This window comes from Paenibacillus sp. CR_12 (genome assembly GCF_041953985.1).
GTDB lineage: Bacteria > Bacillota > Bacilli > Paenibacillales > Paenibacillaceae > Paenibacillus_AQ > Paenibacillus_AQ lautus_A.
On record NZ_JAVFHO010000005.1, the window covers coordinates 1 to 461,373 of the forward strand.

At 53.1% G+C, this 461,373-nt stretch carries 384 protein-coding genes, 1 tRNA gene, 4 pseudogenes and 5 riboswitches (1 of these 394 only partly in view); of the genes and pseudogenes, 138 read left to right on the forward strand and 251 right to left on the reverse strand.

Features of this window, described 5'->3' with window-relative positions; translation table 11 throughout:
* Together RB297_RS18820 and RB297_RS18825 are read left to right on the forward strand one after the other, a co-directional pair.
* Nucleotides 1-1,037, forward strand: a pseudogene (locus RB297_RS18820) (electron transport protein); the annotation flags it as partial.
* Between the two features lie 99 nt (nt 1,038-1,136).
* Nucleotides 1,137-1,475 carry a DUF4870 domain-containing protein gene (locus tag RB297_RS18825; RefSeq protein ID WP_009593435.1) on the forward strand — a complete coding sequence of 113 codons (339 nt, stop codon included), beginning with the start codon at nt 1,137-1,139 and terminating at the stop codon, nt 1,473-1,475.
* 126 nt (nt 1,476-1,601) lie between these two features.
* Here RB297_RS18825 and RB297_RS18830 read toward each other — a convergent pair whose 3' ends face one another.
* The 7 genes from RB297_RS18830 to RB297_RS18860 form a co-directional block, all read right to left on the reverse strand.
* Nucleotides 1,602-2,963, reverse strand: coding sequence for a nucleobase:cation symporter-2 family protein (locus RB297_RS18830; protein ID WP_009593442.1), 1,362 nt, complete (start codon nt 2,961-2,963; stop codon nt 1,602-1,604).
* 39 nt (nt 2,964-3,002) lie between these two features.
* Complete coding sequence (locus RB297_RS18835) at nt 3,003-3,572, reverse strand: xanthine phosphoribosyltransferase (RefSeq protein WP_096777095.1); 570 nt, start codon at nt 3,570-3,572, stop codon at nt 3,003-3,005.
* A 146-nt stretch (nt 3,573-3,718) separates the two neighbouring features.
* Nucleotides 3,719-3,819, reverse strand: a riboswitch (purine riboswitch).
* Between the two features lie 164 nt (nt 3,820-3,983).
* Nucleotides 3,984-7,739, reverse strand: coding sequence for a stalk domain-containing protein (locus RB297_RS18840; RefSeq protein WP_375121124.1), 3,756 nt, complete (start codon nt 7,737-7,739; stop codon nt 3,984-3,986).
* Between the two features lie 226 nt (nt 7,740-7,965).
* A complete protein-coding gene (locus RB297_RS18845) occupies nt 7,966-9,063 on the reverse strand; it encodes a metallophosphoesterase (RefSeq protein WP_375121125.1) in 1,098 nt (365 codons plus the stop codon).
* Between the two features lie 117 nt (nt 9,064-9,180).
* Entirely contained in the window at nt 9,181-9,486 is a 306-nt protein-coding gene (locus tag RB297_RS18850) for a hypothetical protein (RefSeq protein WP_175320785.1), read from the reverse strand.
* Between the two features lie 229 nt (nt 9,487-9,715).
* On the reverse strand, nt 9,716-10,648 hold the full coding sequence (locus RB297_RS18855) for a TrmB family transcriptional regulator (RefSeq protein WP_375121126.1): 933 nt from the start codon (nt 10,646-10,648) through the stop codon (nt 9,716-9,718).
* Nucleotides 10,649-10,745: 97 nt separating this feature from the next.
* Entirely contained in the window at nt 10,746-11,576 is an 831-nt protein-coding gene (locus RB297_RS18860; RefSeq protein ID WP_096777099.1) for a zinc ribbon domain-containing protein, read from the reverse strand.
* A 376-nt stretch (nt 11,577-11,952) separates the two neighbouring features.
* Between RB297_RS18860 and RB297_RS18865 the strand changes: the two genes are divergently transcribed.
* A complete protein-coding gene (locus RB297_RS18865; protein WP_012818902.1) occupies nt 11,953-12,321 on the forward strand; it encodes a hypothetical protein in 369 nt (122 codons plus the stop codon).
* 171 nt (nt 12,322-12,492) lie between these two features.
* Here RB297_RS18865 and RB297_RS18870 read toward each other — a convergent pair whose 3' ends face one another.
* The 3 genes from RB297_RS18870 to RB297_RS18880 form a co-directional block, all read right to left on the reverse strand.
* Nucleotides 12,493-13,371, reverse strand: coding sequence for a M15 family metallopeptidase (locus RB297_RS18870; RefSeq protein ID WP_096777100.1), 879 nt, complete (start codon nt 13,369-13,371; stop codon nt 12,493-12,495).
* 186 nt (nt 13,372-13,557) lie between these two features.
* A complete protein-coding gene (locus tag RB297_RS18875; protein WP_096777101.1) occupies nt 13,558-14,301 on the reverse strand; it encodes a hypothetical protein in 744 nt (247 codons plus the stop codon).
* A gap of 79 nt (nt 14,302-14,380) precedes the next feature.
* Nucleotides 14,381-17,482, reverse strand: coding sequence for a DEAD/DEAH box helicase (locus tag RB297_RS18880; protein WP_375121127.1), 3,102 nt, complete (start codon nt 17,480-17,482; stop codon nt 14,381-14,383).
* Nucleotides 17,483-17,803: 321 nt separating this feature from the next.
* On the opposite strand from RB297_RS18880, the gene RB297_RS18885 reads away from it, so the two are divergent.
* Nucleotides 17,804-18,016, forward strand: a complete 213-nt coding sequence (locus RB297_RS18885) for a PLDc N-terminal domain-containing protein (protein ID WP_096777103.1) — start codon at nt 17,804-17,806, stop codon at nt 18,014-18,016.
* Nucleotides 18,017-18,107: 91 nt separating this feature from the next.
* Here RB297_RS18885 and RB297_RS18890 read toward each other — a convergent pair whose 3' ends face one another.
* The 3 genes from RB297_RS18890 to RB297_RS18900 form a co-directional block, all read right to left on the reverse strand.
* Nucleotides 18,108-19,397: an ABC transporter substrate-binding protein gene (locus tag RB297_RS18890; protein ID WP_375121128.1), complete on the reverse strand. Its 1,290-nt coding sequence runs from the start codon at nt 19,395-19,397 to the stop codon at nt 18,108-18,110.
* A 140-nt stretch (nt 19,398-19,537) separates the two neighbouring features.
* Nucleotides 19,538-20,374, reverse strand: a complete 837-nt coding sequence (locus RB297_RS18895; protein WP_012818896.1) for a carbohydrate ABC transporter permease — start codon at nt 20,372-20,374, stop codon at nt 19,538-19,540.
* Complete coding sequence (locus RB297_RS18900; protein WP_009593034.1) at nt 20,374-21,255, reverse strand: carbohydrate ABC transporter permease; 882 nt, start codon at nt 21,253-21,255, stop codon at nt 20,374-20,376. Before RB297_RS18900 ends, RB297_RS18895 begins: the two co-directional genes overlap by 1 nt.
* A 153-nt stretch (nt 21,256-21,408) precedes the next feature.
* On the opposite strand from RB297_RS18900, the gene RB297_RS18905 reads away from it, so the two are divergent.
* The 3 genes from RB297_RS18905 to RB297_RS18915 all read left to right on the forward strand — a co-directional run bounded on the left by RB297_RS18905 (nt 21,409) and on the right by RB297_RS18915 (nt 25,675).
* Nucleotides 21,409-23,193 (forward strand): sensor histidine kinase, encoded by a 1,785-nt coding sequence (locus RB297_RS18905; RefSeq protein ID WP_375121129.1) that lies wholly within the window; start codon nt 21,409-21,411, stop codon nt 23,191-23,193.
* A gap of 1 nt (nt 23,194) precedes the next feature.
* On the forward strand, nt 23,195-24,811 hold the full coding sequence (locus RB297_RS18910; RefSeq protein ID WP_375121130.1) for a response regulator: 1,617 nt from the start codon (nt 23,195-23,197) through the stop codon (nt 24,809-24,811).
* Nucleotides 24,812-24,910: 99 nt separating this feature from the next.
* Nucleotides 24,911-25,675: a tryptophan-rich sensory protein gene (locus RB297_RS18915; RefSeq protein ID WP_375121131.1), complete on the forward strand. Its 765-nt coding sequence runs from the start codon at nt 24,911-24,913 to the stop codon at nt 25,673-25,675.
* Nucleotides 25,676-25,781: 106 nt separating this feature from the next.
* Here RB297_RS18915 and RB297_RS18920 read toward each other — a convergent pair whose 3' ends face one another.
* The 8 genes from RB297_RS18920 to RB297_RS18955 form a co-directional block, all read right to left on the reverse strand.
* Complete coding sequence (locus tag RB297_RS18920; protein WP_009593048.1) at nt 25,782-26,162, reverse strand: RidA family protein; 381 nt, start codon at nt 26,160-26,162, stop codon at nt 25,782-25,784.
* Nucleotides 26,163-26,230: 68 nt separating this feature from the next.
* Nucleotides 26,231-26,905: an NAD(P)H-binding protein gene (locus RB297_RS18925; protein ID WP_375121132.1), complete on the reverse strand. Its 675-nt coding sequence runs from the start codon at nt 26,903-26,905 to the stop codon at nt 26,231-26,233.
* A gap of 71 nt (nt 26,906-26,976) precedes the next feature.
* Nucleotides 26,977-28,263: an MFS transporter gene (locus RB297_RS18930; RefSeq protein ID WP_096777109.1), complete on the reverse strand. Its 1,287-nt coding sequence runs from the start codon at nt 28,261-28,263 to the stop codon at nt 26,977-26,979.
* A 147-nt stretch (nt 28,264-28,410) separates the two neighbouring features.
* Nucleotides 28,411-28,686: a hypothetical protein gene (locus tag RB297_RS18935; protein WP_012818890.1), complete on the reverse strand. Its 276-nt coding sequence runs from the start codon at nt 28,684-28,686 to the stop codon at nt 28,411-28,413.
* A gap of 32 nt (nt 28,687-28,718) precedes the next feature.
* A complete protein-coding gene (locus RB297_RS18940; RefSeq protein ID WP_009593042.1) occupies nt 28,719-28,922 on the reverse strand; it encodes a CsbD family protein in 204 nt (67 codons plus the stop codon).
* Nucleotides 28,923-29,167: 245 nt separating this feature from the next.
* The gene (locus RB297_RS18945) at nt 29,168-29,383 is read right to left on the reverse strand and encodes a twin-arginine translocase TatA/TatE family subunit (protein ID WP_012818889.1); all 216 of its coding nucleotides are present in this window, start codon (nt 29,381-29,383) and stop codon (nt 29,168-29,170) included.
* An 89-nt stretch (nt 29,384-29,472) separates the two neighbouring features.
* On the reverse strand, nt 29,473-30,024 hold the full coding sequence (locus RB297_RS18950) for a RidA family protein (RefSeq protein WP_096777110.1): 552 nt from the start codon (nt 30,022-30,024) through the stop codon (nt 29,473-29,475).
* A 22-nt stretch (nt 30,025-30,046) separates the two neighbouring features.
* Nucleotides 30,047-31,651: a flavin monoamine oxidase family protein gene (locus RB297_RS18955; RefSeq protein ID WP_096777111.1), complete on the reverse strand. Its 1,605-nt coding sequence runs from the start codon at nt 31,649-31,651 to the stop codon at nt 30,047-30,049.
* A 282-nt stretch (nt 31,652-31,933) separates the two neighbouring features.
* Here RB297_RS18955 and RB297_RS18960 point away from each other — a divergent pair, with 282 nt between their 5' ends.
* Nucleotides 31,934-32,185 (forward strand): MerR family transcriptional regulator, encoded by a 252-nt coding sequence (locus RB297_RS18960; RefSeq protein WP_012818886.1) that lies wholly within the window; start codon nt 31,934-31,936, stop codon nt 32,183-32,185.
* Nucleotides 32,186-32,208: 23 nt separating this feature from the next.
* The gene (tatC, locus tag RB297_RS18965) at nt 32,209-32,979 is read left to right on the forward strand and encodes a twin-arginine translocase subunit TatC (RefSeq protein WP_375121133.1); all 771 of its coding nucleotides are present in this window, start codon (nt 32,209-32,211) and stop codon (nt 32,977-32,979) included.
* Between the two features lie 181 nt (nt 32,980-33,160).
* Here tatC and RB297_RS18970 read toward each other — a convergent pair whose 3' ends face one another.
* Together RB297_RS18970 and RB297_RS18975 are read right to left on the reverse strand one after the other, a co-directional pair.
* Nucleotides 33,161-34,666, reverse strand: coding sequence for an HD-GYP domain-containing protein (locus RB297_RS18970; protein WP_096777112.1), 1,506 nt, complete (start codon nt 34,664-34,666; stop codon nt 33,161-33,163).
* 471 nt (nt 34,667-35,137) lie between these two features.
* Complete coding sequence (locus tag RB297_RS18975; protein ID WP_375121134.1) at nt 35,138-35,740, reverse strand: hypothetical protein; 603 nt, start codon at nt 35,738-35,740, stop codon at nt 35,138-35,140.
* Here RB297_RS18975 and RB297_RS18980 point away from each other — a divergent pair.
* On the forward strand, nt 35,739-42,641 hold the full coding sequence (locus RB297_RS18980; RefSeq protein ID WP_375121135.1) for a WIAG-tail domain: 6,903 nt from the start codon (nt 35,739-35,741) through the stop codon (nt 42,639-42,641). The two genes, RB297_RS18975 and RB297_RS18980, sit on opposite strands and share 2 nt — an antisense overlap.
* A 325-nt stretch (nt 42,642-42,966) precedes the next feature.
* Here the strand turns inward: RB297_RS18980 and RB297_RS18985 are convergent, their stop codons facing one another.
* The gene (locus RB297_RS18985) at nt 42,967-44,217 is read right to left on the reverse strand and encodes an MFS transporter (RefSeq protein ID WP_375121136.1); all 1,251 of its coding nucleotides are present in this window, start codon (nt 44,215-44,217) and stop codon (nt 42,967-42,969) included.
* A 360-nt stretch (nt 44,218-44,577) separates the two neighbouring features.
* Between RB297_RS18985 and RB297_RS18990 the strand changes: the two genes are divergently transcribed.
* Nucleotides 44,578-45,096 (forward strand): sigma-70 family RNA polymerase sigma factor, encoded by a 519-nt coding sequence (locus RB297_RS18990; RefSeq protein ID WP_375121137.1) that lies wholly within the window; start codon nt 44,578-44,580, stop codon nt 45,094-45,096.
* Nucleotides 45,093-45,941, forward strand: a complete 849-nt coding sequence (locus RB297_RS18995) for a DUF4179 domain-containing protein (protein ID WP_375121138.1) — start codon at nt 45,093-45,095, stop codon at nt 45,939-45,941. Before RB297_RS18990 ends, RB297_RS18995 begins: the two co-directional genes overlap by 4 nt.
* A gap of 124 nt (nt 45,942-46,065) precedes the next feature.
* Here RB297_RS18995 and RB297_RS19000 read toward each other — a convergent pair whose 3' ends face one another.
* From RB297_RS19000 to RB297_RS19010, 3 genes are all read right to left on the reverse strand, one after another.
* Complete coding sequence (locus RB297_RS19000; RefSeq protein ID WP_375121139.1) at nt 46,066-47,127, reverse strand: NAD(P)-dependent alcohol dehydrogenase; 1,062 nt, start codon at nt 47,125-47,127, stop codon at nt 46,066-46,068.
* Nucleotides 47,128-47,166: 39 nt separating this feature from the next.
* Entirely contained in the window at nt 47,167-48,843 is a 1,677-nt protein-coding gene (locus tag RB297_RS19005; RefSeq protein WP_375121140.1) for a glycoside hydrolase family 13 protein, read from the reverse strand.
* 198 nt (nt 48,844-49,041) lie between these two features.
* Complete coding sequence (locus RB297_RS19010) at nt 49,042-51,294, reverse strand: ATP-binding cassette domain-containing protein (RefSeq protein WP_096774617.1); 2,253 nt, start codon at nt 51,292-51,294, stop codon at nt 49,042-49,044.
* A gap of 288 nt (nt 51,295-51,582) precedes the next feature.
* On the opposite strand from RB297_RS19010, the gene RB297_RS19015 reads away from it, so the two are divergent.
* Together RB297_RS19015 and RB297_RS19020 are read left to right on the forward strand one after the other, a co-directional pair.
* The gene (locus RB297_RS19015; RefSeq protein WP_012818875.1) at nt 51,583-52,158 is read left to right on the forward strand and encodes a 5' nucleotidase, NT5C type; all 576 of its coding nucleotides are present in this window, start codon (nt 51,583-51,585) and stop codon (nt 52,156-52,158) included.
* Entirely contained in the window at nt 52,155-52,385 is a 231-nt protein-coding gene (locus RB297_RS19020; RefSeq protein ID WP_009591802.1) for a hypothetical protein, read from the forward strand. The genes RB297_RS19015 and RB297_RS19020 overlap by 4 nt, the downstream gene beginning before the upstream one ends.
* A 72-nt stretch (nt 52,386-52,457) precedes the next feature.
* On the opposite strand, the gene RB297_RS19025 is transcribed toward RB297_RS19020, so the two are convergent.
* From RB297_RS19025 to RB297_RS19055, 7 genes are all read right to left on the reverse strand, one after another.
* Nucleotides 52,458-52,613, reverse strand: a complete 156-nt coding sequence (locus RB297_RS19025; RefSeq protein WP_006208027.1) for a hypothetical protein — start codon at nt 52,611-52,613, stop codon at nt 52,458-52,460.
* Nucleotides 52,614-52,804: 191 nt separating this feature from the next.
* On the reverse strand, nt 52,805-53,332 hold the full coding sequence (locus RB297_RS19030; RefSeq protein WP_228468802.1) for a DinB family protein: 528 nt from the start codon (nt 53,330-53,332) through the stop codon (nt 52,805-52,807).
* 108 nt (nt 53,333-53,440) lie between these two features.
* Nucleotides 53,441-53,740 (reverse strand): phage holin family protein, encoded by a 300-nt coding sequence (locus tag RB297_RS19035; protein ID WP_009591821.1) that lies wholly within the window; start codon nt 53,738-53,740, stop codon nt 53,441-53,443.
* Nucleotides 53,741-53,923: 183 nt separating this feature from the next.
* Entirely contained in the window at nt 53,924-54,481 is a 558-nt protein-coding gene (locus RB297_RS19040) for a hypothetical protein (protein ID WP_375121141.1), read from the reverse strand.
* 142 nt (nt 54,482-54,623) lie between these two features.
* On the reverse strand, nt 54,624-56,426 hold the full coding sequence (locus RB297_RS19045; protein ID WP_375121142.1) for an ABC transporter ATP-binding protein: 1,803 nt from the start codon (nt 56,424-56,426) through the stop codon (nt 54,624-54,626).
* Nucleotides 56,423-58,168, reverse strand: a complete 1,746-nt coding sequence (locus RB297_RS19050; protein ID WP_036664595.1) for an ABC transporter ATP-binding protein — start codon at nt 58,166-58,168, stop codon at nt 56,423-56,425. Before RB297_RS19050 ends, RB297_RS19045 begins: the two co-directional genes overlap by 4 nt.
* A gap of 290 nt (nt 58,169-58,458) precedes the next feature.
* Nucleotides 58,459-58,857, reverse strand: coding sequence for a DUF4352 domain-containing protein (locus RB297_RS19055; protein ID WP_375121143.1), 399 nt, complete (start codon nt 58,855-58,857; stop codon nt 58,459-58,461).
* A gap of 251 nt (nt 58,858-59,108) precedes the next feature.
* Between RB297_RS19055 and RB297_RS19060 the strand changes: the two genes are divergently transcribed.
* Complete coding sequence (locus RB297_RS19060) at nt 59,109-59,441, forward strand: hypothetical protein (protein ID WP_009591801.1); 333 nt, start codon at nt 59,109-59,111, stop codon at nt 59,439-59,441.
* A 255-nt stretch (nt 59,442-59,696) separates the two neighbouring features.
* Here the strand turns inward: RB297_RS19060 and RB297_RS19065 are convergent, their stop codons facing one another.
* The 3 genes from RB297_RS19065 to RB297_RS19075 all read right to left on the reverse strand — a co-directional run bounded on the left by RB297_RS19065 (nt 59,697) and on the right by RB297_RS19075 (nt 62,326).
* Nucleotides 59,697-60,425 (reverse strand): N-acetylmuramoyl-L-alanine amidase, encoded by a 729-nt coding sequence (locus tag RB297_RS19065; RefSeq protein WP_375121144.1) that lies wholly within the window; start codon nt 60,423-60,425, stop codon nt 59,697-59,699.
* Nucleotides 60,426-61,100: 675 nt separating this feature from the next.
* Complete coding sequence (locus RB297_RS19070; protein ID WP_012818867.1) at nt 61,101-61,196, reverse strand: hypothetical protein; 96 nt, start codon at nt 61,194-61,196, stop codon at nt 61,101-61,103.
* Nucleotides 61,197-61,363: 167 nt separating this feature from the next.
* Nucleotides 61,364-62,326 carry an arsenic resistance protein gene (locus RB297_RS19075; protein WP_375121145.1) on the reverse strand — a complete coding sequence of 321 codons (963 nt, stop codon included), beginning with the start codon at nt 62,324-62,326 and terminating at the stop codon, nt 61,364-61,366.
* Between the two features lie 522 nt (nt 62,327-62,848).
* Between RB297_RS19075 and RB297_RS19080 the strand changes: the two genes are divergently transcribed.
* Both RB297_RS19080 and RB297_RS19085 read left to right on the forward strand, forming a co-directional pair.
* On the forward strand, nt 62,849-63,394 hold the full coding sequence (locus RB297_RS19080) for a cupin domain-containing protein (RefSeq protein ID WP_192569822.1): 546 nt from the start codon (nt 62,849-62,851) through the stop codon (nt 63,392-63,394).
* 559 nt (nt 63,395-63,953) lie between these two features.
* The gene (locus tag RB297_RS19085) at nt 63,954-64,511 is read left to right on the forward strand and encodes a dihydrofolate reductase family protein (protein ID WP_277747768.1); all 558 of its coding nucleotides are present in this window, start codon (nt 63,954-63,956) and stop codon (nt 64,509-64,511) included.
* Between the two features lie 82 nt (nt 64,512-64,593).
* Here RB297_RS19085 and RB297_RS19090 read toward each other — a convergent pair.
* Nucleotides 64,594-64,665, reverse strand: a tRNA-Thr gene (locus RB297_RS19090).
* Nucleotides 64,666-64,773: 108 nt separating this feature from the next.
* A complete protein-coding gene (locus RB297_RS19095; RefSeq protein ID WP_096774625.1) occupies nt 64,774-65,079 on the reverse strand; it encodes an MTH1187 family thiamine-binding protein in 306 nt (101 codons plus the stop codon).
* Between the two features lie 369 nt (nt 65,080-65,448).
* A riboswitch (cobalamin riboswitch) is annotated at nt 65,449-65,683 on the forward strand.
* Between the two features lie 194 nt (nt 65,684-65,877).
* On the opposite strand from RB297_RS19095, the gene RB297_RS19100 reads away from it, so the two are divergent.
* Together RB297_RS19100 and RB297_RS19105 are read left to right on the forward strand one after the other, a co-directional pair.
* Nucleotides 65,878-68,211, forward strand: a complete 2,334-nt coding sequence (locus RB297_RS19100; RefSeq protein ID WP_012818853.1) for a ribonucleoside-diphosphate reductase subunit alpha — start codon at nt 65,878-65,880, stop codon at nt 68,209-68,211.
* 1,067 nt (nt 68,212-69,278) lie between these two features.
* Complete coding sequence (locus tag RB297_RS19105) at nt 69,279-70,310, forward strand: ribonucleotide-diphosphate reductase subunit beta (protein ID WP_036670897.1); 1,032 nt, start codon at nt 69,279-69,281, stop codon at nt 70,308-70,310.
* A gap of 112 nt (nt 70,311-70,422) precedes the next feature.
* Here RB297_RS19105 and RB297_RS19110 read toward each other — a convergent pair whose 3' ends face one another.
* The 9 genes from RB297_RS19110 to RB297_RS19150 form a co-directional block, all read right to left on the reverse strand.
* Nucleotides 70,423-71,370, reverse strand: a complete 948-nt coding sequence (locus RB297_RS19110) for a GNAT family N-acetyltransferase (RefSeq protein WP_375121146.1) — start codon at nt 71,368-71,370, stop codon at nt 70,423-70,425.
* A 125-nt stretch (nt 71,371-71,495) separates the two neighbouring features.
* Nucleotides 71,496-71,639, reverse strand: a complete 144-nt coding sequence (locus RB297_RS19115) for a hypothetical protein (protein WP_176502450.1) — start codon at nt 71,637-71,639, stop codon at nt 71,496-71,498.
* Between the two features lie 139 nt (nt 71,640-71,778).
* Complete coding sequence (locus tag RB297_RS19120; RefSeq protein ID WP_375121148.1) at nt 71,779-72,576, reverse strand: DUF817 domain-containing protein; 798 nt, start codon at nt 72,574-72,576, stop codon at nt 71,779-71,781.
* A gap of 306 nt (nt 72,577-72,882) precedes the next feature.
* Nucleotides 72,883-74,301, reverse strand: a complete 1,419-nt coding sequence (locus tag RB297_RS19125; RefSeq protein ID WP_375121150.1) for an MDR family MFS transporter — start codon at nt 74,299-74,301, stop codon at nt 72,883-72,885.
* 80 nt (nt 74,302-74,381) lie between these two features.
* Nucleotides 74,382-74,801, reverse strand: coding sequence for a MarR family winged helix-turn-helix transcriptional regulator (locus RB297_RS19130; protein WP_009589289.1), 420 nt, complete (start codon nt 74,799-74,801; stop codon nt 74,382-74,384).
* Between the two features lie 327 nt (nt 74,802-75,128).
* The gene (locus RB297_RS19135; protein WP_375121151.1) at nt 75,129-75,887 is read right to left on the reverse strand and encodes an AAA family ATPase; all 759 of its coding nucleotides are present in this window, start codon (nt 75,885-75,887) and stop codon (nt 75,129-75,131) included.
* A gap of 300 nt (nt 75,888-76,187) precedes the next feature.
* Entirely contained in the window at nt 76,188-76,778 is a 591-nt protein-coding gene (locus RB297_RS19140; protein WP_127595553.1) for a P-loop nucleotide/nucleoside kinase family protein, read from the reverse strand.
* Nucleotides 76,779-76,838: 60 nt separating this feature from the next.
* Nucleotides 76,839-77,384 (reverse strand): NADPH-dependent FMN reductase, encoded by a 546-nt coding sequence (gene ssuE, locus RB297_RS19145; RefSeq protein ID WP_375121152.1) that lies wholly within the window; start codon nt 77,382-77,384, stop codon nt 76,839-76,841.
* A gap of 363 nt (nt 77,385-77,747) precedes the next feature.
* Complete coding sequence (locus tag RB297_RS19150; protein WP_375121153.1) at nt 77,748-78,563, reverse strand: VanW family protein; 816 nt, start codon at nt 78,561-78,563, stop codon at nt 77,748-77,750.
* A gap of 211 nt (nt 78,564-78,774) precedes the next feature.
* Between RB297_RS19150 and RB297_RS19155 the strand changes: the two genes are divergently transcribed.
* The gene (locus RB297_RS19155; RefSeq protein ID WP_096774632.1) at nt 78,775-79,683 is read left to right on the forward strand and encodes an SDR family oxidoreductase; all 909 of its coding nucleotides are present in this window, start codon (nt 78,775-78,777) and stop codon (nt 79,681-79,683) included.
* Nucleotides 79,684-79,739: 56 nt separating this feature from the next.
* Nucleotides 79,740-80,195 carry a hypothetical protein gene (locus RB297_RS19160; protein ID WP_192569831.1) on the forward strand — a complete coding sequence of 152 codons (456 nt, stop codon included), beginning with the start codon at nt 79,740-79,742 and terminating at the stop codon, nt 80,193-80,195.
* A 64-nt stretch (nt 80,196-80,259) separates the two neighbouring features.
* Here RB297_RS19160 and RB297_RS19165 read toward each other — a convergent pair whose 3' ends face one another.
* Both RB297_RS19165 and RB297_RS19170 read right to left on the reverse strand, forming a co-directional pair.
* Entirely contained in the window at nt 80,260-82,008 is a 1,749-nt protein-coding gene (locus RB297_RS19165; RefSeq protein WP_375121154.1) for an NAD(P)H-hydrate dehydratase, read from the reverse strand.
* A 69-nt stretch (nt 82,009-82,077) separates the two neighbouring features.
* Nucleotides 82,078-82,710: an NAD(P)-dependent oxidoreductase gene (locus RB297_RS19170; protein ID WP_375121155.1), complete on the reverse strand. Its 633-nt coding sequence runs from the start codon at nt 82,708-82,710 to the stop codon at nt 82,078-82,080.
* 365 nt (nt 82,711-83,075) lie between these two features.
* On the opposite strand from RB297_RS19170, the gene RB297_RS19175 reads away from it, so the two are divergent.
* Nucleotides 83,076-83,969, forward strand: coding sequence for a hypothetical protein (locus RB297_RS19175; protein ID WP_192569833.1), 894 nt, complete (start codon nt 83,076-83,078; stop codon nt 83,967-83,969).
* Nucleotides 83,970-84,349: 380 nt separating this feature from the next.
* Here the strand turns inward: RB297_RS19175 and RB297_RS19180 are convergent, their stop codons facing one another.
* Together RB297_RS19180 and RB297_RS19185 are read right to left on the reverse strand one after the other, a co-directional pair.
* Entirely contained in the window at nt 84,350-85,102 is a 753-nt protein-coding gene (locus RB297_RS19180; protein WP_375121156.1) for a MerR family transcriptional regulator, read from the reverse strand.
* Between the two features lie 21 nt (nt 85,103-85,123).
* Nucleotides 85,124-86,107, reverse strand: coding sequence for an alpha/beta fold hydrolase (locus RB297_RS19185; protein WP_375121157.1), 984 nt, complete (start codon nt 86,105-86,107; stop codon nt 85,124-85,126).
* Nucleotides 86,108-86,255: 148 nt separating this feature from the next.
* Here RB297_RS19185 and RB297_RS19190 point away from each other — a divergent pair, with 148 nt between their 5' ends.
* Nucleotides 86,256-87,167 (forward strand): hypothetical protein, encoded by a 912-nt coding sequence (locus tag RB297_RS19190; protein WP_375121158.1) that lies wholly within the window; start codon nt 86,256-86,258, stop codon nt 87,165-87,167.
* A 237-nt stretch (nt 87,168-87,404) separates the two neighbouring features.
* Here the strand turns inward: RB297_RS19190 and RB297_RS19195 are convergent, their stop codons facing one another.
* From RB297_RS19195 to RB297_RS19210, 4 genes are all read right to left on the reverse strand, one after another.
* Nucleotides 87,405-87,626 (reverse strand): YezD family protein, encoded by a 222-nt coding sequence (locus RB297_RS19195; RefSeq protein WP_009595967.1) that lies wholly within the window; start codon nt 87,624-87,626, stop codon nt 87,405-87,407.
* Between the two features lie 145 nt (nt 87,627-87,771).
* Entirely contained in the window at nt 87,772-88,638 is an 867-nt protein-coding gene (gene cysW / locus RB297_RS19200; protein ID WP_375121159.1) for a sulfate ABC transporter permease subunit CysW, read from the reverse strand.
* Nucleotides 88,639-88,652: 14 nt separating this feature from the next.
* The gene (gene cysT, locus RB297_RS19205) at nt 88,653-89,501 is read right to left on the reverse strand and encodes a sulfate ABC transporter permease subunit CysT (protein WP_375121160.1); all 849 of its coding nucleotides are present in this window, start codon (nt 89,499-89,501) and stop codon (nt 88,653-88,655) included.
* A 38-nt stretch (nt 89,502-89,539) separates the two neighbouring features.
* Nucleotides 89,540-90,616, reverse strand: coding sequence for a sulfate ABC transporter substrate-binding protein (locus tag RB297_RS19210; protein ID WP_036664629.1), 1,077 nt, complete (start codon nt 90,614-90,616; stop codon nt 89,540-89,542).
* A 360-nt stretch (nt 90,617-90,976) separates the two neighbouring features.
* Between RB297_RS19210 and sleB the strand changes: the two genes are divergently transcribed.
* Nucleotides 90,977-91,636 carry a spore cortex-lytic enzyme gene (sleB, locus tag RB297_RS19215; RefSeq protein WP_009595961.1) on the forward strand — a complete coding sequence of 220 codons (660 nt, stop codon included), beginning with the start codon at nt 90,977-90,979 and terminating at the stop codon, nt 91,634-91,636.
* Between the two features lie 156 nt (nt 91,637-91,792).
* Here the strand turns inward: sleB and RB297_RS19220 are convergent, their stop codons facing one another.
* Nucleotides 91,793-92,866 (reverse strand): lactonase family protein, encoded by a 1,074-nt coding sequence (locus RB297_RS19220; protein ID WP_012818830.1) that lies wholly within the window; start codon nt 92,864-92,866, stop codon nt 91,793-91,795.
* A 237-nt stretch (nt 92,867-93,103) separates the two neighbouring features.
* Here RB297_RS19220 and RB297_RS19225 point away from each other — a divergent pair, with 237 nt between their 5' ends.
* From RB297_RS19225 to RB297_RS19240, 4 genes are all read left to right on the forward strand, one after another.
* Nucleotides 93,104-94,264 (forward strand): stalk domain-containing protein, encoded by a 1,161-nt coding sequence (locus tag RB297_RS19225; protein ID WP_375121161.1) that lies wholly within the window; start codon nt 93,104-93,106, stop codon nt 94,262-94,264.
* A 163-nt stretch (nt 94,265-94,427) separates the two neighbouring features.
* The gene (locus RB297_RS19230) at nt 94,428-94,814 is read left to right on the forward strand and encodes a hypothetical protein (protein ID WP_012818828.1); all 387 of its coding nucleotides are present in this window, start codon (nt 94,428-94,430) and stop codon (nt 94,812-94,814) included.
* Between the two features lie 137 nt (nt 94,815-94,951).
* Complete coding sequence (locus RB297_RS19235; RefSeq protein ID WP_012818827.1) at nt 94,952-95,362, forward strand: hypothetical protein; 411 nt, start codon at nt 94,952-94,954, stop codon at nt 95,360-95,362.
* 196 nt (nt 95,363-95,558) lie between these two features.
* Nucleotides 95,559-95,768, forward strand: coding sequence for a DUF6199 family natural product biosynthesis protein (locus RB297_RS19240; protein WP_304146749.1), 210 nt, complete (start codon nt 95,559-95,561; stop codon nt 95,766-95,768).
* Between the two features lie 2 nt (nt 95,769-95,770).
* Here the strand turns inward: RB297_RS19240 and RB297_RS19245 are convergent, their stop codons facing one another.
* From RB297_RS19245 to RB297_RS19255, 3 genes are all read right to left on the reverse strand, one after another.
* The gene (locus RB297_RS19245; protein ID WP_375121162.1) at nt 95,771-97,168 is read right to left on the reverse strand and encodes a DUF4179 domain-containing protein; all 1,398 of its coding nucleotides are present in this window, start codon (nt 97,166-97,168) and stop codon (nt 95,771-95,773) included.
* A complete protein-coding gene (locus tag RB297_RS19250; protein ID WP_012818824.1) occupies nt 97,161-97,691 on the reverse strand; it encodes a sigma-70 family RNA polymerase sigma factor in 531 nt (176 codons plus the stop codon). The genes RB297_RS19245 and RB297_RS19250 overlap by 8 nt, the downstream gene beginning before the upstream one ends.
* 142 nt (nt 97,692-97,833) lie before the next feature.
* Nucleotides 97,834-98,025, reverse strand: coding sequence for a hypothetical protein (locus tag RB297_RS19255; protein WP_375121163.1), 192 nt, complete (start codon nt 98,023-98,025; stop codon nt 97,834-97,836).
* Between the two features lie 228 nt (nt 98,026-98,253).
* On the opposite strand from RB297_RS19255, the gene RB297_RS19260 reads away from it, so the two are divergent.
* From RB297_RS19260 to RB297_RS19270, 3 genes are all read left to right on the forward strand, one after another.
* On the forward strand, nt 98,254-98,973 hold the full coding sequence (locus RB297_RS19260) for an MBL fold metallo-hydrolase (protein ID WP_375121164.1): 720 nt from the start codon (nt 98,254-98,256) through the stop codon (nt 98,971-98,973).
* Nucleotides 98,970-99,545, forward strand: a complete 576-nt coding sequence (locus RB297_RS19265) for a TetR/AcrR family transcriptional regulator (RefSeq protein ID WP_375121165.1) — start codon at nt 98,970-98,972, stop codon at nt 99,543-99,545. The genes RB297_RS19260 and RB297_RS19265 overlap by 4 nt, the downstream gene beginning before the upstream one ends.
* Nucleotides 99,546-99,654: 109 nt before the next feature.
* On the forward strand, nt 99,655-100,146 hold the full coding sequence (locus RB297_RS19270) for a cytochrome c biogenesis protein CcdC (protein ID WP_009595968.1): 492 nt from the start codon (nt 99,655-99,657) through the stop codon (nt 100,144-100,146).
* Nucleotides 100,147-100,316: 170 nt separating this feature from the next.
* Here RB297_RS19270 and RB297_RS19275 read toward each other — a convergent pair whose 3' ends face one another.
* Nucleotides 100,317-101,330: an NADP-dependent oxidoreductase gene (locus RB297_RS19275; RefSeq protein ID WP_096774647.1), complete on the reverse strand. Its 1,014-nt coding sequence runs from the start codon at nt 101,328-101,330 to the stop codon at nt 100,317-100,319.
* A 96-nt stretch (nt 101,331-101,426) separates the two neighbouring features.
* Nucleotides 101,427-101,687, reverse strand: a complete 261-nt coding sequence (locus tag RB297_RS19280) for a metal-sensitive transcriptional regulator (RefSeq protein ID WP_375121166.1) — start codon at nt 101,685-101,687, stop codon at nt 101,427-101,429.
* 344 nt (nt 101,688-102,031) lie between these two features.
* On the opposite strand from RB297_RS19280, the gene RB297_RS19285 reads away from it, so the two are divergent.
* On the forward strand, nt 102,032-103,780 hold the full coding sequence (locus RB297_RS19285; protein WP_192569846.1) for an alpha-glycosidase: 1,749 nt from the start codon (nt 102,032-102,034) through the stop codon (nt 103,778-103,780).
* 66 nt (nt 103,781-103,846) lie between these two features.
* Here RB297_RS19285 and RB297_RS19290 read toward each other — a convergent pair whose 3' ends face one another.
* The 3 genes from RB297_RS19290 to RB297_RS19300 form a co-directional block, all read right to left on the reverse strand.
* Entirely contained in the window at nt 103,847-104,722 is an 876-nt protein-coding gene (locus RB297_RS19290; RefSeq protein ID WP_375121167.1) for a UbiA-like polyprenyltransferase, read from the reverse strand.
* Nucleotides 104,723-104,741: 19 nt separating this feature from the next.
* The gene (locus tag RB297_RS19295) at nt 104,742-106,040 is read right to left on the reverse strand and encodes an aspartate aminotransferase family protein (protein WP_375121168.1); all 1,299 of its coding nucleotides are present in this window, start codon (nt 106,038-106,040) and stop codon (nt 104,742-104,744) included.
* A gap of 109 nt (nt 106,041-106,149) precedes the next feature.
* Nucleotides 106,150-108,129: a peptidase U32 family protein gene (locus RB297_RS19300; RefSeq protein WP_375121169.1), complete on the reverse strand. Its 1,980-nt coding sequence runs from the start codon at nt 108,127-108,129 to the stop codon at nt 106,150-106,152.
* A 221-nt stretch (nt 108,130-108,350) separates the two neighbouring features.
* Here RB297_RS19300 and RB297_RS19305 point away from each other — a divergent pair, with 221 nt between their 5' ends.
* Complete coding sequence (locus RB297_RS19305) at nt 108,351-109,100, forward strand: alpha/beta fold hydrolase (protein ID WP_213580118.1); 750 nt, start codon at nt 108,351-108,353, stop codon at nt 109,098-109,100.
* Nucleotides 109,101-109,106: 6 nt separating this feature from the next.
* The gene (locus tag RB297_RS19310) at nt 109,107-109,691 is read left to right on the forward strand and encodes a TetR/AcrR family transcriptional regulator (RefSeq protein WP_192569851.1); all 585 of its coding nucleotides are present in this window, start codon (nt 109,107-109,109) and stop codon (nt 109,689-109,691) included.
* Nucleotides 109,692-109,785: 94 nt separating this feature from the next.
* On the opposite strand, the gene RB297_RS19315 is transcribed toward RB297_RS19310, so the two are convergent.
* On the reverse strand, nt 109,786-110,706 hold the full coding sequence (locus tag RB297_RS19315; protein ID WP_375121170.1) for a YhfM domain-containing protein: 921 nt from the start codon (nt 110,704-110,706) through the stop codon (nt 109,786-109,788).
* Between the two features lie 291 nt (nt 110,707-110,997).
* Between RB297_RS19315 and RB297_RS19320 the strand changes: the two genes are divergently transcribed.
* From RB297_RS19320 to RB297_RS19330, 3 genes are all read left to right on the forward strand, one after another.
* Nucleotides 110,998-111,945: an AraC family transcriptional regulator gene (locus RB297_RS19320; RefSeq protein ID WP_375121171.1), complete on the forward strand. Its 948-nt coding sequence runs from the start codon at nt 110,998-111,000 to the stop codon at nt 111,943-111,945.
* 150 nt (nt 111,946-112,095) lie between these two features.
* Nucleotides 112,096-113,178: a Gfo/Idh/MocA family protein gene (locus RB297_RS19325; RefSeq protein ID WP_009591335.1), complete on the forward strand. Its 1,083-nt coding sequence runs from the start codon at nt 112,096-112,098 to the stop codon at nt 113,176-113,178.
* Between the two features lie 34 nt (nt 113,179-113,212).
* Complete coding sequence (locus RB297_RS19330) at nt 113,213-114,052, forward strand: Gfo/Idh/MocA family protein (protein ID WP_375121172.1); 840 nt, start codon at nt 113,213-113,215, stop codon at nt 114,050-114,052.
* 122 nt (nt 114,053-114,174) lie between these two features.
* Here the strand turns inward: RB297_RS19330 and RB297_RS19335 are convergent, their stop codons facing one another.
* From RB297_RS19335 to RB297_RS19360, 6 genes are all read right to left on the reverse strand, one after another.
* Complete coding sequence (locus RB297_RS19335) at nt 114,175-114,909, reverse strand: ABC transporter permease (RefSeq protein WP_375121173.1); 735 nt, start codon at nt 114,907-114,909, stop codon at nt 114,175-114,177.
* 1 nt (nt 114,910) lies between these two features.
* Nucleotides 114,911-115,627 carry an ABC transporter permease gene (locus tag RB297_RS19340; RefSeq protein WP_213580114.1) on the reverse strand — a complete coding sequence of 239 codons (717 nt, stop codon included), beginning with the start codon at nt 115,625-115,627 and terminating at the stop codon, nt 114,911-114,913.
* Complete coding sequence (locus RB297_RS19345) at nt 115,624-116,544, reverse strand: ABC transporter ATP-binding protein (RefSeq protein ID WP_375121402.1); 921 nt, start codon at nt 116,542-116,544, stop codon at nt 115,624-115,626. Before RB297_RS19345 ends, RB297_RS19340 begins: the two co-directional genes overlap by 4 nt.
* A gap of 516 nt (nt 116,545-117,060) precedes the next feature.
* On the reverse strand, nt 117,061-118,449 hold the full coding sequence (locus RB297_RS19350) for a sensor histidine kinase (RefSeq protein WP_375121174.1): 1,389 nt from the start codon (nt 118,447-118,449) through the stop codon (nt 117,061-117,063).
* The gene (locus tag RB297_RS19355) at nt 118,446-119,120 is read right to left on the reverse strand and encodes a response regulator transcription factor (protein ID WP_012818807.1); all 675 of its coding nucleotides are present in this window, start codon (nt 119,118-119,120) and stop codon (nt 118,446-118,448) included. The genes RB297_RS19350 and RB297_RS19355 overlap by 4 nt, the downstream gene beginning before the upstream one ends.
* 380 nt (nt 119,121-119,500) lie before the next feature.
* The gene (locus tag RB297_RS19360; RefSeq protein ID WP_375121175.1) at nt 119,501-121,198 is read right to left on the reverse strand and encodes an alpha-amylase family glycosyl hydrolase; all 1,698 of its coding nucleotides are present in this window, start codon (nt 121,196-121,198) and stop codon (nt 119,501-119,503) included.
* A 604-nt stretch (nt 121,199-121,802) separates the two neighbouring features.
* Here RB297_RS19360 and RB297_RS19365 point away from each other — a divergent pair.
* From RB297_RS19365 to RB297_RS19375, 3 genes are all read left to right on the forward strand, one after another.
* Nucleotides 121,803-122,837, forward strand: a complete 1,035-nt coding sequence (locus tag RB297_RS19365) for a LacI family DNA-binding transcriptional regulator (RefSeq protein WP_009593335.1) — start codon at nt 121,803-121,805, stop codon at nt 122,835-122,837.
* 120 nt (nt 122,838-122,957) lie between these two features.
* Nucleotides 122,958-123,608, forward strand: coding sequence for a beta-phosphoglucomutase (gene pgmB / locus RB297_RS19370; protein ID WP_012818805.1), 651 nt, complete (start codon nt 122,958-122,960; stop codon nt 123,606-123,608).
* A gap of 90 nt (nt 123,609-123,698) precedes the next feature.
* A complete protein-coding gene (locus RB297_RS19375) occupies nt 123,699-126,002 on the forward strand; it encodes a glycoside hydrolase family 65 protein (protein WP_375121176.1) in 2,304 nt (767 codons plus the stop codon).
* Nucleotides 126,003-126,234: 232 nt separating this feature from the next.
* On the opposite strand, the gene RB297_RS19380 is transcribed toward RB297_RS19375, so the two are convergent.
* Together RB297_RS19380 and RB297_RS19385 are read right to left on the reverse strand one after the other, a co-directional pair.
* Complete coding sequence (locus RB297_RS19380; RefSeq protein ID WP_096774662.1) at nt 126,235-127,281, reverse strand: EAL domain-containing protein; 1,047 nt, start codon at nt 127,279-127,281, stop codon at nt 126,235-126,237.
* A gap of 205 nt (nt 127,282-127,486) precedes the next feature.
* Nucleotides 127,487-129,022, reverse strand: coding sequence for a diguanylate cyclase domain-containing protein (locus RB297_RS19385; RefSeq protein ID WP_375121177.1), 1,536 nt, complete (start codon nt 129,020-129,022; stop codon nt 127,487-127,489).
* Nucleotides 129,023-129,280: 258 nt separating this feature from the next.
* On the opposite strand from RB297_RS19385, the gene RB297_RS19390 reads away from it, so the two are divergent.
* The 6 genes from RB297_RS19390 (at nt 129,281) to RB297_RS19415 (ending at nt 134,031) form a co-directional block, all read left to right on the forward strand.
* Entirely contained in the window at nt 129,281-129,664 is a 384-nt protein-coding gene (locus RB297_RS19390; protein ID WP_012818801.1) for a VOC family protein, read from the forward strand.
* Between the two features lie 175 nt (nt 129,665-129,839).
* Nucleotides 129,840-129,949: riboswitch (TPP riboswitch) on the forward strand.
* A gap of 121 nt (nt 129,950-130,070) precedes the next feature.
* Complete coding sequence (locus RB297_RS19395) at nt 130,071-131,102, forward strand: ABC transporter substrate-binding protein (protein ID WP_375121178.1); 1,032 nt, start codon at nt 130,071-130,073, stop codon at nt 131,100-131,102.
* A gap of 88 nt (nt 131,103-131,190) precedes the next feature.
* Nucleotides 131,191-131,484, forward strand: a complete 294-nt coding sequence (locus tag RB297_RS19400) for an MTH1187 family thiamine-binding protein (protein ID WP_009594139.1) — start codon at nt 131,191-131,193, stop codon at nt 131,482-131,484.
* On the forward strand, nt 131,481-132,239 hold the full coding sequence (locus tag RB297_RS19405) for an ABC transporter permease (protein ID WP_192569860.1): 759 nt from the start codon (nt 131,481-131,483) through the stop codon (nt 132,237-132,239). The genes RB297_RS19400 and RB297_RS19405 overlap by 4 nt, the downstream gene beginning before the upstream one ends.
* A gap of 54 nt (nt 132,240-132,293) precedes the next feature.
* Nucleotides 132,294-133,127 carry an ABC transporter ATP-binding protein gene (locus tag RB297_RS19410; protein ID WP_096774668.1) on the forward strand — a complete coding sequence of 278 codons (834 nt, stop codon included), beginning with the start codon at nt 132,294-132,296 and terminating at the stop codon, nt 133,125-133,127.
* Between the two features lie 88 nt (nt 133,128-133,215).
* Complete coding sequence (locus tag RB297_RS19415; protein WP_375121179.1) at nt 133,216-134,031, forward strand: TatD family hydrolase; 816 nt, start codon at nt 133,216-133,218, stop codon at nt 134,029-134,031.
* Between the two features lie 34 nt (nt 134,032-134,065).
* On the opposite strand, the gene RB297_RS19420 is transcribed toward RB297_RS19415, so the two are convergent.
* From RB297_RS19420 to RB297_RS19435, 4 genes are all read right to left on the reverse strand, one after another.
* Entirely contained in the window at nt 134,066-134,242 is a 177-nt protein-coding gene (locus tag RB297_RS19420) for an aspartyl-phosphate phosphatase Spo0E family protein (RefSeq protein WP_009594144.1), read from the reverse strand.
* A gap of 158 nt (nt 134,243-134,400) precedes the next feature.
* Nucleotides 134,401-135,951, reverse strand: a complete 1,551-nt coding sequence (locus RB297_RS19425; protein ID WP_374705893.1) for an extracellular solute-binding protein — start codon at nt 135,949-135,951, stop codon at nt 134,401-134,403.
* 71 nt (nt 135,952-136,022) lie between these two features.
* Nucleotides 136,023-136,907 (reverse strand): carbohydrate ABC transporter permease, encoded by an 885-nt coding sequence (locus tag RB297_RS19430; RefSeq protein WP_375121180.1) that lies wholly within the window; start codon nt 136,905-136,907, stop codon nt 136,023-136,025.
* A 30-nt stretch (nt 136,908-136,937) separates the two neighbouring features.
* Entirely contained in the window at nt 136,938-137,918 is a 981-nt protein-coding gene (locus RB297_RS19435) for an ABC transporter permease (protein ID WP_036664971.1), read from the reverse strand.
* A gap of 359 nt (nt 137,919-138,277) precedes the next feature.
* Here RB297_RS19435 and RB297_RS19440 point away from each other — a divergent pair, with 359 nt between their 5' ends.
* Nucleotides 138,278-140,596 (forward strand): helix-turn-helix domain-containing protein, encoded by a 2,319-nt coding sequence (locus RB297_RS19440; RefSeq protein WP_375121181.1) that lies wholly within the window; start codon nt 138,278-138,280, stop codon nt 140,594-140,596.
* Between the two features lie 907 nt (nt 140,597-141,503).
* Here the strand turns inward: RB297_RS19440 and nfsA are convergent.
* Together nfsA and RB297_RS19450 are read right to left on the reverse strand one after the other, a co-directional pair.
* Entirely contained in the window at nt 141,504-142,244 is a 741-nt protein-coding gene (gene nfsA / locus RB297_RS19445) for an oxygen-insensitive NADPH nitroreductase (RefSeq protein ID WP_375121182.1), read from the reverse strand.
* A 185-nt stretch (nt 142,245-142,429) separates the two neighbouring features.
* The gene (locus tag RB297_RS19450; RefSeq protein ID WP_009594149.1) at nt 142,430-142,633 is read right to left on the reverse strand and encodes a cation transporter; all 204 of its coding nucleotides are present in this window, start codon (nt 142,631-142,633) and stop codon (nt 142,430-142,432) included.
* Between the two features lie 297 nt (nt 142,634-142,930).
* On the opposite strand from RB297_RS19450, the gene RB297_RS19455 reads away from it, so the two are divergent.
* The 8 genes from RB297_RS19455 to RB297_RS19490 all read left to right on the forward strand — a co-directional run bounded on the left by RB297_RS19455 (nt 142,931) and on the right by RB297_RS19490 (nt 150,853).
* Nucleotides 142,931-143,551, forward strand: a complete 621-nt coding sequence (locus RB297_RS19455; RefSeq protein WP_009594161.1) for a DUF5317 domain-containing protein — start codon at nt 142,931-142,933, stop codon at nt 143,549-143,551.
* A 264-nt stretch (nt 143,552-143,815) separates the two neighbouring features.
* Complete coding sequence (locus RB297_RS19460; RefSeq protein WP_096774673.1) at nt 143,816-145,672, forward strand: bifunctional diguanylate cyclase/phosphohydrolase; 1,857 nt, start codon at nt 143,816-143,818, stop codon at nt 145,670-145,672.
* Nucleotides 145,673-145,771: 99 nt separating this feature from the next.
* Nucleotides 145,772-146,002 carry a hypothetical protein gene (locus RB297_RS19465; RefSeq protein ID WP_009594140.1) on the forward strand — a complete coding sequence of 77 codons (231 nt, stop codon included), beginning with the start codon at nt 145,772-145,774 and terminating at the stop codon, nt 146,000-146,002.
* A 190-nt stretch (nt 146,003-146,192) separates the two neighbouring features.
* Nucleotides 146,193-147,281: an ArnT family glycosyltransferase gene (locus RB297_RS19470; protein ID WP_249732856.1), complete on the forward strand. Its 1,089-nt coding sequence runs from the start codon at nt 146,193-146,195 to the stop codon at nt 147,279-147,281.
* Nucleotides 147,282-147,449: 168 nt separating this feature from the next.
* Complete coding sequence (locus tag RB297_RS19475) at nt 147,450-148,076, forward strand: phage tail tape measure protein (protein WP_375121183.1); 627 nt, start codon at nt 147,450-147,452, stop codon at nt 148,074-148,076.
* A gap of 55 nt (nt 148,077-148,131) precedes the next feature.
* Nucleotides 148,132-148,893 carry a stalk domain-containing protein gene (locus RB297_RS19480; RefSeq protein ID WP_375121184.1) on the forward strand — a complete coding sequence of 254 codons (762 nt, stop codon included), beginning with the start codon at nt 148,132-148,134 and terminating at the stop codon, nt 148,891-148,893.
* Between the two features lie 215 nt (nt 148,894-149,108).
* Nucleotides 149,109-149,609: a sigma-70 family RNA polymerase sigma factor gene (locus RB297_RS19485; RefSeq protein ID WP_192569868.1), complete on the forward strand. Its 501-nt coding sequence runs from the start codon at nt 149,109-149,111 to the stop codon at nt 149,607-149,609.
* Nucleotides 149,606-150,853 (forward strand): anti-sigma factor, encoded by a 1,248-nt coding sequence (locus RB297_RS19490; protein ID WP_375121185.1) that lies wholly within the window; start codon nt 149,606-149,608, stop codon nt 150,851-150,853. The genes RB297_RS19485 and RB297_RS19490 overlap by 4 nt, the downstream gene beginning before the upstream one ends.
* Nucleotides 150,854-151,058: 205 nt before the next feature.
* Here the strand turns inward: RB297_RS19490 and RB297_RS19495 are convergent, their stop codons facing one another.
* On the reverse strand, nt 151,059-151,253 hold the full coding sequence (locus RB297_RS19495; RefSeq protein WP_119850217.1) for a hypothetical protein: 195 nt from the start codon (nt 151,251-151,253) through the stop codon (nt 151,059-151,061).
* A gap of 242 nt (nt 151,254-151,495) precedes the next feature.
* On the opposite strand from RB297_RS19495, the gene RB297_RS19500 reads away from it, so the two are divergent.
* Entirely contained in the window at nt 151,496-153,964 is a 2,469-nt protein-coding gene (locus RB297_RS19500; RefSeq protein ID WP_375121186.1) for a UvrD-helicase domain-containing protein, read from the forward strand.
* A gap of 205 nt (nt 153,965-154,169) precedes the next feature.
* Here the strand turns inward: RB297_RS19500 and RB297_RS19505 are convergent, their stop codons facing one another.
* Nucleotides 154,170-155,897, reverse strand: coding sequence for a phospho-sugar mutase (locus tag RB297_RS19505; protein ID WP_375121187.1), 1,728 nt, complete (start codon nt 155,895-155,897; stop codon nt 154,170-154,172).
* Between the two features lie 42 nt (nt 155,898-155,939).
* Nucleotides 155,940-156,971 (reverse strand): LacI family DNA-binding transcriptional regulator, encoded by a 1,032-nt coding sequence (locus RB297_RS19510; protein ID WP_012818779.1) that lies wholly within the window; start codon nt 156,969-156,971, stop codon nt 155,940-155,942.
* A 352-nt stretch (nt 156,972-157,323) separates the two neighbouring features.
* Here RB297_RS19510 and RB297_RS19515 point away from each other — a divergent pair, with 352 nt between their 5' ends.
* From RB297_RS19515 to RB297_RS19545, 7 genes are all read left to right on the forward strand, one after another.
* Nucleotides 157,324-158,643, forward strand: a complete 1,320-nt coding sequence (locus RB297_RS19515; RefSeq protein WP_375121188.1) for an ABC transporter substrate-binding protein — start codon at nt 157,324-157,326, stop codon at nt 158,641-158,643.
* Between the two features lie 5 nt (nt 158,644-158,648).
* A complete protein-coding gene (locus RB297_RS19520) occupies nt 158,649-159,527 on the forward strand; it encodes a carbohydrate ABC transporter permease (RefSeq protein WP_235201867.1) in 879 nt (292 codons plus the stop codon).
* Complete coding sequence (locus RB297_RS19525; RefSeq protein WP_375121189.1) at nt 159,514-160,353, forward strand: carbohydrate ABC transporter permease; 840 nt, start codon at nt 159,514-159,516, stop codon at nt 160,351-160,353. The genes RB297_RS19520 and RB297_RS19525 overlap by 14 nt, the downstream gene beginning before the upstream one ends.
* Nucleotides 160,354-160,476: 123 nt before the next feature.
* Complete coding sequence (locus RB297_RS19530; protein WP_375121190.1) at nt 160,477-162,117, forward strand: glycoside hydrolase family 13 protein; 1,641 nt, start codon at nt 160,477-160,479, stop codon at nt 162,115-162,117.
* Nucleotides 162,118-162,156: 39 nt separating this feature from the next.
* Nucleotides 162,157-163,101: an MTP-1 family protein gene (locus tag RB297_RS19535; RefSeq protein ID WP_375121191.1), complete on the forward strand. Its 945-nt coding sequence runs from the start codon at nt 162,157-162,159 to the stop codon at nt 163,099-163,101.
* Between the two features lie 47 nt (nt 163,102-163,148).
* Entirely contained in the window at nt 163,149-164,210 is a 1,062-nt protein-coding gene (locus RB297_RS19540) for a BtaManbiosPhlase (RefSeq protein ID WP_375121192.1), read from the forward strand.
* 315 nt (nt 164,211-164,525) lie between these two features.
* Entirely contained in the window at nt 164,526-164,933 is a 408-nt protein-coding gene (locus RB297_RS19545) for a VOC family protein (RefSeq protein WP_375121193.1), read from the forward strand.
* A 27-nt stretch (nt 164,934-164,960) separates the two neighbouring features.
* On the opposite strand, the gene RB297_RS19550 is transcribed toward RB297_RS19545, so the two are convergent.
* Nucleotides 164,961-165,209, reverse strand: coding sequence for a hypothetical protein (locus RB297_RS19550; protein ID WP_375121194.1), 249 nt, complete (start codon nt 165,207-165,209; stop codon nt 164,961-164,963).
* 99 nt (nt 165,210-165,308) lie between these two features.
* Between RB297_RS19550 and RB297_RS19555 the strand changes: the two genes are divergently transcribed.
* Both RB297_RS19555 and RB297_RS19560 read left to right on the forward strand, forming a co-directional pair.
* Nucleotides 165,309-166,823, forward strand: a complete 1,515-nt coding sequence (locus RB297_RS19555; RefSeq protein ID WP_096774682.1) for an MDR family MFS transporter — start codon at nt 165,309-165,311, stop codon at nt 166,821-166,823.
* A 4-nt stretch (nt 166,824-166,827) separates the two neighbouring features.
* Nucleotides 166,828-167,409, forward strand: coding sequence for a PadR family transcriptional regulator (locus tag RB297_RS19560; RefSeq protein WP_096774683.1), 582 nt, complete (start codon nt 166,828-166,830; stop codon nt 167,407-167,409).
* A gap of 95 nt (nt 167,410-167,504) precedes the next feature.
* Here the strand turns inward: RB297_RS19560 and RB297_RS19565 are convergent, their stop codons facing one another.
* From RB297_RS19565 to RB297_RS19575, 3 genes are all read right to left on the reverse strand, one after another.
* On the reverse strand, nt 167,505-168,335 hold the full coding sequence (locus RB297_RS19565) for an aldo/keto reductase (RefSeq protein ID WP_375121196.1): 831 nt from the start codon (nt 168,333-168,335) through the stop codon (nt 167,505-167,507).
* Between the two features lie 223 nt (nt 168,336-168,558).
* On the reverse strand, nt 168,559-168,930 hold the full coding sequence (locus RB297_RS19570; protein ID WP_012818768.1) for a hypothetical protein: 372 nt from the start codon (nt 168,928-168,930) through the stop codon (nt 168,559-168,561).
* Between the two features lie 98 nt (nt 168,931-169,028).
* A complete protein-coding gene (locus tag RB297_RS19575) occupies nt 169,029-169,613 on the reverse strand; it encodes a nitroreductase family protein (RefSeq protein WP_012818767.1) in 585 nt (194 codons plus the stop codon).
* Between the two features lie 328 nt (nt 169,614-169,941).
* On the opposite strand from RB297_RS19575, the gene RB297_RS19580 reads away from it, so the two are divergent.
* Nucleotides 169,942-171,942, forward strand: coding sequence for a S9 family peptidase (locus RB297_RS19580; RefSeq protein WP_375121197.1), 2,001 nt, complete (start codon nt 169,942-169,944; stop codon nt 171,940-171,942).
* A 76-nt stretch (nt 171,943-172,018) separates the two neighbouring features.
* On the opposite strand, the gene RB297_RS19585 is transcribed toward RB297_RS19580, so the two are convergent.
* The 8 genes from RB297_RS19585 to RB297_RS19620 form a co-directional block, all read right to left on the reverse strand.
* On the reverse strand, nt 172,019-173,179 hold the full coding sequence (locus RB297_RS19585) for an N-acetylglucosamine-6-phosphate deacetylase (protein ID WP_375121198.1): 1,161 nt from the start codon (nt 173,177-173,179) through the stop codon (nt 172,019-172,021).
* Between the two features lie 13 nt (nt 173,180-173,192).
* Nucleotides 173,193-173,930, reverse strand: coding sequence for a glucosamine-6-phosphate deaminase (locus RB297_RS19590; RefSeq protein ID WP_277747715.1), 738 nt, complete (start codon nt 173,928-173,930; stop codon nt 173,193-173,195).
* A gap of 46 nt (nt 173,931-173,976) precedes the next feature.
* A complete protein-coding gene (locus RB297_RS19595) occupies nt 173,977-175,251 on the reverse strand; it encodes a Gfo/Idh/MocA family protein (protein WP_375121199.1) in 1,275 nt (424 codons plus the stop codon).
* Nucleotides 175,244-177,364 (reverse strand): alpha/beta hydrolase family protein, encoded by a 2,121-nt coding sequence (locus RB297_RS19600; protein WP_375121200.1) that lies wholly within the window; start codon nt 177,362-177,364, stop codon nt 175,244-175,246. Before RB297_RS19600 ends, RB297_RS19595 begins: the two co-directional genes overlap by 8 nt.
* Nucleotides 177,361-178,602: a Gfo/Idh/MocA family protein gene (locus RB297_RS19605; RefSeq protein ID WP_375121201.1), complete on the reverse strand. Its 1,242-nt coding sequence runs from the start codon at nt 178,600-178,602 to the stop codon at nt 177,361-177,363. The genes RB297_RS19600 and RB297_RS19605 overlap by 4 nt, the downstream gene beginning before the upstream one ends.
* A 16-nt stretch (nt 178,603-178,618) precedes the next feature.
* Nucleotides 178,619-179,449, reverse strand: coding sequence for a carbohydrate ABC transporter permease (locus tag RB297_RS19610; RefSeq protein WP_375121202.1), 831 nt, complete (start codon nt 179,447-179,449; stop codon nt 178,619-178,621).
* Nucleotides 179,442-180,323, reverse strand: coding sequence for a carbohydrate ABC transporter permease (locus RB297_RS19615; protein WP_375121203.1), 882 nt, complete (start codon nt 180,321-180,323; stop codon nt 179,442-179,444). Before RB297_RS19615 ends, RB297_RS19610 begins: the two co-directional genes overlap by 8 nt.
* 81 nt (nt 180,324-180,404) lie before the next feature.
* Nucleotides 180,405-181,505, reverse strand: a complete 1,101-nt coding sequence (locus RB297_RS19620; protein WP_375121403.1) for an ABC transporter substrate-binding protein — start codon at nt 181,503-181,505, stop codon at nt 180,405-180,407.
* Nucleotides 181,506-181,577: 72 nt separating this feature from the next.
* Here RB297_RS19620 and RB297_RS19625 point away from each other — a divergent pair, with 72 nt between their 5' ends.
* Complete coding sequence (locus RB297_RS19625; RefSeq protein WP_375121204.1) at nt 181,578-181,736, forward strand: hypothetical protein; 159 nt, start codon at nt 181,578-181,580, stop codon at nt 181,734-181,736.
* A gap of 314 nt (nt 181,737-182,050) precedes the next feature.
* On the opposite strand, the gene RB297_RS19630 is transcribed toward RB297_RS19625, so the two are convergent.
* The 6 genes from RB297_RS19630 to RB297_RS19655 all read right to left on the reverse strand — a co-directional run bounded on the left by RB297_RS19630 (nt 182,051) and on the right by RB297_RS19655 (nt 188,549).
* Entirely contained in the window at nt 182,051-183,088 is a 1,038-nt protein-coding gene (locus RB297_RS19630) for a LacI family DNA-binding transcriptional regulator (protein WP_375121205.1), read from the reverse strand.
* Nucleotides 183,089-183,402: 314 nt separating this feature from the next.
* Nucleotides 183,403-184,623 carry an asparaginase gene (locus tag RB297_RS19635; protein ID WP_375121206.1) on the reverse strand — a complete coding sequence of 407 codons (1,221 nt, stop codon included), beginning with the start codon at nt 184,621-184,623 and terminating at the stop codon, nt 183,403-183,405.
* A gap of 388 nt (nt 184,624-185,011) precedes the next feature.
* Nucleotides 185,012-185,650 carry a hypothetical protein gene (locus tag RB297_RS19640; protein WP_375121207.1) on the reverse strand — a complete coding sequence of 213 codons (639 nt, stop codon included), beginning with the start codon at nt 185,648-185,650 and terminating at the stop codon, nt 185,012-185,014.
* A gap of 6 nt (nt 185,651-185,656) precedes the next feature.
* Complete coding sequence (locus tag RB297_RS19645; protein WP_096774694.1) at nt 185,657-186,472, reverse strand: hypothetical protein; 816 nt, start codon at nt 186,470-186,472, stop codon at nt 185,657-185,659.
* A complete protein-coding gene (locus RB297_RS19650; RefSeq protein ID WP_096774695.1) occupies nt 186,462-187,004 on the reverse strand; it encodes an RNA polymerase sigma factor in 543 nt (180 codons plus the stop codon). Before RB297_RS19650 ends, RB297_RS19645 begins: the two co-directional genes overlap by 11 nt.
* A 153-nt stretch (nt 187,005-187,157) precedes the next feature.
* Nucleotides 187,158-188,549 (reverse strand): MATE family efflux transporter, encoded by a 1,392-nt coding sequence (locus RB297_RS19655; RefSeq protein WP_096774696.1) that lies wholly within the window; start codon nt 188,547-188,549, stop codon nt 187,158-187,160.
* Between the two features lie 155 nt (nt 188,550-188,704).
* On the opposite strand from RB297_RS19655, the gene RB297_RS19660 reads away from it, so the two are divergent.
* Nucleotides 188,705-189,574, forward strand: a complete 870-nt coding sequence (locus RB297_RS19660; protein ID WP_375121209.1) for an AraC family transcriptional regulator — start codon at nt 188,705-188,707, stop codon at nt 189,572-189,574.
* Between the two features lie 187 nt (nt 189,575-189,761).
* The gene (locus RB297_RS19665) at nt 189,762-189,914 is read left to right on the forward strand and encodes a hypothetical protein (RefSeq protein ID WP_009591875.1); all 153 of its coding nucleotides are present in this window, start codon (nt 189,762-189,764) and stop codon (nt 189,912-189,914) included.
* Nucleotides 189,915-190,048: 134 nt separating this feature from the next.
* On the opposite strand, the gene RB297_RS19670 is transcribed toward RB297_RS19665, so the two are convergent.
* The 5 genes from RB297_RS19670 to RB297_RS19690 all read right to left on the reverse strand — a co-directional run bounded on the left by RB297_RS19670 (nt 190,049) and on the right by RB297_RS19690 (nt 193,450).
* Entirely contained in the window at nt 190,049-190,600 is a 552-nt protein-coding gene (locus RB297_RS19670) for a hypothetical protein (RefSeq protein WP_213580092.1), read from the reverse strand.
* 115 nt (nt 190,601-190,715) lie between these two features.
* Nucleotides 190,716-191,120: an ester cyclase gene (locus tag RB297_RS19675; RefSeq protein ID WP_375121210.1), complete on the reverse strand. Its 405-nt coding sequence runs from the start codon at nt 191,118-191,120 to the stop codon at nt 190,716-190,718.
* Nucleotides 191,121-191,176: 56 nt separating this feature from the next.
* The gene (locus tag RB297_RS19680) at nt 191,177-191,524 is read right to left on the reverse strand and encodes an ester cyclase (protein ID WP_375121211.1); all 348 of its coding nucleotides are present in this window, start codon (nt 191,522-191,524) and stop codon (nt 191,177-191,179) included.
* Nucleotides 191,525-191,574: 50 nt separating this feature from the next.
* Nucleotides 191,575-192,771, reverse strand: coding sequence for an SGNH/GDSL hydrolase family protein (locus tag RB297_RS19685; protein ID WP_375121212.1), 1,197 nt, complete (start codon nt 192,769-192,771; stop codon nt 191,575-191,577).
* A gap of 127 nt (nt 192,772-192,898) precedes the next feature.
* Nucleotides 192,899-193,450: an NADPH-dependent FMN reductase gene (locus tag RB297_RS19690; RefSeq protein ID WP_096774701.1), complete on the reverse strand. Its 552-nt coding sequence runs from the start codon at nt 193,448-193,450 to the stop codon at nt 192,899-192,901.
* A gap of 252 nt (nt 193,451-193,702) precedes the next feature.
* Between RB297_RS19690 and RB297_RS19695 the strand changes: the two genes are divergently transcribed.
* Nucleotides 193,703-194,470 (forward strand): ArsR/SmtB family transcription factor, encoded by a 768-nt coding sequence (locus tag RB297_RS19695; protein WP_192569887.1) that lies wholly within the window; start codon nt 193,703-193,705, stop codon nt 194,468-194,470.
* Between the two features lie 146 nt (nt 194,471-194,616).
* On the opposite strand, the gene RB297_RS19700 is transcribed toward RB297_RS19695, so the two are convergent.
* From RB297_RS19700 to RB297_RS19750, 11 genes are all read right to left on the reverse strand, one after another.
* Nucleotides 194,617-196,200 carry a response regulator gene (locus RB297_RS19700; protein ID WP_375121213.1) on the reverse strand — a complete coding sequence of 528 codons (1,584 nt, stop codon included), beginning with the start codon at nt 196,198-196,200 and terminating at the stop codon, nt 194,617-194,619.
* Nucleotides 196,175-198,178 (reverse strand): cache domain-containing sensor histidine kinase, encoded by a 2,004-nt coding sequence (locus tag RB297_RS19705; RefSeq protein WP_375121214.1) that lies wholly within the window; start codon nt 198,176-198,178, stop codon nt 196,175-196,177. Before RB297_RS19705 ends, RB297_RS19700 begins: the two co-directional genes overlap by 26 nt.
* 104 nt (nt 198,179-198,282) lie before the next feature.
* Nucleotides 198,283-199,953, reverse strand: coding sequence for an extracellular solute-binding protein (locus RB297_RS19710; RefSeq protein ID WP_375121215.1), 1,671 nt, complete (start codon nt 199,951-199,953; stop codon nt 198,283-198,285).
* A gap of 140 nt (nt 199,954-200,093) precedes the next feature.
* A complete protein-coding gene (locus RB297_RS19715; RefSeq protein WP_096774705.1) occupies nt 200,094-200,975 on the reverse strand; it encodes a carbohydrate ABC transporter permease in 882 nt (293 codons plus the stop codon).
* A 22-nt stretch (nt 200,976-200,997) separates the two neighbouring features.
* Complete coding sequence (locus RB297_RS19720; RefSeq protein ID WP_009591873.1) at nt 200,998-201,993, reverse strand: ABC transporter permease; 996 nt, start codon at nt 201,991-201,993, stop codon at nt 200,998-201,000.
* A 333-nt stretch (nt 201,994-202,326) separates the two neighbouring features.
* Nucleotides 202,327-202,500, reverse strand: coding sequence for a hypothetical protein (locus tag RB297_RS19725; protein WP_176502456.1), 174 nt, complete (start codon nt 202,498-202,500; stop codon nt 202,327-202,329).
* Nucleotides 202,501-202,688: 188 nt separating this feature from the next.
* Nucleotides 202,689-202,925 carry a cold-shock protein gene (locus RB297_RS19730; protein WP_012818739.1) on the reverse strand — a complete coding sequence of 79 codons (237 nt, stop codon included), beginning with the start codon at nt 202,923-202,925 and terminating at the stop codon, nt 202,689-202,691.
* Between the two features lie 96 nt (nt 202,926-203,021).
* Entirely contained in the window at nt 203,022-203,222 is a 201-nt protein-coding gene (gene cspD, locus RB297_RS19735) for a cold-shock protein CspD (protein ID WP_006207896.1), read from the reverse strand.
* A gap of 304 nt (nt 203,223-203,526) precedes the next feature.
* Nucleotides 203,527-203,991, reverse strand: coding sequence for a pyridoxamine 5'-phosphate oxidase family protein (locus tag RB297_RS19740; protein ID WP_375121216.1), 465 nt, complete (start codon nt 203,989-203,991; stop codon nt 203,527-203,529).
* A 19-nt stretch (nt 203,992-204,010) separates the two neighbouring features.
* Nucleotides 204,011-205,663 (reverse strand): glycoside hydrolase family 5 protein, encoded by a 1,653-nt coding sequence (locus RB297_RS19745; protein ID WP_375121217.1) that lies wholly within the window; start codon nt 205,661-205,663, stop codon nt 204,011-204,013.
* A gap of 226 nt (nt 205,664-205,889) precedes the next feature.
* Nucleotides 205,890-207,071 (reverse strand): acyltransferase, encoded by a 1,182-nt coding sequence (locus tag RB297_RS19750; RefSeq protein ID WP_375121218.1) that lies wholly within the window; start codon nt 207,069-207,071, stop codon nt 205,890-205,892.
* 147 nt (nt 207,072-207,218) lie between these two features.
* Between RB297_RS19750 and RB297_RS19755 the strand changes: the two genes are divergently transcribed.
* From RB297_RS19755 to RB297_RS19780, 6 genes are all read left to right on the forward strand, one after another.
* A complete protein-coding gene (locus tag RB297_RS19755) occupies nt 207,219-207,992 on the forward strand; it encodes an amino acid ABC transporter ATP-binding protein (RefSeq protein ID WP_096774710.1) in 774 nt (257 codons plus the stop codon).
* Nucleotides 207,993-208,107: 115 nt separating this feature from the next.
* Complete coding sequence (locus RB297_RS19760; protein ID WP_277747696.1) at nt 208,108-208,917, forward strand: ABC transporter substrate-binding protein; 810 nt, start codon at nt 208,108-208,110, stop codon at nt 208,915-208,917.
* A 141-nt stretch (nt 208,918-209,058) separates the two neighbouring features.
* A complete protein-coding gene (locus RB297_RS19765; RefSeq protein ID WP_036664979.1) occupies nt 209,059-209,712 on the forward strand; it encodes an amino acid ABC transporter permease in 654 nt (217 codons plus the stop codon).
* A gap of 43 nt (nt 209,713-209,755) precedes the next feature.
* Nucleotides 209,756-210,406, forward strand: coding sequence for an amino acid ABC transporter permease (locus RB297_RS19770; RefSeq protein WP_009595092.1), 651 nt, complete (start codon nt 209,756-209,758; stop codon nt 210,404-210,406).
* 264 nt (nt 210,407-210,670) lie between these two features.
* Nucleotides 210,671-211,168, forward strand: coding sequence for a hypothetical protein (locus RB297_RS19775; protein WP_375121219.1), 498 nt, complete (start codon nt 210,671-210,673; stop codon nt 211,166-211,168).
* A 136-nt stretch (nt 211,169-211,304) separates the two neighbouring features.
* Entirely contained in the window at nt 211,305-211,739 is a 435-nt protein-coding gene (locus tag RB297_RS19780; RefSeq protein WP_009595075.1) for a DUF6376 family protein, read from the forward strand.
* Between the two features lie 88 nt (nt 211,740-211,827).
* Here the strand turns inward: RB297_RS19780 and RB297_RS19785 are convergent, their stop codons facing one another.
* From RB297_RS19785 to RB297_RS19870, 18 genes and pseudogenes are all read right to left on the reverse strand, one after another.
* On the reverse strand, nt 211,828-213,036 hold the full coding sequence (locus RB297_RS19785) for a hypothetical protein (RefSeq protein WP_375121220.1): 1,209 nt from the start codon (nt 213,034-213,036) through the stop codon (nt 211,828-211,830).
* A gap of 62 nt (nt 213,037-213,098) precedes the next feature.
* Complete coding sequence (locus tag RB297_RS19790) at nt 213,099-213,725, reverse strand: nitroreductase family protein (RefSeq protein WP_096774715.1); 627 nt, start codon at nt 213,723-213,725, stop codon at nt 213,099-213,101.
* 21 nt (nt 213,726-213,746) lie between these two features.
* On the reverse strand, nt 213,747-214,151 hold the full coding sequence (locus RB297_RS19795; RefSeq protein ID WP_090910112.1) for a DoxX family protein: 405 nt from the start codon (nt 214,149-214,151) through the stop codon (nt 213,747-213,749).
* 313 nt (nt 214,152-214,464) lie between these two features.
* Nucleotides 214,465-216,870, reverse strand: coding sequence for an arabinan endo-1,5-alpha-L-arabinosidase AbnB (gene abnB / locus RB297_RS19800; RefSeq protein ID WP_375121221.1), 2,406 nt, complete (start codon nt 216,868-216,870; stop codon nt 214,465-214,467).
* 274 nt (nt 216,871-217,144) lie between these two features.
* A complete protein-coding gene (locus RB297_RS19805; protein ID WP_096774717.1) occupies nt 217,145-218,368 on the reverse strand; it encodes a family 8 glycosyl hydrolase in 1,224 nt (407 codons plus the stop codon).
* A gap of 356 nt (nt 218,369-218,724) precedes the next feature.
* Nucleotides 218,725-220,299, reverse strand: a complete 1,575-nt coding sequence (locus tag RB297_RS19810; protein WP_375121222.1) for an FAD-dependent oxidoreductase — start codon at nt 220,297-220,299, stop codon at nt 218,725-218,727.
* Nucleotides 220,300-220,327: 28 nt separating this feature from the next.
* Nucleotides 220,328-221,353, reverse strand: coding sequence for a zinc-dependent alcohol dehydrogenase (locus RB297_RS19815; protein WP_096774719.1), 1,026 nt, complete (start codon nt 221,351-221,353; stop codon nt 220,328-220,330).
* Nucleotides 221,354-221,373: 20 nt separating this feature from the next.
* On the reverse strand, nt 221,374-223,614 hold the full coding sequence (locus tag RB297_RS19820) for a helix-turn-helix domain-containing protein (RefSeq protein ID WP_096774720.1): 2,241 nt from the start codon (nt 223,612-223,614) through the stop codon (nt 221,374-221,376).
* A 65-nt stretch (nt 223,615-223,679) separates the two neighbouring features.
* Nucleotides 223,680-224,561, reverse strand: coding sequence for a carbohydrate ABC transporter permease (locus tag RB297_RS19825; RefSeq protein WP_009595681.1), 882 nt, complete (start codon nt 224,559-224,561; stop codon nt 223,680-223,682).
* Nucleotides 224,555-225,520 (reverse strand): ABC transporter permease, encoded by a 966-nt coding sequence (locus RB297_RS19830; protein WP_009595687.1) that lies wholly within the window; start codon nt 225,518-225,520, stop codon nt 224,555-224,557. The genes RB297_RS19825 and RB297_RS19830 overlap by 7 nt, the downstream gene beginning before the upstream one ends.
* 79 nt (nt 225,521-225,599) lie before the next feature.
* Complete coding sequence (locus RB297_RS19835) at nt 225,600-227,207, reverse strand: ABC transporter substrate-binding protein (protein ID WP_012818723.1); 1,608 nt, start codon at nt 227,205-227,207, stop codon at nt 225,600-225,602.
* A 510-nt stretch (nt 227,208-227,717) separates the two neighbouring features.
* Nucleotides 227,718-228,647: an L-serine ammonia-lyase, iron-sulfur-dependent, subunit alpha gene (gene sdaAA / locus RB297_RS19840; RefSeq protein WP_277747689.1), complete on the reverse strand. Its 930-nt coding sequence runs from the start codon at nt 228,645-228,647 to the stop codon at nt 227,718-227,720.
* Nucleotides 228,644-229,327, reverse strand: a complete 684-nt coding sequence (gene sdaAB / locus RB297_RS19845) for an L-serine ammonia-lyase, iron-sulfur-dependent subunit beta (protein WP_096774722.1) — start codon at nt 229,325-229,327, stop codon at nt 228,644-228,646. Before sdaAB ends, sdaAA begins: the two co-directional genes overlap by 4 nt.
* A 39-nt stretch (nt 229,328-229,366) precedes the next feature.
* Nucleotides 229,367-230,449, reverse strand: a complete 1,083-nt coding sequence (locus RB297_RS19850; protein ID WP_277747688.1) for a dihydrodipicolinate synthase family protein — start codon at nt 230,447-230,449, stop codon at nt 229,367-229,369.
* Entirely contained in the window at nt 230,449-231,465 is a 1,017-nt protein-coding gene (locus RB297_RS19855; RefSeq protein WP_375121224.1) for an NAD-dependent epimerase/dehydratase family protein, read from the reverse strand. Before RB297_RS19855 ends, RB297_RS19850 begins: the two co-directional genes overlap by 1 nt.
* 115 nt (nt 231,466-231,580) lie before the next feature.
* Entirely contained in the window at nt 231,581-231,715 is a 135-nt protein-coding gene (locus tag RB297_RS19860) for a hypothetical protein (protein WP_255250561.1), read from the reverse strand.
* A gap of 41 nt (nt 231,716-231,756) precedes the next feature.
* Complete coding sequence (locus tag RB297_RS19865) at nt 231,757-233,088, reverse strand: hypothetical protein (RefSeq protein WP_375121225.1); 1,332 nt, start codon at nt 233,086-233,088, stop codon at nt 231,757-231,759.
* Nucleotides 233,089-233,306: 218 nt separating this feature from the next.
* Nucleotides 233,307-233,758: pseudogene (locus tag RB297_RS19870) on the reverse strand (SRPBCC family protein).
* A gap of 209 nt (nt 233,759-233,967) precedes the next feature.
* Here RB297_RS19870 and RB297_RS19875 point away from each other — a divergent pair.
* Together RB297_RS19875 and RB297_RS19880 are read left to right on the forward strand one after the other, a co-directional pair.
* On the forward strand, nt 233,968-234,768 hold the full coding sequence (locus RB297_RS19875) for a DUF6597 domain-containing transcriptional factor (RefSeq protein ID WP_375121226.1): 801 nt from the start codon (nt 233,968-233,970) through the stop codon (nt 234,766-234,768).
* A 19-nt stretch (nt 234,769-234,787) separates the two neighbouring features.
* On the forward strand, nt 234,788-235,246 hold the full coding sequence (locus RB297_RS19880; protein ID WP_096774728.1) for an SAM-dependent methyltransferase: 459 nt from the start codon (nt 234,788-234,790) through the stop codon (nt 235,244-235,246).
* Between the two features lie 129 nt (nt 235,247-235,375).
* Here RB297_RS19880 and RB297_RS19885 read toward each other — a convergent pair whose 3' ends face one another.
* Nucleotides 235,376-237,007 carry an ATP-binding protein gene (locus tag RB297_RS19885; RefSeq protein WP_375121227.1) on the reverse strand — a complete coding sequence of 544 codons (1,632 nt, stop codon included), beginning with the start codon at nt 237,005-237,007 and terminating at the stop codon, nt 235,376-235,378.
* 206 nt (nt 237,008-237,213) lie between these two features.
* On the opposite strand from RB297_RS19885, the gene RB297_RS19890 reads away from it, so the two are divergent.
* Complete coding sequence (locus tag RB297_RS19890; protein WP_375121228.1) at nt 237,214-237,831, forward strand: hypothetical protein; 618 nt, start codon at nt 237,214-237,216, stop codon at nt 237,829-237,831.
* Between the two features lie 70 nt (nt 237,832-237,901).
* On the opposite strand, the gene RB297_RS19895 is transcribed toward RB297_RS19890, so the two are convergent.
* From RB297_RS19895 to RB297_RS19905, 3 genes are all read right to left on the reverse strand, one after another.
* The gene (locus RB297_RS19895; RefSeq protein WP_375121405.1) at nt 237,902-239,332 is read right to left on the reverse strand and encodes an aspartate ammonia-lyase; all 1,431 of its coding nucleotides are present in this window, start codon (nt 239,330-239,332) and stop codon (nt 237,902-237,904) included.
* A 253-nt stretch (nt 239,333-239,585) separates the two neighbouring features.
* Complete coding sequence (locus tag RB297_RS19900) at nt 239,586-240,950, reverse strand: sensor histidine kinase (RefSeq protein WP_277747682.1); 1,365 nt, start codon at nt 240,948-240,950, stop codon at nt 239,586-239,588.
* Complete coding sequence (locus RB297_RS19905; protein ID WP_145040087.1) at nt 240,947-241,666, reverse strand: response regulator transcription factor; 720 nt, start codon at nt 241,664-241,666, stop codon at nt 240,947-240,949. The genes RB297_RS19900 and RB297_RS19905 overlap by 4 nt, the downstream gene beginning before the upstream one ends.
* Nucleotides 241,667-241,827: 161 nt before the next feature.
* Between RB297_RS19905 and RB297_RS19910 the strand changes: the two genes are divergently transcribed.
* Complete coding sequence (locus tag RB297_RS19910; RefSeq protein WP_375121229.1) at nt 241,828-242,559, forward strand: hypothetical protein; 732 nt, start codon at nt 241,828-241,830, stop codon at nt 242,557-242,559.
* Between the two features lie 97 nt (nt 242,560-242,656).
* On the opposite strand, the gene RB297_RS19915 is transcribed toward RB297_RS19910, so the two are convergent.
* Both RB297_RS19915 and RB297_RS19920 read right to left on the reverse strand, forming a co-directional pair.
* Complete coding sequence (locus tag RB297_RS19915) at nt 242,657-243,580, reverse strand: polysaccharide deacetylase family protein (RefSeq protein ID WP_036664719.1); 924 nt, start codon at nt 243,578-243,580, stop codon at nt 242,657-242,659.
* Nucleotides 243,546-244,868, reverse strand: coding sequence for an MFS transporter (locus RB297_RS19920; RefSeq protein WP_096774734.1), 1,323 nt, complete (start codon nt 244,866-244,868; stop codon nt 243,546-243,548). Before RB297_RS19920 ends, RB297_RS19915 begins: the two co-directional genes overlap by 35 nt.
* Before the next feature lie 116 nt (nt 244,869-244,984).
* On the opposite strand from RB297_RS19920, the gene RB297_RS19925 reads away from it, so the two are divergent.
* Nucleotides 244,985-245,593, forward strand: coding sequence for a DUF421 domain-containing protein (locus RB297_RS19925; protein ID WP_375121230.1), 609 nt, complete (start codon nt 244,985-244,987; stop codon nt 245,591-245,593).
* Between the two features lie 58 nt (nt 245,594-245,651).
* On the opposite strand, the gene RB297_RS19930 is transcribed toward RB297_RS19925, so the two are convergent.
* The 19 genes from RB297_RS19930 to RB297_RS20020 all read right to left on the reverse strand — a co-directional run bounded on the left by RB297_RS19930 (nt 245,652) and on the right by RB297_RS20020 (nt 269,816).
* Nucleotides 245,652-246,683 carry a copper amine oxidase N-terminal domain-containing protein gene (locus RB297_RS19930; RefSeq protein WP_375121231.1) on the reverse strand — a complete coding sequence of 344 codons (1,032 nt, stop codon included), beginning with the start codon at nt 246,681-246,683 and terminating at the stop codon, nt 245,652-245,654.
* A 176-nt stretch (nt 246,684-246,859) separates the two neighbouring features.
* The gene (locus RB297_RS19935) at nt 246,860-247,459 is read right to left on the reverse strand and encodes a TetR/AcrR family transcriptional regulator (protein ID WP_249732836.1); all 600 of its coding nucleotides are present in this window, start codon (nt 247,457-247,459) and stop codon (nt 246,860-246,862) included.
* A gap of 27 nt (nt 247,460-247,486) precedes the next feature.
* Entirely contained in the window at nt 247,487-248,935 is a 1,449-nt protein-coding gene (locus RB297_RS19940; protein WP_374705892.1) for an MDR family MFS transporter, read from the reverse strand.
* A 349-nt stretch (nt 248,936-249,284) separates the two neighbouring features.
* Nucleotides 249,285-250,004 carry a glycerophosphodiester phosphodiesterase gene (locus RB297_RS19945; RefSeq protein WP_375121232.1) on the reverse strand — a complete coding sequence of 240 codons (720 nt, stop codon included), beginning with the start codon at nt 250,002-250,004 and terminating at the stop codon, nt 249,285-249,287.
* A 40-nt stretch (nt 250,005-250,044) separates the two neighbouring features.
* On the reverse strand, nt 250,045-250,209 hold the full coding sequence (locus RB297_RS19950) for a hypothetical protein (RefSeq protein ID WP_375121233.1): 165 nt from the start codon (nt 250,207-250,209) through the stop codon (nt 250,045-250,047).
* Nucleotides 250,210-250,253: 44 nt separating this feature from the next.
* Nucleotides 250,254-251,114, reverse strand: a complete 861-nt coding sequence (locus RB297_RS19955; protein ID WP_009593684.1) for a carbohydrate ABC transporter permease — start codon at nt 251,112-251,114, stop codon at nt 250,254-250,256.
* Nucleotides 251,104-252,060, reverse strand: coding sequence for a carbohydrate ABC transporter permease (locus RB297_RS19960; protein ID WP_375121234.1), 957 nt, complete (start codon nt 252,058-252,060; stop codon nt 251,104-251,106). Before RB297_RS19960 ends, RB297_RS19955 begins: the two co-directional genes overlap by 11 nt.
* Complete coding sequence (locus RB297_RS19965) at nt 252,060-253,397, reverse strand: ABC transporter substrate-binding protein (protein ID WP_096774740.1); 1,338 nt, start codon at nt 253,395-253,397, stop codon at nt 252,060-252,062. The genes RB297_RS19960 and RB297_RS19965 overlap by 1 nt, the downstream gene beginning before the upstream one ends.
* Before the next feature lie 298 nt (nt 253,398-253,695).
* Nucleotides 253,696-254,250 carry a glycerol-3-phosphate responsive antiterminator gene (locus RB297_RS19970; RefSeq protein ID WP_012818698.1) on the reverse strand — a complete coding sequence of 185 codons (555 nt, stop codon included), beginning with the start codon at nt 254,248-254,250 and terminating at the stop codon, nt 253,696-253,698.
* Nucleotides 254,251-254,929: 679 nt separating this feature from the next.
* On the reverse strand, nt 254,930-257,248 hold the full coding sequence (locus RB297_RS19975) for a serine hydrolase (RefSeq protein WP_096774741.1): 2,319 nt from the start codon (nt 257,246-257,248) through the stop codon (nt 254,930-254,932).
* 237 nt (nt 257,249-257,485) lie between these two features.
* Nucleotides 257,486-257,956 carry a DinB family protein gene (locus RB297_RS19980; protein WP_096774742.1) on the reverse strand — a complete coding sequence of 157 codons (471 nt, stop codon included), beginning with the start codon at nt 257,954-257,956 and terminating at the stop codon, nt 257,486-257,488.
* A gap of 148 nt (nt 257,957-258,104) precedes the next feature.
* Complete coding sequence (locus RB297_RS19985; RefSeq protein WP_375121235.1) at nt 258,105-260,177, reverse strand: amylo-alpha-1,6-glucosidase; 2,073 nt, start codon at nt 260,175-260,177, stop codon at nt 258,105-258,107.
* Between the two features lie 14 nt (nt 260,178-260,191).
* A complete protein-coding gene (locus RB297_RS19990) occupies nt 260,192-262,321 on the reverse strand; it encodes a glycoside hydrolase family 3 N-terminal domain-containing protein (RefSeq protein ID WP_375121236.1) in 2,130 nt (709 codons plus the stop codon).
* A gap of 26 nt (nt 262,322-262,347) precedes the next feature.
* Nucleotides 262,348-263,172: a carbohydrate ABC transporter permease gene (locus RB297_RS19995; RefSeq protein ID WP_009593690.1), complete on the reverse strand. Its 825-nt coding sequence runs from the start codon at nt 263,170-263,172 to the stop codon at nt 262,348-262,350.
* 5 nt (nt 263,173-263,177) lie between these two features.
* Nucleotides 263,178-264,122, reverse strand: coding sequence for a carbohydrate ABC transporter permease (locus tag RB297_RS20000; RefSeq protein WP_036664730.1), 945 nt, complete (start codon nt 264,120-264,122; stop codon nt 263,178-263,180).
* Nucleotides 264,123-264,242: 120 nt separating this feature from the next.
* Nucleotides 264,243-265,490, reverse strand: a complete 1,248-nt coding sequence (locus RB297_RS20005; RefSeq protein WP_096774745.1) for an ABC transporter substrate-binding protein — start codon at nt 265,488-265,490, stop codon at nt 264,243-264,245.
* Nucleotides 265,491-265,664: 174 nt separating this feature from the next.
* Nucleotides 265,665-267,221 (reverse strand): response regulator, encoded by a 1,557-nt coding sequence (locus RB297_RS20010; protein ID WP_375121237.1) that lies wholly within the window; start codon nt 267,219-267,221, stop codon nt 265,665-265,667.
* A 6-nt stretch (nt 267,222-267,227) separates the two neighbouring features.
* Nucleotides 267,228-269,030 (reverse strand): sensor histidine kinase, encoded by a 1,803-nt coding sequence (locus RB297_RS20015; RefSeq protein WP_375121238.1) that lies wholly within the window; start codon nt 269,028-269,030, stop codon nt 267,228-267,230.
* Between the two features lie 42 nt (nt 269,031-269,072).
* The gene (locus tag RB297_RS20020; RefSeq protein WP_096774748.1) at nt 269,073-269,816 is read right to left on the reverse strand and encodes a helix-turn-helix domain-containing protein; all 744 of its coding nucleotides are present in this window, start codon (nt 269,814-269,816) and stop codon (nt 269,073-269,075) included.
* Between the two features lie 111 nt (nt 269,817-269,927).
* Between RB297_RS20020 and RB297_RS20025 the strand changes: the two genes are divergently transcribed.
* From RB297_RS20025 to RB297_RS20040, 4 genes are all read left to right on the forward strand, one after another.
* On the forward strand, nt 269,928-272,207 hold the full coding sequence (locus RB297_RS20025; RefSeq protein WP_375121239.1) for a glycoside hydrolase family 65 protein: 2,280 nt from the start codon (nt 269,928-269,930) through the stop codon (nt 272,205-272,207).
* A gap of 209 nt (nt 272,208-272,416) precedes the next feature.
* Nucleotides 272,417-273,091, forward strand: coding sequence for a beta-phosphoglucomutase (gene pgmB / locus RB297_RS20030; RefSeq protein ID WP_375121240.1), 675 nt, complete (start codon nt 272,417-272,419; stop codon nt 273,089-273,091).
* Nucleotides 273,092-273,257: 166 nt separating this feature from the next.
* Complete coding sequence (locus RB297_RS20035; RefSeq protein WP_375121241.1) at nt 273,258-274,220, forward strand: phosphotransferase enzyme family protein; 963 nt, start codon at nt 273,258-273,260, stop codon at nt 274,218-274,220.
* Between the two features lie 24 nt (nt 274,221-274,244).
* Nucleotides 274,245-274,754 carry a hypothetical protein gene (locus RB297_RS20040; RefSeq protein WP_213580052.1) on the forward strand — a complete coding sequence of 170 codons (510 nt, stop codon included), beginning with the start codon at nt 274,245-274,247 and terminating at the stop codon, nt 274,752-274,754.
* Nucleotides 274,755-274,887: 133 nt separating this feature from the next.
* Here RB297_RS20040 and RB297_RS20045 read toward each other — a convergent pair whose 3' ends face one another.
* Together RB297_RS20045 and RB297_RS20050 are read right to left on the reverse strand one after the other, a co-directional pair.
* The gene (locus RB297_RS20045) at nt 274,888-275,994 is read right to left on the reverse strand and encodes a GIY-YIG nuclease family protein (RefSeq protein WP_375121242.1); all 1,107 of its coding nucleotides are present in this window, start codon (nt 275,992-275,994) and stop codon (nt 274,888-274,890) included.
* A gap of 276 nt (nt 275,995-276,270) precedes the next feature.
* Nucleotides 276,271-277,137 carry a helix-turn-helix domain-containing protein gene (locus RB297_RS20050; RefSeq protein ID WP_375121243.1) on the reverse strand — a complete coding sequence of 289 codons (867 nt, stop codon included), beginning with the start codon at nt 277,135-277,137 and terminating at the stop codon, nt 276,271-276,273.
* 125 nt (nt 277,138-277,262) lie between these two features.
* Here RB297_RS20050 and RB297_RS20055 point away from each other — a divergent pair, with 125 nt between their 5' ends.
* From RB297_RS20055 to RB297_RS20090, 8 genes are all read left to right on the forward strand, one after another.
* The gene (locus RB297_RS20055) at nt 277,263-278,552 is read left to right on the forward strand and encodes a Gfo/Idh/MocA family oxidoreductase (RefSeq protein WP_375121244.1); all 1,290 of its coding nucleotides are present in this window, start codon (nt 277,263-277,265) and stop codon (nt 278,550-278,552) included.
* A gap of 113 nt (nt 278,553-278,665) precedes the next feature.
* Nucleotides 278,666-280,483, forward strand: a complete 1,818-nt coding sequence (locus tag RB297_RS20060; RefSeq protein ID WP_375121245.1) for a cache domain-containing sensor histidine kinase — start codon at nt 278,666-278,668, stop codon at nt 280,481-280,483.
* Complete coding sequence (locus RB297_RS20065) at nt 280,458-282,056, forward strand: response regulator (protein ID WP_375121246.1); 1,599 nt, start codon at nt 280,458-280,460, stop codon at nt 282,054-282,056. Before RB297_RS20060 ends, RB297_RS20065 begins: the two co-directional genes overlap by 26 nt.
* A 122-nt stretch (nt 282,057-282,178) precedes the next feature.
* The gene (locus tag RB297_RS20070) at nt 282,179-283,093 is read left to right on the forward strand and encodes a carbohydrate ABC transporter permease (RefSeq protein WP_375121247.1); all 915 of its coding nucleotides are present in this window, start codon (nt 282,179-282,181) and stop codon (nt 283,091-283,093) included.
* Between the two features lie 5 nt (nt 283,094-283,098).
* Nucleotides 283,099-283,938: a carbohydrate ABC transporter permease gene (locus RB297_RS20075; RefSeq protein ID WP_012818681.1), complete on the forward strand. Its 840-nt coding sequence runs from the start codon at nt 283,099-283,101 to the stop codon at nt 283,936-283,938.
* Nucleotides 283,939-284,012: 74 nt separating this feature from the next.
* Nucleotides 284,013-285,329 carry an ABC transporter substrate-binding protein gene (locus RB297_RS20080; RefSeq protein WP_375121248.1) on the forward strand — a complete coding sequence of 439 codons (1,317 nt, stop codon included), beginning with the start codon at nt 284,013-284,015 and terminating at the stop codon, nt 285,327-285,329.
* Nucleotides 285,330-285,351: 22 nt separating this feature from the next.
* Complete coding sequence (locus tag RB297_RS20085; protein WP_375121249.1) at nt 285,352-286,998, forward strand: MGH1-like glycoside hydrolase domain-containing protein; 1,647 nt, start codon at nt 285,352-285,354, stop codon at nt 286,996-286,998.
* Nucleotides 286,999-287,021: 23 nt separating this feature from the next.
* Nucleotides 287,022-287,933, forward strand: coding sequence for a glycoside hydrolase family 43 protein (locus RB297_RS20090; protein ID WP_375121250.1), 912 nt, complete (start codon nt 287,022-287,024; stop codon nt 287,931-287,933).
* A 153-nt stretch (nt 287,934-288,086) separates the two neighbouring features.
* Here RB297_RS20090 and RB297_RS20095 read toward each other — a convergent pair whose 3' ends face one another.
* Complete coding sequence (locus tag RB297_RS20095) at nt 288,087-289,106, reverse strand: Gfo/Idh/MocA family protein (protein WP_012818677.1); 1,020 nt, start codon at nt 289,104-289,106, stop codon at nt 288,087-288,089.
* 26 nt (nt 289,107-289,132) lie between these two features.
* Nucleotides 289,133-289,906 (reverse strand): sugar phosphate isomerase/epimerase family protein, encoded by a 774-nt coding sequence (locus RB297_RS20100; protein WP_096774761.1) that lies wholly within the window; start codon nt 289,904-289,906, stop codon nt 289,133-289,135.
* A gap of 139 nt (nt 289,907-290,045) precedes the next feature.
* Between RB297_RS20100 and RB297_RS20105 the strand changes: the two genes are divergently transcribed.
* A complete protein-coding gene (locus RB297_RS20105; RefSeq protein WP_071222296.1) occupies nt 290,046-290,873 on the forward strand; it encodes a helix-turn-helix domain-containing protein in 828 nt (275 codons plus the stop codon).
* 72 nt (nt 290,874-290,945) lie between these two features.
* On the opposite strand, the gene RB297_RS20110 is transcribed toward RB297_RS20105, so the two are convergent.
* The 10 genes from RB297_RS20110 to RB297_RS20155 form a co-directional block, all read right to left on the reverse strand.
* Entirely contained in the window at nt 290,946-291,869 is a 924-nt protein-coding gene (locus tag RB297_RS20110; protein WP_255250558.1) for a copper amine oxidase N-terminal domain-containing protein, read from the reverse strand.
* A gap of 166 nt (nt 291,870-292,035) precedes the next feature.
* Complete coding sequence (locus RB297_RS20115) at nt 292,036-292,488, reverse strand: hypothetical protein (RefSeq protein WP_096774763.1); 453 nt, start codon at nt 292,486-292,488, stop codon at nt 292,036-292,038.
* A gap of 255 nt (nt 292,489-292,743) precedes the next feature.
* Nucleotides 292,744-293,619, reverse strand: a complete 876-nt coding sequence (locus tag RB297_RS20120; protein WP_176502462.1) for an arylamine N-acetyltransferase — start codon at nt 293,617-293,619, stop codon at nt 292,744-292,746.
* A gap of 145 nt (nt 293,620-293,764) precedes the next feature.
* Nucleotides 293,765-294,829, reverse strand: coding sequence for a bifunctional transcriptional activator/DNA repair enzyme AdaA (locus RB297_RS20125; RefSeq protein ID WP_277747659.1), 1,065 nt, complete (start codon nt 294,827-294,829; stop codon nt 293,765-293,767).
* A gap of 252 nt (nt 294,830-295,081) precedes the next feature.
* Nucleotides 295,082-295,951, reverse strand: a complete 870-nt coding sequence (locus tag RB297_RS20130) for a carbohydrate ABC transporter permease (protein WP_012818671.1) — start codon at nt 295,949-295,951, stop codon at nt 295,082-295,084.
* Nucleotides 295,952-295,969: 18 nt separating this feature from the next.
* The gene (locus RB297_RS20135; protein WP_096774767.1) at nt 295,970-296,845 is read right to left on the reverse strand and encodes a carbohydrate ABC transporter permease; all 876 of its coding nucleotides are present in this window, start codon (nt 296,843-296,845) and stop codon (nt 295,970-295,972) included.
* A gap of 45 nt (nt 296,846-296,890) precedes the next feature.
* A complete protein-coding gene (locus RB297_RS20140; protein ID WP_009595478.1) occupies nt 296,891-298,216 on the reverse strand; it encodes an extracellular solute-binding protein in 1,326 nt (441 codons plus the stop codon).
* A gap of 117 nt (nt 298,217-298,333) precedes the next feature.
* Nucleotides 298,334-299,881: a response regulator transcription factor gene (locus RB297_RS20145; RefSeq protein WP_375121406.1), complete on the reverse strand. Its 1,548-nt coding sequence runs from the start codon at nt 299,879-299,881 to the stop codon at nt 298,334-298,336.
* Nucleotides 299,871-301,691 (reverse strand): cache domain-containing sensor histidine kinase, encoded by a 1,821-nt coding sequence (locus tag RB297_RS20150; RefSeq protein WP_096774770.1) that lies wholly within the window; start codon nt 301,689-301,691, stop codon nt 299,871-299,873. The genes RB297_RS20145 and RB297_RS20150 overlap by 11 nt, the downstream gene beginning before the upstream one ends.
* A gap of 397 nt (nt 301,692-302,088) precedes the next feature.
* Nucleotides 302,089-303,165, reverse strand: coding sequence for a copper amine oxidase N-terminal domain-containing protein (locus RB297_RS20155; protein WP_375121251.1), 1,077 nt, complete (start codon nt 303,163-303,165; stop codon nt 302,089-302,091).
* Between the two features lie 405 nt (nt 303,166-303,570).
* Between RB297_RS20155 and RB297_RS20160 the strand changes: the two genes are divergently transcribed.
* From RB297_RS20160 to RB297_RS20175, 4 genes are all read left to right on the forward strand, one after another.
* A complete protein-coding gene (locus RB297_RS20160; protein WP_228468805.1) occupies nt 303,571-303,750 on the forward strand; it encodes a hypothetical protein in 180 nt (59 codons plus the stop codon).
* A gap of 457 nt (nt 303,751-304,207) precedes the next feature.
* Complete coding sequence (gene vgb(C), locus RB297_RS20165) at nt 304,208-305,107, forward strand: streptogramin B lyase Vgb(C) (protein WP_375121252.1); 900 nt, start codon at nt 304,208-304,210, stop codon at nt 305,105-305,107.
* 141 nt (nt 305,108-305,248) lie between these two features.
* A complete protein-coding gene (locus tag RB297_RS20170) occupies nt 305,249-306,898 on the forward strand; it encodes an SWIM zinc finger family protein (RefSeq protein ID WP_375121253.1) in 1,650 nt (549 codons plus the stop codon).
* A complete protein-coding gene (locus RB297_RS20175; RefSeq protein WP_375121254.1) occupies nt 306,895-309,855 on the forward strand; it encodes a DEAD/DEAH box helicase in 2,961 nt (986 codons plus the stop codon). The genes RB297_RS20170 and RB297_RS20175 overlap by 4 nt, the downstream gene beginning before the upstream one ends.
* 669 nt (nt 309,856-310,524) lie before the next feature.
* Here RB297_RS20175 and RB297_RS20180 read toward each other — a convergent pair.
* A complete protein-coding gene (locus tag RB297_RS20180) occupies nt 310,525-311,364 on the reverse strand; it encodes a helix-turn-helix transcriptional regulator (protein ID WP_012818663.1) in 840 nt (279 codons plus the stop codon).
* Between the two features lie 134 nt (nt 311,365-311,498).
* Here RB297_RS20180 and fabF point away from each other — a divergent pair, with 134 nt between their 5' ends.
* The 4 genes from fabF (at nt 311,499) to RB297_RS20200 (ending at nt 315,638) form a co-directional block, all read left to right on the forward strand.
* Entirely contained in the window at nt 311,499-312,740 is a 1,242-nt protein-coding gene (gene fabF / locus RB297_RS20185) for a beta-ketoacyl-ACP synthase II (protein ID WP_375121256.1), read from the forward strand.
* A gap of 204 nt (nt 312,741-312,944) precedes the next feature.
* Nucleotides 312,945-313,457 carry an RNA polymerase sigma factor SigV gene (locus RB297_RS20190; RefSeq protein ID WP_012818661.1) on the forward strand — a complete coding sequence of 171 codons (513 nt, stop codon included), beginning with the start codon at nt 312,945-312,947 and terminating at the stop codon, nt 313,455-313,457.
* Complete coding sequence (gene rsiV / locus RB297_RS20195) at nt 313,457-314,338, forward strand: anti-sigma-V factor RsiV (RefSeq protein ID WP_192569943.1); 882 nt, start codon at nt 313,457-313,459, stop codon at nt 314,336-314,338. Before RB297_RS20190 ends, rsiV begins: the two co-directional genes overlap by 1 nt.
* Nucleotides 314,339-314,522: 184 nt before the next feature.
* Entirely contained in the window at nt 314,523-315,638 is a 1,116-nt protein-coding gene (locus tag RB297_RS20200) for a stalk domain-containing protein (RefSeq protein WP_375121257.1), read from the forward strand.
* A 184-nt stretch (nt 315,639-315,822) separates the two neighbouring features.
* On the opposite strand, the gene comJ is transcribed toward RB297_RS20200, so the two are convergent.
* The 4 genes from comJ to RB297_RS20220 form a co-directional block, all read right to left on the reverse strand.
* The gene (gene comJ, locus RB297_RS20205) at nt 315,823-316,308 is read right to left on the reverse strand and encodes a competence protein ComJ (protein WP_096774778.1); all 486 of its coding nucleotides are present in this window, start codon (nt 316,306-316,308) and stop codon (nt 315,823-315,825) included.
* Nucleotides 316,309-316,335: 27 nt separating this feature from the next.
* Nucleotides 316,336-316,986: a hypothetical protein gene (locus RB297_RS20210; RefSeq protein ID WP_375121258.1), complete on the reverse strand. Its 651-nt coding sequence runs from the start codon at nt 316,984-316,986 to the stop codon at nt 316,336-316,338.
* 99 nt (nt 316,987-317,085) lie between these two features.
* Nucleotides 317,086-317,529, reverse strand: a complete 444-nt coding sequence (locus RB297_RS20215) for an SMI1/KNR4 family protein (protein WP_375121259.1) — start codon at nt 317,527-317,529, stop codon at nt 317,086-317,088.
* On the reverse strand, nt 317,453-317,674 hold the full coding sequence (locus RB297_RS20220) for a hypothetical protein (protein WP_375121260.1): 222 nt from the start codon (nt 317,672-317,674) through the stop codon (nt 317,453-317,455). The genes RB297_RS20215 and RB297_RS20220 overlap by 77 nt, the downstream gene beginning before the upstream one ends.
* A gap of 280 nt (nt 317,675-317,954) precedes the next feature.
* Here RB297_RS20220 and RB297_RS20225 point away from each other — a divergent pair, with 280 nt between their 5' ends.
* Entirely contained in the window at nt 317,955-318,950 is a 996-nt protein-coding gene (locus RB297_RS20225; RefSeq protein ID WP_213580033.1) for an aldo/keto reductase, read from the forward strand.
* Nucleotides 318,951-319,043: 93 nt separating this feature from the next.
* Here RB297_RS20225 and RB297_RS20230 read toward each other — a convergent pair whose 3' ends face one another.
* Nucleotides 319,044-319,679, reverse strand: a complete 636-nt coding sequence (locus tag RB297_RS20230) for a carbohydrate-binding family 9-like protein (RefSeq protein WP_213580032.1) — start codon at nt 319,677-319,679, stop codon at nt 319,044-319,046.
* A 200-nt stretch (nt 319,680-319,879) separates the two neighbouring features.
* Between RB297_RS20230 and udk the strand changes: the two genes are divergently transcribed.
* A complete protein-coding gene (gene udk, locus RB297_RS20235; RefSeq protein ID WP_012818654.1) occupies nt 319,880-320,518 on the forward strand; it encodes a uridine kinase in 639 nt (212 codons plus the stop codon).
* Between the two features lie 347 nt (nt 320,519-320,865).
* Here the strand turns inward: udk and RB297_RS20240 are convergent, their stop codons facing one another.
* The 6 genes from RB297_RS20240 to RB297_RS20265 all read right to left on the reverse strand — a co-directional run bounded on the left by RB297_RS20240 (nt 320,866) and on the right by RB297_RS20265 (nt 328,311).
* A complete protein-coding gene (locus RB297_RS20240; protein WP_375121261.1) occupies nt 320,866-323,193 on the reverse strand; it encodes a histidine kinase in 2,328 nt (775 codons plus the stop codon).
* A 2-nt stretch (nt 323,194-323,195) separates the two neighbouring features.
* Nucleotides 323,196-323,828 (reverse strand): potassium-transporting ATPase subunit KdpC, encoded by a 633-nt coding sequence (gene kdpC, locus RB297_RS20245; RefSeq protein WP_192569949.1) that lies wholly within the window; start codon nt 323,826-323,828, stop codon nt 323,196-323,198.
* A gap of 80 nt (nt 323,829-323,908) precedes the next feature.
* A complete protein-coding gene (gene kdpB, locus RB297_RS20250; RefSeq protein ID WP_375121262.1) occupies nt 323,909-325,942 on the reverse strand; it encodes a potassium-transporting ATPase subunit KdpB in 2,034 nt (677 codons plus the stop codon).
* A 22-nt stretch (nt 325,943-325,964) separates the two neighbouring features.
* A complete protein-coding gene (gene kdpA / locus RB297_RS20255) occupies nt 325,965-327,644 on the reverse strand; it encodes a potassium-transporting ATPase subunit KdpA (RefSeq protein ID WP_375121263.1) in 1,680 nt (559 codons plus the stop codon).
* A 29-nt stretch (nt 327,645-327,673) separates the two neighbouring features.
* On the reverse strand, nt 327,674-327,748 hold the full coding sequence (locus RB297_RS20260) for a potassium-transporting ATPase subunit F (RefSeq protein ID WP_009595876.1): 75 nt from the start codon (nt 327,746-327,748) through the stop codon (nt 327,674-327,676).
* A gap of 152 nt (nt 327,749-327,900) precedes the next feature.
* Nucleotides 327,901-328,311 carry a hypothetical protein gene (locus tag RB297_RS20265; protein ID WP_090910188.1) on the reverse strand — a complete coding sequence of 137 codons (411 nt, stop codon included), beginning with the start codon at nt 328,309-328,311 and terminating at the stop codon, nt 327,901-327,903.
* Between the two features lie 129 nt (nt 328,312-328,440).
* Nucleotides 328,441-328,609, reverse strand: a riboswitch (cyclic di-AMP (ydaO/yuaA leader).
* Between the two features lie 539 nt (nt 328,610-329,148).
* Nucleotides 329,149-329,321, forward strand: a riboswitch (cyclic di-AMP (ydaO/yuaA leader).
* 135 nt (nt 329,322-329,456) lie between these two features.
* Here RB297_RS20265 and RB297_RS20270 point away from each other — a divergent pair.
* Nucleotides 329,457-329,921, forward strand: a complete 465-nt coding sequence (locus RB297_RS20270) for a hypothetical protein (RefSeq protein WP_192569952.1) — start codon at nt 329,457-329,459, stop codon at nt 329,919-329,921.
* A gap of 149 nt (nt 329,922-330,070) precedes the next feature.
* Here the strand turns inward: RB297_RS20270 and RB297_RS20275 are convergent, their stop codons facing one another.
* Nucleotides 330,071-330,991, reverse strand: coding sequence for a proline dehydrogenase family protein (locus tag RB297_RS20275; protein WP_375121264.1), 921 nt, complete (start codon nt 330,989-330,991; stop codon nt 330,071-330,073).
* Nucleotides 330,992-331,189: 198 nt separating this feature from the next.
* On the opposite strand from RB297_RS20275, the gene pruA reads away from it, so the two are divergent.
* The gene (pruA, locus tag RB297_RS20280; protein WP_375121265.1) at nt 331,190-332,737 is read left to right on the forward strand and encodes an L-glutamate gamma-semialdehyde dehydrogenase; all 1,548 of its coding nucleotides are present in this window, start codon (nt 331,190-331,192) and stop codon (nt 332,735-332,737) included.
* Between the two features lie 68 nt (nt 332,738-332,805).
* Here pruA and RB297_RS20285 read toward each other — a convergent pair whose 3' ends face one another.
* The 7 genes from RB297_RS20285 to RB297_RS20315 form a co-directional block, all read right to left on the reverse strand.
* Nucleotides 332,806-334,239, reverse strand: a complete 1,434-nt coding sequence (locus RB297_RS20285; RefSeq protein WP_375121266.1) for a serine hydrolase domain-containing protein — start codon at nt 334,237-334,239, stop codon at nt 332,806-332,808.
* A gap of 51 nt (nt 334,240-334,290) precedes the next feature.
* Nucleotides 334,291-335,052 (reverse strand): polysaccharide deacetylase family protein, encoded by a 762-nt coding sequence (locus tag RB297_RS20290; RefSeq protein WP_375121267.1) that lies wholly within the window; start codon nt 335,050-335,052, stop codon nt 334,291-334,293.
* Entirely contained in the window at nt 335,049-335,885 is an 837-nt protein-coding gene (locus RB297_RS20295) for a carbohydrate ABC transporter permease (RefSeq protein WP_009595886.1), read from the reverse strand. The genes RB297_RS20290 and RB297_RS20295 overlap by 4 nt, the downstream gene beginning before the upstream one ends.
* Nucleotides 335,885-336,760 carry a carbohydrate ABC transporter permease gene (locus RB297_RS20300; protein ID WP_012818642.1) on the reverse strand — a complete coding sequence of 292 codons (876 nt, stop codon included), beginning with the start codon at nt 336,758-336,760 and terminating at the stop codon, nt 335,885-335,887. Before RB297_RS20300 ends, RB297_RS20295 begins: the two co-directional genes overlap by 1 nt.
* A gap of 168 nt (nt 336,761-336,928) precedes the next feature.
* Nucleotides 336,929-338,191: an ABC transporter substrate-binding protein gene (locus RB297_RS20305; protein WP_375121268.1), complete on the reverse strand. Its 1,263-nt coding sequence runs from the start codon at nt 338,189-338,191 to the stop codon at nt 336,929-336,931.
* Between the two features lie 164 nt (nt 338,192-338,355).
* Nucleotides 338,356-339,315, reverse strand: a complete 960-nt coding sequence (locus tag RB297_RS20310) for a LacI family DNA-binding transcriptional regulator (protein WP_375121269.1) — start codon at nt 339,313-339,315, stop codon at nt 338,356-338,358.
* 230 nt (nt 339,316-339,545) lie between these two features.
* On the reverse strand, nt 339,546-340,457 hold the full coding sequence (locus RB297_RS20315; protein WP_375121270.1) for a DMT family transporter: 912 nt from the start codon (nt 340,455-340,457) through the stop codon (nt 339,546-339,548).
* A gap of 124 nt (nt 340,458-340,581) precedes the next feature.
* Here RB297_RS20315 and RB297_RS20320 point away from each other — a divergent pair, with 124 nt between their 5' ends.
* The gene (locus RB297_RS20320; RefSeq protein ID WP_375121271.1) at nt 340,582-341,439 is read left to right on the forward strand and encodes a LysR family transcriptional regulator; all 858 of its coding nucleotides are present in this window, start codon (nt 340,582-340,584) and stop codon (nt 341,437-341,439) included.
* A gap of 73 nt (nt 341,440-341,512) precedes the next feature.
* Here the strand turns inward: RB297_RS20320 and RB297_RS20325 are convergent, their stop codons facing one another.
* The 4 genes from RB297_RS20325 to RB297_RS20340 form a co-directional block, all read right to left on the reverse strand.
* Complete coding sequence (locus RB297_RS20325; protein WP_375121272.1) at nt 341,513-342,337, reverse strand: alpha/beta fold hydrolase; 825 nt, start codon at nt 342,335-342,337, stop codon at nt 341,513-341,515.
* A complete protein-coding gene (locus RB297_RS20330) occupies nt 342,318-342,860 on the reverse strand; it encodes an SRPBCC family protein (RefSeq protein ID WP_375121273.1) in 543 nt (180 codons plus the stop codon). The genes RB297_RS20325 and RB297_RS20330 overlap by 20 nt, the downstream gene beginning before the upstream one ends.
* A 76-nt stretch (nt 342,861-342,936) precedes the next feature.
* On the reverse strand, nt 342,937-343,269 hold the full coding sequence (locus RB297_RS20335; protein WP_375121274.1) for an ArsR/SmtB family transcription factor: 333 nt from the start codon (nt 343,267-343,269) through the stop codon (nt 342,937-342,939).
* A 285-nt stretch (nt 343,270-343,554) separates the two neighbouring features.
* Nucleotides 343,555-345,204: a glutathione ABC transporter substrate-binding protein gene (locus tag RB297_RS20340; protein WP_375121275.1), complete on the reverse strand. Its 1,650-nt coding sequence runs from the start codon at nt 345,202-345,204 to the stop codon at nt 343,555-343,557.
* Between the two features lie 160 nt (nt 345,205-345,364).
* Between RB297_RS20340 and nikC the strand changes: the two genes are divergently transcribed.
* From nikC to RB297_RS20360, 4 genes are all read left to right on the forward strand, one after another.
* Nucleotides 345,365-346,261 (forward strand): nickel transporter permease, encoded by an 897-nt coding sequence (gene nikC / locus RB297_RS20345; protein ID WP_096774799.1) that lies wholly within the window; start codon nt 345,365-345,367, stop codon nt 346,259-346,261.
* Nucleotides 346,262-346,280: 19 nt separating this feature from the next.
* On the forward strand, nt 346,281-347,204 hold the full coding sequence (locus RB297_RS20350) for an ABC transporter permease (protein ID WP_012818632.1): 924 nt from the start codon (nt 346,281-346,283) through the stop codon (nt 347,202-347,204).
* 812 nt (nt 347,205-348,016) lie between these two features.
* On the forward strand, nt 348,017-349,030 hold the full coding sequence (locus RB297_RS20355) for an ABC transporter ATP-binding protein (protein WP_213580022.1): 1,014 nt from the start codon (nt 348,017-348,019) through the stop codon (nt 349,028-349,030).
* Nucleotides 349,027-350,031, forward strand: a complete 1,005-nt coding sequence (locus RB297_RS20360; protein ID WP_277747634.1) for an ABC transporter ATP-binding protein — start codon at nt 349,027-349,029, stop codon at nt 350,029-350,031. The genes RB297_RS20355 and RB297_RS20360 overlap by 4 nt, the downstream gene beginning before the upstream one ends.
* A 133-nt stretch (nt 350,032-350,164) precedes the next feature.
* Here the strand turns inward: RB297_RS20360 and RB297_RS20365 are convergent, their stop codons facing one another.
* The 3 genes from RB297_RS20365 to RB297_RS20375 all read right to left on the reverse strand — a co-directional run bounded on the left by RB297_RS20365 (nt 350,165) and on the right by RB297_RS20375 (nt 352,668).
* Nucleotides 350,165-351,484 (reverse strand): FtsW/RodA/SpoVE family cell cycle protein, encoded by a 1,320-nt coding sequence (locus RB297_RS20365; protein ID WP_375121276.1) that lies wholly within the window; start codon nt 351,482-351,484, stop codon nt 350,165-350,167.
* A gap of 1 nt (nt 351,485) precedes the next feature.
* Entirely contained in the window at nt 351,486-351,815 is a 330-nt protein-coding gene (locus RB297_RS20370) for a PadR family transcriptional regulator (protein ID WP_375121277.1), read from the reverse strand.
* Between the two features lie 316 nt (nt 351,816-352,131).
* On the reverse strand, nt 352,132-352,668 hold the full coding sequence (locus tag RB297_RS20375) for an NAD(P)H-dependent oxidoreductase (protein WP_096774805.1): 537 nt from the start codon (nt 352,666-352,668) through the stop codon (nt 352,132-352,134).
* Between the two features lie 165 nt (nt 352,669-352,833).
* Here RB297_RS20375 and RB297_RS20380 point away from each other — a divergent pair, with 165 nt between their 5' ends.
* From RB297_RS20380 to RB297_RS20415, 8 genes are all read left to right on the forward strand, one after another.
* Nucleotides 352,834-353,535 (forward strand): dihydroorotate dehydrogenase electron transfer subunit, encoded by a 702-nt coding sequence (locus RB297_RS20380; RefSeq protein WP_304143584.1) that lies wholly within the window; start codon nt 352,834-352,836, stop codon nt 353,533-353,535.
* Nucleotides 353,516-354,448, forward strand: coding sequence for a dihydroorotate dehydrogenase (locus RB297_RS20385; RefSeq protein WP_375121278.1), 933 nt, complete (start codon nt 353,516-353,518; stop codon nt 354,446-354,448). The genes RB297_RS20380 and RB297_RS20385 overlap by 20 nt, the downstream gene beginning before the upstream one ends.
* A 158-nt stretch (nt 354,449-354,606) precedes the next feature.
* Nucleotides 354,607-355,518 carry an FMN-binding protein gene (locus RB297_RS20390; RefSeq protein ID WP_375121279.1) on the forward strand — a complete coding sequence of 304 codons (912 nt, stop codon included), beginning with the start codon at nt 354,607-354,609 and terminating at the stop codon, nt 355,516-355,518.
* A gap of 50 nt (nt 355,519-355,568) precedes the next feature.
* Nucleotides 355,569-357,443, forward strand: coding sequence for an FAD-dependent oxidoreductase (locus tag RB297_RS20395; RefSeq protein ID WP_192569967.1), 1,875 nt, complete (start codon nt 355,569-355,571; stop codon nt 357,441-357,443).
* A 123-nt stretch (nt 357,444-357,566) separates the two neighbouring features.
* Complete coding sequence (locus tag RB297_RS20400; RefSeq protein ID WP_009593826.1) at nt 357,567-358,004, forward strand: hypothetical protein; 438 nt, start codon at nt 357,567-357,569, stop codon at nt 358,002-358,004.
* A 32-nt stretch (nt 358,005-358,036) separates the two neighbouring features.
* Nucleotides 358,037-359,041: a polyprenyl synthetase family protein gene (locus tag RB297_RS20405; RefSeq protein ID WP_375121280.1), complete on the forward strand. Its 1,005-nt coding sequence runs from the start codon at nt 358,037-358,039 to the stop codon at nt 359,039-359,041.
* A gap of 90 nt (nt 359,042-359,131) precedes the next feature.
* Nucleotides 359,132-360,337: a PCYCGC motif-containing (lipo)protein gene (locus RB297_RS20410; protein ID WP_375121281.1), complete on the forward strand. Its 1,206-nt coding sequence runs from the start codon at nt 359,132-359,134 to the stop codon at nt 360,335-360,337.
* A gap of 208 nt (nt 360,338-360,545) precedes the next feature.
* Nucleotides 360,546-361,481: an MORN repeat-containing protein gene (locus RB297_RS20415; protein WP_375121282.1), complete on the forward strand. Its 936-nt coding sequence runs from the start codon at nt 360,546-360,548 to the stop codon at nt 361,479-361,481.
* Between the two features lie 59 nt (nt 361,482-361,540).
* Here RB297_RS20415 and RB297_RS20420 read toward each other — a convergent pair whose 3' ends face one another.
* From RB297_RS20420 to RB297_RS20440, 5 genes are read right to left on the reverse strand one after another with little or no spacing between them, the layout of a single operon-like run.
* Complete coding sequence (locus RB297_RS20420) at nt 361,541-362,332, reverse strand: energy-coupling factor transporter transmembrane component T family protein (protein ID WP_375121283.1); 792 nt, start codon at nt 362,330-362,332, stop codon at nt 361,541-361,543.
* A 45-nt stretch (nt 362,333-362,377) separates the two neighbouring features.
* Entirely contained in the window at nt 362,378-363,235 is an 858-nt protein-coding gene (locus RB297_RS20425; protein WP_277747625.1) for an ATP-binding cassette domain-containing protein, read from the reverse strand.
* Entirely contained in the window at nt 363,184-364,059 is an 876-nt protein-coding gene (locus tag RB297_RS20430) for an energy-coupling factor transporter ATPase (protein WP_375121284.1), read from the reverse strand. Before RB297_RS20430 ends, RB297_RS20425 begins: the two co-directional genes overlap by 52 nt.
* A gap of 16 nt (nt 364,060-364,075) precedes the next feature.
* Nucleotides 364,076-364,621, reverse strand: a complete 546-nt coding sequence (locus RB297_RS20435) for a Gx transporter family protein (RefSeq protein ID WP_009593823.1) — start codon at nt 364,619-364,621, stop codon at nt 364,076-364,078.
* A complete protein-coding gene (locus RB297_RS20440) occupies nt 364,605-364,985 on the reverse strand; it encodes a NusG domain II-containing protein (RefSeq protein ID WP_009593819.1) in 381 nt (126 codons plus the stop codon). Before RB297_RS20440 ends, RB297_RS20435 begins: the two co-directional genes overlap by 17 nt.
* A 159-nt stretch (nt 364,986-365,144) precedes the next feature.
* Here RB297_RS20440 and RB297_RS20445 point away from each other — a divergent pair, with 159 nt between their 5' ends.
* From RB297_RS20445 to RB297_RS20470, 6 genes are all read left to right on the forward strand, one after another.
* Nucleotides 365,145-366,209 carry an FAD:protein FMN transferase gene (locus tag RB297_RS20445; protein ID WP_213580010.1) on the forward strand — a complete coding sequence of 355 codons (1,065 nt, stop codon included), beginning with the start codon at nt 365,145-365,147 and terminating at the stop codon, nt 366,207-366,209.
* A 22-nt stretch (nt 366,210-366,231) separates the two neighbouring features.
* The gene (locus RB297_RS20450) at nt 366,232-366,981 is read left to right on the forward strand and encodes a Crp/Fnr family transcriptional regulator (RefSeq protein WP_375121285.1); all 750 of its coding nucleotides are present in this window, start codon (nt 366,232-366,234) and stop codon (nt 366,979-366,981) included.
* 416 nt (nt 366,982-367,397) lie between these two features.
* On the forward strand, nt 367,398-370,202 hold the full coding sequence (locus tag RB297_RS20455; RefSeq protein ID WP_375121286.1) for a glycoside hydrolase family 3 protein: 2,805 nt from the start codon (nt 367,398-367,400) through the stop codon (nt 370,200-370,202).
* Nucleotides 370,203-370,476: 274 nt separating this feature from the next.
* Entirely contained in the window at nt 370,477-371,010 is a 534-nt protein-coding gene (locus RB297_RS20460) for an RNA polymerase sigma factor (RefSeq protein ID WP_036664778.1), read from the forward strand.
* Entirely contained in the window at nt 370,997-372,646 is a 1,650-nt protein-coding gene (locus tag RB297_RS20465) for a DUF4179 domain-containing protein (RefSeq protein ID WP_192569977.1), read from the forward strand. Before RB297_RS20460 ends, RB297_RS20465 begins: the two co-directional genes overlap by 14 nt.
* A gap of 214 nt (nt 372,647-372,860) precedes the next feature.
* Entirely contained in the window at nt 372,861-373,307 is a 447-nt protein-coding gene (locus tag RB297_RS20470) for a carboxymuconolactone decarboxylase family protein (protein ID WP_009593821.1), read from the forward strand.
* Here the strand turns inward: RB297_RS20470 and RB297_RS20475 are convergent.
* On the reverse strand, nt 373,276-374,175 hold the full coding sequence (locus RB297_RS20475; RefSeq protein WP_375121287.1) for a sigma-70 family RNA polymerase sigma factor: 900 nt from the start codon (nt 374,173-374,175) through the stop codon (nt 373,276-373,278). The two genes, RB297_RS20470 and RB297_RS20475, sit on opposite strands and share 32 nt — an antisense overlap.
* 303 nt (nt 374,176-374,478) lie before the next feature.
* On the opposite strand from RB297_RS20475, the gene RB297_RS20480 reads away from it, so the two are divergent.
* From RB297_RS20480 to RB297_RS20490, 3 genes are read left to right on the forward strand one after another with little or no spacing between them, the layout of a single operon-like run.
* A complete protein-coding gene (locus tag RB297_RS20480) occupies nt 374,479-375,354 on the forward strand; it encodes a GGDEF domain-containing protein (RefSeq protein WP_012818610.1) in 876 nt (291 codons plus the stop codon).
* Between the two features lie 39 nt (nt 375,355-375,393).
* Nucleotides 375,394-375,537, forward strand: a complete 144-nt coding sequence (locus RB297_RS20485) for a hypothetical protein (RefSeq protein ID WP_176502464.1) — start codon at nt 375,394-375,396, stop codon at nt 375,535-375,537.
* Nucleotides 375,530-376,825 (forward strand): glycosyltransferase family 2 protein, encoded by a 1,296-nt coding sequence (locus RB297_RS20490; RefSeq protein ID WP_375121288.1) that lies wholly within the window; start codon nt 375,530-375,532, stop codon nt 376,823-376,825. The genes RB297_RS20485 and RB297_RS20490 overlap by 8 nt, the downstream gene beginning before the upstream one ends.
* Nucleotides 376,826-376,946: 121 nt before the next feature.
* On the opposite strand, the gene RB297_RS20495 is transcribed toward RB297_RS20490, so the two are convergent.
* The gene (locus RB297_RS20495; RefSeq protein ID WP_012818607.1) at nt 376,947-377,174 is read right to left on the reverse strand and encodes a DUF896 domain-containing protein; all 228 of its coding nucleotides are present in this window, start codon (nt 377,172-377,174) and stop codon (nt 376,947-376,949) included.
* A 327-nt stretch (nt 377,175-377,501) separates the two neighbouring features.
* Here RB297_RS20495 and RB297_RS20500 point away from each other — a divergent pair, with 327 nt between their 5' ends.
* The gene (locus RB297_RS20500; RefSeq protein ID WP_096774823.1) at nt 377,502-378,857 is read left to right on the forward strand and encodes a sodium-dependent transporter; all 1,356 of its coding nucleotides are present in this window, start codon (nt 377,502-377,504) and stop codon (nt 378,855-378,857) included.
* Between the two features lie 157 nt (nt 378,858-379,014).
* Nucleotides 379,015-379,491, forward strand: a complete 477-nt coding sequence (locus RB297_RS20505; RefSeq protein ID WP_096774824.1) for a hypothetical protein — start codon at nt 379,015-379,017, stop codon at nt 379,489-379,491.
* Between the two features lie 94 nt (nt 379,492-379,585).
* Here the strand turns inward: RB297_RS20505 and RB297_RS20510 are convergent, their stop codons facing one another.
* The 12 genes and pseudogenes from RB297_RS20510 to RB297_RS20560 all read right to left on the reverse strand — a co-directional run bounded on the left by RB297_RS20510 (nt 379,586) and on the right by RB297_RS20560 (nt 397,665).
* The gene (locus RB297_RS20510; RefSeq protein WP_375121289.1) at nt 379,586-380,311 is read right to left on the reverse strand and encodes an ABC transporter permease; all 726 of its coding nucleotides are present in this window, start codon (nt 380,309-380,311) and stop codon (nt 379,586-379,588) included.
* Nucleotides 380,308-381,156 (reverse strand): ABC transporter ATP-binding protein, encoded by an 849-nt coding sequence (locus RB297_RS20515; protein WP_096774826.1) that lies wholly within the window; start codon nt 381,154-381,156, stop codon nt 380,308-380,310. Before RB297_RS20515 ends, RB297_RS20510 begins: the two co-directional genes overlap by 4 nt.
* Nucleotides 381,157-381,319: 163 nt before the next feature.
* Nucleotides 381,320-381,682 (reverse strand): annotated as a pseudogene (locus RB297_RS31050) (LytTR family DNA-binding domain-containing protein); the annotation flags it as partial.
* Nucleotides 381,683-382,192: 510 nt separating this feature from the next.
* Nucleotides 382,193-382,681, reverse strand: a pseudogene (locus tag RB297_RS31055) (ATP-binding cassette domain-containing protein); the annotation flags it as partial.
* Nucleotides 382,682-382,885: 204 nt separating this feature from the next.
* Nucleotides 382,886-383,539: a response regulator gene (locus tag RB297_RS20525; protein WP_096774829.1), complete on the reverse strand. Its 654-nt coding sequence runs from the start codon at nt 383,537-383,539 to the stop codon at nt 382,886-382,888.
* Nucleotides 383,518-388,620 carry an AAA family ATPase gene (locus tag RB297_RS20530; protein WP_375121290.1) on the reverse strand — a complete coding sequence of 1,701 codons (5,103 nt, stop codon included), beginning with the start codon at nt 388,618-388,620 and terminating at the stop codon, nt 383,518-383,520. The genes RB297_RS20525 and RB297_RS20530 overlap by 22 nt, the downstream gene beginning before the upstream one ends.
* Nucleotides 388,621-389,408: 788 nt before the next feature.
* Complete coding sequence (locus RB297_RS20535; protein WP_375121291.1) at nt 389,409-391,523, reverse strand: glycoside hydrolase family 76 protein; 2,115 nt, start codon at nt 391,521-391,523, stop codon at nt 389,409-389,411.
* Between the two features lie 74 nt (nt 391,524-391,597).
* Entirely contained in the window at nt 391,598-392,488 is an 891-nt protein-coding gene (locus RB297_RS20540; protein ID WP_009593907.1) for a carbohydrate ABC transporter permease, read from the reverse strand.
* A 27-nt stretch (nt 392,489-392,515) separates the two neighbouring features.
* Nucleotides 392,516-393,436, reverse strand: coding sequence for a carbohydrate ABC transporter permease (locus tag RB297_RS20545; protein ID WP_009593927.1), 921 nt, complete (start codon nt 393,434-393,436; stop codon nt 392,516-392,518).
* Between the two features lie 41 nt (nt 393,437-393,477).
* Nucleotides 393,478-394,758 (reverse strand): ABC transporter substrate-binding protein, encoded by a 1,281-nt coding sequence (locus RB297_RS20550; RefSeq protein ID WP_375121292.1) that lies wholly within the window; start codon nt 394,756-394,758, stop codon nt 393,478-393,480.
* Between the two features lie 59 nt (nt 394,759-394,817).
* Nucleotides 394,818-396,053, reverse strand: a complete 1,236-nt coding sequence (locus tag RB297_RS20555; RefSeq protein ID WP_375121407.1) for a glycoside hydrolase family 125 protein — start codon at nt 396,051-396,053, stop codon at nt 394,818-394,820.
* A gap of 451 nt (nt 396,054-396,504) precedes the next feature.
* Nucleotides 396,505-397,665: a GntR family transcriptional regulator gene (locus RB297_RS20560; protein WP_213579998.1), complete on the reverse strand. Its 1,161-nt coding sequence runs from the start codon at nt 397,663-397,665 to the stop codon at nt 396,505-396,507.
* A gap of 228 nt (nt 397,666-397,893) precedes the next feature.
* On the opposite strand from RB297_RS20560, the gene splB reads away from it, so the two are divergent.
* Entirely contained in the window at nt 397,894-398,919 is a 1,026-nt protein-coding gene (gene splB, locus RB297_RS20565) for a spore photoproduct lyase (RefSeq protein WP_192569987.1), read from the forward strand.
* Nucleotides 398,920-399,023: 104 nt separating this feature from the next.
* On the opposite strand, the gene RB297_RS20570 is transcribed toward splB, so the two are convergent.
* Together RB297_RS20570 and RB297_RS20575 are read right to left on the reverse strand one after the other, a co-directional pair.
* The gene (locus RB297_RS20570) at nt 399,024-401,042 is read right to left on the reverse strand and encodes a bifunctional diguanylate cyclase/phosphodiesterase (RefSeq protein WP_096774836.1); all 2,019 of its coding nucleotides are present in this window, start codon (nt 401,040-401,042) and stop codon (nt 399,024-399,026) included.
* A gap of 388 nt (nt 401,043-401,430) precedes the next feature.
* Nucleotides 401,431-401,769, reverse strand: coding sequence for a winged helix-turn-helix transcriptional regulator (locus RB297_RS20575; RefSeq protein WP_009593955.1), 339 nt, complete (start codon nt 401,767-401,769; stop codon nt 401,431-401,433).
* A gap of 203 nt (nt 401,770-401,972) precedes the next feature.
* Between RB297_RS20575 and RB297_RS20580 the strand changes: the two genes are divergently transcribed.
* A complete protein-coding gene (locus tag RB297_RS20580) occupies nt 401,973-402,566 on the forward strand; it encodes an NAD(P)H oxidoreductase (RefSeq protein WP_036664794.1) in 594 nt (197 codons plus the stop codon).
* Nucleotides 402,567-402,840: 274 nt separating this feature from the next.
* The gene (locus RB297_RS20585) at nt 402,841-403,254 is read left to right on the forward strand and encodes a DUF2500 domain-containing protein (RefSeq protein WP_375121294.1); all 414 of its coding nucleotides are present in this window, start codon (nt 402,841-402,843) and stop codon (nt 403,252-403,254) included.
* Between the two features lie 157 nt (nt 403,255-403,411).
* Here RB297_RS20585 and RB297_RS20590 read toward each other — a convergent pair whose 3' ends face one another.
* The 7 genes from RB297_RS20590 to RB297_RS20620 form a co-directional block, all read right to left on the reverse strand.
* Entirely contained in the window at nt 403,412-403,831 is a 420-nt protein-coding gene (locus RB297_RS20590) for an OsmC family protein (RefSeq protein WP_375121295.1), read from the reverse strand.
* Nucleotides 403,832-403,873: 42 nt separating this feature from the next.
* On the reverse strand, nt 403,874-404,860 hold the full coding sequence (locus tag RB297_RS20595) for an ABC transporter ATP-binding protein (RefSeq protein WP_096774840.1): 987 nt from the start codon (nt 404,858-404,860) through the stop codon (nt 403,874-403,876).
* The gene (locus RB297_RS20600; protein WP_213579996.1) at nt 404,844-405,866 is read right to left on the reverse strand and encodes an ABC transporter ATP-binding protein; all 1,023 of its coding nucleotides are present in this window, start codon (nt 405,864-405,866) and stop codon (nt 404,844-404,846) included. Before RB297_RS20600 ends, RB297_RS20595 begins: the two co-directional genes overlap by 17 nt.
* Before the next feature lie 22 nt (nt 405,867-405,888).
* A complete protein-coding gene (locus RB297_RS20605; RefSeq protein ID WP_096774842.1) occupies nt 405,889-406,794 on the reverse strand; it encodes an ABC transporter permease in 906 nt (301 codons plus the stop codon).
* Nucleotides 406,795-406,809: 15 nt separating this feature from the next.
* Nucleotides 406,810-407,760 (reverse strand): ABC transporter permease, encoded by a 951-nt coding sequence (locus tag RB297_RS20610; RefSeq protein WP_375121296.1) that lies wholly within the window; start codon nt 407,758-407,760, stop codon nt 406,810-406,812.
* Nucleotides 407,761-407,859: 99 nt separating this feature from the next.
* On the reverse strand, nt 407,860-409,458 hold the full coding sequence (locus RB297_RS20615) for an ABC transporter substrate-binding protein (protein ID WP_375121297.1): 1,599 nt from the start codon (nt 409,456-409,458) through the stop codon (nt 407,860-407,862).
* 312 nt (nt 409,459-409,770) lie between these two features.
* Nucleotides 409,771-410,718, reverse strand: a complete 948-nt coding sequence (locus RB297_RS20620) for a phosphotransferase enzyme family protein (protein WP_375121298.1) — start codon at nt 410,716-410,718, stop codon at nt 409,771-409,773.
* Between the two features lie 245 nt (nt 410,719-410,963).
* On the opposite strand from RB297_RS20620, the gene RB297_RS20625 reads away from it, so the two are divergent.
* Nucleotides 410,964-411,587, forward strand: coding sequence for a TetR/AcrR family transcriptional regulator (locus RB297_RS20625; protein WP_375121299.1), 624 nt, complete (start codon nt 410,964-410,966; stop codon nt 411,585-411,587).
* Nucleotides 411,588-411,664: 77 nt separating this feature from the next.
* On the opposite strand, the gene RB297_RS20630 is transcribed toward RB297_RS20625, so the two are convergent.
* From RB297_RS20630 to tnpA, 5 genes are all read right to left on the reverse strand, one after another.
* Complete coding sequence (locus RB297_RS20630; protein ID WP_375121300.1) at nt 411,665-412,804, reverse strand: toxic anion resistance protein; 1,140 nt, start codon at nt 412,802-412,804, stop codon at nt 411,665-411,667.
* Nucleotides 412,805-412,860: 56 nt separating this feature from the next.
* Nucleotides 412,861-414,549, reverse strand: coding sequence for a vWA domain-containing protein (locus tag RB297_RS20635; RefSeq protein ID WP_090910250.1), 1,689 nt, complete (start codon nt 414,547-414,549; stop codon nt 412,861-412,863).
* A 15-nt stretch (nt 414,550-414,564) separates the two neighbouring features.
* On the reverse strand, nt 414,565-415,308 hold the full coding sequence (locus tag RB297_RS20640) for a hypothetical protein (RefSeq protein ID WP_012818581.1): 744 nt from the start codon (nt 415,306-415,308) through the stop codon (nt 414,565-414,567).
* A 425-nt stretch (nt 415,309-415,733) separates the two neighbouring features.
* Entirely contained in the window at nt 415,734-416,873 is a 1,140-nt protein-coding gene (gene tnpB, locus RB297_RS20645; RefSeq protein WP_375121301.1) for an IS200/IS605 family element RNA-guided endonuclease TnpB, read from the reverse strand.
* A gap of 5 nt (nt 416,874-416,878) precedes the next feature.
* Nucleotides 416,879-417,280, reverse strand: coding sequence for an IS200/IS605 family transposase (gene tnpA, locus RB297_RS20650; RefSeq protein WP_090910252.1), 402 nt, complete (start codon nt 417,278-417,280; stop codon nt 416,879-416,881).
* Between the two features lie 75 nt (nt 417,281-417,355).
* Between tnpA and RB297_RS20655 the strand changes: the two genes are divergently transcribed.
* Both RB297_RS20655 and RB297_RS20660 read left to right on the forward strand, forming a co-directional pair.
* Entirely contained in the window at nt 417,356-417,526 is a 171-nt protein-coding gene (locus tag RB297_RS20655; RefSeq protein WP_375121302.1) for a hypothetical protein, read from the forward strand.
* Between the two features lie 37 nt (nt 417,527-417,563).
* Nucleotides 417,564-418,340 (forward strand): PHP domain-containing protein, encoded by a 777-nt coding sequence (locus RB297_RS20660; RefSeq protein ID WP_375121303.1) that lies wholly within the window; start codon nt 417,564-417,566, stop codon nt 418,338-418,340.
* Between the two features lie 215 nt (nt 418,341-418,555).
* Here the strand turns inward: RB297_RS20660 and RB297_RS20665 are convergent, their stop codons facing one another.
* The 9 genes from RB297_RS20665 to RB297_RS20705 form a co-directional block, all read right to left on the reverse strand.
* Complete coding sequence (locus RB297_RS20665; RefSeq protein ID WP_375121304.1) at nt 418,556-426,139, reverse strand: pullulanase; 7,584 nt, start codon at nt 426,137-426,139, stop codon at nt 418,556-418,558.
* 436 nt (nt 426,140-426,575) lie between these two features.
* Nucleotides 426,576-429,257 carry a family 78 glycoside hydrolase catalytic domain gene (locus RB297_RS20670; protein WP_375121305.1) on the reverse strand — a complete coding sequence of 894 codons (2,682 nt, stop codon included), beginning with the start codon at nt 429,255-429,257 and terminating at the stop codon, nt 426,576-426,578.
* Between the two features lie 48 nt (nt 429,258-429,305).
* Entirely contained in the window at nt 429,306-433,139 is a 3,834-nt protein-coding gene (locus tag RB297_RS20675; protein ID WP_375121306.1) for a DUF5722 domain-containing protein, read from the reverse strand.
* Between the two features lie 106 nt (nt 433,140-433,245).
* Nucleotides 433,246-435,660 (reverse strand): alpha-L-rhamnosidase-related protein, encoded by a 2,415-nt coding sequence (locus RB297_RS20680; protein WP_375121307.1) that lies wholly within the window; start codon nt 435,658-435,660, stop codon nt 433,246-433,248.
* Entirely contained in the window at nt 435,657-437,801 is a 2,145-nt protein-coding gene (locus RB297_RS20685; protein WP_375121308.1) for an alpha-L-rhamnosidase C-terminal domain-containing protein, read from the reverse strand. The genes RB297_RS20680 and RB297_RS20685 overlap by 4 nt, the downstream gene beginning before the upstream one ends.
* A gap of 27 nt (nt 437,802-437,828) precedes the next feature.
* Nucleotides 437,829-438,659 carry a carbohydrate ABC transporter permease gene (locus tag RB297_RS20690; RefSeq protein WP_145040227.1) on the reverse strand — a complete coding sequence of 277 codons (831 nt, stop codon included), beginning with the start codon at nt 438,657-438,659 and terminating at the stop codon, nt 437,829-437,831.
* 12 nt (nt 438,660-438,671) lie between these two features.
* Nucleotides 438,672-440,582 (reverse strand): ABC transporter permease subunit, encoded by a 1,911-nt coding sequence (locus RB297_RS20695; RefSeq protein WP_228469018.1) that lies wholly within the window; start codon nt 440,580-440,582, stop codon nt 438,672-438,674.
* A 101-nt stretch (nt 440,583-440,683) separates the two neighbouring features.
* Nucleotides 440,684-442,354, reverse strand: a complete 1,671-nt coding sequence (locus RB297_RS20700; protein ID WP_145040231.1) for an ABC transporter substrate-binding protein — start codon at nt 442,352-442,354, stop codon at nt 440,684-440,686.
* A gap of 158 nt (nt 442,355-442,512) precedes the next feature.
* Entirely contained in the window at nt 442,513-443,529 is a 1,017-nt protein-coding gene (locus tag RB297_RS20705; protein WP_277747589.1) for a LacI family DNA-binding transcriptional regulator, read from the reverse strand.
* Nucleotides 443,530-443,965: 436 nt separating this feature from the next.
* Between RB297_RS20705 and RB297_RS20710 the strand changes: the two genes are divergently transcribed.
* Nucleotides 443,966-445,882: a beta-N-acetylhexosaminidase gene (locus RB297_RS20710; RefSeq protein WP_375121309.1), complete on the forward strand. Its 1,917-nt coding sequence runs from the start codon at nt 443,966-443,968 to the stop codon at nt 445,880-445,882.
* Between the two features lie 112 nt (nt 445,883-445,994).
* Here RB297_RS20710 and RB297_RS20715 read toward each other — a convergent pair whose 3' ends face one another.
* Complete coding sequence (locus RB297_RS20715; protein WP_375121310.1) at nt 445,995-447,326, reverse strand: sulfatase-like hydrolase/transferase; 1,332 nt, start codon at nt 447,324-447,326, stop codon at nt 445,995-445,997.
* Between the two features lie 153 nt (nt 447,327-447,479).
* Between RB297_RS20715 and RB297_RS20720 the strand changes: the two genes are divergently transcribed.
* Nucleotides 447,480-448,355, forward strand: coding sequence for an AraC family transcriptional regulator (locus tag RB297_RS20720; RefSeq protein WP_375121312.1), 876 nt, complete (start codon nt 447,480-447,482; stop codon nt 448,353-448,355).
* 145 nt (nt 448,356-448,500) lie between these two features.
* On the opposite strand, the gene RB297_RS20725 is transcribed toward RB297_RS20720, so the two are convergent.
* The 7 genes from RB297_RS20725 to RB297_RS20755 form a co-directional block, all read right to left on the reverse strand.
* Nucleotides 448,501-449,418 carry a hypothetical protein gene (locus RB297_RS20725; protein WP_375121314.1) on the reverse strand — a complete coding sequence of 306 codons (918 nt, stop codon included), beginning with the start codon at nt 449,416-449,418 and terminating at the stop codon, nt 448,501-448,503.
* Between the two features lie 68 nt (nt 449,419-449,486).
* Nucleotides 449,487-449,975 (reverse strand): RNA polymerase sigma factor, encoded by a 489-nt coding sequence (locus RB297_RS20730; protein WP_009593946.1) that lies wholly within the window; start codon nt 449,973-449,975, stop codon nt 449,487-449,489.
* A gap of 490 nt (nt 449,976-450,465) precedes the next feature.
* Entirely contained in the window at nt 450,466-456,720 is a 6,255-nt protein-coding gene (locus tag RB297_RS20735; protein WP_375121315.1) for a 5'-nucleotidase C-terminal domain-containing protein, read from the reverse strand.
* Nucleotides 456,721-456,902: 182 nt separating this feature from the next.
* On the reverse strand, nt 456,903-457,856 hold the full coding sequence (locus tag RB297_RS20740) for an ABC transporter permease (protein WP_012818560.1): 954 nt from the start codon (nt 457,854-457,856) through the stop codon (nt 456,903-456,905).
* A 6-nt stretch (nt 457,857-457,862) separates the two neighbouring features.
* Nucleotides 457,863-458,918, reverse strand: a complete 1,056-nt coding sequence (locus RB297_RS20745) for an ABC transporter permease (protein WP_096774864.1) — start codon at nt 458,916-458,918, stop codon at nt 457,863-457,865.
* The gene (locus RB297_RS20750; RefSeq protein WP_096774865.1) at nt 458,911-460,443 is read right to left on the reverse strand and encodes an ABC transporter ATP-binding protein; all 1,533 of its coding nucleotides are present in this window, start codon (nt 460,441-460,443) and stop codon (nt 458,911-458,913) included. Before RB297_RS20750 ends, RB297_RS20745 begins: the two co-directional genes overlap by 8 nt.
* Before the next feature lie 395 nt (nt 460,444-460,838).
* Nucleotides 460,839-461,373: the final stretch of a BMP family lipoprotein gene (locus RB297_RS20755; protein ID WP_375121316.1), read on the reverse strand. Its footprint extends 578 nt past the window's final position; the window shows 535 of its 1,113 coding nt (coding positions 579-1,113); the start codon falls outside the window, past its right edge; its stop codon occupies nt 460,839-460,841.

Genomic DNA, 461,373 nt, shown 5'->3' on the forward strand with positions numbered 1-461,373 from the left:
GCTGGAGCGGCTTCGCCATCGCGGGTCCCTTCAAAGGACTCAGCACCTTCAGCAACAATGTTCACGCCCAAAATACGGATACCTTGAGCCAAACCGAGGTCAGCGAGCCGCTAATGGGGATCGACAAAGAGATTTATGTGGGCACCATCCTGCAAAATGCGGCCCATCGCAAGTTTCGCTATGATCCGAGCAGCGGGCTGAAGCCGACCGAATTCTTCGACCGCCTGGACCCGAATCCCGGAACCCCCGGCGTAAATGAGGTCATCAAGATTCCGAACTTCCCCAAGGTTTCGGCCATAGCGCCGAACGGGCTGTATATCAGCTCGCCGGGTTTTAAGGCCGGGGAGCAGGTTAATGCCATGTCCGCTTATCAGAATACCGTCCGTCCGCCTGAAACCGATAAGGCTGAAACCTCCGATGCCAAGACCCTCAGCCTCGGGGCGGAAGTTTTCAAAAAAGCGCAGTGCATCACTTGCCACGCAGGCGACTATTTTACCAACAACCGCATTCTGCGTGCGGCAGAAATCGGCACCGAGCCTGCAAGGGCGAAGGCCTTCCATTTTACGCAGAACGCTTTTGGCGAGGCGGAGTTCTACCCGCCCGACACGCCTGTCCCGATTCCTCCGGACGCCAAGGCGACTAAAGTCCCGCTGGATGGAATAGATCCGGAGCAGATTCAGCTGGGCTTCGGCCATAAATCGGGCGGCGGTTATAAGGTCAAGGGATTGATCGGCCTCCGCTGGTCGGCACCGTATTTGCACGACGGGGGCGTCGCGGTCGGGCCGGAGCTGTCGCAAGCCGGAGTGCCGGCAACGCTTATGAAGGGCATTCACCCGGATCCCTACAACAGCCTGAAAGCCCTGATCGACCGCAAGCTGAGGCTGCGGGTCGTTGAGGCGAACCGCAAGGATTCGAGACTCAGGGACACCCACGTCACCGGTCAGGGACATGAGTATTGGGTCGACGAAAGCAGCGGGTTCACGCAGGAGCAGCAGGATGCGCTCGTGAAATACCTGCTCCAATTGAAAATGAAATAAGTCCGGGATATATCCATCATACTTTGTCCCATCGGCTCATAAGGTAAGGTATATAGCTTGCCCTACCCCAGAACCGGTCTAAGACAAGGAGTTGATGAGATGTCCCCTTTCAAATCGTCCACAGGACTTCCCGAGAATCTGGCCGCGACGCTGTGCTATCTTCTTCCGATGGTCGGAGGAATTCTGTTTCTTTCATTAGAAAAGAGAAGCCGATATGTCATATTCCATGCGCTGCAGTCCTTGCTGGCCTTCGGCCTTCTGGCCGTCGCCCACCTGCTGTCGAGCGCGGTGCCCATCATCGGCCTTCTGGCCTCCGCCCTCCTGGCGCTGGTCGGCGTGCTGATGTGGCTGGTGCTTATGTTTAACGCCATTCAAGGAAAATGGTTCAAGCTGCCATGGATCGGCAATTTCGCGGAGAAACAAATGCAGCGCATCTAAGCTAGGTCATGCAAAAACGGCTTCCTCCCATGATTGGGAGGAAGCCGTTTTTTTTGGGCTTTAGCCCTAGACCGATCAGGATCAAAAAAGCAGCCGGAACGGATCCGGCTGCTTTCGAAGATCATCTTAAGCTGCGTGCCCTTCTGTCGTCTCGCCTCGCTCAGTGCGGGTCGGCTTCGTATATTTCAAGCCGTTAAAGATCAGATTCAGCACAATCGCGGTCAAGCTGCCGGCCACGATGCCGTTATCGGCAAGAATGCGCAGGTTGTCGGGCAGGCTGGCGAACAGGCCCGGCACGGTTGTGACGCCAAGACCCATGCCGACGGAACACGCGATAATGAACAGATTCTCATGACGGTTAAGGTCTACTTGATCCCCTAACATCCGAATGCCGGAAGACACCACCATGCCGAACAGGGCAACCATCGCCCCGCCCAGAACCGACGTCGGCACAAGCTGCGTCATGGCGGCAATCTTCGGCACGAATCCGATCAATACAAGCAAACCGCCTGCCACTACGATGACGTCGCGCGTCTTCACGCGGCTCATCTGAATCAAGCCAACGTTTTGGGAGTACGTGGTATACGGGAACGAGTTGAAAATACCGCCTACCACAATCGCAAGACCCTCCGCACGGTAACCTCGGGACAAGTCCTTGGAGGTGATATCGCGATCCACAATTTTGCCAAGGGCCATAAATACGCCCGTCGATTCGGCAACGCTGACGATCGCTACCAGAATCATCGTCATGATCGGAACGATTTTAAACTCCGGCGTGCCAAAAAAGAAAGGCTGCGGCGCGCGGAACCAGCCGGCTTCGCGCAATGGGGTGAGATCGACCCCGCCGTATAACGCGGCAACCAGGGTGCCAAGAATGAGACCCAAAAGAACGGAGATCGAACGCAAGAAGCCTTTGGCAAAACGGTTCATGATAATAATGAAGGCAAGAACGCCGAAGCCAAGGGAAATGTTCAGTGCGCTGCCAAAATCCTCGCTGCCTTGGCCGCCCCCAAGGTCGTTCAAGGCTACGGGGATCAGCGTCAGACCGATAATCGTAACAACAGAGCCTGTAACGACAGGCGGGAATACCTTAATCAGCTTACCGAATAAACCTGAGAACAGAATGACAAATAAACCGGAAGCGATAATCGCTCCATAAATAGCCGACATGCCATGCTGCTGTCCGATAATGATCATCGGACCTACGGCCTGGAACGCGCAGCCGAGCATGACCGGAAGGCCGATACCGAAGTACTTGTTCCCGAATACCTGCAGCAAAGTAGCGACCCCGCATGCCAGCAGGTCGATGGCGATGAGATACGTCAGCTGCTCCGTCGTTAAACCGAGCTGCCCGCCAACGATAAGCGGTACGATGATTGCCCCTGCGTACATTGCCAATACATGCTGCAAACCCAGCGAAAAGGTTTTGCCCGGACTCCGATTTTTATCGAAAATCGGTTCTTGCACCGCTTGTTTCTGTTGTTCCATGGCTTTTTGATTCCCCCCGTTAATTTGTTAGCTTTCGTTCTATGCGAATGTCACAACGCCGTCGTCAAGTGATGCAATCCGTACGAGCGATTCTACCCGGTAGCCCGCTTCGGCCAGCAGGCGTCCTCCCGGTTGAAACGCCTTTTCAATGACGATCCCGATGCCCACCACTTCGGCACCCGCCTGCTCGACGATTCGGGCAAGCCCGAATGCCGCCTCGCCGTTGGCAAGGAAGTCATCCACGATCAGTACTTTATCGCCTGGCTTGATGAATTTCTTAGCGACCGTAATTTCGTTGGTCTCCTGCTTCGTGAAGGAGTACACCTTCTCCACGAATATATCCTCACGGAGCGTCAGCGATTTCTGCTTCCGTGCAAAGATGAGAGGCACTTCCATCTCAAGCGCGGTCATGATGCCCGGTGCGATGCCGGAGGATTCGATGGTCAATACGCGAGTCACGTTCGCTTCCTTGAACAATCGCGTAAATTCCTTTCCCACCTCTTTCATCAATACCGGATCCATCTGGTGATTCAGGAACGAATCCACCTTCAGTACCTGTCCGCTTAATACAATGCCTTCCTCTTTCACTTTGTTCTGCAGTAATTGCATGATGCTCCCCCTTAAATTTGTTGTCCGCATTCCAAGCAAAAAAGCCCACTTCCTCCCTTCACCGAATCGCCGGGAAAGAAACAAGTGGGCATAAGCAGCAAAAACGCACCGTTAGCCGTCCGATCAAACGGAATTGACCTGGCTTGTCCGCTGCTGCTATAACCCGTAGTCCAATCATTTCCGGTGATCGGGTAGAGACATGCAGGCCGATTCCTGCACCTATACGAGAAAATGTATGATATCCGAATTCCTTAGAATGCTTACGTATAAATGTTATATTTCCGAATGAATGAAGTATAACGCATTCCCTATGAAAAAATAAAGTGAAAATTTACGGAAATAATAAACTACTGGTCAATTAAAGAAAAAAAAGGCTGCCCCATACGATTAATGGGACGGCCTTCCCTTGCATCAACTTGTAGGTGTCACTTCGATTATCCATTCCAGGGGCTCACCGATGGGCACCGACATATCGCTGTTTATATCAACCAGCTGGATACGGAGCGTATAAGTCCCGACATGAGCTTGCTGCCAGCGGAACAGGATATCGCTCCCATTCCCTCCCAGATCCATATCCCCAGCCGTTAACCCTGCATTCACTCGGTACACCCCTTCACGATCCGGAGTTGCGATCTCATACCCCTCCGTCGGAACCGTTCCCGGCTCATGCGGCTTCATCCGGAATCCGATTACGCCCAGACTTACCGGCTGACCATGGTCATCGAGAATCGTCAATTCATAGCCAACCCGGGTATCCTCGCTCAGTCCGTACGCTTTGGAAGAAAACCCCCAATACATATCAAGGGCTGCCGGAAACGGCCCTTCGCCAATGAATTCGAACTGCGAGAAGGGACTGACCTGGATGGAACGGACGCCTTCTCCAAGCACAGTCAATTGGCCTTCCTTGATCTCAAGCAGCTCAATCTTCTCCGTATAGCTGCCCGGCTCCAGCAGATCGGCGTAGAACTCCAGCGGAATATCCGGCGAAGCGACCTCGCTTAACTTAAAGCCGATACCATCAACAGACTGCAGCGTAAAGCTTCCCTCTGCGTTGGATTCCACCGTCTGCTCGCCATGACGGACAGGCAGACCCACGACCGGACTTCCATCCCTTGTCAGCGTCACCCTGACTTGAACTTCCATGTCATCGGCATAGCCTTTCGTCTCGAAATGAATGGACCCAAAATAATTGTCTGGGCGGGCCGACAGTTCACTGCTCATATCATCGCTATATATAACCTTCACGAAAGGGTCGGTCACAGGCGGCTCCGTTGTAGGAGGTTCCGTTACCGGAGGCTCAGTCACTGGGGGCTCGGTCACAGGCGGACCGGTTACAGGCGGCGATACGCTGCCTCCTGATCCCGAGCCGCCGCCAGGACTAACCGGCGTCGGCAGCCGAGCGCCTTTCTCCTGCTCCGCCTCTTTCTTGCCCTGGAGAAAGCGTGCCTTCTCCTCTGCGCTTAAGGATTGAAGAAGCTGCTCTTCGGCCTTCTTTTTCATTTCCTCCTGTGCTTTCCTGTTCGCTTCCTCCTGCTGCTTCTTCTGCTGCTCGATCTTTGCCAGCATATCGCCGAGTTTCTCCTGCAGCTGATCCAACTGATTCTGCTGCTGATCTTGCTTCTTCTGTACCTCTTCCTGCTTGCGCTTCAGTGCTTCCAAGCGCGCCTGCTCCAGAGCAGGGTCGAGGCCGGCTTGTTTATCCAAATCTTTCACTTGGCCAAGATCAAATATCTTCCCCGAATCCGGGTTTGCTTCTTTAATCAGTTTATTTAATTCTTCTTGGCTGGCTTTTTTCTTATCAAGCGCCTCTTTCGCGATATTTCCGATGAGGTTATTCAAATTATTCGCGACTTTTGCCAAATCGTCCGGCGATTTCATAATCAAGTCCTGAGTGCCGGTTCCGCTTTGTCCGGACTGTAGTTCTTGCCGCGTCTTCTCGAGAAATTCCTCGTTCTCCCGGTCGATGTCGTTCTTATTCTTAATTATCTGAGCAATGATTCCCGGCGAAGCGTTCCCAATCAAATCCTCAATATCGATGAATTGTACAGGGGGGCGTTCCTCCTGTGAACCGCCCAGCGATATTTGTTGCGCGGGACTAATCATGACCGGGCCGGATGGCAGCAAGGAACCTTCTGTGCCTGCCGGCACCAGCGAAGAGCTGACTTTCCCGCTAGCCGTCACTACGTTTGTCATTCCTGTTAAGGGGTTGACGGTGATTATAAAATGCGTGCCTTGTACGCTATTGTCCGCATAACCGGTCCGCACGTCGAATCGATCCGTCGACCGGGCCAGGTCGGTAACATCATAATAAGCCTGCCCAGCCTCCAGATTCAGCCGAGTTACGTTGGAGATGCCAATCTTGCGAAGCTGCTCGGCCACCAACGTCGTGTCGTTGCCTAACGTAATGACATCTTCCGTATCCAGGATCCGAAGCTTGGCGCCTCCCGTGCCGGAGCCGGTAACAATTTCATCGTCTTCGCCCAGCATCATCCCCTTGTAGGCATCCACCTGCGCATACCCGCCGTAACGGATCTTGGCCGAACCGGTGATTTCCACGATCTGCATGCGTCGCGGCGTAAATTTCGAAGTGCTGAAGCTAACATTCCCCGGCTTCGTTTCCCGTTCAGCCAAATCCCGGATGATAACCAGCTTGCCGCTTTCGTTCCATTGGACATCCTTGCCCATCAGTTCGGCCACCGCTCGCAGCGGAGCCATCATCTGGCCGTTGGCGATATACGGCTCAACCTCCGTCGCCGCTCGGAAAACTTCTTTGCCCGCCTGATCCCGGGTCATATAGGGATCTCCGGCTTGCAGCGTGATAACATCCTCGCCAAGGGTTAATGTCATTTCCTTATTCTTGGCATCGTAACTCATACGGGTTCCGAGCAGCGTGCCTAACGTTCTGACAGGCACCACGATCTGGCCCTCTTTCATAACGGCCAAGTCGCCCAGTTGGGCCGCCTGATCTCCGTAAGCTGCGGCGATCCCTTGGCCTGGTTGCCAGGCATCGGGCGTCTTATAGCCGGACCATGCCCGGACGGCCCCATTGCGTTGGTCCGCGATGAACAGCTCCCCACTATCCGAAGCGACGGCAATATCCGCCGGCGCGTTGAATCGGACCTCGCTTTCAATTCCATCCGCGTAACCTCTGGTTCCGCCGGCCATGGTGGATACGCGTTCGTCTTTCAGTTGACGCACGGCATGATTATGGGAATCTGCAATGAGAAGTCCATCCTCCGCGCTCCATGCCAATCCCCGAGGCGAGTTGAAGCGGGCTGCATCCGCAGCTCCGTCCAGATAGCCAGGATCTGCGTATAACGCGTCCTTGGCGTAGCCATCGGATGACGGACTGCTGCCGGCGGCCGTCGAAACGGTCCCTTTCCCGAAATCGATATAGCGGATCGCGTGGTTGCCTGAATCGCTGACATACAAATTGCCTTTACCGTCAAACGCAAGACCTGCCGGCTCGTTAAATTGCGCTTCAGCAAGCGATCCGTTCTTGTAGTCCCCTGCCAAAGCGATGACTCCGGCGCGAACCTGGACAGCACGCGTCGATGGGCTGCCAATCGTCGTTACTTCCCCATCCGGAGAGATCCGCCTAATGACGTGGTTTAGGGTATCCGCCACAAACAGAATGCCGTCCTCGGTAACCGTAACGTCCTGCGGCTCGTGGAACAAGGCATCTTGAGCCTTCCCGTCCTTCAGCCCAATCCGTCCGTTGCCCGCTATGGTGGTTACCCTGCCCGCTTGATCGATTTTACGAATCGCATGATTGCCTGAATCGGCTATGTACACCTGACCTTTTCCGTCTACGGCAATCCCGGATGGCTGGTTAAAAAATGCAAGCTCGCCCTGGCCATCCAGGAGCCCGCCGATCGGAAGTCCCCCGCCGTCCCGCTTGTAGGACAAGGAGGCACCTGCGAGAATGCTGCTCTTCCCGTCCTTTATTTTGCGAATCACATGGTTCTCCGTATCGGATACGATAACGGAGCCGTCAGGCAGCCAAGCCACACTGCCCGGTTGTCGCAATCCTTCCGAAGCCAGTGACGAGGATAGCCCGGCTGCATGCCCCGGCCCCCCTGCAATCGTAGTCGATTGACCTAAAGGTAATCCGTTGCCGGCGACGAACCTCTCTTTGCTTGGAAGAGGTGCAATTGATGCTGCCATGGCGTCGCTTGCTCCCCCAAATACACTCCCCGCAAGTACAGCGGCTAATGCGATCATGCCCATCTTTCTAAACCTAATCGAAACCAAACCCTTCCCCCCTATTCCTAAGTGATATTTCTAGCAAAAATCATACAATAATCCGGTCCTATCTGGATACATAATTTTCCCAATATATCTGACATCAAAAAAAAGCCACCTCAACGGTAGCTTTCTCCGACAATTTCATCTATTGAAACGTAACGTGGATCTGCACGATCTCGGAACGGGAGCCCAGCCGAATCGGCGGTCCCCAGAAGCCGTAGCCCGAGGACACGATGGAGTGCATCCGGCCTTTTTGCAGATATCCCCAATCGTTCTCGAATATGGCCCTCGTAATCAAATGCGCCGGGAATACCTGGCCGCGGTGCGTATGCCCCGACACGATCAGATCAACGCCCTGCTGCTGTGCTTCGTCCAGCGCATTCGGCTGATGATCGAGCAGAAAGACCGGCTTGGATAAATCGGCCCCCTCCATGATCGCGGACAAATCGGCGCGGTCCTGATCCTGCTTATCCCGCCTGCCTACCAGCGTCAAGCCCTCCACCGTCAGTTTCTCGTCATACAGCACGGTCATGCCGCTGTCCTCGAGAGCCGATATCAGCTCCGTAATCTCCCCTTCGAATCGGTCATGATTGCCAAGCGAAGCATATACGCCATAGGTCGCCTGGATATCTGTCAAAATCCGATCTATCCCCTGGCTTAAATAAGCATCCAGATCATCATCAATAATATCGCCTGGAAACAGCACCAGATCCGGCTTCAAGCCGTTGATCTCCTTCACCATGCGCTCAGCGTGCGCCTTGCCAGACAGGACGCCGAAATGCATATCGGACGCCATGACGATATTCAGCTTCTCCATGGTACCCGCATCCTTGTCCACCTGAATATCGTAAGCACGTACGGTTGGACTATAAGCGTTAAAGGAGCCGAAACCGATCGCGATCACCATCAGCACCAGCACGACGGATACCGCCGCCTTCTCCAGCCCATCTCTTCGCAATGCCGTCATCCTCAGCAGCCATAACACGATGTGCATCAACGGGAGAAGGATAATCAGCACATAAAAAATAGCCATCCAATACGATCCTATAATATTCAGCACGGTTGGATTACCGAAAAACCGTCCTGATATAAACGATGTCGATACCACGGTCAGCACGACTATGTATACCCATTTGAGCGCCATGGACGGCCCCGGCCTCAACCAGCTCCATACGCTTCGGCCAATATAATAAACCAGCAAGCCGTATATCAAAAGCGCCACGATTCCTGCAATAATAAACATCGCCATCCCCTTCCGTACATCCATTATAGCAAGCGGATTTTACAAATCCCAGCGGACGTTGGCGGAAGGCGGAGGGCTTATGATCTTCGCATGGTTCTAAATAGCATCAAGAAGCCGTTACAAACCCGTGCGTTGTTTCGGCAGCAGCTCGTTCAGCAGCGCCTTCAAATTACGGTCTTCCGTATATCGCTCCTGCCCCATATCCAATTCATTCACGCGTATATACGTATAACTTTCCGCGCCGTTCTCCGGTTTAAAGAGAAGTTCATCATGCGGGTCAGGCACCACCCGGTACTCCATTTCATGAAACATATCGAGCAGCTGCTCACCTGTAGGAGTTTCTCCCTTATCAACAAAAATCAATCCCCGCAGCTTCTTGGGGCCTTCTTTATGTCCGACTGTAAAATGAACGATGCATTCCATGCTCATCCATCTCCCTTCTTGGTTGTTATGTTATCGGTTCACACCCGTCTCATTCATGTTCTCCTGCCATCTCGGCCTTCATTCAAGCCTGTTGCCGGTCTTAAGCAAATAAACGCCAAGATGAATCCCGGCGTTCCTAATCATTATGTCTATTCCATTCTACGATGAAACATGATGCTTAACTGTGACAAAAGTCACTTCCAGAAAGGTATTGATCTACAACGTGCCCCTAGGCCGTATTGCGATTGGAGTCCCCGTTCACTTCTTCTTCGGGATCGCCTTCACGCCCCGCCCGCGGGCTGGTTATCGATGACGCAGCCAGGTCTTCCAGGTCTTCCTGGTCTTCCTGGTCTTCCTGCTCTTCAGCCTCCGGCTCCGCATTAAGATACTCGCTTTGAATCAGGCCAAAGTGTTCTCCGTAACGCGCTTCCAGCTGCTCGCCCATATCCTGTTCCAACTGGAACAATACCATCTCCTGGGTAAAATGATGCAAGAGCAGCTCTGCCATGACCGGATGCTCCGTGATGACCGCTCCCGTATCATAGTCCCCGCCGCGCATCCCTAAGATGCACCATTGCCGATCGACGACAAACGAGAACTTCCGGCCGCCGGCCCTGCGATTCGCAAGGTCGCTCCACCCGGGCCACGCCAAAGTTCTTGAGAGTCCCTGATCCGGACCGTCGCAAGCCCACAGCACCTTTACCCCTCTGGCCTCCGCTTCCGCCAGCGGCTCACGGAGCAGCGACGCCTCCTCGCGCCAGACGTCAACGACGATCTCCCGTTTCGCCCGCTTCAGTTCCCGTACAAGCACATCAAGCACCGCCTGATCCCCCTCCATGCTAAGGAAGGGAGCGGCCGTGCCGCTGCTCCGCGGCAGGCTCTTCTCCACAAAAGCGAGGGATGCCTCCACGCGCCCGGATATCATCCGCGTCAATTCCTCCGGCTTCAGCGAGCGGTAACGGACAGGTTCCCCGTCCATTCGCTCAAGCGCTCCCTGCCGCTCCAGACGCTGCATGGCCGCATAGACGTTGGAACGCGAAGCGCCCAAACGTTTAGCTACCTCATACCCGCCTGCAGGCCCATGCTCGGCAAGGTCCACCATAATCTTCGACTCAATTTCCGTAAATCCCAAATTGCGCAAATGATGCAGCAATTGTTCCATAATATTAGTCCTCCCATAGATGCTCGAACGCTTGCTCTATCATTCACACTGTCCTTTATTCATCGCGCAAGGGCATGATCGTCCGAATCCCTATCTCTTAAATCTGTTCAGCTCCGCAGCGCGGACACCATTTCGAGCCTTTCGGCAGGTCGACGCTGCAAATTTGGCACTTCACCATGTCGCGGGTCGCTTCATCGTCTCCGACGTAGTCTTGACTTTGATTATTTTCCTGCCAGAAGCGAATGCGTCGGTCCAGCTCCAACTGTCTCTCCCGCTCGCGCTCAAGCTCTTCCCAATGGCGGCGTTCCCTCTCCTGCTCCTCCTGCTCGAGGCGCAGCCGTTCAGGATCAACCTCCGGTTCAGACGATCGCTCGATGATCTCCTCGCGCTGGCGTTCCGGCTCAGGATCGTAGAGGTCGGGCTCGTACGGATCCGGATTCGGACGATAATCATAGGTCTGGACATCGTCCTGTTCCTCCTGGATTTCTTCAGCCGCCGCATATTCGCGTTTATCGAACATGCTCTTGCGCTCGGGCTCCCGCGGCTCTTCCGGCGCTGACTCCTCAGGGTCAATCAAATTGGCAAGCTTGTTTCCGCAATACGGGCAGAAATTCGCGTCCAGCGCGACCACGCGTCCGCATTCGCAGACCCGTTCATTCTTGAGCACCGCGATGCGGTTCCGTATCGCTTCGATTTGCTCCTGCAATCCATCGCAGGTTTGCGCGAGCTCGACCATCTCCTTTTCCGCAATCGTCATATCCTGCTGACGGTAGCCCTCATAGAATACTTTACCCATCTGCAAGTAATACGAGTTCTTCTGCTGTTCGATTTCGGAAATTTGGCTGTTGAGCTTATTCACTTCGACCACGTGCTGCGCCTTTTCCGTTGCGCGGTTAGCTCCATCCTTGAGTTTCTGTAAAATCTTCATTTATGAATCCTCCTCTTTCTCATATCCCGATTCACCGGCGGTACGCCGGCACATTGTCATATCTCTTCATCAAGGTTATAAACGATTTATAGCCAGCCATAAACCGGCTGCCCCATGTTTCTTTGCAGTTCGCAGATTTGCTCATGTGTCATGAAATGATCCTCATCGTCCAGTATACTGCCGTCATGGTGATTCTATCATACCAAATTCCTTGCCCCATGTGAAAAAGGAAGCCCCTTCCAACTTCGCTTCTGATTCATCCGGCCCCCGAACGTGTATATGATTAGAAAAATGCATAGTAAGGGACGGCGGCCGGTTTAAACCCCGTATCCTATTCCGTGCAGCCTTGAGCTGCCGAAGTCTGGAGGGATTTATCATGACAAACGATAAAAAGACGTATTATGTTTCAGTCAATCACAACCTGATCCAGGATGTACCGAACGATACGAACGAATATGTCGTATATATGGATGATGAAGAGGTCTCGAAGCTGAGGGGGCTGCTCCATGAGGTCAGCAGCAGCGACCGGTATGCTTTTAAACGGACGTTCGTCCCATATAAATCGGCAGATCATGACGATGCCGCCGAGGAATACGATGAACGGACGATTAATCTTTACACCTTTCTCCACGAACATGGGGATGAACGCACCCGCAAAACCATCGAGGATATGAACATCATCGGCAAGCTGAACGATACCGGCTACGATGATCCCGGTTATGAAGACTCGCCACTGAATAAGTAATCCGAATGCTTCAGTCCAAAAACAAAGGAATCCCGGAGCGAGCCGCTCCGGGATTCCTTTGTATAACTAGAACATCGCCCGGTCTTGCGCAGGTCCTGTTCTACTTTATAGATTCGCAAGCCGCGGTACAAGGATAAAAAGTCCCGTTTATCCTACGACTATTAGCACAGCTTACAGTTTAATGTTCGCTTCGTCGAAATACTCCTCCAGCGTCAGGCCGCTGTCGGCGATATCCGGTGCCAAATCCTTTCCTACGTAACGGATATGCCAAGGCTCGTATACATAGCCGGTAATATCCTCGGCCCCTTCCGGATAACGAATGATAAAGCCGAATTCCGGCGCGCGGCTCGCCAGCCACTGCCCTTCCTCCGTATGGCCGAACGTTTCCTCCAGCGCATTGCCCGCGCTAGGGCTGGATACGTCGATGGTCAGGCCGGTTTGATGCTCGCTCGTACCCGGCACAGCGCTTACGCGGTTAGCCTCGGCTTCCCCCTTGGTACGAACATTGTTCTCATATATGGTTTTTTGACGGGCATAAGAACGGTATCCCGATACGGCCCGAAGCTCGATGCCGTCCGCTTTGGCCGCATCGAACAATTCCTCGAGCGCATCCGCCGCTTCTTGTCTCAGGTGCCGTTTCTCGTGCGGCTCGTCAAAAGAAAACGGAACGGCCGGCTCCACAAGATCACTCGGTTCATAGCCGTCCGGCAAACTCCGCTGCTTGTTCACGACTACCGTCACGGCCTCCGCATTGGTCACGACCTGCTTGCCGCCGCTCTCCTGGATGGTGGCCTGGAGTGCATTCTCGCTGCGCTTTGCCATGACCGGATCCGCCGGCTGATTCTCAGCCCCCGTTTCCCCATTCTCCGATCCGCCTTCAGGAAGCGTGCTGCCTTCCTGGCCCTCGGCCGGCGACTGCAATTCCTGCCCCTGTTCCTTGCCGGAGCCGGCATCGTCGGATTGGCATCCCGCCAGAATGGCCCCTGCTAACAGCAGGGATGACAGCATTACGCTTGTAAACCGGATTCCTCTTCCCGAAAATGCATTCATCTCTGCTACTTCCTTTCCCACAGTTTGTCCTGCCCCCATTGTACCTTATTCGGAATAAACAGGACAAACGAGCCGCTGACGAATCATGACGGATTTACACCGTTTACGTCAGGTATTCGGCAGCTTGCCTCGATTTACGGCGCCGCTCTTATCGAATTCCATACCATTCTGCAATGGATGTCCAAGCTATGGCGAAGGCTGCTCCAAGCTGCGGCGCTTCTGGTCCGCTTGCTTGGCCGCCCCGCGAGCGATCAGGGCAAGCGCTTTGGACGCGCCGCGAACGCCCGGCAGCAAGCCTGTCCAGTCGCCCGCCGGGCCGAGCTGATCCGCCGGAGGCGGCGGCGACAGCTGCACCGCCAGCTCGCTAAGCTGCGGGCCGGGCCGGTGCAAGCGGCCCTCGGCCGCCGCTTCGGCCACCCATTCGCCCGGAGAAGGACCGGACGGTCCCTTCTCCTTCGCGCGGGCGGCCGACTCCGCGGCAGAGCCGCCTGCCGGCAGCGGGGCTGCTTTGGCCCAGGCGTCGAAGACGCCGGCCAGCAGCGCTTCCCGCGGCAGCCCCAGCAGCGTCAGCTGCTGGAGCGGCTCTGCCGCTAGGCGCCGGGCTGCGGCAGCCAGCAAGGCTGCGGCATGCCCGCAAGCCGCTCGGCCGCATGTGCAGCGCGCTTCGGCGGCAAGCTCTCCGCCCCGCAGGGGGGATGGCGCCAGTTCATCCAGCCAAGGGGCGTCCTGACCTGCAAGCAGGCGGTACAGCGCCTGCGGGTCTTCCTCCAGATAAGCCAGAACCGCCTCGCGGGCGGCAGGATCCAGTTTCTCCACCTGAACGCTGACCTCATAAGTCTCCGAAGATTCGATGTCTCCATCCGCTTTTCCCTTCAACCATCCCGGTTCGATCTCGAGTCTGAGCCCTTCGGCTAATCCCGCAGTTTCCATAGCCTGCACCTCCTTACATTCCATTCGCTTACCGGTCCGCCTGGTAGGCATGATGCCATCCGCGGACCGGCATTTTCGGTTACATCCAATCCTGCTCCTGAAGCTCGATCAGTTGGCGGAGCTCGCCGTCCGACATCTCCGTCAGCCAGGTTTCGCCCGACCCGACCACCTGCTCGGACAACGCCTTCTTCTGTTCGATCAGCTCGTCGATCCTCTCCTCCAGCGTTCCTTGGGAAATCAGCTTGTGCACCTGAACGTTGCGGTTCTGCCCGATCCGGAATACGCGGTCCGTCGCCTGATTCTCGACCGCCGGGTTCCACCATCGGTCATAGTGGAGCACATGGTTCGCACGGGTCAAATTCAGGCCTACGCCACCGGCTTTCAACGACAGGACAAAGAACTCCGTCCCCTCGCCTGCCTGGAACGCCCGTACCATCTCATCCCGTTCGCGTTTTTGCACCCCTCCATGAAGGAAATACGGCTGTTTTCCGTATTTACGTCCAAGCATGCTCACCAACAGCTCGCCCATGCCCACATACTGGGTAAAGATCAGCGCCGATTCTCCCACGTCCGCGATGCTGTCCAGAATTTCGAGCATGCGCTCCATCTTGCCGGAGGACTCGGGACGTACAGCGCGTCCATCGTCGCGTCGAAGCAGCTGCGGATGATCGCATATCTGCTTCAGCTTGGTGAGGGATGAAAGCACAAGCCCCTTGCGCGCCATGCCCGTCCGGCTCTCGATCTGTCCCATCATCTCGTCGACGACGGCTTGATACATCGCCCCTTGAACCTCGGTCAGCGGACAATACGATTTCAGTTCCAGCTTCTCCGGCAGATCCTTGCGGATGTCCGGATCGCTCTTGAGTCTGCGCAGCATGAATGGAGAAACCAGCTTGTGAAGCTCCCGGAATCTCTCCTGCTGCCCTTCGCCCGGCGCATAGCGCTGACGGAAGCTGTTAAACGATCCGAGATATCCCGGATTGAGAAAATGGAAGATCGACCACAGCTCCGCCAGACGGTTCTCCACCGGCGTCCCCGTCATCGCAATGCGGTGCGGCGCGGATAATTTCATGACGCTCTGCGCCTGCTTCGTACGATAATTTTTAATATACTGGGCTTCATCGAGCACCACGCTCGACCACTGGATCGCGGATAAGTCCCCGCCGTCTCTTCCGGCCAAGTGATACGTCGTCAGCACGATATCATGATCGGCCGCCTCCTGCAGGAAATCGTCTCCGCGCAGACGGCGGACGCCGTGGTGCACATGCAAGGTCAGATCCGGCGCAAATCGCTGAATCTCCCGCTGCCAGTTACCCAGAAGCGAGGTCGGGCAAATGATCAGCACCGGGTCTCCCGCGGCTTCGGTATTGAGGCGCTCCAGCAGGCAAGTGATGACCTGCACCGTTTTTCCAAGCCCCATATCGTCGGCAAGGCAAACGCCAAAACCCAAATCGCGCATCACGCTTAGCCACTGATATCCCCGCTCCTGATACGGCCTTAACTCTCCGTGAAGCGAGGAAGGGATCGGGCGGGACGGCAGCTTGCGCACCGTTTCCCCGTCCAGCAGGGAGGACAGCAGGCCCGTTGTCTCCACTTCTTCGATGAAGAGCCCCTTCCACAAGCGTTCTCCATCCATTTCGGCGCTCAGGTGCATCCATTCGGCAAGCTCCATCTCGCCCTTCTCATGGCGTTTCATGAAGCGCAGCACCTGATTGATCTCCTTCAAATCCACCTCAACCCATTCCCCGCGGAACTGGACGTAAGGCAGATTCTGTTCGGCCAAAAATTTCAATTCCTCTCGCGTCAGGGTATGGCCGCCCATCGCGGCGGATATTTGAAAGCTGACCAGATGCTCCATTCCGAGCACCGGCGTCGACTGTGCTTCGCCTGACGATCTTGCATCCGGCATCATTTTGAGGGATAAGCCGACGCGGCGGCGTCCTTCCCTGCTCCAGCGGGACGGCATTTGAACCGTAACGCCGCTCGCCGTTAATCTCGGAACCGATTCCTTCATGAACGTCGACAACCGCTCCAGCGGCAGGGTGACGCTCTCCGGAGCGCGCCCGTACAAGCCTTCCGCCAGCTCGGGAGCCAGCGCCGCGGCTTCTCCCAGCCTCATGAGCAGCTGCAGCTGGGCCCCAGCATACATCCGTCCGCGCAGCAGCTGATCGGATTCCGGACTTCCCCATACGCTCCGGACCGGCATCAATAAGCCTTCATCCTCCTGGCTTCGTGCCCAGAAGGTTACCTTCCAGTCCTTCCGGCTCTCTTCCAGCGGCGGTTCGAGCCGCAGCCCAAGGGCAAGGGTTCCGTTCTCAGGAGGCTGATCCTCCCCGCCGGCGTAAGGGAACACGGTCCCCCCGACCCGTTCTACGGCTTCCTCCAGCTCGCCCACTTCCTCCGCCGTTCCTTGAATGGGAATATCCCGACTGACCGTCAACAGACTGTTCCACCACAGCTCGGTAAGCGGGGATTGTCCCCTCCGGTAGTTCGCCAGATAGGCCCTCAGCTTGTCCTCCGATTCGCGAACGGCAGCCCTGGCTTGACTGTCGATCACGCCGCACAGGAAAGAATACAGCACGATCGCCCCCGCTTCCTCCCGCGTGGAAGGATCGGTTCCGGCAAGCGCTGCAGGCGTCCCGATGGCAATAGGAGGAATATTCGCCGCCAGCTGCAGAAAACGGGCCGTATCCTCGGTATTCAGCTGCGGTTTCCATACTGCTTTTATCGTGTGCATCGACGTTTTGCGCCTTCCGGCGGAAGGCACCTCCGCCGTCCCTGGTGCAAACCTCCCCTGCAATAACAGCTCCAATGCGAATCTGCTCGCTTGCACCCAATATTCCATTTCTTCGCCGACGGCCAAACCCTGAGCTTGGGTATGCTCGGGATCCAGCGAAACCAGCATGGAGAATGCGTCTCCCGGTGTCAGCGCAAGCCCTTCCATCGTCCGTCCGCCAAGCGTCTTCCGTTCCGGACGCCGCGCGCTTTTCGATCCGAGGACTTTGGCCGGATATCTGAGCTCGGCAAGCCGGAGGGAAGCGTTAGCGAAGGGACGGGTTCCATCCGGTTTGCGAAAGGTTCGGACCACTCTGCTCCATGCATCCACTCGGGGCTCCGAAACCTCACCGGAAAAACAAAAGAATACGTCACCTAACCATACGCCATAGAGCGGTTGATTCATCGTTGTCTCCCGTCTTTTCCTGCTTTATAGATATTATTACTATCTTATACGATAGCATCCTAATTTCAAAACGATACGGATTATGGCCATCGCCAAAATAACGTCAACCTTTATCATACCATGTATTTACTATTTCGTTATGATCTATGTATTGCATAGCGAATTCTTCTATTATATAGAGTAATGAAAAATCCTTGTTCTTATGCAGTCTCCCGTTGATTCTTGCCGCCCAAATTTTCGAAGCGTGCATTTTTTATGCGACCCTTCCGCTGATCCGGCGTATGAAGATCATACATTAAGAGTTCGGGAGGTCTTGCATTTATGAGTTTTATAGGCTTTGGTATTTTCGGGATTGCGGCTTTATTGCTGGGATTGTTCTTCTTTCTTCTTCACATTGCCGTCTGCGTATGGGGTTATAACGATGCCCGGCGGAAAGGGCGCAGTCCCGAGTTCGCGATTCTTGTTGTGCTGGGTTTATTGTTCTTCCCTGTGGTAGGTCTTATTATTTACCTGCTGATTCGCAATAATTATTAGCCTCCACAACAAAAAGACGGTGCAGGTTCGTCCTGCACCGTCTTTTTTGACGTCCATAATCATTCGGATGGCACTCGTGCCGACCTCGCGATTACTTCGCCTTTAAGCTGTCCCATGATTTCTGAATGCCTTCGAACAATTGGGTTTTGTCCACGTTGCCAGCCACATAACCCTGCATCTGGCTGCCGAATTCATTCATGCCGCCGTCCGGGAATTTGTTGAATTCCCAGCTGAGCGCTTTGTTCTCTTGGCTGTACTTCATGACATCGTTCCCCAGATCGCCAAGCGTCTCGCTGTTCGCCTCGATGCTGGTCAGTGCCGGAATGAATTTGAACTCTTCCGTAATGTAGCGTTTACCGGTCTCGGAAGTGACGAGCCAGTTCAGGAATTCCTTGGCTTCGTCCTTCACCTTCGATTTGTTGTTCACGACCCAGTTGTTCGGCACGCCGACCGGAAGCTTGTCGTTCTCTTCGGCGTTGTCATTGATCGGCATCGGCAGAAGGCCGATGTTCAGGTCCGGGTTGATCCCGTCGATCTGCACCTGCGTCCAATTCCCGTTCTGGGTCATGGCCGCTTCACCGCTGGCAAAGGTCGTGATTTCCGTGTTGTAATCCGTCGTCAGCGGGTTCTTCTGGCCGTATTGGACGGTGAGGTCGAACAGTCTCATCCATTCATCGAACTTCGCGTTGCCAACCAGCTTCTCCGTGCCTTCATTCATTCCTTTGACGAATGCATCGGGATCTTCCTGATGGGCGAACGGAATGTTCAGCAAGTGGTTGGCCAAAATCCAGGTTTCCTGGTATCCGTTCACGAATGGCGTGATCCCAGCCGCTTGCAGCTTTTTGGCAGCTTCCTCAAGCTCCGTGAGCGTCTTAGGGAGTTCGGTGATTCCCGCTTGCTCAAACAAGTCTTTGTTATAAATGAATCCGTAACCTTCGATGGTCATCGGTTGTCCGTAAAGTTTACCGTCTTTTGTCATCGGTACTTTGGCAACGTCAACAACGTCCTTCACCCATGGCTGGTCCGAGAGATCTTCGACATTCTCAAACCATGTCTCCAGATCGCGGTATCCGCCGACGTTGAAAATGTCGGGCTCATCGCCGGAAGCGAATTTCGCCTTCAGCGCCGCACCGTAATCGGAGCCGCCGCCAACCGTTTGAATATCCAGCTTGATGCCGGGATGCTCTTTTTCGTACTCGGCCTTCAGTTTGTTCAAAGCCTCGGCGATTTCGACTTTAAATTGAAAAATCTTAATCGTTTTCGTTCCGCCCTCGGCACCGCCTTCAGCGCCTTGGCTGCCGTCCTCATTGTTGCCGCAGGCTGCAAGCAGCGTGGAGAAAGCCAAAATCATGACCAGGAGCAGCTTACCGTATTTCTTCATTGTAAAACCTCCCTTTTTTTTCTATAACATCGTGTCCAACATTCGTTGATAGCGTTTACTTTTTCAGTATAATCAACCTATTTTCGTTAAATCAGGTATTATATTGATCTTTGAGGGGGAAGGAATTGACCGTTTGGCGGTTATCCTTTCACCGCTCCTTGCGTAATTCCCTCAATGATGTACTTCTGCATGGCCAGAAAGAACAGAATGACCGGCATGATCCCCAGCACCAGCGCCGGGAGGGCCAAATCCCACTGCTTGGTATACTGCCCAAAAAAGGCAAAAGTAGCAATTGGAATCGTCCGAAGCTCGGCAGACTGCAGAATCAGGGATGGCAGCAGGTAGTCATTCCATATCCACAAGGTGTTCAGGATGATCACCGTCACGAACATCGGCTTCATCAGCGGGAAAACCACCCGGAAGAATACGCCGTACCCGCTGGAGCCATCCACGGTCGCGGCTTCCTCGATCTCCATCGGGATCGATTTCACGAAGCCATGGAACAGGAATACGCTCAGCGGAACCCCGAAGCCCAGGTAACAGATAATCAGCCCGTACAAGCTGTTGTTAATGCCGAGCGTTGCCGTCACTTTCACGAGCGGAATCATGATCGATTGGAACGGAATGACCATCGCCGCCACAAACAGCGCAAACATGATCTGGTTAAAACGCGTGTTGCGGCGAACCATCTGGTAAGCTGTCATGGCGCTTAACATCGCCAGCAGCAGGTTGCTCGCCACCGTAACGACCAGCGAATTCCAGAACGCCTGCGGGAAGTTCGTGATGTCCCACGCCCGCGAATAGTTGCTCCATTCGAACGTGGTCGGAAGCCCCGCCGAATCGGTTAACAGCTCGCCGAAGGTTTTGACGGAGTTCACGAACAGGAAGTAGAACGGGACTAGGAAGAGCAATGCCACGATGACCATGATGATCTCGGTGGCCATGGTGTTCAGCCGGTATTTTCTTGTGGTCTCCATTAGGCTTCAACCTCCTTGCTCTTCGTGAATCGGACTTGCAGGCTTGTTATGATGGCAACCACGATGAAGAATATGACAGCCTTCGCCGTTCCGAGTCCGAGACGGTTATTCGTATAGGCCTCGTTGTAAATATTCATGGCCACCGACTCGGTCGAGCCGAACGGGCCGCCTTTGGTCAGGGATAGGTTCAGGTCGAACATTTTGAATGACCAGGAGATCGCCAGGAACAAACATACCGTAACCGCCGGCATCACAAGCGGGATGATAATGGACCGCAGTACCTGCCCCCTGCTCGCCCCGTCGATTTCGGCAGCCTCCAGAATATCCTTTGGCACATTGTTAAGCGAGGAGATGTAGATGACCATCAGGTACCCCGCCGTCTGCCATACGAAAACGATTACAATTGCCCAAAAGGCAGTTCCCTTTGTGCCGAGCCAAGGCAGGTTAAAGAATCCGAGGTTCGTGGCATTGCCGATCGCCGCAAACCCTTTGACAAAGATAAACTGCCAGATGAAACCGAGCAGCAGGCCGCCGATGACGTTTGGCATGAAGAAGATCGTCCGCAGCACGTTTCGTGTCTTCAAAGGCTTTGTCAAAAAGTACGCCAGAATAAATCCTAGAAGATTCGTAAGGATGACGCCAAGCACCGTAAACCGGGTCGTAAACCAGAAAGCATCCCGGAATTTATCATCGTTGGTAAAGATGGTAACAAAATTATCAAAGCCGACAAAATCGATTTTGCTTGACACGCCATTCCAGTTCGTGAAGGAATAATAAAGACCCAGGAGGAACGGAATGATCATGATGAGGATGAAAAATATGGTGGAAGGCCCTACGAAAAGAAACTGCTGCAGCAGCGCCGAAGATTTTTTTCGATTCATCCCTTGATCTCCCCTTTTCGTTAAGTTGTTGTATGATGTACAGCTATTATGCGGTAACCTGTAAACAATAAACACGGAGAATCATGAACCGTTAGGTGTAAAATATTGACCATACGCGCTTATGCCCATTCGATAATTCCGAGGTGATCCTTCATGAAATATCGCAGCATCCAGACCCGGCTGATCACGTTCATGCTCGCCGTCACGACCATCCCGCTCCTGCTCTCGTTAATCATCACGTTTACGCATACGCGGGAGTCCGTGAAGGAGCAGACGGTGAACGAAAATGTGCGGCTGATCTATCAAGGAGCGACCAATCTGATGAACTATCTGCGCGGCATCGACCGCGCGTCGCTGTCCGTTTATTCGGATCCCCATTTTTTGCGCAACCTTGCCCTGGATCCCGATAACCACCGGGTCGTAGCCGAGCTGTATGCAACCTTGCAGGCCATCCAAACGGGCACGCAGGACGTTCATCAGATTTATCTGCACAATCAATTGACGGGACAATCCACCCAGATATCCAGCAATCTGCCAAGAAGGGAATTCCGGCAGGCTCCGTACCGCAAAATAGAAGAGTTCGGCGAAGGCAATACAGCCATCGAGCCCGTCCATCAGGTGCATAGTTACGGGTTCCCTCCGCGGCCCGCGGACATCCTGGATTTTGAGGTGATCACCTTCTACCGATCCATCACCAACGTGCCTGCGCCGGACCAATATGCCCTCATGGCCATTGACGTGAAACTCGACAGTATCTTGGCCATATGCGATCAGCTGTATGCTAAAGGGGAAGAGGCGCTATACTTGATTGATAGCAGCGGCAGCATCATATACGGTCCGGATCCGCAGCAGAGAGGTCAAGCACTGGACGATCCTGAGCTTATGGACGTCATCGCTCAAGCGGAAAGAGGATATTATGACGGCGAGGATGCGATGATTGTCTATGAGAAGCTCGATTTGCCTTACGCACCCTGGACGCTCGTCAAGCAAATTCCGCACCAAACGCTGTACAAACATTCGACGGAATTAACGAGCATTAACGCGATTATTGCGATATTAGCGCTATTCATTGTCATATTCGGCACATTATGGATATCGATTCGAATCACAAAACCCATTAAACAGCTCACAACCTATATGAATCAGGTGAAAACCGGGCGGCTCGACGTGAATATTGACGTGACAAGCCCGGATGAGATCGGAATTCTGTCCCGACGCTTCCGAACGATGATGGATACCATCAACAACCTGATCCTGCGCGAGTACCGGCTGGAAATCGCCAATAAAACCAACCAGCTGAAGGCGCTTCAGGCCCAGATCGATCCGCATTTTCTATACAATACGCTCCAGTCCATCGGCACCTTGGCCCTGCAGCACAACGTGCCGAGGATCTATTCCCTGCTCTCTTCGCTGGCGAATATGATGCGCTACAATATGCGCAACAGCGAGGGCAAAGTGACGCTTCAGGATGAGATCAACCATGTGCGGCTGTACCTTGAGCTGCAGAAACAGCGGTTCCGCGATCAGCTGGAAATCATCTGGGATGTGGATCCGGAGAGCCTCACGACACCGGTTCCGAAGATGATCCTGCAGCCGATCGTTGAAAATTATTTCAAGCATGGCATGAACACGCACGCCGGCGTCGGCCGCATCTCCATCTCCACCCGCTTCGCGGAGGATGGCCGCTTGATCGTTGTCATTGAGAATAACGGGGCTTCCATCGAGGAGGTGGAGCTCGCCTCGATCCGCGGCAAACTTGAGACGGCCTTTCATCACCCTGACCGAAACGATGCCGGCGAAGATTCTATCGGGCTGTTGAACGTATACATGCGGTTGAACCTGTACTCCAACAATCATGCTGAATTAACCATAGAGAATGCAGAGCCCCACGGCGTCAAGGTTACGCTCGATATCAAACCACGGGAGAGTGAACACTAGAATGAGAGTATTGATCGTAGATGACGAACAGCACGTTCGGGAAGCTATAGGGCTTCTGGCAGTCTGGGAACGGCATGGCATAACGGAGATCGACCAGGCCGCCGACGGCGAGGAAGCGGTAAGGCTAATCGAGGAGAAGAAACCGCAGATTGTCCTGACCGACATGCGGATGCCCCGCAAAAACGGACTTGAGCTGCTGACCTGGCTGCATGCCACGAAACCGGATATTAAAGTGCTTGTCATCAGCGGATACGATGATTTTGAATATGTGCGCCATACCATCCGTTCGGGAGGCATCGATTATATTCTCAAGCCCGTGGATCCGGACAGCTTGAACGAGGCGCTGGCCAAAGCGGTTGAAACCTGGCGGCTTGAGGAAGAGAAACGGCTGCATATGACCAATCAGACTATTGAAATGAATCAGATGACCCCATTCTATATGGACCGCCTGCTCTCGGATCTTGTGAACGGTTACGGCAGCCGGGAAAGCGTCGTCTCTCAATTGCGGAACCGGATGACGCTGCCCGAAACCGGCATGGCTTGCAACGTTGCCGTGCTCCGCGACGATCAATTTGACGAAGCTTTGCTGTCCAAATTCCGCAATAGGCGGCATCTGCTGTCCTTCACCCTCATCAACATTTGCAATGAGCTGTTGAAGGATCGCGGAGTAGCCTTCCGGCATATCGACAAGCCCGGAGAAATCATCCTGCTCGGTTGGAGTCCACGTCTTCCCTTTAACGACCTGCTGGATCGAATCAATGACGGGTTCTTCTCCACCCTTCGCAGGCGGAGCCATTTCGGCGCCGCCGAAGCAGGCGCTTTTCCCCAAGATCTGCCCAAGGCTTATTCGACTGCAGTCCAAGCCCTGTGCAGCCGTAATTTACTGACTGGCAAGTCCCACATCCATCGTGAGCGCGCCGTCGAAAGCGAGGGCTCCCGTACCTTGCGGCTCTCCTCCTACGAGGAGGAATTCAAGCTGGCCGCGCTCAGCGGGAGCAAGGGGCGCATCGAGGCGGCCACGGCAGAGTGGCTGCAAGAGGTTCGCGAGAGGGATCTTGTTTCTCCCGAGCATCTGATGAGGTGGAATTCGGAATGGGACTGGATCCAGTATCACTGGACGGAAAATGAAGTGAAAAGCACGCAGGAGCCCGTCGAGGACGCTGAAATTTCGCAGGACCTTCCCTCCGCGCTCCCTTACAGCGAGGATGGCATGATTTGCTGGGACCGCTGGCGCGAACAGATCAGCGGAAGGCTTTACGCGGCATCCCGGGTCCTCACCCAGATCCATTCGAAGGACAGTCACATCATTCATGACATAGCCCAATATTTGGAGCAGCACTATCATGATGAGATTTCGCTGCAGCAGATCGCAGGCAAGTTTTTTCTTAGCAGGGAGTACATCTCCCGTAAATTCAAGCAGGAATTCGGCGTGACGTTATCGGATTTCCTCGGTCGGATTCGAATCGAGAAAGCCAAAACGCTGCTGCTCAATCCCCAAATTCGGATTGCCCAGATCGCGGAGATGGTCGGTTACCAGGACGAGAAATATTTTAGCAAAGTGTTCAAGAAGATGGAGGGTTTCACGCCGAACGAATATCGCAAGAAGCATATGAATTAAGGAAACGATAACCCCCTTTCTTTTGGCTGCTGGCTCGTTATCCATTCTTTTGGGTATATTCTATATAGTCAGTCCAGACTGATATCAGGAGGAGATTGTATGTACCGCACGAACCCGTACCGCTGGTGGAATCTGCTGTTTTTCCTCGGGGTTATCACCGTGAACGTGTTATCGGGCATGCTGCCGCTGGGCGGCAGAACGACCGGGGAGATATCGGATATGTATTATACGGCGATCACTCCCGCAGGGTATGCCTTTTCCATATGGTCCGTCATCTATGTGCTGCTGCTCTTTTTTGTCATCTACCAGCTGCGCCGCGACTCCGGAAACCGGGATTCCGTCAAATCCATCGGTCCATGGTTTATTCTCAGCTGCGTATTCAATATGTCCTGGCTTGTACTATGGCACTATTTGTATATTGAATGGTCTGTCGTTGTGATGTTATTGCTGCTGCTGACCCTATGGGTTCTATATGTGCGCACGCATGCGATAGACTATCCGACGCCCGGCGAGAGATTCTGCCTGAAGCTGCCGTTCAGCCTATATATCGGCTGGGTGTGCCCTGCCTTTATCGTCAATGTCGGGATCGTGTTCCAAAAGAATGGCTGGAGCCTCTTCGGGCTGCGCGAATCCGCTTTGGGTATCGCCCTGCTCTGCGTAGGCGCTTTACTCGCCATCCTGATCGGACTGCGATACCGGGACGGCATCGTACCGCTGGTCTTCACCTGGGCTTACATCGCCATCGCCGCCGAGCATCGGGAGACCGACAGTATTTTAATGACCGCCTTCGTGCTCTCGATTATCTTGTTTGTATTTGCCATATGGCTCTTCTTCACGCGCAATCGAAGACGATCCCGGTATTAAAGCCCGGATTCATCGGCTCGTTCTTCAGAATTTTCATCGAAAGGATTTGGAACAAGCAAAAGGAGCTTTGCCGACGCAGGCAAAGCTCCTTGTACGTTCATATCGTTTAATTCTTAACGGCTATAACCTCGATCTCTACCAATCCGTCCTTCGGCAGACGAGCAACCTCCACGGCACTGCGCGCAGGATACGGCTCGGAGAAGAAACTGCCGTACACTTCGTTCACCGCCGCGAAATCGTTCATATCCTTCAGGAATACCGTGGTTTTAACCACTTGATCCAGGCTTGTCCCGGCAGCTTCAAGGATTGCCTTGACATTGCTAAGCGAAAGCTTCGCTTGTTCCTGGACCCCTTCACCGAATTCTCCTGTTTCAGGATTCAATCCCAGCTGGCCTGAAGTATATACGAATCCGTTGATTTCTACAGCTTGGCTGTATGGTCCGATGGCTCCCGGGGCTTTGTCGGTCGATATGATATGTTTACTCATGATATATCACCCTTTCTATGTATTCCTATATGTGTACATTGTAATCCGCCGCGGGTTCTCTGGCAAATTTAATCAGCGGTCTCGCCTAGAACATGCATCACTTCATTGGTGTATACATGATGGCCTTTCATATCCGTTAGACCGATGTTCACCATGGACCTGGCGACCTTCTGCGCCGGAATGGCCCGGTATGGGGCAAGCTTCGGACCCCTGAATGCAAAGTCGAGGGAAGTCATTAGAAGCGAAGCCGCCCGCTCCCCAAACCGCCGTTCGGGCCTCTCCCCCAGCAATAACGACGGTCTGAACAGATGCAGCCCCCGGAAACCGATTCCGGCCAACCGTTCTTCAACCTCTCCCTTTGTGCGAAGATAGAAATTACGAACCTTCGGATTGGCGCCTACGGAGCTGACCGCCATAAATTGCCTCACTCCGTTCTGCTTGGCCAGCTCTGCCGTCTTGATGACATAGTCCACATCCACTTTACGGAACTGCTGCTGGGACCCCGCTTTCCTGATTGTGGTCCCCAGACAGCAATACACACTATGGACGCCGGAAAAAGCGTCGCCGTATCTTTCCAGCTGGTCCCACTCCACCAGGATGGGCAGCAGCTTGGGATGCGTGACCTCCGGGAGTCTTCGCACCAGCACGCGCACCTCATCAAGCTCCCCGCGGCCCAGCAGCTCGTCGGTTACCGAACGCCCCACAAGCCCCGTGGCCCCGACTACGAGTGCAACCTTTCCCAACGAAACCCCTCCTTTTCGTTCATCATATGAAATATCCATGACATGAAAGACATCGGCTGCCTGCCGTTCTTCTAAGCGGAACGAAGCACTCTCCGCCCCACCGTCAAAGCAATCAGTACCATCAACACGCCCACCGCGGTTTGAAAACCATATCGGGATACCCAGTCGGGCGCATGTGCAATCCCTTTGAAAATGAGACCGCCCAGCATGGGACCGAGAAAAGAGGCAAACCCCGTGATGGAGGAGTATACGGCAATGAACATCGGCCGTTCGCTTTTCGGCGTATCTCCGATCATGAAGTTAAAGGCAAGCTGGTTAAAGCCGCCTACGCCGGCACCAAGCAGCATATGCGATAACAGCAGCACCGGAATTACGGGCAGGACGGACAGCAAGCCCCATGTCAAGCACGACCCCGCAATCAGCGGCAATGTCCAATAGAGCAAGGTTCTGTTGCTGAAACGCGCATTCAAATTTCCCCATACATAGAAACCGATCATCATGATCACGGTCTGCGCAACGGTCATGATGGATACGATCGAATACGAAATATGCAGAACGTCCAGCATGGCGTACGAGTAGAGCGGAACAATCAACGTCTGCAGAAAGAGCCAACCCGCCAGAAACAGCGTAGATTTGATAAACGTGGTATCCGACAGCGGCTTGCGGATCATCGCCCTGAACTGACGCTCGCTCGAATGCTCGAAGGGAGGATCAGGATACAAGAAGAACATGGATAAGTTCGCAGCGATGGCAATCCAAGAAATCATAAACAGAATCAGGAAGCCCCCGCCGCCGGGATAACGGTCCAGGATGATCCCGCCAACAAACAGGGTCAGGGCTCCGAGCGCATTCAGGATGGTATTGCGTATGCCGAAATAACGTCCCCGCACTTTGGCCGGCACCATGTCGCTAATCAGCGAGGTCCACAGCATGCCGGATACGGTATTGGCAATAAAGGCGCCCATATAAAGGATCATAAACACCGGAACCCACCATCGTTCCGGAAAAATAAACGGGATCAGGCCCGTAGCCCCCCACAACATGCGGTGCATAAAGGTAAACACAATCATTGCTTTCTTTCGGTACTGCAAGCGCTGGATCAGGTACGCAACCAGAATCTGAAGCACGTTGAACAGCGTGGTGACGGCCAGAACAAAACCAACCTCACTGGATTCCGCGCCTAAGTACAATAAGTACCCTGTCAAAAAGGGGCCGCCCAGCAGCGTCTGCAAAATGATCGCCGGAACCCCTTCCCATGTGGCCGTCATCAAATGTTTGCGTTGATGCGAAACCTGTTTGCGCGGCTTGTGAATAACCTGGACAGCCTTGATGTTGATACACTCCTTCGATGTCTTCAAATGGGCTGATCAAACTTCCTTTTGACCTCATTCTACACCGCATCGGACCCAAGTCAATATGACTTTTGAAATATAAAACTCACATGAATTTCTCATTGCATATTACCTGGACAGACAGGCTTAAAAAGTCAAAAAAAAGAGCGCAAATCAGGCTCGATTTGCACTCTTTCTCCATGCGGTTATGAAACTGGCCAGCGGTTTCCATTCCCTGCCGAGCCAGCCGGAGGACTCGGAAGATTCTTCCGCCATGAAGCCCGCGGCGGGCGCTGCCGCCTGCTGACTGTCCGTGACAGGGAGAATCTCCTCGTTCGTCATCTCATAGTATCCCAAATGATAGGTGCTGACCATGTCTCCGTGTAAGGTAAACACCTTGCCGTCACGAATATCGATCACCTTGCCGGTCACAACACGGGATTCCAACATGATTCGTACTGCCTCCCTTATCGTCTTGTGGACTAGTCGCGGTATCTTGCACTCCAATCCGTATATTCGCGCTCCGCCGCGTCCTTCGTATGCCCGTAGCGTTCCTGCAGCTTGCCAACCAATTTATCTTTCTCGCCGTCGATCACATCAAGATCGTCATCCGTCAATTTGCCCCATTGCTTCTTCGCTTCACCCTTCATCTGCTTCCATTTCCCTTTAAATACGTTGCTATCCATAAATATCAGCTCCTCTTAGCGTAATGGATGATGAATTGTATTATTGCCTGTACTTGTGTATACCCGTCAGGAGTTTCTCTGAATCCTGGCAAACGATGACAACGGGGAGTTTCCGCTCTCGAACCATACCTCAAAGTGCCGCATGCAAAAAGCTGCCGCCGTGGACTTCAACCATCCGTGGCAGCAGCTTGGATTGTACAGAGATATCCATTTTCATAGCATAAGGCAGAAATTAAACTTCCCTATCAGCCTTTCAGTTTGATGACGGCTCCCTCCCTTTCCCTCTCCTTATCCTTCTCCTCCTCTTTATCCTCGCCAACCAGTTCTCTGGCGGAGGCTTTGAATTCGGACAATGTGCGGCCCACCGCCCGGCCGAGCTCGGGCAGCTTGGAAGGGCCGAACAGAATGAGCACGACAATCAAGATCATCATCAATCCGACGAAACCGACATTTTGGAACATAGAACCCAACTCCTTTAATATGTGATGGTAACGGTTCATGTTGAAAGCCAGCGGCTATTCGATCCGCCGCTTCGCGAAACGAGGACAACTTACTTTTTCTTATCCTTATTCGGGTATACGGCTACGGCCTCAATCTCAATCAACCAATCGGTATTCACAAGACCGGCTACCCCCACGGTGGAACGCGCAGGCTTAACCGGATTCTCCTTCGTATTAAAGAATTGGGCGTATGCGTCAAACCAGCCGGTATAATCAAAGGTCCCGTTCTTCGCTGCATCCGGGGTCAAGTACACTCTCAAATAGACGACATCCTTCATCGTCAATCCCTGCTCCTTCAGCTGCTTCTCGATTTCCTTCAGGATGCCGATCCCCTGGGTTTTCGTATCGCCATAGCGTTCATAAACCGTTTTGCCGTCTTTGTTCAACAATGGCGGAACCGTCCCGCTCGTATAGAGATAAGAGGAACCCTCCGGCACGACTACCCCGCTGGAGATCGAGGATGTAGGACTGCCGTAAAATTGGGGGGCCGGCAAAGCTTTGGCCGGCTTCTTATGGGCAGAAGCACCGTCGGCATATGCGGTTACGCTTACGGCACTGAACAGCATGGCGAGTGCCAGGAACGTCTTCAGTTTATTTTTCATGGGTTATGGACTCCCTTCTCCATTATGATTTCATGACGCGTTGATGGATATCGGTTACGACCTCGCGGGCGGACTCGATGGCGCCTGCCTGCCAGGCCGTAATGTAGCTGATATGCTCCCCTGCCAGGTAAATGCGGTTATCCGGCTTGCAGAGGGTCGGGTAGTAGGTTTTCCTATCATTGGCGGAATAGGATACCCAGCCCCCCTCCTGGTATTGGGTCTTCTTCCAGTCGATCGAGAAGGAGGCCTCGAACTCCTTCGGATACTGCGGATGGATCTTGGCCCCCTGCGTCAATGCCAGTTTCTCGCGCTCGGCATACGACATGCTGCCGAGTTTATCGGCGATGCCCCCGTACGCATAATAGCCGAGCAGGATCCCCTTCTTCCCGAAATAGTCTGTCGGCGGATAGTAGATTTGCGTAATGTCCATATTCGTCAAGCTGCTGCCGCCGTACAGATACTCGTCTTCTTCCCAGAAACGGCGCTTGAACTGCAAACCGATTTTACCTGCGGAGGCGTAGCCCACGCTGCCGATGGCTTTGGACATCTCCGGCGAGAAGTCGGCCGGGATCTTCTTCAATACCGTCAGCGGTATGGTGCAGATGCAGTAATCCCCGCGTACTTCCTGGTCTCTGCCGGAATGGCCGTCCGCATACACAATCCGCACGCCGGAGGAGGACTGGCGAATTTCCTTTACCTCGGCCCGGTACTTGATCCGGCTGCCTACCCGTTTCTCAAATGCCTTGACAATGGCGTCCATGCCGCCTATGGGGTGAAACATCATCATCTGCTGGTCGTAACCGTATTCGTTGCTGAAATATTTGCCGAAGCCGGAATTGATGATGGCCTTCAAATCGAACGGATCGCGGAGAACGCCGGCATCCAGGCGGCTTCCCGGTTCATCCTTATACCCGCCGCGCTCCGATCCCTTGTAGAACAGGTCCGGATTCAGATCGCCTTCGGCCTTCAGATAATCCACCAGCTTCAGCTTCTCTTCCGCCGTCAGCGGCAGATCCAGCGCATTTTGATTCACGGCTTTGGCCAGCATCTCGGCCACGTAACCGCGTACGTCGGCTTTGGCTGCACGCTTGGGGACGCGCTGTCCGGATAAAGCCCCCACGTTCTCGTTATAGTAATAGCCGCTCTCGTTCACGTTGTTGAAGGGCTCGATGGCTACGCCAAACTTCTTGCAATAATCCAGCGTGACGTGAAACTGCGGAATCCGCATCGGGCCTGCATTGAAATACAGTCCGTTATCAAAACGGGAAGTCTGACGGCCGGATCCGATCTCCGACACGGAGGTTCCTTTGCGGATCGTCCAGTTACGCCCGCCGGCAAAGCTCTTTGCCTCCAATATCGTGCAGTCGTAACCTGCCAGACCAAGCTCATACGCTGCCGTCAGGCCCGCGATCCCTGCGCCGAGAATAACGATCTTCTTGCCTCCCCGGCCGCTGAGATGCAGGTCATTCTTTCCGGGTGGGGTATATTCCGCGGCTTTCAACGTTTCCGGCGTAAGGAGCCCCATCGTACCCATCAAGCTGAAGACGGCGACAGATCCGCCCACCTTGCCAACGGTCGTCAGAAATTGTCTCCGGGTCATCTCTTTTGGTTGTTCTTTTGTAGCCACCCTCGTTCACTCCTTCGCTAGTTTGGGATTGGATTGGATTCATGAGCCGATCTTAGCAGAGAAAACAAAGTTTGACTTAAATCTTGTTAGAATTCCTCACACAGTTTTTTATTTTTTGAAAAATGATTGCTTTTTCACTTTCTTTTTCATAAAATCATGTCATAAATCCTTCCAAAAAGGAATGGATTCACCCAAATTATTACCGTTTTATCTTCTTTGGTTTTAATCCCAAGCCATTAACAAAGCTCAGGGTTAACAATACTTACATAGGAGGTAAAGAGCATGGAGAGTAAGGTGATGAGTATTGGGGTTGTTTGCGAACTGACCGGATTGACCGAAAGGCAAATCCGGTATTACGAGGAACGCAAGCTCATATTTCCGGAGCGTACGAAGGGAGGAAACCGCAGATATTCTTTTGAGGATGTGAAGAGCATTCAGGAAATCCATCAAAAAATGCAGGAGGGATTTAATACGTTTGAACTGAAGGAATTGAATAAATCGAAAAAACAGCGCTGCACGCCGATCTTCCGATGATGACCAAAGGAGTGACGAAGTCTATGGAGTTCAAGAATACCATGACGCTGCTCGAGCACATCGCCGAACTTAGAAAGCGAATCCTTCTGGTAGCCGCCGTCTTTCTCCTAAGCATGGCGGCAGGCCTGTTTGCCGCACCCCATGTGTTATCCATGTTAAAGCATCATTCGCCGGCCTTTCAGGTAACCTGGAACGTATTCTCGCCCTGGGACGGTCTCCGCATCTATATGAGCATCAGCATCGTATTGTCTCTGCTTCCTACCTTGCCGTTCGCCCTGCATCAAATCTGGCTGTTTGTCAATCAGGGACTGAACGGCCACGAGCAGAAAGCGGCCCTTCGGTTTATCCCCTTTTCTGCGTTATGTTTTCTCATAGGGGTCGCGTTTGCGTACTTTGTCGTTTTTCCGATGAGCCTCGCTTTTACGACGGGAATCAACAGTCAGATGGACCTCGTCGAGACGTACGGCGTCGCCCAGTACTTCGGTTTCATGTTCAATATCATCATCCCGCTGTCTCTTGCCTTCGAGCTGCCTGTCATCGTCCTGTTTCTGACGCGAATAGGAATATTAAGCCCGGCTATCCTGCATACCATGAGGCGCTACGCCTACGTCGTTTTGGTTATCGTTGCGGCGCTGATCTCGCCGCCTGACCTCGTATCGCACCTAATGGTTGCCGTCCCGCTCATCGGTCTATATGAAATCAGCACATGGCTGGCAGGCTGGATGCATCGCAAGGGGAAGCATGCAGAGCATGAAGAAGGTACGGAAATCGATACGGCTCACCAGATGATCTGATATCCTTGTTTTTTCCTGTCGGCTCCTGTAAGGAATCAGCATGATAAACGTGCTGGACTGCAGCATTTGGCAGCATGTAGACGACATACCCGCAAAAAAGAGGCCGTATACCTGCACAGGTACGGCCTCTTACTTGCTCATCAAAGAATCCGTGCAGCTGCGTTCCTTGGCCGGTCCCCCGCTAACGGATCGTAATGACCTTCTTCTCCGCTTTCATGTATTTCACGAACATGCCCGCATAATCGGGATCCCACTGGGTTCCCCTACCAGCTTCCAATATGCTCAACGCATCCGCGGATTTCATGCCGCTGCGGTACGGCCGATCCGACGTCATGGCATCATAGGCATCGGCCACCGCAATAATCCTGCCGAACAGCGGAATTTCCTTTCCCTTCAGCCCGTCAGGGTACCCGCCTCCGTCATAGCGCTCATGGTGGGAGCGCACCCCCTCCAGGTAAGGAGCCATCGCATCGGCAGGCTCGATTTGCAGCAGAATGTTCTCCCCTTGCGCCGGATGAGCCTTTACCTGATCGAACTCCTCTGCCGTCAGTTTCCCTTCCTTCAGCAAAATGTTGTCCCTGACCCCGATCTTGCCGATATCATGCAGCAATGCCGTCTTATGCAAAAGATCAACCTGCTCTTCGCTTAGTCCGGCCAGACGGCCGATCAACACCGAATATTCCGCTACCCGAAGCGAATGGCCGGCCGTGTAAGGATCTCTGGCATCCAGCGCCGCCGCCAAAGCGGCAAAATAACTGTCCAGCAGCTTGCGATTCCGTTCCTCGCGCACCTGCAGCCCGCGGACCATCATATTAAAACCCGCGATCAAATTGGAAAATTCATCGGAGTAGAGATTGGAGGTCTGAATCAGACGGCCCTCCTTGATCTCATTCATCGCCCGGTACAGCTGACGGATGGGACGCTGCAAATCCTGGGTCAAGAGCCAGGCGCCGATATAAGCAAATCCGACCCCAAGCAGCAATATAAATCCGGCCCAGCCCCAATACTGCTGGGCTACAATCTGACTAAGCCCCTCCAACCGGATCTGCACGGCCAAACTGAACAGAAATAGCGGAAAGGTGCCGATCAGCATCGTACTCAGCAGAAATTTCGTCCGAATCGCCATGAACACATGGCCTTCAAGAGAGAAATCCACGCCATAACGCGACAGCGCCTGCCGCCGAACTTCCTTGATCAAAGGGCGAATGGCGGCTATGGTCAGGAAAAATTCGATCATGGCATGACAGCTGGCCAGCAGGACCGCCCCCAGGCAAGCCAGCCATATGTAGAACGGCGGGAAATTCAGCTTCCCCTGCTCCATCATCCAAACGGTAAGCAGAATGGCCGGAAGCGACAAACCGAGCAGATGCGGTCCGAATATGCGATATACCGCCAAACGCGGCATACGGTGAATGCTCAAATACGCTTTTTCCAACGTTTCCAAATCCGTATGGCCTTCATCAAATCCCGCGTGAATCGGCCGTAAATGGCGAAGAAAGACCGTCAGCTCCGATGCGACCATTACCATGAACGAAATGGCCAATATGAGCATTAGACGCACGCCTTCCCGGGCGGGAATCTCGAGGGTCGTTACCATTAATACGCCACCCACAACAAGCACAGCTGCAATGGACCCGATCATATAGTTCCGGATTAGCTGTTTAAGAAAAGACTTATACAGTTGCATGGAACGCCTACTTTCATTAAACGGATAATAAACATCGGCAAGGCATATGCGATCCGAACGTATTCGACATGATGCTACAAGTTTAAGAGCTCGGCAGCAGAATTTGCAAGAAAAAACTGTTAATATGAATATCGTAGGATTTCAGGAAAAAATCAAGCGTTTTTGCATATCATTCTAATATTCGTTTGAATATCTTTGCTTATTACATGCAGTTGTGCTATAATAATTAATTGTTACACGAAGTTTAACCCCGTAAGTTCCTCGAAACATGGTTATTTACATCTCTGTTGAAGTGCAAATTCCTATTTTATGACCCTAAAAGTATGAGTTTTATGGAACGGTTTTCTGATTCACACTGGAGCGGTCATCGGAGCCGCAAGGACGAAAGAGAGGCAGGGCTTTTGTCGTTTTAGAAGCAAAGATTCTTGAAGAAACTTCAAATACGGAACCGACTGTGCAGCCGTAATGGCGTCAGGGGTTAAATTTTATAAGCGCTCTTAAGCGCATAATGAAGGACTCGGCCTTTGCCGGGTCCTTTTTCCATGGATGCGTCGCCATTTCGATTCTTCGAATCCCAAAAGACCAGTGACAGCCGCCTAAACGGCTGCATATGATACCGGAGACGATCAGTATTCGGAAGGAGCGTGCAGTTTTGAAGAAAAAGAAAAAAAACTCGTCAACATCTTCTAACCAACCCTTCAGAGTTGACCCTAGTACCAGGGAACTCGACCTGTTGGGGCGGGGTAATGGACGCAGTCCTGAGAAAGAAAAAGAAAAAGAAACAGAACAAGATAAAGAAGCCCGCATTCTTTCAACATTACCCCTCGCGGATCCCGAAGAGGATCTCATCGGCATTTTCGAATTAAGGCAGCAAGAAAGAGAAGAAGTCATCAAACCCGTAATATCAGACGAAGCTATTTCTGTATCAACAGAGGTTACTGCATTTTCTGATGCCGTGACGGTAAATTCCGACTCCGCCGCGGCAGCAACTGACTCCACAGCATTATCTTCTACGGATTCCGTGACACTGTCTTCTACGGATTCCGTGACACTGTCTTCTGCAGATTCTTCCATGACACTGTCTTCTGACCATTTGACGCTATCTTCCGATCCTCTGCCTAACACGGAAATCGGGCCGGAGCAGTTGATTCTTGAAAAGGAAATGCCAGAAATTAAGGGAGCATTTATATTTACAGAGGACATAGGTGAATATGCCATAACCGAGAACCGGATCGCCTCCAAGTCGGTTACGGCTTCCAAGCTTGCTCGTGGAGCGGTCGGTCCCGAAGCACTGCAAGACTATAGCGTTTCCAGCCTTCATCTTGCAGACGAAGCCGTGACCTCAAGCAAAATTGCTCCATTGTCGGTCACGGGCGAGCATCTCATGGATGGAATCTTATCGACGCGCAAATTCAGGGACGGCTCGGTCAACGCAAGCAAAATCAAGGATGGCAGCATAACCACCCAAAAGCTGGCGGACCATGCCGTTGAAGGGAAGAAAATAGCCGACGGAGCTATTACAGCAAGGCACCTTGAGCAGCTGCTCGTATCGACGGAGCTGCTGGACGACCAATCTGTCATTGGGGAAAAAATCGCATCAAGCGCCGTAGAAACCCGGCATATATCCAATGAGGCGATTCACACTTCCAAGCTTGCCGACAATGCCGTCACGTCATCCAAAATCCGCGATGGCGCCATCACCGGAAACAAAATAGCGGATAGCGCCGTAGACGGCTCCCATATACAGCAGAAATCCATTAACAGCGACCATATCGTCAGCAGGGCCGTGACATCGGAGCATATTGCCAAGGGAAGCATCGGCCCCGACCAAATTGCTATTAGAGGCATTGGCGCCGACCATATTCAGAATGGAACGCTTGGCGCCCGCCATCTGGAAGACGGTGCAATAGGGCCTGATCAGATTCAGCCTGGTTCCATCGGTCCCGAGCAGATCGACATCAGCGCCGTGTCCACCCGTCACTTGAGCGATTCCAGTATAACGAGCTCCAAACTTGCCGATCAGTCAGTCCATACAGCCAAACTGGTCGAGCAGGCTGTTACGGCCTCAAAAATTGCCGATCAGAGTGTTCTCCCGAGTAAGATTGCTAATGAAGCTGTACAAACCCGTCATTTGGCTAAAGGAGCGGTAGAATCATCCCAAATCGCTTCGGAGGCTGTTCAAGCCCGGCATCTCTCTCAAGATGCAGTGAAAGCAAAACATATCGCAATCGGCAGCATCTTGCCACAGCACTTTGCTCCTGAAAGCGTGCTTGGTGCGGCAATCCATTCCAGAACGATTGGAGAGCAGCACATGGCGGACCGTTCCATCGCGAGACAGCATCTTCAGCGAGAATCGGTTGGGGAAGAACAGCTCGCACCCGAAAGTGTAACGGGCAGCAAGCTGGCGTTGGGCTCGGTTGGCGGCAGCATCATTAGGCAGAGTGGCGTGACTTCCAGCAATATCGCAAGCCAATCCATTCTGCAGCAGCATCTGGCTGCGGACAGCGTCGGAGCACATGCCATACAAGACGGGGCGATCCAATCATCGCATTTGACCAACGGCTCGGTTGCCAGCTGCCATTTACAGACCGAGAGCGTAGGAACAGAAGCGCTTGGACGCGGAGCGGTAACGAGCGACAAAATTGCCGAAGGCAGCGTAATCGAATCCTCTATCGGCGAAGGGGTTATTGCACCTCGGCATCTGGCAGACCATGCTGTAACGTCCCTGAAACTGTCGCCGGAAAGCGTGTCGACCGACAAGCTGGTGGATCTTTCCGTTACGTCGTCCAAACTTGCCGAAGGCAGCATCACTGGTGACAAAATAGCATCCCAAGCCATCCGTTCCACCCACCTGTCAACCCATTCCGTCGCCAAGGAAGCCATTCAGAATGGAGCCGTTACCTCAGACAAAATTGCCCAGCAGGCGGTTGAGGGAGTGCATCTTGGACTGGAATCCATTTTGGGCAAACATATCACCCAGGAAGCCATCCACGGCTACCACTTGAAAAAGAAGTCCATTACGTTAAACCATTTGGCTGACGAGAGCCGATCGCCCGATATGCTGTTTGCCGACGGAAGCATTCCAGGAGCGAAGCTTGAATCGCAATCGATTACGGAAGACCACCTCACCCCTTCATCTGTGTCGGGTACCGCATTGAAAACAAACGCCGTTAGCGGAGAAAAAATCAAACCGCTCTCCATCTCGGCAGTGCATCTGCAAGAAGCGAGCGTCCTTTCGGACCACCTTGGTTTGGAAGTGGTCAAATCACAGCATATTGAGGATATCGCTGTAACCGATCGGCATATTGCGTCAGGCTCGATCAGCGCAAAGCATATCCAGAACGAAAGCATTGAATCGTCGCACATCGAAAACGGTGCCGTTCTTTCCGAGCATATTGCCGGAGAATCGATCCATGGAAACCATCTCAGTGAAGGGGCTGTGGCATCCAAGCATATAGAATTATTCTCTATTCAAAGTCACCATCTCGCCCCTTACTCCGTCAACATGGCCCATCTGGCGGATCAGTCTGTCGGCCATGTCCACTTGCAACCGGATAGTGTGGGAGTCGATCAGCTGCAGCCAGGGTCCGTCAAATCAAGACAATTGGCAGAAGGTGCCGTGCTTCCCCATCATTTGCAGACGCACAGCATCAACGCGAAGCATATTGAAGCCGGTGCGATTACAACGGAGCTTATTCAGGATCACGGGGTTACGGGAGCAAAAATTGCCCATGGAACGATCACCGGCTCAAACATTGCGGCAGGTTCTCTGAACGGCTCGAAAATAGCCGAGGGCTCTATTGAAAGCCGGCATCTCGGTCCGGACGCCTTTGATAACTTCAACCTGGCTAACGGCTCCGTTACGGGGAGCCAAATCGCCAAGGAAACCATCACGGGTGCGAACATTGCGGCTGGTGCTTTGAACGGGTCCCAGATTGCCAAGGGCTCTATCGAAAGCAAGCACCTCGCTCCGGACGCTTTTGATAACTTCACTTTAGCCGAAAACTCTGTAACAGGAAGTCAAATTGCTGGGGGAACCATCACCGGCGCGAACATCGCCGACGGCTCCTTAGACGGATCGCAGATTGCCGAAGGCTCCATCGATAGCAGGCACCTCGCACCGGATGCTTTCGACAACTTCACCTTAGGAAAGGGTTCTGTTACGGGAAGTCAAATTGCTGAAGGTACCATCACGGGCGCGAACGTCGCCGATGGGTCCCTGAAAGGTTCGAAGATCGCCGAAGGCTCCATTGAAAGCCGCCACCTCGGTCCGGACGCTTTTGATAACTTCACCCTGGCTGGCGGATCTGTATCCGGAAGGCAAATCGCTAAGGGGACCATCACGGGCGCGAACGTAGCCGACGGTTCCTTGAACGGGGCGCAGATTGCCGAGGGATCCATCGAAAGCAAGCACCTTGCACCGAATGCTTTTGACAACTTCACCTTAGACGAGGGCTCTGTTACGGGAAATCAAATCGCTGAGGGAACCATCACCGGCGCGAACGTAGCCGACGGCTCCTTGAACGGGGCGCAGATTGCCGAGGGCTCTATCGAAAGCAAGCACCTTGGACCCGACGCTTTTGCTAACTTCACCCTGGCCGGCGGATCTGTATCCGGAAGACAAATCGCTAAGGGAACCATCACGGGCGCGAACGTAGCCGACGGCTCACTGAACGGGGAGCAGATTGCCGAGGGATCCATTGAGAGCAAGCACCTCGCACCGGATGCCTTTGACAACTTCACCCTGGCCGATGGTTCAGTAACAGGAAGCCAGATCGCTGAAGGGACTATCACTGGCGCGAACGTGGCCGAGGGATCCTTGAACGGTTCCCTGATCGCCGAGGGATCCATTGAGAGCAAACACCTCGCACCGGATGCCTTTGATAACTTTACTCTGGCCGAGGGCTCTGTTTCAGGAAATCAAATCGCTGAAGGGACCATCACCGGCGCGAACGTGGCCGAGGGATCTTTGAACGGTTCCCTGATCGCCGAAGGATCCATTGAGAGCAAACACCTTGCACCGGATTCTTTTGACGACTTCACCCTGGCTGACGGCTCTGTTACCGGAAGCCAGATCGCTGAAGGTACTATCACTGGCGCGAACGTGGCCGAGGGATCTTTGAACGGTTCCCTGATCGCCGAGGGATCCATTGAGAGCAAACACCTCGCACCGGATGCTTTTGACGACTTCACCCTGGCTGACGGCTCTGTTACAGGAAGCCAGATCGCTGAAGGTACTATCACCGGCGCGAACGTGGCCGAGGGATCTTTGAACGGTTCCCTGATCGCCGAGGGATCCATTGAGAGCAAACACCTCGCACCGGATGCCTTTGATAACTTTACTCTGGCCGAGGGCTCTGTTTCAGGAAGCCAGATCGCTGAAGGTACTATCACCGGCGCGAACGTGGCCGAGGGATCCTTGAACGGTTCCCTGATTGCAGAAGGTTCCATTGAGAGTAAACACCTCGCACCGGATGCCTTTGATAACTTTACTCTGGCTGACGGCTCTGTTATAGGAAGCCAGATCGCTGAAGGGACCATCACCGGCGCAAACGTGGCCGAGGGATCTTTGAACGGTTCCCTGATTGCAGAGGGTTCCATCGAGAGTAAACACCTCGCACCGAATGCCTTTGATAACTTCACCCTGGCCGAGAGTTCAATAACAGGAAGCCAAATTGCTGAAGGCACTATCACTGGCGCGAACGTGGCCGACGGGTCCTTGAATGGTTCCCTGATCGCCGAGGGATCCATCGAGAGTAAACACCTTGGACCGGATGCTTTTGATAACTTCACCTTAGCTGACGGTTCTGTTACAGGAAGCCAAATCGCTGAAGGCACTATCACTGGCGCGAACGTGGCCGACGGGTCCTTGAATGGTTCCCTGATCGCCGAGGGATCCATCGAGAGTAAACACCTTGGACCGGATGCTTTTGATAACTTCACCCTGGCTGACGGTTCTGTTACAGGAAGCCAAATCGCTGCAGGGACTATCACCGGCGCGAACGTGGCCGACGGGTCCTTGTACGGTTCCCAGATTGCAGATGGATCCATCGAGAGTAAACACCTTGGACCGGATGCTTTTGACAACTTCACCCTGGCCGATGGTTCAGTAACAGGAAGCCAAATTGCTGAAGGGACTATCACCGGCGCGAACGTGGCCGAGGGATCCTTGAACGGCTCCCAGATTGCAGAGGGCTCCATCGAGAGCCGGCACCTTGGACCGGATGCTTTTGACAACTTCACCCTGGCCGAGGGGTCCATTGAGAGCAAACACCTCGCACCCGATGCCTTTGACAACTTCACCCTGGCTGACGGCTCTGTTATAGGAAGCCAGATCGCTGAAGGTACTATCACTGGCGCGAATGTGGCCGACGGGTCCTTGAACGGCTCACAAATCGCCGAGGGATCCATCGAGAGCCGACACCTTGGACCGGATGCCTTTGATAACTTCACCCTGGCTGACGGCTCTGTTACCGGAAGCCAAATTGCTGAAGGGACTATCACCGGCGCGAACGTCGCTGAGGGTTCCTTGAACGGCTCCCTGATCGCCGAAGGTTCCATTGAGAGTAAACACCTTGGACCGGATGCTTTTGATAACTTCACCCTGGCTGACGGTTCTGTTACAGGAAGCCAAATCGCTGCAGGGACTATCACCGGCGCGAACGTGGCCGAGGGATCCTTGAACGGCTCCCAGATTGCCGAAGGCTCCATCGAGAGCAAACACCTTGGACCGGATGCTTTTGATAACTTCACCCTGGCCGAGGGGTCCATTGAGAGCAAACACCTCGCACCCGATGCCTTTGACAACTTCACCCTGGCCGATGGTTCAGTAACAGGAAGCCAAATTGCTGAAGGGACTATCACCGGCGCGAACGTAGCTAAGGGATCCTTGAACGGCTCCCAGATTGCCGAAGGTTCCATCGAGAGTAAACACCTTGGACCGGATGCCTTTGATAACTTTACCCTGGCTGACGGTTCTGTTACAGGAAGCCAAATCGCTGCAGGGACTATCACCGGCGCGAACGTCGCTGAGGGTTCCTTGAACGGCTCCCTGATCGCCGAGGGATCCATCGAGAGCCGGCACCTTGGTCCGAATGCCTTTGATAACTTCACCTTGGCCGAGGGATCCATCGAGAGTAAACACCTTGGACCGGATGCCTTTGATAACTTCACCTTGGCTGACGGCTCTGTTACCGGAAGCCAAATTGCTGAAGGGACTATCACCGGCGCGAACGTCGCTAAGGAGTCTTTGAACGGTTCCCTGATCGCAGAAGGTTCCATCGAGAGTAAACACCTTGGACCGGATGCCTTTGATAACTTCACCCTAGCTGACGGTTCTGTTACAGGAAGCCAGATCGCTGAAGGGACTATCACTGGCGCGAACGTGGCCGAGGGATCTTTGAACGGTTCCCTGATCGCCGAAGGTTCCATTGAGAGTAAACACCTTGGACCGGATGCTTTTGATAACTTCACCTTGGCCGAGGGATCTGTTACCGGAAACCAAATCGCTGACGGGACCATCGAGAGAAGACATCTTAGACCGGACGCTTTTGATACCTTTACACTCGCTGACGGCAGCATTGACGGCGACAAATTAGGCAAGTCGGCTGTCGCTAGCGTTCATATTTCCGACGGGGCTGTAACCAGCCAGCAATTGGCTGAATCAGCAGTCACTGCACAGCATCTGGCCTTCACGCCGGTGCGCAGCTCAAGCGGGAAGCCGAAACTTCAGCAATTTGGAATGACCCCCTTTGTATTGACAGGGGCCGGCACTCAGACCGAGGTGACCGTCCTATTCGATGAACCTTATGCCGGCATTAACTATGTTATCGTGGGGATGAGCAACAATCCTGGCTTCCAGATCTCACTGAAATCCCAGCGCGAGGATGCAGCAGTTCTGGAAGTGATCCGCCAGCCGAATTGCAGCCTTTCCTACGGCTTCGTGTCCTGGATTGCCCTTGGCCCTTCACTGTAACCAGAATATCAAGCCCAAAAACGGCTCTCCTATAGCGATAGGAGAGCCGTTTACACGTTATTCATGCCATCGTCATTCTAATGAATCGCATACTCTACCAGCCTATGTTTCCGAAGGAAAAGGGCGTGGATTGTTTCAAATACGACTTACGAAATTAAAGCCTTGCATAAGGATATGGATGAAACGCCTGTTCATAACGCGAGTCCCCGTAGTATTCAAAATAAAAAAGACGAGCTTAACGCTCGCCTTTTTTATTTTCGAAATTGTCTGCATGTATGAAACTTGCAGTCATCAAGTCCGGCGGGAGGATGAACCTATATGCCAATTATACCGCGCGTCCTCCTCCTTGTGCTGCGCTTTCCCCTGCCCCCGGCCACCTCGTTCGTATGATTGCAGCGTAACAGCCCGAGATGAACAACACCGCAGCTGCAATGATATACGTAGTCCGGACGCCGTATTCGTCGGTGATGAACCCGAACAGCAGCGTGGATAGGCCAAATACCAGCGAAACCATCGCGCTTTGAGCCGCGTACACCTTCGGCAACAGATGAACGGATACGCTTCGCTGCAGAGTGGTCTGCAGCGAGACGGATTTCAGCTGTTCAAAAACGCCGAAGCCTGCCGAGAACATAAGGGCCAGCCAAGGCACCGAGGTCAATCCAAAACCGAGCGTCATCAGACTGATGCCGAAGGAAGAGCAGATGACGAACTTGCGAATATTGCGGTCGATCAGCTCCGCGCCTCTCATTCCGAACAGTCCGCCCAGCATGAGTCCCAGGAAAAAGCTTGCGTTGATATATCCCCACCACGCCTCCTCCCTGTGCAGCACATCAGCCACGTACACGTAGATGATCGCTGCGATCCAGATCACGCCTGCCATCGTCTCCAATACATAAATCACATGAATCGCCCGAAGGGAAGGCTGCTTCCAAATGAGTGCCCAGCCTTCTTGAATGGAGCGCCCTTTCGAAACGCGCGTCTTCTCTTTCGGTTCCGGGGCGGCTTCATGCCGATCCTCTATAAGTTTCATGAAGACTGCCGCTGCCAGGGACAGCGCAAAGGTCAGTCCTATCACGCTGCTTCCGCCCATGACTGCGACCAGCAATCCCCCAACGGCCCAGCCTCCCAGTTGGATCATCTGATCCACGATGGCAACAAAGCTGTTCGCTTTCGTTAACTCGGCGGCATCCACCAGACGCGGCAGCATGGCATGGCTGGCAGGTGCAGCCCAGCCATCGAGCAAGGAGATGAGAAATACGAATCCGAGAATCGCATAAACCGTCGCCTCCTGCTCTCCCAGTGCATAGCAGGTTACCATCAACAGGAACAGCACGGCCGTTTTTCCGATCTGAGACGAAACAAGCAGCGACTTGAGGCTGTACTTGTCCATTAAAACGGGCGCAAAGCTCCCGCTGATAAACCGGGCCGTCGTCGTAACGAAAGGGATCATGGCCATCAACATGGCGGATCCCGTAATCCCATGGATCATAGCCATCAGACCGACAACGTAAAATAAATCGCCGCTATTGGCGAGCGCCTGGCCTATCCAGAGATATCGAAAGGATTTCCGTTTCATCTTTCTACCCCAATTCTGTATTTAGTTGTGCGGGTTGGGTAGAAAAACCTACATGTTCTGGCCTCCGTTCATTTCATATGACTCATATAGTAACATCCTTCATGTCTTCTGTTAAGCTGCTCGGTATTTTTCAATCCCTCCTCATTTCAGCCTTGGATTCGCACAGACGGCGTAATCGGCCTGGTATATCCCTCCATTCGTCTATTTTTTATCCCGGGCTAAAACTATTTGGCCCTCTCCACGGTCTAATGATCAGTCAAGCGCACTCAAGTACTTGAGTTGATCCCATCAATCCGGCCAATGAATGAACAGATCAACGAATTCGTGCCATGACATGTATACTAGTGCTAGTAGTTAGGAGTGAGTGAACTGAGAGCGAAAGAATCGAAGCAACAACAGTTCAGCGAACATATCGAGAAATGCAAGAACAAGTTATACCGGGTGGCCTATTGCTATGTCAAAAACGAGCAGGAAGCACTGGACATCGTCTCGGAAGCGACCTATAAGGGATACCTCGCTTATGAGCGGATGAACGCGACGCAGTATTTTGATTCTTGGATGACCCGGATCGTCATTAACGCTGCCATCGACCATCTCGGTCGCAAGAAGCGGTTTACCTATATGGAAGACCAGGCCCAGGACTACGCGGCTGCAGAGCATGGGGTCCCGCTGGAGGAGAAAATGGATCTGTACGATGCGCTGGACAAACTGCCGCCGGAGGAGAAAACCTACATGATTTTGAAGTTTTTTGAGGACCTGCGCTTTAGGGAAATGGCGGATGTGCTGTCATTGTCCGAGAACACCGTCAAAACCAGGTTTTATCGCATTATCGGAAAATTGAAATCTTATTTAATCGAGGGAGAGGTCGATAGCCTATGACAGGAAAAGAACGCTACGAACACATTGAAATTCCCGCTCAGTTAACAGGCGTCATAGATGCTGCGCAGAAAAAGGCGGCCACCCGTAAACGATCCAGACGCATGATGAGGTATTCTTCCGTTGTTGCAGCGGCCGCTGCCCTGCTCTTCGTGGTCAATATTCCAACGGTAGCCAATGCCTTATCCAAAGTACCCGTGGTGGGCAGCATCGTTCAGGTGCTGCAATTCGGGGGCGGCGGCGAGCGGACCGACGGCGTTACCGTAGGAACGGAAGCTTCCGAGGATGTATTCAAGATTCATTTTGATCATGAAGGCGAGTCCGTTTCCAGCGTGCCTGCCTATACCGTCGACCATAGAGATGCCCCGAACCGCCTTATTTTCACGTTTAACGGGGTTCGAAATTTTGACTACGATACCATCAAGAAAGACATGCTGGCCCTTCCGCTGGTGAAGGATGTTTATGAAAATGTGATTCTGGACGATTCGGCCATGCGTTTTGTCGTTGAGCTGAAGGACGGCGTGAAGCATTCCGTATCGGAATATAAAGATCCCGGCTATTTGGAGCTGAAGCTTACTTCCCATGGCGAGCCGGTAACTCCGCGCGAAGTCTTCTATATCCGCAGTGAGACGATGCCGCAAGGGGAATCCCTGGCCATTCTTGAAGAGATTTACTTGGAAGACGACGTGACCTTCATTAAGGCGGCCGGCGGGGACTTTATCGCGGTCATCGGCGGATTCGATACCCGCGAGGCTGCCGAGCAGAAGCTCGGCGAAATTTCGTCGCGCGAGACCTACGGCGATGATCTTCGCATCGACAGCTGGATGAGCAATGAGCGCCCGGACTAACCGGTAACACATGAAAAAAGCACCGCTCCGACAAGTGTTGGGGCGGTGCTTTTTGATGATCACATTATTCAGGTTCGATTGTACCGCCAGCTCCGGAATCAGCTCTTCCCGCCGCAAAGAAACGTTATGCGTTTTGATGAGGATAGATCATGACTTTGACGCTGGTGTCCTTTTGCGTGCGGGCAAGCTCCACGGCTTCCTCGATCTGATCCAAAGAAAACTGGTGGGTGATGATGTCCCGTATGCGGCTGCCCTTGTTCTGCAGCATCTGAACAGCGGCCGGATACGTATTCGCATAGCGGAACACGCCGTATACATCCAGCTCGGCGTCAACCAAAGCGCCGATATCCACCGGAATGGCATCCTTTGCAGGCAAGCCTACAAACACGATGCGGCCCCCGCGGTTCACATAACCGATGGAATCCGCGATGGCCCCGGCATTGCCCGATGTTTCGATGATGAGATCGATTCCCTTGCCGCCCGTAAGTTCGACCAATCGCTGGGGCACGGATTCGTCCATGGGATTAATCACGCCGGAGGCCCCCATCTGAAGGGCCAGATGGCGCCGGTAATCCACGACGTCGCTGCCGAATACCTGTGAGGCTCCGAACATTTTGGCTGCCTCCATGGCAAGCAGGCCGATCGGGCCCAAACCGAGCACCAGCACCCGGTCCTCCGGCCGGATACGCCCGCGGCGTACGGCATGAAGGCCAACGGACAGCGGCTCAAGCAATGCGCCCTCCTCGAAGGACATGTCATCCGGCAGCCGGAACAGGAAGTCGCTGCGAACCGCAACGTATTCGGCCCAGGCACCGTCAACCGGAGGAGTCGCCATGAACACCACGTCCGGGCACAGGTTGTAGCGTCCGCTTTTGCAATAGGCGCATCGCCCGCACGTAACGCCCGGCTCCACGGCCACGCGGTCACCGACGGAGACATTTGTCACCTTCTCCCCCGTTTTCACAACGACTCCAGCCAGCTCATGTCCCAGAATCAACGGCTCCTTCACCTCATACCTTCCGATCCGTCCATGCTCATAATAATGCACGTCCGAACCGCAGATGCCGATGCAATACACCTGAATCAAGGCTTCATCCGGCTTCGGCTCCGGAATGGGCACCTGCTTCACCCCAATGGATAAAGGACGATCAAGAACGGCGGCAGACATCAAATTAGGCTGCGACAAGCTGCATTCACCTCTCATTTTAAGAAATCGCTTACCCACTTAGTTTACACGATAAACTATCGCTTCATAAGGGTTTAAGGTGAATTGGCCGAAACTCCGGTCCGACCGCTCGTAATTGGTGAGCACCACTTCCGGATGACGGCCGCTCCATTCCGCTGGAAACTGAAACTTCGGCGTCCTGCCGTAAAAGTTCAATACGATCAGATATACCTCGTTCCCTAATGATCTGGAATAAGCGAAGATCTCCGGATGCTCCTCCAGCACGGCTTCGTATTTTCCGTAGATCAGCACCTCGGTGGACTTGCGCAGACGGATCAAGGCCTTATAGTAATTCAGAATGGAATCGGGATCGGCCAGCTGATGCTCCACGTTGATCTCATGATAATTCGGATTGGACCGAATCCACGGCACGACGGATGAGAAACCGCCATAAAGCGTGTCATCCCACTGCATCGGCGTTCTTGCATTGTCCCGGGCCCGGTACGCGATTCTGCGCATCGTCTCGGACACGTCTTTTCCGTCCAACAGCCGCTCGCGGTAATAATTGTAGATCTCCACGTCCCGATAATCGCTCAGCTCCGGAAACTCGACATTCGTCATCCCGATTTCCTGCCCCTGGTAAATGAACGGCGTCCCTTGCATCAGCATAAAAAAAGTAGCCAGCATCTTGGCCGATTCCTTATGATAGTGGACCGGATCGCCAAAACGGGATACGGAGCGCGGCTGATCATGGTTCTCCATATAGAGAGCGTTCCAGCCTGTCCCTTCCAGGCCCGTCTGCCATTTATGCATGATCTGCTTCAATTCGGCCAAGTCCCAGACGGCGTAATCCCAGCGCCCTTCAAGTCCGAAATCGAGATTGACGTGCTCAAATTGAAAAATCATGTTCAGCGCCCCGTTCTCCTCCCCGATCCAGCGGTCTGCTTCGGCGATCGGAATGCCGCTGGCTTCGCCCACCGTCATAATGTCATAATCGGCGAACGCTTCGCGTTTGAATTGCTGAAGAAATTCATGGATTCCCGCGATATTCCGGTGACCGGGATTTGAATCGACATATCGAAGGTTGTTTGGATTCGGCATGTCGGGCAAACCCGGCAGCTTCTTAATATGGGTGATCGCGTCCACGCGAAAGCCGTCGATCCCTTTATCCAGCCACCAGCGGATCATCCGCACCAGCTCTTCCCGGACCGCCGGATTCTCCATATTTAGATCAGGCTGCTTTTTCGAATAGAGATGGAGATAATATTGACCCGTTAATTCGTCGTACTCCCAAGCGGAACCGGTGAACACCGATTCCCAATTGTTCGGCTCGGCCCCGTCCCTCGGGTCCCGCCAGATGTAATAATCCCGCTTCGGATTCGTTCGGGAGGAGCGGGCTTCCATAAACCACGGATGTTCATCCGAGGTATGATTAAGCACCAGATCCATGATAAGGCGCATGCCGCGCTTATGGATTTCGGCCAGCAGCCGGTCGAAGTCGGCCATCGAGCCGAATTCCGTCATAATATCCTGATAATCGCTGATATCATAGCCGTTGTCGTTATTGGAGGATCGATAGATAGGGCATACCCATATGACGTCAATCCCGAGATCCTTCAAATAATCCAGACGGGATGTCACCCCTTGCAGATCCCCGATGCCGTCTTCATTCGAATCCATGAAACTGCGCGGATAGATCTCATACGCAACGGCTTCTTTCCACCATGCTTTCCGCATTGCCTGATCCCCCGTTTACAATCAAAATGCTGCCCATCGCGGTATACGGACATTAGTCGTTTATACATTCTTATGAACCGACTCCTGCCTAAGCCGCAGTCTGTGGCAGCATACAGTATTGCCGTTTAAACGATCATATAAGCCTGATAACCATAGAATGGCCATGCCGCGGGGATATGCGGCACAGCTATTCTAAGTCTATCCTCTCACGTATTTACCGGTCAGGGAGTGTTCAGCCGCGATCAGTTCGGCGGGCGTTCCTTCGAATATGACCCTCCCTCCCCTGCTGCCGCCTTCGGGCCCGAGATCGATGATCCAGTCCGCCTGACGGATTACGTCCAGATTGTGCTCGATCACGATCACCGAGCTACCGTTATCGACGAGCCGATTCATCATGTCCAGCAGATGCCCGACATCCGACATATGCAGCCCCGTCGTCGGCTCGTCCATGACGTAAATCTGCCCCTGCTTGTGCAGCTCGCTGGCCAGCTTGATGCGCTGGCTTTCGCCCCCGGACAGGGTGCTCAGCGGCTGTCCGAGGGTCAGATAGTGCAGGCCCACGTCATGCAATGCTTCCAGCCGCCGCTTGATTTCTTTTTTCTCGAAAAAATGCAGCGCCTGCAGCACCGTCATGTCCAGCACCTCGGTGATCATTTTTCCATGGAGCTTGTACTGGAGCACATCATCCTTAAAACGTCTGCCGTCACAGGTATCGCACGGCGACTTGATGCCTTCCATGAAAGCCAGGTCCGTATAGATGAAACCGAGCCCGTGGCAGTCGGGGCAGGCCCCTTTGGAATTGAAGCTGAACAGGGACGGACTCTGGCCGTTCGCCTTGGCGAACATGCTCCGGATGTCATCCATGATCCCCGTGTAGGTGGCAGGGTTGGAACGGATCGAGGCGCTGACGGCGGACTGGTCGATGACAACAGCCTCGGGATGCTGGGACAGGAAAGCATGGTGAATGAGCGAGCTCTTTCCTGATCCCGCTACGCCCGTGACCACGGTCAATACGCCTACCGGGATATCCACCGTCACATTGTTCAGGTTATGATGATTCGCATTGGCAATGCGCATATGCCCTGTAGGTACGCGAAACTGTTCCTTCATCGGCATCCACCGCTTCATATACCGCCCGGTTAAGGTGGAAGCTTGGTCGCACAGCTGCTCGACCGTCCCTTCGAAGACGATTTCCCCTCCCCGGGTACCGGCATTCGGCCCCACATCCACCACATGATCGGCAATTTCAATCACGTCACGGTCATGCTCCACGACCAGCACGGTGTTACCCTTGTCGCGAAGCTTCCTCAGCATGCCGTTCAGACGGTGAACATCCCGCGGATGCAAGCCCACGCTCGGCTCATCAAAAACATACATCATGTCCGTCAGGCTGCTGCCCAGATGCCGGACCATCTTGACCCGCTGCGACTCGCCTCCGGAGAGCGTGGTCGTCTCCCGGTTCAGCGTCAGGTAATCCAGTCCCATATCCATCAAATGCTGCAGCCGCTCCGCTAAGCTGGCTACCATGCCGGCAGCGATCGGCTCCTTGATATCCAGGATGAACGCTCTTAGGTCCCCGATCTCCATGGCCGCACACTCGGCGATGTTGAATCCGTTGATCCTGCAGCTTAACGCAGCTTGGCTGAGCCGTGTCCCCTCGCATAACGGGCATGTGCCGTGCGTAATGAAATTTTTCACGTGATTGAAGGTTCGTTCGGACAATTCGCTGCTGTCTCGCTGAATATACAGCCGGTTAAATTTCAGCACGAGGCCTTCGAAGTCGGACTGCACCGGTCCGCCTTTGGACGGGAACGTCACTTTTCCCTCCTTGCCGTACAGGAAGAGATCCCATTCCGCTTCGGAATAATCGGCCAGCTTCTTGTCGTTATCAAAGAAACCGGACATGGTGTAGTTCTTCATATACCAGCTGTCCACCGAGAAAATCGGAAACCGAACCGCTCCCTCATTCAAGGATTTGGTCGTATCCAGCAGCTTCGTCAGATCCAGCTCCACCTTCTTCCCGATTCCCTGGCATTCCGGACACATGCCCTGCGGATCGTTAAAAGAAAACGCATTGGAATAACCTACGAATGGCTGCCCCACCCTCGAAAACAGCAGTCGAAGAACGGCGTACAGATCGGTGATCGTGCCGAGCGTGGAACGCGAGTTCCCTCCCAGCCGCTTCTGGTCGATGACGATGGCGGTCGACAAATTCTCGAGCGAGTCCACGTCCGGGCGGCTATGCCGGGGAAGCCGGTTCCGGACAAAAGCGGTGAACGTCTCGTTCAGCAATCGCTGGGCCTCGGAACTGATGGTATCAAACACGATGGACGATTTGCCCGAGCCGGATACGCCGGTAAAGACGGTGATTTTTCGTTTTGGAATTTGGAGCGAAACATTCTTTAGATTATTCTCCCTGGCACCGCGAATGCGGATATATTCTTGCGGCATGGCCGTTCCTCCTTTGTGCCCTGTAGTGCTCCTATTATAAAAGGGCATTCATGACATGTACTGTCATAATGAAGGAAAGCTGCTATGATTCCGGTCGAACCCGCGCCGGGAAAATATCAGAAGGGTTGCCGGCCTATTAATGTTATACTTAGTTTATAATGAGTCAGGGGAAAGAAATGCAACATCCTTCCATTTTTGATTTTGGTTTGCCAATATGCATCCTGTCCATTACAATTTACGGAACATCATCTTTCGAAGATTTCATGATTACAGGAGAGTAATGACGATATGAGCAAAAAAATAGTCGCCATCGATATGGATGATACGATCTGCCATCTGATTCCCAAAGCCATCCATTATCACAATTTGCAGTACAAGGATCCCCAGCTTACGCTCGATCAGATTACCGATTACAACCTGCACCAAATCTGGCATCCTGAATGCTCGGAAGAATTTTTCTTCGGAAAGCCCGGTTTGTATGAAGAGCTCGAACTATTTGACGAATATACGATTGACGAGGTTCACAGAATGACACATGATTATGATGTCATTGTCGTTACCGCAGCCCGCCCATCCTCGGTGCCCGAGAAATGGAGATGGCTGCAGAGGCATATGCCTTTTATTCCGTTCGAGAATTTTTTCGTGGCCAAGCGCAAGGATTTAGTAGAGTTTGACCTTCTGATTGACGATGGTCCCCATAATGCGATTGCTGCGAGAAAAGCCGGAAAACAGACCATCCTGATTCCGCGCCCATGGAATGCGCATATTCAGCATGAATTTATTCTGAAGGATTCCTGGAAGGGAATGAACGAGTTAGTAGACCGCATGTTATCCGATTCTAATCATCAAGGGGAAATGAAATGAATATAGACCGCAATAGCCGGTACCTGTCGCAAGACATCCATTTTTTCGCTGCCGCGCTTTCGGAAACGCTGGTTTCCGTGTGGGAGGAAGACCCCGCAAGCGTATACGTGGAGATCGAGCGAGGTTACATTGAATGCTACACGCCGGATGTCGTCCGCATCCGCAACGAAGAAACAGGTTATTTGACGCACTACAGCCGTGATACCGCGATGTTTCAGCGGATGTAAAATACGATAAGAGCCGCTTCCCTTGCCGGGAGGCGGCTCTTTTTATTGCCCGATTTACCTTTTTTGCCAAGTTCACCTTTTAGCTGACAAGACAAGAAACAGGGTTGCGAGCGGGCCTAACAACAGTGACAGCAGAAACCAGTTTAATCCCGTTCTGTTCTTTCCTTGGGCCAGCCCGGCATTGATCAGCGCCAGCGTTCCCCATCCCACGTAAAATTCGTTATTCATCGTATCCCCTCCGAACCGCATTCTATCTGGCTTAATACGTATGGCGGAATGAATCGTTGCAGGATATGCGCAAAAAGAGCAAGGAATACTCCCTGCCCTGCGTGGTTATAAAAATCATGGCACATTCGCTTAAAATGCCGCGATGCGCGGCTCCGGGAAGAAGCCGAAGCTTCCCAGCGTCGGGACGATGCTCACGCTTGCTCCAATTCCCTTAACAGCTGAAATATCTGTCCCCTGTGATGGGACTCATGCTCAATCAGATGATAGATGACCCATTCGGGCGTCACATCGTACGCCTCCAGTCGTCTGGGTCTTCTCCAGTCCGAAAGGTCCATGCCTCGGAAATGGGCAACCAGTTCCTGACGAACCATGTGCATACGGTGGAGATGCTCAGCGAGCGGCTGATCCGGCACTTCGGAAAGACGGTTATCCTCCGTACGGTGATCCCAGGGGAAACCTGCCTTTATTTTCGGGTCCCAATCGGATTCAAGCACCTCGACGTACAGCCAGTCCGCTTCGATTAAGGCAATATGGTATAGCAGTGAACCGATGGATTGCCGGCCGGCCGCCTTATGATTCAGATGCTCATATGGGATCCCGGCCAGCCGTTTCAAGATCGTCCGCCGCACGTCCTCAAGTCCCCATATCCAGCGGCCGATCTCCGGCTCAAACCCAGGCAGCGCCTCAACGGTCAACGTTTTCCTTTGCAAGTCTTTCACGCTCCCTCTCATGATCTCATGCACTTTAGGATAACAGTCGGGAGACGCAGGCTACAAGGTAACGTTCGGTTTAGACCAAAATGATCCTGGGGCCCATTGCAGCCGTTCTTACTTCTTTCTGGTCGCAATCGCCTCTGCCGTTTGTTTAACGGCCTGATGCCCGAATACGGCGAACGCTCCCGCAAGGATGCCTTGGATGATATTCTCCACGCTCCAGCCGATCAAGCCGGTTGTCAACAGGATGGATACGACCATAACCACATATACGATGCTCCAATTCGGAACCTTAGGCGTTTGCTTCAGCACGTATCCGATCACCCAACAAGCGGCAACGACCATGAACAGCCGCGGATCGATCAGTTGAAAAATGACGCTCCATTCCATGACAAACCCACCCTTTCCATTCATTTTCTACATCCTATTCCTAGAGCCTATCGATCGGCTTGTACTTATATCCTTATTCCCGCAGGCAAAATAATAGAATCTGCCGATGGAATTCATGATAGGTTCATGGATGGGCAGACGAAACGCCAATCGCGTATTTCCGGGTGGAGGGAATACAAGAAGGTATTCTTTGAAGTGGCGTTGAAACTAAAGGTCATTGCCTGCCGCTTCAATGATCCCGCAGATCCAATCGGTCAACCGCCGATCCTTCTCTTCCTGACTGCAGTCCGTTGGCAAGGCAAGGTAGTGCTGATGCTCGGGAATCCGGGGTATCCCCTTCTTCATGACGGCATCCGCCCTGGTATCATTTTGGTATTCTGTAAAACGAAGATGCCTTCCGTCCAATGTCTGATAGGCATAACAGCTGTACTCGATTTCGTCGATGACGGTCCAGTGATGTCCCTGCCTCCTGGGATTGCACAACACATGCGTACCCTTCAGCTTGTTCAATGAGTACAGAAAGCCTTGCAACTGGGCTTCCGTTATGTGGTAGTCATCCAAGTAATACCGCTGCGAGACTCTGTCCGCATTCGTGTCGATGATCTGATAGTTTAGAATAAACGCAGCCCCTTTGCGCAGCAACGGATCGAAGTAATCCTTCTGTATCCGAACCTTATGACGGGAAAGGCGATCTGACACCAGATCATCCATGTTGCTATGGTCCAGGTTATGACCGAAAGTGATCAAGAACTTGCGATTCTTCATGCAGAACTCTCCCTTATATGACCGAAGTAATTCCAGTATATTCCACCCATCATTATACGAAACAAGGCAGCCTCCTCACCAACGGAAGCTGCCTTGCTCTTAAACCTGTTCAAACATCCCCAATTCCAAACCACATTGAATGTTATACCTTGCTAACCTCGGCTTCATCCGCTACCGCGGCCTCGGTCTCGGTCGTGGACTGACCCTGCCATAACAGCTGCATCTCTTCGCTCGTGGCGAGCAGCTCCGCCAAGCTTCCCTCCGCTTCGATCCGTCCATCCTTCATGACGATGATATGATCGGCCTTGGACAGAGCCGCCCTGCGGTGCGATACTGCAATGCAGGTGACGTCACGCTCCTTGAACATTCCCTCCCATACCAGCTGCTCCGTCTCCACGTCCAGCGCGCTGGACAGATCGTCGAAGATGTACAGATCAGCGCCGGTCATCAGCATGCGCGCCGTGGCCGCGCGCTGGATCTGTCCCCCCGACAGCATGACGCCTCTCGGGCCGACAAACGTCTCCAGCCCTTGATCCAGATTCTCGATGTCCTTCTCCATGACGGCCAGCCGGACGGCCCGTTCCAGCGCTTCCTCGGCCCGCTCTTTCTTCCCTTGCACGATGTTCTCTCTCAAAGGATCGCTGAACAGCCTTGGAACCTGCGGGGTATAAGCCGCCCGAGGGGGCATCAGGAAGGTAGCCGGATCGACTTCTTCCCCGTTCCAGCGAATCGTGCCCGCCTGCTTGGGCAGCAGCCCCAGCAGGGTCCGGACAAGCGTCGATTTCCCGGCCCCGATTCGGCCGGTCACCACCAGAAACTTGCCGCGCTCCAAGCGGAAGTTGATATTCGATATCCCATTCTCCGAATTCGGATAATGATAGGATAAATTCTTTACCTCCAGCTCTTTGAGCTTCTCCCCCGGCTCCCTGCGAATGAGAGGCAGTTCCGGAGGATCTTCGTTCAGATACGTTTCCCTCGCCTCAATAATCCGGTCCTCCTCGCCGGGGCGGAACAGCGAGCGCATACGGTCAAAGGAAACCTTCAGCCGTTTGTGCTGGAACACCATATATCCGAACAAGGAAATGCTGAACCCGATATTGGCCAGGTACGTCGTAAACAACGCAAAATCCCCGACGGTAAAATGTCCGGCCTGCATCTCGGTTGCGCACATCAACAGGATCAGCCCCGTACAAATGCTCAGCACATGCTGGTTCAGGGACCGCATCCATTGTTTGAACAGATTATCCTTCAGCGCTGCCTGCCGGCGGTCCTCATTCAGCTTCGTGAAGCGTTCATGGACATGATCTTCGGCCTGCCCGAGCTTCAAGGCTTGAACCGCGCCGAAGGTTTCGGCAATGAAGCTGGTGATGCGCCCCGTAGCTTCCCGGTTCTTCAGGCCGTAACGCCGTGCGCGGTTGCCGGATAAATTGTTCAGGAGCGTGACCACCACGAGCGGCAGCACGGCCACCAGCATGATTTTCCAGTTAATGCTTGCCATGATGACAACGGATACGAGCGCAAAAACAAGGCGTCCCCAAAAATCCACCCAGGACTCCACGTATTCCACCACTTCATCCACGTCATCGCGGAAGCGACTCATCGCCTCCCCTGGAGAAGCCGGCAAATTCCGTCCCGGCCAGCGCATGATCCCCGCCAGCATGTTGGTGCGCAAGATAGCCTGGATATGATAAATATACGTTACCCATTGATAGAAGGCTGCAAAGAACGTCCCCACCCGCGCGACCCTTACAACGGCAATAAAAATCAAAGGAACGGCCAGCCATACATAATCCGTGGAATTCGATGTGGCCCGGTCGAAAAACCACTGCATTCCGAGCCCGATCAATAACGGCAGCGAATGAAAGATGCACCACAATAAACCGTTGATTAAAAATAATGAGGGTCTAAATCGAAACAGCCGCCCTATAAAACCCGTGATGGTCACGCCAGCTCCTCCTCTCTGCCTGTGCTCAGCAGTCTCGCATAATGCGATGCCGGATCTAAAGCAAGTGCTTCCCGTGCGCCGAATTCCAGAATTCGTCCGTCACCCAGCACCATGATTTTATCCACCTGCTCCAGGGTAGCCAGCCGATGCGCGATGATGATGCCCGTACAACTGCTCATCAGCTGATCGACGGCTGCCTGCAGCATGGTCTCCGTTGCGGCGTCCAAGCGGGAAGAGGGTTCATCCAGAATCACCAGGCTCGGCTGCGTCAAAAATACCCGGGTTAACGCAAACAGCTGCGCTTCCCCGGCGGACAACGAGGCCCCGCCTGTGGTCAGATGCGTATCCAGACCTTCCGGCTGCGCATCGATCCACTGCCGAAGCCCGAGACGCTCCGTCGTTTCCAGGATGAATTCGTCCGACACGCCGTGATCGAACAGCGTCAGGTTGTCGCGCAGCGAGCCGTCGAACAGCTGCACATCCTGCGTAACCATCCCCACCCGGCGGTAAAGCGCCGGCAGCTTCAGCTTCGTGATATCCGTGCCTCCGACGCGGATGACCCCGCTGTCGATGTTATACAGCCGAAGCAGAATGCGGCTGAGACTCGACTTCCCGCTGCCGGTACGTCCGATGATCCCCAGGCGTTCACCCGGCTTCACTTCGAAGTTAATGTCCTTTAATACCGGTTTATCCGCGTTGTAACTGAAGTTGACGCCCTCAAACTCCAAACCGAGCGCGCCTTCGGGCAGCTCTTCCTGCTCCCCGTCCACGATCTCGCTCTTGTTGGACAGCAGCTCTCTGGAGCGCAGCATGCCGGATTTCGCTTTCTGGAACTCCTGCACTTGGTCGCCCAGCATCTCGATCGGATCGTTTAACATCTGCGTATATTGATAGATCAGGAACAGGGTTCCCAGCGTAATTTCATCGATCAAATAATAGCGTACCCCCAGTAACAGGACTGCGGTAACCGCTAGGGCAAACAGGATCACCGTGGTGTTCCAGGGTACGACGCGGAGCATCCAGGCTTTTCTCCCCTTCAGGAACACGCTGCGCATCAAGCGGTGAAACCGGTTCATGACGTACGGCACGTTGCCGTTCGCCTGAACATCCTCGATGCCGGCGATGCGTTCCTCAATCAATCCGAACAGCGAAGCGCTGGCTTCCCGTTCGTTCTTGGAGGAATTGACGCCCATATTCCGGATGAACACCATGAACAGAATGGACAGCAGCGTGAACACCGTCATCACGATCGCGATGGGCAAATTGACCGTAAACATGAATCCCAATATGCCGGCAAGCAGCACGAAGCTGCCGATCACCTGCACGATGAACATCGCAAAGAAATTCGAGATATTCGTCACGTCTCCGTCAATCCGCTCAATCATCTCGCCGGGCGTTTTCACATTATGAAACCGCATATCCAGCCGTAAGCAATGCTTCAAAAGATCGCCGCGGAGCCGGTTCGTCGCGCGCCATGAAATATCATTCCCCAGATAACTGACAGCTACGGTAATCAGCTGGTTCAACACAGCCACGACCAGGAATAATCCCGCAAGCTGGATCAGCGTGGCTATCACGCCTCCGCCGGCTGCCGTGTCGATAAAGCGTTTGACAATCTGCGGATTCAGCAGTTGCAAGCCGGTCGACGTCAGCAGCATGGCCAGCAGCAGGATCAGCCGTCCTTTTACCGGCTTCAAATACCGCAGCAGCCATGACATGGATACCTTTTCTTTTTTGGGCACAGTGCCCACCCCCATATGCAAGCAAGTATGTACGGACCGTCATCACCCAAACACAGGCATGCCCGGCAGTAAATCATTACCAGTCTACATGAAAACCCCGATCATTCCTAGGTAAAGAATAATTATAATGTGATGATCGTTTATGACTCTGTAGCTTTGAATTCGTTCATCTCAAGATGCTTTCACTGTAAGTAATAATAAATAAAAAACGAACGCTTAGCTTCTGCATCCATTTACAGAGCGGGCGTTCGTTGATAGTCCTGATTATGAGTAATGTCGTTATCTCGTTGTTACCGTAATGTGATTTGGGCCTTGTCCTTATCTTCAAGCTTGACTACCAAGCTTTCTTTAGAGTCAGCAACGCTATCGGGTACTTCTATGACAACGAATCCAGATTTTGTAGCCAAAGGTTTGATGCTGCCGGTTCCCAGATCACCATCGATCATGGTTACCGTGTAATTATATTCATATTCCTCTTTAAATATGGCTTTCATACTAACGCCGCCAATTATTGAAGTGAAGTCCTTTGCCTCTTTACCATTATTCGTAACAGTGTAATTCAGTATAAGGAACTTATTCCCTTCATCAGCGCTTGACGAAAACATATCCGCGCTTACTTTTTGGTCAAACTCAAACGAGTCAAGCACAACTTCCCAATCCCCTATAGGTAATATATACCACATTATCATACCATATATTATTTTTCTATTATTTTCTTAACTTTTTGATATTTTTCCCCATTTTATAAAATTGAATTAAAAAGTGCCTAAAGAATCGCATCAGTTAGAGAAATGATTCATTCTCCTTCCTGCAATTCCGTCTTTTCTTCCTATATAAATCTAGCGAGTCAATACCCGCTTCAAAAAAAAGCGAATCCGATAATTCAGCATACTCGTATATGTATAATAGAGTGACGTGCAACTTTTTGGAGGTGGGCATAATGAATACTGGGATCAGTGGATTAGACGGACTGGACGAAGAGAAGCTATCAGAAATTCGCGAAAATGCCGCAAGGCTCTCGGACATGAAACAAGAGGTGCCCGTGGAAGAACTGTTCTCGGAATCATTTATTCAAAGACATACGAAGTTTTCTTCCATCGATCACTTGCTGAAGGCCGCTGGATACGAGGGAAGCACCGATGAAGATTTTGACGAATTCATACAAGGTCGCACGATTAACCCGTTTATCGTTGAGCATACCCCATTTCGCAGCTGGCAGGATTTTCAGGAATTAGCCGTATCCGCTTATATTACGAAATGGCTGGGATTGTAAATATTCCATCAGTACCGTACCCCGGGTCTTTCCTCTAATAAGGGAAGACAACCAAAGAAGCCCCTCTAACCGATGTTAGAGGGGCTTCTGATATATTTTTTTAAAAGGGGTGCTTTTATCTTATGCCCCAAATATTAAGGGAAGCTTAAATTACGATTAAAGAGACATAAATTGTTCAACATGAACGCGTCCTTGTGCATCTGCATCAAGATACGGCGAGGAAGGCACTTCATCTAAAAGCCACCGGACTCGAGTCTATTCGGTCGTCACCGTAGCCGTCTTGGTCTTGTTATCCCATCCCACCTTGGCGCCTAATGCCTCACCGATGGCCCGGAGCGGTACATAGGTCACGCCATTCTCCAGCTTGCCATCTTCGATCTGCTTACCGTTTACAATGACATTGACCTTATCGCTCACCGCAGCAGCCCCCTCTTTCTTCTGAAGTCCCAGGTATTTGGCAATGCCGTTGACATGGCCTCTCGCCAGAGCGTCCAGCACGTCCGGCCGTTTCAGCTTGGCTGCATCCGCTGCCACATCGATAAACAGATTCTCGGTCAACACCGCAGGCATTTTAGATTCACGGACCATATGCAGGTTAGCCGCCTTCTGTCCTCGATCACTTGCCCCGTAGGATGTAATCGTGCTCATAACCTCCGAATGAATAACATTCTGGAGTTTTACCGAACCAGGGCTTGCGGAGGTATATCGATATGACTCGAAGCCCCCTGCACCGCCGCCTGCGTTACAGTGGATGCTTACCAGGACATCGGCACCGGCGGCGTTTGCCTTATCGGTCCGTTCCGCCAATTCCAGAAACACGTCGGAAGATCGGGAGAGGAATACCTGAACGCCGTCGTATTCGGCTTCCAATCGTTTTTTCACGGCTAGGGACAACGCTAATACGATATCCTTTTCCTGCAGCCCGTTTCCGGTGGCTCCGGCATCCTTTCCGCCATGTCCTGCGTCAATCCAAACCTTTTTCACGATCGTTCACCGCCTTTGTAGGTTGTTGAATAGCCTGGTGGCTAAATACAGCGAAGTGGGCCGCGTCCCTTCCTTCCGCTCATGCTTCCACGTTTACTAGGCAAGGCAACTATAGATCCTACTGCAAGGACGAGTATAATATATAAGATACTCCAATGGGGTACGGTCGGTGTTTGCTGGAGCCTATATCGAATGGCCCGGTTACGGTTTTGAGCTGACCTCTTGTCCCCCAGGCCCAAGCTTCATTTCATCCGGAATCCCTGATATTATGCATACAATGGAACTTTCCCGGAGATTGCCTTCATGTTTGGCTAGGCGGTGATTTCATCCGTGTTACTTCTATTCTAACCGATCGGAGACGGGTTATATGTCTGGATTTGTACTTATCGTGTTCGCTACAGCTCTTATCATTCGTGGTGTCATGAGGATGCGCAAACCCACATGGGGGTCCTTATATAAAATGTGGAACATAAAGTATGGGTCGGAGCCTGATTCCGACTACATTCGCTATATAAAATCCAGCGGGATTCTTCTGGTGGTTCTGGGATCGATCGTACTCGTATTCGGTATCCTGATGGTTATATTTTGAGCCCCATTACCGATCATCCCTTTAGGATTTAAAAAGCCCTGCCGACATGAGTCGGCAGGGCTTTTTGTTACGCGAAAGAAACGAAATTATACCCAGAAAGAAGCAGTAATGATGACCAACAAGATGAAGAGAACAAGAATCGCTCCGACAGAGTTATACCCGCCGTATCCAACTTCGCCCATGAGATTCCCTCCTTTGCTTACGATACGATATAACGTATTCAAAATTTCATGAAGTGTCAGGGCGCATGTACTGCTCATAGACAAAAAATACCCCCGCCAGCCTCTGCCAGCGATCCAAATGTCACTCGGCGACGATATTTCCTGTTCAGTCAGGCGGTAACTTATTTTCAATCCCGGTAAATCAAATTTGGCACGATACGTATATAAACAAGCTCGGCAATTAGCTCTATCACGGTTTGAGTGACGATTACCGCTGCTGCAATCGTAGCCATTTCCTCAGGCAGGGTAAGTGCTAAAGGAAGAACGACTAATGAATTCCGTGTCCCTGCACTAAATATAAGCGCTCTCCCATCCTTGGGTCCGATTCGAAAAAACGCCGAAGACGCCCGTGAAATAAACGGCGTCATGATATGGAATAGAACATAAATGGGAATAACCGCTATGATAACGCTAAGATCTTCATACACCCTCCCGATTTGTGAAGCAATGACTACAAAAAGAACGATTGCCATAAAGGGTACTGGGAGCCATGCGGTTAATTGCAACGATTTTGAACCCTTGGCACTTTTCTTGGCCCAGAACTGTGCAGCCAAAGCAAGAAGCAACGGGACGATAATCAAGAAGATAAATGCCTCGACAAATGGGCCCACCTTGACCATTTCTGCTGCTACCAAGCCAAGGAAAAGCCACAAGTAAAACGGAAGCATAATCATTTGTACTACAAAAAGGATCGGTGTGGACGCAAGAATCAATCGCTCATTCCCTTTCCCTAACTGTGTAAAAACAATAACATAATCAATGCATGGCGTCAGAAGCACAAAGCAAACACCAAGTAAAACGGGAGCCGGTTGAGGAAATACCAAGGTTAGAATAAAGACGAGAACCGGTGTCAGAACAAAATTCACAAGCAATAAAGCTCCTATAAAACGCCCGTTGGATAAAGCCTCCCTCAGCTTAAGGAATGGAATTTGACAAAACATGCTGAAAAGAAGAATGGCAATCATGAATGATATGGCAGGCTCAACAAACATGCCTATGGCGGGACTTAATAAGCCCATTACTGCACCTAATATCAAGGCTGCTGCATAAACGCCTATTTGATTCTTCTCTACACTCTCCAGTCTAAGCATCTGTCCACGCTCCACTTTTTTATCCGAATTATATCACGGGACCAGCACGGCACTGCCAAATACCGCTTTTGGGGGGCCGCGTTGCTATCAGCCATTGCATATACCCTATTTAGCTCTTGGAGAATAGGCACACCCATCTCTGAAAGGGTTCCTAACGTTGATTATTCTTCTTATAGCGGCATCTTTGCGTTCAATTTCGTACCAAACTTTTTATTTTTATCATATTAGGTCTAATACTATCACCTATGATTGATAGCGCCATTTATAAGAGGTTTATTCTGAAAGGGATTAAAGGCGTCCTAACCATAATATTGGCTTATTTGTTGTTAGGCGTTGTTAGTGGCGTTATCGTTATGGCTAACAAGGGTAACTTAAAATCTGAAAGCGGCAGTCCAAGACGATATCCATGTCTTAGCTTACCGCTTGTCTTAAGTTATAGGCCCTAGCCCATTTTCGAATCGTTTAATTAGGCAGCAGCATAGGATAATCGGAAAATGATGAAACGATAAAAGGAGAATGAACATGTACCGCGATCCATGTTACCCTTATCAAGTGTTTGATCCGAGATATCAATACTGGAACGATTATAACCGGCTTCATAGCTTGAATCCTCATTATTTCAGTTGGTATGATGCCCGTTGGAATCGTGATGATGAAGATATTCAAATAACGGATTATGGGCGAGGACCACTTGTACTGAATATTGATCAAGCTGCGAAACAAAACAATACGTACCGAACCGCTTTATGGACAGGGAAGCACTTACAAGTGACCCTAATGAGCATTCATGTTGGAGATGACATTGGATTAGAGGTTCACCCAACAACCGACCAATTCATACACATTGAACAAGGTCAAGGGCTTGTTCAAATGGGCGATAGCAAACATAATTTAGATTTTCAACAAATGGCCTATGATGGCTATGCCATCATGATACCTGCTGGAAAATGGCACAATGTCACCAATATGGGCAGCGTACCGCTAAAAATATACGTGATATATGCCCCTCCAGAGCATCCATTTGGCACGGTCCACGAAACAAAAGCAGAGGCCATGTCTGCTGATTAGAATTATGTTATTCTTAGGATTTTGCTAATTTATATGCCGTTAGAAAACTGAAGCCCGTCAGCTTAATGCTGGCGGGCTAAAGTGTTATACAAAAAATATATAACGAGACTAAAAAACATAAACAACACGAAATGATGGATAAGAACAGTTTGCTATCTTCACTTTCCCCTCTTTTCACTCCAACAATGTGCATTAGGTATCCGGCACTTACAGACAGCGTTACAAACCCTAAATATAACGTTTTGTGAGAACTGAACCAAACGCATATAACAAAAATAAAGGCTATCCACGTGAATATATATCTCAAAGCTTTAAATGGTCTATCGCCCAAAATATCACCTCAAGAAAAAGTTGCATTCACCTTCTGTACCAACCATTCCATCAATTTATTTCATATCATATCACGCTCCTTCGAAGAAATAAAAAAAGCCGCTCCAGGAGGGAACGACTTCAATTTACATAAAATCATTTTAACGAGGTTAGCGTTTTATGACATAAGGTGACGTATTTGAGGTCTATACTGGATGGTAGATTAACGTAACGAAAGGAGCAATAAATCATGGCACGAAGAATAATTTTAGATTTAGCGGTTACTTTGGATGGTTTTATTGAAGGAAAACATGGTGAAGTTGATTGGTGCATTATGGACTCTGAAATGGGGTTTAATCATTTTTTAAATCAAATCGATACCATTTTGTATGGAAGAAAAAGCTATGATTTATGGGGACAATTCACTCCGGAAATTGGACATGCGGATTCTGAAAAAGAGTTTTGGGAATTGGTCCATAGTAAAGAAAAGTATGTGTTTTCCAGGACGCAAAAGGGGACTGATCATAAAGCAATATTCATAAATGATCGCATTCTTGAAGAAGTAAATAAATTAAAGAATAAGCCTGGGAAAGACATCTGGCTGTACGGAGGGGCAAGTCTTATTACGACTTTTATCAATTTGGGACTTGTTGATGAATATCGATTATCCGTTCACCCTGTCGTTTTGGGAGAAGGAAAACCGCTGTTTGTGGATATAAAACAGAGGTTGAATTTAAAAATGGTGAATACAAGAACGTTCTCCTCAGGCGTTGTGCAACTAATTTATCATTTTGATGGGAACGAATAATATTGCGCATTCGCTAACACGTACAAATAACGGCCCGGTTCCCGAATGACGGAAAACCGCGCCGTTATTGACTTTATGAAGATGCTGGTGAAGGGAATTGAACCCCCGACCTACGCATTACGAGTGCGTTGCTCTACCCCTGAGCTACACCAGCACATGTGGTTCGATGACATTCCTCACGAAACAACAAAAATTATTATAATACTTCGGCAGCAAAATGCAAGCCCTATTCTAACGGGAATATCCACCGAATTTGGCGGCATTACCCGCCTAATTTCTCCTGCACGGATTGAATCTTCTGTTTGCTCGAGGAGACCTGATCCCTGCGGTCGTCAATTTTAACGGAAGTCGATACGCGCTTTGCCCCGGACAGAAAAGGCGCTTCATGCAAAGCCTCAATCGCCCGCCAGATCATGTTAAGCTCTCCCTCGATGATCGTGCTCATCGATGTCAGCTCATAGGAAATCCCTTCCTGCTGTTTCAATATTCGCTGCATCTCGGCGACATAAGCGCTTAAACTCGTGGTTGCGGTTCCGATCGGAATCACCGTTACCTCTGCTATTGCCATCTGAACAACCTCCCTCGTCATATCTCAATCATGCGATGCTCTTCCATTCTCCAATTCCAATTCCGGATACGGATATCATACCAATTTCGGTCCGCCATATCAAAGCCCTTCAATTTTAGCTTCACACAAGATATAGTGTATCCTTCCCGCCTCATCCATACGGTAATATCCTATTTTGTCAAAACGAGAATATACGCGGTATCTGCGCAGAAAAGGTCGCATTTGGTCACAATCCAGGAAATCTTATCGCCTTTTGACAGTTTCTTAACTGGCACAATGACCGCTCGTTTGCTATAATTCTTTTTGCGTTCAATTTTAAGAATATGGTTTACAAACACAATATATTGGGTTAAATTAGATTAACAACAACCAAATATAGTGTATATAGGTGCCGGATCAACCCATAAGGCAGTCCGGCTTAATAGGGAAGCATGGTGTAAATCCATCACGGTCCCGCCACTGTAAGGGCTCTTACGCTGTTCATCATTATTTTTCAGCCATCCTCATACGGCATAGCCGCCGAAGAATCGGATCAAGGTTTTCGGGAGGCACCGTCGTGAGGCAGAAGCCCGAGTCAGAGACCTGCCTATATGCAGCAGACACCAACCTACGGGGCTTTAGGTAAGTGTTCGTTAAACTTGCGTCTGTACATAACATCATGCCCGTTCAAGGGCTTATGTCAAACGTCATTTCCGAATCACAGCGCACGGACATTTTCAAGCCTGCCCGCGGGTTTTAGAAAATGTTTTTTTGATGTCCTTTTTCATATTTCCCCCGAAGAAAGCGAGGAATTTATTCATGCCCCAGCTCGTAGTTAAACCGAACAACCGTCAGCTCGCCTTTGATGAAATTCGCCTCTCCGTCTATGCCGACCGGACTCTGAAAGGATTGGACATGCTCGATAAGGAGCGTCTGCTTCGCGGCGTCAATGCCAAATTGCGCGGTGAGCAGGTTACCGGCGAAGAAATCAGCAGCGCCTTCACGATGTCCGCCCTTGAGCTTGTAACCAAAGAGGAGCCGAATTGGAAGTTTGCAGCTGCGCGTTCGTTTCTGACCTCTTTATATAAAAAAGCGGCTACCAACCGCCGATACAAAGCATACCCGGAAGAACCATACGGTGCCTTCTACCCGCTCATTACGGAGCTTGTGCAAAAAGGCATCTATCGCGAGGACCTTCTGACCAGCTACACCAAAGAACAAATCGAAGAACTCGGCGAATGCATCGATCCAAGCCGCGATCTGCTGTTTGACTACATCGGTCTGTTGACGCTGGCTGAGCGTTACCTGGCAAACGACTTTGACGGTCGCGTCATGGAACTTCCGCAAGAACGCTACATGGTCATCGCGATGTTCCTCATGCATAACGAGCCTGCCGACAAGCGTCTTGACCTTGTCAAGGAAGCCTACTGGGCCATGAGTAACCTGTACATGACGGCGGCTACGCCGACCATGTCCAATGCAGGTAAAAAAGTAGCCGGCCAGCTGTCCAGCTGCTTCATCGATACCGTGGACGACTCCCTGGAAGGAATCTTCGATTCCAATACGGACATCGCCCGTCTCAGCAAAATGGGCGGCGGCATCGGGGTGTACCTCGGCAAAGTCCGCGCACGCGGCTCCGATATCCGCGGACACAAGAACACCAGCTCCGGCGTTATCCCTTGGATTCGCCAGCTGAACAACACCGCTGTTAGCGTGGACCAATTGGGAACCCGTAAAGGCGCCATCGCGGTGTACTTGGACGTGTTCCACAAAGACATCCTGTCCTTCCTGGATCTGAAGCTGAACAACGGCGACGAGCGCATGAGAGCGCATGACGTGTTCCATGGCGTATGCCTGCCCGACCTGTTCATGGAGGCTGTCGAAGCTCGTGAAGAGTGGAGCCTGTTCTGTCCGCATGAAGTGAAGAAAATCATGGGCTGGAAAGACGAGAACGGCCGTCCGCTAGGTCTGGAGGACTTCTATGACCATACTCAAGGCGAAGGCGAATTCCGCCAAAAATACGCGGAAGCCGTAGCGAACCCGCTGCTGCCGCGCATTACCGTACAAGCCATCGACATTATGAAGCGCATCATGAAATCCCAGCTTGAAACGGGTACGCCGTACATGTTCTACCGCGACACGGTCAACCGTGCAAACCCGAACTCGGCTCATGGCATGATCTACTCTTCCAACCTGTGCACGGAGATCATGCAGAACCAATCTCCGACGGTCGTTGAGCAAGAGGAGCTGGTTACGAAAGACGGCCAAACCCGGATCGTAATTTCCAAAATCCCTGGCGATTTCGTTGTCTGCAACCTGAACTCCATCCACTTGGCCCGTGCCGTACCTGCCGGTGTGCTGGAGCGTCTCGTTCCGATCCAGGTTCGCATGCTGGATAACGTCATCGACATTAACAATATTGAAGTTCTGCAAGCTCAATACACCAACAGCCAATATCGCGCGGTCGGTCTCGGCACCTTCGGTCTGCACCACTTGCTGGCGCTGGAAGGCATCCGCTGGGAATCCGACGAAGCCGTTGCCTATAATGACAATCTGTACGAACACATCAACTACCTGCTCGTCAAATCCAGCATGGAGTTGGCCAAGGAAAAAGGCCACTACCCGAAATTCAAAGGCTCCGACTGGGAGAGCGGCGAGTACTTCACGTTCCGCGGTTATACCGACGGCGAGCATGAAGGCAAGTTCGTGACCACCGAACAGTGGCGTGAATTGCAGCAGGAAGTGCAAGCGAACGGCGTTCGTAACGCATGGCTGTTTGCCATCGCGCCGAACGGCTCCACCTCGATCATCGCGGGCTCCACGGCGAGCATCGATCCATTGTACGAACTTCTGTCTTATGAAGAAAAAACCACTTATAAAGTGGCGAACCCTGCTCCGGATCTGTCCGAGAAAACGATCTGGTACTATAAAACGGCTTTCTTGATCGACCAGCATTGGTCCATCAAAATGGCTGCCGCCCGTCAGCGTCACGTTGACCAAGCGCAAAGCTTTAACCTGTACGTCCGCCCTGATATCCGGGCTTCGGAATTCCTGGAGCTGCATCTGCATGCCTGGAAAGCCGGCATCAAATCCACGTACTATGTACGCAGCCGCGCGCTGACGATTGAAGAGTGTGAGTCGTGCGCAAGCTAAGAGTTTAGATTAACCTTTTTCGAACCCACCCAAACCCTCCCTTCCAAGGGAGGGCCCCAAGGGCTCTGCCCTCTGGACACCCGCAAGGTGGGTTGGATGTGAATGAGGCGCTTCTTAAGTTGCTTTAGTGGCTAGGAGCGCTTTCTCCCTGCGGGAACGCTGGAATGCGGCGCGGAGATGAATGAGCTGCTTCGTACGATTTGTTGAGTTACTGTCTGCTGAGATCGCTCTCCCCTTGGGAATCGCTTCTCATGCGGCGCGGAGACGAATGAGCTGCTTCGTACGATTTGTTGAGTTACTGTCTGCTGAGATCGCTCTCCCCTTGGGAATTGCTTTTCATGCGGTGCGGAGACGAATGAGCTGCTTCGTGCGATTTGTTGAGTTACTGCCTGCTGGGATCGCTCTCCCTTTGGGAATCGCTTCTCATGCGGCGCGGAGACGAATGAGCTGCTTCGTGCGATTTATTGAGTTACTACCTGCTGGGATCGCTTTCCCCTTGGGAATCGCTTCTCATGCGGTGCGGGGACCTTTGAGTTACTTCGTGCGATTTGTTGAGTTACTGTCTGCGTGGATCGCTCTCCCTTTGGGAATCGCTTCTCATGCGGTGCGGGGACCTTTGAGTTACTTCGCGCGATTTATTGAGTTACTGCCTGCGTGGATCGCTCTCCCTTTGGGAATCGCTTCTCATGCGGTGCGGGACTTCTGAGTTACTTCATGCGATTTGTTGAGTTACTATCTGCTAGGAGCGCTTTCCCTTCGGGAATCGCTGGAAGCTTGGTTCAATACAAACATCGAGCGGCTGCGTGCGGGGGGTCTCGCATAGCAGGCGGGAATAGCTTTCTAATAAAAGACTACAAGGGTAAGGGTATCCAATCGGAAGAGTTTACGTCCGCCTTTGGGAGCCCCTTGCAACCTTTAAAATACATTAAGGCAAAGGGCGGACAACAGCGGCTGGAGATGGATACCCGTCCCGGTGTGGATACCCGTCCCATGAATATGCTGGGAGGTTTCCCTCAGGCTTCGCCTATGCGCCGCCCTATTATGAAATACAAGGAGAGAAAATCGGCATGCAAATGCAAAAGATATTTAACACCGAAGCACCCAACCGCTCCACTCGCGTCATTGAAGGTGAATGCTCCGGTATCCTGAACTGGAACGACATTCGGATGCCTCATATGTATAAATTGTATAAGGTTCTGCTGCTGAACCACTGGATCGCGGATGAAATCCCGATGTCCAAGGATGCGCAGCAGTTCCCGCGCCTGGACCCTGAAGAGCAGCGCACCTTCAAAATCAACATCTCCCTGCTGGCTGTGCTCGATTCCATGCAGACGATGTTTGTCGGCGACGTCAAGCGTTACTTCACCGACTCGTCGCTCGAAGCCATCTCGGCCATCATCGGTCAGCAAGAGGTGGTTCACAACCAATCCTATTCCTACGTGCTTTCCTCCATCGTGTCGGAGCAGGAGCAGAAGGAAATCTTCGAATACTGGAAGCATGATCCGGTACTTCTGGAGCGCAACCAGTTCATCTCGAACATTTACCAGAATTTCCGCGACAATCCGTCGCCGCAATCCTTCTTCGAAGCCATGGTCGCCGACCTGATCCTGGAAGGGATTTTCTTCTACAGCACGTTTGCCTTCTTCTACAACCTGGCCCGTGACCAGAAGATGATGGCAACCAGCCAGATGATCTCCTATATTCAGCGTGACGAGAACCAGCACTGCTACTTCTTCGCCGAAGTGTTCAAGCAGCTGCTCAAGGATTTCCCTGAGCTGAACACCAAAGAGAACATCGACTACCTGTACCGCACCATTGACCGTGCCGTCGAGCTCGAAACCAACTGGGCCCACTACACGCTCAGCAATGTGCGCGGCATCGATCTGAACGAGTTGAGCGATTACATCAAGTACATCGCGAACCGTCGCATCACCATGATGGGTCTGGAAAAAGCTTACGAAGGCGTGGACGTCAACTGCATGCCATGGATCAAGCCTTTCTCCGACGAAGCCCTCAACGCAACGAAAACCGACTTCTTCGAAGCCAAATCCCGTAACTACGGCAAAGTGGGCGACGACAACGGCTTTGACGATCTATAAGTTTACGATCTAAAAGTTTCCTTCCATATACACAAAACCTCCGAGGTCCCCTGAACAGGGATCGCGGAGGTTTTTTATGCCTTATATGACGGCTGCAATCCGTTCCTCTACATTAAGCGTTACCCTTCGCTGCCCATACCTCGATCTCCACCTGAAGGGTCGGCATCGCCAGCGCCGGCACGTAGGCCATCGTCATGGACGGCGCCATTCCCCCGTGGAATTTCTCCCATACCCGTTGGAAATGATCCCAGTCGATCTCCTGAACCGCCCAAATGTTGATTTTGACGATATGATCCGCCGACATGGCTTCCGAGGCCAATACCCGCTGAATATTCGCCAAGGTGTTCTCTACTTGCTCCTTCCTATCGTCCGGCAGGTTCCCCTCCCTGTCGGTCCCCACCTGGCCGGAGAATACCAACAGCTCAGCCCCTCTCGCAACCTTGGTTACATGGGTATACGGGCCGATCGGCGGGGCGATGACGGACGGATTGTACCGGTGAATCGGGGACGATGCCTCCTCATCGGCTTCATTCAACATAGCCAGTGTCTGATGGTCCTCCCACTTCCCGTTAATCTTCACGTTTTTCCTGGCGATGCCTTCTTTATGGAAGCCGGCCTTCAGGAGCACTCGGATCGAGCCTAGGTTGTGCGGCATCACGCCCGCTTCAATCCGGTGAAACTTCAATTCCTGAAAGGCAAACCTCACCACCATTTGAACGGCCTCGGTCATGTACCCCTTACCGTTATGGTCCCGGTCCAAAAAATAACCGATCCAGCAGCTCTGCAAATTCCCCCGTACCACTTCCGTCAGCATGATCTCCCCGATGATCGTTTCGGTATCCCGCAGTCCAATCATATAGAGATACGCCTGATCCGCCTTGCTGGATTCCCGTGCCTTTCGAATCCGTTCGAGTTGTCCCTCAAGGGTATAGAATTCGTCGTCCCTTAAGCCCGTGAACCGTTGAAAAAAATCCCGGTTATCCACCTCGAGCTTCCATAGCGCTTCCGCATCCGATTCCTCTACCGACTTGACATAGATTTGTTTACCTTGCATGAACATGGTCTACCTCTCCTTTGCTCGTATCATTAGAAACGCAAAAAACACCACAGCGCACCTGTGGTGTACATGCCGATCTATGCAACCACAAGCCAGCGACCTGTGGTGTTTTTAATTCCACTGCTCCCTCATTTTAGTGAATAGCATGAAGGATCCTTGATCGCCGAATATCCGATTTTGGACAGACTTCTCCCGTCATCGGACCGATCAAAGAAAACAGCGGTGGAGTATCCCATGCCTTTGGACAACGACGCCAATGATCTTTTTTTCATGTGAATACTCCTCCCTGCCAAGATTTCTACCATCTATGTTCATAACAAGTAGCTTGCCTTATGGCTCGCTAATTCCATCGTCTCGATTACCCATAGGATACATGATTCTGCATGAAGGATCAAATCGGCTAAGCTACATTCACATGACCGTTCCCTTCGGATTGCCTTTGGACGGGCCTCTCCCCTGCTTGATATGCTTCAGCTGGGCCACAATGATGACGCTGATGACCACCAGCAGGAACCACGAGCTGATTTTTCCGATATGCACGAGACTCCATGCCCGTTCCTGTCCCGGATAGGTCCAGGCCCCGAGAAACGTGGAAATATTCTCAGCGATCCAAATAAAAAAACCAATCAACAGGAACGACAGCACCAGCGGCATGCGCAAGGTTTTTCCGTCAACGTCGAAATACACCATGGTTCTGCCAAACACCACGAACAACAATGCGGTCAGGAGCCAGCGCGCATCCCATACGTAGTGATGGGTAAAGAAATTGGCATAGATCGCCGCGCTGATCAGCACGGTCAGCACAGGCAGCGGCCAGCCGGTAATGCGCAAATTCATTCGCCGCCAAGCCTGGCAGATGTAACTGGCTACGCTGGCATACATGAAGCCGCTGTACAGCGGAACGCCGCCGATTTTGCTCCAGCCCTCCTCCGGGTAAGACCATGAGCCCATATGCACTTTATACAGCTCCAGCATCAAACCGATGACGTGAAAGACGCAGATGACCTTCAGTTCATCCCATGTCTCCAGCTTGCTCACCAGCATCCCGATTTGCGCCAAGACGCAGATGAGAAGAATGAGATCATACCGCGGCAAACCCGGAATCTCGACCACCTTGGTCAGTCCCAGCGCGCCGAAGATAATCACCGGAAATAGGCAGGACAAAGCCTGCTGATAACCGAAAACCCACAGCTTCCGTATAAATTCCATAAGCTCCTCCTAGCGCCTGCAATCGTATACTTCACCCTACCACAGACCGCGAATTGAATAAAAGAACAGCTTTGTCATATTTCATCCGAGCCATGGAGCGCACAAACAAAATAAGAGTAGCAGCTCCTGCAGCTGCTCTCTCATCGGTTAACGGGCTATCCGACGATCCTTAAGGTTACACCTGCGACATGCAAGCTCTTTGGTTCAACCTTGTTCAATCGCTAGATTATATTCGGGTTCCCGGCATCTTGCGCCGTCTCAACAGCCTGAAGGCTCCTCCTCTTCATACAGCCGGGACATGCCCGGTCAGAGCGCGACATGGCGAGCCGATTTTTTCTTTTTGACCCGTAACAAAAATGTAAGAGGTACGGCTACCACCGCCACCATCGTGCCGATCATGAACACGTCATCAATGCCCATGGTCGTTGCCGCACGCGGAGTTACAGCCCCGGCGCCCATGTAATAGGATGTTCTGGTTACCACCAGCGCGCTGAAAATGCCGATGGATAACGAAGCCAGCCCCTGGCGCGCCCAGTTCGTAATGGACGATGCATGGCCTGAGTACTCGCTGGACACCGCGCTCATCGCGGCGTTCGTTAACGGCATGTTGCACAGCGCTATGCCGAGGCAGCGAACCAGCTGCAGCATGGAAATGTACAGAACCGACGTATTCGTGCCGATCCCGCTGAAAGCCAGCGTAGCGGCCACAATGATAAGGACACCCGTGATGACCAGCCGGAACGGACCGATCCGGTCATAAAATTTGCCGATAATCGGCGATGCCGCCGCCATGACGATTGCGCCCGGCAGCATGATCAGTCCGGTATCCATCGGGGACAGCTTCAGCACGGTCTGCAAATAGAGCGGCACCAGCAAGGTTCCCGTATAGAGGGAAATCGTCACGATGCAGTTCAAGATCAAGCTGTACCGGAATCGGGGAAATTTGAAGACCTTCAGCTGCAATAGCGGGGACGGAATACGGAGCTCCCACTTAATGAAGAACAGCAGCAGCAAAATACCGGCGACGAGCAAGGAGAGCGTCTTCCAGGATCCCCAGCCCCAATCGTTGCCATGGCTGAAGGAGAGCAGCAAACAGGAGCTGCCCGCCACCACCGTCAAGAATCCGAGGAGATCGAAGGTCTTCTTCCCGGTCAGTCGATAAAAAGGAATGAATTTGCTTACGATGACGATCGATATCAGGCCGATAGGGACATTCAGAATGAATATCGATTTCCACCCAAAGTATTGCACCAGCCATCCGCCCAGGGTCGGCCCTATCACCGGTGCCAGCATGGAAGCCAGGCTCCACAAGCCCATAGCGTAGGCCTGCCGCTCACGCGGGAATACCTGGTAAATGATCGTCATAGTAATCGGAATGATCATCCCGCCGAAGACGCCTTGCGTGATCCGGAACGCGATTAATGTTTCGATGTTCCAGGCGACAACGCATAGCAGCGACGAGAGGGTAAAACCCGTCAATGCCAGTACGAACAGCCTCTTATAGCTTAGCTGGTCCCCCATGTAGCCTACGATAGGGGCCACGATCCCCGTTGCCAGCAAATACCCGGCCATCAGCCATTGGGTTGTGCTTAGCGTGGCATGAAACTGCTCCATCACCACCGGAAAGGCGACGTTGATGGTGGTAATGCTCAGCACCGCGAGAAAATTGCCGAAAAACACGGCGCTCATAATTAGCCAAAATGAAGATTTTTCGTCTGTATTCACAAGAAGCCTCCTAAACAAAGTAACCCCGCCCGGATCTGATAACAGAACTGGAGGCAGGATTACTTCAGCATTCATATCGTTTACTCTGTTGGAAATAGCTTTCGGCCAAGCAATCGCAGCAAAATATACAGGTTATCCGCCTCGTCCTCATCCAGCTGCTTGAAGGATTCCATGACGGCATAATCCCCCTCGCTGCGCGCGTCGAGCACCAGCTGCCGGCCTTCTGCCGTAAAATTGACATAGTGGCTGCGTCCGTCACTCGGATTCGGCGTTCGAATCACCAAGCCCCGTTGTTCCAATGCATCCACCAAATAAGTAATCGTTGCAGCTTTAAGCTCCATGTGCTCAGCCAACCGGTTGGGAAGCCACGGTCCCTGCTGCTCGATCAAACTTAGGATTTTATACTGATTCATCGTTAAATCGTTCTTTCTTAAATGACTCAAGAAAGACACGACCCGATGCCTCGTCATTTTATCCGATAACTCACGATACATGTCCATGAGTCTCTCCACGCTTGCTTCTCTTCCGTTCTCCAGAGCATTTCACCTCGTTCTTATTTTAGTTCAATGATTCTAACTTGTAAACACCATTTTCATGATTTTCATTCTAATTCATCCCAATTCTAGAGGGATAACGGAATAATTACTTAAATCATTCAAAGTTTATTTCGAGAAATTGAACCATTCTAATTCTTAAAATCAGAAGCATCTAAGGAGAAAAATCTCTCATTCATTCCTTAGCAAAAAACGTTCAGTACAATAATAGGTAGGACAAATGCAAAAAGGACTCGCAAGATCTAGCGATCCGCGAGCCCTTATCTTTCCCGTTTATTCCTCATCATCTGCAAACAATTCATGAAGCATGGCTTCCCGGCGATTCACGAATTCCTTCGTGATCATGTAATGATCCGTTTCCTCCAGGCTCGCCTCTTCCACGCCTTCGGATGTCAGCTTGTAGATGATCGAATCCGGATAAGCCATGACAATCGGCGAATGCGTGGAAATAATAAACTGCGAGTCTTCATGAACCAGGTCATGGATGCGCCTCAGCAGCGCCATTTGGCGAAATGGCGACAAGGCCGCTTCCGGCTCGTCCATGATGTACAGCCCGTTCCCCCAGAACCGATGCAAAAAGGTGGCAAAAAAGGATTCTCCGTGCGACTGCTGGTGAAGCGATTTGCCGCCATAGGAATCATAAAGTCCAGGACGCTCCCGCTCCAGTGCATCCACTTCGCTGGCGACGTTATAATAGCTCTCTGCCCGGAAGAAAAACCCGTCCCGCGGTTTGCGTGCGCCCCGGACGGTTCGAATATATTCATACAGCCTGGAATGGGTCTCCTCCGTCGAGAAGGAGAAATTGAGCGTCCCTCCTTCCGGATTGAACCCGAGGGCCGCGGCAATCGCCTCCAGCAGCGTGGATTTGCCCATTCCGTTCTCGCCCACGATATAAGTGACCTTCGGATGAAAGCGAAGTCCGTCCATAGCCGCTACGGCCGGCAAATTAAAGGGGTATTCGTTAAATGACGGGATGCGATCCCTCATTAACACAACGCTTCGAAGATAGGCAAGCATAGCCGAGTTATCCAACCGCTTTCCCTCCTTGAAATCTACGTTAACCGATCATGACAAGTCTACTATATAACATTCCGGCTTCGGTTCCAATTCAGATCATCGCCCGATGCAGGCTGCACACTCTCATAGAACGCATTCCTGGACATACAACGAATCCGAGCAGCCCGCTGTTTGCTGCGATAGCAGGCAAACCGCTTCCTTGAAGCAATCGAAGATGCCCCGATATTCAAAAAAATGCGCCATCACAGGGCTTGCCGGCACCTGGAATGACGCAATTTTTCATCCGATATTGAATCTGTAGTTACGATATACTTACTATTCGCTTACGATAAATTGATAGAGCTCCTCGACCTTCTCTTCCGTCAGATCGCCGCTGTTATCAAACACCTTGATGGACGTTTGCGGAATATCCCAGTTCACTTCCGGAACGAAATCTACGCGCTTCTTGAAGTCGTCCCAATGATCCAGCTTCCACTGATCCCGCTCGGTCTGTCTGTCAATGATCCGCTCCTTCTGCAAATCCATGTCCTTGAGCGCAACCACGATGACCTTCACGTCAACGTCGTTCTTCGTTAATCCCGCGGATGCGATGACCTCTTCAATCCATTCGCGGTTCTTGAGCTCCGCCGTGAACGGCGAGATCATAAAGACATTTTGCCCGGCACCCAGGTTCTCGATGCAAATATCCTTGGTCGTATCATATTCCAGATCGCGCAGATTCTCTTTATAGAAGGAAGAATCGCGGTCGTTCGGATCCAGTCCGTTGCTCTCCAGGAACTTCTCGACAAACCGTCCCCCCACCGTATCACGGTCGAGGAATGCAGCCGGTATGCGGACTGCAAGCTTCTTCGCTACGGTTGTCTTGCCTGTGCCGGCCACGCCGACAAAAAACACTAGCTTTTGCAAATGGTATCCCTCCATATGATCTATATCGCTAGAACACCCCTGCCGTCACTCACGCTATCCCTATGCGCGTTCTGTCCGGTAACGGGTTTCTTCAATCAATTCCTCCATCGCGGAGGCCAAACGCTCCTGAAGCACTTCCGCTACGTCAAACCCGCCATCCTCGGTACGCGCCACCTGGGCATCCACGGCGTACACGCCGCCCAGAATATGCCGGGCCCCGATCGAGGACAGCACGGGCTTGAGCGAATAATCAATCGCCAGCAAATGCGCGAGACTGCCGCCAATGAACATCGGAAGCACGATTTTGCCAGCCAAGCCTTTTTGCGGAATCAGGTCCAAAAATGTCTTAAGCACGCCGGTAAACGAAGCTTTATAAACCGGACTTGCCACAATCACGGCATCGGCCTCGGCCACAAGCCCGTTGGCTTTGACGATATGCTCGCTCTCAAACTTCGTATGAATCAAATCCTCAGGCGGCAGCCCGGCCACGTCGATCCGGCTCACCTCGAAATTGGCTGCAGCCAGTGCCTGCTCCGCAAAATCCATAACCGCATTCAATCGGGATCCGGCTGTAGGGCTCCCGTTAATAATAACAGCTTTCCCCATAATCATTGTTCACCTCAGCTTATCTTAATAATGTCACCATTTCATCCACGCACCATCAGATCGCTATGTAAGGTCCTCTCGATATAGAGTCAGACCGCCATAGCCTGAATCTCAGAAAAAAAAGACTTTACAGGATACGGCAAAGTCTTCCGGTCAGCAGTCGCTCTTGCATCCGACATCAACCGGCATAAATCAGAGCAAACTTGTCAGAATTAGTATCATCGTATCAATGTGTCCGCGCTTTTGTCAATCCGGCAGAATGCGTCAAACCGATGTTCTCCATTGCCCGCTCCATTTAACCGATCACGAACAGGGCTCCCCATGCGAATACGGTTTAAGATCGGCACCTGGCCCCTCCCTTGATCAGGACGACCCACTTCCTTGTTCGGCAAGCAGCGGCGAGTACATCATGAGCGCATGGTTCTCGGTAATCCACTCATCCCGAATCCGTTCGCCTTCCCTGTTGAACACTTTGCGGCCAATGACGTTATGCCTCGCATATCCTCCCCAAACTTCCTGGGTAATGCGATGGTCCCGCTCATATACTTCATAGCGATGCAGCGGAGCGGCGCTGGATCGCCATTCCCCGATCAAATCCTCCTCTGATACATATACCGACAGCTGGTATGTATCGTTCGTCGGATTATAAATCTGAAGGTCCAAATAATTATAGGCGCACGTAGCGCCGCTTCCGAACGGCTGGGTCCGGTTCGCATCCGGAAATACGTCATAGCTGTGCCGATGCCGTTCTTTCACTTCCAGAGGGGTGTGCAGCGTCATCCAGTATATGAGGTTGGACAGCTGGCACAGCCCTCCGCCCACGCCGGCCTTAAAGCCTCCATAGAACAGGACCATGCCGTCGACATACCCTTTCCTGCGGGTCGGGCGTCCAATGCTCCTCCAATAGGACAGCGTCTCTCCCGGACGAACCAGCAGTCCATCCAGATGGCGCACGGCCAGACGCAGGTTGATCACCTTATGATGCTGATACCACATATCAACGTCCTTGAGCTGGCGTTTCAGCGGGGTTTGGTGTGTGAACACCGAATATCGCAGCGGCTCAGGACTTTGCGTGCGGGCGATGCCGCCCCTCTTCCTCATCCATGCCCAATAACGCCGGTACGTAAAATACTGCTTGCCTGCCCACAGGCGGAATTTTGAACGCTTGACGGGTTTCATCCGTGACCGTTCCCCCTTGGCCGTATTGATGTAATTGGAAATATTTTACCACAATAGCCCAAAGGACATCGTTAAAAATCCGTAACCCGCGCGTTTGCGCACGACCTTTCACCTATTCTGTTCACAACCGGCACCCTGGACTGGGCGAATGCATAGAGATAAAGCATCGACGTTCCATGAATAACATCCCGTATACCAAAGGAGGAATGAAATGAATCCCCAACAGCCCATTCCATACGTAGGCTCCAAAACCGAATGCAAGGAACAGCCCATCGCTTTCCCTCCCCAGCATCAAAACTGCCAGCCGGGCCTTGAAAGCCTAATGTCGCCGCGTCCGATCAGCGAAGATCCCGCCTACCGGGGCAGCGGTAAACTGGATGGCAAAATCGCCATTGTGACCGGGGGGGACAGCGGTATCGGCAAAGCGGCCGCCATTGCCTTCGCCAAGGAAGGTGCCGATCTGGTCATCCCATACTTATATGAGACTTCGGATGCGGAAGTGACGAAGCAGCGGATTGAATCGCTCGGCAGACGATGCCTCTTAATGAAGATCGATCTGCGCTACAAAAAAAACTGCGAAGCCGTGGTTAACGAGACGATCGCCTGCTTCGGCAGAGTGGATGTTCTCGTGAACAACCATGCCGTCCAGTATGTGCAGCGCAGCATTCTGGACATTACGGAAGAACAGCTGCATCACACCTATCAGACGAATATCTTTCCGTTCTTCTTCATGATCCAGGCTGCGCTGCCCCATATGAAAGCAGGGGCATCGATCATCAACACGGCCTCCATTACGGCCTATGACGGTTTAAAGGAGCTCATCGACTATTCCTCAACCAAAGGCGCCATCGTTTCCCTTACCCGATCCCTGGCCCTTTCGCTGGTCGATCAGGGCATCCGCGTCAACTCCGTCGCGCCAGGCTCCGTCTGGACGCCGCTCATCCCTTCCAGCTTCTCCGCCGATGAGGTTGCCGTATTCGGAACGAATTCGCCGATGAAGCGAGCCGCACAGCCTTATGAGCTGGCACCCGCTTATGTTTACCTGGCATCGTCCATCACTTCTTCTTATGTCACGGGTCAGGCTATTCACGTCAACGGAGGGCAGATGGTAACCAGCTAGCATGGATGCCGCAGGCATCCGAGGATTCCACGAATAACGTGCAGAGGATGTGTACAATGAACACCGGAATTCCCAAACGGTCCGCCCGGATGGACATGGGGTTTTATGCATTAAACAAGCTGGCCAGCGCCGGTATCGTCGTGCTGCTGCTGAGTCTGCTGGATTGGGCGTGGCCGTCCGGCGCGGATCAGGCCTCGGAGTGGTTAGGCCTTTACATGCCGCAAGAACACTGGGTGTACGGTTACGCGCTGACGGCCTCTCTCGCGGCCGATGCCATACTCGCGTTCCTGCCTTCGCTGCATAAGGGGAAACAGGCTGCCGTGTATGGAGCGGTCGGTTTTCTGTTCTTCGCCTTGTTCACGGGCGGTCATCCGGAGCAGCTCTGGCTCCGTGCCGCTGCCGGAACCCTGACGCTGCTTCTGTTCTTGTGGGGAAAGCATGCATTCTCCAGCAATTCGCTGGCCACCCCGTTCTTTGCCCTGGCCGTTCCCCTGCTGTGCTGGGTGATATGATTCAAGAGCTATAGCCTCTTCCCATGGAAAAAGGGCCCTCTGATGAGGGCCCTTGCTCTTTGCTTCAAAGCGCTTCGATGACATCCCCGGCGATGACCGAGGCGGGATGCCCCCGATGCCGCGCGGCCCGCTCGCCGGCACGGCCGTGCAGCCACACGCCAAGCGCGGCTGCAGACGGACCGGCATGCCCTTGCGCCAGCAGGCCGGCAATGATGCCGGTCAGCACGTCTCCGGTGCCTCCGGTCGCCATGCCGGAGGTGCCGGTCGTATTGATGTAGGTTTGTCCGTCCGGCGAAGCCACGACGGTATGCGCCCCCTTGAGCACGAGGGTAACCCCGTGCCCGGTGGCGAACCCTGTGGCGGCACCGATCCGGTCCCGCTGCAGCTCCGCAGTAGGAATGCCCAGCAGCCGGGACATCTCCCCGGGATGCGGGGTCAGCACCGTGGCCGCGGCACGCGGCTTCCAGGCGCTGAAATCGCCAGCCGCAGACAGCATATTCAGCGCGTCGGCATCCACCACCAGCGGCCCTTCCCACTCTTCCCACAGTCGGCGGAGCCACCTGTCGTCTCCTTCGAAGCGGCCAAGCCCCGGACCTACGGCCAGCACATCGCGGGACTTGGCGAGGGCCAGGACCTGCTCCGCAGAGGCCTCATTCCAGTAGCCGCCGCTCTCCTCCTCTGTCGCAGGGGCGAGCATCACCTCGGGCGCGGCTCCGGTCAGCGGCAGCACCAGGCTGGCAGGGAGCGCCCAGGTCACCAGGCCGCAGCCCGAGCGGAGCGCCGCCCGGGAAGCGAGCAGGCCTGCGCCGCTCATCGTGCGGCTGCCTCCTACGGTCAGGACGTGGCCGTAGGTGCCCTTATGCCCGTCCGGCGCGCGGCGGCGCGACACGTCGGCGCCCAGCTCCGTCCGAAGGACATGCGGGGTAAGCAGATGCGTGCCGACGCCCTGCTCCCGGCACAGCGATGCCGGAATGCCGATGGAGCGGACCACCACCCGGCCCGCGGCCCCGGCGCCGGGGTACTGCACTAAGCCTCGCTTCAGGAAAGCGAGGCATACCGTCACCGCGGCCGAAATGCACGGCTCGTGCCGCGCGCCGGTATCGGCGTCCAGTCCGCTCGGAATATCGGCGGACACAATCGGCAGGCCGCTGTCGTTCGCGGCCTGGATCAGCGCGGCGTAAGCGCCGCGGGGCGCGCCCGTCGCGCCCGTCCCGAGCAGCGCGTCCACGATGCCGGTGTACGCGCCGTAGTCCACGGCGGCACGGCCGTGGACCAGAGCCGGGATGCCGAGCGCTGCCGCGGCATCCCGCTGCACTGCCGCCTCGTCGGCCAGCGCGGACGGCTCGGCGGCGTAGAGCAGCGTGACGCTTATGCCGGCGTCACGCAAATGCCGTGCGGCGACCACGCCATCGCCGCCGTTATTGCCTTTGCCCACCAGAATGAGCCAGTGCTCCTGCGCCGCCAGCGCGGTGGGCCATCGCGCGTCTCCGTCGATGACAGGCGACGGGCGGCTCATCTCGATAACCCGCTCATTTCCGGTGGAAGGGCCCTCTGCCGCTGCCGAATAATCCGATATGGAATTCGGCTGGTCGCACCTCTCTTCCTCCGGCAAGTAGGCTTGATGGCTCCCGGATGTCCGAGCGGCCGCCGAGGACGGTAACTGGCTCGCGACATGACGCTCCAGGCATAATTTCAGGACTTCCTCGGCAATCGCTTTACCCGCATTTTCCATAAGCGCGATGGCCGGAATGCCGATGCGGCGAATCGCGTAGTTATCGAGTGCCCTCATCTGTTCGGACGTCACAACATACATCCAAGCTCTCCCCTTTGCTTCGATATATCCTACCCAAACGCTCTGACGACTTCGCTTGATGCCTGTCGATTAATAAGCAACGGTAAAACGGGACTGAATGAACTGCGGATCGTCCAGCTCATCAATCACGGCTACCGCAAAATCTTCAACCGAGATCCGGCTGCTTCCGCTCTCATCCGTCACCAGGCGGTCCATGCCGATCCGGAATTGTCCGGTACGTTTCCCCGGCTCGATGATGGCCGCCGGACTGATATACGTCCATTCCAGATCGCTTTCCTTATAAAGGTCGTAAGCATCCGCATGCGCACGGGCAAGCGGTCTGATTTCTTCCGGAAATTCCGGGGTTTCCATAAGCGGTACCCCGCTGTCGGCGATCAGGCTGCCTGCGCCGCCAACGATCAACAGGCGGGTTATGCCGCCGCGTCTCGTTCCCTCCACAATGGTCCGCGCGGCTGCTACAAGCTCCTCTTCTTGGCCGAACTTCGGACCGAAAGCGCTGATCACGGCATCGTGTCCCTGAACAGCCTCTTCCAATGACGAAGGATCCATCACATCCGCTTTGACTTTCTGTAATCGCTCATGCTCCGCTTCAAGGCGATCCGGATTACGCAGCACCGCCGTTACCTCGTGTCCCCGGCGCAGCGCTTCTTCCGTAATGCGTTTCCCGATCGTCCCGCTTGCTCCAATCAATGCTACCTTCATGTTCATCGCTCCTTCGTTTAAAAATTATACTACATCACCCAGGATGGGGAATGGTTCTCTTATATCTTAAGTAGTAGTATGAACACCCGGTGCCGCGTATAGCCGTACTTGGTCGATCGCACCTCCTATTTACTTATCCCCTTGCAGACCTCTTCAAACTCCACTTATTCATTTTTCCTCAAAACATTAGATCTTTAGACCTATGAATTGCGATATAGTTTTCACCGATAGAATACATAAGTGCACATTTATGAAAATATATATTTGGCGTAATGACTTCTAACGCAATACTAATGGTATACGCTTGTCGAAGATTGTCCTATTGCTTATGTTTAAATCGTAATGAAAAGGAGAACATCCATCCTATGAAAAAACAATACGTCCGCTTGCTGGCTCTCTGTCTCGCCGGCGGCCTGCTGCTGCTAAGCAGTCTGTCCCTTCATCCTGATGCCGCGGAAGCGAAACCCAGCCAGAAGGCAACCTGGTTCTGGGATACCCCGCAAATCAAAGACTCCGCCGATGACATTCTGAGCTTTGCCGGCAGCCAGGGAGTGAACGTGCTCTACCTGCAGATGAACCGCGATGTCCGTCCCGAGTATTACCGCAGCTTTATCCGCCAAGCAGGAGTGCAAGGGATCGAGGTCCACGTCCTCGGCGGGGCGCCGAACTGGGCGCTGGAATCGGAACGTCACCGGCTGGAGACGTTTATTCAATGGACCGCCGAATATCAAGCTTCCGCTGCCCCGAATGAGCGCTTCACCGGCATCCATGTCGATATCGAGCCGCATGTGCTGGCCGAATGGAAAACGAACCAGTCCTCGGTCGTTAAGCAGTGGCAAGCGAGCGTCCGTTATCTGGTCGATGAAGCGCACAAGCTGAATCTGCCGATCGGCTCCGACATGACCTTCTGGCTGCATACCTACCGGCTGCCGGATCAGTCGATGTCGATCAGCCGCTGGATGATCAAGCAGTTCGACCAGATCGTCATTATGGCCTATCGCGATCAAGCGGATAACATATACAACCTCGCCGCGACCGAGCTAAAGGAAGCCGACGAACTCGGCAAGGAGGCCCTGATTGCCGTGGAGACCAAGTCCAGCAATGAGGGAGCTTACATTACCTTTTTCGAGGAAGGCACGGCCTATATGGAGGAACAGCTGAGCAAGGTATGCACCAAGGCGGAAAAGCACCCTTCCTTCTCCGGGTTCGCCATTCACGACTACAGGTACTGGAAGGAACTTCATGACTCCGATCGATAACGTTGCGATCCTTACATTATGGCATTAAAAAAAGATGGCGTTTCAAGAGGGTGTGTCCTCTGGCGCCATCTTTTATGTTTAGATGAAGGAACTTATCCTCTCCTTCGGGTAAAAGGCCTGATCGCCTTCAAACCGTCAACATGAGAAGCAGTACATAACCGACCGTCATTTTCGCGCGTTGAAGCGGCGCTTTTTTTACCTGCACTTCCATCACCCCGGCCCCTCCCTCTCTTCGATGTCTTATTCATATACTATATGCGGCTCGGCCCCTTTTGTTACCTTGAGGAAACATTGTTTACCAAGAGAAAAACCGATCCGTCATGAATAGTAGCATACGATCAAGCTTCCTGCACTGGAAGCGAACCCGGGCAGCATGCGGCTCATTTACGATCAGCATAGCGCTCTATGACGTCCTGCAAATATTGTTCTGCTTCCATTACAAGCTGACGCTCTCCAGCGTTCCATTGATCCCGATTGTTATCGACCGCTAAAAAGGCAGCATGAATCCGTTCGTCGCCATGGGTCACACGTTGAACCATCTGTTGCCATTCTTGGGCTAAGGCCCTGGCTAAACGGGACTCGATGGGGACGTTTGAGGCCTTATAAGCTGCAGCTTGCAGCGATATTTTTCTGAACGTATTGTAAAAATCCAATACCGCCTGCTCAGAGTCAAATACTTTTTGAAACAGCCGCGCGTCTTCCTCCGAAAATTCGTATTCTTTCCAAGCCGACATATCGACCTCATTCAACGAACGCATAAGATGGGCTAACAGCTCCCAGGGTACGTTGTACCCTTCTTTCATCATTTCCTTTGCCACATGCAATCCGTCAAGCTTGGCTTGGATGCTCTCTTTCTGTGAATAAAGGACCGATGCCTGGTAATCTAGAATGTTCTCGATATCCTGCTCCTCGGTGCCCACAATCAATTGTTCTTTGATCTTTTTTAAAGAGAAACCGATGGCTCTATAGAACATAATCAGCTCAAGTACATACAGCTGTTTATCATAATATACTCTATGCCCCAGCTCATCTCGCTCCGCTTTAAGAATCCCTTCATTATCGTAGTACTGAATGGTTCGCGGTGTTATTCCCGACAATCGGCTGATTTCTTTTACGGAATATTTTTTCCCCATGAACCCATCCCTTCCTGTCCCTTACTCGATTTTCGCTAAAAAGGCTTCTATCGTTTCCAGTAACTCTTCAGGGTGTTCCCCGTTAATCGCATGCGAGGCCTCTTCAAATAAAACCATCTCGCTATTAGGGTCTTTCAAGGCATCCATCCCCGTTTGATACGACTTTTCAGCATGGTGCATCGTCGATTGTCCAGCTAAAATACCGAGCACCGGTATCGTCAGCTCAGCTAATTGTTCCGGTTGGATGGCTTCCGGCATGGGCAGCTTGCTCTTGAATGTCCGCATACCGGTTTCGATTAATTTGGCGGTCGGATCGCTGTCATCGACTTCAGCCCCGCCGGATATATAGCTGAGCATTTTCTCCCGGATCGGCTTGGGCACCATGGGCACCGTCGCCGGAATGGAGGCCAGTATCATTTTCAATGGAATGGGGCCGAACACATAGACGGGGTCCAGCAATATGAGCGAGTGAATCTTCTCCGGATGCTTGAGCGCCAGATTCGCCGCACTCCACCCGCCGAACGACAGCCCTAATAGGTGGATCTCTGATTCCGGCAGCTGATCCAATACTTGCCCTAACCATGCTGCTTGGTCCGCAGCGGTTTCAATCCGTCTGGTTTCTGTGCTTAAACCCGGTTCTCCTATCAAATCAACGGTGTATACAGGCCGGTGTTCTAAAAAGCCGCTAAGATTGTCCTCCCACATGGGGGTAGCAGATCCCTTTCCCGGAAGCAGCAACAAAGGCGTTTTGTGCGGCGTGTCGCTCCCCTGGAACTTGTAGAGCTGCACCACGCCAAAATCGGTATGAACCTTGATCGACTCAACCGGTTCTGGCAAGTGACTCATCGCCTCCTCATAAGCCGCCGCATATTCCTTCTGCCCGTCCTCTGTAACAAAACCGCTTAACGACCCGTCATCTCTGAATAGAAAGCCTGCTACCGTCAGTATAGCTAGGATCGCAATGAGAATGCTACCCAAGATAATCCATCCTTTTCTTCGTTTCACTTCAATCCCCTCCTAAGGCGACTATAAGCTATGACGTAACGTTATACGCAACCCCCATGCGCTCTATAGCTGCCTGTTACCGAATCGGCTTGAAATCCCTTCCTTCTTGTGCAATAGTGAAAGGTAGAATATTGAAGGAGGGATCCGCTTGTCCCTTACGGAATGGATGGTTGATATCTTTGGCTCGCTGGACGGGCTCGTGGCCGCGCTTCTTGCCACTGCGGTATTTGCGGGCCTGTACATATACAGTGCGTCCCGGCTGCTCGGTGCACGCAAGGATTCGCTCGCTCGCATTCGTCAGACCTTGACGGTCTACGCCAGGCTGGCAGGGCTTCTCGGCACGCTGATCCATCGACCGACCCGGACGGCCGTCCCCGAGGATCTGCTGATCCGGCTTCTGCAGGAATGCAAATCCGCTGACCTGTTGACGCGTGAGCTCCACGAACAAATGGATATTTTTCTAAGCGATCGCGATGAATCCCGATTGACGACGCTTCACAAGCTGCTGGTCCGCGAGATCAACAGACTCATGAAGGAGCGCGACGAGCTGGTTGGACGGCTGGAGAAGCCCGGCTGGGGGATGGGCTTGTGGCTGCTCCTAAAACCTGCCGTACCTGCCCTTTCACTGGGTGCCGCGCTCCTATGGACGGCGGTCCTTGCGGAGGAACTCAGGCAAACATCGGCCTGGGCAAGCCCCGAGGTTTGGTGTTTATGGCTCTCCAATATCATTGCCACGATCTCTTTCTACCGTTTATTGATGGATTCGAGAAGAAAAACGCATGGCATGATTTATACCGTGCTGCATCTGCTGATTGTGGCTTCGGCCTTATTTAATCTGATCGGCGGCGAAGCCTCGCCTTACGTTCTGGCTACCCAATGCTTGCTCTATCTGGCGGGTTTCCGGGTAACGGCCACCCGTAAGCGGCGTGAGCGGCCCTATGCCGGCCATCCGGAGCTGATGGAGCAGTTCCTTCATCCTGCCGGGGATCACGATCCTCTAAGCGAAACAACAGGCGCAGGCGAGCCGGAGATCGGCAGCAGCCCGCTCCGGTCGCGATAAGATGCCTGATACATGAATACGATTAACAAACAGCCCGGCCGATTCAACGGCCGGGCTGTTTGTATTATTCATATACTCTATCTCTAATAGAAAAGAACTCCCGCATGATTCCCAAAGCGCGTTCCCCTGGTCTACTTGGTCAACACCCGTGGTGTCTTACCCATGTCGACTGGACAGGCTGCACTTCACGTTATCTGGCGGAAGTTCTTTTTACGGTACCTGGTAGCTTTTGCTTGGTCATCTTGTATTCGTTCTTCGCTGTTGGCCGGATGCCCGGGACGATCCTGACGTCTTGACCGCTCCGGAGGCCGTATTCTCGAAACGCTTGCGCTCCGTTCGTTCCATCTGAACGATTTGACCCTCATGCACTACGATTTGCAGCGAACCGAATTCCATGTCGTTCAGCAGGCTTGCTATGCGCTCGAGCCACATTTCATCCACTTTTAATGGTTTAGCCATGGATACGCCTCCTCACCGGGCAAAGCCCTCATTTATTCACTCATCTTCATCAGCCGAAGACACATTCACAATGTAAACGATCATTATTCATTCTTTTCCAACCAATATAGTATGAATTAACCTTAGCATGGGTTGGAAACGACTGTCAATGGGCATTTTTTCGCGTAAACCAATTTTTAAGCAGCAGCGTAATCACGGCTAACAACAGCAATAAGGAGGCCACCGCGAACGATGCCGAAAACTGATACTCATTGTACAAAATCTCGACATGAAGGGGCAGCGTATTGGTCTCTCCGCGGATATGGCCGGATACGACGGACACGGCCCCAAACTCGCCCATGGCCCTGGCATTGCACAGAATGATGCCGTACAGCAGTCCCCATTTGATATTGGGCAGGGTGACCCGCCAGAAGATTTGCCAGCCCTTGGCGCTGAGCGTTACAGCCGCCTCCTCTTCCTTCGTCCCTTGGTCCTCCATCAGCGGGATCAGCTCCTTGGCCACAAAAGGAAACGTAACGAATAACGTAGCCAGAACGATGCCGGGCACGGCAAATATGATCTTGATATCATGGCTTTCGAGCCAAGGGCCAAACCAACCCTGACGGCCGAAAATAAGCACGAAGATGAGGCCTCCGATAACCGGCGATACCGCGAACGGTAAATCCAGCAGCGTAATCAGCAAATTTTTGCCTTTAAAGCGGAACTTCGTTATGGTCCAAGCCGCGATGACGCCGAATATCGAATTCAGCGGTACCGCAATCGCCGCCACCAGTAAGGTCAACCGCAGCGCGGACAAGGCATCGGGATCGGACAAGGCCGCGATATAAACCTCCCATCCCTTCTTCAGCGCTTCGGACAGCACCGTAACGAGCGGCAGCACAATAAGCCACAGAAGCACAAGGCCAGCCAAACTAATGAAGGTCCATTTCACCCAGGTTTTCTCCGCTGCAGCCGGAGAGGGCGATGTGCCTCGTTTCCCTGCCGGGACGGCAGCGGGTACGGTTCCAGCCATAGAGTTCCCCCTCCCTAGCGCGCGGTTTTCCGCGTCCAGTGTTGTAAAAGATTGATTCCGAGCAGCAGCGCGAAAGAGATGAGCAGCAGAATCAAGGCAACCGCCGTAGCGCCGGCATAATCAAACTGCTCCAGCTTCGTCATGATCAACAGCGGCGCAATCTCCGTCTTCATCGGCATATTTCCCGATATGAAGACGACGGAGCCGTATTCTCCGATCCCCCGGGCAAAAGCGAGCGCAAACCCGGTCAGCAGCGGCGGAATCAGAGTCGGCAGAATGATGGTGCAAAACGTGCGCCACCGGCCTGCCCCTAGCGTGGCTGCCGCCTCTTCCGTGTCCCGCTCCGCGTCCTCCAGCACAGGCTGTACCGTCCGCACGACGAACGGTATGCCGATGAACATCAGGGCCAGCGTGATGCCCAAGGAAGAGAACGCCGCCTTGATGCCGAGCGGCTCCAGCAGCGATCCGATCCAGCCATTCGCGGAATAGATCGCGGTTAATGCCACCCCCGCCACGGCCGTTGGCAGGGCGAAGGGCAGGTCGATCAGGGCATCCCACCATTTTTTGCCCGGAAAATCATACCGCACCAGCACCCAGGCCAGCAGCAGCCCCAGTATCGTATCCGCTAATGCGGCCAGCGCCGCCGTCGTCAGACTGACCCTGTAGGATGCCAGCACCCTCTGATCGGTTGCAACCGACCAGAACTTCTCCCAGGTCAATCCGGTTTGATTAAGAAGCAGCGCCGATAGCGGCACGAGCACAACCAAACTCATATAAAGGACAGTCAGTCCCATGCCGACTCCAAAACCCGGGAGCACCCTGCGATGATTTCTGCCTTGCTTCCGTACGGGGAGTACCGTCATATCCACTCATCCTTTCCTGCCTTCGGCGGTTATGCCGATCAGCTGCCTGGCACGTAAATCTGATTAAAGATGCCGCCGTCATTAAAATGCTTGGTTTGCGTCTCTTCCCATGTTCCAAACACGTCCTTGAGCGTAAACAATTCGATGGCCGGGAATTTCTCCTTGTATTTGTCGGCTACGCTGGCAAGCGTCGGACGGTAGTAGTTCTCCGCCGCAATCGTCTGCCCCTCTTCGCTGTACAGGTATTCCAGATAGGCTTCGGCCACCTCCCGGGTGCCGCGCTTGTCAACGTTCTTATCCACGACGGCAACCGGCGGTTCTGCCAAAATGCTGACGGACGGGTTCACGATTTCGAATTTATCCGGTCCCAGCTCGTTAATCGAGAGATAGGCTTCATTCTCCCAAGCCAGCAGCACGTCCCCGATTCCGCGTTCCACAAAGGTGGTTGTCGCTCCCCGTGCGCCGCTGTCCAGCACCGGCACATGGGTGAACAGCTCTTTCACGAATTCCTGTGCTTTCGCTTCGTCGTTGTTGTTAACCTTGAGTGCATAACCCCATGCCGCCAGGTAGTTCCACCGTGCACCGCCGGAGGTCTGCGGGTTCGGCGTGATGACCTCCACGCCCTCCTTAATCAGATCCGGCCAATCCTGGATGCCTTTCGGGTTTCCTTTGCGGACGAGGAAAACGATGGTCGAGGTGTAAGGCGCGCTGTTATGCTCAAACTTGCTCTCCCAGCCTTCATTGATCAATCCGGCCTGACGGATCGCATCGATATCGTATCCGAGGGCCAGTGTCACCACATCCGCCTCCAAACCGTCGATAACCGAACGGCTTTGCTTTCCCGAACCTCCGTGCGATTGCTTAAACGTCACCTTCTGGCCTTGTTCCTTCTCCCAATGCGCCGCGAATGCCTTGTTGTACTGATCGTATAACTCCCGGGTCGGATCGTAAGAAACATTAAGCAGTTCCACGCTCGGCTTGCTTGAACCCGAAGCAGGCGTTGCTTCGCCGGCGGTTGCGGCCGTTTCTGTTTTCTGTGAGCCGCAAGCCGTCAGCGCCGCCGTCAGCATGACTGTTAATCCGATGAGAACCCCTTGCTTCAACACCTTTTTCATATGGATCACTCCCCCTATTCTTCTCTACTAAACAGGCCCCATGGCAAAAAAAGACGGAGGAAGGCTCATCGGAACAGAGTCAAGCCGGTTTGCAACCGTGCCTGCCCTTGTTCTTCGAGCGTTCCTCCGTCGATACGGTGAGAACAATATATTATAATTCCTACCTGTTTAGTATGTTATGTTGCTATTGTAATAAGTCCCCCTTCTGCTGTCAAACCTTTTTTTCAAAAAATTTCAAGTTTAGGACCATTCGGACCATAGAACCATTTTTGGTACAACAAACGCAGTCACGGCGCGGATTTCCATTTACTGATGGTTGTATGAACCCGTTTCCAACCTTATAATTCTACCCCAAAGGAGTTGATCACGATAAGAAAGCCAATACGGAAAATCATATCTGCTTTTTTCCTTAGTGTTCTTCTGATCCTGCCGACATTCGCCCAAACGACGGAGGCCGCTCCGCTGTTAAAGCCCGGCAGTGAAAACGGGGATGTCTGGGACCTTCAATATCGCCTGAAAACGCTGGACTTCTACACGCAGCCGCTGGATGGCAAATATGGCGCAAACACGAAAGCAGCCGTTAGCCGTTTTCAAAAAGAATACGGCGTGCCAGCCGATGGAATTACCGGTGCGCAAACCTGGAGACAGCTGAAAAAATATACGTTGAATCAATCCGAAATGGACGTCATGGCCAAAGTCATTTACAGCGAAGCCCGCGGTGAGCCGTACAAAGGGCAGGTTGCGGTCGGGGCCGTTGTCATGAACCGCATTCAATCCAGCGAATTTCCGAATGACATTCGGGGCGTCGTCTTTCAAAAAGGGGCTTTTACGGCCGTGGATGACGGACAATACTGGCTGACGCCGAACCGTTCCGCCTATCTTGCCGCATTGGATGCCGTTCGCGGCTGGGATCCGACTTACGAATCCCTGTATTATTTCAATCCTAAAACCGCGACCAGCGACTGGATCTGGTCCAGGCCGCAAGTGCTGCAGATCGGCAATCATATTTTTGCTCATTAAGGATTCATTCAGTTAAACTTTCATTAGCTGAAACACACGAAGACAGAATTTTCGACGCCTTGTTCCTTGTACGTCGCTGCGGGCAAGGAGAGACGCATAAAAGAAGCAGCTTGATTCCCTTCCCGGGTCTTCAAGCTGCTTCTTCTTTCATATAAGTTAACGTTTGTTTGCTTTGGCCTTCTCCACGGGACAAATGCACACCGGGCGCGTGACTTCCAACGTATAGCCCGTAGAGACCAGATTCCCCGTATCCGGGTCGATCCGGAAACTTGCGATCAATCCGTTATCCTGATTCGCCGTAAGCAGGAAGCCATCCGGCAGTATATTGAAGTGGCGCGGCGTTTTGCCGCCGGAAGACACCCAGTTGACGGCACGGAGCGTACCGGCTTCCTGGTCGATTACATATTGGACGATGCTGTCATGGCCCCGATTTGAGGCATACAGGTAACGGCCGCAAGGAGATACCAGCAGATGGGCCGATGTATTGCTATCCATCACGACGTCCTCCGGCAAGGTCGAGATATGCTGCAATATTTTCAGATCCCCGAACGTTGCGTCGTTCGCGTATGCCGTTACCGTGCTGTTCAGCTCGTTCGTGCCGTATACCCACTTGCCAGACGGATGAAAAGCCACATGCCTCGGGCCGGATCCTGGCGGCAGGCTGATCTCGCGGTGGGTCACCAGCTTTCCGTCTTCCAGCCGGTACACAATCACGTCATCCATCCCCAGGTCACTGACCAGGATATACTTGTTGACCGGGTCTTGGAATATCGAATGGGGATGCGCCTCAGATTGACGGTCATCGCGAAGGCCGCGTCCGCTGTGCTTGATCTTGGAGGCCAGCTCGCCGACCCGTCCGTCCTGCTCCAATGCCAGCACCGAAATCTGTCCATCGCCGTACCCTGTCGTAAGCAGATGCTTCCCGTCCGTTGTGCGGGATACATGACACGCGCCGGACGAGCCGGTAGACTGAACATTCAGCAGCGTCAATTCGCCGGTGACCAGATTGGCCGAATAAGCCGACACATCGCTTTCGCCCTTCTCGCTCGCCGCATACAATACGGAAATCGAGTCATCGAAATCCAGATAGGTCGGGTTCTCGATGCCTGCCGTACCGCCTAACAGGCGCAGCTCCCCGGTAGCCCGATCCATCGCCCCCCAATGAATGCGATTCTCTTCTTCCGAACCATAGGTTCCTATGTAAAATATCAGTTCCTGTCCTGCTGTCATGTGATCCACTCCTTTGTCTGATGAATGATCCGGTGGCCCGGCCTGATTCTTACTATGTATTACCCATCGGAGCCCCATGCCTACCGCCCTTTTTTAAGTCGTTCCGGCAAGCCGTCACCGCGCTGTCTCTACCAATTACTGCACGCAAAGAAATGTATTGCTACCATTGGTTTTATCATGTACGATTACCACAATTACCTCTCTATTCTATCATTCGTTGAAGGAGATGACAGCACATTGAAGAAAAAAATCAGCCTACTGGCTATCGCTTTCCTGTTCTTGATCGCAAGCGCGGCCCAAGCCGCTCCGGCAAAGGATCAAGGGAAAATCAGGGTTTATCTCGATAACCGGGAAATTCAATTTGCGGCGGCGCCGATCATGAAGAACGGAGTCACTTTCGTTCAATTCCGCCCTTTGTTCCAAGCCCTGGATTATAAGGTCCATTGGAACGGCGCGAACAAGCAGGTAACGGGTACATATCTCGATCAGAAGCTGCAGATGACGATCGGGCAGAAGACCGCCTATGTCAATGGCGCAAAAACCACGCTGCAGATCGCTCCTTTCACTCAAGGCGGCAATACGCTGGTTCCCCTTCGTTTTGTGGCTGAAGCCACCGGACTCCCGGTAAAGTGGGATTCCAAGGCGCGTACCGTCAAGATTGACCGCGAGGGTGCGACCGCCAAAGCCGAAGACGAGGTGAAGAAGCTTTACCATATCATTGAAGAGGCTGGAAGCGCCAAGAAACTGGACGAAGTTATGAGCGTATTCCACCCCGAATCTCCCGTTCTTGCGGAGGTTAAGCAAAACTATCAGGATCAATTCAAGAACGACAAACATGTATCCGCGGACGTATGGGATGTAGCGGTAGCCGGAACGTCGATCCACGCCTACACCAGTGTGAGCCTAGACCGCATCGGCGGGCCGTTTGCATGGGATGTTACGCTCCATTACGAGAATCTCCTGAAGAAGGATGCGTCGGGCGCATGGAAAATCTATGATTTGAACCTGTACGAGACAGAATATTTCCTCGGAGACAAACTGCTTGAAGCTCGTCCCGTAGTGCCGGAAGCGGAGCAGAAAGCCATCGTGGAGTCTATCGACATTCAGTACAAGGGCTTCAATGAGGAGAATGGCCCGCTGCTCATGTCCGTCATTCACCCGGACTCGGTCTTCCACGAGATGTTCCAAACCAGCATTGAGGAAGGCATCTTCGATGAGGTGAATTTCAACCTCAAATCGGAGGAGCTCCGGACGGTCTTCTTCCAAGGTGAAGACGCCGTCGTTTATGCCGAAGAAAGCGATGATGCGGACGGCGAAACGATTTATTCGACGTCGCTCTACTGGCTCAAGAAAACCGAAGGCAAATGGCTGATCTATGACGTGCTGGAGCTTGAATAGATTGCGGATATCATGAAAAGCTTACGTAATAACCGTGAATTCCCGGCAAGGGAAATTCGCGGTTTCTTTTTTTGCATCTTCTTTAATTAAATCCTCCTCCGTCTAGGTCTACTTCGCCCCAGGTGACATATATCATAATAGTAATCCATAAAGGAGGGGTTTTATGGGGATTAAATTAATCAAAATCGCTGCTGTTTACTTCGTGCTCGGGGTGCTGCTCGGCATGTACATGTCGATCACCCACAGCTACGATTACGCCTCGGTTCACGCACACGTCAACCTTCTGGGCTGGGCGTCCCTGGCTCTTGCAGGCGTTATTTATGTTCTGTTCCCGGCTGCCGGGGAGTCCACTGCCGGCAAAGTGCATTTCTGGCTGCACAATATCGGTCTGCCCGTCATGATGATCGGTCTTGCCCTGCTGATGAGCGGCATCGAATCGGTAGAGCCGGTCATTGCCGTGGGAGGCGTTCTGGTAACGCTGGGCGTTCTCGCTTTCCTCTATAATGTGTTCACCCATGTGAAGAGCTCGCAGAGTAGAAGGAAACGCTGACTTTTTTCCTTAAAAAATCGCCTATTGAGGGCGATTCTTTTTCATGTTTCAAACTGCTCCTTAAGGGAAGATGGGTCACAGTTACCGACTATTGGGTAAAAGTAGATACCTTTCTCTTTGAAGGAGGCAACATAGACATGGAAACGAACTCGGCAATTCAAGTCCAATTCCACTGCCGCCAGTGTCAAACGGAAATCGGGGTTACGTTCACATCCGAACAGTTCACCACGGTTCACTGCCCGCAGTGCGATTACAGCTATTCACTCATGCGACCGACCATCGGGGAAGAGATATTGCTTGATTGGGAGAAAGAAGCCGTATTCCAAAAAGTCCGCGCAGACCAAACCGAGCATGACAAAATGGAGCTGATGCTCCTCGTCATTAAGGTTGTCGAGCTGCTGACCTGGCGGGATGAAGGCAACGGCCATATCCGTGCCATCGAAACGCTTCGCCAATGGCTGATCCTCAACGGCGTGCCCAAAGCTCTGATCGAGCTGCTGGATGCTAAAGGACCGGCAGGAAGCTCCCCTACCGAGCGCAGGGAATAGCGGCATCGACCCATGATCCAGGATTTAAATAAATGAGAAAAAAGGAACCGTCCTCCGGCCTTCATGGTCGGGGGCGGTTCCTTTTTCGTGTCCTAAATACCCTGCGTGTCCTAAATTTCGGACCATCCTATTTTTCATGTAACGGAACTTACTGCTAAAACCATTCGTAGTAACTCTTAAGAGAGGGGCTGATCAAATGTTCGATTTCATTTCTGTGCTGTTCATGGGTCTTGCGCTCACCGGAATCGGCATTTATGCCATCCGCAATCCGTACTCTTGGTGGTTCAGAAGATCGAGAGATGACACGGAACCCAGCGATCTGAGAATATGGTACTTAAAACTTATGGGTAAAGTAACCATGGCATTCGGCGCATTGGTCATTCTGATGAGCTTTCAGCATCTCTAATCTCATCGAATCGGCACCTCGAATGCCTGCTCCATGACGCCAGGGTAGCTGCTTAACGTAAACGTGAGCGGCTGCGGGTAATCCCCGGGTTTAAGGTGGATATACTGCGTGATGAGGCTTTCCCCGGTATCCGAAGAGGATCGGGACGAGGAACTGAGTCCACCTGCGTCCTCGTTGATCGTATGCTTGTTCCCTTCCCCGTCCACGAACTCCGGCTCAATCGATACGCTGCCCATATGCCGGTCAGCCCGCTCCTCGTATTCCAATGTCAGCGTATGCCCCGTGTACGCTCCGAACCGAAGATCGCCGTCCGGTGCACGAAGAATCTCCTTCTTATCCGTATCGACTACAAGTTTCATCTCGGAGGGGTCCACCGCTTGGAATCCGCTCGCTTTCAGCGTGATTGATTCCGGATTCTCCAATATATTGCTGTCGAAGAAGTATGTCATGTCCCCTCCTCCCGCACCAGGCAAAAATGCGGAATCGCTGTTCAATCGGATCTGCTCGCCGTTCACCACGGTTTCCAAATACACGTCCCATAAACCGGATACCTTCATCGTATTGGTCGAAGGGATGTTCGCTTTCAAGACGATGCCGGCAGGGGATAACACGGCTTCCTTCAAATAGAACCTTTGACTCTCAATCTGCAGCATTTTGTTGAGCGGAATCGTGCGGGTAAACTTTTGGACGGTCTCGATATCAACGGATACGTCGATATCGAGAACCTGCTCGCCCTCTGCCGAGGATTGATGCACCGTATTCGTTGTATAAGGGGCGATGCTAAAAGATAACGTCATTTCTTCGGGCACGAATTGGTTCTCGCCCATATGAATATCCGATCGGGAACGGAATGTTTGGCCGGGCTTAATCTGGGTTCCACCCGACGACCCGATGCTGTATGGCAGCGACTGGCTGGAGCCCTTACGCTTCATCTCGACCCGCTTTAGGTCCGCATGATACTCCGCATCGTTTTGGATCGTATAAAACACCTCCATCTGCTGGGAGCCGACAAGTATCCCGTTCAGCGTTATCGTATAATCCCCCCGGGTCACCGATTGATTCACCGGCTGGATCATGCCGTGTTGGTTAGCCGTATTCAGCGTAATATCTTCTCCGAGATCAAACCCGGTCAATGGCGGGTACGGCCCTTGCGCCGCCATTTGCTCCTTCGGCTCCACGATGCCTCCATCTCCGCCCCATACCACGAACAGCAGTGCGGCAGCTACAGTGGCGATCACAGAAGAAAAGGCAGCCATTCGCTTCCGGCTCCGCTGCATGCCCCGTCCTCTCCGCATTCCGCTTCGAACAGCCGCTTCCAATGCTTCATCGGACACAACCGCCGTGTAGATCTCCGCATCCCTATTCATCTCGTTCAGCATCCGCTCTTCCTTCTCATACATGGAATACGGCACCTCCTGGCTCGATTTTTTGCCGAAGCAGCTTTAATCCTTGATGCAGCCGGGTTTTGACCGTTCCCTCCGGTACATCGAGAATATGCGCGATATCGCTGATCGTCATGTCCTGGTAATATTTCAAGATCAGCACATGGCGATATTTGGGCTTCATGCGGCTCAGCGCGCGCTCCAGATCCAGCTTGCTGTCGCTGACCATCTCCGCAGCCGTCTCCCGGCTGCGCACTTCTTCTACGGGAAGCATGCGCTTTTTCCGTTTCTGTTCATCCACGCAGCAGTTAATCAATATCCGAATGAGCCAAGGGACGAACGCCTCCGGATGCTTCAGCTTCCGGCATTTCATCCACGCCCGGCATACCGTCTCCTGCAATGCCTCCAAAGCGTCGCTCTCGTTATGCAGATAACTGTACGCAATTCCGTATAGGCGCCTCCGATGCTCCGTGACGAGTGCATAGAACGCTTCCTCGTCTCCCCTGCATGCCGCAGCCGCCAGCTCTTTAGTTTCCAACATCCGATATACCTTCCCCTCGTTCGACCTGCCTCGCTGTTTACTTCACTCTATATAAAGACTGCTAAGCCAATCAAACGGTTTTTTTATTTTTATGCACAAAAAAAGCCCGCCCGGGCAAGGCAGACTTGTATGTCAGTCCCAATTAACTTCGTCTTCTGCATCCTTTAAAGAAATAATGGTATCCCAGATAACCGATGCCGCATAACAGCAGCATCAGAGCGGAGATCCAGATGACAGGAAGCAGATATGGCGTGTGCTGGCTGGCTACGTATAACAGAACTGCGGAGAAGGCATACATGACCATCAGAAGTACGATGCGTTTGAACATATCCATATCGTCCGCCCCTCATCCTTCATCTAAACAACCTACATTTTTTTCCGTATATCTATCTTTATGGTAACGCAAACCGACGAAAATTGCACTCAAAATTTGGTAAATATATAAAAATTTTAGTGGTTCAAAGGCTCTATTCATGAAAATGTTAAAATCAGGCTTGCTAAAACTAATATCATTAGTTATTATACTAATAACATTAGTTTTAAGCGAAAGGGGTTCGGCTTTATGTTAAAAACGACGATTGAACAGGTGACTCAAATTTCTTTTCTTCCTCGCCTTTTTCCGATCAACGTTTACCTAGTAGAAGAAAGCGATGGGGTTACCCTCATCGATGCGGGGATGTCATTTTCCCAAAAGGGAATCCTGCAGGCTGCGGCCGATATCGGAAAACCCATTAAACGGATCGTGTTGACCCATGCCCACGGCGACCATGTCGGTGCGCTCGACGGGTTAAAGAAGGAGCTTCCGAATGCCTCGGTCTGCATCTCGCGGCGCGATGCGCTGCTGCTGAAAGGAAATGCCGAGCTCCAGCCCGGAGAGCCGCAAACGCCGATACGCGGGGATATCCCGAAGAACATGACCACCGTTCCGGACGTTCTTCTGGAGGACGGGGACTCCATTGGTTCCCTCAAGGCCATCTCGACTCCAGGCCACACGCCGGGGCATATGGCGTTTCTCGATGAGCGCAGCGGCATCCTGATCGCCGGCGATGCTTGGCAGACGCGTGGCGGATTGGCCGTATCGGGCGTCATGAAACCATGGTTTCCGTTCCCTGCCATGGCCACCTGGAGCAAGGAGCAGGCCTTGGAAAGCGCCGGAATGCTTACCGCGCTCAAGCCCGCCGTTCTGGCTGTCGGCCATGGACGGATGCTGAGAAATCCGGCGGGTGCCATGCAGCAGGCCGTTGCGGAAGCCGAATCAACGTTGAGGAGGAATGCACGATGAGTCCAAGACCCGGCATCGATCGGCTTCAACTGCTTCAAACCGCTGCCGAATTAGCGGATCGGGAGGGACTTCACGCGGTGACCCTGGCTGCGCTTGCAGCCAAGCTGGGGGTTCGCTCCCCTTCCCTGTATAACCACGTAGACGGGCTTTCCGGTCTGCATGCCGCCCTGATGCGGCATGGCCTCCAGACGCTCCATGACGAACTGCTGAAGGCTGTCGCCGGCCGGTCGGGCGAAGATGCCCTGCGCCTTGTATGCCTTACTTATGTCGACTTTGCTCGAACACACCCCGGATTGTACGAAGCCGCCTTGCAGCCGGTCCGTCCCGAAGAGCAGGAGACGCAGCGAGTAGGGAATCAGATTGTCGAGCTGCTGCTTCAAATCCTGGCCCCTTACCAGCTCAGCGAGGCGGAAGCGTTGCATGCCGTACGGACCCTTCGCAGCCTATGCCACGGCTTCTCTTCCCTGGAACGCGCGGGCCAATTCGCCATGGATCTGAGTGTTGACGACAGCCTGGATTTCATGATCCGGAGTTTCGTCACCGGGCTCCATCTTCAAGACGGACGGCGCTAGAAGGGCCGTACCTCCTGCGCCTGCCTGATTTTGCCTGGCATCAGAATGTGCTATAATCATAAGGCAGCACATTGTGATGTCATTTTATTTATGGAAAGAGGTCTGAATTGTGGTTAATTTCGATTCCCCAATTCTTCAGATAGGCTCTACGATCGCGATGCTGGTTATGGCGCTGGCCGTTATTTTCATTCGAATGAAGGCGAGCAACCGTCCCGTAACCGTCAAGAAGATTATCATCCCTCCCGTAGCGATGAGCACCGGATTCCTGATGTTCGTTGAGCCGCAGGTACGCATCCCCTTATGGTGGGCGGGAATCGCCTTTTTGGTAGGCTGGTTCATCTTCTCGTACCCACTGATCCGCAGCACCAAATTCGAGAAGGTCGACGGTCAGATCTTCATGCAGAGATCGAAAAGCTTCGTGTACATTCTGCTTGGCCTGCTGGCCGTCAGGCTCCTGCTCCATGGATATATTGAACAGCATATTTCCATCCCGCAGACCGCGGCGCTGTTCTTCATGCTGGCTTACGGCATGATTGTCCATTGGCGCATTTCGATGTACCGCCAGTATCAGCAGTTCATGACGCCGGAGGCGGCGATATAGCGGACATGTTCCAACGTAAACCAGTCATGAAACTTAGTTAAGCGCAAAAAGAAGAGTGCCGAAAATCACGCCATCCGGGAGGCAATTGCCCTTCCGGCCGCAAAGCTCCCTCCGAGGAGACTTGCGAAGTCGTGAAATCGACACTCTTTTATTTTTTGTATGTCAAAGGATCAGCTTTGTTCTTCGCTTACCTTCACCAGCTGTTTCCCGAGATTTTCTCCGGAGAACAGCCCCAGAAACGCCTCAATCGTCTTGTCGAAGCCGTCGACGATATTCTCGGTGTACTGAATCTTGCCATCCCTTAGCCATTCGGCCAGCTCCTGCAGCGCCTCATTGTACCTGCTGGCGTAATCGCCGACCAGAAAGCCCTTCATCAGTGCCGTATTGGTCAGCAGCAGGCTCTGGATTCTTGGGCCCGTATCCGGCTTCTCCAGGTTATAGAGCGCGATTTGGCCGCAAATCGGGATCCGCGCATTTTTGTTGATCAGGCGCAGAACCGCATCCGACACCTCGCCGCCGACATTGTCAAAATAGACGTCAACCCCGCCCGGACAAGCTTCCGCCAAAGCCGAAGCCACATCTTCGGTCCGGTAATTGATCGCAACGTCAAAGCCGAGCTTCCCGGTCAGGTATCCGGTCTTTTCGTCAGAACCGGCAATACCGACCACCCGGGCTCCCTTGATCTTGGCAATCTGCCCGACAATCATGCCAACGGCGCCAGCGGCGCCCGATACAACCACCGTCTCCCCTTCCTTCGGCTGACCGATATCCAGGAGTCCGAAATAAGCCGTCAAACCGGTCATCCCCAACACGCCCAGCGCGGTCGAGACGGGTGCCAGATCCGGGTTGACCTTGCGCAGCGTCCCGGTGCGTACGGCGGCAAAGCGCTGCCAGCCCCAGGTGCCTGCAACAAAATCGCCCTCCCGATAGGTCGGATCCGTCGATTCCATGACCTGCCCTACTGCGCCTCCGGCGATAACCTGCCCTACCTCATATGGCTTGGCATAACTCTTGGCATCGCTCATTCTGCCCCTCATATACGGGTCCACCGATAAATACACGGTCCGTACAAGGACTTCTCCGGCTTGAGGTACGGGCAAAGGCTGCTCCTCAAACGTAAAATCCGACTCCTCCGGCATGCCTTGCGGCCGCTTGGCTAGTAAAATTCGTTCATTCACGGACATCTGAGTACCCTCCTTTTAGTAAAGCCGTCATCTTATCTTTACCCATTTTGTCCGTTTACCAATTTCCTAGCCTTTGCCGCGCCCGTCCTTCATCCCCTACCTGCTCTTTACGAGCAAATTAACGGCATCCTGCACAAGCTTCTCCGTATCCTCGCTGTTCGCTTCGGCCTTGCGCACGCAGTCCACCAGATTGGAGCTTACGACAACGCCAATAGTCCGGTCGATTGCCGTACGCGAAGCGGATAATTGCGTGATGACCTCCCTGCAGTCCTTGTTTTCCTCCATCATCTTCAAAATGCCGCGAAGCTGTCCTTCAATCCGCTTGATCCGGTTTTTCATCTGATCGTCGTATTGCATATATGTTGTCCTCCTCATTGCGTATCTGCTTGTCAGGCTTGCCCTTATCCCTTTATTATACAACAAACGCCGGCTCTTTCCTCTTGACTGCCCCTCCCGGCAAGATCTCGCTAAAGAACCTGGTCGTTCCGGCTTCGATGCAGCATAGAGATCAGCCACTTGTACTTAGGGCTTGAATACGCTTAGAACGCGTGGTATATTTTTAATCAGCTAATGAATTCATAAGCAACCCGATTCAAACCTCATAATCTAAAGGCAATGTTATCTTACAAAGGTACAACCTCGGCTATTCATAGTCCTGGCTGTGCCTTTTTTTAATTTCACTATTTAAGGAGGAATCATCGATGTTTCTGGAAGCCATCTATCACCGCCCGCGCAAAAACTGGTCCTACGCTTATAACGGCACGACCATCCATCTCAGAATCCGCACCAAAAAGGACGACCTTACCGAAGTGTATGCCCTTGCAGGCGACAAGTACCTGTGGGATCAAACGATGGAATACATTCCGATGACCAAGCTGTCCTCGGATGAAATGTTCGACTATTGGGAGTGTGAGGCAACTCCTCCATACCGCCGCTTGAAATACGGCTTCCTGCTGCAGCAGGGCGACGAGAAGCGCTGGATGACCGAATATGATTTCCTGACGGAGCCGCCGGCCAATCCGGACCGCCTGTTCGAGTACCCGTTCATCAATCCGGATGACGTTTTTCATCCGCCGGCATGGGTCAAAGACGCGATTTTCTATCAAATCTTCCCGGAACGCTTCGCGAACGGGGACACGAGCAATGACCCGGAAGGCGCCTTGCCTTGGGGCAGTGCCGAACCGACGCCGAAGAACTTCTTCGGCGGTGACCTGCAAGGGGTTATCGACCATCTCGACCATTTAAGCGAGCTCGGCGTCAATGCGATTTATTTCACGCCGCTGTTCACGGCAACGACAAACCATAAATACGATACCGAAGACTATATGGAAATCGATCCGCAGTTCGGCGACAAGGACACGCTGAAGAAACTCGTCGATCTGTGCCACGCGCGCGGAATCCGCGTTCTGCTGGATGCGGTCTTCAATCATTCCGGCAGAACGTTTGCCCCGTTCGTCGACGTGCAGAAGAACGGTTTGAACTCCAAATACAAGGATTGGTTCTACGTCCGCTCCTTGCCGCTGGAAGTGGTGGACGGCATTCCGACCTACGATACGTTTGCGTTCGAGCCGCTGATGCCGAAGCTGAATACGGAGAATCCGGAAGTCCGGGCTTATCTGCTCAAGGCTGCGGAGTACTGGATCAAGGAAACGGGCATCGACGGCTGGCGCCTGGATGTAGCCAACGAGGTGGGACACAGCTTCTGGCGCGAATTCCGCCAAGTCGTAAAAAAAGCCAACCCGGATGCTTACATCCTTGGCGAAGTGTGGCATGAATCCTCCATCTGGCTGGAAGGCGACCAGTTCGACGCCGTCATGAACTACCCGTTCACGAATGCCGTACTGGATTTCTTCATCAACCGTACCGCCGATGCCGAGAAGTTCTCGTTCATGCTCGGCAAGCAGCTTGCCGGCTATCCAAGACAGGCCAGCGAAGTGATGTTCAACCTGCTGGACAGCCATGACACCGCAAGACTGTTAACGCAGGCGAACGGCGACAAACGCCTGATGAAGCTGGCCGCCATGTTCCAGTTCACGTACTTCGGCACGCCTTGCATCTATTACGGCGACGAAATCGGCATGGACGGCGGGCACGATCCGGGCTGCCGCAAATGCATGGAGTGGGACGAGTCGAAACACGACAAAGACCTCTTCCATTTCTACCAAACGCTCATTAAGCTCCGCAAAGAGCATTCCGCTCTCCGCACGGGAACCTTCAAATTTTTGAAGGCCGAGAAGAACGGGGGCAAAATCGCTTACCTGCGCGAGGACGACAATGAAACGATCCTCATTGCCGTCAACAACGACAAGGCGGGCAACACGATGACCCTCCCTGTGCTGGACCGCCAGTGGACGAACCTGTGGAACGGCGAAGGCCTCAGCGCGAAGCAAGGCCAGCTGACCGTGAAGCTGCCTGCTTACGGCTTTACGATCTTGAAAGCCGGGCAATAAACACGAAACTCCCTTTGAATGCCATCGAGCCCGAGTATGCGGGCCGGCAGTCGAAGGGAGTCTTTTTTATCCGAGCAAAAACTGATCCGCCAAAGTAAACAGCAGAATCGTCAGACTAATCACCTGATTCAGATTGTAGGAGGCAAGCTGCATCCGCCTGCGGCTGGAAGGCTTGATCATGCGATGCTCCACGGCCAGCAGCAGCACCGAGATGGCAATTCCCGTCAAGTAGAGCCAGCCCAAACCTTGGATAAAGTAAAGGGAAAGCAGCAGCATGACCATAATCCCGTGCAGCATTCTGGAAATGAGCAGTCCGCCTTCGAATCCAAACGCGCGGGGAATGCTCCATAAGCCGGTGCTGCGATCGAATTCGATATCCTGCGTGGCGTAGATGATATCAAATCCCGCAATCCACAGCATCACGACCGTGCCGATGATAAACGGAATGAAGGCCAACTCCCCCGTTACGGCAAACCATGCCCCGATCGGAGCCGAAGCGATCGTAAAGCCCAGGTACAGATGGCACAGCCAGGTGAAGCGCTTGGTGTACGAGTACGTGCAGATCAGCACAATCGCTGCCGGTGATAGCACCAAGCAGAGCGGATTCAGCATGCCGGCCGCGAGAATAAAGACGGCAAAGTTAACGACCACAAATACGTACACCTCGCGAGGCAGCAGAAGCTTTCTTGGCATATGGCGGTCCGCCGTTCTCGGGTTGGCCGCGTCGAACTTCAAATCGACGACGCGATTGAAGGCATTGGCCCCGTTGCGGGCGGCCACCAGCGCAATCAACGACCACAGCACGACATGCCATGACGGCACGCCGCCGGCGGCCCAGACCATGGATATGATCGCAAAGGGCAGCGAGAACAGCGTGTGGGAGAACATCACCAGTTCTCCGAACATTTTGGTCTTATGAACGACTTTATACATCATCTGCATCCGGATCAACCTCATTCGTTTATGTTTGGGATAACCCTGCCAGCACCTTATCCAAGGCACGGAGCATCGCTTCGATCTCTTCCTCCGGGATGATCATGGCGGGCTGAAAGGCCAGCACGTTTCGGCCCACCCCGTTTTTACCGATAATAAAGCCTTCATCCTTCATGCGCTCCAGAATAATATCCGTCCATGCTGCGCTCTCCTCGTCGGTCGCACCCCGGATTTCGGCTCCGGCCATAAACCCTTTGCCTCGGACATCGGCGATAAGCCCGTATCGGCCCTGCAGCTCCCTCAAGCCTTCGATCAGCCGACCGCCAACGTGCCGGGAACGATCAACCAGGCCCTGCTGCTCGATGTAATCCAATACGGCAAGCGCCGTGGCCGATGATACCGGATTGCCGCCAAAGGTAGAAGCCGAAGGCCGATTCAGACTGGCAGCGATCTCATCCGTCGTGCAGAACGCGCCGATCGGCACGCCATTGCCCAAGGCCTTCGCCATGGTGAGAATATCGGGCACGATGCCGTAATGCTCGATCGCGAACATGCGTCCCGTGCGGCCGCAGCCTGTCTGGATTTCGTCGGCAATCAGGAGTATGCCGTGCTCTTCCAGCATCGCCTTCAGCTCGCGGAAATACCAATCCGGTGGCGCGATCATTCCCCCGTTGCCTTGGATCGGCTCTACGATCATGGCAGCAAAGCTGTCTCCCTTTGCAGCGAGCACGCTCGCCAAGGCATCCAGGGAGCGGCGGGCAGCGGCATCCTGATCCATGCCAGGATCATATGGTCGCGGAATAAACGCAGCCACGTCTTCATCCAGGAAATCGTCGGCACGCCACATCGGAATGCCGGTCACGTTCATGGTCAGGAAGGTGCGCCCATGAAGGCCGTATTCCAGCGCCAGGAAGCTGCGGCGTTTCGTGTGCAGACGCGCGGCGAGCAGCGCGCCTTCATTCGCCTCGGAGCCGCTGTTCACAAAGAACGTTCGCTTTAAGTTGCCGGGCAGAACGCCGTTCGCCAACCGCTCCGCCAGGTCCACCATCGGCTGGGTAAGGTAAATGGTTGACGTATGCTGCAGCGTCTGCAGCTGTTCGATCGTTCTCGCCGTAATGGCTTCATTGCAGTGGCCGCAGGCAACGACCGACACGCCCGTGAAGAAGTCGACATAAGCTTTGCCGTCATGGCCGTAAAGCGTATGCATCTTGCCGCCGACGATCTGGGGCGGTTCGCTGTAGAAATGCGCCGTGCAAGGATAGCCGTACCGCCGGCGCTTGGCAGCGACGGCTTCCGGACCGATATGCGTATGGCCTTCATGTTTCATGGAGGCTCCCCCTCTTTCGATTATTTCCGTTTTTCCATGTTCCGTGATAGAGACTGAGGAAAACGGTGCCTCGCATCGGATCATCTTCCTGCCCCCTCTCTAAGAGATCTCATGCTTCCGTCAGCTCCAGTTCCAGGGAATGGCCGAATTGGAGCGAACCGAGCGTGAACCCGGCGTATACCGGTGCCATGCTCTGATACAGCCTGCCGCATGAATCCAGGTTCAGCGAAGCTTGACGATATAACCGCACCAGGCTGCGAAGCCGCTCGGTCGTATACGTTTTTCCTTCGATGCGGAAATGATGGACGCCGGCTTCATACAGCTCCTTCAGGATCGGCATGTAGCACAGCTCCTTCGCCAGCGCCAAGTGGTTGCGCCCTGCGGCGTCCCGGTATACGGGATTCTCCCCTTTATCCGTAAGCAGCACGAGATGACGGTTATCCACGAAACGGTTGTCCTCTTCCGCTATGGGCTCGAACTCTGCGGCATTGGCGTATAAATCATGCTCCAGATACATGACGATTGGCGAGCCGTGAACGATGATCTCAAGGGGAATTTCCGGATGACGCAGCAATTTCGTCAAATCATGGAGCTGAAGCTCTAGGGACGGATTGATTCGGGATATGCCAAAATGGTCCTGATAAAACGAAGCCGCCATATGGTTGTAGATGTTCAGGCTGAAATCGGCGATCAGCGGCAGCCCGATGGTTTGAAACTTGTGCATGGCACCGATGTTGGTCGCAAGCAGGCCGTCCAGACCGTAATGGTTAAACTCCTTGCCTGCGCTGAGAAACTGATGGTACTGCTCCATCTGAAGCTCATTCATCATGCGGGGCATGCCAAGGACAATCTCCGCGTCCCCTTTATCCGCCGTCAAGGCTTCGATGTCTTTGCGGCTAAACGGACGATCCGGCTGGAATACGTCCCCCGTCAGGTAAATGACGCCTGCTCCTTCTTCTAATGCCGCACGGGCCTGCTCTACCGTGTTGACATGCACCGTAATTTGCGGAATCGACGTGCCCGGCCGTTCCCGCTTCGCATGGCGAAGCGATTCCTTCACCTGAAGCACCCGTTCCTCCTTCGTCTCGCGTTCGGCGGTAGGCGTACTGAACACCTTCCCCGTACTGTAAAACTTGCCTGTTCCCTCATAGCGGCGATTAATGAAGCCCAGTCCCGGCTTGCCGAAGGCATAAGCCGTCGTGAAATCGCGCTTGCGATTTTTATGCAGCGTGTCCGCCCCCGCCTCGCGGTTGTAGCCCAGCGGATCCGCAATATAACGATCGATGGCGTCTCCGTACGAATTCACGACCATCAGCAAAAACTCGGTGTCTCTCATGCGTCCTTCAATTTTGAAGCTGGTGATGCCGGACTTGATCAGCTCAGGAATGCTCTCGTACATGTACATATCCTTCGCCGCGAGCGGATACTCGGTCGGATAGAGATAGCCGTCCTTCTTCACCCGGTAATCCCAGCGGCAAGGCTTCATGCAGCGCCCGCGGTTGGAGCTGTTGCCGAACAGCATCGAGCTGTACAGGCAGTTGGCCCCGTGAACCGTGCACATGTCGCCGTGCACAAAATACTCGAACTCCATCCCGCTCCTGGCCTGCAGCACCTCTGCCGTTTTCAGGTCCATTTCGCGGGAAGCCACGATGCGGGAAACGCCCAATGCTTTGAGCGCTTCGATCATTTCCAGGTTGTGCACGTTCATCATGACCGAGGAGTGAACCGGAATATTCGTGTAATTCATCTCTTGGATCAGGGGAAACACGGCCAGGTCCTGCGCGATAATGGCATCCGGGCCGATCTCGTTCAGAAAGGCGAAGTAGCGCTTCGCTTCCTCCAAGTCCTCTTCATTCATCAGGTTGTTCACTGTAATGTAGGCACGTTTCCCGCGGTCATGCGCCAATTGGACGGCCTCGCCGACCTCCTCATAACTTAAGTTGTATCCCTTGCGCATCATACGCATGTTCAGCGATGGCCCCCCGAAATATACGGCATCGCAGTTTGCGTCAATGACGGTCTTGAATATCTCGAATGTTCCGGCTGGAGCCAATAGTTCCACTTCTTTACCGTTAAAATAACGAGCCACAGTCCGTTCCCCCTACTCCCAAAAATATATTTTTTTCGATTGTAACATAATTCACAAATAAGATTAGTGAATTATTTCACAGCGATATTCACAATAGGATCCCAGCTTTGAAAGGCAAATCAAGATACGAGTCGATTTTCTATTGACCAAACGTTCATTCAATAATAAAATAATGTTCATCAAGCGCTTCACATCATTGAAAATCGAATGGAGGTATTCTATTGGATCTGCACTATGAAGTTCATGGAAACGGTAAGCCGATCGTCCTTGTTCACAGCGGTGGAGCCGATCTGCGGGACTGGAGTTATCTTGTCCCTCTTTTAGCGGAGCATTTTTGCGTCATTGCCTTTGACGGTCGCGGTGCCGGACGCTCTCCCTCTCCCGCTCAGCCGCCGAATTATGTTGAAGATTTGTTATCTCTTCTTGATCATCTGGATATTCCGCAAGCTGCGATTGTCGGTCATTCTATGGGCGGCCGGATTGCCACGGAGTTCGCGATCCATTATCCTGAAAGGGTATCGGAACTGATTGTCATAGCGCCCGCCCTGTCCGGTTTTCCTTATTCTGAGGAAATGCAAACCTACATGCTCGGGGTAAGCGCCGCTGCCCCTGATATCGAGAAAATGATCGAGCTGTGCATTGAGCCGCCTTCTTATGAAATTACAAGGAACCGCGCCGAGCGGGAGCTGATGGTCCAAATGCTTCGCCACCATTTCGAGCGGACGTTTACCTGGTCCACCTTTGACTCGGTTTGGCCGGAGCCGCCGGCGATGGATCGATTACAGGATATCTCGGCCAGAACGCTGTTCATCATAGGAGATCATGAACTGACCGATAACCAGCAGGTAGGAGAACAATTTCGAAGGGTTCCAGGCATTCGATTTGCCACCATCGCGGGAGCGGATCACATGGTCACGCTAACGCATCCGGAGGAGTTATCCCTTCATATCACCCCATTCGTAAAGGAATGAAGATTTATGCCACGCTCACCCATCGAGAACGAACGCATACGCCAGATGGCAAAAGAGAAGATTTTGGAAACTGCCATGGATTTGTTTATCCATCAGGGGTACCATGCCACTTCCATTAGCGATGTAGCCAAGAAAGCCGGCACATCCAAAGGGCTGCTCTATAATTATTTTTCAGGCAAGGAAGGACTTCTTGCCGCTATGGTCGAGGAGCGAATCGCAAGCGTTGCCGAAGTTATGGAGAATTCCGCTTCACTCCAAGCACCAGCGGATCAGCTGAAATATATTTTGGAGCAAGCCATCGACAACGTCTATCAGCAGCCGGAGGTATTCCGTTTTTACTTGCATCTTCAAACACAGCCCGAAGCGGATCAAGAGCTGTTTCCCTACAGCAAGCGTCTTGTGGAAGAGGCTGCACGGCAATTTGAGATTCAATGCCGCATATTCGAAAGTCTCGGAGTACCCGAGCCGCGCAAGCGCTCCTTGTACTTTTCTTCTACCCTTCAGGGCATCATGCTGATGATATCCACCTATCCCCTGCACTTCCCCATTGAAGAAGTGAAGGAGCAGATGCTGAAGGAGTTTTGCCCGTAACGCCAAAAGAGCCGAGGTTTCCTGTATCTTTAGGATACCTCGGCTCTTTGCTGCACGAAACGATTATTATGGCACACGAAAGGGATGCTGATCTTTATCTATTATGAATTGCCTCTTCTACAGGAAACAGCATGTGGAAAGTATCGCTCTCTTGGTCACGCCCCTCACCGCACCCGTTCAGTCGGTATTCGATTCCCTGTTCCGTCTGCTCCGCTACCAGCTCCTTGCAGAATTCGACGGATTTTACCGGCTTCCCCAGCGGGTCATGCGTAGTATCGAGCCGATGCCGGATGAACTCGCCTTGGTAACCATGCTCCAAATCATGAAAAATGGGGCTGCCCTCTATTGTATACAGCGTCAGCTGTACAGAAGCTGGGTGCTTCTCCTCCACTTGCTTCACGAATTGATCCCATGCCTCCCGGTTGGCAATCAACCCATCTAAACTAGCCTCCCGGTTGGCAATCAACCCATCTAAACTAAATACAACATCCCCATTCTTCTTGGCCTGCTCAGGCGTATATCGCAATTGATCGATCAATTCCGTGAGCTGGGCTGTCAACTGCTCGGTCAACGTATATCCTGTGCCGGTATCCGTTATATAGGTAAACATTCCACGTTTACTGTCGGGTTCTAGCCATAGATGAATGGATGTGCTCTCCCCGTCAAGGTGAATCACCGCATCATAATCCGGTTCTCTTACATCCATGATTCCCTGCATCCTCACCGCTGTCCGGATGGCTTCATCGAACACCTCAACGTCCTTCACGCTATCCAGCGTTCCGAAAATACCCGAACTGACTTTACCGAACCCCTGACCGCGGTGGATCGTTACATAATCTTGGAGTTGGCTATCCTCCTCCATTCCTGAAGTTATGGCTCGTTCCCCTGTTTCGGAAGACCTCTTCACATCCCCATCCTTACCGAGACCGCAGCCTGTCAGCAGCATCGTCAAAACCATCACCCATAGCAAGACCGTTCCCCTATTCGCCAGCTTATATTCCCTCATGATCCCCATCGCAACATCACCTCTACCATTCAGACGTATGACAATGCCCATTTGTTACCAGAAGATGGTCGCCTTTTCTTCATCTTGTATCTCATGGCATTAAACGCGGCTGCTTGATCATCGGTAAATCATGCGGAGCGAATCCTGCGGACCCTGATCATGATTGGACTTCCTCATGACATCGATCACGTCCCCGCCCCCATGAATTACAGTAACTTTTTCGATTTTTCTCTTCCTTCATGTCCTTAATCAGTTATGCTATGAATAACAGGATCGAAACGTACGAGGAGGAAAGAAACGATGGCTATTCACTGGCTGGAACCGGATATCGCCGAATGCACCCGAAGAGGAATCGCCTACTTTACGTCGGAGCTGGAGATGGCGAATGGCCTGCCCTGCAAAATGTACCGCATTACCGAGAAGTTCGGGAGTTTATCCGATCATATGCATGACTATCTTCAAATCTGGTATGTCAGCAAAGGCGAATTCATCCATACGCTCTATGGCCAAAAATACCGGATGGTCCAGGGCAATATATTCGTGCTCCCTCCTTACAGCGTCCATCGCGTGGAGATGGTCCCCGGGAAAGAACTGGAGGTGCTCGGGTGCGAATTCATGCCGGCCTTCATTAACGAACGATTGGAGGGGATGCCGGACGAGCCGCAGCTGTTCGACCTTTCCTTCATCAAGCCTTTTGTCACGACCGAAGACCGCGTCCCGCTCAAAATCACCTTGACCGGCGGCAGTGACCTAGTCGTTAAGGAACTCCTGACCGAAATGCTGAACGAGTTCGGAGGCCGGGGCCCCTTCTTCGATATTCTGCTGAAGGCCAATCTGCTGAAGCTGCTGGCGATCGTGAACCGCGAGCATGCCGAGCAAAGCAAGCATATATCGGTAACCGCGGGCAGCCCCCCGTATCGGGAGCCCATATTGGAATCCGTTCAATATATCCACGACCACTTCGATCAGCCCCTGTGGCTGGAGGATCTCTGCGCGCGGACGATGATGTCCCGGACGAGCTTTTGCCGACGTTTCAAGGAAGTGACAGGCTGGACCTTCAGCCAGTACTTGGCCAACTATCGGATACGAATGGCAATGCGGCTGCTGACGGAGCCCGAGCTGACGGTAACCGACGTGTGCTTCAAGGTCGGGTTTAACGAGCTTCCCTACTTCTGCCGCATTTTCAAAAAATACACGGGAACGACCCCCGCTTATTATAAAAAGAACGCTTTTAAAACCGTGGACTAGCGCCTCGGTACGATAATCCAATAAATAAACACGATAGTGAAATCGAAGCGATCGCGCACATGCTATACTCGGGGCAAGCAATAACGAAGAATCAAGCGACAGGCTCATGTCATCACTGCATCATCAATCCACGATTTTGGAGGAGAACCGATGAACAAAATTACAATTGCCGTGATTGGCTGCGGCACGATTGCGAACAGTGCCCATATCCCCGCCTACATGGCCAACGAAGATGCCGAGATCAAATATTTCTGCGATATCTTGAAGGACCGGGCCGATGCCGCCGTCGCCAAATACGAATGCGGCCAAGCCATCGAAGATTACAACCAGATCCTGAACGACCCTGAGGTCGACGCGGTATCGATCTGTACGCCGAATGACGTTCATGCTTCCATCGCCATCGATTGCTTGCGGGCAGGAAAGCATGTATTATGCGAAAAACCGGCAGCCCGCACCTACGCGGAAGCGCTGGAGATGCAGAAGGTTCAGCACGAAACGGGCAAAACGCTCAATATCGGGGTGGTCAACCGTTACAATGAAAGCGTAAACAGAATCAGAAAAATGATCCAAAACGGCGATCTTGGCGAGCTGTATCACGTTTATGCCAGCTTCCGTTCCCACCGCTCGATCCCGGGTCTCGGCGGCGCCTTCACGACCAAAGCCATTGCCGGCGGCGGCGCGCTGATCGATTGGGGCGTTCACTTCCTCGATGTCGTGATGTACTGTACGGGCGATCCGAAGCCGAAGACCGTCTCCGGTCAGGCTTATTGCAAGCTGGGCAAAGACATGGAGAATTACACCTTCCTCAAAATGTGGGCAGGTCCGCCGAAATATGACGGCACGTATGACGTCGACGATTTTGTCACGGCCCTCGTCCGCACGGAAGGCCCGACCATTTCCCTGAACGGCGCATGGGCGCAAAATATCGGCGCCGAAGAAATGTTCATCGACTTCCTCGGCGACAAAGGCGGCATCCGGCTGAAATACGGCGCGGACTTCACCTTCTACACCACGGAGGACGGCGCATTGATCGAAACCACGCCGAAATTCAATCTCGGCAGCATGTTCCAGAATGAGATCGACGGATTCATCCGCTGCATTCAAACCGGGGAGAAACAGCCTTCGCATATCGATACGGTCATCCTCTCCTCCCAGATCATCCAGGCGATTTACGACTCGTCCGACCAAGGCGCGGAGGTTTCGCTGCAGCCCGTTGCCCAGAACAGCCTATAACCTATAGTTCGAACGCCAGGGAGGCCCTTTTATCATGAAAAAAATCGGATTCATCGACCTGCATTTGGACCAGTTCCACGCGAACAAATATCCCGGGTGGATTGAGCAGGCATCGGAACATGCCATGAAAGTCATGTACGCCTACGGCAAGAGAGACAAAGAGAACGGGCTCACGAACGCTGCCTGGAGCAAGGAGTTTGGAATTGAGCTGCTGCCCACGATCGAAGAGGTGGTGGAGCGCAGCGATTACCTGATCGTGCTGTCCCCGGATAATCCGGAATTCCATGAGGAGCTGTCCCAGCTGCCGCTGCAATCCGGCAAGCCGACCTATATCGATAAGACGTTCGCGCCTGACCGCGAAACGGCCATCCGCCTGTTCGATCTGGCAACAAAGCACGGAACGCCGATGTATTCGACGTCCGCCCTGCGTTTTGCCAGCGAATACACGGAGCTGGACCGAAGCGACATCCAAACGATCAGCAGCTGGGGGCCGGGCGCCTTCGCCAATTATTCGATTCATCAGATCGAGCCGATCGTCAGCCTGATGGGGACCAGCCCGAAGCGGGTGATGTATATCGGAACGCCTGACTCCCCTGCCCTGCTGATCGATTTTGGCGATGGACGTCAAGCCACCGTGAATCATCTTGGGGATAATTGTCCTTTTACCTTGGGGATAAAGAATGGCGACGGGGGCTTCAAGCAGGTCACCGCGAATTCGAATTTCTTCGCCTTGTTCATCGAGAATCTGGTGAATTTCTTCGAAACGGGCGAGCCTGCCGTCAACCCGGCAGAAACGGTCGCCGTCATCACGATTATCGAGTATGGATTGAAGGCGGCTGACACCCCTTATGTGTGGGTGGATTTGCCTCAATAGCAAAACCAAGGGTTCGTTACACATAGAAATATATAAAAAGAGCTGCTCCAACAGGCCGTAAGGGCCTGAGGGCAGCTCTTTTTCATAAAACCAAGCCAGCTTTGAAATCCAATTCTGAAGAGTTATACTTCTTTCCGCTGAAAATAGACGAAGCCCGCGAGAAAGAATAGTAGAAACCCTCCCGCCACGACGGTCATGAGGCTTTCGAACGGCAGGTTGAATGCACCGAAATCGGCTTGACCCGCGGGCATCATCGCCAGAAACGGCTGCGTCCACGGATAGTAAGGGGCATACGTCTGCGAGTTGGCTACCAGCATGTTCGGTATGGTGAAAACGACGTTCAATGCCAGCGGAGCGGCAAAGCTGCTCCAGGCCGTTGAGACTCCAAGCTGCAGCGCGGCAAGCGGCAAGCAGGCAACCCAACCGCCAAGCAGGCAGCGCAGCAGCATTTCCCACGGAATCGGAGCAGCCACCTTGTGGATCAAACCGGCTCCCAGCACGGCGCCCATGAACAGTAACTGGACGACGGCCAGCAGTATGGCTACCACCGAGAATTTCGCAAAATAGACGGCGCCGCGTGAAACCGGCAGGACGAGCAGCTGTTTCCATCCCCCGCCCGAATGCTCATACCGGCATACCATGGCACTGAATATCCCCGTCAGAATCGGGAGCAGCAGCATGGCATGCAGAATGATCATAATGCTGATCAGATATTCCCATGGCGCCAGCTCCTCAGGCTTTCCGTTTAATATGCCTAGCAGCATGACCAGGACCGCGCACAGGAAGATTTGCGGCCACAGCTTCGATTTCGACAGCTTAAGCCACTCTGCGGATACCGCTCTTAGATAGGATGCCATCTTAGTCCACATCCTTTCGGTTAAAATGAATCAGGCCAGCGCATGCGATCACCGCGCCCAGCAGCAAACCCGCTCCGATGACGCGGGCTTCTCCCGGCCCCATGTAAGCCAGCAGCGGCCATTTTAGCGGCATCCAATCAGGAAACTGCAGGGCGAACATCGACACGACCGAGGCGGTAATCCCGATTCCGACCGCGATCCCCTGGTTCTTAAGCGTCAAAGACATCCACAGCTGAAAGGCCAGCATGGGAAGCGCCGCGAATAACTGCACAAAGCCAATGCGCAGCAGATCGACATACGGCATTTGATCTGCCCCCATCCCCAGTATGATGCCGAGTACGGCGGTGCTGATCGACAGAAGGAAACAGGATACGCAGAGAATCAGGAAGGCCTGCACGAACTTGGCACTGAATACCGCCGTTCTGGATATAGGCAGTGCCAGCAGCTGCTTCCACGAGCTCAGCTGATGCTCCACGTTGGCCATCAGCGAGCAGACCAGCGTGATCCCGAGGAACAGGGCAATCGGCACAAAGAAGAGCACGTTCTCCAGCAGCCCGCCCCAAGGATCCGCCGCGTAGGATTTCATCAGGTAATCGTATCGAAGTCCGAAGTTCAGCCCTTGCATCGCTGCCAGCCCGACGGGACCGAGCGCAGCGAGAAACCAGATGCCCTTGCCCCGGATCTTCAGCCAATCGGCGGAAAGCGCACGGAACATCATACCCGGCTTCCCTCCCCTACGATCTGCATGAAGATATCCTCCAGCGACCTCCGCTGCTCTTCCACCCGGTATACCGCATGCTGGTTCTCCACCAGGCGCTTCACGAGCAGCGCGATTTTGGCATCCTGCATGCTCTCCAGCTCCAGCATCTGGTTCCGCAGGACGCCTTCGCAGCCTAAGTCTAGGGCTAGTCCAAGCGCTGCCTCTGGCTCGGATACCGATAAGCGGAAACCGCTGGACGCCGTGGATACCAGATTGTCGATCGTATCCTGGAACACCATCCTTCCTTCGCGGATAATGCCGACTTTGTCCGCCATCAGCTCGACCTCGCCCAGCAGGTGACTGGATACCAGCACGGTAATGCCGTATTGGCGCGGCATATTCTTGATCAGCTCCCGGATTTCATGGATGCCGGACGGATCCAGGCCGTTGGTCGGCTCATCCAGAATGAGCAGCTCCGGATTGTTCAGCAGGGCGGCCGCGATGCCAAGACGCTGCTTCATCCCAAGCGAGTATCCCTTAACCGGGCGCTTGGCCTCCTTCGTCAAGGAGACGATCTCCAGCACTTCCGCGATGCGGGATTTCGGGCCGCCGGTAATCCGGCGGATCGCTTCCAGATTCTCTACGGCCGTCAAGTGGCCGTAATACGATGGGTACTCCACGAGCGATCCGGTCCGGCGCAAAATGTCCATTTTTTCGCTCTTTAAATCCTTGCCGAACAAATGAATCGCGCCACGCGTCGGTTGAATGAGTCCAAGCAGCATGCGGATGGTCGTTGTTTTCCCGGCGCCGTTCGGTCCAAGGAAGCCATAAATGTCGCCGCGTGCGATCTCCAGGTTCAAATCCACGACCGCTGCGCGCTTTTTGTATATTTTATATAAGCCTTTTGTTTGAATGACGAGTTCCGTCACGTTCATCACCTCAGGTATACATCCTACATGTCCAAGGTTAAATGCCGGTCGGCCCCAAGTTTAAATTTTCTTTAAAAAAGCGGGCAGCCTATCCAACGTTTTAACAAGTGTCCGTATATGATATAATTAATTTGCCGAAACGCTTATGGCGTCCGTACAGGGGGGCTACCTGACGCTGATGATGGCATGCCGATCACTTTTCTCTCTCATCGATCGATTCACCGTTACGATTGGAGCGTGGTTAACCATGAATATGCATGTTTTCGTTCGCCTTGATTTCAGAATGGATCTCTCTTTGAGTCTAGCAGCTGTAGCCTGCCTTGCTTATGAACCCAGTTCACTGACGAGCTCGTGAAACTCGAGCGAAAAGCAATGGTACGAAGACGCCTTATAGGGCGTCTTTTTCTGTTATTGGCAGCAAAAAAAAGAGGAACCGATAATCGTGCCGGCTCCTCTTTTTATCTATTCAACCAAGGCCTCAGCACCCCTGATGGAATGCTTGATAGCCCAGCGCTTGATTGCTCAACGCTTCCAGATGCGGATCCTCGTTCCCTCCTCCGAGCTTTCCACATGGCTTTCCAGCCCCATCTCCCTAGTCAAGTGGTCCACGATGGCCAGGCCGATGCCCGTGCCTTTGTTGCCGGAATCGCTTTCGATCCCCGGCCCATGGTCCGAAATGACGAGGACGCCCTCAAGTCCTTCCCTCTCCTCGGTATGAATGCCGATGTACTGCCCGGATCGGGCGTGGCGAGCGACATTTTGGAACAGATTATCGAGGAGCCTCCGGAACCACAGCACGTCTACGTTCCAGTGGAGCGGCTCGTCTCGCACCTGGATGTCAGGCTCGATTCCCGCCTTCTCCCATACCGGATACCAGGCTGCGGCGCTTTCCTTGACGATTCGCAGCACGTCTGCAGATTCCATGTTCAGCTGCACTCTGCCGCTGGTCAGCAAGTTGTAGGACAGCAGATTGTCGATCAGGCCGCCCAAATCGGCGATTTTCGATTCAATGAGTGACAGCGATTCTTTCCCCTTCGGGCTCAGCGGCTCCCTTTCCATGGAGAAAATATGGCTTCGAACCACCGTCAGCGGGGTTCTGAGATCATGGGACAGATTGGCGATCAGGGATTTGCGCAGCTCTTCTTCCTCGCGCTGGCGGCGCTGCCCCTCTTCCAACTGGATGACCATATCGTTATAGCCCTCTTCCAGCTGTCCAATCTCGTCATACTTGGTTAACGTAACCGGCTGCGGTATGCCCGTCGTCGCATGGGACGACGTCATGGCCGAACGAAGCCGCAGCAGCCGCTTGCGTATACGCACGAAGAACAGCCAGGAGACCAGAATGAACAGGCCGGACATCGACGCCGTGAACAGCCCGTACAGCGCCGTCTCACTCGCAATGGGCTGCTGGACATTAAGGTATTTTCTCGGCAGCTGCATGACCATGAAGCCTTCTCCCGATCCCTCTCCCCCGATAAAAGCCACGGAGGTGAACGGGTCGCTATCCAGGGAGTTTTTCATAAATTGCACGGTATAGGGCGCGCTCCATACCTCGGGCAGGTTAGGCTGCACCGGCAGCTGCAGCCTGGTCTTATTGCCGCCATCCACCCAGAACATGGAGATCTCCGGATACTCCTGCCGTATCGAATTCAGCTTCTGCTCAATGGCCTCCGGCGAAGCTCCGCTTAATCCGGCTGCTTCCTCGTGCCACATTCTCTCTAACGCGGCACCGCTGGTATATTTCCCGGCCGGGGCCGGCGGCCGATCCGAGAAGGTATCGTTCACGAACCAGTAAAAAATCGACGCTAACGGAAACATGATCGGCATGAAAATCATGGCCATCAAAATCAGCAGCAAATACCGGTTGGTCAGCGAATTGCGGAACCTTCCCTTCTTCCTTTTCCATCTCATGCTCTCACCCGGTAGCCAAGCCCGCGAACGGTCTCAATAATCTCCGGGTTGGCGGGGTCCCGCTCGAGCTTCTCCCGGAGATACCGGATGTGGACCATCAGCGTCTTGTCCCCTTCGATATATGATTCTCCCCAGACCGACTCGTATATTTGCTCCTTGGTCATGACACGCCCCTGGTGCTGGAGCAGATACATAAAGATTTGATGCTGTTTGCCGGTCAGCAGCGTCTCCTCGCCGGTATCCTCGTTCACGATCCGATTCTCGTCTTCATATACCGATAAGTGCTTCACTCGGATGGGCTCCGCGGATTTCACGACAGACCGTCGCAGAAGCACCTCGAGACGGGCAGCCAGCTCGTCCGGGTGAAAAGGTTTTGTCAGGTAATCGTCGGCGAACTCAAGCCCCTGCAGCTTATCGTCAATGGAGGTTCGCGCCGACAGCATCAGGATGGGCAGTCCGGGATAGGCCTTTTTGAGACGCTGCCCGACCGTAAAGCCGTCCAGCCCCGGAAGCATGACGTCCAGAACAACGACCGCGCACGGAGCCGCTTCCTGTACGGCCTGTTCTCCGCTCAGCAGCCACCGCACCTCGTATCCCTTGTCCCTGAGAAATTCGCTGACCCATCCGCCGATCTCCCGGTCATCCTCAATATATAGAATGCATGCGCTCATGGTAAATCTTCCTTTCCGTACGAACATTCGTATCTCCCCATGAGGGGTTATTCTATAGCCTTTAAGTCAAAAAAAGGCCCTTGCAAGCTTTTTTTTATGTATGCCGTAAATTCATCTTTTGTCATTGTAACATGGGATCCCCGATGTTCATGCATCCGATTTGCTAACCTGCCGTGCTCCCTCGGGAATATCCTGTTCTCCGGCAAACCGGCGGAGCTTCTGGAGAGCCCGCATTCCGTGACGGCCAATTATTTGCGGCAGTTTCGGGCTTAGTCCTCTGAGTAGCCTAAGGGCTTGGATGTCAAACAAGACCCCGAGCACGCCTCCTTCCAGGGGCTCGGGGTCTTGTTGTGTTTTGCTGGATAAGGCAGGATCGCAGCCTATTCCAAAATAACGGTCGTATAAGGCGGCAGTGTTAAACTGCTGCCGTCCCATGCCGCGCTGTCGTCGGTGGTTCTCGCCAATGACCGGAAATCCGCAGATCCGTTCTTGGATGCCAGGTCCACGGTCTGCTCCGTGCCTGAAAGGTTATGAACCACTAAGGCCCCGCTCTCGTTTGTCCGGCGGATATAGGCCATCACTTGCTGGTTCCCTGACGCATAAGATTCAATCGTGCCGCTGTTCAGGGCAGGCATCTCATTCCGCCACCGGATCAGCGTGCGATAGCGGAACAGCAGGGAATCCTCGTCTCCGGTCTGCTGCTCTACGCCTTGGACCTGATCGCCGCGGTTATGCGTAAGCGGCTCCCAGTTCGTCTGTCCCTTATCGCTGCCCGTATTGGACCAGATCATCGGCTCCCGGATTTGCTCGTCCGGCTTCGCTCCCTTCATCCCGATCTCTTCGCCGTAATAGATAAACGGATTTCCCGGCATTGTCAGCAGGATGCCGGCAGCCATCTTGGCGTGGTTCACGTCATCCTTCAGCTGGGACATGACACGGTTCATGTCATGATTCGTCAGGAAGGCAGCATCCGTAAACTTGCCGTCCGATACCTGGCTGAACAAGCCATATGTCCGCTCCAGGGTGAAGGCCAGGTTGTTATCCTTCTCGTTCATGGCGGCACCGACGATGCTCTCGCCCAAGCCGAAGTTGAATCCGGAATCGAATGCATTCTCCAAATACGGCCCGATGACCGCAGCGGAATTATCCCAAATCTCCCCGACGATATAAGCCTCCGGGTTCACTTCATTCATGCTGGCTCGGAATTCCTGCCACCAAGCCGTATTCTTGGCCGTGGTCGCCTCGCCCTTATCGGACATCAGATCCTCGTAAATATGCTTGGCTGCATCGATCCGGAAGCCGTCGACGCCCAGCTCCAGCCAGAACTTCCCGATATCCTTCATCTCCTCGCGGACCTTCGGATTATCGAAGTTCAGATCCGGCATCCCGCCCCAGAACGTGCCCATGTAATGCGCCCCGTTCATCTCATGCCAAGGGGAGCCGCTTCCCGCCGCGCTGGATCCGGAAGGCGTTTTCCCTTGATCCTCGGCCCAGATGTACCAATCGCGGGTGCCCGAGGCCTTGTCTTTCGCAGCCTGCTGAAACCAAGCATGCTCCGTGCTCGTGTGGTTGACCACCAGATCCATAATGATCTTGATCCCGCGCTTATCCGCTTCGGCAAGCAGCGTCTTAAAGTCATCCAGCGTCCCGTAATCCGGGTGAATGGAACGGTAGTCGGTCACATCATAACCGTGATAGCTCGGCGAAGGATGGATCGGCATCAGCCAAATCCCCGTCACGCCAAGATCCTCCGAGGTTTCCGGATTTCCGTCATTCAAATAATCCAGCTTCTCGATGACCCCTTGCAAGTCACCGATCCCATCCCCATCGGAATCATAGAATGAACGCACGAAAATTTCATAATAGACGTCGGAGGACTGCTCATCCACCTCCGTTTTTCCTTCTGGCGCAGGCGCTTTCGTATTCGGTTGTTTCGATTCCGAAGCCGCCGGCGGCTTCGCTTCCTCTTGCGGCGCAACCGCGGTGCCGCTGCAGCCTGCAAGCAGGCTTCCCGTAAGCGCAAAAGCCGTAAGCCATATCGGCAGAGCCCTGCGTCTTCCCCATGTATTTCGTATCACGCTGTTTCCCCCTGTTCGCTCACGCAGCTGATATTCATCGAGTCATTCCGCTTATGTAATCTAAAGTATCTTCATGTATAATCAGAAGCGCAAACGTTTGAATTAAAAAGCACTAGATATTTCCAATAAAACGGTTACATAATAAGGTCTGGCTTTAATTCCATCTTCAGCGGTTGATAACGGCCTGTTTTTGATCCCACTCTATCATAACCCACACTTTCGTTTTGTTAAATCGTTTGCACAATGCCATTTTAAGTTGTTTTCCGGTTTTTTCGGGCCATAATACCGGCCTTTCTTCCGTTTTCTAATCCTTGCTTCTTTTTTGATGCATTTGTGAAATAATTGCGTTGGACTGACTTGGATACGTATTTACAAGCCTATCGATTAACGTTAATATAGCAGTGTGAAACCGTTTAACATACCGGATCAATATGCCTTTAGATCAATAGGTATCCACGTATACACAGGGCCTGACAGACCCACAATTTAATAAAGAGGAACGGTCGGCGAACAGCGGAAAGTTACTCTTGTGAAATAAGGGAGACTCCAGTAGTCGCTTTCTTATTTTCAAAAAAACGCAAACGGTTCCACTGGAGGTCCTATTATGTCAGTAACGATAAAAGATGTCGCAAAACGAGCGGGCGTATCCCCCTCCACCGTCTCTCGGGTGCTTTCCAACCATCCAAGAATCAGCCGCGAAACCTCGCGCAAGGTGAAAGAGATCATGGAGGAAATGGGCTACCATCCCAATATTATGGCCAAGAGCCTTGTTTCCAAAACGACAGAAAGCATATGCGTCATTCTGCCGAAACCCGCGGAGGAATTGTTCCTCAACTTATTCTTCATGGAGCTGATCCGCGGTATCGTCACCCAAGCGAACCGTTCCGGATACGATGTCGTTCTCAGTTCGGGCGGCAACGAGAAAGAGGAAGTCGAAGCCGTATCCCGCCTTCTTAACGGCCGCCGCGTCGACGGCGCCATCTTGCTTTACTCCAGGCAGGACGACCAGGTCGTTGATTTTCTGAAATCGAACAACTACCCGTTCGTGCTTGTCGGCCGGAGCGAGAAATATCCTGACCTGTTATCGGTCGATACCGATAATGTGCAGGCGGCCTATGATGCAACCAAGCATTTGATCTCGCTTGGGCATCAGCGGATCGGTTTTGTCAGCGGGCCGCCAAACCTGATCGTATCCCAGGACCGGATGAAGGGCTACGGAAAGGCACTCGCCGATGCAGGCCTTGAAATGAGAAAAGAATGGATTGTCGAAGGCGAGTTCCTGCAGGAGAGCGGCTATCGCGCCATGTCCTTTTTCATGAACCTGCCCGAGCGGCCGACGGCGCTTGTCATTGTCGACGACATTGTCTCTTTCGGCGTGGTTCGCGGACTGCACGAGCTGGGGTATAAAGTTCCCCAGGACGTATCGATCATCAGTTTCAACAACATCTCATTGACCGAACTATCGACCCCGCCGCTGAGCAGCGTTGACATCGGCATCTATAACCTGGGTTATACCGCCTCGCAGGCGTTGATCCAGACGATTCGCAACGATGACAACACGATCCTGCCGCACCGCTATATTATTCCGCATCGATTGATGATCCGCGAATCCTCGATGTTTTCGCCGCCGAAATCTTGAGTGTCGACGAATTTGCGGAGCATAGCAAGAAGTACTTCAAAATAAAGAAGCATCCTGGTGCTTCCTTTATTTTTGCAGCTTGGTTCAAACGTTTGCACTAATTCCTTAAGGAGGATGATCATGTCAACCCTATCCGCTTGTTTATTCGATCTAGACGGTGTGCTCGTGGATACCGCCAAGTATCACTACATTGCCTGGAAGCGTCTTGCCGGAGAGCTTGGCTTTGAATTCACGGAGCAGGACAACGAACGCCTGAAGGGAGTAAGCCGCATGGCTTCCCTCGATATTCTGCTTGAGGTTGGCGGAGTATCGCTGGATGAAGACGCAAAGCTGGCGCTGGCCGAGAAGAAGAATGCTTGGTATGTCGAGTATATTTCCAATATGGACGAATCCGAGATTTTGCCTGGAGCCCTCGAATTTATCCAAGCCTTGAAAGACCGCGGCATCAAGGTTGCGCTGGGCTCCGCCAGCAAGAACGCGATGCTGATCCTGAACAATACCGGCCTGACGCCTTACTTCGACGCCATCATCGATGGAACGAAGACCAGCCAAGCAAAGCCGGATCCCGAGGTATTTACGCTGGGAGCTCGCGAGCTTGGCGCCGACCCTGACGCCTGTGTCGTATTCGAGGATGCCGAGGCCGGAATCGAAGCCGCCATCCGCGCGGGAATGCGCAGCGTCGGCATCGGTTCGCCCGAAACCTTGGGGCGCGCCAACCTCGTCCTTCCTTCCCTGGAAGAGTTAACGGTGGACCGACTGCTGGAGTTATAAACGTGTGAGCACATGCGTTTACAGCATTCAGCAGCATCATCCCATATAGATATGCAACCATTTTTCCTAAACCTAAAGGAGCCGATGATTGTGAAACAATATTTAAAGCTTGATGAATGGTCAATTATTGAAGAGGGCTTTGATCCTCACACGCATGAAATTTCAGAGAGTATCTTCAGTATCGGTAACGGATTCATGGGCCAACGCGCCAACTTTGAGGAGTCCTATAGCGGTTCCTCCCTGCAGGGCAGTTACATGGCCGGGGTGTATTATCCGGATAAAACACGCGTAGGCTGGTGGAAGAACGGTTATCCTGAATACTTCGCCAAAGTGCTGAACAGCACCAACTGGATCGGCATCGGCATTGAAATCGACGGCACGCCGCTGGATTTGGCCAAATGCACGGTGAAGGATTTTGTGCGCGAGTTGAATATGAAGGAAGGCTTCCTCTCCCGCCGCTTCACCGCTGTCTTGGAAGACGGCAAGGAGCTCCAGATCGAGGCGGTTCGCTTTGTCAGCATTGTACGCCACGAGATCGGTGCCATCCGATATGCCGTAACGCCGCTTAATTTCGCTGGAGAGCTTACGGTTACGCCTTATCTCGATGGCGATGTGAAGAACAAAGACTCCAACTATGACGAGAAGTTCTGGCTGGAGGTATTCAAGGAAGCCGCGCAAGGCGCGGCCGCATTGACCGTAAAAACCAAAAAGCTCGATTTCCATGTTACCTCCGTTATGTCTTATTACCTTGTTAAGAACGGGGCGAAGCTGGATCTTCAAGCCGAGCTGATCGAGAAAGAGAAATATGCCGCGAACCGCGTAAGCGTCCCCGTATCCGAAGGCGAGGCCGTCACCATCTATAAATACGTGGCCAACGTCACTTCCCGCAATCATGGATTCGGCGAGTTGGTGGATGCTGCGCGTGCCGTGCTGGAACCGGCGGTGGAGACCGGATTTGAACAGCTGCTGAAGGAGCAGGCAGATGCCTGGGGCGACAAATGGAAGGAAAGCGATATCGTCATCGAAGGCGATGTGGCGGCCCAGCAAGCGATCCGCTTTAACATTTTTCAGCTGAACCAAACCTACAGCGGCGAAGACGACCGCCTGAACATCGGGCCTAAGGGCTTTACCGGGGAAAAATACGGCGGCAGCACCTACTGGGATACCGAGGCTTATTGCCTGCCGTTCTATCTGAGCACCGCCGATGCCAGCATCTCGCGCAACCTGCTGATCTATCGTTATAAGCACCTGGAAAAGGCGAAGGAAAATGCCAGAAAGCTCGGCTTCACCAAAGGGGCGCTCTATCCTATGGTGACGATGAACGGCGAGGAATGCCATAACGAGTGGGAGATTACGTTTGAAGAAATCCACCGTAACGGCGCGATTGCCTATGCCATCTATAACTATGTCAATTATACCGGCGACTTCTCTTACCTCGGCCAATACGGTCTGGAAGTGCTCGTGGAAATCTCCCGTTTCTGGGAGGAGCGCGTGAATTACGTGCCGGCGAAGGACCAGTATATGATGCTGGGCGTCACCGGCCCGAACGAGTACGAGAACAACGTCAACAACAATTGGTATACCAACCGCATTGCCAGCTGGACGATGGAATACACGCTCGACGTGCTGGAGTATTTGAAAGAGAATGAGAATTCCCGCTATGCCGAGCTTACGGCGAAGCTTGCCCTGCAGGATGCCGAAACGGCCAAATGGCAGGATATCATCAGCAAAATGTACTACCCGGTAGACGAGGAACTCGGCGTCTTCCTGCAGCAGGACGGTTTCCTTAACAAGGAGCTGGTTCCGGTGAAGGAATTGGACCCTGCCCACCTGCCGCTGAACCAGAACTGGTCCTGGGACCGCATTCTGCGTTCGGTGTACATCAAGCAGGCCGACGTGCTGCAAGGATTGTTCTTCCTTGGCGACCGGTACGACCTGGCTACGAAAAAACGCAACTTCGACTTCTATGAACCGTTCACGGTACACGAGTCCTCCCTCTCGCCATGCGTACACTCCATTCTCGCGTGCGAGCTCGGGTACCAGGAAAAGGCGTACGAGATGTACCTTCGTACAGCCCGCCTGGATCTGGACAACTACAACAACGATACCGAGGACGGCTGTCATACGACCAGCATGGCGGGAACCTGGATGTCGGTTGTGCATGGCTTCGGCGGCCTGCGCGTGAAGGACGGCGTATTGCATCTGAACCCGTTCATTCCGGGGCATTGGTCCTCCTTCTCCTTCAAGGTGATGTTCCGCGGATCCCGCCTGAAGGTTAACGTCAAAGGCCATGAAACCCTCATCGTGAACGAAACGGATACGCCCGCCGTCCTGAACGTGAACGGCAAGGAATACGCCATCAGCGGATTTGGAGAGGTAACGGCTGCAAGATAAAAGGCACTGGAGCTTCAATGCGCCGGCCCATACAAAAACAAGAGCCCTGGAAAATCTTCCAGGGCTCTTGTTTTTACAGAAAACGGGCTCCTCTACATCATGGCTCATTCTTGAAGAACCCGTCTTCGTCCATGTCAGGCATCATCTGCAGGTTCGGCTTCAGCCATAAGCCGGGATCAGATAAATGCCATCGCTTTGCGCCTCCGTGCGGGGGAAATGCCGATTATGTATGTTATGAATAGATCAGTTGAGTATGAGGATCACGCGGAGGGCGCTCGGCTGGCTTCCCAAACAAATACCCCTGCGAAAGCTCGATCCCGATATCTCGGCAAAAATGAAACTCCTCCCGTCTCTCGATGCCTTCTGCAAGCACCATGGCCCCGAAATCATGAGCCATGTTCGTGATCATTTCGAGCTGCTTCTGCTGGGCGGGATTTCGATCGCAATGGTCGATAAGACTCCGGTCGATCTTCACATAATCCGGCTTAAGCTTAATCATCTGCTCCAATGTGGAATAACCTGCGCCGACGTCATCCATGGCAACCGAGATGCCGTGGCTTCGATATACCTCGAATATCGACTGCAAATGCTTCACATCGTCGATCTTCTCGGTTTCCACCACCTCGAATACGAAATCCCTCGGATCCAGATGGAGCCTGTCGATCGTATTGAAGGTGTGGCTCAGACACATCTGCGCATCGTATATCGAGGACGGCAGGAAATTCACGAACCGCTTCACGCCGATCGGAAGCCACTCGGCACTGGTCTCAATCGCACTGGTGCGTGCCGCCTGGTCCAGGAATGAATGCAGTCCGGTTTTTCGGGCTGTCTCAAACAGCTCGTACGGCTGGAACCGGAGTCCCCACTCTACCGGTCGAAGGAGAAATTCATAGGCCACGATCTGCTCGTTTGGATCCACGATGGGCTGCATGTAGCTCGTAAACTGCTTATGTAAAATGACATTCACCATATCATAATGCTCCATCTGCAGTTCGAACTTCTGCATAGGGATCCACGAATGCCGGATTTGCGGAGCTCCTCCACGGGTAACACAGAAGGACAGCTCTTGACGAATCTTCAGCGGAAGGGGTTGCAGACACTCGATGATGGAGATCAGGTCCGCTCGTACCTTGTAGTTCACAGCACAACCCTCATTGTTCTCTTGTACCGCGTAGCCGTTCACTGCCAGCAATTGAATAAGCTCACCACTTGCAGGCTTCATATGAATGGTCCCCTGGTCCTCAATCGGTTCAAAGGTGCTGCAATTGTCGCAAATCATGTTCGTCCTCCTTGGCAAGCTAGCTCTCACTATGCTTCTTATCGGCATTTTGAATATGATTTCTTTGCATTTTATGGATTTTATATCGAAGTTATGACCTATTTTGCGAGAAATGCGCAAGATTCGTGCAATGATTGCGCTAAATTCTACAATAATCGACTTATATTGCTCTTAACAACACATTGTCGATATCCGAATCTTTTGTCTATTCGACTTTTTGATCCAACAGCTGCAGCAGCATCGTTCGTTCCACATCGAAATGCCAGCGGGCGTTTCGCTCTTTGGCCGCATACATCGCTGCATCCGCGCGACCGATCAGCTCTTGGTCGTTCCTGGCATGATCCGGATAGACCGCGATGCCGATGCTCGGCGTGGTTCGGACCTCATGCCCTTCCAGCTCATACGGCTCGCTCAGCATCGTCCAGATCTCTTCCGCCATCCAGATCAGTTCCTGATCCTCGCCGGCCGGATGAATCACTACCGTAAATTCGTCCCCTCCTAAACGGGAAACCAGAACGCCTTTGGATTCAAGGGTTTGAAGACGGGTCGCGACCTTGCGAATCAGCAAATCGCCGGCACGATGGCCGTAGCGGTCATTCACTCGTTTAAAACGGTTCATATCCATATATAGAAGCCCTACGCGGGAACCCGCACGGTCCGCCTCCTGCAGCGAGCTCGACAGCCTCGCGTTAAAGTAGCGGCGGTTATAGAGTCCCGTAAGATCGTCGCGATGCGCCAAGGTCTCGCTCTGCATCAGGCTTTGATGCAGCCGGTCAAACAAGCGGTCATTCTCGAACTGGATCAGGATCTGCCTGATCAGAATCAGGATGACGCACAGGGATAAGCCGGTAAAAAGCCCGTTCCACCCTCCGAACCGCTGCACCATAAGGGCAAACATCCCGCCAAGCACGCTGTAGGGAAGCAGATATCTTACGATCAGATTTCCGAACGAACGGGGCTCCCTCTCATCCAACGATTGATTTCGGGCATCGGGAGCTGACCGCCCTCCTGCCAAACCAATGATGAATACCGATAACGTATACAGTGGGTACAGGTATGAACGAACTTCAACACCCTTATAATCGACGAGATACATATGCAGAACATCGGCGGCAATGTACATGCTCCCGCCGAGGCATATCAGGAAGACCGCCCGTTTCCTTAACTGTCCTGTGTTAAAATACAACACCAAGGTGAAGAAAATAAGCACCGTTGCGCACAGCGGGTACAGCATGTCCACCCACAGCTTTCCCCATAAGGCTTCATTCGCCAAACCGTTAAGCTCGGGCTTGATGAAATATTCCCAGCCTACCGTCATGACCGTTATGCCAACGATCACGATATCCAGCATAAACCGCACTCCCCGAAACGAACCTTGTACGTGCCGGAACAAATAAATGAGGGCACCTGCAAACAGGATGATTTCGAATCCCCAGAATAATTGAGTCAAAATTGTACGGGAAGCGCTCTCTTTCCCCAGCCAAAAATAACAAGCATCGATGATTCGAGCCGAGGCATCCGCCATCAGCCCGGCACTTGCGATAAGCCAAAACCTTCGAAGATGCGGCTCGTAATGCCGACTGATCCGTAGTAAATAGACGGAAGCGGCAGCGGAAGCCATAATGACTAGAACACGCTGAAGCAATAAAGCATCAGGCATCCACAGAACGGTCATTATCTGAATGAATGCATATATGATGGCGAGTCGAATCCACAGATGATCTGCTGGAGTTGGACTCATAAGCATTCCTCCTCGGCCAAAAGGCAAGCTTTCTTCAATGCTTGTTTGTTAGGTCTTTTGAATTAATAGTTATAGTTCTCATGATACTTTTTACCCACCTAAAAGTAAAGATGAGGAAATGAAAGAAAGACCATCGATTCTACTCTATTAAACCATCGCGCTCCAAAAGCTTTCCGTCCTCAAGGCCCACTTGACGTATAGGAATTATATGATAACATTTCAGTCATATCTCATATGAATCGGAAAGGGTGTTTAGCCTTGTCACAGAAACGATTGGATCATGTCGGCATTGTCGTCCGGGACCTTGAAGCCACGATTGCTTTTTACACAACCGTCGTCGGACTTGAACTGAAAGATCGCCTTACCCATACCAATGGCGTCATCCAGCTGGCATTCCTCGGATTTAACGGCAGCGACGAAACGGAAGTCGAGCTTATCCAGGGCTACAGCGACACGCTTCCCGCAGAAGGCACCGTCCATCATTTCGCCGTCAGCACCGATAACATCGAAGCGGAATATGTGCGCGTACAGGGACTGGCCGTACCTCATCTTGACGAAGAAATCGTAACGCTTCCGAACGGGTACCGCTATTTCTTCGTCCACGGTCCCGAAGGAGAATGGATTGAGTTCTTCCAGCGCTAACCGCTGCCGAACAGGATCCTATCAAAATGCTTCATCCCGTGAATGGTTAACGGGGTTCATTCTTCCAACCGCACAAGCCATGCCCAATACGAAGACCTGCCTCGTTCGCATCCCCTTCCGAACTAGACAGGTCTTTGCGTTAGGACTATAATAACGGATGTAACGTCCGAAACTTCATAAATCCCGGGGGAGCTGGAATTTGGCCGGCTGAGAGTGTATCCGATGATACTGACCCTTACACCTGATCTGGGTAATGCCAGCGTAGGAAGTCCATGTTTGCGGCAGCTATGATTTGCCGTGGTATACACTTACGCCGTCATGCGTCCTGATATCATTCAGGGCGCTTTTTTTGTGGAGTTAACGAGGTCATAGAAAGAGAAAGAGAATTCAAAGGAGAGAAGACAAGATGAAGAAGGGAAAATGGATGGCGCTGCTTCTCGCTTGCGCCCTGCTGATGGTTGCGGCGGGATGCGGTACAGGCGTACAGAACGAAAATACAGGTACCGAAGGCGCAGACGGCCAGGCGGCCGAAAAGCTCCGCGACGTACAGCTGATGCTCGATTGGTCGGCCAACACAAACCACACCGGACTGTATGCAGCCAAGGAGCTCGGGTATTATGAGGAAGAAGGGCTTAACGTCCAGATCGTCCAGCCAGGGGCCGGCGGAACGGATACGCTGGTCGCATCCGGCAAGGTGCCGTTTGGCATCAGCTACCAAGAAGGCGTCACGCTTGCCAGAACCCAAGGCCTGCCGCTTGTCTCCATTGCGGCGATTATTCAGCATAATACATCCGGCTTTGCCGCCCCCAAGGACAAGGGGATCGTCAAGGCTGGCGATTTTGAAGGGAAATCCTACGGCGGCTGGGGCTCGCCTGTTGAGGAAGCCGTCATGAAATCCATCATGGAGATCGACGGTGCCGATGTCAGCAAAGTAAATATGGTTAACATGGGCGATGCCGATTATTTTACGGCCGTCAAACGCGATATTGATTTTGCCTGGATCTTCTATGCCTGGACCGGTATCGAAGCCGAGCTCCGGAACGAGCCGCTTGACATGATCTATGTGAAGGACTACTCCGAGCAGCTTGACTATTACACGCCGGTGATCGTAACGAACGAGAAGCTGATCCAGGAGGACCCGGAGCTTGTCAAAGCATTCATGCGGGCGACCTCAAAAGGATACGACTATGCGATTCAACATCCTGAGGATGCGGCTGCCCTGCTGACGAAGGCCGTTCCCGAACTGGATGCCGAGCTGGTTCATGCCAGCCAGAAATGGCTGAGTCCCCGCTATCAGGATGATGCTGCCCGCTGGGGCGAGCAGAAAGCCGAAGTATGGTCGGGGTATGCAGACTGGATGTTTGAACGCAAGCTGCTCGAGAAGGAGCTTGATGCGGACAGCGCCTTCACCAATGAATTTTTACCGGAGAAACCATAGGATGCATTTAATTTGGAAGAGAGACGGCCTGTCCGACAGGCTGCCTCTCTTCCATTACAATATAGCTTGCATGAAAGGATGAGTTTAGATGGCAAACACCCTCTTGAGCATACAAGTGATACCCAGAACGCCGGATGGAGGCGACAGCATTCCTTATGTGGATGAAGCGATTCGGGTCATTCAAGAATCGGGCGTGAAATACGAGGTCCATGCGCTCGAAACCACCTTGGAAGGAGAGCTTTCCGAGCTGCTGAAAATCGTTGAGCGCATGCATGAGGCGCTGGTGAAAGCGGGAAGTCCCAGCGTCATATCCCAGGTCAAAATCGCGCACCATCCGGGCGGCATCAGCATGGATAAGCTGACTGAGAAATACCGTCCATGAGAAAAGGCTGGTGGAGCTCCGTTTGGCCGCCCGCTGCGGCGGTCCTTTTCTTTTTGACGGTATGGCAGGCCGCGGTATCGGTATTCGATATAGAGCCGTATATTTTGCCGGCGCCGACGGCCATCGGGCATGAAGCCGCCACCGGCGCCTCCGGCCTATTTCAGCATACGCTGGCCACGCTGCAATTAACCCTGGTCGGATTTATGATCGGTACGGCGATCGGCCTTGTCATCTCGTTGGCCCTGCATCTGGTGCCTTTTCTCAAAACAGCCCTCTATCCGCTTCTTATTCTTAGCCAGAACGTGCCGACGATCGCTCTCGCCCCGCTCCTCATGATTTGGTTCGGCTTCGGCATGCTGCCCAAGGTTATCGTGATTACCCTGGTCTGCTTCTTCCCCGTAGCCGTTGCCGCCCTGGACGGACTGGCGCGTACCGACCGAACCATGATGAATTACATGCAGATGGCGGGAGCCACTTCATGGCAGATCTTCACCAAGCTGGAGCTGCCGCATGCGCTCCCCTCCATCTTCTCCGGGATCCGCATCGCGGCCACCTATTCGGTCATGGGTGCGGTGATCGGGGAATGGATCGGCTCGGACCGGGGCATCGGCTACTATATGATGCTGCAAAAATCCGGCTACCGCACGGACCGGGTGTTTGTTGCCATTCTGATCATCGTCCTGCTCAGCCTGCTGATGGTGCTGCTGATCACCCTGCTGGAGAAGCGCCTGATCCGCTGGAATCGAAAAGGCTAGAACCACGGTGAACGGACATTTTCCAACCTATATAAAAGGAGGCTGTTTAGCGACATGACATATCAAGTATCCCTGCCGGATCATGACGGGCAGCGCCGGTCATCTACCGCGGTCCCGCCAGCGCCTGCCCTTGAGGTTCGCAGCCTTCATATCACCTTCCGCGAACGGCGCAGCGAAGTGCACGTGCTGGATGGCCTTTCGCTTCAGGTGCAGCCCGGGGAATTCGTCTCCTTGATCGGTCCTTCAGGCAGCGGAAAGAGCACGCTCTTCCATATCATCGGGGGGTTAACGGCTCCGGATGCGGGCTCCGTACTCATGGACGGTCAGGACGTGACCGGAGAGAAAGGCCGCATCGCCTATATGCCTCAACAGCCGGCCCTCTTCCCTTGGCGTACGGTGGAGGACAACGTGCTCCTTCCCGAGGAGCTGAGAGGCACCTCGAAAACCGCCGCCAGGGAAAATGCCCGCAGCTGGATGGAACGGGCCGGGCTTGCCGGCTTCGAGAAGGCGTATCCGCATACCCTTTCAGGGGGGATGCAGCAGCGGGCCGCCTTTCTGCGCGCGCTGATGAGTCCGCAGGAGGTTATGTGCCTGGACGAACCGTTCAGCGCGCTCGACGCGCTGACACGCGGCGATATGCAGCGCTGGCTGCTCGATATCTGGGAGGATACGCGCCGTTCGGTGCTGATGATTACCCATCATATCGAGGAAGCGCTGCTGCTCTCGGACAGCATCTATATCCTGTCGGCGCGGCCCGGGACGATCCTGAAACGGGTAGAGGTCCCTTTTCCCCGTCCGCGCAGGGAAGACATCCTGAACGACCCGTCCTTTATCGCGCTAAAAACCGAAATCTCCGCCATCATGCGCGAAGAACAGCACAAGCGTTGAGCCGCATAGGCAGGATACAAATGCCTAAGCTCCTGTATCCATTATTCAAGAGCGCTTCTCGGAGGCGTACAAGCGAGGTGATGTAACGATGAAATCATTCACGCAGACGGAAACGAATCCCCCTCTGCTGGACACCCATATTCATCTGGATTCTTATGCCTTCTCCGATCAGCAAACGATTCTTGCGGATATCCGCAAAAGCGAAGTTCAGTCCATCATCTCCGTTTCCATGAACCTGGCTTCCAGCAAGCGAAACCTGGAGCTGGCCAGGGAGTACGGACCGTTTGTGCGGCCGGCATTTGGTTATCATCCGGAACAGCCCGTCCCTTCCCCTGAAGAAACCAAGGAACTGCTGGATTGGATGGCTAATCATGTCGACGACATGATTGCCGTCGGAGAGGTCGGCCTGCCCTATTATGCCAGGCTGGAAGCCGAAACGGAGGGCCGGCCGTGGGATAACCGCCCTTACGAATGCCTGCTTGAGCAATTTATAGCATTTGCGAAGCGGCATCATAAACCGGTTATTCTGCACGCTGTATATGAAGATGCGGATACCGCATGTGATTTGCTCGACAAATATGGCGTCACCCGCGCCCATTTCCATTGGTTCAAGGGCTCCCGTGACACCTTGCAGAGGATGGCGGATAAAGGCTGCTATATCTCCTTCACGCCCGACATTCTTTATGAGGATGAAATTCGCGATATTGCCCGTATGTATCCCGAGCATCTTGTCATGACCGAAACCGACGGCCCTTGGCCGTTCGATGGCCCGTTCACCGGACAGATGACCCATCCTAAGATGACGGCTTCCGCAGCGGCGGCATGGGCCGAGCTTCGCGGGCTGGCCGTTTCCGAGGCTCGCAGGATTTTTTACGAGAATGCGGTTAGACTTTACGATCTATAAAAAAAAGAATTCCCGTTCCATTCAAGCCGGTTGTTTACGCAATCGGTTTGTTTTCTTTAAGGAACCGGTTATATTGGTTAATCAGTTCATCGAGCACGATCGATTGCCTGAGGACTTTAGGATGGTTAAAATCACGATACCGCTGCTTCATTTTATGAAGCTTGTTTCTTTCCTGCTCGATATCAAACCTAATGCCTTCCTTCGTTTTCATGACTTTATGTCCTCCCCTCATGTAATATTTTATGCTTTAATGTAAAATTATAGGATGTTTGATGTTAGACATCAGGGGCCTAAAATTGAAAGGGACAGGTCCCAAGAAACAAAAAAAACCACAATGCGGGCTCACTCGCATTATGGTTTGGATTTCGGTTATTTCACAAATTTCTCCTGATACGCCTTCGAGATCTCCTCTGTAATCTCCTTCATCTTCGGATCGCTTTTAATCGTTTCGATCAATTTATCGTACGATTCAACCGGTTCCTTGCCGGTAATGACCATGACCCGCATATCCTCTACTTTCTTGGAAATCTCGGGATAGTATTTGTTATAGGCTTCGGAGTAGAGCTCGCCTGAAGGATTCGGCACCTTAACCGTCTTGCGCTCCGTAACGATCTCTACGTTTCGTTCATACACCTCGTCCGGCATCCCTACCGCATTGATGGCCATATCGTCGCTGACGAGGTGAATCATATTGTTCAGGTTTCCATCTCCCGTCTTATCGGTGACGGCTTGCGGCGTTGCGACCTTCTTTCCGTTCTCCAGATTGTAATGGACGCCTTCGATTCCGTAGGTCAGCATCTCGTTTCCTTCTTGGCTGTAGCCATAGTCGAAGAACTCGAGGATCTTCTTGACCTTGGCCTCAGGCACTTTCTTCGGAATGAGGTACACGCCATAGTACGGGGAGCCTGAAGGCGTATACTTTACCCCGTTGGCATTCTCCAAGTAAGCAAGCGGCATCAAATCCGCCTTGGGATCAACGTCCTTCACGGCTTTGCCGGTTACCCAGGCATGGTTCATGGACATGCCGCCAACCCCTGCCTTGGCGCTTCGCATCGTATCCATCACCTGGGAGAACTTCATGATGGCAAAATCTTTGGGGAACAGGCCCTCGTCATAAGCCTGCTTGATCCACAGCATGGCCTCCCTTGACGCGTCCGACGTAATAATCGGAGACAGGGTGTTATCCGGCTGGAGCTTCCAGCCCCCTTGCGTTTCATTAAAGATATTATAAATATACGCGAGCGCGCTCGGATTAGCGGCATACGGAATCTCATCCGCCTGTCCGTTACCATTCGGATCCTGTTCCTTGAAAGCCTTTAACACGTTATGGAACTCATCCAGCGTTTTTGGCGTTTCCAGCTGAAGGGCATCCAGCCAATCCTTGCGGATCATCGGGAACACCCCGCCCCCATAGCTTGGGTAGTAACGCGGAATCACGATGTTCTTGCCGTCCACCTTGGTGATTTCCCACATTTCCTTCAGCTCTTCGCGATTTAAATTGGGGTAGTCTTTGAGAAAAGGGGTCAGATCCCAGAAGACTCCCTGCTTCAGCATCTTCTGCAGCTGCGGGTTCTGCATCGTTTCCACGAAAGTAACCTCCGGAAGGTCGCCGGACGCAAGCATGACATTGATTTTCTCTTCGGCCGTGGATGGGGACAACCACGTAATATTCAACTTGGTATTGGTGCGTTTCTCCAGCTCTTTCCATAGCGGATTGGTGTTGTCTATGAATTCGGTGGCATAATTCAAGGTCTGTATCGTGATGCTTGTAGGTTCACTGCTGTCTGTCCCGCCCTCGCTGCCGCTCGAGGGACTCCCGCCGCGGCTGCCGCATGCGCTAAGCAAGAGCGAACTTGCTAAGAGCAGCACCCCCGACATTTTTAAAAACGACTTGCTCGGCTTTGCATCCATTTTTTTCATCATTAGACCTCCCTGTTTATGATACCTCTTTCCTGACTGACCATGTTGGAAAAAGAAAACCGTATATCGGATCATTCCTTGACGGAACCCACCATCGCCCCTTTGGCGAAGTGCTTCTGCAGGAATGGATACACTAACATGATTGGAACGGTAGCAATGACGACCGCTGCCATTTTCAACGTTTCCGTCGGAACCGGACGGTTCACCTGGAAGGCAAAGCCCCCGCCGCTTCCCGATCCCATTGTCGTGGGATCCACCAGCATATTTTGGAGCAGCACTTGCAGCGGCCACATCTTCTGGTCATTAATAAACATCAGCGCGTTGAAGTAAGTATTCCAATAGCCGACCGCGAAGAACAATCCGAAAGCCACCAGCGCCGGCAGCGACAAGGGCAGAATGATTCGCCAGAACACGCCGATATCATTGGAGCCATCGATCATCGCGGCTTCCTCCAGACTGTCCGGAATGCTGTCGAAGAATCCCTTCATGAGCAGCACATACCACGCGCTCGTCAAGCTCGGCAGGATCAGCGACCAGACGCTGTCGATGAGTCCCACATTTCGGACGACCAGATACAGCGGAACCAGCCCCGGCGTGAAGAGAAAGGTGATTAACACCATAATCATGATCGCCTTGCGAAACCGAAGCCGTTTTCGGGACACCGCGTAAGCCATCCCCCCGGTAACGAGCAGACTGAGCATCGTGCCGACCGTGGCCAGGAACACGCTTATGGAGATCGAGGTGACAAACAACCCGTTGGACAGTAAATGCTTGTAAGCATCCAGCGTCCAATCCCGCGGCCATACTATCAAGCTTCGTTGATAATACTCCACCGGATCGGTAAATGACAGAATAACGGTATAGTAAATCGGAAATATCGTTGCCAAACCGATGATCAGCAGCAGGCCGTTGTTTACGAAGCCGAAGAGCCCGGTTTTCCATCCTTTCTCATGCATGCTTTACTCCTCCTTGTCTTCGCCCGTCCTCTAGTACAGGCTTTCTTGACCGTATCGCCTCGCCAATCGGTTGGCCGAGACCACCAGGATGACGCCGACGATCGATTTGAACAACCCGATGGCCGTACTGTAGCTGAATTCTCCCTGCCTTATCCCCACCCGGTATACATAGGTATCGAACACTTCGGCTACATTGGTGACGGGCGCATTCATCATCAGATAGATCTGTTCGAATCCGGTATCCATGATCGTTCCCAGGCGGAGGATCAACAGAATCAGGATCACGTTGCGCATCGCGGGCAGGGTAATATGCCATATCCGTCTCATACGGCCTGCGCCATCCATGACGGCTGCCTCGTATAATTGCGGATCCACTCCGGCGATGGCCGCGAGGAAGATGATGGTCCCCCATCCGACTTCCTTCCAGATGGATTGTGCCGTCAGCATGCCCCAGAAATAGTTCGGATTGGAGAGAATATCGACCGTTCCCCAATCCATGGTAACGAGCCACTTATTGAACAAGCCCTCCGATTGCGAGAACATGAGGTAGGTCAGCCCATAGATCAATACCCAGGATAAAAAATGGGGGATATACACCAGCGATTGAATGGTCCGTTTATAGAAGGAGCTTCGTACCTCATTCAGCATCAAGGCTAAAATAATCGGCGCCGGGAAAAAGAAAATCAGGCTCAGGAAGCTAATCGCCAGCGTATTGCGCAGCAGCATCCAGAAGTCGTCGTTGGAGAAAAACCGGGCGAAATGCTCGAAGCCTACCCAAGGGCTTCCGAACACTCCGAAGTACGGCGAGTACTCCTGGAAAGCAATGACGAGATTCGTAATCGGAATATATTTGAAAATGATAAAAAAGATAAGACCCGGCAACGCCAGCATGTATAAATACTTGTCGCGAGCTACATCCGACCGGATCCGCCCCCACTTCGTTTTGGATTTCGCGGGTATAGGGGCGCTCCCGCTTCCTTTTGCCGACTGAACGGTTTCTTGTGCTTTCATCGATACTCCCTCACTTTCAGCCTTGTCGTCTCGTTCAAACCTACCGTTCGCGGAACGTATCCCTAATGTAAACGGTTGCAGAATTGCCTGCAATTCCACTTTTTTTCCGTCGCGGCCCTTTCGCCTCTCCCTTCGATGCACAATACGGAAAAATGCCTGCCTGCCAAGCGTTTCGCATCATCCATTTCCTCGAATTGCACTTTTTTTCCTTGGTGCCGGAATGCCGTGTTCATCGGCATCAATAGGAAAATGTGATCTTTTCAACTAATCCCCTCTTTCGCTATGATAGTATTTAATGATTTTCCCGGCTTTCTTCGATCAGGCCTTGGATTTGTCTATGCCAACAGGGGGTTAGTGTTATGAGGCAACAGAATCCTGAATCCGGTTTCAAAGGTGTTATGTATTGGAGAAGCATCGCACTTGCCGTGTTGATGACATGCCTCCCCATCTCGGCCATTACGGCCGTTTACCTATACGTGGGGAACCAGCATATGATCAACCAATATCAGCAGCGGAACGAGGAAGCCCTGGTGGACGCGGCGAGGCAAGTGGACGAGCAGTTCACCCAGCTGGTCCACTACGCGCTCAATATGGTGGTGAAGCCCCATTTCAAGCCTTCCTTGTCCGATATGGACTTTGTGTCGAATATCGAGGAGACGAACGAGCTGTTTAATACGCTCAACCTGGTGGAAAATGCCGATCCCCTTGTGGATCAGGTCTATCTCTACATCAAAAAGCAAAATAAAATCATGGAGCCCGATCTCGGGCTGCGGACATTGGATCAGGAACAGGATGCGTTAGGCTTCGGCCGGCTCATGGAGGGAGATTCGGACATGTTCTGGGTACATGACCTGGAGCGGCCTTTCAATAAGGGGAGATCTTCCCATGCGCTCGTCATGCGGCTTCCCTTCAACGGTCATACGCCCTACGGGGCGATCGTCATCTACATCGATCCGTCGAAGCTGCACGTGATTCGCAACAGCGAGAATCTATCGTTCCTGCTCGACGATCAAGGCCATATCATCGGGGAATCGGGCATGAGCCGCAGCATGCCGAAGGCGATGAGCGCGATCCAGGAACAGCTGAAGCTTCCGGAGAATGCCAAGCGTACGAATCGTCTGCGGATGAAGGTTCCGGTCGATCAGGATGTGTGGCTGGTGAATACCGTCCAATTTGAAAAAATGCAGCGGAATTGGACCTATGTATCCGGCACGCCGCAGTCCACGATCATCGCTCCGACGAAGCCGTATACCCATATCATCCTGATCTGCTTTGCTTTTGCTCTCGCGGCATCCCTGGGCGCAAGCTGGTTTGCCTCCAAGAGGATGTATCGCCCTATTCGCAAAATGCTGCATATGATTGGAGGCGATCAGGCCAAGCAGACATCGCGGTACAACGAGCTCGATTATATTGAACACGAGTGGAAGCAGTACCGGTTCTCGCATGACACGCTTCAAAATCAATGGAAGCGATCCTTGCCCGCGATCAGGGAGGCTTACATCAATCAATTCTTGAGCGGGCAAGCCGCCCACCTGACGGAGTCCGAGTATGTGCTCAAGCTGCAAGAGATGGAGCTAGACATAACCAATAAACAGTTCTCGGCGATCGTTCTCCAGCAGCATACCCACGGGGAGGATCGGACGCCGCTTACTGAGAACGATCAGCATCTTCTCACCTATGCCGCTTTGAACGTGATTCAAGAGCTGGCAGAGGACGTTAGCGTCTATATGCATCCCATCAATTTCTTCGACGGCTCCTTTGGCGTCATCCTGATCGTTCCGGCCTCTCCTAAAGCCGACGAACAGACACGTATGATGAGGCTGCTGTGCGACCAGATCCTGCGGGCCCTGCGCGATACGCTGCGGATGTCGGCAACCATCGTGCTGGGCGGGCCAAGCTCGACCTGGACCGATGTTCCCCATATTCTGGAACAGGCCAAGCGGGCGCTTCATTACCGATCCTTCGATGCCGGCAGCCAGCTGCTGGAAGCGGACACGGTGCTGTCCCAAAAAAACGACTGGATCGACTTTCCGCTGGAATTGGAACAGGATTTCATACACACCCTGAACCTCGGGCTGCAAGGGGACGCGCTGCGATCCCTAAGCCGCTTCGTCACGGCGCTTCAAGCCGGGGGCGGCTCGGAGTGGCATGTCCACCATGGACTCATGCGTTTAATCACGAGCGTTCACCGCTCCATGCTGCAGGCCGGCTTAAATCCGTATCAGGTGTACGATTTCTCCAACCTGCAGGAGCAGCTGTCCCTGCTTCGCGACCCGAAGGCCTGCGTGGACTGGTTCCAGAAAGAAATCATCGAGCCCTATCTCGATCAGCTGACGAAGAACTTCAACAGCTCCATGAAATCGCTGGTCGAAAACGTGCTGGAGCAAATCGAGCAGAACGGGATGCAGGACTTGTCCCTGGATGCCATGGCCATGGAGGCCGGCGTCAGCGTATCCCAACTGAGCAAAGCGTTTAAACAGATGACGGGAACGAATTATATGGACTATCTGACAACCGTGCGCATGAACCGCTGCAAAGAATTGCTGCTGACCACGGATCTTCGCATTCATGAAATCGCGGAGGCCGCAGGATATCAGCCTCCCTACTTCAATCGCATGTTCAAGAAGCTGGAAGGGATCACCCCGGGTCAATACCGCCAGCAGGGAATCGGCAAATGAATCGGCATGTCATCCTGATCAATTAATCTCGTATAAAAAGAGCCATTTTGAAAAGGGGCTGTCCCTTGGTCCTTACTTCCTGACCTTGTGGGACAGCCCCTATTATGTGTTATGACTTACGTTCAAGCGTCGTACGTTGCGCCACGCTTCCTGTGTTGTGACTTACTCTCAAGCGTTGTACGTTGCGCCACGCTTCCCGTGTTGCGACTTACGTTCAGGCGTCGTACATTGCGCCACGTTTCCTGTGTTGCGACTTACGTTCAGGCGTTGTACATTGTGGCACGCTTCCTGTGTTGTGCTTACGTTCAGGAGTCGTACATTGCGGCCACGCTTAGCGTGTTGTGACTTACGTTCAGGCGTTGTACATTGCGCCACGCTTCCTGTGTTGTGACTTACGTTCAGGCGTCATACATTGCGCCACGCTTCCCGTGTTGTGACTTACGTTCAGGCGTTGTACATTGCGCCACGCTTCCTGTGTTGTGCTTACGTTCACGCTTAGCGCCGACCAGCCATCCAAGCATGCCCCGAACCACGCATCGTGTTCACAGGGAGCACGATGTACAAAATAGCTGCACATTAGCGGACTCAGCGGACCTTATTTTGATCAAAAACGCCATTTTTCGAATATTGGCGGACATGAGGTCCGCTATTCACCGAATTAGGCTCTCATTTTTCGGATTATACGCTGCTTAACGGATCATGTGTCCGATAGATCCGGCAAACACGAGCCCATAATGAAAATAACGGATCTGAGGTCCGATACTGCTATCCGGATCTGAGTTCCACTAGATACTGCTGCTGCCGTCCGTAACTCGTTCCGGCTTGCGGCTTGGAAGCTAAGGCAAGCTTTCGAAGCACGGCGTCTCCCACGCCACCGGTCCGTACCCGCTCCTCTCTCTACTCATGTCTAACGCCCCATAAACCCCTTCCCCTTCAGGAAGTCCTTCATGTGCAGCCTGACCGGCTCCGCCAGTCGTTTGGCCATAAGCTCCGACCAAGGAGCGCTGTTCTTGCCATGGGTGCGTTTGGACAAATAATCGGAAGAGATTCGGTCGTAGTTCTTCACTTCTTCCAGGGCCGCCGGATCATAGCTGTCACGGTGCAGGACAGCCTCCACCGGAAGCCGGGGACGCAGCCCCGGCTCCTGATCCGGGTACCCGAGGCACATGCCGAATACCGGATAAACCAAATCCGGGAGCTCCAATGCCTCGGAGAACTCCGCAATGGAGTTGCGGACTCCGCCGATATACACAATGCCAAGACCGAGCGATTCCGCCGCGATCGCGGCATTCTGCGCAGCCAAAGCGGCATCCACCGTGGCCACGATGAAATTCTCGGTCGAATCTTCGTACGTCTCTTGATCCGCCACATGCGCCTCTGCGCTTTTTTTCAAACGATACAGGTCCGCGCACCATACCAGAAATACCGGGCATTCCACGATATACGCCTGATTGCCCGCCAAAGCGGCCAACCGCTGCTTTTTCTCTGGTGAGGTCACGGCAATCACGCTGTATGCCTGGACGTTGCTTGAGGTCGATGCCATCTGGCCTGCTGCCACGACAGCCCTCAGCTGTTCCTCGGACACGGGCCGATCCGAATATTTACGAATCGATCGATGGTTCATCAGCAGTGAAATCGTGTCATTCATCGGGTATCCACTCCTTAGGCTCTTAAGAATCGCTCCATTTATTATGAAACTTCGGCTTGGGCAGTGCAAGCTTGATTGCCTGCAACCGCAGCGCAAAAAAGCCGGCATGCTGTCGATCGCCTTTAGCAGCCGGCTCTTATTTCAGCCAAAGTTCGCGGCTAGGGAATATGGCAGGAAGTCTGTCGTTAAGACACGATATCGTAGCCCTGCTCTTCAATCGCTTCCTTCAATGCGTCAAGGCTGACTTTGGTTTCGTCGTATTCGACGGCTACCGTGTTGGATGCAAGATCGACTTTGCCAGAAGCTCCCGCACTCTTCAGCGCGCCTTCCACCGAGTTTACGCAATGATTGCAGGACATGCCTTCCACCGTCAATGTCACTTGTTTCATGCTGTCGCCCTCCTATCGTAAAATGTCGTACATTATCACTTTACTATACCCCCCGTAGGTATGTAAAGTTGGCGAATTTGCTCCTTTCTGCAACAGAAACACGAAAAAAGTAGGAAGATTTATCCTTTTGATCTGTTATAATGTACATGAATCATAAGATTTATACAGGATGGGACAAGCTTTTTACTCCCCTCCGAAATTTTTCCATAAATTTTGATTATTGTTGCAGGAATTACCAATTCGCTGTCGAACTATCTTATTACAGAGATAACGAACTATGAAAGTAGGAACTCTATCATGGTATTTGACGGCATTATACTAGGGTTAATTGTCGGACTGATACGCGGCGGTTTCCGTCACGGACTGCAGCAATTCAGCAAGATCCGCCTGAAGGGCGGCCTCATCTTCCCAATTCTCCTGATCGTACAGCTGCTCATATTCCGTTTTCAAGCGAATTCCGACTGGCTGGCATCCGCAAGCAGCTACGTGTTTATGTTCATCTACGTCGCCGGCATGATCTTCCTTTGGATGAACCGGGACCAGAAGGGCTTTGGCAGCATCTTGGCCGGCGTCTTTCTCAATTTCCTCGTCATGGCGGTTAACGGCGGCAGAATGCCCGTATCGATGAGCGCCGCTTCCGTTCTGGATCCTTATTACGTGGACATGCTGAGCAACAGCACCGTTATCACCAAGCATTATCTGATGGACGCTTCTACCCGCCTTCCGTTCCTGGGTGACATTATACCGTTATCCCCGCCGTATCCAAGAACACAGGTGATCAGTATCGGAGATATCATCATGAACGTCGGCATCTTTCTCTACATTTTCAACCTGATGACCGTGGGGAAGAATACCGCCAACGTGCAAGCATTAGGACCGAAATCCGATACCAATGAACGTGTTGAACCACAAAATTGATCATACATCATACCACCTGGAAAGGAGGGAGAACTGTGAAGAAAACTGATAAAATCAAGTATTCCCGCATCGTATTGAATGCCATCATCGTTGCTTCTGTTGTTGTCGCTCTGACTTCCGGTTACAGATTCGGATAATCGACTTCCATAAGAAACAGGCTGGAAAATTCAGCCTGTTTTTTTACATCTTTTTCGTTGTTTTGCATCGCAATATACCTTAAAATGTGGAGAATACACCATTGATTTTATTGAGGAGAAATCATTTATGTCCATATTTAAGCGTCCTAGGTTCTCTCAAGGCTTTGCGGGACAGCTGTATTTTGTTTTTCTTTCTCTTCTGGGCTGTTCCACCTTCCTGCTGGTGCATCAAGGGGAAATCTTCCAATATACTCCTTCCCAGTGGGTATGGGTCTATGCGATGTTAGGCGCCGCCCTCATCTTAAACTACTTCACCTTCCAGCTGCCGCCAGAGGGTAATTTACAGTCCATGGATTCCTCTGTTTACCTGGCATGCATCTTTATCTATGGAGCACCGTTTGCGCTGTCCGTCATCCTGTTCGTCTCCCTTGCCATGGCGCTTTACGACAGAAAAATCCCCTTCTGGAAGCATTTTGTTAATTTCTCCGTGTATACCGTGATGATTGTCGGGTCCTCCTTCATTTTCAAAATGGCGGGCGGACAAGCAGGCCCTATTCACAATGATCAATTTGGTGCGTATGTTGCAGCGTTGGTTGTTTATTTTGTTATCAACGTATTCCTTGTCGGCTTCTACTATTACCTGTTATACAAGGGATCGTTATATGATATTTTGAAAACCTTCATGAAAGATACACTGCTTGTTTACCTCAGCACGCTCATTCTTTCGCTGGTTCTCTCCATACTCATCGTACATAACGGCGTTTTCGGGCTGACCCTGTTTATAGGTCTCAGCGTGATGCTGTCCTATTCCTTCAAGCAGCTCTTCACGATGTATAAACAGGTACAAGAGAAAGCCATCAAGGATCAACGAACCGGATTATACAACCACAGCTATTTCGAAAATTTGCTGGAAGACGAAATCAAGAAGGCCAAAACCAATGAAACGCCGTTGTCGCTGGCCATGATCGATATCGATGATTTCAAAAAATACAATGATCAATTCGGACACCTGAAAGGCGACATGCTGCTCGGATTTCTCGGCAATTACCTCAAGGTGGAATCCGAAACGGCCGAGGTGGTGGCCTCCCGCTTCGGCGGCGAGGAATTCACGATCCTGATGCCGGGTTATGATGACCATAGGGCACGTTCCTTCATTAACAGGCTCCGCAAAAAGCTGAACGATACCTATTTCGACGGCGTCGAGATTTTTCCGTCCGGCTGTCTCTCCTTCTCTGCCGGCGTTGCCTCGTACCGGATTGATATTCATGACAAGTCGCAGCTTGTCGAGCTTGCAGACCAAGCGCTGTATTATGCCAAGAAACAGGGCAAAAACAACGTGCATGTATATGGAAGCGGCGCCGAAAAGGAATCCGAGATCGACTTTGCGGAGGACGTCCGCGACATCGAGCAGCAGCTGAAGCTGTTCCTGTATAAAGACGTGGATACGTTCAAGCACTCCAAACGGGTCTTCCGCTACGCCATGGATATCAGCGAAGTGCTTGGGCTTGACAGCGTGGAGCGCCGCAATTTTGTGCTCGGGGCGCTCATTCACGATATCGGCAAGCTGGAGATTCCTTGGGGAATCTTGAATAAACGGGACAAGCTGACAGCCGGCGAATGGGAAACCGTCAAACGGCATGTCAGCTGGGGCAAGCGCATTGCGGAAACGAACGAGAAGTTCAAGGAACTGGTTCCTTACATCGAACTGCATCATGAACGGTATGACGGCGGCGGCTATCCTCACGGCTTCAAGGGCAGCCAAATCCCCAAGCTGTGCCGGATGCTGACCATTATCGATTCCTTCGACGCGATGACGACCGAGCGGCCTTACCAGAAAACGAAAACCTTCGAGGAAGGGATTGAAGAGCTGCTCCGCTGCTCGGGCACGCAGTTCGATCCGGAGCTCGTTGAGCTGTTTATCCGTTATTTAAGGCTCAAAGCCGAAGCGCAGCAGCAGCCTGCAGCCGGCCTGGAGACCTCTTAAAGACCACCTCCCCTCTGCCTTTCTCATCTCTTGGGATGTTTGATACTTCCTCAAATAAGGTATAAAGGTAGTATCACAACGTTAAATGAGGTGAGATCGGTGGCTGACAAGAAAAAGGATCTTCCGCTTCACAATGGTCCCGGCAACATGGATCACCCTGAACAATATCCGACGGAACAAGAAAGCCTGTTCGACAAATTCGAGAGCGAGCAGCATGTGGACCCGATTCCGATGGAAGACGCCAGGCTGGAGCGCCAGGAAGAAAAGCAGCGGGATGGCACGTCGAAGAAGCGTTCATCCAGCGACGATAAGTATCACAGCGGCTTTTAAAAATCGGACTGGCCTTATCACTGCAGCGTAACTTGAACTTATGGGCTCCGTTTTGGCGGAGCCTTTTTATTTCCCCGTTTTTTCTTTAATATAGAAGGGTATGTATTCTGAGCTAAACCCTAGAGATTATATAGAGAGTGGAGTGGACCCTTTGTTTTCCATATGGACTTTAAACCGTGTGCAGCGAAGGATGCTGTTGGTACTGATAGCAGCGGTTCTGGTGATGTCATGTTTGCTGGTGCTGACCGGTCTTCATGAACGTTCCCCCAGCATCAGCAGCGTGATCGAAGAACGGTATATCCAAAGTGCGGCCATGATCAGCCACCCCGGTGGAGACCTGGAAGAGCATGCCACCAGCGTCATGCCCGGTGTGCCGCTTATGATTGCCGGACTAACCGCCATATTCGGAAGCATGGAAGCTGCCCTGATCGGCTATCAGCTGCTCCAATGCTTCTTTCATGCATTTTCCGTCTACTTGGTGTTTGTGCTGTCCCGCTACATGTTCAATACGCGGATCGCTTTTCTCTCTTGCATGATTTATGCGCTATTCTGGCCGGCTTATGGCGCCGTTCGCCTGATCCTGCCGGATACGACCATGCAGACTTTGATGCTTCTTCTTGTCTGCGCCATCATCGGAGCGCTTGAATTGAAGCAGGCGGGATGGTACGCGGCTGCCGGCGCGCTTACGGCGCTTATGGCCTGCTACAATCTCCAGGCGCTGCTGTATCCTGTATTGTTCATTGCCTTCTGGATCAAATACCGCAGTCCGGTCAAGATCGTAACCGGGGGGATCCTTCTCATTAGCGCGGGATACCTGCTCATCTTGTCTCCATGGTGGCTGAACATCCCGCTGTTCAATAAATTGAGGTATATGTCCGGTCCGTGGAATCTCGCCGCGCTGTGGCTGGAATCCAGATACATCGAGGGCAATCCGTTGGTTCATCTGTTCCGAAGCATATTTGCGGGCCGCACCTCCAAATATGCGGCTGCCATCGGAAACGAGGAAGCAAGAAAAATCGTGCAATCCGCATTGGATGCAGTCCGTCTGGTCATGCTGTTTGCCGGGGTCGCCGGCATCATCTGGTCCGTCTGGAAATACCGTCTGAAGCGGCAGCTGCCGGTGCTGCTGACGCTGCTGTATTTCATTGCCGCCGAATGGCTCGTTCCGAGCCTGGACGGCACCGGATTTCCCTATGCGGTCTTCCTGCTGCTCTACGCGGCATTTCTCGCGGACAAAGCGATCATTTACGCGCATAGAACTCGCCTGCTTCGCAAATAAGCATCGCTCCCGAAGCCGGTCCGATCACGGTGGCCGCCTGCGCCTGAAAGCACTTTGACGTTGTGCTTTCAGGCGTTTTTTTCATATTTTTGTTGAACCTTTCAGATTGATAAAACGTCTATATTAGTATCGAAGCTTCCATACCTTCATGCCAGGAGGAATGACTGCATGAAATTAAACCGTAAATTCATCGCCATCCTTAGCATCGCCATAGCAAGCGTCCTGACGATAAGCACCATCCTGTACTTTACCGATGCTTCCGATCGCTCAGGCGGGAAGCACCGCATGAACGACAGCCTGAACGGTCAGGCGCTGATTCAAGTCGGCGCCACCTACATCACGCGTACACATTTAACCGCCTACAAGGATAACCTCACTAAGAGTGACACCCCCCTACCTGATGACTCCGCGATCCTTAGAGAAATGGCAGCAAAGGAATTGATGCTTCAGCTGGCTGACGAAGAGGGCGTTGCGGCAAGCCTGGAGGATGGGGCTCAGAGGGCAAGGCAGCTTCGGGAAACGCTCGAGCGCCAGCCGCGACAAGTGCAAGAGCAGCACTTGCGCATGCTGGATGCGATGGGCATCAGCGAAGATCAGTACTGGGAAGATTACTCCCCGCCGGAATATCGGGACATGCTATCGATCGAACGTTTCATGAATAAACGGACGACGGAAATGAAGACAAACCAGCCTGACGTCATAACCAGTACGAAGCAGCTGAAGGAAGATCTGCTGAAAAAGGCTGTCGATGAGCAGAGAATCGTCCTATTGGATCCGGATATTCAATGGAGATAACGCTGCATTGGTATATAATGGAGTAAAAGTCCATATGCGATCATGGGAGGATATTATGAAAAAACGCTTTTCTTCTGTTCCTGCTTTTGCACTCGGCGCGATCTTCGGCGTGGCGCTGACAGCCGGTACGGCCGTTGGTGCCGCCGTTTATCTAAAGGCATTTCCATCCCAATCCAAAATTGTGGTCAACGGATCGGAAGCCCGGCTGTCGGATTCTCCGGTACTCATACAGAACAAGCTGTATGTCCCCGTGCGGGACTTCTCGGAAGCGCTTGGATATCGGGTCGGCTCCGTCGGTCCCGAGGGAATCGGAATTATTCCCCAATCCTCGAATGGAGAGGCGATCCCGGTCGGCCCGACTGCGCCTTCCGAGTCCGAAGGAGCGCCTGCTCACGAGCGTCATTTGGTGAAAAACCTCGGCAAGCTGATCGAAGTCAACGGCGAATTGAATATGCAAAAGATTTATATCGTTATCGCTGCCGGTGAAGCGAGGCTGTATTCGCAAGATGAAACCACCGGCAACGGGCTGCTGCATTATTTGATTCTAGACGGCGATTCTTCCCTTTACGACCCGTTTGTACAAATGGACGGCCAAGCCGGCGAGCTTGATTACAACCTGCCGAATTTCGAAGGTCAGACGCCGCTTCATCTGGCGGTCATCCACAAGAATGACTTCTACATCGACAAGCTGCTGAACCAGCACAAGGCAGATGCCTCCCTTCAAGACGCTTCCGGAAAGACGGCGCTGGACTATGCCGAAAAAGACAGCAAGCAGTACAAATTGCTTACGGCCTACATCAACAAGAACAGCCAGTGATGTCCGAATCTGCAGAGGCGTCGTGAGCCCCACCGTTTACGGCAGCCTCCTTCTCTATGCAGCCCTTCATATGCTATCGGAAGCCCGCTCACTTGGCGGGCTTTTTCTTTTGCTTTTGCTTTAGCGATTTACGGGTAAAAGCCCCATGTCATTTTTTCACAGCCTAACTGTAACTTTAAGCCCTGGTTATACGTGTGTTACATAGAGGGGAGGACATGAAACTGAACAGTCTGGAATCGATTTATCAATATTACGTAAAAGACGTGTATCGTTACTTGTACTCCCTCTCTTACGATCACCATACAGCTGAGGACCTGGTGCAGGAAACCTTTTACCGGGCATATTTGTATCTCGAGGATTGGAAGGAAGAACGAATCAAGCCATGGCTGTTTCGGGTTGCCCATAACGCTTACGTGGACTATCAGCGCAAGGCGAGCCGCAGCATCGTCCGGGACGCAGAATTTTTCGATCAGATGATAGACCGGAATACGCCCGAGAACATCCTGCTCCAGCAAGAAGTCCACAGAGAAATCGGACGGATGCTGGCCGATATTCCGGAGAAGCAGCGGCAAGCGGTGCTCCTGGTCGATTTTCATCAATTCACCTACCAGGAGGCGGCGGATATTATGGGCATCACCTTATCCCATATCAAGATCACGTTATTTCGGGCCAGGCAGCGGCTGCGGGACATGAAACGAAAGGACGGGAATTTATGAGCGAAGAATTCAAGCAGCGGCTGAAGGACTATGCGGATGGCAAGCTGAATGACGAGGAAAAAAACGAAGTCGAACGGGAAATGGAGAAGCTGGAGGAATACCAGGCTTACGTGAACGAGATGATGGATAACGAGCGTTCGAGCGATGCCGGACCCCCGCATGCCGCTGACGGTCAGACCGGCCTCTCGCCCAAAAAAGAAAAGCGAATCGTTCGCCGGGGCAAATGGCGGGCCCGAATCTCCAATACGTTGACGGTGATATCGGCGTTTCTGGCGATATTCGTCATCAGCTCGATCATTACGGCGCTGTTTTACGGAGTCGGCGATCCCAGCCGCAACGATAAATATCGGGATGCCATCGCTTCCGCCATCTCGATCTCGAAACCTAATATCGATGTCCCGCTAAGCAGTCAGGGTAAAGCCTTCTTCATGCAGGAAATGTACGGGGATATGGTCAAGCAAGTCGGGAGTGAACGCGTGACCGTCGGCGAATACACCGTCAACTTCCTGTTCGGACTGCCCTCCGTCGATACGGATTGGAAGAATGGCAGCTCGGGTTCATCCCAGATTTTCTACCGGCCGGATAGCTCTGCGGAGACTTCTTCCGCGAATCAAGAAGAACCCAACGAACAGTCAAATGAGCAGAACGCTAGCACCTCCTCTGCAAAGAGCGGTGATTGGTCCAGGCTTGAAAAGCTTCCCGAAGGCACCGTGGCCGAGGCTTATGTATCGTTTAACCGTTTCTTCACGACCGACGAACTGCTGAAGCAGTTCGAGAACCGGAATATGGAGGCCGTCTGGTTTGCCGTCGATACCGGGCCGGATGATCGATTCGGCGACGGAGACGGCGTAATCTCTCATCCTGTCGGCTTTCCTTCTTATCCCGTCTGGCATCATGACGATTTGACAGTGACCTCTTATCAGGAGCAAAAAACCGGATGGTTTAGCAAGACCACCCTCAGCGGCGGACAGTACCCTTCTGTAGACACCTACGGGGACGGGGAGCTGCGGAATGAGCACTTCCTCAAATCGCTGCGGCTTCTGCAGGAGTATGACCTGATTGCCGAACGGGTGGCTCCCTTCATTGACGTGGACGCTTCCGTAGCTTACGTGGAACAGAACGGCGTTCGCCTCTATGGTGCCGTCATTACCGGCCCTGTTAAAGAGCTGCTGACCTTGCGCGAGGTATCCTGGGTCCACGATCTGCGGGTCGGGGAAGTGCGGCTGTGGAATTGGATCGAGTGATGGTCGATGGCGAGTGCCGTATACTGTAATTGGCTTGCAACATGAAGTGAGGGCCGTCAGCCCTCCAAGCATGCCCCGGCCACGCTCCGTGCGTACAGGGATCGATGCGCACGTTATACAAGATGACTATTAGGGCGCAGATATCCCGGACTTCTTCCTTTATGGCAAGTCCGGGATTTTTCGTTAGTCATATAAAAGATTCAGGTCATGAATGATCCCTGCTGCCTGCGCTTGACTCGTGGGACCATTGCTCCATTTGCTGCTTCTTCTCCCGCTCCTCCCGGATTCGGCGGTCCCTCTCCATCGCGTCAGCAATATAATCGCGCGGTTTCAGCTTGCTGTTGATGTTCAGCAAAATGCCGATCATGATGAGCTGCAGCAAAGCAATAACAACCAGCATGACATCCCTCCTCCTACATGGATTATGGATACTCTTGAACATTCCTACTTAATATAACACCTTCTCCCTCTATCAAGTTGGGAGTGAAGCTTATGCTCATAGCCCTCATGAACGGTGATTCATGCCATGAATCATAAGAGCTTCGCCCATGCGCTTACCCATATCCTGTACTTTGCCAGACTTCCGAGAATCCGTTAAACTGGTAAGACGATAAACGATAAACGAAATGATTGGTGAATTTCATGACATCCATACCCTTTTATAAACGCCCGTACGGCGGTGAGCGTCAGGATATTCCGTTTGCGAAGCTGGCTTCCTTCGAGAACAGCCGGGACCTGATCCGCGATGACGCGCCGGATGCGGCTTTTTTTCGCGGCTTGGAATCCCAGGGACTGCTGCTGAACCGCGCCCAGATCCAAGCCGTACGACATACGCAAGGACCGCTGCTTACGCTTGCTGGCGCAGGCTCCGGCAAAACCTCCGTGCTGGTCAGCCGGACAGGCTACCTTATTGCCGCCAAGAGCGTCGACCCTTCTTCCATCCTGCTTGTCACCTTCTCCTCCAAGGCGGCGGCCGAGATGAAGGAACGCATCATGGCGCTTCCCGGCTTGAGGTCCAGCGAAACAGCCAAGGTAACGGCCAGAACCTTCCATTCCTTCTTCCTGTACTTGCTGCGAACCCGCGGCTACAAGCAGGAAATCCTGAGCAACGCCAGGCATCAGCAATTTATCATGAAGCGCATTCTGCGGGAAATGGGCTTGCAGGATAGCTACGAAGCCGAGACGCTGCTATCGCTGTGGTCCGCCCATCGGATGAGCATGACCGGACTTGACGAGCTGCCTGTCAAAACGCCTGCCGAGGTTGAACAGCGGCAGATTTTTGCCCGGTATGAAGCATGGAAGGAAGAGCATGGCCAGATGGATTTCGACGACATTCTGGTCTTGTCCTATCGTCTGCTGTCCCATGATTCCGGACTGCTCGCCTCCCTTCAGAGGCGGTACCGTTATGTCATGGTCGACGAGTTTCAGGATACGGGACTGCTGCCTTATGAGCTGCTCAAAAAAATCGTCGCCCCGCACCGCAATTTAATGGTTGTGGGTGACGATGACCAGACCATATACGGCTTCAACGGGGCGCGCAACGAATTCATCCTGGAATTCGACCAGACGTTTCCCGGGGCCAAGGTCGTGACGCTCGATATTAATTACCGCTCCCTCTCCTCGATCGTCGGGCTGGGGAACGAAATTATCCGCGTCAATGAACGGCGGCGCCCCAAGCAGCTGCGGTCGACCCGCAAGAGCAGCAGCGTGCCGCTCTACCTTCGACCCGGCGATCCCGATCAAGAAGCGGAGCTGCTGCTGACCCATATCACCGAGCAGGTCCGGGAGCACGGGAAGCAGTACCGCGACCATGCCATTCTCTATCGCACCGCAAACAACAGCCGGGCGATCTTCGAGCAGCTCGTGATGCGGGAAATTCCGTTCATACATTATGAGAATGGGGATCTGTTCTACGAGCAGTGGATCGTCAAACCGCTCATGGATCATCTGCGGCTGTCGCTGGACCGGCGCAATTTCACGGCGATGGAGGGCATGCTTCATACGCTGTACATCAACCGCGACAAGGGCATGGCTTTCATCCGGCAGCAGGATGCTCCGCGGCCCAAGAAAGGGCCTCTGTCGCACCTCCTCTCCTTCCCCGGGCTGAAGGATTTCCAGATCGAGAATATAAGGGAACGCTCCAAGCTCATCAAGAGCCTGAAGGCGATGGAGCCCCTTCAGGCCGTGCAGGAAATGAGGCGGCAATTCTACGATAAATTCCTGGAGGCCGACGAGCGGCAGGAGATCACCCTCCATAAGGAATTCATTCAAGAAGGGCTGGATGAACTGGAGGCTTCCGCGAAGCGCTTTGGCGATATCGCTGAATTCGTCGGATTTGTCGACCGGCTGATCATCATCCATAAGGAAATGGCGGCCATGAAAAGGGATGAGCATGCCGATGCCGTCCGCTTAATGACCATCCATAAATCCAAGGGGCTGGAATTTCCCTCGGTGTGCCTGATCGGAGCGAGCGAGGGCATTCTGCCGCATACGTCCGCTTTGGACGCTGAGCGCAGGGACGATCAGCGCCCGCTGTCTGACAAAGAGGATAAGGCCTTGGATGCGCTGGAAGAGGAACGCAGATTGGCTTATGTAGCCATCACCAGAGCACGGGATGAACTGGTGATCAGCTCCCCGGGCTTTTATCGCGGACGGAAAGCGGAGGTTTCCCGCTTCTTCCGGGACGTGTTCCTCACGGATGAACAGAGCAAACAGGGCAACAGCATACCGAACAAGGGCGCAGGGTCAGCGGCCCGCACAGCCTTTACGGCGCAACGTACGATCCGCATAGAAACCTCGGCCAAGCCTTCATCGCCCTCCTCTTCTGCCGGACGAAGGACCGGGAGCGCCGTTAACCAGACGAGCCAACGTTTCGGTTCAGGTTCACGGTCAGGGTCGAGCTCTGCTCCCGAGCCGCAGTCTCCGGCTGCTCCCGCCGCGACGGAAATCGTCGACGTATGGCTGTGCACCAGCCCTAATTGCAAGGGCTGGCAGCGAGTCAACGCACGTATCCCTGTTAACACAAGGGATCGGGAGAGCAAGTCCTGTCCATTATGCCAGGCACCCATGAAACAGGGTCGCAAAGAAGTCCCGGTGCATCACAGGCGCTAGGGGCAATTCGTTCTACTAAATAGCTCGATTTACAAAGCGGTTAGGTGAAACATAGCGGTTTCTGGAATCATGAATACAACGATTATCGCAGCTTTTGCCTGCTGTGCGCCATACGATATCGGCCTGCCTTCCAAAGGCTGGCCGATATCCAAAAAAGACTGAACCCTTCCGTTCCGAAGCGAACGATCGGGTTCAGTCCTTTTTTCTATTTCTGGTGCTGTTCGATATAAGCATCAATTCGAGCCATTACATCTTGCGTAAGCGCAGCGATCTTAGCCTGCGCCTCTTCATACGTGCTGCCCTGAACAGCAAAATACAACTTGATCTTCGGCTCCGTGCCGGACGGACGAAGGCAGAACCAGCTGCCGTCCGCAAGATGGAATTTCAACACATTCTCTTGTGGCAGACCATATAGTCCCAGGCTGAAATCCTCTGTTTCGCTGAGTTTAATCCCCGACACTTCGCTCGGTGCCGATTCACGCCAAGCGCTCATGATGCCTGCAATCAGTTGTACGCCTTGAATGCCCTTAAGCGTTCTCGTCTCCAGCTTCTCGGCAAAATAGCCGTAGGTTCGGTATAACTCTTGAAGCACTTCATATAAAGTCTTACCTTGCGCTTTATAGTAAGCACCCGCCTCGGCTATGAGCATGGCTGCGACAACAGCGTCCTTATCACGGGCATAGCTGCCGGCAAGATAACCGTAACTCTCCTCATAACCAAAAATAAATTCAAACGCTCCGGTCTTCTCGAACTGCGTCATTTTCTCCCCGATGTATTTAAACCCGGTCAGCGTGTTGAACACGGTCATACCGTATGCAGCCGCAATGGCAGCTCCCATTTCGCTGGTCACAATCGTCTTGATGATCGCGCCGTTCTCCGGAAGGGTACCTTTGTTCTTCATGGATTCCAGCAAGTAGTGCACCATGATGGCACCGGACTGGTTGCCGCTAAGGATGAAATACTGTCCTTGATCATCCTGAATGACGGCCCCCATGCGGTCCGCATCGGGGTCGGTTCCGAGAATGAGGTCAGCCGCGCTTGCCTTGGCTTGGGCGATCGCAATCTCAAATGCGGCATGTTCTTCGGGGTTAGGCGATTGCACGGTTGAGAAATTGGCATCCGGTTGTTCTTGTTCCGGCACGACATCCACATGCTGAAAACCTAGATGCTTCAGTACCGCACGTACAGGAACGTTACCGGTTCCATGCAGCGGCGTAAATACGATTCGGTAATTGCTGCTGGCTTCAGGTATGATTCCGTGATTTTGGCTTACGCCTGCAACGGCGAGGGTATAATCATCATCGATCTCTTGGCCGAGCCATACGAGCAGGCCGCTCCCTTCCGCCTCTGCCCGGTCCAGCTTACGGATTTCTTCAAAAGAAGCGACATGCCCGATCTCCTTAATCACTCTGGCTGCCGTATCGGGCGTAATCTGTCCCCCATCCGAACCGTACACCTTATATCCGTTATATTCCGGCGGATTATGGCTTGCGGTAATCACGATTCCCGCCTCTGCGTTCAGATGCCGCACGGCATACGACAATTCGGGCGTCGGACGAAGAGTTTCAAATACATAAGCCTTAACGCCATTCCCTGCGAGCACAAGTGCCGCTTCAAGTGCAAGTTCGGGAGAGAATTGCCTGGAATCGTACGCAATCACCGCCGATGGCGATTCGTACTCCTGTTTTAACACAGCAGCAAGCCCTTGGGTTGCTTTCCCCACGGTATAGATATTGATCCGGTTGCTGCCCGCACCGATCACTCCCCGCAGTCCGCCGGTTCCGAATTCCAGTTCCTTATAGAAACGGTCTGCGATTTCGCTCTCGTTATGGGCAATAGCGCGAAGCTCATCCTTGGACGCTTCGTCAATCACCCGGCTGTTCAGCCATCGTTCATATGCCTGTACAGCTTGTTCTTGTGCTTGAATGGTCATGTTGTAAATAAGCCTCCATCCCGAAATTATCGATTCATTATGTTAATTACGCGGGGCCGATGTGGAATCACGTTCAATGAGTGTTGTCGGCAGCAGCAGCTCCATATGCGGCGCATCCGGCTGCTTCATCCGCCAAAACAGTTGCCGGATCGCCGTTTGACCGAATAGTCTCAGGTCCACTCCCATGGTGGTTGTCTTGGGCGTAGCCAATCTGGAAAGCTGTCCGTTATCAAAGCTGACAATGGAAATATCGCCAGGAATCGAATAGCCCATATTATAAATGGTCGAATTCACGATAAAACCGAGACCGTCATTCACGCAGAACCAGGCAGTCGGCTGTTCGTCCAGCCCCTGCAGCCGCTTCTCCATAAATTCCTGATCTTCCAGCGCATCGCTAAGAATCCATTTCGGGTGCAGCTCCATGCCGAGTTCATGATGGGCAAGCTTGAAACCTTCCAGACGTTCATAATAGCTTGGGGAGAAGGACGTATTGCCAACAAAGCCAATGCGTGCATGTCCCAGCTCATAGAGATACTTAACGACATGATAGGCGCTGAACCGGTTGTTCGTAAGAATGGCATCGGCTTGCACATCCGGATGGTGATGATCGATGAGCACGGTAGGAATACCGGTATCGATCAATGTGTTCATATATTCGGTACTAAGATGCGAAAGGATCAAGATCCCGTCGACTTCCCTCCCCTCGATAAAAGGGGGTAGCGTCTGATCCTTCATCATCTGCTGGGAAATGGATTGGATCAGCAGCTTCTTCCCTCTCTTCTGCACTTCATTTTCTATAGTAAGGTAGATTTCCCCGAAAAAGCCCCGCATAGAGAAGGCAAAATCCGTTGCTACTAGAGCAATACTGCCTGTAGATTCTTCCTCGTCCTCTTGATCCGAGGATCGTTTGCGATTTCCGGTATAGACGTAGCCGAGCTCATCGGCCGTTTGCATGATGAGCTTGCGCGTCTCTTCGCTGACACCGCCTTTACCTGATAATGCTTGCGAAACCGAATTTTTGGAGATTTGCAAGTAGTCTGCGATATCCTGCATCGTAACTTTTGGCTTGGTCAAGGATAACGTTCCTTTCTCTTTATAGTAAGAATAGTTGTATAGGACGAATGGATTCTCATCATACTATACCGAAAACAATCAGAGATTTGAAAGCTCACGCTCGAACATTACAAACATTATTTTAACGTTACAAAATAATTATGTAAAGCACTATGTTTATGTGATTTACCTCACAGGAATTAATTGTTTGTCGTATTTTGGGGGTTAAAGCGTTGACAAACCTATATGTAATGAACAATAATGTGAATATAACGCTTTCAGTAATTTGTAATTACATTTTGTAACGTTACAAAATTAGCAATATCAACTTCCTTTATTGGAAGACCTATTGCATTTAGGAGGAAGGGTCAATATGAAAAAATCAAGAATTTCTTTGCTTCTAGCAATCTCATTGGTAGGTGGAACGTTACTCGCTGCTTGTGGTAACGGCGGCAGCAACGGCGGTCAAAGTGCAGACGGCGTAACCACCGTCGAATTCTGGGCCGCACCGAACCCGCCGCAGCAAGCATTCTGGCAAGAGATGGCCAAAGAGTACGAAACCGTGAATCCGGACGTAAAAGTTAACGTTAGTGCAATTAAAGAATCACCAAGCTCTGAGGCAAGTATTCAGGCTGCCATCGCAGGAGGGAATGCACCGACGGTCGCGGAGAATATCAACCGTGGATTCGCCGCACAGCTGTCCAACAGTAAAGCGCTTGTAGCTCTTGATGAACTGCCGCAATTTAAGGAAATGGTCGAGTCCCGTAACATGACCGAAACGATCGCTCCTTGGGAATTCGCGGACGGCCACCAATATGTATTGCCGATCTACTCTAACCCGATGCTGATCGGATGGCGAACGGATTTCCTGAAAGAGATCGGATATAATGAGCCTCCTCAAACGTACAGTGAAGTTCTGGAAGCCACAACGAAGCTGAAAGCGAAATATCCGGATAAATATATGTGGGCTAAAGGCGCCGACCTTGCAGACCCTACGGCCTGGAAACGCTGGTTCGATTTCTTCTTGCTCTACAACGCAGCTTCCGACGGCAACAAATTTATCGAAGGCCAAAGCCTTGTTGCGGACGATAAAGCTGGCGTGGAAATGCTGACTTTCGTTGATGACCTTCGTAAAGCTGGCGGTGTATTGGCGCAGAATGCAACCGATCCTTTCGAAACCGGTGCGGGGGTATTCACCGATATCGGTCCTTGGACATTCGATATGTGGGCAACGAAGTATCCTGAACTGAAATATGGAGAAAACTTCACCCTGACCCTGCCTCCGGTACCGGATCATATGGATCCGGCAGATGCAAAAACCTACGCGGATGCAAAAGGTTTGGTTATCTTCTCCGCCGCTCCCGAAGCATCGCAGCAAGCTGCCGCTGAATTTCTGAAATGGGTTTATTCCAACGACGAAAATGACGTGAAATGGTTCAAGCAAACCAACCTGCCTCCGGCACGCGATGATCTGAACGAAGTGGAAGGCTTCAAGCAGATCCTCGCCGAGAAACCGGAACTGGCTCCTTATGCGGAAGCGGTGTCCAAAGGCGTTCCAGCCATGGATAATCCGAAATTCAACGAGCTTCAAACCTTGATCGGACAAGAAGCATTTAATAAGGTCATCCGCGGGGAAATCGATCCGCAAACCGGGTGGAATAACATGAAGAAAGCGATTGAAGGTGAACTTTAATCATGATTAATAAGCAAAATAATAAGTTGGGCTGGCTTTTTGCCAGTCCCTACATTATTTTCGGATTGGTATTTTTCCTGGGGCCGCTCCTTTGGTCCCTGTACCTTTCTTTTACGAATTGGGACCTGATTGCTCCCGAATTTGATTTTGTAGGGCTGGATAATTTCCGAAAAGCCATGGCCGCTCCCGGGGTGCAATCCGCGTTCTGGGTTACCTACAAGTTCATGATGCTGTTTGTTCCACTGGTAACCGCGATGTCGCTCGCCGTTGCCGTTGTTATACAGGGATTGCCCAAATTCAAAAGTGTGTACCTAATCGGCTTCTTCCTGCCGTATCTGTCATCAGGCGTTGTTGCATCCCTCATTGTACAGGGCTTTCTGTCCTACAACAGTCCGGTCAATGAATTCTTGAGAGGCACTTTCGGGATCAATATCGACTGGCTCGGCTCACCGTTCTCAGCGCTGTTTATCGTCGGTCTGATATTGGCCTGGAAGTTCACGGGTTATTATGCCTTGATCCTGACCTCGGGGCTTGAAAGCATTGATAAGGAAGTTTATGAAGCAGCTGCCATTGATGGGGTAACCGACAGACAGCGATTCTGGAAAATCACGCTGCCGCTCTTGTACCCTGCCCTGTATACAACGCTCATTCTCTCCTTCGGCGTAACCTTCGGTATCTTCACGGAAGTTTATCAGCTGACAGGCGGCGGACCGAACTTTGCAACCAATACATGGCAGATGGAAATCTTTAATCAAGCCTTTACGAATTTGCAAGCCGGATATGCGTCTGCGATTGCCATTATGGCATCCATCGTAACGTTCATCTCCATCTTCGTGATTCGTAAACTGCTGGAAAGCTGGGGGAAACGAAATGGTTGGGTCTAAGAAAAATAGTAAACGTCGTCTCGCGAGCCGCTATGTACTGGCAACCCTTCTGCTTCTCGTCATGGTGTACCCCTACTTGTACATGGTGCTCAACTCTTTTGCCGATTGGGCGCAGGTGGACAGGCAGCTCGTTCCAAGCAAATTCTCGTTAAAATCCTATGAATGGCTTCTTACCGGAGGCGAGGTTGGCATTGCCCGGCCATGGATGAACGCGTTCTTCAACAGCGTCATCGTCTCGGTAGCCTCCACCTTTCTTATGATGCTGTTCGGGATCATGGTCGCCTATGCGCTGTCCAAATTGAAATTCCGGGGACGCGACACCGTGAATAATTTCGTGTTGTTCCATATGTTCTTCCCGGCGATCATTCTGCTGATTCCGAACTTTCTCATTATTCAGAAGGTGGGACTTTACGATACGTACTGGGCTATGATCATTCCGAAGGCCGTCAGTTTATGGGCGATCTTCATGTACACCAACTTTTTCAAAGCCGTACCGGATGCTTTTATCGAAGCAGCGAAGCTAGATGGGGCATCGGATTTCAAGATTTTGTATAAAATCATGCTGCCTATGTCCAAATCCATCACTGCGGTGATCTTCCTCTTCTTGCTGATGGAGCGTTGGACCGAGCTTCTATGGGACATGATCGTTGTCCGCAGCGACGACATGCTGACACTCAACGTACTCTTGTCCCAGATGTTCGGGCCATACGGCAGTTACCCGGGTCCGCTCTATGCGGCATCCGTCCTGCTCACCGTGCCCATTATTATCATGTTCGCGATCTTCGGCAAAAAGTTCAAGGAAGGCATGCAGTTCAGTCTCAAATAATCAAATGACGCATCAGAACGTTGCAGGAAGCTCGAATATGAGGGTCTGTACATTACAACCTGCCTATCCGGGCTTCTCTTAAATAAAGGGATGAAAGCAGCTTTCATCCGGGAGTGGAAACGTATGGACAGAAACCAAAAAAAGTGGTGGCAAGAAACCGTCTTTTATGAAATTTACATGCCAAGCTTCTGTGACGGCAATGGGGATGGCGTCGGAGATTTTAAGGGAATCACCTCCAAGCTGGATTACCTAAAGGAACTCGGAATCGGCGGAATTTGGCTGACTCCCTTCTATCCATCGCCCAAGATCGATAACGGTTACGATATTTCGGATTATTATGCCGTCGATCCGGAATACGGAACGATGGAAGATTTCGATGGTTTCATTCATGAAGCCCATCGGCGGGGCATCCGGGTCATTGTGGATCTTGTGCTGAATCATACCTCATCAGCCCATGCCTGGTTCCAGGAGTCCAAATCCTCTACCCTTTCTCCGAAGCGGGACTGGTACATCTGGAAGTCTCCTGTAGGTCAAGAGGCCCCGAACAACTGGGAGTCCTTCTTTGGCGGCAGCGCCTGGGAATGGGATGAAGGCACAGGTCAGTATTATTACCACGCCTTTGCCAAGGAACAGGTGGATCTGAATTGGGCCAATCCGGAAGTCCGGCAAGCCATGAAGGATGTTATGGGTTTTTGGCTGGATAAGGGAATCGACGGCTTCCGGCTGGACGTCATCAATTTCCTTAAAGTCTCCAGGGATTTTCAGGATAATCCGGTAGATGACAACGGCGAGCAAATTCACCAGTTCGATCAGAACCAGGACGGGATCGTGGAGGCAATCGGCCACATTTGCCGTTATGTACATGAACGGGAAGGCATTTTTATGGTAGGTGAAGTCGGTTCCGAGGATCTGGACATCCTGCGCCGCTACAGCGGCAGCGGCCTTCTCGATGTGGTTTTCAACTTCAACCTGGGAAGCCAGGAGCAATTTCGGCCGGAGGATTTATACAGGGAGATTAAACGCATGGAAGACCAGCATGCATCCGATCAGCTCCCCACCTTGTTCTTCAGCAGCCATGATATGCAGCGCCACATCTCGAGATTTGGCGAAGGCGATGCGTGGCTCGAGGAGCAGCGAGCCAAACTGATGGCAGCCCTCATGTTAACGGCGAAGGGCGTTCCGTTCATCTATTATGGCGACGAGATCGGGATGAGGAACCATATCGCGCACCGGATCGAGGACATGAGGGATATCCAGGGCCTCGGCCACTACGAAGCCGCAATTCAGAATGGAAGAACGGAAGAGGAGGCTATGGACTTGGCCCGGGCCAAGAGCCGCGACTACTCCCGATCCCCCATGCAATGGAACGGTGATCGTTACGGCGGCTTCTCGGATCAAACACCTTGGATCGGGATGGGGCCCGGGCACGAACAGATCCACGCGCAAGCACAACGGGAGCAGCTGGATTCCATGTATTCTTTTTATAAAAAGCTGCTTTCGCTTCGTGTCCAGCATGCCGCCCTCTCTTCCGGCGATTACGTAAAGCTGGAGCAATTGGAGGGATCGGCAATCGCTTATACCAAACGATCCGGCTGCGAGGAAGCCGTCATTGTCCTTCAATTCGGTTATCAGCCGCTTCGGCTGGACCTGTCCGATTGGTCAGACCAGAGGCTGGAGCTGGCTGCTGCAAGCGGCGAGATGGTATCCCTCGGCGGATCGGTAATCGAAGTCCCACCGCACACGGCTGCGGTATGGGTATCCTAAGAGGCAATTATTTATGGTTTATATAAGGAGGCATCAACGGTGGCATTAAACAAATCCTCTGTAAAAACTTGCGCAACCCTGCTGCAAGAATATCAAAGCAAAAAATCCACGGTCCAGAACCCGGTCAAGCTTTCGTTTTCGGGTGTAGGGGACAAAGACGTATATAATATCACGGCTCCCTTCCGAATTGACGGAGTCACCGTCATTGCAGGCCGGGTGGAGTCGCGAGACAGCGAGCATTCCGAAATCCGCTTCTTCGTGGAGCAGGACGGCATCTGGGTACCGAAAGAAGGCGCCCCTGTCTTTACACTTCAGGATCCGTTCTTTACCTTCATTCATGGCGAACTGGTTCTGGGTGGCGTTGAAATCTTCCCTCACCCCACGATGGAGCATGCGCTGATGTGGAGAACCGTATTCCGGAAAGGCCAAACGCTGAACGAGCTCTCCCTTTTCTTCACGGGTCCCGACGCGATGAAGGATTTGCGTCTCACGGAGCTGGCAGGCGGCGAAATCGGCGTGTTTACTCGTCCTCAAGGCGAAAAAGGTGGCCGAGGTAAAATCGGGTTTACCAAGGTGAGCTCGCTGGAAGACGTGACGGTAGAACTCGTTAACGATGCCCCCCTTCTGGGTGACCAATTCATCGATGCGGAATGGGGCGGGGCCAACGAGCTGCACTTGTTGAGCAATGGGCTTGTCGGCGTGCTTGGCCATGTTGCCAGCTTCGACGAAGCCGGGGATCGCCACTATTATCCGATGGCGTTTGCGCTAGACCCGCAGACGGGCGAGTTTAGCGATATGGAATTGATTGCCGTACGCGCCGAATTCCTGCCGGGTGAAACCAAACGTCCGGATCTCGCTGACGTCGTGTTTAGCGGAGGCCTCGTTCGCCATGCTGACGGTACCGCCGATCTCTATGCCGGCATCAGTGATGCGGAAGCGCATCGTATAACCATCCAGGATCCGTTCCTCAAATTCGAACAGTAAGAAGCAGTTTCCAAATAAATAAGATCATTGGATAGGGGTAAACAACCATGAATATTTACAGATATGAGGAGAACCCTCTGATTACACCGGCCGACGTGAAGCCGTATCATGACGGCTTCGAAGTGATTGGCGCCTTCAACGCAGGCGTTGCCGAATATAACGGCGAAGTGCTGCTGCTGCTTCGGGTCGCGGAGCGCCCCATCAGCGCCGATCCGATGATTGTCAAAGCGCCTGTATTCGATGCAGATACACAGAAGCTGGACATTTTGGAATTCCGTACCGACGATGCTCGTTATGATTTCTCCGACCCGCGTGTCATTCGTAATGTGAATCACAGCGCTACCTTCGAATATTTGACTTCCTTATCCTATATTCGAGTGGCACGCAGCACGGACGGTCATCGCTTTACCATCGACGACAAGCCGCTGGTATATCCCGCGCAGTCGCTGGAAGCGTTCGGTATCGAAGACCCGCGCGTTACGCAGATCGGCGATACGTATTATATCTACTTCTCCGCCGTATCTTCGGTAGGCGTAGGCGAATCCATGGTTTCGACGCGAGATTTTGTGAACTTCACGCATCACGGGATGATTTTCGGACCGGACAACAAGGACGTGCTGATCTTTCCTGAGAAAATAAGCGGCAAATACTATGCGCTGCACCGTCCAACGACCAAGAGCACGGGCAACCCGGAAATGTGGATCGCCGAATCCGATAATCTCGTATACTGGGGAAACCATAAACATCTCGCAGGCCTGCGCGATGGCATGTGGGACAGCGGCCGCATGGGCGGCGGTGCCGTACCATTCCGCACGGATAAAGGCTGGCTGGAGCTGTATCATGGCGCAACGTTGGATCACCGCTACTGCATGGGTGCCCTGCTGCTGGATCTGAACGATCCATCCAAAGTCATCGCCCGCTCCAATCAACCGATCATGGAGCCCGAGGCCGATTATGAGAAGAACGGATTCTTCGGAGACGTTGTCTTCTCCTGCGGCGCATTGGTTGAGGGCGATGTCGTGAGGATGTATTATGGCGTAGCCGATACTTCCATGGCTTGCGCTGAGCTGAGCGTGAAGGAAATTCTGGACAGCCTGACCTATGTATAAGGTTTCTCTGTTTGATAGCGGCAGATACATTTGAAACGATCGTTGATGAGCAGAAGATATGCCAAATGGATCCTCGTGTCGCCACGGCACGAGGATCCTCCCCCCAAACCCGAGGCCTTGTTATCGCAGGCCTCGGGTTTTTTTGGCATCCGCATGACAGGCTTCCGCTGCATGCCTGAGTGGCTCAGCCAGGATCCCGGTTTTATTTCCCCGATGCGGCAAATATATATGGGAGCGTATACAAAATGAGTTACAATGAACTTAGGAAATCATCTTATCTCATGCTTCGAATACATACCGAGGAGGAATGCCGTCATGATTAAAGGAATCGCCCATCTGGCGTTTGATGTTGCAGATATGGAGAAGTCCCTGCATTTTTACTGTAATGTGCTTGGTTTTACCCGTGCTTTTGATATTCCCAATGATCAGGGCGAACCGTGGATCGAGTACATTAAGGTGCGTGATGGACAGTTTATCGAGCTGTTTTACGGCGGACAAAATAAACCGGCCCGTGTAGAGCGGCCCGTCGGATTCTCCCATCTCTGCCTTGAGGTGGCAGACATCGAGCGCATCGCGGAGCATCTTCGCAAGCAGGGCGTGAAGCTGGACGTTGATCCGGTTCAAGGAAAAGACTTCAACTGGCAGTGCTGGGCCAGGGACCCGGACGGCAACCGGATCGAATTCATGCAGCTGGATCCGAAATCGCCCCAGATGAACTGTTAGTCGCTGCTATCGCCAGCCGTATCTCTGTCATACCTCACCCGAGGCCCCTGTCGATACAAGCCTCCGCTTGATCGTTGTGCCGTACCACACGAAACATGCAGAGCTGAAAAATTTCCGCACCACGCAGCCGCTTCCCGAAACGAATCTGCCGACAAGGGTCTTGATTGCAACGGCATTCCGGCGGTTGTCGCCCGATAATATCAAGGTCATCCCGTATACAGGGTTGACCTTGTTTTTTCTTGTGCAAAATGTAGAGACAGGCCTTGCATTCAACATCTTGCCAACTTCTGTTAATCCGGCTACAATATAACCACCGAATTATTCAAATTTGAATAATATGTACATAGTTGAATAAGGAAAAGGAGTATCCTTAACATGAATGCACAACAAAGCAACATCAAATTAGTCGTGGCCGGATTGCTGCTCGGCATCTTCATGGCCGCCATCGATAACACGATTGTAGCGACCGCGTTATCGACGATTATCCGCGATCTTCAAGGCTTCGACCAAGTCGTCTGGGTAACCTCAATCTACATGGTTGCCGTTATGGCCGGCACGCCGATATTCGGCAAGTTGTCCGATATGTACGGACGGAAGCGGTTCTTTATCTTCGGATTGGTTGTCTTCCTGATTGGTTCTGCCCTCTGCGGGATGGCAAACAATATGACAGAGCTTATTATTTACCGGGCGATTCAAGGAATCGGCGGCGGTGCTCTTATGCCGATTGCCTTTACCATCGTGTTTGACCTGTTCCCGCCGGAGAAGCGCGGCAAGATGACAGGTCTGCTCGGCGCCGTATTCGGCACCTCCAGCATTATGGGACCGCTGCTGGGTGCATTTATTACCGACAGCATCGGCTGGGAATGGATATTCTATGTCAACGTTCCGATCGGGATCGTATCCTTTATCTTCATCATGACTTCCTACAAGGAGTCCCGTTCCCATGCCAAGCAAAAGATTGACTGGACGGGGGCTGCAACGCTTGTAGGCGCAATCATCTGTCTGATGTTCGGTCTGGAGCTGGGCGGGCAAACCTATGCATGGGATTCCCCACAAATTCTGGGCTTGTTCGGGGGATTCATTGCTCTGTTTATCGTGTTTCTGTTCGCAGAGACCCGAGCAGCCGAACCCATTATTTCGTTCCAAATGTTCCGTAAACGCCTGTTTGCTTCAAGCAATATCGTTGCCTTGTTCTATGGGGCAACGTTTATCGTGGCAACCATCTACATCCCGATCTTTGTGAGCGGAGTGTACGGTGGATCGGCAACCAATTCGGGCCTCATTCTGATGCCGATGATGCTCGGCAGCGTATTCGGGAGCCAAGGCGGCGGTATGCTGACGACCCGGACTTCGTTTAGAAACATCATGATCCTGTCCGTCTTGTGCTTTATCACAGGCATTTTCTGCTTGAGCACGATCAGCCCGGATACGCCGCGCTACCTGTTAACGCTCTTCATGGTCCTGACCGGCTTTGGCGTCGGGTTCTCGTTCTCCACGCTCAGCATGGCCTCCATCCATAACTTTGATGCCAGACAGCGCGGCGCGGCAACATCGACGAACTCCTTCCTTCGTTCCTTCGGCATGACGGTGGGGATTACAATCTTCGGGATCATCCAGCGCAACGGCCTGAACAACCGGCTCGCGGAAGCCGGAGGAAACGCCCCGGCCGGTGCCGAGTTAAACGCGGATGCCGTCCTTTCACCTGAAGTGATGGGGCAGCTCCCACCGAACGTGCGCGAACAGATCACGGCTTCATTGGCCGATTCCATCGCGAACACGTTCATGTGGGCGCTTGTGCCGGCGGTGCTGGCTCTCGTGTTCGTCCTTATGATGGGCAACGAACGGGTGACCGTTCCCGCCAAAGCCCCCGCCAAAGCCAAGGGAGCCTGATGGCATGTCCATGAAGCTGGCCATCCTGGGCTTGCTGCTGGAAGGAGACCATCATCCGTACGAGATCCGGATCAAGATGAAAGACCGGGGCATGGATCAATATACCAAGCTCCAGATGGGCTCCCTTTATTACGCGGTGGACCGGCTCGCCAAGGAAGGATATATCGAGGCCGTGGAAACCATCCAAAGCGACAGCCGTCCGGATAAAACCATCTACCGGATCACGGAATCCGGACGCAAGCTTTTTGAACAGCTGCTGCTCAAGAAATTCAGGGACATCGAGCCCGTGCACCACCCGCTGTATATGGCGCTGCCCTTCTCGCGCCACGCAGACCCCGCCGTTCTGGCCCCGATCCTGCAGACCCGGATCCGGGAAGCCGAACACCGGGTGAACCAGGCGTACCAACTATACGTGGAGCATCAGCATATCGTCCCCCGCAGCACGCAGCACCTGATGATCGGGATGTATGAGCACGCCAAGACCGACCTGAACTGGTTAAGACGGCTGCATGAGGACCTGGTGCATGGGAAGCTCGGCACGATCGGCGAGCCGTTGTTTCCCGAGGACGACCAGGAAGGACGATAATGCCAAGGGGTTTCCACCTGCTATTGAATACGCAAAAAAAGCGAACACTTCCCTCACTCAGGGTTGGTGCTCGCTTTTTTATATGAAAACGAAATTTAGAACAGGAACTCATCCGGGTTGGAGCCGAAACGTTTGTTTTGGTTCAAGCCGTCAATGGCCGCCATATCTTCTGCGGAAAGCTCGAAATCGAAGATGCCGGCGTTTTCACGGATCCGATGATCTTTAATCGATTTCGGAATGACGATGACGCCGTTCTGAATGTCCCAGCGCAGAATGACTTGCGCCGTGGTTTTTCCGTATTTCTCCGCGATCTTAGCCAGCGCCGGTTGATCGAGGTTGCCCTGCATCAACGGGCTCCAAGCTTCCAGAACGATATGATTCTCGCGTGCATAGCCCAGCAGCTCCTTCTGGGAAAGCAGCGGATGCAATTCCACTTGGTTGACGACAGGTACCACGCCGGTATCCTCAATGATATGCTGCAGGTGGCGGATTTGGAAATTGCTGACGCCAATGGAACGAACGAGGCCTTCTTTTTGCAGATGAATCAATGCCTTCCACGTCTCGAGGTATTTATCTTTACCCGGCCAGTGCACGAGATATAAATCAACGATATCCAGCCCCAGCTTCTTGCGGCTCGTCTCAAAAGCTTGCAGCGTCTTCTCATAACCCTGGTCATCGTTCCATACCTTGGTGGTGATGAACAGCTCGTCCCGCGAAACTCCGGATTCGCGAATGGCTTGCCCTACGCCCTCTTCATTGCCGTAGATGGCAGCGGTATCGATGCTTCGGTACCCTGCAGCGATTGCTGATTTTACGGACTGAATAACCTCTTCGCCTTCTTTGGTCTTCCATACGCCAAGGCCCAGCCACGGCATTTTTACGCCGTCATTCAAAGTAGGTCCATCGGTAAAAGTTTGATTGGCCATTCTGAAATCCCTCCTGTTTATGTAATGCAGCGGATATTTGGCCGCTTATTCCAGTATATCAAAATCCCAGTATCCCGCTCAACGTTACAGCCCTTGCGAGGGCTGCGGACATTTTTTAACTAATCCCATCATTCATCGCCAAAAAGGGCCGTCTTATAGCAGCATGCTGCTATAGGCTCGGCCCTTTATTAATCGTTACGGCATTTGCATGTAACCTATCGTTTTAAACCTTGCGTCTAAAAATACCGAAGGTCAGCAGCCCGCATGCCGCCAGAAACAGATACGGCCCAGCGGCCGCTCCTCTGATCGTCTCTCCAAAAAAATCAATGGTCTTGGACGACACGTACATCATGGTCAGGAAAATAGCGACCAGCGCAAAGGCGTAGGCAATCAGCTTGTTCATCTTCTTCTCGCGAACCACTTTCAAAAACGGATAGATGAAACATACGATGAACAACACGCCGCCCTGCATAAAGCCGTTCTCCGCAGCCACGCCGATATCGAGCCATTTAAAAAAGAAAGAGGCTATCGCCAAACAGGTTGCGATAAAAATAAATTTGCTCCCCAGATCCCACTGTTTAAACCGAAATTTCATCCATGTACACTCCCCTAGTGTCAATCCCCGGATGCCCAGCACCCTTCGATAAACTTAGGGTCCATTATACCGGATTTTTGCGGCCGGGGATAGATCAACTACAGGTCTGCAGCACTATTCAGCCATACCGTCTTGTTCGCGGCCGGTTGACGTTTCCCCTGCTTCGGCTCCATGTCCGGATATCCGATGTACAGGAAACCCAGCATTTTATCGTCAGGCTTCAATCCGAACGCTTGGTTCATCAACGCGTGGAAACACGGCTCGCCGGTTCTCCACACGGCGCCAAGACCCAGCTCATGAATTTGCAGCAGCATGTTCTGGATGCCGGCGAATACCGCTCCGTACTCTTCCAGCTCAATCACCTTCGGATCCGTCGACGGCTCAACCGCCACACCGATGACGACCGGAGCGCGGTACGCCTTCGTACGTCCCGATTCGCGCGCTGCGTTCACGGCCTCTTCGCTCGTATCGTCGCCGCCGGCCACCTGAATATCCCCCAGGGCATTGCCGAGCACGTCGCGGCCTTCCCCTTGCATGACAAAGAATTTCCACGGCTCCGTCAGCTTGTGGTTCGGCGCCCAGGTTCCTGCTTCGACGATCTGTTCGATCAACTCCTGCGGTACGGCGTCAGGCTTGACCTTGCCAAGGCTGCGGCGCGTGCGGATAGCTTCACTTACGTTCATATTTGATTTCCTCCCGAGCTCTATATAGTTGGTCTTATTTGCATACTCCTAATTGAGAGTCTATCTCAATTATAACAAAAAGAGAAGGGGACACCTATCGAGATTCTCGGGTACGGTTCATGTCATAAATTGACCACTTGAAGAATAACAAGCTCTTCTCTGTCTCCAAATCCTCGATTATAGCCTAGAATTATTGTAAATCCTCCTCTGTTTTACTAGCATTTGGATCGAAACGTTCACATCCTTCCCCTCTATTTTATCTAGATTTCCATGCCATTATCTGGGATAATGAGGTTTAACTCACACAAGAAGATTAGGAGGATGATTCATGACTGATAAGCGACTTATAACGCCCGAGGATTTGTACCGGATGCACTGGGTGAATGACCCTGTCGTATCCCCCGCAAGCGGGGCCATAGCCTATGTACATAAGTCCGTGAGCGAAAAGCACGACGGTTACCGTTCCCATATCCGCCTGCTTCCCGCAGGGGGCGCTCAGGATATTCCCTTCACTTCCGGCGAAGCCGATGCAGCACCCGCTTGGTCCCCCGACGGGTCTGAGCTTGCCTTCTTGCGCAAAAAGGACGATAAGCCACAGGTATGGATCATGCCTGCCAACGGTGGGGAAGCCCGCCCCGCTACCGACCTGGAGCACGGCGTCAGCGCATTTAAATGGTCGCCGGACAGCTCGCGTCTGCTGGTTCGGAGCGAAGCCGAAGCGGCTGAATCTACCGAAAGCGAAGAGAAAGACAAAGACGACAAGCACAAGCTGCCGGAAGAAAAAATCATTAACCGCATTAAATATAAAGCCGATGGCCCCGGATTATGGAATGACCGCCGACATCATCTATTTATCGTGAATCCGGCTACGGAAGAATGCCAACCAATCACCGAAGGCGATTTTGACGTATATGCCTTTGCCTGGTCACCCGACGGCGGCAGCATCGCATACAGCAGCACCCTCGCCACGGAGCATTTCCCGGACCCGGATCTTCGCTTGACGAACGATGTGTTTGTCATGGACCTGTCCAGCGGATCGGTAACCGAAATCACGGACGGAACCCTCTCGATCGGTTCCATTGCGTTCACCCCGGACGGGCAGCATGTACTCATGCTTGCCAGCGATCTCAGCTGCGGATTTGCCACGCTGACCAAAATCCACCTGGTTCCGCTCTCGGGCGGAGAAGCCCGCGTCCTCTTCACGGACATGGACGTTCAGCTCGGGCACGCCGCTGTCAGCGACATGAGAGCCGGGGCGGGAACGCCTCCCCTGTTCAGCAAGGACGGCCGATCGGTTTACGTTCAGCTCAGCCAGGATGGGGGCGTCCATATTGGACGTTTTGCCTTGGACGGCTCCTCCTTCGAGCTGGTGGTGGCAGGTGAACGCGAGGTGTACCAATTCGCACTGACACCGGAAGAAAACGTGGTATTTGCCGCTGCCGACCCGCTGCAGCCGGGCGATCTGTTCAGCTTCACTACAGGCAGCAACGAGGAACGCCGTCTGACGAACTGCAATGAGGAGCTGTGGAACGAGCTTACGTTAAGCACGCCGGAGTCCTTTACGTTCCGTACGTCGGACGGCTGGCCGATCCAAGGCTGGATCATGAAGCCTGCCGGCTTCGCGGAAGGCTCCAAGGTCCCGGCCGTGCTGGAGATTCATGGCGGTCCGCAAGCCATGTACGGACACACGTTTATGCATGAGTTCCAGCTGCTGGCAGCAGCCGGCTATGCCGTTTTCTATACCAACCCGCGGGGCGGCCATGGATACGGTCAAGTCCACGTCAATACCGTCAGAGGCGATTACGGCGGGCGGGATTACCAGGATCTGATGGAAGCCGTGGATTATGTTGTGAATACCTACACTTATATCGACGCTTCCCGTCTCGGCGTGACCGGCGGCAGTTACGGCGGCTTCATGACCAACTGGATCGTCGGTCATACCGACCGGTTCCAAGCTGCGGTAACCCAGCGCTCGATATCGAACTGGATTTCCTTCTACGGCGTCAGCGATATCGGCTATACCTTTACCCAGGACCAAATCTGGGGCAATCCTTGGGACGATCTCGACAAGCTGTGGAAGCACTCCCCGCTCGCTTACGTGAAGAATGTCAGCACGCCGCTGCTTATCCTTCACGGCGAACAGGACCTCCGCTGCCCGATCGAGCAGGGAGAACAGCTGTTTATCGCCTTGAAGCGACTGGGCCGTGAAACCCAGCTGATTCGCTTCCCCGGCGCGGACCATAACCTGTCCCGTAGCGGCAATCCGCACCTGCGGGTCCGGCGCCTCAGCCACATCGTCCGCTGGTTCGTGGAGCATATCGAAAAATAACATCAATAGAAAAACCATCCCCGTGCGAGCTGGCGCAATGAACGCTCGACAGGGATGGTTTTTTTGTGTTGGTTCATCAAACAGGACCGTACACCCTCTCGCCCGCTACAACGGTCTCCCGGACCACCATGCCCGATCCGTCCGTATCGCAGTCGAACAGCGTCAGGTTCGCCGGGCTCCCGAGCGCAAGCTCGCCCAACTGCGGCATATCCAGCACCATAGCCGGGCGGACCGTGACCGCGCTTACTGCTTCCGCCAGCGTCATATCCGTATAGCGAATCGCATTCGCAATGCCAACCTCCAGCGAAGAAGCGGATCCGGCCAGTATCGCCGGATTCGCTACCGTATGCAGGCGCCCGTCCGCCGTCAGCTCGACTTCGCCTCCGATGAGGCTGCTGTACCTTCCGGGAGCCATGCCGCCGAACATGACGGCATCGCTGACAAGCACCGCTTTGTTCCGTTTTGCCCGCAGCATCGCTTTCAGCACAGGGGGCGCCAGATGGTGGCCGTCCGGTATAAAGGTGGCCCATAACCGGTCGTCCGCCAGCTGGTGCCAGATATAGTTGGGGTGGCGCGGCAAAACGGGCTGCGAGCCGTTCCCCAGATGCGTCGAAACCGTTGCCCCTGCCTGCACCGCCCGATCGATCTGCTCGCCGGTTGCCATCGTATGCCCGATCGCGACGATTACACCTGCCTTGACTACCTTCTCTATAAATGGAACCGAGCCTTCGCGCTCCGGCGCGAGTGTCACCATCCGGATAAGCCCGTCAGCCGCATCCTGAAGCCGTTGAAACTCATCCCAATCCGGATTCCGGATATACTCCCTCGGATGCGCCCCGCGACTGCCGTCTTCATCGGAAAGATAGGGGCCTTCCATATGAATGCCGACTATCGAGGCGCTCCCGAACTGCTTGGACCCGGCATACTTGGACAATGCCTGAAATGCTTGACGCATCCGGTCGTAGCTGCCCGTGATGACCGTCGGCAAGTAGGCGGCGACCCCGCACCGATGCAGCGCCCGCGTCACGCCTGCAATGTCGCTTTGCGACGTCACGGTTCCATTCAAATCGTATCCGCCGAAGCCGTTGACCTGCACATCGATCCAGCCGCTGCTGATCCAGGGCAGCAACGCCGTCTTATCCCCCTGACCTAACCGTCGTATGGCCGCGATCCGTCCGTCTGACGACTCTACCTCAACCGGCTCGCCGGTGTGCGGGAGCTTTCCACGCCACATCATAGGTGCCCCCTGCCTAAGCCCATTGATATATCGGCGCTGCCGATGCTTTATCCAGATACAGCATCCAGCTGGAATGCGTCTTCAGGATGGTAGCCGGCACCCGGTTATCGACCCCGCCTTGAATCGTATTTTGAATGGCTGCCGCTTTCGCCTGATGAGGCACGACCGATACGATATGGCGGCTCTTCAAAATCTGCTTGACCGTCATCGTAATCGCCTGTTTGGGCACTTCCTCATTCGATGCAAACCAGCCTTCCCTTACCTGCTGGCTCTTGCAGGTATCGCTGAGATTCACGATCGTATAAGGCGAATCGTTATCAAAATCGGCCGGCGGATCATTAAAGGCAATATGCGCATTCTCCCCGATCCCGATCAGGGCCAAATCCACGGGCGCTTTGACGATTTCCTCGTTCAGCCGCTTCACCGTTTCCTCGGGATCGCCCTCCCCGTTGATGAGCCAAGCTTGGCCGACGCTCGCATATTTCAGGAAGCGCTCCTTCAAGTACTTGCGAAAGCTCGCCGGATGGGATTCCGGCAGCGCGATGTATTCGTCCAAATGGAACATTTCGATTCGTTCCCATTCCAGATTCAGCTTCACAAAGTGCGACAAAAACTCAAACTGCGACGCGCCCGTCGACAGGACGATTCGCGCTTTTCCTTTCTCCGCGATTGTATCGCGGAGAATCGCCTCGCAAGCGCGGGCCGCCTCCAAGCCTGCCTGATCCGCATGTTCCAAGATGTTCAACTGCATAATGATAATTCCTCCTTGTTGTACAACATTGTAGAAATGTAAGCCATTAGGCCAGAACGCCGCTATTCATAAATTCCTCCAGCCTCACCATGCGTTTTTCTACGCGGGAACGCTCGGCGGCAAACGCCATCAGATGACTCAGGATCGATGCTTGGGCAGAGGTTGTGCTGTTATGCTGTCCCTTGGATTGAACCGACTTCACAAAATCGGCGATCAAACGCATATCCCCGCCGCCATGGCCTACATGGCCTTCCGGATCGACGAGCTGGATCACTTCCTGCTTGCCGCTGCCGAAACGGCGGATCTCGATCTCATTAGTCTCCATCGTGGCCCGTATTTCGCCTTCGGTGCCCATTAGCTTGATGGTACGGTTGCATTTCTCCGTGAACGCGCTCATCGTGAACACCGCCGTAATGTCATGCTCGAACTCCATGCTGACGACCTGATGATCCACGACGTCGTTATCGCAGTGGTACACGCACCGGCCAAAAGGACCCTCCAGCATCGCTTGGTAACGCGCTTCGTAACTCGGGTCGTTGCTCGCAGCCTCGCCTTTCCAGCCCGCATTCTCGATCAAATACGTATTCGGCGCATAGTACTGGCATTCGTGCGATACCGGGCATCCATCCAGGCATCGCTTCGGCGCGCCGGGCGGAGCCGACTCCGGACGGAAATGCGACAGGTGGCCATAGGAGGCCACGCTTAGGCATCGGCCTCCCGCCAGCCATTGCATGATGTCCAAGTCATGGCAGGATTTGGCCAAAATCATCGGGCTGGATGACTCGCTGTTATTGAAATATCCCCGCACATACGAGTGGGCCTGGTGCCAATAGCCGACGTTCTCGTTGTGCTGGATCGACATCAGGCGGCCGATTCGTCCTTCATCGAGCAGCCGTTTAAGCTCTTGGAAAAAAGGCGCATACCGGAGAACATGGCAAATCGTTAACGTACGGTCGAAGGCTTCCGCCTGCCGGCCCATATCGATGCATTCCTGCCACTCCGGGGACATCGGCTTTTCCAGAAGCACATGATACCCGGCTGCCAACGCCTTCATGGTCGGCTCATAGTGGTCCCGGTCCCTCGTGCAGATGAAGACCGCATCCGATTGACGGGGTCCGGCAAACAGCTCATCCCAGCTTGCAAAGCATTGCTCATCCGCTATCCCGAACTTCGCTTGGCAGCGGCTGCGCCGCACCTCATTCGGATCGGCAACGGCAACAATCTGCATCTCCTCCGGTCGCTGGAGCGCATATCCGCTGTAAATCATGCCGCGAAGGCCGGCTCCGACCAGCGTGACCGTTAGTGGTTTTGGTTTACTCATGTCCTTCCACATCCTTTCCCTCTAGTTGCCCGCGATATTCTACCCGCGGTTCGTTCAGCTCGGAGGGATCAAGCATCTTGAAAATGCCGGGAAACACGACGCTCATCGCTTCCTCCTCCTCAAGCTGCCGAGCCCTGACCAGATCGGCTGCGCTGCTCACAGGATGAATGGCCGTAATCGCGCCGATTCTATGGTCAACCTCCGCGGCAAGCTGCACATACACCCCTTCCCGACCTACCGTATAGAACGGGACCGCTCCCGCCTGCCACTCATCAAAGTGGGAGATAACCTCCATGCACCGGATGACATCGTACGTGCGCAGCGCAGCCAAACTGTCCCCGAGCCAGATCAAATCATCGGCAAGCTTATGCAGCACCCCAAAATAAGAACGCGCGGGCTTACCATAGATCGGATAGGGCTCATGAGGACCGACCCCGGACGTGTTCAGCACCAGCACGGCGCGGCCGGATCGGCATGTTTCCTGAACCCAGGCCCAATGCGCTTTCAGCTGGCGGGTCCCTCCCCGCCAAACGGCAACGGTCAGCGGCCGCCTTCGTTCGGCTGTATCCTCGGCCAGTCGGAATACATAACCGCTGTTCATGATGCCCTCCTGCGACCACCACAAGCGATAATCGGCCTCAAGGCCCTCCACTGCGCCCAGCCCAATGATGCGCGGGTTCAATTCGCAAGGCTTCCGGGAGGCGTAAATCTTCTCCTGCAGCCACTGCCTTGCTTGAACCTGTCTTTGCTGCGTCGGCAGCAGCGAACGGGCTACTGCCAGCTGGTCGCAGCGATCGGCATTGAAGTCCCGGATCGTCCTTCCGTCCGCCTTATCCCGGTACACCTGACCGCCGGGACTGCACCACAGTTGTTCCGGAGGCAGCGCCTCGATCTTCATGGCATCGTTGGGAACAGCCTTCACCTCGAGATGCCGGACGAAAAATGCCGCGGCCGCCGCGGCCAGCCGATCCGTATAGCGGTGCGTCGAGGCGTCGGTCACAAGCTGCAGGTCGCCCGGGTGACCGAGCAGCTCCCAGAAGCGCCTGCAGCGATCAACGGTGCGCCGCGTGCCTTCAATCGGGAAGAAATCGTATTCCGCCGCCAACACGATCAGCGGCTTCGGCGCAAAAGCGATAAGCAGATCCTCATGGTCGTAACCCAGCCCGGACAGGCCCGACCATACCTGCTCGGCATCCTGCACGCCGCCGGCATGCATGTACAGCTGCCGGTTCATGATGAAGGTGGCGGGAGCCGCCGCCGCAATGCGTTCATCGCAGACCATCATCATGGCCGTCTGCGTTCCGCCGCCGGAATTTCCCGTTACGCCGATCCGCGAAGGATCGACCTCGGGCCGTTCGCACAAGTAGTCGATGGCACGCATGGCATCGTGAACGAAATATCGGGCTACGCTGTCGCCGAGCATATGGCACTGAACGCCGTACTGCTGATGCTCCTTCGTTCCCCATAGGACGCTCCCTTCCCGATCCTCGAAATCATGAAGGCTAAGGCGCTCGCCCTGCCCGATCGGATCGATGGCCAGCACGATGATGCCCGCCCGGACGAAGTGCTGGATGACGCGCTGATAATAGGCATCATGCTTCGCCCCCAGCTCGTGGCCGCTCAGAAACAGGACGGCCGCGGAGCGTTCTTCCCGGTGATCGGGCAGATACAGATTCGACGTGACGGCATACCCCGGAAGGGACTCGAACATCACCTTCTCTACTTGAAAGCCGGTTCCGCGAATACATCCCGTTATGCGTCCGTTAAGAAGGGTATCGGTTCTGCCACCTGACATGTTGCCGGCGTCCCCCGCGGACCAGCGCGAACGTTCCTTAAGCGGAGACCTGTCAGGCGATGTTTCTTCCCCGAATGCCGCCCCTTCCTCCCGTCCAGGGTTCGCGAATGCATCGGGAAGACCGCCGATGGACCTCAGGAAGGCCGCCTTGATGTCCTCCTGCCGCTTTCTTGCCGCCTCGGCCGTGACGATGGAATCGCGGATAGCATCCCCAGCGGCAAATGCGGCATCGGAACGCTCGAACACATGCGCTTTCAACTGATCCCGCGTGTCGTATAACGTGCAGACATACTGCTCCAGTTCCTGAACGCTGTTCATCTCGATGAACTCCCGTTGACGAGCGTCGGCAAAACGTCCGGCAGCTTCATCGCCCGGCCTTCGGCAATGGAGCGATTGGCCGTGGCGCCGATCAGAAGGGATTCGGCACCTACCGAGCTGTCGGCTTGTTGACCTAGCGGATCTTCGACCCCGCCTTCGAACAGCGCCTTACGCAGCTTCGCATCCCCGCCGCCGTGACCAGCGGCCGATGTATTGACTTCGACCAGCTCTTCCGTGCTATCGGCTCTGAAAATATGAATCCGGCTCGCTTCCCCTTGCTTCATATCCGCGTTGCTGTATACATTCGAGACCTCAATCCGGCCTTTGCTGCCGTTGATCGCGGCGCGCCAACCCTCATACGGGCTATAGGCGACGAGGGAATAGGTCAGCATCGCATCATTGTCATACCGGACATTGACCGACATCGTGTCATAAATGTCGATCCGGCCGTCAAACAGGCAGCGGTCCCGCAAATAGCCGTCGGCTTCTTCCGCCTGGCGATAGTATTTTTCAAGAAACGGATCCTTTTCGATATCCATATAGAACTCGCACTCGTCTTTCCGGTGGCAAGTCAGGCATCGTTCTCCATGGTCCTGCCGGTCGTCCCCGTACACCCGTCTCGTCCCAAACGCATGAACTTCCGCGGGACGGCTGTTCATCCACCAATTCACGATGTCGAAGTGATGCGTGGACTTGTGAACCAGCAGCCCGCCGCTGTTCTTCATCTCGGCGTGCCATCTGCGGAAATAGTCCGCGCCATGCCGGCGGTCCAAAAACCACTCCAGATCAATATGGTAAACATCTCCGATGGCTCCTTGCAGCAGCAGTTCCTTCACGGTCGCAAAATAAGGCGCAAACCGAAGGTTGAACGTGACCGTCACCTTCTTGCCGCTCTCCGACTCCGCCTGCAGGATCTCCCGGCACTTGTCTTCGTCAATCGTCATCGGCTTCTCGCTAATGACGTCGCAGCCTGCCCTCAAGGCTTGCACGATATAAGTATGATGCGTGTAATCCGTACTCGCCACGATCACGACATCCGGCTTCGCGTCGGCGATCATTCCGTCAAAATCATCGTAGACGGGGATTCCCCCGCACTCCTCGCTCAGAAAGCGAGCCCGCACCGGATTGGCATCATACACGCCTTCAAAGGCAAGGACGCCTCTCCAGTCGGTAACCATCGGCTTAGCAAACATATACAGCGCTCTCGATCCAGCGCCGACCAGCACGTACTTCTTCATGTCGTAAGTTCCTCCTTCAGCCTTTCATCCCTGTCGAAGCGATGCCTTGAACAAATTGCTTCTGCGCGAACAGATAGACGATGACGACCGGCAGCGTCGTAATAACGGCCCCCGCCATCAGCAGCGCTTGATTGACGTTCTCCGATTTCAGGTAGAGCAAGCCGAGCGGCAATGTGTACAATTCCTTGTCTTGCAGGTAAATCAACGGGCCCAACGTGTTGTTCCACGCGCCCATGAAGGTGAATACGCCCAGCGCGGCCAGCGCCGGCTTGCACAGCGGCAAATAAATTTTGAAGAATATGCCCGGCGGGCTGCAGCCGTCGATCGTAGCCGATTCATACAGCTCTTTGGGCAAGGATTTAATGAACTGATGCATTAAGAAAATACCGAACGCCCCGCCCAGGAAGCTGGGCACGATCAAAGGGTAATACGAATTCAACGCCCCGAATTCCTTCCAGATGAAATAGGTCGGGATCATGGTCACTTGTGACGGAATCATTAGGGTAGCCAGCATGATCATATAGATGAGCCCCCGCAGCCGAAAGGTAAACATCGCCAGCCCGAAGGCCACGAAAGCGCTGGAGACCAAGGATCCCACCATCTCGATCGAAACGATGAAAAAGCTGTTCAAGGTATATCGGCCGAAGTCGACTTTATTCCATATCGTCACATAGTTATCCCAATTCAGCGGATTCGGGATGAGCTGCGGCGGCATCTGCGAGATGGCGCCAACCGTCTTCAGCGACGTGGACAGCATCCATATGAAAGGGAACACCATGAAAACCGCACCGGCAATCAGCAGCAGGTACATCAGCACCTTAAGCAAGGAGTGAGTCGTCTTAGTCATAGTGCACCCACTTTTTCTCGAAATACTTCTGGGACAACGTGAAGCTCAGGATGATGACAAACAGCAGCCAGGCCGTTGCCGATGCCGGTCCCATTTTGAAGAGCAGGAACGCGTCCCGGTACACCAGCAGATTCGGCACCATATTTCTCTCCGGTATGCCCGTGGTGATGGAGCCGAACAGACCGAGGAACACGTCGAATGCCTGGAATGCCGAGATGGTAGACAAAATCATGACGAGATACACCATCGGCGTCACCATCGGGAATACCACCTTCGTCAGCTGCTTCCAGCCATTGGCGCCATCGATCTGCGAGGCTTCCAGCACCTCTTTCGGAACGTTCTGCATGCCGGCCAGAATCATGATCATGGATTGGCCCACGCCCTTCCATACCTGAACGATCGCGATGCTGGATATGACCGTCAGCCAATGGCTGCTGTCAATCCATTTGACGGGGGCAAGGCCGACAGACTCCAGCACCCAGTTGATCACGCCGTATTGATAGTTGAACATCCACACCCAGACCACGCCGCCGGCGATCCACGGTGTCACGACGGGGAGGAAATAGAACAGCCGGAACAAGCCCTTGGCCCGGATGGCCTGATTCAGCATGAATGCGATCACGAATGCCATCAACGTCTGAATCGGCACGAAGATAAGCGCGAACACAAACACGTTCCGGATGGACACCCAGAACTCGCGCTTGTTCAGGACGCGCACCCAGTTATCCAGTCCGATCCAACGCGGCGGGTTAAACAAATCCCACTCCGTGAAGGAAATATACGTGGAGAATAGGATCGGAAATAAGAGAAAAACCACGACGTTGATGACAAACGGCAATGTGAAGATATAACCCCAGTACCCTTGTTTCTGCATGACACACCTGCCTTTCGTTAACGGAGCAGGGATGCAATCCGACACGTCGCCAAGACTGCATCCGCCCTGATCCCATGAAAGCTATTTACCGGAGTCCAGCACATCCTGAACCTTGGCATGAATATCCTTCACGCCGTCCTCCACCGAAACATTGCCCACCATGATTTCATTGACCACCTGCTGCACCAGAATCCGCCATTCGCTCCAGGTAGCATTCTCGTCCAGGGTAACGCCGCCTTCGTTAATGCCGTCCGTGAAAGCCGCTTTGTTCAGCGGTTTGTTTGTGCTGTCCTTCAATTGATCCAGCGCCGACTTTTTCACAGGCAGCGTGGATCCCGTCTTGACGATGATATCCTGCACTTCATCGCCGTGGTAATATTTCAGGAACTCCCAGGCGGCATCCTTCGATTCCTGCTTCGCTCTGGAGGAGACCAGCCACGTGTTGGCTACCATCGGAACATAGCGCTTGCCGTCAACCCCTTTCGGAATTTTGACGACATCCCAGTTCGTATCGGCAAAGCTCTCGTTCATATTCACCTGCAGGCTGTATTGAAGGAAATACATCGCGGCCTTGCCGCTCGCGAATACTTCGAGCTCGCCGCCGTTCGCTTTCAGGTAATCGATATCGGCAAAATAGCCTTGATTCAAACCGTCATACAGCTGCTGTAATCCGGCCGCGGTTTTGGGATCGTCAAACCGCGATTTCGTCAGGGTGTCGTCCAAGGCCGAGCCGCCTGCCTGCTTAATCCAAGGAAACCAGCCGTTGGTTATGGAAAAGGAACCGATGAATCCGAATTGGCTGGTTTGGTCTCCTTCCTTGATCGTCAGCTGCTTGGAGGCTTCAATGAGGTCGTCAAAGGTCCAGTCGTCGGTCGGTACCGGCACGCCAGCCTTCTCGAAGACATCCTGGTTGTACGCTAGCGCAATCGGGTTAATGCCGTGGGGGACGCCCCAGATCTTCCCTTCCGGCGTTTTGGCGGAGAACAGGCCGTCGATGTATTCGTCCGCTTTCAGGTCGGATTCAATGTAGGAGGACAAGTCCTCTGCCACACCGCGTTCCCCGTAGCTAAGTATGGTGGCGTTCTCTTGGAACCAGACGTCCGGCATCGTGTTGCCTGCAATCTGCGTGGCGATCTTGGACGTAAAGTCCCCCCAAGGCGCTTCTTGGATTTCAACGTTGATGTGGGGGGGGACGCAATAAAACCGTCGATAATTTCTTTACTCGTCACCTCATAGCTGCCAGGGAGCCCAATCTTGAGCGTCACCTTCTCTTTGCTGCCTTCCGCTTCCCCCGGCGAGACCTCCCCATCGGTTGACCCGCCGGATGAGGAGCATGCGGTGAACATCATCATAAACGCCAGCATCAAAGAGATTACCTTTACCTTTTTTGACATTGAAAACCCTCCTTTTTGAGTTACAAATAGAGATTTCGTGTTTTCTGCTCCAGCTCATTCCAAAGGCATTCATTCTATAGTAATCGATTTCTGTAACGAGTATAGCATGGAAGCCCTTTCTTGAATAGAGTTTTCTATGTTATCATCGATTATTTTTCTACTATACGTCTGACTTTGAGCGTTATATAAGGTGTTCCGAGGTTTTACAGGAATTGTTTTCCACATGCTGAATCAAGAAACGGATAGGAAAAAAGTTAGTAATCGATATCTTTATTAACAACAAATAAAGCCCGAGCGTTTTTTGAAATGCCGGGCTTTATGCCATCCTTGTATTCACTTGTTCTCCCGGATATCCCGGACCGATTTTCGCTCCAGCAATTTAGGCTGCAGCATAACATCAAACATCGGGCTATCGTCGCCCTGCATCATATCCAGCAGCATTTTGCAGGCCATCTTCCCCATCTCGTAATCGGGCTGCTTTATCGTTGTGAGCGGCGGATGAATCATCTGCCCCACGTCAATGCCGTCAAAGCCCATTACCGAAATCTGCTCCGGCACCTGAATGTCGCGCTGCGACAATTCGTTGATCACCCCAAAGGCCATCATGTCATTGCACGCAAATATCGCCGTCGGCTGCGGCGAATGTTCCAGCAGTCTCTGCGTGAGCTGCTTGCCCGTATCGAATTCGGTGATCGCGTTATACACTTCCTCGGTCGGGGACTCGACAACCAGCGGTTTGAGACCTGCATCCTTCATCGCCGACATATAGCCCTGATGAATGCTTCGGCGGCTTGGACGATCCAGCTTGGAAGTGACGTAACCGATGCGCGCATGCCCCTTCTCCTGCAGATGCTTGGTTGCGATGTAACCGGCCTTGTGGTAGTCGAACTCGATCTGGTTAATGTTATCCTCATCGATCTTCTGATCGATGGCGATGACGTTCAGGCCAAGCTTCATCAGCTGGGTCAACTGGCTCTTATCCTTGGAGATCGAGGAGATGATCAGGCCTTTGACCTGCTTCTCCATGATCGTCCTTAAATATTCATCCTCCAGCGCCGGATCTTGCAGGGAATTGCATACGATAACCGTAAAATTATTCTGCCGAGCCACCTCTTCGATCCCGAAAATGACGGAAGAATAAAATGGGTTCACGATAGAAGGAATGATGACTCCGATCGTATTGCTGCTATTCTTCTTCAGCTGTTTGCCGAGCATATTCGGAATATAATTGGATTCCTTCGCGATTTGCTGGATGCGCTCTTTAAGCTCCTTGCTGACAGGATAACTGCTGTTGCTTAACACGCGCGAAACCGTTGCCGAAGAAACGTTTGCCATCTTCGCTATATCATGTATCGTGGTCGGCTTCTTCATAGGATCCCTCACTTATAGTAATCGTTTACTATTGTAAAGTATACAAATAGCTGACATAGAAAGCAATAAACCGATGAAAATATCCGTCAAGCTCACGCCCCGTTACATCTGCAGATCCCAATTTCTCGGCGCTAGCCCCAATGCCCGGAACGCTATTCAGTCGCTGGATGCGACGAACGCCAATATCGATTTGTCCTCCGTGCTTGCGAACAAAAAAAGACCGCCGGGTCATCCCCGGCGGCAAATATATTGGTGGAAGGAATTTCATCGTTCAGTAGGAATAAGGAGCAGCTAAAAAATGACTGGGACTGAGATTACACTTCAGGCGTTCCGTAGGTTGCGAACCAACCCTTGATCGTATCGAAATCATCCGTAAAGGACAGGGAGAGCAGCAGCAGAACGCGGGCTTGTTGAGGACTCAGGTTGTCGCCTGAAATGATGCCCTCTCCGCCGCCGTATACGCTGCCAGAGCCTGTACGGGTCGTAGTTACGAAGACCACCCCCTTTTCGATGGCTTCTTTGCGGGCGGCGCTCATCTCTCTCGAGATGCCGCCTGCGCCGGTACCGGAGGTGACGATGCCTTTAGCTCCATCTGCCACAAAGCCTTTGATCGCGCCGCCGCCGGCCTCCTGATAAGAAACCGCAATTTCGACCTTCGCCAGATCCCCTTTCGAGATTTTGCTCAGATCAAACACCGGTTTGCCCTGACCTTCCTCTTTCATTGCACGGAGGGGAGCCCGGTAGATACGGATATTCTCGTCATCGATATATCCGACCGCTCCCAGCATAGGCGTTTCGAACGTGTCGGTGCGGTAGTCATTGGTTTTGGTTACGCCGCGCGCCAGATGAATCGTGTCATTCAGCATCAGCACCGTGCCGAAGGATTCCGTACGGCCGCTTCCGGCAAGCTTGATGGCGTTGTACAGGTTCGCTTGGGCATCGGAACCGATCACCGTCCAAGGTCTCATGGAACCGGTGATAACGACGGGTTTATCGCTTTGCACCGTCAGATCGAGGAAGTACGCAATCTCTTCCATCGTATCCGTCCCCGTTGTCACGACGACGCTATCGTACACCTCCAGCGCCTTGTCGACGGTCCGGGAAAGATCGTATAAATCGGCCATGGTATAGGCGCTCGACCCGGAGTTGCCGAACTGGAGCGTACTGATATCCGCAATCTTGTCCGTATTCGGAAGCTCGCCCACCATGTCTTCAATCTTCAGCGTACCTGCCCGATAGGATTGAAAGCTGGTAGCATCCGTCGATTGGCCCGCCAAAGTGCCGCCAGTCGCAACCACCAGCACGTTCGGTTTCGCCGATTGTTTAGAGGCCTCCGACAGGGGAGGAACCGTCGTATTCCGGCCTGGCGCCGCAGGAGTTTGCACGGGTGAAATCGCACTAACCGTCCCTTTCACTTCCGTTACCGTCGCAGCATGGGCCGCATACGTCCCAACAGGCGATAAAGAAATCACAAAAGCGGTAAATGCAGCGGTACTCCATACTGCTAACGGGCGTTTCGACTTTGGTTTCATCATGGCACTCTCCTCTGATATTAATGTTATATTATCTAACATTAATCTATGTATTCGTTAGAATCATTCTATTTAATGTTATCTAATATAACAAATATTACATGCGGTAGGAAAAGCGTTTACAATGATAGTTTATAGATGATATTCCCTATTAATTTGCCTTTTTTGATAGATTTAAATTAAATAAAATCCAGAAATATATGGAGCCCATCATCAGACATTCAGATTATTTAATGTTATATAAATTAACGCAAGAAGCCGTCTGCAAACGATTCTATCCGAGCTATAAACAACAACAAGGGATAGTCCACCACCTTCCGGTCGGACTATCCCTTGCACTTGTTATCATTCATTGCGCTTGCTGCGATTATCTTGTAGAAACGCCTCCTGCTTAATCCGCCTGTCCCGGTTCCTCCACAGCCCCTGCTTCGGTGACGCGGTACGCCATAATTTCACCATCGACCACGTGATAGATGGAATAAGAGTCCACCAAATTGTTCTCGTTAAAGCTAATCATGAGCTGCGCCTTCATGCTTCCGCTATCGAGGCCCTGAACATCTACCGAAACGGCGGTTTCGGGATAATGGTAGCCTGCCTTGCCTGGATGATCATACTGCCACGAAGTGAATCCCCCGCCTTTAGCCGTCGTCTTCGCCTCCCCAAGCTGTTGCCGGACTTCTTCCATCGTCTTGTTTATCAGCGACAGCTCTTTCAGGGAAGAAACAACATCTTCTCCCTGCTCTTTCGAGGTTGAAGCGTCTGCTTGAGGGGTTGCATTTTCCGCGGAAGGGGCCGGAACAGACGGCGACGGATCGGCTGCCTTCGCTACCGATTGATCTTCTGAAGCCTCGTCACTCTCTCCGGCAGGAGTTGCCTCTTTCTTCTCCTTCGGCTGCGGCTGCTTGGATAATTCAAGCCCTTGCACGGATGTGTTCACCGGCTCGCTCTCCACCAGGGGAGTTTCGTTGCTGCAGCCTCCGATCACCAGCACGGCCACGACAGCAATCCATATCACGCTAATCTTGTTCATTGCTCACTACTCCTTCGTTGTCTCTCCATTATGATTGGAGGTAATATGGAATTCCTTCATCATGTTATGGAAGCGTGCACCGAAGCCTTCGGAGGCCTCCAGGAAGTACTGCTGCTTCACGACAAAGCTGCCGCCTTGCCCGTTATCGAACACGTAATACCGTATGACCGGATCATCCCACTCTTTGCCGCCGGTGCCGCCTACCGCACGCACCTCCCAGCCTTGAATCGGTTCATCCACGAGATTCGCCTCGACCTTCGGATACGTTTGCAGCTCCTTCTGAAGCTGCTCCGCTGCGCTCTTCGGATCAATGCCCTCCTGCGAAATTTCCATGAACACCTCCGGATAGCGGTCATCCGTCGGCTTCTCCTTCAATTCAATGCGGTCCACGCCCGATTGATGAACCATCTTAAACCGGCTCTCATCCATATAAATCACGTAATCCGCTCCCTCATGCAGCTGATCCACGCTTGTTTCCGGCATGCCTTCCAGCTCCTGTTCAACCGTCTTCTGAGGAGCGAACCATTCCTTCACCTGATCAATGAACGCTTGGACAGGCGCCGTCTGAAAGCTGACGGTCAGCACGATGGCTGCCGCAGCGGCGGTTCCCGCAATCCATCCGGCCGCTCTTCGTCCCGAACGGCGGCGCCCTTTCGATTCCCTTGGCGCGAAGCGGGTCTCCGGCTCCGCCGGCTGCTGGGCTTGCTCGTTATGAATCCGCTCCTTGATCGCCATCCAAATCTCGTCTTTATGTCGCATCGCGTCATCCGTCCCCTTTTTCAGGCCGTCTGCAATCTCTTGATCCCATGGATCACGTCCCATGCTGATTCCCTCCCCTATTCTGCAGCATCCATTCCTTTAATTTCTTTCTCGCTTTGAACAGCCTGGACTTCACCGTGTTGACGTTCAGCTCCATCATGTCCGCGATATCCTTCTCGGCTACATCATTCAAATATTTCAAAATAACGGGAATCCGGTGCGGATCGTCCAGCCGCTGCACCAGCTCATATACCTCGCCGTGCCGGTCAAATTCATAGGTGTCGCTCTCGGAGGGAAGATCCCTCTCCTCGGAAATTTCCGAAGGCACCATCTTCGCATGTTTCTTCAAATACCGGTTGCACTCGTTATAGAGAATCCGGTTGAACCACGGCTCAAAGGGTCTGCTCAAATCATAGGACCCCAGATTGCGGTAAACCCTGATAAACGTTTCCTGGACCACGTCGGCGGCGCTTGCCGAACTTCCGGTGACTGCGGCTGCCGTTCGAATCGCCCGATCCGCATATAAACGATACAATTGTTCAAACAGTTCATCGCTGTACTCCGTCTTTAATCGTTGTATAAGGTCGTGTACCAAACCGTGCTTGCCTCCTTTCACTTGGCCAATCACTTACAATACCCCGGCATGCAGGCAAAAAGTTTTCGAGTACGTTATTTTTTTAGTATGTAAAAAAAGGATACCCCGATGCCGCACGGCCGAAGTATCCTTTTTCTATATTATAACCAATCATTAAGCTTGCGCCGGGATCGGTTCCATTGAGTGTGCCTGATGGCTCACCGGCTCGACTTGCTCTGCCTTGCGGAGGTGCTTCTGCCCCCGCCAGCGGAAGAAAGACAACACGCCGCGCAAATACTCGTCGGCAATCATGCAGGAGTAGATGCCGATAAGACCCCATCCCATGTGTATGCCAAGCACATAGGACAGCCCGGTGGCGACAAGCCACATCGAGCCAAGGGAAATGTACATGGTGAACCTAGTATCTCCGACGGCATTAAGCGAGTTGCCGAGCGCCATGTTGAGCATTTTGCCGGGCTGGAGAATCAGGTTCATCCCAAGAAGCGATGCCCCGATCGCAACGATCGTCTTATCGTCCGTAAACAGCCCCAGCAGCTGTTTTCCGAAAACATACAGGATGAACGCATTGACGACCACGTAAATTGCCCCGATACCCAGTGCGCGGTACGCGCTTCGGTATGCCTCCCGGATCCGGCCTGCGCCGAACAGATGCGCGATCTGGATCTGGGCCGCCATCGCGATCGACGAGCCAAGCAGGAAGCAGAAGGATTCCAGCGTATTCATGTACGTACGGGCTGCCAGCTCGGCGGCACCCAGCGTTGCAATGAAGGAGTAGATGATCAGCTGCGTAAAGACCCAGCAGGACATATTGATGCCGAGCGGCCATCCGATCTTCAGGATTTCGCCGAACAGCGGGCGGTCGAACACCCCGAATTCCTTCCATTTGATTCGGTATTCAAAGGAACGAAGGAACATGTACAGCAGCAAGAGAACGGCAAGCAATCGGCTGACCACCGTCGAAATCGCAACGCCGGTAAGCCCCCACTGCGGGAAGCCGAAAGCCCCGAATATAAACCCATAGTTCATAATGACGTGGATGATATTCATCCCGATGGCCACGTACATCGGCCCGCGCGTGTTGCCGGTATTGCGGATGACCGTGCTCATCGTAGCCATCATGGCAATCAATATCATTCCGCCGCCGACAATGGAGATATACGTTCCCGCAAGCGGAAGCAGATGCTCCGGCAGCTGCAGCACCGAGGCGATAGCCTCCGGCATTGCAAACAATATCACGCTGCACGCCAAGCCGATGATGGTGGTGGCGCTTACCGCCATGATGCCGATCGTTCGGGCATCCCCCGTCCGATGCGAGCCGATCTTTTGGGCAATGAGAATGCCGGCACCGCTGGCGACCGTCATGAACAGCGTCGTCATCGCCTGAAACAGCTGATTGGAGAAGCCGACCACGGCCACCGCATCGTCGGAAATCCGGCTGACCATCAATGTATCCACCGCTCCCAGCAGAAACTGCAGGAACAGCTCGATAAATATGGGCCATGCGAGAACCCATAATGTAAATTTGTTTGTGTTTTTATCCAACATTCCAACCTCCACCCATGATGTAAGGGTTAAACACAATTCATGATGAAACGGTCTTTAACCTTTCAAATTATAGATGGTATACTGGAGTTATAATATCATTTTCCGAACGAAAACTTTCAAAATTCAAACCTCGCGAACCACGAAAGGGCTTTCTTATGACGATCCTGAATTTTACCGTTCCGCCGCTGCCGGAATACATCAATAGCGGGCTTACCCGGGCTCCGATTCACAGTGGACATCCCAACCGCAAAAACATCGGTATCTTTGATTTGCTCGTCGTTAGGAAGGGAGAGCTGCATGTCACCGAGAACGGAAATCCTTATGAGATCAAACCCGGCATGTTCCTGATCCTGCGTCCCGATACCCATCATTTCGGTACGAAAGGATGCACCGAGGAGACCGATTATTACTGGCTCCATTTCCAGACTTCCGGGGATTGGCACCCGGACGAAGCCTGCCAAGCGCCTAGAAGAGAGGAAGTTCCGGAGCTGAAGGCGATGACGCCGAACTATTTTTCCGTCAACATTCCCCAGTTCGGCACCCTGCCTCAGCCGGAAAAGGCCATGGAGCTCCTGGCTACCCTGTCTTCGCTGGTTCAGTACGGTCACCAGGCCAAAATCCTGTGGCGGCAGCAGGTGGTGTTCCAAGAGCTCAACGAGTTGCTGGCCGCCGCATTGGATACGCCCCTCTCCTCGCCCTCCTCCGCTTGTGCCGAACGGGCCGCAGCTTATCTGCGGAAGCATTATCGCGAGGAGTTCAAGGTACAGGAGCTCGGCGACCGCATCAACTTCCACCCTGTCTATATCGCACGCTGCATGCAGAAGGAATTCGGCTGCTCGCCGGTTGAATATTTGCAGCGCTATCGGATCGAGCAGGCCAAGATGCTGCTGATGCAGACGGACTTCAGCGTCAGCCGGGTCGCGGAGGAGGTCGGTTTCAATCATGCGGCCTACTTCACCTCCTGTTTCACGAAGCAGGAAGGGATCTCGCCGCGCAAATACAGGCAGCGGTTCTTCATGAATTAATTCATTTTTACGCAAAATCCAAGAAAGTGGCTTGCAACCTGGGCGGGAAGCCTTTATAATGAGAATTAACCACATGATAATGATTATCATTACCGGACAAGTGAGAATGTGTTGAGAATGTATTTATACTCAGGTTTACACGCTTTTCGCTTGAAGAGTTTATATACAAAGGAGAGCCGATTGACTTATGAAAACGACTTCCCGCCGCTGTTCTCTGCAAATGGATGATTATTTGGACCTGCTGAACCTCGCGATCCAGCTTGGAGACGTGAAGTGGCAGAAAGAAATCACCCGCAAAATGGAAATGACGCTGTCCACATTAGAGACTGCAGCTCAATAAATAACACAGGGATTACATAATCCTGCATATAGGAAAGACACCCCATCGCTATTCCGAGGCATGTCCTTGGAAAGCCGATCAGGTGTCTTTTTTCCGTCTACTATCGTTTCTTCTCCGGGTTCCGGCACTCTAAACTACTTCTTCGCAAAACCATCCAAATCATGCTTCAACCTGTTGTTAAGCGCTACCAATTCGTCGTAATCGGAGATGTCCAGATTGACTTCTCCCCCCTCAACCGAATCCGAAACGTAATACACCTTGTACATCAGGGAAATCAATGCTTCCGAATCCTTCATGATGATCGCATATTTCTTGACGTCTTCCTCCGAGAACTCCCCGTTCTCCGCATAGCTTTCCCGTATGCTGTCGGACAGAGCCAGGAACTTTCCTGCGATGGGGTTAAGCAGCTGCGAACGGACGGCTTCATCCGCTGTCTTGGAATAGGCTTCGATGGCCGCCAGCTTCAGCCGCACTTCCGCAAGGCGCGCTTCATGAAGGGGCATGGACTTCAGCTCCAAAATGTCGGTGTAATGGCTCCATATCTGAAATAGAGATGTGCCCAATATGCTTTGCAAGGTCATTTTCGTTCCCTGTTCGATCTTCTTTTGATGTTCAATCAGAAACACGGTGCAGGCCAGCACCAATGCTACCATCCATACCCAGATCCATTTCGCTGAATTCGTCATAACACACCTCCGACTCCTCTATTTTACCATATTAAGGATAAAATGAGATGGAATATATCATGGTCAGAGAGCAAAATAAACGACCCAGTCCATAAGACTGGATCGTGCCGAATCTTTAGCTGCCTCGAATTTGGCGCCACATCGTCACCATGTCGATCCAACCGCGATGTTCGGTTATTTTACCATCGGTTACCCGATATTGACGGTACAGTGTCACATCAATGGTGTTGCCTGTTGGAGAGTTTCCAAAAAACATGCCGGTATGCGTGCCTTTTACCCCCATTCTTACTAATACCTCATCCCCTTGGGCGATCATCTGTTCCACGGTATAGTGTTTATCTGGAAATGCCCCCAGTATGGTTAAGGCAAATTGTTTCAAGCCTTCTTTCGATTGATAAGAATGCTCTTGATAACCGGGCGATAAAAATTGATCCGTGCTGTCCATATCACTCTGATTCCAGAAACTCTCGATAAACGCGGATACCGTTTCCATATTGTTCTGTTCTATTGTTTTCATCATAAAACATCTCCTTTGTTCGTTGGGTTTTCCGATTGCTTTACCGTTAACATCCGCAGCTACTTTGCCTGGATTTGGGGCAGCAGCGTTCCTGTATCGAACCAACCAATGTGATTCGTAATTTTGCCATCTACGATATGAAATTCCCGGAACTGGGTAATCTGAACGGATTTGCCCGTCGGCGGATTTCCTGCAAAGCTGGCATTATGCGTTCCTGTAATAACAATTCTTGCTATGACCTTCTCCCCTTGGGCTAAGGTATCGGCTAGCATATAGTGTTGATCCTCGAAGGCTTCTGCGATCTGTTCGGCAAAAAACTGATCCGTCTGATAAATATCCCCTTTATTCCACAACTCCTCGATCTTTGCGGTCACCATTTCGATATTGTTCTGCTCTATGGTCTTCATGAAAAACATCTCCTTTGTTGGTTATTTGCATTAGGAAAGCAGGCTGATTCTTATCCCTCAAATAGAGACAATGGGATACTATCAGCTAATGCCTTATATCCTGCATCGCTAAGATGCAGATGATCGCCAAAATCATAGGCGGGAAGCAGTTCGTTTGGAGCCTTGGGATTCATTAACGCCTTGTCAAAGTCAAACATTCCATCGAATACATGTTGAGTACGAATCCACTGGTTCACTTCTTGACGAACTTGTTCCTTTTCCTCCGAGTAATACGCTGCGTTGCCGAACGGAGTGAGGGTACCTGCATATATGCGTACTCCTTTGGTTTTCGCTTCGACAGCCGCCTTCTTCATGCCCGCGATGATTTGATTCGCTTTCGCATTCCCAAGGCCGATATCGTTGATACCTTCAAAAAAAATCACGTCTGTAATTCCAGGGTGAGAGAAAACGTCGCGATCTAAACGCGAAAGCACATTTTCTCCGGCTACGGGCAGACCAACGTCTGGACCGCTCTTTAGAATCTGATTCCCGACGATGCCGGAATTAAGGACCGAAATTTCCCGGTCTGTCTTTTCCCGGACAAGACGATCATAAAACAAGTCTGGCCACCGGTGGTTAGAGCCTGCGGTAGACGTACTCCCCTCTGTAATCGAGTCGCCTAGAGCAATAATTACTCGTGAATTTCTTCCCTGGGATAATACCTCCATACCGGATACCCAATAGCAGGAGTGGGTCTTTTGCTTGAAGAAATCCGCACTGCTATCCGAAGCGTGATTCCCATCGGCGATATAGCTGGTTTGGGGTGGGGAAAAATGCCAAGTAGATGTTTCAGTTGATTTAGGAACATATATGCTTATGGCCACATCCACAGCTCCACTCACGTTAAGATCCACGGGATCAGTATAGATTTCTCGTCCGCCAGGAATGATGATGATTGATTTCCGATCGAATGTGACATGTCTATTGCTACCTGGAATCGTATAACCATCTTTATTGGAAAGTGCTAAGTTTACGCTGCCGAATACTACCTGTTCGGAACCATACAGATTGGATAACTTCAATCGTATGGTAGAGCCGGCGGTATGGGGGTGTACGATCATGCGAATCGTCTGGTTATCCAATGTATCGAAGGCGGCGAATCTTGCATCGTAGTAAGTCTGGCTTGCAAACCAGGAACCCAACCAACGTTCGCCTACCTCTACAGTTGTTCCTGCCGTCTTCTTTATACCTGGCTGAATTGCTTTCACATGTATTCTCCTTTCCGTCTAATACGTAACTAAATGGTCACGTATTAGGCGCATCGTTATACAGTCATCCGTAAAATGCACAGTTACCCATAGGATGGATCGCAGTTTAGAAATCCGTGAAGTCCTGTTATCGTAGTGACATGACACCAACAGAAAGCGACCGGGTCAGAACGAGAAACTTCTCAACAGCAGCATCAACCCTCTCCCTCAGCCCAGCATCTAATGGAACCCCCTCCGCATCAAAGCCTTGCGATCCCGCTCCGATAGAAACCCACTCCGGGCTGTTAACCCCATGCAAGTTGCGCATAATACTCTGAAGATGGGTCAGCGAGCTTACTCCGACCGGTCCGCCTGCAGAGCTCACGGAAAGCACCGGTTTCCCCGATATATGACTTACATTCATGTAATCCAGGGCATTTTTGAGCACCCCTGAAATCGAACCATGATATTCCGGTGTCGCGAAGATCAATCCGTCCGCACCTTTGACTATATCCAATACATACTGGACATTCGGGCTCAGTTCCTCGTTGTCAGGCGAATAAAGTGGTAATTCCAATTTATTCAATTCGATACATGTGGCTGAAATTTGATGACCTTGCAGCAGCCTCCCGATATAGCGAAGCAATAACGTACTTGTAGCTCCTTGACGATTACTGCCCGCGATCATAACAATTTTCATATGTTTCCTCATCCTCCCTGTACTTTTTAACCACTATGGATTCTTAATCTTCCAGACCTATGCTGTTTACTATGCTGCTTCGTCACTTTCATACCTCCCCATTCGTCCATTCAAAATGCCGTAAGCTGACAAACGATTCGTTGTATGATAATATGTGACTATACTGTCACGTTTATAATACGTTACCATTAAGTCACGTGTCAATAGCCATTTGAATTTTCTTAGCATGCTGTTAAGAAGGAGATGTCACGATTGGAAAATGAAGTATTTAAAGCACTGGCGGATCCCAGCCGGCGAACTCTCTTGGATCTGCTGTATAAATCAGATGGGCAGAGCTTAAGCGAGCTGTGCGTTCCCCTTGCGATGACCCGATTCGGCGTCATGAAGCATCTTCATATACTGGAGGAAGCCGGCCTTGTCACAACGAGAAAGGTAGGCCGGGAGAAGCTGCATTATCTGAATTCCGTGCCGATCCGTCAAATATACGACCGGTGGGTCAGCAAGTACGCTGAGCCCTGGGCGCTGGAATTAACATCCCTTAAAAATGAATTGGAGCGTGAACCGGATATGGAACAGAAACCCCGTCATGTAAACCAGATTGCTATTAAAGCAGCACCCGAGCAAGTATGGCGCGCCATAACCGATCCAGCCAAGACATCAAAGTTCTGGTACAACTGCTCGATCCAATCCAACTGGGAAATCGGTTCGCCATTCAACCTAAAGAACCCCGAGGGCAAGGTTCAAGCAGAGGGGACCATAATAAGTATAGATCCGCCGCATAAGCTGGTTCTGAGTTGGAGGATGTTAATAACCGATGATACTGCCGGCGAAAAGCCCTCGCGCATTACGTGGGAAATCGATCCCCATGCCGAGCTTAACGGCGTAACCCTGGTAACGGTTATCCATGATGAGTTTGATCAGGCGCTGCATACGGCTAACACGCTGAAGTTAGGCTTGCCGATCGTACTGTCGGGATTGAAGACCTTACTTGAAACGGGCTCAACGCTCACTAGTCAATAGTGGCGTCAACCTTGAAAAAGGGATCGGATGTAAAATAACCGTCCCCGGTTCATATAAGAGGGAGAACCCTGCCGCTTGACGGACAAGGTTCTCCCTTCATAGACAATATCATTTTGGCGTCTGGTCCTCCCAGCGTTTTTTTGAAATCATTCCTGCTGCAAGCCTGCATCCGTCTGCACCTTGATCCGGTATTCATGCGGCGAGATGCCTTCCAGCTCTTTGAAGACGCGCGAGAATTGCTTGGTGTTCTCAAACCCGACCGCTTTGCCGATGTCGGCAAGCTTCATGTCACCGTCCTGAAGCAGGTCCTTGGCTTTCGTTATTCGCAGCTTTTTGAGATAAACCACGAAATTTTCGCCCGTATGGGCCTTGAACGCTTCGCTGAAATACGAATAATTCAACGATACATAATTGCTGACCATTGCCATGTTCAGCGGCCTGTGATAATTCTCCTCCATGTAGCTGACCGCTGCCTTGATCTCGGAATGCTCGCTGTGGGCGGAACGGATCCCTTTCACATATTCGTTCACGTGCAGCAGCAGATGCTCCAGATTCCTGAAATACGTATGGAAATGACGGTAATTGTCCATCGTCCCAACCTTGCGGTACAGCTTCAACACTTCCACCATGGAGTCTCCGTACACGCGGAACACTTCGTCCAGCACCCGTTCATTAATCCGTTTGCTGACAAACTCCAAATAATCGATGGCCACATGGGGCATGTCATCGATATGGAAAATGTCCAGCAGCAGCGCCTTGATCTCCCGTTCCCGTTCCGTGCCGAGCATGTTGCCGAGCTTGCGGATATTCTCTTCCGGCACCGGGTACGTGTTCAGCTCCCCTTGAATGTCATCATGGCTCATCAGTTTGACGTTGGGGTGAATGAACGTATAACTCAAAGCGGTCAGCGCCTGGTTGTAACAGCTCCGAATATCCTCGAACCGGAAGCCTTTCCGGCTAATTCCGACGAAGAGCCCGTCCATCTCCCGCTCGGTAAACTGCCGTGCCAGCTTCTCGAATTGTCCGTCCGGACTGCCGATGAGCACGACCCTCCCCTTTCCGTCCAGGAAACACGCATTGATCCGCCCTTCCACCGAAGCCGTCATGTTATCAATCAGTTGCTTCAGCTCATCCTTGTTCATGGAGTTGCCGTCTTCGTATTTGTATTTCATCACCGCTACCCGGAATGGCTTTACGAAGGAATCAAATCCGATTTCAGCCGCGGCAGCCTCCGGCTCCCCATCCACACTTTGGGGCCGCTCCAGGAGCTCCTTCAGCCGATGGGTCTGCAGTTGTTGAAGATATGCGTCACTGGCCGCCATGCGGTCATGCACGTCCGCTTGCCGGATCAAAACTTCTTCTGTCTTTCGGAGGGCAGCGAACAGTTCGTCCCGTCGAATCGGCTTAAGAAGGTACTCTTTCACCTGGTACCGGATCGCCGCCTTCGCATATTCAAAATCGTCATACCCGCTAAGAATCAGAAAGACGGGTTTAACTCCCAGCGGGCCCTCCCGTTCGGCCAGCGCCTCGATCAGGCGTATTCCGTCCATGACCGGCATCCGGATGTCCGTAATGACGATATCGGCCGGTTGTTCGTTGTAGGCATCCAGCGCTTCCTGCCCTTGGGCAGCCAAACGGATCTCGTATTGATCCGGGAACTCCCGTTCAATCATCGTTTTCAGGCCATACCGGATATTCTTCTCATCATCCACGATCATCAGACTTCTCATGTCCACTGCCTCCTCCTGTTAACAGCACTTTAGGGAATGTCATGGTCACCTGCGTAAACTTCCCCTCTTCGCTCTTCACTTCGATTCCATATTCATTCCCATAGAACAACCGGATTCGCTGGTGCACGTTTCGAAGCCCGATGCCACCAGTCTGCACGCCGCCGCGCCCATAATCTCCCGAAGGGAGCTCCTCGTCGTCCGCCGTTCGCAGAATCTCGCCCAGCCTGCCCAGCCGATAAGGCTCGACCCCGATTCCGTTGTCCGTGACGTTAATCGTAATCTGGTCCTCTTCCCATGCGATGACATCGATCTTGATCTGCTTCTCCTGATCCGGAAACTCCGGCCAGGCATGCTTGACGGCATTTTCCACGATGGGCTGCAGCGACATTTTCAATACCTCGAGCTCCATGAATTCGGACGGAATGTTGAGTTCAAGTCGGATCGGCTCGTCGAACCGGATATTCATCACATCGATATAGTTGCGGATATGGCGAATCTCATCCCTCAGCTTGACGTACTCTCCCGACCATTTGAAGTTATAACGCATCATTCCGCCCAGGGAGGTCAGCGCGTCCGAAATCGTCCGCTGTCCCTCGATTTCGGCCAGCATTTTAATATTTTCCAGCGTGTTGTACAGGAAATGGGAATCGATCTGGCTGTGCAGCGTGCGCAGCTCCGCTTCCTTGGTGACCGCCTGCTTGCGAACCCCTTGGGCAATCAGTTCATTGATGGTGCGGATCAATTTGTTAAAATGATGCGCCAGTTCGCCCACCTCGCCGCCGCCCCGGATCGCAATGGCCGCGGTAACCTCTCCCTTGCGGACTCTCTTCATCGTCTCCGTTAAACGACGCAGGCTCTTCAGGATAATGGAATTCAAGTAATACGTAATAATCGACAGCAGAATGATCAACACGACGTTCGCGGCTATAATCTGTCCCTGGGCCTTCGATACGTTATTCAGCGCCCCTTCCAGGGAGACGACATTCAGCACGTGGGCATGAAGCCGCTCCATCGGGGTCGCTATCAGCAGGAACGAGGAACCGTCCAGGCTGAACCTGGCATGCATAGTCTCCTCGGAGTCGCCCGTCTCCTGCTGCAGCTTAGCGAATTGAAGCTCCACCTCGTCCCGGAGTCCCTCGTGACTGGTCATGAACGATTGATTTCGATCCATGAACAGCTTCCCTTCCTGATCCACGATGACCATCTGCGAGCTGTCATCCACGATACCGGCAAAGGTCTTCGGGGCAAAATACTTGAGCAGCATATCCACCTGAATCACGCCGCTGTAATTCCCGCTATGGACTTGGCGGATCAAGGACACCTTCGGCTGCTCTTCGGACACGTCGGCGGCGTAGCGCTGCAGAATATCGGGATCGCGGTGGTTGAATACCCACATCTCCCCCCCGTCCAACTCCTTGACCTTGGGGAACCACGGCTCGCTTGCGATCCGTTTCTCATGAAAAATGATCGGCCACATCTCCGTCACGTTCGAATTGTTGGTGTATAACCGAAGATGCGTAATATTCGGATTGTTCGTTTGGATCCGTTGTATATCCTTGAAAGGCCCCCATGCCAAATCGATCAGCCATGCCGGCTCGGGCTCTTCATTGATCCGAAGATAATCCTTGATCCCGTCATCCGAAATCGCCAGCTGTGCGGCCATTTCGATCGCCTCGATCTGGTTCAGCATGTTCATCTTCTCGATTTCCAGCAGGAACGAGTTCTGGTTAAGCGCATCGCTGATATAGGTATCCCGAATCTGCTTGAAAAAATAATTCGACACGATAATGCTCGGAATCAGCAAAATCAAAATATAGGCAGCAACCAAACGGCTCTGCATCGACCTGCGGCCAATCCAATAGGTAAACGATTGTATAAGCGATGCCATTCGTTTCATCATGACTGTCACATCCCGTTTCATGAAATAACCGTAACCGAGTCCTGGATGGAAAGGCAGCATCAGCCGATCGGATACCATCCTATATTAGCTCGTGATGCGACAAAAGGCACCCTATTTCGACAAAATCGATCATAGGGTACCTTGCGCCTGCATTCTGTTTTTTTGCGCTCGAGCGAGAATCCTTATTTCAGGAATTCCTCAAGCTTCTTGACGTTCTCTTCGTATTCCTTCTGTCTGTATTCCTGAACCTTCGCGAACCCGAGCGATTCGCGTTTCGCTTGGTAATCGCTCCAGATTTGATCGAATTCGGCATCCGTTTTGGCAAAGATCAGCTTCGGCAGGATTTTGCCCCACTCGTTCAATACTTTGTCGTTAATGATGCCTTCCTCGGAGCTGGCATCCGGATCCAGTTGATCGAATTGCGAGAAGCTCTGGGTCTTGCCGCGAGTCCAGTCTTCCATCTGCTTGAATGGCTCTACGGCCGGAGGCGCCCAAGCCGGCGTGATGTTGGTATCCATCATCATCCAGAAGGTATGGGATGCTCCGTACTTCTTGTCGAATGCGCCGCGGTCGCTGTTCAGCAGCTCTGCAACCTCAGGCAGGAATTGGTCTTTGCCGTCAATCGTATCCCATGTCACGCCTTTTTCGCCCAAGTAGGTATCACGTTGGCCTTCTTCGGAGATCAGGTAATCCAGGAAGCGAATGGCACGTGCTTTGTCTTTTACGTTCTTGGAGATCAAGGTTACCGTCCAGCCGGAGATCGAAGGACCCGACAAGGTCGGCTGATCCAGATTGGAGTTAGCCGGTCCGTCCACCGCGATGTAGACGGAGTTCGGATCGTTTGCATACAGCGCGTTCTGCTGGTTCGCCATATCGCTGCGTTGGTACAGCATCGCGAAATAGCGGCCTTGTGCGATTTTTTCTTCCATCTGCGGACGTTTATCCACGAAAATATCCTTGGACATCAGACCTTTTTCATTCGCTGTACGTAACGTCTTCAACCATCTTACATATTCCGGATCGGTGCTGCGGTCATACAGCATTCCGTCTTTATCCTGCGGAATGGCGAGGAAGTTCTGCAGGTAGCCCTCAAGGGAGCTGTTGCCTTTTTCATGGAAATCATGCAATCCAAACGGAATGAGCGGCTGTCCGTTCACGTCCGGGAACATTTTCTTGGCGTCCTCAAGCGCTTTCAGGAAACCTTCCGGCGTGCGCATATCCGGGCTTCCGAGCGCCTCATACATGTCTTTGCGGACCAGGAACGTTTGGTTGGAGGTAATGTTATCGCCAAACTTCTCATAGTCCTTCGGTGAAGAGGAGGCATTCGGATAACCGTAAATATTGCCGTCATCCTTGGTGTACCACGACACCTTCGCAGGGTCGGTTACTTTATAGAAATACGGATCGTATTGGTCGGCCAGTTCGTTCAGCGGCAGAACGAGGTCGCCTTCGATCATTTTTTTGACAGCGTCTTCATACCATCCCAGCGTAATAAAATCAGGCAGTGTGCCGGAAGCGATCATCGTATTCATCTTCTCGGCTTCGTTACCGGCCGGTACGATGAAGTTGACGTTAACCCCCGTCTTCTTCGTTACGTATTGCGACGTAATGTCCTCGCCCCATTTGTTCGGGAACCAGGCGAAGTTGATGTACCAATCAAACGTAATCGGGGAGGTATCGACTTCCCATCCCGGCTGATCCTGAGTCAATTTCACTTCTTCTGCCGGCTTTTCTTCCCCTTTTTCTTTTTCCGACGCGTTATTGTCACCGCCGGACGAGCATGCTGTTGTAAAGGCCATGACCAGTGCGAACATCAACAACAGAAGGCTCTTTGGCTTAAGCATCTTGCTCATGTGTTTACCCCTTTTCTTATTTAAAAATATGATTATATAGAACTCCCGCCACATTCGGCAAGAGAAGCTACCTGTAAGATTTCCCCTCCCCCGGGTCTCCCCGGGAGATGGAAAGGAAGGCTAACAACGAATCCCGTGAATCAACCTTTAATGGAGCCGATCATCATCCCTTTGACGAAGTATCGCTGCAGGAACGGATAAACGAATACGATCGGCGCCGTCGTTACGACCATGGTCGCCATTTTGATCGATTGGGAAGTGACCGTCTTGGCTACGCCGCCCGGCACCTGGGCCATCATCTGATTGGAGCTCGATTGAGCGACGACCTTATACAGATATGTCTGTATCGGCTGCAGGTCGGTATTGTTGATATAGATGACGCCGGTGAAATAGTCGTTCCACTGATAAACTCCGTGAAATAAGGCGATCGTTGCGATAACCGGCATGGATACCGGCAGCACGACCCGGAGGAAGATCGACCAGTCGTTGGCCCCGTCAATCTTCGCCGCCTCCTCCAGACCGTCCGGAATTTCCCGGAAGAAGGTCATGAAGATGATGAGGTCAAAGAAACTGAACATGGCCGGTATGATGTACACAAGGAAGCTGTCGAGCATATTCAGATCCTTGATCAACAGATAGGTTGGAATCAGTCCGCCGCCGAAAAACATCGTTACCGTTCCGAGCAGAATATAGAATTTGCCGCCGATCAGACCTTTCCGCGAAAATGCATAAGCGACCATCGCGGTGAAGAGGACGTGGATGAACACGCCGATCACGGTTTTGGCTACGGTGATGCCCATCGCCGTCATGATGCCGGAGCTCTGAAACACCGCGCTGAAATTCTCGAAACTGAACATCCTCGGCCACCAGTAGATCCCTCCGCGCATGGCGTCCTGCCCGTCGTTGAAGGCATTTACCAGGACATACCAGATCGGGTAGATCGTCAGGAAGCATACGATCAGCATGCCGAAGTTATTAAATATATCAAAGAAGGCTTCGCCTTTGGTTCTGCGTTTAAGCATGGAATATCATTCTCCCTTCTCGTTAGAACAGCGAGGTGTCGTTCAGTTTTTTGGTCACCCTGTTCGCAATCAACAGCAGGATGATCGCAATGACGGACTTGAACAATGCAACGGCTTGCGCGTAGGAATAACGTCCGTTCTGCATCCCGGTGTGGTATACGAAAATATCGATGACGTTGCTCGCGCTTTCGTTCAGCGAGTTCCGCAGCACCAAAATCTGATCGAAGTTGGAGTTCAGCACACCACCGACCGCAAGAATGAAGAGGATGGATATGGTCGACTTGATGCTGGGCAGCGTGATATACCACATTTTTTGAAACCGGCCGGCGCCGTCAATCGTGGAGGCCTCGTACATTTCCGGCGAAATACTGGCAATGGCCGCCAGATAGATAATCGCGGACCAACCGAGCTCCTTCCAGATATCCGAAGTGATAATGATTCCCCAGAAATATTTCGGTTCGGCCAGATACGTGATCGGCTCGTCGATAATATGCAGGGCCAGCAGGATATTGTTGATGATCCCGATATCCGCTAGCCAGGTCATCAGAATGCCTCCCAGGATGACCCATGACAAGAAGTGAGGCAGATAGGAGATCGTCTGGATCGTTCGCTTGTAGCGAACTGACCGGATCTCGTTCAGAAAGAGCGCAAAAATGATCGGCAGCGGAAAACCGATAAACAGCTTCAGCAAGCTGATCCCGAGCGTGTTTCGCATAACGTTGGTGAAGTCTTCGTCCGAGAAGAACTCTTTGAAGTGTTCCAGCCCGACCCATGGAGCTTCGCCGATGGATTTGACAATGTTGAATTCTTTGAATGCAATGATGACACCGTACATGGGAATGTAGTTGAAGATGATCATCCACACAACGCCGAGCAGCGCCATAATTTGAAGATGTCGTTGGCCGTAGAGCTTTCTGAGCCACCTTTTTCTGTCGAGCTTCCTCTTATCCTGCACAGAAGGCTCCATCGAGGGACCGACACCGGTTTCGGATGCGTCGGCATGAAGTTGATTTTGCATGGTTATGACCTCCAAGTTGATCCTTTCATTTTGAAAACCCTTACATTCTCTATATTTCTATTGTAAATCGTACATGGTCTGCATGTAAGGTTTCAGATTTCGTATCCAGGTGCTCATTTTTCGGGTAAACAACGGCAAGAACGAAAATTGCGCCCCCCGAACGAAATATCGTTCCCCTTCCTGACCGGGACACAAAAAAAGGCATGAACAGCAGCCTCAGTAGCTGCCATTCATGCCTTCCTTCTTGCCGATGATGTTCTGCCCCAAGCCGATTCTCTGATCGCCGCGGCTTTCATCATCCTTGTTACTAACGTATATCAAACGGTTTCCCCGTTATTCCTGTTTGTCTTCCTCGCGCTGTTCCTGTTTGCTTTCGTGTTCCTGCTGGTATTTCTCACGCATTAGCTTCTGCATGATGAATTTTTCCTGATCGTTCAAGCCGCCTTGGTTCTCCTGAATGATCATGTTGTCAATGTTTCGCTTCAGTACCTCGGTTTGCGTGTTCAATACATTTCACTCCTTTGAATTTTGCGTCCCTTATGCTGCGAAATCATTCTGACCCAGAATGTAAGGGTACACGTATTACTAACCATTCTCCTTCCAATGAAACAGAAATAGACGGATTTACCATAAAATCCGAAGGTAGCTTCAAGAAGAATTAGTGTTTGCCCAGCGCTTTCTCTAGGTATTAGCTGCTATTTGCGCTCGATCTGAATCCCCTTAGCAAGAGATTTCTGTTGTTTATTGGTATTAACTAGCTGCGGCAGGCTTCTCGTTTCCTTGACCATAGGGGAATGACACAAATGGCATACCGGTTCCGTGTCGAACGCAAAATCGTCCCGCATCCACCCTTTGCAGTCTTCCTTCGTGCATGCCCACACTTCCGTTATTTCCTCAGGAATACTCTCCATCGAGTTTTTACGCGAATACATGAACGCTCCTCCTTATTCTCGTCTTAGAAAATAGAAACGCCGTATAAAAGAAAACTGCCCTTAATGTCGCACATTAAGGGCAGTCTTCAATTGTAATTACAATTTAACAACGTTCTCAGCTTGTGGTCCACGGTTTCCTTCAACGATGTTGAATTCAACGCGTTGGCCTTCGTCAAGCGTTTTGAAGCCGTCGCCTTGGATCGCGCTGAAGTGAACGAATACATCGTTTCCGCCTTCAACTTCGATGAAACCAAAGCCCTTTTCAGCATTAAACCATTTAACAGTTCCTGTTTGCATGGGGGAATCCTCCTTGATATATATTTACATGACCTTTTTTCTTCGCAGACGGAATAAAAAAATTCACATATTGCACAAGGTTACCAGAAATGACAACCCTCTACAATATGTGAATTCAGGTCGATTTCGATATTCATATCTTAACACATTTGAATGACGATAGCAAATACCTAAGCAAAAGATTCTGCGGAAAAATTAAAGTTGTCTTCTTCGGCATCATTCCGATTAAGCACAAGCAGGCATATATAACTCCCGGCATATACCGGGAGTTATATACGGAGTAGGAATTATGCCAGTAACACCGCTACTTCCGCAATTCCTCAAGCGTTTCCTTCCACCGTTCCAATGCTTGATCCGGCTCGTGCAGCTGAAACCTGATAGCCGACGTAATATCCGCATACTTCGCGATATCCTCGCGAACGGCGACTACCTCGGCATCGAAACGCTGCCGCGGATGCAGGGCATCGGGCAGATCAGGAAGCGCCTGGAGGCGCAGCCGAACATAATGAGCCGCACCATCATGAATGGCTATCAAGGTTGCCTGTCCGGACCGAAGGAGATTGCCTGTCGTAACCGTTCCCTGCCATAATGCAATCCGAATCCGGTTCCGGTCCAAGGCCAGAACCTCCCCTACGCTAAGCATGGCCGTATTCGGCCATCCATCTTCCGTTACGCTCAATAGCAGCATCGCTTCGTACTGCTTCGACTCCAGATCGGAGCCGTCCAGCCATTGGCACAATCCTTCTGATATTGCCGCCTGTTCCTTCACAGCACCATCTCTCCTCACCTTATCCATTTAACGCGCTTTTGGTAAATTCCAGCCAATCCAGCTCGATGCGGCCCTTATTCACCATGAAGACCAGATCCACGGGGCCTTCCTCAATCGGCATCCCCCCGGCCAGCCTATGAACATGCCACTGTCCTTCGCCCGGGCCCGACGACAAGGAGATGGCTTCAGGCTCCCGATCCCCGACCTGCAGCATGATATCCACCGTACCTTCCGGAATCAGGGCCCGAACATCCAGATGAAAGATGCCTGCGCCAGCGCAAAGCGCATCATAAGCAAGCCAATCGCCCTCCCGGAGCTGCACGCATACCAGGTTATCCTCTGCCCACGGCTTGCCGCCTTCCGAAGCGTAGCTCGGCTTCTCCGCCTTGCCCGTCATCATCCGCATCGGAACGCCGTCAGAAATGCGGAAGCCGATATCCTGGCTGGCCTTCGTCTCGACATGATACGAAACGCCCTCGCCCCGATACCCGTAAAACTCCGCCGGAATCTGAATGGGCAGCCGACGCAGCAGCGACCGGGCTACGTTCGGGTAGGCATCGCAGGCTTCCAGCGGAAGACGGTCCAGGTATTCGCCAAGAATCGCTTCCGCTTCGGCTGGAGACGGCTTCGCACCGCCTTCCAGGTAACCCGTCAGCTTATCCCACCCTTCCGGCATGCGAATCGAGAACGGCGAATTCCGTGTGTTCATCTTCTTCCAGGTCCAGAAGTTCCAGGATATGTTATGGTCCTCGAACATCCGGAAGGCCCCCGTATACCACTGCGGGTTGTTCTCCCCGCCTTCTCCCATGAAGATCGGCACATTCCACTCCTCGCGCAGATCGATATACTTCTGAATGCTCTCCGTGTCGGGATTGTTCCAATATTTATGGAACTGCAGCATCAGGTTATCATCGAATTTATCGTCAAAAATACTCCAGTCCGTAGACCAGTGCACACCTTCCAGAATGATCATATGACGCTTGTCCACTTCGCGTATGGCCGCGGTGATTTCCTTATACAGCGGCATCACCCGGTCATTGTACTCGCTGAACCAGTCGGGCAGCGGTTCGTTAAGCAGGTCGTAACCGGCAACGATCCACTCGTCTTTATATCGTTCCGCCAGCATACGCCACAGCGCCACGGTCCGCTCCGCGTTCAGCCGATCCGTGAACAGCTCCGGCAAATCCCGCTCGGAATCGTCGATATTGGCGCCGGTCTGCCCGCCGGGCGCGCCATGCAAATCCAGAATAACATACAGCGAATACGTCCTGCACCAATCGATCACCCGATCGATGAGCCTCAGATGGCCTTCATGATAGGCAAACGGCGGATGCTGCCCTTCCTCCATGATAAACCTGGCATTGATCGGCACCCGGATGGAATTGAAGCCTTCCGCTGCGATCTGCCGGATATCGGCTTCCGAGATATACCGATCATAATAGGTCTCCCAGAATGCGGCCGCCTTCTCCTCGCCGATCAGCTCCCTGATCATGCCTTCGATGCGCCGCGGGCGGTCTCCCTGCTCCGGCATCTTCCACATGTAGCCTTCCGGCAGCAGCCAGCTGCCAAGCCCGACCCCCTGCAGCAGAATTTCCTGCCCGTCCCCATTCACCACGCGTTTGCCGTCCGCCTTAACGAAACCGCTTACCAAAGGATTTCTGCTATCATTCATATTGGCATTCCCTCGCTTCCATGTCTGTAACGAATGTAATTGACCTGTACCATCTCAACGACGACATTCCACCCATAGGCCAAACATCAAACAAAATATAACATGTCATGCAGGGCAATAAGCCTCATTCCGAAAATCAGGGAATCATCCTGAAATATCGGCCGCCGGCCAATAGAAAAAGGCGCTCTCCTCCTATCGAAGATAACGCCTTTCCAATAATCCAAAATTAGGATGACACCTCCGTCACTGGCTTGACCGGAACCGAAGGAATGGATGCTTTTCCCTTCCGCAAGCTGCCCGGCAGCTTACCGAAGAAGATCCAGGTCCAGCCTCCCAGGCGGCTAATGCCGTAGACCGCTATATACGAAACCGCGACCGCGCTGACAAGCCCGCCGGCATACCACGCAAGCAGCAGCCAGGAGTTCTCCGTCCGCGGAGGAAAGTCCCGGTAAAAGAGCAGCACCAGCGGATGCACCAGATAAACGCCGAAGGAATACACCCCGAGCCGTCTGAACCCGTTCAACCACCAAGCGCTCTTATTCCCGAACAGCAGCGCGACCTGGAGCATAACCAGGGCGGTGGTTAACGTATGCACATTCCAAAAGGCATCGTAAAGCAGCGGGTGATATTCCGTCCCCAGCAGCCGCTGATTGTATCGAAGGCCGATATGCGCCAGCGCGGCGCCCAGCCATACCGCCCAGAGCAAGATCCAGCCCAGCTTGCGCAGCGCCGGTCTTGCAGCCTGCTGCGCTGAAGTCAGCCAGTTCTTAACCCGGTCATAGTAGATACCTATCCATGCCCCGAGAAAATAATACGACAGAAACGACAGCGACCAGCTGTTCCGGTTCGTTACGTCCCACCAGGCATCATTGCCGATGTAGAACAACCACTGCAGTACAATGCCGACCAGCACGCAGACCGCCGCGAAGCCGCGGAATCGCTTGAGCAGCATCAATACGAGCGGGAACAGCACGTAGAACTGAATGTTAATGAAAATGAAATACAAGTGCGTGTAGGATTTTCCCGTCGCCAGCTTGGGCCAGAAGCTCTCCAGCATCGCCGCCAGATCGGACTCGCCCCCACGATGATACCAGGCCACCGTAAAGAACAAAACCGAGAACAGCACATACGGCACCAGGATATACATCAGCCGGTTTTTGAAGAAGCGCCCAAGGTCACGGCCCTTGAACGGGCGGTGATAATAGTTATAGAACAGCACGAAGCTGCTCAGAAATATGAAGGTCGTCGTTCCAACCTTCGAAAATATGTTCAGGAAGTTATACAAGCCAAAAAAATCGTCCCCGCGCATCTGAACTGTGGCGAACGACGTCGCATGCACCATCAGCACGCCCATCATCGCAAAGCCCCGAACCAGGTCGATTTCGGTTAATTTTGCACGTTTCTCCATGTTGCCTCCTTCATAAGATTACGCCCCCTATTATATCTCACTCCCCACCGCTTGGATACTAAATTTTCCTAAAAGTGGCATGGAACAAGCTCCCTTTGCCATACCAGTGTAAAAAGGGCCTGGCACCCAAACAGGACAATAGCTTACATGCATGCAGGCGTCCAATTCGAAGTGAATAGGAGGGGATTTCTACTGATTGAATTTAGCCGCGTCAACAAATTTTTCGGAACCTTCCATGTTCTGAAAGAAATCGACCTGACCATTTCCCAGGGGGAAGTCGTTGTCATCGTTGGACCTTCCGGCTCCGGCAAGAGCACGCTCCTGCGCTGCATCAATCGGCTTGAAAGCATTACGGATGGCGAGCTCGTCGTGAATGGCGTCAAGCTGCATGACAGAAAGATCGACATCAATACATTCAGGCGGGATATCGGGATGGTCTTCCAGCACTTTAACCTGTATCCGCACAAAAAGGTGATCGACAACATCATTCTCGCGCCCATGAAGGTGCTGGGAATGTCGAAAGCGGAGGCGACGGAAAAAGCGATGACGTACCTGCAGCGGGTCGGGATCGCCGACAAAGCGAACAGTTACCCTTCCCAGCTCTCGGGCGGGCAGCAGCAGCGGGTCGCGATTGCCCGCGGATTGACGATGAATCCGAAGATCATGCTGTTTGACGAACCGACGTCCGCGCTTGATCCGGAGATGATCGGCGAGGTGCTCGATGTTATGCGCTCGCTCGCCCACCAAGGCATGACCATGGCCGTCGTTACGCATGAGATGGGCTTCGCGCGCGAAGCCGCGGACCGGATCGTCTTTATGGACGAAGGCCGGATCATCGAGGACGCCCCGGCTGCCGAGTTCTTCAATCAGCCGAAGGAAGAAAGAGCGCGGGCGTTTCTGAGCCGCCTGCTGCATCACTAGCCGGTGACCCTTCGGATATGGCATGTACGGACGAAGATGGAACTTCGCCAATGCTGCACCTTCGGGGCCTAACGCATGAAGAGAAAATAACTTTTTTAAGGGGGAAGCGAAAGATATGAAGAGAAGATTTACGAGGACCTTCAGGTGGAGCGCGGCCCTGCTAGCGCTAGTCATCATGCTGATCGCATCCGGATGCGGGGGGTCCGGCAGCACGGACACCCTGGAGGCGATCAAAAAACGGGGCAAGCTGGTGGCCGGCGTGAAATATGATACGAAGCTGTTCGGACTGCAGGACCCGGCCACTGGCAATGTAGAGGGCTTCGATATCGACATCGCCAAAGCGCTCGCCAAAAAAATTCTCGGCGACGAGACCAAGGTCGAGCTGAAGGAGGTCACCTCCAAGACCCGGATCGACATGCTGAAGAACGGGGACATCGACATCATTATTGCCACGATGACCATTACGGAGGAACGCAAGGAACAGGTGGATTTCAGCGATGTCTATTTTGAGGCCGGCCAATCCCTGCTGGTGAAGAAGGGCAGCCCGATCACGGGTCTGGAAAGCCTGAACAAGGATACGAAGGTGCTCACGGTAAAAGGCTCCACGTCCGCGCAAAATATCCGCGAGAAAGCGCCCGACGCGGTTATTCTCGAATTCGAGAATTATCAGGATGCCTTCACCGCGCTCAAAGCCGGACAGGGGGATGCCCTGACCACCGACAATTCCATCCTGCTCGGCATGCAGCAGCAGGACCCTAGCTTCGAGCTGGTCGGCGGCAACTTTACCGATGAGCCGTACGGCATGGCGATCAAGAAAGGAAACCCGGAATTCGTGAAGACCGTCAACGAGCTGTTGAAGGAGCTGAAGGACAGCGGCGAATACGACAAACTGTATGAGCAATGGATGGGCGTAAAGCCGGAATAACCGCCGCAAGACTTGGCCTGGCCGGGCCGAAGGAGGCGTGCCCCTAACCGGGAGCCATCCCGGTTTCCTCCCAGAATGGCCCGGCCTTCATTCGACCGGCCGAACGATCATCATCCCCATTGGAGGTGAAGCCTTGTGACCTTGTGGGATTTCAACATTCTGGTCGAGCATTGGGATCAATTCATGGCCGGCCTGGGCCAGACCATTCTCGCCAGCCTGCTGGGACTGATCGGCAGCTTGGTGCTGGGCACCTTCATCGCCATTATGCGGATTGCTCCATTCCGCGTCTTGAAGGCGATCGGCACCATTTATGTCGAGTTTATCCGCAATATCCCGCTCCTCGTGGTTGTCTTTTTCTTTTTCCTGGGCCTGCCCGCCCTCGGCATACCGGTCGACCCGTTCACCTCGGGCACGCTCGGTCTGATGGTGTATACGGCTGCCTTCATCGCCGAAGCCATTCGGGCAGGCATTCAGGCGGTACCGTCAGGGCAGTCGGAAGCGGCTCGCTCCTCCGGGCTGAGTTATATCCAGAATATGCGCTACATCATTCTTCCGCAGGCGGTCAAAATCGTACTGCCGGCCATCGGCAACCAATTGATCAACCTGGTCAAAAACTCCTCGGTCCTGGGCGTTATCGCCGGTCTCGACCTGATGTATTATGCCGATCTCATTAACCTGAGCACCTTCAAAGGCATACCCGTCTATACGTTTGTAGCCCTGTTCTACCTGCTTCTGACCGTTCCGCTCAGTCTCGCGGTCCACTATATGGAGCGACGATTCGCGAGAAGCAATTGATGTTACGTTCGAAGTTTGCCTAATATACAGGAGGTGGCATGAGATGGATTTTATCGGTGCATACTCCTGGCCAAACCTGCGATATCTCCTTCAAGGCTTTTGGATCACGGTGCAGGTTGCCGGCTTATCCATTATATTCAGCTTCATCATCGGAACCGTGCTCGGGACCGTGAGGTATACGAAGACCCCCTTCCTGTCGAGGACCACGGCTTTTTTGGTGGATATTATCCGCAATCTGCCGCTGCTGCTGATCATATTCTTCATCGGCATGGTGCTGCCCCAGACCGGGATTCGAATCCCGACCTTCTGGGCGGCTGTTGTCGGACTGAGCATTTTTGAAGGGGCCATGATCGCCGAGATCGTCCGCAGCGGCCTCGTATCGGTGGATAAAGGCCAAATCGAAGCGGCCCGGGCCTCGGGCCTCTCTTATATGCAGACACTGCGGCACGTCATTCTTCCGCTGGCGCTGCGCCGGATGTCCCCGCCCATGGTGAGCCAGTTCATCTCGCTCATTAAAGACACGTCGCTCGCCGTGATCATTTCGCTGCCTGAGCTGATGCGCAACGTGCAAATCCTAAGCGGTTCCAGCTATTCCTATGTCATCCCGGCCCTTGTCTTCGCATCCTTGCTGTACTTTACGCTGAATTATCTGCTGTCCATCATCGCCAAGCGGCTGGAAGCAAGGCAGATATAGCCCCTGCTAAGCGTTTGGCAACTTTCTGCATGGACTGCCACCATCATGTTACAAAAAGGGCGCCTGCCCGCCATACGCGTGTACGTCCAATCTGCTCCGCAGCCAATTATGGCTTGCGGGGTATTTGCCGTTTCTGCAGCATCCAGCCCCCTGCGCATTCTAAACCAGGCTCTCCCCCTCCCATCCATTCTTGGGCAAGCACCTGCAACAATGGCGATACTCTCCTCGTCTAAATACATAATCATCCCGAAAGGAGACGCCGATATGAAAAAAGGCTTTCTCGCCATGATGGCTCTTTCCCTTACGATTGGACTATGGCTTGGCACAGATCACTCCACGGCATCCGCCTTGTCATGCGCGGAGCCTCGCAAGGTTACCGAGGAGTTAAAAACTTCGGATGCGGTATTCAGGGGCACGTTGGCCTCATCCCACCCTAAAGCCGATATATCCAAAAGCAAATATGTATTCCAGGTTTCCGAGTGGTGGAAGGGAGAATCGGACGCCCCTGCCGTTACCCTATATTCCAATGGCTGGGAATCCTTTGAGACAGGCAAGGAATATATCGTGTTCGCCGACAAAAGCGGGCAAAAGCTCAAACCCCATCTATGCGGGAATACGGGTCCTTCCTCATCCGTTGACGTAACTTCCCTGGGAGAAGGCATCCAGCCCGAGAAGCCCGCTTCATCATCCGAAAGCCCAAGGCCGGGCGGCATTCTGGCAGGTTTGATTGAACTCATTCGTTTCCTGCAGGGCAAATATTAATCCTTCCGGCAACCGGCGTTCTGTTCGAGCTTGCCTGAAAGCACCTGCCCGCTCATGCGAAAAAAATACAACCATTCTCCATGTCATCCGTATACAACGTAAAAGAACTGCGTTTTACACGACAGGAGGATGAGAAATGATCAAACGATTATTGCTGATTTCACTTGTACTGGGAGTTCTCTCCGGATGTTCCTTGGTGGACAGCGTGAACAATTCCTTGGATTATACGAAGGAAGCAACGACCTTTATCAATGAAGCTTCCCAATTTGCCGAGTCCATCCCGGAGCTCGCCCAGCAGGCAGCCACCAATACGGATGCCAAGGAAACGCTGACCCAGCAACTCGAAGCGATGAAAACCCGGATCTCGGAGTTTAACGGCATCGAGGCCCCTGCCTTTGCGCAGACGATCCATGAACAGCTGGTCGGATTAAACGACACGCTGCTGACCGACATCAACGGTTATATGGATCAAATCCAGAACGGAGTGACCGACTTCCAGAATTCCAACATCGTTCAAACCGTCAATAAAATTAACGAAACGATGGATATGCTCCAAAATCTCCAGCCATAATCATGCAATCCCTTGCCGACAGCATAGCAGCCCTGCTCTTCAGGAGCAGGGCTGCTATGCTTGCTTCGTTATGTATGTGTTTCGTTCCTCACTCAAAAAAGGATTCCAGATTGGCGGTAAGCGTCTGCTTTACGACATAACGCGTCCCGTCTTGGCTTGGGGCCATAATCCAGGATGTCCCTTGATAGCCTGCTTCATCCCGAGGGTCCCAGGCCACAATGAACTGCCAACCGTCGCCGAAGCGTTCATCGTATTCTTGGCTGTAACCGTCTGCGATATTCTCGCGCGAAACCGATTCGATGGACATATGCTGAACGCTTTCAAAAGATTTCATCCATCCCGTAAATTCCACCATGTCCCAGTCATACTGACCTGAGAAATATCCCTCGCCCCCGCCCGATATCGCGTGAAAGGTTTCTGCATCCTCCGCCTGCGCTGCCTGATACAGCAAGGAAACGGTCTGCACCGGGTTCCATACGGGCTGCTTCGCTTTCGCGGCAAAGAATGCCCTGTCTTCAGCGGTATGCTGGATTTCTACCGCGATAAGCTCTTCCATCGTCGCTTCCCTTCCAAGCTCGTAAGCCCCCGGATAAACCGTGGATTGCTCCACCACTTTAAGCCCATCCGCGAACGCCGTCACAAACCACAGATTCTGATCGCCCTGGCTGAGCTCCTCCAGTACGATTTCGGCCTGGCTCCCGTACGTAAGGGATAATAACCGGCTGCTTACCTCATCCAGCCCTTCTTTATCAAACACCTTGAAGCGTTCCGCTCTCACTTCACGTTTGCCCGCCTCTTCGAACAGCACCTTCAGCATGGCGGGGGACATTCGGACGCTCGGAATGTCGGCATGACGGAAATACGAAGCGGAATCGTTAGCCTGAAGCGATTCGTACATGTCGAGAACCGCTTTGACGGGATCGCGATTAGACTCTCCCTTCGGCTGCTCAGCCTCTTGCTTGACCTGGCGATGGTCCGGATCTTCCTGCGGGAATGCCGTACGCAAACTCTCCTTAGCCGCCGACGGCATTTCCGCTGGTTTCGCGGCTTCCCCTGCTCCCGGTGCGGTGACAGTCGATGGCGTTGTCTGAACGGCTATCGGCGCCTCCTTCGCGCAAGCTGTCAGCATCATCATGATGACGGCCAGAACCATGAGCTGTCCATTCCGCCGATATGGCCGCTTCCCCCTTTTCATTTCGTTCACCCCCGTTATATAACGAAAAACCGGTATAACACCGACACCGACCTCTTTATATTCATCATCGTCATTATGGAGTGGAATGTTTATCATGGACATAAAAAAAGCTCCCGCCAGGTTTAAAAACCTGTTCGAGAGCTTCTGTTCCTATCTTGCATCCCTTAAAATCGGTTATAGCTCACAAATTCCAATACCGGCTTGCGGTAGCCGCGGGGACGCGGTTTGCGTGCATCCTCCTTGCCGATCGCGATCAGCATGGCGGGCACATAAGCGTCCGGAATGTTCAGTTCCTTCTGCAGGGCATCGGGATCAAATCCGATCATCGGGCAGGTATCCCATCCCTTGTCCTTGGCCACCATCATCAATAACATCGCGGATAGGCTGGCATTCCGAATGGCTTCATCCCTCATAAAGGTTTCTCCGCCCGCTTCATAAAAGCTCGTGACCGATTCAACCGTCATGTCATATTCAAGCTTGTCGATCACGCCCAAATTCAGAAAGCCCTCGTTCATTCTTCCGATATCCTCGTAGGCCTGCTTATTCCCCAGCACCACGATGACGGCCGACGCGGTGAGTATCTTATGCTGCTTGTTGGCGGCTTCGTAAACTGTGTGCTTGATATCGGGATCCTTAACCACCACATAGTGCGTATGCTGTAAATTAAAAGCCGAAGGAGCATATTTAACCTCATTAAAGATATCGTTCAAATCCTGATCCGGGATTTCAATCCCTTCCATAAACAGATTAGCCGACCTCCGGCTCTTAATTAATGTTGTCAGATCACTCATATCTGCACGCCCCCATCATGATTAGTTAAAGATTACCGCATCGAGCGAATATGCGCCTGCACCCGTGAGTGCCAATGCAACGGCCACTGCGATCAACAGCAAATTATACTCGTATCCATTCGCTGTGGACCAATACCCGTTCCGGCCATGCACCTTCACGATTGCGCCCAGCATCGTCAGCGTGATCAGCGCTGCGCCGAGCACCGTGAGAAATCCGGCTGCCAGCAGCAGCCCGCCAACCAGCTCCATCAGACCTGACAACACCGCGATCGCGACGCCGGGCTTAATGCCCACCGATTCCATCCAGCCGCCGGTCCCTTTCGGCCCGTAACCGCCAAACCATCCAAACAGCTTCTGCGCGCCGTGCGCCATGAACGATAACCCAACCACCAAACGAAGTATCAACAATCCAATATCTATAGCCATTTTGTACGCCTCCATATTCATGTTCATTATTTATAGAAATTCATCGACACGATCCATCGATATCTTAATATAAAGATATATAGGTGTAGAATGATTAACCTGCTTTACTTCGCTAACGTTTACGCACTTTATACTTACTCCTTTCAATTGACTAACTTTTATATAGTCGCTTAACTTAATATCAAGATATATGATGCGGGCTCTCCTGTCAACCGTTATTTTTAAATACACGCTCAAAAAAAAGACCCGCCAAGTGGCGGATCCCCTGAATATATGAGCGGCTGCCGCGATGGAGCCTCATGACGACGGCCGATTACTCGGCCAGCTTCTTGATTTCACTGTCGGTCAGCGCCTTACTGTACATCTGCACCTCATCCAAGCTTCCGTTAAAGTAAGGATCGGCCGCGAACCGGCTTTTCCCTAAATAAGCTTCCGTTGTCAGCAGCCCGCTTGGATTCAGCTTCATGTGATCGCCCGAGGCAACCATTTGTCCGTTCACGTATAATTTGCCCGTATCCCCCTGAAGGGTCACGGCTATATGCGTCCACGCATTCACCGGAAGCGGCGCGCTGCCAAGGAGGCTCTGGTCTCCGCCGCTGCCGTGAATCGTAAACTGAAGGACGCCGGCGTGCTGGGATGGCGTCAGGAACATATGCCTGGCAAGCCCGCTGCCGGCATCCAGCACCCGCTGCCACGGGGCTCCTCCCTTCCAATATACCCAGGCCGCAAAGGTGAAGTCCTCTGTATCGGTGACCCGATTCGGCAGTTCAATATAGCCGTCCGAGCCGTTAAAGTCCATGCCGCCTCCCTGCCGGCTCTTCTCATTCCACCGGACTCCGCCAAGGACCTTTCCATGAAATCCGTTTTCCGAGACGTCGAACGCCGCGCCTTCTTTATTCTCGCTGAACGGATAGCTCAGCAGCAGCGGCCCTGCCGACTGCTGCAGCACGGTTACGTCAAACGCTTTGGCAGCCTTTGCTTTACCGCTCGTAATCTGAGCGGTCAGCGTAACCCTCGCGTCCCCCGCCCCGGCAGCAGGACGATTCAGCTTTCCCTCCGCCGATATGACTTCGGGATGAGAGGAGGTCCAGCGAATGACGGCACCTCCGGAAGCCTCGGACGGCAAAGCCAGATCGTAGAAAACTTCGCTCACATCCCCGAGGGAAAGGTCTCTCTTCACGGCATCCACGAGTTCCCTGTCGCTGCGATCAAGCTGACGCGCGCCCCACACCGCGGTACCGTCCGCCGAAAGGGCCGTAAAGGTCATCGTCTGCCGCTTCGCTTCGGGGTCCCATTGCGGAGTCATTACGCCTTTATAACGCTTTCCATCCAGCGTAAGCGTCACATCCCGCTTTCCGCTGATCTTCCAAGCCCCCTCGGCTGCACCTGTTACTTTGCCGTTCTTATGAAGCTCGATCGGCACCGATTCTTTGACGACGGACGAAATATCTTTCCCGTGTTGGATCAGCTTATAGTCTCCGTCCGCATCTTTCGGCGTGATTTTCTTAGCCTCCTTGGCCTCCTCGCCTGCATAACGGTATGGAGCCGATACCGGCCAGCCGTCCTGATTCATATACAACTCATGCACCCGGATCTCATGCTCTTCCCCGCGCTGCGGGAAGCGGCTGTGAAAAATAAGGAATGTTCGTTTGCTCCGCTCATCGTAATAGACGGAGTTATGGCCAGGCGACACGGCCCCGGTGCCGATCCCCGTTCCCGGATCGCCGACCGGGCGCTTGAACAAGTAGTTCCCCATCAGCTTCACGCCATACGGCTCAATCGAACGGTCGTCAAAAAGCGGAAGGGAAGGATCGGCCTTCACCTCTCTCATATCGTTGCCCTCCGCATCGTAGAAAGGACCATCCGGGTTTTTGGATCGGACCACCCGCATATTGTAGCCGCCAACCGCATCCAACCCCCCGTACGACAGGTACAGGTAGTAATAGTCCGTGGCCGGGTGATAAACCATGTAAGGCCCTTCGATCCGGCTGTGATTGCCTCCCAGCAGCTTCTTCCCGTATCCTTGCCCAGGCAGCGGTTTTCCGGTCTTGGGATCCATCTCCATAATGAAAATGCCGCCGGAATAGGAGCCGTATACCATCCACAGCTTGCCGTTCTTATCGAAGAACACATCCGGATCGACGACATTCGGGTGCTTTGTTGCATCATAGATGGTTCCATCCTCACTGATCTCGTCCCACATGCCGGATTTCAGAATGATGCCGGTGTCCTTATACGGGCCTTCGATCCGATCGGCAACGGCGATCCCCATGGCGGATCGCGGGGAATCCCCTTTGCAGGCGTTATAGTACATATAGAATTTACCGTCTGCCAGCTGAATCACGTCGGCCGCCCACAATGTGTCGCTTTGCGCCCATTCCAGCGTTTCTCTCAATTCCTCCGTTACGTTCGGAATCAGCGGATTGCCGGTCGCGACCCCGGACGCGACCATGTCCCAGCTCATCAAGTCCTTCGATTTGGCCGCGGCCAGATGGGAACCGAACACATAGTAGGTATCCCCTGTTTTGATCACGGACGGATCGTGCACGGAAGCCTCCCGGAAGACCGGTGCCTTCTCCCCCTTCTTCAGCGGAGCCGCTTCCGCGTACACGTCAGGAACGCCGGCCGCAGGTCCTTGGCCTGCCGTACTTAAGCCTCCTGCCATTAACATTGCGGCAATTCCTGCGGCAGCCGTCTTACGCAGCATGTTCTTGTTCATACGATTCTCCCTCGCCTCGATTTTTTGTAAACCCTTTCATAAATAAAAAAACAAGATGTCCATTATGGCGATACCTCTGGCTGTTTAATTTAGTATAATATAAAACATTTTATATTTGATAAGATATTAACACTGAGCCTTATGAAATATCAATGCTAATTCTTCATGTTTTTCTCCATAAATTAATTAATGGTAGGAAAGACCCAAAAAAACCTGATCCAACACGGATCAGGTTTTTGTTTTATGTTTATATAAAGTTAAAGGGCGTTATGCGTTAATATGTCCACCAATTTCCCGACATGACCATCATCGAGAACAGCTTGATGCTCTCCTCATAATATCCCTCTGCCGATGCGTTCGCCGTATAATTCCATACCGAATTCAGCCAGCTCTGGTGACTGGACGAAGTCATCGCGCTTACGCCGAACGGTGCATAGAACGCTCCGCTGTTATAAGTCACCAGCGCGGTCCCGTTCAGATTATACCCTGCCTTGATATTGGCAGGATTGCTGTTTGCAGCCGACTTAATGAACGTGTTCATTTTATTCAATTGATTCAGCGCGCGCGTATCGCCGGTCATCAGATAGTCGGTCGTAATCCGCCATGGAGTCCGGGCCGAGTTGTAGTAATATTTTCCGTCGTTCGCCCCCTCCAGGAATCCCGCTGCCGCTGGCTGATAATTGCCGCCCGACATGACGACGAAATCCGGAAGCAAACCGGTATTGGAGCTGTAACCGTTATAGATGGAGTTGATGATCGTATAGGTTTTGTTAATGACGTTATCCCAACGGGCATCGCCGGTAGCCGCACGGAACGCCTTCATATGGTTCAGCATGAAATCCGATGGCCGCGTGGCGGTATTGTAGTTGCCGCTGGTAGCCCAATCGCCCAAACGCAGCGTCCATTGCGACTGATTGACGTCATTGCTCATGATGGCATTGATGATATCCTTCGCGGCCTGCAGGTAATTGATCGATCCGCTGCTTCCCCACTGCTTGTCCGCAAGCAGGAGTGCGTAAGCAATATCCATATCGCCGTCCGTTGCCGAGTTGGCCCCCTCTATATTCTGGAAGCTGCTGTTCTGTTTCCACGCCATCAGATACGGATTGTTATCACTCGGATGCGCCTTGTAATAGCGATATAACCCATCGAAATACGACTGCGCATTACTGTCGTATCCCGCCATCAGAACGGTGAAAATCATTCCGTAACCGTGAGCCTCGGATACCGTCTCGCCCGCGGAATTGTATTTGACGTAATATTGCCCGGTTGCAGCCGGCTTCAGAAAAGACCCTTTCCAGCTGTTCCATTTGCTCTTGACCGCATTGTCCATCGCGGTCTGCGTTACGTTGTTCGGCTTAATCGAACCGCTCGTATAGGACGTATGCTGGGGAAAGGGCTTGTTGGCCGCCAGGGACAACCCGGCCGGCAAGATCAGCAGAACAGCGCAGAAAAGCGCCGCCGACTTACGGATAATCGAATTTCGGAATACTTTCATCAACGTTTCGCTCCTTTGGTTTTCGAATTGGAAAGCCATGACCGCTACAGCCTGGTAAACCGGTTTCGGTATAAACCACCACCCTTCCCATGATCGATGGAAACGAGGAGACTGCCCGTATGTAAAGTACCACGAAGTAAGCTGATGCCCGATATGCAACTGCCTCCATATATAAAGAGGTAGGATCCATATCTACTACAAGTATAATAGAATTGTATATTATTGTAAATTAATAGTTTGCCGGTCATGATTCGTCTACCAGCACGAATAGCCGTCTTTCCGCAAGCAGTATCCCACTGCCCGGAAAGACGGCTATCGTTATTTCGGTAGGCATTCCCCTTATTTCCGACAAGACGTCAAACGGCATGAACGGACGGCCATGACCGTTCGATCCCCTGTTCCGTCAATCGCCGCTGAAAAGCTTCCAAGTGGTCCGGGGTATTCCGTACTTCCCGCGGCTTCAGTCCATGCTCTATGCAGTAAGCGGCTAAAAAACCGGCTGCCTCGCCGATGTTCCATTCCACAGGATGCAGACGATAACACCCATTCGTGATATGCGTCGTGCCGATATTCTTGCAGGCTGCCAGCACATTGGCTACCCGTACCGGAATCAGGCTCCCCATCGGAATTTGGAAGGGCAGGCTCGAAATATCGATATACGTCCGCAATCCCGTGCTTGGATGCAGATCGATACGGTAGCAGCCAATGCCAACGGAATCGTGGAACGTCTCCGCCCGCCCGTCCGGACGGCATTCGGCGGCAATATGCTGCTCCTTCACGGTAAATTCGGCGCGGATCCGGCGGGATTCACGGATATAAGGGGCTTTTGCCAAGCCATCTTTCGTTCCCATCACGTCCGGCCGAAGCCGGAGTCCGGGATACCCCTTTCCTCCATCGGGCCGCGGGGCTTCCGTCTGCATCCAATAGAGCAGGGACAAACTCAGCTGCCTGGATTCCTCCAAATGCCGTTCCCGCTCTTCCGGGCCGACATCGATAATGGAGCCGAGCCAATAATCGTTCTGCGGCCAGTTCACGACCGTGACGCTGCTGTCAAACAACCCGCCTTCGAAATGCTTCGGATTCAGGATCTGCCGGTATTTCCACAGGGAAAACGATCGGCCGTCCGGAAATAAGCTGTAGGTGACCGGCTCCAGCGTATGCGGTACTAGCCCCGTCCAGCTCAGCATGGCATCGGGCCAGAAATCCGCCCGGTAGCTCTTCCAGAAATCGTACCGAATCGGCTTCGGGATGGTATGATCCTCGCCCTCCCGGTAATCCATCGCGAAGCACCAAGTGAAAGCCTGCATGTCCGCCCGGTCCGCCGGACCGGATAATGCATGCGGTTCACCGGTCTCTTCCGCCGACTCGGAACCCGTCACGTATTCGATGCCGGCCAGCGGAAGCAAATCCCCTTCCTCGGTAGCATCGAGGAAAAATGCGCCGGTCAGCTTGACGATGTCGCCGGATCTGCTGTCCCGCAGCCGGACGGATGTTACCTGATCCCCGCCGGACTCCGCTTCCATCAGCGCATGCTCCGTAAGGATCGTTAACCTTCCGCTGTGCACGTAAGGTGCCAGCATCCCCTGCAGCACGGCCAGCGCCGCTCTCGGCTCATGGGCAATGCCGCTGACCAGTGCGCTGCCTGGATTCAGATAACGCTCTTGCCGCGATTCGGCCCGGAGCGGAAATAACTCCTTATAATAATCGCGGATCCGATTCCGGAATTCACGGTAGCTGGCCGTGCAGCCAAACTGCTCGATCCAGGGATGCTCGTCGGGCGGTACGCCCTGACTTGTAATCTGGCCGCCGAGCCAATCGCTCTCTTCGGTCATAATCACGCGTTTTCCCGCCTTCGCCGCCGCAAGCGCAGCGGCACAGCCGCCGAGTCCTCCGCCCAGAATGATGATATCCGCCTCTATATGATTCTGCATATGCACCGCACCTCGATATCGCTGTATTCTAGTCGGCCTTTGCACCAACCGTCTCATGATCGTATTTGAATATCGTTCCGAGCGTCGTTGACCCGGGGCCGTACCGCTCATAAGCCTTGCCCGCCTCATCTACGGGAACCACATGGGAGATCAGCGGTTTGATCGAGATTCTCCCTTCGGCCAGCAAACGAATATATTCCGCAATGTTGCGGCCTTCCGTCCAGCGCACAAAGCCGATCGGATAATCCGTATTGTTGAGTTCATAGCTTGCGTCGTACCGGCCCGGACCGCCGGCCCGCGATATGAGCACCTGCGCTTCCTTGCCAAACATCAGCCCTCTGGAGTAGGTTGTAGACAAATCGCCGACGATGACGATTTTCCCCTTATCCCGAATCCATCCCATTGACGCGTTGATAAGCTCTTCACCGGGACCGCTTGCGCACAGGATGACGCTGTCGGCTCCATGTCCGCCCGTCATCCGCCCAACCTGCTCCTCAAGCTGCTCCTTGTTATCATAAGCATAGGCAATATGCTGCCTCATCCCCTGCACCCGCTCCGGGTTCAGGTCAAATCCCGCAACGGGGCAAGCCGCCGCATGCGCGATCTGGGCAATGATCTGCCCCAGGATGCCCAGCCCGACCACCACGGCCGATTCGCCGAAGCGCAGATCCGCAACCCGCAGGGCATGGATCGCAATCGCTCCCAGCCCCGCAAAAGCGGCTTCCTGCGGATCCACCCCGTCCGGGACGATGGCCGTCAGGTTCGAAGGCACGGTAAGCCACTGGGCATGGCGCACGTAAGGTGCTCCATAGCAGGCCACCCGTTGACCCACGGCAAGCCCCTTCACGCCTTCACCCAAGTCTTCGACGATACCCACCGCGCTGTAACCCATAATGACTTTTTGATCCGAAGCCTTTCGTATAAAGATCATTTCCGTACCCGGACTGACCGCCGAGTATTCGGTGCGAATCCGCACATGACCCGCCGGCAATTCCGCCGGCCTCTCGATATGATCAACGATCACGTTTCCATGAATCGTGGCAACAGCCTTCATATGGACCCTCCTGCTCCACCTTATTTTCCTGATGCTTTCCGATATTCGCTCGGCGAGACGCCGCTGTATTTCTTAAAGGTCGTCGTAAATGTGGAAGAGTTCGAATACCCTGTTTTCTCTCCGATTTCCGCAATGCTGAGGTCCGTGTTCCGCAGATATTCACGCGCATGCGATAATCGGACTTTGTTCAAGTACTCCACGTAATTGACGCCGAATGTTTTCTTGAAATAATTGGAGAAGTATTTCGAGCTGGTATCCAGCACTTCGGCCATATGATCCAAATAGAGGTTCTCCATGTAATGCAGTTCGATGTATTGGGAGATGAATGCGGGATTCAGCTTACTTCGCGGATCGTGGTTCCGCGTATTGGCCACCACGCGCATCACTTCCATCAGCGCCTTCTGAATCTCTTCATAGGTGAAGGCTTGATCGACCTTGCGGATGAAATCACTCTCCAGCCGGAACAGCTCGTTGCGGTCAACGGACGGCGAATCCGCCTGCTTCATGACGAGGAAGAACATGCTCTTCGCAATATGCACCATCTGATGGTGATGGATGCGAAGATCCGCATTCTGCTGGAAAATATCGCTCACGATCTGCAGTCCCTCATCCACCTTGCCGCTTAGCATGCAGTTGCTCAGCTTCTCGATCTTCTGAAGCGGATAATAAATATCCGGGACGTACCGAATCTGCTCCGCATCGACCATGTCCGTGTCCGCATTCACATTCCGGTACAACCGCCCATCCTTAATATTCCGGTATGCTTCGGAGCAATTGCTGATTTTGGATTCGTACGTTCGGCTAACGCAGCCCCACACCGTGAACGTATCATGATAATCCTCGTTGCACCGCCTAACATACTCCTCGAATTTCCTGACCAGCTGCTTGCGCTCGGACGGCTGATCCAGACCGATTAACGCTAGGAATTTCAGTTCTTCGACATGATAAACCACCACATGTCCATAGCGCTCCTCCAGGCCGCCCCGGATCTGAGACGTCAGCTCTTCCAGGACAAAATCCGACTTGGCCGCCCCCTTGCCGGCAGGCTGCAAATACACGGCCGCCATCATGAAATGCCGGCACTGGAAGAAATGCGTGTAGTGCTTCTGCATCTGCATTTCCTGCTCGCGCGAATGGTGATGGCCGTCCAGCGTTTGCAGGAACACGCTTCGGCGGATATCCTCATCCACCAGATCCATCTGCTTCTTGAGGGATTCGTTCTCCCGCTGCACCTTGACGATGCCGCTCTGGATTTTCACGAAATCATTCCCTCGAAGAGAACTGCCCCCGAGCAGCTGCACGATGTTCTTCACCGGCCGGTACAGATAAATGCTGAGCAGCACCGACAGCATGACGTTTAACGCAATCGCGCCGTACATAATCCACGTATTGGCATCGGTGACGGAATCGATATTTTGAAACTTGTACGGCATTTTATTGATATATATAAAACCGTTATAGTCCGATTTGTAGAAATTGTACTCAAAATCGTCGTGCGTGAGGGAGGCTTCCTGCGACGGGTTAAAGTACACGTCGTTCAGAATGCCCACCAGATCCAGATCCTTCTCGGTGCTCAAGATGACGTTCCGGTTCGCATCCAGCACGATGAGCGAGGCCCCGGGAATCATGGAATTCAAATCGACCCCCTTAAGCAGCCGGTTCACGTTAATCAGGATCATCAGGTTTTTGTTCGACATTCTGACCTTGTTGCCGTCTACGGCAATCATCAGGTTCCGGCCGTACCCGCTGCTCTGATCCGCATAAACCTCCGCTGGAAAAACCGTAAGCTCGTGCTCCGATCGGGTAAACGTCTTCCAGAACATCGAGTTGAACTTCTGGGATTTATACCGCCTGTCAAACAATGCGTCCAGATTGCTGGTTCCGCGTGTCGTAATGGCCAAATCGTGATTGTCGAACGAAATGACCACATCTTCCACGATATCCACGTTGGATACGATGCTGGTGACGCTGTCCTGCAGAGAGATGACTTTCTCCATGTCAAGTTTGCCGTTATCCAGCTGCATCCGGTCCGAAGGAAGCGCATGAATGTTAAAAATCAAATTGTTAATGGAGGAGAAACTGGTATCAAACGACTGAATAATGTTTCTGATCACCATCCGGTTGTTCTCGCTCACCTTGTCGTAAATTCCGGTAATGGAATTCTTGTACACGATGTAATTGAATATGAACATGATGCCGATGACCAGTTGCAGAGCGAAGAAAATCTGGAGCAAGCCTCTGTTGGCGATCAATCGATTCATACGGATTCACCTCTCTTGGATGTCATCCCTTCATATTCAACATGATAGCCCCCGGCACCTTCCCATCACCCCTTTTCGGAACCGAGCATGACCCCTTTGGCAAAATACTTCTGGGCAAACGGATAGATCAGCAGCACCGGAATCATCGACAACACGATCGTTGCGTTCTTCATGGCCTGCGGAGCAAGCGCCGACGCATCCACCAGGCTCGGATTGCTTCCGTTCTCGCTGAAAATCAGCATATCCCGAAGCACGACCTGAAGCGGATACATATTCGCGTCGTTCAGGTAAATCAGCGGGATAAAGAAGCTGTTCCAATGGCCCATGAAATAAAACAATCCGATCGAGGCCAGCGCCGGTTTGGACAGCGGAAGCACAATTTGGAACAGGATGCGGTACTCGGAAGCGCCGTCGACGACGGCTGCCTCGCGCAGGGATTCCGACATGTTCTCGTAGAAGCTTTTGAGGATTAATAACTCAAAGGTCCAGATCGCATTCGGAAGCACGAGTGCCCATACGCTGTCCAGAAGGCCAAGCTCGGATACGATCAGGTAGTTCGGAATGATCCCCGGGTTCAGGAACATGGTCATGATGATTGCCAACAGGAAAAACTTGCGTCCGAAGAAATTTTTGCGAGCGAGCGGATAAGCCGCTACCGCCGTAAGCAGCAGGTTAATGGCCGTACCGAGCGCTGTATAAAAAATCGTGTTCAGATAGGCGCGCGGCACCCGGTCGTCGTTCAGCACCTGGGCATAGGCGTCGAGATTAAAACCCTTGGGAAACAAGGTGATATTCCCTTGCACCACTTCGGAGGTCGCGCTGAGGGAAACGGCGGTGATATAGACGACGGGGTACACGGTAATAATGGCAAGGCATGTCAGAATCAGCGTGTTGATAATGCCGAATAACGAGATGTTTCGAAGGCTGAATCGTTTGTTGTTTACCATAGTCCGCTACCTCCCAGTCGCTTGCTGAAGTAGTTGGAGGACAGCAGCAATATCATGGCGACAACGGCTTCGAACAAGCCTACGGCCGCGCCATAGCTATAATTGCTCTCCAGAAGGCCTTTCCGGTAGACATAAGTCGAGAATACGTCCGCCACCTCGTAAGTCATCGGATTGTAAAGCAGCAATACCTTTTCGTATCCGATCCGAAGCATCGATCCGGTCTTCAAGACAAACATGATAATAATCGTTGGAAGAATGGCGGGAATCGTGATTTTAAAAATCATGTGGCGCCTTTTGGCACCATCCACCTTAGCCGCTTCGTAAAGCGACGGGCTGATCCCTGCAATCGCAGCCATATAGATGATGGCTTCATAGCCGACGGTTGCCCAGATATCCGATGAAACATAGATGGTTCTAAACCAGCTCGGCTCAATGAGAAAATACGTCTTCTCGAAACCTAACGCCGCGATCAGCTGGTTAATGATCCCCTGATTGGGCGACAGGAAGTCGATAATCATGCTGCTTATAATGACCACGGACAGGAACGAAGGCAGATAGCTGAGCGTTTGAACCGACTTTTTGAACCATTTCACTCTGACCTCGTTAAGGAGAATCGCCAGAATGATGGGAAAAGGAAAGCCGAAAATCAGATTGTATACGCCAAGAAGGAGCGTATTCTTGAACAGCAGCCAGAAATCCGGACTGCCGAAAAATTTCTCGAAATGCTTGAGCCCTACCCATTCGCTCTCCATGATGCCGGTAAATACGCTGTAGTCCTTGAAGGCAATGATCAAGCCGTACAGGGGCCCGTATCGGAAAATAACGTAAAACAACAGGCACGGGATAAACAGAATCAACAGCTGTCTGTCCCGCTTCATATGCTGAAAGGCCGAAACCATTCTTCTCCCAAACCCGCCGCGGGGTTTGGCGAGATTTGTCTCTGTCCCTGCACTTGACATGGTGTTCCCTCCTTAAGATGATGAGCAGCACCCGAGCGTCGTACCCGGATGCCGCCATCACTCTTATTTCTTCTGCGAATTATTTCGTGGCTTCATCCAGTCTCTTCTGGGCTGCGTTGAAAATATCGACGATCTGCTTGGCTCCCTGCTTCTCAGCCTGCGCCTGCCATTGCTGCCACTGCGCATCGCCGTAGTTTTTGTTGAGAATGTATTTCGCGTTAAATTCATCCGCCAATTTCTTCAGGGAGGTTTGGATTTCCGCAATCTTTGCGGTTTCGTCATCCGTAAAGTTCACGACCGGATCCAGCGGCTCGAATTTATTGCCGTTCAGGAGCTTATCCTGAGCCTCCTGCTCCTTCTCCGTATAGTTGAAGTACACGCTGCGCTTGTCGGAATTGACATACAATCCTTGCAGCCACAGGCCATAGCGGTCCTCCAGCACGCTGATATCCACCAGCGGCACGTCGGTCAGCTCCGGATAGACGGCTTTGTCGCCTTCCATCTTGAACGTCTCGCCTTCCACGCCCATCGTCACCAGCGTGGCGCCGGACGGGCTCGTCAGGTAATCGAGCAGCTTCAGGGAAGCTTCCTTGTTGTCGTTGTTGGCTACCGCGATGCTGAAGCCGTTCGTGATGCTCTCGATCGTCTTTCCGTTGCCGGTCGGTCCGACCGGATTGCCGTATCGCAGGTCATAGTTCGGATTTTGGTCCTTGACCTGGTTGTAGAACAGGTCCAAACGTCCGATCCAGTCATAGGTGACAAAGGATTTATTGCCTGACGTCATTTTAGCCGTCCAGGAATCGTCGGTGTCCGTCATGAATTCCGGATCGAGGAGTCCCTCGTTGTACAGCTTCTTCATGAAATCGAGCATTTCTTTGTGCTCAGGCTGTATGGTAGCGTACTTCCATACCTTGGCCGTCTCGTCGTAATACGTCGGATAGTTGGCTCCGCCGATTCCCCAGCCGAAGGCCCAATCGCGGAAAATGTTCTCTTTCGTTTTCGAGGCGTAAGGATAGGAATCCGGATAGGCTTCCTTCAACTTTTTGAGTGCCTGATAGAATTCGTCGGTATTCGTCCATTCCTTGATGCCCAGCTCATCGAAGATGTCTTTGCGGTACAGGAAGCCGTGGTTCACGTCACGGTTGATGTTTGCAACCGGCCAGGTATAGATGTTGCCGGATTCGTCTCCGTAGGACGGAATGACCCAAGGATTCTCGTCCACATACATTCTTTTGAAGTTCGGCAGCATGTCGACATATTCGTTAATGGCAACGACCGCTTTCTGCTTGCCGATCTTCTTCAGCTCCGGAGGCGTCAATCCGTGGATGATGTCCGGGAGCTTGCCGGATGCAACGGTTACTTTCAGCTTGTCTTGAAACGTAGCCGAAGAATAGGGTTGGAAATTCACTTTGATGCCGGTACGCTTCTCGATCTCCTTGGCAAGCAAGGAATCGTTCAGGTTGGTCTTCTCGCTGACGACCATCCAATTGATCGTTGTCGGTTTATCGACCAGCGGAAGCGCGAGACCGCCAGTATCCCCATATTGATCCGGATCTGCCGGTGCCGTTGGAGGTGCTGTTTCTCCGTCCGTTTCGGGAGCTGCCTCTTTATTTCCTCCGCTGCATGCGGCCAAGATTGAAATGATTAATGTGAACACGAGTGCCATACGAAACCATTTTTTTGTCATTTGCGTTCCTCCTCTAAATCGATCATTTGAATGCGGCTGACTGAATCTGTGCGATCGCTACTCTACCCCCGTCATTTCTTCTCATCCGTGTGTCTGCTTACTCATCCGGTCTACGTTTGTAAATCAAGATGCTTCCTATCATGCCTCCTTGTTGACGAAGATCCCGGCCTGTCGCAGGAATATTCTAAAATGATCGGGCATCCGCTGCCGAGGGTCCGGCACGGAATTTTCTACCCATCCACATCATAAAAACGCTTCCATGATTCGTAAAGAAGCGTATTTCTGCGAGATGGCGTTTTTTCTTCTTCAAGCGGGCGAAATGCCGAAAACCCGCATAACATCGGGCTTTTTGAGCATGTGGAAAATGCTAAAGCGGTAGAAATAGATAAAAAAATAGAGGGATTTCATCACGAAATCCCTCACGGAAGATGTTAAATTCCTTCTCTTCCCCATCGTATATTCATGAAGCAGAACGTCATCGGCGATCCATCAAAACGGGTGTGAATCCAATCACTCGTTTCCGTCCTTCTTCGCTTTGACACCCTTCTCCCGCAATTTCTTGCCTTCCTTGCCGTATAGATCCTTCAGGATTTTCTTGCCGGTCGGCGTCTGCGCAAGTCCGCCCTTCGCCGTTTCCCTGTGCTTGGACGGCATGGCCGTGCCAACCTCCAGCATCACGTCGATCACTTCGTCGGATGGAATGACGCTGCGCACGCCGGCAAGCGCCATATCCGATGCCGCCAGCGCCGTCACGGCGCCGAAGCCGTTGCGCACGATGCAAGGAATCTCGACAAGCCCGCCCACCGGGTCGCAGATAAGTCCCAAGGAATTCTTTAGCGCAAGCCCGACGGCGTGAACGGCCTGCTCCGGCGTGCCGCCCCGCAGCTCCGTCAAAGCGCCTGCCGCCATACCGATAGCTGAGCCGACTTCAGCTTGGCAGCCGCCCTCCGCACCGGAAATAAACGAGTTGTTGGCAATGACGTAGCCGATCGCGCCAGCGCTGAACAGCCCCATCACCAAATGCTCGTCTTCCCAGCCGAAGCGTTCCTGCGTGCTGACGAACACCCCGGGAATAATGCCGCATGAGCCCGCCGTCGGCGTCGCCACGATGCGCCCCATGGAGGCATTCACCTCGGACACGGACAGGGCGTAGGCCAGCGCCGTGCAAGCGTCGGTACCAAGCGCGGGTACCCCGGTGCTCATATATTGATGAACGCGCACGGCATCGCCGCCGGTCAGGCCGCTTTTGGAAGGGACGGGTTCATGGATTCCCCGGTGCACCGCTTCCTTCATGATGCCGTAGTAATCGGCCATTTGCTTGAACGTCTCGTCCCGGCTTTTCCCCGTTTCCTTGATCTGTTCATTTAGCATCAGCTGGCCGATCGTCACCTGATCCTCCCGGCAACATGCAATGATCTGCTCCAGCGTAGAAAACTTCATGACTGCGCCTCCTCTACTGTCAAATCCGCGATGACGACCCGATGCACGCTCGGCAGTCCTTCGATATGCTTCATCAATTCGGCCGGAACCGCTTCGTCCGACTCCACCACCGTCATGGCATCGCCGCCCCTTCCCTTGCGATCCACGTCCATATAGGCAATGTTGACGCCGCCGGCCTCCAGGAGCCGGGTGATATGCGCGACCATGCCCGGCGTATCGTCATGAAAGACCAGCAGCACCGGATAATTCATCGTAAACTTGACGTCGAAACCGTTCACGCGCAGCATTTCCACGCTGCCTCCGCCAATGGAAGCGCCCGCAATGACATCGGTATGATCGCCGTCGGTCAGCCTCAGCTCCACGGTATTCGGGTGAAAGGCCACATTCTGTGCCGTCTTGAAGGTAAGTTCAATGCCTGCCGCTTCGGCAAGCTCGATCGAATTCCGGATGCGCATATCGTCCGTGGCAAAATCAAGCAGCCCGCCGACGACAGCCAGATCGGTGCCGTGGCCGCGGTAGGTTTCGGCAAAAGATCCATAGAACACAATTTCCGCCTGATCGGGGAATGCTCCAAATATGCGCCGCGCGGCTCTTCCGATCCGCACGGCCCCAGCGGTATGGGAGCTGGAAGGCCCCACCATGCTGGGCCCAATAATAGAAAACACATCTTTAAACCGCATGCGCGATTCCCCACTTTCGACTATTCTGCCCTCATTGTATCAGTCTGCCAGCCAACTTTCCAAGTGCTCCCGAATAAAATCGTCATCGTTTAAATGGGGATAATCCCGGTAGACCCGATCAATCTCTTCCGATTGTCCGGGAGACAGCGTTTCATGCGGATTCAGGCACCATGTGCCTTGCAGCAGTCCCTGTCTGCGGAGCACCTCATGAATGCCCGGGATGCAGCCCGCAAACTGATGCGCGGGATCGAAGAAGGCCGCATTGGAGTCGGTAATCTCGACGTTGCGCGTCAGCCATTCCTTCCCGAACTGCTCCTGCTTGCGCGCCTCTTTGATTTCCTCCAGCAGCTCCACCGCTTTCCTGGTCCAGACCGCCCAGTGACCGAGCAGACCGCCGACGATAGGCTTGGCGACCGGCGTTCCGTCCACCTGGAATCGATAGGTCGTCAGCAAATCGTTGACGATGTTATCGTCATTCCCCGTATAGAGCGCAATATCGTCTCTGCGGCTCGAATAACAGACGGCACGAACGACGTCAATCGTCTGGTAGCGGTTGAAGGGGGCCATCTTGATCGCTACGATATTCGGAATTTCTGCGAAGGCACGCCAGAATTCGAAGGAGAAGATGTTGCCGCCAACCGATGGCTGAAGATAGAACCCGATCACCGGCATTCTTTGCGCGATCTCTTCCGTGCGCTTCAGAATAGCCTCTTCGCTCCAGCCGCTTAACCCGCCCATGCTGAGCAGGACGGCATCATAGCCGAGCCTGCGGGCGATCTCCGTTTCCTCCACGGCTTGCTCCGTGGGGCCGCACACGCCGGCCACCATCAAGAAGGGGCGGTCAAGCTCCGCCCTGCGGATCTCTTCCGCCGCGAGCCGCAGCACCGGTTCATACAAGTCGATGCCTTTATCGCGGATCTCGAATTGGGTAGAGTGAACGCCGACCGCCACACCGCCCGCACCGGATGCGGCGTAATAGCGGGTCAATGCCCGCTGGCGGCGTTCGTCCAGCTTCCGGTTCTCGTCCAAAGCCAGCGGATGCGCCGGTATGACGAGCCCTTCGTGAAGAGCTTTCAGCTTCTCGGGGGCCAACCTCTGCATTGCAGGAATCTGTCCGCTCATTAGAATTTCCCCTTTCTCTCTTGGAAGTGCGTCGGCTTGTTCCAGCTCTCGCCGCCGGATTGCACCCATGCTGCCGTCCAATCCAGCATCTGCAGCAGCGACACCTTCGGATAACCGAAGAGCTGGTGGGATTTCGAGGCGTTGTTCAGGAGTGCGGTCTCGGATTCCGTACCTGTAAAGGTCACTTCCTTGCCCATCCGTGCCGCCAATTCCTGTGCCGCCCAGCGGATCGACATCGTCTCCGGTCCGGTAATGTTGATGATTTCGGGAGGCGCGCTGCAATGTAGGAGCGAACGGAGCGCCATCTCGTTGGCATCCCCTTGCCATATGATATTCGCATGCCCCATCGCCAGGTGAATCGGCCGGTCCTCATGGATCGATCTGGCAAGCTCATGCAGAACGCCGTACCGCATATCGATGGCGTAATTCAGACGGTAGATTGCCATCGGCGTACCATTCTGGTGGGAGAAATATTCAAAGACGCGCTCTCTGCCGAGACAGGATTGCGCATATTCCCCGACCGGCTCCGGCGCAACGGATTCGTTGACTCCGCCGCTGCCCACCGGCGAGAACGGATACACATTCCCCGATGAGAACACCACCATGCGGGATTGCTTGAATTTCTCGGCCACCCGGCCCGGCAAATACGAGTTCATCGCCCAAGTAAAATATTCGCGGCCGGTCGTGCCGAATTTGTTGCCGGCCATATAGATCACGTTTGGAGCCTCGGGCAGCTGCTGCAGCTCCCCGTCGTTCAGCAGATCGCACGAAATCGTCTGTACGCCCGCCTCCTCCAGCTCGCGCCTGGCCTCCTGGTTCGAGAACCGGGATACGCCGATGATCCGTTTGCCGCCACCGCCTTCGCGCACGGCGTTGGCGGCCAGCCTTGCAAGGCTGGGCCCCATTTTTCCGCCGACGCCAAGCACCAGGATATCCCCTTCCAAAGACGCCAAATCGGCAACAAGCTGTGCTGAAGGCTCCGCCAGCTTCGCTTCTAATGCTGCAACGGTTAACATGAACAATCTCCTCCTCCGATTGATGATTCTTCTTCATCATACGGCCCCGTTTGATATAAAGACAAATCTTTAAATCGTCTTTAAATAAACGACACACAAAAAAAGCCCCCTGATGTCAGGGAGCAAACGAAACGTTCAGCACGATATATCGAAGCACGAAGAAGGCAGCGATAAAAAGGGAAGCCAGCCCGAGCAGCGTAAAAATGAAGATTTTCTCTAAGCGGGAAAACGGGGCTCTCGTTCGCTTCAAGTCCATCACCTCATCTTCCATTATAGGAAACGCCTGATATCTTATTCCAAAAAGGTGAATCGGAAGATTTGCCTCGGCCTTCCTCTCGGCACCTTCTCGATCCCCGAAATCTCCACCAACCCGTTGTCGGTCCAAAGCTGAAGCAGCCGATGCGCGCTGCGGACGGTAATGTCCAGCAGGTGGGCGAGCTCATGTACCTTGTATTCGTATTTGCCCGAACGGGCGCGCTGGTTCAGCAGCTTGCTCAAATAGGCGCTCGTCATGCCCGCATCCTCTGCCCGCTTGATCAGCCCTGCATCCGTAAAAGACAGCACCTCCAGCACGGGATCGGCCATCTCCAGCGGCCCTATCAGCGTACCATCCTCACGCACGATAAAACAGGCGTTGCCGCCAACCTCCTTGGACTTCCGCATCGCGATGCGCGCATGGGTTCCGGCCATACTGGCCGACCTGCCGAATCCCATGCCGATGCTGAGCGAAATGCCGTAGGATTTGTTCACGTCTTTGGCCAAGGGAATCGTTTTGTAACCTCCGGTTTCCCGTTCGAAGATGCCGCGCGTCGTGAAAAACAGATACTCGTCCCCGCCCAGATGGGTCAGATAACCATCCAGGGATTCCACATAATCGAGCACCATCCGGTGAATATCGAGCTTCAGCTTCTGCACCTCATGCTCATTGTTCCGTCTCAGCGCCTGCGTGCCGAAATCGTCTATATTTATCATCCCGACCACAATCTGGCCTTCCCAGCTGCGGCGGGATGCCGTGGACAGCAGGGCTCGCTCCAGCGATACCACGATATCCTGATCGGAAGGAAGCAGCCATTCATTGGGTATTCCGAGCCGCGTCAGTTCTTGGGCCACGGATTCCACGCCCGTGAATGCAACAGAGCAACCGCCGGATTCGTATTGATGGCGATGAAACGCGATCAGGCTGCTCTTCGGGGCGTAAGCCGGCCCGTCGTAGACGACAGCCTGTATAGCAGGGATGCCCAGATCCTTCATGGTCCGAACCACCATCGTCTCGGTTAGGGTGTCCACCGATATGCCTCCATCCAGTCGTTCCTGCTGTCCGGCATGGAACAGCGCTTTATATAAACCCGCGTCCGTGACGGGAACGTAATGTACAGGGATCTTGACCTGACCGAGCTCCTTCACCTTGCGCTGGGACAACGGATCCGAGAGGAACAACACTTCGACTTCGCTCCCGATCCGCTCCGCCAGTGCAGGCGCTTCGTCTTCATCCTGGAAAACCAGCGGCGCAGGGTCAAAGGAAGGAAAGGTTTCTATGACCTTCATGATCTTGTCAACGATCGTCCGGGTTCCGATAATACCGATGCGGATTTGCTGGACAGGGGGGCGGGTCCGCTCCGTCATGATGCCTTCACTCCCATCTTTCCCATTTCCGAGAAGCCGTGCATGAGCAGGCCGGTACGGATACCTAAATCATACCCGCTATCGAAAATTTGGCAAGCGGAAGCTGGACTCCCCCTAAACAGGCCCCTGCCATTTCACAGCAAAAAAGAGCCGTAACGGCTCTTTTCAGGATTGCTTCGCACCATTTATACGGCAGGGCGAAGCTGTTGTCCTTGAGACTACCAGCCCAGATCCAGGATTTTTCCCGTCTCCGCATAGGTCTTCAAAATGCTCATGACCATCCACCAGCTGTCCGCCGCCTTGGCGCGAGACGGATGATCGGGCGTGTACTGATCATTGACGAGCGTCAGCTTGGTACAGTTCCCTACCGGCTCGAGGGTGAACGTGATGCGGGACTCCAGTTCCTCATGGTTTGCATAATACGACGGACCGGGATGCTCGGACAGGCTCAGCACCTTTTGCGGCTCATAAGCCAGAACATTCCCGTAAACATGAACCGTCTCCTCCCCGTCATTCCCCGGGCCTACATAAGCGAAAGGCTCTCCAACTCGGAAGGAAGACCTCAGCTCGCTCCCGAAAAGGTAGCTCGAGTCCCCTCCGGCGAAATCAAGACTTCCCATACCTTCTCCGGCGAGGCTCCGATATAAAACTCATATTGCAGCGGCTCCATGCAGTTTCCCCCTACCTTCTATATAATGCGCAGGAAGACCGGCTTGTCCTCCTGTGATAAGATGATGTTATCAAGCAGCCGCAATCCAAGTATCGTAAAAATGCGACGGGTTGCTTCCCGCGAACATGGCGTGCAGCAATCAAGTCCCGTACGAGGACCGTGCCGTGCCAAATCAAGCCTGCTGCGGAATTATCGGAGGTGGTTATGTCATGATACGGCGTTCTGATCAGCCCAGCCTCGGCATCTTGAACATGGGAAAAGCCGGAGAGAAATTCCAGCTCTTGCGCGTCCCTCCGTCGGAGGACCTTTCCCATTTCATCAAGCATTACTGGATCATTCATTGGGATTTAACCGGCCAGGAGCCCCATCAGCAGGATGTCGTTCCCAACCCTTGTGCCAATCTGGTCGTTCAATCCCGTCGAACCGCTTTTTACGGCGTATCGAGCACGAGACATTCCCACCATCTGGCGGGCAGTGGGCAAGTATTCGGCGTCAAATTCAGGCCCGGCGGATTCCATCCGTTCGCGAACATAGCCATGGACCGTCTAACGGATTCCTCCATAGGCACCATGGAGATTCTCCAGGTTGAGCCTCAAGTGCTGGAAGACCAGCTATTGACTGCAGAGCAGCCGGATCACAAGGTCCACCGCATGGAGGAGCTCTTTCGCCGCATACTGCCCGACAAAGATGAATCGATTGAACGAATCAACGCGATCGTGGATGAGATTCATCGAAACCGCGACATCCTCCGGGTGGAACAGCTTAGCGATGGGTTCCGGATGAGCCCGAGATCGCTTCAACGTCTATTCAAGTCATACGTCGGGGTGAGCCCCAAATGGGTCATCCGCCTGTACCGGCTGCAGAATGCCGCCGAGATGCTCGAAGGCCCCGATCAACAGGATATGCTGAAATTAGCCATGGACATGGGGTATTATGACCAATCGCATTTTATACGGGATTTCAAAGCGGTGATCGGTAAGACGCCGGAAGTTTATGTTAGGGAACGATAAATCTAAGGGAGGTAACAGCATGTTTACGATACAGGCGATCGGAACGATCCATAACGAAAGAAAGGCGATTCAGGATGATTACTGGGGGGATGTCATCTCGAAGATCAAGCTGGGCGAAGAATGGAATGAAAGCTCCCTGGATGGGATTGAGACGTTCAGCCACCTTGAAATCATCTATGTCTTCCATCTCGTCCAGGACGACAGCATCCAATACACGGCGAGACATCCGCGAAATAATCCGAGCTTTCCCAAGGTCGGTATCTTCGCCCAGCGCGGCAAGAACCGTCCCAACAAGCTAGGAGCCACCATAGTGGAGCTGGTAAGCAGAGAGGGCAGGTCCGTTTTCGTTAAAGGGCTGGATGCCGTAGACGGGACTCCCGTCGTTGATATCAAGCCTGTCATGAAAGAATTTTTGCCGAAGACAAAGACCAAGCAGCCCCAATGGGCTACGGACATCATGTCCCGTTACTGGGAATAATGATTAAGATTCTTCATAATTACAAAAAAACAGCGCTGCCGTCTGTCCCTTGAGGTTCAAGGATCGGCCTAAGCCAGCGCTGTTTCTGTTGATCCGCATCATGCTGCATAACCTTAATGGTTAATCAGATTAATTAGAAAGGCTCTGGCCCGAGACCGGCAGACGGATCTCAACCGATGTTCCCCGCTCTTCCTCGCTCCGGATGACGATCCGGCCATTGTGGCTCTCCATGATGCGGTGAACGATCATGATGCCCAGCCCATTGCCGTCCGGCTTGGTGGTATGGAAGGGTTCCCCAATCCGCCGAAGCACGTCCTCCGTCATGCCGGAGCCGTTATCCGTAAAGGTCACGCGCTGATATTCATCCTCCACATCCATCTGAATGTGAATGTTTCCGCCATACGGCAGGGCCTCCATCGCATTTTTCAGGATATTGAGAAAAACTTGCTTGATCTGGTTCCGGTCGCACAGAATCGTTGCATTCCGGCCGAAACATTGAGTCATCTTTATGCCGCCAAGGCTTGCCTGAATGGCAAACAAATGAAGCACTTCCTCCAGAATCTCGCCGCAATTCTCAAGCTTAAACACAGCCGCCTGGGGCTTGCCCAGGATCATGAATTCCCCTACCATCAGATTGGCCCGCTCCAGCTCGGACATGATCAGGTCATAGTGCCGGAGAGCGGCATCCTTATTGGCCAGCTGAAGCATTCCTTTTACCGTCGTGAGGGGATTGCGGACTTCATGGGCGATGCTGACGGCAACCTGGCCGGCAAACACCAGCTTCTCCGTATTCCGCAGCACTTCCTCCGTACGCTTCATCTCCGTAATGTCGCGCAGGGAGCCCACGACCCGCATAAGCTGCCCTTCCCGGTCATACACCGGCTGAACATCCAGGATATAGTGGTGCATGCTTCCGTATATCTCAAGGGATAGCTCTTCTCCGATGCAAATCTCCTGTCCGTGTATCACCCGCTCATAATACTCGCCAATCGGCTTGATGCCGAACACCGGGCGGCCCACGTATTTCGTCCGGTCACGGTCGCCGACATCCGGGCACAGCAGGCTTAAGCTGGTTTCGTTCATCTGCAGGATCTGGCCCTCCGCATCGGTGATGATCACGCCGTAATGCTTCGTTCCCAGCAGCACCTGGTTCAAGGTTTGCAGCTGCGTGTTCTGTTTGCGGGTCACCATCTCCCGTTCCAGGGAATCTGCCATCGTGCAGAGCAAGGCATATAAATGCGGGTGAACAAACTCCTTGTTCGTCATTAGGGAGATCGTCCCTATGATCGCCTTCCCGTCTTCGCCGTGAAAGGGAGCCGAATAACAGGCCATGCGGTGAAGAATGTGATGAAAATGATCTTCTCCTATCAACGTAAACGGCCGTTTGTACCGAAGGCACAGATCTATCGAGCTGGGGCCGTCTTCTTGGGAATACCCGCTGCCCTCCATGATGCCCAAATAACGGGCCGTTTCTATGATGGTCGGGTCCCCCTCCATATCAAGAATGAAGCCCTCGTTATCCGTCATCGTAATCACGACAGGGTTCCCGGATCCGGAGGAAAGGAATTTATTCACGAAGACTTGGATCACTTCGATATATTCGTTATATTTGTCACGCCTTGCAGCCAGTGCTTCAGCATTCAATCGATAAGTATGTGTTGGAAGAAGCTCCGGGTTCATCCCCTTGTCTATACACTGCTGCTTTGCTTGTTGAATGATCTCCTGATCGGTTATCACACCAAATCGATTGTTCAAAATCACATACCCCTTTTTATCATACTGCCACTTTCATGTCACATATGTTTATTCTAACACTTTTATCGGCAAATGGAGCCCAACCGTAAACTTAATGAGCATGCGAATATGCAGCCTTCATCTTATCATGGGAAAGAGCTCTATATCTCCCTCCTTTTTATGTAACTATTTACAGGAAATATCCGTTTAGACTATAAAGGAGATGAGAATCCATGTTCAAACGTCATGCAGCTTATTACGGCTTCGCTCTTGCTCTTCTGATTCTTGTAACAGCCTGTTCGAGCACCTCATCCAAAGCGCCGGCTTCGTCGCCCTCCGAAACTGCGAAGAGTGCAGTGACGGACCATGAAAGTCCGGCGGAGCGCATATTATCATTGTTCGAAGGAGAGGACATGAGTGCCGAGGATAAAGCCACGAACATGCTGGCTCACTTGGAGGGCATGGACTGGAAGGAATATAACCGCCTGAGCAGCGGCAAAACGCTGGAAACGCTGGAGCTGCTGTATACCCACCGGTCCCTCATCCAGCCCGAGCATTATACGAGCCTGTTCCTCGCAACAACGAATCTCGACGGTGCCTCTGCCGAGCAATATGCCGCCATCGTCGGTGAATTGTTTACGAAAGACAGGGAGGGCGTGGTGCAGGCACTTGCTGATTTGGGTGACGAAGCAAGTAAGCAAAGCGTCATCTCAAGCATAGCGTACCATCTCGGTTACCAGGATGTTGCCCAAGTGAAACAAGAAATCCATCAGTGGCAAACGAACAAGGTGCTACATGATGCCGAGAAGGACGTCATCGCCTCCCTTATAGCGGCACTCGACAATCCATAAATGCAAAAATAGAGCTGACCCCGAATGGAATCGGGGTCAGCTCTATCACTCGTTATCGTTAAAGACATCCTTATTGATTCAACAGGAACTCTTCTCCCGCAATGCCCGGCGATGTCATGTGGTAAGGATCCAGAATGACCAGAATCTGCTCCTCTGTCAAAAGCCCCTGTTCCAGGATGATCTCCTTGATGCTTTGACCTGTCTTCTGCGCTTCCTTTACCAGCCTGGAGGCTACGTCATAGCCCAAATGCGGGTTCAATGCCGTAATGATGCCATAGCTGTTATCCACGAAGTATTTGCAGCGTTCCTTATTGGCTGTAAGATCAACCATCAGATTCTTGTAGAACACGTCCATGCCGTTCTTCAGGATTTTCAGGGAGTGCATCAGATTGTTGGCGGCCACCGGAACCATGACGTTAAGCTCGAATTGCCCGGCTTCGCAAGCCAAACTGATCGTATGGTCATTGCCGATGACCTGGAACGACACCTGGTTCATGACCTCCGCCATCACCGGATTGACCTTGCCCGGCATGATCGACGAGCCCGGCTGTCTCGGAGGCACGTTCAGCTCGTTCAAGCCGGCTCTCGGTCCGGAAGCCATCAGGCGGATGTCGTTGCACATTTTCGAGAAGTTCACCGCACACACTTTGAGCGCAGCCGACAATTCCATGTAAGCATCCGTGTTCTGGGTGGCATCCACCAAATCCTCGGCTTGCTTCAGGGAGAAACCTGTCTGCTCAATCAAATGCTGGACGACGCTCTGCATATAGTCCGGCGTTGCATTTAATCCCGTGCCTACGGCCGTCGCGCCCATATTGACAACCAATAACCCTTGCGCTGCCCGCTCGATGCGGTGGATGTCCCTTGTCAGCACGTTGGCATAAGCCCCGAACTCTTGTCCAAGCCGGATCGGTACCGCATCCTGCAGATGCGTGCGTCCCATCTTGATGACATCGTCGAATTCCTTGGCCTTGTCCTGAATGCCGGCGACCAAGGTCCGGAACACGCCAAGGAGATCCTGGGTCAGACGGTACGACGCAATGCGGATCGCCGTCGGAATGGCATCGTTCGTGGATTGCGACATATTGACATGATTATTAGGATTGCAGTAGAAATATTCGGCCTTCTGTTTTCCCAAAATCTCCAGCGCCCGGTTCGCCAATACCTCATTCATGTTCATATTGATCGAAGTGCCCGCCCCGCCCTGAATGGAATCGACAATGAATTCGGAACGGAGATTGCCTGCGATGATCTCGTCTGCCGCCTCTATAATGGCGCTGCCTATCTTTTTCGGTAGCAGGCCAAGTTCCATATTAGCCAGCGAGGCCGCTTTCTTTACTTCTCCGAGAGCCGAGATGAGCTCGGCATGAATGGGCACCCCGCTAATCGGAAAATTCTCTACCGCCCGGACGGTATTGATGCCGTAATAGGCATCTATAGGAAGCTGTTTTTCCCCCAGAAAATCTTTCTCCACTCGATACTGCATATCCATGGACAACATCACCATCGCCTTTTGATTATTTTGTATCTTGCTTGTCACCTGTTATCATCCAGCTTGCCCGGATATATACAGAATTCTGCCTACTAACTTGAAATCCTCTATAGCTTACGCGTTTTGTTAGGGAATATTGAATAATATGTGTGATTGCGCAAAAAATGAGGCTTTCTCTAAGTATAAATACCCAGAAAAAGCCCCTCTTACCCCAAACGGCTTGATTTCCATTGACTTGCGTTAAGATGGATGGTTACAGCCCCTAAGCCACGGAAGCCTTCCCGTGCACCGGGAAGCCTAACGAAATCACGGCCCCTCCCTCTTGGCGATTCCCCGCCGTGATCAGGCCTCCGCAGCGCTCCACGATGGCCCGGGCAATCGCCAAACCGAGTCCCGTCTCCCCGTTCTTGCCCTTCACAAACCGATGGAACAGATAAGGCAGCAGCTCCTCGGAGATCCCTTCGCCGTCATCGGATACGGTGAGCACCACCCGACCTTTTTGGAGACCGGCTTGAATGTAAATATGCTTGCTTGCATGCCTCGCCCCGTTCGAAACGATGTTCAGCAGCGCCTGCAGCAGCTTATCCCGGTCGGCATACACCGTTAACGATTCGTTATCCCCGTACGAAAGATGCACGAACAGCCCTTTTTTCACCAGAACCGGATTGATCCTCTCGATCGTTTCCTCTACAAGCTCTTTCATATTGACTTCTGAGGCCTTGAAAATATCATCTTCGCTGTCCAGCTTGGCCAGCAGCGTCATCTCGGTCACGATATTTCTCATCCGGCCGCTCTCGCTCATAATGATATCGAGCCCTTTGCGAATATCCTCCCCTTCGAATATGCCGTCCCGAATTCCCTCCGCATATCCGGATATGGACATGAGCGGCGACTTCAGCTCGTGCGAAGCGTTCTGGAAAAATTGTTTCTGCACATGATTGTACCGCTCCAGCTCACCGGCCATTTCGTAGACGGACTCTGCCACGGCGCCGAGCTCCCCGCTTGCCGACACGCGCCGGACTTCGGAGAATTGGCGCTCCTTCACCTTCTTCAATTCTTCCCGCAGATGCATCAGCGGCTTAATCAGCCGCTTGGTGATGAATAGGCTTAAGATCACCATGACCACGGCCCCTGCGCCGAATACGAGCATCAAGCGCCCCAGCAGCGCTTGCTCAATCGCCTTGATTTTGCTCACTGGCGTAATCAGCGTCATCGTCCCTTGGGGAACTGCCGTAACCTCGGTTAGGAATTGCCCGTCCACCGATGAGGATTTAAACGAAGCTATGCTATCGGGTCTGGCTGCTGCTATGCCCATGTACTGGGCGGTAGGGGTTACAGGAGTCGAGCGGACTATATTCCCTTGGCTGTCCTGAATAATAACGCCTACCTCGGCAACCTGCGCAGAGGCAAACCCGCTAACGGTCAAAGGCTCGCTCTCGATAGGGATGCTCTGTGCAGCCGCTGTTTCCAGCTTTGCCGTTAGCGCCGCCCCAATGGACTGCATGTCCTTTCTTTGCGTGCCGATAAAGTGGTCCAGCAGCACATAATGAATGACGACGGCCGTCACGGACAGCACGAGTATAAGCGACAAAGCGAACGCAAGATTGATCTGATGGACCAGCTTCATATCGATGATTCCTCCCCATCCGTTCTCATTCGGTATCCATGTCCCCATATGGCCTCGATCGGCAGCTGCTCCACTTTCTTGCGCAGCCGTTTAATGAGATGGTCAACCGCCCGGTCGCTCCCAAAATAATCGTCCCCCCATACGGAGGTCAGCAGTTCGTCCCTGGTAAACGCACGGTTCGGATGCTCGGCAAACACTCTCAGCATCTCGAATTCTTTGTTGGTCATATCCACTTCTTCCCCGTTCCAGAACACGCGCCTCTCCTCCAGCAGTAACTGAAGCCGCCCATTGCTAAGCTCCGGGGAAGCGGCCGCAAGCCGCGGGACATTCTCCGCTCGGTTGAATTTGTACCAACGGCTCAGCTGCCGTTTGATTCGGGCGACCAGCTCGCGAGGGCTGAACGGCTTGACCATATAGTCGTCGCTTCCCAGCTCAAGCCCCAATATTTTATCCACCTCGCTGTCCTTGGCCGAGATCATGATGATCGGGACCTCGGCTTCCGCGCGGATCCGCCGACACAATTCGAAACCGTCCATGCCGGGCAGCATAATATCGAGCACCCACATATCCGGCGGATTCGTTCTCCACATGTCCCAGCCTTCCTCCGCCGTGCCAAGGCCCACCGTCCGGTAACCCTCCTTGCGCAAATAAGCCTCCACCAAATTTCGTATATGCAAATCGTCATCCACAACGGCGATGAGATAGGTTTGGTTCATATCATTACCTCCGAGCTTCATCTCCTCTTTAGTATACCAATCGGCACAAAGCGAATGGGGAATGCCATTGTTTTTCCACAAATACACCAATGTTCTGCCAATGCTGATTCGTACACTGGGTACTGTAAGACAAAACAACCCCGATAAGGAGTGTTAATACGATGAAGCACAAACTATTTGGCAAGCTCGCCCTATCCGCTGCCCTTCTTGGAACAGCAGCTCTTCCCGTCCATGCCTCGGGTGCCGAAACCCCAGCCGATGCACCGAACCCAACAGGTAAAAGCGCGCCCGTTGCCACCACGGCAACCATTTCCGTTATGCCGAATCCGTTGGAATTGGCTGAAAAACACGCGCCGGAAACGGTTCAGGACTGGAAGGATACGCTGGCGAAATACGGGAAGCTTGCCGGAACCGAGGGAACCTTCTTTTTCTCGGAGGCCGCGGCTGTCACTGCAGATAACGGCAAGGTAAAGCCGGTCGCGGCAGAAGGCGAATTCGGAATATCCATTGCCGTGAAGGCTGTTCCGGCTGAAGCTGTCAAGGGATTCGTGGACAGTGGCGATATCAAGGATATACAGATTACCAAGATCAAGGAGCTTGTCCCTCTCGAAAGTACCGCCATCAAAGCAGCGGAAGCCGTGAAAACTGATGCCGGCAACGGGAAACACGACGTGATCCGTTTCGAGACAGCCAGCGTGAAGGCAGTGAAGCTCAGCGATGCAGAAAGTTTGGAAGTGAAGATCGACGATGAGGATCTGGCGTTTATCCATGCCAGAATTGACCTCTTCAAAGCGATGGATTCCAAGGACGCCGACGCCATTAAAAAAGCGCTGGCGAAACTGCTGGACCAATACAAGGCACAGATTGCCAAGCTGGAAGCTGAAGCGAAGTAACGTCGATGCGAGACCGTACATGACAGTGCGAGCCCAGCGTACTTAACCGAAAACAAGCCCTGCCGGTGCCGCGGCAGGGCTTGTTTTTAGCATAGGCTTACGTTTTTTTGGCCATTGCCTTCATCAGCTTCACCGCCGAGCGCACGCGGGGACGCTTCAAATGCTCCTCCACGTAGCGGTAATCCGTCAGGATCACCTTGGCATCCCGCAAACCGTAAGCAAAATCATCATCAAACAGCAGGCGGTACTCCCATACCCGCTTCTCCCAATTCGGAATATTCGCCAGCATCCATTCATCCTCCGCCCCCGGGTGAACGTACGTTTCGCTGACCCCTTCGGGGAGTCTGTACAGCTTATCGATCAGCGACTGTTTGAAGCTCTCGTAGGTCTCTCCCTCGACGACGGGAAACGGATGCGAGAGCAGATAATCCGGGATCGGCACGCCGAACGTATCGGCCAGGCTGGAGGCAAGCGCCACCGGCCGCTCGATATTCGGCAGCGTGCTGAGCAGCGGATCCTCCGGATGAATATAGCGAAACAAGCGCGCGGGGAGGCGCCAGCGGGAAGTCTTCCACAACATCTGCGGAATAAGGCTCCGCCCCGTTTCCATCCCGTAAAGGCTGCCCATGTGGTTATCCGCATGGCTGATGCGGATGCCGGCCTTCTTCGCCAGCCGGTATTGCGCCTCCAACTCTTTTAGCACGGCGCCCGTCTCCGCTCCCCGTTCAAACTCCTGAACCGTCCGGTATTGATGACCGCTAGCGTCATGCAACGAAGAATGACCGGTCAAGCTCTTCCACCGCAAAGCTTCGAATTCGCTCGTCAAGGTCAGATGCAGCCCCACATTGGGTTGGCGACGGCGTGCGGCCCAGGAGGCTGCCTCCTCAAAGCCGGGGGCCACGGTCATGATGGTCGCCGATGAAACTTTATTCTCCTCCAGCAGGTGCCGGATCGCCTCATTCATGGCCTTGCTCTGTCCGAAATCGTCACAGTTGATGATCAGTCTTCGCTCCATGGTCATGCCCGCCTCCTATGGATTTTGAGAATTCGATTTTGGTTGCATACGACAGCACGAAGGAAATGGCCAACAGGCATAAGGGAACGACACTGATTAAGTACCGAAAGGTCGATTCCGGATCGCTCCCCGGGTTGTCACCGCTCTCATATCCGAATATCATGCCTACGACAAAAAACGCCAGGGCGGAGATCAATCCGCTGGAACGGGTAATAAACCCGCTGACCGCCGTATAAATCCCTTCTCTGCGAAGCCCTGTCCGCTCCGCATCCTCATCGATGATGTTGCCGCTAACCATGGCCGGCGTAACCAGAAATCCCGCCAGACCGAACCCTACCCCGATCCCTGCCAGAATGCCGCTCATCAGATCATAGCCAAACCACAGAGGGATGACGGATAACCCATATATCCCTAGCGACAAACGCCATGCCTTCACGCCGTCCATCCTGCGGATCATCCAGTACCACACGAACACCAAGGGGATGACGGATACAAACACGGCCGCCAGCAGAATCGACACTTGATTGTCCGGGATGCGGAGCACGTATTTTGCGTAAAAAGGGATCGTGGAGCTTATCAGCCCATTCACCGTCTGGGCAAAAGAATTGGAGATGTTGAACACCCAGAACTTCTTGTTTCGCAGCGTTTCACGAAACGCGTGGACAAGCTTGAGCGGCTCGCTTGCGCTGTACGCCTCTTCCTCGCGGACGCTCATCATGCACAGGAACATGAACACGCCGAACAGCAGCGCGTACAGAATCGCCATGTTCGAAAATCCCATGGCGTCATAGATGATCGGAGTCAGCGCAGTACCGATCAACAATGCCACCACTTGATAGCCCTGCTGGATGGCCGAGGCCTTCGCCCGGATGCGGTCTCCGCGGAACAGTTCGGGGAACAGCGCCCCATAATTGACCCATAATACGGTTGCCACGGCTTCATACAGGATAAGGGCAACCAAAAACCACATAAACAGTCCGTTCTCAGACAATCCTTCCGGCGGCGAGAACACGAGCACGAAGGTCAGCATGAAGAGCGGAATCGCCCCGAATACCCACGGCCTGCGCCGTCCCAGCCTGGTTCTGGTGCGATCGGACCAATACCCCATGAGCGGATTGTTTACCGCATCCCAGATCAGAAATACGGTTCGTGCCAGAGATGCCAGCCCTATGCCAAGACCCAAGGTATCGACGTAGAAAAAGATGTAAAAGGAGCTGAACGCCTGACTCGGAACCATCATGGCAAACATGCCCAGCGAAAATGAATACGGCGAATTCACCCAACTGCGCTTCATCCGTTTCCCTCCATCCGTCATGGACGATTTTGTTGTACAGTATTCGGCATGCGAAGGGAATATACCTGCGCAAACGAAGGCTTAGGTAATCTCGTCTATAGATTGGAGAAAAAGCCATGATCCAGACTTGGAAATGGACGTATATACATATTTTAGGCTCCGTGGTCGGAGCAGATATCGCGGATCCCAAAATCGAACATATCCGTACCGCCTTTGCGATCATTGCCATCGGCTTGTTGCAGAAGCTTGCCTCGATCCTGCTTGTGAAGAGCCGGCGCATCGGCAAGTGGATTACAATCGAACCGCTGATTGTCGTTAAAGACGGGCAGTTCATTTATCCGAATATGAAAAAAGCACGTTACTCCATCGATAACATTTTGCAAATGCTGCGCAAGGAACAGATCTTCGATATGGCGGAAGTCGATATGGCGGTGCTGGAGCCGAGCGGTGCCTTATCCATCCTGAAAAAGATCGAGATGACCGCCGTCACGCTGGAGGACCTGAAGTTAAAGCGGCAGAATGTCGGCCTGTCCTACGCCGTCGTCAAAGAAGGACGCATTCAAACGATTACCCTCCGAAAGTTAAACCTTACCGGAGAATGGCTGGAGACTCAGCTGGGTGAGCGGGGAATCCCCCTTGATCAAGTATTCTTCGCTTCACTCGATGAACAGAAGCGTTTAAATATCACCATTTACGATAAGGAAATTCCGCTCCCTCCCTTGTAACATTAAGGATCCCGAAAGAAGCCTGGCGCTGCCGCCAGGCTTTCTTCCCTTTTATGACTTATTGAAGAACGATTTTGGTGGCATTGCCGATTGGCGGCAGACTCTTGGTCAATACCGGGCCGTAGTAGCCGATAATTTCCGCATCGTCAGCCAAGTCGCTCGTTTTCAAGGCTTTGCCGTCTTTATTCACGACAACCGTCTCGGGCGTCAGATTTAGGACGACTTCATTGGGGGATTGTTCCGTCAACCCTTTGCCCTTGATCGTTACGCGCAGGTTGCCGCCATCCGCATTGATGTCGGTGATGGCGCCGGCCGTAGCCAGCTGCTCCGTTTCTTCCTTGTCGGACTTCACGCTGATTTCGTAAGCATACGTTTGAGGAGGCAGGCTCATCGTCATCGCCAGGCTGTGCACCGCTTCGATCTTCATGCCTTTTGCAAGATCCTTAAGCTCGATCTTCTTGCCTTCCGCATCGCGGATGACCGTGTTCTCATCCACGTTCAGCACGATTCCTTCGGTGCCCGTGCCGTTAATATGAACGGCTTTGCGTTCTTCGTTATGGATAACTCCCGTGATGGTTCCAACCACGGTTTCCTTCTTAACCTCTTCCTCGGACGTGATGTTTACCTTCGTTCCATCAACCGCGACGTTAACCTGGAGCACCTCGCTGAAGAAGCTCGCAGGAACATACAACGTGCCTTTTACGTTCACCGGAGCAGCGCCGAGGAACTTATACATTTTGTTAACCGCATACTGGTCTTTGCCCGTTTGAACGAGGGTCCAGATCGGCGATCCCGGTTGGGTTAGCTCCGCAGAGCGGTCCTGTTGATTCCACTCCAGTTCGAATCCGAGCGCCTCGGATACGCTGCGCAGCGGGATCATGACCTGCTTCGCGCCGGCATTCATAAATCCGGCTCCAGCCACTTCCTTGCCGTTGACCAGCACACCATAATCAATGACCGCCGAGATCACCACCGGCTTCTGTTCCTGAATGTCCCCGGTTTGGGGTGCCGCATAAGCCGCTGCGCCACCGGAAACTGCCATGGCGGCAACCATCAGCGTGGCTGCTTGCTTCTTCCATTGTTTGTTCATGTTCATCATCCTTTCTAGGTGCCTTAGATTATCATGTACAACTATACTGACGGGCGTATCTGCCAAATGTTGCATTGAAATCCAAAGTACAAGGGCCGAACATTAACCAAAAAGCCGTTCCGGGCGGCTTTTCCAAGCTCCCGAAACGGCTTTTGCACTGTGCATGAATATATCATTTAGCGTTGTATAAATAGCGGGTCCACAAAGCTTCGGCAATACTCCTCCGCAATCTGTTCCGCGCTGTATCCCATATCGCGCATGTACAGAATAATATCGGCCCGCGGCAGGGATGCAAGCATCACGGAGGTGAACAGAGGATCCAGGGGCATCAGTTCTCCCCGCTCTGCCGCAAGCTCCAGCAGACGCTTGATCTGTGAGCGCAAATACGTGAAGGGCGGGTTCTCGCACATAATGTTCTTGGATTCCTCCAGACGGTCAGAGGTCAGCATCACCCTGAGCCACTCCAGATCCTCGTTGAAATGCAGAATCACCTTCGTCATTACCGTCCGAAGCTGGTGTGCTACCGTTTCGCCTTCGCTATTGCGAAGATAAACGTCCAGCCCTTCCATAAACCGGTCGATCTTGGCTTCCATCAGCGTGAAGCAAATCTTGCTCTTGCTGGGATACCGGCGGTATAGGGTGCCTTGACCGATCCCCGCCGTTTTGGCCACCTGATGCATGGAGACGTCCTCGACTCCGTATTTGTTAAATAAGGCCTGAGCCGTATCCAAAATCTTTTGACCCAACTCGTCATTCTCTTTCGGCAATGCACGCATCCCTTTCTAATTAAACAAACGGGAACCTTATGCGGCAGACTGTTTTTCTTCAACGGGTGAAGACGTACGTTTAACAAATAAGCCCAGCACGAAAGCGATGATTGCAAGAACAAGTCCGATTACGAAAGCATTATGAAGACCGGCAACCATGCTTTGCACCGGATTGAGATCCCCGGTTGTTTCAACGTAATTTTTAGCACCTGCAGTCATGATGCTGATAAAGAGCGCCATACCGACAGCTCCCGCCACCTGCTGCAGCGTATTCATGATCGCCGTTCCGTGCGGATACAGCAAGCGCGGCAGCTGGTTCAAAGCCGTGGTTTGGGCCGGCATCATAACCATTGAAATCCCTATCATCATCATAACATGAAGGAAGATGACATAACCACCCGTCCATGCAGCGTCGATGCGCGAAAACAGGAAGATGGCGATGCTCAGCAGCGCCAAGCCGGGAATAATCAGAACGCGCGGTCCGAATTTATCGAACAGTTTCCCTGTAATCGGCGCCATCAATCCGTTGATGATCCCGCCCGGCATCATGACCAGACCCGCCGATAGCGCAGTCAAACCCAGAGCGTTCTGCAGGAACAGCGGCAGCATGATCATGGTGGAGAACATGCTCATCATAAGTACCAGCATCAGCACGGTCACGAGGGAGAACATCGGAAATTTGAAGGTACGCAGATCCAGCATCGGTTCCTCCATCTTCAGCTGGCGCCATACGAAGAGCAGCAAGCTGATAGCCCCGGCCGTAATGCACCATATGACCTTCGGATCAGACCAGGTACCTTCGCCGGCACTGCTGAATCCATATACGATTCCCCCGAAACCGATGGTAGACAGAATAATCGAAATGTAATCGACTTTCGGCTTGGTCAGTTCCGATACGTTCTTCAGGAACACCGCGGCAAACACGATGGAGAACGCAGCAAGCGGAATGACCAGGTAGAACAACCAGCGCCAGTTCAGCGCATCCACGATCAAACCGGAAAGCGTCGGCCCGATCGCCGGTGCCGTCATGATGACCAGACCGATCATTCCCATTGCGGCTCCGCGATTCTGAGGCGGATAAATGCTAAGTATGGTGTTCATCAGAACCGGCAGCATAAGCCCCGTTCCGACGGCTTGCAGAATACGGCCTACCAGCAGCACCCCGAATACCGGCGAGAAGCCGCATATAATCGTACCTATCAGGAATAGCGACATAGCGCCAATAAACATCTGTCTTGTCGTGAACCAAAGCTGCAGCAGCGCCGTGACCGGCACCAGAATACCGACAACCAGCATGTAAGATGTGGAAAGCCACTGCACCGTCGACTCCCCAATGCCAAACTGCTCCATCAAGCTTGGGAAAGCGATGTTCAGCAATGTCTCATTCAAGATGGACACGAACGCTCCGATAATCAGTGCGGCAACGATCGGCCCTCTTTTTATTTTACTTAAATCAATCTTGGCCGAACTTGGCCCCACTCCCATATCCAAGACCTTATCCTCCCTGTCTTTTGTCTATACGGACAATTGTCCGGTAACGCGTTTTTTATTCTAACGGACAATTGTCCGCAGGTCAACTGAAAATTTTCATTAAATTTTCAAATTCGTCCGCCCAGATGAAGCCCGCGGCGTTTTCCGCTGCCATAAGCAGCTGAAGCAAGCAGGATTCGGCCATTCATAATAAAAGGATCCGCCCCAATCGAGACTAGGGCAGATCCTTTTCTATGCACATTTCGACTTTAGGTTCGCTTTGCCCCGAAAGACCCTTGGCATTTCCTAAATGCAAGTGTCCTAATAGGTCACTCCGCTGCGCGCAAGTCAGTCCCTGAAAACGCTAAGCATTCAGTGCAATCTTTTCTTTGTACACTTTGGCCCAGCCTTCCAAGTTGTTCGTTACGATCAAGAGTTCAGGATACTGGGCAAGGGATGCCAATACCGCCTCGTCATCCGGCGTCCAGACGATGAGCTGAATCCCCCGCTTGCGCGCTTCCTCCATAAACGAAGGGGTCACGTATACATATTTGACGGACACATAGCGAGCGCCGATCTGTTCCAGATAAGGAAAGACCGATGGCGTCGCCCCGTAAATCACAAGCCCCAGCTCGATGTCAGGATCAAGGGAACGGGCCCGTTCAATCGAATAATGATCGAAGGAGGTCAGGAATACCTGCTTCTCCATGCCCGTATCCTTGATCACGTCAATAACCTTCTGTTCCAAACCGGGGTAAGCGTCCCCCATCTGCTTCAGCTCGATGTCAACGATCATCCGATCCTTGGCAAAAAGCAGCGCTTCCTCCAGCGTGGGGATGACTTCCCCCCGGCCTGCATCCAGCTTGCGTATTTCCTCCAGCGTGAAGGCATTGATCGCTCCGGTTCCGTCGGTCGTCCGGTTAACCGTGGGATCGTGAATCACGACAGGCACGCCGTCCTTCGTCAGCTGGACATCCAGCTCCAGGTGCGAGAAGCTAAGCTCCAGCGCTTTCCGAAAGCCCAGCATCGTGTTCTCCGGATATTTGAGCGGATACCCTCGATGGGCCAATCCACGTACTTCCATGTGCCATTCCCTCCATATATAAGTCGATTGACGGCCTCGATCACACTGCCACCGCAAGAGGACGGACTAACGCAATCGAAATGCCGTTTGCAGCTCTATAGGTTTGTTCGCCGCGGGCTTCCCGATCCCTGCTGCGCACAGCAAGAATTAGCTTGATGTCCTTCGCTCGAACAAAGAGACGGTATGGCGGTGTATCCTTGCCCACCGTCTCCACACCGTCCTGAATTCCGCATCATATGGTGTATGCGGTTATTTAAACGTCGAGTTCGCCATCGCGGCCACGATATGCTTCTGCATCACCGTAAAGACCAGCACGATCGGGATGATCGCCATGACGCTGGACGCCATAATGACGTTGAAGAACATCGCTTCATTCCCGGCGATGGAATCCCGCAGCATCGCAATACCGACCGTAAGCACGCGCATGTCGTTGTTGTTGGTCATGATCAGCGGCCAGAAATACGAGTTCCAGGACGAGATGAAGATCAACACGCCCATGGTGACGATCGTCGGCATCGCCATCGGGAACAATAGCTTGTACAGAATGGAGAATCGGCCGGCTCCATCCACGCGCGCCGCTTCCAGCACGTCGTTGTTAATCGATTTGAACGCCTGCCGGAGCAGGAATATCGCATAGGCGGACGCCCCGTGAGGCACGATGAGCGCCCAGAAGGTATTCAACCAATCGAGCTTGGACATCATGACGTACACGGGAACGAAAATTACCTGTTCCGGCACGATCAACGCGGCAAGCACCAACAGAAACAGCGCGTCCCGTCCCCAGAACTTCCCCTTCGCGAATGCATAAGCGGCCATGAGCGCCACGTTCAACTGCAAAATAATGGTTCCGACCGCCATGAGCAAGGTATTGCCGAAGAACCGCGCGTAAGGGATAACCCGGAAGGCTTCGGCAAAGTTCTGCCAGGCAAAGGTTTCAGGCCAGAATGTAGGAACGGCCATCCGCATCTCAGACTGCGTCTTGAGCGCGCTGATCAGCAGCCAGTACACCGGAAAGAACATGACGAGGGTCACGATCACGGCCCCGATTACGCGGAGCGTCATTATGGTCTTTCGGTTCTTGGCGGATCCAGCCATATAATTATCCTTCATAGTGCACCTTCTTCCTGCTGACCACCCATTGTACCAATGTTAACAGCAATATGATGACGAACAGAATCATGACAAGCGCCGAGGCTCTTCCCGTTTTGAATTCATCAAAGGCCATCGTATAGATCCAGTACACGATCGCATTCGTTGCCTTGAGCGGACCGCCGCCCGTCATGACGTCGATCGACTGGAATACCTGCATGGAGGAGATAAAGCTGGTGATGACCAGAAACAGGGTCATCGGCGACAAGAGCGGCAGCGTAATGTTGCGGAACTGCCGGAACTTGCTGGCCCCATCAATGGAGGCCGCCTCGTAATACTCGGCCGGAATTCCGCGCATGCCTGCAATAAAGAGGATCATCGCAAACCCGACGCCCTTCCAGACCGAAACGGCAACCAGCGCCGGCAATGCCGTCGAAGGGTTGGTCAGCCATTCGACCGGCTCCATGCCGAACCAGGAAACAATGGAATTCAGTAACCCGTATTGTCCATTGTAAATCCATGTAAATACCATGGCCGCGACTACCATCGAGATGTAATAGGGCATAAAAACGACGCCGCGCAAGAAACCGAACAACCTTGACGATGACACGTTGAGCAGCAAGGCCAGCAGCAGCCCGATGACAAGCGTGAATACAACGTCCATGACGGTATACAAGAACGTGACCTTCAAGGAGTGATAGAAATCCGAGTTCGACAGCAAGCGCGTATAGTTATCGACGCCCACGAATTTCTTCACGGGACGGGTCATGTTCCAATTCGTGAAGCTGATGTAGATGGAATAACCCAGCGGATAATACAGGAACACGCCCATAAACAGCAAGGCCGGAACTGCGAACGAGAAGTCCTTCCACTTCTCGATCAACGTATGAGGCATCCGTTTAGAGACCGAAGCGGTCGCCCGATCGGACGCCGCCTTGGTCATTGCTTTATTGGTCTCCATAGGCATCACTCATAGTCAGCCAGAATATCGTTGATCTTCTTGGCTGCATCCTGCATAAGTGGTATAGGATCTTTTTTGTTCAATACCATTTCCCCGATGACTTCTTTGTAGACTTCGCTGAATTCAGGATAAGCCGGATGCTGCAGACGCGGCGTTACTTCGTCGAAGTGCTCGTATACCGCTCTATACTGCGGCCATCTTTCGAAATATTGATCGCCTTCTTCAGACTCGATTGCGGATTTTCTTGTCGGCAGGTATCCTACGGATTCAGCCCACTTAATGTTATGCTCCGCCGAAGTCATGAACTCGATGAATTTCCAAGCCGCTTCTTTCTCCAGATCCTCGGCGCCGTCCATCATGACGATCCCCGCGCCGCCAATATTGGAGGTCCGCACTTTATCTCCAGGGATAAAGGATACGCCAACCTCAAAGTCCGCATTCTCGCGGTACATCTTGAGCAAAGCCGATGAATGCTGAACCATGGCGATTTCGCCGTTCAGGAACATCTGGCGCATATTGTCGGAAGCTCCTTTACCGAAGCCCATATGCATGCTGCCTTCATTTTGCCATTTGTAGAAATTCTGGAGGTACCGGAGAGAATCCTCGGTCTCGACAGCGGAAGCACTCAGGTCCTCCGTCAGGATTTGTCCGCCGCCGTTAATGTTCCACGGATCGTAGTACCACGTATCCCAGCCTGGAACGGAGAAGGCATAACGGGTCGTTTTGTCGCCTTCTTTTTTCGTTACCTTCGCATTAAAGTCATCGATCTCATCCCACTTCTGCGGCGGCTCTACACCCAGCTCGTCCAGCATCGTTTTGTTGTATACAAACACGCTGGTACTGACGATCAGAGGGAATCCATATTGCTTGCCATTGAATGCATATGCATTCAGCATCCCTTTGGCGAAATCGTCCATCTTCACTTCATCGCGCTTAATCCATGGACCCAAATCAGAGAACACTCCGCTGTCCGCAAAGTTTGGCAAGGACGCAACCTCGACATTCGTAACAGCCGGCACGTCATTCGCAGCCACTGCAGCCGATAATTTTTTGTGAAGATCAGGATAACCGCCTTGGAACACCGGCTCAACCGTGATATGAGGGTATTTCTTCTGGAATTCGGCAATCATGTAGTTCAAGCCTTCAAGCTGGGCATCCGCGTGGGCATGCCAGTATTGGATTTTAACGGGTGTCGTGTCGTTCTTCATATCCATCGAAGCGGCTTCCACGTCATCCAGCGAAACCTCTCCTCCGGCGCTTTCACTTCCACCGCCGCCTCCGCAAGCCGTGGTAATCACCATAAATATGGTCAATAACATTAACAACCATGATTTCTTTTTCATAGATGATCTGTTGTCCCCTTTCGAATCTATTCATCATTCATCATCCAAAATTACCGTCGATCCACTTCATCGAATGCCGGTTGGAACGGCATGCGGATCCCATAGGAACGGGTGAATCCCCATCCAAACAGCCCGCCTATCCCTTAAAAAGCGCACAAAAATAGAGACGTCAAAAGAGCGCAACCTAAGAGCCACCACCTCCTATAAAAGCTAAAGTAGCTGCTACTCGGGTTATCTCATCGTCTCCACCCCTAGCAAATATGTAATTGTGGTTAATCCGTCATTTCTACGGAGACCGTTACGTCCAAAAACGCGTGTCTCCCGTTGATACGAGGTCTGCGCCATTTGCCAGCGCCTCGTCGATTTCTTCTTCGCTTCGTAAAAAACCTCCCACTATGAGCGGACAGTGAATCTCCTTCTTCAGATCGCGGATGACGCGAGGCATAAGTCCCGGCATCAATTCCACTTCATCCGGACGTGCTTGTCCGATCATCTTCACTGCGGTTCCCAAAGCTGTCGTATCGATCGCAAACACGCGCTGTATCGAGCTGATGCCTGCTTGGCGCGAAGCCAATACCGTATTCGTCTTCGTCGTAATGATCCCGTCGATCTTGTACGAATCCGCCAAATACTGCACTGCCGAATTATCCCGGCCGATGCCGCTTACCATTTCCAGATGGACAAACACTTTTTTGCCTGAGGAGTGCAGTCGGTTTACGATATCCCTTAGTTTCATGATGTCGCCTGTCATCAGGTTCACCCGTTCCACCGCGCTGTTCACAGCCGCATCGATCTGTTCCAGCTTGGTAATCGAAGCAATAACGGGAAGACGGCGACTCCCTTGATCTGTCATAAGTGCGTGTCCTCCTTATTATGAACACCTCTTATGATAGAGCTATAAGATCATGCGAGTATTAACGATATGTAAAATCTGTGTTAACGGCCCGCTTCTAGGCTCCTGCATAATGAATACGCTTTCTATTCGGTTAACAACAGATTCTGCTATATCCCTGGTTTGGTGGATTCCCTCCTAGATTCAGGATCATGCCGTCCTGCGAAGTCTTGGATAGCGCTTTCATAATAACTTGTCGAGCTATTTAGTTTCTATCATAGAGGAATTATTTAGCTTGAGTCTATAGCGAAATTTGTTTTATTTTGTCGAATTTAAAAGAATGTCAGCTCAATGTAATATATATCATGGCAGGAAGCTCGTTTTTATGATCGTACTGCGATTACCATCTGCAGGATTCGGGAGGAAGGAATGCCATGACCTCGAAGCTTCAATCGCCCGTTTCTATGACTCAAATGCACGGCTGCTCATAGGAAACGGAACGCGCTGCAGGCCGCCATGGATAAGCCGGCGGCCTGCGCACGTCGTGTGGCTAAACCTCTTTTCCTATATTCTTGCCACCTTCAAAAGATAACGACGCTTGTCCCACCCGCCGCGTGTAATGATGGCTTACGCACGAGGCACCGAGGCGGCTTCCAGATCACGGGCTGTGCGGAGGTTTGGACGCAGGGATCAGCGGGACTCATTTGCTCAGCAAGTGCACGATCATCTTGAGGGTTTCTGCCCTTGATGCCATACTGTCCGGACGGAAGGTGTCATCGCTGTAGCCGTTCACAAAGTCCAATTGGACCGCCTTCAGGATAGACTCTCTGGACCAGTCCGGTATCTCGCTCGCATCCTTAAAGGAGAGCCCATCATCGTATCCAGGCAGCGGGCCATGCACATACTCGTAAGCACGGGTCATCATCGCAGCCAGCTCGGCACGGCTGACCGGACTGTACGGATCAAAGACACTTTCGCTCCGTCCACTGACGATGCCTGAAGCATAAGCCGCCGCCACATCCGCGGCATACCACCGGTCGGCGGGAATGTCATGGAATGGAGGGGAGGCCAGGCCGGGCTTCAGCTGCAAGGAACGGGCAAGCATGGAGGCCGCCTCTGCACGGCTGATCGGACGCTCGGGCGCGAAGGTCGTCTCCGAGCTTCCATTCACCAAGGAAGCCGCAACCGCACCTTCAATAAAAGGCGCCGCCCAGTAATCCTCCGGTACATCCGTGAACGTCATCTCGGATTCCAGCGTTTCATAAACAGCTTTCGCTATTTCCTGTACTACCGGATTTCCGATAGCCTGGGCTTCGTCAAAACGGCTGGTCGTCGTGACTTCGGTCAGTACCGAAATGGCGATTTCCCGGCCTGGCACGAGAAAATATCCGGCATCATGGGTCACGTTCGCATTCTCCCCGGTTTTATGGGCAATCGGTGCATCGGGGAGGGCTGCTCCGAACTTGGTGTCCACCTCCTGGGCTTTCATCCAGTCGATGATCTGATCACGGGAGTTATCGGACAAGAATGAACCTGAATGAATGTAGGCAAGCAGATGGACCAAATCCTCCGCGTCGATATAGTTGTCCTGCTCCGGCGTAGGCGCAGCCGCGAACATTTTCCGTCCCAAATGCATGACATCCAGACCGAGTTCATCCATCAGATTCTGGACCTCATCCAATCCGACCACGTCAATCAGCACGTTCGTCGCCGTATTATCCGATTGGGTGATCATCAGCCTGGCCAAACGTTCGATGGTGACATCCTGCGGAAAAGTTTCCTTTTGCAAGGAGCCGGTTCCGCCTACGACATCTTCCTTCTCAACCTTAACCGTCTCTTCCAGGGTCAGTTTGCCTGCGTCCACTTCCTTCATCAAGCCCGATACAAGCGCCATCTTGATGGTGCTGGCAGGCATATAGGATTGGCGGGATCCCAGAAGCAGCTCCCGGTCGCCGGGTTTGCCGCTTAGATCCTTCAAGCCTACGGAAACCCTGATCCCCTTGTCCTCAGCTTCTCGAATAATGGGATTTACGGCTAACAACAGGGCCGGCCACGTATCCGCCGATACGGCTTCAGCCGGGGCCGGGGTGTCCATCAAGAAGTTATACACTGCCTTGGCCGCACGCTGTACGACCGGGTTGCCCAGTTCCTGGGCTTTGCCCGCATCCTCAGGCTTAGTGACCTTCGTTAATACGGTGACGGCAGCTTCGCGTCCGGGGACGAGGAAATATCCGATGTCATGGCTGACATCGCCCAGTTCCCCGGTTTTGTGAGCAATCGGTTTACCCGGCAGCGCCGCGCCGAATTTGGTCTTCACTTCCTGCGCCTTCATCCAGGCCAGGATCTGATCCCGCGATTTGGCGGTTAAGATCTCGCCGGCATAGATTCTCTCAAGGAGCGTCAGGAGCTCCTCCCCATCCACATAATTATCAGCAGCAGGGGATTTTGCGGGCGTCATCATTTTCCGACCTAACTGCATGGTTTCAAATCCCTGTTCCTCAATGAAAGCGTTAATGCGCTCGAACCCGAGGAGATCAATCAGGGCATTGGTTGCCGTATTGTCGGATTGCGTAATCATCAGTCGCGCTAAAGACTCGATTGTGATATCCAGAGGGAATTTTCCGTCCTTGAGCGAACCGGCTCCGCCTACAACCTGTTCCGGTTGAACCTGAATAGTCTGCTCCAGCGCATACTTCCCTGCTTCGATGTCCTGCATCAGCGCTGTTACGATGGCGATCTTGATCGTGCTGGCAGCATAGTATACATCCGATGATCCCACCTGGATCTTCCCGCCGCCGTATGTACCGCTAAGATCTTGAATGCCGACAGACAGCTCGATGCCATCTTCTGCTGCGGCTTTTACAATAGGCCGAAGAACGGATTCCAACCGGTCCAGGCTGCCGTTTTGCGTTCCGGCTGCCCAAGCCTTGGGGACTTGCCCCAAGGAGATAAACCAAGTCGTCGTGAATAAGATAAATGCAAGCGTGCTCTTGAAAAGGACTCCGGTTAATCTGGACATGCTAATCACTCCTCATAATTTTGTGTAATATATAATTACATAATAACTCTTTAATCGACTATAATTATAGTCCAATGTAGGGTATATTTACATAAATTAAATGTATTCAACAAAAATATTATGATTATAGCCGTATTATGTCAGTTATAGTAACATAAATGTCTAGTTTCATTATAGAAATATAAAAACCCGAATTCCGGAAGCGGAATTCGGGTCGATGAATATAGAGAGCACTAGCTATTCGAACAAAGGAACCTTCGGGTCCTTCCCGTTACAGTGAACCAGCATCGCGTGCAGCTGCCCCCTGTGGTGATACAGGTGCGCCACGATTTCGAGCAGCCATTCGTACCTCGAATAGGTGACGCCCCAATAAGAGGTCATCTCCTGATGAAGCTCCTCTTCCGTCATTTCTCGGAACGCCTGCTCCAGATATGAATAGTTGCTCAATAACTCCGCCTGTATGTCCTTCAGGTTATTTAACGACACGCCTGCGTAATAGGCGCTCATCTCCTCTTGGGTGGCTCCTCCGGATATATGAAAATCGGCCCGGCAGATGACGGCGATATGCTTGAGCAGCTCTCCGACCGAATGTTTGCCTTCCGTCGGCTTGACGAGCAAATCCCGTTCATCCAGCTTATCGATGATCGCGACAACCGAGACGACAGCCACCTCGATCTGATGTAGGGCATATGTACAATAGGAATTCATAGGTTCTCTCCAATCCGGTATGTATACAGTAATCTGTTCAATATTACCTCATTATTATAGAACATACGTTCCTAGTATTTCAACAAGAAAACAACCTGACCCTTAAGCACTAAGAGACAGGTTGTTCAAAAGCAAATCTTGTATAAGATCAGCTAACCAGGTCAAATCCGGTTGTATTCTCAAGCACTTCCACATGAAACGCGCTGCTGTCAGCCTTACGCACAACGCTTACCGACAGGTGCCCGCTTCCGATCGCAATCCGTTCGGCCTTCAGTTCGTTCATCCCTTCCGGAAGGAACGGGGACAACGCGATTTCCTTCTTAGCCGCGTTCGGATACAATCCGAGCATCGCCTGCAGGAAGACGATCGAGGTTCCCGCCGCCCAAGCCTGCGGCGAACAGGTTGTCGGGTAAGGAACGGGATGGCCCAGCTTCGCATCATGACCGCAGAACAGCTCAGGCAAACGCTGGTATTCAAAATGCACGGATGCCTGGAGCAGACCGGAAATCACCTTGCCTGCCTCAGCTTTGAATCCTTGCTTGCCGAGACCCAGCAGGATCATGGCATTGTCATGCGGCCATACACTCCCATTGTGATAGCTCACCGGATAGTAGCCGGTGGAGCCAGTACTCATCGTGCGGATGCCGTATCCATTGAACATGTCGCTTCTAAGCATCCGCTCGGCTTGCGCCTTCGAGCGGCTCTCTTCCGGCAATCCGCTCATGAGCAGATGCCCGGGATTCGAGGTTACGCTGCGTACCTGGCGTTGATCCTTATCCAGCGCAATGGCGTAACACTGCTCATCCTCCATCCAGAAGGCCGCTTCAAAACGGACGCGAAGCTCCTCGGCTTCCGTTTCCAGCTTGCGGGCCAGTTCAGGCTCGCCCAGCTCCGCGAAGACGGGTACCAGCGATTGCTTCGCTTGATACACGTAACCCTGAACCTCCGACAGCGCGATCGGCGATTCCGCATACTCGCCGTTCTCATGGATGATCGAGTTGGCGGAATCCTTCCAGCCCTGGTTCGGGAAGCCTTTCTCGGCTTCCTGCTTGTAGGCCATGAAGCCGGAGCCCGCTTCGAGCGCGGCATCGATATAATCCAGTGCCCGCAGCACGTTCGGCTTGAGCTCCTCCGCTAAGGAGAGATCGCCCGTCCAGCGGTAATACTCGCCGATCAGCGCCAGGAACAGCGGCGTGGAATCGATGGTGCCGTAGTACGGCGAGAACGGGGACTGGTTCGTCGTGACCAGCTCTCCATAGCGGATCTCATGCATGATTTTGCCCGGCTGCTCATCCCGCCAAGGGTCCGTCTTCTCGCCTTGATAAGCCGCCAGCGTTCTCAAGGTTCCTTTGGCAAGCTGCGGGTTCGCCGGAAGCATGAACAGCGCCGTGATCAAGCTGTCTCTGCCGAACGGAACTGCGAACCATGGCAATCCGGCTACCGTTGTATCGCCGAAGCCTACATCCGTCGTCAGCATGCGCAGATCCTGCAATCCTCTCTGGTACAAGCCGCTGAACAGCGCGGAATCCGACTGGAGCTGCGAACTGTTTCCGTACCAAGCTTCGTACGAGGCTTCGAGTTTCTTCAGCCCCTCTTCATAAGTCAGCGTCTCTGCTGCGGGTTGCTGCTCCGTCATCGGCGTGACAAAGAACGTAATCACCTTCTGCTCTTTGGCTTTCAGGGACAAGGAGAACGAAACCGTGCCGGTATCATCCGCATTGCCGCCGTCCGCATCCCAGGCAATGCGCGTCTGCCTTCTCAGCTTGTCGGCGCCGACGTAGGCCAGCGTCAACTCTTGATCGCCTGTCCGAATCCCTTCCATTTTGCCGACTTCGCCCGTACGGTATTTACGGACCAGGAACATATCCTGAAAATCCGCATCGAAGGAAACCCCGAACTCGATATTCGAATCGGTCACAAAGTAATTGGTCAGCGTACAGCGCTCATACAGGACGCCATCATAGATGAAGCGTTCCCGAAGCACTTCAATCGCCCCTTCATCCTTGGCATCCTTCATCAGGCGGAAGGAGGCCACATAGCTTTTATCCCCCGTGGAGGACAGAAGCGAAGGCTTCTCGCCATCGATGAACAGCTCCATGCGGCTCAGAAAACGCGTATCCTTCGTATACAAACCATGGCCCTGATCGTCCCCCTGGACGATATCTCCGTTAAGCCCGGTCAGAAAAAACACGTCTCCTTCTTTAATTACGCGGTAGTCCATGCATAAATCCCCCTTTATTCAACAACCTCAAGCTCAGCCTGCAGTCCTTCCTCCGAATGCGGTCCGACCCAGACATGGAACTTTCCGGGCTCTACCGTAAATTCAAGCCTTTCATCCAGCAGTCCCAATTCTTCACGTCCCAGCGTAAAATGCACCTCACGGCTTTCACCAGGCTGCAGCCGCACCTTGGAAAATCCCTTCAGCTCTTTGACCGGCCGGGTCGAGCTTGCCACCAAGTCGCGGATGTAGAGCTGCGCGGTTTCCTCGCCGGCTCTGGATCCCGTATTCGTGATGCTCACGGATACACGGACGGATTCGTCCCGGCCGATCTGATGCCGATCCAGCTGCAGATCCGTATATTCGAACGTTGTATAGCTGAGGCCGTACCCGAACGGATACAGCGGAGAATCGTCGCAATCGATATAATCTTCGTACAGATGGGGCCGCCCGGTATTCTTCCGGTTGTAATACATCGGAATTTGGCCCGTCGCGCGCGGAACGGTAACCGGCAGGCGACCGCTCGGATTGTACTTGCCCGTCAGCACGTCTACAAGCGCTAGGCCTGTGGCGGTTCCCAAATGCCAAGCTTCCACCACGGCATCGGCGTGCTCATGCAGCCATGGAGTGGCAAGCGGCCGTCCGTTCATCAGCACGGCAATGACCGGCGTGCCGGTCTGCCGCTTCAGCTCCCGTATCAGACGTTCCTGGCAGGGTGGAAGCGTAATGGACGTCACATTGTAGTGCTCGCCGGTCATCGCTTCGGATTCGCCGACAACGACCACGGCGACATCGCACTGCTTGGCAAGCTGAACGGCACGCTCGACTCCGCCGTCCAGCTCCTCCAGTATGCCGCTGCCCTGCTCGTAGAACACCTCGGCCTTCGGTGCGATTTCCGATTGAAAAGCATCCCGCACCGTGACAACGTCCTCATCCCGGCCTTTCCAAGCCCAGCAGCCCATTGAATTATGGCGATCATCGGCCAGCGGCCCGATCAGGGCCAGCTTCTTGTGCTTGCCGATATCCAGCGGCAACATCCCGACGCGATTCTGCAGGAGCACGATCGATTTCCGGGCGCTGTCCCTGGCCTGGGCCAGGTGTGCCGCTGGAATGGCCCGCCCTTTCAGCAGATCTCCGGCTTCTTCGTCTTCATCGCTTACATACGGGTTCTCGAACAATCCGAGGCGGAATTTCACCCTCAAAATGCGAAGCACCGCATCATCCAACAGCTGAAGCAGCTCGGGGTTATCCTGGACCAGCGCCTCCAGATGATCGAGATAGACGCCGGAATGCATGTCCATGTCGACGCCGGCGTTCAGTCCCTTCCGCGCGGAATCCTTCCGGTCCTCCGCATAGCCATGGTAGATCAGCTCTTCGATCGACTCCCAGTCGCTGACCACCATGCCGTCAAAGCCCCACTCCCGCTTCAATATATCCCGCAGCAGATAGCGGCTTCCGGAAGCGGGAACCCCATTGAGTTCGCTGAAAGCACTCATCACCGACAGAGCGCCCGCCCGAATCCCGTGCTCGAACGGCGGCAGCACGGTTTCCCGCAGCGTCCGCTCCGACATGTCCGTCGTATCATAGTCCCGGCCGCCTTCAATCCAGCCATAACCGGCAAAATGCTTCACGCATGCCGCTACGGTCGGGTTGCCGTCCCCGTTCGGACTTTGAAATCCTCTTACCTTCGCGGCAGCAGCCAGGGAGGACAGATAGGCATCCTCCCCCGTACTCTCCGCGATGCGGCCCCACCGGGGGTCGCGCGTCACGTCCACCATCGGGGCAAAAGTCCAGCGGATGCCTTCCGCTGCCGCCTCTTCTGCCGCAATGCGGGCGTTCTTCTCCATCCCTTCGAGATCCCAGCTGGCGGCTTCGCCGAGCGGAATCGGAAAGATGGTGCGAAAACCGTGAATGACGTCATCCCCGATGAGAAGAGGAATCCCCAGCCGCGTTTCCTCCACGGCCAGCCGCTGGAGCTCGTTGATTTTTTTCGGACCATGCACATTCAACAGCGACCCGATCTTGCCTTCGGCAACCAGCTTCAGCTCCCGCTCCTCGCACCGGCCGTACTGCACCGTTTGACCGATCTTCTCGGCCAAGGTCATCTGCGCGAGAAGCTCCTTTGCACGCTGTTCCACGTTATCCATGTCTAATCCCTCCCGATGCTTCTATATCAGCCTTTAACGCCTGCGTTCGAAATCCCCTCGATATATTGGCGCTGGAACAGGAAGAAGAACAGGATGATCGGCAGCGTGGACAGCACGACCCCTGCCATGATCATCGGCGTATTCTCGAAGAACATATCCTTCACGCTGTTCAGGCCGACCACCAGCACATACATTTCCGGCGTATTCGCCAGCGTGCTCGGAACGAGGTAACTGTTCCAGGTCCCGGCAAATGCAAGGATCGACATCGTAATCAGCGATGAGCGGGCCAGGGGATACACGATCCGCCAGAAAGCGCCCATCTTCGTCAAGCCATCCATCCGCGCAGCCTCCAGGAACTCGTTCGGAACCGAGATGAAGAACTGGCGGAGCATGAAGATGTACAAGCCTTGATAGAGGAAGGGCACCGTCAATCCCCAGAACGTGTTCAGCCATCCGAGCTGCGCCACGTTCACGTATACCGGGATCAGGATCATATGGTACGGCACCATCATGGTGGCCACGACGATCCAGTATATCAGTCCTTTTCCCTTGAAATTCAGCTTGGCCAGCGCAAAGCCGGCCATCGGGTTAATGATCAGGTTCCCGATGACAACGACGCCGGTCATGATCACGGTGTTCATGAACCATCTCGGCACGTTGTATGCATCGTTCGTGAAGAAGATTTTGAAGTTCTCGAACGTCCAGTTGGCCGGCGACGTCAGGGTATTGACATGGCGCATCGGGATGACGGACGTATAGATGGTATAGAGAAAAGGAAGGGCGAATAAGAGCCCCAGGATGATCGTGCCGATGTACAGAAACGGCCGACCTTTATTCGTTCGGGTCAACATTACTCTCACTCCTTCTCATCCAGGAATTTTTTTTGCAGGTACGTAATCAGCATGATGATCATGAAGAACAGCACCACCGCCGCGCTTCCGTATCCAATGTTCATGTAACGGATCCCGTGCTGGTAGAAATACGTTACCACCGTGCTGGTAGCGCCGGCCGGCGAGCCGAGCGCGCCATAACGGGAGATCGCGGCAATTTGGTCGTAGATCTGGAAACCGGCGATCGTCGACACCGACACGATGAAGAACGTGATCGGCTTCAGGAACGGCACCGTAATGTAGCGGAATTTGTTCCACTTGGACGCCCCGTCGATCTCGCCCGCTTCATACAGATCCTTCGGAATTTCCTGCAGGCCCGACAAGTACACAATCATGGTGAAGCCGGCTTGCTGGAAGATAAACAGAATACATACGAATAAGAGCGCATAGCTGGTATCCGCAAACCAAGTCACGTTCCCGAAGCCCAAAGCTCCGAAAAATTTCGTCAGGAAGGTGCCCTGCTTGAAGAGCATCATGAACACGGTCGTGATCGCGATCTGCGAGGTAATATACGGAATGAAGAACACGGTCCGGAATATCCCCTTGCCCTTCAGCTTCTGGTTCACCAGGATCGCCAAGAGCAGACCGAGCAGGGTCTGAATCGGAATCGAGATGACCACGATTTCCAGGGAGTGAAGCAGCGCCCGGAAGAATTCTTTATCTTGCAGAATGGTGACATAGTTTTCGAGGCCGATGAATTTGGCCTGGTCCAGGGCAGCAAAGTTCGCATCCTGAAAACTTCTTACGAAAGACTGGATGAATGGATACAGAAACCACCATGCCCACAAAATCAAAAAGGGCAGCGTAAACAACCAGCCCAGCGTCTTATCGGAGTCTGCCAGCGAACGGAACCAGGATTGCCTGATCTTGTTCCCTTTCATATCAGCGTGCTTGCTGCTGTAATCGGACATAAGTTATCCCCCGCTTCCAAACTTAAATTGGTTGGTTCATGAGAAACCCCCACAAAGTGGTGTGAACAAAGGCTCCCGCTCCCCTGAGAACAAGGAGCGGGAGCGGGTGTTGCCTCTTTCTTATTTGAACTGGCTTTGAATGTCGTCGAGAATTTGCTGAGCCGTTTTACCGGAGCCGCCCAGAATCAGGCCTTCCAATTCTTTCACGAGCTCATCCGTAAAGCGCTTGGTATCCGTTGGATACCCATAGTCCGTGCTGTACTCCAGCGCAGGCTGCAGCGCCTTGAATTCAGGGTTCTTCTCGAAATACTGCTCGGACAGCGAGGATACGGCCGGATTGAAGCCGAGCTCCATGAATGCGGTTTGCGTATCGTCGTTGGTCATGTAATAAGCAGCCTTCAGCGCAGCTTCTTTGTTCTTCGCGTCTTTCAATACCATGTAAGCGTCAGAGCTCATGGTGCTTCCGTTCGTCGTTCCTTTCGGAACCGGAATGGCAACCATTTTCAGGTCCGGATTCGCATCCTTCAGGTACCCTTTGTACCAGTAACCGCCTGTACTCATAGCGCCTTGCTCATTGCTGAATACTTCGCCGTCCCAGCCGAAGCCGAGCGATTTCGGCGTAACCGCCAGTCCTTGGTCATACATGTCGATGATCATTTCCAGCGCTTTGACGTTCTCTGGGGAGTTGATGGTCGCACCATTGCCCCAGCCGCCGCCGAAACTCTTCACGTAGTTCGTGATATGGAAGGCATCCAGGTTCACGATAATGCCCTTCACATCGCCTTTATTCAGCACTTTGGCCGCATCGATAACTTCATCCCATGTGGTTGGGTACTCGCCGAGGCCGGCATCCTTCCACATTTGCTCATTGATGAAGAACATCGCCGGCATATCGCTGTTCGGCACGCCGTACTGCTTGCCGTCCACGTTCCAAATCTTCTTCGATGTATCCGGGAAACGGCTCATATCCACACCCGTGGTTTGAACCAGATCGTCGATCGGCGAGAACAGCCCTTTATTGATGTACTCGTAAGCACCTTCATTGGACATCTTGATGAAGTCAGGCGCTACCCCGGCAGCAATTTCACCCGGAAGCGTGTTCCAGAATTGCTCGCTGCTCGGATATTGTTTAATTTTTAGTTCGATCTCCGGATACTGCTCGGAGATGGTGTCAGCCGCTTTCTGATAAATCTCCAAATCCTGCGCCGTACCCCAGAATCCGAAATTCACCGTTACTTTTTCAGCAGCGTCTCCGGCTCCATTATCTGTATTGTCAGCGCTTTTACTGCCGCCGCAAGCGGTTAAACCCACAACAAGAGCCAGGCACAAAACCAGCATGGCCGAAAACTTCTTGTTCCATTTACCCATGATGCTACCCCCCACGTTTCTTTTCGTTTTACCTTACATCTTCATGATAAAGAGCCGGTACAACAAAAAAAATTAATCAAATGATGATTAATTTTTTAAAATTGACTATTTTTTTTATAAATAGATTGCACTGCACGAGCGTTTTTATGAAAAATCACACTTTCTTCTCTAATATCACACTTCATCTTTCCTATATTGTTTAGGAGAAAAGCCTGTGTATTTCTGGAATACAATGGCGAAATGGGCCTGATTATTGAATCCCACCATCTCGGCAACGTCATAAATTTTGTAGCGATAGTCCTTGAGGAGCACCTTGGCCTTCTCGATCCGAAGCTCGTTAATATAATCGAACAGGCCCTGACCGACCTCTTGCTTAAACAATCGGCTGACATAATTCGGACTGACGTGGAACAAATCCCCGAACAATTTCAAGGAAAGGCTCTCCGGGTAGTGCTCCTCCGTATATTCCATAATATTGCGCGTGAGCTGGCTGTAACCTCTCAGCTCCAGATGGCTGCGATTCTTGAGCCGCTCCTCAAACAAGGCACGGTATGCGGCCGACAGCTGCCCGAACTCATGGATCTCTTCAAAGGCCGATGTTTCTTCTTGAACGTCTCCCCCGCCCGGTACGCCCGTGCCCTCTCCGATCATAAACAGCAGACCTTCGTATACCTTGCGGACATCCTTCTCTTCCATGCATTCTTCTTGCGCCAGAAACCTCTCCCACTGGGACAGCAGCTCCAGGAAGCGCTCGTTCGCCTCCTCCCTGAGGGCAGACTTCATCTGGCTTAAATAGGCATCGGCCTGTCTATAGACGTGCTCACCCTTCTGTTTCAGATGCTGGTAATAAAAGATCGACGTATCCGGGTGGTAGAATTGATGGGACAGCGCTTTGCCCGCCTGCTCGTAGCCCGTCCGAATGCCGTCGAAATCGGCAAACCAGTCGCTAATGCCCAGCACGATGTCGATATTGACAAACCGCTTGAGCGCCGAACTGATCATTTGCACCATTTTATTGACGCGCGTCAACGAGGCCAGCAGGCTTTTCAGCTCGCTGTTGCTGATGAATACGGCACTGCACTGTTCATCCAGCTGAAGATAATCGACTTCCTTCTCCGTGGACAGAATCTCGCTGACGACGTTCTGCACCGTATTCGGCAGGATCGACTCGGTATCCTTGGCGTACCTTTTGATAACCGTGTGATAATCTTTGATTCTGAAAAGGACGACGTACATATTGCCCTCTTTGAGCTCTGTTTCATGCAGATCATGAACATGGCCTCGGAGAGCGTCAAATAATATCTGCTCCTTCCGGTTGCCCGCCGTAGCCGGCCCGACTTGAGCCGGAATCCCCCGGCTCCCAAACTGCTCCCGGACGCTCTTCAGCATCGCAGTCAGCTCGCGTTCATTCATGTCGGGTTTGTGGAAATAATCAAAAGCCCCCAGCTTCAACGCTTCCTTCACGTAGGCAATATCATCGAAGCTGCTCAACACGACCGTTTGAACCGGGATCTGCCGGTCCTTAATCGTCCGGAGCACCTCGAGCCCGTCCATCTTCGGCATTTTGATATCCAGCAGAACCACGTCCGGCACCGTTTCCGTTATCAGACGCAGCGCTTCTTCGCCGTCGCCCGCTTCACCGACAATGTCCACGCCCTGAGCTTCCCAGTCAATCGCCGATTTGATCCCGATCCGAACGAGCGGCTCGTCATCTACTATAAGTATTCGCACTTTCTATCACCCTGCTTCTTCTGTGATGATCGGAACCCGAAGCCATGCGACCGTTCCGCCCTGTTCTCCCCTTTGGATACACAGGCCGTACTCGGGCCCGAAATGAAGGGATATCCGGTTCCGTATATTGTTCAGTCCGATCGAGTTGAAGGTATCCTGCGGACCTTCCTGCTCCACCTTCGCCTGTCCGCCCTCCGGAAAACCGCGCCCGTTATCGCATACCTTCATGATCAGCACATCCGATTCCTCATAAATCGATATGACAAGGCTGCCCTTGTAATCGATGCCTTCAAAGCCATGGAAAACCGCGTTCTCCACAAGGGGCTGAAGCAGAAACTTCAAGGTCCTATGATTCATTACGGCCGGATCCACCTCGTACGTGACATCAAATTTATTAAAATAGCGGAAATCGAGAATTTTCGTATAGTTCTCCATGAATTCGACTTCCTCTGCAATGGTCACGTAGTCGCCTTCCTTCTTCACCGTAAACTTGATGACCGAAGAGAAAGCCTGCAGCGCTTCTTCAATGCCCGTTGCCCCCTGAATCTTGGCCATCCACTTGATCACGTTCAGCGTGTTGTAGATAAAATGCGGACGAATCTGCGATTGCAGCGCATTCATCTCCAGGTTCCGCTTCTCCTCTTCCTCCACGTAAATCCGCTCGATTAAATCGCGAATTTCGTGCAGCATCTGGTCCACGGTATGACTAATCACCCCGATTTCGCCGTGCTGCTTCGTATCAAAGCTTACGTCAAGCTGACCTTGGGAGACAAGCTTCATTTTGCTGTTCAGCACCGCCAGCGGCTTCATGATCGTGGTGGCGATCCGGGCCGAGATCAGGATGGACAGCACGAGCAGCAGGATCAACGCACCGATCAGAATAGCCACCATCAGGTACACGATCGAGAACAAATCCTTCTTCGGGATGACCGTGACCGCCTTCCAATTCGCCATGGAAGAGGAAGAAGAAATCATGTAGGTATCCCGACTGATCTGCGTGTTGACCTGGCCGTCCGCGTTATATTGAAAGTCGCTTCCCAATACCTCGGACGCCGCCAGTCCGATTTCCTCGGGGTGAACGCTGTGCACGATATGATCGGTTTCGTCGATCAAGTAAAAATTCGTATTCTCGGAAAATGCCGACTCGCTCCACAGCGTCTTGAGTTTATCCACCGAAATATTAAAAAGGATAAACCCGAGATCCTCCTTCGTGTACGGATCCAAGATGGCCCTGCCCACTGACACGACCGGAATTCCCTTCGTTGACAGCAGTCGCTCCTGATGAATCCCTACCGGGACAAAGCCGCCATATGCTTCCCTGATCTTCCGGACAAAAGGCTCGCGGGTAAACTGCTCCTTGAAATAAGCGAAGTTCATATATTCCCGGTTGCTTCGGCCGATGATGGACCGGCTGTTCTCGTGGTAGATAACCACGGAGTCAATCAAGTCCGAATACAGCATGATCCCGCTCTGGATCAAGCCGTTCACTTTATCGAAATCCTGCCCCCGCTCCAGCAATGGATACGTCACCTTGCCGTAATCCTTCCGCATAATGGGGTACACCGTGGAGTCCTGGATCGGGAACATGGACAGCCGGAGCAGCGGCTGCAGGGAGGTATCGATATTTTTCATGATTTGTTTGTTGTTCTCCACGGCGGCATCAATCATCGTGCTCCGATTATTCTCCACGTAGACCCAGGATACGATGCCGCCGATCAGAAGGAGGGGAACGATAATGAAGGCGGAGAACGCCGCGATCAGTTTCTTCTCCAGACTTAAGTGAAGCATTTTCTGCTTTAGTTTCTTCATGGGCCGCGTCTCTCTTTTCTCGTTGTTCGATAGGATCGTCCTTTACCGCGCCGTGCCGCTTATCCGGAATTTTCTCGGCGTCATTCCCGTAAAATTCTTGAATAATTGCGTATAATAACTCTGGCTGCAGAACTTGAACGTAAACGCGATTTCGGATATCGACTGGTTCGTATTGGCCAACAAATGCTTGGATTCCTCAATCTTCCGCCGATTAATAAAGGTGGTTATGGCTTCGCCCGTCTCCCGCTTGAAACGATCGGACAGGTAGCTCGGGTGGACCTTCAAATATTCCGCGACCCTCTGCAGGGTCAGCTCCTCGAAAATATGCTCCCGGATGTAATAGATCGCCAGGTTCACAATGTGAGAGAACGACACGTCTTCCTTCTCGGAGCGGATCATCGACACAAACTGCACCAGCATCTCATATTCAAAATGAACCAGCCGCTCCACATCGCTCATTCGCTCGATCTCGAGGATCAGCGTGTCGCTTAAATGAAAGGCGATCTCGGGATCCACGCCGCCTTTGATAATGGCCCGGGTAAATAAGGTGCAGGAGGCAATCAAGGCATTCTTCTTCGACCGAAGCGGATACGTCGCCAGCACGGCCGCTTCCAGCTCGTTAATTTTGCGCAGCATGTCCATGGCTCTATTCTCATCCCCGAAGCGGATCGCTTCCAGCAGCTCGTGCTCATAGTCGAACGGGGGATGGATAAAATTCTCGCGCAAATAATGCATGCGGGAAGAAAGGTAAAAGGGTTGGTTTCCAGAACGTGAAGGCTCTTTCATTATTTCCCCACCACCTAAAAATATTGATAAAAACCTTGATATTTTAGTATAACATAACTCCGATTGGCTCTAAAATTCAAGCATAACCATGCTAGGAAGGAAGTGTAGACCATGACCTGGAATATATCAAATCCTGATTTGTCACAGCAAGCCCTGCTGAATATGGAAAGTATTTTTGCACTCGGCAACGGTTACCTGGGTGTGCGCGGCAACTTCGAAGAAGGCTACGGAGAGCGCCTGTCCACCATTCGCGGCACCTACCTGAACGCTTTCCACGACGTGATTGAAATCCCTTACGGCGAGAAGCTCTTCGCCTTTCCCGATACACAGCAAAAGCTCGTTAACAATATTGATGCCCAAACGGTCCTGATCTATTTAGGCGACGAGGAAGAACCTTTCCGCCTGGATCACGGAACGATCACTGCCCATGAACGCCGCTTGCATATGGACAAGGGGTACTCCGAACGAATCGTGCAGTGGAAATCGCCCGAGGGCAAAGAGATCAAGCTGACCTTCCGCCGTCTGGTGTCCTTCTCGCACCGGGAGCTGTTCGCCATCGACGTTCGGATGGAGCCGGTCAATTTCAACGGCCAGGTTCGCATCGTTTCCACCGTGAACGGCAAAGTGAAGAACTACACCAATGCCAACGATCCCCGGGTAGGCGCAGGGCATGCGGAACGGATGACCGTCATCGATGCCGGCGTCAAGGGCAGCGATGCCTATGTCGTAGACGAGACGATGGCGTCCAAGCTGCGTGCCGCTTGCGTGACCCGTCATCGCTTGAATGCCGATGCGGACATTCAGCTCGAAGCCGGAACCGGAGAGGTCACGTTCACGGCTGTCCTTCCATTGACCGGACCGATCCACTTTACGAAATACAATTTGTATACCGACAGTCTTCGTCACGGGCAAGAGATGATCGAGCGCGGCATTCAGCTGCAGGAGGAGTTGAAGGATACTTCGTTCGAGGAGTTGCTTGCCGAGCAGGGCGAGTATCTGAACGACTACTGGAAATCGGCCGACGTCGTGATTCAGAACGATGACCAGCTCCAGGAAGGCATCCGCTTCAATCTATTCCAGCTGCTGCAATCCGCCGGACGGGACAAGCACAGCAACATTTCCGCCAAAGGACTGAGCGGCGAAGGTTATGAAGGCCATTATTTCTGGGACACGGAGATTTACATGTTCCCGGTATTTCTGATGACGCAGCCGGACATTGCGCGCCAGCTGCTGCTGTATCGTTATTCCACGCTGGAGCAGGCGAGAGACAGAGCGCGGGAAATGGGACACCGGCAAGGGGCGCTGTTCCCGTGGCGCACGATCTCCGGAACGGAATGCTCCTCCTTCTTCCCTTCGGGAACGGCGCAATACCATATCAGCGCAGATATCGCCTATAGCTATATTCAGTATTATCTCGCCGAGCAGGACCGGGATTTCCTCTTGTCCTACGGGGCCGAGGTGCTGATCGAAACCGCCCGCCTGTGGGCCGACATCGGCCACTATTATAACGGCGCTTTCCATATCGATGAGGTGACGGGGCCGGATGAGTATACCTGCTGCGTGAACAACAACTATTACACGAACGTCATGGCAAAGCATAACCTGAAATGGGCCGCCAAAAGCTGCGCCATTCTGGAATCCTACGATGCGCAAGGCTTCAAATCCCTGTGCGGCCGGCTTGGCGTAACCGCGGATGAAATTTCCGCTTGGGCGAAGGCGGCGGACGCCATGCTGCTCCCGTATGATGAAGCACTCGGCATTAACCCGCAGGACGATACGTTCCTTCGCAAAGCGGTATGGGATTTCGAGAACACGCCGGAGGACAAATATCCGCTGCTGCTGAACTATCACCCGCTCACCATTTACCGTTATCAGGTGTGCAAACAAGCGGATACGGTGCTCGCCCACTTCCTGCTGGAAGACGAGCAAAGCTTGGAAACGATCCAGCGTTCGTATGATTACTATGAAGGCATCACGACGCATGATTCGTCGCTGTCTTCCTGCATCTTCAGCATCATGGCCTCAAAGATCGGCAATATGGACAAAGCGTATGAGTATTTCATCGAGACGGCACGCCTCGACCTGGACAATACGCACGGCAATACGAAGGACGGCCTGCACATGGCCAACATGGGCGGTACCTGGATGTCGATCGTCTACGGCTTTGCCGGCATGCGTCTGAAGGAAAGCGGACTTTCCCTCTCCCCGGCCATTCCGAAGGACTGGGAGAAGTATGCGTTCCGCTTGAACTTCCGCGGCCGTCTCATCGGCGTAAACATCGAGAAGGACGGCGTGACCTTGGAGATCGTCGAAGGCGAGTCCATCGAGATCAAGCTGTACGACGAGGCCGTAACGCTTGAAGCCGGGAAACCTGTGAAACATGCGCTGTAGAGCAGATAACGATGTTTAGGCATTAGATGCTTGCTTTTCCTAAGCGTAGGGCATCACTCCCGGTTTGCGAGGAAAACGATCGATCGTCAAATTTTTCGACAAGTTTTCTATGATAACAGACCGCGATAAACCGTCATTTTTCTTGCGATATCCGGAAGTCCCCGTTTCGGGCTTATACTTTCTGATATCTCAAAAAGGAGCTATAAGATATGAATGAAACACGCAAGCTGAAGGCTGTCATCTTTGACTTGGACGGCGTCATTACCGATACCGCGGAGTATCATTATCAGGCATGGAAAGCCACGGCAACCGAGCTGGGCATTCCCTTCACGAGAGAATTCAACGAGAATCTCAAAGGGGTATCCCGCATGGATTCCCTGAAGCTCCTGTTAAGCCAGGCGGAGACGCCTGTAAACTATTCCGATGAAGAGCTGGTACGGCTGGCTGACCGCAAAAATAAGCGGTACGTCGAGCTGATCGAAACGATCACGCCAGCCGACCTGCTGCCAGGGATTACGGAGTTTGTCTCAGACATCCGGTCGGCCGGCCTGAAGACCGGCATCGCGTCCGCCAGCAAAAACGCCATCGCCGTGCTTAAACGGCTTGGGGTCATGGACCAGTTCGACGTGATCGTCGACGTAACCAAGCTGAAGAACAATAAACCGGACCCGGAAATATTCCTCACCGCTGCCGCAGAGCTTGGCGTAGAGCCTGCCGACTGCATCGGCGTGGAGGATGCCGCCTCCGGCGTTGACGCCATCAAGGGCGCCGGCATGTTCGCCGTCGCGATCGGCAACGCCGCGCATTTCCCGCATGCGGATATCGTGCTGTCCAGCACGAAGGAGCTGAATTTCCGTGAGCTGGCGCAGAAATTCGAAGGTTGATAAAGAAATGTAAGGGTGCTCCTAAGGGAGCGCCCTTTTTCGTATGCCCTCCCATTTTTTGCAACCACCCGCCATCTTCGTTAGACTGTAGTTGGTAGTGAGTACAGTAACCTTCCGGTATGTAAGCATGAGCATCATATCGAGAATACGATAAAGGGGACTTTCCATGGAACAGGCTGTCTTGGATCAAGGGGCCGAACGATTCGGCCGAGGTTCTTATTCGCTGAAGTTACTTGGGGGATTCGATCAGAATGTATTTGAATACAACGGTGAAGACGGACGACGCTTCATTATGAAATTCCTGGACGCTTCCAAATACCGCAAAGCCTCGATCATTCGCGAGCTGACGTGGATGGCCTATCTCGCCGAGCAGGGTCTGAACATGGCGGTGTCCATTCGATCTGCTCAGGATCTTCTTATTGAAGAGGCAACCCATGATTCCAAGCGATACCATGTCATTGCCTTTACGAAGGCTCCCGGCAGCCCGTTAACGGATGTAACATCGGATTTTGCGATAATCAAGCAGTGGGGACGCGGGATGGGCCGTATGCATAAGCTCGGCAAAAAGGACGCCACCGCTTCCTCACTCGTGCATCGAATGGCGTTTCCCCAGTGGAATGATCATGTGATTTTTACCGATGCGTTCCCGGAGGCTGCAGGTGAAAGAGTCCATACGCAGTGGACGCAGTATCTTAAGGAATTGGAGTCCCTCCCGCAGGATGAGGAAGGCTACGGCATCGTCCACAATGACCTCCACCATCACAACTTTCACGTACATAACGGGGAGATCATCCTTTTCGATTTCGGGGATGTCTCGTACCATTGGTTCGCCTACGATATCGCCATCGCCATCTATCATGCGGTTCAGACGGTTCCGGAAAACCGGAAAGCCGAGTTTGTGGCCCGATTCTTCGACTCGTTCTTATCCGGCTATCTTCAAGAGAATACGCTGAGCGAGGAATGGATCCAGCGGATCCCGTTGTTCATCGACTTTCGTAATATCTACTCCTATGTCTACTTCGCCAAATTCGTAAATTGGAATGAGATGGATGAACGCACCCGGAAATATCTGTTAGCAATGAAAGCGGATATTGAGGCAGGCAAATCCGTTGTAAAGCTGTCTATTTAATAAGAGAAGGAAGATTGCTCTGCCATGAAACCTAAATCCAAACATCTCCGCCGGCTCGGGTATTGGGGCCTGGGGCTGCTCCTCTCGTCCATCCTTCTATACCTGCTGTTCCTTCGCCCCACGCCCATCAAGGTGGGTGGATTTACGTCCTCTGCGGATGAAAATACCATGATCTTCGAAGTGATGAATAAGGGATTCGCCGATGTGAAGCTGCTGGACGTGCGGGTGAATAATGGCATGAAGCCCGCCAAGGCCGAGCTGGGCGTCAGTTATTCCCTTCATCTGGTCGGCGGCGAGGGCCTTGATGAAGATCCCGATATCGAATTCGTCGATATTCGGGAGGTGCCGTTAAAGCCCGAGCTCATGCCGGACGAGAAGAGAGCCGCCCTCGATCAAGGTTCGCGGATTCCGCTTAATTACGGCATCCGTCTTTATAACAATCAGCCCATCACGCAGATTGAAGTGAAATATAAGTATGGATGGATCACTTTTACGAGAGAGATGCCGATGGGGCGATTTTTCAATAAACCTTAATCATCATCGATGTGTTGCTGATAGCTTACCTATGATACAATCTCCGCCCAGCGGGATAACGTCTTCTCAAAAATAAGATTGGAGATTTATGGACGATAAAAACCGGGCTGCAGCAGCCCGGTTCATGATCCAACTAAGATGACACAACATAATGATTCATAAAATCCCGCAGTGCAGCCTCCATACCAGGCTCCCCACCGTCTTCGAGCCATGAATCCTGAAGAACAAGATAGCGGCAGGCGCTGCTCTGCAAATAGCTGTAGATGATTTGTGCAGCATCGATATCTTGCCGGGTAACCTCAGTAGATTCGCATTCCAAATCACTCGTGAAATAGCTGAGGATCAAGGCTTTGACCCTCAGCCTCAACGTTTCAATGTCCGCCGTGGTTGCCACAGAGCATCGCTCGCTGTGCAGCACAACGTTCCCCTTAATCAGGAATAACTTGATCGTATCTTCGTTTAAATACTCATAGACAACGATGCTGTGATTCTCTACGGCGAACTCGATCACATGCCGTTTACTTAAGAGCAAGTTCACCGCCTCCATGCCGTCCCTGTATTTTGCAGCCTGCTCAAAATCGAAACGCTCTGCGGCGCCCAGCATGGTTCGCTCCATTTCATCATATAAACTTCGGTCGTCCCCTTGAAGCAGAGCAATGAATCGATCCATGATTTCATCAAATTGCCGCGCGGTTTCGCCGCCAAGACACTTGCCAAGACAGAGGCCAATCGAATAATTCAAGCAGGGAGTATTTGCCGAAGAAGCGGCAGGTGCATGATTGCAGGCGATTTTACAGCATTCCTTAACCTTCTGAACTGCATGTTCAAGACTATGTCTGCTGGCTGTATAGGGGCCGAAACAACGAGACGGTTTGTGACTGCCTTCATCCAATGTATCTGTAATTTCCAGCCATCGCCAATCTCGTTTTTGCCGCAATACGATATAACTATAACCTAGCGGATTTTTCATCTTGCGGTTATACATCGGCTTTATGTCCTGAATGAGCCTGCATTCCAGCATGAACGCCTCAAATTCCGTGTCGGTGACGATATGCTCCAGGTCTTTGACATGCTGAACCAGCCTCTTCACTTTGGGGGAGTGCGATTTATTGTTGTAAAAATACGATTGTACTCTTTTCTTGAGACTTTTGGATTTGCCAACGTAAATGACCGTTCCCCGCGAATCTCTCATGAGATATACGCCCGGCGACAGCGGCAGCTCTTGTATTTTTGTTTTCATTTTGACTGTCGATCCTCTCAACGAATCTATCAAACATGGCGTTTTCGTCACTTCCAAGATACCATAAACACACCAAAAAGCACCACATTCACGGGCTGATTCAACTCGCTGAACGTGGTGATTTTATTAGGGATTAGGGCTACAGCCTCTATGCGCAGAAAACTGAGCCATGCACAAAGTCTGGGCTAACTCCTCGCTGCAATAACATAGAGAGACTATCTATTATTATAATATAGCTTTTTCTAGTACACCTGAAAGAAGCATAGTCATATTCCTCTACCTTCGCATTCGATACTGCTGCCGGTATGTCCTTGGCGACAGCTGAACCGTCCGCTTGAACATCTTCCCAAAATGGGAGAAGTTGCTAAAGCCCGATCGCCAGGCGATATCCGTGATGGAATCATCGCTCTCCCGCAGGAGACGCTGCGCTTCCTTGACCCGAAGCAGGTTGAGATAATCGCTGAAGGTAAATCCCGTCGTCTGCTTGAACAGCCGGCTGAGATAGTGGGGGCTGATCCGGAACGCCTCCGCTACCTCGGGCAGCGTTAAGGCCTGCCGGTAATTGTCGTTAAGATACCGGACGACCGCCTGGGTCTTCGGATGAAGGACCGGCTCCGTATCGGCCGAACGGACCGTGCCCAGATGCCGGCTGCGGTAGGCAAAGAGCAGTAATTCGACCGTTCGGTGCCGAAGCAGCCAGCTGCTTCCGGTTTGAGGATGGATCATCTCATTCACCATGTCGCCGACCATTCGCTCCACCGCTTCACTCGCTGGCGAAGGAAGTCTTAGAATCGGAACATCCCAACCGAACGGCTCCTTCAGCCCCTCGGCTAGTTCAGGCGGTACGGTCAAATCCGCGAACAATTCCGGGCTTAAGTAGAGGACAAGGCGATCATGGTCGGGCCGCCCGCTGTCCAGCGTCTTATGAACGGCATTTCGGTCCACGAAGACAAGATCGCCGGCTCGAACCCGGTAAGAACGGTCCTTGATGAAGTAGATCCGCTCGCCCGATAACAGGTAATACAGCTCGTAATGATCGTGAAGGTGGTCAACCGTCATCGAGAAATATCCAATACGGCGGTCATATTCAATGTCCAAATATCCGGTGGGATCATGGTAATCCGCTCGAAACGGCTTCGTCATGTCGCTGCCCCCTTTTCTTGGATTATAGCAAAATATGCGGCATTTGAAAGCGATTACGCATAAAATGCGGCGAAAGCAGTGCTCCCTTGTTATAGGCTAGAGCTATATTCAAGGAGGCGATAGAGATGAGTGACAAGAAACGCTATGTATTGGTCGGTACCGGCGGCCGCGCCGAATTTTTTTATGGCGCCCTGGCCCAAAACTTCCGCGACAAATCCGAGCTTGCTGCCTTTTGCGATATCAATCAAACCCGCATGAATTACGCGAATCAGCTGCTGCGGGAAAAATATAAATACGCCGAGGTGCCTACCTACCCCGCGGACCAATTCGACCGGATGATCGAGAACGAGAAGCCCGACTTCGTCATCGTGACCAGCATCGACCGGACCCATCACAAGTATATTATCCGCGCGATGGAGCTTGGATGCGATGTCGTGACCGAGAAGCCGATGACGATCGACGAGGAAAAATGCCAGGCCATCCTGGATGCCGCCAAGCGGACCGGACAGAACATCAGGGTCACCTTCAACTACCGTTACGCCCCCCACCATACCAAGGTACGGGAATTGATCATGAACGATACCATCGGCCAGGTGACCTCGGTTCATTTCGAATGGCTGCTGAATACCCGCCACGGCGCGGACTACTTCCGGCGCTGGCACCGGGACAAGCGGAACAGCGGCGGATTGCTCGTCCATAAATCCACCCATCACTTCGACCTGGTCAACTTCTGGATCGGGTCCCATCCTGAAACCGTTTTCGCATTCGGCGATCTCATGTATTATGGTAGAGAGAATGCCGAAGCGCGGGGCGTTACGCAATTCTATAATCGCGCGACCGGCAACAAGGTTGCGAAAGAGGACCCTTTTGCGCTCCATCTGGATTCCGATGCGCATCTCAAAGCCATGTACCTGGATGCCGAGCCGGAGGACGGCTACCAGCGGGACCAAAGCGTATTCGGGGACGGCATCAACATTGAAGATACGATGGGCGTCCTCGTGCGATATCAGAACAAGGCCATTTTAACGTATTCGCTGGTCGCCTATCAGCCGTGGGAAGGCTATCGCATCGCCATCAACGGCACCAAAGGCCGGATCGAGATGAACATCGTCGAACAATCCTACGTCAATTCACTGGGCGACAAGAGCCAGGAAGGCGCGTTAATCGGGAAAACGCTGCGGGTGCTTCCGATGTTCGATGCCCCGTACGAGGTTCACGTCGAGGAGCAGCAGGGCGGACATGGCGGGGGCGACCCGGTGCTGCTGAATGATCTGTTCGGGGAACCGGCGAAAGATCCTTATGCCCGCGCGGCCAACCATATCGATGGGGCGAGATCCATACTGACAGGAATTGCAGCCAACCGCGCCATCGCCACCGGCATGCCTGTACGAATCGGTAATTTGGTTCGTTTCTAAGCCGTACACGGCTGCTCCAAGCATTTTTCCTTCAAAGGCTGCGTATTTGCGCAGCCTTTTTTTCACATGTCGCAGACTGCCTAGAAATCCGCTTTTCGCAAAGGAGGAAATGAATGTTCTTCTCATTAAAAAGCCGTTTGATCGCCTTTATCGTCGCACTCTTCGTCCTCTCTTTCGGCACGCTCTCCCTCCTGCTGTTTACGGAATCGCGCACCGTGATCCGCTCCTACATCGAATCCTCGGCCCTTGAAAAGATGGAGGAATACGGTTCCTACGTGGATATGGTCCAGATGCAGATTTATGACGTCGCTTCCCTGGTCTTTAACAGTGACACGGCCAAGAACTGGGATAACGCCATCGGCGATCCGCTGCTGCCCGAAGGGGAGAAAATGCTGGCCAATCTTGCGATGAGCCGATTTCTGACCCAAGCGACCAACAGCTACACCAGTATCTCCGACGTATCCATCTACCGGCGCAGCGGGCTTCGGGTCGGCGGCGAGAACCAAGTCGAAACCGACCCTGCCTTTTTGCGGGAATCGTGGTACACGAACTTCTTCGCGTCCGGAGACCGCTGGCTGCCAGCGCATACGGACCAGCATGAACGCGTCCGGGATCACGGCAATCCCGTCGTCAGCCTGCTGATGCCCATCGGAACCTTCCATCATGCCACGGCGCAAAACGTGATGAAGGTTAACGTCAGCGAGTCTTATTTTCTGGAGCCGCTCACCCGGATCCATTTGGCCAAGAACAGCACGATTTTTCTGTTGAACGAGCAGGGAAGCCCGATTCTATCCCAGCAGGCGCATGAACTCGGCGCCGGAGCCCTATCGGAGATCGATCGCATTCGAAACGGCCCGCTGAAATCGGGCGTCGTCTATCTGACCAACGATGAGGGGCAGCGGGACATTCTGGTATACAAGAAGCTGGGGCGCACCGGCTGGATGCTGGCCGGCCTGGCGCCGGAGAAGGAGCTGTACTCCTCTCTTCACAAGCTTCAGAGTACCATTCTGGTGGTCACGGTCGTGCTGATCGTGGTCTCCCTGTTTGCCGCCGCATGGCTCTCCTATGGCGTCACCAAGCCTTTAACGCGTCTGGTGCTGGCGATGAGGCAGGTGCAGCGCGGAGCCTTCGACCAGGCCGAGTCCGTTCTGCCTCCTGACAAAAACGTTAAGAGCGAGGTAAGTTACGTCATCTCCACCTTCCGCTATATGATCAGCCGTCTCCGGCAGCATATCCAGAACGAATTCGAGCTGAAGCTGCTCCGCCAGCAGGCGGAATATAAAGCGCTGCTCATGCAGATCAATCCCCACTTCATGTTTAACACCCTGGAGCTGGTGAGCAGTCTTGCCATGCAGCGCCGGACGGACGATACCGTTCAGGTGATCGAGGACCTGGGCAAAATGATGCGCTTCTCCATGAATACCAGCGACGACCGGGTCCCCCTAACCGAAGAACTGGCCTATGTCCGCCACTATATCTCCATTCTGCAAACCCGCTTCGGGCATAAACTCCACAACTCCATCCACGAGGAAGGCCGGCTGGATTCGCTGGTGATGATCAAGTTCATTCTCCAGCCGCTGATCGAGAATGCGGTCAAATACAGCTTTCAGCATCAAACCACGGCACAGGTGGACATCCAAATCAGCAGGCAGGACAACCGCCTGTTTCTCCGCGTCGCGGATAACGGTCCCGGCATGCCCTCCGAGATCATCCGCAAGCTCCAGGATCCCGCGGCGGCCTCCCAATTGGAGCCGATCCTCCGAAGCGAGAGCTGGCACATTGGACTCGGCAACGTAATTGCTCGCTGCCGCTTGCATTACGGCGACTTATTTGCCGTTCATATTCGGAACGGGAGCGAAGCCGGCACATGCATCGAACTGATTCTACCGGTACAGGAGGAATATCATGTACAACGTATTGATCGCAGATGACGAGATCGAGGTTCGCGAAGGGCTGAAGCTGAAAGTCGACTGGGAAAGCATGGGCTTTGCCATTTCGGGGGAGGCCGGGAACGGCCTGGAAGCTGAAGAGCTCTTGAAATCCCATTCGTATGACCTGCTCATTACCGACATGAACATGCCCGTCATGGACGGCGTCCAGCTGCTGGACGTTTGCCGGAGCCACAATCCGACCATCCAGATCATCATCATTACAGGATACGAGGATTTTCAATACGCCAGAGCGGGCGTCCGCAGCCAGGCCATGGACTACTTGTTGAAGCCCGTTGCCCGGGACGACCTGAAATCCGCCTTAAGCAAAATCAAGCACGAATTGGATAAGAACCGCAAGGTACGGGACGACTCGGAAATGCTGCAGTGGCGGTTATCCCAGTATTACAAAGAAATGAAGGAACGCTTCCTGCTGGATCTCGTGCGCGGCAACCGCCTGCCCCCCGCCTCCATGCCGGAACGGATTCGACTGTTTCATTTGGAGGATTGGCAGGATGGCCGCGTATGCTTCATCACCGCGGGCATGAGGGAATCCGGCATGCAGAAAGCACCCGCAGGCCGAGCGCCCGAGCAGCTCCGCCTTCCGTTTCAAATGGTCTGCCATGAAATCGCCGAGTCTTATCCGGGCGGCGTTCAAGTGTTTCATGATGCAGCTCATCCCGGTATCATGCATTTCATTGCGCTTGACGGCATTCAGCGTGCATTCGCGGATAAACTCGCCACGCAGGCATCCTCGTATTTAACCGTGGAGGTGCAGGTAGGATTAGGGCTGCCCGTGTCGGGACTTGAGCGCTGGAAAGAGGGTTATATCCACTCCCTCCTGGCCTGGAATCTGGCAGGACGCCAGAACGGACCGGATCAGGCACCCGTAACCGACCAAAGTCCGTTGCTGCCGGACGAAACAAGCCGCGCGCTTCATCGCTGCCTGATCCGGGGCGAATTGGAATCCTTCCGCAGCATCATCCGGAGGGAGCTGGGCGAGTCATTCCGGCTATCGCCTGCCCGCTTGGTACGGAGCCTTTTTCAAATCACGCTGATTATGGAATCCGCCGCTTTCGACAACATACGGCATTCACGGGGAGCGGGGCCTTTATGGATTTCACCCGAATGGGTTTTATGGCTGGAGACCCCGGAGCAGGCGGAACGCCTGCTGATGCAGTGGGCACAGGATTTTGTTGACAACCTCCCAGAATCCGGAGACGGAGACGCTACCCTGATTGAATCCGCCAAGCGGTATATCGAGGAAAATTATATGCAGGAATTATCGCTGACCTCGCTGGCCGAGCAGTATAACTACCACCCTACCTACTTCTCGGAAATGTTCAAGGAAGGGGCTGGGGTCTCGTTCATCCAGTACGTTACGGAGGTTCGGATGAAACACGCCGTACGCCTGCTGCAGGAGACCCGATTGACGGTATGGGACATAGCCGAGCTGACGGGTTTCTCTTCACCCGGCTATTTCAGCTCCAAATTCAAAAAAATGTTCAATCAAAGCCCTTCCGAGTTCCGACTGTCGCGATCCGAAAAAATCGAACACGATGATCCGAAGAAATGAGATTCCGCCCTCTCTCCTCCCCCGGTATGATGTGTTTACCGGGCGCACCGACATACCGATTGTAAGCGCTTCAGGCCGTCAGGTAACCGCCCCTGCTCATTCATCCTGAAGGGAGGCACATTATGAGAAAGCTGTCCAAGCCCATATACGGCCAGCAGAATAAGACAGCCTACTTGTTTCTTCTGCCTTGGCTCATCGGCTTCTTCTGTCTGACGCTGGGGCCGATGATCGCATCGCTGTACTTGTCCATGACCAAATTCAACCTGCTGTCATCGCCGACTTGGACGGGACTCAGCAACTATGTCCAGATTTTTACCGAAGACGATACGTTTCAACGATCCTTGTGGCTAACGTTCTACTATGTGTTCTTGTCCGTGCCGCTGAGACTTGCGTTCGCGCTGCTGATCGCCATGGCCTTGAACAAGGGCATCCGCGGACTCGGCATTTACCGGACCGTTTATTACATCCCCTCTCTATTGGGAGGCAGCGTTGCCATTGCCATCGTCTGGCGCCAAATCTTTGACGGCAGCGGGCTGGTCAATCAGTTCCTCGGCTGGTTCGGCATCACGGGCCCCTCGTGGATCGCCCACCCCGACTATGTGGTGTATACGATTATCACGCTGTCCGTCTGGCAGTTCGGATCGGCCATGGTCATCTTCCTTGCCGGTCTGAAACAGATTCCGACTGATTTATATGAAGCATCCGGCGTAGACGGTGCCGGAAAGATCCGTCAATTCTTCGGCATCACGCTGCCGATGCTGTCACCCGTTATCTTTTTCAATCTGATCATGAGCATGATCAATTCGTTCCAAGCCTTCACGCCGGCCTACGTCATCGGGGACGGGCGGGGAGGACCGCTCGACGCCACGATGTTCTACACCTTGTACCTGTATCTGAAAGGCTTCTCGTTCTTCGATATGGGTTATGCCTCGGCACTGGCATGGATCATGCTGGTCATCATCGGGGTGTTCACCGGGATCGTTTTTCTTACATCAAAATTCTGGGTCTTCTACGGGGATAACCAGGAAGGGAGGTAATGGATATGCCGCTTAAGCGACAACTGGTTCAAGCCGGGAGGCATGCCGCCATTATCCTCCTCGGCCTGCTCATGCTGTATCCGGTGCTGTGGCTCGTCTTCAGCTCGTTTAAACCGAATCATCTTATCTTCACCAACAGCAGCCTCATTCCGACTGCCTTCACGCTGGATCATTACGTGAACGGCTGGAGCGGGCTCCAGGGCATTTCCTTCGGCCGATTCTTCGGCAACTCCGTGCTGATCTCGGTCATGAGCGTCATCGGGAACATCGTCTCCTGTTCCCTGGCAGCCTACGCCTTCTCCCGATTGAAGTTCAAATTCAAAGGCCTGTGGTTCAGCATCATGCTGGTGACGATTATGCTGCCTTACCACGTAACGCTCGTGCCTCAATACATTCTGTATAACGAGCTTCATTGGATCAATACGTATTTCCCGCTCATCCTGCCCAAATGGCTGGCGCATGACTCTTTCTTCATTCTGCTGATGGTTCAGTTCATCCGCGGCATTCCGCGGGAGCTGGACGAGAGCGCGACCATCGACGGCTGCGGACAATCGCAGATCTTCTTCCGCATCGTGGTGCCGCTTCTCGTCCCTGCGCTGATTACGACCGCCATCTTCACCTTCATCTGGAGCTGGGACGACTTCTTCAGCCAGATGATTTATTTAAGCAAGATTGATTTGTTCACCGTACAGCTGGGGATCCGATCCCTGTTCGATCCTTCGGGTCAATCGGATTGGGGGGCGCTGCTCGCCATGTCCACGCTGTCGCTGCTGCCTGTGACGATCATCTTTCTGGTGTTTCAACGGTATTTTCTCGAAGGCATTGCCACGACCGGCCTGAAGTAGCCTCAGAAGCTGCCTGCCGACGTGCGAGGGCGTGCTGCAAATGAACCAATTATGATTAGACTGGGGGATTATCCATGTTGAAGAAATGTTTCGTTGGCATGTTGGCTTCGCTCCTATTATTCGTCACCGCCTGTTCCGGAACGGATCACACGGGAGAAGGCGGGAATGCGGACGCAGGGGCCGAGCCGAGCGGCCAAGTCGAGCTGCGCATGATGTGGTGGGGCGACCAGAAACGGGCCGATATTACGAACGAAGCCCTGAAGGTGTTCCAGAAGAAACATCCGAACATCAAAATCGTCGGCGAATTCTCGCCTTCCTCCGGATATTTCGATAAGCTGAACACCCAGCTCGCTTCCGGCACCGCGCCGGATATCTTCTTCCTGGGCGGAAACGTCGTGGACTATGCCAAAAAAGATGTGCTGCTGAACCTGGATCCGTATGTCGGCAGCGAACTGAAGCTGGACGGCATGGATGCCACCATGGTGGAATACGGCCGCCTGGATGGGAAGCTGCAGCATATTTCGGCCGGCGCAAACGCCCGGGGAATCGTCATCAACAAGGCACTGTTCGAAAAGGCAGGCATTCCTCTGCCGGAGCAGGATTGGGATTGGGAGGACTATGCCGCCATCAGCAAAGAATTGTCCGATAAGCTTGGCGACGGCGTATACGGTACCTATAATTTCACCGTCGACGGAATGGATATCTTTCTGAAGCAGCGCGGAAAACAGCTGTATGATATGGAGAACGGAAAGCTCGGCTTCGCGAAGGAAGACATTCAGGAATGGTTCGAGTACTGGGAACAGGCTTCGAAGGCCGGCGGTGTCGTTACGCCTGAACTTCAGGTGTCCAATCCGCACGATGATACCAGCAAATCCTTGTTGATTACGGGTAAAGCCGCCATGAGCCTCCTCCCTTCCAATCAGTTGGCCGCATTCCAGAGCCTGACGGAAGATCCGCTCATCCTCCATCCGGTACCTAGAGGTCCGAAGGGTACGGGCGTGGTATTCGAGTCCAGCCAAGGACTATCCGGATATGCCAACACCAAGCATCCGAAGGAAGTCGCCACGCTCATGGACTTCTGGATCAACGATCCCGAAGCGGCCAAAATCCTCGGCAACGACCGCGGCGTGCCGGTGACGGAAGCCAACCGCAACCTTCTCCAGGAGGAAGCGGGTCCTGTGGAAGAGATTGTGTACAATTATACGAGCCTCGTATCGGAAGCCACGAAGACCGAGCCTTTTGACGTGAGTTATAATCCGCCGGGATTCGCCGAGTTCTCCAAGCTGGCCCAGACGACGACCCAGGAGATCGGTTTCGGCCGGAAAAACGTCGAGCAGGCCGTTGCGGACTTCTACAACGGCACCGTGCGCATATTTGAATCGAATCAATAACAAAGCTTTCAAGGAGGCGGACATGACAGAAGCTATGCTGGACCGGCTGCGGCGGATTTCGATACCGGATCGGGTGCAGCCGGGCAAACCGGAAGACCGGAGGCTGCTGCAGGAGTGGCAGGCGACAGGCGTCCGATTCGCGGCATCGGGAGGACGGCTGGAAACGGCTTATTATACCGCGCTGGAGAAGCTGCTGGCCTGCATCGTGCCGATGAACGGCACCGATCCGATTCTGCAGGAGGGCGGTATCTATCTCGGCTGCTGGCTGGAGAGCACCGGCACCATCAACGCGGAACTGCTATCGCGACTGATCCCTTCGGTCTCGGAAACAACCTACCTCGCCTTTGCCGATCAGCAAAGAGAGGATGGGCTGCTCCCTTATAAACTGACGGAGAAGGGCCCTTCATTCCGCCAGATCCAGCTCGTCACGCCGCTGGCGCGCTGCGTCTGGAACCACTATGAGCTTCATGGAAGGGGTCTCTCCTTCCTGAAGACCATGTACCAAGCCATGTCGCGTTACGACGATTGGATCGCGCGTTACCGCAACACCCGGGGGACCGGCTGCGTGGAGGCTTTCAGTACCTTTGATACCGGGCATGATCTGTCGCCCAGGTTCTGGCATGTTCCGGACACGCCTTATAGGAACGATGCCGCAGCCTTCCACCCGGACTCCCCGGTTCTGCCCTTCCTGGCACCGGATTTGACGGCCAACATCTACTGCCAGCGCATGTATTTGGCCCGCATGGCCGAAGAGCTCGGCGAATCCGGAGCCGATTGGAGGACCAAAGCCGAAGCCAGCCTGGACAGCCTCTTCCGTTACTGTTATGACGAAGACGATCAATTCTTCTATGACCGGGATCGGAACGACGAGCTGGTCCGGGTCCAATCCGACGTGCTGCTGCGCGTGATGGCCTGCGAGGTGGGCGACGACGAGCTGTTTGGCAACATGCTGCGGCGGTATTTGCTGAATACCGGCAAATTCTTCGCCAAATATCCGTTTACGTCCATGGCGATGGACGATCCGCGGTTCGATCCGTCCTCCTCTTATAACAGCTGGGGCGGGCCGTCCAATTTCCTGAGCTTGATCCGGGCGCCGCATGCCTTTGAACATCACCACCGCTATGTCGAGCTGACCTGGGTGCTGCAGCCGATTCTGTCCGCCTTGTCCAAGGCGAAGCGCTTCCCGCAAACCTTGAGCCCTTGGACAGGTGCAGAGGGCTTTACCGAGGCGTATTCCCCCTCCATTCTGTGCCTGCTGGATTACGTGGAACGGCTCTGCGGCATCATGCCGATCGGATCGGATCGCCTGTGGTTTACGGGATTGCTTCCGGTCGATATGGACCATGGGGAAGAAGTCGCCGGCAACACGGCCTATAGCCGAACCGTGAACGGGCTGCACTACGAACTGGTGAATACCCCGGACAACGTCACCGTATACCGGGAAGGCCGCGTTCATATTCAAGGGCCCGCCGGGATTCGGCTGGTCACGGACTGCAGCGGACAATTGGATCGCGTGATCGGCATGAGCGCGCGAACCATTGAAGGCGAGCTCCGCTATCAAGGCACATCCATTCCGATCCGGATCAAAGGCAATGAAATGCAGCAGTATTCAGACGGAGATTTGAAGACGGAGAGGGATATCGGCATCATCTATCCTAGCTATCGTTAATTGAAGGAGGTGAACGCTTAAGCGTGAAAATTGCAGACATTCAGCTTCGGGACCCCTACGTACTGCCTGACCCGACACAGCGAATATACTACATGTACGGCAGCACCGACAAAAATATATGGAAGGAAGGAAACGGCTTCGATGTCTATATCAGTCGGGATCTAATCGATTGGGAAGGCCCTTATCCGGTCTTTCGCAAACCGGACGATTTCTTCGCGGACGTGAACTTCTGGGCGCCCGAGGTCTACTATTACCATGGGCGTTACATCATGTTTGCCACCTTCCGCCGAAAAGATAACGATCTGCTGGGCACTGCGGTGCTGTCGGCTGAGCAGCCGACAGGGCCCTTCTCCCTCTATAGCGATGGGCCCGTGACCCCTGTCGACTGGAGTTCCCTGGATGGTACGCTGCATATCGACGAAACGGACCGGCCGTGGATGGTGTTCTGCCACGAGTGGCAGCAGGTCGGCGACGGCGAGATTTGCGCCATGCGCCTGAGTCCCGATCTCACGGAGGCCGCCTCGGAGCCCGTGACCCTGTTCCGAGCCTCTGAAGCCGCTTGGGCCACGCCGTTCCACTCGCCCCGCTTTCCCGGATCGGGCAATTATGTGACGGACGGCCCGTTTCTTTTTCGGACAACATCGGGGAGTCTGCTCCTATTATGGGCCAGCTTTGTGGATGGCCGATACGCGCTCGGCGTTGCCAAGTCGCCAACCGGCAAGCTGACGGGTCCCTGGCTTCAAGAGCCCGAACCCTTATATTCCAGCGACGGCGGGCACGGCATGGTGTTCCGTACCTGGAACGGCCAGCTGATGCTGACCGTGCATACCCCGAACCGCACGCCGGATGAACGGCCGATCTTCATCCCCGTCGCGGAAGATGGTGATAGCATCAAGGTGGATAGGATGTATCGGACAACACGTATGCCCAAGTAAAATCCCTATACAAAAAGGCCGCTCTCCATGAAGATGGCAGAGCGGCCTTTTTAATAGTTTTTTTGCATTCCTAAGCTAAGCTATGCTTTGCTTTGATTTGCAGTACAAACAAAAGGAGGCCGTAAGCGTACGGCCTCCCTCTACACTCATTTATTACAGCTTCACGATTTTACCGGTCTCTTGGGATTCGAATGCACCCAGGATCACGTTCAAGGAACGCAGTCCTTCCTCACCGGAAATGCTAGGCGGCGTGTTCGTGAGAATGGATTCGACGAAAGCGTCGATGACGCCGCTCGGTACCTGTTTCTCATTGGTTGCCATGGCGCCAACCTTGTAGGTTTCAACCGTACCGTCGGTCAGTTCAACAACCACCTCATCGCCGTTAACGGTACCGATCTTCATGGCACCCTTCTCGCACCACAGCACCGTTCCGTTATCGCCGGATCTGTAATGCGTCCAGCTTGCCATCAACGTGCCCACGGCCCCGCTCTTCATGCGAACGATGCAAGTCGCGTTGTCGTCCACATCGGTTCCTTCTTTATGGACCGTTCCGATGAAACCTGCCACTTCCACGATTTCATCGTTCAGCAGGTAACGGATAAAGTCGGATTTGTGCACGCCGAGATCGCCCATGGCGCCCATAATCGCTTCTTCCTTGCGGAAGAACCAGCTGTCGCGTCCATCCAGGCTCCAGCTCTCCGGACCGCCGTGGCCGAAGGAAGTGCGGAAGGTAAGCACTTTGCCGAGCTTGCCGGAATCCAGAATTTCCTTCGCTTTTACGTGCGGAGGCATGAGGCGCTGATTGTGGCCTACCATCAGGTACACCCCGTTCTTGCGGGCGGCCTCGATCATTTGCTCTCCCTCTTCAGCCGTTGTTGCCATCGGCTTCTCCACCAGCACATGAAGGCCGGCATTTGCAGCCGCGATGCTCATCGGAGCATGCAGATAGTTCGGCGTACATACGCTAACGGCGTCCAGCTTCTCGTTCTTCAGCAGTTCTTGGTAGTCTGCGTAGGCTTTACCGCCATACTGGGCTGCCATCTCTTCGGCGCGTTCCTTCACCGGATCGGCAAAAGCAACCAGCTCCACGTTAGCATTGTTCGCGTATTCAGGAATATGTCTGCGCTGGGCGATCGCGCCGCAGCCAAACACTGCCACTTTAATTTTGCTCATTGATAGTCTCCTTTTTTGCTTATAGATTAAAATTGGTTCAGGTAGTTCTGCTTCAGCCAGTTCATGCTGTTCTCCACGCTTTGCAGCGGCGGATTCTGACATACGTCCTGCTCCACGATCAGCCATTCCGTGCCTGCATCGGATGCAGCCTGAATGACGCCCGGCAGGTTAACCGAGCCTTGGCTCAGCTCCAGCGTCTTCATGTTGCCATCCGCATCCTTGCTGAAGTCTTTCAGGTGAAGCAGCGGAAGACGTCCGGCGTATTTCGGAATGTAAGTGAGCGGATCTTGTCCGGCGAATTGTACCCAGCATACGTCCATCTCCACTTGCACGGCTTCCGGCGTCGTTGCGGAATACATCGCATCAAAAACGAACTGGCCATCAACCTCGGATTCGAATTCGAATGCATGGTTATGGTAACCAAAGATCAGTCCCTGCTTGCGGGCTTCGGCCCCGACTTCCTCCAGGAAGGAGAAGAGGTTCTTCCAATCCTCGGCATCTTTACGATCTTCTTCGGCTACGTATGGACACATCATATATTTAGCGCCGATGGTTTTCAGGTAATCAATTTCCTTCTGCAGGTCTGCACGAAGCAGATGCAGGCCCACGTGACTGCCGATCGCTTTCAGGCCAAGCTCTTGAAGAAGCGTTTTCATTTCCTCGGCCGGAATGTCTCCATAACCTGCGAATTCCACGCCTTCATAACCCAATTCAGCAACTTTGCGGAGCGTACCGCGGAAATCCTGTGCCGTTTCATCGCGCAGCGTATACATTTGCAAACCAATGTTCATTCTTCTCATTATAGCGCACCTCGATTCCAAAAATGAGTTACTGCTCTATCTGCTACTATCATACATGCAAATAGGCTAAAATGAACATAAACAATATTGCTGCAACATGAACTATCTGCTTATATTTTTACTGGGGGTTGTTACCATTATGGAAGCTAGGCTGCTCATCTGCGACTATTCCTATCACTTTCAGCAATTCAGCAACAGCCATCGGGGCGGCTTGACAACCTATCTGTTCCGACTCCAAACCGAGGGCTCCTGCGAAATCTACTGCAACGGCATCGAGCACCATGTGCAGGCAGGCGACCTGCTGCTGCTGAAGCCCGGAGATGAATACGAGCTGCGGGTGAAGGAAGACGGCGAGGATGGCCGCGTGTCCAGCGGGGATTATTTTATATTCTGCGACGGCTCCTGGATTGATGATTGGTGGAACCGCATCCCCCGCCCTGTCGTCAGTCACGTCGGGCTCGACGATTATTTGCTGGGATTGTGGAGACAGATGCTGCTGGAGAAGCGGCGCGGCCTTGAAGGGGAAATCGGGGAATTGACCGACTACCTGCTGCGCAGTCTCTGCCTCTGCCTGGACCGCGCCATTACCGAGATCAAGCCTACCGATCGCCTTGCCTTCACTGCCCTGCGGCTGAAGCGATTCGTGGAGGAGCATGCCACCCTAACCTTCAAGCTGGAGGAGGCTGCTTCCCATGTCGGGCTCAGCTTATCCCGGGCGGTTAAACTGTTCAAGGAGTATTACGGAAAAACCATGATCCAGTACGCCCTCGAGATCAGGCTGAACGCAGCCGTCGAGCGCATCAAATACAGCACGATGACGCTGGAGGAAATCGCGGAAACCTGCGGCTTCGCCAGCTACTCCTACTTTCACCGGGTATTCCGGGCCAACTATGGCGTATCCCCGGTCAAATTCCGGGAAACGGCAACGGTTCCGGCAAGGCCGGGGCAGGAGAAGAGCCCCCGCTGATTTTTTTCTACTATAATATAAAGAAGCAGCCCATGCTCCTCCTTAAAGGCAGGGGCTAGGCTGCTTTGTACTTTAGTAACTCGAAATATTCTCCAAAATGCCATTATAGAAGTAGAGATAATGGTCTGAGCCATACGAGGATTCATAGACCCACATGTCGGTCGTTCCCCATGAGTAGATATCTTCATAGTGACGATCATATAATCCCCATGACAGATAAACCATCTCGGTCGTCATTCCTGTGCTGATTACGGATTCCCTGATTTTTTTCCAATATTTCTCCGGAAAATGAAATTGCTTATACGGACTAGTTGTCATGAAGCCGGATTCAAAATCGTAGGCATCCAGTTCGGCATAATAGGTCCTGCCGTTATGTGTAAAATAAACGTTCAACCAATCGCCAAGAACGCCGTCGCGTTTGATCTTGGTTATTTTCACCTGGGCCAGATTGCCGACGCCGTTTGCTATGCTTCCCTGGGCATTATTGATTATCATGTTGTGCTTAAAAATCCACGCTGTCTTTCCAATATATTTATGATGCGATTCGTAAAGATCGTTTACCGGCACTGTGACTTTATGTGTTTCGCTTTGGAGCGTCACGTTCTTCAAGTAGTCATGCAGCAAATCATAATCTGCCGAAACTTTGATTTTGAAGGCATCTTTCAGCAGCTGGACCGGAATCATGAGTTTGCCCTCGACCAACTGGACAGGCGCAGTATAAGACGTGGCAACGCCGTTGATTTTCACGTATTTTGAATTCTTTTTTGCGACCACCTTCATCGTACCCTTCCAGATGGAAACTTGCCCGGTTTTGTTATTCATTTCAAAATTGATATCCAATGCCTTGGTTACAGCTGCCGCCGGAACCATCGTGTTATTCTTGAGAATCACGCCCTCTTCTTTTAGCTTTGAAGCTGTGATGTTCCCCGAACTTGCTGCGGTGCCAACCCCCGGCAAACTGCACAGGGCAATCAAGAAAACCAGAAAAAACAACATCTTTCTCACAGAATAATCCTCCAGTATATGTATAATCTTTCCTCCAAGATGAATCCGGAATATTATAACATGTTTCGACAACATATATAGGTAATTTGAACCAAATTAAAATAGCCCCGGTTTCCCGGAGCCAGCTATTCCTATATCCGAACCCTCATATCTTCATTCATAGCATCGCAGCCCCAGCGGCGGCAAAGACCAGCGCGAAATAAACGCCGACCCCTATCAGATGATTGCGATTCCACTCCCGCGGCTTGATCTCGATAATGTACGGGAGCAGCCACAGGAAGCTGGCGACAAACCATGCAGCGGAGGCCAATCCGATAAACAGCAGTTTCTTTCCTTGCTCGTATTGGAAGACAGGGTCCATCCCGTTAAAACGGATCAGGGAGCCGCTGGTCAAGGTACCGGAATAAGCCAACACCATGAACACGGCCACGATCAAAAGCGTGCCGATGGCCTTGAGACCGTCCGAAGTCAGGAAATTCGGCCGTCTCCCCTTCTTTCCGGAAAAGCCGATCAAAAAGAATACAAACCCGACCAAAATGGCCACACCTGCTCCTGAAGCGACAACGCCCCCCGAAACGGCTGCCGCCAAAGCTAGAATCGGAATCATCATGTTCACTTCCACTCACTCTCGTACCTGCTGAACCATGCGGTCTTAGCATAAAATTGTTGAACTCTTGATCCAACACGCTTTCGATGAACAGGAACCGATGTAACAAACGTCCCGTTTCAGAAACAGGCATCTTGAAACCAGATAGGGACATTCCAAATTATAGCATAGAGCTCCTGTATCCCGGGCTTACTTTATAGCTTATCGTCACCAGCAGGATGGAGGCGATAAGCCGTGTGCTTGGATAATAATGACAGGTTACTCCAGAGAATTGGTTAGACCGCTGCCCTTAAAAATATCAAATCCGAGTTCCTGAAGAACCTTCACGGCATCTTCAACAGGCAGTTTGGGGAGATGAAACTCCTGATCGATGACCTCTCGCAGCTCGCTGAGCCCGGATAGAATCCGCTTTTCCACCTTCCCGTCTGCATACCGGATACTCAGCACATTGTCGACCAGGGACAGCGAGCGCTGCTGATCCAATTGCCACAGCTGGCAGCGTAATGTAGAGGTGAAGAGATCATTAGGCTTGAAGTACTCTCTTATGGCAGGTTGGAAGTCATCGAATTGATACGTTTCCCTCGTATCGAATGACCAAACCAACTCTGTCAGCAGTCGGCCATCTACATACCGATAATAAGTATACGTTCCCGGTTCATCCCCCGAACGCAACCTCACTTCGATTCCAGCATACTCGGAAACTCGATCTGAATCGGTCTCCAAACGAACGGGTTCGAAAAAAGGTGCGGAGTTTCCACAATCCACGTACACTTCTTCGCTTTCGTTGGGCAGACGAACAAGCAATCCGACATGCCCTCCGCCCAGCAACGTATAACGGGTTTGGAAACCAAGCCGGTTCAACAGCTGATGGAGACTGCTGTTAATCATATAACAAGTGCCTCCCGCATTCAGCTGCCACAGCTGATCTACGAATCTCTTCTCATCCTGCTCCAATCTTCCTTTTTGATGATATTCTCGATACTGCAGCAACGTGGTAACGTTCTCGAACGGTACACGCTGATGATGTGCGGTGCAAATTTCAGTTAAATATTCCAATGAAGCTTCCCTTATCGGGACTTGAATATATTGCAAATAGTTATTTGCCCACTGAGGCAGTTGTCCTTGATTCTGCACAAAGTTCACGCTCCCTTTCTTCTGATGTAAGGTATGCTCTTTATTTTAAAGATTCTATATATCATTACGTCATACCAATGACTGCACGATTTATACAAAAATGGTCTTACCTATAGGTAAGACCATTTTCTACGACGAAAGTCCACTATTCATGAATGGTTCCGGCACTCATGGACTGCTCATGATGCAGCAACCACTGCTTTCGCGATAAGCCGCCGCCATATCCGCCGAGCTCACCGCTCGTATTGATCACGCGGTGGCATGGAATGACAATCGCAAGCTGATTGGCGCCATTCGCTTGGGCAACGGCACGATACGCGGTCGGTCTTCCCATCGCCGCTGCGATTTCGCCATACGAAGATGTTTGGCCGGGGGGAATCCGCAGCAATCGGCCCCACACTTCTTGTTGAAACGGCGAACCCCGCAAGAACAAGGGCGTCTTGAATTCCGTTAACTTCCCTTCAAAATACGCTGCGAGCTCCAGCTCGATCGAACGGATCGGAGCCGTATGGCCCGGAATGATCGCCGACTTGGTTCTCTGCCGGAGACGTTCAACCTCACGCTCCAGGCCCCGGCGGTCCACGAATTCGAGCAGATACAGCGCCTCTTCATCCGCGATGGCCATCATCGGCCCGAGACGCGTGTCGATCCATGAAGCTTTTAAAATGTTATGGTGCCCCGATCGGCTAGGCGCCGCGCCCATGATGCGGGAAAATGCATCCCTAAAACCGCTGCTCGACTCGTAGCCGGTCGACAGCTGCGCATCGATGACGGCATGCCCCTCCCGGATTTGCTTCAGGGCAAGTCCCATTCGCCGTGCCCGTGCGTATTCAACGAAGGTCATCCCGAACCGTTTCTTGAACTGGCGCCTTGCCGTTGAAGCATCGACGGACAGCTTCTGGAAATCCTGGTTGGTCCACCTTTTCTCCGGATTCTCCTCAACGGCTTCTACAAGCAGCCGGACCAGGTCCGATACCTGATTGGGGTGCGATAGCGGACGGCAGCGTTTGCAAGGCCTGAAGGATGCAAGCAGCGCTTCTTGAGCCGTCTCGTAAAATTCGCAGTTTTCCATCTTCGGTTTCCGGGCCGGGCATGTCGGGCGGCAGAACACTCCTGTAGTCTTCACGCCTACATAAAACACGCCCTCGTACTCCGATTTCTTTTCCAGCAGCGCCTGGTAATACTCCTGCTGATTGGCAGCCGATATCACTTGGGTTCCTCCCCGCTCTGATGTACTTTCTAAGGGGCCATACGCTTGTTGGCCTTAATCATCATGCTCTCTTGTTCTCGTGTTTCTATTATATTTCTTTTGCCGGCATGACGTGGCCGAAAAACGTGCACGAATATTTTCGAGAGGAAAAAGCACCGACTCCGTAACCCTGATTGACCAATCATACGAAAAGCCCCTTCCGTTGACCGGAAGAGGCTTTTTTCTTTCAAGAATATGATTTTCGCTTGAAGTTTAACCTTTGATGGATCCTGCCACCATGCCCTTCATGATTTGCTCCTGCAGGATCAGGTAGGCCACGATCGTCGGAATGACCGCGATCGCCATCGCTCCCATCGTCAGGCTGTAATCCGTGCCGAAGCCGTCCGAGAACAGGGACAAGCTGAGTGGGAGCGTCTTCAGCGCCTGCGTATTGATGAATACGAGGGCGAAGGAGAAATCATTCCAGAATCGGAGGAATGCCAGAATCGATATCGTTGCCACAATCGGCGTACAGAGCGGCAGAATCATTCGGCCGAAGATTCCCCACCAGCCGCTGCCGTCGATCATGGCCGCTTCTTCAATCTCTCTTGGAATGGATGACATGTACGCCATCGCCAGGAAGATCGCGATCGGCAGCTCAAACGCCGTATATGGCAGGATGAGTGCGCCGTACGTGTCGAGCAGGCCGATATTTTTCATCATAATGAACAGGGGCACCAGCGTACTATGGATCGGAATCAGCAGCCCCGTCGTAAACAATACCACCACCAGCTTTTTAAACCGAAACTGGAATCTGGACAGCACATACGCCGCCAGCACGCTGAGCAGGATGGTCAGCACGACGGCCGTAATCGTTACAACCGTCGAATTGATCATCGCTCGGCCCATATTTCCGAGCTCCCATGCCCGGAATAAATTCTCGGTCATCCACTCCTTCGGCAAGCCGTAAGGGTTGTTGAAGAAATCCTGGTTCGATTTAAACGCGCTCGTAAAAAGCCAGTACAAGGGATAGAGCGTAAGAATCGCATACACAATCAGCAGCAATTTTACGAATCCGGTTAACCCCTTCGTGATGACGCGTTTCCCTGAGGTGCTTCCGGTCCCGGTCGTCTGTAAATTCACATCGCTCCCTCCTTCATGTTAACTTGACTTTCTGCGCGTTGCGAAATAGTTAAGCGCGATAAGAATGGCGCTGACGACCATGATCATCGTGGAAACGGCGGAGCCGTAACCGTAACGGTATACGCTGAACGTGCTGTTGTACATATAAGTAGCAAGAAGCTCGGTCGACTGCGCCGGTCCGCCGCCTGTCATCACGATGACATGGTCAAAAGCTTTCAGGCTTCCCGAGATACAGAGCACAATGGTTACGACCACCGTGCTCCAGACCATCGGCAGCGTGATTTGCATCAGCTTGTTCCAGCCGGTGGAGCCATCGATTTGGGCCGCATCGTGGATCTCTGGCGAAATATTTTGCAGCGCTGCGATAAAGATGACCAGATAAGGGCCGATGTTTGCCCAGTTAATCGGGATCGATATCGCCAGCATGTTGACCTTCGGATCGGACAGCCAAGCACGGGTCCATGACTCCAGGCCGAGCATCTCCAGCACATAGTTGGCAATCCCGAACTGCGGGTGGTAAATGTAACCCCAGATGAGACCGACAACCACCGTGGAGAGAACCATTGGCATGAAGACGGCGGACCGGATGAACCTGGAGAAGAACGAATTCTTGAACAATACGATAGCCAGAATCAACGCGATCGGAACCTGGCCGATAATGGACGATACGACCAGAATCAGGTTGTTTCGAAGCGCCCGCCAGAAGATCGGATCCTTGAACATCTCTCTATAATTGTCAAGGCCGACGAACGTGGCGTCTCCGAACCCTTTCCAACTGAAAAATCCGTAGTAAGCTGACCAAAAAACCGGAATGATGACAAATATCAGAAACAACAGAAGCGCAGGAAGAAGAGCTATGGCTATAAATCCTTTGCTTCTCATCGCTGTAGGCATGGCAGCCTCCTCCCTCCTAATCCTTATGCAGCGGGTAATCTATTCTTATGGAGTAGCGGATCGGGCTTGCGCATCCTGCAGCTTCTGGGCCACGCCTTCGACGGCACCGCCCATCATGATTTCCTGCAGGCCGTTGTTGATGACTTCAGCCGCTTCTGCAGACAGATAAGCATCGTATACCGGCGTAATGCCTGTGGATTTCACCAGGTTAAAGGCTTTGTAGTACAAGGAAGTAACTTTCGACTCATCGATTTCGGTATCGTACATGACCATGGAGTTGCTCTCGGCAATCGCTTTTTGCGCTTCCGGTCCACTCACGGCATAAATCAGTTCGAGCGCCAATTCTTTCGCTTTCCCTTCCGTTCTGCTGCTAAGGGCCAGACCGCCGCCAGCTCCGCCGGAAATGGTGTTAGCCTCGCCTTTGCCACCAGGGATCGCAGGCAGAGTCGTCACTTCAATATCCTTCATCTGCTCTTCGGAGGAAGAAGCCGCCAAGTTGGTGAGCGTCCACGCGCCGCTGATCATCATCGCTGCATTGCCTTGGATGAAATACTGCTCGGCTTGCGTGTTGTCGATGCTGTTGGCACCTTCTTGGAATGCTTTGTTGTCGACGAGCTCTTTGAAATAGCCAAGTGCTTCGATAAACTCAGGATCGGTGAATTTCGCGCCATCCTGTGCTGCCGCTTTTTTGAACCATTCGGTGCCGGTCACGCGGTCGGCAATCGATCCGATAATGGTGGATTGCGCAACCCACGGCGCTTTGTTTCCGAGGGCGATCGGCGTAATGCCGTTATCGTTGAACGTTTTAACCGCCGCCATCATTTCTTCCCAAGTCGTCGGAACTTTTACGTTATGTTTGTCAAACAACGCTTTGTTGTAGTAGAGAATCGATGTTGCGGACATGCCCAGTGGAGCGGAGTAAATCTGGCCGTCCTCGAACTCGTATGGATCAAATGCGCCCGGCAGGAATTTGTCCTTCCAATCGGAATGGGCGTCCAACACTTCCGTGATCGGTTGAAGCAGCTTCGCTTGATGAAGCTCGGCCGACTGACTTCCCGCATAAACGAAGAACACGTCCGGCATTTCATTCGCAGCCGCAACGGTGCTCAGACGCTGACGGTAACCGTCCGGCGGAATCGCTTGCGCGTCGAGCGTAACTTCAGGATGGTCCTGAGCAAATTGATCGATAAAACTCCGGACTGATTTCGCGCGCAGGTCGTCACCGGCAAAGTTATGCCAGATGGTCAGCTTGACCTTTTCTTGATCGCCTTCGTTCCCTCCGGCCTGCTCTTTGCTTTGCCCGCCTCCGCAAGCTGCAAGAACCAGTGTCATCATCAGCAGTACAAGACCTATTTTACGTTTTGGTCTCATGGTCAATCCCCCTTTTAATATACGAAAATGATGAAGCTTCAAGATGATTAGCCCAAGTATAAAAGAGGATGTAACGCTTACATAGGGGATATAATTCAGTCCATAGAGGGACAAAATTCAGGATTCGGGATTTGTCCGATACTCCGAAGGGGTCAGTCCGGTCCACTTTTTGAACAGGCGGTTAAAATATTTGATATCCTCGTAGCCGACTTCATTCGCGATTTCACTGATTTTGGCCGGCGTTTCCCGCAGCAGGTGCATCGCTTTCCGAAGCTTCGCCTGGGTTACGAATTCGATGTAATTCTGTCCGGTCTCCTTCTTGAACATTTCGCTGAAATAGTTGGGGTTCATATGAACATGCTTGGCTACTTGTTGGAGCGACAAGCTCTGTCCCAGATGCTCATGAATGAAGGAGATCGCTCGCTGGACGGGACTTGTCGTCGACACCATATCACGGTACTCCTTCATGATGAGACCGAGCGAATCGACCAGCACCTTCTCCGGATTCTTGGTCAACTCGCGGATATCGTACGTCTCTTCCACTTTCAACGGACTGGTATAGCCGATAGACGTCGCAGCCCGTATGAGCCAGCGCTGTGCCGAAACGATCATGGAATGCAGGTAAGCCTGAACCGAGCCGGGCGTTGCCTGGCCCTGGCTTTGGATACGCCGCAGCAGATCCGCCACCCATGCCTGCAAGTCGGCGGATTCCCCCGAACGCAGCAGCGATGACAGCTTAGTCTCTTCTTCCATCGAACATACCGTGCGGATACCTGTACGTCCTTCGATATCTTCATAACGGATATGCCGTTCCGATTGCAGCAGCCACTCGTAGGAGCTGGCCTCTACCGCGGTAGCCAGCGCAATGTGCAGCTCCCTGGCGCTTGCGACCCGCCGGCCGCTGGCAGCCGTGATGCGGCAGGCATGCGTGGATTCCATCTTATGCAGAGTGGAATCTACCCGCCCCCAGCCATGATTCGGCTCTGCCCGCACCAACAGAAGCAGGGAGCCGTTCCATTCCAGCCACGCGCATTGCAGCACTTCGGCCAGCTCCGTGCCGATTAATCGATGCAGCTCGCTAACGTTCGATTGCTCCGCCTCTTCTGGATGCAGCGGATATACCGACAGCATCCAGATCTGCAGCACCGAACCGTTCGATTCCAAACACAGCTCCGGGTATCGCTCACACAATTCGGCCTCGGCATGCTCATCCAGCGGAGTGCCGGAAGCAAGCAGCCTTCGCAGAAAACCCCGGTTGACCACCATTTCCTGTGCCTTCCCCTTCGCTTGTGTAAGCCTGCGCTGCAGCAGTCGTTCCCTGGCTTGGACAGCAGCCTCGATAATTTCCCCGGGCCTGCTCGTCTTCAGCAGGTAATCGCTCACGCCTTCCCGCATCGCCTGCTGCGCATACGCGAATTCATCGTATCCCGAGATGACGATGATCTCGATATCGGGATGCTGCTGCTTGACTTGATGCGCCATGTCCAATCCGCTCAGGCCTGTCATGCGTATGTCCGTAAATATGATTTCGGGCATTTCAACGGGAATACGCTGAAGGGCTTCCTCCGCCGAAGCCGCGGGCGTCAGCACCGTAAAGCCGTTATCCGCCCAATTGATCACGGTACTCAAACCGTTTCGAATGATCACTTCATCATCAACGATCATGACCTTCAATGTCGCCATCCCCTTTGCCGGATATTTCCGATTGTTGAATTTCAGGTAAATCAGGTATCGTAAACATCACCCGTGTCCCGGCACCCTCGGTGCTCTCCACTCGTAGCCCCGCATCCTTCCCGTAATGAAGGAGCAGCCGCTTATGGACGTTCCGCAGCCCGTAGCTGCCGCGCGGGGCTTGTCCCTTCTCGTACTGCAGCGGATTTTCGACCAGCTGCTCCTGGAGCCATTTCAGGCGCTCCGCCGTCATCCCGATGCCGTCATCCTCCACCACGAAGCGGATCCCTTCGGGTTCGCGGTGTCCGCGAATCGTAATCGTCCCTATCCCGTCACGGCTCAGGATGCCATGCAGCATGGAATTCTCCACCAACGGCTGCAGCAGCAGCTTCAGCATGGTGTGCTGATACAGATCCTCTTCCACATGATCCTTAAACTCGAATTTTTCCGGATAGCGGATGGTTTGGATATTCACGTAATGGCGGACATGCATGATCTCCTGCTGTATCGTGCAGTATTCCTGCCCGTTGTTGAGGCTGAACCTCAGAAAATCGCTGAGCGACCCCACCATCTCGGCAATCTTCACATCCTGGTTCATCAGCGCCAGCCAATGGATCGATGACAGCGTATTGTAGAGGAAATGCGGATTGATCTGCACCTGCAGCGCATGCATATCCGCCTCCTTCTTCAGCGACTCGTTCAGCTTCACTTCATCGGTAAGCTTCACGATCCGGGAGCTGAGCCGGTTATAACTGATAATCAGCTGCCCGACCTCGTCGACCGTCTTGACCGGCAGCGCCGGCAGCGGCTCTTCCGGGCTTGAGTTCTTGAGGAATTTCGTTAAGACGGACAGAGGGTTCGTAATCTTCTGGATCAGGAAAAGAACCAGCACAATGGCGAGCAGGATGGCCACCGTGACCGCAACCGCCGTCAATTTGATGAAATACTGGTTCTGGGAACGGTATTCCTGCGAGGGAATGATGCCGACGAGCTTCCAGTTCACGCTGGACATTTTCTTATAGAGAATGGTCTTCTTGCTGCTTCCCTCGCCATAGTCAATATTGCCGCTAAGCCCCTCGAACTCTCCAATCGCAGGATAATAATCCGCCAGCGTCAAATTGGTCTCCATATCCGGCGGACCGGCGATAATCCGGTTATTCTCGTCAAGAAGAAGGACGAATCCGGTCTTCTCCAGGACGGCCTGCCGGAACTGATTGGCAATGACGCCCTGATCCAGATTGATCTGCAGGTTCCCGATCGGCTTGTATTTATCCGTGCTCCGAATCGGCCTGGCCAGCGTGATGACCTTCCTGACGCCTTCAAAGGTCCACTGCCGGTGAACGAATGACCACCATTTGGGATGGTGTTCGTAATAATCGGGAACCGTTTCGGTAATATTCCGGAACTCGGAGCGTACCAAGGATTTATGCGAAATCGCATCTTTGCTGCCGAGCGGTTCAACGATGATGTTGGCGATATAATCTTTGGAAAAGGCCAGGTTCGTCAAAAAATTAATAACCGTCGTCTGCTGAACGTAGTTGCTCTGCTCGGTCTTCAGATAGGCCTGAACACCGGTATGCCCGATGAGAAACAGCGAGATATTCTCCACGTCCTTGACCATCGTATCCAGGTAAGCTTCCAGCTGGCGGAGCGTATTCATCCCCGTAATTTTGGCCTTCTCTTCGGTCAGGCTTTTGGCTATGTTAAAAGAGAAAATACCCAGAAACAGCAGCGGCACCAGCGTAGCGATAATGATAAGCAACGACAATTTATGCTTTAGCGATTTCCCAAGCCATTGCTGCATACATACACCCCGTTCAAAGCCCCCATGGTATGAGCTTGTTATATTACTTAACATTGAATGCGTTTACTTCAAAATCAATCTCCATTCTTCGCTAAAATGTGTCAGGTTTATTAACTATCTTAGAGGAATCTTAAGACTCAAGTAAATGGTAATAAAGTCCTATGAGAAGGGATGAAATCTTCTTGAAGCATATGGTATACGCCCCATTTCGGCGATCGGCTACGGAGATGAAAACGGCGTTGAAATCTATAAAGGCACAGCACAAAAAGGGCGCCGCAGCGCCCTCACATTCGGAATTCACATCATCCGAACGAAACCTTCCGCTTCTAACCCATGTTGATCGCATCCCGCCAACATGCGTTTATGTGTAGTCCTAAAGATTTATAATGAAAAACCGTTATTGCCCTCGCTCTTCCAAACGACGATATTCCATGTCATCCACCTCAAACCGGTTCAGCTCTTCATTAAATCGGTATGTTATTCGGAGATCCCCGGCAAAACCGGCCGGGCTCGTGCTTCCTGCCGCTTCCGTAAGAAGCCGTCCTTCCGCCAAACGATGTCTGACAACGGCTCCGAAGCCAAGCTTATCAAATAGATAGCTTTTATCTTTGGAATCGTCCTTGAACTTCTGGACGCTTTCCTTTCCGTCAACCGTAACCTTAACCGTAAAGTGATCCGCTTCCTTCTCGATGCTGGATTTCACATGGCTCGATACGGCCTGCTCCAGCGATTCGATCGGGATTTCCTCCAGAGAACCGGCGTCCACTACATGCATCTCCCCCGCGTACAGACCGGTGCCCGTCCCGTCCACGTAGAACACAACAACATCCGGCTTGCCATCGCCTGTGACATCCTGGTAATGAATGACGGGTTTACGCGTAGCCTCTCCTCCATGCCAGTCCTTAAAGACCCGCTTCCTGCCTTCTACCTCGACCACCATGCCTTCGTATCTGCCATATTTCGATGCGCTGACCGGATACAGCTTCACATTGCTGTTCTCCTCCGCCGTCAACAGGTCAACCTCCGGCGTATAAATGTAAACCATGCCATCCTTCGTATCCAAGCGGACTTCAGCATCGTACAGCTCCGTCATGAATCGGGCGGGAACCATGACGCGACCAGCCATAAGCTGCGCGGGAACGGACAGGGCGTAGGTCTTCTCTTTTCCCTCGGCAACGTCGCTTCCCATTTTCAAGGTGACTTGATCGGTGCCCGTGTTGACGGTTAGCGTCTTATTCTTGTTATTCCAGCGGAGCCCCATGGGCTTCAAGTATTCCTTGACCGTGTTCAGGGGGACCAGCACTGTGCCGTTCACGATGACGGGTTTGACATCCGGCGTCATTACATAATGATTGACGTTTAAAAATTCCAAGTCCTGCTTGTGCGCGGCCTGGGCCTGTACCGCCGTACTTAACAGCATTGCGGCCGCTATAGCGCCGCTTGCAGCCATTTTCGTCCATTTCCGGGTTATCATGTTCGCTAATCTCCTTGGCTTGTAATATTCAGCAATGCATCTATAACTAAGACGCAAGGTGAACGCAATTGGTTCGTGCATATCCATGAAAAATGACGAAAAACGTCTCCATTTCGATTTTTTTCGATAATCATCAATAAAAATTGCCGCTTTTAAACTTAAATTCATGACCATATTCCAGATGATATGTTAGAATCAGAAATGATTGTTATATTATGGAACATATTTAATTCAAGGTTAATGGCATTCATTCGGGATACCAACGATCAGTATGTCATGGATCGGGCACGAACTCACCTGTATCCGAGCTCCGAGCATAAGCGGGGAGTTAAGACATCGCCTGGTCTTAAGGATACGACAGCAGGAATCTTCGATATGATTCGTAAAACAGTACCTTGAAGGGAGGTGAGCTCCTTGAACCAGGGGATATCCTTTTTCGGCATGTTTTCCATGCTCAGCATTATCGTATACGGGCTATTCGCACTTCTCGGTTTATATGCATTGTATCTCCTCATCAAATTGATGATCCGGGCCATAACCGCGCTTGAACTCTACATCGACGAGAAGCGCAACCGACGGTTGTAAAGGCAAACTTCGGATAAACCGAGGTTGAAACCACGGAATATCCTATGGTAAAGTCTAGGCAACCAGAAATGAAAGGGTGAACCCAAAGCCAATGATCTACTAATCCTGTCCCAAGCATTTGGAAAACACTTCGATTTCACGATACGAGGTTTTCGGGATAGGATTCGTGCGGCTTTTTTTATATGTGACGGGTGGATGTTTGAGACTTCTCCATGTAGAGTCCGCATCTTCTTTGTTCGTATTCGCCCCCTATTCCGAAATCTCGGAGTGGGGGGTTTTTCTATTTTATCAACACCAATTGAGAGGCTAGAGATTATCGATGACAGGAACTCATCTAAGCATCCAAGGGAGAGCCTTCCCCATTCCGGGAAAGCCGAACGCGAGATTTGAACACGCTCAATCAAATGAAGAATCCGCTTTAAGCATCCTAACAACTTCTACAAGGAGGCATGTTCGCATGCAGATCACGATACAGGAGTACAAGATAGCGAACCGGGAGTCGGGACCTTATGGCATTGCGGCAGGACGAGACGGGGCCATCTGGTTCACGGAGCAAAAAGGAAACCGGATCGGACGAATCACCAAGGAAGGGGATATGCGTACTTTCGATGTCCCGACGCCGGATGCGGGGGTCATGTCCATCCTCTCTGCCCCTAACGGGGACCTCTGGTTCACGGAGTACAAAGCGAATAAAATCGGACGGATGACAATAGAAGGGACATTCACGGAATTCGAGCTGCCGGAAGCAGGCTCGTCTCCTTACGGCTTGACGGAGGGCCCGGATGGAGCCATATGGTTCACCGAGCTAATCGGCAATCGGATTGGCCGGATTACGCCGGCAGGCGTTATCACGGAATACGACTTGCCGCGCGCAGGCTCGTACCCTTCCTATATCACGGCCGGTCCGGACGGCGCGCTGTGGTTTACGGAAAACCAAAACAACTGCATCGGCCGGATTACGGTAGACGGGGAGATCGCCGAGTACCGGATTCCTACCGAGCAATCAGGGCCTGTCGGCATCACGGCAGGTGCCGATGGCGCCCTGTGGTTCGTTCAAATCAACGGCAATCAAATCGGACGGATCACGACGGCCGGGGAGATTACGGAATTCAAGCTCCCGTCCGGGAATGCCAGACCCCATGCCATCGCGGCGGGAGCTCGCGATGATTTATGGTTTACGGAGTGGGGAGCCAACCGGATCGGACGAATGACATGTACCGGGGACATTACCGAGTACCCGATCCCCACCCCCTCAGCCGAGCCTCACGGCATTACCGTGGATTCCGGCGGCGAGGTATGGTTCGCCGAGGAATGCGATCAGATCGGCCGTTTCATCGTTCAATATGAGGAGTCCTGATCGAACGCTCTACGCCGAAAAGTCCGTGCAGCCTGCTGCCGGGCTTTTCCAGCGCGAAGCTGCTCCGGCTGGTTTCTTCATCTAGGGGAATATGATAGATTAAATGGATACTTAGAATTATTTCTCTTAGGAGACTGTACGATGATGAACCCAAACCTAACTTTAGATGATCTGCAGTGGCAAACGCTCATTCAGCAAACTGCCGGTTATTTCAGCGATTTGACCATTAAACGGGGATTTCAATATTATAAGCAGGGCCGTGTCCACGCAAGCGAAAAGGCGGATCGGTCCGGTGTGATCGAGGCTTCCGTGGATGGAACGGAAACCTACCGCATCAGGCTTCAGCTGCATTCCCTGAGCGACAGCGAATGCAGCTGTCCCGTTAACGAGGGCTGCAAGCATATGGTGGCCGTTCTGCTTGACTATGCCCAGCTTCAGGGCCGATCCATCCATGCTTTGGTTAATGCGCATTCGACTACGTATGCCGCATCTTCCTCGTATGACCGAAGCGATTCCGGCTTGAGCCAAGGCCATGAACGGCCGCCTGCCGGAGTTTCGAAATGGAGAGTCAAGGCCGACCATTTGCCCGAGCTGCCGATCTCCGCATGGCATGAGCTGTTCGAGGTTTGCACGGCTTCGCTGGGAGCTAATACGCAGAATTCGTTTTACGCCAAAAACGCACTGGCTTCCCTCCATCACATTAAACCTCCGCTGCCGCCGGATATGGATCCGTTATACGAGCTCCATGCCCATCTCTTCATTCTCGAGAAGCTGGTCAAGCAGCCAGCCAGCGCTTGGAATGCCTCAGGCTCTTACATCGGCTATCATACGCAGGTGGCGGCGGATCATATCCTGGCCAGAATCGAGCGAATCCTTCATGAAGGGCTGGAGGGCAACGAGCCCGAAGAGGCATTCGGACAGCGGCTGACCGAGACGATTTCGTTTGTCCGGCGGAGCATGCTAAGCGAACCGCGGAACCGTAAATTTTACGCCCAGGTCTATATGCAGCTCTGGAGGTACTGGATTCATCCGTTGGCGAAAAAAAACGACGGCTTGATCAAGGAGGAATTGGAGCAGCTGCAGGCAGCCGAATCGGAACTCGGCAGCAGCCTTTCGCGCGCCTCATGGTATATGGCGCAGAGCTTCATGTCCTTCTATCTCGGAGAAGACGAATCGTCCTGGGACCTGATCAGGGCAGCGGACAAGGTCAGCAGCCTGCCCCCGGCTTCCGTCCTGGGCTTCTTCGACATGCTGCATTCGGGACAAGACTGGGACCGCTTGGCCCGCTGGCTCCCGGAGATCGGCCCGCTGCTTGGCAGTCACCGCAACGAGCACCTCAGCAGCTATCAATTCTACTGGGATGCCGTCATAGAGCACCTGCCCGGGGAAGCGGAACGGATGTGGAGCAGTCTTGCCGACATGCTCCCTTATTCGAAGGACATCTATCAGAATGCCTTGATCACGCACGGCAGATGGCGGGAATGGATCGACTATCAATTAAGCACAGGCCGGGAGCCGCTGGAGCTCCGAGTCAGCGAGCTCGCGCCGATTGAGAAGAACGCGCCCGAGCTGCTGCTGCCTTTTTATCATCAGGCCGTCGAGCGATACATCCTTCATAAGAACCGGGCCGGCTATAAAGCAGCCGTCAAGCTGCTCAAACGGCTGGCTAAGTTATATAAAAAGCTCAAACAGCAGGAGCGCTGGGATCTGTTCATTATTTCCTTGTCCGTACGCAACAGCCGGCTTCGCGCATTCCAGGAAGAGCTTCGGAGAGGAAAGCTGATATCATGAGCAGATACACGGAAACCATCACGGTCCATATGGCATTAAGCGAATACGGAGATGCCGTGATCTACGGCTCTACCGTCATGCGGGGTTACGTATCCGGACAATACCTGAAGCACCGTTTATTCGCTTGGCATGAAGCCTCCTTCTACGGAACAGAGCTTATCGTCCAATCCGTTCAGGATATGGAAGTCATCATCTTGCCTTCCGAGCAAGTCATACCGTTCTTTGCGGACGGCCGGCTGCTCGAACATATCGAATGGGTTTGGGACGAGGATTGCCTTCCCTTCATTGAACTTGCGCCTTCGCTGGCAGCCTGCATTCAGGATAAACAATACGCACCCAGCTTGAGCGCCTTCAAGTCGGGCAAGCTGCAATGGATCTGGGATGCGGAGGCTTTCTCAGCCGAAGAGCAGGCCCGCCTCTCCGTCTTGAATGAAGACGAGATATGGAATGAAGGCTTGCGCGCCGCGTTCTCCGCCGCCGTTCAAGAACAGTGGTACGGCAGCGAAGAAGCCGCGGCTGACCTGCGCAGGGAGTATCCCCTGCTGTTCTCGCCGAGTCGTACCGCTGCCGAAGGGATGGATGACAAGTCCTGGCTGATCGCCATCGGATGGCGGCCGGATACCGCTCCGTTCCGGCCCCTGCTGCAATTGCTGGAGCCGGACGAAGAAGAAGCCGAGTGGCGTCTTCGGCTCGTATTGCAGGACAAGCTGGACGCAGCGGCGCTTGCAGCCGTTCGTCTGGCCGAAGACGGGCAGGCATACGGATCGTGGCCGGAGGCATGGACCGCCCATATCAAGGAGCGGTCCTCCGGCTGGCTCCAAGGTTTGCGGGCAGCCCTGCCGGCCCGGGTGCTTCACGCTCCGGCTGAAGACATGCTAGGCGCCCCGCTGTCCGACGAGGCCGCGTGGCAGTTCCTGACCGTCGACAGCCAGCGGCTGCTCCAGTCCGGCTGGCTGGTGCTGCTTCCGGCTTGGTGGGAAGCCGCCAGCAGGAAGAAGCCCAAGCTGCGGGCGAAAGTCCGCTCCGGCGAAGGCGAGAGCGCGGAACGAAGCAGCGGCGGGTCCCTGTTCGGCTTGGATGCGCTGGTCAATTTCGATTGGCGCATCGCCATCGGCGAAGCTACCCTTTCCGAAGCGGAATTCGCCGAGCTTGTTGCCCGGAACGAACGACTGGTTCGGTTCCGGGGCCAGTGGATTCCGCTGGATCCCGCTCTGGTCGCCCAAATCCGCCAGATGATGGCGGGCGTAGACCGTGAGGAAGGCCTGTCGTTTCAGGATATTCTGCACTTGCATCTGCTCGGGAACAGCGATGAGACGGAGCAGGTTCGTCAGGATGCGGAAGAAACGCGGGATCCGGAACGGATCAAACTGGAAGTGGAGCTGAACGAGCATCTCGTGAAGCTCATCGGCCAACTCGGCCGGCAAAGCGAATGGCCGAGCCTCCCTGTCCCCTCCGGTCTGAAAGCCGAGCTCCGGTCGTACCAGCATGACGGCTTTGCCTGGCTTGCCTTTTTGCGGCGATACGGGCTCGGTGCATGCCTTGCCGATGACATGGGCCTTGGCAAAACCGTGCAATTTATCGCCTACCTGCTGCACGTGAAGGAGACGACGATGGCGCGGGAAGAGAGACGCCTCCCTTCCCTGCTGATCTGTCCGACCTCGGTGCTTGGCAATTGGCAGAAGGAGCTTGAACGGTTCGCTCCGTCGCTCCGGGTCATGCTGCATTACGGCGGGAAGCGCAGCAGCAGCGAGGATTTCTATCATGAGGCTTACCAAGCGGACATTATTCTTACTTCCTATGCGACGGCAACGCTCGATCAAGAGATGTTAAGAGACATGAAATGGGAAACGATCGGCATCGACGAGGCCCAGAACATCAAGAATGCCGACACCAAGCAATCCGCCGCCGTGCGAAGCTTCCCGGCAAGGCACCGCGTTGCGCTTACCGGTACACCGATTGAGAACCGGCTGTCCGAGCTGTGGTCCATCTATGACTTCATCAACCCTGGATATCTCGGCAGCCTGCGGGCATTCAATCTCCGGTTCATCCAGGCCATCGAAAAAGACAAGAACGAGCAGCGCACGGCCGATCTTCAGAAGCTGATCAAGCCCTTCATGCTCCGCCGCAAGAAAAAAGATCCGGCGATTCAGCTCGACCTGCCGGACAAGAACGAGATGAAGACCTATATCCATCTCACGGCCGAGCAAGGCGCGCTTTACGATCAGACCGTGAACAGCCTCCTGGAACGCATGCAAAAGCTCGAGGGCATCGAGCGCAAAGGCGCCATTCTGGCAGCTCTGACGCAGTTCAAGCAGCTCTGCGACCATCCGGCTTTGCTCACGAAGGAGCCGCTCCCGGAACTGCCGGGGGGAGGCGGCTTGCTTGACACCGAGGCCGTGGTCAACCGTTCGGCCAAGCTGGAGCGGCTGCTGTCCATGGTGAAGGAGCTGCGGGACGAGGGCGAACGCTGCCTCATCTTCACCCAGTATATCGGCATGGGCGAGATGATGCGGCAGGTGCTGCATCAGGAGCTGGGTGAGCCGGTGCTGTACTTGAACGGCAGCACGCCGAAGCGGACGCGCGATCGCATGATCGAGCAGTTCCAGTCCCAGACCCTGCCGCCCGAAGAGCAGCCGAATGTCATGATTCTCTCGATCAAGGCCGGCGGCGTCGGCCTGAATCTGACCGCGGCGAATCACGTGTTCCACTTTGACCGCTGGTGGAACCCCGCCGTGGAGAATCAGGCAACCGACCGGGCCTATCGGATGGGACAGACCAAGGACGTCCAAGTGTACAAATTCATCTCCATGGGAACGCTCGAAGAGCGGATCGACGAGATGCTGGAGAGCAAGCAGCAGCTAAGCGATCAGGTTATTGCAAGCAGCGAGGGCTGGATTACCGAGCTGTCTACCGATGAGCTGAAGGATTTGTTCACGCTGCGGCGCGATTGGGCGTAATTGCTGCGTCAAGGAGCGAGCTGTTAGGCGATTGTGGACAGTCGCCCCCTTGAAGCACAGTGCGGAATGCCTGTGGAACGCCTAGACGGCTTCCAGTTGTTGCTCTATAACAACATCATTGCACGTAGCAAAAAGCCCCGTGTGCAGACACGGGGCTTTTGTTATATGCGGGGTTGACGAGCTGCGAGAAGATTTACATTGTTACGCGTTTGAAGCTTGTATGACAGGGCGATGTTTTCTATTAACGGACACAGAATACGCTATTAAGCCAAATCCCATGATATTGGAACACGAACCGGACTTTGAGTCCGTTATTTGCTCCAAAATACGATGAATATGCCGGTGATGAGCCCAATAACGGATCTTGTGTCCGATAAGTTGTAATTAGGGCGTAATCTCGTCAAATAACGGAACTGGAGTCCGATTAGTCGGGAACAACAAGTAGTTTGGCTACTTCAAGAACAGTAAGTGCCGGCGCGGAGTCAGGAATTACTGGTGCAGCAAGCGCAAAATGCACGGAATCCATTCTTTCTGGCATAACAAGTACCATCAGTATCGCAATCCGTCACATCAAGCACCAAGCGCAAACGGCATGGAGCCCTATTACTTCGGCGCAACAAGTGTATCCCGCATCCGTTACCTCTGGCGCAACGAGTGCACTCGCTCCCCTCACTTCTCCTCCATCAGCTGCCGCAGCTTCGCTTCCGTGGTCGTGTCGGGAGCCGGCGTATAGATGCTGCACCGCAGGTCATCATTTCCGTACACTTTGAGCGACGTGAGCTCATATACCATTTTCCCGGCCTTGGCATGCCGGAATTCCAGATGCACCTCCGGGGCGTAACTGACCTGGCTCTGCTCCCACATGCGGTTGAAATCCGGATGCCCGTTCTTCATTTCCTCCAAAAAATGATCATACCATTCATCCTCGACATATTGACCGTAATAGCTTCGGAACATCGACAGGAAGCCGCTGGCAAACTGCTCCCAGTTCACCGCCAGCCGCTGGAATTCCCTGCGGGTAAAGAGCAGCCGGATCATGTTCCGCTCCTCGGGCGGGATCCGGTCAAAATCTAGGAACACGTACGCGGCCGCGCGGTTCCACCCCACGATATTGCACTTCCGATCGGATATCATGACGGGACAATATTTTAGCTCGGTGATGATTTTTTGCAGGGACGGGCTGATCTGCACCGCTTCGTGTTTGACCGTATACGGCTCCGCCCCGCTCTCCAGCGCCAGGGAGTACAGATATCTGCGCTCGTCCGCGTTCAACTGCAGCGCACTTGCGACGCAGTCCAGCACGGATGACGACACCTGGATGTCGCGCCCCTGCTCGAGCCAGGTGTACCAAGTGGTACTGACGCCGGCCAACTGGGCGACCTCCTCCCTGCGCAAGCCCGGTGTTCTCCTCCGGGTACCGGGCGGCAGCCCGACGGACTCGGGAGAGATTTTGGCACGCTGCCCTTTCAAAAAAGCGGATAACGCTTGCAGCCTAACCTGGGAATTCATCTATCATCCTCCTTCCTTCAACAAGGATAGCAGTTTTTATACTAGGATAAACGGTATCTTGTAATAGGATACTACACATGACATTATAACCTTAAGATTGACAAGTTATAAAGTCCTAAGGAGGCTGTTCATCCATGGAAAGAGTCGTTATCACCGGTATGGGCGTCATATCGCCGCTGGGCCATGATGTTGATACGTTCTGGTCCCGGCTTGTACGAGGAGAGTCCGGTATTGCACATATAGAAAATTTGGACACATCAAGACAAAAGGTACAAATAGCAGGAGCCGTGAAGGGGTTTGACGCAAACGCGCTGTTCGGTGCGAAGGAAGCCCGGCGGTTGGACCGCTTCTGCCAGTTTGCGCTGGCTGCGGCGGATCAAGCGATCAGCCAGTCGGGCCTTGATCTTGATCAGATCGATCATGAGCGCATGGGAGTCTACGTAGGCTCCGGCATCGGCGGCATCCAAACCCTGATGAATCAGAGCGGCACGCTGTCGTCGCGGGGTCCCGAGCGGGTCAGTCCTACCCTGGTACCCATGATGATTCCCAATATGGCGGCCGCGCTCATCAGCATTAAATACAAGGCGCTGGGCTCCACGCTGGCACCGGTTACGGCATGTTCGATCGGCAATACGGCGATCGGCGAGGCTTTCTTTAACATCCAAGCCGGCCGGTCCGACATCATTATCGCGGGCGGATCCGAAGCCGCATTGACCGACATCTCGCTGGCCAGCTTCGCGAATGCCACCGCCCTGTCCTCCCGCAACGAGGAACCGGGCCGTGCCAGCCGGCCGTTCGATGCGGACCGCGATGGATTCGTCATGGCGGAAGGTGCCGGCATCCTCATCCTGGAGTCGCTTTCCCATGCCTTGCGCAGAGGCGCCGTCATACTGGGCGAGGTTATCGGTTACGGTGCCAGCTCGGATGCCTATCATATGGTCGCTACGCCGGAAGACGGCAGCGGCGCGGCAAGAGCGATGAAGCTGGCGCTGTCCGAAGCGGACCTCTCTCCGGCCGACGTGGATGTCATCAGCGCCCATGCCACCAGCACGGTCATCGGCGACCGTTCGGAGACGGCGGCCATCAAGCAGGTGTTCGGCGAGGAGGCGTACCGTATCCCGGTAACAGCCAACAAGTCGATGACCGGACACATGCTGGGCGCATCCGGCGGCGCGGAGGCCATTGCCCTCGTGAAATCCCTGCAAGAAGGCATTATACCGCCGACGATCAATCTCGATCATGCCGATCCAACCTGCGATTTGGACTATGTACCCAACGAGGCGAGAAGCGCCAAGCTCCGCATTGGCATGTCCAATTCCTTCGGCTTCGGCGGACATAACTCGGCGATTATCCTCAAGAGATATGAGAACGAATAACCATGAGTCTACAGCCCCCAGTGAAAACTGGGGGCTTTTTCTTGTTGCGATTGTTGAAGGATAAGTTGAATATGAAGACAGAAAACGCCTTTAGAAATTTTTTTTCGCAGAATCAAACTTTTTGAAAGACTCGCACGTCTTGCTTCCGTAAGTCAATTGCAATTGATGGTTACCCGCGCGGGCCCAAAGGAGTGTCATATTTACATGAGAGGCGGCCGGAAGCTTGAGAAGCTTCTTATCCAATGCATAACCGAAAATCAGGACAGCGCCTACCGGCTGGCATACAGCTACGTCAGAAATAAAGAGGATGCCCTCGATATCGTTCAGGACGCGATCCACAAAGCATTTTTATCCATGGAAAAGCTGAAGCAGACGGGTTCACTAAAAAGCTGGTTTTTCCGAATTATTGTCACAACCTCCCTGGATCTCATTCGAAAACAGAAAAAAGTCCGCGTCATGGACGACGAGAACCTGGAGTTCATCTTACCCGGCAGTCATGACCACTATCCGAATCTGGATCTGGCCCAGTCCTTGGAGGATCTGCCTGACAAGTATCGGGTCGTCATTATTCTCCGGTTTTTCGAAGATATGAAGATTGACGAAATTGCCGAGGTGCTCCATGAGAATGTCAGCACGGTGAAAACGAGGCTATACCAAGGACTGCAGAGACTGCGGGTGAACCTAAGCGAGGAAGACCAAGAGGAGGCACAACGATAATGCATGACAAGCTGAATAGGATGAAAGAGCAGTACGAGAGCACTCCTATTCCCGACGAACTAAGCTCGGTGGTCAACAAAGCCATTGCAGCCAGACGAACAAAAAATAGAGCCCTGCCCTGGCTCGCCGGCGTGGCCGCTGCATGCGCACTGCTGTTTGCCGGCGTGAACGCAAGTCCCGCATTCGCCAAGGCCATGTCCGATGTGCCCGTTCTGGGCGAGATCGTCAAGGTGATGACCATCCGCGAATATGCCGAGCAGGACGGCAGCACGGAAGTGCATATCGAAACGCCCGGCATTGCCAACCTGGGCAATCCGGAGCTTGAGCAAACGCTGAATAACAAATACCTGGAAGAGAACAAGAAGCTGTATGAGGACTTCAAAGACGAAGTCGCCCAGCTAAATCATGAAGGCGGCGGGCATCTCAGCCTCGATAGCGGTTATGAAGTGATCACCGACAATGAACAGCTGCTGACGCTTTCCCGCTACGTCGTAGAGTCCGCAGGTGGCTCCGCCGAGTCCAGACAATACGATACGATCGACAAGATCAACCATTTGGTGATCACGCTGCCAAGCCTGTTCAAGGATGATTCCTACATCCAAGTCATCAGCGACAACATCAAGGAGCAAATGCGCCGGCAGATGCAGGATAATCCCGAAATCACCTACTGGGTAGAGCAGCCTGGCGTCGAATCCGATATACCGGAGGATCTATTCCAATCGATCGCCAAGGATCACAATTTCTATATTGATAAGAATGGCAAACTGGTCATCAGCTTCAACGAATACGATGTGGCTCCCGGCTATATGGGCGTCGTGGAATTTACGATCCCTACGGAGGCCATCGCGGATCAGCTCGTCAGCAACGAATACATTCGATAGATCCGCCATTCATCACCAACCTACGAGTGCAGATCGTTCTTCCGATCCCCGTTGCCCCCGAATTTTCTTTTGAAATTTTATGAGTCCGTGGGAATCCGGAGGACAAGGAGACCGCTTCGCTTCTCCAAAACGCTTCTGTCTTCTCACTTTAAAGATATCAAACCTAACCCTGGAGGTAATCACGATGAAAACAATGAAGCATACAAGCCCACTGGCCAAAACACTCGCGGCTGCCGGATTAGCGGGCGTCCTGATGATTTCCGCTTCGGGTCTGCCATCCGCTCATGTCCATGCCGAAACCAAAACTGCAGCGAGCACCGATCTGGTGAAGGCTTCGACTTCTGCCCCGCAACGGATAACGTTCAAAACATTGCACTCCAAGGAAAAATGGCTCGAAACGGATATCAAGATTCCTGTATTCCAGGGTCTGGCCGATACCAAGTACCAAGATCAGCTAAATGACATCATCGAATCCCATGCTTCCAAGGATATCGCCAAATGGGAAAAGGAGGCCTCCGAGGCTGCGGCAAATGAGGAACTGAACGGCTATACCATGCACCCTTATCAGCTGACGATCACCTATGAGCTTACATCGGATGGCACGGACGACAGCCTGATATCCCTTAAGGTCATCACGGAAGGCATGGGAATGAACAATGGCGATCCCCGCGTGGATACGTATAACTTCACGAACGAAGCCGAAGCCCAGCGCGTGACGCTGGAGGACCTGTTCGGGAAGAATTACAAATCGATCGTGGATACGGCGGTCAAAACCGCGATTGCCGCGGATCAGGACCATTACTTCGCGAACGAAGACGGATTTCAAGGCATAGACGCGGAGCAATCCTTCTATGTCGCGGACGGAACAGCCTACATCGTATTCCAAAAATACAGCATCGCCCCAGGATCCACGGGAACGCCGGAGTTTGCCGTGAAGCTGCCGGGTACAGCACCCGAAGAAAAGCCCGTTTCCGCCGTCTTGAAGCCAGGCGCTTACTACAAGGATAACAACGGCAAGATGATGGTTCCCGCGGCCCGCGTGCTGCGTCAGCTCCAATTCGACGTCAAGTGGAACGGCAAGAGCAAAACCGCGGAAATCTCCAAAAGCGCCGTCTGGAGCGCGGTGACGCTGAACAAGGATGCGTACGCTTTGAGTAAAATGGCTCCGCGCTCGCTAGGCGCGTCTCCCGCAATGAAAGACGGCCACGTCTATGTTCCGCTCGCTTTCCTCACGGACATTCTGCAGCTGCAGGCAGACCAAAGCCAATATGGCGACATTACGGTGACGGCAGCACAATAACTATTTTTCACGCAATCAAATCGTTTCTGCTTTCCATAAAGAGCTGGCAAAGTCGGGACAACGGCACAGCAGCATGGCGGCAACAAAAGAGGCCTCTCCAACACGGAGAAGGCCTCTTCTTATTTCAATGAAGGGGGAATTGCCTGACGCGGCTTTCAGTACCCCGTTTTCTGCAATGAATTGGTCAACAATACCCCTCCGCCAAGGCTTCTCCAGCCCTGCCGCCCCATTCATCGTCCATCAAAAATCGGGCTTGGACATACTCTCCTTCACGCACGAAAGTCAGACGGTAATACACCTCTTCATCCTCGCAAATCTCAAAATACAAGGCATACCGCCCTTCTTGCAGCGGAAGCTCGATGACGGCGTCCGACATGACGGATAGCAGCTCCAGCTTGCCAGGATCCAAAACGTCAAACGGCACGACCATTCGGCGCTGCGCGTTCGGGTCTTCCGTGAACGCCTCTGTCAGGGCCAGCTTCACCCAAGCGCCGAAAGCATCGTCAGGAATCGGATCAAAGGTCAGATAACCGGGATGAATGACCGCGCCCTGCTTGATATTGATTTCTCCCCACTGGCACAACTCCTCGTCAAAATCCCGCGAGCGGATTTGAATCTGATGGTGCGAGATGGTGAGATCCACCTCTTGGGTCAATTTTGTATGCTGCATTGTACGGCACCTCGTTTTGAAAAAATTCTATTTAAGCTGCTCCATATGGATCGTGGCCAGCCTGCGCTCTTTATCCACCCGAACCCGCATACTGACGCCCAGCTTCTCCTCGAACAATCGGGTAACATTCAGATACTTATCCTCCACCACGCCCGACCCTCCTTGGCCGTTGGAGCGCGTCATGCCTGCGGTGATAATCTCCTTCACCATATCCCCGTCCGCTTTGGCTGCCGGGTCGTATGTAAATATGGGCTCTATACGGTCATTATAAAAGATGATGTCCTGCCGATATTCCTTTGCGTTCACATACTCTTTCCGGGTCTCGATATAGTCCTTCTCAAGATGGTCATACTGGACCCTCCCCGCCAAGAACGGATTGTCCTCCGAAGCCTCCACCTCGAACTGCCCATATGCCAATTGATACAGCATGTTGAGGTCCGACCCTTCCAGTCTGTAATAGAGCGGGCGCAGCTCCCCCTTCTTATCGGTTGCGGCGAAGCCAGCCAGCAGCGGCCAAGCATCCACTTGTTCACCATCCACATCAACGGCGAGCTGGTATTTGGTCAAGACGACCTCATGCTGAAAAAGCCCATACGTGCGCGCAATAAAATAGCCGGGTGTCAACAACACGGCCGCCACCAACAGGATGACTCCCCAGAGGACCCGTCTGTTGTTCATGCTGTCACCTCCCCTCGCTGGTTCTTCATCCGACTCCTAACACACCGCCTTTAGGCAAAGTTATGGGCATTAGGAGTGGTTCTATGTCTTCTGCTTCAATTAGTAGTCCACTTCTTCAATGTCGGTGCGCAGATTGCGGTTGGACGCCTGAAGCAGCTCCGTGAAGGAAGGCGCGATATAGTAAACAAAATCAGGATCATGCACGTACATGATGATCTGCCCGGACGTTCCCGGCTCAGCCGGATCGAAATCCAGCATCAGATACAATGAGCCGCCCGCCATCGTGGCAAACGGATACCATGCCTTGTGGAACAGGTACGGTTTAATTTCCGGATCCAGCCGCTGTACCTCCTCTGGACCGTAGTACGCATCGAGCCGTTCGTCCCGCTCGCAGAAATATGATTTGATTTCCCTCATCTCATCCAGGCTCATCAGATAGAACGGGGTGTATTCGCCATCTCCCTCGTTACCGGGATAGAGCACGTGAAATGCGTACCCGCTGCCGTCCTTCTTGCTGTAGAACGAACGGAAATCCTCCGGCAAAGCGATCCTCAAATTGCTTCAATCGATCCGAGGCCGCTCCCTCCAATTGTTTATACTCGCCCAGCAGATCCCGAAGATCTTCGGCCACCTTCTCCTCCAGCAGCTGCTCCAGCTCGGTCATCAGACCATCGATGACAGCATTCATATAAACATCCCCTCCGTTTTAGAGCATGTCCGCTCATTCCAAGCGGCAGGCTTTCCCTTTACTAAAAAGTATATAGAACCCGCCCCAATGAAAACAACATGTCCAGCGGCATGCAAAAAAAGGGACAAAATCCCTGTTGAGATGTCCGTTTTTGTTCTTTTATGAAAAAACCCCGGGTATTTTCGCTTCCGGCTGCTGCGCTTGTCATCCATACATAAAAGGCCGATAATGGAAGCAGATTTCGATCACGAAGATAACTTGGAGATGGGGAGGCTAAACGATGGAATACGTCTACTTGGGAAGAACCGGACTTGAAGTATCCCGCTTCTGTCTGGGAACCATGACTTACGGAGATTGGGATTTGGACGAGAAGACCTCGCTCGGCATTATCGACAAGGTGCTGGATTCGGGGATTAATTTTATCGATACGGCAGATACCTATGGCAAGGGTACGAGCGAAGAAATTATAGGCAAAGCCCTTCAAGGACGAAGAGACCGGGTGATCGTCGCGACCAAATTCAAGGTACGGACCGCCGAAGGACCGAACGGAGAAGGCGCCAGCCGTTACCGCATCATGAGACAGGTCGAGGCCAGCCTGAAACGGTTGAATACGGATTACATCGACCTCTACCAAGTGCATAGACCGGATCCTCATACCCCGCTGGACGAGACGCTGCGCGCGCTCGATGATCTGGTTGCCCAAGGAAAGATACGATATATCGGCTGCTCGAACTTCGAGGCTTGGCGTATCGTCGAATCCCTGTGGACCAGCGAGAAAATGAACCTCGAGCGCTTCGTTACCAATCAGCCTTCATACAGCATCTTCAACCGATATATCGAGCAGGAAATCCTGCCGGCTTCACAGCGCCACGGCCTGGCTACGCTGGCCTACTCCCCGCTGGACGGCGGCTGGCTGTCCGGCAAATACCGTGCCGGGCAGCCGCTGCCGGTCAATTCGCGGGGCGAGCGCATGGATTTGGATGCTCCCGGCAACCGTGCCAAACTGGACAAGGTTGAATGGCTCGCCCGGCGTGCAGAGGACAAAGGGATCACACTGGGGCAGTTCGCGCTGGCATGGCTGCTGCAGCGCAGCATCATTCCCGTCGTCGGCATCCGCAGCGAGCAGCAGCTTGCGGACAATCTGAATGCACTGAACGTGCAGCTGACCGAAGAAGATTTGAAGCTGGTGGACGAGGTGTCCCCAAGCCCATACCGGGACTTCTCCCAGGACGGCAGCTTCTGGTTCAATGAACCGCGTGCTTACCGGTTTAAGTAAGCTTAAGCGGGACCCGTAAGGCATCACCAAACCAAAAAAGCTATATTCAATGCTGCACGCCCGGCATCGGTCAATCGATTCCGGGCGTGCAGGCTATGTGGCATCCACAAACTCCAGCCTTCCGAAACGCGAGGGGATATGGTAATTGACCTCTCCGGTGGGGCTCCATGCCTGATATTCCCGGTTTCCTTGGTCGTCCTCGTCAATGCGGTAAAAATTCACGTTCCAGCATCGTCCCTCTTGCGGCGGATTCTGAAAGTTCTGCGCCGGAATGCGAATCTCGTAAACCAAATTTCCCTTACCGTCGTTCTCTACCGTGGTCAGAAGGCCGGTAAGGTCCCACTCGACATCGCTGTCCGTGATCGACTTTTGCCCATCGTTACGGATCCGCGCATCAAATACAACATTGTTCGGGCTCACCTCAAGCTCGATATATTCCAAACCTTCCCCTGCTTCATCCATAAACAGCTCCACGACATCCTGCTCATACAGCGGGTCATCCCGATGCCGATACTCCGAGACGATATGTGAATCCTGGCAAACAAACTGCACGTAGAAGCATTCGGCACTCCAGCAGGCGCGCACCTCCGTCGCTTCCTTCGCGGCAAGCCCGGTCACGGTGTCGCTCAGGGCCACAGCTTCATAGCGGCTCCAATCGACGCTTCCCCGATTCTCTCCCTGTTGAAGGTATATGGCGGGCTTGCATGGGTAAATGGCGGTATAACGCATGATCATCCCTCCGAAACATTTTCAATTGTAGTCATGATATCCTCTATGATAAGTCATACAGATTCGGTTCGCTATTCCGTGGTAAGAATAAAGATCATACGGAAATCCCATCTTTTGTTCTATGCTCCCATAGTGAAAAGAAGCGCATGCTGTGCTACAATAATAAAATTGCAAACTCTAGGGAGGGTTATGGATTCGCCATGCTCATAATTGGTATCGCCGGCGGCACCGGATCGGGCAAAACAACGGTTGCCCGCTCTGTCATTGACCGTCTTGGTTCAGATAAAGTCACGTTTATTTCGCAGGATAACTATTACAAGGATCATAAAGAGCTCAGCTTCGAGGAACGCGAAGCGATTAACTATGATCATCCGTTCGCTTTTGACAACGAGCTGCTCGTCGAGCATCTCGGCATTTTAAAAAGCGGACAACCGGCTTTCGCGCCGGTATATGATTTTACCGCCCATGCCCGCTTCACGGATCAGACCATCGAGCTGAAGCCGAACAACATCGTCATCATCGAAGGCCTGCATGTGCTGTCCGATGAGAATCTGCGCAAGCTGCTTCACATTAAAGTGTTTGTGGATACCGATCCCGATGTGCGCCTGCTTCGCCGGGTCGTACGCGATATTGAGGACCGCGGCCGAACCATCCAGTCGATCCATAATCAATACCTGACAACCGTCAAGCCGATGCATGAGGCGTTCATCGAACCCTCCAAGAAATACGCCGACCTGATCATTCCCGAAGGCGGAGAGAATGAAGTCGGCATTCGCCTGCTCTCCGTCTTGACCGAGAAATATCTGACCGGCGACCGCACGCTGTCGGGCGAATCATAAGACAAGCTTGTACGTCAGCCTTTAGGCATGTTGGCAGAATGAAAAAAGCCCGCGGATCTGTAATGACAGGTCAGCGGGCTTCTTGACGTTGTCCGTTCGCTTACGCGCTAGTAAGCCAGCCTGCTCGTATGGCTTGCATTCTTCCGTTTCCGAGCGTTCTGCGGTCTGTGCGTTCTTTTTCTCCGGAATGTACGTCCGGTGTTTTTGTTCTCCGGAATGTTGCGTTATCCGCATTATCCGCGTTTTCTGCGATTCCTGCGTTTACTGCTTTTCCTGCACTTTCAGCATTCCCAAGTCTCCTGCGTCACCGGTCCCCTCAAAACATTCAGTTCCCGGCGCTTCAGCCGTCATACGCGCGGATCGTAATCCGCAACCACGAGCACGTCCATATGCCTTGAGGATCGCAGCAGGCTCCTGATCCATTTTCGCCGAGCGAACAGCTTCCATCCGTCCATCTGCGGCTGGCCGATAATGAATTGGGTCGCCTTGACCTCGTCTGCTGCGGCGACCAATCGGCCACAACAGGCGCATGCCGGTTCCCTTTTTACCGGCAGCGGCAGCATCGTGAAGGTGCCTCCAAGACGCTCCGTTAACGTCTGAAGCGCCGTCAAGCGCTGCTCGTCGTCATGAGACAGGCTGTCATGACGCTCCAGAGGGAATGCCACATACCAGGCTGCCTTCAGCCGATGGGCGATCCGGAAGCCGCGGCGAATGAGCCGCTCCGCTTGCGGCTCCCTGCCGACCACGACATAGATAATTTCCTCGCGCCGCCACGGCCCCCGAAGCGAGCCGCTGCGCTGCCATGACTCCAGCCTTTCGTCCACATCATCCGCAATCTCCCTTAAGGCAAGCTCTCTTAGGGCGATCAGGTTTCCCGTCTTGAAAAAATGGCTGAGCGCCTGATGAATTTTCTCCTTCGCATAGATGTTCCCATCCTTCATCCGCTGCCGCAGCGACTCCGGCGTCACGTCGACCAGTTGAACCTCATCGGCCGATTGCAGAATATGATCCGGTATCGTCTCGCGGACACGGACGCCTGTAATCTGCTCGACGGCATCATTCAAGCTCTCCAGATGCTGCACGTTTACGGTCGTAATGACGGAGATGCCGGCCGACAGAATATCCTGCACATCTTCATACCGTTTCTTGCGCTTGCTTCCGGGCACATTCGTATGCGCCAGCTCATCCACGAGGACCACGTCCGGCCTCCGGCGAAGGATCTCATCGGTATCCATCTCCTCAAGGCGCGATCCCCTGTAGTCCACCCTTTTTCGCGGAAGGGCCTCCAGATTGCCCACCTGGGACAGCGTATCCTTCCGGCCGTGCGTCTCCAGCAGACCGACGAGAACCGTCAATCCCTTCTTCAGCAGATCGTTGCCTTCCCGCAGCATCGCATAGGTCTTCCCTACGCCCGGGGAGGCGCCGATATATACCTTGAACCGTCCCCGCTTGACCTGCTCAATCTTCTGATCCAGCTCCTGTTCGTTCAAGCGGTGAAACGATTCGGAAGGGAGCCGCAGCGGATGAAGCCGGGCCGGAATGATCCGCTCCCCGTCATGTTCCGCCCGATCCGCCACCATAAAAATATCAATCCCGCGCGTTTTCTTGAGCAGATCCTGAATAATCGAACCCTGCCAAAGCTCTTGCATGCGCGTCTGCTTCGAATGGCCAAGCACAATGCGTGTAACGTGGTGCTCCAGCGCATACTGAACCAGCATGTCAGCGAGCTCCCTCCGGGAACGGAGGGGCAGCTCCTCCAGCTTGGCGCCGATCCGCACCGCGAGCTTCGCCATGGAGCGCTTAAAGGCGGCCTGTTCTTTCGTAAGCTCTACTTCCGGCTTCACAAACGTAACAGCCAACAGTTCGCCGTTTAAACGCTTCGCGATCTGCTGCCCGCGCCGCATATAGATGGAACCGTTCCAATGGTATTGGGTGGACACCAGTATTCGCTCATCGGCTCCCGATGGGCCGACGAGTCCCTGTTCTTTGCGGTACCGCTCCAGGGAATGGCTCACGCCTTCGGCAACGAGGCGGAGCGTCAACTCCCGGAGCACCGCCAGATTGCCCTGCTTCCATAGGCTGCCGTCTCCAAGCAGGCCGCCTTGTGCCCGTTCCAGCATCGTTTCGGGCGTTACGTCAATAAGCACCACTTCGTCGGCGCTCTCCAGCGTATCGGCCGGTACCGTATGGCTGGCTTTAATGCCCGTCAGCTTGGAGGCAATGTCCTGCACATCCTCAAGCTCATACACGTTGACCGTTGTGATGACGCTGATTCCGCGGCTTAACAGGAATCGGATATCATCCAGCCGCGCAGCATGCCGCGCTCCCTTCCGGTTGCGATGGGCAAGCCCATCGACAAGCACTACCTCAGGGTTGCGCTGCACCAGCAGATCAAGATCAAGATCCTTCTTCTCTACGCCGTCCTCCATCCAATGAATGCTGGGCACCCGTTCCAGATCACGGACCTGCTCCACCGTTTCCGGCCGCTGCATCGTGGATACCGCGCATATGACGACATCGATGCCTTGCAGCCTCAAGGTCTGCCCTTCTCGAAGCATATGATAGGTTTTTCCCGATCCGCTCACAGCCCCGATATATACCTTGAGCCGTCCCTGATGGAGCTTGGAAATCGACCTTAAGAGCTCCTCCGGCGATTTTCTCCGAAAGGGATCCATGATCAGTCAAGGTTAAGAAGCTTTTGGAGCCCCAGATTCAGCTTCAACACATTCACGCGCGGTTCACCGAATACGCCCAAATCCCGTCCCTCCGTATGCTCCTTTACCAGCTGATCAAGCTCTGCTTCCGCAATTCCGGTTTGCTTGCTGATCCGCGGAATCTGAATATACGCGGCCTGCGGCGATAGGTGAGGATCCAACCCGGAGCCGGAATTCGTTACCAGATCGATCGGCACCTCGCTCACCGGAACGTCCGGGTTGTTCTCCGTCCACGCTTCAATTGATGCCTTCGTTCGTTCAATCAAATCCGGGTTGGAAGGGGCATAGTTATTGCTGCCTGAGCCGGCCCCGTTGTATTCAATGCTGGACACCCTGCCGTGAAAATATTGCGGCTCCGTAAAGTCCTGGCCGATCAATTCCGATCCGACCACCTTTCCGCCCCGATCCGTGACCAAACTGCCGCCGGCTTGCTTCGGCATGAGCAGGTGCGCCGCTCCCGTCGTGACCAGCGGATAAAGAATTCCGCATAACACGATAAATACAAGACTTGTTCTCAGGGCCATGCCCAGCGAGACACGGGCCGCGCCCACCCCAGCGAGAGGGGCCGGCGATGATTTCTGCAATGGCTTATTCATGGTTCCTCGATCCCTTCTTTCATATTTTCCTCAAATAGCAGCCTCCGGGATATCTCGATAGGACGGCTGCTGTTTCCGGCCTAAATCCAGAGATGCACGATCATATCGATCAGCTTAATCCCGATGAACGGCACGATCACGCCGCCTAATCCGTAGACCAGCACATTGCGCTGCAGCAGCTTCGACGAGCTCATCGGCTTATAGGCCACACCCTTCATCGCAAGCGGAATCAGCAGCGGAATGATAATGGCATTAAAGATCAGCGCCGACAGAATCGCCGACATGGGAGAACCCAGTCCCATGACGTTCAGAACGTTCATGCTAGGAATAGCAGCCGCGAACATCGCCGGAATGATGGCAAAATATTTGGCGACGTCGTTCGCGACGCTGAAGGTGGTCAGCGCGCCGCGCGTCATCAGCAGCTGCTTGCCGATGGCAACCACCTCGATAATCTTCGACGGATCCGAATCCAGATCCACCATATTGGCCGCTTCCTTGGCTGCGGTGGTACCGCTGTTCATCGCCAGCCCGACATCGGCCTGGGCCAGCGCCGGGGCATCGTTCGTCCCGTCCCCGGTCATCGCCACCAGCTTGCCTTCGGCTTGTTCTCGGCGGATGACGGCAATCTTATCCTCGGGCTTGCTCTCCGCGATGAAATCATCGACGCCCGCTTCACGGGCAATCGTCGCCGCGGTGAGCGGGTTGTCGCCCGTGCACATAATCGTCTTGATGCCCATCCGGCGCAGCTGGTCAAACCGTTCCTTCATGCCCGGCTTCACGGTATCCTTCAAGTAGATCAAACCAAAGATGCGGTTATCCACGGCGACCGCAAGCGGGGTTCCCCCCTCTGTGGCGATGGCGTCGCTATTTGGCGACAAATCCGAAGGGATGGGGCCTCCTTGCGACTGCACCCACGCCTTGACGGCATCCACAGCGCCCTTGCGGACTTTCCGGCCATCCCTCAGGTTCATGCCGCTCATCCGGGTCTCCGCCTTAAATCCGATGAATTCCGCCCCATCCGCCATGCCCTCATCCACTGCGAAACCTTCCTTCCTCAGCAGCTCCAACACCGACCGTCCTTCCGGCGTCTCATCCTGCAGCGAGCTCACCGCGGCCCACTGGGACACCGATGCCAGCGACTCGCCGCCGACGGGAATCAACCGGCTGGCCATCCGGTTACCAAACGTAATGGTACCCGTCTTATCCAGAATCATCGTGTTGATGTCACCGGCGGCCTCAACCGCTTTGCCGGACATCGCCAGCACGTTGAACTGCGTTACCCGGTCCATGCCGGCAATCCCGATCGCTGACAGCAACCCCCCGATCGTGGTCGGGATCAGACATACCAGCAGCGAGATCAGCACCGGAACGGTCAACTCGATGCCAAGATACTTCGCGATCGGTGCCAGCGTCACAACCACGATCAGGAAGATCAGCGTTAAGACGATCAACAGCGTATTCAGCGCAATTTCGTTTGGCGTCTTCTGCCGGGAGGCCCCTTCGACCAGCGAGATCATCCGGTCGATAAACGATTCCCCCGGATCGCTTGTAATCCGGATGCGGATCGTATCGCTGACAACCCGGGTCCCCCCCGTGACCGAGCTGAAATCGCCGCCGGCTTCTTTAATGACGGGGGCGGATTCCCCGGTAATCGCCGATTCGTCAACGGATGCAAGGCCCGCAATCACTTCCCCGTCCCCGGGAATCATCTCGCCCTGCGCGACCATCACGATATCTCCTTTGCGCAGAGCCGTGGACGACACGGATTGTACCCCGCCGTTCTCCATCACTTTGCGAGCCGTCATTTCCTGCTTCGACTGCTTAAGGGAATCGGCCTGCGCCTTGCCGCGCCCTTCGGCAAGCGCCTCTGCGAAGTTTGCGAACAGCAGCGTGAACAGCAGGATGACGAACACGGTCAGGTTAAATCCGATACTGCCCTCGGTACCGAAATAGGACGGAAATATCGTCATAAGCAGCACAACCAGAGTCCCGGCCTCCACGACAAACATGACCGGATTTCTCATCATCAGGACGGGATTCAGCTTCGTGAAGCTGTCCTTCAGCGCCTGACGGACCATCTCTTGGGACATCGCTTTTTTTCTCGTATTATTCATGGTAATAGGCCACCTTTTCTATTTAACGAATCGTCAGATGCTCGGCAATCGGTCCCAGCACCAGCACAGGCAGGAAGGTCAAGGCACCGATGATCAGGACCACCGCGATGAGAATGCCGGCAAAAAGCTTATTATCTGTCCGGAACGTTCCGAGCGTCTCGGGAACCCACTGCTTCCGCATCAGAGAGCCGCCCACCGCCAGCAGGGCAATCATCGAAATATAGCGCCCGATCAGCATGACCAGTCCGGTGCTGATGTTCCAGAACGGCGTGTTATCCGCAAGGCCCTCAAACCCGGAGCCGTTATTGGCAGCGGATGACGTGTATTCGTAAAGCACCTGCGAGATGCCGTGAAAGCCCGAATGGGCAATGCCCGCCTGTCCCGCATCCGTCATGAGCGCGAGCGCCGTCGGAGCAAGGATGATCAATGGGTGTACCAGAATGACAATCGCGATCAGCTTCATCTCCCGGGCCTCGATTTTTCTGCCGAGAAATTCGGGGGTACGGCCAACCATAAGACCGGCCAGGAACACCGCCAGGATCGCGTACATGAGCATGTTCATCAGCCCGACGCCTTTTCCGCCAAAAACGGAATTCAGCATCATCAGGGACAACGGCGAAATCCCGCCGAGCGGCGTGAGCGTATCATGCATGTTGTTGACCGACCCGGTCGTGGCCGCAGTTGTCACCGTCGTAAACAGGGAGGATTGGGCGATCCCGAACCGGACCTCCTTGCCCTCCATGCTGCCTTGCGAGGCGTCGATGCCCAGCTGGTTTAATGCCGGGTTGCCGTTGGTTTCCGCGGCATAGTTCAAGGACAGGAAGCCGATAAACAAGGTCATCATTACCGAGAATATGATCCAGCCCTGCTTACGGCTCTTCGCGAACAAACCAAATGTGTAAGGAAGCGCCGCCCCGAGACTCCACATGGACAGAATCTCGATCACATTGGTCAGCGGGGACGGGTTCTCGAACGGATGCGCCGAGTTGGCCCCCATAAAACCGCCCCCATTGGTGCCCAGATGCTTGATCGATTCGAGCGCAGCCACCGGACCCACCGCTATTTGCTGCTCGCTTCCTTCCAGCGTCGTGACGCTGAGCGTAGGCTTCAGGGTCTGCGGCACCTGCAGCGCCACCAGCACCATCGCAATGATGAAAGCAGCCGGAATGAATACCCGGGTATGCGCCTTAACGAAGTCCTCAAAAAAGTTGCCGACGGTCGTGCCCTTGCTGGTCACCGCCCGGATAAAAGCAATCGCCACGCACAGCCCGGTCGCCGCGGACGTAAACATCATCATCGTAATGACGGCCATCTGGGCCAGATAAGACAATCCCGACTCCCCGCTGTAATGCTGAAGATTCGTATTGGTCATGAAGCTGATCATCGTATTGAACGACAAGATCGGTTCCATATGGCCGATGCCGTTCGGGTTCAGCGGCAGCACCTTCTGCAGCCGCAGAATCAAGTAGCCCGCCGCAACCAGCACGATATTCGTTAACACAAAGCTGACGGCATATCCTTTCCATGTCATCCCCTTGCGTTCTTTCAAGCCGATCAGAGCAAAGATCGGTTTCTCCGCCCAGGAGAACCATCTGTCCGTTCCATTGCTTTCATAACGAAACACCTGATATAGATAAGTTCCCAGCGGCTTGACCAGCAGCACTAGAACGAGTATAACGATGGCAATTTGTAAAATGCCCATGACGATGCCTTCCTCCTTCAGCCGTTTCCCTAGAATTTTTCAGGGTGAATCAGCGCATAAATCAAATAGAGAAAAATAAAAATCGTGAATATCAACATGATCATCACGGCTGATCAGCCTCCGGTTCCGAAACCACGCGCCCGCACCAGGACATAAACAGCATGAGCAGTCCGTAGGTTCCTCCCAAAATGAGCACCATAACTAAATCCTGCATGAATGTAACCTCCCCTAACTCTTGTGGCGTCAGTCCAAACGCTTAGCTCATAACGGATGCCATCAGAAAGGACACCTGATGATGATTCGTATGAAGCACCACATCGGCACCCAGCCCTTTGTATATCAAGCGCGGATTGCCGGAATGGGTGATCACGTAAATCGACTCCGAGGTCCATGTCCGGCAGATCCGCAAGTAGCGGCAGCACAGATTCAAGCTGCTTTCGAACAGAAACACCTTGCTGACGGGAAACTCGGGAATGATCCAGGTCTGCTCGTCTCTTGTATCAATCAAAATGATGGGTTTGCAGCCCAGTTCTCGCAGCCTCTGCTGCTCAGCCCGGTTGTTGGCTATAGCCGCAAACGGAACACGTTTGTGAATCAGCTGGCGGACGAATTCCTCCCCGGCCTTGTTCGGCGCGGATACCAGGATGAATTCCTGTGGTTTCTCCATCTTCGTTTCTCCTACTAAGGTCAGAAAGAGAAGGCAACAACAAAGAAGCCTGCGGAAAGAGAAGAACTCTTCCCGCAGGCTTCTTACAGGACACGGTGAAATACACCGTGGCCCAAGTCCACGACAATCGTTGCCTCTCTCGATACGCTTACGAGGTTAGCTGACGGATTCGGGCGTGAGAGTCGCCCTACCCATAGACCGTTATCTTGTCTACAGGATTCACCCCAGAGAGATCAGGTTCATCTCCCGACTGGTTCCCCCGTACCTTTTCCATTCAAGGACTCAGCGAAAATTAATAACGAGTAGCATGTTATTCTATTAGCCATTGACTTGTCATCCAGACTGGGCATAACAGCACAGCAACAGGAGGTTCACGCGGTGAGAGTCGCCTCTACCTTCAAATCTCAGCAAGGCCCATGGTGCCTTCGCCATCGATCCATAAAGGCTTAGGGGCAGCTCTCACACTGCCTTTAGACCTTCATGAAACGGCTGCCCGTATGCCTTGGTCGTTGATGACCGTCAATTCATAGTTCGTATCATACGTCCGGCCCCGCAGGATGTAAATGTGAGCAAAAACACATCTAGCGTTATGTCGAACAGGAACCAAGCAGTATTTCGTCTTTATCTTCCGAATACTGCTCTATACTATGTATTTCTCTTGTTTTCTCTTATTTATCGCAATCCAACGAGATACCGAGATTTTGCCACGATAATAGATGACACGGCCGATTGTACGCGTTTTCTTTTACCGTTTTCATCACATTTCGGAATCTATTCGTCCCATACGGTCATTTACTTTTCGTTTCCTCCGGCGTATGATTCATCCATCTATCCGAAACACGTGATACGCCGAGCTCCCGACAGACCGGGAGACGGGGGAACCAAAGTCACCAGTCTTCGATTGGTGAATGGGGTGAATCCGCTGCGCCTAGGATCGAAGGGCCCAGCGGTAGGGTGCTCTCAGTCCGAATCCGTCAGCTAACCTCGTAGGCGCGTTGTTGAGAGAGAATACCATCCAAGCTTTGGCATAGCGGCCGCTGAATTGGGGCTCTAACCATAAATAGGCCTGGAGAGCGGGGTTTCTCTGCTCACCAGGCCTATTTGCCGTGCATATAACATTCTTATAAAGGAGCGTAGATCAAATCATGACGAAACTCATCGAGGCAGCGCTTACACCCGTCATCGAAACCGCAGTGCCTGCATTAGGTGAAGAGACTATCGGCCATATGGAGATATTTCGTTTCGACCGAGGCTCGGCCGAACGCTTTATCCCATGGAGCGATCATGGCTGGAACTGCGGCTTGTTCAAAGTCAGCTGCAAAGACGCGGCAGGATATGTCGAATATGCCCTGCCAAGCACGAGAGAATTTTCGGACCTGGTCCGCTGGGCATCCGTCTTCTCAAGGCTGAGAGGCATGTCCGTGACTGAGGCCATTCGCTATGCCCGAAAGCAGCAGCAGTGGGGACCCGCACGGATGCAACTTGCTGTATCGGCCCTCGCCGATCTGGAGATCAACCTGCATCGGCACATCACCCGAGAGCGGTTAGGCGGACTGCCGCTGGAGCGCTCCTTCCTTATGAATTGCTCGGAGGCGTATTATCATTTCTAGGGGCAGCAGCTACAGAGAGCCACTGTCCCCGTTTCCTTTGGATTGGGCACTTCTAAGCAGCCTGATGTTTTTTGAAACCATGAAGAACCCCGTCAAAAAGCCACTTATTTCACCAGGCATTTTGACGGGGTTCTGCAATCGGATCCCGCTCACTTGAACATATTTTTGAGCACCATCATCAGGTTGGCCGGCTTCTCTGCCAACCTCCGGGTGAAATACGGGTACCACATCGTTCCATAGGGCAAATAACACCGGATACGGTAGCCGTCCTGCGCAAGCGCTGCTTGATCGTTCATCCGCAGTCCATACAGCATCTGAAATTCATAGTCCTGTTTGTCTATGCGGCTCTGCTCGGCAAATACCTTCACCCAGTCGATGATGTTGTCATCATGCGAGGCAATCGCGACGTAGGCTCCTTGGTCGAAATGCATTTTGACCAATTTCTTGTAGTTGTCAATGACCTCCCGCTTCTGCTGAAAGGCGATGGTTCCCGGCTCTTTGTACGCGCCCTTTACCAGCCGCAGATTAACGCCGGCCCTTAACAGATTCTTCACGTCCTCCTCCGTACGGAACAAGTAGGCCTGCATCACGGTCCCCACATTGGTCAGCCCCTCCTTATGAAGGCGGAGCGTCATATCGATGGTTGCCTGGGTATACGGCGAATCCTCCATGTCCAGGCGAACGAAGTTGCTGTGCTCTTTAGCCTTTCTTACCACCGACCTGATGTTTTCGTAAGCCTTCTCGGGGTTCAGGGCCATGCCCATTTGCGTCGGTTTCAAGGATACGTTCGATTGCACTTCGCGCCTCGCAATCCCTTCCACCAGCTTCAAATATTCCTCCCGGTACCCGGCCGCTTCATCCAGCGTCGTAATGCCCTCCCCTAAATGATCCAGCGTAACGAGAATGCCTTTCGCGTTCAGCCTCTCGATTTCGTCCAGCGCCTCATCCAAGGTATCGCCGGCAATGAATCGGCCAGCCAATTTCCGACCGTACTTGATAGACAGCCATTTCACGAGTTTATTGCCGGACACCGTCAGGATCACTTTACGGTACAGCTCGGTTCCGTCCATGCGCGCGCCCCCTTTGCAAGGTAAACCAAAATGCACTCTATCTAACTCATATGCAAAAATCATGACGGCATGCAGGAAGACATACATATTTAAATAGAGGTTTTCACCAGGAGATCCTAACCATGCCACCATGACGATCCGCAGATGGACCATTGGCCTGAAGCTTCGATTCATATCATGTTAAGGAGGGGCCTCCCCATGCGAGCACCTTTTCGGAACGAACCATTTATGGACTTCAACAACGAGTGGAACAACAAGTTATACGATGCGGCGTTATCCGGGGTCGAAGCCGAGCTTGGCCAATCGTACCCCTTGGTTATCGGCGGTGCCAAAATCCATACGGAGTGTACCGCAAAGTCGGTCAATCCGTCGCGCAAGCGCCAAGTCATCGGCGTCGTGTCCCAAGCGGATACCGAGCTTGCCGAGCAAGCCATTCAGACGGCGGCGCGTACTTTTGAGACGTGGAAGCACACCGAGGCGAACGAGCGGGCACGCTACCTGTTCAAGGCCGCGGCAATCATGCGGCGGCGCAAGCTGGAGTTCTCCGCGCTGATGACCCTCGAAGCCGGCAAGACGCGTGCCGAAGCGGACGCGGATACGGCCGAAGCGATCGATTTCATGGAGTTCTATGCACGCGAAATGCAGCGCCTGAGCGCGCCCCAGCCGCTGACGGTCCACGAGGAGGAAGAGAATCATCTCGATTACATCCCGCTTGGCGTCGGCATCGTCATTCCGCCTTGGAACTTCCCGCTCGCGATTATGGCCGGTATGACTACGGCGGCCATCGTCTCCGGCAACACCGTTGTGCTGAAACCGGCGAGCACCACCCCGGTCATAGCCGCCAAATTCGTGCAGCTTCTGGAAGAAGTCAGCCTGCCTCCGGGTGTCGTTAACTTCCTGCCTGGTCCGGGTCAGGAAGTGGGCGACTATTTGGTGGATCACCCTTTGACCAGGTTTGTCAGCTTTACGGGTTCCCGCGACGTTGGACTGCGAATTCAAGAGCGTGCGGCCAAAACGCAGCCGGGGCAGCGATGGATCAAGCGCGTCATCGCCGAAATGGGCGGGAAAGACGCCATCATCGTGGACAACGAAGCCGATTTGGACCTTGCTGCGGATGCGATTACCGCTTCGGCCTTCGGCTTCTCCGGCCAGAAATGCTCCGCCTGCTCCAGAGCCATCGTGCATAAGGACGTTTATGATACCGTGCTGCAGAAGGTCATCGAGCGCTCCAAGAAGCTGGTGATCGGAAGCCCCTCCCATGCCGAGGCTCAGGTAGGACCCGTCATCGACGATAAGGCGTACCGTAAAATTCTCGACTATATCGAAATCGGGAAAAGCGAAGGCAAGCTGGTACTTGGCGGATTTCCGGGCGATCCGGAGGGGTATTTCATTCAGCCTACGATTTTTGCGGATGTGGACAGCACTGCCCGTATTTCCCAGGAGGAAATCTTCGGCCCGGTGGTGGCCTTCACAAAGGCAGCCTCCTTCGACGAAGCGATTCAATTCGCCAATAATACCGATTATGGGCTGACCGGCGCGGTGATCTCGAACAACCGCGCGCATCTGGAGCAGGCACGGCGCGATTTCCATGTCGGCAACCTGTATTTGAACCGGAAATGCACCGGCGCCTTGGTGGGCACCCACCCGTTCGGCGGCTTCAATATGTCCGGAACGGATTCCAAAGCCGGCGGCCGCGACTACCTGCTCTTGTTCACGCAGCCGAAGGTGGTGTCGGAACGGTTCTGAATACGGCATGCCAAAAAAACCTCTCCATGATCATGGAGAGGTTTTTACTGTACCTTGTTTTGTCGGCATTATGCCCTGGCTTTGCCCTTCATCTCCCGGACCACCTTGCCTTCGAAGGATTGGTTCATCCAGTAGGCAAGATGAATGCCTTCTTCGCTGAAGGTGCATTCCGTCGTTAAGTAGAACGGCGTCTCGGTCAGCCTGACGGTCAGCTGCAGCGTCCGGTCATCCTTCCAGGTCATGGAGGCAGCATACGCTTGATCCGTCATCATGATCAGCTTCGTGGTTCCCGACTTCCACTCGCTCCGGCCAAGGGCAATCGAGTTGACGCCATGTTCCCCCGTAAGCTCCATCACCCCGCCATCCTCTTCAAACCGGACGGAGAACGAATGCAGCTTCTCCTCGTTCTCTTCGAGATCATAGACGATCCCGGATACGTCCTTCTCCATCGGAGATAAAGCCCTCTCGCTTGGCGGATCCAGCTTAAGCGCTTGCAGCGTTCCGGCAAGGGATGAGGCCGCGTCCGCATCGGCCGGCAGCGGATCTGCTCCCATCGCCGGCAGCAAATGCTCCCATACCTCATTCAGCACGGCCTGCATATCTCCAAGGCCGGAGGTAATCGCCAGGACTGCATCCTGCTCCGGGATCACGATGCAGAATTGTCCGAACGCGCCGTCGCCGCGGTATGCTCCGTGGCGGCACATCCAGAATTGATAGCCGTATCCTTCGGTCCAGTCCGAAGAGGAATCCGCAGGTCCGTTGGATATCTGCTTGGAGGTCGCTTCTTCAATCCAAGCCTCCGGAATCAGGCGCCGGCCATCCCATTCTCCCTTCTGAAGATAGAGCTGGCCAAACTTGGCGATGTCCTCGGTCTTCAGCTTAAGACCCCAGCCGCCGGTGTTGATTCCCTGCGGGCAGCTTTCCCATGCAGCCCCCTGAATGCCGAGCGGTTCGAACAGACGGGGCTGCAAATAATCCAGCAGCGTAATGCCGGTGACCTTCTGCAGAATGGCCGAGAGCATGTACGTCGCTGCGCTGTTATATACAAAGTGGGTTCCAGGTTCATGCTCGACTGCTTGCTTGAAGAAATCATCCACCCAATTATCGGACTGGATGGCAGGCTCCTGGGCATGTCCCGTGCCCATGATCAGCAAGTCGCGTATCGTCATCGCGGACAGATTCGGGGACGGATCCTCCGGTTTATTTTCCGGGAAAAAGCCGATCACCCGATCCTCCAGCGTAATCCGGCCCTCCTGGACCAGGAGTCCAATCGCGGTAGAGGTAAAGCTCTTGCTTAGCGAGAACAGCATATGCGGTTTGTCCGCGTCGTACGGCTTCCACCAGCCCTCCGCGACGGAATGCCCGTGCCGAACCAGCATGAAGCTGTGCAGTTCAAGCTCCTTCTCCTGAATCGAGCCGATAAAACGTTTGATCGACTGAGATGAGATTCCTTGGTTTTCGGGGGTACTTCTTGGCAATAATCGAACCGTGTTCGTGTTCATCCTATTCCGCCTCTCCCTGTATAACAAGATAAATTCATCATGACCCTTCCATTATACACCAGATATCGGCGCCGCTTCATCATATCGCACGGCACGGAAGCCCCAACGTTCGCTAATCTCGTTCAAGTCCTCCCGAGCAAGGAAAACGGCCTCCTGATCACGCCCTCGTGCCAGCTCCTCCCCATCCACTTGAGCATTGCCGCACTGCACCATTTCCTCCGAATACAGCGCCGGATGGGACAGGAAGAAGTACTGTTCGTCCGTCAGGCCGCCAAGCACCCTTTCAAACGACTCGGCTCCGTCCGGAACGCCGCCAGGGAAAAAGTTGTAGTAATATCGGTGGTTGATGAGCCCCTTCGCTTCCATCCAGCGGTCCAGCTCCTCTTGCAGCCCGGGAATGAAGCGCTCGGGCAGCATATGGGAATCCGCGTAAGAAATGTTGAAGCCAGCCGCAGTCAGTTTATCCAGCTGCGCTTCGCACTCCATAAGGATCTCCTGCAGCGAAGGCGGATGATGTTGAAACAAGCTCGGGTCCTGATAGAAGTACCCGGCCCGATCGACAAGCGAAGGAACCTGTTCCTTCGCGGCAACAGGTCCCCAGCGTACATTATCCCATTCGGCGTTCAGCGTCATATGGAAGCCGAAGCAGATGTCCTTGCGATGCGCCAGCAGCTGTGCGGCCTCGGCAAGATAAGGACCGGGCGCCATAATGGACACATTTTTGATGAATCCGGCCTCAACGGTCCTGGCAATCGCAGCATTGGCGGAACGGCTGGAAGCATAATCGTCGGCTCTCGTAATGATCCGCCTCATTTCACAGCACCTGCGGCAATCCCTTTGATAATGTATTTCTGTGCGAAAACGTAGAAAATGACAACCGGGATGATCGTCAGCGTCAGGCCGGCCATCGCCTGGTTCCACACGATCGTGAATTCTCCGAAGAAATAGAAGGTCGAGAGCGGGATTGTCCGCAGCCCTTTGTCCGACAGCGTCAGCGATGGAAGCAGATAGTCGTTCCACAGCGCGATGACGTTCAGGATCGCGATGGTCACGCTGATGTTCTTCAGCAGCGGGAACACGATCCGCCAGAACACGCCCAGCTTGGAGCAGCCGTCAAGCGTAGCCGCCTCCTCCAGCGCGACGGGCACGGATTTGATGAACCCGTGGTACAGGAAGACCGCCATACTGGACGTAAAGCCGACGTTCATATAGATCAAGCCCTCATGGGTGTTGAGCATCGGAATGTGCAGATTGGTGCGAATCCAGTCCATCACCTGCATCAGCGGCATCATCAGCGTCTGGAACGGAATCAGCATGGTCGCCACAAACGTGAAGAAAATGACTTTGCTCAGCTTATTGTCCGTCCGTACCAGCATCCATGCCGTCATGGAGGCGAGCACGATGACGATGATCACCGAGATGACGGTGACATACAGCGAGTTACCTAGTGCCGTGAAGAAATTCATCTTCTCCATCGCGGATTTATAATACTCAAAGCTGAAGGAAGAAGGCAGCGCAAGCGCATTCTCATACAGCTCGGCACGATCCTTAAAGGAGTTGATCAGCATGATGAAGACAGGAGACAAGAAGACCAGCGAGGCGAGGAACAGCAGGATATCGAGCAGCCATTTGCCTGATTTCTTCATTACATCTGCACCTCTCTTCTCTTCGTGATGATGACTTGCGTCAGCGTGAGTCCGGCCACAATCAGGAAGAAGATGATCGCTTTCGCCTGACCTAATCCATAATTACCGTAAGCGAAAATTTCGTTGAAAATATTCATCGCAAACATCTCCGTCGCATTGCTCGGACCGCCCTTGGTCAACGACAGGTTCACGTCATAGATTTTGAACGCCCCGGACAGCGTCAGGAACAGACAGATCGTGAACGAAGGCATTAACAGCGGGAACACGATGCTCTTCAGTCGCTGCCACAGGTTGGCGCCATCGACCTTCGCCGCTTCCATCAGTTCATCCGGAATCCCCTGGATGCCCGCGATGTAGATGATCATCGTATAACCTGCCAGCTGCCAGGTGAATACCGCAACGATCGCATACAGCGCAAACTGCGGATGCAGCAGCCAGTTAAAGAACACGCTGTCGAATCCGGTCTTCTCGCCCAGGAAGCTGAACGCATCCGTAAAAATAAACTGCCAGATGTAACCCAGAATCAGGCCGCCGATCAGGTTCGGCATGAAAAACATCGTCCGCGCCGCATTTCTCGAGCGGAGCTTTGTCGTCACCAGCAGCGCAAAGCCCAGTCCCAGTACGTTGACGCATACCAGCGCGAGCAGCGTGAATTGAACCGTATGCCAAGCCGATGACAGGAATCGGTCGTCCTGGAACAGCTGAACGTAATTGTCGAACCCTACGAATACTTTCGGATTCGCCGGAATGCCGTCCCAATTGACGAAGGAGTACACGATCCCGATAATGAACGGGATGATGACCACGGTCGTGAAAATAAACAGAAGCGGCACCGTAAACAGGGCAAACCAGGCTTTATCCTTTCTTTTGCTCATAATCCATACCTTCTTTCCGTTCCGGATGATTCCCGCAAGGCGGCATCAAACCTTGAAGTCGTGTTAGAAAAAACAAAAGCCTAACGCTCATCATCAGAACGTCTGAGGCTAGGCTTTCGTTTTCATGGAATTGTGATGTCAGATGATTGCCTTTCGGCTTCAATTAGATTACTTCGATGCTTTCGCCCATACTTCATCGAGTTTCTGCAGGAACTGCTCGCCTGTCATGCCCGGATTCATGAAGTACTCCTGCGTAGCCGGAGCCAAATCGTTGGTGATGATACCCGATGGGAAGTAGTTCAGCGCCCAAGTGATCGTCTCGCCCTTCGTGGTTGCTTCGTGCACCGCTTGAGACAACGGATCCAGATCGCCTGCTTCAATGTTCGTTAAAGCCGGGATGAATTTGAAATCGTCCACAATGGCCTTCTTGCCCGTCTCGCTCGTGAAGAGCCAGTTCAGGAAAGCGTTTGCGGCTTTGACTTCCTCAGCGTCCGCCTGATTGTTGACGACCCAGTAGCTGGCTACGCCTACGGCGATCTTATCGTTGCCGGCGAGCGGGAACGGCATCATGCCGACTTTGGAGCCGAAATCGCCGAAGTCCGCAAGCATGGAATAACTCCAGTTGCCCTGATGCACCATAGCCGTTTTTTCCGTTGCAAAGTCGCCCATCTGGCTATCGTATTTCACTTCCAGCGGATTCTTGGTGTTGGCCTTGATGGCATCCATGAATTTCGCCCATTCCTGGAACTCCTTCGTGTCGGCCATCTTCACTTCGCCCTTGTTCAGCTGGTCGATGAAGGCCAGCGGATCGGATTGAAGCGCAAACGGCGTGTTGATGATGTGTCCGATCAGGAAGTAAGCCTCCTGGGACAGGCTCAAACCGTTCTTGCCGTCAGCCTTCAGCTGCTCCAGCGTCTTGGTGAAGGAGTCCAGGTCCTTCATGTTGGCCGGATCCACCAGATCCTTGTTATATACGAGACCGAAGCCTTCTACGCCGTACGGAACGCCGACGGTCTTATCTTCGACCTTCAATTCCATGTCGGGCGCAATGTTCTTAACATACTCTTCACCGCTCAAATCGGAAAAATAGGACTTCAGCTTCTCGGACTCGGGTCCAGGAGCCACGCTGAATATCGTTGGGCCCTGGTTGCTGCTGAGCTTCGCCACCAGCTGCTGCGAATAAGCATCGCCCGCGGCACCCCATACCTCAACCTCGTTGCCGGTTTCTTCTTTATAGGTTTTAACCAAGGCTTCAAGAGGTTCCGTAATTTCGACTTTCGATTGGAAGAGGGTTATCTTCTTCAGCTTATCTCCCCCATCTCCTCCGGCTGCTGCTCCAGAATCTTTGTCAGATGTACCGCCGCAGGCCGCGAGTGTCGCAACCAAAGCCGTTGCCGTAAGTATGCTCAATACCTTTTTTACTTTTTTCAAGTGACACGCCTCCCCCTCAAGGACTCTATAAAGTAAAACGTTTACAAACCCATCATAGGGCGGTTTACCTAGAATGTCAATAAAAAATGTACACGTTTTCATAAAAATACTAAGTAAAAAAACTAGTAAAATATATGATATTTTACTAGCTGTAAAAATAAAGTTTATCTCACCGATTTTCTCCACTGGATCGTGGCATTCAGTTTAAAGGGCTCCCTGCCCGTCGTGCCCTTGATCATCTCGAGCAGCTCCTTCGCCGCCAAATAACCGCTTTCATAACGCGGGATCGCAATGGTCGTCAAGCCGGCCATCGCCGCCGCGTCCGAATTATCGAAGCCGGTGATCGATATGTCCTCCGGCACCCGTATGCCGTTCTCCTCCAAAGCTTTGATTGCGCCCAGAGCCATATTGTCGTTAGCGCAGACCAGCACTTCCGGCAATGCGTTGCTAAGGATCAGGATCTTGGCCGCCTGATATCCGCTTTCCTCGCTGTAATCGCCATGGAAGTAATTCCGCCTGTCAAACGCGATGCCATTCTTCGAAAGCGTATCCATAAATCCGGCGAAGCGTTCCTTATGATCCAGGGTAAACTCCAGTCCGCCAATGTATCCAAAGGTTCTGAACTGTTTATCCACCAGCGCCTGGACCATTTCGCACATCACGGGGTAATTGTCCACGATCACGCTTTTGGTATTGGCATACTCGTTATCGATAATCCGGTCCATGAGAACGACGGGGAACTGCGGCGTGGCTACCGAGACTAAATATTCGTCCGTCATGTTCCGGTCGAGGCTTATGGTACCGCTTGCAAACTTGCTGCGCATAAAATTGGTGCTGGATTTATTCGTGCAGATGATGAGGTCGTATCCATTCTCCGTGAGGCAATGGCTGATCCCCTTGATGATTTTTAAATAATAATCGCGATCAAAGTCGCTGAAGACGAATATAATCGTGTTGCTTTTATCGGATTTGGTTGACTTATGCGGAAAATAGCCGTGCTCCGAGCATAACCTCAGCACCCGCTCCCTCGTCTCCCGCCCCACGTTCTTGCGCCCGTTCAGCACGTTGGACACCGTCGACACCGAGACCTCCGCGAGCTTTGCAATTTCCTTCAAACCACTCATGAATCCTATCCCCTCTCCAAAGGCGTTAGTAAATTTAATATAACATGGATTTATTTTTAATAAAATTTACTTATTTTGCTGGGACAAGATTTTTCTTCGATTTTCCCCTTGTCATAACTTATCGTGATACCTGCTCAAGCCAGAAAACCTTTGCTTGTCATGGCAAAAAGCAGGCCGCACGAATGCATCGTCGCGACCTGCTAAATTCGAATATATTAGATTTCTTGCCTTTATGCGGTACCGCACCGCTCCTTGATCATGAATGGATCCTTTGTGGCGTCCACTCGTCCAGGCCGGTTCACCAGATAAATGCCAAGCCCAATGCACACTGTGCCAGCCAAAGTGTACCAGTGCAGCTGCTCGCCCAGTATAAGCCATCCGGATAATACGCCAAACACGGGAATGAGGAATAGATAAACGTTGGCTTTATTGGGATCGCTGTTGCGCAGCACATAATACCAAGTGACGAATTGGGCAATCGAGCTCATCAGAATCATCCAGCCCAGAACAAAGAGCTCCTTCAAGATCTGAGATGAATCCCATACAAAATGCGGCTGCTCCAGCAGCGGGCTTGCGATGAGCAGGAGGATGCCTCCGATCAACATCTGATAGGCAGCCATGACCCAAGCGTCAAACTCCTTGCCCCAACGGGAACTTAGCAGCGTCGCCATGCCCCAAGCCATCCCCGCGCCCAACGCAAACCAGAATCCGCTCTCCATCTGCATCTCCAAGCCTTGCGTAATGAACACGCCGACAAAACCGATGATTACGCCCGCCCACTGAAGAAGACGGTACCTTATACCGAAAATCAGGAAGCTGAACACGATGAACCAGATCGGGTTGCTGGAGGATAAAACCGAGGAACTGCCGGAGGAAATGGTCTGCATGCTCAGGTAGATGCCACTCATCACGAGTGCCGATTGAAACAGACCGATCGTGGCCAGCTTCAGCCAGGCAGCACCGCTCCTGGGATGGGGCCGTCTTACAATGAAGGGCAGCATCAGAAGCCCCGCTCCCACGAACCGGATCGCCAGCAGCACGAATGGGGAACCGAAGGACAGCGCAATTTTGCCGATCGGGAAATTAAGTCCCGCGACCAGCATCGTAAATATCGTCAGTAACAGCATACGCGGTTTGCTCATGCCATGAATTCCCCTCTCCTTAACCAAGTGTATCCTCAGTTTATTCCGACCTTCGTATCATGTAAAATAATTAAATAAGATTCGAACCATCACTTTGAATGATGGATATAAGGAGGCTGCTAAGGTGGAGAGTGGGGATCTGAAGATATTCCAGGCCGTTGCCCGTGAAGGAAACATAACCAAGGCTGCCGCAAGCCTGGGTTACGTGCAATCGAACGTGACCGCTAGAATCCGGCAGCTTGAAGCCGAGCTGAACACGCCCCTGTTCTATCGGCTCAGTCGCGGCGTTGCCTTAACCTCGGCCGGCTGTAATCTGCTCAAGTATGCCGATCAGATTACGCGTTTGCTTGACGAGGCCGTGAAATCGACGCAATTTTCGGAAGAACCGTCGGGGCCGCTGCGGATTGGCTCATCGGAAACCACAGCGGCGGTACATCTTCCCGGTATCATGCTGGATTATCATAGACGGTACCCTAATGTGAAACTGTCATTGATTACAGGCCACAGGGCCGACTTGATCCGAGCCCTGAACGAATATGAACTGGACGGGGCGTTTATCAGCGGACCTCTGGATTACCCGAACTTTAACGAAATCCGGGCCTTTGACGAGGAGCTTGTCCTCATCTCGGAACCCACGGAGGCTGCGCTTCGCGATTTGCTCACCAAACCGCTGCTGTTCTTTGGCAAGGGCTGCTACCACCGTAAACGGTTGGAGCAATGGCTCCATGAGGAGAATGTGGGGCCCATGAACATTATGGAGTTTGGCACGCTGGAAGCCATCATGGGCGGTGTGGCTGCCGGGCTGGGTATCTCGCTGTTAACGCGTTCTTCCGTCCAGGACTGGGTGGATGCCGGGAAATTGCAGGCCTTCCAAATTCCCAAGCGTTACCGCAGCTCCAAAGTCCATTTTGTATTCCGACGCGACCTGTTTCGCACCAGCGCCTTTAATCATTTTATTGAGCCGTTTGAGAAGACCGAATAAATACTTCGACCGGAACAGGAAACAAAGAAACCGTGGCCCTAAGGGTCACGGTTTCTTGATGAGCCAAGCACGCTTATCCCGGAATTCGATTTGCCGAAGGCAACAGAAAATCCGACACCTCGGGAGCCAGCACTTCCGGCGCCATCACGACGGCAGAATGGTCCTGACCAGGCAGCATTCGGTGCTCGCACTGAGGGAGCAAGTCGACCAATGCGCTCGCGGCCCCATGGAACATGGCTCCGCTGTTCTCGCCCGTCATCACCATGACCGGGACATCGACATCCCAGCGATCCGTCGGCAGCGGTTGACCGGATTGCGTGCTCCCCATAATCATGCCGTCATAGGCCAATGTATGCGCCATGCCCTCCATGACCTGCCAAGAAGGATCTGCCCTCATGAATTCTACATATTCCGCTGGGATCCCCAGCGCGGCTGTCATGAAATATTCTACGGCTTCGCTGCGCCGATTTCCTGCCATCAGCGCATTCAAACGCTGCACGTATTCCACCGGTACGGGTGCACGGCTGTCGTCAATGATAAACGGCGGCTCGTATAGAAACAGTTTACTAACTTTACTGCCGCCAAGTCTGCTCGCCGCATCCAGGGCCAGAACAGCGCCCGAGGAACTTCCGAATACATACGCACTGCCGCCCGCCTCCTGAATAAGGGCATCGATATCTTCGATCTCACGTTCAACGGCATACGGAGCCGCATCCGTACTGCTGCCCCGTCCTCGCCGATCATAATTGTAGACGGTGAAATGTTCAGACAGAAACTCTCCAAGACGCGTTGTGTCGTTGTGATCCGAAGCTGCGGCAGCTACAAGAATGACAGCCGGACCAGTCCCTTTCTTTTCATAAAAAATACGGGTACCGTCATTAGACATCACGTAATTCATGATCATCTCTCCTTTTATTGTCCTTTATGTACAAACTTATTTCGTTCTCAAACCGTTCCAGCGTATCCGCGTATCCTTCCACCATTCCCATGCCTTCAGCAGCCTCAAGCTGCTCTTCGCTCGCAAAATGGGTGATGATGCTTAATCGGGTCCCATCCTTGACTGCTTCGAATGTAACCGAGGTCAACATGTCGCTGCCTGCAACGGGGTTCCAGTCCTGATCGGTAAATGTATCCGTATAGACGAGCTTCGAAAACTCCGCCACTTGGGAGTAAGTCGCCTTGCAGAAGGCTTCTTTCCCTTCTCCCGTCGCATCGGGAGCCAGTCTGTAGCGCCATACGCCGCCCGGTCTGACATCCATCTCATATACCGTGGCATTCCAGTTTTTTGGTCCCCACCAGCGTTCGATGTGTTCCGGCTGAGTCCATCCCTGCCAGGACAGCTTCAGAGGTATCGATACGACACGCTCCACGGTCAGCTTCCGCTGCTCCCGGTCTTTCGTGATGATGGTCTTCCTGCCCATGTGAATTCCTCCTATCTGTGAAATCGGCTCTGCGTGCAGAGCCGCATCTTCCTGTGGAGCTAGTAAAAGAATTGGCTTAACTCTCCTCTCCGTTAAAGTCGTTCATATAGTCCTCGAACTTGTCGAGTCGCTCCTCCCACAATCGGCTGAACGAATCGAGCCAGACGTCCAGCTCCTGGAACGGCTGGGCTTCGAGACTATAAATGCGCTGCTGTGCGTTCTTGCGGACTTTCACGAGCCCGGCCTCGTTCAGTATCCGCAGATGGCGGGATACTTGAGGCTGGCCGATTCCCAAAGCCTCTACGATGTCGCTGACCGATCTCGACCCTTGCTTTAAGAGTTCAACAATGTTGAAGCGGTTCGGCTCCGAGATCGTGAAGAGGGTTAATTGCATAGCTGAAGTATTCATGGCTATAATATACACTAATGCGTATATACGTGTCAACGTATATAATATTTTTTCAACATGCTTTTGACATCAAAAAACAAGACAGCGCATCAACTCCCTTCGCTCGCAAGCTGCATGATCTATCGGATGCCCGACGAGGATGATCATGAACCATTGGCTGGTTAACCCTATCTCCTGTCCCAGCACCGAACAACATCAAAAAAAGAGGCCCCCGGATAGGAGCCTCTTGCTGTAAATCCTCTTTATATCATGACGATTCAAAGCTATAAAGCTTTCAGGACATCCTTATGGCTGAATGGACACTTGATGCAGCTGCATGATGCCGTTCGGATGCCGCCAGAAGCCTTCCACCTTGCTGCTGACTCCGTTTAAATACTCCTGATGATGGATATACAGCATCGGCGCTAACTCAACCAGCTTCTCCTGCGCCTGTTTATAGATGAGCTTGCGTTGCTCCGGATCGTTCTCTTTACGCCCGGCATCCAGCAGTTTATCCAGTTCCGGATCCTTCGTGAAGGTACGGTTGCCCGGCTCCCCTACATTCTTGGAATGGAATAACTCATACATGCCATAGTCGGCATCGGCCGTTACCGTGGACCAGCCGAGAACAAACATGTCGTGCTTGCCTTCTGCGGTTTGGGCCAAATACGCACCCCACTCGACCACTTCGATTTTGACTTCGACGTTCAATTCCTTCAACTTGGATTGTACATACTCGGCGATCTTAATTCGTTCCGGGTTGTCATTGGTCCAGATGGTCGTTGAGAAGCCACCCTCGTATCCGGCCTCTTTCAACAGCTCTTTCGCTTTGTCGATGTTATGTTCGATCGGCTTAACGGTAGCATCATAGCCGTTCACGTCCGGTGCCAGCGGACCGACGGCAGGAATGCCCGTGCCTTCGTAGATGCCCGAGATGATTTCATCCTTATTGATGGCCATCGACAAGGCTTGCCGCACCCGCACATCGTTAAACGGCTCCTTGTTGTTATTAAATCCGATATAAGACAAGCTGAGCGAAGCCTGGCGGTTCAGGGACATGCCGTCCGTGCTCTCGATACGGCTGATGCTGCTCGGCGACACCGGGTCGATAATATGCGCATAACCGGTTTCCAGCTCCGCGATCCGCGTTCCCTCTTCGCTCACCACCTTGAACGTGACCCTTTCAACCTTCGCTTTATCTCCCCAATAATCGGCGTTCGCCACCAGCTTCACTTCCTGTCCCGGGTTCCAGCTCTCTAGTTTGAATGCGCCGGTGCCAACAGGGTTCTGCGCCAGATAAGCGCCTGCCTTCTCGCCTGCCTTCAGCTTCTCGTAATCCAGCTTGATGGCTTCCGCACTTACCATGCTGACCGCGGAGTGGGCCAGATGGGCAAGCAACGGCGAGAAGGCATACTCGGTCACGAGCTGTACCGTATATTCGTCAACGACTTTAACCTCTTTAATCATGCCCACAAGCGAAGCGCGCGGAGAAGCAACCTCCGGATCCTGCATACGGTCGATGTTGGCTTTGACCACCTCTGCATTGAATGGAGAGCCGTCCGTAAACTTCACGCCTTGTCTCAGCTTGAATTCCCAGGTCAATTCATCGATTGCCTTCCAGCTCTCAGCGAGTCCCGGTTGAATATTCAGATCCTTATCATGAATCACCAACGTGTTATAAATATGCGTTGTCATTACGCTCGTTTGCTGGTCCGTCGACATATGAGGGTCCATGGATGGCGGATCAGAAAGCCAGGCAATCACAAGCTCATTCGCACCGGTGTCGGTTGTTTCTTCGGGAGGATCTTTAGCCCCCGGTTCAGGTGCCGGCGTATTGGTGCCGCTTGGCGGCGTTTCCGGGTTACTGCTCTTGCTTGGACTGCCGCACGCCGACAGCAGTACGGTAAGCATGACCAGAATGCAGACAAGCCATTTGAATCTTCTATTACCTGTCATGTGAAACAAACTCCCCCTTCTCAATCAAAATAGGAAAATATTTTATACACAGTTAACATATATTTTACTATTTGATATTTATACCAGAAGAAGCCAGATTTACCTCACGTTTATACGACACCAATTCTGACATCCATACTTGGAGAAAGGATGATTTCACGTGCCTAACATGACCGCTGATGCCAGAACACCAGAATCGCTCCCTAGTGGAACCCGCCTTGTACAATGGAAATCTTTCTACCACCGTCTGAAGAAGAACAAAGCGGCCTTATTCGGGGGCTATTTTCTCCTGCTGATGATCCTTATCGCGATTTTCGGCCCCCTGCTCACCCAGTATGATCCGACCAAAGTGGATTATTCTACGAAACTGCTGAAGCCGTCCGCCGACCATTGGTTTGGTACGGACCACAACGGTCGAGATATTTTCACGCGGATTATTCATGGCATGCGTCTCACGCTCTCGGTCGGCTTTATCTCGGTGATCATCGGTGCAGCCTTTGGTGTCGTGCTCGGAATCATCTCGGGCTATTACGGAGGTAAATGGGATGCGCTCATTATGAGAGTGACCGATGTCATGCTGGCGTTTCCCGGCATTCTGCTGGCATTGGCGGTTGTCAGCGTCCTTGGAAAAAACCTGTTCAACGTGATCATTGCCGTCAGTATTTTTTCGATCCCTACCTTTGCCAGAGTCGTTCGGGGCTCCACGCTGGCCGTCCGCAAGCTCGAATATGTTGATGCCATGCGTTCGTTGGGCGCCAGCGACGGCCGAATCATCTTCGGGCATATTTTGCCGAATATCACATCCCCTATCATCGTGCAGGCGACGCTGCGGATTGCGGTAGCGATCCTGACCGCCAGCGGCCTGTCCTTCCTCGGTCTTGGCGCGCAGCCGCCCACGCCGGAGTGGGGAGCCATGCTGAATGATGGGCGCAACTATATCATGGACCACCCTCATGTGGCCCTGTTTCCCGGCTTGTCGATCGTGTTCGTTGTCATCGCATTTAATCTGTTGGGTGACGGCTTGCGGGATGTCCTTGACCCGAAAATGAAAAAATAATGAAGGGAGCTGCCGGGCCATGCTCATCTATTCCATTCGAAGGCTGATTCAAACGATACCTGTCGTCATTGGCGTGACCATCGTTGTCTTCCTGCTGATGCACCTCATTCCGGGAGATGCGGCGCAGGTCATTATCGGGGAAGGGGCGCCTAAGGAGCAGGTCGAGAAGATCCGCGAGAACCTGGGATTGAACGATCCGCTGCCGCTTCAGTATTGGAACTACGTCAGCGGCTTGCTTCAGGGGGATTTGGGAGATTCGATCCGCAGCAGCCGCCCCATCGCCGATGAAATTTTCAAAAGCCGGTTCTGGATCACCGTTGAGCTTGCCGTGTACTCAACGATCCTGGCCGTATTTCTCGGCATTCTGGCCGGCATCATCTCCGCCGTCAAAAAAAGCTCCCCCGCCGATATCGGCGTCATGTTCATCGCCCTGTTTGGGCTGTCGATGCCGAATTTCTGGCTGGGGCTCATGCTGATCCAATATTTTGCCGTGGATCTGGGCTGGTTCCGTCCCTCCGGCTGGGGCACGTGGTCGCAAACCGTCCTGCCCGTGATCACCCTCGGGACCGGGGGCGCCGCGATTATTGCCCGAATGACCCGGTCCAGCATGCTGGAGGTCATCGGCCAGGACTACATCCGTACCGCCCAGGCGAAGGGCGTCCGAGAGCGCGTCATCATCTACCGGCATGCCTTGAAAAATGCCATGATTCCCGTCATTACCGTCATCGGCCTGGAATTCGGAGGCCTGCTGGGCGGGGCGGTGCTAACCGAGTCCGTATTTGCCGTGAACGGCATGGGACGGTACGTCATCGACTCGATCCGGGCACGGGATTTCCCGGTCGTACAGGCAACCGTGCTTGTGCTCTCGATCATGTTTGTGCTCGTGAATCTGCTCGTGGACATCTCCTACCGGTACTTCAACAAGCGCATTGATTTCGATTGATTGGCGATTTTTCGTCGATCGCGGGTTGAGTGTAGGCGGACACGGCGGGATTCACTGTCTGCCGAACATCGAGCTGTTTGGGGCCCATTGCGGACTTATATTATAAACCGCTGATTACTGTAATTGAGCCGTTTGGGGAGCCCGTCCGGACACACGATCCGCTATTTGCCGATAATCCACCTATTTTCGAATCCACGCGGACACACGATCCGTTAATGTACCCAAAATCACGGATTAATCCCGGAATATCTCGCAATAACGGATTTGGTGTCCTCAGCCTGCTGCTAAAAGGCAGAAAATCAAGTAATAGCGGAACCAGAGTCCTCAACTACGCTAATGCGGCCAACTGAGTTCATTTTAAGTCCATGTACACCCGAGATTTACTGAAGTTGTTACGGACCATTGCGGACATTCAACCCACTAATTACTGTAATTGAGCCGTTGGGTAGCCCGTGCGCACTTACGATCTGCTAATCGAGCCATTTGGGGAGCCCGTCCGGACACACGATCCGCTATTTGCCGATAATCGACCTATTTTCGAGTCCATGCGGACACACGATCCGTTAATGCGCCCGAAGTCACCGATTAATCCTGAAATATCTCGCAATAACGGATCTGGTGTCCTCAGCCTGCTGCTAAAAGGCGGAATTTAATGAAATAGCGGAACCAGAGTCCTCAACTACGCTAATGTGGCCAACTGAGCCGTTTTCAGTCCATGCACACAAAAGCAGAAAATCAAGTAATAGCGGAACCAGAGTCCTCATAATCGCAAATACAGTCAGACCAATTGAAAGCGAAGGGAGCTACGACAGATGGAAGAGCACGCATCAAATCTGCTGACGATCAAGAACCTGCGCACCTCTTTTTTTACCGAACTGGGCGAAGTGAAAGCCGTGGATGATATCAGCCTAACCGTACGCAAGGGGAGGACGCTCGGGATCGTGGGCGAATCCGGTTCAGGAAAAAGCATACTGTCCCTGTCCATCCTGCGGCTGATCTTTGATCCGGGGCGAATCGTCGGAGGCGAAATCCTGTATAACGGCGAGAATCTGCTCAAACAATCGGACCGGCAGATGCGGAAAATCCGGGGCAATCAAATCTCGATGATCTTCCAGGAGCCGATGACTTCGCTCAATCCGGTCTTCACCGTCGGCGACCAGATCGCGGAGGCCTATCAAATCCATGAAAATCTGAGTAAAAAACAAGCCATGGACAAAGCCGTCGAAATGTTGAGGCTGGTCGGCATTCCCTCCCCGGAAAAAAGAGTCCGGCAGTACCCTTTTCAGCTGTCCGGGGGTATGCGCCAACGTGTCATGATTGCCATGGCGCTGGCATGCAATCCGGATCTGCTCATTGCAGACGAGCCGACCACGGCGCTCGATGTGACCATTCAGGCTCAAATTTTGGAGCTGATGAAGGAGCTGCAGCGGAAGCTGCAGATGTCGATTATTTTTATCACCCATGATCTGGGCATCGTTGCGGAAACCTGCGATGACGTGGCGGTCATGTACTGCGGAAAGGTGGTGGAATATTCCGATGTGCGGACCCTGTTCAAGCATCCGAAGCACCCCTACACCATCGGCCTAATGAACTCGCTGCCGCGGCATGATATCGATAAGGAAACGCTTGAGCCGATTAAGGGCTCGGTTCCGAGCCCCTATGATCCGCAGGAAGGCTGCCGCTTCGCCCCACGCTGCCCCCATGCAGCCAAGCTGTGTTACGACAAACTGCCGGAGCTTCAGGTACTGGATGATAACCAACAAGTCAGGTGCTGGAAATACACCGATCAGTGGGAACCGGAAAGCGAGGTGAACGTACTGTCATGAGCAAAGAGCTGTTAACCGTCAAAAACCTCAAGCAGTATTTTCCGATCAAAGGCGGCATCCTGGGCCGTACCGTCAACGTCGTCAAAGCCGTGGATGACATTTCGTTCTCTGTGCACGAAGGGGAAACCGTCAGTATCGTGGGCGAATCCGGCTGCGGTAAATCAACCACGGGCCGGGCTATTCTGAGACTGGACGAACCGACCTCCGGCGAGGTGCTGTTCGAGGGAACCGATCTGCTCACCCTGAACAAAGCGCAGATGACCCGAAGGCGTAAAGACCTGCAGATGATTTTTCAGGACCCCTACGCTTCGCTTAATCCCAGAAAAACAGCCCTCCAAGTACTCGAAGAAGCGATGGACATCCAAAATGTCGTGCCAAAGAAGGATCGTCGGTCCCGTGCCATTGAGCTTTTGGAAACGGTCGGCCTGGCCGCCTATCAAGCCAATCGGTACCCTCATGAATTCAGTGGCGGACAAAGGCAGCGAATCGGGATCGCCCGTGCCTTGTCCGTGAACCCCAAGCTGATCATCAGTGATGAAGCGGTCTCCGCGCTCGACGTGTCCATCCAGGCACAGGTACTCAATCTGATGAAATCGCTGCAAACCGAATTCAAGCTGACCTATCTGTTCATCTCTCATGATCTTGGGGTCGTCCGGCATATTTCGGACCGAATTATCGTGATGTATCTGGGGACGATCGTGGAAATCGCGGATAAACACTCCCTCTTCCGGCGCCCGCAGCATCCCTACACCCGCGCTCTGTTATCGGCCATCCCCACAATGGATCCCGACCGCAAGAAGGAACGCATCATTCTCAAGGGGGATGTTCCGTCCCCGATCAACCCGCCTTCCGGCTGCCGGTTTCATACCCGCTGCATGTATGCCACGGATCGCTGCCGATCCGAGGCGCCGTTACTTCGGGAAGTCGAAGAGCAGAGAGGTCATCAGGCGGCCTGCCACTATATTGAAGAGATTTCGGCCGGTACGTTGGAGAAGGTGTAGCTTATACGCCACCGAACGAATGATGACGCTTCTCTATAAACGAGAAAAAAGCGAGAGCCCAAGATCTCGCTTTTTCTTTTAATAAATTTTAGCCTGCTAACCGAAATCGAAGAATGATCTTCAGCGACCTTCACTAAGCTACCTTCATCGGAGCCGCTTCTCCCATCTCGCTTGGGATCATGTTTTTGCGTCTGTAAATGGAGAGGAGCAGGCCGACTGCCGCCATGTCCAGGATTTGGTTCATCCCGCTGTAAGAGAAGAAGGGTGGATCCAATGTAACCCTTGGAAGTATGCCGAGCCCCATGAGCAGCGGCCATAGCAGCCGAAATCCAAAGACAACGATGAGTAATACAGCGATATGCTTCGCATAAGGATCCTTGTGATCCGTAGAAATATTCCATAGTCTAACGAGGAACAGCAGAATCAGTACGCCAACCACAACCCCGAACAACCAGCCGAAGCAATAGATGAGGTATGGAAATACGTTATCATAAAGGACATATGGGATCTTCGGTGTGGCTTGACCAAAACCTTGCCCTAACCACCCTGCTGTTTGGATAGCATCGGCGTTATTCCCCATATACCACATTTCATTTGCAGAAGGATTCATAAATTCTCTCCACCGAAACAGTAAATGATCCATCTGAGTGAAGAGAAAGCTAAGTAGTACTGCAAGAGGCAGCGCGGTGATCATAACAAATTGCTTCATGCTGTTACTTGTTCTCCATATCAAAACCAGGAACCCGATTACATAGATGTACGTGTATATAATAGAGCTGCTCATGCTATAGAGGACCACAGGGAGTACTCCTCTATAGAGGATGTTCAATAACGTCTCCAACCGTCCCCATTGGCTGGCAGGCTTCATCCCTGCCAAAGCGAGCAGAAGCGGTATCAAGGAAAAAGTGATGATATTGACTCCAATGTGACCTATGTTAATATAGGCAGTTCTCATATTGTGCAGTTGCCCATAGACCAATGAAACGGCCATTAAAATAACGATAAAGAAAAACACAGGGGCCGCGTATTTCTTTAGTTTTCGATAATCTAGAAAATAAAAGCCTATCAGTAATAAAACTCCGATTCCGAAGTAAAACAACTTCCTCTCGACTAGGCTAACCGAATACCTTTCATCCGCGTAATAAACACTCAACATGCCAACCAGTCCGATGATTAAGAACAAGACCAGCATCGCGAGCAGCTTCCATTCCAACTGTGGCCGATGAGCCATATGCAGGTTTTTGCCGATATCCCCCGGATCCCCCATCTGTTTCACCGCTTCCTGCACCGCCGGCTCCTCCGCATTGCCCTCCAGCATCAGAAGCTCCGTCCGCTCCTCAATATGGCCGAGCAGTTCTTCGCGGATTTCCGGATGCATAGCTCTTGCGCGTACCTGCTTGCACACCTGGGTCAGGAAGTCTTGGACAACCTTGTATTCTTCAACCGGTCGCACGCTAGCTTCCCTCCCCGATGACCGTATCCACCGCCGTCCGGAATTTGACCCACTCCTTGGTCTTCTCATGGAGCTGCTCCCTGCCGCGTTCGGTAATCCGGTAATATTTCCGTTTGCGTCCATCGTGCTGGCTCCAGGAGGAATCCAGCCAACCTTCCGCCTCCAGCGTGTGCAGAATCGGGTATAACGTGCCTTCCTTCATCAGGAACACCCCATCTGAGCTTCGCTCAATCTCCTTGATCAGCTCGTACCCGTACATTTCCCGCTTGTTCAAGACGGTAAGCAATAAAATGACGGTACTGCCTTTCAGCAGCTCTTTGTTAATGCCCATTTCCTTATCACTCCAATACCTAGATAATCTATGTATCGTATAACTATGTATATGAGTATAGAATAAGCGTCTCCATAATGCAACGCATGTTTTCAAATTATTGGGCGATTCGTCAATTTGCCAGAACACCGAAAAGCCCGGCAGCTTTTGCCGCCAGGCTCATGTATCAGCCATTCATTTCTTCACTTTCAATGAGCATCCGCCGCCCATAATCACCAATTGTAGTTTGGAGCATACAACCTGCCGTTTTGCCCATCATACCGGTAATCGAACCATCACTTTAGAAGACAGGAACTTTCGTTTTCATTAGTAGCCCTTATCCGGCCCTCGCCGCGCCTGTCACGTGCAGCGCAAAATCCTCAGCATGACGCCGCAGCTCTTCATCTGTCAGCTGCATGGCATTATGCACGGTAAATACCGGCAAGTAGACCGCCCCTACCAGACTGGCCGTCACTTCAAAAGGCCGGGTGAGCTCTTCCACCGTGTATCGGTTATATCCTGCGTTGCCATAGGCTTCCGCTGCTCCGCCGGTCGTCACGGCCACGCCCCACTCTTTCCCCCGGAGCTTGTCGCCGCCCGGGCCATAAGCCCATCCGAAGGTCAGCACCTCGTCGAACCAATGCTTCAGAAGGGGCGGCGAGCTGTACCACCAGAAAGGGAATTGAAACACGATGCGGTCATGCCGAAGCAGCAATTGCTGTTCGGCCGCGATGTCGATGATGCCATCCGGATACCGCTGATACAGGTCATGCACCGTCACCTCAGGATGATGTCCCACCGTTTCGGTTAGCTCGCGATTGATCCGTGATCCCTCATGCAGACCCGGATGTGCAACGATCACTAGTGTTTTCATGTATGATCCCCACCCTTTTCTCGCCTAGCGTTATGTATACAAAAAGTATCAAGCCTCGGCAACGTCCGAATATGAGAAATGTCACAGGTAGCCTTATCTGTCTGTGATACTGTAGCAAGGAACATAGCGGGCGGAAAAAGTACGCCAAGGGAGGAGAATGAGAACGTGGCCCTTGTTATTCAAAATGTCAGACTGGCCCATCGCATCTATCGACTTACCGTTCAAGGCAGCTATTCGGCACGAATGGGACAGTTCTTCATGCTTCGCTGCTGGGATGCCTATCCCGTGCTGTCACGGCCGATCAGCGTTCATAACCTGACGGAGGATTCCGTTTCCTTCTTATATCGCGTGCAGGGAACCGGTACGTGGCTGCTGTCGGCGCTTCAAGCGGGTGACAAAATACAGCTGGAAGGGCCTTTCGGGCAAGGGTTTCCTGAACCCCAAGGACGGACGGCATTGGTGGGAGGCGGTATCGGAGTGGCTCCGCTGCTGCTCGCAGCTAAGGAAATTCCCGAAGCCAGCGTGTATCTGGGATACGCCGGCGTTCCCTTCGGAGTCAACGGATTCCACGAAATCAGCCGGGATGTCACGGTAAAGTCCGGCGGCACCATCGTCGATGCAGTGGACCCGAGCCGCTATGACACGATATTTGCCTGCGGCCCGGTTGGGATGATGCACAGCTTGGCGCAAAAAGCCGAAGGTACAAACGCCAAGCTCCACGTTTCCATCGAGAAGCGAATGGGCTGCGGCATCGGGGCATGCAACAGCTGCACGTTAACTGCCGCGGGTTCGAACCGCAAGGCGTGCACCGACGGCCCCGTATTTCTGGCGAAGGAGGTGAACTGGAATGATCTCCATCGATTGTGAACTGGCGGGAGTGCCGCTGTCGAATCCGATATTAGCAGCCTCGGGCACGTTCGGTTTCGGCAAACCGTATGCGGATCTGTATCCGCTTCGCAAGCTCGGTGGCATTGTCTCCAAGGGATTGACCTTGACCCCGCGGCTTGGGAATACGGGTACGCGGATCTATGAAACGCCATCGGGCATCATGAACAGCATCGGCCTGGAGAATCCGGGAATCCGGGCTTTTCTGGAGCACGAATTATCCGACATGACTTCGCACGGGACAGCGGTCATCGTCAATCTCGGCGGCGGCACTGTACGGGAATATGCGGAGGGCGCCGAGCTGCTTACCGAAGCCAGCCGCAAGCTGCGCTCAGCGGGCAAACGGGCCGTCGACATGATCGAGCTTAACATCTCCTGTCCCAACATCAAGGAAGGCGGGCTTGCCTTCGGCATCGAGAATGAGCAGGCTCGAGAGGTGGTTCGCGCAGTCCGCAATGCCACCACGCTGCCTCTGCTCGTCAAGCTCTCTCCCGAGGCGAAGGATTTGAGGGAAATGGCACGGATGTGTGAAGCCGAAGGGGCCGACGGCCTCTCGCTAATCAATACGATTCAAGCGATGGCAATTGATATTCGGGAACGTCGCAGCGTTTTTGACAGAGCCTACGCCGGATTATCCGGGCCGGCGATTAAGCCGATCGCCCTGCGGATGGTCCATCAGGTGGCCCGGTCAGTGTCCATCCCGGTGGTGGGAATCGGCGGCATCTGCAGTGCCGAGGATATCCTCGAATTCATCATGGCAGGCGCCGCAGCCGTACAAATCGGTACGTACAACTTCATCAACCTCCGTGCGGGAGATACCCTAGCTGAAGAACTGATTCAACTGATGGAGAACGAGGGCATTCAATCCCTGGATGACATTCGAGGCATTATTTGACGGATGCTCAACTTCCTGAAATTCAGCATGCTCGCCTGAACATGAAGCACCGCGTCAGTTTGTGATTTTTTTCACCGATAACTATTCTTTTTCAGAATACAATGAACTCAAGAACAATATTTGTGAAGTAATTCACAAAATTATAGGAGGAAACCAGAATGAAAAGGACACTCTCTCTATCCCTCTCCGTCATGTTGATGTTCGCGCTGCTCGTAGGCTGCGGAGGCAACGGAGACAAAGAGCCTGTCACCACGGACAAACCGGCAGAGAGCCAAAACACGGATAATGCCGGAAACGCGGAGCAACCGGCCCAAGAAGGAACAGCCCTGCAGGACGGCTTATATTACGCCGAAGGCGAATTTGCCGAGGATTCCGGCTGGAAGGAACTCGTCGCGATTAAAGTCGAAGGCGGTAAAATCGTCAGCGCCAATTGGAACGGTCTTCATAAGGACGGCGGGTTGGACAAAAAGACATTTTCCGAAAAAGGCTTCTACGGCATGAAGGAAAAAGGTGGCGCTCAAGCGGAATGGCATGAGCAGGCAGCCAAGATGGAGGAATACCTGGTGGCTCAGCAGTCGGTTGAAGGGCTCGCCTTGAACGACGAAGGCCGAACGGATGCCGTATCCGGGGTGTCGATCCATGTCAACGGTTTTACGGAACTGGCAGCAAAAGCACTGGCCGCGGGACCTGTTGAAGCAGGACCATACAAAGACGGCAGCTACCACGCGGAAGCGGATGACTTCGATGCCAAATCCGGCTGGAAGGAAACCGTCGACGTTACCGTAATTAACGGGAAAATCGCCGCAGTCAGCTGGAACGGCGTTCATAAAGACGGAGGCACCGACAAAGTCACCCGTTCCAAATCGGGCGAGTACGGCATGAAGAACGGCGGGGCTCAATCCGAATGGCACGAGCAGGCTTATCAAGCCGAGCAGTATTTGATCGAAAAGCAAGATCCGCAGGCCATCGTAACGGGTGAAGATGGCAAAACCGATGCCATCTCCGGTGTATCCATCCACGTCAACGGATTCGTAGAACTGGCAGCGAAGGCGCTCGAAGGCGCCAAATAAGCCACAAGTACGATAGAAAGAAGATAACTATTCCTTGAGGGGAGATTCGCATGAAACAGATTATCGTGCTGGGCGGCGGATACGGCGGTATACTTACCGCCAAGAAGCTGGCTAAACGACTGCGCAAACAGAAGGATTTGCGGATAACGCTCATCGACCGCAAGCCGTATCATACGCTGCTGACCGAGCTTCATGAAGTGGCCGCCAACCGGGTCGAGGAGGATTCCATCAAAATCGACCTGAAAAAAGTATTTTCCGGATTCCGGAACGTGGACGTGGTGCTGGATGAAATCGGCGGCATCGACTTTGACGGCCAAACGCTCCAGGGAGAGAAACGGACCTACAACTACGACTATTTAGTCATCGGTACAGGCAGCAAGCCGACCTTCTTCGGCATACCGGGTGCGGATCAACACGCCTTTACCCTGTGGTCTTACGATGATGCGGTCCGCCTGAAAGAACATACCCTGAATATGTTCCGCAAAGCGGTTCTTGAGCGCAACCCGCAGGTCCGCAAGGAAATGCTGACCTTCGTCGTTGTCGGCGGCGGATTCACCGGCGTGGAAATGATCGGCGAGTTGGCCGAGTTCACGCAGCAGTTATGCAAGGAATTCTACGTGGATCCAAGCGAGGTTACGCTTCACGTTGCCGACATGGTCGACAAGATCCTTCCAATCCTGCCGGAGCCGTTAATACGCAAAGCCGAGAAGCGGCTGCGCAAAATGAACGTCAACATCATCACCGGCTCCAAGATTACGGAGGTTAAGCCGGACGGCGTTACCGTCGGCGGCAGCGACATCAAATCCCGCACCGTTATTTGGACCGCGGGGGTGGAAGGCTCCGATGTGGTCGGCAGCATGGATGTCGAGCAAAAAGGCCGCAAGCGGATTTTGACCAACGACAAGCTTCAAGTTCCTGCTCATCCGAACGTATACGTCGTCGGGGACAATATTTTCTACATTCCTGAGGGCGCGGCTGCACCCGTACCTCAAATGGTGGAAAACGCGGAACTCGCGGCCCCGGTCATTGCGCATAACATCGTCGCTGAAATATCGAACAAACCGATGAAATCCTACAAGCCGACGTTCCACGGCACGATGGTCTGTATCGGCAGCCGCTACGGGGTAGCCAACGTCGGCGTGCCGGGCCATATGTTCAGGCTCAGCGGCTTCCCGGCCATGCTGGTCAAACATCTGATCAACATGCTCTATCTGTTCCAGGTTTGCGGCTTCAACAAGGTATACCATTATATGCTGCATGAATTCTTCCATGTCCGGAACAACCGCAGCTTCGTGGGCGGGCATTTTGCCAAACGCTCACCGAATTTCTGGCTCGTTCCGCTGCGGATTTTTGCCGGATGGATGTGGCTGTCCCAAGGGTGGGATAAGATTCATAAGATCATTGACGATCCGAATAAAATGTTCCTCATTCCTGCCAAAGCAGCCGACGGCGTAAGCGCAGCTTCCGCTGCAGGCGCCGATGCAGCCGGAGCCGGAGCGGCAGACGCGGTATCCGCCGCCTCCGCTTATACCGCAGAAGCGGTCACAGCCCTTCCGGTGCCGGATTTCTTGAAATCCATCGTCGACTGGTCGATGGACCTGATGTTCTATACCGGAGACGGCGGCTATACTTCGCTTGCCTATGTGTTTCAGACCTCGATGGTATTGGCTGAGCTGATCGTCGGCATCCTGCTGATCGTCGGATTGTTCACGGCACCTGCAGCCGTAGCCAGCGTCGCCATGGGCGCTATGGTTTGGGTATCGGGTATGGCGCCTAACGAGATGCTGTGGTACCTGGCAGCAGGAATCGCCTTGATCGGCGGATCGGGCAGCACGTTCGGACTTGACTACTATGTGTACCCTTGGCTGAAAAAGGTGTGGAAGCGAATACCGATCGTAAGGCGCTGGTACGTGTATACGGACTAATTCTTCTCTATTCAATAGAACGGCTGATCGTATCGCGCTTTGCCGAATCAAGCTCAAGCCCTAACCGTTCTGCCGGCATTCACACTCTGATCAACACGAGCCTTCCGGAAGGAGTCAATAACGATGGATATGAAGCTATTACAGGATACGATCGACCTGCTTCGGTCGCATATCGATTCCGGAACGGATATCGATTGGATGGAGATGGATAACAGACCGGTGAGGGACATCGCCGATATGCTCAACGCTTATGAACTCGCCTATTCACGCAAAATGACGGTGCTGGCTTGCTGCATCCTGATTCATACTGCGCTAAACAAGCATGGCAAGCTGCAAGCGAAGGATAACGAGAGACTGACGCGTTTGCTGCTGGACGGCGATTATTTGACCGGACTCATGTACCGGATTGCCGTCAAGCGAAAGGAATGGAAGCTGCTGTCCCGGCTTCTCCCCTTTCATAAGCGCATGCAGCTCAGCCTGCTCAAGAACGTTTCACCCGAAAGGATATTCAACGAGCTTAAGCGCGAAATCCGCAGCTATCTGGAGCAGCGGAGCGCGTAAGGAGCCATCCATGGAAAGGGGCGCGGATACAGATGAACCTTCATAACCGAATCGGAGTGGATCTCGCTTCCTTCGATCGCCTGCTCCGGGAGGTCGTCAGCTCAGACCGCGACCTCCCCCCTTCCTCCGTGGTGCTGAGCAGCGTCATGGATCTCATTAATGCCGGCGGCAAGCGGCTGCGCCCCCTTATGGTCGTGCTCGGCAGCCGTTTCGGGGAAAGCGGCCATGAGCCGGCCGTCATGAAAACCGCCGTACTGCTTGAATATCTGCACATGGCCTCGCTGGTGCACGATGACATTATCGATCAATCCGATATGCGGCGCGGCATGCCGACCCTGCACGAGACGACCGATGTCCAGACGGCGGTGCACATCGGCAACTACATGATTGCCCGTGCCATCGAATGGGCCGCCGGTCATCCGGGCGGCGACCCGGACGGGAACAGCGAAGACGTCTCCGAAGACGATGCCTACCGATTAGCCGAGCTTGCGGCGCTGGTCACCGAGCTCTGCATGGGAGAATACGATCAGCTTCAACACCGCTTCGACTTCGGACTGACGATGGAGCAGTATTTGGAGAAAACGCGCTGCAAAACGGCCCTGTTGATGGCCCACTGCCTGAAAGCGGGCGCGGAAGCAGCCCATGCCGATGCCGGAACCGCTGAACGGCTCTTTCAATTCGGGGAGTCGCTCGGCATGGCCTTTCAAATCCGGGATGACCTGCTCGATTTCACGAAGCCTAGGGAGGCCATCGGCAAGCCGGCTGGCGCAGACCTGCGAAACGGCAACATTACGCTGCCGGTGCTTTACGCCCTAAACGATCCTGCCCTTGCACCTAGAATCAGGCAGCTCGGCCCTCATTCCGCCGCGGCAGACATGGATGACGTCATCCACCGCATCGCCGCAAGCGGCGCGATCGAGCAGAGCGAAGAGCTTGCCCGTTCCTATGCGGAACATGCCCAGCGCATGATCGGCGACTTCGCGGATCACCCGGCTCAGCATGATCTGCAGGCATTGCTCCATTATTTCCTGCCCTAAAGACAGACATGAAGCCATATACTCCAAACGAACAGGGATACGTCCATCATGGATGCATCCCTGTTCGATATGAAAGGATGTTTAATAGACATGCATCGCACACGAATCTGGCGGTGGCGAATTGCGCTGACGGCCTTCCTGCTCCTGCTTGCTGCCGGGGGCTTCATGCTATTCTGGACATCTCCTCTTGCGGAACAGGAGACCGTTGACACGCAAGTGAGCTCCATCGCCATTTTTGCGCTCAAGGGCTGCGGCGGCTGTTCCAAGGCGCTGGGCGTCATGGAGCAGATGGAAGCAACCTCGCCGGACTACCGTTACCAGTATTTCAGCATTTCGGAGGATACGGAAGCCGTTAACCGGTACGGTATTACGGAGCACCCGACCATCCTGTTCCTGAACGCTCAGGAGGAAGAACTCGGAAGACTGACCGAAGATATATCAAGCGACGTGATCCTACGGGAGCTGGAAGATATCGCTGCGAACGGTACACGTCAGCCCAAGGGAACGATTCTCTCGGCCATCCCCAGCACGATGCCCAGCGTAACCCTCCATGCCTATGACCCGCATACCGGTTTATTCACGCCGGTATCCCAGTACGTGCAGACGGATACCTCCGTCAGCTATCCCAAAGTCAGTGCCATGACGATGCTGACCCAGCTTTCGGATCTGCTGCCGCCTGAACTTGAAAGTGCCATCCCGGCCGGCGTAAACTTCGTAGAAATCCGAACCGAACACGGGATGACCGTGGTGGAGCTGTCCCCATCGTTTCGTGCCTTTACCGGCTCCGAGGAGGGAGAACGGGCGGTAGAAGCCATTGCGCTTACGCTGCAAACCTTTGAAGGCGTGAACGGCGTTCAAGTGGTAAGCGGCGCGTATCGCAGCGACATCCTCTATGCGGAAGCCCTTGCTGGCCGTTCCGACGGCAAAACCGATTACCTGCTGCATCCCGATTCGCCTCTACCACATATGTCCAGCGTGAAGGAATACAATGCAGCCATCCTCCATGCCAGCCACTTGGCCTTCATGCCCTGCTTCTGCGGATGCGGCGATGCCGGCCATAGCAGCAACCTCAATTGCTACTATGCTCAAGAGGAAGACGGCAGGCTCACGCCAACCACCCACGCGAAATTCTGCCAAACCTGCTTGGACGTTACGAACATGTACCTGGACGGCAGGCAGCAGGGGCTGAGCCTGAAGGAAATCCGGCAGTCCGTGGACCGGGCCTACGAGGGGATCGAGCCGACGGATACACCGATGCCGATGAATGAAAGGTATGACAAAAACACCGTTCCGTAAAGGATCGGTGTTTTTGTCTATATTTTCTATGAGATGCATTGTAAAACTTACAAAAAAGATCGGTCAAATCCCAGTTCACTGAAATAATTCCCATATTATAACTTTACGGCAGACATGCATCTCATCTATGATTTGACTGGGTAAATCATCCACCTTATGGGATACGCCAAAATTAAAAATCGGCAGATTAGAGGAGACGTATAACAACGTGATCAGAACATACCTAAGCTTTTTTACACTGGCATTGCTGTTTCTTATGTTTACCCATGAAGAGACGGAAGCCTCCAGCCAACAAGTTAGTTTGACCCTCCCTAACGGGGCCACCTACTATGGTGAAGTGAAGAACAACAAACCTCACGGAAAAGGTACGATGCGATGGGGACCATCCAAAGTATACAGCGGCGAGTGGTACAATGGACAAAGATCCGGTACAGGCAAATACATATCGGACAAGCTTCCCGAGGATATGAAAATCGTCTACGAAGGGGAATGGCGAAACGATCGTCCTAACGGAACGGGAATGCGGAGCGAAAGCAACCCTGATTTTGATTTTCATGTAATCTCGAAGGGCATTTTCAAGGATCATGACTTGCTGTCAGGTTATACGGTGATGCAATCCCTGGACATCCTTGGGTTTGAATACCGGAATGGGAACACTCTCTTGGAGTTTTCCGTATCGGACCAGGAGCAGGCAAATGAATTGATGCAATCCAAATTGGCCCGCGGCCGCATTCAACTGCTGAATTATTATAAAAGGGATAAGTCCACGCCTGACTACAAAGGGTTCGCATATGCAAACGTTATGGAGGACTACGGGAGTTCCATCAGCGAAGGCGTATATCGAACGGGTGACTATGGGATGATGGAGCTCCATACTGGACTGAATCAACGCTTCGAGGACGAAGAGTACTTTAGAGTAGAGAATTACAAGAACGGGAGACTCGCCTCTGCAAGAGAAGTACCGGAGAACGGACGGTTTGCCGAGATCGTTCAAGGGAAAATCAATAACAAGAAGCATGTCCTGCAGCCTTATCTAGGCGAATTCTCAAAGCTATTAAAAGACATTGAAAACGAATCAGAGCCAGAAGGCTGCAGCAACTCGTCCACCAGCGTTTGCGGGACCTTTCCTATCCAATTCGAGTAACAATAAACCACAAACCGCAGTCCTTAAGGACTGCGGTTTTCATGCTCTTCAGACCGCCGTTACAGCATCGCGGCTGCGGCCACGGGCAGCAGAAATGCCGCCACGAATAACGTGTCCGCCCGCTTCCATACAAACGTCCTGAACCTGCTTCGCCGCGCACCCAGGCGATAGCCCCGGGCCTCCATGGAATCGGCAAGCCCGATCGCGCGCCGGAAAGCGCCTGTCGTTACCGGGACCAGCAGGGCAATGATCAGCCGCGCCTTCTCCCTCAGCGGGCGGGATGACAGGTCCAGTCCCCGGGACTGCTGGGCCTTCCACAGCCGCTCGGCTTCCTCGAAGATGGTCGGTATGAACCGGAGGGCAATGCCGAGCATCAGCACCAGCCGATCCGTCGGCACTCCGATGCAGGTCAGCGGCCGCAGGAGGCTGCCGAGCCCCTGGGCCAGCTGCTCCGGCTGGGTCGTGAAGGTCAGCACCGCCGCCAGCATGATGAAGAGTCCCATCCGCGAAGCGGACACGATCCCTTTTTCCAATCCGCCGGCATATACCTTGAACGCGCCCACATCCAGCAGTTTCCCGCCTCCCGCATCATAAAGGATGTGAAATACCAGGATGAACAACAGCAGGAACATCAGCGGTTTCATGGCTCTGATGTAATAGCGGTACGGGATGCGCGTGGTCCGGATCACCGCCGCAGTGAACAGCAGCAGCGCGAGTACCCCCATATATCCGTCCACCAGGAACACCGCCACCATAAAGAGCGGCATGGCCGCCGTCTTGGCGCGGGGATCCAGACGGTGAACCCATGAATCGCCTTCCATATATCGGCCCAGGATGATTTTTCGTTTCATGTCGGCTCCCTCCTATCTCCTCTGCCTAGCCCTGCCGGCCCTGTCCTATGATCCCAGCAGTTCCGCATACCATTCCGCCAATGCTGCCGCATCCGGAAGCATTTCCGCGGGTTCGATTCCAAGCTGTGCGGCCAGCATACCCGCCATCCGCATGGAGGAAGGAGCCATCAGACCTCCCTGCTCCAGCACCTCCTGCCGTTGTACGAGCTCCCCGGCCGTTCCTTGAAACAGGACCTTGCCGTCTTTGATTACCACGAATTCGTCGGCAAAGGCCACGATTTCCTCCAATCGATGAGTGACGACGAGGACGGTTTTGCCTTGCGACCTCGTTAACCCATGCAGCCGCTGCATCAGATCCTCCCGGCTGGCAGGATCGAGGGAGGCCGTTGGCTCATCCAAAGCCAAAATGTCCGGATCGGCCGCCAATACGGCCGCGACTGCTGCTTTCCGCATTTGGCCCGAGCTTAGCTTGAAGGGACTCTGTCCCAGCAGCTCCTCATCCAATCCGACGAAGGATGCCGCTCTGCGGACCGCCTCTGCGGCTTCGGCTGGACTCCGTCCGAAATTAAGGGGTCCGAACAAGAGATCCTTCTCCACCGTTTCTTCAAACAGCTGCTGCTCCGGATATTGAAACACCAGGCCGACCCGCTGCCGCAGCCCGGCGGGAATTTTCTTGCCGTCGCCCGATTCAAGGCGGAAATCCAAAATGCGAATCAGGCCGTCATCCGCCCGAATCAAACCGTTCATATGCTGGAGAAGCGTTGATTTCCCCGAGCCCGGCGCACCGAGCACGGCAATCATTCGGCCTTCCTCCAGCTCCAGATTCAGGCCGTCAAGCCCAAGAATAGGACTCATCCCCCGGTCCCGGTAGCGGTAAGAAACCTCTTCGAATGATATGACCATAATGCCTCCAGCACCTCCTTCTCCCTGACCAGCTCGCCGATATCGATTCCCCTCGCTTTCAGCTCCCTGCACAGCTGGAGGGCAAAAGGCGCCTTCAGCCTGCACCGCCGCAGCAAGTCGTCCTGCAGAAGCAGCTCCTTTGGACTGCCGTCCGCTGCCACCATGCCGCCGTCCAGCACGACCATCCGGTCGGCTTCGGCCATCTCCTCCACATCATGGGTGATGGAGATGAGCGTGTACCCGCCTTCGGCGTGCATGGCCCGCATCAGGCCCAGCAGCTCATGCTTGGCCTTCTCATCCAGCATGGAGGCCGCCTCGTCCATGACAATGATGGAAGGCTCCATCGCCAGCACGGCAGCGATGGCCGCCCGCTGCTTCTGTCCGCCGGACAGAGTCGCCGGATGCCGTTGGAGCAGATGGACGATATCCAGCCGCTCCGCATAGGTTCGAATCCGCTGCTGCATTTCTTTCCGGCTCAGGCACAGATTTTCCAGGCCAAACGCGATATCATCCTCTACGGTGAGGCCGACAAACTGATCGTCCGGGTTGGCAAACACCATGCCGATATGACGGCGAATGTCGCCCAGCGTGCGGCCGTTCAGCTCCAGCCCATCGATCAGAATGCGTCCCCGGCTCATGAGGAGCAGGCCGTTCAACAGCCGAATGAGCGTGGACTTGCCTGCCCCGTTCCTTCCGGCGATGCATACCCACTGTCCATGGGGGATCGCCAGCGAGACATCTTTGAGCACGTTCGTACAGCCCTGCCCGTAATATACATGCTTAAGCTTTACCGCATGCTCTGACTTATCGGTTATGCCCGCCATGCCTAACGCCTCCCCCTTAGCTTTCTGTGTGAAACATGCCGAACGGATCAATACGCCGCAGGGATTCGATCAGATATTTTGCGGCCCATCCGACGAAGATCCCGGTCACCACGCCCGCCCCGAGCAGAAAGGGCAGGTAATAATAAATTTTTGCCGTTCCCAATACCAGCGAGGCTGCCGTCAATTGCCCGATATTATGAGCGATGCCGCCAGCGATGCTCACGCCGGTTAAGCTGAAATTGCTCCCCCCGAGCCTCAGCATGACATACATCACCAGATAACTCGCCAGAGCGCCGAACATGCTGAACAGAAAGGTCGAGAAGCTGCCGAGTATAAAGGCGGTCAACAATGTTTTTAAGACAATGAGCCACAGGGCATCCCTGCCCCCAAGGCAGACCAGACAGGTCAGAACCATAATATTGCCGAGCCCCAGCTTGGCGCCGGGTATCGTGACAGCGAACGGAATCAGGGCTTCCACAATGCCCAGCACCACCGATAATGATGCGCAGATGGCGATCACGACCAGCTTGCGGAGCGCATACGGATCAGGAGACAACGGCATCCGGCTCACTTCCTTTAATTTGTTCTCCGGTCACTTCCACGAACACGCGATTAGGCAAACATACGATGGTGCCATGGATGTCGTGAACGTGGCCGAACCCGATGCAGAGCTGATCCGGACAATCCGACTCCACCATCTCGATCCCTTCGCGCGAGATCCTCAAGAGGTTGTATCCCCGCTCCGTCCGGATTTCTATGTCTCGGGGCTCTTCCGTCAGCGCCACCGTATCATAATGCTTTCCGTTCACCTCGATCATGGCATAGGTTCCCTTTGCCGTTCCGTCTTCCCCCATAAACTTGGATATTCCAAACCAGGCGACAGCCGCTATCAGCACAAGCGCTATTCCAATATCTCCGCGTTTCATCAGCATCTCTCCACTTCGCTTTGCTTATCTTCATTATCAGGGCTGCTCCAAGTGCCAGAAATGATTTTTCTCACATTCAGCGGGATAAGGGTCTGATACGCTGAGATCATCGGAACTCGATGCAAAAACAGCATCAGAATTCGAAGAGGAGGCACTATCATGTATAGGAAGTTTCTTTCCTGCGGCAGCCTGTTGATCATGCTCGCCCTGCTGATGACGGGAGCGATCGGCTGCACAACCAAAGCGGATCAGAAGACAGCCGCCAGCACCGAACCGGCAGCCGAACGTTACTTTATATTCGATACCATTGTAAGTCTCCGCGTTTACGATGAACGGATGACACCCCGGCATTTCGACGAGGTTAGGGCTCTGCTGGAACGGATCGACCAGCGTATGAACCGGCAGCTGGCCGGCAGCGAGATCGATCAGGTCAATCAAGCGGCGGGCAAATCCGAGGTCAGCGTTTCGGAAGAGACCTTCAAGGTGGTCCAGACCGCCATCGATTACGCGGCGGCTTCCGGCGGACATTTCGAACCGACCGTAGGCCCGCTGGTGGATCTCTGGGGCATCGGGGGCGAACACCCCGCAGTGCCGAAAGAAGATGAGCTCGCCGCCGCCATGCAGCGAATGAACTACAAGGATGTGATTTTAAATCCGGCATCGAATGCCATCCGGCTGGAGAAGGAGGGAATGTCGCTGGATCTAGGCGCCATCGCCAAAGGATATGCCGCAGATGTCATCGCGGACTATTTGCAGCAGCAGGATTTCCGCTCCGCCATCATTGACCTCGGGGGCAACATCCTGGCCATGGGTTCAAAGCCGGACGGCTCACCATGGAATATCGGCATCCAGGACCCTGAGAAGGATCGCGGGCAATCCCTGGGTACCCTTCAAGCCGTCAACAAGACCATCGTGACCTCCGGCGTGTATGAGCGCTTCTTCGAAGCAGAAGGAACCGTGTATCACCATATTCTGAGCCCCTTCACCGGTTATCCGGTCGATAACGACCTGCTCAGCGTGACGATCGTGACCGACACGTCCATGGACGCCGATGCCATGTCGACATCCGTCTTTTCGCTTGGGCTTACGGAAGGTCGGCAGTTCGTCGAGAGCCGGGATGACGCCGATGCCATTTTCGTCACCACCGACCATCAAATCTATCTCACCTCAGGTCTGGCCGATACATTCAAACTAACGAATGACAATTATCAGCTTGCCGAATAAGTTACGAAAAGGAGAAGATCGTATGAAACAGAATCGAGCTGCAAGGTCCGATGCGAAGGATGGAGGGCTGTTTCCTGCGGGCACTTCCTTCGTCTTTTCGCCGCCGCATCTCGCTTTAATCCGGGAAATGGCCGAGCCAATCGGTTTGTTTGCCGGCGATTGTCTGTATCAGGAGAACGATCCTGCCGACCGGCTGTACTTCGTAAACCGGGGAAGCCTGAAGGTATCCAAGCTGCTGGAAGGCGGATTGTCGGCAACCTTGTCGCTCCACATCCCGGGCGATCTGTTCGGTGAGCCCGATCCGTTCGGACGAGCCGTGCATCATTTCGAAGCCAGGGCCATGGAGGATAGCGAGGTCGGCGTCGTGACCCAGACCGAGCTGGATAAAATCATCCGCATCAACGGTGACTTTGCCGTGGAATATATGGGCTGGATGGCGCTCATGCAGCGTACCACGCAGAGCAAACTGCGCGATTTGCTGCTGCATGGCAAATCCGGCGCCCTATGCTCTCTGCTGCTGCGGCTGTACAATATGTACGGCACCGGCGGGACCGCCAAGGATCACAGGGCTATCATCGGCAAGCGGATCACGAATCTGGAGATGGCGGAGATGATCGGCTCTACTCGCGAAAGCGTCAACCGTATCTTGAACGAGCTTAAGGATCTTGGCGTGATTTCTACCGAGCGGGGGCGCATCGTTCTGAATGACCCCGCCTATTTGCGGAATATTTGCCACTGCGAGGACTGCCCCAAAGAGATTTGCCGAATGTAACGGACATCAAACAAAAAAACCTCTGAATGGAACACGGAGTCAACAGCAGTACTCTAACCCGTATCTAAACAGAGGTTTCTTATTCTCATGGCCCCTTTCATGAATTTCATTTACACGCCAGCACCCAAGGATTTTCGTGATCACCACATGATTCCATTACCATTACCCGCTCTAGAAAGCGAATTCTCTCCTGAAATGATACTGCCGTCTGATTAACGACCTCCCTTCAAGCATGCAGAGGTTCGGCAAACATTCGAAATTTCCACATGAAAACTGCGCTAATTCTCGGTGTATCATGACTCCGCCTTGCGCGCTATGATGGAGTTGATTTAACGGTTTAAGGGAAACGCACACTTTTTGCATGTATATCTGAGAGCGTTTCCATTCCAACTCTGCTTAGAAATGAGGTTTTGCTCATGAAATATCCGTTCCAGGATCCGGATCTACCGCTGGAAGAGCGGGTTCACGATCTGGTAACCCGATTGACCTTGGACGAAAAAATCGAATTAATGTGCCAATACCAGACGGAAATCCCCCGTCTCGGCGTGCAAAAATATAAGCATGGCACCGAAGGCGCCCACGGCGTGGCATGGCTTGGCGAAGCGACCGTCTTTCCGCAAAACACCGGACTTGCGTGCACGTGGAATCCCGAGCTGATGCGTGAAATCGGCTCGGTCATCGCAGAGGAAGCCCGGGTCTATTACCAGCGCGACCGGGCCATCAACGGACTGACCATCTGGGCGCCGACAGTGGATCTGGAACGCGACCCCCGGTGGGGACGAACGGAAGAAGCCTACGGGGAAGACCCGCACCTGACCGGGGAGCTATCCACCGGGCTGGTGAAGGGCATGCAGGGAGACCATCCCTTCTACTACAAAACGGTAGCTACCCTGAAGCACTTCTACGGCAATAACAATGAAGCCGACCGCGGCAGCGCCTCGGTAAGCATCGATCCGAGGAACAAACGCGAATATTATCTGAAAGCTTTCGAGGCTCCGTTCCGGGAAGGGAAAGCCGGTTCCATGATGACCGCGTATAACGGCATCAACGGCACGCCGTGCAACCTGAACCATGAAGTGAACGATATCGTCAAGCAGGAATGGGGCATGGACGGATTCGTCGTAGGGGACGCGGGTGACGTGCTGGGTACCGTCATGGACCATCATTATGTCGCTTCCTACGCAGAGGCCGTTGCGGGTTCCGTCAAAGCCGGAATCGACAGCATCACCGACGATCAGGACATCTCCTTCCGCGCTCTCCGCGATGCTTTGGAGCAAGGATTGCTTGAGGAGCAGCATCTGGACCATGCCCTCCGCAATACCTTCCGCGTCCGCTTCCGCCTTGGCGAATTCGACCCGGAGGAGCGGAATCCCTACAGCCGCGTACCGGAGACCAAGCTCTGCGCGCCGGAGCATGCCGAATTATCTCTTCGAGCCGCCCGTGAGTCGATTGTGCTGCTGAAGAATGACGGTTTGCTGCCCCTTCCGCGTGATCCGTTCAAATCCGCGGCCGTGATCGGACCGCTCGCCAACGAAGCGTTCACGGATTGGTACAGCGGCACGCCTCCCTACCGGATTACGCCGCTTCAGGGCGTGCAGGCCAAAGCGGGAGACCGCAACGTTCAATTCCATACGGGATTGGATCAGGTGCGCCTTCGTTCTGCCGTCAGCGGCACGTATGTCGCCCTGTCTTCCGAGGAGCAGGGCATCCTGTTTGCAGGCACGTCAGCATCCGCCGATGCCGCCGTATTCGAGCGAAACGACTGGGGCTGGGGCTCTGTCACGCTCCGCCTGGTCGGCAGCGGCAAATTCGTAACCGAAACGGAGACGGGACTGCAAGCAGCGGCCGACGAAGCTCGCGGCTGGTTCGTGAAGGAGGCTTTCGGCTTCGAAGCGTTGCCGGATGAAAGCTTCCTGATGAAAAACTGGGAAGGCAAACCGATCCTGCTCGATGAGCATGGCCGGCTTGTTGTTGGCGGCATCGAGGAAACGGGAACGCCGTTTACCATCGAAACGGTAAAGGACGGCATCGCTGAAGCCGCTGCAGCGGCAGCATCGGCTGAAACCGCCATCGTCTTCGTGGGAAACAGCCCGTTCATTAACGGCAAGGAAACGATCGACCGACCCGACATCACCCTTCCGCCTGCACAGCAGGCCTTGATACAGGCGGTGTTCGAAGCTAATCCCCATACGGTGGTGGTCATCGTAGGCGGGTATCCGTTCGCGGTGAACTGGGAACAGGAGCATGTGCCGGCCATCCTCTTTACGTCTCACGCCGGGCAGGAGCTGGGCCACGCGGTGGCCGACGTTCTGTACGGAGATTATAATCCGGGCGGCCGCTTAAACATGACGTGGTATAAGTCAACCGAACAGCTTCCGGTCATCATGGATTACGACATTATCAAAGGGAAGCGGACCTATCAATATTTCGAGGGGGATGTACTGTACCCGTTCGGTCACGGCCTCAGCTATTCCCGCTTCCAATACAGCGGTCTATCGCTTAGCCGTCCGCAGATCACGGCCGAAGGCAGCGTAACCGTCACCGTTGCGGTTAGGAACGAGAGCCAGCTGGCCGGGGATGAGGTGGTTCAGCTGTATGTGAAGGCTGACTCCTCCCGCGTCATTCGTCCTCTCAAAACGTTGAAGGGCTTCCGCCGCGTTCATCTGGCTCCAGGCTCTTCGGAAACGGTAACCTTTCAGCTCAAAGCCGAGGATCTGGCCTTCTGGGATGTCACCCGGGAGCGTTACTGCGTGGAAAGCGGGACCTATACGCTCATGGCTGGACCATCCTCCGGCCGGCTGCCGGTCACCGCAGTCCTTCAAGTCGAAGGAGAAACGATCCCGCCACGCACGCTGCGGGAGCCTGTTCGAGCAGTGAATTATGACGACTACCAGGGTGTCTTCCTCGATGAATGCCGCGAAGGCGGCGAAAGCATCCGTTTAATCGGCGACTCGGGATGGATCGCCTTCCATGACGCCGATCTCGGCGATTCTCCGGCCACGTTCGAGGCCAGGGTGAGCGGACATATCAAGGGCGGCGACATCGTCGTTACGACCGGCAGCCCGGATGGCCCCGCAGCCGGAAGCTGCAGGGTCCTGCCGACCGGAGGGCGCCAGGCCTGGACGACGGTTCAGGCCGATCTGACGGGGTTAGCAGGACGGGCCGACGTCTTCCTATTCATGAAAGGCGAGGTGCAGATCAGCTGGTTCCGCATAGCTTAAGCCGCCAGCGATCTAGTGATAACCCTCTGTAATATGCTTAATCGACGGTTCTAACGAGCCTGTCAGCGGCACCCTATCTTACAGATATCCATAGAACATCTGCCCTACGTTTTATACGATGGGCAGATGTTCTTTTTTGTTAGAATGAAGTCAATCCGAAAATATAAGAAAATGTCTCCGCCTTCGTTATAAGGCCACCTCCGCAATAAAATATGAACCCTTTCCAAGGGTCATTTGTTTATTAGACATAACGCAAAGAAAGGAGTGCCTTGGATTGACGGAACGCGAGTTATTCGATTCATACAACAAGGACGTGTACCGTACCTGCTACTACATGCTGCGGAACGCCCAAGATGCGGAAGATCTCTGCCACGACGTATTCGTCACCGTATTTCGCCAGGATTGGAGAAGCGTAGAACATACACGCGCCTGGATCATGCGCATCGCGATGAATCACTGCCTGAACCTGCTTAGAAGGAATCAGACCCAGCGGGAAAAGCAAAGCCAGGTCGCTTGGCTCCACGAGCAGACCGCGGCATCGGTTAAATCCGTGGACACCATCGTATTGGAAAAAGCAGCGGCGGCGGAATGGGAGAGCCTGCTGCGGCAGCTCCCGGACAAGCTGATGGCCGTGGTCACGCTCCGCTATATTGGCGAGCTGTCGATGGCGGAAATTGCCGAAACGTTGAAGATCCCTGTAGGAACGGTTAAATCAAGGCTTCACAAAGCATTGAAAATCATGCGCAAAAAGCTCGAGCATCATAACGGCTTTTGGCTGAAGGGGGAGAAACAATTTGGAACGTTTTGAGAATACTCTGAAAAATCAGATGAACACAGCGAATAACGTGTCTTATCCTGATTTTGACCGGATGTGGAGCAGCATACAGCAGGACGAATTGAAGGTGGCCGGAGGGGAATCGACTCCGCTTCGTCCGCGTAAGCGAAAGCGAATTGCGATCATTACCGGGATATCCGTCGCCCTGATGGCTACGCCGGTCTATGCAGCCTTGAATTATGACTGGTCCCATCTTCTGTCTTACAAGGCCGGGATCCAGACTGCGCTAGAACAAGGGCTTGGCCAGGCAATTGAGAAATCCGTTACGAAGGATGGCATCACGCTAACGGTGCACACGGCGTTTATCGATGAGAACCGCACGTTCCTGCTCTACAGCCTGGATCCTGGCTCGAAGCGGGCCGGCGAACAAATCGCTTTTGACCGAATCGGGCTTAAAGATAAGGAAGGCCATTCCGTCGAGGGTCATTATTCGCATCAGTGGAGCGAGGAGTTAGGCGTATTCCAGGGGTATTTCGAGACCGATTGGGTTGCTGAGGGCCAGATCGCGGATATCGAGTTTGCGATGGAGAATATTCGTTTTACCGGCGATGGAAAACAGTCCATCCCTTACGACCCTCAAAACCCGAATACGCAGGTATTCCCCATTCAAAAGGATGGCATTGACAGCGTGACCCTGCAGTCCTTCGAGCAGGCCGAAGGCAATGTCCTGCTTCAATCGGCCATTAGATTTACGGACCCTGAAATGAACAGCAGAAGCTGGGTGCGAATTCAAGCAGCCGATGACAAGAATGAGATGATTAAGGAGGTTAAACCTTCTACTTTCGGAACTCCGGCAGCCACCGGAGAATACCTGAGCCAGCAAATATTCAAGTCCGATTCCCTGCGTGCGGAAGGTACGACATTCCAGTTGGCTTATGATCGCACGCTGCAAAGCGTCGATGATACCTGGAGCTTGAATATGGCTCTATCCAAGAAACAAATGGCCAACGGCACTTGGAAGGACGTGCTGAATATCCCTGTAGATCAGGTGCCTGGCGAATCGAAGATCCATGAAATGATCGTGACGCCAACCCAAGTCCGGCTGATCCTGACCCATAAGGAAAAGCATGCCCGTTTTCCATACATGGACTATCAGCTGGACGTAGGCGGAACGCTGTTAAGCGGAAGCATGTGGCATGTGCCCGGCCAGTCCAAGAAAACGGAGCTGCGCTTTGAAATGACCGGACTGGATGCAGCCTCTCTGGCGAACCGCCCCGTGTCTCTGGTCGCCAAGCACCGCGTCGACGAATTCGCCGGAGATAAGAATCCGATCCGCTTGACCGATATTTCGGCTGAGCATCAGACCTTAACGTCCAGCATCGCCGGCTATCCGATCACGTGGACCTATTACATGAAGGACCACAACCTCTATGTGGAATCCTTGAGCTCCGACCCGGCGTTCGGCGGCGTCAACCAGACTTATTATCTGGACGGCGAAGATCGGAACTATGGCATGCCGGCCATCATCGGCCTGCTCGGCGATGACAGCAATAAACATATGGACGTGTATAAGAATTTCGACAAGACCGAGCTCGAGGTTTATATTTGGAACTATACCACCCATAAGCGGGACGACGTCCTGCGCATTCCGCTCAAAACCGGAAAATAAACCTATCCAGCGTTATAAACGATAAAGAAACCCCATGCAGAGGACGAAAACGTTACCCGAAGCGGCATTTCTGTCTAGAAATGCCGCCCTTTCGGATGTTTCGTACTCCGTCAATGAAGGGTTTCTTCTTTTTTTTCGTTCACATGTCACAATTCTGGGCGGCAGACTGTCATATTGGTGAACATCAACCATCAACCGTAAAGGGGAACTGAACATGGAACTGCGAATGAATTACCGGTCGGCCAATCCCGAAGCCTTCAAAACCCTGCTAGCCCTGGAGCAAGCAGCCCAAAAAAGCGGACTGGATCATAAGCTGTACGAGATCATTAAGCTCCGGGCGTCCCAGATCAACGGCTGCTCCTTCTGCGTGGATATGCATTCGAAGGATCTGCTCTCCATGGGCGAGAGCGTGGACCGCCTCCTTCTTCTGCCAATGTGGCGCGAAGTGCCGATCTATTCCGATGAGGAACGGGCCGTCATCGAATTGACGGAGTGCGTGACCAAGCTGTCCGAAGCCGGCGTTCCCGCCGAGGTATACGAACGCGTGCGCAAGCATTTTGACGAGAAGCAATTCGTCGATCTGGTCATGGCGATTACGACCATCAATGCCTGGAACCGGATCGGCGTTGCTACAGGGCTGTTCCCGGGCTGTTTTGATTAAACAGCTGCAGTTTATCCGGATTGACCACAAGAAAGATCCGGCTGATGCGGGACAAATCGGGTTCCCACTCTGCCGTAAGCACCATGGAGACCCTGCCTTCCCGCTTCAGCAATACACCGGGCTCCCCATTGATGGAGACGGGTTCAAACCCTTCCCGAAACGAGCCTTTGGCAGACAATCCCTCGAAGAAAGCCCGTACCCGCTTCACGCCCAGTATCGGATTGATGGCTGCTTTCGCTTTGCCGCCGCCATCCGACAGCAGCGTAACCTCTTCCTTCAGGAAAGAGAGCAGCGGTTTAAAATTACCCATATCGGACGCCCGCAGGAAGGCTTCAACGAAGCGTTCCTGCTTTTCCGTACGGGTCCCTTCTCCCACCGGCCTCTCCGTATGTCGGCCCATTTTTTGCTGGGCACGGCTGAAGGTCTTGCGGCAGCTGATCTCCGTCTTGCCAAGCATCTCCGAGATTTCATGATATTCGAGACCCAGCGTATCCTTGGCGATATAGATGGCACGCTCCAGCGGCGTCAGGCGTTGGAGCAGCACCAGATAGGCATAGCCGATATTCTCGCGGCGTTCCGCAGGATCGGACCGCTTTATCATGTCATAATCCGGCATCGGCTCCGGCAGCCAGGGGCCGGTATACGTTTCGCGCTGGCACCTGGACGATTTCAGCAGGTTGATGCAGCGGTTCGTTGTCATTTTGGCCAAATATGCCTTCTCGTTTATCACCTCTCCCCGATCCATCTGCACGAATTGGGAAAAAACATCCTGCACGATGTCCTCGGCATCCGCCGCACTCCCCAGCATCCGGTAGGCCAGGCCGAACATCATCGGCTTGTATTCGATATAGATTTGATCCCATAACATCAGGCACACCTTCTTACTCTGTATATTGTCGGCAGTAAACTACACCACATATAAGACAGATGAACACTACCGTCTGTGACATCAAGACGCCCTAATCCTACTCTATCCTATAGATCCCGATCTCTAAAAGGGGCAGTTTATCGGAGAGTTTGAGGGTCAACGAACGCTGCGTTCGCGATCCAATATGAACATTGTGGACAAGGTACGATAAATCTATCGACATTTGGGTAATTTTTAAATAACATATGGGATGACCTCACCACAAACGTAAAAGGTTTAAGAGCTTAGAAAGTAGGGAAACACATGAAAAAATCCACCCCTTTACGTCGCGTCGAATTCGGTTATTTTCTGCTGATTGCTCTTGCCATCGTCCAGCAGGCGTTATTATTTTGGCACATCCATGTAAACCAAAGTTTTACTTTCATGGAATTTATGTTTAGCGCCGGCTCGCTGGCCGCTTTACTTATCGGGTTCTTTCTGCCGGTCGGCGTTTCGACGGTTGCCGTTTTTGTGTATTTGGTCACGTATTTCGTCTGGTTGTCCACGCTGGCTCCAATCCACGCGCTTACGCTGTCCTGGATTTTGCTGCTGCCCGCCAATACCGCCATTGCCGTCTTCATTAAGCTGGCCCTCGTGCGAAGCCGAAGATTTATCCGCCGTCTCGAGCAACTGAGGAAAACCAACCCGGACATCGACATCGATACCTCGCTCGGCAGCAAGGAGGCTTTTGAAAGCACGCTGGTGAAACAAGCAAATCTGGCAAACCGGTACTCCGATCAATACGGATTCTGCATTATGATGTTCAAGCTCGATTTCCTCCCCCTGACCAGAGAAAACGTCGGCTCCCACCGCTTTGCCAGGCTGATTGTGGAATTGTCCAATACGATTCAGAAGCAGATCCGTTACGAAGACTATAAGTTCTCCATCGGCGAAGGGCGGTTTATCATTCTATGTCCGCTCACCAAGCCGGAATACCTCAAAAGCCTCATGGACCGCATCAAAGTCGCCATGATGAACGTCCCCTTCCGGGATAAAAAAGGCATGTCCCTCAAGCTAGTGGTAAGAGCCGGCGGCCTCGTATTCCAGAAAGAGCAGTTCAGCCGATACGAACATATCGATGATGTCATCTCCGCTTTAGAACGTAATACCGAGACCGACCTCATCGGTGAATATATTTAACGAAGTTATCATCACCTTGAAAAAGGAGGCTTGCAGCCGATGTCGTATACCCATTGGTTTATCCCTCTATGCATCGGGGTCAGCATCGTGTTCTCCACCGCCATCATGATCCTGACGATCGCAACCTTAAGCTTCCGTTCGAAAATCAAACGAAAGTACGATCGGGGGAAGTTTAGTGACTGACTTTTTCCTTGTTATCTCCATCATCAGCATATGGATTGCCGTACTGGAGTCGATTATTATCATGGCCGGCGCCATCGTGTTCATTCATAAACAAAGCCGGCAGAAGCTGGTGAATCCCGGCAATTTGGAGGATTATCCCACCGTGACGGTCATGGTGCCCGCGCACGATGAGGAATTGGTCATCCAGGCAACGGTCGAGCACATTTTGCACATGAATTACCCTCACCACAAAATGCAGCTGATTGTCATCGCCGACAATTGCAAGGATCATACGGCCGAGCGGTTACAAGCGCTGAAAGCGAATGAGCGTTACCGGGACCGCGACTTTCTGATCCTGGAGAGAACGGGAACCGGCGGCAAATCGGGCGCTTTGAACGACGCGCTCAAGCAGGCAACCGGCGAATGGATCTGTGTCTACGACGCGGACGCCGCTCCCGAGAAAAATGCGCTGTTGTTCCTCACGCAGAAGGCGATGGAGCAGCCCGAACGCTACGGGGCCGTCTTCGGACGCAACAAGGCCCGAAACCGCGGGCAGAATTTCCTGTCCCGCTGCATCAATCTGGAGCTGGTGACCATTCAGCGCGTGCATCATACCGGGTTATGGCAGCTATTTAAGCTGGGTACCATTCCCGGCACGAACTTTATCGTGAAAACCGCGCTCATTCAGGACATCGGCGGATGGGATGAGCATGCGATCACCGAAGATACCGCGATTTCGTTCGAGATCCTGACGAGAGGGCAGCTGATTGCCCTGGCTCCCCAAGCCGAAGCTTATCAGCAGGAGCCCGAGGATCTGAAGGTGTACATGAAGCAGCGCGAACGCTGGGCCAAAGGCAACTACAGCGTCGTCACGGATAATATTCATCATCTGTTCGACCGGAGCAGCTGGCGGATTAAGCTGCATGTGCTGTATTACGCGGCCAGTTACTTCTGGTTTATGATTGCCATCATCATCTCGGATATTATATTTATCGCCAATATCGTGTATCAGATCATCGCGCTGTTTAATCCGGCCGTCGTCTCCCCTTTCCGGTTTGAAGGGGATGTCTACATGTATCTCGTCATTGCCTGGGCCTTAATGTATTACATCTACGTCCTGCAGATTAACCTGGCGCTCGCAACGGACATCGGCCAAAGCACCACGCGCAACTTCATTCTATCCTGCGTGTCGTACTTCACCTACGCTCAGCTGTTCCTCGTCATCTCCATTAAGGCGTTTTACTCCATGATCGTGGACAAGATTACGGGCAGGGAATCCAAGTGGTATAAGACGGAGCGGTTTGGATAGAGGGCGCCATTTATATTTGGTGTTAGAAAAATAAAAGAAGAAGGATCGCCATGTCATGGCGATCCTTCTTCTTGTCCCACTATGTTCACCATGCTGTGTAAAAGCATTTACATCGTCATGGCTATTCGATTTTCCAGTTCTTTTGCTCATTGCGAAGTTTCTCAGGCGTCACGTCATTACCGGCGGGATCCACGATGCTTAATCCCGAAAAGGTGCTCAGCACCTGTCCGCGAATTTCGCGCAGGTATTCCGTGCGCAAAACTTGCTGTTCGGCTCTTTCCGCAGCAGTGAGCACCCCTTCCCGCTGTTTTTGTGCCAATTCGTTAATCCGGGTTAAGCTTTGGATCATGATATCCCTCTTTTCCGTTATTTGTTTGTTTACTTATCTTAATATAAAGATATATTATTTAGAGGTATTTGTCAACCCCTGCCAACCTTCATTGCCATCAGGCGCATTTGTGATTATTTTCCTATCAAAAGTCCCTTCCTTTCCTTAAACTTGGTGTTTAAGGTTTATTTATTTACAAATCGTGGTTAATGTTAGTATTGAAAACTTGGTGTTCGCAGCATAATACAAATGCAGGTCTTCACCCCTTAGGAAAAATTGCTTATGCCTTTCTGGCAGCACATGAAATATAATAGAGGAACTTAACTTTAAACAACTGGGGGAACATCTATGAAATCTCAGCTTAACAACCCAGCTTCACCGGGGAAAAGCGATCGTTTTTCCTCTGCTGGATTCATCCTGGCCGCGATCGGGAGCTCTGTCGGCCTCGGAAACATGTGGAAGTTCCCGTACATTACGGGAGAACACGGCGGCGCAGCTTTCTTCCTGCTCTTCATTATCTGTCTCATCGTGATCGGTTTGCCCGTCCTGCTGGCGGAGCTTGCCATCGGACGAGCCGGCCGCGGGAGTGCCGCGACTTCCTTCGTTAAAGCGGGCGGACCGAAAGTCTTCGGACAGCTTGGATTGCTCCAGGTTATCGCGCCGTTTCTCATCCTGACCTTCTATGTCATTGTGGCAGGCTGGACGCTTCATTATGCCGTCATGTCGTTTAGCGGCAATCTGTACAGCAACACCGATTTCGGCGGTCAATTCACCGCGTTTACCGAAGGCTACATGCCGATCATTTGGCAGATTGTCGCTATTGCGATCACAGGATGGGTAGTGGCTAAAGGCATCTCCGGCGGAATCGAAAAATTCAACAAGGTCCTGATCCCGGGACTGATCATTCTGTTAATTGTGTTAATGATCCGTGCTGTAACCTTGCCAGGGGCCGGAGCAGGGGTATCCTTCTTCTTGAATCCTGACTTCTCGAAGCTGAGCCCGGAAGCGGCACTCGTCGCGCTGGGACATGCCTTCTTCTCCCTCTCGCTGGGGATGGGGATTCTGTTGACCTACGGGGCTTATGTCGATAAGCGGCAATCCCTTGGTCCAGCTACCCTAGCCATCGGCGCAGGCGACCTGATCTATGCATTTATTGCCGGGCTTATCATATTCCCGACAACCGCTTCGTTCGGGATCGAGCCGAATGCCGGCCCTTCCCTTGTCTTTATTGCCCTGCCGGCTGCGTTCTCGGCCATGCCGCTGGGTGCTTTTTTCGGAGGATTGTTCTTCGTCCTTCTAGCCATCGCTGCATTAACCTCCTCCGTCTCGCTACTGGAGGTCCCAACCTCGTATGTCATGGACCGCTGGCATTGGGGACGCACCAAAGCCGTACTCGTCATTGGCGCGCTGGTTATGCTAATTGGTCTGCCCTCCGCGTTGTCATTCGGCATCGTGCCTGGGCTTACCGATATCGGCGGCAAAAATTTCTTTGATTGGCTGGATTTCATCACATCCAATATCCTGCTTCCGGTCGGGGGCCTGATCACCACCATCTTCGCGGGATACTTCTGGAAGAAGGCGGCAGATGCGGCTGGTTTGAAAGCAGGCTGGTTCCGGGTGTGGCTGTTCATGCTCCGTTATATTGCGCCGGTTCTCGTATTACTGGTGCTGCTTCATACCACGGGCGTTATCACATTCGAATAATCATGCTCTCGGCAGCCCCATGGCCCTTCCGGCCAGGAGGCTGCCTTTTCTATGGACTTGGCTGCCTTACGGCCGGAGACGGACCGAACACTTGCAGATTGGCACACCTTCGATGAAGCTGATCATATACTATCCTAAAAGGAGGTGTTTTCTCTCCATGCCGATTCAATTGTTGGACATGCGTCTATCCGTCCATATGCCAATGCGGGCCAGCGATAGTGAACCCATCGATATTTCCGAGCCGCTCCTTATCGGAGATATCGGACTTCAAACCATCCCGGCGCTTGGAACGGTCAACGTCACGGACGTGCGCGTATGGCTGTCCGGCACGGTATCCTTGTTGCGTCCGGCCACAACCGAGGCAGGACCTCCCTCCATGACTCTATTGATTGAGCGAGACGGCAGCGGAACGCCGGGATCCGGAACGATCATTTACGAGCAGGTCGTCGATCCCGGGAACCTCTCGTTCAATATGTTTCCCATCTCCCTGACGGCCGGTGATTTCCCTCCCGCCGCGGTCGTTAACCAAGGATTGATCCGGTATACTCTCTATATAGTCTCGGCCGGCGAAAATTCACTGCTGCTCAGCGGACCGGTCTCCTTCAGCGGCATTGCGGTCGCCGGATCCGGTTGAGGCAAAGTTTGAACGGCAAGAAGGTCTTCCCCGGTTCGCTTTGGGAAAGACCTTTTTTAATTGAACCTAATGGCCGGTACCGACGACAGCAATGCTATCGATCGAACCGTTTACGGCTGTACACCGCGGCAGCTGCAACGATGGAGATGACCGTCCATCCTGCACAAATCAGCAGATCCTGGGTCATTTCGCTGATAGCGGCACCTTGGCTGACGCTGCCCATCACATCGATAAACTTCTGCGTAGGCAAGTAATCCACGATGCTCATGATCCATTCATTGCCTAAGATGGGAGCGAACATCGGGCCCATAACGAAGACAATCAGTACCGGCAAACCGATAATGGAGGACTCCTGTACGGTACGTGACATCAAGCCGATGATTAAACCAAGCGCAATGAACATGACGAGCGAGACGAGAATCAGCAGGGACGGAATTCCCCAGTTGACCTCCGGCACCTCCGAAACGGCTACCGAAGCGACCACCGCGATCAGGGTCAATACGAAGGTGAGGAAGCTTTTGCCCATCAGAATCTCGGTTGTGCTCGCAGGCGAGAGCATCAATACGCGCAGGGTATGCTTTTCCTTCTCTTCCGCCACCATCATCGCCAGCACGAATGCGCCTGTCATCGATAAGGCCAGCAGAATCGGGAAGCTCAAGATCATCATGTCATCGCCCTTTGTCCCTCCGCTCCCCATCTTGCTGAACAGGAAGGCAAACATGATCGGCATTCCCATCATCAACAGGATTTGCGGGTTGCGGATACTATCTTTCCACTCTTTGTTTATGATGGCTTGCAGTCTCTTCATGGAAAATGTCATTGCAATTCCCTCCCAGTCATTTTTACGAAAATATCGCCTAACGTCGGTTCATTGGAATGGATCGATAACAGCCTGCCTTCCAGCATCCATTGTCCGATGCGCTGCGCGCTCTCTTCATTTTGCTGCAGCACCCGCTTGCCCTCGCCCTTCACGAGAACCGTCATCGATTGATCGGCATGCGCCAGCCGCAGCTGCTGCGGGGTATCGATCGCTTTGATCACGCCATCATGGATAAAGGCCACGCGATCACAGAGGCTCTCCGCTTCCATCATATTGTGGGTCGTCAGAAAAATGGTGGTTCCTTCCCGATTCAATTTCCGCAGGCCCTCATGAATATGAAGGGTGTTAACCGGGTCCAACGCTGACGTCGGCTCGTCCAGGAATAACAGATCCGGCTTGTGGAGAATAGCACGTGCCAGCATCACTCGCTGTTTCATCCCTTTGGAGAGCTTTTTCACCATCGTCTGACGATCATTGGCCAGATTAACCTCTTCCAGCACCTCGGCAATCCGTTTCGATTCCACGTCATACAGCCTGCAGAACAGTTTCAGATTGTCTTGAATGGTGAGTCTCTCATATAATGCGCTGTTATCGGTCAGTATCCCGATCCGGCGCTTATGGCTGGCATCGTTCATTTTATTTATAGGTTGACCGAACACCTTCACGGTGCCGGAGTTTGGAAGCAATTGGGAAGTCAGGATCTTCACGGTCGTTGTTTTGCCCGATCCGCTTGGACCCAGGAATCCGAATATTTCGCCTTGATGAACATTAAATTGTATATGCTGTAACGCACTCTTGTTTCCGAACGCTTTCAGCAGCTGATTGACTTCAATGATTGGTTGCACGTTTGATCCATCCCTTCAGGTTGTCGTTGTCGCCTTACACCCTTCATGTTAAGGTAACGTCGAAAACGCCGCATTATAATAGGGATGAAAGGAGTATATCCGCTATCGAAACCTGCGATATCAGCTTTGAACGGAGCAAACATTCGGATGAATGCAACGCAAATCAAATGCCAATGATCTTTTTTAGCTCATCGTATTTGCCTTTGGATAACGGGATGGAGCTCTTGGAATGGTCGTCCAGAATTAAACTGTAGCTGTTCCGTGTCCATGTGATGACTTCACGGACCTTCTGCAGATTCACCAGGTACGAGCGGTGACAGCGATAGAAGCCGAACCCCTTGAGCCTCCCTTCCAGATCGCTTAACGACATGGAGCAGGCATAGATCCCTTGGAGGACATGGAGATTCGCGACGCCTTCATGGCTCTCGATATAATCAATTTCTGTCGGATCAAACAGAATCAGCTTGTCCCCCACCTTGGCCGGAATCTTCTCGAAGCGTACGGGCTGGACGAAGGCCGCCACTTGAGCTCCCGCGGGGACCGATTGTCCTCCAGTCCCGGCTTCGTCAAAGGTTTCGGAAGATTGCGAATGATCAGGGAAAGCGCTTAGCTCGGCGGATTTGGGCTTAGCCTCGGCGGATTCCGTTTCTGTTGCGGTCTTAGGCGCAGTCAACGGAGCCTGTGCTTCTGTTTCTTGAATTACAGTCTCCGCAGCAGCCTCAGCGGGCATTATATTTTCAATCCTGGAATCAACTGCTGTATATAGTCTTCCCTGATCCTCTACCTCAATTGAATGGAATGGCTCTCTATCTTCATCTCCATCTCTATCGCTAATGGGGTCCAACTCTTCTTCCGCCGTTTCCAGCTTTTTAAACCCGGCATGGCTATATAAATAAACATCATTGGTCATCGATATGGCCTGTTCCAGCACCATGGTCGTGATGACGATCGCTTTGCCTTCCTCTATCAGAGCCGGTATCAGATTACGAATGATATAACTTGTCTCAAGATCGACATTTTGCTCCGGGTCTTCCATGAGCAAAACCGGCGGATTATGCACGAGTGCACGTGCGATGGACAATCGGCGCATTTCCGAAGGCGTCAACTGCAACACCCGGCTGTTTTGCTTCTCTGCTAGTCCTAAGCGCTGCATTAACAGCTCCATGTCCGGCTTCGTCTCATAGAGACGAGCATAAAAATGGAGAAATTCACGAACCTTCAGACGCTCGTATGCCGCATCCGATAACAGCTGAATCCCTATTTTTTCTCTAATATTCCGTGTATGTTCCGGTGTCAGCGCCTCTCCCTGAATCCGGATGGAGCCCTCCGATATCGGCGTCTGCCCGATCATGGCGAGCAGCAATTGATGTCCTAATTCGTGATTGCATTGAATGGCAACGCATTGACCTGCGCTCACCTCAAGGTTGATGTGTGGAATTAATACGGTACTGCCGGATGTCTTCTGCACGTGTCGTAGCTGTACTGCGCTCATCTGATTTTGTATCCCCCTAGATTGTTGATTCATCAGTCCTATTTTAATGGAATGATTTGGCTGAAACTACTATTTATTTCGGATCATTCGCTAGCAGATGCTATTTCCCGAGAAATAATGACAAGGTATAACCATGAATGAAACAAAAAAAGACTTCTAATTAAAGAAGTCCGAATTACTTATTTTTACATATCAAGCATTAAAATCAATTGGCAGTTAGTATTTCGTCGCACCCGTTCACAACATCGCCTGAAGCCGGACGATAGCCTGTGCCCGATCGACAACCTCCAATTTACTATAGAGATTGCTAATGTAATTACGGGCTGTGCCTTCCGCAATATGCAGCATATCTGCGATTTCCCGGTTGTTCAACCCTTGGACCATCAGTCTTGCCAGTTCTTCTTCCCTTTCGGTCAACCGGATTCGATCCAACCGATTTCTTAGCATACCAGAATGCCCTTCTGACATTCTGCTCATTCTTGCCGCCAATTTAGCAGCAACCGGAGCAGGAAGAATGAACTGTCCCGCAATCGTATCCCGAATCGATGCAATCATTTTATCCGCATCCATATCCTTTAACATGTATCCGTTCGCTCCGTGCGCCATTCCTTCTACGATGTAATCCGTCTCAATGAACGTAGTTAAAATAAGAATAAAGATATCCGGATGGCTCTGTTTTATATGCTTCAGCGCTTGGATTCCATCCATGACGGGCATTTGAATATCGAGCAGTACAAGTTTTGGTTGGAGGGCATCCGCCAATTCACAAGCTTCTTCCCCGTTCTTGGCTACCCCTACAACCTCCATGTCGTCTTCCAGATCCAGTATCGTCCGTAGCCCTTCGCGTGTTAACAGCTGGTCGTCAGCCACTACAATCGTGATTTTTTCCATTCCTTTTCCCCAATCCATTGCTTTTGGTAAGGCAAATTAATCCGAAGCAGACAACCTTGACCGGGTCTGGAATCCACCGTCAAGCTGCCTCCCAATTGTTCAACGCGTTCTCTCATTGTTTTCAGTCCAAAACCATTAACGATTGTGCGAGCCCCGATACCTTGGTCTTGAAGCCTGAACTCAAGCTCCGACCCCACGAGCATCAGATTAAAATGGAACACCTTGCTTCCACCATGTCGTATTCCGTTAGTTAATCCCTCCTGCAGCGCATGATAGATCGTCTTCTTACATGCTGTAGACAACCATTCGGGCAGATCATGGATAGACGCATGGATGGTAACTCCAGCGTTTCGCTCCGTATCCCGGATTAATCCCTGAAGCATATTGGGAAGATGGGCATACTTGTCCTCCCTTAACATGTGTACCGAGCCCCGGATTTCATTGAGGCTGTGGCGCACCAAATCTTGTGCCTCGTTCAGCCGCTGAACTCCGGCTTGCATATCCTTATGAAGCAGCCTTTTGCCTGCTTCAATCTGCAGAATCGTCGAAGTAAGCGTATGCCCAACAATATCATGAATCTCTTGCGCGATACGATTCCGTTCCTCATAGACTGAGGCCTCAGCCTGCGCGGCCGATGTTTCCCTCATCGATCGCTCCAGACTTCGCGTTCGCTCTTCCACTTGAAGCTCCAGATTTTCCTTCAAATATTGAATCCCGGTATACAGCTTGGCATTTTTGATCGAAATTGCGCATTGAGAGCCTAGCAATTTCAATATATCGAGCCGCTGGGGCGTAAATATGCTGCGCGATAATTTATTCTCCATATATAAAACGCAAGTCAGTTGATTCTGATGGATAATCGGTAGACACAGCACCGATTTTAACCCTTTGTTCCTGACATACGTATTGCGTACAAACATTCCTTCATTCGACGCGTCATGGAGAACAATGACCTCTTGCGTTCTGGCTGCATAACCGACAATGGGGGCAGGTACGATTTCGGATTCCTCCCCCAACGGCACGGACTCGATCCGGATATCCGCTGATGTGCCCCAAGCCTCAATTGTCCATTTGCCCTCATCGTCGAAAATAACCGCTCCATACTCCGCGCCCGCATTGTGCAGCATAATTCGCATCAGCGAATCCAACAGCCGGCTCATCTCCATTTCACCCGATAAAGCCTGTGCGGACATCATGACCGAGAGCGTATCCACGCGTTCCAATCCAGACTCGGGCCTCAATTGCAGCAGATGAGGGTGCTCCTGCTTAAGAACCGCAGCCTTCGCCAAAGCCCCCCACTGCACGTAAGCTTCATAAGCCTCCGCCATATATATTCTGGCCAGACGCGGCTTGCCTTGACGCAAGCCATATTTGCCGTAACACTCCGCCGCCATCGCCATATCGTGAATATGTCCATATTGGCGGGCAGCCTCTATCGATTGCTCGTATAACTCCTCGGCTTGACGGTTCCTCCGCATCAACCGAAATATCTCCGCTTTCATCAACAAATATTTATGCTGATAATTTTCTGGGCAGCGAATGGCGTATTCTTTCATTTTGCTTAGCCGCTTGCGCAATTTCCCCATATAATCGTTCTGCACTTCCATCGGCGCTTCTTCGTAAAGCTTTGCCCATACCAGCGACTCGTAATAGTATTGAAGAATCGGATCACCAGCCGTTTTCCGCTTTTCCAAAATAACGGCTGACCTGGCTAACGCTTCATTCGCTTCCCGATACTCGCCAAACAGATACCCCGGCAAATATCGGTAAATGCATACTAACTCTTCGATCACATGGAATGAATCCCCGTGAACCGACTCGGCAAACTCCGCATCCGTAATCTGCCCGGTATCGAAGGGATCATCAGGTGATCGAACGCCCGTCAACCGAATGAGAAGCGCAATAAATACTTTAAGCTGCTTGGAATGAAGATGATTATGATGTCTTAAGATATTCCCTGAGCTTGCGATTAGCCGGTCATATATCTCACCTAACGGATGACCAAACTGTAAGAGGGAACCACAATTGATCAGCACGCTTTGATTCCCTTGCCACAAGTCGCCGGATTCTAACCCGATCTTGCCTGCCTTCTCGGTAAATACCCCGAGTAGAGCCGGGTCGTATCGCCGCCAACTATCGGAACACAAAGTAAATGCGGTCAGCGTTCTCACATGCAGCTGCGGATATGGTTTCGACAAGCGATATGCGAGCATTCCCCATTTAAATGCCTCTTCATGACGAAAGCGATAATACATGAACAGGGCGTAGCCCATAAACCCGATGGAGGCCTCCGGGGTCATGCCGTAACGCAGCGTCATATCGACGATCGTTAGAGTATAAGAAAGCCATCCCTTCCGATTGACATAGAACGAGGCATTGCTCATATGAACCAACGCGGATATGGCCAGCTGCCGGGACGCATCCGTCATGGGAGGCAATTGATCCAGTTCTTTCATCGAATACTTGCCTAATTTCCGCTTTAGCCGTAACCACTGGAGAGTCAATCGGAATGAACCGAAATCAGACGGAAAATCAACTTGCAGCAGCCTTAAGGCATCTTGACCTAACGAGATCACTTCCCCATAATGGTCCTGACTTGCCTTCAGATGCATCTTCAGTACACAAACCGATGCTTTGTCCAAAGGGGTAACCGCCTTCTCCATCAAAGATTGGAACAAGTCGTGGGCGAGCTGGAAATGGGCACATAAATATTCCAATTCCGCTCGTTCCCGGTTAGCCTGAAAAGCGAGCCCATAATTTGTCCCCCAGTTATCCCCGTCCGCCTCCAAATAAGCCGTTGCAAGGCGCATATATCGCAGAGCAGTCTCATAGGCGGTCGATTCTTTTGCCTTCAAGCCTGCCCTAAGGTTCAGCTCCGCCATCCTTGTTCTCTGTTCAGGTTGACGGTTCCCCTCCCCGGCAAGGTTCATATGATTAACAGCTTCAAATAAAGCCTCCGTACCTTCTCCCTGACCGAGATTCATTCGGTCAAGGAAGAGCAAGCCGATGCTCCAATGCAATTCCGAGCGTTCTTCTTCCGGAACAAGCGTGTAAGCCACCTGCTGGATGCGGTCGTGTTGAAATTTATAGGAGCTTCGGCTACCGTCGTTGATGAGCTGCACCAATGACATCCTTTCTGCCATCTCCAGTTCCTTCGCCAGTTTCGTTATGTGGAGCCCGGATATAATGGAGAGGGTTTCCAGATCAAATCGGCTTCCGAGAAATGAAGCATAGCCGACCACAATCTTTGTTGATGGTGGCATTACCTGCAATCGATCCGTCAGATAGGAGACCGCATTATCGGGAATGTTCATTTCGGCAATAAACGGCAAATCCCATGACCAGCTTTTGCTCGATGGATCAAAGAACACATGGCCATGGGCAATTAAATCTCCAAGAAACTGCTTGAGAAAGAAGGGGTTGCCGTCTGTCTTCCTAAGCAAGGCAACAGCCAGCTCCTCTACATCTCCATCTTTATGACGCATGACATCCTTTAACAGCTGGTTTATATCCTCCAAGGCAAGCGGCTGCAGGTCGATACGATTCCGTATTATACGATCATGAGTCAAACGGTTTTCTAATCGACGGATCGGGTCGGCATCTTGATCACGGTAAGCCAATGCAACCAGCAAATGCTTGGTTGCTCTGTCGTCCAGAAGAAATTCCAGATATCGAAGAGATGCTTCGTCCGCCCATTGAAGATCGTCAAGAAATAGAACCAGGGGACAGTTCGGACGAAGGAACAACTGGATAAATCGGTTCATGATCAGATGAAACCGTTCCTGGGCTTCCACGGGCGGCAGCGGTTGAACAGGCGGCTGTTGGCCTATCAGCAGTTCCAGCTCGGGAACCCGTTCAATCAGAATTTTCCCGTAATCCTCAACCGCTTGAAGAATCCGCAGCTTCCATACTTCGGCCTGCAGTTTGCCCTCGGTCAGCAGTTGACGAATCAGTTTACGGATCACCTGAATCCAAATATCGTAAGGCTGAGCCGTCTGATGGGTGCCGAACTTGCCCCTGATGAAGAAATAGTCCATAGATGCAGCCTGTTCCAGAGCTTCCATGAGAAAAGAAGTTTTTCCTATCCCCTCCGTACCGCTAACGCCAACCAGCACAACAGACCCGTTAGCCGCCCTCCGCACTGCATCCTGCAGCATCTGCAGCTCGGCTTGCCGTCCGTAGAATTGGGCCGATTCCACCCATCGTTCCGGTATATCCCGGCTTCCAAGTCGGAATGGTTCCACCTCGCCTGTAACCTGAAGCCGATTGAAACACTCCTCAAGGTCCGTTTGAATACCGAATGCGCTGACATACCTATCGTCGGGCATCTTCTCCATGCATTTCTGTATAATATCGGACACTATTTTGGGGATGAAGGGGAATTTGCGGTGCAGAGGCTCAGGGGTGCCGGCAAGATGGCGGTATACCGTATTTACAGGGTCGATATGTTCAAAGGGTAAAGTACCGGACAACCACTCGTATAATATGATCCCGAGGGAATAAAAATCGGATCGGTAATCCGGCGTCATTCCCGTTCTGCGTGTCTGTTCGGGCGATATATAAGGAAGAAACGCATCCGGCCGGCTTAAGGAAGACAACGGGCTTTTGCCCGCTTCGGTTGAACACATACGGATATCGATCAGCTTCGCTTCATAGGTGCGGGGATTGACCATCAGATGAGAGGGCGTGATCTCGTTCAGCGTCATATTCTCTCGATGAATCCGAATAAGACAATCGGTTATGGCAACAGCCATGCGCAGGAGATCCGGAAGTTCCGTAACGTCAGAATATGCCCGCAGCAGCTGTTCCAATGTAACCCCGGCCATCTCTTTCAGGAGAAGAACCGGCCGGTCTGCGATCATCTCCAAACTGTACGCTTCCAAGGCTCCACGGCCATCCAGCTTCTTCAATACGCCATACTCGTATCGAAAAGCAGCCACCATGGCCGATTCCGGACCTGCATCGCGCGTTGTCTTGGCTAAGACGCGCATACCGTCGATAGAACGCGAAAGTCTAAAGAGTTGAATGTCTCCATTAGTATGGATTACGTCCAATGTTTGATATCCTGGCATTTCAAACATAAAGTTCCACTCCCTGATTATATGTAACAGCGTATTTAACGATTGCAGGCTAATTAAGGCTATTATAGCATTCGTCATTGCCGCGCTATATCAATCGCAAAAAGCTCGCGGCATTTCTTTTCTTCTGATATGCAGTAGGCTCGGTTCCGAAATCTTCGACAGAACGAATGGGGAAAACAGACCTTCCCCTTCGGTGGTCTGTTCTCATGGCTTGCCGTATGTATCGACGTTGTGAAACATCTGCAACAAGCACTGCCTATTCATGACGATCGTCGTTGTTGTACCGAACATATTTAATATAATAGAAGGGCAGCTCGACAAATAGTGAGTGGTGTCATTAAATTGTCATATGACATCGATCAGATTTTAGGTAATGACAGGGGTTTGCCAAACCGCGGTGACGGTTGATGAGGGTAACCTGGGTAGGGGACTTCGGGTTCGGTCTTGATTTCAGGGTTCTCCAAGTTGAATTTATGAATGTCAATCCCTAGCTGAATACAAACGTCTTCTATTTTCAGATTAATGGACATACATCACCTCATGAACGGATATGACCTTACTTCACAGAGCATCTGAAATCATGTTTCGTATCCAAGCCAGGATGTGATTTACCTCATAAATATAACGCATGGCCCGTGCGACCAACAGTGTGTGTTGTCATGAATATTGTCATATGACAATCATCTCGAATTGGTCGAATAGGAAATAAAATGAAAAAGAGCACGCCGATTTGCGTGCTCTTCTCCAATCATTCACAAGACGCCATCATCGCTGACAGCGAATCAAAGCTATTTGCTCAACACGGCCGCCGCCTCCGTGAGCATCATTCCGCTCAGCTGCACGCTCAGTTGAACGGGAAGAGTCGGCAGAGCGTCCCAGGCAGGGCCGCATAAACCAGCATCCTCAAGCATTCCCTTCTCCCACAGCGTTTCCGCGTTACGCTGGATCATTCGGCGTACGGCGTCCTCTTCGGGCGCCTCTTCAAGCAGCACCAGCAGATAACGGATGAGGATGCCTTTAAACAGACCCGTGTCGTCAATGCCCTCATCGGGCAGAAGCCGGGTTTTTGGATCGCACAGCTCCAGCATGCACGCGTCAGCGGTCCGTTTAGCGTCATCGAGATAGGACTTATCCCCCGTACAACGGTATAATTCCACTCCGGCACCGAGGAACACGCCCTGGCAATACGTGAACTTCCAATCGTAATCGATCTCACCGTCGCCGAGCCGGTTCATGCCATCCCACACAAACCCGGTCGATGGATCGACAAGCCGGCTTTTGTTCCATTCATAAATGCGCTTTGCCCAGATCAAATCCTCTTCGTTCCGCTCCAAAAGATACAGCCTCGCCGCCAAAATGGCGGCAGGCGCGTTAGCCGGCGTGTTTTTGTAATCCAGCTGATCCTTCTTCCACGCCATGCCGCCCCCGCAGTGATCGTTCCAAGCGGTCTTGATGTCTTCCCACAGCGTAAGCGCCTGCTCCTTATACCACTCGGTACCGGTAGCCTGATGCGCACGCAGCAGCGCGAGTGCCGTCCACTCCATGTCATCGTAGTAATTGTGGGTGAACGTATGGCCGTTGTACTTGTACAGGCTTCGGCTGAATGCTTCCATTCGGTCGGCATACACCGGTTTTCCCGTGCGCTTATAAGCGTCAACCAGCACATCCAGCACATGCGCCTGCCACCAATAATAGAAATTCTCGCCTGCCGCGGCATGTTCCCGCGGAAACCATTGATCCATAATGCCGCTGTCCGGGTTTCCGTAATTTCGGTACATGGCCTCCTGCAGCAGGTCCGCTCTCTCATCCCAGTTCGCCGCAGAATGCCGACCATCGCTCCCCCCGGCCTGCCCTGCGGATTCCAGCACGGCCGCACATTCAAGCAGCATCACGGCGCTCAGCTGCGAGCTGAGCTGAACGATAGCCTCAGACGTTCGGCGGCTCTTCCAATCGGTCCCGAACAACGCGCCATCTGCAGTCTTTCCCTGTTCCCAGAGCACATTGGCGTTCCGGCTCAGCCACCCTGCAGCTTCTGTTGCTTCAGGCCACACCTTGATAGCTTCCGTTACATAACGGATCAGGATCCCTTTGAACAATCCGGCATCGCCTCCGCCTTCGTCCGGGAGGATGCCTTCCGCCGAATCCGCCAGCTCTACGCCCATCGCTTGAAAGGTCCGCTTGGAGTCTTCAAGGTACGCCGAATCACCCGTAACCCGAAACAGCTCGACCGCTGCTCCGATAAATACGCCTTGGCAATACGTGAATTTCCAATCTTTATCGATGGCCCCGTCCCCGGTACGGTTCATTCCGTCCCAGACAAAACCCGTGGCAGGATCCACGAGGGCATTCTTCTGCCAAGCGTAGATTTTCCGAGCCCATTCCAGGTCAGCCGGGTTGCCTAAAGCCCGATACAGCCGTGCCGCCAAAATAACCGCAGGCGCATTTGCCGGGGTATTCTTATAACCGAGCTGCTCCTTGTGCCAAGCAATTCCCCCGCCTTGAACATCGTTCCAGCCGGTTTGAATATCCTCCCAGAGCGTCAGCGCCGCTTGCTTGTACTTCTCCAGCCCCGTCGCCTCATAGGCGCGCAGCCATGCCAGCGCCATCCATTCCATGTCATCGTACAGCTCATTCGGCCATGCGCCCTCATTCCGGCGGAGCACTCCCTCATACAGCTGCTCCAGCCGCTCCGCATACAACGGATCCGCCGTGCGAACATAACCGTCCACCAGCACATCCGCCGCATGCGCCATCCACCAATAATGGAAAATCGTGTTGCACGCCCCGTCCGGGCACGGCGTTTCTATATTGTACATACGGATCGAATCATTCCAGAAATGACGTTCCAGCGCGCGCTGCGCCTCATCGGCCCTTTTGGTCCATATACCGGACACCGTTATCATTGTCGAAATCACTCCTGACATCTCAATATGCAAGTTTTTTGTCCATGCGTCACCCATATCCAGCTTCCAGCCCGCTAGCCTTTGATCCCGCTAAATGCGATGCCCTGAATGAAGTACCGCTGCAGAGCCAGGAACAGGACAAGGATCGGCAAAATAGCCACCAGTGCCCCGGCCATCATCGGGCCGTAATCCGTCTGGAAATTGAACGAGAACGCCTGGAGCCCCATCTGGATCGTCGCCTTGTTCGGATCGTTCAGCACGATCATCGGCCACAGGAAGCTGTTCCAGCCCGCCTGAAACGTGAAGATGCTCAGGGTTGCCAGCGCCGGCTTGGTCAGAGGCAAATAGATGCGCCAAAAAATTTTGAATTCGCCGCAGCCCTCAATCCGCGCCATCTCCATCATGTCGGAGGGGAGCGTCAGGAAGAACTGCCGCATGAAAAACACCGCAAACGTGCCGGAAGCTCCCGGAAGAATGATCCCCCAGAAGGAATTCATCAGCCCCATGCCCCCGCTTCCGAACAGGTCGTTGCCTCCCATCAGCGGTATATGGCGCAGCACGTACACGCTCGGGATCATCGTGACGATGCCCGGGACCATCATCGCGGCCAGCAGCACGCGGAAGAGTCCCGAGTTGCCTTTGAACTTCAGCTTGGCAAAAGCATAGCCGCTGAGCGAACCGAAGAACAGGTTGAGCAGCACGCCGGTAATGGCCAGAAAGAATGAATTCCAGAAATAAAGGCCGAAGGGTACGGTTGTGAACGCCTTTTTATAGTGCTCCAGCGTGATGTCCGTAGGGAACCATTTGATCGGCATCGAGAACATATCCTCATCCGGCTTAAAAGAGGTCATCACGCTCCAGTAGAACGGGAGAAACATGACGATGGCGATCAGAATGGCACCGATATAGAAGACGCTCGCGGTAAGGATTCGCTGACGCTTGGCCTGACTCTCAATTGCTCTCATCTCTTGTCTTCCTCCTCTAAGCCCCGATTACACAATCGATTCTTCCGATTTATTGATCTTCATGCTGATCAGCGAGAAGACCAGAATCGCCATCGCCAGCACGAAGGCCTGCGATGATGCATACCCCATCTGCAGCTGGTTAAAGCCCTGCTGATAAATGAGATAAACCGGCGTTTTCGTTGCATTGGCGGGTCCGCCCTGCGTAAGCACGAATGCCTGATCAAACAGCTGCAGCGCGCCGATAATCGACATCGTGCTGACAAGGAATGTGGTCGGCCGCAGCTGCGGCCAGGTAATGTAACGCAGGCAATCGAATTTGCTGGCACCGTCCAGACGAGCGGACTCGTACAGATAATCCGGCACGCCCTGAAGCCCGGCCAGGTAAATGATCATATTGGAGCCTACGCTCTGCCACAGCGTCATCATAATAATCGACAGCATGGCCGTATCGGTCTGGGACACCCAGGCCGGGCCCGTGATGCCGAACAGCGACAGGATCCCGTTAACGAGCCCGTATTCGGGATGCAGCATCCAGATCCAGACGGTGGCCGCCGCGACCGCCGACGTCAAAGTCGGAAGATAGTAAAACGTCCGCAGCGCCTTGACTCCCCTCGCCGCCCGGTTCAGCAGGATCGCCAGCAGAAGGGAGATCAGTACGTTGAGCGGCACGAACACCACCGCATAGATCATCACGTTAACGAAGGTTTTCCAATACAAATCATCGCCGAACAGTCGCCTGTAATTGTCCATGCCGACCCAGTCGTTCGAGCTGAGCACGTCATAATTGGTAAAACTCAGGTATAGCGCCATTCCAACCGGGATTACCATGAATACCGCAAATAACAGCATTGTCGGCATAATGAACAGATAGCCCATCCTGGCCTGGTGTTTGCCAAGCCTCGTGACGGAAGCAGGCTTGGCGCTGACTGGCTTCGTGGCGGAAGTCATCCTCATGCTCCTTTCTGTAGCTCCTAGAATCCCCGAATGCGTTAACGGGCAACGGCATTTTCCTTCAGCTGCTTATCGCCCTGCTCCTGGCTGAGCCGCAGGGTCTCTTCGGCGCTCTGCTTGTTCTGCATGAACAGCTCCAGATTCGGAATGACGGCATTCTCCTCCATGACGGAGTACCCCGGATGCGTCGGCCTTGTTTTGGCAAATTCAAGCGTTTCCATAAACGGTATCCATTTCGGATCGTCCGCGAAGAACGGATCTTCAAAGGCAGGCTTGAAGCCCGGCATATTCAGGCTCGTTTTGGCCCATAACACGGCATTGTCCTTGTTGGCCGTCCACCATTTGATAAACTCCCAAGCCTCCTCCGGATGCTTCGAGCCTTGCGGAATGACAAGCCCAAAGCCGCCCATAACGCTTCCCTTATCGCCGTTCGGTCCGGCCGGTGGCGGCACGATGCCATATTCCAGGTCTTTGCCGTATTTATCATAGGTGCTCAGCATCCACGGGCCGGTGTACAGCATGGCGACTTTTCCGGTTACAAACGCATCCGTTCCTTCGCCCAAGCCGTCCTCGAAACCGATCTTGTACACCTTGTCCTCATTCAGCAAACGTCCCCAGAAGTCCAATACCGCTTTGCCCTTCTCGTTGTTCACGTTCATCGTGTTCTCCGGGGTCAGCATCGTTCCGCCCGCCTGCTGCAAATACATGTTGAACAGTCCGGGATCGCCCATCGACAATCCTGCCGTTTCGAGCTTGGTCCCGTTCCACTTGGTCGTGGCTTTGGCTGCCGCCTCAAGCTCGTCCCAGTTCGTTGGCGGCTCAAGCCCGGCTTCCTCCAGCATTTTCTTGTTATAGAACAGGGCCCGCGCGTCCACCGTCAACGGCAATCCGTATAGCTTGTCATCATAGGTAAGCTCCTTCAGAGCCTCTTCGTAAAAATCCCCCTTGTTGACGCCGTCGCGCTCCAGGTATTCATCCACGGGATGAAGCACGTTCTTAGGTGCATAGAGCGCGGTCCGCCACCGGTCCCAGAACACGACATCCGGCGTCCCCCCGTTCGTGGCCGCGGTCAGAAACTTCGTCACCACGTCCTGCTGCAGGGCATATTTCACCTCGATTTTATCTTGGGATTTATTAAAAGCATCCACCATCGTTTGGATCTGTTCCTGCCCTTCTCCGCCCCAGTCTCCCCAGAAGGTCAGCACCGTTTTGCCGCCGCTGGCTTCTCCGCCGGAGGAGCCACCGCTGCCCCCTGAGCAGCCCGCCAGAAGCCCAATCACAACTATCATCGACCATACGATCTTCCACTGCTTCTTCATTCGTTAACCCTCCCTTATGAATTCCAAGCTCGGTTCGCCGCTTCATCCCGCTGCTAGCTTTACCGTTTAACCGCGATACCGGAACACAACAGCACCAGTTCGCAAAACATCATATTGGCCCATGAAAACCAAGGCCGGGTATATTCCTGCGGCCGATCCACATGGAACCCTTCATGCATGAGCCCGGTTCCTCCGTCCGTTGCCAGCAGCAGTTCAAGGAGGCGCTGCCGCTCGGCTTCATCCTGTTCGGTCATCCCTTGCATCGCAAGCGCAATATGCCATATGTATTGATCGGGCGTATGCGGACTGCCGATGCCGGATGCAGCGGTCCCGGAGAAGTAGTACGGGTTCCGCTCACTCAAGATAAACCTCCGCGTATTCGCGTATATCGGATCTTCCGCATTTCGGTATCCCAAGTACGGAATGGACAGCAGGCTGGGCACATTCGCGTCGTCCATCAGGTTAACCGAACCCAATCCATCCACCTCGTATGCATAGATAGGGCCGCATTCCAGATGCTCCACAATGCCGTACCGCTGTATGCCGGCTTCGATCTGTGCCGCTAGCCCCTCCGCCGCCGCTGCCAGCTCCCGATCCTTCAGAATCTCCTCGGCAATCTCCGTCACATACCCCAGCACAACGACCGCAAACATGTTCGACGGAACCAGGTAACCGTAGGCGCAAGCATCGTCGCTCGGCCTGAAGCCGGACCAGGTCATGCCGGTATATGCCGTCTCCGCTCCTTTTCCGCCACGGACCAGCGTATCCGACGGAGGGCAGTTGCTCCGCTCGAAGGTGTAAGCCGATTTCCGTTCATGGTGCTGCTCTGTCGTCCACAACTCGATAATCTGCCGCACGCCTGCCCGAAAGGTCTCGTCAAAATGGCCGGTTCTTCCGGAGTTTTTCCACAGCAGGTAGCTGAGCTGGATCGGATAACACAGCGAATCGATCTCGTATTTGCGTTCCCAAATCCACGGGCTCATCTCGGTTGCATCATCCTGATGTCCCATCCCGTTCGCAGACTCATTGAACGCGTTGGCATACGGATCCCGCAGAATATAGTCAAACTGGCGTCTGACCACGCCCTGGATCATGTCGCCGATCTCGCGGTCCTCTCCAAGCACCAGGAAGGGCCTGACCTGCGCAGCCGAATCGCGCAACCACATGGCAGGAATATCCCCGGTTATGACAAACGTCGTGCCGTCCTCCATTCGCTTCAAGGTGGTATTCCAGGTATTGGCTAGGCATCTCTCGAACATGTCAGCCGTTCGTTTCGGCTGCTTCGCCCGAACCATGTCCGATATCCGCCTAATGGCCTCCGGCAGTTCAGTTATGGATTGCACGTGATGTTCCCCTTTCGCTTGATGGAATTATGAAACCGTTATCACGAATCAGTATATTGTTATCTAGTTAATATGTCAATATATAAAATAAATTAAATGTTATATTAGGCGTTGGGTAAACGTCGACACAAAACCAACGCTGCTCCTCACCGGATTAAGAACAAAAAAACATGCGCTCACAGGTTCGTGAGCGCATGTTTTGCATGCGTGCAAGGGTAAGTGAAAACATTACAAACATTCCGTATTCACGTTTCCTGTTTGTAAGGTTCAACCTCCAAGGTTTTTTGTTATCGAATTCGAATTTCCATTTGTCGGTCAGGGAATTACCAATGCGCCGGTCACTTTCCAGCACACCATGCATCGAAGGCTGCGCCAGCTGCGCAGACGTTTGAACAAGTTTCTGCTATTCCTTGACGGGACCGGTAGATGCGCCAACCACCAATTCCGCAGGCAATCTCTTCTCGACCGCAACCGCGTCGTGGTTCATGATGCCCAGCACCGTCTCGATCGCCAGCCTTCCCATCTCTTCCTCGTTCTGTCGCATATGGGTAAACAAGTACCCCTCACCGATATTTAATTGCGGACTGTCGAAGCATATGATCGATACATCCTCCGGGACCCGCAAACCGAGACGTTCAGCTGCAACCTTAGCAAGCAATGCAATATTGTACTCAATCGCAAAAAAAGCGGTAATCGACGGATGATCCTGCAAATGCTGCATGATCCGCTGTATTTCCCGTTCAATATTGCTTTCGTAGAAAGCATTGGGCAGCGTGGCCGTTACGTCACTGATCCAGATTTCCTTGTCAAACGCGATGCCCCGGGCGGCATGAGCCTGAACGAATCCTTCAATCCGCTCTTCGACCGCCGTCGTATCCCTCGGCGGAGGAGACAGCAGGCAAATATGGCGGTGACCCAAATCGAATAAATGCTCCACCGCCTGCACGGCTGCCCCAAGATTATCCGTGCTGATGGAAGCCGCAGCGACCCCCTTCAGCTTGCGGTCAATCAGGACGAGCGGGAAGCGGGCAATGACCATTTTCAATATTTCGGCATTAAAATATTCACCCTGCGCGGGAAATACGATAAGACCGTTCACGCCGAGATTGCGCAGCTTCTGGATGGACAATTCCTCATTATCCTGGTCCCCGAACGTTCTGCGCAGGACCAGAAAGCAGTCATTCTCCCTGGAATACTGCTCCATGCTGTAGATCAGCCGCGTTCCGTAGCTTGAAGAAAAATCCGTGATGACCAGGCCGATCATTTTCTCCCGGCCGGCCGTTCCCGTTTCTGTGCTCTCTGAGGAGATGGGTTCCCTGTGTACCACAGGCTCATCCGGATCGGCTACGAACGATCCCTTGCCCGGCTTGCGCACGATCACGCCTTCTGCCGCCAGCAGATCCAAGGCTTTCTTGCTCGTGATTCGGCTAACTCCGTACTCATCCGCAAGTTCCTTCTCTGATGGAACTTTATCTCCAATCCGAAACATATGGGTTGAGATCTTTCGCTTCATCTCGTTAAAAATCTGTTCATACATCGGCTTCGTGGAAGCTGCATCTTTCAAATTGATATCCCTCCAACGGTACTCCAAAACCTGCTAATTTATATAACAATATAACATGATATATTTAAATTGTCCATGTTGAACGATGATCGCTCACATATTCATCACATCCCCTATTTGCTTGAAACAGCACCATACAAACTCATCACTTGAACAATGCATGATCAACCCGACCATTGCCCATTCTATAATCCATATACTTAAATTTTTGCGGGGGAGGAAGATTCGTTGGAGCGTTTTGACCCGGAACTCGTCTTTTTTGAGCCGGATGCGTTGGAGTATCCGCTTGGAAAGAAGCTGCAAGCATGGTTTGAGGAATTAGGCACACCCATCAAAATGACCACCTCCCATAATCGGGTAACCGGCATTCCGGGGGAGACCGAAACCGAAAAATACCGGAACGCCAAACGCACCCTAGTCGTTGGGATTAGGAAGACCTTGGATTTCGACACGTCCAAGCCTTCTGCGGAGTATGCCATCCCGCTGACGACGGGATGTGCAGGACATTGTCATTACTGCTACCTGCAAACCACCATGAGCTCGAAGCCTTATGTCCGGATTTATGTCAACCTGGATGAAATTTTGGACCGAGCGAAGCAATACATCGCTGAGCGGTCGCCCGAAATCACCCGGTTCGAGGCCGCTTGTACCGGCGATCCCGTATCTCTGGAGCATTTGACCGGGGCACTGGCCTATTACATTGAATTTATGGCCAAGCAGGACCATGGCCGACTGCGATTCGTGACGAAATTCGCCAACATCGATTCCCTGCTGAATATCGATCACGGCGGCCATACCAGGGTACGCTTCTCCATCAATTCCGATTATGTGATCCGTTATTTCGAGCCGGGTACCTCTTCCTTCGAAGAACGCATTGAAGCCGCGGGGAAAATTGCCGAAGCCGGATATCCGTTAGGTTTCATCATTGCCCCGATCGTCAAATATGACGGATGGCAGGAAGGATACTGGCATTTATTGGAGAAGCTCCATGAGCGATTGAGCCATGTGGAGGTTAAGGATCTGACGTTTGAGCTCATTCAGCACCGGTTTACCAAAACGGCCAAAAACACCATTTTGAAACGGTACCCCAAAACCAAGCTGGACATGGATGAGGAGGACCGGCAGTTAAAGTGGGGAAGGTATGGAAAATTCAAGTATGTCTATAAGGCCGAAACCGTCGAGGAGTTTCAGCAGCTGTTCGAAAAGGGAATCCAAGAATATTTCCCGCGCGCGGAAATTGCCTATTTTGTCTAAAATACCCGGGAACGCCAGTCATTTGATGTACCCAAAAGCAACAAATAACGGACACTCCCGGTGCCCGTTATTCTTATGAACCATATGCATTCGTATCCGCTCTTTCATCGAAGGGCCGCGAACTCTTCGGCCTTGTGATCTTGGTCGTACATCCAGACCTCAATCTCATGGATATCCATCGGCTTTCCGTAATAGTAACCCTGCATGACATGACACCCGAGCCCCGTCAAAAAGTCGATATGCTCCTTATTCTCCACGCCTTCGGCGATCACGTCCAGATTCAGCTTTTCCGCCATAAGAACGACGGCGTTGACGATGGCGCGCTTGCTGGGCGTGTCCAAATCATTGGTGAACTGGCGGTCCAGCTTCAGGGCATCAATCGGAATCCGGTCCAAGAGCCCAATCGAGGAATAGCCGGTTCCGAAATCATCCATGGAGACCTTAACCCCTAAGGATCGGATACTCCCAAGCTGCCGGATGATATCGTTCACATCGTGCAGCACCATGGACTCCGTAATCTCCAGCTCTAACAACCGGGGCTCCAAATCCGCCTTATGCAGCACGTTTTGAATCAGCTCCAGCAGATTGTCGCCATGAAATAAACGGACCGATAGATTCACCGAGACCGGCTGGACAACCCCGCTATCCTGCCACACCCTGCACTGCTTGCATGCTTCTTCAAGCGTCCAGCGGGTCATCGGAATAATCAGCCCCGTCTCTTCCGCAATCGGAATGAATTCCTGAGGGGAAATCACGCCGAGGCGGGGATGCTTCCAGCGGAGCAGCGCCTCGAATCCGACCAAGCGGTCGCTTTGCACATTCCATTTCGGCTGATACACGATGAAGAACTCCTTCATCTCCAGCGCTCTTTGCAGGTCCTTCTCCAATTCCATCTTGCGAACCTCTTGAAGACCCATCTCCTCGTCATAAAGGCATTGCTGATTCTTGCCTAGCCCCTTCGCTTTATACATCGCGGTGTCGGCATTCTTCAGCAGCGTCGTACGATCCGAGCTATGGACGGAACCGATGCTGATGCCGATGCTAACCGTCACATACAGCTCGTTGCCGTCGATATGGTACACCTTTTTAATTTGTTGGAGTATATCATCGGCTAAGCGCTGGGCATAATTCGGGTCGCTTTGCTTCAAAATAACCAGAAATTCGTCCCCCCCGATCCGGAACACCTGCTGGCCGCTTCGAATGAATTGACGCAGCCGCTTGCCCACTTCCTGGACCAGCAAATCCCCGACATTATGACCCAGCGTATCGTTGATGGCCTTAAATTGGTCCAGATCCAGAAACAGGATCGTAATCTTATCCGTTTCGGCATTCGTCCTGAAGAACCGGTTCATCTCATTGCGGTTGGGCAATCCCGTGATCGTATCCTGGTAGGCCAGCTTTTCCAGCACATGCCGGTCAAAGAACATCGCGCCCCAGGAAATCAACAGAATAGCAAAAATCGCGACCGTCACGCAGTACAAAAGGAAGAAATCCACAGACTGCGGCTGATGCGTCATCATGCCGGCATGCGCTTCAAAGCGCGCCGCCTTCATCCCTGTATAATGCATCCCGCACACGGCGAATCCCATGACAACCGCCGAGCCCCACTTGAGAAAGCTGGACTTGGAATGGTTGCGAAAACGAAGAAACAATAATAAGGCCGCATAGGAGGCCGCCAGCGCAATGACGGCGGACAATATCCAAAAGACGGGATCGTAACGAATGTCGGCGTGTACGACCATGGCTTCCATTCCCATGTAATGCATCGTCACGATGCCGCTTCCCATAACGAAACCGCCAATGGCGATTTTGGACCAGTTAATATCCTTGGGCATGGTGATATAAAACGCGATGAATGAGGAAATCACGCTGGCCAGCATCGACATGATGGTCAGAAAGGCATCGTACTTCACGTTCATATTCATGTGCATCGCCAGCATGCCGACAAAATGCATGGACCAAATGCCGCTTCCCATGACCATGGCTCCCCCGAATAGCCAAAAAAACTTGGATTTGCCGTTCGCGTCCGAAATTTTGGACGTAATATTCAAAGCCGAGTATGAAGCAAGTATAGCGATCGCAATTGAAAGCCCAACAATATACAAGTTATAATTGCCGTCCATCTGAGCTGTGCACACTCCTTTTGTGAGTAATCCTTAGGTCCTATGAAATTCATACGTTACCCGAGAGACAAACGTTTCTATTAATTCAAGGATGGCTCTCCCTGCATACCCAAAGTGATAATTCTTATGGTTACGGCCCGCCCGGCCCTGAGTCTTCTACCTATTATATCTTTAGTAACTATTCAATTTCTCGACAAACTCCGTTTTGACCGAAACTTTCGGAACCCGCATGAGTCCAAAGGACTATATATTCCACAATATCCCTGCCTTTCCTTCTAACCGATTTAAAATAATGGCACGCAGAACGGACATTTCAGTCGGATGGATAACGTGAAAAACAAAAAAACTGCCGACTCATTCCCTCAGGTCAGCAGCTTTTATCATGACTTCATGGAGCACTTACCTTCGTTTCTCCATTCATATACTTCTCGCCCCACTCACAGATTTGATCCAGGATGGGCTGCAGTGAAACGCCCAATTCGCTTAGCTCGTAAACGACCTTCGGCGGCACTTGATTAAAGACCGTTCGCGTAATAATCCCATCCTCCTCCAGCTCCCGAAGGGTCTGGGTTAACATCTTCTGCGTAATATCCGGCATCTCTTTCTTAATTTCACTCGTACGCTTGGGCCCATAACTAAGGTGGCACAGCACAACGATCTTCCACTTGCCTCCGATCACCTCCATGGTGGCTTCGGACGGAATATGGTATTGCCGATCGCGATTCATAAGATCCTCTCACCTCCCGGACGTAAAATTACTGCGACTATGAAGGGCACTTTAGGGTGCTAATAGCACCTTTAGGTACCTATAGAACAAATAAGTGCGTACTTCCTTCCAGCCATTATATGATACATAATCCCCTTATACCAGTACTGCAAGAAAACAAAGCACATTCAACACATTATAGAAGAAAGCGAAGGTGATTCATGATGAAAGTACTGACTGTTGTCACTCATCCCAGAGTGAACTCCTTTACATTTGCTGTCACGGAGCGATTTGTGCAGGGGCTTCAAGATGCCGGACATGAGACGGAGGTTCTGGATCTTCACCGCATCGGTTTCGATCCGGTTCTGTGGGAGGCGGACGAACCCGATTGGTCTGATGCCGGCAAGGTATTCTCCGCTGAGGTTGAAAACGAGATCGCGCGAATGAAACAGCACGACGCACTGGCCTATATTTTCCCGGTATGGTGGTACGGGGTTCCGGCTATGCTGAAGGGATATATCGACCGTGTCTGGAATCACGGCTTCGCATATGGCGGCGGTTCCAAGCTCCATCACAAGAAGGCGTTATGGATCGCATTGGCAGGAGCGTCGGAGGACCATTTTGCCAAGCGGAGCTATGATACGATGCTGTCCCATTCCCTCAACGTCGGCATGGCCAACTATTCCGGAATCGAAGATTCCCGAGTGGAATTCTTCTATGATACGTTAGAGGGCAGGCCGGAGCACATGGAGAGCCTGCTGGAGCGGGCATATCAACTGGGGCTGCATTATGCGGGCTCGGGAGTACATGTGAAGTGAAGGCTCCCTAGTGGAGTTAGAGCTTTGTTCATACAATAATAATAAATCGGCCTCGCTCTTGAGGCCGATTTTTATGTACCGCACTTCGGATCGCTCGCTCTCATGTCATTGATACGTCAATATGGAACGGCGAAATCCAGGTTGGCCTCAACTTGACCGTTGGTCATTACTTGCTCGGAACATCCATTGCCCCAACCAAAATTTGAAACATTTTAGTCATTTTTACCGTACATATAATCAATGGAAAAATAACGGAACAGGAGGAGTGCCGTCGATGATGCCCCAAGGCCCGTCTTTTGGCGGAGGTTTTGATTTTATGTTTACGCTGGTTCCCATTCTGATCGGGATTGTATTCGTCATTGTGATCGTGGGCTTCATCTCCAATGGCGCCCGCTATGTTAAGAACGCCAAGTCCCCGCGCACTTCCGAGTTTGCCCGGGTCGTCTCCAAACGCATGGATGTCCGCCATCATACCAATCACCACAACCACGATAACGGAATGATGCACGCCAACCATTCATCCCGTACGTATTATTACATCACCCTCGAATTTGATAATGGAGAACGAAAAGAGTATCTTGACGTCAAGAATCTGTACGGTCTTGTCGTGGAGGGAGATACCGGCTATGCCGCCATCCAGGGCGACTGGATCGTCGCGTTTGAGCGGAATATGCAGCCGCAGTCGTGACCGGACGCGTTTACAATATAAAAATGAAGAAGCATCACGTCTCCGTATTTTATTCGTACGGTCCCTTAAGAACAGAAGAGCCTTAGTCCGCGGCGAAACCCGGACTAAGGCTTTTCTTGTTGAATCGACTTGAATGGTTAATATTTCATCTAATCCTTTACGCATTGCTGCTCGTTTCGATAGGCTCATTCACTTCGATCAGTTCAACGACGGTCTCGCTTTTCAGCGTATTGCCGATCGTGCATGCACGCTCTACGACGGATTTCAGCTTCTCCTTGTAGGCAGGCTCCAGCGTTGGCGGCAGCGAGACAAGGACGTTGAAATGCGAGAACTTATTGCTTTTATCCTCTGCTTTTACCGATGACACTTCGATATGAATGGAAGACTTATCATATTCCACGCCGTCGTAAGCCATTATTTTTTGGAGCGAGATGGATACGCACAGCGCCAGGGACGCTTCCAGCAGCTCTCTCGGAGACAAGCCGCCCTCCAAATTCGGGCCGTGGTTTCCTACAATCTGAAACCCGGCCTCATTGAATATCCGATCCTGGCCTTCTACGATTTGTAACGTTGTCATGGTCCTTCTCTCCTTTTGGTTGGGGGTGCGAACTTATCTGTTCTAGTCAACAAGATGACAGGCGACCTTATGGCCCGGCCGCACTTCTCTTACAGCCGGTATGTCTGTTCTGCATACATCGGTTGCATAGGGACAGCGCGTGTGGAAAACACAGCCGCTCGGCGGCGATATCGGGGACGGGATTTCCCCCCGCAACATGATCCGTTCCTTTAATCGGCTGCGGTTAAAATCCGGTACGGCCGAGAACAGCGCCTTCGTATAGGGATGCAACGGCTCATGGAACAAATCGTCCGTCAAAGCCTCTTCCATTATTTTTCCGAGATACATAATGCCGATCCGATCCGAAATATACCGAACCACGCTGATATCATGCGTTATAAATAATAACGTTAGTTTCATTTCGCGCTGCAGGCGCTTGAGCATGTTCAGAATTTGCGACTGAATGGACACGTCCAGGGCAGAGACCGGCTCGTCGCACACGATGATTTTCGGATTCATGATAAGCGCGCGCGCCAAGCCCAGCCGCTGGCGTTGACCGCCCGAGAATTCATGGGGAAAGCGAAAGGCATGCTCCGGCTGCAGGCCAACGGTTTTCAGGATGCGGAACACGGTTTCCTGACGCTCCGCCTTGTCCCCCATTTTATGAATGATCAAGGGCTCCTCCAGCATCCGGCCGATTCGTTTCCTCGGATTGAGCGAAGAGAACGGATCTTGAAAAACAAGCTGCACGTCCTTGCGGAAATTCCGCATTTCCTCCCTCGTCATGGCCGCCAATTCCCGATCCCGATACAGGACCTGCCCTTGGCTTGCCGGCGTTAATCCGAGGATGGTGCGTCCCGTGGTGCTTTTGCCGGAGCCTGATTCGCCGACCAGGCCGTAGGTTTCTCCCTCGTTCAATTGCAGGGAAACGTCCGTGACCGCGTTGACGTATGCTTTGGCGCCCCCTAATTTGCCGAATGATCCGTACACCGGAAACTGCTTGTGAAGGGAGCTTACCTTTAAGATCGAACGATCAGCTGCTTGTTCCAACGGTTGTCTCCCTCCCTTCCGGCTTGTTTAGGGCCTCGTAATGCCAGCACTTCACTCGATGGTCCGTTTGGGCCGTTTGCATCGGCGGCTCGGAGGTACGGCACAGCTCGTCGGCATAAGGACACCGCGTTGAGAAGCCGCAGCCCTGCGGAATATCCGTCAGGGACGGCACCGTTCCCTCAATGACGTAAAGCTCATCGTCCCTGTCCCCTTCCAGCTTGGGGATGGATTGGATCAGCCCTTGGGTATAAGGATGCAGCGGCGTTTGGAACAGCTGTTCCGTGGGAGCTTCCTCCACGATCTGTCCCAAGTACATCACCTTCACGCCCGTGCAAATTTCCGAGACCACGCCCAGATCATGCGTAATGAACAGCACGCCCATGCCCATTTTGCGGTTCAAGTCGGCGATCAATTCCAGGATCTGGGCCTGAATCGTCACATCGAGCGCGGTTGTCGGCTCATCCGCGATCAACAGGTTCGGCTCGCAGGAAAGCGCCATGGCAATCATCGCCCGCTGCTGCATTCCCCCCGACAGCTGATGGGGATATTCGTTAACCCTGATTTCGGGCGAAGGAATGCCCGTCATCCGCAAAATTTCAATGGCTTGCTGATGGGCTTCCTTCTTGGACTTCTTCTGATGGAGGCGAATGGCTTCTCCGATTTGGTTTCCAATCGTATAGACAGGGCTCAGGGAGGTTAGCGGGTCCTGAAATATCATGGATATTCGATCACCCCGGATCGCCCGTAATTTAGAATGCGGGAGGGACAGCAGGTTCTGATTCTCGAATACGACCTCTCCCTCGTACTCGATCGCATCCGTATGATCCAGCAATCTCATGATGGATTGGGACATCACGCTTTTTCCGCTGCCGGACTCTCCGACGATACCGATGATGTCGCCAGTATTCATGGAAAAGCTCACTCCGTTCACCGCCGTCACTCTTCCGCGCTCGGTATGAAAATGCGTTTTAAGATTTTTCACTTCCAATAGAGGCTCTTTATTCATGGAAACACCTCCAGCCTTATATTCATCGCTTTCTAAACTTTTGCTTCACGCGGGGGTCCAGCAAATCGCGCAGCCCGTCTCCCAGCAAATTCAGGCTAAGGACGGACAGGACGAGCGTGGCCCCGGGAAATACGACCATCCACCATGCCTTGTAAATTACAAGCTTGCTTGCCTGCAAAATGTTCCCCCAGCTGGCTTCGGGCGCAGGAATGCCCGCACCGAGAAAGCTGAGCGCGGCCTCCGAGATAATCGCCTCGGCAAATACGAAAGTTGCTTGTACCAGTAGTGGAGACAGCGTGTTAGGCACGATGTGCTGCCATATAATGCGCGTGGAGCCGGCCCCCTGGACATGCATGGCCTCGATGTAGGTTTGCTCGCGCACTACCAGTGCTGCCGAGCGGACGACTCGGGCAATATTCGGCGTGAACACGATCGTCAGCGCAATGATAACGTTCAAGGCGGATGCGCCGAGCGCGGCCATTAAGGCAATGGCGAGCAGGATTCCCGGAATCGCAATCAACCCGTCGCAAATGCGCATGAGAATATGATCCAACGTCTTATAATACGTTGCATAGACGCCGATCACGAGTCCCAGAGCGGAGGACAGCAGCGCAACCGCCAGTCCGACGCTAATCGATACCCTGGCACCGTAGAGTAGCCTCGTTAGCAAATCCCGTCCGAATTCGTCGGTACCAAGCCAATGCTCGGCCCCTGGCGGAGTTAAACGGTCCACAACCTTCATGTCGTACGGACCGTAGTTCGTGAAGAGCGGTCCGATCAGCGCCAGAATCACCAATACCACAAAGATAGTCGCTCCGATCAATAGCCCGTAGTTGGACTTCAGGCGGCGATATCCTAAGGCTCGCTGCTCTTTTTTCAGCTTTTTGCTGACTTGAGCGACATATTCCTTTTCCTGAACTGCAGCCATCCCGTTACACCTCTTTTATTTGCGATCCAATCGAACGCGCGGATCAACCGCGCCGTATAACAAGTCGATGATCAAGTTGATGGTGACGTACATCAGCGTGACGACGAGCACCACCCCTTGGATCACCGCAAAGTCCCTTCTGGCAATGGAATTCAAGATCAATTGACCCAGACCGGGAATGTTGAATATGGCCTCCACGACCACCGCTCCCGTCACCAACGTGCCGAAGGTTTGTCCAATGACGGTCAGAATGGGCAGAAACGCGCTCCGAAACGCATGTTTGAACAGCACCTTCATTTCATGCAGGCCTTTGGATCTGGCTGTCTTGATGAAATTCAAATTCAGCACTTCCAGCATGGACGAACGGGTCATCCGCGTAATCAGGGCCGCCTGTATGGTTCCAAGGGAAATGCCGGGAAGAATCAGATACTTCATATGTTCCCATAGCCCGCTGCTAAGCGGTTCATATCCGGCGACCGGCAGCCACTGCAGCTTGACGCCCACGAACAGCATAAGGAATAGTCCCAGCAAGAAACTGGGCAAGGCCATGCCCAGCAAGGATATCCCCATCAATGTATAATCGGCGATGGACCCTCGCTTGTAAGCGGCGATAATCCCGAAGGGAATCGCGAGCAGGATCGCGATTCCCTGTGCCAGAATGGCCAGCGATAGCGTGGGGGTAATATGCTCCGCAATGGCTTCGCTGACCGGCTGATTCATGAAAATCGAATCCCCCAGATCCCCCTTGAACACGTTGGCTACCCAGCTCGTATATTGTTCGAGTATCGGGCGGTCCAGTCCAAGGTCCTGATTCAGCTGCTCTATTTCCTCCTGCGACGCCTCCATTCCCAAGATGGCCGCCGCCGGATTCCCTGGCGTTATGTGGATGATCAGAAATATAGCGATGGTGACAACGGCCAGTACGGGAATCAGCGACAAAAGTCTTTTCGTAATATAAGCCAGCACGGCAAATCCCTCATTTGTACATGGTCTATGAATCCAATTTCAAAAAAGGAAGGCGTTATCGAAGTTACTCCGGTAACTTGTAACACCCTCCCTATACGCTTACTTCGCTACTTTGGCATTCCAAACCACCGGAGCTTCGAACAGCTCGAAACCTTCAAGCTTCTTCGTTGTGGCGACGACGCCATTATAATGGCCGATTACGGTGGAGGAAGCGAATTCGTACAGGAAGCCCTGCAGCTTCTCCCATTCCTGCTTGGCGGCTTCCGGCGTGGCTGCGCCGCGAATATCGATCAGTGCCTGCTTGACCGTTTCATTCTCGAGTCCGGCCCAATCCGGATTAACGGCCAGCAGCTGCGGCGGGGTAAGCTGATAGCCCGTGCTGGCAACAAAGATATCCCACTTGGAACGGTCGTTCTTCGTTTCCAGGAACGTCGGGAAATCGAAGTTCTCCACTTTTACGTTCATGCCGATCTGACGAAGCTGCTCCTGGATGACCAAGGTAGCCGTGTACATCTCGTTATAATCCTTGGTCGTCAGCAGCGTGATTTCTTCGCCGTTATACCCGGCTTCTTGCAGCAGCTGCTTGGCCTTCTCCGGATTGGACTGGTTGTAATACTCCGCTCCGGCTTCGGTCGACCATTGGACTTGATTCGTATTCAGGTAACCCGGCGCCAAAGAGTACAAATCCGGCTTGGCGAAGCTCGCCAACATGATCTCCTCATTATTGAACGCGGCGAGAATGGCCTGGCGAATCTTCACGTCCTTTAACAATCCCTCGCTGGTATTGAAAAATGCCGTCAGGGCACCGCCAGGGAACGAGAGCAGGTTGATGTTGTTGTCGGCAGCCAGCTCATCATAGCTTTCGATCGGAATGCTGTCCGCCACATCGTACTGGCCGGTCTTCACGCCTGCAATGCGCGTGGAGTGGTCCGTGACGAAATGGAAGTACAGGTCTTTGGCGGGAGCTTCTTTTCGACCGTCAAATCCGCTTGGCTCCGCATCCGACACCTGCTGATAATCGTCGTTTCGCACCAAATGGATGTACTGATCCTGCTTCCATTCCTGGAATTTATAAGGTCCTGTACCGATGTACTCCTTGATTCCGTCAGCCGGCGCTGCGTCCACGATCTCTTTCGGCATGATGGAAGGGAACTGCGCTTGCGATGCAATAAGAATCAACACGTCCGACGTAGGCGACTCTACGGTCAGCTTCACGGTATACGCATCGACGGCTTCGAATTTGGCATTCGTCAGCAGCACCTTCGCCCGGGACGAAGTCACCAGCCAGCGGTTCATCGAGGCTACAACATCCTCGGACGTCATCTCTTTCCCGTTGTGGAACTTCACGCCTTGGAGAAGGGCGAACGTATACGTTAAACCATCCTCGCTTCGTTCAACCGACTCTGCCAGAGCCGGTACGGGTTCATAGTTTGCATTCAGCGTGTAGAGCTGTTCGAAGATATTGCCGGCCGTATCCAGTGCAACCGCCGATACCGTCAAGGCCGTATCCAACGTTGGCGGCTGAGCCGTAAGCGCGATGTTCAGCTCGTCTTTGTACTCTTGTTGTTCGGCTTGCTTCTCGCTTCCTTTGTCTTCGGCTGCGCCCTCTGCCGCCGGATCGGAGCCGTTGCCGCATGCCGCGATCAACAGCATCAGCATGATCGACGATAAGAGTAAACCTAACTTTCTGGCTTTCATTGTAATCCCCCCATGTAGTAGACATATGCATACGAAATGTATGCATCATGCTCTGTCAAAAACTCGTAAAACGAACGCACCCCATAATTCTAAGTTATCTGGTAGGTTTAATAAGCTATGCACATACTAATAGATTCGCTATGGGCTGTCAATGCAATAATTGATCGTACTAGAATTAATTTCCTGTTCGCAAAAATAAATAGATCCAACATGCAAGGACTTCGTTCCTCTCCATCGCCTTAACCGCCGCAGCCAGCCTTCCCCCCGAAATATAAAAAAGCCTTGGTCCGTCTTTCGAACCAAGGCTCTTTATTAAAGTGGCAGATCGCTTTGCAAAATCTTTTCCCTGCGCCCTTTCATATACCACTGTCCCCAGGGATGAAGTTTGTCGAAATTTCCGCGGCAGGCATGGAACAGCTTCATATACCGCCCCATTTCTCTCAGCTTCATGAAATAGGGGATTTCCCGAAGCCACTCCTCCTCCAGGCAACGCTCCAGACGGTATCCTTCCAGGAAAGGGATCAGGAATTTACCTCTGTCCGGATCGGCTCCATCGGTCAAACCCGAGAAGAAGGCGGCGACGGCTATATCATCCACGAACCATGAATAACGGCTCGCATCGAAATCAATCAGGCACAACGCATCCCCCTGGACAAAAAAATTGCCGTAATGAAAATCGGCATGGATTAATCCATAAGCCTCCCTAGAAACCGGGAGCTTCGATATATACTGGCACAAGGCTTGATAACGAAAGGCAATTCCCTTTTCAGACGGCGGTAAATCGAGATGACGAACCTTCTCTGCCTCGTACGACCAATTCGGCCGTCTCGTGAAGGGGTCCTGATGGGTATACTCTTGGGTGATACGATGCATGCCCCCCATGAATCGGCCCATTCGCCTGTATAAATCCTCGCCGGCTTCGTTCTCCCCAACCGGACGCCCCTTGGCTTCCTCGTAGCAGACCGCCGTATATTCACGGTCCTCCATCCGGATCCGCTCCGCAAGTTTCCCGGCTGCCGAATGGAGCGGCCTCGAAACGCAAACGCCCTTACTCCCAAGAAACTCTACCCACTGCACCTCCCCGGCAATCTTCGCATAGGGTTTGTGGGACTCGTCGGTCAAGCGCACATACACGGTCTTCTCGTCCCTTCGATAAGAACGGACAAGGCTGTGTTCGGAAAAATGCGTCTGGAGTCTATCCCGCTCCAAAAGTCCGAACCTGCTCGCAGCCGCGGCCATAAGCTCGCTCCGTCGTTCCAATTGCAGCGCCTCCCTTCAAGCCGGATGATATTGAAATCAATGATGAACGATTTCTGCAAATATGTAAGCGGCTCCTGCATGCAAAGCCCGGTCCTCATGAATATTCCATTGAAATAACGCCATCAACAGCGGTCCTTGTGCCGGCCGCTTTCGCCGCCGATGTATACGCTCTTGTTGTCGTCAAAAGGGCGGGAGGATATAATACGGGTAAAATAAAATCGTCATGCAAGAAAGAGGGCCTTATTATGAATCCCGAAACCCGAAACGCCCGAACCCAACTCATCATCGAAGCAGCCGAGCGCGTATTTACACATAAAGGCATTGAAAAAGCCACCATGCAGGATGTAGCCACCGAGGCTGCCATGGGCGTAGCCACCGTTTTTCGTTTTTTTCCCCGCAAAGAGAAACTCGTCGTTGCCGTTGCCACGAAAATGCTGGAGACCGTTCTCGAGACCTTCCGCTCCGTCGCGGAACAGCCGATTTCCTGTATGGAGAAGCTGGAGCTGCTGTTCGACCACTTCATTTCCCTGCTGGAGCAGCAGACCAGCTCGAACGTGAAGCTGCTCGAGAACTTCGAGAGCTATGCGGCTCAGTTTACAGAGCCTCTCGAAGACATCGAGCTGTTTAACGTCGTCTACCGGGATATATCCCAGGTATTCTCGACCATCGTGGAGCAGGGCATCGAGGATAGATCGGTTCAAGCCGATCTTCCGATTGCCGAGACGCTGACCACCATCGTGAATACATTCGGCATTTTTGCCAGAAAGCTGTCCCTCCAGAAAAACATTCTGGTGGTCGAGCCGGACCTCGCGCCGGAGAAGCAGCTGGCGATTCTCAAGCACATTCTGCTTAATTATTTGCGGGCATAAGGGACTTGGAGCCAAGTAAAAAGAGTGCGCAGCATCACAACTGCACACTCTTTTCTTGTTGGTATCCCTGGCTTCTCCTACAGGCCCAGCTTCTGCCCCCGCTCCAGGCGCTGAATCTGCTGCTCGCCCGTGATCGCCAGCTCGCTGAACTGATGGATCGTCTCGCGCATGCGCGGGAGAGCCTCCTGTTTGTAAGTGCTGATGGAATCAAGCGCTGACAGCACATCCGTGAACGCTTGCTTCAAGGTATCGACGGAAATGCTCGTTTCCAGCGACTGCTTGTGGATCGCCGCACCTTGATCCTTCAGCATTTTGGAGGTGGCGCTGATCAGGTTGTTCGTGGTTTCGTTCAGCAGCTCGATTTTCTTCAGGACAATCTTCTGGTTGTAAAGGGCACTTGCGACCGTCACCGAAATTTTCAGCGCCGATACCGTTACGTTTCTTGCCCGATCCACACCACGGATTAACTCCTTGTTATTCCGGATGACGACTTCTATGGCCATGATCCCCTGCTGGTTCACGACCAGCATCTGCTGCAGGTCCATCACGCGCTGGCGCAGCGGGAACAGCACCTCCTCGGTAATAAACCGGATTTTATCCTCCGACTCCTGGCGGATTTTGGCCGCCTCGACCTGGGACTCGATCTCCGTGTCCATCAGCATGCCCAATTGGATTTCCTTTTGCAGCTTTTTGGTGAGCTCGCGAAGGGTTTGCTGTTCAATCTCCAGCGTGGTGTTGTCGTTCTTTAATACGGTTTTTCCTTTATCCAGAGAAATGATAATGTCCGAAATGACGGCATCCGCCTTTTGGAACTTGGCAAAGTATCGGCGCAGCGGGTTAAACACCATGCCCAGCAGCCCGCTCTTCGCAAAATCCACGACGCTCGGATCCAGATCCTTCAGCTGCAGCTGCAGCTCCGTTAACCCTTTGGCCACTTCGCCGCCTTCGTCCCCGGTTTTCGATAGTCTCCCCACCTGAACCTGCAGAAGCGCGTTCTTCTCCGAGGAGGACCTCATCGTGCTGATCCCAAAGCTGTCAATGGATTGCAGCACCTGTCTCCGTTTCTCGAGCGATTCGATATCCAGCTCCATGATGGCCTGCACATTGCTCGCTGCCAGTTCCTTCAGCTGCGTGACTTCTTCCGGCTCAGGCTTCACCTGCTCCTCGATTGCCGTCTTAATCTCTTCGGGACGAATGACTTCCATCGTAAATGACAATATAACCCCTCCTACAAGTTTCTGATATACCAGATTCACATCGTTATGAAAAATTGCTACATCTGCACATTCAGCAGCTGGCCGATTTTGTATACGACATCATCGGTATCGGCGTTGATGCTGGCAGCTTCATTGATGCTGGAAATGCTTTGGAGCGCCTGAATGTCGGCATTATAGCCGATCGTATACACCGGGATTTTGAAGGCTTGGATCAGTCCGCGGATATCGTCTAGGGAATGCCCGACGTTCGTCTCCCCGTCACTCAGCACAAAAATCAGGGGTTTCACGTCCGGATTCGCCGCCATCTCGTCCTGCAGCATCTTCATCGCCACGACGATGCCGTCAAAGGTCGCGGTATTCCCGCTGGCCTCGAGGCTGTTGATCGCACCGACAAACATCGACTGCTGATTCAAATCGTACTTGCCGATCGGAAGGTTGATCGTAACGTCCGTGGAATACGACACGAAGCCAATGCTGTTGTCCCGGCCCAGATATTTCTGTCCCGTCAACAGCGATTCCTTGAGACGGTTTAACGGCTCGCCGTCCATGCTCCCCGATACGTCCGCCACGAACACGGCCGCAACCGGCTTGTTGCCGTCCTTCTTCTCCTTCCACAGCTTCTGGGCGGACGGCAGCAGGCTGCTGTCGACGACCTCGAGCTCGGATTGGTAATCGTTAAGACCGTTGAACCCTTTTTTGTCGGCCATCTGCTGGTATTTGTCCTGCTCAACGAATTCCGCGAATTTCTTGATGATGTCCAGCTTCTCCTTCGGCAATTTCCCGAGCGCGTACAAAGGGCTGTCGTGCCTTACGCCAAACGGGGTAAAGACGTAACCGCTTTTCATATCCGCCGCGTTGACAAAGGTCTGATACTCCAGGACAAAGGCATCCAGCATGCCGGACTTCGCCGCATCGCGCATCTGGATCGTGGTGGAAGCCGTGAAAGGAACGTTTGCTTGGAATTTCTCGAAGCCCTGTACCGCCTTCTCACCCAGTATGTCGTTGCTGTCGAACGTTTCAAGGGCCGTGATCAGGAAGTTGAGACCCGTGGAGCTGGCAAAAGGATCCGTGTATCCCATCGCCAATTCATTATTCGCTATCGCATCCGTCAGCGTCTTGACGTTCAAGGAGCCGTACTTCTCCACCAGCTCGTCGTATTTGGCTTTTCGGGTGACGACGCCGGTGACGTTCCCCGTCAGGCGCTTGGATACCAGCTCGGCTTTGACGCCGTATTCCTTGACCATCTCCCCCCACAGCTCATTGGATGGCGTAAAAGCGTCCGGCACGTACTTCCCGGATGTTATGTAATCGGTTGCGGTTCCCGAAGCGATATTACGGATCTTCACGGATACCGGCTTGCCGTTCACTACCGGCTTGGATTTGTTGAATTCCTCTGCCACTTCGTTCAGCCATCCGTCAATGCCCGGTCCCGCCTTCTCCGGCGAGGAGAAAATCTCCACGTACAAGTCCGTCGTATTCTCGACCGAGATCGGGAACTTGGATATATCGGGCAGGGAATCCGCGACGGCCACCGGGTCCAGATCGACTTGGCCTTTGATGGGATCGGCTGTCGTGACAGTTATATCCTTGTAGATTTTGTTGATCTTTTTAGCCGCTCCTTCCGAATCGACCTCGGCTTGGCTTTTGCCCAGATTGGAGGTTAATGTGATCCCCGCGTACACTAGTACAAACACGACCACTGCAATGGCCACTAATACGACAAAGGCACTACCCTTGCTTCGCATAATCATCTCCCTCTCTTATTGCTTGTATAATTTGGTTTGCTTGATTAACGCATCGATTTCCTTCATGCACGGCATATCCTCCACATCCCGGTAATCGGTGCTGCCGAGCAAAGAGATCTCCAGCAGCAGCTTATCAAGCTTGAGCATGATTTCCTCGTTCGCCTCCAGATAACCGGTCACGTAAGCCAAGTACTCTTGGTATAACGCCGTTTTTTTCTGCGCCACCTTGCTGGACAGCTGGGAGGCTTTCGGCTGATCCGCCATGCGGGCGAAATCGGATGCGGCAAAGACGCCAAGCTTGTTCAGTATCCCTCGGATATTGAGGTAGAACAGCTTCTCGACTTCATCGATGACCCCCATGAATTTCTTGTAACTGAGCTCCGTTGGCTGAAAACGCTGACCCAGAACGCCCAGCAGCGCGTTTCTCTTCTTCTCGATTCGCTCCAATTGGTCCAGGGCAAGAGCGATATCATTCTTCAGCACTTTCACGTTGCGGTAATGGTGAAGCGCCTCTATGTAATCCTCGCGGGTCTGAATCGTTTGGATCGGTTTTGCAGCCGGAGACTTGAACAACAAAACATAACTTCCATAAAAGAGTGCAAGCATACTGACCACCCATACGGTGATGACCAGTGCAGACTGGAAAGCGTTATCGCCGCCGACTTGGAAGCCGAGCAACCCGGGCGAAACCAGGACAATATTCACGATCGCGATAACCGCCATAAGCAGGAGCAGCTTCGCGGACTTCGAGCCATTCAAGAATTAACACCTCCCCTACTCCTATAGAGCGATGACTGATTCGACCTATAACCGCTTATAAAACATCCGTAAAAACATAGGTAATTAAAGGATATAACACATACTACGTCTCAATTCGAAGTTAGATGCATTTTCCTCTCCAAGCAGCCCTGCCGATATCCAATCCATTCATTTCTTTATCGGATTTTCACTTGGATAACATGATGCGGGCATGAACGTCCCGTGTTTAAGAAAGCCATGGCGAATACGCAGAGAACGGCTGCAAAACAGAGGGGCCAAGCCGAGGCGAGCAAGTTCATAGAGGTAGGGTAACTATTTGAACCTCTCATCACTAAAGTGACGAGATTCCTAAGTACAGGGTTCTATCGAACCCTAATTAATTAGGCTATCCCCGTAAATTCCTACGGTTACTGCACAACGACTCACTACAACTGTGCAGACAGAAGTCTTTTTCCTTCATGGAGGATATTCTTACTTGCATTCCAATCTCGATCGTGATGAGAATAGCACACTGGGCAAGTCCATTCACGAAGCTTCAGGTTTTTAACCTCTTTGTTCTTAAACCCACAACATGAGCATAGTTGTGAAGATGCGAACGTTTTGCATACAGCGACCACTGTGCGTCCATACCATTTCGCCTTGTACTCTAACATCGTTCTGAATTGCGTCCAAGATACTTCGCTAATTGCCTTTGCTAGTTTGCCGTTTTGCAGCATATTCTTTACTTGCAAGTCTTCAATCGCAATGTTGTCGTGGTTTTTGACAATATGCGTTGAAATCTTATGTAAGTAATCTGCTCTCGAATTGGCAATACGTTCATGGATTCTAGCTACCTTAAGCTTTTGCTTCTGATAGTTTCTCGATTCAGCAAGAGATCTCTTTTGTATCAATGCTAATTCTTTCCTTCTTGATAGAATACGTTGTTCTTTAGCTAGTTTTGCTTCTAGCGTTCGAAAGAACTTAGGGTTTGGAAAGTTTTCCCCATTAGTCAGAACGGCAAATTTCTTCAATCCCACATCGATTCCAACCGAAGAGTTCGTCTCAGCCAATGCTTCCACTTCTACTTCAGCACGTATAGACACAAAATACTTACCCGTGGGGTTGCGTCTGACTGTAGCATTCAATATACGCCCTTCTATTTCTCTGGATTTTGCAAATTTAACTAAACCTAACTTTGGAAGTTTGATTTTGTTGTCTATTATAGCGATATTGTTGTTGGTGAAGTTGGTTTGATAAGACTGAACAGGGCTCTTCTTGCTCTTGAATCTTGGAGCATCATTCTGCTTTTTGAAGAAGCGAGAATACGAGTCTGCTAAATTCTTTAGTGCGTTCTGCAAAGAGAACTTATCGGGTTCTTTGAGCCAATCCAGCTCCTTCTTAAGTTTGGTTAGTTCGGCTGAACATGTTCCGTAAGTAAGTCCCTTGCCCGTCTCTTTGTAAGTTGTATTCCACTTCCCCAGAAAGTGATTGAACACAAAGCGACTACAGCCAATCGTCTTAGAAATGAGGACAGCTTGCTCTGTTGTAGGATACATGCGGAACTTGTACGCCTTGTGTACTAGCATGGATATCACTTCACTTTCTGGTTTTGTATATACTGTCTAATTTGAGATTCTGTATTTTCGCTAACTGTTGCTACAAAGTAAGATGGGTTCCAAAGATTCCCTCCCCAAAGCTTCTTTTTTAGCTGAGGAAACTCTTTAAACAACAATCTTGCGGATACTCCCTTCAATGCTTTAATGATAGAAGGGATAGCGTGTTGCGGTGAGCATTCGACCAATAGGTGAACATGATCACTGTCACTTTCGATCTCAACGATTTCAAAGTTGTTGTCTGATGCTATCTGACAAAGCATCTCTTTAAGTCTTTTGTCTACACCGTTAAGCAACACCTTATGGCGATCTTTCACACACCATACGATATGATACTGGATTGAGTATACGTAACCTCGTCCATGTTTAATTGCAGACATATATTACCACCTCTTGTTTAGAGTAACATATGTCATAGCAAAAAGAACCATATTTTTATTGTTTCACAGGCGTAAATGTTAATTAATGACCAAACATATGTCGGACAATCGAGCGGGTTCTCCTACGGCATGAAGAATCCGGCTGCCAAGAAGCTGAAGCTGTCCCACCTGACCCTGTCGGCGCGGGATGCGGTGTTCCTGACCGGAACGGCAGCATATACCGCATTATTGTTCTGGTTCGGCTAACCTTAAAATTACTGACTTCGACAAGGAGTGTTCGAATATGAAAATTGATCTCCATACCCACGCCAAATTGTCCAAAGCGTCCGATTTCTCTAAAAATTATTATGAGGAGATGATCCGGGAGGCGCTGGACAACGGACTTGATGCGCTCGCTTTGACCGAGCATTTTAACACGCGCCATTTTGACGAGGTGTACCGGCAGCTTGACTGCATGTTTCCCTATAATGGCGAATACTATGATGCAGGCGGATTGAAGATCTTTCCGGGGATGGAAGTGGACATCCGGGAAACCGGACACATTCTGCTGATTGGCCGGAAGGAGTTCATTCTGGAAACCCGCCGTCGCCTGGACGGGTATACGGAGAAGGGCGCCTTCATCCCTTTCGATGATCTGATGGACTTGGCCGAAGGCTTCCCGCTGCTCAAGATCGGAGCCCATCCGTTCCGGGAGAACACGCCGCTCCACCATCTCACGCGCAGCCAGTTGAGCCGCCTGGACGCCTTTGATCTCAATGCCAAGGATATGTACCAATACGGCAGCGAAGCCAATCAAGATCAGGTTCAACGTTTCGCCGCCGATCTCGGCAAACCTGTTACGGCGGGAAGCGATACGCATCAATGCCTCCAATTCGGAAGCGTCTATAACGAGCTGCAAATGCCTTGCGAATCCGCCGCCGAGCTTAAGGATGCCATTATGCAAGGCGCTTACCAGCTTCATGTCTCGGACTGCCTGCCTGTTAAGGTCAAAGCATCCGTCATGCTGAAAAAGCTCATGAAGGAGATCATCCGGCTCCAGTCCCCCTCAGCCGTCATCTAGCTAGTGAAACGTGAACTACGCCAAAGTTCGATAGGCCCCCCCGCCGTGTATTCATTTACATTCATGTACGAAAAAGAAGCCTGGACATGTATCCATGTCCAGGCTTCTTGCGTTTCCGAAAGATTGTTTCATTGCGACTCGACCCATGTCATTCCCGTCCGAACCTGCTCTCTAACCCCATTCCAGCGTTGCACGAATCGGCAGGATGGGCGGAATTACTGCAGTCGATCCAACAGATTTAGCATCGCTTGCGCGCTTTCCGCACGGGTGGTCTTGGCTTGAGGCGTAAACATGCCATTGGCATGCCCCTTCATCAAGCCAAGGGCCAAGGCTTCATTCACCTCTTGGTGTGCCCATGAAGAAATTTGCTGCTTATCTTTCAGGTCCGGTGCTTCCTCTAAAGAGGAAGCGTCCCCCTTGGTCTGGTAAGCACGATAAAGCATCACGGCCAGCTCCTCGCGGGTGATGGCCGCGTTCGGCGCGAACGTCTCCTTGCCTCTGCCGTTCACCAGCCCGTGCTGGGAAGCCACCGCAACCGCCGAAGCATACCATGCATCGCCGTCCACATCCGTGAAGGTCGTGTCTTGGGTGCTTTCAAGGCCCAGGGCACGAACGAGCATCGCGGCGAACTGCGCGCGCGTCAGCGGCTGATGCGGACTGAATTTCGTATCGCTGGTCCCATTCACAATATGCTTGGCTGTCAACTCTTTTACCGCTTGCTCCGCCCAATGGCTGGCAAGGTCGGCAAACGATTTGTCGTATTCCAGCACGGCATAGTAGCTCAATTGACTGACTTCAGCCGTCAGCTGCCCGTTTACCGGCTTGCCGCCGGCATATTTCAATGGTCCCCATTCCGAAATGCCGTAGATGCCGGCCAGCTCGCCGTGAATGGCGCTGTCGACGGGAAAGGCAATCGTTACAGGTGCTATGAAATGCTCCAGCTTATATGCCTTGCCGTCTTTCGTACGGACGTTAAGATCTAATTCGTACATCTTGCTGCCCTGCTTCAGTTTAGCCTTTCCGGCAGCAGCTGCTTTGGCTACGAGAGAGGCGGCTGTCTGCGATCCAACCTCCTTCAGCTTAAACGAGATGACCGCATCCTTAGCCTGCTCGGCCGGTACGAGCTGGCGCAGCGCTTTGAGCAGCGCCGACGGAAGCTGTACCGTCACGCCGTCCTGCTTCAGCTCCAGCGGCTTCGCCCCCAGAATATCCCCTGCCGTCAGCGGCAGGAGAACTTCGATATCTTCGGCACCGAGCTGAATCGTTACTTTCTCTTGCCCGCCGCGCAGCGATTCTTCGTTAACGATCCGCTGACCCTGATTTGGTTTCGTTCCCGGATCGGTAGGCGGATTGCCGCCTGCTCCTCCGCTTCCGTTTCCACTGCCGGGGTTGCTGCCGTTGCCGCCGCCTTCAGTTGGCACTGCAGCCAGAATGACGGTACCGCCATCCGACATGGCAGGGAGCGTTAGCGTCACTTTCTGATCGGCCGTTACGTTATACACGCTGCCGCCGTACAAGTCCTTCGCCTTGCTGCCCGCCTTAAACGGCACAGGCAGGACGACTTCTTTCGGTTCGTTCTTCACATGAATCGCGGTAACGATATGCTCTCCGTTATACTGCTTGTCGAATGCGATATAACCATCGGCATTCGAAGCCGCAATGGATGTGCGCGTTCCTTTTGAAAATACTTTCGAGTTTGCCGCTCGAATGTTCAAGAGCTTCTGGTAATGCGTGAGCAGCTTCTTCTCGGCCTCCAGTTGGTCCCATGGCATATCGCCGCGGTTCTCGGAAAATTCGCCGTTTTCCATTTTACCGGCATTCTTGCCGGAGCGCCCAAGCTCTTCGCCATAATAGATGACCGGCTGGCCTTTGGATGTAATCTGCAGCGCTGCGGCCGCCATCAGCTTTGCCTTGTCGCCATCCACGTAGTGGGACAGGAAGCCATCCTCGTCATGACTGCTTAGGAATTGCCCCATCATTCGGGTGTTATCCAGCTTCGATTCGCGGTCAGCCAGATAGGCCTCAACCGATTCCACGCTGCCGTTCACGAATTCCTTGGCCTTTCCTTTGAAGCCGAAGTCCAGCAAGCTGTCCATCTGGCCGCTCTGAAGCGTTCCGCCATCGCTGTCAACCGTGGCTCCGAAATATTCGCCAATCATTTTGAAGCTCGGATCGAGGTGGGTCAGCGCATTTTTGAACGTCTTCCATGTCGTTTCATCCACGTGCTTCACCGTATCCACGCGGAAGTAGTCGATCGTGTCCCCGCGGTCGGTTTTGGCACGCTCCAGCCAGCTTGCCTGCCAATCGATGATCTGCTGGCGAACAGCCGGATTCTCCGTTATGAAATCAGGAAGCCCCGCTAATTCGCCTTTGATCGGGTCCGTATCGGCCGACAGACCGTCTGTACGGAGCATATCTTTGAACCGGTCCTTATCTTCCTGCGTGATACCGGGCGCACTGTCTCCCGGCTTCAGGCCATATCCCGCATGGTTGACCACGACGTCCACCATAATTTTGATGCCCCGGTCATGCGCCTTATCGATTAGCTCCTTAAAAGTATCCAGATCGCCCAAATGTTCATCGATCTTCGTAAAATCTTTGGCCCAATAGCCGTGATACGCATATTGCTTGCCGCCGAAGCCTGCACCCTGATTGAAATCGATGTTATCCACAATCGGCGTGATCCACAGCGTATTCACGCCCAGATCCTCGATGTAATCGAGTTTATCGATCAGTCCTCTGAAATCCCCGCCATGATAGGCTTCCGGGTGATCCTTGTCAACATTTGCATTGTTGGAAGCATCCCCATCCATGAAACGGTCGGTCAGCACAAAATAAATGCGCGCCTCGTCCCAATCGAAATCGAGTTTGCCGCCTGCGATTCTTGGCTTCACCGTTACCGCGGCTTCGCCGGTATGCCTATTGCCGTATTGGTCGACTAGCGTGATTCCAATTTTCTTGCTGCCGGCCGTGACCGTATCCTTTACGGCAATGCTGTGCTCCAGCAGCTCGGTATCAACCTTCGCTCGGGCCGGTCCGCCCAGTTCCGTCAGGTCGACGAACGCCTCCTTGTAAGCAACGGGCTCCGAAGAGATTACATTCAATTGTAGCACCGCATTTTCATCATAAGAGATGGAACCAGGGGTTACCTTCGCCCCGATGGTCACGGTCGGATCGCGGTAAACCACCTGCGACTTTCCGTTCACCGTGTTTTTCGGATCGGTGACTTCCTTCGTGGTTCCGTTATGATTGACGATGAACGTGTATTCGTACGTTCCGGGAGCAACGCCCTTAAGCGTATAACTGAACCATTCCTTGTCAGGAACGTAGACCATCGTTTCCAGCTTCCCGTTAATCTTCACTTTCACGTCAGTGATGCTATCCATCCGGCCGTCCCTGAACAATTGATCGTCCCGGTAATGGAACGTAATGTTACCGCCTTCAAGCATCGGCCCCGAAATGCTCGGCAAAATGTCCATCTCATGCACCATGCTGGTCACATTCACCTTCGTGAAGGCTTCGCCTGGCTGAAGCGGAATGATTCGGTCATCCGGGATATCCTGCTTGGCCGTATCCCAATTCGTTCCTTTGCGCAGAACGAAACCAACGCCTGTTGTTTCGGGTGCCACCTCAATCTGTACGGTAGCCACGCCATTCTCTATCTTTTCAAAGTCGATCTGATCGTTCTTTACCCCCGTATTCCAAACCCACAAATTCCAATCCGCATAATCCTGATCCGGCCGAATGTAGTTAAGCTGCACATACCGTTTATTGTCCACTTCATCGGCTGTAACGGTTACGGTAATCTCTTTCTGGAACCCCCGATAGGAAACGGTTATGACCGCCGTTCCTTCCGCGATTCCCTGCACCACGCCTGCGGCCGTTACCGATGCCACCTGCGGGTTGCTGGATGCATAAGCCGCTTGTTTCGTTACGGCTCGTTTGCTGCCGTCCTCGTACTCAGCGTATACCGCGATTTGATGCGTCTTACCGGTCTGCAAAGAGTAACTTTCTTGACCTACCGATATCGCGCGGAGTACGGCCGCCGCGGCGTCCGTCTTGATCACAACGGCCGTCAGAGGCTCAAGCGTGATCGAGCCGGAGGTTAACGTGAAGCCGGACTTCGCTTTGACGCCGGTCGTGCCGGCTTCATCGTTGTCGACCACCACCGTGCCGGAGCTCAGATCTTCGCTTAGCGTAAGCGTTCTCGACTGATTATCCGCATTAACGAACACATAATAATGGCCGGTTCCGTCCGTCGCTTTATTCTTATAAGCAATGACCAGATCCTGCGCCTTTACTTCGGGAATCTGCAGCAGCGTTACGTTCGAATTCACCATCGACTGATCGCCGAGACGAAAAGCGTCGGACGATTTTCTTAACTCGATCAGTCCGGTCGTATATTCACGCGTCTTGTTATTCTCCGGATATTTGGCTTCATCCGTCGCTTTCTCCCAATCGAACATGTTGATGGCATCGGAGGAGTCGTAGGAATCATGGATGAAATAACCGAAGCGGTTTCCTGCCTCGTCCTCTAATTCATGGTATTTCTGCTCGGGAACCCCTGGGCCCAGCCATTGCTTGGTCCGCCCGTACTCCTGTCCTGCATGGAGGAAAGCCGTTCCTTGCGAGGTCAAGGTGAGCAGGTTGCCCAGGCGAATGCGCTTATGGATCTCCAGATCATTCGCTGCAATCGACGGGTCCTTTTTGATGGACTGCGCAATAATGTCGTACAGCGGCAGATTGTCATGGGCTTCGATGTATTGAACCATGTCACCCGGATCGTCTTCCTTCGTGTTGCTCGGCTGCGCCTTGATATTGTTGAAAATGGTTTGGATGTCGCGCGCGCCGCCCGTAATGAATCGTGGCTCGCCTTCATTGCCGAAGCCGGATTTCAGCTCGTTGCGGAACTCATCGGAGAAAACGCCGACGTCGTCCGTTTTATCCATCCAATTCTGGTCCGCGCCCTTGCCTGCCAGGGAGGGATCCGACAGATGGCCGCCGAACGTGACCCAGCCTTCGCCGATAAACAGCGCTTTCGGGTTGATGGCTGCAGCGGCATCATAGGCGTTCTGCACGGCTTCATAGGTGGCGTCGCCCATCATGTCCCAGCGCATGCCGTCGATTTTGTATTCGTCGAACCAGTATTTCACGGAGTCCACCATCAGCTTCTCGGCCATCTTGCGGTTGGTCGCCAGATTGTTGCCGAAGCCGCCGATGAAATTGCCGTTGGCATCCTGGAATGCATAATAGTTCGGCACGATATCATTCAAGAAATCTGCCTTGGCCATATGGGTGTAGACCACGTCCAATACAACGCCCATATCCGCCTCGTGAATGGCGTTGATCATCGCCTTCAATTCTTTGATGCGAAGCTCGGGATCCGTAGGATCCTCGGAGTAAGCACCGTCAGGGGAGAAATAGCTGTGCGGGTCATACCCCCAGTTGTACTCATTGTCTTTGGCCGAATAATCCAGCTCCCTGTTCTTCATGGCCGCTTCGTCACCGTAATACCAAGCCATCACGGGCAGCAGCTGAACATGGGTGACGCCCAGGGACTTGATGTATTCGAGCTTCTCTTTGAACGCGTCGTAGGATCCCCAAGTCGCGTTATGCAGGTCGTTCTCAATCGTCGGATCCGACGTGAAATCCCGGACGTGAATCTCCCAGATGATGGCGTCTTCCCGCTGCTCGTAGCCCGGAATGTCCGCAAAATCCAAGCCGGCGGGATCCGTTTGACTCAAATCGACGATTGCGGCTTTGCCGACGGCATCGCCGTCCGGTCCAACTTCGCCCTTGGTGTTCACTCTGAATTGCGCCATGGATTTGGCATATGGATCCAGCACGGTTTTCGTCACGCCGTTGTTGGTCACTTCGTATTGATAAAAATATCCTCTAAAATCTTGGATGCCGAGGTCTCCCGGCTTCAACCGAACCGACCATACCCCTTTATCACCCTTTTGGAGAGCGGCATTGCCGATAAACTGCGTGGCATCATCCTTGCTGTACACCTTTGCGGTGACTTCGGTCGCCGTCGGTGCCCACAGCTTAAGCTCGGCTCCTCCAGCCTGATAAGTCGCCCCGAGGTCATCGCCGTCGTAAGCGTACATCTCATCCAGCATTCTCCAGCCGGTGGAGGCGGATACGGTTTTTCCGGCGTAGGTTACGCTTAACGGTATTTGATCCAGCTGAAATGATGCCGATACTTCGATGGTCGTGTTTCCGGTAATCTTCACGTTTTGAATGGCAGCCGGATGGCCGTCCTTATTCTTAATCTGCAGCTCATTCTTCAGCGTATCCGCTTCCAAACCATCGGTCATGGTAAATCCGAGCTGGAGCTTTCCTGGAGCCAATACCTCGGCCGAGACCAACCCGGTAGGCACTTCCCCATACGGGGATGTGTAGACGGTGTTGTCGCCTTCTTGAATGAATAGATGCTGGTATCGGTCTACCAGGGTGAAGCCTTTGTCGCCTCCGTCTTTGCCGGCGTCTCCTTTGGCCGGATCCAGCACGAGGAAGTTAATCTTCTGGGCCCCCGGCTTCATTGGAATGTCCACATAAGCGCCATATCGGTCGGTTTGGCCTGAAGGGAACATGGTAGCCCCCGTCGGCCAGTCTTTCGAAGGCGCAGCGACATCATCGCCCCATAACCATAAACCGTACGGATCATAGTTCTGATCCTGCCGTTGATAGTGGATGCGCACGGTGTCCGCCGGCAGGTCAACAGGCTCAAAGCTGTATACCGTATCGGAGCCTTCCTTGAGCCATACTTCGTTCATGTCCGGCGAGGCTAAGGTGAATTTCTTGTCGCCGCCGTCTTTATTGCCGCTGATGCGATCGACAACGACGATGCCGACTTTTTGCGCGCCGTCCTTGAGCGGTATGTCGACGAAGGCCCCGTAGGCGTCCTGCTGCCCGCCAGGGAATGGCGTTGCGCCTGCCGGCCAATTGGCGGACGGGGATGCGACGTCATCGAATATCCACAGTCCGACGCTCCCGTAATTCGCGTCAGCCCGGTTGTAATGGACGCGCAGATGGTTAGCCGGCACTGGCGTTCCCGGATCGGCAGGTACCGTGAAATGAGCGGCAACGCCGTGATTGGCCGCATCGTAGCTGAACGTAACCTTAACGTCCTGCGGCAGCTGAAGCTCCTCCCGATTAGCGGGGTGAACCGGACTTGCCGCATCGCTGCCCAAAGCGATTTGGTACTGATGATCCCCTTCGTACACGTCGGCAGTCACCGTGTATACATGGTCATAATCGGAATCCTGCATGATTAATCTCGCATCCGCAGGCGACCAGTCGGCCGCTTCGCCGATGCCCGATTGGAAGCTGCCGATCACTCGGGGAAGCTTATCCGCCTCGATCGGAGCGTAGTATGTAGAATCCGCGATCCGGTGGGTCCCATGATTGTAATAAAAGGTAACCTGGGAATCTTGGGCGAGCTCTATGAGGATGTTGCCATCCTTGTTTGCTCCGCTCGGATTGGAATAATGGGCGGAGCCGTAATTCTCGTCCCACTTGCCGTCGATCGCGATCTTGTATTCGTACGATCCCGCGGGCAAGCTGCCGGTGAACCTGTATTCTCCGTTCCCCATATCGTTCATGGTTGTCGCGGCGGCAGCCGGATCCCAATCCCCGCTATGGCCTAATTCGGATTGCAGAGTCCCCACCAGCGTAACCTGGCTTGGCGCGCTATTGGCACCGGCCGTTGATGGCGGAATGCCGAGCATGGAGAAAATCAGCGAAACAATCATGATGATGGACCACGTTCGTTTGCTTGAAACCGTCATTCTCATGATACAAATAACCTCCTTCTGTTCTTGGATTAGGTACAGCTGGTACGATGTTGATGCCAATCATTGAGCAAACGATTGCATAAACAGGTTTGAGCTTCCATCAAAGAAAGTACGACAATTACTGACAAGAGTTAGAGAATATGTTCGAGATATAGAATGAAACAAAAACAGATGAAAGCGATTACAATGGAAACGTTTGCATCATTTATTGTAGTATTGAGGCTCCTTCTCGTCAACCATATTTTGACCTGTTTTCATCATGAATTTTGCGGCTCAAGCTGGTTTTCTCCAGCAGCATCTAGCTCTAACAAATAAAGGGAATCAGTCATCCAGATGACCGATTCCCTTACTAAGGTTTACATGTATGGTATGGCCGTTGCCTGTAAATAGGGCTAATGGAATTGCTGAAGCTGGTCGGCCGCAAGCACAATGCTGCCTAATAGCGAACCGTTAACTCATAACGTCCCGACAGCAGCTCAAGTTCAAGCATGCTATCAACCAGGCCGCAGCGAATGATGCCGTCCGGCATGCAGCTTGAAGCTGCTCCTCCCCATATCTCTACACCATCGATCAGGAGACCGGTAATGGGGCGGGAGCTCGGTGATGCCAATGCAGCGGTAGCGCTCATCGTGCAGGGCAGCTCAAGCCGCATCCGAATGCCGGATTCGCTGACCCGCTCCCAGCGCACGGCGATCTTGCCTCTTACGGTGGAAACGGTAGCCTCGGCAAAGTCCAGATCCGGCGCGAAAAAGGGGCGAATTCGTGCCGTCGCGAATCCGGGAGCTCCGCTCTGAATCCCGCAGACATACTCCTGCAGCAAGCGGGCGGGATAACCGTTCCATGCATGGCAATGGGACTCGATATCATCCCAGCCTTCCCACATGGTCTCGGCTCCTTGTGCAATCATGTAGCCCCACCCCGGATAATCCGGTTTACTCAGCAAATGGTAGGCCTGATCCTGCAATCCCTCCTCGAACAAAAGACGGAGCAGCGGGAGCGACAATACCGTCTTGCTCTCCCACGGTTTGCCTGCCACGGCCTTCAATGCAGCCTCCCGGTCCTTCTGCGGCAGCAGCCCTGCATATAATGCCAACGCATTAACGCCTTGGTGGGTGGCAGTCGATCCCGAGCTGTCATGCAGCAGCTTGCCGGAGCCATCGTACAGCCCATTCAGGACGCTGACTTGCAGCTTCTGGGCATGGGTAGCATACGCTGCACTGTCATCTGCCCGGTTCAGCAAGGCAGCGGCTTCGGACAGAATCCGCAACGCCTGCCATGCCTTGATCTGCTGCACGGTCAGATGTTCGCCTTCATGCTCAACCGTCGGGTAGGGCCAATCGCTAATATGCCATCCGCGGCCAACCGGAATCAGGCCTGTTGCCGGCGATATCAGCGATAGATAACCCTCGATCATGACCCGGAGCGGTTCATAATATCGCGAGAGCAGCTCCGTATCTCCGCTAAACTGGTAAAGCTTCCACAGCAAGGTCGCATAATGCAGGTCCCATTCCGGGATTTGAATGAAAAAGTCTGGATGCTCGTAGTTCGATGGGAACACAAAAGGGAAGGAGCCGTCTTCCAATTGGCCGTCCGCAAAGTCCTGCAGCGTCTTATCCAGCACCGGATAGGCATCGAAGTTATAGAGCAGCGTCTCGGCTTGGAGATCGGTATCCGCGAGATACTGCGCCTGTTCCCGATGCGGGCAATCGACCACTTGGCCCAGCACATTATTGCGCTGCGTCTGCAGGCAAACGTCGTACAGCTTGTTTAAGAAGTCAGACGAACACCGAAAATGCCCCGTACGTGCCATGGCCGTACCTGCTGAGCAAATTCGCAGCTGGCCTTCCTCAATCGGTTGCGGATAGCCGGTAACCTCCACATAACGAAAGGCTTTAAAGCTGAAATCCGGCTGCCAATATTCGATCCCCCCGCGTCCATGCATCGTATACAGGTCGTAATAATGATGCGAAGTCTCGTTGCACACTTGATGAACGACCCGCCCGCTGCCATCGAGCGTTTCGGCATACCGCAGCCGTACCGTGACGCCTGCCATACCGGGCAAGGCCAATTGCGGCCAGCCCGATATGATTTTGCCAGCGTCGAATACCTGAATGAGCCCCTCCTCCCCGTTTACGAACGACGGCGCCGCTGCCACGGATGGAATGATGGACTCCAGCTCTTCCGCCTCGGGGAGCTGCTGCCAATGGAGTGACCATTGCTGTGCGGATGGATGAGCAAGAACAACCGAACTGCAGCGTTCCTCTCCAACATCGGGCTGCAGCCAGTTCGGTTCCAGAAGAGCCGCATCATAGTCCTCTATAGACGATAAGCGGCGATTCTGCTGATAAGGAGACCCGATGCGATGCGGAATCTGCCTTAAGGCCTGCCATGTCAGATCCGATACAACCATTTGCTCCGTCCCGTCCTCATGCTCCACGTGCAGCTGGAGCAGCATTCCCGGGACGCCGTTCACGTAATTCTGGCCGCTTCCGCCCAAATAATGAGCGGCAACGCCGATGCAGTTGGAACCGATCGACAAGAGGGGGGCCACATCATAAGCCAAATAATATTTGCGGTGAGGCACCCCCGTCGGTGCGGGTGAACCATAGCCTCCAACCCGTTGTCCGTTGACGAACAATTGGAATACATGGTGGGCGGATACGAATATTTTGGCCCGCGCAACGGCTCCCCGGAGATCAAAGGATTTGCGGAAATAGGCAAAATCATTAAGCTTCATCTCCTCGGACCGCCATATCCATTCGGCACTCCAATCGCCGGGAAACAAGCCCGTATCCCAATATGCCGGTACGCTTTCGCTTTCCTTTCCCTGACGGTCCCAGACCGTAACCCGCCACCAGTAACGCGTATTGCTCTGCAGCGGCGGACCATCATACAGAAGGCTTAGGCTTTGGCCACTCCGCCTGCCGCTGTCCCACACCAAATCTTCGTCGTCCCTGTTAGAGAGACCCTCCGCGGAAAGGGACACCCTCACCCTGTAAGCCGCGCACGCCTCTCCGCGCCAATCGCTCTCCAGCAGCCAGGAAAAACGGGGAGAAGACACATCCAGCCCCAATGGATTCTCCAGACCATGCACAAGCGGTTTTTGTATCGTAAGCACGCTGCTTCTCCCCTTCCAGATTGTCTATCGGGCGTTAGACTCCATCCATCATGGATTCGTTTGATCATGCGGCACGTTCACCTCGGTCACGGCCGCGGTTTCATTGCCGGCTTGATCCGTGACCGTATAAGTGATCGTGTAGGTCCTGCCGGAGCCTGCACCCGATCTTGCCGCGCGCAAGCTGAATGAGGTATCCATCGTGCCCAGCTCCGCACCCTGAATATCCTCCGCTTGCAGCTCCTCATTACTTGTAATGGAGGACAGCACGACGGAACCGATATCCGAGCCCGAATCGCTGGCGTCGACGGAAGCCGTGACCTGGACCAGCTTCTGGTTAGGCGGCCACAACTTAACCGGATCCGCCGTTACGGTCGCCACGGGCGCGGTCTGGTCGATCTTCAAGGTCAACGACTTGATGGAACCCGGTTCCCCGGCTGGACTCATCGTCCGATAGTCCAGCCCATGAATCCCGTCCGTATTCATGATGATTTCAGAACCGTACGTCTGCCATTCTCCGTCATTCACGCGATACTGAATGCCGTAGCCGTCCGGCATGCCATTCGCTGCGCCGAGCTTCACGGTTACCGGGCTTCGGTACCAGCCGTCGTTGCCATCCGGCTGCTCCGGCGTCATAGCGGCGGTAAGCTCTGCCGTCTCCATGCCGTCGGCCAAACCGATGCCGTCCACATGGAAATATCCTCCTTGCCAATGCACCCGGCTTGCCGGCACAAGCCCGATTTTAATTTTGGTGATCCGGTCCTTAAAGGCCCAATCCCCTAAGTTAACCGCCAGATTGCTCCACTGTTTCGGCGGAACATTCGCCTCTGCTTCCAGCACATGCTGATCGCTGTACACCTTTACCCGAACGGTATAGGATTCGGCCGCAGGCCCGTTCGAAGGATTGATGCCAAAGAACAGGTAGGGTTTGCCCTCGGCATTCAGCGGCTCGTCGAACCGCTTGGCGATGCCTTTGCTGTCGCCCAGCTGCTCTCTGGTCATCACCGTAGCTTTGAGCGTTTGACTGCCGGTCCAGGTGACGGAAGCATCGGTTTCGACGCCGGATACATACTCTGCATGGGTCCAGCCCTCATCGCCGTTCTCAAAATCAAACAGCATTTCCGCGCCCTCCAGCTGTTCCGGAGGAAGTACGGCCGCTTGCGCCGTATCCGGTATCTCCCGCCGAGCAAGCATGCCGGCATCGAAGGATGGCGCGATATCCTGCCAGTCGGCGATGCCGATGATCGGCTTCGCGAATTCCGTCACCTCCAGCGAACGTTCCGTGTCGATATACTTAAAGACATCATACACCAGCTTGTGCTCTGCAGGGATGCTGGCGCCCCTGCTCGTATCCGGATCATGCGTCCACAATCCGAGATTCAAGCCGTACTCTTCGGCATGGTCCACATGCCGATGCAGAATGAAGGAGTCGATGCCGTCCAGGAAGTCCGTAATGTAATAGGCATACGCATAAGCTGCCGCCTGCAGCTGCTGGCCTTCCGGCGAATTGTCGCCGCTGTGGAAGCCCTGCTCCGACAGGATAATCCGGCGCGCCTCATCGCCGTACATGAACTTCGGCTGCTTCATGTAATCAACGAGGACGTGCAGGTTTTTAAACGTGATTTTCGGCGTATCGAACTGCTCGAGCGACTGCGGCGCAACCCAGGCTCTCGGATCGAACAGGTTTTCCGGGTAAGGATGATAAGCGATATGCCACGGAATGTCGCCCGCTGCGGCGATCTCCGACTGAAGCGTATCGATGATCGATCGGCCGTCGAACGAGCCGATCTGCGTGGACGGCAGCTGCTGATCCCAGTTATGCGTCAGCGAAATATACACTCTGGCGTTGCTGTAAAAGCTTTTTACGACGGTATTCGTTATTCTCACGGTCCGGGCATAATCCTGAACGAACGCTCTGACCGTTTTATCGTTGCCCATATTGTACCAGGTCTCCGCGGCGTCCACCTCGTTGCCAACGATGTAATTGACGGCTCTGCCGTATTTCTCGTCCTCGCGCGAGTAGCGCTCCGCCAGGAAAGCGGTGATGGCTTTATAATACTTCGTTCCTAGCTCATCCGTCGTGTTAAATGCATAGACGATGCCTTCCGTGGCATCCGGATGGAGCAAATACCGGTTAGGCGTGGTATCGTCCATTCCCCCCTTATACATGAGGAGGATCAGGGATACCGTCACTCCGTTATCGGACAAACTCTTGATGGAATTATCCCGCTCCTCGATCCAATCCTTCTTGAAGTAGAAGGTCTCCCCTTCGTAGGAATATTCGAACGTATTGGCCGGATTGACGGCCCCGTTCATGTACAGGGCGTTATTGTAATCCACGTTCAGTGCGGCATGGCTGATGCCGAGGTCCTCCGCATCGCCGACCATCTGCACCTGCAGCCCCTTCTTGCTCTTCGCCACTGGGAACGGATACGTATTCGGCGCAAGTATCTCGGGATTGCTTACGTATTTGGCGTGGTCCACGAGCTCCAGCGATCCGTCCGGAAGCATGGCCGCGACCGCAAATTTGGATTGCAGGCGGGTACGTCCCTCTTCTCCTGCCAGATCCAGCTCAAACATAAATTGTTCTTGCACCGCTTGCTCGGCAATCGGCTCTCTGTTCGCCAGATCCCTTTCGGATTCATAGGGCTGCAGCTCAAACAATTGGAGCTCTCCGCCTTCATAAAGCTCCGCTTCCCCGGGCTTTAATGCGCCCTCGATCACGATCCGATCCCGGGAGGCCGCGATCTCATGCCTCGTAAGCTCCCCGGGGAAAACCTCGATCGGTGCCAGCTGTTTGAATCGGATCTGATCGATGCCGACCTCTCCCGTGCTTGCCCCTCCGTCGCTCAAGAACGTCAACCGGAACTGCTTCAGGCTGCCGCTCCACTCCGGATGCAGCGACAGATTAAATTCCTGTTCAACGGATTGGCTGTTATTCGCTTCGATGTCGAACACCTCCGACTTCGCTTCATCCCAATCGGGGCTTTCCTCCGTAATCCATTCGACCTTCACTTTGTTGAATGGCGACTCGTTCCTCCATTTGACGCTTAATGTATTGTAATGATCGATATCCTGGATGATCACCGGAGATTGCAATACGGGAGCGGCACCCGCCGGTGTCAATCGGAGCTCTCCGCCGGCTACGTCCACCTCGGCGCCTTGGGCGGTAAACCCTTCCGTTTCCCCGTCCACGTTAAAATCCATGCCGATGGCGTTCGATCCGCTGAGATAATCGATCTGGTAATTGCCGCCCCAGAATTCGTATCCCGGATCGCCCGGCTTCAGTCCGCCGTGATCGAAGTTGAGCATGAACGCGAATTCGATCTTGGTGACGTGGTCCCGCTGGGCCCAATCCTTGACGGGCACCGCCACTTTGCTCCAGCTGTTCGGATTGATTTGGGCAATGCTCTCATAGGAATCTTCGCCGCTGAACAGGGTAACCTTGATCAGATAGTCCTCCGTCTGCCACCCGTAGCAGTTGGCCGCAAACGTCAGATAGTTCACGCCCGACAAGTCGAGCGGCTGATCGAAATCCCTGGATACCGTTCTCCATTCATAAGCCTTGACTTCATCCGACCACACCTCGAGCACATGGCTTCCCTCATATGAAGAATTCGGGCCGTTGGCATAACGGTCGGCGTAGGTGGCTTTCTCCGCCCCCGCTCCGCTGGTCCATTTTCCCGGCTGGTTTACCGCATCGGGCTCGTTAAAATCGTCAATGACAATCGAAGGCGTGTAACCCGTCACGTTCAGCACATGGGGTGATGCCTTTAAATCCGGATCATACGTGCCCGCAAACGCGATCCCGGCGGGATACGCTTGCAGGGTGAGCGCCAGCAGGACGGAATACAGCAGCAGCCTTTTAAACCCCTTCAACTTCATTACGCTTGTTCCTCCTCAAAATGGATTCTGTTGATACGATTACCGCAGTTCGACGCCATTCACCCCCTTTCCAACCCCCTATTCGCTCGTCTCCAAGCCGATCGCCTTAATCTCTGATTCTAAGCACAAGCTCCGTCCCGTCGATCGCTTTCACGGTAATTCCCTCCGGAATCGTGAGCTCGTATTTCAGCTTCCCTCCCTTCCCTCTCTTCCAGCTTCCTTCCATCATGCCAAAGCGCGTCGGCACAGCGCCTTCCGCCCAATCGAGATCACCGGCATGCGGAGCAAGATATACCTCCTGATCGCCGAGTCTGCTTAAATCAAGGCCCAACACGGATTGCGTCAAAATATAACTCGGCGATGCGCCCCAGCCGTGACTAAAGCTCACGGGAATATGATCAACTAAATAAGTTGGCGTATTGCCTTGATAAGCGCTCGGCACGGTACAGGCCGGCGTTGACGGATCATACGTCTCCCACCAGGTCGTCGCTCCCCGGTCCAGCATGCCGCCCCAATAGCTTCTTATGATTTCCAGGGCGCGGTCTACGCGTCCTTTGCTCATCAGCATCTCCAGAACCACATGATAGAAAAAAGCGCCTCTTAACGGCGGCAGCTTTCCGCCGTCGTACCATTCGTCCAGGAAGCGGTCCTCTTCCGCCGGGTCCATCAGGCCGGACCATATCGCCGCAAAGTTGGTCTGAGCCGTGATCTGCTTCGATAATCCGTCCGATCCGATGCAATCCGCAAACACGATCTCGCCAGGGGGCCGCATCTGCTCCCTTATGGCAGCGCGAAGCCGGACCGCCTGGTCGTTCCACTGCCCTGCCAGTTCACCGTGTCCAACCTCTTGCGCCAGCTCCGCCGCCAACCCGAGCGCCTTGTAATAGAAGCAGGAGACGGCCGTCACCCGATCGCGCCGGTCGATGTAATCGGCCCAGTCGATAAAGCACCACCAGCCAGGCCGGTCGGCGCCGGCAAACAGGCCATCCCGATCCTCCTGCAGCGCGAACCACGCCATCAACCGCGTAATGGCCGGCCAGATTTCTTCCAGGAAACCGCGGTCCTTCGTATACAGCCAGTGGGAATGCACGCCGAACAACCAATGCGCGCAGAAATCGGGCAGCAGAAACGAGTTTCGTTCCGGGCCGGTACCGGGTATGGAGCCGTCGTCGTTCTGAATCCGCGCCCCTTGCAAGAGACATTTGCGCAGCAGCCGATCGTCTCCGAACGCATGGTAGATGACTTTGCCCATGACCACGGCATCGGCTACCCAGAGCGCCTTCTCGCGCAGCGGACAATCCTCCAGATGGTCCTGGCTGTTCACCAGCGTCGTATACGCCCCGACCTCCCAAATCCGGTTCAGACGCTCATCGCTGCAGCGAAAAAAGCCGGATTCGTCAAACGGATAGTGGACGGATTCGACGCCGAAGCGCGATATCGTCAGCGCGGCCGGCGTCGCCTGTGCCGTAACCTGAAGGAAACGGAAAGCCCGGCGGCCAAAGGGCTTCAGCCGATTTCGCCCCTTGCGCAGGATGAAAGTGTCATACAACTGCAGCTCCAGCGATTCTCCGTACGACAGCTGGATCACGCCGCCCTCGGGTGCGTCCAGCTCCAGCTCGGGATACCCCACGATTTCGCTAGCAAAGTCATACACAACACCCGGCAGCGAGCCGGGCATACTGGCATCAAGCGTCCAGTCCGTTGTACCTGCCGCTAACCCGCCTGGATCTCTTTCTTTTCCCGCTGAGTCCTCTGGCAAGCCAATAACTTCTTGACTCGAAGGGGCATGCTCCGGCGTACCGAACGCTTCCGTGCTGCCTAAGCGATTCCGCAGCATGCCGGACTCCCCCAGGCTGACGCCGAAATTGGTCTCGGTCCGCACGATCGCGGCCGGACTGACCCATTCCCTGTGCAGCGGAGGAATCTCCCGCGGAAGCAGTCGCGGCCATGGCGAATCCGGATCCAATGCTTTGGCGATAACCACCGCCCCGCTCCAGGAGGAATCGTCGTAAGCGGATTCCTCCCATCCGTCCTCCTGCTCCGCGAGATAAATTTCGCGGAATCCGTTCCACTGATGCTGGCGCGACACCCGGGCCATCCATCTTGGCGATCGCCGGACCTTCCAATCCGCATCCGTGGCGGCCACGCAGAACACTCCGTTCCCCTGCTCGATCTCAAGCTCGGCAATCAATCCCCCCGGCCCTTGCATCTGGCCTGTCACGATATCGGTCGAACCGAAATTGTAGGCGACGATGGCCAGCACATTCCTACCTTTCGCCAGCAGCGGGGTCACATCGATCTCGTCGTAATATTTCCACTGCTGGTCGGCAGGTGAAGGCCCCCTCCCGACCACGGTACCATTGACATAGAGCAAGTACTCCTGGTTGGCTGACACGTACAATCGGCCCGCCATCGGCGCTTCCTGCAAGTCAAAGCTCCTTCTCGCTTCCAGATACACGTTGGCCGTATTCGGGGGGAAATCTCCCCAGATCCAGCTCGCTTGCCAGTGCTCTTTCATCATGCCCTCCCTGCCAGCTCGGCTTCCCCGATGCGAGCTGATTTGATCATGCGGCCATGCTCCAGCTTCCATTCCACCTTAATCAAGCCCCTGGGACTTGGAATCACGCCCCGTGCGGCCGTGAGCCCTCCGATCGCATGAGGCTCGAAAGCGATGCGGGCATATCCGGGCTCAAGCGCGCGAATCCCCAGGACATACCTGGCAATCCAGACCACCGGCGTGCTCGACCAGCTGTGGCACAGACTCATCCGATAGGAATCGTACGCGGTATACGTGGTCAGGGCATGGTGAATATCGCTGCTCGGCGTCAGCCTGATCCCCTCCCAGAACGTGGTTGCTCCCGCATCCAGCATCGTTCCCCAGACCGTAGCGATAACCGCCCACGCCCGTTCGTGCATGCCGTACTCCGAGTAGCATTCCGCCAGCCAGTAGGCGGACAATGGCGTGAGCGGGTCCCTCAGCCGATAGTCGAGGAGAAATCTGCGTGCGCTGTCTTCTCCCACGTACCCGCTCTTAATGCCGATGACCGAGGTGAGCAGCGCGTATGACGGCCCGATGAACTGCTCCTCCTTAAGCTCCGCTTGCGGTTCATCCCAATGGAGCCCAAGCTCCGGCATGTAATCCGCCAGCTGTTTCATTTGGCTCTTCGCCATGCCGTAAATCGCGTTCAGGCACGCCCACGATTCAGACGTCCCCATGGGCGACCATTCGATAAAGGAATGTGCCTCTCTGGCATCCGGCATGAAAATCCCGCTGCACGGATCCGCATTCGCCTTCACCCAAGCGATATGCCGCTGCAGATCCTCACGGATTTCCCATACGAATTCGCGGTCTCCCGTCTCGAAGTAGTAATCCCATATGCTGCTGAGCCACCACAGCGTATAGGAGGGGAGATTGTTCATCCAATAGCCGTAAGGGGTCCGGCCCAGCTCCCGGAGCGACCGCTTCAATACCGAATAATCGTCCCAGAGCGAGTATTCGGTTTTGGCGGCCAGGTAAATATCGTAAGCCCAATTCAGGCGATCCCGCTTGATGCCGTCCCACAATCCGATTTGATGGCAGACCCGGCTGGTATGCACCGACACGTCATAGATGCGCTGTAGAAGGTCGTTGTCCGTCTGCAGCTGCCCCGCCTGGTTCAGCGCTGCACCGGCAGCCTCCAATCGGAGCTCGATATGGAATGTTCCTCCATCGTCCCCGCTTACGTAAATTTGCACGTACCGCATGCCCTGGGGATTCGTTGCCGACAGGCTCCCCGGCGGAATCGCCAACCACTCGGTCATGCATCCGTCATAATGCCGCAGCTCCTGCAAGGATTCAGCGCCATTCCACAGCAAACCGATCTCGGAATCGCCGTGGTTGGTCACCTGCATCCGAACATTGAGCTCATGGGGCAATTCCAGCAGGAGCTTCGGCATCCGGCTCAAATCCAGCTCTTTCTGCTGAGTCCTGCGTTCCTTCCATTCGCCCTGCTTCAGAAGATGATAAAAAATATGCCGTTCATTCCGGGACTCAACTTTGCCTAGGATGATTCGCCCTCCGGCCGTTCCATTCAGCTGAATTACACCATCTATGCCGCTGACCGCTTCCACTCCGGCTGCGGACATGACTCTTATGCCTTGAACAGGCTCGACCACGATATCGCCGTATCCTCCGGCAATAAACCAAGGAGGCGCATGATCCAGGTCTCCGAAGGGCTCCTCGCCCCAAACGCATACCACCTCCGCCGGACCGTCCCCGGCCTCCCAGGTATCATCCGTTGCCAGCCATAAGCCTTCGCTTCCGCTCAAGTAGGCGATGCATCCCACCGAGCGGTCATGCAGATGCATATTGATGGGATGCATCGGCATCGGCTCCGTATTTCGGAGCTCGATTCGGAGCGTATAGGCTCCAGGCTCCAAACCGCCGGGGAGCCCCTCTACCGGATAAAATGCGGACGTATGCCTGGCATGCTCCGGGAAATGGCCGATCACGGCATCGTTCAGCCTGATTTCGGCTTCTCCCGTACAGGCGATTCTCATCTCAAGCTGCTCAACCGCGGCATGCAGGACAAAGGTTTTTTCCAGTACGACATGCCGCCGGCCCTCACGTTCCCTGTGCCAGATCCAGCTGGGTATCTTCTCCGCTTGCCTGTGTATATTCATCCATCTCTCTCCATTTGGTCCGTCGTTTTATATTTTTAAAGCCCCTTGCGTAACGCCTTGAATGTAATACTTCATCCCGAAGCTGAACAGCAGCACCAGCGGAATCGCCGAAATGATGTACGCCGCGAATTCCACGCCCATGTTGGAGATGCCGAACTGGTTCGTGAATTGCGTAAGCCCGACGCCAATCATCTGGATGCTGTTCGATTTAATGGTCAAAAGCGGCCAGATGTAATCGTTATAGATCCCGACGGACTGCATGATCATCAAGGTCATGAGGACGGGAACGGACAGAGGCAGCACCATTCTCGTGAACACCACGAACTCTCCCGCACCGTCGATTTTGGCGGCATCAAACAGCTCGTTGGAAATGCCCGCCATGAAGCTCCTGCACAGAAAGGTGCCGAAAATCTGTCCGCCCGCGGCCGCGCTGATAATGATGACCCACGGCGTATTCACCAGCCCCAGATTCGCATACAGCACATAAGAAGGGATCAGCGTCATGACGCCCGGTATCATCATGATGGCCAGCATCAGCATGAACAGCACCTCCTTGCCGAGAAAGTCCTTCTTGGCAAAGGTATAGCCCGCAACGGCGGACAGGGCCACGACCAGCGTGCCGCCCACCGCCGCATAGAGCACCGTATTCAAGGTATACCGCCAGATCGCCGCGAAGGCTTCCGCATAATTCGCGGTCTGCGCCGGGATGGGCAGCGTCCAGATGCCTCCCAGAATCTGCGCGTTATTTTTGAAGGATGAAATCAGGGTGAAAGCGATGGGGGCGAGGGTCAACGCAACAAAAACGATAAGCAGCACATAAAGCGCCGACTGCTGAACGAGTCTAGCCTTAGCATTCATGCCGTTTCCCTCCTAATCCGTATTGGTTTTGATGAATTTCATATTGATGACCGTAATCACCATGATGATGGCGAACATGCTGACGCCGAGCGCCGACGCATAGCCCAGGTCATTGAATTTCGTTGCGGCAAAATACATCTGCAGCGCCGGCACGTAGGTCGAATCGGCAGGCCCCCCGCCGGTCACGATCAGGATGGAGCCGAAGTCCTGAATGATGCCGATCAGCGCGAGCACGATCAGCAGCTTGAATTGCCCTGCCAGCAGCGGCAGGTGAATCGCCCGGATAATGCGGAAGGATTTGGCGCCGTCGATTCTCGCCGCTTCGATCACTTCTTCCGGAATGGCTATCAGCCCCGAGTACATCACCAGCAGCTGCAGGATGCCGACGAACGGAAAGCCCATCATAATGATGGCCCACAGCGCCGTATTCGGGTCTCCCAGCCAAGGATGGCTTAGCGAGCCGAGTCCGATCATGCGCAGCAGCTGGTTCACAAGGCCGATGTTCGGATCGTACATGTCCTGCCAGACCAGCAGCATGCCAACGGATGGGATGACCATGGAAATGACGAAAAACGTGCGAAATACATACTGGGACCTTTTGCTTCTCAGATGATAGATCAGCTCCGCCACGATCAGCGGCGGAATGAGAGCCTTGAACAATCCGGTGACGATGAGGATCAGCAGATTGCCCACACCTTTGGTGACGTACGGATCGTTCGCCATTCGCCTGAAATTGTCCAGCCCGATAAACTCGCTTCTGGCCCCGGGATTCCAGTCGTACAAAGAATGAATCAAGCCGGAGAACGCCGGGATATACAGGAATATAATAATAAGCGTAAAGCTGGGGAGCAGCATGGCATACGCCAGTTTGCTCTTCCACAACCGGTGAAGAATGTAAGGTTTTTTGCGCCATAACCAGAAAAATAACAGGGCCGTCAACAGAACGAATACGATCACGGCCGCTACCTGTACCACGGTTTTGACCATCGCCGCCTGTTTGCCTTGCTCCAGCACGGCCCCGACTTCATATTGGAAGACGGCTCCTTTGTCCGAGCCTGCGAAGAGCCGCGTGCCGTCTTTGCTGAACCGGATTTGCTGGCCGGCTCCGGCCTCCTTCGTGCTCCACAACAAATCGCCGTCTTGATTGGCCACGTAATAATTGCCCGAGTAATCCGCTACCCCGATAAACTCCCCGTCATGGGTGACATGAACGGAGGTCACTTTATCCTTGGTCAACAATTCGCCAAGCCTGCTGCCCTCCGCCGAATAGAGGACCGCTTTATTGCTGGACGTTCCGACCACCATCGTTCCGTTATCCGCAACGGAAGCATGAAGAATGTCGCCCTCCAGCGGCGTCTGGAATTGCAGCTCGCCGGCAGGATTGAACAAATAGGCATACTGGTTCGCGGCTCCGGCTGCCAGCCATTGCCCGTTCGGGGATACCGCGGCGCTCTTCACCGCGATGCCGATCGAAATTTCACGCAGCGTCTGTCCTTGTTCGTCCAGGACATGCACCAAACTTTCGTTATGCAGCGTCACGATAGCCAGCTTGCCGTCGGGCGTTGCCGACAGATTCTTGATCATTTTCTTAAAATCCCGCTTCCACAGCTCCTTGCCGTCAGCACTCAGCATATAAAGATGCCGGTCATCGGAAGTGACGAGCATGCGGCCGTCATTCAGGAGGGCGACACCGGTCACGACGTTGTTTGCCATGAATTCGAATCGCTGGGTGCCGTCACGCTGAAGAAGAATGGCACTCGCATTCTGCGTACCGACCGCCACCAGCTCGCCGTCTTCCGATATGGACAAGGCTTTGATCGTAAGGCCCTGCTCCATCGTCCAGATCGGCTCAGAGGCATGGATCGGCTGGGCAAATAGAAATAGCAGCAGCGAAGCCAGCAGGCAGGAATATATTGTTCTCATCACCTTCGTGTTCACACTCCCTTCCATGCCAAGTGAACCCGCAGGACTTCACCGATGAAGGCGAAGTCCTGCGCCTTACAGCCGTTTACAGCCTTCTAATGCTACTGTCTGACAGGCGGCTGACGCTCCGGATTCTCGATATCGGAGAGTTCTTTTTTGCGTTCCTTGAGCATGGCTTCGAATTTGGCGTCAATATCCGCCTGGTACTGCTTCAGCAGCTGATCCACATCGATTTCATCGTTGAAGTATTTGGAGATCAGGCCGATATAGCTCTGCACGGACGGCTGATAGTCATGGAGACCGCGGGCCAACACGTTGCCCGGGCTGTTCAGCCCTTCCGTATTCCCGATCGCGTCAAACGATTCGAACGTCTTCTTCATTTCTTCCGGCAGCTCGATGTCGTTAAGCAGCGGCGCGCCGTTCAGGGAGGCATCTTTGGAATTTTGGACGGCTTCCAGGTACACCTTATACCCTTCCGGGCTGGTCAAATACATCATGAAATCCACGTTCAGGGCCGTTTGCTCCGCATTCTTCTTCACGAAGCCGTAGAAGCCGGTGTAGATGTGAATCGTTCTCGCCGGAGCCTGGACCAGCTCCCCTTCCATGGAAGGCATGTTGAAGAATCCGAAGTCGAAGGATTTCACGCCGCCGCTCTCTCCCGTTTTTTCCGCATCGGCAAAATCCTTGGGAAGCTGCCAATAGGAGGACGGAAGCGCGACCATGGTTGCGGCCTTGCCTGTCAGGAAGAGCTTGTAGGCCTGCTCCTCGGACATGCCCATGAAACCGTCCGGAGCGTAACCGAACAAGGTTTTCAGATTTGTCATGACTTCGCGCCACGCCGGATTGCCCTCGACTTTATACGGGCCGACTTTGTTTTTGATCGCCTGGTACATCCGCAGCTCGTTCGTCGATACTTTGGAACGGGAATCGTTGTACGGGTCGCTCAGGTCGAACTTCCAGTTATCGTCGATGTTTGGCATGTACGTATAATCTTCCGGCTTTGATTTGATCAGCTCCACGTAATCGCGGAAGTACTGGTCCGGATAAATGCGCATGAGCCAGCCCGCCTGACCGCTCCACAGGGAGAGCGCGTTGCCGCCGATCGTGAACGGGATATAACCCGCCGCCTTTAGTTTGTCGTAGGTCGCGATGAGTTCATCGAACGTTTTAGGGGTATCGGTAATCCCCGCTTTCTCGAACATCTCTTTGTTGTACATCCAGAGGATTTGAACCGATTCAAAGTTAAGCGCTTGCAAAGTTTGTAGGTTAGGGTCATCCAGATTAACGCCCATGCCGTCCAAGTTGAAGCTTTCCTTCCAGAGCTTTCCGGTGTAGGGGTTCTCCGTCTCCAGCCAAGGCTTGAAGTCCACGAATTTCTGGTCTTCGTTCAGGTCGCTGTTTTCATTCGTGTTCACAAAATCGGCCTCCGGCTCTCCGGCGGCAAACTGAGCCTGCAGCCATTCGCGGTAACCCTCGGCCGGCTTGATATCCACGACGACCTTCACGTCCGGATGCTTAGCCATGTAAGCGTCGGCTACCTTGCCCCAAACCTCGGCTGAGGCACCGCGCAAGGATATTTGGATCGTGCCGCTTTTAGGTTTTTCCGTATCTTCTCCGGCTGGTTCGGCTGGTGTTTTGTTATCCGTTGGGGTAGGCTGTTCGGATGGTGACGGGCTGGCGGTATTGGGTCCGCTGCTGGTACAGCCCGCTGCGATGATGATCATTAGTGAGGAAATCAAAATGAGGCTTACGATTTTTCTAAAATGGATCATGACGTTCACTCCCCTAAGCGTTTAATGAATTCGCTTACATTTATGTGAAGTCTTAGATGTCTAAATTGGACCCGCATCACTCCCTTCAAGGTTAACAGGGTGCAAAAACGTTTTTGCACCCTTCAAAAAAAAGAATCGTCCAACGAAAATATCCGTTTTCAGGTCGATTCTCTTTCAATGACGGTACACGGCAAAACGATCGTCTGAATATCGTCAAAACGAATTTCGCCGTCAATCAGCTGCATTAACAGCTTCGCTGCTTCCAGGCCCATCTGCCGCATCGGCAGCTCGATCGATGTAATGGATGGCCGGGCCAACTGGGACACGGCCGTGTTATCGAATCCGATCACCGCCAGGTCCTCCGGCACCTTGTAACCCAGCTCCTGAGCCTTCTCGACGACGCGGGAAGCGATCACGTCGCGTCCGGCGATGATGGCGGTAGGACGCTCGACTCTGTTCAGCAGCTTCTCCGTTTCCGTATACCCGCTGTCTTCTTCGAAGGAACCGATCTCCACCAGCCGCTCATCGAACCCGTCGCCTAATTCCTCCATGGCCTGGCGGTAGCCGTTATACCGGTCCAGCGAGGCATCCACTTCCAGCGAGCATGGGGTGATGAGCGCAATCCGGCGATGACCCTTGCCGATCAGATATTTAACGGCTTCATAGGCGCCTTGCTCGTTATCCGCATTGACGCTGTGACACACCCCGGGCATGGTCGGCCTCCCGAGCAGGACAAAAGGAAACCGGTTCTTGATCAGCTCCCCATACGGCTGGTTAATGGCCGCCCCCATCAGGATCAGCCCATCCGCCGATTGCTTGCGGTAGACGTCCAGCAGGTGATCCGCCAATTTATTCGTACTCGGCTTCTGAAAGGACAGCAGCAAATCGTAATTGTTGTCTCCCGTCGCCTCCCCAAGTCCCTTGACGACGTCGAGGAGAATGGTATTCTCCAAACCGTCCACCGTATCCTCGACCACCAGGCCGATGTTGTTCGTCTTCTTCGTAACCAATCCGCGCGCGGATTGGTTCGGCCGGTAATTCAGCTTCTCGATTGCATCGAATATCCGCTTCTTGGTCGCTTCCGCTACATGCGCGGAGCCATTGACCGCAAACGACACGGTACAAACCGCTACGCCGGCCTCACGGGCGACGTCTTTTATGGTTGCTGCCATCATGATCATCCTTATCCAAAATTATTAGGAAAGCATTTGATTAGACTATAAATGCAGAGCTGTAAAACCGCAGAGTTCAAACCACTTATGTAAACGCTATCAGGTATTAGCCGATTACGGCGTTATCGCGTTGAAGAAAGAATCGCCGAATGACGCAATGATTGATGTTCTCATGATGCAAAACGTTTTTGCAAAAACGATTTGTATATAAAATACACCGGGTTATCGGCAGTGTCAATCCTGTTTTTTGTTCTTATTTTATCTATTTCGTAAATGAATAGCTCGTCAACGAACCGCTGTACGTTTGATATAGGTCCGTGATAACTCCTCTAACTTTGCAAACAAAGGATTGATTTCCAGCGGCGATTCCCATAACATTAAACATTATAATGATATAACGTTTAATGTTTGCAAAATCATGGATGCAGGGGGATTTCATATGAAATTTCGTTTCGAGGGCGCTGTTACGGATGTCATGCCAGGCATTGAGCTGCTGCTGGATGAGCTTGGCGTCGAACTTTTGGAAAACGGCATCCCCGTTGAGGTAGCCTTGTCCGATGGCGATCTGGAGGTCGGCAGGGACCGAGACCGCGCCTATATTCGTTACGGACGAAAACATCAATTTTTCCGGGGACTCGGCCTGCTGGTTCAACAAAGCCGCCAAAGCGATTCGTTCCACCTTCACGAACGCCAGCAATTTGACCAAATCGGCCCGATGTTCGACCTGTCCCGCAACGCCGTGCTGACCGTGGACAGCTTTAAGCTCATGCTGAATAAAATGGCCCTGATGGGCATGAACAGCGTGATGCTGTACATGGAGGACACCTACCAGATCGAAGGCGAGCCGTATTTCGGTTATATGCGCGGTCGCTACACGCAGGCGGAGCTGAAAGAGATGGACGATTATGCCGATCAATTCGGCATCGAGGCTTTTCCAAGCATCCAAACCTTGGCGCACCTGGAGGAGTTCCTGAAGTGGGAGCCCATCAAGCATTACCGCGATACGAAGGGTGCCCTGCTCGTCGGCAGCGAGCAGACCGATTCCCTGATTGAACGGATGATCGAGGCTGCCAGCGCTCCGTTCCGCAGCAACAAGATTCATATCGGGATGGACGAAGCGGAGGAGCTCGGACGTGGTAAATATTTGGATCACAACGGTTATGTGAGCCGTTTCGACATTATGATCGCCCATCTGGACAAAGTCCTGGCTGCCGTCCGCAAGCGCGGCCTGAAGCCGATGATGTGGAGCGACATGTTCCTGAAGCTCGCTGCCGGCGGAGGCGGCGATGCGGCGTATTACGACAAGGACACCTCGATCCCGGAGGATATGGCCCGCCGCATCCCGAAGGATGTGGACATGGTGTACTGGGATTATACCCACATGGAGCCGGCGGACTATGAGAAGCTGATCGCCAATCACCGCCCGCTGGGCTGCAACCTCGTGTTTGCCGGAGCCGTCTGGATCTTTAACACATTCGGCGTCAACTACGGGTTGTCCCTGAACGCATCGAATGTTGCGCTTCAAGTGTGCAAGCAGGAAGGAATCCGCGAGGTATACGCCACGATGTGGGGCGACGACGGCAACGAAGGAAATCCGTTCGCGGCGCTGCTCGGTCTGCAGCTTTATGCCGAGCATGCCTACTCGGAACAGGAGCCTTCCCAGGCTCAGTTGGCGGAACGGGTGAAATTCTGTACGGGCATCGACATGGAGGCGTTCCTCCTGCTGAAGGATCTGGACGAGATTCCCGGCCAGGAGCCGAACAACGCCAAGCAGAGCAACCCGTCGAAATTTTTGCTGTACCAGGATGTGCTCCTCGGGATGTTCGACAAACAGATCGAAGGCCTGGACCTCTCGAACCACTATGCCGAGCTGGAGCAAAACCTGCGCGCGAAGCGCGATAGCACAGCCGAGCTGGACTATCTGTTCGAGATGCCGGAGAAGCTGAGCGCCGTCCTCAAACGCAAGAGCGAAATCGGCATTCTGCTGAAGCAAGCCTATGATGCCAAGGACGTCGATACCTTAAGGCATATGGCCAAGAACGTGCTCCCTGCCATCTCCAAAGCCGTGCAAGAGCTGCGCATTGCCCACCGCACGCAGTGGCATCGGATGTTCAAACCCTTCGGCTGGGAGGTCATCGATATCCGCTATGGAGGCGTCATCACCCGCCTGGACACCGCATCGTTCCGCATTCTGGAATACGTGGAGGGACGGACGGCAAGGATCGAGGAGCTAGAGCAGGAACGGCTGGTGTTCAGCACGACCAACCGCGACAACCACAAGGGCGTCGGCTGGTGCAGCCATTATTACCGCATGGCTTCGCCGAACGTGTTCTACCATGTCCTGAATCCTTTTTAAGGGTTCCGGCTGTCGGATTCTGCTGATGCCCTGTCATCAACACATAATAAAAAGCCCCGGTTGCCGGGGCTTTTTTTGCATTTATCGCTGAGGCTTAGGCGATATGCTCTATTCACGCTCTGGATCCGTGCCGCTGCACTTCCTCATACCAATCTCGCACATCCCGGCTAAGCCGTTCCACGATCTCCGGGTAACGGTCCGCCAGGTTGGAGCGCTCCCCGGGATCCCTGGACAGATCGGACAGGTGAATCTGATCCGGAACCACCCGGTCAAAATCGAGTTTCCCGTTCAGCACCAGCTTCCAATCCCCTTCCCGGACAGCCAGTTGGCCTTGATACTCCCAGAATAATTGCTTATGCGGCGACGGCTCGCGCATTTGCAGCATTTCCTTCAGGCTGCTTCCATCCAGCGGTATGCCTTTAAGCGGTCCTGCCGCCGGATCGACGCCGGCCAGATCCAAAAAGGTCGGTGCGATGTCCATCATAGCCGCCACTTCATCTCGCACTTGTCCGCCTTCCCATCCGTTCGGCCAGCTCAATATGGCAGGTTCGCGGATTCCGCCCTCGAACAGGCTTGCTTTATGCCCCCGGAAAATCCCCGCGCTTCCCCCGTAATACACGTCCTCCGTTCCATCCAGCCAGTTCCGGCTCTCGGAGGACGGTCCGTTATCGCTGGAGAAGAAAATGACCGTATCCTCGTAACAGCCGGCTTGCTTCAGCGCTCTCACGATCTCCCCGACGCCGTCGTCCACCGCGGCAATCATGGCGGCCATGACCTGCCGATCCCAAGGCAAATGCGCAAACCGGTCCATGTATTCCTGCGGCGCATGCATCGGATAATGCGGCGCGTTGTACGACGCAAACAAGAAGAACGGAGCCTCCTGCTCCTGCTCCCGCGACCGCTGAATGAAATCAACCGATCGTTCCGTGATCAGCCCGGTCATGTACCGGCCGTTCTCCCAAACCTCCGTTTCGTTCTCCCATAGGTCATGCAGGGGGTTGACGCCATGGGCTTGGCCCCAGTAAAAAATGTGCGAGTAAAAATCGACGCAGCCTGCCTTGAATCCGAAAAACTCATCAAACCCATGCGCATTCGGGCTGGTTTCCTCGGACAAGCCCAAATGCCATTTTCCATACAGCGCCGTCCTGTACCCGGCAGGCTTGAGCGCCTTGGCCAACGTCACCTCGTCCGCAGGCAGTCCATGCGAGCCGCGCTTCGCCCCCAGAATCTCGCCGACTCCCGCTCGGGCCGGGTACTTGCCCGTCAATAAAGAAGCTCGTGAAGGAGAGCAGACCGGGGAATTCGAATACCAATTCGTAAAACGAATGCCTTCATCAGCCAACCCGTCCAGATGCGGGGTTTTCACGGTGTCCGAACCGTAGCATCCAAGATCTCCATACCCTAAGTCATCGCAATAAATCACGATAAAATTCGGTTGTTTCATATCTCCATTCACCTCTACTATGCTCGACTTGTTCCTCATCATCGTACCTTTTGGCGGACGAATACGGAATGCTCCAGCCTTGCAATCGTTATACAATATGTTGCATCATAGCAATAACAAAAGAAATGATCGCTATAGGTGGAAGGAGGACACATGAGTTTAACAGTGAATCAGCGGCCATCCCGAGAAGAATACTTTAACAACCCGGCTCACTTTGAGACACAACTGGGATTATGGATATTCAAATCCGGATCCCACCCCTTTTTCACCGAAAAAGTCGGTCCCCGGTCCGTCGAATTTTATAGTATACATTTCGTTGCCAGCGGCAAGGTGCGGTTCGGATGGGACGGCAGCAGCATCTCCCTCTCGGAAGGCGATCTTTTCTGCCTTTTCCCCGGCTCGGTCTATACGTATGTCAAGGACTGCGACGAGCCGTCCACCATGATCACCTGGACGGCCTTTATGGGCGAGTTGATGCCGTCCATATTGAAGCATGTCGATTTATGTCCGGAACGGCCCTATCGTCAAAATGCCTTCAGGGACGATGCCTTGGCTGTCATCAAGGACATTCAGCGATTGCTCCGGCAGCCCCAGCAGGACCATAGCCTTCAGCTGATGTCGCTGGGATTCCAGTTGATCCACAGCATCGATCCCAACCGGGACCAGCACCTTCCCGCTGCTTCGGCTGCTTCGGACTGGCTCGAGTCCGTCCCCGGATATATGGGGCTTCATTGCACGGAGAACCTATCCGTGGAGGAGCTTGCCGCCTGGGCCGGCGTGCATCGCAGTCACTTCACCCGCGCGTTTACCCGCCGATACGGCATCTCTCCGTCCCGCTACATGCAGCAGTTGATCATGGAGAAAGCGACCCGCCTGTTATCCGCCGAGGGAACCAGCATCACGCAAACCGCTTTATCTCTGGGCTATTCGGATTTGTTTACGTTCTCCCGCGCCTTTACCCGGTATTTCGGAATGACGCCAAGCGCATTCGTGAAAGCGAACCGCTCATCATCGAAAACAAGCGAATAACAGGGAACCGCCATACGATAAACGATAAACGATAAAGGGATCGTCATTATCGATCCTACAGCAACGAAAAGAGGCCATCCGATTAGGGATAGCCTCTAGTCTTTTTACATTATCTATTTTTCGTTGCTACAAACGGCAGGACAACCTACTCCTCCATCAGCTCCCACAGCGTGGTGAATGCCTCACCTTCCAATTGAAAGAATACAGGCGCATTGGCATATCGCACATATTGGCCGCCTTTAAACAGTCTTAACTGGACTTCCGTCCCGTCCTGCAGCTGGATATACAGAAATTTCTGCTCGCTAGGCCCGGTCTCGTAGATCCCTTGCTCAAACAAAGGTTCGGCCGCGATCGGCTTCGCTTCATATAAAGCTTCAACGAAGGCTTGCACCTCCGCATCGGCGGAAAGCTCGCGCAATTTGTTCTCGCCCATGTTCCAGCTGTCGAAATCCTGCCATTTGACCGAAGTCATGTTCCCCATCAGATTCAGCTTGCCGATAATATCCTCGCCCTTGGCCACCGTAATCCCGTTCAGATGCTCATACAATTCGGCGTAGACTTCCCCGTCGTGCTCCATGTAGGACATGATTCTAAAATCGGCATCATATCCCTTAACCGTGAAAATATCCATTTCGCCGATCGTCGAGGCAAGCTCCGTGTAATCATCGGAGGAGCTCCATTCCGTAATCCCCGACTTCGACCGTCCGAGCTTGTCGCCCCGCAGCTGCTTGGCGATGTCCGGCGTGATTTGCGTACCGGTTTGGGTGTAGATATTGCCCTGGTATACAACCAAACCGATCATGTCGGCTTTGACGTTGCTCTCGCCCGGAAGCTCGATTTTCGGAATGGTTACCGGATCGTGACCAACCTTCGCGGTCGGCGGGGTATTCGACCCAGTCCCTTGTTGAACCACCGGGATATCGCTGACCGCTGGCTCGTTCTCAAGATTCAATACCAGCGAAGTCACTACCACCAGCCCCAACATAATAGCCGCGGTGACGCCGGCGACCCCCAGTCGGCTCATTCTTGTCGTTTGACGCTGATTTTGTTTCATTCCTTTCATAATCCGCTCCTCCATTCCTTTATCAGGTTCGATTCGATCTATCAATGATTTGTAGTCACTCCGATTCATCAATCGTCCTCTCCTTCCAAGTCCATGCGCAGCAGCTTCCTGCCGCGCTGAAGACGCATCTTGACCGCAGACTCGTTAATCTGCAAAATCCCGGCGATTTCCTTAACGGAATAATCCTCGTAATAAAACAGATGGATGACCGACTTATACTTGAACGGCAAACTCATGACGTTATCCATCAGCGTCCGTTCCGACGGTTCGACAAAATAATCGTTCATATGCTCCATTTTGGTTACCCGCTTGCGCCACAGGCTCCCTTGCATGTTCTTGCAGTGGTTCGTAATCACCCGGATGAGCCAAGCTTTCTTATGCTCCTGATCCCTGAAGTCGGGCGCTTTATATATCAGTTTAATGAACGTCTCCTGAATGGCTTCTTCGACATCCTGTTTATTCCCAAGGTACACCATCGCTATTTTAAAAAGCATATCGCCATATAATTCATAGGTTTCCGTAATATCTCCGCCCGGCCGGAGCGAATCGATCTGCATCGCCTTTAGACCTCCTTTTACCCTTAACACAGTTATGGACGCGGATCGGTCACATTTTGTTTTTAAGTTTTTCGGATTAAAAAAGAGGGTGTCCCAAAAGCTCTTAGATCTGGTGTGCTGTTAGGAGACGCTCCGTGTACGAATCGTTCCTCCCATCGCTGTTGTCCCCAAATTTCTTGGAATGATTGTAAGCAAGGGAGAAATTCGGGGACAAAGCATATGCTCTCGATGCGAGCTTTCCGTTGGAAAGCTTTCAGGCGACCGCTGGCGCTTGTCCGGAATCGTTTCGTCCTCTCCGCTCCCATAAGAATCACCGAAACAAAATAACAAGAAAATGGCGGTGCAAGGATCGCCTCCTTAGCACCGCCATTTCTATTTCCCATTTTTGTTGATCAATGGAGTGTTCTTTAGCAGATTTGCTGGTGGACTCCCCTTCTCGTTTATAACCGAGAGGCTTACCCAATATGCATCCAGCCGCTATAGAACCTGTTTATTTTACGTACGTCAAATCCTGCATCAAACGATGGAGCACAGCGGCGCTTTCGCCGCGGGTGGCATTCGATTTAGGATGGAAGCGCTGCTTCGGATCTCCATTCAGAATATCAAGTGCCGCCAATTCATACACCGCCACCTGAGACCAAACACCGATCGCGGACGCATCGGCAAAATGAGCTTTTGCCGCGTCGACGGGGTTGTATCCGGCATACTCCAGCGCGTTGTAGGCCATCACGGCCATCTCTTCGCGCGTGATCGTCCGATTCGGCTTAAAAGTGCCGTCCGTGTAGCCGTTAATGATATCGGCATCGACGGCTGCCTGGATCGCTCCCGCGTGCCAGTCGGATGAAGCCACGTCCTGGAAGCTGCCTGACGCAGCGTCTGCAGAAAGTCCCAATGCCCGGACGACAAGCGCTGCGAACTCGGCCCGAGTAACTGGAGCGTTCGGAACAAAGGTCTGCTCCGTGCGCCCGGTTACGATCATTTTGGCTGCAAGCGATTCAACCTCACCCTTCGACCAATGCGACGCGATGTCCTGGAACGTTACCGGGTTCTGCAACACCAGATACGTGCTGTTCGTGCGGCTATAGATATCGATACGTTGGCCGTTCACCTTGAATGGTACCGGCGTGTATTCGCCGTTTCCATCCACTCGAACAACCGCAATGTCCGTCAACGCATGCGATTTGTCGACATTCAGGGACCGCTTCACATACGTTTGGAACGAATCCAGCGTGAAAGTCTTGCCATTGCCGGACTTCACCGTCACGGTGTAGCTCACGGCTTGCAGCGCTTTATATCCTTTGGACACCGCTGATTTAAGGGCATCCGCATCGACAGCAAGCTGAATGACCAATTGAAGGCTGTTCATGTCCGAGCCGGCTTGGGCTGCCAGCGCTTGAAGATCGATCTCCGTCTTCGGAAGTTCATAGCTTCCGTAAGGCGTCGCTACCACCAGCACCTGCGCGCTTGTCTGATCAAGCCACGCACGCAGCGCTTCATTCTCGATGGTAACGGATGAAGAAGAGATGGGCTGCGTGCTTGTTACCTCTACGGTAACTTTTCCACCCGTAGGCTGTTTCAGGGCTTCCTTCATGGCCGCTCCGGTCACGCTGCCTGTAGCCATACCGTTCTCCACCTTCACCGGCACCTTAATCTTGCCTGGCTCCGCCGGCGGCGTCGTGCCAGGGTTGGAAGGATTCACGGGAGGCGTCGTCGGCCCTGGAGTTCCAGGCGTGCCCGGATTTCCAGGGTTGCCCGGCCCAGGCTCTCCCGGACCACCCGGAAGCGGCGATCCCTTCAAGTCCGTAATCCGTCCTTCCACGGCGGAGGTCTTGGCCGTGATGGTGCCTACCTTTTTCACATAGTTCGAGAACACCTCATAGTCAGGCTTATAAAGCAGGTTCACGCGCCCTTCCAGATAAGCCTTCTCGAGCGAAGCATAGAAATCGCCGCCCTTAGCGGTAAATGCGTTCGTCGCTACTTCATACGATTTATTCATGTCGATCGGCTCGTATCCGTTCTTGCCTTTCACCTCGATGCGCAGGACGCGTGATCCAACCGGCTTGGTCGAATCATAATAGAACCTCATCCCAGCGATATGCGGGAAGCGCCCATCCTGAGCAGGGGTTTTGGAGACCCCGTTTTCCATGGCTTCTTTAATCTCAGCACCCGTTAACGTGATCGTGACGAGATCATTGTTAAACGGAAGCACCGTCATAACGTCACCCATCGTGATTTTGCCTGCTTCAATCGATTCGCGGATGCCCCCGCCGTTCTGCAGGGCGATGACCGCATTCGTGCCGGCGGCTTGCGCCGCATCCAGCATGCCATCGGCAATCAGATTGCCGAGATTCGTTTCCTTCGTGCGGACATCGGCGCGGACGCCGTTCAGCTTCACTTCTGTCGTGCCCACCTCCGTTTGTTTCAGTTCCTCCACGCCTGGCTTATATTTGGTATTCAGAATTTGCAAGGCTTCGGGATCCGGCTGAATTACATACTGCTCATTGCTATCTTTCTCGTCAACGGAAATGAGGCTGCTGTTCCACTCTTGCAGAACACCCTCGTCATCAAATACGACCTCAAGTTGGCCTAAGAATTGACCTTTTTCACCTGTCTGCACGATCAGCTTCGGTTCGCTGTCCGAACGATCCACGACCGCCTGATCCAGCTTGGTATGACTGTGACCGCCCACGATGATGTCGATGCCCTCGACTTCCTTCGCAAGGTTGACATCCACGTCATAACCGAGGTGCGACAGTACGACGATTTTGTTGATACCTTCATTCCTCAGCATCGCTACGGTGTCTTTTGCCTTTTGCACCGCATTCTCAAAGGTGACGTCTCCCGGCGAAGCGATGTTTGCCGTGTCTTCGGTTGTCAGTCCGATGAGGCCAACCTGCTCCCCGTCTACCTCCATGATGATGGCCGGGTAGATGGTTCCATCCTTGGCATCCCGGGTCACTTCATCCTTGAATTTCTGGGTCAATAAAGCATCGGCCGAAAAATTCACGTTCGAGGAAACAAACGGGAATTTCGCATGCTCGATGAAATCGTTCAGTACCTCGGAGCCTTTATCGAACTCATGGTTACCGAAGGTCATGGCATCATATTGAACCAAATTCATGAACTCCAGATCGGCAAGTCCCAAATATTGATTAAAATACAGCGTGCCTGAGAATACGTCTCCCGCATCCACGAGCAGTGGATTGACCGCATTCGCTTTGGCTTCCTTGATTGCCGTAACCCGGCGCGCAATATTATCCGGCGAGCTTACGGTGTCCAGATTGGCATGCGTGTCATTGGTATGCAAAATCGTCAGCGGGAAGCCGTCCACGGCTTCTTCCTTCAGGTCGATCTGGGCGACGACCGGATCATGATCCGATACGCGGCCCTTGGAGGCCGGGAAATCGGCGTTCAGATGCACGATATCGACTTGCGTAGAACGGGTCAGGTTCTTGCTGACCAGAATATGATCCAGCACCTGCGAGTTTCCGTCATACGTGTACGTGTACTGCTCCATGAGCGGAAGCGTCTCGATCAGGTTGTCTAATTCGTTGCCCTTTAAAATGTTCGCCGTCTCGGTAAATTGGAAATCATTCAAATCCCCCAGCACGACGACGTTCGCATCAGGATTAGCGGACACCACGTCTTTCACGAATCCGTTCACGACCGCTGCGATCTGATGGCGCTGGGTTTCGCTGGAGAGAACCGGCGGCTGGGTATTGCCGAATGGCCCTTGATCTCCGGATTTCGAGTTAAAATGATTCGCGATGACGATCACTTTTTCCCCTTGAAATTCGAACTGTGCTGCCAGCGGCTTGCGCGATGCGTTGAATGCCGCATTCTGCGGATCAATCCGGCCCGGATTCAGGGTTAACTGATCCTTCGCCGCATCATACGCCACGGATTCCGTCGGGGATCCCTTCTTGCTCTGAACGCTGTCCGATAACTGGACGCGATCCACGTTGTAGAGGAACCCGACCCGGATGTTGGCTCCCGGCGCTCCCCCGTCGTTATTATTCACCGGCTCAATGTCGGTAAAGCTGTAGGTTGGTCCGCCGGCTGCCTTGATGGCGTTAATCAAGGTCTGGTAGCTTTGATCGGCCGCGGTGGTTCCGTTGTTCTGCTCTCCGTTGTTATCCTGTACTTCCACGAGACCGATAATATCCGGAGACTTGATGTTGTTAACGATCGATTCCGCCAGCTTGTTGATTTTGGCGGAGCTTACGCCCGGGTAGAAATTTTCAATATTATACGTCGCTACTCTGAGCTGTTCGGCATTCACGTCAATAGTAGATACCTCTTGCTTAAAAGAGCTGCTGTCGATTGGAGGCAAGCTGTCTTTGGCAGGGATCACCTTGAAGTTCCCGCCGTTATACCCGATCACGCCGATCACATCATCGGCAAACGTATCGCCCGTGCTCACTTCCTGACCCGGATTGCCGTAAGCAATCAAAAGACGCTGCGGGTTGAAATTGCCGTTCTCTTTCAGAACCAGCCCGCCCGCCGGCGTAATGACATCGGCGACATCATTTTCGACCCGGGTCACAATGTTGTAGGTTCCACTGCTTGTCCAATAGGGACTAATGATCGTTGGCTGCGGAAGTCTGACCAACATGCCCTCCAGCGACTCGTAGAAGTCGATGGCATCCTCCTCCGGATCGAACGTGGTCATGCCGTCATTATCGATAATGGCAGCCGGAATCGGACGTCCGCCTTTGCCTAATAGAACAGGGTCCGGCAGCTGCTGTGCCTGATCGAGCTTCTTGAACGATTGCAGCTCGATTTGAGTGGAAGTCAGGTTGCTGGAGCTTCCCTCGTTATACTCGGCCACTTTACCGGCTACGCTTACCAGATCTCCGATTTGAGGACGGTTTGGATCCGTGGAATACACGAAAATGGCATCCGAGGTATTCGGATTGGAATCCGGCTTCGGATCCTGGATATAGAATCCCTTAATGCTGCCGTTAGAGAACGTATAACCGTACTGGGTTACAACGCCTTCAATATCGGTTACCGTCTGTCCGTTATACGGCGAAACATGGTCCTCGCCTTGGATATCCGCGATGCGCGGCTGCTGAGTAGCCTTGTAAGCAAATTCGTATACCTTGCTCACATCCACACCCGAGACGACGATCGCTTTGATGGTTGTGTCACGGTCAATCTGAATCGGTGCGCTGTACAGCGTGCTTGCTGTCGTAGGAACCGATCCATCAAGCGTATAATAGATGCTTGCGCCTTGCGTAGGGCTGGACAGCGTCACCATTCCCCCGGTAATGATCGGTCCGGCACCCGGACTTGCGATTACGGAGAACATCTCTTCGATTAAGGCATCCTCGCCTAATGGAATCAGCTCATAGATATTTCCGAACTGCTTCACCACGCCCGTGATGCGGCTGAAGGTTTTCACCGTCTTCAGCTTGGACAAGCCGGAATAGATGATGAATTCATGCCCGCCTTGCTCGGCTGTGTATTCCCCAGGTCTATTCTCGGATTTGATGGTGACATCATTCAGGGAGACTAGTCTTGCCTCATAATTCTCCCCTGCAGCTGAAGATAGATCAGCTCCGGTAATTGGGAGAGCCTGCGGCACTCCGACTTGGTTCCCCGTTACGTCGTGCGGCAGCAAGGCGTGCGGTTTGATCTCCTGAAGATTGTTGTAAATCTCCATCACGCCGGCCACGCTCACCCGGTCGCCAACGCTGGCATTAAGCGGGTAATCATAGAGCACGATACCTGCCGTATCGTCTTGAATATAGGTCTCTCTCCCTTCGATATGCGTAATGATACCTTCCGTCCAAACATGCTCGCCTTTTGCCTTGCTGCGGGCATCAGCGACGGACGTTTCCGTTAAAATATCGTATTGGAACGTGGAGACCGGCCCATCCGGCTGGCCATCTTGGGCTGCATAGGCATGCACCCGCGTAGGCTCGTTAAGGATGATCGGGCCATTGACGAGCTGGAATCCGGTCCCGTTCCCGCCGGACAAATATACATCCGCATATACGGAAGCGCCTACCGTAGGCGGATTCAGCGTAATCTCCGTTCCGGCTGGCCAGGCATTCGGCACCGGATTGGCCGTTACCGCTCCCAAGCCCGAGCCAGGCGTAACCGGCGTAACGGGACTCGCACTGTTCCGGGGATTGGGCGTCGTAACGGTAAAATCGGCCGCATTGTTATCCGTGTCGCGGCCGCGGTCATTTTGACCAACGGTCAATTCCTTGCGGATCGCTGCCGTGCTGTTGGATAGAGCTGCGGTCGGACTCGTTTCATACTCTGAAGCGGACCCATAGCCAATGAGGTCGATGCGATCGCCAGCGGCGTTCACCAGATCTACTTTGCCATTGGAGCCGCTAAGGTTCAATGCTCCTGCAGCATCAGCTGTCGGCAAAGAAGCACCTACCGAGCCGCTACTCTGCTGTTGGATTAAGTAATAAGCATGAGGTTCTATGGTACCAGTTAAAGAGGTCGTGCCGTTAAAAGTGCCTGCTGCGCTTGCATAACGTACCTTCCAGCCTGTAAGGTCGACCGGACTGCTGGTCGGATTGAACAATTCGATAAAATCATGAGTAAAAGATGCCCCGCTATTCCCGCCGCCACCGTACACTTGGCTGATCACAACCTGGTCATGTCGGGGAGAAGCCTCCGCCACCTTCACGGGACTGAAAGGAACGACGATACTCAGAAGCATCACGATAACCAAAAGCACACTTAACGGCCTTTGGCACCTATGTAATCGAATGCGCATTCAGGTGTTCACTCCTCTATTCTATTAAATTTTCTTACCTTATTTACTATATATACCAGATATGTTTTGGGAGTTCTAACCTAAAGTATGCTGGATGTAAAAAAACCTCCGATAGACCTAAACCCAAAGCTGGATAGGCATATCAGAGGTTCTATTTGTCTTACATCGACTTGCGCAATGCGTTACCGTTTACCTGAATCGAACGGCTCCCCTACCGCTTTCGGCGCATTCGAGGATTTGGAGAAAATCACGAGCGCGATCAGCGTGACGATATAAGGGAAGATCTTGAGAATGACCGGCGGGATTACCGCCAAGGACGGAATGACTTGGGATACATTGGCTACCGTCGTGGCAAATCCGAAGAACAAGGTCGCCAGCAGGATGCCGAGCGGCTTCCATTGTCCGAAAATGAGGGATGCCAGGGCCAGGAACCCCAGTCCCGCAACGTTCCCCGTAAATTCGCCGGAATACGTCAACAGAATGACAGCCCCACCGAGTCCGGAAAAAGCACCCGAGATCATGACGCCCACATACCGCATGGACTGCACCTTAATACCGGCTGCTTCGGCCGCGTGCGGATGCTCGCCGCAGGACCGGAGCCGCAAACCGAAAGGTGTTCTGTACAGTACAAAAGCACTGACCAAAAGCAAAATCAGAACCAACCATGTCGTGGCATAGGTTTTCGTGAAGAATAAATCCCCGATGATCGGAATCTTGGAGAGACCCGGAAAATCAAACGGTTTGAATCCGCTGGTGATGCTGATCTTGCCGCTGCCCGTAATGTTACGGGCAAGGAAAATCGTCAAGGCACCCGCAATCATGTTGATCGCCGTACCGCTTATGATCTGATTGGCACTGAGGTTAATGCTGGCAAAGGCATGTAGTAGCGAGAATAGTGCGCTCGCTGCCGCCGCCGCCAATAAGCCTACCCATAATACCCACCAATGGCCGGGCCATTGGGCCTGCATTTTGAATATGACAAAGGCGCCGATGAAAGAACCGACAATCATCAAGCCGTCAAGGCCGATATTGACGACCCCGCTTCGTTCACTGAACAGCGCGCCCAGGGCGGTAATCAAAAGCGGGATCGTGTAAGCGATGGCATACGGAAAAATCTGTTCAATCGTTGTCCACATATGTCCTTACTCCCCCTGCTTTTTATTTGCCGCGCGACGCAGCTTGAATTTACGGTACAGTCGCTCGATCAAGATGCTGGTTGCCGCAAAATAGATAATGATGGCGATAATCGAATCGGCGATTTCCGGCGGAATCTCCGTCATGGCATTCATAAAACCTCTGCCCGAGTAGAGAATCCCGAAGAACAGGGCCGACACCAAAACACCGATAGGTGCGTTGATTCCAAGCAGGGCTACGGCAATGCCGTCAAAGCCTTGGCTCGGCAGAATGCCGATCTGCATGCTGGAGGCATTCCCTGCATATTGTGCAACACCCGCGAGGCCCGCGAGGCCCCCGGAGATGAACATGGACAGCACGATGCTGCGTTTGACGGCGATACCCGCATATTCGGAAGCGTGCCGGTTGAATCCGACCGCCTTCAATTCGTATCCGAGCGTTGTTTTGTTAATAAGGAAAGCGACGACCAGAACAGCAATGACCGCGATAAAAAAGCCCAGATTGACATAGGAGCCTTGGAACATATCGCTAAGCCACTGCTGATGCAGCATGGCTTCCGGCGGAAGCTGGCGCGATTCCGTCTCCAGGCTCGCCCCTTTGAAGTAACCCGGAATAACATAATAAACGGTCCAGTAGGCCGTCCAGTTCATCATGATCGTGGATACGACCTCATGCACGTTATATTTAGCCTTCAAAAACCCGGGAACCACCGCCCATAGTGCGCCGCCGATGAAACCGACCAGCACCATGACCAACAGGAGCAGAGCCCGCGGTAAATCCAGCGAAAGGCCGACAGCCGTTGCACAGAACCCGCCGAACAGCATTTGGCCCGCAGCACCGATATTGAACAGCCCGGTACGGAAGGCAAAAGCCACGGACAAACCGGTCAAAATAAGCGGAGTCGCCGTCGCCAGCGTATTTCCGATCCGCTCCGGATTTTTAAGCCCGCCTTGGAGGAGATACTTATATCCTTCTATCGGATTATGCCCGGTCAGCGCCATAAGCAGTGCCCCCGCGATGAGTCCGAACAGGACGGCAAGCAACGATTTTACGCTGTTATTCATGTGGTGCCTCCTCTTTTTGATACCCGGCCATCATCAGTCCGAGCTCTCTTTCGTTCGTTTCGGAGGTTTTTACGATACCTACCAGTTCACCGTTATTGATAACGGCAATGCGGTCCGACAGATTCAGCACTTCATCAAGCTCCAGGGAAACCAGCAGAACGGCTTTCCCCTTGTCCCGCTGCTCGATCAGACGACGGTGAATATATTCAATCGAGCCTACGTCAAGGCCCCGGGTCGGCTGAACGGCAATAAGCAGATCCGGATCGCGCTCTACCTCGCGGCCGATGATTGCTTTTTGCTGGTTACCGCCGGACATCGAACGCACGATCGACCGGCCGCCCGTTCCGGAACGCACATCAAAGCTCTGAATGATATGCTCCGCATGCTTGCGGATCGCTGCCGGCTGCAGCAGCCCGTTCTTGGAATACGGTGGGCGGTTATACACCTCAAGGATCAAATTCTCTTCAATCGTATAATCCAGCACGAGGCCCCTCTTCTGGCGGTCCTCCGGAATGTGGCCGATTCCGCTCTCGTTCCGCTGACGGACGGAAAGTCCGTTAAGCGTCTTACCATTCAGGCTCACCGTCCCGCTCTCCGCTTGACGCAAGCCGGTAATGGCTTCCACCAGTTCCGTTTGGCCGTTGCCGTCCACGCCGGCAATGCCCACGATCTCGCCGGCATGCAGATCCAAGCTAAATCCTTTGAGTGCTTCGACTTTTTTACTGTTTTTTACCGTAAGTGACTGGATCTGAAGAACGGCTTTACCAGGGTTACTCTCCTGCTTGTCCACCTTAAAGGAAACGCTGCGGCCTACCATCATTTCGGCCATCGCTTCGCGGCTCGTGTCGGCCACGTCAACGGTGCCGATTGTTTTCCCCCGGCGAATGACGGTGCAGCGGTCCGCAACCGCTTTAATTTCTTTCAATTTATGCGTGATCAGAATGATGGATTTGCCTTCGTTGACCAAATTCTTCATAATGCCCTGCAAATCTTCGATTTCCTGAGGGGTCAGCACCGCCGTGGGCTCGTCAAATATGAGCACTTCCGCATCGCGGTACAGCATTTTGAGAATTTCCACGCGCTGCTGCATCCCTACCGAGATATCCTCGATTTTGGCATAGGGGTCTACGTTGAGCCCGTATCGTTTGGACAGCTCCTCGACCCGCTTGGCTGCGGATCTCACGTCTAAACCAAAGTAATACTTGCGCGTCTCGCTGCCGAGAATAATATTCTCGGTCACGGTAAACGGCTCCACCAATTTGAAATGCTGATGCACCATCCCGATTCCGAGTTTGTTCGCGACGTTCGGATTCGAAATCCGCACGTCCTTGCCGTTGACTTTGATCACGCCACGGTCAGGCTGGTACATGCCAAACAGGATGCTCATCAGGGTCGACTTGCCGGCACCGTTCTCGCCGAGCAGCGCATGAATTTCGCCCTTCTTCAGTTGAATCGTGATATCATCGTTGGCCACGATCCCCGGAAATTCCTTGCGGATGCCCACCATCTCGACAACATAGTCCATGGTTTTGGGTCCTCTCCTTCTTTTGTGTTGATATCTTCCTGTGCATAAATTGCTTTAAAAAACGCGGATCGACTCACTTCCAAATAGCCAGAACGCAGTTCCATAGAGATCATTCTACATTCAATATCAGGATGCAATCGCTTGCCCCGGTGATACGGTCTGATACCTAAAATAGCCCCACAAAGTGGAGCCTATGCTTCGATGCTTGTTCCAAATACTTTGCGGGGGCTCCAAAACATATACATGCGATTACAGAATTGCTTACGCTTCGCTGAAATAACTTATACATTCTAATACCTTAAAAAAAGACGGAGGGAATCCGTCTTTTTTCATGCGGTATCGCTGCTTTTCAAGTAAGCCTATCCACGCTCCGTAGATAATCTTGGTGTCTTGAATTACTTAATCAATTCGCCTTGTTCTGCGGCTACTTTAATTTCGCCGGCTTTGATCTTGCCAAACACTTCGTCTACTTGCTTCAGAACGTCCTCACTCAAGTTCGGGTTATTCTCAGGAAGTCCGACGCCGTCATTTGTGGCATCCAGCGTAAGCGTCTGTCCACCCGGGAATTTGCCCTCGGTTTCGGCTTTGATCATATCGTAAGCCGCATGGTCGATTTTCTTGACAGCGGAAGTCAGGACAACGGACTTGTCGCCTTCGTATACGCCGTCTTGATACTGGTCAACGTCAACGCCGACGATCCAAACCTCGGATCCGTTCTGCACGCGAGTCTTCGCTTCGTTAATCGCGCCGACGCCAACGCCGCCTGCAGCCGCGAAGATCACGTTTACGCCGCGGTCATACATTTGAGCCGCCAATTGGCTGCCTGCCGCAACGTCGTCAAAAGATCCTTGGTATACCACGTTTTCTTTATTAATTACCAGTTTCGTGCCGAGATTCTCGTTAGCATAAGCTACACCCTGCTGGAAGCCC

Bases quoted from the DNA above. Each gene is read 5' to 3' on its own strand.
- RB297_RS18825 (WP_009593435.1), top strand. From the start codon at position 1,137: ATGTCCCCTTTCAAATCGTCCACAGGACTTCCCGAGAATCTGGCCGCG.
- RB297_RS18830 (WP_009593442.1), bottom strand. From the start codon at position 2,963: ATGGAACAACAGAAACAAGCGGTGCAAGAACCGATTTTCGATAAAAAT.
- RB297_RS18835 (WP_096777095.1), bottom strand. From the start codon at position 3,572: ATGCAATTACTGCAGAACAAAGTGAAAGAGGAAGGCATTGTATTAAGC.
- RB297_RS18840 (WP_375121124.1), bottom strand. From the start codon at position 7,739: ATGGCAGCATCAATTGCACCTCTTCCAAGCAAAGAGAGGTTCGTCGCC.
- RB297_RS18845 (WP_375121125.1), bottom strand. From the start codon at position 9,063: ATGTTTATTATTGCAGGAATCGTGGCGCTTTTGATATACGGCTTGCTG.
- RB297_RS18850 (WP_175320785.1), bottom strand. From the start codon at position 9,486: ATGGAATGCATCGTTCATTTTACAGTCGGACATAAAGAAGGCCCCAAG.
- RB297_RS18855 (WP_375121126.1), bottom strand. From the start codon at position 10,648: ATGGAACAATTGCTGCATCATTTGCGCAATTTGGGATTTACGGAAATT.
- RB297_RS18860 (WP_096777099.1), bottom strand. From the start codon at position 11,576: ATGAAGATTTTACAGAAACTCAAGGATGGAGCTAACCGCGCAACGGAA.
- RB297_RS18865 (WP_012818902.1), top strand. From the start codon at position 11,953: ATGACAAACGATAAAAAGACGTATTATGTTTCAGTCAATCACAACCTG.
- RB297_RS18870 (WP_096777100.1), bottom strand. From the start codon at position 13,371: ATGAATGCATTTTCGGGAAGAGGAATCCGGTTTACAAGCGTAATGCTG.
- RB297_RS18875 (WP_096777101.1), bottom strand. From the start codon at position 14,301: ATGGAAACTGCGGGATTAGCCGAAGGGCTCAGACTCGAGATCGAACCG.
- RB297_RS18880 (WP_375121127.1), bottom strand. From the start codon at position 17,482: ATGAATCAACCGCTCTATGGCGTATGGTTAGGTGACGTATTCTTTTGT.
- RB297_RS18885 (WP_096777103.1), top strand. From the start codon at position 17,804: ATGAGTTTTATAGGCTTTGGTATTTTCGGGATTGCGGCTTTATTGCTG.
- RB297_RS18890 (WP_375121128.1), bottom strand. From the start codon at position 19,397: ATGAAGAAATACGGTAAGCTGCTCCTGGTCATGATTTTGGCTTTCTCC.
- RB297_RS18895 (WP_012818896.1), bottom strand. From the start codon at position 20,374: ATGGAGACCACAAGAAAATACCGGCTGAACACCATGGCCACCGAGATC.
- RB297_RS18900 (WP_009593034.1), bottom strand. From the start codon at position 21,255: ATGAATCGAAAAAAATCTTCGGCGCTGCTGCAGCAGTTTCTTTTCGTA.
- RB297_RS18905 (WP_375121129.1), top strand. From the start codon at position 21,409: ATGAAATATCGCAGCATCCAGACCCGGCTGATCACGTTCATGCTCGCC.
- RB297_RS18910 (WP_375121130.1), top strand. From the start codon at position 23,195: ATGAGAGTATTGATCGTAGATGACGAACAGCACGTTCGGGAAGCTATA.
- RB297_RS18915 (WP_375121131.1), top strand. From the start codon at position 24,911: ATGTACCGCACGAACCCGTACCGCTGGTGGAATCTGCTGTTTTTCCTC.
- RB297_RS18920 (WP_009593048.1), bottom strand. From the start codon at position 26,162: ATGAGTAAACATATCATATCGACCGACAAAGCCCCGGGAGCCATCGGA.
- RB297_RS18935 (WP_012818890.1), bottom strand. From the start codon at position 28,686: ATGTTGGAATCCCGTGTTGTGACCGGCAAGGTGATCGATATTCGTGAC.
- RB297_RS18940 (WP_009593042.1), bottom strand. From the start codon at position 28,922: ATGGATAGCAACGTATTTAAAGGGAAATGGAAGCAGATGAAGGGTGAA.
- RB297_RS18945 (WP_012818889.1), bottom strand. From the start codon at position 29,383: ATGTTCCAAAATGTCGGTTTCGTCGGATTGATGATGATCTTGATTGTC.
- RB297_RS18950 (WP_096777110.1), bottom strand. From the start codon at position 30,024: ATGAAAAATAAACTGAAGACGTTCCTGGCACTCGCCATGCTGTTCAGT.
- RB297_RS18960 (WP_012818886.1), top strand. From the start codon at position 31,934: ATGGAGAGTAAGGTGATGAGTATTGGGGTTGTTTGCGAACTGACCGGA.
- tatC (WP_375121133.1), top strand. From the start codon at position 32,209: ATGGAGTTCAAGAATACCATGACGCTGCTCGAGCACATCGCCGAACTT.
- RB297_RS18970 (WP_096777112.1), bottom strand. From the start codon at position 34,666: ATGCAACTGTATAAGTCTTTTCTTAAACAGCTAATCCGGAACTATATG.
- RB297_RS18980 (WP_375121135.1), top strand. From the start codon at position 35,739: ATGACACTGTCTTCTGACCATTTGACGCTATCTTCCGATCCTCTGCCT.
- RB297_RS18975 (WP_375121134.1), bottom strand. From the start codon at position 35,740: ATGGAAGAATCTGCAGAAGACAGTGTCACGGAATCCGTAGAAGACAGT.
- RB297_RS18985 (WP_375121136.1), bottom strand. From the start codon at position 44,217: ATGAAACGGAAATCCTTTCGATATCTCTGGATAGGCCAGGCGCTCGCC.
- RB297_RS18995 (WP_375121138.1), top strand. From the start codon at position 45,093: ATGACAGGAAAAGAACGCTACGAACACATTGAAATTCCCGCTCAGTTA.
- RB297_RS19005 (WP_375121140.1), bottom strand. From the start codon at position 48,843: ATGCGGAAAGCATGGTGGAAAGAAGCCGTTGCGTATGAGATCTATCCG.
- RB297_RS19010 (WP_096774617.1), bottom strand. From the start codon at position 51,294: ATGCCGCAAGAATATATCCGCATTCGCGGTGCCAGGGAGAATAATCTA.
- RB297_RS19015 (WP_012818875.1), top strand. From the start codon at position 51,583: ATGAGCAAAAAAATAGTCGCCATCGATATGGATGATACGATCTGCCAT.
- RB297_RS19020 (WP_009591802.1), top strand. From the start codon at position 52,155: ATGAATATAGACCGCAATAGCCGGTACCTGTCGCAAGACATCCATTTT.
- RB297_RS19025 (WP_006208027.1), bottom strand. From the start codon at position 52,613: ATGAATAACGAATTTTACGTGGGATGGGGAACGCTGGCGCTGATCAAT.
- RB297_RS19035 (WP_009591821.1), bottom strand. From the start codon at position 53,740: ATGAATGGAAAGGGTGGGTTTGTCATGGAATGGAGCGTCATTTTTCAA.
- RB297_RS19040 (WP_375121141.1), bottom strand. From the start codon at position 54,481: ATGAAGAATCGCAAGTTCTTGATCACTTTCGGTCATAACCTGGACCAT.
- RB297_RS19055 (WP_375121143.1), bottom strand. From the start codon at position 58,857: ATGATAATGTGGTATATATTACCTATAGGGGATTGGGAAGTTGTGCTT.
- RB297_RS19060 (WP_009591801.1), top strand. From the start codon at position 59,109: ATGAATACTGGGATCAGTGGATTAGACGGACTGGACGAAGAGAAGCTA.
- RB297_RS19070 (WP_012818867.1), bottom strand. From the start codon at position 61,196: ATGGGCGAAGTTGGATACGGCGGGTATAACTCTGTCGGAGCGATTCTT.
- RB297_RS19075 (WP_375121145.1), bottom strand. From the start codon at position 62,326: ATGCTTAGACTGGAGAGTGTAGAGAAGAATCAAATAGGCGTTTATGCA.
- RB297_RS19080 (WP_192569822.1), top strand. From the start codon at position 62,849: ATGTACCGCGATCCATGTTACCCTTATCAAGTGTTTGATCCGAGATAT.
- RB297_RS19085 (WP_277747768.1), top strand. From the start codon at position 63,954: ATGGCACGAAGAATAATTTTAGATTTAGCGGTTACTTTGGATGGTTTT.
- RB297_RS19095 (WP_096774625.1), bottom strand. From the start codon at position 65,079: ATGGCAATAGCAGAGGTAACGGTGATTCCGATCGGAACCGCAACCACG.
- RB297_RS19100 (WP_012818853.1), top strand. From the start codon at position 65,878: ATGCCCCAGCTCGTAGTTAAACCGAACAACCGTCAGCTCGCCTTTGAT.
- RB297_RS19105 (WP_036670897.1), top strand. From the start codon at position 69,279: ATGCAAATGCAAAAGATATTTAACACCGAAGCACCCAACCGCTCCACT.
- RB297_RS19110 (WP_375121146.1), bottom strand. From the start codon at position 71,370: ATGTTCATGCAAGGTAAACAAATCTATGTCAAGTCGGTAGAGGAATCG.
- RB297_RS19115 (WP_176502450.1), bottom strand. From the start codon at position 71,639: ATGAAAAAAAGATCATTGGCGTCGTTGTCCAAAGGCATGGGATACTCC.
- RB297_RS19120 (WP_375121148.1), bottom strand. From the start codon at position 72,576: ATGGAATTTATACGGAAGCTGTGGGTTTTCGGTTATCAGCAGGCTTTG.
- RB297_RS19130 (WP_009589289.1), bottom strand. From the start codon at position 74,801: ATGGACATGTATCGTGAGTTATCGGATAAAATGACGAGGCATCGGGTC.
- ssuE (WP_375121152.1), bottom strand. From the start codon at position 77,384: ATGGGGAAAGCTGTTATTATTAACGGGAGCCCTACAGCCGGATCCCGA.
- RB297_RS19150 (WP_375121153.1), bottom strand. From the start codon at position 78,563: ATGAAACCCGTCAAGCGTTCAAAATTCCGCCTGTGGGCAGGCAAGCAG.
- RB297_RS19155 (WP_096774632.1), top strand. From the start codon at position 78,775: ATGAATCCCCAACAGCCCATTCCATACGTAGGCTCCAAAACCGAATGC.
- RB297_RS19160 (WP_192569831.1), top strand. From the start codon at position 79,740: ATGAACACCGGAATTCCCAAACGGTCCGCCCGGATGGACATGGGGTTT.
- RB297_RS19165 (WP_375121154.1), bottom strand. From the start codon at position 82,008: ATGTATGTTGTGACGTCCGAACAGATGAGGGCACTCGATAACTACGCG.
- RB297_RS19170 (WP_375121155.1), bottom strand. From the start codon at position 82,710: ATGAAGGTAGCATTGATTGGAGCAAGCGGGACGATCGGGAAACGCATT.
- RB297_RS19175 (WP_192569833.1), top strand. From the start codon at position 83,076: ATGAAAAAACAATACGTCCGCTTGCTGGCTCTCTGTCTCGCCGGCGGC.
- RB297_RS19180 (WP_375121156.1), bottom strand. From the start codon at position 85,102: ATGGGGAAAAAATATTCCGTAAAAGAAATCAGCCGATTGTCGGGAATA.
- RB297_RS19195 (WP_009595967.1), bottom strand. From the start codon at position 87,626: ATGGCTAAACCATTAAAAGTGGATGAAATGTGGCTCGAGCGCATAGCA.
- cysW (WP_375121159.1), bottom strand. From the start codon at position 88,638: ATGGCTGGAACCGTACCCGCTGCCGTCCCGGCAGGGAAACGAGGCACA.
- cysT (WP_375121160.1), bottom strand. From the start codon at position 89,501: ATGACGGTACTCCCCGTACGGAAGCAAGGCAGAAATCATCGCAGGGTG.
- RB297_RS19210 (WP_036664629.1), bottom strand. From the start codon at position 90,616: ATGAAAAAGGTGTTGAAGCAAGGGGTTCTCATCGGATTAACAGTCATG.
- RB297_RS19220 (WP_012818830.1), bottom strand. From the start codon at position 92,866: ATGACAGCAGGACAGGAACTGATATTTTACATAGGAACCTATGGTTCG.
- RB297_RS19230 (WP_012818828.1), top strand. From the start codon at position 94,428: ATGGGGATTAAATTAATCAAAATCGCTGCTGTTTACTTCGTGCTCGGG.
- RB297_RS19235 (WP_012818827.1), top strand. From the start codon at position 94,952: ATGGAAACGAACTCGGCAATTCAAGTCCAATTCCACTGCCGCCAGTGT.
- RB297_RS19240 (WP_304146749.1), top strand. From the start codon at position 95,559: ATGTTCGATTTCATTTCTGTGCTGTTCATGGGTCTTGCGCTCACCGGA.
- RB297_RS19245 (WP_375121162.1), bottom strand. From the start codon at position 97,168: ATGTATGAGAAGGAAGAGCGGATGCTGAACGAGATGAATAGGGATGCG.
- RB297_RS19250 (WP_012818824.1), bottom strand. From the start codon at position 97,691: ATGTTGGAAACTAAAGAGCTGGCGGCTGCGGCATGCAGGGGAGACGAG.
- RB297_RS19255 (WP_375121163.1), bottom strand. From the start codon at position 98,025: ATGGATATGTTCAAACGCATCGTACTTCTGATGGTCATGTATGCCTTC.
- RB297_RS19260 (WP_375121164.1), top strand. From the start codon at position 98,254: ATGTTAAAAACGACGATTGAACAGGTGACTCAAATTTCTTTTCTTCCT.
- RB297_RS19265 (WP_375121165.1), top strand. From the start codon at position 98,970: ATGAGTCCAAGACCCGGCATCGATCGGCTTCAACTGCTTCAAACCGCT.
- RB297_RS19275 (WP_096774647.1), bottom strand. From the start codon at position 101,330: ATGTCCGTGAATGAACGAATTTTACTAGCCAAGCGGCCGCAAGGCATG.
- RB297_RS19280 (WP_375121166.1), bottom strand. From the start codon at position 101,687: ATGCAATACGACGATCAGATGAAAAACCGGATCAAGCGGATTGAAGGA.
- RB297_RS19285 (WP_192569846.1), top strand. From the start codon at position 102,032: ATGTTTCTGGAAGCCATCTATCACCGCCCGCGCAAAAACTGGTCCTAC.
- RB297_RS19290 (WP_375121167.1), bottom strand. From the start codon at position 104,722: ATGCAGATGATGTATAAAGTCGTTCATAAGACCAAAATGTTCGGAGAA.
- RB297_RS19295 (WP_375121168.1), bottom strand. From the start codon at position 106,040: ATGAAACATGAAGGCCATACGCATATCGGTCCGGAAGCCGTCGCTGCC.
- RB297_RS19310 (WP_192569851.1), top strand. From the start codon at position 109,107: ATGCCACGCTCACCCATCGAGAACGAACGCATACGCCAGATGGCAAAA.
- RB297_RS19315 (WP_375121170.1), bottom strand. From the start codon at position 110,706: ATGGGGATCATGAGGGAATATAAGCTGGCGAATAGGGGAACGGTCTTG.
- RB297_RS19320 (WP_375121171.1), top strand. From the start codon at position 110,998: ATGGCTATTCACTGGCTGGAACCGGATATCGCCGAATGCACCCGAAGA.
- RB297_RS19325 (WP_009591335.1), top strand. From the start codon at position 112,096: ATGAACAAAATTACAATTGCCGTGATTGGCTGCGGCACGATTGCGAAC.
- RB297_RS19330 (WP_375121172.1), top strand. From the start codon at position 113,213: ATGAAAAAAATCGGATTCATCGACCTGCATTTGGACCAGTTCCACGCG.
- RB297_RS19335 (WP_375121173.1), bottom strand. From the start codon at position 114,909: ATGGCATCCTATCTAAGAGCGGTATCCGCAGAGTGGCTTAAGCTGTCG.
- RB297_RS19340 (WP_213580114.1), bottom strand. From the start codon at position 115,627: ATGATGTTCCGTGCGCTTTCCGCCGATTGGCTGAAGATCCGGGGCAAG.
- RB297_RS19345 (WP_375121402.1), bottom strand. From the start codon at position 116,544: ATGAACGTGACGGAACTCGTCATTCAAACAAAAGGCTTATATAAAATA.
- RB297_RS19350 (WP_375121174.1), bottom strand. From the start codon at position 118,449: ATGAGATGGAAAAGGAAGAAGGGAAGGTTCCGCAATTCGCTGACCAAC.
- RB297_RS19355 (WP_012818807.1), bottom strand. From the start codon at position 119,120: ATGAGCGCATGCATTCTATATATTGAGGATGACCGGGAGATCGGCGGA.
- RB297_RS19365 (WP_009593335.1), top strand. From the start codon at position 121,803: ATGTCAGTAACGATAAAAGATGTCGCAAAACGAGCGGGCGTATCCCCC.
- pgmB (WP_012818805.1), top strand. From the start codon at position 122,958: ATGTCAACCCTATCCGCTTGTTTATTCGATCTAGACGGTGTGCTCGTG.
- RB297_RS19380 (WP_096774662.1), bottom strand. From the start codon at position 127,281: ATGATTTGCGACAATTGCAGCACCTTTGAACCGATTGAGGACCAGGGG.
- RB297_RS19385 (WP_375121177.1), bottom strand. From the start codon at position 129,022: ATGAGTCCAACTCCAGCAGATCATCTGTGGATTCGACTCGCCATCATA.
- RB297_RS19395 (WP_375121178.1), top strand. From the start codon at position 130,071: ATGAAGAAGGGAAAATGGATGGCGCTGCTTCTCGCTTGCGCCCTGCTG.
- RB297_RS19400 (WP_009594139.1), top strand. From the start codon at position 131,191: ATGGCAAACACCCTCTTGAGCATACAAGTGATACCCAGAACGCCGGAT.
- RB297_RS19405 (WP_192569860.1), top strand. From the start codon at position 131,481: ATGAGAAAAGGCTGGTGGAGCTCCGTTTGGCCGCCCGCTGCGGCGGTC.
- RB297_RS19410 (WP_096774668.1), top strand. From the start codon at position 132,294: ATGACATATCAAGTATCCCTGCCGGATCATGACGGGCAGCGCCGGTCA.
- RB297_RS19415 (WP_375121179.1), top strand. From the start codon at position 133,216: ATGAAATCATTCACGCAGACGGAAACGAATCCCCCTCTGCTGGACACC.
- RB297_RS19420 (WP_009594144.1), bottom strand. From the start codon at position 134,242: ATGAAAACGAAGGAAGGCATTAGGTTTGATATCGAGCAGGAAAGAAAC.
- RB297_RS19425 (WP_374705893.1), bottom strand. From the start codon at position 135,951: ATGAAAAAAATGGATGCAAAGCCGAGCAAGTCGTTTTTAAAAATGTCG.
- RB297_RS19430 (WP_375121180.1), bottom strand. From the start codon at position 136,907: ATGCATGAGAAAGGATGGAAAACCGGGCTCTTCGGCTTCGTAAACAAC.
- RB297_RS19435 (WP_036664971.1), bottom strand. From the start codon at position 137,918: ATGAAAGCACAAGAAACCGTTCAGTCGGCAAAAGGAAGCGGGAGCGCC.
- RB297_RS19440 (WP_375121181.1), top strand. From the start codon at position 138,278: ATGAGGCAACAGAATCCTGAATCCGGTTTCAAAGGTGTTATGTATTGG.
- nfsA (WP_375121182.1), bottom strand. From the start codon at position 142,244: ATGAATGACACGATTTCACTGCTGATGAACCATCGATCGATTCGTAAA.
- RB297_RS19450 (WP_009594149.1), bottom strand. From the start codon at position 142,633: ATGAAACAAGTGACATTGACGGTGGAAGGCATGTCCTGCAATCATTGC.
- RB297_RS19455 (WP_009594161.1), top strand. From the start codon at position 142,931: ATGGTATTTGACGGCATTATACTAGGGTTAATTGTCGGACTGATACGC.
- RB297_RS19460 (WP_096774673.1), top strand. From the start codon at position 143,816: ATGTCCATATTTAAGCGTCCTAGGTTCTCTCAAGGCTTTGCGGGACAG.
- RB297_RS19470 (WP_249732856.1), top strand. From the start codon at position 146,193: ATGCTGTTGGTACTGATAGCAGCGGTTCTGGTGATGTCATGTTTGCTG.
- RB297_RS19475 (WP_375121183.1), top strand. From the start codon at position 147,450: ATGAAATTAAACCGTAAATTCATCGCCATCCTTAGCATCGCCATAGCA.
- RB297_RS19480 (WP_375121184.1), top strand. From the start codon at position 148,132: ATGAAAAAACGCTTTTCTTCTGTTCCTGCTTTTGCACTCGGCGCGATC.
- RB297_RS19485 (WP_192569868.1), top strand. From the start codon at position 149,109: ATGAAACTGAACAGTCTGGAATCGATTTATCAATATTACGTAAAAGAC.
- RB297_RS19490 (WP_375121185.1), top strand. From the start codon at position 149,606: ATGAGCGAAGAATTCAAGCAGCGGCTGAAGGACTATGCGGATGGCAAG.
- RB297_RS19495 (WP_119850217.1), bottom strand. From the start codon at position 151,253: ATGCTGGTTGTTATTGCTTTGCTGCAGCTCATCATGATCGGCATTTTG.
- RB297_RS19500 (WP_375121186.1), top strand. From the start codon at position 151,496: ATGACATCCATACCCTTTTATAAACGCCCGTACGGCGGTGAGCGTCAG.
- RB297_RS19505 (WP_375121187.1), bottom strand. From the start codon at position 155,897: ATGACCATTCAAGCACAAGAACAAGCTGTACAGGCATATGAACGATGG.
- RB297_RS19515 (WP_375121188.1), top strand. From the start codon at position 157,324: ATGAAAAAATCAAGAATTTCTTTGCTTCTAGCAATCTCATTGGTAGGT.
- RB297_RS19525 (WP_375121189.1), top strand. From the start codon at position 159,514: ATGGTTGGGTCTAAGAAAAATAGTAAACGTCGTCTCGCGAGCCGCTAT.
- RB297_RS19530 (WP_375121190.1), top strand. From the start codon at position 160,477: ATGGACAGAAACCAAAAAAAGTGGTGGCAAGAAACCGTCTTTTATGAA.
- RB297_RS19540 (WP_375121192.1), top strand. From the start codon at position 163,149: ATGAATATTTACAGATATGAGGAGAACCCTCTGATTACACCGGCCGAC.
- RB297_RS19545 (WP_375121193.1), top strand. From the start codon at position 164,526: ATGATTAAAGGAATCGCCCATCTGGCGTTTGATGTTGCAGATATGGAG.
- RB297_RS19550 (WP_375121194.1), bottom strand. From the start codon at position 165,209: ATGTTGAATGCAAGGCCTGTCTCTACATTTTGCACAAGAAAAAACAAG.
- RB297_RS19555 (WP_096774682.1), top strand. From the start codon at position 165,309: ATGAATGCACAACAAAGCAACATCAAATTAGTCGTGGCCGGATTGCTG.
- RB297_RS19560 (WP_096774683.1), top strand. From the start codon at position 166,828: ATGTCCATGAAGCTGGCCATCCTGGGCTTGCTGCTGGAAGGAGACCAT.
- RB297_RS19565 (WP_375121196.1), bottom strand. From the start codon at position 168,335: ATGGCCAATCAAACTTTTACCGATGGACCTACTTTGAATGACGGCGTA.
- RB297_RS19570 (WP_012818768.1), bottom strand. From the start codon at position 168,930: ATGAAATTTCGGTTTAAACAGTGGGATCTGGGGAGCAAATTTATTTTT.
- RB297_RS19575 (WP_012818767.1), bottom strand. From the start codon at position 169,613: ATGAACGTAAGTGAAGCTATCCGCACGCGCCGCAGCCTTGGCAAGGTC.
- RB297_RS19580 (WP_375121197.1), top strand. From the start codon at position 169,942: ATGACTGATAAGCGACTTATAACGCCCGAGGATTTGTACCGGATGCAC.
- RB297_RS19585 (WP_375121198.1), bottom strand. From the start codon at position 173,179: ATGATGTGGCGTGGAAAGCTCCCGCACACCGGCGAGCCGGTTGAGGTA.
- RB297_RS19590 (WP_277747715.1), bottom strand. From the start codon at position 173,930: ATGCAGTTGAACATCTTGGAACATGCGGATCAGGCAGGCTTGGAGGCG.
- RB297_RS19595 (WP_375121199.1), bottom strand. From the start codon at position 175,251: ATGAGTAAACCAAAACCACTAACGGTCACGCTGGTCGGAGCCGGCCTT.
- RB297_RS19600 (WP_375121200.1), bottom strand. From the start codon at position 177,364: ATGAACAGCGTTCAGGAACTGGAGCAGTATGTCTGCACGTTATACGAC.
- RB297_RS19605 (WP_375121201.1), bottom strand. From the start codon at position 178,602: ATGAAGAAGTACGTGCTGGTCGGCGCTGGATCGAGAGCGCTGTATATG.
- RB297_RS19610 (WP_375121202.1), bottom strand. From the start codon at position 179,449: ATGACTAAGACGACTCACTCCTTGCTTAAGGTGCTGATGTACCTGCTG.
- RB297_RS19615 (WP_375121203.1), bottom strand. From the start codon at position 180,323: ATGCAGAAACAAGGGTACTGGGGTTATATCTTCACATTGCCGTTTGTC.
- RB297_RS19630 (WP_375121205.1), bottom strand. From the start codon at position 183,088: ATGAAGAAGCCGACCACGATACATGATATAGCGAAGATGGCAAACGTT.
- RB297_RS19635 (WP_375121206.1), bottom strand. From the start codon at position 184,623: ATGATGAAACCAAAGTCGAAACGCCCGTTAGCAGTATGGAGTACCGCT.
- RB297_RS19640 (WP_375121207.1), bottom strand. From the start codon at position 185,650: ATGAACAAGATTAGCGTGATATGGATTGCTGTCGTGGCCGTGCTGGTG.
- RB297_RS19645 (WP_096774694.1), bottom strand. From the start codon at position 186,472: ATGGGACGTGATCCATGGGATCAAGAGATTGCAGACGGCCTGAAAAAG.
- RB297_RS19655 (WP_096774696.1), bottom strand. From the start codon at position 188,549: ATGTTGGATAAAAACACAAACAAATTTACATTATGGGTTCTCGCATGG.
- RB297_RS19660 (WP_375121209.1), top strand. From the start codon at position 188,705: ATGACGATCCTGAATTTTACCGTTCCGCCGCTGCCGGAATACATCAAT.
- RB297_RS19665 (WP_009591875.1), top strand. From the start codon at position 189,762: ATGAAAACGACTTCCCGCCGCTGTTCTCTGCAAATGGATGATTATTTG.
- RB297_RS19670 (WP_213580092.1), bottom strand. From the start codon at position 190,600: ATGACGAATTCAGCGAAATGGATCTGGGTATGGATGGTAGCATTGGTG.
- RB297_RS19675 (WP_375121210.1), bottom strand. From the start codon at position 191,120: ATGATGAAAACAATAGAACAGAACAATATGGAAACGGTATCCGCGTTT.
- RB297_RS19680 (WP_375121211.1), bottom strand. From the start codon at position 191,524: ATGAAGACCATAGAGCAGAACAATATCGAAATGGTGACCGCAAAGATC.
- RB297_RS19690 (WP_096774701.1), bottom strand. From the start codon at position 193,450: ATGAAAATTGTTATGATCGCGGGCAGTAATCGTCAAGGAGCTACAAGT.
- RB297_RS19700 (WP_375121213.1), bottom strand. From the start codon at position 196,200: ATGAGAAGTCTGATGATCGTGGATGATGAGAAGAATATCCGGTATGGC.
- RB297_RS19705 (WP_375121214.1), bottom strand. From the start codon at position 198,178: ATGGTATCCGATCGGCTGATGCTGCCTTTCCATCCAGGACTCGGTTAC.
- RB297_RS19710 (WP_375121215.1), bottom strand. From the start codon at position 199,953: ATGAGCAAGATGCTTAAGCCAAAGAGCCTTCTGTTGTTGATGTTCGCA.
- RB297_RS19715 (WP_096774705.1), bottom strand. From the start codon at position 200,975: ATGCTTAAACGCAGAACCAAAGGCGAAGCCTTCTTTGATATATTTAAT.
- RB297_RS19720 (WP_009591873.1), bottom strand. From the start codon at position 201,993: ATGCAAAATCAACTTCATGCCGACGCATCCGAAACCGGTGTCGGTCCC.
- RB297_RS19730 (WP_012818739.1), bottom strand. From the start codon at position 202,925: ATGTATTCGCGTAAAAACTCGATGGAGAGTATTCCTGAGGAAATAACG.
- cspD (WP_006207896.1), bottom strand. From the start codon at position 203,222: ATGCAAACAGGAACTGTTAAATGGTTTAATGCTGAAAAGGGCTTTGGT.
- RB297_RS19745 (WP_375121217.1), bottom strand. From the start codon at position 205,663: ATGAATGATAGCAGAAATCCTTTGGTAAGCGGTTTCGTTAAGGCGGAC.
- RB297_RS19750 (WP_375121218.1), bottom strand. From the start codon at position 207,071: ATGGAGAAACGTGCAAAATTAACCGAAATCGACCTGGTTCGGGGCTTT.
- RB297_RS19755 (WP_096774710.1), top strand. From the start codon at position 207,219: ATGCATGCAGGCGTCCAATTCGAAGTGAATAGGAGGGGATTTCTACTG.
- RB297_RS19760 (WP_277747696.1), top strand. From the start codon at position 208,108: ATGAAGAGAAGATTTACGAGGACCTTCAGGTGGAGCGCGGCCCTGCTA.
- RB297_RS19770 (WP_009595092.1), top strand. From the start codon at position 209,756: ATGGATTTTATCGGTGCATACTCCTGGCCAAACCTGCGATATCTCCTT.
- RB297_RS19775 (WP_375121219.1), top strand. From the start codon at position 210,671: ATGAAAAAAGGCTTTCTCGCCATGATGGCTCTTTCCCTTACGATTGGA.
- RB297_RS19780 (WP_009595075.1), top strand. From the start codon at position 211,305: ATGATCAAACGATTATTGCTGATTTCACTTGTACTGGGAGTTCTCTCC.
- RB297_RS19785 (WP_375121220.1), bottom strand. From the start codon at position 213,036: ATGTCCATGATAAACATTCCACTCCATAATGACGATGATGAATATAAA.
- RB297_RS19790 (WP_096774715.1), bottom strand. From the start codon at position 213,725: ATGAGTGATCTGACAACATTAATTAAGAGCCGGAGGTCGGCTAATCTG.
- RB297_RS19795 (WP_090910112.1), bottom strand. From the start codon at position 214,151: ATGGCTATAGATATTGGATTGTTGATACTTCGTTTGGTGGTTGGGTTA.
- abnB (WP_375121221.1), bottom strand. From the start codon at position 216,870: ATGAACAAGAACATGCTGCGTAAGACGGCTGCCGCAGGAATTGCCGCA.
- RB297_RS19805 (WP_096774717.1), bottom strand. From the start codon at position 218,368: ATGAAAGTATTCCGAAATTCGATTATCCGTAAGTCGGCGGCGCTTTTC.
- RB297_RS19810 (WP_375121222.1), bottom strand. From the start codon at position 220,299: ATGCAGAATCATATAGAGGCGGATATCATCATTCTGGGCGGAGGACTC.
- RB297_RS19815 (WP_096774719.1), bottom strand. From the start codon at position 221,353: ATGAAGGCTGTTGCCACGATTCATGGAAACGTGATCGTTGATCATATC.
- RB297_RS19820 (WP_096774720.1), bottom strand. From the start codon at position 223,614: ATGAATCGATTGATCGCCAACAGAGGCTTGCTCCAGATTTTCTTCGCT.
- RB297_RS19825 (WP_009595681.1), bottom strand. From the start codon at position 224,561: ATGGTAAACAACAAACGATTCAGCCTTCGAAACATCTCGTTATTCGGC.
- RB297_RS19830 (WP_009595687.1), bottom strand. From the start codon at position 225,520: ATGTCAAGTGCAGGGACAGAGACAAATCTCGCCAAACCCCGCGGCGGG.
- RB297_RS19835 (WP_012818723.1), bottom strand. From the start codon at position 227,207: ATGACAAAAAAATGGTTTCGTATGGCACTCGTGTTCACATTAATCATT.
- sdaAA (WP_277747689.1), bottom strand. From the start codon at position 228,647: ATGAAGTTTTCTACGCTGGAGCAGATCATTGCATGTTGCCGGGAGGAT.
- sdaAB (WP_096774722.1), bottom strand. From the start codon at position 229,327: ATGCGGTTTAAAGATGTGTTTTCTATTATTGGGCCCAGCATGGTGGGG.
- RB297_RS19850 (WP_277747688.1), bottom strand. From the start codon at position 230,449: ATGAGCGGACAGATTCCTGCAATGCAGAGGTTGGCCCCCGAGAAGCTG.
- RB297_RS19855 (WP_375121224.1), bottom strand. From the start codon at position 231,465: ATGTTAACCGTTGCAGCATTAGAAGCGAAGCTGGCGGAGCCTTCAGCA.
- RB297_RS19865 (WP_375121225.1), bottom strand. From the start codon at position 233,088: ATGACGGAGCGGACCCGCCCCCCTGTCCAGCAAATCCGCATCGGTATT.
- RB297_RS19875 (WP_375121226.1), top strand. From the start codon at position 233,968: ATGATACGGCGTTCTGATCAGCCCAGCCTCGGCATCTTGAACATGGGA.
- RB297_RS19880 (WP_096774728.1), top strand. From the start codon at position 234,788: ATGTTTACGATACAGGCGATCGGAACGATCCATAACGAAAGAAAGGCG.
- RB297_RS19890 (WP_375121228.1), top strand. From the start codon at position 237,214: ATGTTCAAACGTCATGCAGCTTATTACGGCTTCGCTCTTGCTCTTCTG.
- RB297_RS19895 (WP_375121405.1), bottom strand. From the start codon at position 239,332: ATGTTGTCCATGGATATGCAGTATCGAGTGGAGAAAGATTTTCTGGGG.
- RB297_RS19900 (WP_277747682.1), bottom strand. From the start codon at position 240,950: ATGAAGCTGGTCCATCAGATCAATCTTGCGTTCGCTTTGTCGCTTATA.
- RB297_RS19905 (WP_145040087.1), bottom strand. From the start codon at position 241,666: ATGAACCAAACCTATCTCATCGCCGTTGTGGATGACGATTTGCATATA.
- RB297_RS19910 (WP_375121229.1), top strand. From the start codon at position 241,828: ATGAAGCACAAACTATTTGGCAAGCTCGCCCTATCCGCTGCCCTTCTT.
- RB297_RS19915 (WP_036664719.1), bottom strand. From the start codon at position 243,580: ATGACCATGGAGCGAAGACTGATCATCAACTGTGACGATTTCGGACAG.
- RB297_RS19920 (WP_096774734.1), bottom strand. From the start codon at position 244,868: ATGAAGCGCAGTTGGGTGAATTCGCCGTATTCATTTTCGCTGGGCATG.
- RB297_RS19925 (WP_375121230.1), top strand. From the start codon at position 244,985: ATGATCCAGACTTGGAAATGGACGTATATACATATTTTAGGCTCCGTG.
- RB297_RS19930 (WP_375121231.1), bottom strand. From the start codon at position 246,683: ATGAACAAACAATGGAAGAAGCAAGCAGCCACGCTGATGGTTGCCGCC.
- RB297_RS19935 (WP_249732836.1), bottom strand. From the start codon at position 247,459: ATGCGTGCATTGCCGAAAGAGAATGACGAGTTGGGTCAAAAGATTTTG.
- RB297_RS19940 (WP_374705892.1), bottom strand. From the start codon at position 248,935: ATGGGAGTGGGGCCAAGTTCGGCCAAGATTGATTTAAGTAAAATAAAA.
- RB297_RS19945 (WP_375121232.1), bottom strand. From the start codon at position 250,004: ATGGAAGTACGTGGATTGGCCCATCGAGGGTATCCGCTCAAATATCCG.
- RB297_RS19955 (WP_009593684.1), bottom strand. From the start codon at position 251,114: ATGAAGGATAATTATATGGCTGGATCCGCCAAGAACCGAAAGACCATA.
- RB297_RS19960 (WP_375121234.1), bottom strand. From the start codon at position 252,060: ATGCCTATGGAGACCAATAAAGCAATGACCAAGGCGGCGTCCGATCGG.
- RB297_RS19965 (WP_096774740.1), bottom strand. From the start codon at position 253,397: ATGAAAAAGAAATCATGGTTGTTAATGTTATTGACCATATTTATGGTG.
- RB297_RS19970 (WP_012818698.1), bottom strand. From the start codon at position 254,250: ATGACAGATCAAGGGAGTCGCCGTCTTCCCGTTATTGCTTCGATTACC.
- RB297_RS19975 (WP_096774741.1), bottom strand. From the start codon at position 257,248: ATGTCCAGATTAACCGGAGTCCTTTTCAAGAGCACGCTTGCATTTATC.
- RB297_RS19980 (WP_096774742.1), bottom strand. From the start codon at position 257,956: ATGAATTCCTATTGTACATATGCCCTACATCAGATCGAGGTGGCTGTC.
- RB297_RS19985 (WP_375121235.1), bottom strand. From the start codon at position 260,177: ATGGACTACCGCGTAATTAAAGAAGGAGACGTGTTTTTTCTGACCGGG.
- RB297_RS19990 (WP_375121236.1), bottom strand. From the start codon at position 262,321: ATGGATAACGTGGAACAGCGTGCAAAGGAGCTTCTCGCGCAGATGACC.
- RB297_RS19995 (WP_009593690.1), bottom strand. From the start codon at position 263,172: ATGTTGACCCGAACGAATAAAGGTCGGCCGTTTCTGTACATCGGCACG.
- RB297_RS20000 (WP_036664730.1), bottom strand. From the start codon at position 264,122: ATGTCCGATTACAGCAGCAAGCACGCTGATATGAAAGGGAACAAGATC.
- RB297_RS20005 (WP_096774745.1), bottom strand. From the start codon at position 265,490: ATGGGTAAATGGAACAAGAAGTTTTCGGCCATGCTGGTTTTGTGCCTG.
- RB297_RS20015 (WP_375121238.1), bottom strand. From the start codon at position 269,030: ATGAAGAAACTAAAGCAGAAAATGCTTCACTTAAGTCTGGAGAAGAAA.
- RB297_RS20020 (WP_096774748.1), bottom strand. From the start codon at position 269,816: ATGAAAGAGCCTTCACGTTCTGGAAACCAACCCTTTTACCTTTCTTCC.
- RB297_RS20025 (WP_375121239.1), top strand. From the start codon at position 269,928: ATGACCTGGAATATATCAAATCCTGATTTGTCACAGCAAGCCCTGCTG.
- pgmB (WP_375121240.1), top strand. From the start codon at position 272,417: ATGAATGAAACACGCAAGCTGAAGGCTGTCATCTTTGACTTGGACGGC.
- RB297_RS20035 (WP_375121241.1), top strand. From the start codon at position 273,258: ATGGAACAGGCTGTCTTGGATCAAGGGGCCGAACGATTCGGCCGAGGT.
- RB297_RS20040 (WP_213580052.1), top strand. From the start codon at position 274,245: ATGAAACCTAAATCCAAACATCTCCGCCGGCTCGGGTATTGGGGCCTG.
- RB297_RS20045 (WP_375121242.1), bottom strand. From the start codon at position 275,994: ATGAAAACAAAAATACAAGAGCTGCCGCTGTCGCCGGGCGTATATCTC.
- RB297_RS20050 (WP_375121243.1), bottom strand. From the start codon at position 277,137: ATGACGAAGCCGTTTCGAGCGGATTACCATGATCCCACCGGATATTTG.
- RB297_RS20055 (WP_375121244.1), top strand. From the start codon at position 277,263: ATGAGTGACAAGAAACGCTATGTATTGGTCGGTACCGGCGGCCGCGCC.
- RB297_RS20060 (WP_375121245.1), top strand. From the start codon at position 278,666: ATGTTCTTCTCATTAAAAAGCCGTTTGATCGCCTTTATCGTCGCACTC.
- RB297_RS20065 (WP_375121246.1), top strand. From the start codon at position 280,458: ATGTACAACGTATTGATCGCAGATGACGAGATCGAGGTTCGCGAAGGG.
- RB297_RS20070 (WP_375121247.1), top strand. From the start codon at position 282,179: ATGAGAAAGCTGTCCAAGCCCATATACGGCCAGCAGAATAAGACAGCC.
- RB297_RS20075 (WP_012818681.1), top strand. From the start codon at position 283,099: ATGCCGCTTAAGCGACAACTGGTTCAAGCCGGGAGGCATGCCGCCATT.
- RB297_RS20080 (WP_375121248.1), top strand. From the start codon at position 284,013: ATGTTGAAGAAATGTTTCGTTGGCATGTTGGCTTCGCTCCTATTATTC.
- RB297_RS20085 (WP_375121249.1), top strand. From the start codon at position 285,352: ATGACAGAAGCTATGCTGGACCGGCTGCGGCGGATTTCGATACCGGAT.
- RB297_RS20095 (WP_012818677.1), bottom strand. From the start codon at position 289,106: ATGAGCAAAATTAAAGTGGCAGTGTTTGGCTGCGGCGCGATCGCCCAG.
- RB297_RS20100 (WP_096774761.1), bottom strand. From the start codon at position 289,906: ATGAGAAGAATGAACATTGGTTTGCAAATGTATACGCTGCGCGATGAA.
- RB297_RS20105 (WP_071222296.1), top strand. From the start codon at position 290,046: ATGGAAGCTAGGCTGCTCATCTGCGACTATTCCTATCACTTTCAGCAA.
- RB297_RS20110 (WP_255250558.1), bottom strand. From the start codon at position 291,869: ATGTTGTTTTTTCTGGTTTTCTTGATTGCCCTGTGCAGTTTGCCGGGG.
- RB297_RS20115 (WP_096774763.1), bottom strand. From the start codon at position 292,488: ATGATGATTCCGATTCTAGCTTTGGCGGCAGCCGTTTCGGGGGGCGTT.
- RB297_RS20135 (WP_096774767.1), bottom strand. From the start codon at position 296,845: ATGCCTACAGCGATGAGAAGCAAAGGATTTATAGCCATAGCTCTTCTT.
- RB297_RS20140 (WP_009595478.1), bottom strand. From the start codon at position 298,216: ATGAGACCAAAACGTAAAATAGGTCTTGTACTGCTGATGATGACACTG.
- RB297_RS20145 (WP_375121406.1), bottom strand. From the start codon at position 299,881: ATGATCGTTGATGATGAAGTGATCATTCGAAACGGTTTGAGTACCGTG.
- RB297_RS20150 (WP_096774770.1), bottom strand. From the start codon at position 301,691: ATGCAGCAATGGCTTGGGAAATCGCTAAAGCATAAATTGTCGTTGCTT.
- RB297_RS20155 (WP_375121251.1), bottom strand. From the start codon at position 303,165: ATGATAACCCGGAAATGGACGAAAATGGCTGCAAGCGGCGCTATAGCG.
- RB297_RS20170 (WP_375121253.1), top strand. From the start codon at position 305,249: ATGATGAACCCAAACCTAACTTTAGATGATCTGCAGTGGCAAACGCTC.
- RB297_RS20175 (WP_375121254.1), top strand. From the start codon at position 306,895: ATGAGCAGATACACGGAAACCATCACGGTCCATATGGCATTAAGCGAA.
- RB297_RS20180 (WP_012818663.1), bottom strand. From the start codon at position 311,364: ATGAATTCCCAGGTTAGGCTGCAAGCGTTATCCGCTTTTTTGAAAGGG.
- fabF (WP_375121256.1), top strand. From the start codon at position 311,499: ATGGAAAGAGTCGTTATCACCGGTATGGGCGTCATATCGCCGCTGGGC.
- RB297_RS20190 (WP_012818661.1), top strand. From the start codon at position 312,945: ATGAGAGGCGGCCGGAAGCTTGAGAAGCTTCTTATCCAATGCATAACC.
- rsiV (WP_192569943.1), top strand. From the start codon at position 313,457: ATGCATGACAAGCTGAATAGGATGAAAGAGCAGTACGAGAGCACTCCT.
- RB297_RS20200 (WP_375121257.1), top strand. From the start codon at position 314,523: ATGAAAACAATGAAGCATACAAGCCCACTGGCCAAAACACTCGCGGCT.
- comJ (WP_096774778.1), bottom strand. From the start codon at position 316,308: ATGCAGCATACAAAATTGACCCAAGAGGTGGATCTCACCATCTCGCAC.
- RB297_RS20210 (WP_375121258.1), bottom strand. From the start codon at position 316,986: ATGAACAACAGACGGGTCCTCTGGGGAGTCATCCTGTTGGTGGCGGCC.
- RB297_RS20220 (WP_375121260.1), bottom strand. From the start codon at position 317,674: ATGAATGCTGTCATCGATGGTCTGATGACCGAGCTGGAGCAGCTGCTG.
- RB297_RS20225 (WP_213580033.1), top strand. From the start codon at position 317,955: ATGGAATACGTCTACTTGGGAAGAACCGGACTTGAAGTATCCCGCTTC.
- RB297_RS20230 (WP_213580032.1), bottom strand. From the start codon at position 319,679: ATGCGTTATACCGCCATTTACCCATGCAAGCCCGCCATATACCTTCAA.
- udk (WP_012818654.1), top strand. From the start codon at position 319,880: ATGCTCATAATTGGTATCGCCGGCGGCACCGGATCGGGCAAAACAACG.
- RB297_RS20240 (WP_375121261.1), bottom strand. From the start codon at position 323,193: ATGGATCCCTTTCGGAGAAAATCGCCGGAGGAGCTCTTAAGGTCGATT.
- kdpC (WP_192569949.1), bottom strand. From the start codon at position 323,828: ATGAATAAGCCATTGCAGAAATCATCGCCGGCCCCTCTCGCTGGGGTG.
- kdpB (WP_375121262.1), bottom strand. From the start codon at position 325,942: ATGAATAATACGAGAAAAAAAGCGATGTCCCAAGAGATGGTCCGTCAG.
- kdpA (WP_375121263.1), bottom strand. From the start codon at position 327,644: ATGGGCATTTTACAAATTGCCATCGTTATACTCGTTCTAGTGCTGCTG.
- RB297_RS20265 (WP_090910188.1), bottom strand. From the start codon at position 328,311: ATGGAGAAACCACAGGAATTCATCCTGGTATCCGCGCCGAACAAGGCC.
- RB297_RS20270 (WP_192569952.1), top strand. From the start codon at position 329,457: ATGACGAAACTCATCGAGGCAGCGCTTACACCCGTCATCGAAACCGCA.
- RB297_RS20275 (WP_375121264.1), bottom strand. From the start codon at position 330,991: ATGGACGGAACCGAGCTGTACCGTAAAGTGATCCTGACGGTGTCCGGC.
- pruA (WP_375121265.1), top strand. From the start codon at position 331,190: ATGCGAGCACCTTTTCGGAACGAACCATTTATGGACTTCAACAACGAG.
- RB297_RS20285 (WP_375121266.1), bottom strand. From the start codon at position 334,239: ATGAACACGAACACGGTTCGATTATTGCCAAGAAGTACCCCCGAAAAC.
- RB297_RS20290 (WP_375121267.1), bottom strand. From the start codon at position 335,052: ATGAGGCGGATCATTACGAGAGCCGACGATTATGCTTCCAGCCGTTCC.
- RB297_RS20295 (WP_009595886.1), bottom strand. From the start codon at position 335,885: ATGAAGAAATCAGGCAAATGGCTGCTCGATATCCTGCTGTTCCTCGCC.
- RB297_RS20300 (WP_012818642.1), bottom strand. From the start codon at position 336,760: ATGAGCAAAAGAAAGGATAAAGCCTGGTTTGCCCTGTTTACGGTGCCG.
- RB297_RS20310 (WP_375121269.1), bottom strand. From the start codon at position 339,315: ATGAGTGGTTTGAAGGAAATTGCAAAGCTCGCGGAGGTCTCGGTGTCG.
- RB297_RS20315 (WP_375121270.1), bottom strand. From the start codon at position 340,457: ATGAGCAAACCGCGTATGCTGTTACTGACGATATTTACGATGCTGGTC.
- RB297_RS20325 (WP_375121272.1), bottom strand. From the start codon at position 342,337: ATGAATTACGTGATGTCTAATGACGGTACCCGTATTTTTTATGAAAAG.
- RB297_RS20330 (WP_375121273.1), bottom strand. From the start codon at position 342,860: ATGGGCAGGAAGACCATCATCACGAAAGACCGGGAGCAGCGGAAGCTG.
- RB297_RS20335 (WP_375121274.1), bottom strand. From the start codon at position 343,269: ATGAATACTTCAGCTATGCAATTAACCCTCTTCACGATCTCGGAGCCG.
- RB297_RS20340 (WP_375121275.1), bottom strand. From the start codon at position 345,204: ATGACAGGTAATAGAAGATTCAAATGGCTTGTCTGCATTCTGGTCATG.
- RB297_RS20350 (WP_012818632.1), top strand. From the start codon at position 346,281: ATGCTCATCTATTCCATTCGAAGGCTGATTCAAACGATACCTGTCGTC.
- RB297_RS20355 (WP_213580022.1), top strand. From the start codon at position 348,017: ATGGAAGAGCACGCATCAAATCTGCTGACGATCAAGAACCTGCGCACC.
- RB297_RS20360 (WP_277747634.1), top strand. From the start codon at position 349,027: ATGAGCAAAGAGCTGTTAACCGTCAAAAACCTCAAGCAGTATTTTCCG.
- RB297_RS20370 (WP_375121277.1), bottom strand. From the start codon at position 351,815: ATGGGCATTAACAAAGAGCTGCTGAAAGGCAGTACCGTCATTTTATTG.
- RB297_RS20375 (WP_096774805.1), bottom strand. From the start codon at position 352,668: ATGAAAACACTAGTGATCGTTGCACATCCGGGTCTGCATGAGGGATCA.
- RB297_RS20385 (WP_375121278.1), top strand. From the start codon at position 353,516: ATGATCTCCATCGATTGTGAACTGGCGGGAGTGCCGCTGTCGAATCCG.
- RB297_RS20390 (WP_375121279.1), top strand. From the start codon at position 354,607: ATGAAAAGGACACTCTCTCTATCCCTCTCCGTCATGTTGATGTTCGCG.
- RB297_RS20395 (WP_192569967.1), top strand. From the start codon at position 355,569: ATGAAACAGATTATCGTGCTGGGCGGCGGATACGGCGGTATACTTACC.
- RB297_RS20400 (WP_009593826.1), top strand. From the start codon at position 357,567: ATGGATATGAAGCTATTACAGGATACGATCGACCTGCTTCGGTCGCAT.
- RB297_RS20405 (WP_375121280.1), top strand. From the start codon at position 358,037: ATGAACCTTCATAACCGAATCGGAGTGGATCTCGCTTCCTTCGATCGC.
- RB297_RS20410 (WP_375121281.1), top strand. From the start codon at position 359,132: ATGCATCGCACACGAATCTGGCGGTGGCGAATTGCGCTGACGGCCTTC.
- RB297_RS20420 (WP_375121283.1), bottom strand. From the start codon at position 362,332: ATGAAACGAAAAATCATCCTGGGCCGATATATGGAAGGCGATTCATGG.
- RB297_RS20425 (WP_277747625.1), bottom strand. From the start codon at position 363,235: ATGGTCATATCATTCGAAGAGGTTTCTTACCGCTACCGGGACCGGGGG.
- RB297_RS20430 (WP_375121284.1), bottom strand. From the start codon at position 364,059: ATGGCGGGCATAACCGATAAGTCAGAGCATGCGGTAAAGCTTAAGCAT.
- RB297_RS20435 (WP_009593823.1), bottom strand. From the start codon at position 364,621: ATGCCGTTGTCTCCTGATCCGTATGCGCTCCGCAAGCTGGTCGTGATC.
- RB297_RS20440 (WP_009593819.1), bottom strand. From the start codon at position 364,985: ATGAAACGCGGAGATATTGGAATAGCGCTTGTGCTGATAGCGGCTGTC.
- RB297_RS20445 (WP_213580010.1), top strand. From the start codon at position 365,145: ATGTATAGGAAGTTTCTTTCCTGCGGCAGCCTGTTGATCATGCTCGCC.
- RB297_RS20450 (WP_375121285.1), top strand. From the start codon at position 366,232: ATGAAACAGAATCGAGCTGCAAGGTCCGATGCGAAGGATGGAGGGCTG.
- RB297_RS20455 (WP_375121286.1), top strand. From the start codon at position 367,398: ATGAAATATCCGTTCCAGGATCCGGATCTACCGCTGGAAGAGCGGGTT.
- RB297_RS20470 (WP_009593821.1), top strand. From the start codon at position 372,861: ATGGAACTGCGAATGAATTACCGGTCGGCCAATCCCGAAGCCTTCAAA.
- RB297_RS20475 (WP_375121287.1), bottom strand. From the start codon at position 374,175: ATGTTATGGGATCAAATCTATATCGAATACAAGCCGATGATGTTCGGC.
- RB297_RS20480 (WP_012818610.1), top strand. From the start codon at position 374,479: ATGAAAAAATCCACCCCTTTACGTCGCGTCGAATTCGGTTATTTTCTG.
- RB297_RS20485 (WP_176502464.1), top strand. From the start codon at position 375,394: ATGTCGTATACCCATTGGTTTATCCCTCTATGCATCGGGGTCAGCATC.
- RB297_RS20495 (WP_012818607.1), bottom strand. From the start codon at position 377,174: ATGATCCAAAGCTTAACCCGGATTAACGAATTGGCACAAAAACAGCGG.
- RB297_RS20500 (WP_096774823.1), top strand. From the start codon at position 377,502: ATGAAATCTCAGCTTAACAACCCAGCTTCACCGGGGAAAAGCGATCGT.
- RB297_RS20505 (WP_096774824.1), top strand. From the start codon at position 379,015: ATGCCGATTCAATTGTTGGACATGCGTCTATCCGTCCATATGCCAATG.
- RB297_RS20510 (WP_375121289.1), bottom strand. From the start codon at position 380,311: ATGACATTTTCCATGAAGAGACTGCAAGCCATCATAAACAAAGAGTGG.
- RB297_RS20525 (WP_096774829.1), bottom strand. From the start codon at position 383,539: ATGGAAAAAATCACGATTGTAGTGGCTGACGACCAGCTGTTAACACGC.
- RB297_RS20530 (WP_375121290.1), bottom strand. From the start codon at position 388,620: ATGTTTGAAATGCCAGGATATCAAACATTGGACGTAATCCATACTAAT.
- RB297_RS20535 (WP_375121291.1), bottom strand. From the start codon at position 391,523: ATGATAACGGTGTCCGGTATATGGACCAAAAGGGCCGATGAGGCGCAG.
- RB297_RS20540 (WP_009593907.1), bottom strand. From the start codon at position 392,488: ATGAGAGCAATTGAGAGTCAGGCCAAGCGTCAGCGAATCCTTACCGCG.
- RB297_RS20545 (WP_009593927.1), bottom strand. From the start codon at position 393,436: ATGACTTCCGCCACGAAGCCAGTCAGCGCCAAGCCTGCTTCCGTCACG.
- RB297_RS20550 (WP_375121292.1), bottom strand. From the start codon at position 394,758: ATGAAGAAGCAGTGGAAGATCGTATGGTCGATGATAGTTGTGATTGGG.
- RB297_RS20555 (WP_375121407.1), bottom strand. From the start codon at position 396,053: ATGGTTCGGGCGAAGCAGCCGAAACGAACGGCTGACATGTTCGAGAGA.
- RB297_RS20570 (WP_096774836.1), bottom strand. From the start codon at position 401,042: ATGGACGGCAATTATAACTTGTATATTGTTGGGCTTTCAATTGCGATC.
- RB297_RS20575 (WP_009593955.1), bottom strand. From the start codon at position 401,769: ATGAATCGCGATCGGCAATACCATATTCCGTCCGAAGCCACCATGGAG.
- RB297_RS20580 (WP_036664794.1), top strand. From the start codon at position 401,973: ATGAAAGTACTGACTGTTGTCACTCATCCCAGAGTGAACTCCTTTACA.
- RB297_RS20585 (WP_375121294.1), top strand. From the start codon at position 402,841: ATGATGCCCCAAGGCCCGTCTTTTGGCGGAGGTTTTGATTTTATGTTT.
- RB297_RS20590 (WP_375121295.1), bottom strand. From the start codon at position 403,831: ATGACAACGTTACAAATCGTAGAAGGCCAGGATCGGATATTCAATGAG.
- RB297_RS20600 (WP_213579996.1), bottom strand. From the start codon at position 405,866: ATGAATAAAGAGCCTCTATTGGAAGTGAAAAATCTTAAAACGCATTTT.
- RB297_RS20605 (WP_096774842.1), bottom strand. From the start codon at position 406,794: ATGGCTGCAGTTCAGGAAAAGGAATATGTCGCTCAAGTCAGCAAAAAG.
- RB297_RS20615 (WP_375121297.1), bottom strand. From the start codon at position 409,458: ATGAAAGCCAGAAAGTTAGGTTTACTCTTATCGTCGATCATGCTGATG.
- RB297_RS20625 (WP_375121299.1), top strand. From the start codon at position 410,964: ATGAATCCCGAAACCCGAAACGCCCGAACCCAACTCATCATCGAAGCA.
- RB297_RS20635 (WP_090910250.1), bottom strand. From the start codon at position 414,549: ATGCGAAGCAAGGGTAGTGCCTTTGTCGTATTAGTGGCCATTGCAGTG.
- tnpB (WP_375121301.1), bottom strand. From the start codon at position 416,873: ATGCTAGTACACAAGGCGTACAAGTTCCGCATGTATCCTACAACAGAG.
- tnpA (WP_090910252.1), bottom strand. From the start codon at position 417,280: ATGTCTGCAATTAAACATGGACGAGGTTACGTATACTCAATCCAGTAT.
- RB297_RS20655 (WP_375121302.1), top strand. From the start codon at position 417,356: ATGTTAATTAATGACCAAACATATGTCGGACAATCGAGCGGGTTCTCC.
- RB297_RS20660 (WP_375121303.1), top strand. From the start codon at position 417,564: ATGAAAATTGATCTCCATACCCACGCCAAATTGTCCAAAGCGTCCGAT.
- RB297_RS20665 (WP_375121304.1), bottom strand. From the start codon at position 426,139: ATGAGAATGACGGTTTCAAGCAAACGAACGTGGTCCATCATCATGATT.
- RB297_RS20675 (WP_375121306.1), bottom strand. From the start codon at position 433,139: ATGAAGTTGAAGGGGTTTAAAAGGCTGCTGCTGTATTCCGTCCTGCTG.
- RB297_RS20680 (WP_375121307.1), bottom strand. From the start codon at position 435,660: ATGATGAAAGAGCACTGGCAAGCGAGCTGGATCTGGGGAGATTTCCCC.
- RB297_RS20685 (WP_375121308.1), bottom strand. From the start codon at position 437,801: ATGAATATACACAGGCAAGCGGAGAAGATACCCAGCTGGATCTGGCAC.
- RB297_RS20690 (WP_145040227.1), bottom strand. From the start codon at position 438,659: ATGAATGCTAAGGCTAGACTCGTTCAGCAGTCGGCGCTTTATGTGCTG.
- RB297_RS20695 (WP_228469018.1), bottom strand. From the start codon at position 440,582: ATGAGAACAATATATTCCTGCCTGCTGGCTTCGCTGCTGCTATTTCTA.
- RB297_RS20700 (WP_145040231.1), bottom strand. From the start codon at position 442,354: ATGATCCATTTTAGAAAAATCGTAAGCCTCATTTTGATTTCCTCACTA.
- RB297_RS20705 (WP_277747589.1), bottom strand. From the start codon at position 443,529: ATGATGGCAGCAACCATAAAAGACGTCGCCCGTGAGGCCGGCGTAGCG.
- RB297_RS20710 (WP_375121309.1), top strand. From the start codon at position 443,966: ATGAAATTTCGTTTCGAGGGCGCTGTTACGGATGTCATGCCAGGCATT.
- RB297_RS20715 (WP_375121310.1), bottom strand. From the start codon at position 447,326: ATGAAACAACCGAATTTTATCGTGATTTATTGCGATGACTTAGGGTAT.
- RB297_RS20720 (WP_375121312.1), top strand. From the start codon at position 447,480: ATGAGTTTAACAGTGAATCAGCGGCCATCCCGAGAAGAATACTTTAAC.
- RB297_RS20725 (WP_375121314.1), bottom strand. From the start codon at position 449,418: ATGAAAGGAATGAAACAAAATCAGCGTCAAACGACAAGAATGAGCCGA.
- RB297_RS20730 (WP_009593946.1), bottom strand. From the start codon at position 449,975: ATGCAGATCGATTCGCTCCGGCCGGGCGGAGATATTACGGAAACCTAT.
- RB297_RS20735 (WP_375121315.1), bottom strand. From the start codon at position 456,720: ATGCGCATTCGATTACATAGGTGCCAAAGGCCGTTAAGTGTGCTTTTG.
- RB297_RS20740 (WP_012818560.1), bottom strand. From the start codon at position 457,856: ATGTGGACAACGATTGAACAGATTTTTCCGTATGCCATCGCTTACACG.
- RB297_RS20745 (WP_096774864.1), bottom strand. From the start codon at position 458,918: ATGAATAACAGCGTAAAATCGTTGCTTGCCGTCCTGTTCGGACTCATC.
- RB297_RS20750 (WP_096774865.1), bottom strand. From the start codon at position 460,443: ATGGACTATGTTGTCGAGATGGTGGGCATCCGCAAGGAATTTCCGGGG.